This window comes from Marinagarivorans cellulosilyticus (assembly GCF_021655555.1).
In the GTDB taxonomy this organism is placed as follows: Bacteria; Pseudomonadota; Gammaproteobacteria; order Pseudomonadales; family Cellvibrionaceae; genus Marinagarivorans; species Marinagarivorans cellulosilyticus.
Genome location: NZ_AP023086.1, coordinates 634,388 through 1,095,760, shown reverse-complemented (window position 1 = coordinate 1,095,760; position 461,373 = coordinate 634,388). Strand labels below are relative to the sequence as shown.

381 protein-coding genes, 8 tRNA genes and 1 pseudogene (1 of these 390 running past the window's edge) are annotated in these 461,373 nt (G+C 46.7%); 185 read left to right on the top strand and 205 right to left on the bottom strand.

Going from position 1 to position 461,373, the window contains the following annotated elements:
* The 8 genes from MARGE09_RS04345 to mutL form a co-directional block, all read right to left on the bottom strand.
* Window positions 1-168, bottom strand: partial view of an ATP phosphoribosyltransferase regulatory subunit gene (locus MARGE09_RS04345; protein WP_236986129.1) — the 5' end (the start) only. 1,014 nt of this gene lie to the left of the window's left edge; 168 of the gene's 1,182 nt are visible here — the first part of the coding sequence; the start codon lies at window positions 166-168; its stop codon lies beyond the left edge, outside the window.
* A 22-nt stretch (window positions 169-190) separates the two neighbouring features.
* Window positions 191-376, bottom strand: coding sequence for a DUF2065 domain-containing protein (locus tag MARGE09_RS04340; protein ID WP_236986128.1), 186 nt, complete (start codon window positions 374-376; stop codon window positions 191-193).
* A gap of 233 nt (window positions 377-609) precedes the next feature.
* Window positions 610-1,503, bottom strand: coding sequence for a protease modulator HflC (gene hflC / locus MARGE09_RS04335; protein ID WP_236986127.1), 894 nt, complete (start codon window positions 1,501-1,503; stop codon window positions 610-612).
* The gene (hflK, locus tag MARGE09_RS04330) at window positions 1,503-2,711 is read right to left on the bottom strand and encodes an FtsH protease activity modulator HflK (RefSeq protein ID WP_236986126.1); all 1,209 of its coding nucleotides are present in this window, start codon (window positions 2,709-2,711) and stop codon (window positions 1,503-1,505) included. The genes hflC and hflK overlap by 1 nt, the downstream gene beginning before the upstream one ends.
* Before the next feature lie 84 nt (window positions 2,712-2,795).
* The gene (gene hflX / locus MARGE09_RS04325) at window positions 2,796-4,118 is read right to left on the bottom strand and encodes a ribosome rescue GTPase HflX (RefSeq protein ID WP_236986125.1); all 1,323 of its coding nucleotides are present in this window, start codon (window positions 4,116-4,118) and stop codon (window positions 2,796-2,798) included.
* An 11-nt stretch (window positions 4,119-4,129) separates the two neighbouring features.
* A complete protein-coding gene (gene hfq / locus MARGE09_RS04320) occupies window positions 4,130-4,390 on the bottom strand; it encodes an RNA chaperone Hfq (RefSeq protein ID WP_236986124.1) in 261 nt (86 codons plus the stop codon).
* 125 nt (window positions 4,391-4,515) lie between these two features.
* Entirely contained in the window at window positions 4,516-5,475 is a 960-nt protein-coding gene (miaA, locus tag MARGE09_RS04315; protein WP_236986123.1) for a tRNA (adenosine(37)-N6)-dimethylallyltransferase MiaA, read from the bottom strand.
* Window positions 5,475-7,406 (bottom strand): DNA mismatch repair endonuclease MutL, encoded by a 1,932-nt coding sequence (mutL, locus tag MARGE09_RS04310; protein ID WP_236987448.1) that lies wholly within the window; start codon window positions 7,404-7,406, stop codon window positions 5,475-5,477. The genes miaA and mutL overlap by 1 nt, the downstream gene beginning before the upstream one ends.
* Window positions 7,407-7,873: 467 nt before the next feature.
* Here mutL and MARGE09_RS04305 point away from each other — a divergent pair, with 467 nt between their 5' ends.
* From MARGE09_RS04305 to MARGE09_RS04295, 3 genes are all read left to right on the top strand, one after another.
* Window positions 7,874-8,362, top strand: coding sequence for an RNA polymerase sigma factor (locus tag MARGE09_RS04305; RefSeq protein WP_236986122.1), 489 nt, complete (start codon window positions 7,874-7,876; stop codon window positions 8,360-8,362).
* Between the two features lie 64 nt (window positions 8,363-8,426).
* Complete coding sequence (locus tag MARGE09_RS04300; RefSeq protein ID WP_236986121.1) at window positions 8,427-9,428, top strand: FecR family protein; 1,002 nt, start codon at window positions 8,427-8,429, stop codon at window positions 9,426-9,428.
* A gap of 394 nt (window positions 9,429-9,822) precedes the next feature.
* Window positions 9,823-12,372 carry a TonB-dependent siderophore receptor gene (locus tag MARGE09_RS04295; RefSeq protein ID WP_236986120.1) on the top strand — a complete coding sequence of 850 codons (2,550 nt, stop codon included), beginning with the start codon at window positions 9,823-9,825 and terminating at the stop codon, window positions 12,370-12,372.
* A 23-nt stretch (window positions 12,373-12,395) separates the two neighbouring features.
* Here MARGE09_RS04295 and MARGE09_RS04290 read toward each other — a convergent pair whose 3' ends face one another.
* The 3 genes from MARGE09_RS04290 to MARGE09_RS04280 all read right to left on the bottom strand — a co-directional run bounded on the left by MARGE09_RS04290 (window position 12,396) and on the right by MARGE09_RS04280 (window position 15,845).
* A complete protein-coding gene (locus MARGE09_RS04290) occupies window positions 12,396-13,751 on the bottom strand; it encodes an N-acetylmuramoyl-L-alanine amidase (protein ID WP_236986119.1) in 1,356 nt (451 codons plus the stop codon).
* An 81-nt stretch (window positions 13,752-13,832) separates the two neighbouring features.
* Window positions 13,833-14,315 carry a tRNA (adenosine(37)-N6)-threonylcarbamoyltransferase complex ATPase subunit type 1 TsaE gene (gene tsaE, locus MARGE09_RS04285; protein ID WP_420828084.1) on the bottom strand — a complete coding sequence of 161 codons (483 nt, stop codon included), beginning with the start codon at window positions 14,313-14,315 and terminating at the stop codon, window positions 13,833-13,835.
* A 21-nt stretch (window positions 14,316-14,336) separates the two neighbouring features.
* A complete protein-coding gene (locus MARGE09_RS04280) occupies window positions 14,337-15,845 on the bottom strand; it encodes an NAD(P)H-hydrate dehydratase (RefSeq protein ID WP_236986118.1) in 1,509 nt (502 codons plus the stop codon).
* Between the two features lie 238 nt (window positions 15,846-16,083).
* Here MARGE09_RS04280 and MARGE09_RS04275 point away from each other — a divergent pair, with 238 nt between their 5' ends.
* The 3 genes from MARGE09_RS04275 to queG are packed head-to-tail and all read left to right on the top strand — an operon-like array spanning window position 16,084 to window position 19,969.
* Window positions 16,084-17,313 carry a methyltransferase gene (locus MARGE09_RS04275; RefSeq protein ID WP_236986117.1) on the top strand — a complete coding sequence of 410 codons (1,230 nt, stop codon included), beginning with the start codon at window positions 16,084-16,086 and terminating at the stop codon, window positions 17,311-17,313.
* A gap of 10 nt (window positions 17,314-17,323) precedes the next feature.
* Entirely contained in the window at window positions 17,324-18,847 is a 1,524-nt protein-coding gene (locus MARGE09_RS04270) for a bifunctional GNAT family N-acetyltransferase/carbon-nitrogen hydrolase family protein (protein WP_236986116.1), read from the top strand.
* 3 nt (window positions 18,848-18,850) lie between these two features.
* Window positions 18,851-19,969 (top strand): tRNA epoxyqueuosine(34) reductase QueG, encoded by a 1,119-nt coding sequence (gene queG, locus MARGE09_RS04265; protein WP_236986115.1) that lies wholly within the window; start codon window positions 18,851-18,853, stop codon window positions 19,967-19,969.
* Window positions 19,970-19,975: 6 nt separating this feature from the next.
* Here queG and MARGE09_RS04260 read toward each other — a convergent pair whose 3' ends face one another.
* Complete coding sequence (locus tag MARGE09_RS04260) at window positions 19,976-21,193, bottom strand: AraC family transcriptional regulator (protein WP_236986114.1); 1,218 nt, start codon at window positions 21,191-21,193, stop codon at window positions 19,976-19,978.
* Between the two features lie 119 nt (window positions 21,194-21,312).
* Here MARGE09_RS04260 and MARGE09_RS04255 point away from each other — a divergent pair, with 119 nt between their 5' ends.
* The 13 genes from MARGE09_RS04255 (at window position 21,313) to MARGE09_RS04195 (ending at window position 42,462) form a co-directional block, all read left to right on the top strand.
* The gene (locus MARGE09_RS04255) at window positions 21,313-23,505 is read left to right on the top strand and encodes a TonB-dependent receptor domain-containing protein (protein ID WP_236986113.1); all 2,193 of its coding nucleotides are present in this window, start codon (window positions 21,313-21,315) and stop codon (window positions 23,503-23,505) included.
* 84 nt (window positions 23,506-23,589) lie between these two features.
* Window positions 23,590-24,318 carry a PepSY-associated TM helix domain-containing protein gene (locus MARGE09_RS04250; RefSeq protein WP_236986112.1) on the top strand — a complete coding sequence of 243 codons (729 nt, stop codon included), beginning with the start codon at window positions 23,590-23,592 and terminating at the stop codon, window positions 24,316-24,318.
* Window positions 24,318-24,878, top strand: coding sequence for a DUF2271 domain-containing protein (locus MARGE09_RS04245; RefSeq protein WP_236986111.1), 561 nt, complete (start codon window positions 24,318-24,320; stop codon window positions 24,876-24,878). The genes MARGE09_RS04250 and MARGE09_RS04245 overlap by 1 nt, the downstream gene beginning before the upstream one ends.
* Window positions 24,879-24,885: 7 nt before the next feature.
* Window positions 24,886-25,884 (top strand): DUF4198 domain-containing protein, encoded by a 999-nt coding sequence (locus tag MARGE09_RS04240; RefSeq protein ID WP_236986110.1) that lies wholly within the window; start codon window positions 24,886-24,888, stop codon window positions 25,882-25,884.
* 175 nt (window positions 25,885-26,059) lie between these two features.
* Window positions 26,060-27,298, top strand: a complete 1,239-nt coding sequence (locus tag MARGE09_RS04235; protein WP_236986109.1) for an isochorismate synthase — start codon at window positions 26,060-26,062, stop codon at window positions 27,296-27,298.
* On the top strand, window positions 27,295-29,097 hold the full coding sequence (locus MARGE09_RS04230) for a (2,3-dihydroxybenzoyl)adenylate synthase (protein WP_275068741.1): 1,803 nt from the start codon (window positions 27,295-27,297) through the stop codon (window positions 29,095-29,097). Before MARGE09_RS04235 ends, MARGE09_RS04230 begins: the two co-directional genes overlap by 4 nt.
* A gap of 76 nt (window positions 29,098-29,173) precedes the next feature.
* Window positions 29,174-30,136, top strand: a complete 963-nt coding sequence (locus MARGE09_RS04225; RefSeq protein ID WP_236986108.1) for an isochorismatase — start codon at window positions 29,174-29,176, stop codon at window positions 30,134-30,136.
* A gap of 10 nt (window positions 30,137-30,146) precedes the next feature.
* Window positions 30,147-35,804 carry a thioester reductase domain-containing protein gene (locus MARGE09_RS04220; RefSeq protein WP_236986107.1) on the top strand — a complete coding sequence of 1,886 codons (5,658 nt, stop codon included), beginning with the start codon at window positions 30,147-30,149 and terminating at the stop codon, window positions 35,802-35,804.
* A 20-nt stretch (window positions 35,805-35,824) separates the two neighbouring features.
* Entirely contained in the window at window positions 35,825-36,622 is a 798-nt protein-coding gene (gene dhbA, locus MARGE09_RS04215) for a 2,3-dihydro-2,3-dihydroxybenzoate dehydrogenase (protein WP_236986106.1), read from the top strand.
* Between the two features lie 70 nt (window positions 36,623-36,692).
* Window positions 36,693-37,994 carry an aminotransferase class III-fold pyridoxal phosphate-dependent enzyme gene (locus MARGE09_RS04210; protein WP_236986105.1) on the top strand — a complete coding sequence of 434 codons (1,302 nt, stop codon included), beginning with the start codon at window positions 36,693-36,695 and terminating at the stop codon, window positions 37,992-37,994.
* Window positions 37,995-38,080: 86 nt separating this feature from the next.
* Entirely contained in the window at window positions 38,081-39,601 is a 1,521-nt protein-coding gene (locus MARGE09_RS04205) for an amidohydrolase family protein (RefSeq protein WP_236986104.1), read from the top strand.
* Between the two features lie 107 nt (window positions 39,602-39,708).
* Window positions 39,709-41,040, top strand: a complete 1,332-nt coding sequence (locus tag MARGE09_RS04200) for an MFS transporter (RefSeq protein WP_236986103.1) — start codon at window positions 39,709-39,711, stop codon at window positions 41,038-41,040.
* A 597-nt stretch (window positions 41,041-41,637) separates the two neighbouring features.
* A complete protein-coding gene (locus MARGE09_RS04195; RefSeq protein WP_236986102.1) occupies window positions 41,638-42,462 on the top strand; it encodes a hypothetical protein in 825 nt (274 codons plus the stop codon).
* 154 nt (window positions 42,463-42,616) lie between these two features.
* On the opposite strand, the gene MARGE09_RS04190 is transcribed toward MARGE09_RS04195, so the two are convergent.
* A complete protein-coding gene (locus MARGE09_RS04190; RefSeq protein WP_236986101.1) occupies window positions 42,617-43,057 on the bottom strand; it encodes a protein YgfX in 441 nt (146 codons plus the stop codon).
* A gap of 69 nt (window positions 43,058-43,126) precedes the next feature.
* Window positions 43,127-43,372 carry an FAD assembly factor SdhE gene (locus MARGE09_RS04185; protein ID WP_236986100.1) on the bottom strand — a complete coding sequence of 82 codons (246 nt, stop codon included), beginning with the start codon at window positions 43,370-43,372 and terminating at the stop codon, window positions 43,127-43,129.
* Between the two features lie 126 nt (window positions 43,373-43,498).
* Here MARGE09_RS04185 and ygfZ point away from each other — a divergent pair, with 126 nt between their 5' ends.
* The 6 genes from ygfZ (at window position 43,499) to MARGE09_RS04155 (ending at window position 48,636) form a co-directional block, all read left to right on the top strand.
* Window positions 43,499-44,521, top strand: coding sequence for a CAF17-like 4Fe-4S cluster assembly/insertion protein YgfZ (gene ygfZ / locus MARGE09_RS04180; RefSeq protein WP_236986099.1), 1,023 nt, complete (start codon window positions 43,499-43,501; stop codon window positions 44,519-44,521).
* Between the two features lie 29 nt (window positions 44,522-44,550).
* Window positions 44,551-45,405: an HDOD domain-containing protein gene (locus tag MARGE09_RS04175; protein ID WP_420828083.1), complete on the top strand. Its 855-nt coding sequence runs from the start codon at window positions 44,551-44,553 to the stop codon at window positions 45,403-45,405.
* A 345-nt stretch (window positions 45,406-45,750) separates the two neighbouring features.
* Window positions 45,751-46,149: an HvfA family oxazolone/thioamide-modified RiPP metallophore gene (locus tag MARGE09_RS04170; protein WP_236986098.1), complete on the top strand. Its 399-nt coding sequence runs from the start codon at window positions 45,751-45,753 to the stop codon at window positions 46,147-46,149.
* 81 nt (window positions 46,150-46,230) lie between these two features.
* Window positions 46,231-47,130, top strand: coding sequence for an HvfB family MNIO-type RiPP peptide maturase (locus MARGE09_RS04165; protein WP_236986097.1), 900 nt, complete (start codon window positions 46,231-46,233; stop codon window positions 47,128-47,130).
* Window positions 47,127-47,876: an HvfC family RiPP maturation protein gene (locus MARGE09_RS04160; RefSeq protein WP_236986096.1), complete on the top strand. Its 750-nt coding sequence runs from the start codon at window positions 47,127-47,129 to the stop codon at window positions 47,874-47,876. Before MARGE09_RS04165 ends, MARGE09_RS04160 begins: the two co-directional genes overlap by 4 nt.
* A 100-nt stretch (window positions 47,877-47,976) precedes the next feature.
* Complete coding sequence (locus MARGE09_RS04155; RefSeq protein WP_236986095.1) at window positions 47,977-48,636, top strand: HvfX family Cu-binding RiPP maturation protein; 660 nt, start codon at window positions 47,977-47,979, stop codon at window positions 48,634-48,636.
* A 153-nt stretch (window positions 48,637-48,789) separates the two neighbouring features.
* Here MARGE09_RS04155 and MARGE09_RS04150 read toward each other — a convergent pair whose 3' ends face one another.
* Genes MARGE09_RS04150 through MARGE09_RS04130 form a run of 5 tightly spaced genes read right to left on the bottom strand, consistent with a single transcriptional unit; the run spans window position 48,790 to window position 55,740 of the window.
* Window positions 48,790-50,973 carry a hypothetical protein gene (locus tag MARGE09_RS04150; protein WP_236986094.1) on the bottom strand — a complete coding sequence of 728 codons (2,184 nt, stop codon included), beginning with the start codon at window positions 50,971-50,973 and terminating at the stop codon, window positions 48,790-48,792.
* A 3-nt stretch (window positions 50,974-50,976) separates the two neighbouring features.
* Window positions 50,977-52,737, bottom strand: coding sequence for a hypothetical protein (locus MARGE09_RS04145; protein ID WP_236986093.1), 1,761 nt, complete (start codon window positions 52,735-52,737; stop codon window positions 50,977-50,979).
* Entirely contained in the window at window positions 52,734-54,362 is a 1,629-nt protein-coding gene (locus tag MARGE09_RS04140; protein WP_236986092.1) for a cytochrome c3 family protein, read from the bottom strand. The genes MARGE09_RS04145 and MARGE09_RS04140 overlap by 4 nt, the downstream gene beginning before the upstream one ends.
* 8 nt (window positions 54,363-54,370) lie before the next feature.
* Window positions 54,371-55,273, bottom strand: coding sequence for a hypothetical protein (locus MARGE09_RS04135; RefSeq protein ID WP_236986091.1), 903 nt, complete (start codon window positions 55,271-55,273; stop codon window positions 54,371-54,373).
* Window positions 55,270-55,740 (bottom strand): tetratricopeptide repeat protein, encoded by a 471-nt coding sequence (locus MARGE09_RS04130; RefSeq protein WP_236986090.1) that lies wholly within the window; start codon window positions 55,738-55,740, stop codon window positions 55,270-55,272. Before MARGE09_RS04130 ends, MARGE09_RS04135 begins: the two co-directional genes overlap by 4 nt.
* 411 nt (window positions 55,741-56,151) lie before the next feature.
* On the opposite strand from MARGE09_RS04130, the gene MARGE09_RS04125 reads away from it, so the two are divergent.
* Both MARGE09_RS04125 and MARGE09_RS04120 read left to right on the top strand, forming a co-directional pair.
* On the top strand, window positions 56,152-57,459 hold the full coding sequence (locus tag MARGE09_RS04125; RefSeq protein ID WP_236986089.1) for an NAD(P)-binding domain-containing protein: 1,308 nt from the start codon (window positions 56,152-56,154) through the stop codon (window positions 57,457-57,459).
* On the top strand, window positions 57,446-59,494 hold the full coding sequence (locus MARGE09_RS04120; RefSeq protein WP_236986088.1) for an ankyrin repeat domain-containing protein: 2,049 nt from the start codon (window positions 57,446-57,448) through the stop codon (window positions 59,492-59,494). The genes MARGE09_RS04125 and MARGE09_RS04120 overlap by 14 nt, the downstream gene beginning before the upstream one ends.
* Window positions 59,495-59,552: 58 nt before the next feature.
* Here the strand turns inward: MARGE09_RS04120 and MARGE09_RS04115 are convergent, their stop codons facing one another.
* The 20 genes from MARGE09_RS04115 to MARGE09_RS04020 all read right to left on the bottom strand — a co-directional run bounded on the left by MARGE09_RS04115 (window position 59,553) and on the right by MARGE09_RS04020 (window position 77,209).
* Entirely contained in the window at window positions 59,553-60,410 is an 858-nt protein-coding gene (locus tag MARGE09_RS04115) for an IS3 family transposase (RefSeq protein WP_236987444.1), read from the bottom strand.
* The gene (locus MARGE09_RS04110) at window positions 60,398-60,721 is read right to left on the bottom strand and encodes a transposase (protein ID WP_236986087.1); all 324 of its coding nucleotides are present in this window, start codon (window positions 60,719-60,721) and stop codon (window positions 60,398-60,400) included. Before MARGE09_RS04110 ends, MARGE09_RS04115 begins: the two co-directional genes overlap by 13 nt.
* A 99-nt stretch (window positions 60,722-60,820) precedes the next feature.
* Window positions 60,821-61,042: a zf-HC2 domain-containing protein gene (locus MARGE09_RS04105; RefSeq protein WP_236986086.1), complete on the bottom strand. Its 222-nt coding sequence runs from the start codon at window positions 61,040-61,042 to the stop codon at window positions 60,821-60,823.
* Window positions 61,039-61,692 carry a sigma-70 family RNA polymerase sigma factor gene (locus tag MARGE09_RS04100; RefSeq protein ID WP_236986085.1) on the bottom strand — a complete coding sequence of 218 codons (654 nt, stop codon included), beginning with the start codon at window positions 61,690-61,692 and terminating at the stop codon, window positions 61,039-61,041. The genes MARGE09_RS04105 and MARGE09_RS04100 overlap by 4 nt, the downstream gene beginning before the upstream one ends.
* A gap of 23 nt (window positions 61,693-61,715) precedes the next feature.
* On the bottom strand, window positions 61,716-62,162 hold the full coding sequence (locus tag MARGE09_RS04095) for a SufE family protein (protein ID WP_236986084.1): 447 nt from the start codon (window positions 62,160-62,162) through the stop codon (window positions 61,716-61,718).
* A complete protein-coding gene (gene sufT / locus MARGE09_RS04090) occupies window positions 62,162-62,698 on the bottom strand; it encodes a putative Fe-S cluster assembly protein SufT (protein WP_236986083.1) in 537 nt (178 codons plus the stop codon). Before sufT ends, MARGE09_RS04095 begins: the two co-directional genes overlap by 1 nt.
* Window positions 62,699-62,774: 76 nt before the next feature.
* Window positions 62,775-63,176, bottom strand: coding sequence for a HesB/IscA family protein (locus tag MARGE09_RS04085; RefSeq protein WP_236986082.1), 402 nt, complete (start codon window positions 63,174-63,176; stop codon window positions 62,775-62,777).
* A 42-nt stretch (window positions 63,177-63,218) separates the two neighbouring features.
* Window positions 63,219-64,439, bottom strand: coding sequence for an aminotransferase class V-fold PLP-dependent enzyme (locus MARGE09_RS04080; RefSeq protein WP_236986081.1), 1,221 nt, complete (start codon window positions 64,437-64,439; stop codon window positions 63,219-63,221).
* Between the two features lie 10 nt (window positions 64,440-64,449).
* Window positions 64,450-65,781, bottom strand: coding sequence for a Fe-S cluster assembly protein SufD (gene sufD, locus MARGE09_RS04075; protein ID WP_236986080.1), 1,332 nt, complete (start codon window positions 65,779-65,781; stop codon window positions 64,450-64,452).
* Window positions 65,781-66,527 carry a Fe-S cluster assembly ATPase SufC gene (gene sufC / locus MARGE09_RS04070; RefSeq protein ID WP_476703468.1) on the bottom strand — a complete coding sequence of 249 codons (747 nt, stop codon included), beginning with the start codon at window positions 66,525-66,527 and terminating at the stop codon, window positions 65,781-65,783. The genes sufD and sufC overlap by 1 nt, the downstream gene beginning before the upstream one ends.
* 84 nt (window positions 66,528-66,611) lie before the next feature.
* Entirely contained in the window at window positions 66,612-68,051 is a 1,440-nt protein-coding gene (gene sufB, locus MARGE09_RS04065; protein ID WP_236986079.1) for a Fe-S cluster assembly protein SufB, read from the bottom strand.
* An 18-nt stretch (window positions 68,052-68,069) separates the two neighbouring features.
* The gene (locus MARGE09_RS04060) at window positions 68,070-69,239 is read right to left on the bottom strand and encodes an IscS subfamily cysteine desulfurase (RefSeq protein WP_255711840.1); all 1,170 of its coding nucleotides are present in this window, start codon (window positions 69,237-69,239) and stop codon (window positions 68,070-68,072) included.
* 106 nt (window positions 69,240-69,345) lie between these two features.
* Complete coding sequence (gene iscR / locus MARGE09_RS04055) at window positions 69,346-69,825, bottom strand: Fe-S cluster assembly transcriptional regulator IscR (protein WP_236986078.1); 480 nt, start codon at window positions 69,823-69,825, stop codon at window positions 69,346-69,348.
* Window positions 69,826-69,893: 68 nt separating this feature from the next.
* Window positions 69,894-70,733 carry a tRNA (cytosine(32)/uridine(32)-2'-O)-methyltransferase TrmJ gene (gene trmJ / locus MARGE09_RS04050; RefSeq protein ID WP_236986077.1) on the bottom strand — a complete coding sequence of 280 codons (840 nt, stop codon included), beginning with the start codon at window positions 70,731-70,733 and terminating at the stop codon, window positions 69,894-69,896.
* A 279-nt stretch (window positions 70,734-71,012) separates the two neighbouring features.
* Window positions 71,013-71,426 carry a GFA family protein gene (locus tag MARGE09_RS04045; protein ID WP_236986076.1) on the bottom strand — a complete coding sequence of 138 codons (414 nt, stop codon included), beginning with the start codon at window positions 71,424-71,426 and terminating at the stop codon, window positions 71,013-71,015.
* A gap of 233 nt (window positions 71,427-71,659) precedes the next feature.
* Entirely contained in the window at window positions 71,660-72,490 is an 831-nt protein-coding gene (locus MARGE09_RS04040; RefSeq protein ID WP_236986075.1) for a class I SAM-dependent methyltransferase, read from the bottom strand.
* 220 nt (window positions 72,491-72,710) lie between these two features.
* Window positions 72,711-73,208, bottom strand: coding sequence for a hypothetical protein (locus tag MARGE09_RS04035; RefSeq protein ID WP_236986074.1), 498 nt, complete (start codon window positions 73,206-73,208; stop codon window positions 72,711-72,713).
* 450 nt (window positions 73,209-73,658) lie between these two features.
* Window positions 73,659-74,105 (bottom strand): glutaredoxin family protein, encoded by a 447-nt coding sequence (locus tag MARGE09_RS04030; protein ID WP_236986073.1) that lies wholly within the window; start codon window positions 74,103-74,105, stop codon window positions 73,659-73,661.
* Between the two features lie 65 nt (window positions 74,106-74,170).
* A complete protein-coding gene (locus MARGE09_RS04025; RefSeq protein ID WP_236986072.1) occupies window positions 74,171-75,352 on the bottom strand; it encodes an NAD(P)/FAD-dependent oxidoreductase in 1,182 nt (393 codons plus the stop codon).
* 6 nt (window positions 75,353-75,358) lie between these two features.
* Window positions 75,359-77,209: a LodA/GoxA family CTQ-dependent oxidase gene (locus tag MARGE09_RS04020; protein WP_236986071.1), complete on the bottom strand. Its 1,851-nt coding sequence runs from the start codon at window positions 77,207-77,209 to the stop codon at window positions 75,359-75,361.
* 321 nt (window positions 77,210-77,530) lie between these two features.
* On the opposite strand from MARGE09_RS04020, the gene MARGE09_RS04015 reads away from it, so the two are divergent.
* The 5 genes and pseudogenes from MARGE09_RS04015 (at window position 77,531) to MARGE09_RS03995 (ending at window position 84,282) form a co-directional block, all read left to right on the top strand.
* The gene (locus tag MARGE09_RS04015) at window positions 77,531-78,007 is read left to right on the top strand and encodes a GNAT family N-acetyltransferase (protein ID WP_236986070.1); all 477 of its coding nucleotides are present in this window, start codon (window positions 77,531-77,533) and stop codon (window positions 78,005-78,007) included.
* A 177-nt stretch (window positions 78,008-78,184) separates the two neighbouring features.
* Window positions 78,185-79,864 (top strand): Kazal-type serine protease inhibitor family protein, encoded by a 1,680-nt coding sequence (locus tag MARGE09_RS04010; protein ID WP_236986069.1) that lies wholly within the window; start codon window positions 78,185-78,187, stop codon window positions 79,862-79,864.
* A 659-nt stretch (window positions 79,865-80,523) separates the two neighbouring features.
* Entirely contained in the window at window positions 80,524-83,553 is a 3,030-nt protein-coding gene (locus MARGE09_RS04005) for an HD domain-containing protein (RefSeq protein WP_420828082.1), read from the top strand.
* A 224-nt stretch (window positions 83,554-83,777) separates the two neighbouring features.
* Window positions 83,778-83,999 (top strand): annotated as a pseudogene (locus tag MARGE09_RS04000) (type II toxin-antitoxin system Phd/YefM family antitoxin); the annotation flags it as partial.
* Between the two features lie 31 nt (window positions 84,000-84,030).
* Window positions 84,031-84,282 carry a Txe/YoeB family addiction module toxin gene (locus tag MARGE09_RS03995; protein WP_236986067.1) on the top strand — a complete coding sequence of 84 codons (252 nt, stop codon included), beginning with the start codon at window positions 84,031-84,033 and terminating at the stop codon, window positions 84,280-84,282.
* A 154-nt stretch (window positions 84,283-84,436) separates the two neighbouring features.
* Here the strand turns inward: MARGE09_RS03995 and MARGE09_RS03990 are convergent, their stop codons facing one another.
* The 3 genes from MARGE09_RS03990 to MARGE09_RS03980 form a co-directional block, all read right to left on the bottom strand.
* Window positions 84,437-84,895, bottom strand: coding sequence for a hypothetical protein (locus tag MARGE09_RS03990; RefSeq protein ID WP_236986066.1), 459 nt, complete (start codon window positions 84,893-84,895; stop codon window positions 84,437-84,439).
* Between the two features lie 156 nt (window positions 84,896-85,051).
* The gene (locus tag MARGE09_RS03985; RefSeq protein ID WP_236986065.1) at window positions 85,052-85,552 is read right to left on the bottom strand and encodes a hypothetical protein; all 501 of its coding nucleotides are present in this window, start codon (window positions 85,550-85,552) and stop codon (window positions 85,052-85,054) included.
* A gap of 262 nt (window positions 85,553-85,814) precedes the next feature.
* Window positions 85,815-88,250: a glycoside hydrolase family 94 protein gene (locus MARGE09_RS03980; RefSeq protein WP_236986064.1), complete on the bottom strand. Its 2,436-nt coding sequence runs from the start codon at window positions 88,248-88,250 to the stop codon at window positions 85,815-85,817.
* A 311-nt stretch (window positions 88,251-88,561) separates the two neighbouring features.
* Here MARGE09_RS03980 and MARGE09_RS03975 point away from each other — a divergent pair, with 311 nt between their 5' ends.
* The 3 genes from MARGE09_RS03975 (at window position 88,562) to MARGE09_RS03965 (ending at window position 91,205) form a co-directional block, all read left to right on the top strand.
* On the top strand, window positions 88,562-89,020 hold the full coding sequence (locus MARGE09_RS03975; RefSeq protein WP_236986063.1) for a DUF6174 domain-containing protein: 459 nt from the start codon (window positions 88,562-88,564) through the stop codon (window positions 89,018-89,020).
* Window positions 89,021-89,354: 334 nt separating this feature from the next.
* Window positions 89,355-89,678: a hypothetical protein gene (locus MARGE09_RS03970; RefSeq protein WP_236986062.1), complete on the top strand. Its 324-nt coding sequence runs from the start codon at window positions 89,355-89,357 to the stop codon at window positions 89,676-89,678.
* A gap of 102 nt (window positions 89,679-89,780) precedes the next feature.
* The gene (locus MARGE09_RS03965) at window positions 89,781-91,205 is read left to right on the top strand and encodes a DUF6174 domain-containing protein (protein ID WP_236986061.1); all 1,425 of its coding nucleotides are present in this window, start codon (window positions 89,781-89,783) and stop codon (window positions 91,203-91,205) included.
* A 30-nt stretch (window positions 91,206-91,235) separates the two neighbouring features.
* Here MARGE09_RS03965 and MARGE09_RS03960 read toward each other — a convergent pair whose 3' ends face one another.
* The gene (locus MARGE09_RS03960) at window positions 91,236-91,592 is read right to left on the bottom strand and encodes a YibL family ribosome-associated protein (protein WP_236986060.1); all 357 of its coding nucleotides are present in this window, start codon (window positions 91,590-91,592) and stop codon (window positions 91,236-91,238) included.
* A gap of 500 nt (window positions 91,593-92,092) precedes the next feature.
* On the opposite strand from MARGE09_RS03960, the gene gnd reads away from it, so the two are divergent.
* The 6 genes from gnd (at window position 92,093) to MARGE09_RS03930 (ending at window position 99,196) form a co-directional block, all read left to right on the top strand.
* On the top strand, window positions 92,093-93,547 hold the full coding sequence (gene gnd, locus MARGE09_RS03955; protein WP_236986059.1) for a decarboxylating NADP(+)-dependent phosphogluconate dehydrogenase: 1,455 nt from the start codon (window positions 92,093-92,095) through the stop codon (window positions 93,545-93,547).
* 94 nt (window positions 93,548-93,641) lie between these two features.
* Window positions 93,642-94,976: a PQQ-dependent sugar dehydrogenase gene (locus tag MARGE09_RS03950; protein WP_236986058.1), complete on the top strand. Its 1,335-nt coding sequence runs from the start codon at window positions 93,642-93,644 to the stop codon at window positions 94,974-94,976.
* A 321-nt stretch (window positions 94,977-95,297) separates the two neighbouring features.
* Window positions 95,298-96,218, top strand: a complete 921-nt coding sequence (locus MARGE09_RS03945; RefSeq protein ID WP_236986057.1) for a glycine zipper 2TM domain-containing protein — start codon at window positions 95,298-95,300, stop codon at window positions 96,216-96,218.
* A 307-nt stretch (window positions 96,219-96,525) separates the two neighbouring features.
* Window positions 96,526-98,226, top strand: coding sequence for a cellulase family glycosylhydrolase (locus tag MARGE09_RS03940; protein WP_236986056.1), 1,701 nt, complete (start codon window positions 96,526-96,528; stop codon window positions 98,224-98,226).
* Window positions 98,227-98,310: 84 nt separating this feature from the next.
* A complete protein-coding gene (locus MARGE09_RS03935) occupies window positions 98,311-99,000 on the top strand; it encodes a phospholipase D-like domain-containing protein (protein WP_236986055.1) in 690 nt (229 codons plus the stop codon).
* Window positions 99,001-99,010: 10 nt separating this feature from the next.
* Entirely contained in the window at window positions 99,011-99,196 is a 186-nt protein-coding gene (locus MARGE09_RS03930) for a CPXCG motif-containing cysteine-rich protein (protein WP_236986054.1), read from the top strand.
* A gap of 66 nt (window positions 99,197-99,262) precedes the next feature.
* Here MARGE09_RS03930 and MARGE09_RS03925 read toward each other — a convergent pair whose 3' ends face one another.
* Together MARGE09_RS03925 and MARGE09_RS03920 are read right to left on the bottom strand one after the other, a co-directional pair.
* Window positions 99,263-100,084: an SDR family oxidoreductase gene (locus MARGE09_RS03925; protein ID WP_236986053.1), complete on the bottom strand. Its 822-nt coding sequence runs from the start codon at window positions 100,082-100,084 to the stop codon at window positions 99,263-99,265.
* A gap of 27 nt (window positions 100,085-100,111) precedes the next feature.
* The gene (locus MARGE09_RS03920; RefSeq protein ID WP_236986052.1) at window positions 100,112-100,897 is read right to left on the bottom strand and encodes an enoyl-CoA hydratase/isomerase family protein; all 786 of its coding nucleotides are present in this window, start codon (window positions 100,895-100,897) and stop codon (window positions 100,112-100,114) included.
* A gap of 90 nt (window positions 100,898-100,987) precedes the next feature.
* On the opposite strand from MARGE09_RS03920, the gene argS reads away from it, so the two are divergent.
* On the top strand, window positions 100,988-102,715 hold the full coding sequence (argS, locus tag MARGE09_RS03915; RefSeq protein WP_236986051.1) for an arginine--tRNA ligase: 1,728 nt from the start codon (window positions 100,988-100,990) through the stop codon (window positions 102,713-102,715).
* A gap of 54 nt (window positions 102,716-102,769) precedes the next feature.
* On the opposite strand, the gene ispH is transcribed toward argS, so the two are convergent.
* From ispH to MARGE09_RS03885, 6 genes are all read right to left on the bottom strand, one after another.
* Window positions 102,770-103,702 carry a 4-hydroxy-3-methylbut-2-enyl diphosphate reductase gene (gene ispH / locus MARGE09_RS03910; RefSeq protein ID WP_236986050.1) on the bottom strand — a complete coding sequence of 311 codons (933 nt, stop codon included), beginning with the start codon at window positions 103,700-103,702 and terminating at the stop codon, window positions 102,770-102,772.
* An 87-nt stretch (window positions 103,703-103,789) separates the two neighbouring features.
* Window positions 103,790-104,239: an FKBP-type peptidyl-prolyl cis-trans isomerase gene (locus tag MARGE09_RS03905; RefSeq protein WP_236986049.1), complete on the bottom strand. Its 450-nt coding sequence runs from the start codon at window positions 104,237-104,239 to the stop codon at window positions 103,790-103,792.
* Entirely contained in the window at window positions 104,232-104,762 is a 531-nt protein-coding gene (gene lspA / locus MARGE09_RS03900) for a signal peptidase II (protein WP_236986048.1), read from the bottom strand. The genes MARGE09_RS03905 and lspA overlap by 8 nt, the downstream gene beginning before the upstream one ends.
* Window positions 104,755-107,553 carry an isoleucine--tRNA ligase gene (gene ileS / locus MARGE09_RS03895; RefSeq protein WP_236986047.1) on the bottom strand — a complete coding sequence of 933 codons (2,799 nt, stop codon included), beginning with the start codon at window positions 107,551-107,553 and terminating at the stop codon, window positions 104,755-104,757. Before ileS (MARGE09_RS03895) ends, lspA begins: the two co-directional genes overlap by 8 nt.
* Window positions 107,554-107,619: 66 nt before the next feature.
* A complete protein-coding gene (gene ribF / locus MARGE09_RS03890; protein ID WP_236986046.1) occupies window positions 107,620-108,567 on the bottom strand; it encodes a bifunctional riboflavin kinase/FAD synthetase in 948 nt (315 codons plus the stop codon).
* A gap of 192 nt (window positions 108,568-108,759) precedes the next feature.
* Window positions 108,760-109,944 (bottom strand): DNA-binding response regulator, encoded by a 1,185-nt coding sequence (locus MARGE09_RS03885; RefSeq protein ID WP_236986045.1) that lies wholly within the window; start codon window positions 109,942-109,944, stop codon window positions 108,760-108,762.
* A 287-nt stretch (window positions 109,945-110,231) separates the two neighbouring features.
* On the opposite strand from MARGE09_RS03885, the gene MARGE09_RS03880 reads away from it, so the two are divergent.
* Both MARGE09_RS03880 and sthA read left to right on the top strand, forming a co-directional pair.
* Window positions 110,232-111,092 carry an HDOD domain-containing protein gene (locus tag MARGE09_RS03880; protein WP_236986044.1) on the top strand — a complete coding sequence of 287 codons (861 nt, stop codon included), beginning with the start codon at window positions 110,232-110,234 and terminating at the stop codon, window positions 111,090-111,092.
* Window positions 111,089-112,483, top strand: a complete 1,395-nt coding sequence (gene sthA, locus MARGE09_RS03875) for a Si-specific NAD(P)(+) transhydrogenase (protein ID WP_236986043.1) — start codon at window positions 111,089-111,091, stop codon at window positions 112,481-112,483. Before MARGE09_RS03880 ends, sthA begins: the two co-directional genes overlap by 4 nt.
* Before the next feature lie 203 nt (window positions 112,484-112,686).
* On the opposite strand, the gene MARGE09_RS03870 is transcribed toward sthA, so the two are convergent.
* The 7 genes from MARGE09_RS03870 to urtA form a co-directional block, all read right to left on the bottom strand.
* Window positions 112,687-113,034, bottom strand: coding sequence for a zinc ribbon domain-containing protein (locus tag MARGE09_RS03870; protein WP_236986042.1), 348 nt, complete (start codon window positions 113,032-113,034; stop codon window positions 112,687-112,689).
* Between the two features lie 71 nt (window positions 113,035-113,105).
* The gene (gene fmdA, locus MARGE09_RS03865) at window positions 113,106-114,338 is read right to left on the bottom strand and encodes a formamidase (protein ID WP_236986041.1); all 1,233 of its coding nucleotides are present in this window, start codon (window positions 114,336-114,338) and stop codon (window positions 113,106-113,108) included.
* Window positions 114,339-114,383: 45 nt separating this feature from the next.
* Window positions 114,384-115,073, bottom strand: a complete 690-nt coding sequence (urtE, locus tag MARGE09_RS03860; protein ID WP_236986040.1) for an urea ABC transporter ATP-binding subunit UrtE — start codon at window positions 115,071-115,073, stop codon at window positions 114,384-114,386.
* 49 nt (window positions 115,074-115,122) lie between these two features.
* Window positions 115,123-115,869 carry an urea ABC transporter ATP-binding protein UrtD gene (gene urtD / locus MARGE09_RS03855; RefSeq protein WP_236986039.1) on the bottom strand — a complete coding sequence of 249 codons (747 nt, stop codon included), beginning with the start codon at window positions 115,867-115,869 and terminating at the stop codon, window positions 115,123-115,125.
* Between the two features lie 56 nt (window positions 115,870-115,925).
* The gene (gene urtC / locus MARGE09_RS03850) at window positions 115,926-117,080 is read right to left on the bottom strand and encodes an urea ABC transporter permease subunit UrtC (protein WP_236986038.1); all 1,155 of its coding nucleotides are present in this window, start codon (window positions 117,078-117,080) and stop codon (window positions 115,926-115,928) included.
* Between the two features lie 61 nt (window positions 117,081-117,141).
* A complete protein-coding gene (gene urtB / locus MARGE09_RS03845; protein WP_236986037.1) occupies window positions 117,142-118,065 on the bottom strand; it encodes an urea ABC transporter permease subunit UrtB in 924 nt (307 codons plus the stop codon).
* Window positions 118,066-118,168: 103 nt separating this feature from the next.
* Window positions 118,169-119,335: an urea ABC transporter substrate-binding protein gene (urtA, locus tag MARGE09_RS03840; RefSeq protein WP_420828111.1), complete on the bottom strand. Its 1,167-nt coding sequence runs from the start codon at window positions 119,333-119,335 to the stop codon at window positions 118,169-118,171.
* Window positions 119,336-119,819: 484 nt separating this feature from the next.
* Here urtA and MARGE09_RS03835 point away from each other — a divergent pair, with 484 nt between their 5' ends.
* Both MARGE09_RS03835 and MARGE09_RS03830 read left to right on the top strand, forming a co-directional pair.
* Window positions 119,820-123,314, top strand: coding sequence for an ATP-binding protein (locus MARGE09_RS03835; protein WP_236986035.1), 3,495 nt, complete (start codon window positions 119,820-119,822; stop codon window positions 123,312-123,314).
* Window positions 123,292-124,317: a DNA-binding response regulator gene (locus tag MARGE09_RS03830; protein WP_236986034.1), complete on the top strand. Its 1,026-nt coding sequence runs from the start codon at window positions 123,292-123,294 to the stop codon at window positions 124,315-124,317. Before MARGE09_RS03835 ends, MARGE09_RS03830 begins: the two co-directional genes overlap by 23 nt.
* Before the next feature lie 13 nt (window positions 124,318-124,330).
* Here the strand turns inward: MARGE09_RS03830 and MARGE09_RS03825 are convergent, their stop codons facing one another.
* The 3 genes from MARGE09_RS03825 to MARGE09_RS03815 form a co-directional block, all read right to left on the bottom strand.
* Window positions 124,331-124,483 carry a hypothetical protein gene (locus tag MARGE09_RS03825; protein WP_236986033.1) on the bottom strand — a complete coding sequence of 51 codons (153 nt, stop codon included), beginning with the start codon at window positions 124,481-124,483 and terminating at the stop codon, window positions 124,331-124,333.
* Window positions 124,484-124,533: 50 nt separating this feature from the next.
* Window positions 124,534-125,073 carry a manganese efflux pump MntP gene (locus tag MARGE09_RS03820; RefSeq protein WP_236986032.1) on the bottom strand — a complete coding sequence of 180 codons (540 nt, stop codon included), beginning with the start codon at window positions 125,071-125,073 and terminating at the stop codon, window positions 124,534-124,536.
* A gap of 74 nt (window positions 125,074-125,147) precedes the next feature.
* Entirely contained in the window at window positions 125,148-125,966 is an 819-nt protein-coding gene (locus MARGE09_RS03815; RefSeq protein WP_236986031.1) for a hypothetical protein, read from the bottom strand.
* 136 nt (window positions 125,967-126,102) lie between these two features.
* Between MARGE09_RS03815 and ubiE the strand changes: the two genes are divergently transcribed.
* The 4 genes from ubiE to MARGE09_RS03795 all read left to right on the top strand — a co-directional run bounded on the left by ubiE (window position 126,103) and on the right by MARGE09_RS03795 (window position 133,346).
* Window positions 126,103-126,852 (top strand): bifunctional demethylmenaquinone methyltransferase/2-methoxy-6-polyprenyl-1,4-benzoquinol methylase UbiE, encoded by a 750-nt coding sequence (gene ubiE / locus MARGE09_RS03810; RefSeq protein WP_236986030.1) that lies wholly within the window; start codon window positions 126,103-126,105, stop codon window positions 126,850-126,852.
* The gene (locus MARGE09_RS03805; RefSeq protein WP_236986029.1) at window positions 126,853-127,473 is read left to right on the top strand and encodes a ubiquinone biosynthesis accessory factor UbiJ; all 621 of its coding nucleotides are present in this window, start codon (window positions 126,853-126,855) and stop codon (window positions 127,471-127,473) included.
* 15 nt (window positions 127,474-127,488) lie between these two features.
* On the top strand, window positions 127,489-129,111 hold the full coding sequence (gene ubiB / locus MARGE09_RS03800; protein WP_236987441.1) for a ubiquinone biosynthesis regulatory protein kinase UbiB: 1,623 nt from the start codon (window positions 127,489-127,491) through the stop codon (window positions 129,109-129,111).
* 578 nt (window positions 129,112-129,689) lie between these two features.
* Window positions 129,690-133,346, top strand: coding sequence for a Kelch repeat-containing protein (locus tag MARGE09_RS03795; protein ID WP_236986028.1), 3,657 nt, complete (start codon window positions 129,690-129,692; stop codon window positions 133,344-133,346).
* A 589-nt stretch (window positions 133,347-133,935) separates the two neighbouring features.
* On the opposite strand, the gene MARGE09_RS03790 is transcribed toward MARGE09_RS03795, so the two are convergent.
* Window positions 133,936-134,256: a winged helix-turn-helix transcriptional regulator gene (locus tag MARGE09_RS03790; protein ID WP_236986027.1), complete on the bottom strand. Its 321-nt coding sequence runs from the start codon at window positions 134,254-134,256 to the stop codon at window positions 133,936-133,938.
* A 118-nt stretch (window positions 134,257-134,374) separates the two neighbouring features.
* Between MARGE09_RS03790 and MARGE09_RS03785 the strand changes: the two genes are divergently transcribed.
* Entirely contained in the window at window positions 134,375-135,496 is a 1,122-nt protein-coding gene (locus MARGE09_RS03785) for an NADH:flavin oxidoreductase (protein ID WP_236986026.1), read from the top strand.
* A 341-nt stretch (window positions 135,497-135,837) separates the two neighbouring features.
* Here the strand turns inward: MARGE09_RS03785 and MARGE09_RS03780 are convergent, their stop codons facing one another.
* From MARGE09_RS03780 to trhO, 4 genes are all read right to left on the bottom strand, one after another.
* Window positions 135,838-137,454 (bottom strand): NAD(P)/FAD-dependent oxidoreductase, encoded by a 1,617-nt coding sequence (locus MARGE09_RS03780; protein ID WP_236986025.1) that lies wholly within the window; start codon window positions 137,452-137,454, stop codon window positions 135,838-135,840.
* Between the two features lie 65 nt (window positions 137,455-137,519).
* Window positions 137,520-138,995, bottom strand: a complete 1,476-nt coding sequence (locus tag MARGE09_RS03775) for an alpha/beta fold hydrolase (RefSeq protein WP_236986024.1) — start codon at window positions 138,993-138,995, stop codon at window positions 137,520-137,522.
* Complete coding sequence (locus MARGE09_RS03770) at window positions 138,992-139,837, bottom strand: hypothetical protein (RefSeq protein ID WP_236986023.1); 846 nt, start codon at window positions 139,835-139,837, stop codon at window positions 138,992-138,994. Before MARGE09_RS03770 ends, MARGE09_RS03775 begins: the two co-directional genes overlap by 4 nt.
* A gap of 76 nt (window positions 139,838-139,913) precedes the next feature.
* Window positions 139,914-140,864 carry an oxygen-dependent tRNA uridine(34) hydroxylase TrhO gene (trhO, locus tag MARGE09_RS03765; RefSeq protein WP_236986022.1) on the bottom strand — a complete coding sequence of 317 codons (951 nt, stop codon included), beginning with the start codon at window positions 140,862-140,864 and terminating at the stop codon, window positions 139,914-139,916.
* Window positions 140,865-141,187: 323 nt separating this feature from the next.
* On the opposite strand from trhO, the gene MARGE09_RS03760 reads away from it, so the two are divergent.
* A complete protein-coding gene (locus MARGE09_RS03760; RefSeq protein WP_236986021.1) occupies window positions 141,188-142,801 on the top strand; it encodes a response regulator in 1,614 nt (537 codons plus the stop codon).
* Between the two features lie 423 nt (window positions 142,802-143,224).
* On the opposite strand, the gene MARGE09_RS03755 is transcribed toward MARGE09_RS03760, so the two are convergent.
* The 8 genes from MARGE09_RS03755 to MARGE09_RS03720 form a co-directional block, all read right to left on the bottom strand.
* Window positions 143,225-144,646, bottom strand: a complete 1,422-nt coding sequence (locus tag MARGE09_RS03755) for a glycoside hydrolase family 11 protein (protein WP_236986020.1) — start codon at window positions 144,644-144,646, stop codon at window positions 143,225-143,227.
* A 488-nt stretch (window positions 144,647-145,134) separates the two neighbouring features.
* Complete coding sequence (locus MARGE09_RS03750; RefSeq protein ID WP_236986019.1) at window positions 145,135-146,022, bottom strand: transporter substrate-binding domain-containing protein; 888 nt, start codon at window positions 146,020-146,022, stop codon at window positions 145,135-145,137.
* Window positions 146,023-146,207: 185 nt separating this feature from the next.
* Window positions 146,208-146,759 (bottom strand): alpha amylase C-terminal domain-containing protein, encoded by a 552-nt coding sequence (locus tag MARGE09_RS03745; RefSeq protein WP_236986018.1) that lies wholly within the window; start codon window positions 146,757-146,759, stop codon window positions 146,208-146,210.
* Window positions 146,760-146,782: 23 nt separating this feature from the next.
* Window positions 146,783-148,132: an alpha-amylase family glycosyl hydrolase gene (locus MARGE09_RS03740; protein ID WP_236986017.1), complete on the bottom strand. Its 1,350-nt coding sequence runs from the start codon at window positions 148,130-148,132 to the stop codon at window positions 146,783-146,785.
* A 108-nt stretch (window positions 148,133-148,240) separates the two neighbouring features.
* Window positions 148,241-148,600, bottom strand: a complete 360-nt coding sequence (locus MARGE09_RS03735; protein WP_236986016.1) for a PRC-barrel domain-containing protein — start codon at window positions 148,598-148,600, stop codon at window positions 148,241-148,243.
* A 272-nt stretch (window positions 148,601-148,872) separates the two neighbouring features.
* Window positions 148,873-150,180, bottom strand: a complete 1,308-nt coding sequence (locus tag MARGE09_RS03730) for an autotransporter outer membrane beta-barrel domain-containing protein (RefSeq protein ID WP_236986015.1) — start codon at window positions 150,178-150,180, stop codon at window positions 148,873-148,875.
* Between the two features lie 25 nt (window positions 150,181-150,205).
* Complete coding sequence (locus MARGE09_RS03725) at window positions 150,206-151,378, bottom strand: CyaA/EF/ExoY family adenylyl cyclase toxin (RefSeq protein ID WP_236986014.1); 1,173 nt, start codon at window positions 151,376-151,378, stop codon at window positions 150,206-150,208.
* A 103-nt stretch (window positions 151,379-151,481) separates the two neighbouring features.
* Window positions 151,482-152,048 (bottom strand): YfaZ family outer membrane protein, encoded by a 567-nt coding sequence (locus MARGE09_RS03720; RefSeq protein ID WP_236986013.1) that lies wholly within the window; start codon window positions 152,046-152,048, stop codon window positions 151,482-151,484.
* 518 nt (window positions 152,049-152,566) lie between these two features.
* Here MARGE09_RS03720 and MARGE09_RS03715 point away from each other — a divergent pair.
* The 4 genes from MARGE09_RS03715 to MARGE09_RS03700 all read left to right on the top strand — a co-directional run bounded on the left by MARGE09_RS03715 (window position 152,567) and on the right by MARGE09_RS03700 (window position 155,338).
* Window positions 152,567-153,178, top strand: coding sequence for a hypothetical protein (locus MARGE09_RS03715; protein ID WP_236986012.1), 612 nt, complete (start codon window positions 152,567-152,569; stop codon window positions 153,176-153,178).
* Window positions 153,160-153,699, top strand: a complete 540-nt coding sequence (locus tag MARGE09_RS03710) for a helix-turn-helix domain-containing protein (RefSeq protein ID WP_236986011.1) — start codon at window positions 153,160-153,162, stop codon at window positions 153,697-153,699. The genes MARGE09_RS03715 and MARGE09_RS03710 overlap by 19 nt, the downstream gene beginning before the upstream one ends.
* Window positions 153,700-153,823: 124 nt before the next feature.
* The gene (locus tag MARGE09_RS03705) at window positions 153,824-154,690 is read left to right on the top strand and encodes a DUF2306 domain-containing protein (RefSeq protein WP_236986010.1); all 867 of its coding nucleotides are present in this window, start codon (window positions 153,824-153,826) and stop codon (window positions 154,688-154,690) included.
* 165 nt (window positions 154,691-154,855) lie between these two features.
* A complete protein-coding gene (locus MARGE09_RS03700; RefSeq protein WP_236986009.1) occupies window positions 154,856-155,338 on the top strand; it encodes a hypothetical protein in 483 nt (160 codons plus the stop codon).
* 123 nt (window positions 155,339-155,461) lie between these two features.
* Here MARGE09_RS03700 and MARGE09_RS03695 read toward each other — a convergent pair whose 3' ends face one another.
* A complete protein-coding gene (locus tag MARGE09_RS03695; protein WP_236986008.1) occupies window positions 155,462-156,760 on the bottom strand; it encodes a hypothetical protein in 1,299 nt (432 codons plus the stop codon).
* 533 nt (window positions 156,761-157,293) lie between these two features.
* Here MARGE09_RS03695 and MARGE09_RS03690 point away from each other — a divergent pair.
* The gene (locus tag MARGE09_RS03690; protein WP_236986007.1) at window positions 157,294-157,698 is read left to right on the top strand and encodes a hypothetical protein; all 405 of its coding nucleotides are present in this window, start codon (window positions 157,294-157,296) and stop codon (window positions 157,696-157,698) included.
* Window positions 157,699-157,728: 30 nt separating this feature from the next.
* Here MARGE09_RS03690 and MARGE09_RS03685 read toward each other — a convergent pair whose 3' ends face one another.
* The gene (locus tag MARGE09_RS03685; RefSeq protein WP_236986006.1) at window positions 157,729-161,964 is read right to left on the bottom strand and encodes a DEAD/DEAH box helicase; all 4,236 of its coding nucleotides are present in this window, start codon (window positions 161,962-161,964) and stop codon (window positions 157,729-157,731) included.
* Window positions 161,965-162,148: 184 nt separating this feature from the next.
* Here MARGE09_RS03685 and MARGE09_RS03680 point away from each other — a divergent pair, with 184 nt between their 5' ends.
* A complete protein-coding gene (locus tag MARGE09_RS03680; protein WP_236986005.1) occupies window positions 162,149-162,970 on the top strand; it encodes a DUF481 domain-containing protein in 822 nt (273 codons plus the stop codon).
* Window positions 162,971-163,274: 304 nt separating this feature from the next.
* On the opposite strand, the gene MARGE09_RS03675 is transcribed toward MARGE09_RS03680, so the two are convergent.
* Window positions 163,275-164,681: a sensor histidine kinase gene (locus tag MARGE09_RS03675; protein ID WP_236986004.1), complete on the bottom strand. Its 1,407-nt coding sequence runs from the start codon at window positions 164,679-164,681 to the stop codon at window positions 163,275-163,277.
* Window positions 164,681-165,388, bottom strand: coding sequence for a response regulator transcription factor (locus MARGE09_RS03670; RefSeq protein ID WP_236986003.1), 708 nt, complete (start codon window positions 165,386-165,388; stop codon window positions 164,681-164,683). Before MARGE09_RS03670 ends, MARGE09_RS03675 begins: the two co-directional genes overlap by 1 nt.
* Window positions 165,389-165,717: 329 nt before the next feature.
* On the opposite strand from MARGE09_RS03670, the gene MARGE09_RS03665 reads away from it, so the two are divergent.
* From MARGE09_RS03665 to MARGE09_RS03635, 7 genes are all read left to right on the top strand, one after another.
* Window positions 165,718-166,911, top strand: coding sequence for a transposase (locus MARGE09_RS03665; protein WP_236984675.1), 1,194 nt, complete (start codon window positions 165,718-165,720; stop codon window positions 166,909-166,911).
* 180 nt (window positions 166,912-167,091) lie between these two features.
* Complete coding sequence (locus tag MARGE09_RS03660) at window positions 167,092-167,586, top strand: Spy/CpxP family protein refolding chaperone (protein WP_236986002.1); 495 nt, start codon at window positions 167,092-167,094, stop codon at window positions 167,584-167,586.
* 252 nt (window positions 167,587-167,838) lie between these two features.
* On the top strand, window positions 167,839-169,083 hold the full coding sequence (locus tag MARGE09_RS03655) for an esterase/lipase family protein (protein WP_236986001.1): 1,245 nt from the start codon (window positions 167,839-167,841) through the stop codon (window positions 169,081-169,083).
* Between the two features lie 47 nt (window positions 169,084-169,130).
* Window positions 169,131-170,327 carry a sodium/glutamate symporter gene (gene gltS, locus MARGE09_RS03650; protein ID WP_236986000.1) on the top strand — a complete coding sequence of 399 codons (1,197 nt, stop codon included), beginning with the start codon at window positions 169,131-169,133 and terminating at the stop codon, window positions 170,325-170,327.
* A gap of 564 nt (window positions 170,328-170,891) precedes the next feature.
* Entirely contained in the window at window positions 170,892-175,001 is a 4,110-nt protein-coding gene (locus tag MARGE09_RS03645) for a two-component regulator propeller domain-containing protein (protein WP_236985999.1), read from the top strand.
* Window positions 175,002-175,298: 297 nt separating this feature from the next.
* Window positions 175,299-176,123, top strand: a complete 825-nt coding sequence (locus MARGE09_RS03640; protein WP_236985998.1) for a glycoside hydrolase family 11 protein — start codon at window positions 175,299-175,301, stop codon at window positions 176,121-176,123.
* 1,139 nt (window positions 176,124-177,262) lie between these two features.
* Window positions 177,263-179,029 (top strand): RICIN domain-containing protein, encoded by a 1,767-nt coding sequence (locus MARGE09_RS03635; protein WP_236985997.1) that lies wholly within the window; start codon window positions 177,263-177,265, stop codon window positions 179,027-179,029.
* A 250-nt stretch (window positions 179,030-179,279) separates the two neighbouring features.
* On the opposite strand, the gene MARGE09_RS03630 is transcribed toward MARGE09_RS03635, so the two are convergent.
* From MARGE09_RS03630 to MARGE09_RS03590, 9 genes are all read right to left on the bottom strand, one after another.
* Complete coding sequence (locus MARGE09_RS03630; protein WP_236985996.1) at window positions 179,280-179,477, bottom strand: hypothetical protein; 198 nt, start codon at window positions 179,475-179,477, stop codon at window positions 179,280-179,282.
* A gap of 269 nt (window positions 179,478-179,746) precedes the next feature.
* Window positions 179,747-180,487 (bottom strand): IMP family subclass B1 metallo-beta-lactamase, encoded by a 741-nt coding sequence (blaIMP, locus tag MARGE09_RS03625; RefSeq protein WP_236985995.1) that lies wholly within the window; start codon window positions 180,485-180,487, stop codon window positions 179,747-179,749.
* A gap of 153 nt (window positions 180,488-180,640) precedes the next feature.
* Window positions 180,641-180,949, bottom strand: a complete 309-nt coding sequence (locus MARGE09_RS03620) for a hypothetical protein (RefSeq protein ID WP_236985994.1) — start codon at window positions 180,947-180,949, stop codon at window positions 180,641-180,643.
* 150 nt (window positions 180,950-181,099) lie between these two features.
* Window positions 181,100-181,516: a hypothetical protein gene (locus MARGE09_RS03615; protein ID WP_236985993.1), complete on the bottom strand. Its 417-nt coding sequence runs from the start codon at window positions 181,514-181,516 to the stop codon at window positions 181,100-181,102.
* A gap of 719 nt (window positions 181,517-182,235) precedes the next feature.
* A complete protein-coding gene (locus MARGE09_RS03610) occupies window positions 182,236-183,270 on the bottom strand; it encodes a transposase (protein ID WP_236985974.1) in 1,035 nt (344 codons plus the stop codon).
* Window positions 183,271-183,334: 64 nt separating this feature from the next.
* Window positions 183,335-183,694 (bottom strand): class I SAM-dependent methyltransferase, encoded by a 360-nt coding sequence (locus MARGE09_RS03605; protein WP_236985992.1) that lies wholly within the window; start codon window positions 183,692-183,694, stop codon window positions 183,335-183,337.
* 7 nt (window positions 183,695-183,701) lie between these two features.
* Window positions 183,702-184,808: a hypothetical protein gene (locus MARGE09_RS03600; protein ID WP_236985991.1), complete on the bottom strand. Its 1,107-nt coding sequence runs from the start codon at window positions 184,806-184,808 to the stop codon at window positions 183,702-183,704.
* 140 nt (window positions 184,809-184,948) lie between these two features.
* A complete protein-coding gene (locus MARGE09_RS03595) occupies window positions 184,949-186,181 on the bottom strand; it encodes an ISL3 family transposase (RefSeq protein ID WP_236981837.1) in 1,233 nt (410 codons plus the stop codon).
* Between the two features lie 78 nt (window positions 186,182-186,259).
* A complete protein-coding gene (locus MARGE09_RS03590) occupies window positions 186,260-186,466 on the bottom strand; it encodes a hypothetical protein (protein WP_236985990.1) in 207 nt (68 codons plus the stop codon).
* Window positions 186,467-186,584: 118 nt separating this feature from the next.
* Here MARGE09_RS03590 and MARGE09_RS03585 point away from each other — a divergent pair, with 118 nt between their 5' ends.
* Window positions 186,585-187,622 (top strand): GlxA family transcriptional regulator, encoded by a 1,038-nt coding sequence (locus MARGE09_RS03585; RefSeq protein WP_236985989.1) that lies wholly within the window; start codon window positions 186,585-186,587, stop codon window positions 187,620-187,622.
* A gap of 217 nt (window positions 187,623-187,839) precedes the next feature.
* Here MARGE09_RS03585 and MARGE09_RS03580 read toward each other — a convergent pair whose 3' ends face one another.
* Window positions 187,840-188,724 carry a LysR family transcriptional regulator gene (locus MARGE09_RS03580; protein WP_236985988.1) on the bottom strand — a complete coding sequence of 295 codons (885 nt, stop codon included), beginning with the start codon at window positions 188,722-188,724 and terminating at the stop codon, window positions 187,840-187,842.
* A 249-nt stretch (window positions 188,725-188,973) separates the two neighbouring features.
* Between MARGE09_RS03580 and MARGE09_RS03575 the strand changes: the two genes are divergently transcribed.
* From MARGE09_RS03575 to MARGE09_RS03565, 3 genes are all read left to right on the top strand, one after another.
* Entirely contained in the window at window positions 188,974-189,594 is a 621-nt protein-coding gene (locus MARGE09_RS03575; RefSeq protein ID WP_236985987.1) for a glutathione S-transferase family protein, read from the top strand.
* A gap of 106 nt (window positions 189,595-189,700) precedes the next feature.
* Window positions 189,701-190,711 (top strand): pyridoxamine 5'-phosphate oxidase family protein, encoded by a 1,011-nt coding sequence (locus MARGE09_RS03570; protein WP_236985986.1) that lies wholly within the window; start codon window positions 189,701-189,703, stop codon window positions 190,709-190,711.
* A gap of 119 nt (window positions 190,712-190,830) precedes the next feature.
* Complete coding sequence (locus MARGE09_RS03565; RefSeq protein WP_236985985.1) at window positions 190,831-191,295, top strand: nuclear transport factor 2 family protein; 465 nt, start codon at window positions 190,831-190,833, stop codon at window positions 191,293-191,295.
* Between the two features lie 70 nt (window positions 191,296-191,365).
* Here MARGE09_RS03565 and MARGE09_RS03560 read toward each other — a convergent pair whose 3' ends face one another.
* The 6 genes from MARGE09_RS03560 to MARGE09_RS03535 form a co-directional block, all read right to left on the bottom strand.
* Window positions 191,366-191,827: a DoxX family protein gene (locus tag MARGE09_RS03560; protein ID WP_236985984.1), complete on the bottom strand. Its 462-nt coding sequence runs from the start codon at window positions 191,825-191,827 to the stop codon at window positions 191,366-191,368.
* A gap of 43 nt (window positions 191,828-191,870) precedes the next feature.
* Window positions 191,871-192,701 (bottom strand): HvfC/BufC family peptide modification chaperone, encoded by an 831-nt coding sequence (locus MARGE09_RS03555; protein WP_236985983.1) that lies wholly within the window; start codon window positions 192,699-192,701, stop codon window positions 191,871-191,873.
* On the bottom strand, window positions 192,694-193,605 hold the full coding sequence (locus tag MARGE09_RS03550; RefSeq protein WP_236985982.1) for an MbnB/TglH/ChrH family RiPP precursor modification enzyme: 912 nt from the start codon (window positions 193,603-193,605) through the stop codon (window positions 192,694-192,696). Before MARGE09_RS03550 ends, MARGE09_RS03555 begins: the two co-directional genes overlap by 8 nt.
* Window positions 193,606-193,671: 66 nt before the next feature.
* Window positions 193,672-193,959 (bottom strand): BufA1 family periplasmic bufferin-type metallophore, encoded by a 288-nt coding sequence (locus MARGE09_RS03545; protein ID WP_236985981.1) that lies wholly within the window; start codon window positions 193,957-193,959, stop codon window positions 193,672-193,674.
* A gap of 39 nt (window positions 193,960-193,998) precedes the next feature.
* Window positions 193,999-194,328 (bottom strand): thioredoxin family protein, encoded by a 330-nt coding sequence (locus MARGE09_RS03540; protein WP_236985980.1) that lies wholly within the window; start codon window positions 194,326-194,328, stop codon window positions 193,999-194,001.
* Entirely contained in the window at window positions 194,328-194,804 is a 477-nt protein-coding gene (locus MARGE09_RS03535; RefSeq protein WP_236985979.1) for a YHS domain-containing (seleno)protein, read from the bottom strand. The genes MARGE09_RS03540 and MARGE09_RS03535 overlap by 1 nt, the downstream gene beginning before the upstream one ends.
* A gap of 194 nt (window positions 194,805-194,998) precedes the next feature.
* On the opposite strand from MARGE09_RS03535, the gene MARGE09_RS03530 reads away from it, so the two are divergent.
* A complete protein-coding gene (locus tag MARGE09_RS03530; RefSeq protein ID WP_236985978.1) occupies window positions 194,999-195,814 on the top strand; it encodes a helix-turn-helix domain-containing protein in 816 nt (271 codons plus the stop codon).
* A 288-nt stretch (window positions 195,815-196,102) separates the two neighbouring features.
* Here the strand turns inward: MARGE09_RS03530 and MARGE09_RS03525 are convergent, their stop codons facing one another.
* The 11 genes from MARGE09_RS03525 to MARGE09_RS03475 form a co-directional block, all read right to left on the bottom strand.
* Entirely contained in the window at window positions 196,103-196,477 is a 375-nt protein-coding gene (locus MARGE09_RS03525; RefSeq protein ID WP_236985977.1) for a hypothetical protein, read from the bottom strand.
* Window positions 196,478-196,563: 86 nt separating this feature from the next.
* Entirely contained in the window at window positions 196,564-196,878 is a 315-nt protein-coding gene (locus MARGE09_RS03520) for a hypothetical protein (RefSeq protein ID WP_236985976.1), read from the bottom strand.
* 127 nt (window positions 196,879-197,005) lie between these two features.
* On the bottom strand, window positions 197,006-198,370 hold the full coding sequence (gene ltrA, locus MARGE09_RS03515) for a group II intron reverse transcriptase/maturase (RefSeq protein ID WP_236985975.1): 1,365 nt from the start codon (window positions 198,368-198,370) through the stop codon (window positions 197,006-197,008).
* 770 nt (window positions 198,371-199,140) lie between these two features.
* Window positions 199,141-200,175 (bottom strand): transposase, encoded by a 1,035-nt coding sequence (locus tag MARGE09_RS03510; RefSeq protein ID WP_236985974.1) that lies wholly within the window; start codon window positions 200,173-200,175, stop codon window positions 199,141-199,143.
* Between the two features lie 90 nt (window positions 200,176-200,265).
* Window positions 200,266-200,508 carry a hypothetical protein gene (locus MARGE09_RS03505; RefSeq protein ID WP_236985973.1) on the bottom strand — a complete coding sequence of 81 codons (243 nt, stop codon included), beginning with the start codon at window positions 200,506-200,508 and terminating at the stop codon, window positions 200,266-200,268.
* 289 nt (window positions 200,509-200,797) lie between these two features.
* Window positions 200,798-201,604 carry a triose-phosphate isomerase gene (tpiA, locus tag MARGE09_RS03500; RefSeq protein WP_236985972.1) on the bottom strand — a complete coding sequence of 269 codons (807 nt, stop codon included), beginning with the start codon at window positions 201,602-201,604 and terminating at the stop codon, window positions 200,798-200,800.
* 13 nt (window positions 201,605-201,617) lie between these two features.
* The gene (locus tag MARGE09_RS03495) at window positions 201,618-202,259 is read right to left on the bottom strand and encodes an FMN-dependent NADH-azoreductase (RefSeq protein WP_236985971.1); all 642 of its coding nucleotides are present in this window, start codon (window positions 202,257-202,259) and stop codon (window positions 201,618-201,620) included.
* A gap of 33 nt (window positions 202,260-202,292) precedes the next feature.
* Window positions 202,293-203,486, bottom strand: a complete 1,194-nt coding sequence (locus MARGE09_RS03490) for a hypothetical protein (protein WP_236985970.1) — start codon at window positions 203,484-203,486, stop codon at window positions 202,293-202,295.
* 15 nt (window positions 203,487-203,501) lie between these two features.
* On the bottom strand, window positions 203,502-204,230 hold the full coding sequence (locus MARGE09_RS03485) for an outer membrane protein OmpK (RefSeq protein WP_236985969.1): 729 nt from the start codon (window positions 204,228-204,230) through the stop codon (window positions 203,502-203,504).
* Between the two features lie 10 nt (window positions 204,231-204,240).
* Window positions 204,241-204,942: an HAD family hydrolase gene (locus MARGE09_RS03480; RefSeq protein WP_236985968.1), complete on the bottom strand. Its 702-nt coding sequence runs from the start codon at window positions 204,940-204,942 to the stop codon at window positions 204,241-204,243.
* Complete coding sequence (locus MARGE09_RS03475) at window positions 204,935-205,672, bottom strand: AfsA-related hotdog domain-containing protein (protein WP_236985967.1); 738 nt, start codon at window positions 205,670-205,672, stop codon at window positions 204,935-204,937. The genes MARGE09_RS03480 and MARGE09_RS03475 overlap by 8 nt, the downstream gene beginning before the upstream one ends.
* Window positions 205,673-205,795: 123 nt before the next feature.
* Here MARGE09_RS03475 and MARGE09_RS03470 point away from each other — a divergent pair, with 123 nt between their 5' ends.
* Window positions 205,796-206,638: a LysR family transcriptional regulator gene (locus tag MARGE09_RS03470; RefSeq protein ID WP_236985966.1), complete on the top strand. Its 843-nt coding sequence runs from the start codon at window positions 205,796-205,798 to the stop codon at window positions 206,636-206,638.
* On the opposite strand, the gene MARGE09_RS03465 is transcribed toward MARGE09_RS03470, so the two are convergent.
* The 6 genes from MARGE09_RS03465 to MARGE09_RS03440 all read right to left on the bottom strand — a co-directional run bounded on the left by MARGE09_RS03465 (window position 206,631) and on the right by MARGE09_RS03440 (window position 211,995).
* The gene (locus MARGE09_RS03465; RefSeq protein WP_236985965.1) at window positions 206,631-207,662 is read right to left on the bottom strand and encodes a hypothetical protein; all 1,032 of its coding nucleotides are present in this window, start codon (window positions 207,660-207,662) and stop codon (window positions 206,631-206,633) included. The genes MARGE09_RS03470 and MARGE09_RS03465 overlap by 8 nt on opposite strands.
* A gap of 52 nt (window positions 207,663-207,714) precedes the next feature.
* Window positions 207,715-208,218 (bottom strand): DUF2165 family protein, encoded by a 504-nt coding sequence (locus MARGE09_RS03460; protein WP_236985964.1) that lies wholly within the window; start codon window positions 208,216-208,218, stop codon window positions 207,715-207,717.
* A 115-nt stretch (window positions 208,219-208,333) separates the two neighbouring features.
* Window positions 208,334-208,966 carry a hypothetical protein gene (locus MARGE09_RS03455; protein ID WP_236985963.1) on the bottom strand — a complete coding sequence of 211 codons (633 nt, stop codon included), beginning with the start codon at window positions 208,964-208,966 and terminating at the stop codon, window positions 208,334-208,336.
* Window positions 208,967-208,988: 22 nt separating this feature from the next.
* Complete coding sequence (locus MARGE09_RS03450; protein ID WP_236985962.1) at window positions 208,989-209,999, bottom strand: TauD/TfdA family dioxygenase; 1,011 nt, start codon at window positions 209,997-209,999, stop codon at window positions 208,989-208,991.
* Window positions 209,996-210,670 (bottom strand): SDR family oxidoreductase, encoded by a 675-nt coding sequence (locus MARGE09_RS03445; RefSeq protein ID WP_236985961.1) that lies wholly within the window; start codon window positions 210,668-210,670, stop codon window positions 209,996-209,998. The genes MARGE09_RS03450 and MARGE09_RS03445 overlap by 4 nt, the downstream gene beginning before the upstream one ends.
* Before the next feature lie 152 nt (window positions 210,671-210,822).
* Window positions 210,823-211,995 carry a thiolase C-terminal domain-containing protein gene (locus MARGE09_RS03440; protein ID WP_236985960.1) on the bottom strand — a complete coding sequence of 391 codons (1,173 nt, stop codon included), beginning with the start codon at window positions 211,993-211,995 and terminating at the stop codon, window positions 210,823-210,825.
* Window positions 211,996-212,539: 544 nt separating this feature from the next.
* Between MARGE09_RS03440 and ppk2 the strand changes: the two genes are divergently transcribed.
* Genes ppk2 through MARGE09_RS03425 form a run of 3 tightly spaced genes read left to right on the top strand, consistent with a single transcriptional unit; the run spans window position 212,540 to window position 215,282 of the window.
* Window positions 212,540-213,289: a polyphosphate kinase 2 gene (gene ppk2 / locus MARGE09_RS03435; RefSeq protein WP_236985959.1), complete on the top strand. Its 750-nt coding sequence runs from the start codon at window positions 212,540-212,542 to the stop codon at window positions 213,287-213,289.
* 6 nt (window positions 213,290-213,295) lie between these two features.
* Window positions 213,296-214,330, top strand: coding sequence for an alpha/beta hydrolase (locus MARGE09_RS03430; RefSeq protein WP_236985958.1), 1,035 nt, complete (start codon window positions 213,296-213,298; stop codon window positions 214,328-214,330).
* Window positions 214,320-215,282, top strand: coding sequence for a DUF6635 family protein (locus tag MARGE09_RS03425; protein WP_236985957.1), 963 nt, complete (start codon window positions 214,320-214,322; stop codon window positions 215,280-215,282). Before MARGE09_RS03430 ends, MARGE09_RS03425 begins: the two co-directional genes overlap by 11 nt.
* A 148-nt stretch (window positions 215,283-215,430) precedes the next feature.
* Here MARGE09_RS03425 and MARGE09_RS03420 read toward each other — a convergent pair whose 3' ends face one another.
* Entirely contained in the window at window positions 215,431-216,468 is a 1,038-nt protein-coding gene (locus MARGE09_RS03420) for an alpha/beta hydrolase family protein (RefSeq protein WP_236985956.1), read from the bottom strand.
* A gap of 269 nt (window positions 216,469-216,737) precedes the next feature.
* On the opposite strand from MARGE09_RS03420, the gene MARGE09_RS03415 reads away from it, so the two are divergent.
* The 12 genes from MARGE09_RS03415 to MARGE09_RS03365 all read left to right on the top strand — a co-directional run bounded on the left by MARGE09_RS03415 (window position 216,738) and on the right by MARGE09_RS03365 (window position 226,670).
* Window positions 216,738-217,184 carry a hypothetical protein gene (locus MARGE09_RS03415; RefSeq protein ID WP_236985955.1) on the top strand — a complete coding sequence of 149 codons (447 nt, stop codon included), beginning with the start codon at window positions 216,738-216,740 and terminating at the stop codon, window positions 217,182-217,184.
* A 110-nt stretch (window positions 217,185-217,294) separates the two neighbouring features.
* Complete coding sequence (gene gmk, locus MARGE09_RS03410) at window positions 217,295-217,912, top strand: guanylate kinase (RefSeq protein WP_236985954.1); 618 nt, start codon at window positions 217,295-217,297, stop codon at window positions 217,910-217,912.
* 72 nt (window positions 217,913-217,984) lie between these two features.
* A complete protein-coding gene (locus MARGE09_RS21540; protein ID WP_255711834.1) occupies window positions 217,985-218,107 on the top strand; it encodes a hypothetical protein in 123 nt (40 codons plus the stop codon).
* A 24-nt stretch (window positions 218,108-218,131) separates the two neighbouring features.
* Window positions 218,132-218,395 (top strand): DNA-directed RNA polymerase subunit omega, encoded by a 264-nt coding sequence (rpoZ, locus tag MARGE09_RS03405; protein WP_236985953.1) that lies wholly within the window; start codon window positions 218,132-218,134, stop codon window positions 218,393-218,395.
* 20 nt (window positions 218,396-218,415) lie between these two features.
* Window positions 218,416-220,521, top strand: a complete 2,106-nt coding sequence (locus MARGE09_RS03400) for a RelA/SpoT family protein (protein WP_236985952.1) — start codon at window positions 218,416-218,418, stop codon at window positions 220,519-220,521.
* Window positions 220,522-220,669: 148 nt separating this feature from the next.
* Window positions 220,670-221,053 carry a RidA family protein gene (locus tag MARGE09_RS03395; protein ID WP_236985951.1) on the top strand — a complete coding sequence of 128 codons (384 nt, stop codon included), beginning with the start codon at window positions 220,670-220,672 and terminating at the stop codon, window positions 221,051-221,053.
* Between the two features lie 136 nt (window positions 221,054-221,189).
* A complete protein-coding gene (locus tag MARGE09_RS03390; protein WP_236985950.1) occupies window positions 221,190-221,888 on the top strand; it encodes an HAD-IA family hydrolase in 699 nt (232 codons plus the stop codon).
* 266 nt (window positions 221,889-222,154) lie between these two features.
* Window positions 222,155-223,060: a 30S ribosomal protein S6--L-glutamate ligase gene (gene rimK, locus MARGE09_RS03385; RefSeq protein ID WP_236985949.1), complete on the top strand. Its 906-nt coding sequence runs from the start codon at window positions 222,155-222,157 to the stop codon at window positions 223,058-223,060.
* 6 nt (window positions 223,061-223,066) lie between these two features.
* Window positions 223,067-224,104 carry a succinylglutamate desuccinylase/aspartoacylase family protein gene (locus MARGE09_RS03380; RefSeq protein ID WP_236985948.1) on the top strand — a complete coding sequence of 346 codons (1,038 nt, stop codon included), beginning with the start codon at window positions 223,067-223,069 and terminating at the stop codon, window positions 224,102-224,104.
* 2 nt (window positions 224,105-224,106) lie between these two features.
* Window positions 224,107-224,643, top strand: coding sequence for a mechanosensitive ion channel domain-containing protein (locus MARGE09_RS03375; protein WP_236985947.1), 537 nt, complete (start codon window positions 224,107-224,109; stop codon window positions 224,641-224,643).
* Window positions 224,640-225,077 (top strand): ATP-dependent zinc protease family protein, encoded by a 438-nt coding sequence (locus MARGE09_RS03370; RefSeq protein WP_236985946.1) that lies wholly within the window; start codon window positions 224,640-224,642, stop codon window positions 225,075-225,077. Before MARGE09_RS03375 ends, MARGE09_RS03370 begins: the two co-directional genes overlap by 4 nt.
* A gap of 393 nt (window positions 225,078-225,470) precedes the next feature.
* Window positions 225,471-226,670: a response regulator gene (locus tag MARGE09_RS03365; RefSeq protein WP_236985945.1), complete on the top strand. Its 1,200-nt coding sequence runs from the start codon at window positions 225,471-225,473 to the stop codon at window positions 226,668-226,670.
* Here MARGE09_RS03365 and MARGE09_RS03360 read toward each other — a convergent pair.
* From MARGE09_RS03360 to radC, 8 genes are all read right to left on the bottom strand, one after another.
* Window positions 226,667-227,278, bottom strand: a complete 612-nt coding sequence (locus MARGE09_RS03360; RefSeq protein WP_236985944.1) for a hypothetical protein — start codon at window positions 227,276-227,278, stop codon at window positions 226,667-226,669. The genes MARGE09_RS03365 and MARGE09_RS03360 overlap by 4 nt on opposite strands.
* Before the next feature lie 53 nt (window positions 227,279-227,331).
* A complete protein-coding gene (locus MARGE09_RS03355; RefSeq protein ID WP_236985943.1) occupies window positions 227,332-227,943 on the bottom strand; it encodes a hypothetical protein in 612 nt (203 codons plus the stop codon).
* A gap of 2 nt (window positions 227,944-227,945) precedes the next feature.
* Window positions 227,946-228,845, bottom strand: a complete 900-nt coding sequence (rdgC, locus tag MARGE09_RS03350) for a recombination-associated protein RdgC (protein ID WP_236985942.1) — start codon at window positions 228,843-228,845, stop codon at window positions 227,946-227,948.
* Window positions 228,846-228,851: 6 nt separating this feature from the next.
* The gene (locus tag MARGE09_RS03345; protein WP_236985941.1) at window positions 228,852-229,469 is read right to left on the bottom strand and encodes a BamJ family beta-barrel-assembly machinery protein; all 618 of its coding nucleotides are present in this window, start codon (window positions 229,467-229,469) and stop codon (window positions 228,852-228,854) included.
* 63 nt (window positions 229,470-229,532) lie between these two features.
* Complete coding sequence (gene mutM / locus MARGE09_RS03340; RefSeq protein WP_236985940.1) at window positions 229,533-230,354, bottom strand: bifunctional DNA-formamidopyrimidine glycosylase/DNA-(apurinic or apyrimidinic site) lyase; 822 nt, start codon at window positions 230,352-230,354, stop codon at window positions 229,533-229,535.
* Window positions 230,355-230,450: 96 nt separating this feature from the next.
* Complete coding sequence (gene rpmG, locus MARGE09_RS03335) at window positions 230,451-230,606, bottom strand: 50S ribosomal protein L33 (protein WP_053981642.1); 156 nt, start codon at window positions 230,604-230,606, stop codon at window positions 230,451-230,453.
* 42 nt (window positions 230,607-230,648) lie between these two features.
* Window positions 230,649-230,885 (bottom strand): 50S ribosomal protein L28, encoded by a 237-nt coding sequence (gene rpmB / locus MARGE09_RS03330; protein ID WP_236985939.1) that lies wholly within the window; start codon window positions 230,883-230,885, stop codon window positions 230,649-230,651.
* Window positions 230,886-231,220: 335 nt separating this feature from the next.
* The gene (gene radC, locus MARGE09_RS03325; RefSeq protein ID WP_236985938.1) at window positions 231,221-231,895 is read right to left on the bottom strand and encodes a RadC family protein; all 675 of its coding nucleotides are present in this window, start codon (window positions 231,893-231,895) and stop codon (window positions 231,221-231,223) included.
* Window positions 231,896-232,034: 139 nt separating this feature from the next.
* Here radC and coaBC point away from each other — a divergent pair, with 139 nt between their 5' ends.
* The 4 genes from coaBC to slmA all read left to right on the top strand — a co-directional run bounded on the left by coaBC (window position 232,035) and on the right by slmA (window position 237,352).
* A complete protein-coding gene (coaBC, locus tag MARGE09_RS03320; RefSeq protein WP_236985937.1) occupies window positions 232,035-233,306 on the top strand; it encodes a bifunctional phosphopantothenoylcysteine decarboxylase/phosphopantothenate--cysteine ligase CoaBC in 1,272 nt (423 codons plus the stop codon).
* Between the two features lie 5 nt (window positions 233,307-233,311).
* Window positions 233,312-235,771 carry a phosphomannomutase/phosphoglucomutase gene (locus MARGE09_RS03315; protein WP_236985936.1) on the top strand — a complete coding sequence of 820 codons (2,460 nt, stop codon included), beginning with the start codon at window positions 233,312-233,314 and terminating at the stop codon, window positions 235,769-235,771.
* Window positions 235,772-235,835: 64 nt separating this feature from the next.
* Window positions 235,836-236,732, top strand: a complete 897-nt coding sequence (gene argB, locus MARGE09_RS03310) for an acetylglutamate kinase (RefSeq protein ID WP_236985935.1) — start codon at window positions 235,836-235,838, stop codon at window positions 236,730-236,732.
* 11 nt (window positions 236,733-236,743) lie between these two features.
* Entirely contained in the window at window positions 236,744-237,352 is a 609-nt protein-coding gene (gene slmA / locus MARGE09_RS03305) for a nucleoid occlusion factor SlmA (protein WP_236985934.1), read from the top strand.
* A gap of 28 nt (window positions 237,353-237,380) precedes the next feature.
* On the opposite strand, the gene MARGE09_RS03300 is transcribed toward slmA, so the two are convergent.
* Window positions 237,381-238,040: a DUF4124 domain-containing protein gene (locus MARGE09_RS03300; protein ID WP_236985933.1), complete on the bottom strand. Its 660-nt coding sequence runs from the start codon at window positions 238,038-238,040 to the stop codon at window positions 237,381-237,383.
* Entirely contained in the window at window positions 238,037-238,687 is a 651-nt protein-coding gene (pyrE, locus tag MARGE09_RS03295; protein ID WP_236985932.1) for an orotate phosphoribosyltransferase, read from the bottom strand. The genes MARGE09_RS03300 and pyrE overlap by 4 nt, the downstream gene beginning before the upstream one ends.
* A 285-nt stretch (window positions 238,688-238,972) precedes the next feature.
* On the opposite strand from pyrE, the gene MARGE09_RS03290 reads away from it, so the two are divergent.
* A complete protein-coding gene (locus MARGE09_RS03290; RefSeq protein WP_236985931.1) occupies window positions 238,973-239,752 on the top strand; it encodes an exodeoxyribonuclease III in 780 nt (259 codons plus the stop codon).
* Between the two features lie 169 nt (window positions 239,753-239,921).
* Window positions 239,922-241,619, top strand: coding sequence for a DUF1631 family protein (locus tag MARGE09_RS03285; RefSeq protein WP_236985930.1), 1,698 nt, complete (start codon window positions 239,922-239,924; stop codon window positions 241,617-241,619).
* A gap of 3 nt (window positions 241,620-241,622) precedes the next feature.
* Here MARGE09_RS03285 and MARGE09_RS03280 read toward each other — a convergent pair whose 3' ends face one another.
* From MARGE09_RS03280 to MARGE09_RS03245, 8 genes are all read right to left on the bottom strand, one after another.
* The gene (locus MARGE09_RS03280; RefSeq protein WP_236985929.1) at window positions 241,623-242,147 is read right to left on the bottom strand and encodes a paraquat-inducible protein A; all 525 of its coding nucleotides are present in this window, start codon (window positions 242,145-242,147) and stop codon (window positions 241,623-241,625) included.
* Between the two features lie 65 nt (window positions 242,148-242,212).
* Entirely contained in the window at window positions 242,213-243,445 is a 1,233-nt protein-coding gene (nhaD, locus tag MARGE09_RS03275; RefSeq protein WP_236985928.1) for a sodium:proton antiporter NhaD, read from the bottom strand.
* Between the two features lie 45 nt (window positions 243,446-243,490).
* Window positions 243,491-244,543: a pyridoxal phosphate-dependent aminotransferase gene (locus tag MARGE09_RS03270; protein WP_236985927.1), complete on the bottom strand. Its 1,053-nt coding sequence runs from the start codon at window positions 244,541-244,543 to the stop codon at window positions 243,491-243,493.
* 91 nt (window positions 244,544-244,634) lie between these two features.
* Window positions 244,635-245,795 carry a glutamate 5-kinase gene (proB, locus tag MARGE09_RS03265; protein ID WP_236985926.1) on the bottom strand — a complete coding sequence of 387 codons (1,161 nt, stop codon included), beginning with the start codon at window positions 245,793-245,795 and terminating at the stop codon, window positions 244,635-244,637.
* Between the two features lie 130 nt (window positions 245,796-245,925).
* Window positions 245,926-247,125 carry an Obg family GTPase CgtA gene (gene cgtA / locus MARGE09_RS03260; RefSeq protein WP_236985925.1) on the bottom strand — a complete coding sequence of 400 codons (1,200 nt, stop codon included), beginning with the start codon at window positions 247,123-247,125 and terminating at the stop codon, window positions 245,926-245,928.
* Window positions 247,126-247,318: 193 nt separating this feature from the next.
* Window positions 247,319-247,573: a 50S ribosomal protein L27 gene (gene rpmA, locus MARGE09_RS03255; protein WP_236985924.1), complete on the bottom strand. Its 255-nt coding sequence runs from the start codon at window positions 247,571-247,573 to the stop codon at window positions 247,319-247,321.
* Between the two features lie 13 nt (window positions 247,574-247,586).
* Window positions 247,587-247,898, bottom strand: coding sequence for a 50S ribosomal protein L21 (gene rplU / locus MARGE09_RS03250; protein WP_236985923.1), 312 nt, complete (start codon window positions 247,896-247,898; stop codon window positions 247,587-247,589).
* A gap of 319 nt (window positions 247,899-248,217) precedes the next feature.
* Window positions 248,218-249,840 carry a methyl-accepting chemotaxis protein gene (locus MARGE09_RS03245; protein WP_236985922.1) on the bottom strand — a complete coding sequence of 541 codons (1,623 nt, stop codon included), beginning with the start codon at window positions 249,838-249,840 and terminating at the stop codon, window positions 248,218-248,220.
* Window positions 249,841-249,984: 144 nt separating this feature from the next.
* On the opposite strand from MARGE09_RS03245, the gene MARGE09_RS03240 reads away from it, so the two are divergent.
* The 3 genes from MARGE09_RS03240 to MARGE09_RS03230 all read left to right on the top strand — a co-directional run bounded on the left by MARGE09_RS03240 (window position 249,985) and on the right by MARGE09_RS03230 (window position 253,663).
* Window positions 249,985-250,959, top strand: coding sequence for a polyprenyl synthetase family protein (locus MARGE09_RS03240; RefSeq protein ID WP_236985921.1), 975 nt, complete (start codon window positions 249,985-249,987; stop codon window positions 250,957-250,959).
* 60 nt (window positions 250,960-251,019) lie between these two features.
* Window positions 251,020-252,657, top strand: a complete 1,638-nt coding sequence (pgi, locus tag MARGE09_RS03235; RefSeq protein ID WP_236985920.1) for a glucose-6-phosphate isomerase — start codon at window positions 251,020-251,022, stop codon at window positions 252,655-252,657.
* Between the two features lie 145 nt (window positions 252,658-252,802).
* Entirely contained in the window at window positions 252,803-253,663 is an 861-nt protein-coding gene (locus MARGE09_RS03230) for an AraC family transcriptional regulator (protein ID WP_236985919.1), read from the top strand.
* A 363-nt stretch (window positions 253,664-254,026) separates the two neighbouring features.
* Here the strand turns inward: MARGE09_RS03230 and MARGE09_RS03225 are convergent, their stop codons facing one another.
* The gene (locus MARGE09_RS03225) at window positions 254,027-254,878 is read right to left on the bottom strand and encodes a pirin family protein (RefSeq protein ID WP_236987440.1); all 852 of its coding nucleotides are present in this window, start codon (window positions 254,876-254,878) and stop codon (window positions 254,027-254,029) included.
* A 9-nt stretch (window positions 254,879-254,887) separates the two neighbouring features.
* The gene (locus MARGE09_RS03220; protein WP_236985918.1) at window positions 254,888-255,496 is read right to left on the bottom strand and encodes an FMN-dependent NADH-azoreductase; all 609 of its coding nucleotides are present in this window, start codon (window positions 255,494-255,496) and stop codon (window positions 254,888-254,890) included.
* A gap of 107 nt (window positions 255,497-255,603) precedes the next feature.
* Here MARGE09_RS03220 and MARGE09_RS03215 point away from each other — a divergent pair, with 107 nt between their 5' ends.
* The 4 genes from MARGE09_RS03215 (at window position 255,604) to MARGE09_RS03200 (ending at window position 260,386) form a co-directional block, all read left to right on the top strand.
* Complete coding sequence (locus tag MARGE09_RS03215; RefSeq protein WP_236985917.1) at window positions 255,604-256,491, top strand: LysR family transcriptional regulator; 888 nt, start codon at window positions 255,604-255,606, stop codon at window positions 256,489-256,491.
* Window positions 256,492-256,558: 67 nt separating this feature from the next.
* Window positions 256,559-258,163 (top strand): S41 family peptidase, encoded by a 1,605-nt coding sequence (locus MARGE09_RS03210; RefSeq protein ID WP_236985916.1) that lies wholly within the window; start codon window positions 256,559-256,561, stop codon window positions 258,161-258,163.
* A 79-nt stretch (window positions 258,164-258,242) separates the two neighbouring features.
* Window positions 258,243-258,659 carry a hypothetical protein gene (locus MARGE09_RS03205; protein WP_236985915.1) on the top strand — a complete coding sequence of 139 codons (417 nt, stop codon included), beginning with the start codon at window positions 258,243-258,245 and terminating at the stop codon, window positions 258,657-258,659.
* Window positions 258,660-258,814: 155 nt separating this feature from the next.
* On the top strand, window positions 258,815-260,386 hold the full coding sequence (locus MARGE09_RS03200) for a S41 family peptidase (RefSeq protein ID WP_236985914.1): 1,572 nt from the start codon (window positions 258,815-258,817) through the stop codon (window positions 260,384-260,386).
* A 263-nt stretch (window positions 260,387-260,649) separates the two neighbouring features.
* On the opposite strand, the gene MARGE09_RS03195 is transcribed toward MARGE09_RS03200, so the two are convergent.
* Window positions 260,650-261,246 carry a DUF4136 domain-containing protein gene (locus MARGE09_RS03195; RefSeq protein WP_236985913.1) on the bottom strand — a complete coding sequence of 199 codons (597 nt, stop codon included), beginning with the start codon at window positions 261,244-261,246 and terminating at the stop codon, window positions 260,650-260,652.
* A gap of 205 nt (window positions 261,247-261,451) precedes the next feature.
* Between MARGE09_RS03195 and MARGE09_RS03190 the strand changes: the two genes are divergently transcribed.
* The 3 genes from MARGE09_RS03190 (at window position 261,452) to hemL (ending at window position 264,359) form a co-directional block, all read left to right on the top strand.
* Window positions 261,452-262,261, top strand: a complete 810-nt coding sequence (locus tag MARGE09_RS03190; RefSeq protein ID WP_236985912.1) for a bifunctional hydroxymethylpyrimidine kinase/phosphomethylpyrimidine kinase — start codon at window positions 261,452-261,454, stop codon at window positions 262,259-262,261.
* A gap of 170 nt (window positions 262,262-262,431) precedes the next feature.
* Window positions 262,432-263,037, top strand: a complete 606-nt coding sequence (gene thiE, locus MARGE09_RS03185) for a thiamine phosphate synthase (protein WP_236985911.1) — start codon at window positions 262,432-262,434, stop codon at window positions 263,035-263,037.
* Between the two features lie 50 nt (window positions 263,038-263,087).
* Window positions 263,088-264,359, top strand: a complete 1,272-nt coding sequence (hemL, locus tag MARGE09_RS03180; RefSeq protein ID WP_236985910.1) for a glutamate-1-semialdehyde 2,1-aminomutase — start codon at window positions 263,088-263,090, stop codon at window positions 264,357-264,359.
* A gap of 53 nt (window positions 264,360-264,412) precedes the next feature.
* Here hemL and MARGE09_RS03175 read toward each other — a convergent pair whose 3' ends face one another.
* The 5 genes from MARGE09_RS03175 to MARGE09_RS03155 are packed head-to-tail and all read right to left on the bottom strand — an operon-like array spanning window position 264,413 to window position 269,663.
* Window positions 264,413-265,327: a TIGR01777 family oxidoreductase gene (locus tag MARGE09_RS03175; protein WP_236985909.1), complete on the bottom strand. Its 915-nt coding sequence runs from the start codon at window positions 265,325-265,327 to the stop codon at window positions 264,413-264,415.
* A 42-nt stretch (window positions 265,328-265,369) separates the two neighbouring features.
* On the bottom strand, window positions 265,370-266,446 hold the full coding sequence (locus MARGE09_RS03170) for an efflux RND transporter periplasmic adaptor subunit (RefSeq protein WP_236985908.1): 1,077 nt from the start codon (window positions 266,444-266,446) through the stop codon (window positions 265,370-265,372).
* A gap of 9 nt (window positions 266,447-266,455) precedes the next feature.
* Window positions 266,456-267,712, bottom strand: a complete 1,257-nt coding sequence (locus MARGE09_RS03165; protein ID WP_236985907.1) for an ABC transporter permease — start codon at window positions 267,710-267,712, stop codon at window positions 266,456-266,458.
* A 2-nt stretch (window positions 267,713-267,714) separates the two neighbouring features.
* On the bottom strand, window positions 267,715-268,974 hold the full coding sequence (locus MARGE09_RS03160; RefSeq protein WP_236985906.1) for an ABC transporter permease: 1,260 nt from the start codon (window positions 268,972-268,974) through the stop codon (window positions 267,715-267,717).
* Between the two features lie 2 nt (window positions 268,975-268,976).
* The gene (locus tag MARGE09_RS03155) at window positions 268,977-269,663 is read right to left on the bottom strand and encodes an ABC transporter ATP-binding protein (RefSeq protein ID WP_236985905.1); all 687 of its coding nucleotides are present in this window, start codon (window positions 269,661-269,663) and stop codon (window positions 268,977-268,979) included.
* 239 nt (window positions 269,664-269,902) lie between these two features.
* Here MARGE09_RS03155 and MARGE09_RS03150 point away from each other — a divergent pair, with 239 nt between their 5' ends.
* The gene (locus MARGE09_RS03150) at window positions 269,903-270,511 is read left to right on the top strand and encodes a YigZ family protein (protein ID WP_236985904.1); all 609 of its coding nucleotides are present in this window, start codon (window positions 269,903-269,905) and stop codon (window positions 270,509-270,511) included.
* A gap of 30 nt (window positions 270,512-270,541) precedes the next feature.
* On the opposite strand, the gene MARGE09_RS03145 is transcribed toward MARGE09_RS03150, so the two are convergent.
* Both MARGE09_RS03145 and MARGE09_RS03140 read right to left on the bottom strand, forming a co-directional pair.
* A complete protein-coding gene (locus MARGE09_RS03145; RefSeq protein WP_236985903.1) occupies window positions 270,542-272,731 on the bottom strand; it encodes a bifunctional diguanylate cyclase/phosphodiesterase in 2,190 nt (729 codons plus the stop codon).
* Window positions 272,732-272,742: 11 nt separating this feature from the next.
* A complete protein-coding gene (locus tag MARGE09_RS03140) occupies window positions 272,743-274,296 on the bottom strand; it encodes a sensor histidine kinase (RefSeq protein WP_236985902.1) in 1,554 nt (517 codons plus the stop codon).
* Between the two features lie 244 nt (window positions 274,297-274,540).
* Between MARGE09_RS03140 and MARGE09_RS03135 the strand changes: the two genes are divergently transcribed.
* On the top strand, window positions 274,541-275,521 hold the full coding sequence (locus tag MARGE09_RS03135; RefSeq protein ID WP_236985901.1) for a hypothetical protein: 981 nt from the start codon (window positions 274,541-274,543) through the stop codon (window positions 275,519-275,521).
* A gap of 16 nt (window positions 275,522-275,537) precedes the next feature.
* Here MARGE09_RS03135 and ung read toward each other — a convergent pair whose 3' ends face one another.
* The 10 genes from ung to MARGE09_RS03085 all read right to left on the bottom strand — a co-directional run bounded on the left by ung (window position 275,538) and on the right by MARGE09_RS03085 (window position 290,254).
* On the bottom strand, window positions 275,538-276,224 hold the full coding sequence (ung, locus tag MARGE09_RS03130; RefSeq protein WP_236985900.1) for a uracil-DNA glycosylase: 687 nt from the start codon (window positions 276,222-276,224) through the stop codon (window positions 275,538-275,540).
* Window positions 276,225-276,300: 76 nt separating this feature from the next.
* Window positions 276,301-277,809 carry a lysine--tRNA ligase gene (lysS, locus tag MARGE09_RS03125; RefSeq protein ID WP_236985899.1) on the bottom strand — a complete coding sequence of 503 codons (1,509 nt, stop codon included), beginning with the start codon at window positions 277,807-277,809 and terminating at the stop codon, window positions 276,301-276,303.
* Between the two features lie 55 nt (window positions 277,810-277,864).
* A protein-coding gene (gene prfB, locus MARGE09_RS03120; protein WP_236985898.1) for a peptide chain release factor 2 occupies window positions 277,865-278,960 on the bottom strand; the annotation gives its coding sequence in 2 pieces (ribosomal slippage) (window positions 277,865-278,887 and window positions 278,889-278,960; 1,095 coding nt in all).
* 1,050 nt (window positions 278,961-280,010) lie between these two features.
* Entirely contained in the window at window positions 280,011-280,889 is an 879-nt protein-coding gene (locus MARGE09_RS03115; RefSeq protein ID WP_236985897.1) for a formylglycine-generating enzyme family protein, read from the bottom strand.
* A 126-nt stretch (window positions 280,890-281,015) separates the two neighbouring features.
* On the bottom strand, window positions 281,016-283,847 hold the full coding sequence (locus MARGE09_RS03110) for a formylglycine-generating enzyme family protein (RefSeq protein WP_236985896.1): 2,832 nt from the start codon (window positions 283,845-283,847) through the stop codon (window positions 281,016-281,018).
* Complete coding sequence (locus MARGE09_RS03105; protein ID WP_236985895.1) at window positions 283,847-284,863, bottom strand: AAA family ATPase; 1,017 nt, start codon at window positions 284,861-284,863, stop codon at window positions 283,847-283,849. Before MARGE09_RS03105 ends, MARGE09_RS03110 begins: the two co-directional genes overlap by 1 nt.
* Before the next feature lie 5 nt (window positions 284,864-284,868).
* Complete coding sequence (locus MARGE09_RS03100; RefSeq protein ID WP_236985894.1) at window positions 284,869-286,431, bottom strand: serine protease; 1,563 nt, start codon at window positions 286,429-286,431, stop codon at window positions 284,869-284,871.
* Window positions 286,432-286,485: 54 nt separating this feature from the next.
* Window positions 286,486-286,833 carry a trypco2 family protein gene (locus tag MARGE09_RS03095; protein WP_236985893.1) on the bottom strand — a complete coding sequence of 116 codons (348 nt, stop codon included), beginning with the start codon at window positions 286,831-286,833 and terminating at the stop codon, window positions 286,486-286,488.
* Window positions 286,834-288,059: 1,226 nt separating this feature from the next.
* On the bottom strand, window positions 288,060-289,034 hold the full coding sequence (locus MARGE09_RS03090) for a transposase (protein ID WP_236985892.1): 975 nt from the start codon (window positions 289,032-289,034) through the stop codon (window positions 288,060-288,062).
* A gap of 218 nt (window positions 289,035-289,252) precedes the next feature.
* A complete protein-coding gene (locus tag MARGE09_RS03085) occupies window positions 289,253-290,254 on the bottom strand; it encodes a heme-binding protein (protein ID WP_236985891.1) in 1,002 nt (333 codons plus the stop codon).
* 546 nt (window positions 290,255-290,800) lie between these two features.
* Between MARGE09_RS03085 and MARGE09_RS03080 the strand changes: the two genes are divergently transcribed.
* The 6 genes from MARGE09_RS03080 (at window position 290,801) to MARGE09_RS03055 (ending at window position 297,020) form a co-directional block, all read left to right on the top strand.
* Window positions 290,801-291,781, top strand: coding sequence for a dioxygenase family protein (locus MARGE09_RS03080; protein WP_236985890.1), 981 nt, complete (start codon window positions 290,801-290,803; stop codon window positions 291,779-291,781).
* Between the two features lie 196 nt (window positions 291,782-291,977).
* Window positions 291,978-293,399 carry a hypothetical protein gene (locus MARGE09_RS03075; RefSeq protein WP_236985889.1) on the top strand — a complete coding sequence of 474 codons (1,422 nt, stop codon included), beginning with the start codon at window positions 291,978-291,980 and terminating at the stop codon, window positions 293,397-293,399.
* A gap of 116 nt (window positions 293,400-293,515) precedes the next feature.
* On the top strand, window positions 293,516-294,940 hold the full coding sequence (locus tag MARGE09_RS03070; protein ID WP_236985888.1) for a formylglycine-generating enzyme family protein: 1,425 nt from the start codon (window positions 293,516-293,518) through the stop codon (window positions 294,938-294,940).
* A gap of 198 nt (window positions 294,941-295,138) precedes the next feature.
* Entirely contained in the window at window positions 295,139-296,116 is a 978-nt protein-coding gene (locus tag MARGE09_RS03065) for a CBM9 family sugar-binding protein (protein ID WP_236985887.1), read from the top strand.
* A gap of 282 nt (window positions 296,117-296,398) precedes the next feature.
* Window positions 296,399-296,743, top strand: coding sequence for a hypothetical protein (locus tag MARGE09_RS03060; protein WP_236987458.1), 345 nt, complete (start codon window positions 296,399-296,401; stop codon window positions 296,741-296,743).
* Entirely contained in the window at window positions 296,676-297,020 is a 345-nt protein-coding gene (locus MARGE09_RS03055) for a transposase (RefSeq protein WP_236985886.1), read from the top strand. Before MARGE09_RS03060 ends, MARGE09_RS03055 begins: the two co-directional genes overlap by 68 nt.
* A gap of 407 nt (window positions 297,021-297,427) precedes the next feature.
* On the opposite strand, the gene MARGE09_RS03050 is transcribed toward MARGE09_RS03055, so the two are convergent.
* Window positions 297,428-298,519 (bottom strand): hypothetical protein, encoded by a 1,092-nt coding sequence (locus MARGE09_RS03050; protein ID WP_236985885.1) that lies wholly within the window; start codon window positions 298,517-298,519, stop codon window positions 297,428-297,430.
* Window positions 298,520-300,672: 2,153 nt separating this feature from the next.
* Here MARGE09_RS03050 and MARGE09_RS03045 point away from each other — a divergent pair.
* From MARGE09_RS03045 to MARGE09_RS03035, 3 genes are all read left to right on the top strand, one after another.
* Window positions 300,673-300,921 carry a CopG family ribbon-helix-helix protein gene (locus MARGE09_RS03045; RefSeq protein ID WP_236985884.1) on the top strand — a complete coding sequence of 83 codons (249 nt, stop codon included), beginning with the start codon at window positions 300,673-300,675 and terminating at the stop codon, window positions 300,919-300,921.
* Window positions 300,902-301,198, top strand: coding sequence for a type II toxin-antitoxin system RelE/ParE family toxin (locus MARGE09_RS03040; protein ID WP_236985883.1), 297 nt, complete (start codon window positions 300,902-300,904; stop codon window positions 301,196-301,198). The genes MARGE09_RS03045 and MARGE09_RS03040 overlap by 20 nt, the downstream gene beginning before the upstream one ends.
* 570 nt (window positions 301,199-301,768) lie before the next feature.
* Window positions 301,769-305,929: an EAL domain-containing protein gene (locus tag MARGE09_RS03035; protein ID WP_236985882.1), complete on the top strand. Its 4,161-nt coding sequence runs from the start codon at window positions 301,769-301,771 to the stop codon at window positions 305,927-305,929.
* A 67-nt stretch (window positions 305,930-305,996) separates the two neighbouring features.
* Here the strand turns inward: MARGE09_RS03035 and thrH are convergent, their stop codons facing one another.
* The 3 genes from thrH to MARGE09_RS03020 form a co-directional block, all read right to left on the bottom strand.
* Window positions 305,997-306,614 (bottom strand): bifunctional phosphoserine phosphatase/homoserine phosphotransferase ThrH, encoded by a 618-nt coding sequence (thrH, locus tag MARGE09_RS03030; RefSeq protein ID WP_236985881.1) that lies wholly within the window; start codon window positions 306,612-306,614, stop codon window positions 305,997-305,999.
* 90 nt (window positions 306,615-306,704) lie between these two features.
* The gene (locus tag MARGE09_RS03025) at window positions 306,705-308,234 is read right to left on the bottom strand and encodes an SCE4755 family polysaccharide monooxygenase-like protein (protein WP_236985880.1); all 1,530 of its coding nucleotides are present in this window, start codon (window positions 308,232-308,234) and stop codon (window positions 306,705-306,707) included.
* A gap of 44 nt (window positions 308,235-308,278) precedes the next feature.
* Window positions 308,279-308,584, bottom strand: a complete 306-nt coding sequence (locus MARGE09_RS03020; RefSeq protein WP_236985879.1) for a hypothetical protein — start codon at window positions 308,582-308,584, stop codon at window positions 308,279-308,281.
* A gap of 151 nt (window positions 308,585-308,735) precedes the next feature.
* On the opposite strand from MARGE09_RS03020, the gene MARGE09_RS03015 reads away from it, so the two are divergent.
* The 4 genes from MARGE09_RS03015 (at window position 308,736) to MARGE09_RS03000 (ending at window position 315,396) form a co-directional block, all read left to right on the top strand.
* Entirely contained in the window at window positions 308,736-310,241 is a 1,506-nt protein-coding gene (locus MARGE09_RS03015; RefSeq protein WP_236985878.1) for an FMN-binding glutamate synthase family protein, read from the top strand.
* Window positions 310,242-310,249: 8 nt separating this feature from the next.
* Window positions 310,250-310,825: a DUF3806 domain-containing protein gene (locus MARGE09_RS03010; protein ID WP_236985877.1), complete on the top strand. Its 576-nt coding sequence runs from the start codon at window positions 310,250-310,252 to the stop codon at window positions 310,823-310,825.
* Between the two features lie 374 nt (window positions 310,826-311,199).
* Entirely contained in the window at window positions 311,200-311,409 is a 210-nt protein-coding gene (locus tag MARGE09_RS03005; RefSeq protein WP_236985876.1) for a cold-shock protein, read from the top strand.
* A gap of 528 nt (window positions 311,410-311,937) precedes the next feature.
* Complete coding sequence (locus MARGE09_RS03000; RefSeq protein ID WP_236985875.1) at window positions 311,938-315,396, top strand: PAS domain-containing hybrid sensor histidine kinase/response regulator; 3,459 nt, start codon at window positions 311,938-311,940, stop codon at window positions 315,394-315,396.
* Window positions 315,397-315,405: 9 nt separating this feature from the next.
* On the opposite strand, the gene MARGE09_RS02995 is transcribed toward MARGE09_RS03000, so the two are convergent.
* Entirely contained in the window at window positions 315,406-316,638 is a 1,233-nt protein-coding gene (locus MARGE09_RS02995) for an ISL3 family transposase (RefSeq protein WP_236985874.1), read from the bottom strand.
* Between the two features lie 104 nt (window positions 316,639-316,742).
* On the opposite strand from MARGE09_RS02995, the gene MARGE09_RS02990 reads away from it, so the two are divergent.
* From MARGE09_RS02990 to MARGE09_RS02955, 8 genes are all read left to right on the top strand, one after another.
* Window positions 316,743-317,372, top strand: coding sequence for a response regulator (locus tag MARGE09_RS02990; protein ID WP_236985873.1), 630 nt, complete (start codon window positions 316,743-316,745; stop codon window positions 317,370-317,372).
* 128 nt (window positions 317,373-317,500) lie between these two features.
* The gene (locus MARGE09_RS02985; protein WP_236985872.1) at window positions 317,501-318,418 is read left to right on the top strand and encodes a GGDEF domain-containing response regulator; all 918 of its coding nucleotides are present in this window, start codon (window positions 317,501-317,503) and stop codon (window positions 318,416-318,418) included.
* A gap of 32 nt (window positions 318,419-318,450) precedes the next feature.
* Window positions 318,451-319,023, top strand: a complete 573-nt coding sequence (locus MARGE09_RS02980; protein ID WP_236985871.1) for a hypothetical protein — start codon at window positions 318,451-318,453, stop codon at window positions 319,021-319,023.
* 2 nt (window positions 319,024-319,025) lie between these two features.
* Window positions 319,026-321,098, top strand: coding sequence for a PAS domain-containing sensor histidine kinase (locus tag MARGE09_RS02975; protein ID WP_236985870.1), 2,073 nt, complete (start codon window positions 319,026-319,028; stop codon window positions 321,096-321,098).
* Window positions 321,088-322,308, top strand: a complete 1,221-nt coding sequence (locus MARGE09_RS02970) for a CHASE domain-containing protein (protein ID WP_236985869.1) — start codon at window positions 321,088-321,090, stop codon at window positions 322,306-322,308. The genes MARGE09_RS02975 and MARGE09_RS02970 overlap by 11 nt, the downstream gene beginning before the upstream one ends.
* 2 nt (window positions 322,309-322,310) lie before the next feature.
* Entirely contained in the window at window positions 322,311-322,721 is a 411-nt protein-coding gene (locus MARGE09_RS02965; protein WP_236985868.1) for a response regulator, read from the top strand.
* Complete coding sequence (locus MARGE09_RS02960) at window positions 322,702-323,784, top strand: sensor histidine kinase (RefSeq protein ID WP_236985867.1); 1,083 nt, start codon at window positions 322,702-322,704, stop codon at window positions 323,782-323,784. Before MARGE09_RS02965 ends, MARGE09_RS02960 begins: the two co-directional genes overlap by 20 nt.
* Window positions 323,785-323,974: 190 nt before the next feature.
* Window positions 323,975-325,147 carry a sensor histidine kinase gene (locus MARGE09_RS02955; RefSeq protein WP_236985866.1) on the top strand — a complete coding sequence of 391 codons (1,173 nt, stop codon included), beginning with the start codon at window positions 323,975-323,977 and terminating at the stop codon, window positions 325,145-325,147.
* A gap of 93 nt (window positions 325,148-325,240) precedes the next feature.
* On the opposite strand, the gene MARGE09_RS02950 is transcribed toward MARGE09_RS02955, so the two are convergent.
* Window positions 325,241-325,316 (bottom strand) — tRNA-His (locus tag MARGE09_RS02950).
* A gap of 1,172 nt (window positions 325,317-326,488) precedes the next feature.
* On the opposite strand from MARGE09_RS02950, the gene ileS (MARGE09_RS02945) reads away from it, so the two are divergent.
* Window positions 326,489-329,689: an isoleucine--tRNA ligase gene (gene ileS / locus MARGE09_RS02945; RefSeq protein ID WP_236985865.1), complete on the top strand. Its 3,201-nt coding sequence runs from the start codon at window positions 326,489-326,491 to the stop codon at window positions 329,687-329,689.
* 1,213 nt (window positions 329,690-330,902) lie between these two features.
* Window positions 330,903-331,295, top strand: a complete 393-nt coding sequence (locus tag MARGE09_RS02940; RefSeq protein ID WP_236985864.1) for a hypothetical protein — start codon at window positions 330,903-330,905, stop codon at window positions 331,293-331,295.
* A 315-nt stretch (window positions 331,296-331,610) separates the two neighbouring features.
* Here the strand turns inward: MARGE09_RS02940 and MARGE09_RS02935 are convergent, their stop codons facing one another.
* The 5 genes from MARGE09_RS02935 to MARGE09_RS02915 form a co-directional block, all read right to left on the bottom strand.
* On the bottom strand, window positions 331,611-334,151 hold the full coding sequence (locus MARGE09_RS02935) for a TonB-dependent receptor plug domain-containing protein (protein ID WP_236985863.1): 2,541 nt from the start codon (window positions 334,149-334,151) through the stop codon (window positions 331,611-331,613).
* Window positions 334,152-334,296: 145 nt separating this feature from the next.
* Window positions 334,297-335,322 (bottom strand): FecR family protein, encoded by a 1,026-nt coding sequence (locus MARGE09_RS02930; protein ID WP_236985862.1) that lies wholly within the window; start codon window positions 335,320-335,322, stop codon window positions 334,297-334,299.
* A gap of 55 nt (window positions 335,323-335,377) precedes the next feature.
* On the bottom strand, window positions 335,378-336,004 hold the full coding sequence (locus MARGE09_RS02925) for an RNA polymerase sigma factor (protein ID WP_236985861.1): 627 nt from the start codon (window positions 336,002-336,004) through the stop codon (window positions 335,378-335,380).
* Between the two features lie 531 nt (window positions 336,005-336,535).
* On the bottom strand, window positions 336,536-338,164 hold the full coding sequence (gene eptA / locus MARGE09_RS02920) for a phosphoethanolamine--lipid A transferase EptA (RefSeq protein ID WP_236985860.1): 1,629 nt from the start codon (window positions 338,162-338,164) through the stop codon (window positions 336,536-336,538).
* Between the two features lie 20 nt (window positions 338,165-338,184).
* A complete protein-coding gene (locus MARGE09_RS02915; protein WP_236985859.1) occupies window positions 338,185-339,069 on the bottom strand; it encodes a phosphatase PAP2 family protein in 885 nt (294 codons plus the stop codon).
* A 437-nt stretch (window positions 339,070-339,506) separates the two neighbouring features.
* Between MARGE09_RS02915 and MARGE09_RS21705 the strand changes: the two genes are divergently transcribed.
* Together MARGE09_RS21705 and MARGE09_RS02910 are read left to right on the top strand one after the other, a co-directional pair.
* Window positions 339,507-339,644 (top strand): TetR family transcriptional regulator, encoded by a 138-nt coding sequence (locus MARGE09_RS21705; RefSeq protein WP_420828110.1) that lies wholly within the window; start codon window positions 339,507-339,509, stop codon window positions 339,642-339,644.
* A gap of 2 nt (window positions 339,645-339,646) precedes the next feature.
* The gene (locus MARGE09_RS02910; RefSeq protein WP_236985858.1) at window positions 339,647-339,877 is read left to right on the top strand and encodes a hypothetical protein; all 231 of its coding nucleotides are present in this window, start codon (window positions 339,647-339,649) and stop codon (window positions 339,875-339,877) included.
* A 313-nt stretch (window positions 339,878-340,190) separates the two neighbouring features.
* Here the strand turns inward: MARGE09_RS02910 and MARGE09_RS02905 are convergent, their stop codons facing one another.
* Window positions 340,191-342,155, bottom strand: coding sequence for an LTA synthase family protein (locus MARGE09_RS02905; protein WP_236985857.1), 1,965 nt, complete (start codon window positions 342,153-342,155; stop codon window positions 340,191-340,193).
* A gap of 217 nt (window positions 342,156-342,372) precedes the next feature.
* On the opposite strand from MARGE09_RS02905, the gene MARGE09_RS02900 reads away from it, so the two are divergent.
* Both MARGE09_RS02900 and MARGE09_RS02895 read left to right on the top strand, forming a co-directional pair.
* A complete protein-coding gene (locus MARGE09_RS02900; protein ID WP_236985856.1) occupies window positions 342,373-342,762 on the top strand; it encodes a TetR/AcrR family transcriptional regulator in 390 nt (129 codons plus the stop codon).
* Window positions 342,763-342,774: 12 nt separating this feature from the next.
* Window positions 342,775-342,951, top strand: coding sequence for a hypothetical protein (locus tag MARGE09_RS02895; RefSeq protein WP_236985855.1), 177 nt, complete (start codon window positions 342,775-342,777; stop codon window positions 342,949-342,951).
* Here MARGE09_RS02895 and MARGE09_RS02890 read toward each other — a convergent pair.
* The 4 genes from MARGE09_RS02890 to MARGE09_RS02875 all read right to left on the bottom strand — a co-directional run bounded on the left by MARGE09_RS02890 (window position 342,948) and on the right by MARGE09_RS02875 (window position 348,282).
* Window positions 342,948-344,582 carry a BamA/TamA family outer membrane protein gene (locus tag MARGE09_RS02890; protein WP_236985854.1) on the bottom strand — a complete coding sequence of 545 codons (1,635 nt, stop codon included), beginning with the start codon at window positions 344,580-344,582 and terminating at the stop codon, window positions 342,948-342,950. The two genes, MARGE09_RS02895 and MARGE09_RS02890, sit on opposite strands and share 4 nt — an antisense overlap.
* Before the next feature lie 96 nt (window positions 344,583-344,678).
* Window positions 344,679-345,065, bottom strand: coding sequence for a diacylglycerol kinase (locus tag MARGE09_RS02885; protein ID WP_236985853.1), 387 nt, complete (start codon window positions 345,063-345,065; stop codon window positions 344,679-344,681).
* A gap of 49 nt (window positions 345,066-345,114) precedes the next feature.
* Window positions 345,115-346,818, bottom strand: a complete 1,704-nt coding sequence (locus MARGE09_RS02880; protein WP_236985852.1) for a phosphoethanolamine transferase — start codon at window positions 346,816-346,818, stop codon at window positions 345,115-345,117.
* Window positions 346,819-347,142: 324 nt separating this feature from the next.
* A complete protein-coding gene (locus tag MARGE09_RS02875; protein WP_236985851.1) occupies window positions 347,143-348,282 on the bottom strand; it encodes an ISL3 family transposase in 1,140 nt (379 codons plus the stop codon).
* Window positions 348,283-348,339: 57 nt separating this feature from the next.
* Between MARGE09_RS02875 and MARGE09_RS02870 the strand changes: the two genes are divergently transcribed.
* From MARGE09_RS02870 to istB, 5 genes are all read left to right on the top strand, one after another.
* Window positions 348,340-348,783: a Cd(II)/Pb(II)-responsive transcriptional regulator gene (locus MARGE09_RS02870; RefSeq protein WP_236985850.1), complete on the top strand. Its 444-nt coding sequence runs from the start codon at window positions 348,340-348,342 to the stop codon at window positions 348,781-348,783.
* A 610-nt stretch (window positions 348,784-349,393) separates the two neighbouring features.
* Entirely contained in the window at window positions 349,394-352,804 is a 3,411-nt protein-coding gene (locus MARGE09_RS02865) for a hypothetical protein (protein ID WP_236985849.1), read from the top strand.
* Window positions 352,794-353,387 carry a hypothetical protein gene (locus MARGE09_RS02860; protein ID WP_236985848.1) on the top strand — a complete coding sequence of 198 codons (594 nt, stop codon included), beginning with the start codon at window positions 352,794-352,796 and terminating at the stop codon, window positions 353,385-353,387. Before MARGE09_RS02865 ends, MARGE09_RS02860 begins: the two co-directional genes overlap by 11 nt.
* 339 nt (window positions 353,388-353,726) lie before the next feature.
* Entirely contained in the window at window positions 353,727-355,208 is a 1,482-nt protein-coding gene (gene istA / locus MARGE09_RS02855; RefSeq protein WP_236985847.1) for an IS21 family transposase, read from the top strand.
* Window positions 355,205-355,969: an IS21-like element helper ATPase IstB gene (istB, locus tag MARGE09_RS02850; protein WP_236985846.1), complete on the top strand. Its 765-nt coding sequence runs from the start codon at window positions 355,205-355,207 to the stop codon at window positions 355,967-355,969. Before istA ends, istB begins: the two co-directional genes overlap by 4 nt.
* A 153-nt stretch (window positions 355,970-356,122) precedes the next feature.
* Here istB and MARGE09_RS02845 read toward each other — a convergent pair whose 3' ends face one another.
* A complete protein-coding gene (locus MARGE09_RS02845; protein ID WP_236985845.1) occupies window positions 356,123-356,386 on the bottom strand; it encodes a helix-turn-helix domain-containing protein in 264 nt (87 codons plus the stop codon).
* Between the two features lie 130 nt (window positions 356,387-356,516).
* Between MARGE09_RS02845 and MARGE09_RS02840 the strand changes: the two genes are divergently transcribed.
* The 5 genes from MARGE09_RS02840 (at window position 356,517) to MARGE09_RS02820 (ending at window position 361,533) form a co-directional block, all read left to right on the top strand.
* A complete protein-coding gene (locus tag MARGE09_RS02840; protein WP_236985844.1) occupies window positions 356,517-357,293 on the top strand; it encodes a hypothetical protein in 777 nt (258 codons plus the stop codon).
* A 209-nt stretch (window positions 357,294-357,502) separates the two neighbouring features.
* Window positions 357,503-357,880 (top strand): hypothetical protein, encoded by a 378-nt coding sequence (locus MARGE09_RS02835; protein ID WP_236985843.1) that lies wholly within the window; start codon window positions 357,503-357,505, stop codon window positions 357,878-357,880.
* Window positions 357,871-358,470, top strand: a complete 600-nt coding sequence (locus MARGE09_RS02830) for an HAD family hydrolase (RefSeq protein ID WP_236985842.1) — start codon at window positions 357,871-357,873, stop codon at window positions 358,468-358,470. Before MARGE09_RS02835 ends, MARGE09_RS02830 begins: the two co-directional genes overlap by 10 nt.
* Complete coding sequence (locus tag MARGE09_RS02825) at window positions 358,467-359,213, top strand: metallophosphoesterase (RefSeq protein ID WP_236985841.1); 747 nt, start codon at window positions 358,467-358,469, stop codon at window positions 359,211-359,213. Before MARGE09_RS02830 ends, MARGE09_RS02825 begins: the two co-directional genes overlap by 4 nt.
* A gap of 379 nt (window positions 359,214-359,592) precedes the next feature.
* Complete coding sequence (locus MARGE09_RS02820; protein ID WP_236985840.1) at window positions 359,593-361,533, top strand: AAA family ATPase; 1,941 nt, start codon at window positions 359,593-359,595, stop codon at window positions 361,531-361,533.
* A 425-nt stretch (window positions 361,534-361,958) separates the two neighbouring features.
* Here MARGE09_RS02820 and MARGE09_RS02815 read toward each other — a convergent pair whose 3' ends face one another.
* From MARGE09_RS02815 to MARGE09_RS02805, 3 genes are all read right to left on the bottom strand, one after another.
* Entirely contained in the window at window positions 361,959-363,341 is a 1,383-nt protein-coding gene (locus MARGE09_RS02815) for a tyrosine-type recombinase/integrase (RefSeq protein ID WP_236985839.1), read from the bottom strand.
* A gap of 140 nt (window positions 363,342-363,481) precedes the next feature.
* Window positions 363,482-363,555: transfer RNA gene (locus MARGE09_RS02810), tRNA-Arg, on the bottom strand.
* A 139-nt stretch (window positions 363,556-363,694) separates the two neighbouring features.
* Window positions 363,695-363,771: transfer RNA gene (locus MARGE09_RS02805), tRNA-Pro, on the bottom strand.
* Window positions 363,772-363,978: 207 nt separating this feature from the next.
* On the opposite strand from MARGE09_RS02805, the gene folD reads away from it, so the two are divergent.
* Genes folD through MARGE09_RS02790 form a run of 3 tightly spaced genes read left to right on the top strand, consistent with a single transcriptional unit; the run spans window position 363,979 to window position 366,593 of the window.
* Complete coding sequence (gene folD / locus MARGE09_RS02800) at window positions 363,979-364,821, top strand: bifunctional methylenetetrahydrofolate dehydrogenase/methenyltetrahydrofolate cyclohydrolase FolD (protein ID WP_236985838.1); 843 nt, start codon at window positions 363,979-363,981, stop codon at window positions 364,819-364,821.
* Between the two features lie 7 nt (window positions 364,822-364,828).
* Window positions 364,829-365,533, top strand: a complete 705-nt coding sequence (locus tag MARGE09_RS02795) for a pseudouridine synthase (protein ID WP_236985837.1) — start codon at window positions 364,829-364,831, stop codon at window positions 365,531-365,533.
* A gap of 4 nt (window positions 365,534-365,537) precedes the next feature.
* Complete coding sequence (locus MARGE09_RS02790; RefSeq protein ID WP_236985836.1) at window positions 365,538-366,593, top strand: class I SAM-dependent methyltransferase; 1,056 nt, start codon at window positions 365,538-365,540, stop codon at window positions 366,591-366,593.
* A gap of 19 nt (window positions 366,594-366,612) precedes the next feature.
* Here the strand turns inward: MARGE09_RS02790 and MARGE09_RS02785 are convergent, their stop codons facing one another.
* From MARGE09_RS02785 to MARGE09_RS02765, 5 genes are all read right to left on the bottom strand, one after another.
* Complete coding sequence (locus tag MARGE09_RS02785) at window positions 366,613-367,518, bottom strand: FAD:protein FMN transferase (protein ID WP_236985835.1); 906 nt, start codon at window positions 367,516-367,518, stop codon at window positions 366,613-366,615.
* Window positions 367,518-368,792 (bottom strand): DUF3570 domain-containing protein, encoded by a 1,275-nt coding sequence (locus tag MARGE09_RS02780; RefSeq protein ID WP_236985834.1) that lies wholly within the window; start codon window positions 368,790-368,792, stop codon window positions 367,518-367,520. The genes MARGE09_RS02785 and MARGE09_RS02780 overlap by 1 nt, the downstream gene beginning before the upstream one ends.
* Before the next feature lie 26 nt (window positions 368,793-368,818).
* Complete coding sequence (locus MARGE09_RS02775; RefSeq protein ID WP_236985833.1) at window positions 368,819-369,040, bottom strand: DUF4266 domain-containing protein; 222 nt, start codon at window positions 369,038-369,040, stop codon at window positions 368,819-368,821.
* A gap of 230 nt (window positions 369,041-369,270) precedes the next feature.
* Entirely contained in the window at window positions 369,271-370,029 is a 759-nt protein-coding gene (locus MARGE09_RS02770; RefSeq protein ID WP_236985832.1) for a hypothetical protein, read from the bottom strand.
* Window positions 370,030-370,184: 155 nt separating this feature from the next.
* Window positions 370,185-371,060 (bottom strand): CAP domain-containing protein, encoded by an 876-nt coding sequence (locus MARGE09_RS02765; protein ID WP_236985831.1) that lies wholly within the window; start codon window positions 371,058-371,060, stop codon window positions 370,185-370,187.
* A 290-nt stretch (window positions 371,061-371,350) separates the two neighbouring features.
* On the opposite strand from MARGE09_RS02765, the gene MARGE09_RS02760 reads away from it, so the two are divergent.
* The 4 genes from MARGE09_RS02760 to MARGE09_RS02745 all read left to right on the top strand — a co-directional run bounded on the left by MARGE09_RS02760 (window position 371,351) and on the right by MARGE09_RS02745 (window position 375,411).
* Window positions 371,351-373,468 (top strand): di-heme-cytochrome C peroxidase, encoded by a 2,118-nt coding sequence (locus MARGE09_RS02760; RefSeq protein ID WP_236985830.1) that lies wholly within the window; start codon window positions 371,351-371,353, stop codon window positions 373,466-373,468.
* A 112-nt stretch (window positions 373,469-373,580) separates the two neighbouring features.
* Window positions 373,581-374,321, top strand: a complete 741-nt coding sequence (locus MARGE09_RS02755) for a DUF3108 domain-containing protein (protein ID WP_236985829.1) — start codon at window positions 373,581-373,583, stop codon at window positions 374,319-374,321.
* A gap of 324 nt (window positions 374,322-374,645) precedes the next feature.
* Window positions 374,646-375,203 carry a hypothetical protein gene (locus tag MARGE09_RS02750; RefSeq protein ID WP_236985828.1) on the top strand — a complete coding sequence of 186 codons (558 nt, stop codon included), beginning with the start codon at window positions 374,646-374,648 and terminating at the stop codon, window positions 375,201-375,203.
* Window positions 375,204-375,334: 131 nt separating this feature from the next.
* Window positions 375,335-375,411: transfer RNA gene (locus MARGE09_RS02745), tRNA-Arg, on the top strand.
* A 173-nt stretch (window positions 375,412-375,584) separates the two neighbouring features.
* Here the strand turns inward: MARGE09_RS02745 and MARGE09_RS02740 are convergent.
* Window positions 375,585-376,298, bottom strand: coding sequence for an SDR family NAD(P)-dependent oxidoreductase (locus MARGE09_RS02740; protein ID WP_236985827.1), 714 nt, complete (start codon window positions 376,296-376,298; stop codon window positions 375,585-375,587).
* A 36-nt stretch (window positions 376,299-376,334) separates the two neighbouring features.
* Window positions 376,335-377,345 (bottom strand): aldo/keto reductase, encoded by a 1,011-nt coding sequence (locus tag MARGE09_RS02735; protein WP_236985826.1) that lies wholly within the window; start codon window positions 377,343-377,345, stop codon window positions 376,335-376,337.
* Window positions 377,346-377,449: 104 nt separating this feature from the next.
* Between MARGE09_RS02735 and MARGE09_RS02730 the strand changes: the two genes are divergently transcribed.
* On the top strand, window positions 377,450-378,352 hold the full coding sequence (locus MARGE09_RS02730) for a LysR family transcriptional regulator (protein ID WP_236985825.1): 903 nt from the start codon (window positions 377,450-377,452) through the stop codon (window positions 378,350-378,352).
* Between the two features lie 30 nt (window positions 378,353-378,382).
* Here MARGE09_RS02730 and MARGE09_RS02725 read toward each other — a convergent pair whose 3' ends face one another.
* From MARGE09_RS02725 to minC, 5 genes are all read right to left on the bottom strand, one after another.
* On the bottom strand, window positions 378,383-378,982 hold the full coding sequence (locus MARGE09_RS02725) for a PA14 domain-containing protein (RefSeq protein WP_236985824.1): 600 nt from the start codon (window positions 378,980-378,982) through the stop codon (window positions 378,383-378,385).
* 4 nt (window positions 378,983-378,986) lie between these two features.
* Window positions 378,987-380,495: a phospholipid carrier-dependent glycosyltransferase gene (locus MARGE09_RS02720; protein WP_236985823.1), complete on the bottom strand. Its 1,509-nt coding sequence runs from the start codon at window positions 380,493-380,495 to the stop codon at window positions 378,987-378,989.
* Between the two features lie 131 nt (window positions 380,496-380,626).
* The gene (minE, locus tag MARGE09_RS02715; RefSeq protein ID WP_236985822.1) at window positions 380,627-380,875 is read right to left on the bottom strand and encodes a cell division topological specificity factor MinE; all 249 of its coding nucleotides are present in this window, start codon (window positions 380,873-380,875) and stop codon (window positions 380,627-380,629) included.
* Window positions 380,872-381,690, bottom strand: a complete 819-nt coding sequence (minD, locus tag MARGE09_RS02710) for a septum site-determining protein MinD (RefSeq protein ID WP_236985821.1) — start codon at window positions 381,688-381,690, stop codon at window positions 380,872-380,874. The genes minE and minD overlap by 4 nt, the downstream gene beginning before the upstream one ends.
* 21 nt (window positions 381,691-381,711) lie before the next feature.
* Window positions 381,712-382,485 carry a septum site-determining protein MinC gene (minC, locus tag MARGE09_RS02705; protein ID WP_236985820.1) on the bottom strand — a complete coding sequence of 258 codons (774 nt, stop codon included), beginning with the start codon at window positions 382,483-382,485 and terminating at the stop codon, window positions 381,712-381,714.
* 352 nt (window positions 382,486-382,837) lie between these two features.
* Between minC and MARGE09_RS02700 the strand changes: the two genes are divergently transcribed.
* From MARGE09_RS02700 to MARGE09_RS02685, 4 genes are all read left to right on the top strand, one after another.
* The gene (locus tag MARGE09_RS02700) at window positions 382,838-386,005 is read left to right on the top strand and encodes a TonB-dependent receptor (protein WP_236985819.1); all 3,168 of its coding nucleotides are present in this window, start codon (window positions 382,838-382,840) and stop codon (window positions 386,003-386,005) included.
* Window positions 386,006-386,123: 118 nt separating this feature from the next.
* On the top strand, window positions 386,124-387,674 hold the full coding sequence (locus tag MARGE09_RS02695; protein WP_236985818.1) for a tryptophan halogenase family protein: 1,551 nt from the start codon (window positions 386,124-386,126) through the stop codon (window positions 387,672-387,674).
* Entirely contained in the window at window positions 387,674-388,969 is a 1,296-nt protein-coding gene (locus MARGE09_RS02690) for a tryptophan 7-halogenase (protein WP_236985817.1), read from the top strand. Before MARGE09_RS02695 ends, MARGE09_RS02690 begins: the two co-directional genes overlap by 1 nt.
* A gap of 3 nt (window positions 388,970-388,972) precedes the next feature.
* Window positions 388,973-390,481, top strand: a complete 1,509-nt coding sequence (locus MARGE09_RS02685) for a tryptophan halogenase family protein (protein ID WP_236985816.1) — start codon at window positions 388,973-388,975, stop codon at window positions 390,479-390,481.
* A 10-nt stretch (window positions 390,482-390,491) separates the two neighbouring features.
* Here the strand turns inward: MARGE09_RS02685 and MARGE09_RS02680 are convergent, their stop codons facing one another.
* Entirely contained in the window at window positions 390,492-391,556 is a 1,065-nt protein-coding gene (locus tag MARGE09_RS02680; RefSeq protein ID WP_236985815.1) for a hypothetical protein, read from the bottom strand.
* A 226-nt stretch (window positions 391,557-391,782) separates the two neighbouring features.
* Here MARGE09_RS02680 and MARGE09_RS02675 point away from each other — a divergent pair, with 226 nt between their 5' ends.
* A complete protein-coding gene (locus MARGE09_RS02675) occupies window positions 391,783-394,458 on the top strand; it encodes a diguanylate cyclase domain-containing protein (RefSeq protein ID WP_236985814.1) in 2,676 nt (891 codons plus the stop codon).
* On the opposite strand, the gene rimI is transcribed toward MARGE09_RS02675, so the two are convergent.
* The 7 genes from rimI to MARGE09_RS02640 form a co-directional block, all read right to left on the bottom strand.
* On the bottom strand, window positions 394,425-394,919 hold the full coding sequence (gene rimI / locus MARGE09_RS02670) for a ribosomal protein S18-alanine N-acetyltransferase (RefSeq protein ID WP_236985813.1): 495 nt from the start codon (window positions 394,917-394,919) through the stop codon (window positions 394,425-394,427). The genes MARGE09_RS02675 and rimI overlap by 34 nt on opposite strands.
* Window positions 394,920-394,962: 43 nt before the next feature.
* Window positions 394,963-395,763 (bottom strand): hypothetical protein, encoded by an 801-nt coding sequence (locus MARGE09_RS02665; protein ID WP_236985812.1) that lies wholly within the window; start codon window positions 395,761-395,763, stop codon window positions 394,963-394,965.
* Between the two features lie 70 nt (window positions 395,764-395,833).
* Window positions 395,834-397,375, bottom strand: coding sequence for a 2-isopropylmalate synthase (locus MARGE09_RS02660; RefSeq protein ID WP_236985811.1), 1,542 nt, complete (start codon window positions 397,373-397,375; stop codon window positions 395,834-395,836).
* A 353-nt stretch (window positions 397,376-397,728) separates the two neighbouring features.
* Window positions 397,729-398,775, bottom strand: coding sequence for a quinolinate synthase NadA (gene nadA / locus MARGE09_RS02655; RefSeq protein ID WP_236985810.1), 1,047 nt, complete (start codon window positions 398,773-398,775; stop codon window positions 397,729-397,731).
* A 135-nt stretch (window positions 398,776-398,910) separates the two neighbouring features.
* Window positions 398,911-398,986 (bottom strand) — tRNA-Lys (locus MARGE09_RS02650).
* A 112-nt stretch (window positions 398,987-399,098) separates the two neighbouring features.
* Window positions 399,099-399,174: transfer RNA gene (locus MARGE09_RS02645), tRNA-Lys, on the bottom strand.
* A gap of 156 nt (window positions 399,175-399,330) precedes the next feature.
* A complete protein-coding gene (locus MARGE09_RS02640) occupies window positions 399,331-399,735 on the bottom strand; it encodes a c-type cytochrome (protein ID WP_236985809.1) in 405 nt (134 codons plus the stop codon).
* A gap of 231 nt (window positions 399,736-399,966) precedes the next feature.
* Here MARGE09_RS02640 and MARGE09_RS02635 point away from each other — a divergent pair, with 231 nt between their 5' ends.
* A complete protein-coding gene (locus MARGE09_RS02635) occupies window positions 399,967-400,767 on the top strand; it encodes an inositol monophosphatase family protein (protein WP_236985808.1) in 801 nt (266 codons plus the stop codon).
* A 67-nt stretch (window positions 400,768-400,834) separates the two neighbouring features.
* On the opposite strand, the gene MARGE09_RS02630 is transcribed toward MARGE09_RS02635, so the two are convergent.
* Complete coding sequence (locus MARGE09_RS02630) at window positions 400,835-401,896, bottom strand: DUF2333 family protein (RefSeq protein ID WP_236987439.1); 1,062 nt, start codon at window positions 401,894-401,896, stop codon at window positions 400,835-400,837.
* A gap of 48 nt (window positions 401,897-401,944) precedes the next feature.
* Window positions 401,945-402,640 (bottom strand): hypothetical protein, encoded by a 696-nt coding sequence (locus MARGE09_RS02625; RefSeq protein WP_236985807.1) that lies wholly within the window; start codon window positions 402,638-402,640, stop codon window positions 401,945-401,947.
* Window positions 402,641-402,942: 302 nt separating this feature from the next.
* Between MARGE09_RS02625 and MARGE09_RS02620 the strand changes: the two genes are divergently transcribed.
* The 12 genes from MARGE09_RS02620 (at window position 402,943) to MARGE09_RS02565 (ending at window position 415,973) form a co-directional block, all read left to right on the top strand.
* Window positions 402,943-404,721, top strand: coding sequence for a protein-disulfide reductase DsbD family protein (locus MARGE09_RS02620; RefSeq protein ID WP_236985806.1), 1,779 nt, complete (start codon window positions 402,943-402,945; stop codon window positions 404,719-404,721).
* A 294-nt stretch (window positions 404,722-405,015) separates the two neighbouring features.
* On the top strand, window positions 405,016-405,462 hold the full coding sequence (aroQ, locus tag MARGE09_RS02615; protein ID WP_236985805.1) for a type II 3-dehydroquinate dehydratase: 447 nt from the start codon (window positions 405,016-405,018) through the stop codon (window positions 405,460-405,462).
* 28 nt (window positions 405,463-405,490) lie between these two features.
* Window positions 405,491-405,949 (top strand): acetyl-CoA carboxylase biotin carboxyl carrier protein, encoded by a 459-nt coding sequence (gene accB, locus MARGE09_RS02610; RefSeq protein ID WP_236985804.1) that lies wholly within the window; start codon window positions 405,491-405,493, stop codon window positions 405,947-405,949.
* Window positions 405,950-405,969: 20 nt separating this feature from the next.
* Complete coding sequence (accC, locus tag MARGE09_RS02605; RefSeq protein WP_236987438.1) at window positions 405,970-407,316, top strand: acetyl-CoA carboxylase biotin carboxylase subunit; 1,347 nt, start codon at window positions 405,970-405,972, stop codon at window positions 407,314-407,316.
* Between the two features lie 130 nt (window positions 407,317-407,446).
* A complete protein-coding gene (gene prmA, locus MARGE09_RS02600) occupies window positions 407,447-408,319 on the top strand; it encodes a 50S ribosomal protein L11 methyltransferase (RefSeq protein ID WP_236985803.1) in 873 nt (290 codons plus the stop codon).
* Between the two features lie 47 nt (window positions 408,320-408,366).
* A complete protein-coding gene (locus tag MARGE09_RS02595) occupies window positions 408,367-409,716 on the top strand; it encodes a DUF3426 domain-containing protein (RefSeq protein ID WP_236985802.1) in 1,350 nt (449 codons plus the stop codon).
* 428 nt (window positions 409,717-410,144) lie between these two features.
* Window positions 410,145-411,146, top strand: a complete 1,002-nt coding sequence (dusB, locus tag MARGE09_RS02590) for a tRNA dihydrouridine synthase DusB (protein WP_236985801.1) — start codon at window positions 410,145-410,147, stop codon at window positions 411,144-411,146.
* Window positions 411,143-411,493: a DNA-binding transcriptional regulator Fis gene (fis, locus tag MARGE09_RS02585; RefSeq protein WP_236985800.1), complete on the top strand. Its 351-nt coding sequence runs from the start codon at window positions 411,143-411,145 to the stop codon at window positions 411,491-411,493. Before dusB ends, fis begins: the two co-directional genes overlap by 4 nt.
* A 90-nt stretch (window positions 411,494-411,583) precedes the next feature.
* Window positions 411,584-413,158, top strand: coding sequence for a bifunctional phosphoribosylaminoimidazolecarboxamide formyltransferase/IMP cyclohydrolase (gene purH, locus MARGE09_RS02580; protein ID WP_236985799.1), 1,575 nt, complete (start codon window positions 411,584-411,586; stop codon window positions 413,156-413,158).
* Between the two features lie 105 nt (window positions 413,159-413,263).
* Window positions 413,264-414,553, top strand: coding sequence for a phosphoribosylamine--glycine ligase (gene purD, locus MARGE09_RS02575; RefSeq protein ID WP_236985798.1), 1,290 nt, complete (start codon window positions 413,264-413,266; stop codon window positions 414,551-414,553).
* 120 nt (window positions 414,554-414,673) lie between these two features.
* On the top strand, window positions 414,674-415,378 hold the full coding sequence (locus tag MARGE09_RS02570) for a 4'-phosphopantetheinyl transferase family protein (RefSeq protein WP_236985797.1): 705 nt from the start codon (window positions 414,674-414,676) through the stop codon (window positions 415,376-415,378).
* Window positions 415,379-415,502: 124 nt separating this feature from the next.
* Window positions 415,503-415,973, top strand: a complete 471-nt coding sequence (locus tag MARGE09_RS02565; RefSeq protein WP_236985796.1) for a Dps family protein — start codon at window positions 415,503-415,505, stop codon at window positions 415,971-415,973.
* 383 nt (window positions 415,974-416,356) lie between these two features.
* On the opposite strand, the gene MARGE09_RS02560 is transcribed toward MARGE09_RS02565, so the two are convergent.
* On the bottom strand, window positions 416,357-417,361 hold the full coding sequence (locus MARGE09_RS02560; protein WP_236985795.1) for an IS110 family RNA-guided transposase: 1,005 nt from the start codon (window positions 417,359-417,361) through the stop codon (window positions 416,357-416,359).
* A gap of 559 nt (window positions 417,362-417,920) precedes the next feature.
* Between MARGE09_RS02560 and MARGE09_RS02555 the strand changes: the two genes are divergently transcribed.
* From MARGE09_RS02555 to MARGE09_RS02540, 4 genes are all read left to right on the top strand, one after another.
* On the top strand, window positions 417,921-419,144 hold the full coding sequence (locus tag MARGE09_RS02555) for a hypothetical protein (protein ID WP_236985794.1): 1,224 nt from the start codon (window positions 417,921-417,923) through the stop codon (window positions 419,142-419,144).
* A gap of 968 nt (window positions 419,145-420,112) precedes the next feature.
* Window positions 420,113-421,081: a GTPase domain-containing protein gene (locus MARGE09_RS02550; protein ID WP_236985793.1), complete on the top strand. Its 969-nt coding sequence runs from the start codon at window positions 420,113-420,115 to the stop codon at window positions 421,079-421,081.
* A 4-nt stretch (window positions 421,082-421,085) separates the two neighbouring features.
* Window positions 421,086-421,775 (top strand): hypothetical protein, encoded by a 690-nt coding sequence (locus tag MARGE09_RS02545; protein ID WP_236985792.1) that lies wholly within the window; start codon window positions 421,086-421,088, stop codon window positions 421,773-421,775.
* A gap of 43 nt (window positions 421,776-421,818) precedes the next feature.
* A complete protein-coding gene (locus MARGE09_RS02540) occupies window positions 421,819-422,100 on the top strand; it encodes a hypothetical protein (protein ID WP_236985791.1) in 282 nt (93 codons plus the stop codon).
* Window positions 422,101-422,436: 336 nt separating this feature from the next.
* Here MARGE09_RS02540 and MARGE09_RS02535 read toward each other — a convergent pair whose 3' ends face one another.
* Together MARGE09_RS02535 and MARGE09_RS02530 are read right to left on the bottom strand one after the other, a co-directional pair.
* The gene (locus MARGE09_RS02535) at window positions 422,437-422,580 is read right to left on the bottom strand and encodes a hypothetical protein (RefSeq protein WP_236985790.1); all 144 of its coding nucleotides are present in this window, start codon (window positions 422,578-422,580) and stop codon (window positions 422,437-422,439) included.
* A 731-nt stretch (window positions 422,581-423,311) separates the two neighbouring features.
* Window positions 423,312-424,808: a vanadium-dependent haloperoxidase gene (locus MARGE09_RS02530; RefSeq protein WP_236985789.1), complete on the bottom strand. Its 1,497-nt coding sequence runs from the start codon at window positions 424,806-424,808 to the stop codon at window positions 423,312-423,314.
* Window positions 424,809-425,556: 748 nt separating this feature from the next.
* Here MARGE09_RS02530 and MARGE09_RS02525 point away from each other — a divergent pair.
* The 8 genes from MARGE09_RS02525 (at window position 425,557) to MARGE09_RS02490 (ending at window position 442,157) form a co-directional block, all read left to right on the top strand.
* On the top strand, window positions 425,557-427,644 hold the full coding sequence (locus tag MARGE09_RS02525) for a DUF6174 domain-containing protein (RefSeq protein ID WP_236985788.1): 2,088 nt from the start codon (window positions 425,557-425,559) through the stop codon (window positions 427,642-427,644).
* A 511-nt stretch (window positions 427,645-428,155) separates the two neighbouring features.
* Window positions 428,156-429,268, top strand: coding sequence for an alpha/beta hydrolase (locus MARGE09_RS02520; protein ID WP_236985787.1), 1,113 nt, complete (start codon window positions 428,156-428,158; stop codon window positions 429,266-429,268).
* 622 nt (window positions 429,269-429,890) lie between these two features.
* Window positions 429,891-431,756: an RCC1 domain-containing protein gene (locus tag MARGE09_RS02515; protein ID WP_236985786.1), complete on the top strand. Its 1,866-nt coding sequence runs from the start codon at window positions 429,891-429,893 to the stop codon at window positions 431,754-431,756.
* Between the two features lie 463 nt (window positions 431,757-432,219).
* Entirely contained in the window at window positions 432,220-432,561 is a 342-nt protein-coding gene (locus MARGE09_RS02510) for a hypothetical protein (protein ID WP_236985785.1), read from the top strand.
* 603 nt (window positions 432,562-433,164) lie between these two features.
* Window positions 433,165-436,128, top strand: a complete 2,964-nt coding sequence (locus tag MARGE09_RS02505) for a DUF1592 domain-containing protein (protein WP_236985784.1) — start codon at window positions 433,165-433,167, stop codon at window positions 436,126-436,128.
* A gap of 44 nt (window positions 436,129-436,172) precedes the next feature.
* Window positions 436,173-437,429: a DUF1552 domain-containing protein gene (locus MARGE09_RS02500; protein ID WP_236985783.1), complete on the top strand. Its 1,257-nt coding sequence runs from the start codon at window positions 436,173-436,175 to the stop codon at window positions 437,427-437,429.
* 158 nt (window positions 437,430-437,587) lie between these two features.
* Window positions 437,588-441,055 (top strand): transcription-repair coupling factor, encoded by a 3,468-nt coding sequence (gene mfd, locus MARGE09_RS02495; RefSeq protein ID WP_236985782.1) that lies wholly within the window; start codon window positions 437,588-437,590, stop codon window positions 441,053-441,055.
* A gap of 79 nt (window positions 441,056-441,134) precedes the next feature.
* The gene (locus tag MARGE09_RS02490; RefSeq protein WP_236985781.1) at window positions 441,135-442,157 is read left to right on the top strand and encodes a CsiV family protein; all 1,023 of its coding nucleotides are present in this window, start codon (window positions 441,135-441,137) and stop codon (window positions 442,155-442,157) included.
* A gap of 68 nt (window positions 442,158-442,225) precedes the next feature.
* On the opposite strand, the gene MARGE09_RS02485 is transcribed toward MARGE09_RS02490, so the two are convergent.
* Window positions 442,226-442,438, bottom strand: a complete 213-nt coding sequence (locus MARGE09_RS02485) for a cold-shock protein (RefSeq protein ID WP_236985780.1) — start codon at window positions 442,436-442,438, stop codon at window positions 442,226-442,228.
* 445 nt (window positions 442,439-442,883) lie between these two features.
* Between MARGE09_RS02485 and MARGE09_RS02480 the strand changes: the two genes are divergently transcribed.
* The 4 genes from MARGE09_RS02480 (at window position 442,884) to MARGE09_RS02465 (ending at window position 447,394) form a co-directional block, all read left to right on the top strand.
* Window positions 442,884-444,383, top strand: a complete 1,500-nt coding sequence (locus tag MARGE09_RS02480; RefSeq protein WP_236985779.1) for a capsule assembly Wzi family protein — start codon at window positions 442,884-442,886, stop codon at window positions 444,381-444,383.
* A gap of 4 nt (window positions 444,384-444,387) precedes the next feature.
* A complete protein-coding gene (locus MARGE09_RS02475; protein ID WP_236985778.1) occupies window positions 444,388-446,973 on the top strand; it encodes a polysaccharide biosynthesis/export family protein in 2,586 nt (861 codons plus the stop codon).
* A gap of 124 nt (window positions 446,974-447,097) precedes the next feature.
* Window positions 447,098-447,174 (top strand) — tRNA-Val (locus tag MARGE09_RS02470).
* Window positions 447,175-447,318: 144 nt separating this feature from the next.
* Window positions 447,319-447,394, top strand: a tRNA-Asn gene (locus tag MARGE09_RS02465).
* A 336-nt stretch (window positions 447,395-447,730) separates the two neighbouring features.
* On the opposite strand, the gene MARGE09_RS02460 is transcribed toward MARGE09_RS02465, so the two are convergent.
* On the bottom strand, window positions 447,731-447,925 hold the full coding sequence (locus tag MARGE09_RS02460) for a hypothetical protein (RefSeq protein ID WP_236985777.1): 195 nt from the start codon (window positions 447,923-447,925) through the stop codon (window positions 447,731-447,733).
* A gap of 177 nt (window positions 447,926-448,102) precedes the next feature.
* On the opposite strand from MARGE09_RS02460, the gene MARGE09_RS02455 reads away from it, so the two are divergent.
* Together MARGE09_RS02455 and MARGE09_RS02450 are read left to right on the top strand one after the other, a co-directional pair.
* Window positions 448,103-448,681: an AHH domain-containing protein gene (locus MARGE09_RS02455; protein WP_236985776.1), complete on the top strand. Its 579-nt coding sequence runs from the start codon at window positions 448,103-448,105 to the stop codon at window positions 448,679-448,681.
* A gap of 1 nt (window position 448,682) precedes the next feature.
* Window positions 448,683-449,845 (top strand): IS3 family transposase gene (locus MARGE09_RS02450; protein ID WP_236983141.1). Its coding sequence is split into 2 segments (ribosomal slippage): window positions 448,683-448,932 and window positions 448,932-449,845, totalling 1,164 coding nucleotides; the frame shifts between segments, so codons are not numbered across the junction.
* A 30-nt stretch (window positions 449,846-449,875) separates the two neighbouring features.
* Here the strand turns inward: MARGE09_RS02450 and MARGE09_RS02445 are convergent.
* From MARGE09_RS02445 to MARGE09_RS02410, 8 genes are all read right to left on the bottom strand, one after another.
* Window positions 449,876-451,621, bottom strand: a complete 1,746-nt coding sequence (locus MARGE09_RS02445; protein ID WP_236985775.1) for a hypothetical protein — start codon at window positions 451,619-451,621, stop codon at window positions 449,876-449,878.
* 25 nt (window positions 451,622-451,646) lie between these two features.
* The gene (locus MARGE09_RS02440; RefSeq protein WP_236985774.1) at window positions 451,647-454,817 is read right to left on the bottom strand and encodes a type I restriction endonuclease subunit R; all 3,171 of its coding nucleotides are present in this window, start codon (window positions 454,815-454,817) and stop codon (window positions 451,647-451,649) included.
* Window positions 454,814-456,340, bottom strand: a complete 1,527-nt coding sequence (locus tag MARGE09_RS02435; protein ID WP_236985773.1) for a winged helix-turn-helix transcriptional regulator — start codon at window positions 456,338-456,340, stop codon at window positions 454,814-454,816. Before MARGE09_RS02435 ends, MARGE09_RS02440 begins: the two co-directional genes overlap by 4 nt.
* A 114-nt stretch (window positions 456,341-456,454) precedes the next feature.
* Window positions 456,455-456,736 (bottom strand): hypothetical protein, encoded by a 282-nt coding sequence (locus MARGE09_RS02430; RefSeq protein WP_236985772.1) that lies wholly within the window; start codon window positions 456,734-456,736, stop codon window positions 456,455-456,457.
* Entirely contained in the window at window positions 456,733-457,776 is a 1,044-nt protein-coding gene (locus tag MARGE09_RS02425; RefSeq protein WP_236985771.1) for an abortive infection family protein, read from the bottom strand. The genes MARGE09_RS02430 and MARGE09_RS02425 overlap by 4 nt, the downstream gene beginning before the upstream one ends.
* A gap of 13 nt (window positions 457,777-457,789) precedes the next feature.
* Window positions 457,790-459,181 (bottom strand): restriction endonuclease subunit S, encoded by a 1,392-nt coding sequence (locus MARGE09_RS02420; protein WP_236985770.1) that lies wholly within the window; start codon window positions 459,179-459,181, stop codon window positions 457,790-457,792.
* Window positions 459,171-460,916 (bottom strand): type I restriction-modification system subunit M, encoded by a 1,746-nt coding sequence (locus MARGE09_RS02415; protein WP_236985769.1) that lies wholly within the window; start codon window positions 460,914-460,916, stop codon window positions 459,171-459,173. Before MARGE09_RS02415 ends, MARGE09_RS02420 begins: the two co-directional genes overlap by 11 nt.
* 85 nt (window positions 460,917-461,001) lie before the next feature.
* On the bottom strand, window positions 461,002-461,136 hold the full coding sequence (locus MARGE09_RS02410) for a hypothetical protein (RefSeq protein WP_236987437.1): 135 nt from the start codon (window positions 461,134-461,136) through the stop codon (window positions 461,002-461,004).
* Window positions 461,137-461,373: the final 237 nt, after the last annotated feature.

The window sequence follows — 461,373 nt, the reverse complement described above, 5'->3', positions numbered from 1 at the left end:
AATCAATAGCGAATCGGTAAACTCCACCATCGAGGGGATAATGAGGTCGTAGCCCCAACGCTGAAATAAATCCAACACGCGACGGCGCAGGGCTTCTATGTGTTCTGCTTCTTCGGGCAGCACTTCTTCGATGCCGTCAGGCAACATCCAGCGATCAACTTGATTCATGGTGTGTTGTTCTAGTTAGGTTCTATTTCAGTAAAAATAATAATCCAGCGCCTAGCAGCATGCTAACCAAGCCAACAATGCGCAATTCGCGGTCATTTACGGTGGCCAACTTAACAACCAAGGCACGCCAACGGCCTGGATACAAAAATGGCACTATGCCTTCTAAGATCAGTACCAAGCAAATGGCTTGCAAAAGTGTGTCTAACATTAGGGCTCTTTAATCTTTGCCGCTGAGTCTTTAGCTGTACCGCCCCACAACAAGGGGCCTTTACGGCTGTGCTGATATGACTGGCACAAAAAAACCGAGCTTATCAGGCTCGGTTGCGGCATTTTAGCATCCTTTGCGGCGGGTAAAAACGATTAAGACGAAAAAAACACCAGCAAGTTACAGCTCGCGCTTACTGGTGCATTGCCGTAAAGGCTGAAAATGCGGGGCGTTTCCTACTTTTGAACGCCCTTGGCAGCATCGCCATTGGCCGACTTAAAGTAACGGAAGAAGTCGCTCGCAGGATCAACCAGCATTACATCTTGCTTTTGCGCAAACGTGGCTCGGTAGGCCTCTAGGCTGCGCACAAAAGCATAGAACTCTGAGTCTTGATTGTATGCTTTTGCGTAAGTATCGGCCGCTATCGCATCGCCCTCACCCTTGATTTTTTCAGCATCACGATAGGCTTTAGCGCGCTCTACTCGAGCTTTGCGGTCAGCATCAGCGCGGGTGATTTTAGCCATTTTTTCACCTTCGGCACGGTGTTGCGCGGCCTCCAGCTCACGCTCGGCACGCATGCGTTCAAATACCGGACCACTCACTTCTACCGGTAAGTCGATACGCTTAACGCGCACGTCTACCACCTCAATACCCAAAGACGTATCTGAAAACTTATTCAGCTCGTCTTTAATGGCCAGCATTAATTCATCACGCTGCCCGCTGACTACCTCATGCAAAGAACGCAAAGCAAACTGATTGCGCAGCTCCTCATTAATGCGCTGGCTTAACAGGCTACGGGCGCGGTCGATTTCACCGTTGGTAGCGGTATAGAACTTTTTAACATCCAGAATGCGCCACTTTGCATAGGAGTCTACCTCTACCGTCTTTTTCTCTACCGTAAGAATCGGCTCGGCAGGCGCATCTAGCGTCATTATTCGGCCATCAAACTTCTTAACCGAATCCACAAACGGGAATTTCACATGCAAGCCGCGATCTAGGTCACCATTGCTTACACGCCCTAAACGCAATTCAACACCGCGTTCAAATTCATTCACAATATAAAGCGAATTCGCGGCCACAATAACAATCAGCAATCCGCCAACTAAGGCCATTAATGATTTAGTAGACATTAGCGGCCACTCCTACGGCTAGTGCTAGCCGGTAAATCACTCATAATTTCACCTTTAATATGATTGGTGAGCTGCTCTATTTCTTGCCGAGTAAAACCACGACGGGCACTAGCCGTGGCGGTAGTGGCGCCCTCTACTAGCTTATCTAAAGGCATGTACATCATGTTATTACCGCCTTCGACATCAACCATTACCTTACTACTATTAGCCATCACCTCTTGAACGGTTTCTATATACAAGCGCTCACGGGTCACTTGCGGCGCCTTTTTATACTCGGCCAGCAACAACTCAAAACGCTTGGCTTCACCTTCGGCCTTGGCAATCACTTCTTCTTTGTAGGCGTTCGCCACTTCTTTTATTCTGGCAGCTTCACCTTCCGCCTCCGGTACTACCGCATTTGAGTATGTTTGTGCTTCGTTCTGGAAGCGCTCCTCATCTTCGCGGGCTTTAATAACATCATCAAACGCATCTTGTACTTCGCGCGGCGGGTTTGAATCTTCGATATTGACTTTGTCTACCAAAATACCTGTGGTGTAATCAGTCAAATAACCTTGTAAGCGGTCACGAATTTCTATCGCAATAGCTGCACGGCCCTCGGTGAGCACATTGTGCATTTTGGTCGACCCTACCACATGGCGCAGTGCGCTATTAGCGGCTTGCTGTAAGCTTTCTTCTGGCGATTTCACCCTTAGAACAAAGTCTTCGGCGTTATCAATGCTGTACTGTACAGAAAGCTTGATATCCACAATATTCAAGTCTTCTGTCAGCATTTTCTCTTGTGTACTCCACAAGCGCACGCGGGTCACGTTTTCGGTGAATACGGTATCAATTAACGGTGGATTCCAGCGCAAGCCTGGGCCTTTTGTTTCTTTATACAAACCAAAACGCAAAACTACCGCCCGCTCCTGCTCGTTAACCACACCAAAGCCTTTAGCCGCAAAAATCACCGCAGCTAGAATTAAACCAATCACAATAAATGGGGTTATTGAACCACCGCCTTTATTGCTACCACCACCAAAGCCGCCGTTGCCACCGCCTTTTTTCTTGCCGGTAAACATGCCAATAAAATTGCGCACAATTTCATCGAAGTCGGGCGGGCCATCGTTATTATTGTTGCGGTTACCCCACGGGTCTTTATTGCCGTTGTCGTTACCGTTATTTCCAGAGTTATTTCCCCCAGAATTATTACCCGGTTCATTCCAGGCCATAGTGTTCTCCGTTTTGAGATCGATTAATGTGTTTAGGGCACCCTACACACTATTGATGTAGAGGTGCCCTGATATACGGTGTATTTATGCTAGCTGTTCGTCTGTCGGCGCCCCAGAGGACACCCAGCCAATATGACTCGCGCTGATTGTCTCGGCGGCCAGAATACGGTTGAAATCCGCCTCTGGCAATCGCAACGCTAACTCGCAGCGACCATCGTCTAAATAATTTTCGCTTAACACCGCATTTGCGCGGTGAAATCGTGCTCGTAAACTACCCATATCATTACTTAGGTACGCAGTACCCTGGCACATGCGATCGCCCACTAGCTCACTGATGGCTAACTGCAATAACTCAAGGCCAGCTTGTTTTTGCGCAGAAAGCCATACCGCAACGGGCCTACCTTGGTCATTACGGTCGAGACGCGGTTCCATATCACTCAACAAATCAATTTTGTTGTAAACCAGCAACTGCGGAATGTCATTAGCACCAATTTCAGCCAATACTTTTTGCACCTCATCCATATTGCGCAAGCGCTCGGGGTCGGCAGCATCAATTGTGTGGAGCAAAAAATCAGCACTGGCGGCTTCTTCGAGTGTCGCTCGAAAAGCCTCCACCAACTTGTGCGGCAGGCGACTAATAAAGCCCACTGTATCGGCTAAAATTACTGCGCCTACATCGGCTATTTCAACTCGACGCATCGTTGGGTCTAGCGTCGCAAAGAGCTGATCTTCAGCATATACCTCAGACCCCGTAACGGCGTTAAAAAGCGTTGATTTGCCCGCATTGGTATAACCCACCAACGAAACCACAGGTATTTCGGCACGATTGCGAGAGCGCCGGCCTTGGTCGCGCTGCCGCCGAACTTTATCCAAACGCGCCTTAATGCTTTTAATGCGCTCGCGCAATAAACGACGGTCGGTTTCCAGCTGCGTTTCACCCGGGCCACGTAAACCAATGCCACCTTTTTGGCGCTCTAAGTGGGTCCAACCACGAATAAGGCGGGTAGACATGTGCTGCAACTGGGCAAGCTCCACTTGCAACTTACCCTCGTGCGTTCGGGCGCGTTGAGCAAATATATCAAGAATAAGTGTGGTGCGGTCGAGTACGCGACACTCCAGCGCAGCTTCTAAATTGCGTTCTTGGCTTGGGCTTAAAGTGTGGTTAAAAAGAACTAATTCGGCTTCGTGCTGATGCACGAGGTTTTTTAGCTCGTCGAGCTTACCAGTACCCACAAAGAATTTTGCGCTAGGCGTAGAACGCGCGCCAGAAAGCATCGCCACTGGGTCAGCCCCAGCAGACAATGCTAACTCTTCAAATTCTCGCGGATCGCTAGTGCCCCTTTCTTCATAGATATCGAGGTGAACTAATATGGCTAACTCACCAGATTCGGGACGATCAAAGAACAATGCAGACCTCGTTACTCAGCGTCGGCAGTCTCTTCGCCGGGCGCATCGGGGTTAATCATAGGCACGCGCACCGGGCGCGATGGCACCACAGTTGAAATAGCGTGCTTGTAAACCATTTGGCTTACGGTGTTTTTCAACAACACAACAAACTGGTCGAAGGACTCAACCTGCCCTTGCAGCTTAATACCATTGACCAAGTAAATGGACACTGGCACACGCTCTTTGCGCAGAATATTGAGGTAAGGGTCTTGTAGACTATGCCCTTTTGACATGAGGCTCTCCTTGTAAGGATTTATAAAAATAATAAACGCAAGAAACTAAAGGCTTTTGGCCACTAGCACCTGCAATAAGCTGCGCCATCACTGACAAGCTAAGCGCAATATCGGCGCCGACTACATTATATGGTTCTAGCTGCCATAAGTTTCAAGGCTTTTGCTAAAATTTCGTCATTACTTAACATTTTGCCGGAATCACTCTGAGTATAGACCCAGCTCAAATCATGCCAACCCCGTAACCATGTTAACTGTCGTTTAGCTAACTGGCGGGTTGCCACAATACCTTTTTCAATAAATGTATCACGGTCATAGTGGCCGGCAAGGTATTCCCACGCTTGCCGGTAACCTACCGCGCGCATCGACGAGGTTTCTAGGGTAAGGTCACCACGCGCCATAAGGCCGCGCATTTCATCTAAAAAGCCGTTATCTAACATCTTATTAAAACGTAAAGCTATGCGCTGGTGCAAAACCTTGCGCTCTTGTGGTGCAATCGCCATTTGCAGCCACTGGTATTTATCCTGTAAACCCGCTTGCTGCCCAGCCTGCCAGCGGCTCATGGGGATGCCCGAGCTGCGGTACACCTCTAGCGCACGACTAATACGCTGCGAATGATTAGGGTGCAATTTTGCTGCACACACAGGGTCAGCTTTGGCCAAAACAGCATGAACATACGGCCAACCATGCTCTGCAGCGAGCTGCTCGATTTCAGCCCGCACCTTTAGGTTGGTGGTTGGCATATTCGATAAGCCTTCGAGTAAGGCTTTAAAGTAAAGCATAGTACCACCCACTAAGAGCGGCGTTTTACCTTTCGCTAAGATATCTTCAATATGCCAAGCGGCATCTTTGCAAAAGTCTGCCGCATTATAGGATTCTGTAGGCTCAAGAATATCTATAAGCCGGTGCGGGGCACGTCCAAGCTCTTGCGCATTGGGCTTAGCCGAGCCAATGTCCATACCGCGATACACCAAAGCCGAATCGACACTGATAATTTCGGCATTGCACTGCTCAACTAAGGCAATGGCTAAATCGGTTTTACCCGCAGCCGTAGGCCCCATTAACGTTAAAACACGCGGCAAAGCCATTATTGCCCTCGCATAAACAAACTGTCGAGCTCGTGCAACGTCAGTTGCGTCCATGTAGGCCGGCCATGATTACACTGGCCACTGCGCTCGGTAGCTTCCATATCACGCAGCAGTGCGTTCATCTCGGGAATGGTTAGCTTGCGGTTAGCCCGCACGCTGCCGTGGCACGCCATGGTACCGAGAATTTCGTTCATTTTATGCTGAATGCGCTCACTCATGCCAAATTCTATAAGGTCCGATAGCACATCGCGCACAAGCACTTCGATATCGGCGCGGTTAAGCATTACGGGTACCTGCTTAATTACAAGCGATTCTGGCCCTGCGCGTTGTATTTCGAAACCTAGCTGGCTAAAAAGGCTGGTATTTTCCTCGGCGTAATTCGCTTCTTTTTCACTCACAGCCAAGCTTTGCGGTACAAGTAACGGCTGACTTTGAATACCATTAGCGGCGCACTGGACCTTCATGCTTTCGTAGGTGATGCGCTCGTGGGCGGCGTGGGTATCCACCACAATTAAACCATTGGCATTTTCGGCCAGGATATAAATCCCTTTAAGCTGCGCTATCGCAAACCCTAAAGGTGGCACGGTGCTGTCGCCAGCAGCCAGTTCATTCAGCGATGTGGGCTGGCCCGATTGATTTTGCGGCAGCGGGTTTTGCGTTAAATGCGCATAGGCGGCTATTTGCTCGTTGACCGGCATAGCCGCATCTAAGTTAACCGGCTTAGGGGCATAGCCGCGAGACTCAAAACCTCCACGACTAGCGTCTGCTCCCGCGCTATAAACCGGCTGTTCGGCATACTGCGGTTGCGCTGTGCGTTGCGCAGGGTTTAAGTCCAGCGCCGATTGACTAGGCTGCGGCTGAGCTTGTTCGGCTACCGAAGGTACAACACCCGTTGCAGCTGCGTTTGTTGGCGCGGTACCGGCCTCTGGCCGTACATCGGCCAAGGCCTTGTGCAAACTGCGAAAAATAAAATCGTGCACTAAGCGGCCATCGCGAAAGCGCACTTCGTGTTTAGTCGGGTGTACGTTTACATCAACAGTGGCAGGATCGACTTCAAGGTACAGCGCGTAGGCTGGATGACGGCCGTGATAAAGCACATCTTGGTAGGCTTGGCGAACTGCGTGGGTAACCAATTTATCTTTAATCGCGCGACCATTAACAAAAAAGTGCTGCAAATCGGCTTGGCTTCGCGAGAAAGTTGGCAGCGCCACCCACCCCCACAAACGCAAACCGGCGCGCTCAATATCGACGTGCACGGTACTGCTCATAAAGGCAGGCCCGCATATTTGTGCAACGCGGCGCTCTTGCTCGATTTGTGAATCTGCTGGGCGCCAACTGTGCACGACGCGGCCATTATTTTTAAGGCTAAACCCCACACCAAAGCGCGATAACGCCAGACGCTTAAGCACATCTTCAACCCGGCCGTACTCGGTATTGTCTTTGCGTAAAAACTTGCGCCGCGCTGGTGTATTAAAAAACAGATCGCGCACCTCAACCGTGGTACCTACTGGGTGCGCGGCGGGCACCACTTGCGTTTGCATATCGCGGCCTTCGGCTTTTACCGTCCAGGCGTGCTCGGCCCGATGGTGCCGGCTGGTTAACTCTAAACGCGAAACCGAACTGATACTGGCCAAAGCTTCACCGCGAAAGCCCAAAGTCGCCACCGCTTCCAAGTCGTCTAAATCTTGAATTTTGCTGGTCGCGTGGCGCGCCAACGCCATCGCCAGATCGTCTTGCGCTATGCCCAAGCCGTTATCACGCACTCGCATTAACTTTACGCCGCCAGCTTCGATTTCAACATCGAGCTGCGTAGCACCAGCATCGAGGCTGTTTTCTAGCACCTCTTTAATCACCGAGGCAGGCCGCTCGACCACTTCACCGGCTGCTATCTGGTTGGCTAAGCGGGGGGAAAGCAAGCTAATTTCAGACATCGACACTCAACGCTCTATAAAATTTAAGGTCGCAATTCTAACGCAAGGGGCGCCACTAAGGGTAAAAGGCGGAACAAAAAGAGTGCAGCCAAAATAGCGCAACCCAAACTATAACGCTGCCACCGCACAGTATTTACATTTAACAGTAGGGCACCTCTAAAAATAGTAATTTTTTTGTGAGAGCAAAGAAGCACCGCCCGGACGACTGAATGGATTCAGGAGGTAGAGCGACGCAGGAAGCCAAAGCCGAGAGCCGCAGTTTACGTGGTGTAAATCATTCAGCGCATCCATGCGCTTCACCCTTAGGGCAGCAAGCTGTGCAAATTGATCCTCCAATTTGTGAGGACTCGAGGACGGAGCTGATGCCGCTATCGCGGAAAAAGTGCATTTTTAGAGATGCCAGTAGACGTAATCTTAGAATCCCTCGTTATAATGCGCCGCACGAATGCCGGGCGCTTATTGTTTTTATGAAGAAATTTTCGTTTTTAAAATTGCTATACGCAAAGCACAAAGAAGAGCTGCTGCGTTTTGCCCTGCGAAAATTAGGCAGCCCCGATGACGCCGAAGAAATCGTCCAAGATACCTTCCATAACATGATGAATGTGGAGTCAGCCGAAACCCTCGAAAACCCGCGCGCCTACCTTTACAAAACCGCACATAATCTAGCGTTAAACCGGCTTCGCCAAGGCAACCACCACAGTAGCTACCTACAACAATGCGACGATACGGCCACTACAGTGTCGCTCGAGCGCAGCGTAATCGCAGAAGATGCGTTAGAACATATCCGTGCGACAGTTACCAAACTGCCCACAACCACTCAGCAGGTGTTTTATATGAGTCGCATTGAAGGCAAAACCTATGCAGCCATCAGCCATGAGTTAAAGATTTCGGTAAGCAGCGTAGAAAAACACATGATGAAAACATTAAAAATATTACGCGAAAACGATGAGGACTAATGGCCGTGCGGTGTTGTAAGGGTAACGATCCAGTGCGCATAAAGGCGCAGCAAGTGAGAAGACCATGAAATCCATTGTTCGCAAACAGCTTAACCGCATGCTGCAGCGCCACGTGCATAAGCAAGCGCTCGCGTGGCTGGCTCGTTTGCAAGCACCCGATTTAAGCGCTGCCGAAGAGCAAGCCTTTACGGTGTGGCTACAAAGCCACCCAAGTCATCAGCGCGCGTATATAGCAGCAGAAGCGCTTTGGCAAAATGAAGGGGCGGCAGCTGCACAAGCAGCAAAACATGCAAACCAAGCTAAATCTAACAAGTGGCAATGGCCTACCCTATGGATTGCCAGCCCGCTAATTACAGCCTGTGTATTGGCGATGTTTATTATTTTGCGCCCTGCGGCACCAGAGCTTTACTTTACCCCCGAGGGCGAGCGCCAAAGCTTTACTCTAGCCGACGGCAGCCAGCTAGTACTGCAACCAAACTCGCGTATTAGCGTAGCGCTTTCCAACCACAAACGCGCATTGGAGCTGCAGCAAGGCGAAGCTTTTTTTGATGTCGCCAAGGATGCCGCGCGGCCATTTATCATCCAAACCCCTAGCGGCAAAATTACCGTATTAGGTACGCAGTTTGCCGTTAGCCTAGCAACGCCCAGCCCGCAAGTTACGGTGCTTGAAGGCCGAGTCGCTGTAGCACCTATTAACACACAAGCGGTTGAACTTACTGCAAATCAACAATTAGATTTTCAACATGCCGCCGCAGGTAAGCCACCACTTAATGTAAACGCCAAAGATTCTTTAGCCTGGCGCCAAACGCGCTTTATTTTTAAAGGCGAGCCTTTAGCCGAAGTTACGCAAACACTTGCCGATTATTTCGGCAGACCCATTACCTTGGCCGATCCACAGCTAGAACAACAAACAGTTATGGCAGTCATTCAGCTCGAGAATTTCGAACAAGCATTAGCCACCCTCAGCCAATCACTATCACTTAAACTAAGTTACCAAAACGATGGTAGTGCCGTATTAACCAGCGCAAGCCCACTAGCACCACAAAATCGTATGCAAACCAAGTGATGCGTTTGATTTTTGTACTATTTAAAAAAATATTAATTTATTTATGAGGGGTTTTGATTCTGCCGTGTTTTACCTGTAGAGAACGCAAGCCAAGCAGGCGAAATGGAATCTCAAGGACTACGGAAAGTGCCACAGGCAAAGGATTAAATAAGGCAGGATAGTCATGACCGTACACAAATTTTAAGGAAGGGTTCAATAAAAGGAGTCAGGTATCACGCGAAAGCGTTGGGCTGTTATGCCCACCCCCGCTTTTTGTGTGATGATACGCCGAAAGGACTCGGCGTTTTTTTCGGGTCAACACTCATAAGGGTACCGAACCGCTATACGACTAGGCTCACCCCCTAACCCTTTTCTTAAACGTGAGCTTTTGATACGAAAAGCTTATGGATGAATTATGTTTGTAGTTTCTACCCGCCATTTTCGAACTGCCGTGCAAGCCGCTGCCCTCACTTATAGTTTTGCTTTATCACTAACTTGCATGTCCTCTAGTGCGGAGCCGCTAGCAACGCCAAGCGTACAACCCGCCATTATTTATTACGATTTACCAGTATTACCCTTAGGCCAAGCACTGCTGGAATTTTCACTGCAATCAGGTTTATCAGTGGTTGTTCAGCAAGATAAAGTCGCCGGTATTTATTCCAGCCCTATTATTGGTGGCTACCCCACTGAAAAAGCCCTGCGCCACTTATTGGCCCACGCCCCCCTCGATTTTAGCTACCAAGCCGATGCTAAACGCATTGTCATTCACGAGCGCATAACAGCTGAAAATTCCGAACCATCAGGTGAACTAGCGCCAACAACCATTGCGCCACTTGTGGAGGAGGTCATCGTTACCGGTGTGCATTTACCGCATCGCTACAATACGGTTACCAGCTCGCAAGTACATAATGGCTTATCTATTTACGATACCGCGCGATTTTTAAGCGTTCTTCCGCAAGCGCTAATTGAAGATCAAGCCCCTACCGATATTATGGAGCTGCTACGCAACAGCAGCAGTATTACGCCTGCCGACGGATTAGCCGATACCAACGATGATTTTTATATCCGTGGTTTTCCCCGCAACGCGCTTTATTGGCAAGGCTTTAGACTGGACGAACAGTTAGGCACTAAAGTTTTACCAGCAGTAGTAGAACAAGCCGAAATTTTAAAAGGCCCCTCGACTTTGCGTTACGGGCAAGCCGAGCCAGGCGGTATTGTTAACCTTGTGGGTAAAAGCCCGCAACAAAAGCAGCATCGCAAATTCGGCCTTCGCAGTGGCAGCGGTGGCTACCAACATCAAGAAGCCGACATTACAGGCGCACTGGATAAAAACGCGGCAATCGCATACCGGTTAATTGCCGCACACGAAACCTTTGATAGCTTAAAAGACCAAAACGACGGCGAAAAAACAGCCTATTACCCAGCACTGCGGTTTGCGCCAAATGAAAAAGCACATGTTGAGCTAGCGTATTTGCAACAAGATTCTAGCTACCAGCGCGATCAAGGCAGTATTATTTTTTCACCGGTTGGCGATGCCGTCGATGTATTTGCTTTAGCGCAAACCGCACGCCAAGCCAAACCCAACTTTGATGCCAAACTCGCCCTATGGAATGGCTCGTTTCATTATGCCCTGCATAATAGCTGGCAAATACGGGGGCAAGCTTCCTCTTTAAACGAAGAACAATCGGGCGTGCGCGGCGACAGCGATATTTTTATCACTACCAGCCCGCTGGTTCGCCCTGATGAAGTTAACCCCGGCGTTGTCATTGTGGCCGGCGAAATCCCCCTTCAAGCAACCGCAGATGACGACCAAACAACTAAAATTGCCAAGATACAAAGTATTTACGACGAAAATGCCGATATCGATAGCCAAGCCTTTACTATTAATATTCAAGGCTCGCCAACCTTACTGGGCTTAACCAACCACGTGCTATTCGGTATAGACAGCCACGCCCAAACCGTAGACGAAAGCTTAACGCTAGAGCAGCGTGAAGATATAGAGCGCATTGCACTCGACGATAACAACACCCCAGAGGCAGTCACTGCCGAACGTTTCATTTTAGGCACGCTCACCACCCGCCACCAAAACCTGAAGTACCACGACTACGGTATTTATCTACAAAACAGCTTGGAATTTAACGCCAATTGGGTAGCTTCGGTTGGCGGTCGTCACATGGTTTCCAAAGCGCAATTGCAAACACCCGAAAGTAATTCTGCAATCGACCTTCCCACCTTTAAAGAAACAACGGCACAGCTAGGGCTTGTTTTTAAAGCCGCAGATAACTACTCGCTATACGCAAGCTATGCCCAAGGGGTAAAACCTAATTATATAATTGACGACATTGGCAGCATCATTGACGAGCCTGAAAAGTCCGATCAATACGAGCTAGGCCTCAAACTTTTTTCCCTTGCTAGCGGCTTGAGCGGGACATCGTCGGTTTATCGCATTCATAAAGAAAACATTGTAGATATTCAAATTTGGGATGGTGTAAGGCGCGCCATCGTGCAAGCAGAACAATCGGTAACCGGTTGGGATATAGACATGACATACCAACCCAAAGACAACCTAAATATTGTTACCGCACTCTCTTTTCTCGATGCGCAAATTACCCAAGGCAATAACGCAGGTAATACACCAGCACACGTCGCCGACATTATGCTGAATGTTTTTATGAATTACCGCCCCACAGGTATAAACGCTAACCTACCACTAAGCTTCACATTAAATATGCTGCACGTAAGCGACCGCTTTGGCGACGATGCCAACCAGCAAATTTTACAATCTTTTAACGTTATAGATTTAGGTGCCGTTTACGACTGGCAGCTTGGCAATTCACAGTTGCAATTGCGCGCCGATATTAAAAATGTATTGGATACCGATTATTACGAATCAAGCGCAGGCCATCTACGCTCGAATACAGGAATGGGCCGCACCTTTATTGCCGGTTTAAGCTTAAGCTTTTAAACCGGTGCCAGCCCTTTGCAGGTTTAACTCGAAGGGATTTGCAGCTTCTGCCCTACCTGAATAGAAGCATTGCTTAAGCGATTATATTCTTGCAAGCGTTTCACACTCACGCTGTGGCGCTTTGCTATATCAGATAAGGTATCGCCTTTGGCAATTACGTATTCCGAAGGCAAGTTTTTACGCTTTTTATCGAGGTGCCAAGCCAGCCAGCTATCGGCAGGTGGCTGTTGTTCAAAGTAATGCTTCACACCATCAAAAATTGCCTTAGCCATATATTTACGGTAGCTATGGGTTGCCAACTTATTTGCTTCGTGTGGATTAGAAATAAAACCCGTCTCGACCAAAATTGAAGGCACATCTGGCGACTTCAACACCGCAAAACCAGCTTGTTCCACTTGCTTTTTATGTAAGCGGGAAATCCGCCCCATATTTTTTAAGACGTGATCTCCCACTTGCAAGCTATTGGTTAGGGTGGCTGTCATGGATAAATCCACTAATACACCGGCTAATATATTGTCTTTATCCGTTAAGGATACGCCGCCCACGCCACCTATTAAATCGGCATCGTTTTCTTTAGAGGCCAAAAAACGTGCTGTTTCACTGGTTGCGCCGGTGCGCGATAACGCAAATACAGAGGCGCCGCGCGCTTTCGGGTTTTTGAATGCATCAGCATGAATAGACACAAATAAATCGGCCCTTAAATCGCGCGCTTTATTCCGGCGCTCTTTTAGGGGGATATAATAATCACCATCACGAATCAATTTAGCTTTGTAACCTGGAGTGCTATCGACCATGCGCGCCATTTGCTTCGCTATTGCTAGCACCACATCTTTTTCGCGCAAATTTTTGGGGCCTAGTGCACCAGGGTCCTCACCGCCGTGGCCGGCATCAATGGCAATAATAATATCGCGTTTACCATTGGATACCTCTTTAACTGCGGTTACCGTTTTAACCGTGGGCTTATCACCATCGTAAAGGTCTATCACTAAGCGGTCTGGCTTGTCGCCGTGGTTAGGCAAAGAAAAACTGCGCGGCTTAACCGGCGCACTCATATCTAAAACCACACGCAATGTTCCATTACCACGATCGCCATAGCGAATCTTAGTAATGGGGGTATCATCAATAGGAACATCACCAAAGCCTTTTTTAAGCTCGGTATTGTGAATATCAATAACAACTCGGCTAGGGTTTTCTAGAGTGAATAATTTGTGATCCGCCGATGCCGACAAATCGAACACCAAACGCGTATTATCCGGCGCGCGCCACAGCCGCACACTATCGACTTGTGCCGCCTGCACGGCAGCAACGTTGCCAATAAATACAATAAAGCCTAATACCACCGACAATAAAAATGGTTTTTGCCATCGCCTACGCGACATGCCTAACCCCCTGTTCGAGATCCGTTCCCGAGAAATTGACAAAAAATAGACGGCATAAACAGCGCGCCTAGTACGCATTCATTAGTTTAACTGCTGTATTACCGCACTTCCCACACGAGTATTGGCCATTAATTGCGCCTCGCGCCCTTCCCCTGAAGGTAGCAGGTTAATGACGAGATCCGCCTTAGGCAAAAAGCCTTGGCCTTGATCTGGCCACTCAACAATGCACAATGCTTGACCATCAAAGTATTCTCTAATTCCCATATACTCGAGTTCTTCTGGGTCCGCCAAGCGATAAAGATCAAAATGATAAATATCTCGCTCAGCCAAACGATAAGGTTCGACCAATGTATATGTCGGACTTTTTACCGCACCTGAATGGCCGTAATGTTTTAACACGCCGCGGGTAAACGTAGTTTTACCCGCACCGAGCGTACCCGATAAAAAAATAACACCAGCAGAACCTTGCAGCGCCGCGCCGATTTTTTGACCCAACGCCACAGTATCTAACTCATTATGCAAAAACAGTGACAACTGTTCATTATTAGCCGGCATATCACTCATGGCTATTGCTCTACGCTTAACTTACTTAAGAATTTGACGAACGTAAGGCGCAAGCTCGCTTGCCCCCAAACCAAATTGCCCATGTTTTTCAGCCAAAGCATCACCAGCCTCGCCGTGCACACAAACACCTAACTGCGCCGCCGACGACAAGCTTAAGCCCTGCCCAATTAAAGAAGCAATAATACCCGTTAGCACATCGCCGCTGCCAGCAGTGGCCAAGCCCGGGTTGCCCACTTTGGCTACCACCGTGCGCTTGCCATCACAAATTAATGTACCCGCGCCTTTTAGCACCACCACACCACCGTATTTTTTCTGAATTTCGCTAACCGCTTCAAAACGGTTTTGCTGAACAACAGCGGTATTGGTGTGCAGCAAGCGCGCCGCTTCGCCCGGGTGCGGCGTTAGCACCCAATTACCACGGCCGGCATAATTATGTAGCGAGTCCGACAATAAATTTAGTGCATCAGCATCTAATACCAAGGGCTTAGTGGTTTTTAGCACTTGCTGCAATAATTGCTCTGACCAACTCCCGCGGCCCAAGCCCGGCCCAGCGGCAATAACACTAGCCGCCTGTAGCATTGGCGCCAACTGGCCGCCAGAATCAATGCCTTTGGTCATAATTTCTGGCTTGCGTACAAGTGCTGGCATAACGTGGTCGAGCTGCGTGGCCAAGCTCACAATGCCCGAGCCAGAATAAGCTGCCGATTCGGCTGTCATTATTGCCGCACCGCCCATGCCCAAATCGCCACCGACCACCAAAACGTGCCCGCTTTGACCTTTGTGCGCATCGGCTTCTTTAAAGGGTAATTCGCGTTTAAGCCCCGTGTAATCCACCGAAAAAGCGGCGGGTGTAAAGGCCGAATACAAAATGCGCGGGGCACCTAAACCGTCAAAGTAAACATCGCCAGTTAGCGCTGGCGCGCGGCCGGTCAATAAACCTAACTTACAACCAATAAACGTAATGGTCGCAACAGCGCGGATAGCCTCGCCTAACGTTCGCCCAGTGTTAGCACATAAACCCGATGGCACATCAACGGCCAATACCGGCAAGCGCGTTTCATTAATTTCACAAATCACATCTTGAATATTAGCCCGCAATTCGCCACTTAAACCCGTACCGACTAGTGCATCCACAATAACGCAGCCATCGGGTAAGTGACGGGCAGCACCCGTTGAATACGGCAAAATATTTACGCCTTCCTGTTTAGCGTATAAATAAGCGCGACGCGCATCGCCAGTTAGCTTTTCGGGTGGGGAAACGGTTAAAATTTGTACATCGCGGCGCACTTGCGCGGCCAGTGCCGCCACCACATAGCCATCGCCAGCGTTATTGCCCGCACCACAAAGTACAGTGATAGAGCCGTGCGGGAATAACTTTTCAAGCAGCTCGAACGTTGCCCTGCCAGCGCGCTTCATCAATACAATGCCGGGGGTTTTATGCCCCTCGATAAGCAGCTTATCTAGCTCGCGCACCTGCTCAGAAAGATACAAGTAACGCGGTAACGGCGGGACGGCAGGTTTTTCAGACATAACTCAAACACTTATAACAAATTAAAGCCGCAGTATACTGCAACAGTGCCCATTCTGCCCTGCTTTAGCCGCATCAACAGGCCCAGCAAGACTAGCACTGCAATAAATAGCCAATGGCTAGCGCGCTCACGTAAAATACAACCAACAATATGCCGCCCCCAATACAAGAATCACGATTATTGCCAGTCTATTACCTACCTTAAACAGCCACACAAGCAAGCTGCTATACGGCGCACAATTGCTGTCAGAGCTGCGACCTTATTGGGACTTTAATGCTTTTACCCAACGCCCCGGTCACTTAACTTGGGCACTTAGTAAAATCGCCCACCTTAACGAAGCGCAACTGTGGGCGCTGGATAACGACGTAGAACAGCAAGCCCATTACTTTGCAGGCAACTTCCCAACACTGTTCGAATGGCAAGCCCAGTGCGAGCCGGCACTGGTAACGACTCAATTGCCAAGCATTCCCTTTTGGCTGCATACAGATATTCCTGGCCGTAAATGGCAGCAAATACAAGGGTTTTGCGCTGCTACCACGCAAAATGCGCACGCCAACAGCTCGGCTTCTGCCATTGAATGGTGCGCAGGCAAAGGCCACCTTGGCCGCCTGCACACTTGGCTTTGCGCGCAACCGGTTATCAGTATTGAATGGCAAAATAGCCTGTGCCTACAAGGGCAGCAATACGCCAATAAACTCAAGCTACCGCAACAGTTCATCAATGCGGACATCCACAAATTACCGCTATCGGCAACTACAGCCCAAGGTACAATCCAGTGCGCAACACAAGCACCACACTGGATGGCACTGCATGCATGCGGCGAGCTGCACTGCCACTTTTTACACACAGCAACCCAGCATAAAGCCAGCACAATTGCCTTAGCGCCTTGCTGTTATCACCGGCAACAAGCCACACACTACCAAGCGCTTTGTACAGCCGCCCAAGCAACCGCTTTACCGGCCAGCCTTAATTTACAAGCGCTGCGTTTGGCCCAACAAAACCAAATTACTGCAGGTAACCGCGAACGCGAACAACGGGCAAACGAATTAAATTGGCGCTTAGGTTACGAAGCCCTGCGCCAAACGCTTCAGCCGGGCACTCCGTACAAAAATTTGCCGTCAAAACAAAAGCAGTCGCACGATAATTTTGAACAGTTTTGCCAATGGGCTGCGCCCAAGCACCAAGTTAACCTGCCAGCAACAATCGACTGGCCAGCTTTTGAAGCACAAGGCCAACAAGAACGCCTACAAATGATGCGCCACGATGCCATTCGACACTGCTTTAGGCGGCCGCTTGAGTTGTGGCTAGCGCTGGATAAAGCGGTTTTTCTCGAAGAACAAGGCTATAGCGTTAGCCTGCAACAGTTTTGCGCCAACCACATTAGCCCGCGCAACTTGTTGTTGCTGGCAAACCGTGATATTAACGCGGCTAACTCGCCTTTGAGCAAGCCTTACCCCCTCTTTAAATAACGAGAATTTTATGTCCACCGAGCAAACGCGTTTAGAAATTTGCAACCTGTCGTTAGAGATGTACCCGCAAGTTAAAGCTTTAATGGACGAAGTCTATGCTGAATTGGGCGGCGCGTGGCCGAGCCATACCATCGAATATTTAATTCAAGAATTCCCCGAAGGGCAAATTGGGATATTGGACGACAACCACTTAGTGGGCTTAGCGTTAAGTGTACAAGTTGACTATGCACGTTTTTCCAACCCGCATACTTACGAAGATATTGTCGACGCCAACGACCAAGTTAACAACAATTCCGAAGGCGATGCGCTCTACGGCCTAGATGTGGTTATCGCCCAAAGCCATCGCGGCTTACGCTTGGGGCGCAGGCTTTACGACGCCCGCAAAGAGCTGTGCCGGCAATATAACTTGCGCGCAATTTTAGCCGGCGGCCGCATCCCTAATTACCATCAACACAGCAACACCCTATCGCCAATGCAATACATTAGCGAGGTAGACGACAAACGCATTTACGACCCTATATTAAGCTTTCAATTGTCTAACGATTTCCAAGTTAAGCGGCTACTTAAAAAGTACTTACCTGAAGACGAAAAATCCGTAGGCTACGCCACCTTGCTCGAGTGGAACAATATTTTATTCGAGCCGCGCGATAGCGTATTAGACACACCAAAATCCATAGTGCGCGTTGGCGCGGTGCAGTGGCAAATGCGTGCCGTTGACTCTTACAAAGCCATGCTCGAGCAAATTGAATTTTTTGTAGATACGGTATCGGATTACCAAAGCGACTTTATTCTATTCCCCGAATTTTTTAATGCACCACTAATGGCATTAAGCCCACAACCCTCACAAACAGCCGCCATTCGCCACCTTGCCGAATACACAACCCAACTGCGCGATGATATGTCACGCATGGCTATTGAATATAACGCCAACATTATTACCGGCTCTATGCCACTGGCCGAAGGCAATGAAATTTACAATGTCTCTTACCTTTGCCACCGCAATGGGCAAGTCGACGAACAACGCAAAATTCATATTACGCCACACGAAGCCAACGACTGGGTGATTCGCGGCGGCGATAAGGTTAAAGTCTTCCAAACCGATGCCGGCCGCGTTGGCATTCTTATTTGTTACGATGTGGAATTCCCCGAGCTGTCGCGCATAATGGCCGAGCAAGGGCTCGACATTTTATTTGTCCCTTTCTGGACAGACACCAAAAACAGCTACTTACGCGTGCGCCATTGCGCCCAAGCGCGCGCCATTGAAAACGAGTGTTATGTAGTCATTGCCGGCAGCGTTGGTAACCTGCCTGAGGTAGAAAGCTTAGATGTGCAATACAGCCAATCGGCGGTACTAACCCCCTCCGACTTCCCCTTCCCGCACGATGCGGTATTAAACGAAGCAACACCCAATACCGAAATGCTACTGTTTTCCGATTTAGATATGTCTAAATTAAAAATACTTCACAGTGAAGGCTCTGTACGCAACCTTAAAGATCGCCGAACCGATCTTTACGAAATTACTGTAAAAAAATAGCCCATGTCTGAAATCGTAACAACAGATTTTTACACCCAGCTGGCCAACTCTATTAAACAATGGGGCGCCGAGCTGGGGCTAGACGATATTGGCATTTGTGATACTAACTTGGATGGCTACCGCGAAAAATTATTGCAGTGGCTAGCCGATGGCCACCACGGTGAAATGGCGTGGATGGCCGACCACGGCGACATGCGCCACACACCAGAATCTTTACTGCCGGGCACTGCGCGCATTATTTCTGTGCGCCTTAATTATTTACCACAAAATAGTGCTCACATAAAAATACTCAAAGAACCCAACAAAGCTTATATTGCTCGCTACGCGATGGGCCGCGATTATCATAAATTAATGCGCAAGCGCTTAGCCACCCTCGCCCAAAAAATTAATAACGCAGCGCAAGCCGCCGGCTTAACCGAACCCACCCAGCGCGCCTTTGTCGATAGCGCCCCCGTACTAGAAAGGCCACTGGCCGAAAAAGCCGGCTTGGGTTGGATAGGCAAAAACACTCTGGTTTTACAGCGTGAAGCCGGTAGCTGGTTTTTTTTAGGAGAAATATTTACCTCCTTGCCTTTGCCTGTTGATAATCGAAAAACAGAAGATTTATGTGGCAGCTGTACAGCGTGTTTAAAAGTTTGCCCTACCGATGCTTTTCCCGAGCCATACACGCTGGATGCTAGGCGCTGCATTAGCTATTTAACCATTGAAAACAAAGGTGCCATTCCCGAAGAATTCCGCGAGCCTATGGGTAACCGGGTATTTGGCTGCGACGATTGCCAAGCCATTTGTCCGTGGAACAAATATGCTCACATTAGCGCCGAGCCAGACTTTTTACCGCGCCACCAACTCGATGATAGCGACCTACTCACACTGTTTTTATGGGACGAACACACCTTTCTTAAAAACACCGAGGGCTCGGCTATTCGTCGTATAGGCTATGAAGGCTGGCAACGAAATTTAGCCGTAGGCTTAGGTAATGCCCCAGCCGAAGAAGCTATTTTAACTGCACTTAAAGAAAAGGCAGTATCCGCAAGCGCAATGGTGCAAGAACACATCGAATGGGCCATAGCACAGCAACAAAAACCCAGCCACCGGCGCAAACGAAAAGTTAAGCGCGTATAAATATTATTAGTTTTTCAGCGCCCCTGGCGAAATACCAAACGCTTTTTTAAAGGCAATCGCAAAATTGGACGAATGTTTATAGCCCGCTTGGTAGGCGACTTCACCAATAGTCATTGAGCCAGATTCCAGGGCTTTGCGCGCAATATCCAATTTTTTAGAACGAATATAATTAACAACACTATCCCCCAATACTTGCTTCGCTAAACGCTGCACCGCACTCACGCTCATGCCTAATTCCTTGGCAATATTGCGAATATTAAGCTCGTTATTCACAGGCCCTGCGGCCGCCTTTAATATTGTGGCATCACCAGCATTGTGAACATAACGTTCAACAATCGTCATAAAGCGCTGCTGTATAGCATTCGCTTGGGGCGCGCTACACGCTGCTTTTTGCTGCAGCTGTAAACCTTCATTTAAGGCTAACGCCAAACACTGGGTAGCCTGCCCTTGTAACAACAAGCACCCTAAGGGCGAATTATCGGCTAAAAGATAGCTGCCTTCTGAATGATGATTAGATTGTTGGCTGCAGCGTAACAATTGCAGCGCCGCCTGCGTTAAAGCAGCCCCAGCTTGCCAGCGCAACACTTCACCGTGCGCCAGCGGCAGCGACAACAATTTGCCCGCATTGTTATCGCTAGCCTCGCCAGACAACAAATGCCTTGCAAGCCAAGTGCGGCTAGCGGTGACATTTAGCTTTTTGGTTTTAATGCCCGCCACAATATAGCGCGTTAGCCTAGCGGGCTTATTTAACTGTAATAAAAAGCAATTGTTATTGTACTTCCTATTGCACTTACTATTGCACTTCCTATTGCAATCAGCCGTATCTATATTGTGGTTTGCGCCTGCGTCAAAGTGATAGTCCTGCCCATCTAGCTTAAACCTAAGCTCGCCATCATCCACAAAACAAAAGATAAGCCCTGCCGGCAAATCTATTTCTGCAATCCAATCCTTATCGGCAACGGCATCGGTTGTGTGCACCATTAAAGCATCGCCGGCATCCTGCATAACAACTTGCCCATCTAATACCGTTGCAGCCTCTTCTTCGGTTAGCACTTGTTTGCCATTCACTGCACCAGTTTGTAAACAAGCAAGGCTGTAGTGCTGCCCTGCCTTAGCCGCCATTTTTTCTAACCGCTGCACACTGACAGGCAAAACCGAGCTAGCAGCCGGCGGCTGCGACAGCGCCACCAGACCATCTTGCATATCACTTTGGTTGTTTTGCATAACGCAATCTCCTAGATCTCTGCTACTTGGCTACGTAAAATCCGCTGCAATTGTAAATCATTCTCATTTAGATAAGTAGTACGCGAATTGCTAATTTGCGCACAATTCCAGGAGCTTTCATGTTGTACCCGTTAAAAAAATCCCCCCTAGCCACAGCAATCAGTAGCATTAGCGCCGGCTTGCTTTGCTCTCTCAGCGTTAATGCCCTTGCACAAAGCGATTCAGCGAATGCACAAAATCCCCCTATTGAAGAAATTTACATCTGGGGTACAGAAGTAAAAGCCACCTCAATCGACCTCGGCCAAGAAGCCATCGCCATTCGACAGGCCGACCACCTTAGCGACCTACTGCGCGTGATTCCCGGTGTTGATGTTGGCGGCGCGCACTCACTCAACCAACGCATTACTATTCGAAGCCTTGATGATAAAAACCTGCGCATTAGCGTAGACGGTGCCAACCAAAATACCTATATGTTCCACCACATGGGTAACTTACAAATTCACTCAGACATTTTGCAATCTGCAGATATTCAAGTGGGTAATAACTCGGTTATTAACGGCGGCCTTGGTGGTGTAGCGCGTTTTGAAACTCGATCGGCCAAAGACTTACTCAACCCAGATAACCAATTTGGCGGGCGCATTAACACTACCGTAGCAAGCAATGATTACACGAACCTATCTGGCAGCCTGTACGCGCAACTTGGCCCAGTTGTGGATATTTTGGGTTACGTTAATAGCGTTGCCCGCGACAACTACGAAGTAGGTGGTGGCGAAATTAAAGATGCCGACGGTCAAGTTATTGAAAACACCGACGGCAAAGTACGCGGTTTAGAAGGTGATTTATTCGACGCCCTATTAAAAGTTGGTGTTGATATTACAGACAACCAACGCTTTAAAATTGGCTATGAAGCTTACAAAGACGAAGGTGATTACAGCTCGCGCCCAGATATGGGCATAGCCACAGACGTAGCCATTGGCAACGGGGAATCGGTATTGCTACCAACAGAATTTACCCGCGACACACTTACCCTTAATTACAACGGCGATTGGGATAACAGTAGCGTAGAAGCTGCAATATATAGCAATATCAGCACGCTTGAGCGCAACGAATTAGGTAAAGGCCGCGGCGGTGCAACTTATTTGCAAACAGGCGAAGCAACCAATAATGGCTTTAACATTTTGGCATCGCATTCGCTTGGCAATAACATCACCCACGAAATTACCTATGGTGTTGATGTTATTGCATATGACACCGAATATTATGCCTTCGGTGAAAACGGTAATCAGCTTTCAACCGCCACAGAAGAAGCAACCTCTTCAGCCGTTTTTATTCAAGATAGAATAGCCCTTACCGATAAGCTCGCCATAACACCGGGTGTACGTTACGAAACCTGGGATATTAAAAGCCACTTAATTGACGATAGCTTTAGCGAACCCACATTCGCTTTAGCACTAGAATACCAACTCGATAAAGGCCTAACGTTCAACGCGAGCGCGACGCAATTATTTAAAGGCCCAGAGCTTTCTGAGGTATTTAATGGCGCTGGTGCCGGTGATGTTTACAACGCTGACATCGACCCAGAAACAGGCATGAATACCGAATTTGGCCTCGCTTATCAAGGCTCTGCTTTTAGCGCAGGTTTTACTGCCTTTGAAACCGTTATTGAAGATTACATCTACGATTATATTAATTACACACTGTACGAAGCGCCCTTCCCTAAAGACAACATCGGTAACATGCGTTTACGCGGTTTAGAGGCTTACTGGGGCTATGCCACCGATAACCTCGATATTTTACTGACTTACTCATCAGTCGATAGCAAACTTTCTGCTTTTGAAGAATACGCCGAAATGGATTACCTCGTGGTGGACCGTGCCGGCGCACCAGTACTTGATGACGACGGCAATGAGCAAATTATTGCCCAAGAAGGTTTCGACGGCGCCCGCACCGATCGGAAGCAAGGCGATACCTTTAGCTTAATGATTGACTACGCTATTCCGGAAGCCGACTTAAAATTTCATTACGACGTAATGCATGTTAGCAGCTTGCCAGCAGGAAAAGACCTAGACGGCGCAACGTTGAATAACGAAAAAGACGGCTATAGCGTACACAATATTTCTGTCCGCTGGACCCCATCTAAATTTGCTGAAGGCTTAGCTCTGACTTTCGGGATAGACAACTTATTTGACGAATACTACGCGTCGCAAGCGTCGCGCACAGGGGTTTCCTTTCACCCCGTATTTGGCGAGCTATTCCTAACTGATTACGAGCCCGGCCGAAATATTAAAGGTAGTGTTTCTTACCAGTTTTAACGACGCCTAGCGCCAGTGTACTTACTTATACTGAAGTGACTCATACGCTGGCGCTATTTCTTAGAGGTTAGGGCATCAATATTCATGAAACTTTCTGCGCCTTATTACTGTTTTTTAGTGTATAGCCGTTTGCAGGCAGATAAAAAAAGGCCTAGCGCTGCGCGAGCTAAGGCTCGGCCACGCAGCAACTTGCGTTACTGGTTTTCTTTAGCTCGTGTGGTGCATGTTTATTTATCGATGGCATTACTCATACTGCTCGCTCTTTTTTGCATTACAGGCATTGCGCTTAATCACAACGATTGGCTTAAGCAACAGCATTCCGATCACGTTGTAGAAATGACGCTACCCGAGAATATCCATACGCTACTTGAAGAAAGTTCCCAAACATTTTTTGCAGATCCTCCCTTAGATGCACTAAGGCAACACTTAAAAAATACCTACAACTTGCACCCTGTTAATGATATTGCACTGGATGAGGACGCAGGCGAAATTATTTTTGATTACAAATTACCCGCCGGATATGCCAGCGCCATATTGCTTTTTGATGAGCAAAGAATGGAACTGGAATACCGAAAAGGCTCATGGCTAACCATAATGAACGACCTGCACAAAGGTCGTCACACTGGCATTGTATGGTCTTGGGTTATTGATATTAGCGCGGCGGCTATGCTGTTATTTTCTGTCGCGGGTTTATTTATTTTATTGCAAAACAAAAAATATCGACGTACAGGCCTTATCTGTGGATTCATCGGTTTAATAACCCCAATATTATTGTATTGGATATGGGTACCACGATTAACTGGAGTGGAATAATGAAAATGATTCAACCAATACGCACAATTAAGCGGTGTCTGCACTTGTGCAGCATTACACTGTTGCTTTTACCGCTCACGACAATGCCATCTTATGCCAAAGAAAAAAACGCATTAGATATCACTATAACCGTACCAACCATTGATGCATCACCTTACCATCGCCCATTTGTGGCCGTGTGGCTAGAAGATACAAACCGAAAACCCATTAAAACACTGGCGGTATGGTACGACGACGAAACATGGCTAAAAGATATGCGCCAATGGTGGCGAAAACTAGGCCGCAAATTGCACAACGCTCAAAGCTTAGACGGCCTTAGCGGCGCCACACAAAAGCCTGGTACTTATTCATTACAGTGGGATGGCAAAGACAACAAAGGGAAAACCATCAAACTCGATGAGTTGTTATTGAATATTGAAATGGTGCGCGAAGAGGGTGATAGAACTTATATTCGGCAACCAATTATGTTCACGCAAGATAGCGCAGGCAGCACAATAACAATTCCCGCTGATGGCGAAATAGGCCAAACCACAATTCAATTACCGAAAACTTTTAACTAGGTGCCCTATGTTTATTAAGACACTACCGGCAAGTTGCCAAAATCAACATGTAATACGCAAGAGTAAACAAGGCATGCATTTAGGAGCTATTGCTCTTGGTCTATGCTCCACACTACTGTGCAGCTCGGCATTCGGCCATAGCCGGTGGGTTATTCCCAGCCACAGTATCTTATCTGGCGATAAAGCCCCGATGGTAAGCATCGACTTTAGTATTTCTAATGATATTTTCCACCCAGACCTTCCTCTTGGTGGCATTCCCATTCAAGCGCTTAACGACAAAGCCGAAGCCAGCAAAGGTGAAGATCAAAGCAATAACCCCATGGTAAAAATGCTGAATTCAACGCGTGTAAATGTTATTACACCCGATGGCAAAACCGGCGCGGATTTACCCATGGTAAACCTAGGCCGTAAAAGCGCCACAGCCCTTACATTGGAACACTCAGGCACCTACCGCGTTAATGTTATTCAAAACCCGGTAGATGTCACCTTATTCAAAAAGAGCGATGGCACACCGAGTCGTTTGTTCGGCCCACTAGAGCACGTAAAAGAAAAACTACCCAACGGTGCAACAGAGCTAAAGACATTGCGTATCTATAACGATATTCATACCTACGTTACCCGAAACGATCTTAGCAATAAAGCCATTGCGCCAACGGGTAGAGGCTTAGAGCTAAAGCACAATACCCACCCTAACGAGCTATTTGCAAAAGAAGCCGCTAAATACACGTTATTATTTAATGGTAAAGCCATTACAGATAAAGACCTGCAAGAATCGGTAGATTTAAAAATCACTCACCACAATACTCGCTACCGCAACCAACGTAATACTGAAACCCCCACCCTCAACAAGAAAGGGGAATTCAGTATTACATGGTCAGAGCCAGGACTTTATTTAATTGAAGGCGAGCTTTCACTACCAAGCCGATCGAAAAACTCTGATGCCAACAAGGTGAGCAATACAGATATTTACGCGTTCTTTTTGACCCTTGAAGTTACACCACAATAAGCACCCAAAAACCTTGCATTGCGGCCCCAAAGGATTCCCGACCTAAACCCAATGCATTAAGCACTGCCGCTAATGGACCCCTTGCGGCAGTGTTAAATACAACCGCATCTAAGCCAAACCTATAGCGCCATTACAGAAGACGTACTTTATCCACTAAATTAGAGGAGAGTTATCTATGCAACCAATTACAGAACAGGTTAACAATTTATCGGGCGTTTCAAGCCTTAGTCAGCCCTTAATCGAACAATACTGTGCCCATAGCGATGTGTTTTTCACCTCAAAAGAAAACACTTTATTAGCCAAGCCCCCTTTTGCCAGTTTATTAGTCGCAGGAACAAAAAACTTAGCAGAGCAAGCTTGTGAATCACTGCGTTTTGCCAAAGAGCTAGGTTTTAATAATCCGGTTGTTATTGGCGCAGTTCCTTTTGACGTAAAGCGTCCAGCGCATTTACGCGTTAGCACAAATGTTGCCACTGCCATAGGCTTAGAACACTTAAAAACTTTAACGCCATTAAAAAAAGAAGCCATTAGCGAGCAACCAGGGGCCATTACGCAACAGCCCGCACCCTCTATTTTTAAGCGTAGCGTTCAAAATGCACTTGAGCGTTTTGCCCGCGGAGAACTGGAAAAAGTTGTTCTATCTCGCACACTGGAAGTTGACTACCCCACACCACCTAACACCCATGCATTGCTAAAAAATCTCGCGCTCAAAAATACTCAAGGCTTTACCTTTGCAATCGACCTTAAAGGGTTAGAAAGCAGTGAGCGCGTGCACACGTTAGTTGGCGCTAGCCCAGAGCTTTTAATCGCCCGAAAGGGTAACCGCGTGTACGCCCATCCACTAGCCGGTTCAGAACCTCGCAGCCAAGACCCCGTACTGGATAACGCCCGCGCAGAGCAGCTTTTATGCTCCGAGAAAGATCTGCGCGAACATGCGCTTGTGATTAAAGCCATTAAAGAAGCGCTTACGCCTTTTTGTAAACACTTACACATTCCCGATGTACCCTCATTAGTATCAACCGAGACAATGTGGCATCTAGGCACTCAAATTGAAGGGGAATTAAAAGACACTCAGGCAAGCGCCCTCACCCTCGCCCTTGCCATGCACCCCACCCCAGCGGTATGCGGTTACCCAACACAAGCCGCGTTCGAAGCAATACAAGCACTCGAAGATTACGATCGCAACTTATTTACTGGCATGGTTGGTTGGTGCAACAGCGAAGGCGACGGCGAATGGGTTGTTACCATTCGTTGTGCACAAGTAGAAGATTGCAAAATTCGACTTTATGCCGGCGCGGGTATTGTTACAGGCTCTAGTCCCGAAAAAGAAACACTCGAAACAGGCGCTAAATTCAACACCATGCTAAATGCCATGGGAGCCGAAATGAATACCGCACAAGGAGCAAAGCAATGAATAGCGCTTTGAGTTCAGCCGGTTCGCAAAGCGCTATGTCTAAGCCCTCCGCTTTAGCAAATCAGCCGGTAGAGCGCGACATAACGCCTTGGCCGGCAGATGTCGCAGAGGCTTATCGCAACAAAGGTTATTGGCGCGATGAAAGCCTTGCTCTAATTTTGCAAAAAAAAGCCCAGCAAAGCGCCGATGCCATTGCAATAATCGACGGAGATCAACAATGGAGCTACCAGCAGTTATGGCATCGCACACAACAATTAGGGGCAAGCTTTCAAGCGCTTGGCATTAACGCTGGCGACAATGTGGTTGTGCAGTTACCAAATCAAAGCGCCTTTATTGAAGTTTTTTTTGCTTTAATAAATATTGGCGCGGTACCCGTGCTGGCACTGCCGGCACATCGCGCAACGGAATTAAACCATTTTATTCGCCACAGTAATGCCAAAGCTTTTATTGGCTATGCCACATTCGAATTCAATAAGGCTGTAACAAAACCGTTAAAGCAAACATTAAAAAGTGTTGGCGGCTTTAACCATTACAGTGAAGCAACCGAATTAGTTCGCCATATTATTGCGGTACCTAAAACCTGCGAGTTCGATACGCCCACGCACAGTAATAACGAGCACATTCACTTACTCAATACGCTTTATACCGCCAATATACATATTCGCCAAAGTACAATAAATGCCGACAAGATCGCACTATTGCAGTTATCCGGCGGCACCACCAATGTGCCTAAATTAATTCCTCGCAGCCATAACGATTATTACTACAGCATTCGCGAAAGCGTAAAACTTGGCGGTTTGACATCTCAATCTCGTTATTTAGCCGTTTTACCTGCAGCGCATAACTTCACCCTTAGCTCACCGGGTTTACTGGGCGTACTCGAAGCCGGTGGATGCATTATTTTTAGCGCGATTAGTGAAGCAAAGCATGCGTTTAACCTTATAGAAAAGCACCAAGTTACGCATTGCGCGCTAGTACCACCCCTTGCTATAGCTTGGCTACAGCACCAACAAAACACATCTGCGGCAGCTTCCAACACTGCCAATAAAGCCAGCAATTTAACGAGCCTAGCCGTGCTCCAAGTGGGTGGGGCAAAGCTTAGCGCGGTTACCGCAAAAAAGCTTAAAGCAGCGTTTAAATGCCAAGTGCAACAGGTGTTTGGTATGGCAGAAGGCTTAGTGAACTATACACGCCTTGATGACACTGACGATATTGTACTGAATACCCAGGGCAAGCCCATTTCTATTGATGACGAAATAGTTATTGTTGATGACAACGATCAACCGCTACCCATTGGCGAAGCTGGCCATTTATTAACTCGGGGCCCTTACACTATTCGCGGTTACTATCGCGCAGCCAGTCACAACGCACAAGCTTTTACCCCTGATGGATTCTATCGAACCGGCGATATTGTCAGCCTAACGCCCGAAGGTTATCTCGTTGTTGAAGGCCGCCACAAAGATCAAATTAATCGCGGTGGCGAAAAAGTTTCCGCAGCCGAAGTCGAGGAACAATTACTTAAGCACCCCGCAATAATCGATGCCGCTGTTGTTGCAATGGATGATGAATATCTCGGTGAGCGCAGCTGTGCGTATGTCATCACACAGGATAATACCCGCATAAACCTTATTACGATAAAGCGTTTTTTACGCGAACAAGATTTGGCCGAATACAAGTATCCAGATCGAATAGAAATGATTAATAAATTCCCTAAAACACACTTTGGCAAAGTCAGCAAAAAGGCTTTACGACAACGCATTAATCAGCAGCTAGCAGAAATCAATGCAGCGCTCACCTAAACATCTATTGCTAATTCATATTAATCAGCTTTGTACACAGCTACCGCACAAAACTCATTACTTGTAGGAACATATCATGGCCATACCTCGCATTTCATCATACGACCTTACTTCGGCTTGCACGCCCATCACAAACCGTGTCGACTGGAAAATTAACCCTTCGCGCGCGGTCCTACTTGTTCACGATATGCAAAATTATTTTGTCGACTTCTATGATAGAACACAGGCTCCCATTAAAAACGTTATTCACAATTGTCAAACATTAATAAACAAGAGTGAAAATTCAGGGATTACGGCTGTTTATACTGCTCAACCTCCAAACCAAACACCTCAGGACCGAGCGCTGCTTACCGACTTTTGGGGGCCAGGCTTAAGTGCGGATAACACCCAGTCAAACGAGCCAAAGGCCACCGGAATAATTAACGAATTAAGCCCTAGTGCAAGCGCGCTACAATTTACAAAATGGCGCTACAGTGCTTTTCAACGCACACCCTTAGAGCAATGGATGCGCGATAACAACAAAGACCAGCTCGTCATTTGCGGTGTTTATGCGCACATTGGTATTTTAAGCACCTGCCTCGAAGGCTTTATGCGCGACATTCAGTGTTTTGTTATTGAAGATGCCTGTGCCGATTTTAGCGAAGAAGAACATAAAATGGCTCGCCAATATATTGCTGGCCGATGCGGCTCAGTAATACCTTTAAGCGAAGCACTTAACAGCATCCAACCATCAACTGCAAACACGACTAAAGTACAACAAAAAGATAGCGCCATACAAAATCAACAAGCTGTATTTTCTCCAGCCCAATTACAACGGCAAATTGCCCAAGCACTGCAGATACACCCCGATGATTTTGAAGCTAGCGATAATTTGATGGATGTAGGGCTGGACTCTATCCGCTTAATGAGCCTACTTGATCAGTGGCGCAACGCTGGCGCCAATGTGGACTTTATTGATCTGGCCGATACCCCCACAGTAAATGATTGGTCAAGTTTATTAAGCGCTAGCGCACAACCTGCGGCTACAGAAACAGCCTAGGAGAACAACAATGCCAGCAAATACAGCCAGCGACATCAACGAAGCGCCGCAAACAAATCACCCTGCGCTACCTACCTACCCGCTAAGTTTAGCGCAAATGGGAATATGGCTGGGGCAACAACTAACGCCAAACTCACCACATTACAACACCGCCGAGCTCATTGAATTTTCATCAGTAGAACCTCAGCGATTATTAAATGCCATCAATGAAGTACTAAAAAATTGCGCACCACTTAACACCCGATTTTTTGCTATTGACGGGCAAGCAGAGCAAACATTAATACCCCCCGAAGAAATAACAACGCTATATGATGCCCAAAGCCAAATACAAGACAGTAAAAATTCTGCCTTATCGCATGCTAAACAGTGGGCTCAAGAGCAGTTACAAAATGTTATACAGCTAGATAAAGAACCACCCTATCGCAGTACATTAATTAAACTGGCCGAAAACCATTACGCATGGTTTTTGATGATCCATCATATTGCTTGCGATGGTTTTTCTTATTCCATTATTGGTCAGCACGTTGCTGCACATTATCGCGCCCCGCAATTGCCCGCCAAAGTTCAATGGCAAGAATCGGTAGAAGGCTATAAACAGCTGGTTACAACAGACCAGCAATATCAGAACTCAGAGGCTTATCTTCAGGATAAAGACTACTGGCTAAAACTTTTAAAAAACAAGCCTGCGCCAGTTACTTTAACAGTTAAAAAGTCATCCGCTTTAAATTTCACCCAGCAAGCATTGCGCGCAAAGCGAAAAATACCACAAGCTTGGCTAGAGCAATTCAACGGTTTATGCCAGCATAATAGCGAGCCACAGAACCCGTGCCACTGGGCCCATGGTTTAAATGCACTCGTTGCTGCCTTTATCTTTCAACATACAGGCTCACAATACATTAATTTGGGCCAACCTGTGATGAATCGCATGGGCTCAGCAGCCTTAAAAATACCAGCCATGGTCATGAACATTGTTCCACTGCCTATAGATCTAAGCGGAGTTAGCACTTTTAATACACTGCTTAAAAAGGTGTGCCATCAATTGGTCGAAAGCAAAAAACATAACCGCTACCGCTATGAACAGCTTAATGCCCATTTAAAACAATCTCAGCATGCAATGGATAATACTGCCACGCCTTTGCGGGCTTTTGGCCCTGTAGTCAATGTTATGCCTTTTGACCGCGCGCCTAAATTCTCAGCAGCTAAGACAATTATTCACCCCATATCTGCAGGCCCAGTTGAGGATATTTCTTTTTCATTTTCCCTAACAAGCCAAGGCGACCTTCTTTTTCTTTTAGATGCAAACCCAAACCTTTACGATTCAGAGCAATTAGAAGCTTACATGGATCGATTTTTAACCCTTAGCGAAAAAATTATTGAGCAGCAAGGTCACACACCACTACAAGTCAATCGCAATGTTACTTCTTGGCTAATAGGGGAAAAAACTAAAGAGCCTTCTACTTGTGCATTAAGTGCACTCTACGCTGCAATTCAAAACGATCCTGACAAAGTAGCCCTAGAGTATTTTGACGATACCCCTATTAACGATGGTAACGATAAGTCAGAAGATCAGGCAATATCTACAGACCCAAACGCGCTACCCTCAAGACAAACAATAAGCTACCAGCAATTAGGCACTTATATTGTCGATTGTGCTCAAACGTTAGCACAGCAAGGTGTACACTCTGGTGATAGCGTCATTGTGGCACTACCACGCGGGCCTTGGTCCATTGTTATATCTTTTGCCTGCCTCGCGCTTAATGCTCAGTTTATTTTTATTGACCCAACCGGCCCACAAGCGCGAAATTTAAAAATTATTAAAGATGCCAAACCTAAGGTTGCTATTTTTGATACTCAGCATCCAGCTGTTAACCAGCGTGGCTACACCTTAAAAGCTGAAACAGCAATATCGATAGTAGCACTTGAGAGCATTAAGCAGTTCGCAATGCACTCACGTATTAATGCCAATGCGTTCTTCGAGCACCTGATTAACAAAGAGCAAGATTCAAGCTCACGATTAGCCTATGGCATTTATACATCGGGCTCTACAGGCCAGCCTAAAGGGGTCATGATTGATCAACAGGCATTGAACGATTTCATTAGTAGTGCTAACGATGTCTACCAAATAAAAGCATCAGACCGTGTATTACACTTTGCACCAATGCATTTTGACACCTGCATAGAAGAAATTTTTATTACCCTATGCACTGGGGCAACATTAGTTATTCGCAACGACGATATGCTCGATTCAATGGCTGCATTTAACCATTACTGCGAAGCGCTATCCATATCAGTACTCGACTTACCCACAGCATTTTGGCACGAATGGGTTTTTTACTGCAGCCAACAGAGTAGTTTATTGCCCTCGGCCTTACACACCGTAATTATAGGTGGTGAAGCAGCTTTGGAGGAGCGTGTAAAAAGCTACCAAGCATTGCCATCAAAGAAGCCAATAAAACTACTCAATACTTACGGGCCAAGTGAAACAACCGTTGTCGCCAGCTGCGCGCAATTAGGCACAACCGCAGCCATAAGCCCAAACGTTGTAAACAAGCACAAAGCTAACTTCACGCTATCTATTGGCCGCCCGTTACCGAATAGACAATTACTCATTGTTCGTACAAACTCGGGATTCACGAAAGATAATAAACGCCTATTTCAGTTGGCACAAAAAGGGGAAGATGGCGAGCTTGTTATTGCTGGCCAGTCGTTAGCGCAAGGTTATTTGAATAACCCAGAACAAACCCAAACCTACTTTACACAACTGGCGCTTGGTGGAGCAGAGGCTGCACTTCCTATTTATTGCACAGGGGATAGAGCCCGCATTAATGCCGATGGCAACATTGAATACTTAGGCAGGATTGATAACGAAATAAAGATTAGCGGGCAACGAATTAACCCGGCCGAAATTGAATCGACTTTACTGCAGGAATCTAACGCCAGCGAAGTGGCTGTAATTATCGCCAAAATTGCTAGTGCTTCTAGCCGTACGCCCAGCTTAGCAACGCCACGCATTATTGCATATATTGCAAACAGCCCTTCTCATAATACAAGCCAAAAAATTCCTGATGCCACAACACTTCGGCAAGCGGTGAGCCAAAAATTACCTGCCGTTATGGTTCCACAGCAATGGATATTTTGCGACATTCTTCCTAAAACGCCATCAGGTAAAGTTGATAAAAAGCAATTACTCAACAATTTTATAGCCGATCATCAGCATCAACTTGAACATAAAACCAGCAATTCAGAAAAAGAAGACACTCGCGAATACTCATCTATTGAAAAAAACATATTGGCAATATGGCAAGAAGTGCTTGGGCTTACACAAAACACTATAAGCTCACAAGACGACTTTTTTGTACTTGGTGGTCAATCGCTACAGCTTTTGCAAATTGCTACGCGTTTGAGCGCACAATTACAGTGTGATGTACCCGTTAGCTTATTATTCCAACATCCAACGGCAAGTACATTAGCCGAAGCGCTAGCCCCGTTACTACCCAACTTTAATCATAAGGAACAAGAGGCTTTAAACGCGAATGGGGTGCCAAAGCACCGGAGCACTCCGAGTGATGGCAACAGCATTATTAAAAGCCTGCGTTTACCTAGCAACTTTCCCCAGGCTACAAAATGCGCCAAGCCAACAACCTTAAGCAATATCTTCCTAACCGGTGCCAGTGGTTTTGTCGGTATTCAATTGCTACACCATTTACTGACAACAACATCAGCCAATATTACGTGTTTAATCCGCGCCAACAATCAACAGCACGCATGGGAAAAAATAGCACACGCCTGCCGCGCACAAAACCTACCGGCGTTAACAAAAAATGCACGCATTCACTTAATATTAGGATCTATTGAAGCACCACTATTTGGCTTAAGCCAAACAGACTTTAATAAGCTTGCAGACAATATTGATGCTGTCGTACACAACGCAGCAATTACAAGTATTGTGCGCAGCTATGACTCACTTGCCGCTGCCAATGTTAGCGCGACCATCGACTGCTTACGTATTGCCGCACAGGCCAATGCAACATTGCATTACGTATCTACCATTGCCATTGGTGCAAGCTTGCCACTGCCAGAACAAACCATTGCTTGGCATGAAGGCTTAAACGACGGTTATCAACAAAGTAAATGGGCTTCGGAATCACTCATCGCGCAAGCACAAGCCTTTGGTGTAAAAAGCTGCATATATCGCCTACCCCGTGTTGTTGGTGAAACACGCACAGGCTTTATTAATGCTAAAGACTTAGTCTGGAAAATAATAGCCGCTAGCGAGCGAATTAACGCATTGCCAATCACAGCCATTAGCGAACCTTGGTTACCCGTAGATATCGCAGCACATACCATTAGCCAGCATTTATTGACGACACACAGCGCCACACACGAAAACGACATTACGCAAGTTATTAATTGCGTACCCGAGAAATACACAGATCTCAATGCGCTATTTGAGCAATTGGCCCCTCGCTATCGCGACAAACAAATAGCGATGCCTTTATGGTTAAAAAAATTGGCACTAAGCGATAACGCAGAAGATCAAGCCCTATCTGCATTCTTCCAGCATGCGCCCAAGACAATGACCTTAGCAAAAATTGACAACCAGCAATTTTACGGCCTTTTAAGCAAGTATAAAAAATCAAACGACAACCGATTAAACAACGACTTTTCACCTTATATTGCAAGCGCCGAAAAGCAAGGTTTATTAAAACCCGACCCAACAGCTGACACGCCAAAAACCGCCAAGCGCACACCACCGCGTTTACTAGAAGTTCAGGCCTGCTTTAACCCTCACCCACAATTGCGCCGTATTCTTTTAACCGGCGACACCTTGCGTAATTTTCCTGTTGATCACTACGGCGGTCATATAAAAATATTTTTACCTCGCACACATCAACAACAGCCGGTACTACCAACACTTGGCCCTAAGGGGCCAATATGGCCCGCCGATAACGAACGCCCCATAACACGCACCTACAGCGTTCGTTATTACAACCCCGTTAATAATACCCTAGCCATTGACTTTGTTATGCATAAACATTCGGGGCCAGCAGCAAGCTGGGCACAAAAAGCAAAACCCGGTGATTTAATTGGTGTTGCCGGCCCCGGCGGCCCAAACCCATTATTAGCACCGGCGCAGCACCATATTATTGCCGGCGATCTAACTGCACTACCCGCAATACAAGCCATTATTGAGGCTTTACCCAGCACAGCTAAAGGCGCCATATTTATTGCTGGTGAAGCACATGGGTTTACCCTGCAACACAATACACAACTTGAAATTCACTGGTTATCACCCAAGCGAGCGGTGCTGCAGCAATTACAGCGACAAGAACAACCACAAAAACAGCAGGAAAATAAAAAACTTGGTAATCAAGCAACCTCCAACAGCGCTAATCGCATCGCGCAGCAAGTGTTAAGCGCAATACAAGATTATGTTCAGCGCGCCGACTTAATTACGCAACTTGCGTCAGATGCTTCAGGGGCTAATACGCCACTATCAGGTTTAGCCGCTGGTGAAAACAGCCTTGTTTTAGCCGTGCGCGATTATTTACGCACGACATTCAAGTTACCCAAAGCCTTGCTTTACGCTGTGCCCTACTGGCGCAACGGACAAGACGAGGAAGGTTACCACCAACAACGCCATACAATTATGGACGAAGAATATTAACTTTTAGATGCAGGTTTCACATGTCAGTTTCAACACTCACACCTGATAAACACGTATCGCCACCATTATTCGGTCGCGAATTTAATGGCAAAGTTGCCGTTGTTAGCGGAGCTTTTCAAGGAATTGGTGCAGCCATAGCCGACAACTTAACAGCCCTTGGTGCAATTGTTATAAGGGTAGATATTGCCTATACCGAAAAACGAGAAAAATGCTACGCGGTTGATGTCACCAATACGAATGATGTTAATAAAATAGTTGATTATATCGAGAAAAATTATGGCCCTATTGAATTTGGCGTTAATGCTGCCGGCATTTTGCGCATGGGTAATTTGCTTAACACGCCACAAGAAGACTGGCTAAATACCTTTGCGGTAAATACGACAGGTGCTTTTAATTTTTGCCGCGCCGTAGGGCAAAAAATGGCTACACGAAAAAAAGGCGCCATTGTCGCTATAGGTTCAAATGCTGCGGGCGTACCACGCATGGGCATGGGCGCTTATGCCGCATCTAAAGCTGCTACAACGCAACTCATTAAATGCTTAGGGTTAGAGCTGGCAGAACACAACATCCGCTGCAATATTGTTGCACCAGGTTCAACAGACACTGCCATGCAACGGCAACTTTGGAGCGACGCTAGCGATGCAAAAAAAGTAATAGCCGGTAACCTAACGCAGCACCGCTTAGGTATTCCATTGCAGCGCATTGCCCAACCAGAACACATCGCCAACTCGGTGGTTTTCTTACTATCAAATGCCGCTTGCCACATTACACTCGAAACCCTTGTTATTGATGGCGGCGCCACACTAGGCTGCTCATAAGCTAATTGAAAATCACCTGCCGTCAGGCCAATAGATAAAATTTAATTATTACTTTATTTAGGACACAACAATGAACAACATGAAAAATGGTTTAGATAAATCGAATGCATTACTTGCCGACGCGCGCAATATGATTGCCGGAGTTACGCAGTCCATGATGAAAAAGCCTGAGCAATTTTGCTTGGGTAAATTCCCTGTTTATCTTGAAAGCGGTAACGGTGCAGAAGTCACAGATGTGGATGATAATACTTATATTGACTACATTTGTGGCTTAGGTGCCAATGCGCTGGGGCATAACTACCCCGCAGTTACAGCTGCCATTAGCCAAAACTTACACAAAGGCCTGCTCCACTCCCTGCCAGCACCTGTCGAAGTAAAAACAGCAAAGGCGTTAATTGATATTATTCCACACGCACAAATGGTACGTTTTTTTAAAACCGGTGCCGATGCCAATTCAGCGGCGGTAAGGCTTGCCCGCTTTTGTACACAAAAAGATAAAATCGTTACTGTAGGCTATAACGGATGGCACGACCATTATATGTTCGATACCCCAGGAGTGCCTAAAACCATTGCAGAATTCACTTACCGCATGCCGCTATTTCAACCAAGCGATGAGCAACCCTTACTGGATTTAATTGAAGACAAAGGCGATGAACTCGCCGCTGTACTGCTGTCTATTCCTTACAACCGGGAGCTTAGCCCAGATTTTTTCCAGCAAGTGAAAAATGCCTGCAATGCTCACAATATTATCTTTATTATCGATGAGGTCGTTTCTGGGTTTCGCCTAGCCAAAGGTGGTGCTCAGGAATATTTTAATGTCGAAGCCGATTTAGTCACATTATCGAAAGGCTTGGCAGCAGGCATGCCGCTGTCCGCCGTAGCCGGTAAAAAAGCGCTATTGGATGAAATGGAAAAACTACAAGTTTCAACCACTTTCGGTGGCGAGATGTTATCACTAGAAGTATGCGCCGCAGCCATCGACACCTACCAAACAACAAATTACATTAGCCACATTCATGCATTAGGCAAAAAATTAAAAGAAGGTATTAACCAAGCCGCAGAGCGTTTAAATGCGCCCTTAAGAGTTGTTGGCTACGATGCCATCCCGATGTTTTTATTTGCCAAAAACCCAGCTGTTCACGTAAAACTCGCCGAACCATTTGTTGGCTTAATGGCAGCTCAAGGTTTTATTCTGCGCCGCGATGTTAACTTTTTATGTGCAGCACATACCGAACAACATATTGAAAAAACCATAGATGCCGTAACCAGCGCATTACAGAAAATGCTAAATGATGGCTTATTCACTCACGAATCATCAGCATTAAACCCACAATTTAATGATGAGAATAAAGAAGAGGTTTGTGAAGCATGAGTTGCTGCGCACTGCACACTGCAAGGGGCTATCAGGCTTTAATGCCAAGCCTAAGTTCAATAGTATACAACCAAGGTTTGCCAATAATGGCAACCTCTAATCAAATTTCTGCGGCTAACTCCTCAACAGCCGCCAATGTGGAATTCGCGCTAGCGACCAGCAAAAAACACACGCAAGATGATGGTGCTCAGCGCCAAAATAATATTCGCCAATTGATTAAAAATGCGTTTATTTACACGGGCCAACACAATAATAATACAGCACCGGTTTGTATCACAAACGGTTGGATTGCTATTGACGGCGACACGATTACCGCAGTAGGCACAATGGAAGATGCGTTGCCCCCGGCCGATTCTATTGTTGATGCTAGCGGCTCGATGATTTTACCGGGCTTTATCAACCCGCACTGGCACGAGAGTTTTGTCGCACCCAACGATGAAAAACCCGATGACAGCCATCTACACCCAACACCCTACAGTAACGGTGGGGATATAGGTGCCCTTGGCGGCATGTTTGGCTTTATTTCTGGTGTTGCTAAGCGTTTAACTCCTGACGAGGCACTTGCTATTGCCCGCTGGAGTCTGTGGACTCAATTGCGTTCGGGCACCACAACCCTTGGCGATTTAGGCTCTGCGAATACTGCTGATGCTATGGCACAGGCCGCTATCGATCTTGGTATGCGTATCCGGGTTAGCCGGTGGTCTAGCGATATTATGATTCCCAACGAAGGCTGCGCCGCCATCCCCGTTGCTAACACCCTAGAACAAATTAATGATGTTCAGCAATTAATGGATAAATGGCATAACCATCGTTCGGGTTTAGTCAGTGCAATGCCAACGGTAATGGGCACATTCGGTAGCTCTGATGAACAATTAATCGCCATGAAAACCATTGCCGATCAATATCAAAGCCCCTACGCCATGCACCTTGGTGCACTTCCTAACGAAAGTGCAGCCATTGAGCGCGTATTTGGCAAAAGCTCTATTCAGCGCGTCGCCGACTTAGGCCTTTTAAGTGAACGCTTAATGACGGTTCATACAGCATTTTTTAATGATCACGAATACCAACTATTGCAAAACGCCAAGGTTAAATTTTGTTATGCCCCTGGGCACTACGGTATGCTAGGGGAAAATACTTTAAGTGCAAATGGCCACTTTGCTCAACGGTTAAAAGACGGCCTTCCCCTTGCAAGTAGTACTGATGGCGACATTTTTTATTCTGGCGGCATGACAGAAGCTATGCGAGCAGCCCACTTAACCAGCAATGAAATTGGCAACTGCAATACAGTATGCCCGCCAACAACAGCACTGCTCACAGGTACTGCTTACGCCGCCGACGCATTAGATTGGGGCAATCGACTAGGTAGCATTGTTGCCGGTAAACAAGCTGATCTTGTATTTGTGAATAAAGATAATTGGCGTTACCGCAATAGCCAACACCCGCTGCGAACCTTTTTATTAACAAGCAGCAGCCAAGATATTGCGCAAGTAATGGTCGCTGGCCAAACCGTAATGCAAAACGGCGCCAACCCTTATTTTAGTGAAGCCGAATTATTTGACGATTATCAGCGCGCAGCACAATCGGCACGTTCACGCATAAAACCGTAAGGGCACATTTAAAGGGCAACGCCAAAGTTACCCCCCACTTTTCCCGGCAGGGCATGGCTAAAAATGCATTTTTTCGCTATGCCCTACTTTCTACATTTGAGAAAACCATGCAATCTTCTAATACCGCCGACACAACACTTAACAACGAGCAAGCACAACACGGCTCTGACTATTTACGCAATATGACATTATTGCTGGTAAGTACTTTAACAGTAATGGCCGGCGCTACAATTGCACCATCTCTACCGGCTATGGCCGACAAGTTTTCGAGTATTCAGCATATTGATTTTTGGGTGCAAATGGCTATGACCCTACCAGGCTTAGCCATCACCCTTAGCGCACCTTTTATTGGGCGCTACGTAGACATTTACGATAAAAAATTATTATTAATAATATCCGTAATAAGTTATGGCGTGCTAGGTACTGCCGCTATGGTCGTGAGCCATTCTTTAAGTGCTATCTTGATCTTACGGTTTTTATTGGGCATTAGTGTGGCAGGCATTATGGTGACCTGCACAACACTATTTAGTGACTATTATGCAGGACCGAAGCGCGGGCACTATTTAGGCTTACAAGCCGCTTTTGGCGGCTTTGGCGGCGTGGTATTTATTGCTACTGCCAATAGTTTAGCTGGCGCCAACTGGCTATACCCTTTTGCTTTATACGGCCTAGCATTTCTTACGCTGCCGGCCATTATGCTATGGGCTGTAAACCCCATGAAAATGTCGGCACCACAAGCCACTAGTATTCCGCAGGCTAATGCGCAGCCCCAAACAACGCCATTAAATGCAACTAAGCACAACACGCAACCGCGTGATTATTTATTGTGGGGTTGCTGCGCACTGGCCATTGTAGAAATTCTAGCGCTTTATGCTATTCCCGTGCATTTACCCTTTTATTTACAAGCGCTAAATACTAGCGCAGCGGCTAACGCCCAGTATAGTGGTTATTTCATAGCCCTAATGCTATTAGTGATGGCGGTTACCGCCAGCCAATACCATCGCTTTCAGCCTATAACTAGCACCCATCGATTGCACGCTGGGGGGTTTGGCATTATCGCGCTAGGCTTTATTTTTTGGGCAACAAGCCAGCAAGCATTACTCGATATAAAAAGCCCATTAATGAGCCAACTGGCATTAATGGCTATTTTAATTATTTTGGGTTTTGGCCTAGGTGTTATTCGCCCCAATTTAATCACATGGTTAATGTCCCGCTGCCCCCCCGAACAACGAGGGCAAAAAATGGGAAAGCTAACATCTTGTTTTTTTATTGGTCAATTTATAACACCGATAGCCACCCTACCGCTATTATCGATTCATTTATTCATACCCACCGAAGCCGTTACAGAAGCAAACTATACTTTATTGTTTACTGTGCTTGGCAGCCTGTGTTTAATTGCGGCTATAGGGTGTCTTTATTGGGGAAAGGAGAAGCCCTAGCGTATTAATGCCTCTGCATACTATTAATAGTCATTACAGAGGCATTAATATTACCCGCCATAAGCTCATCCCCCCTGCAGGCTCTAGACCATAAACCGACCACATTTTTTCTGTTAGGCTCACATTCAAAAGCGCGCGGCCGTGTTAATTCTCGAAATACAATCCGGTTCGTGATGTAAAGTAATCCCCCTCGCTTTAAGCGCTTCGTCGCCCCCTTCAGCCAATAATATGTCATCGCTGAAACACAAGCGACAACTCGCCGAGCCCCCAAAAATTTAGCGTTGCCAAACTCACTGGTTTATTGCTTTATAAATAACAGATTAAGACTACTTACGCCCAAAACCTGAGAAAGTTGCAGCTGAAACTATTTTATTTTAGCGACCAACTCAATCAAAAAAAATTTCGTTGAATGGTGATGATTCTAGAAGATTGCGCACTAGCAAATACTGAACGATATGGTATAAATGAAACTTCCCTGATAATTATTACTAAAGGGGAACCCTATCAATATCTCTCAATTCATCAGCGACCAAGGCTGGTTTTAACTTGTAATCAGCAACGTATACGTACGCCAAACTCGTAAATTAAGGAGTAAAAATGAATCAGAATACAATCACAACATTCAAATTAGCCGCATGCTCTTCTCTTTTAATTGTTTCACTTTCTGGCTGCGGCAGTGACAAAAACACTACGCCTGAAAATCAGTTTCAAGGAGTTTGGTCTTTTGAGCATGCTAGTATTAATGGGGAGATCGTTTCCAGCGAGGTTGCCAACAATCTGATTTTTGAGATTGATTCACAGGGCCTGATCATGAACTACGAATGCAACGTCGCTGGAAATTATGAACTTAATGGCTCAATACAAACTATTGAGGGTAACACTGTAACCGACCAGACGGGAGGGATCACAACATTGTCATTGAATGATGGCAATCTACTCCTTAGTGATGCGGGCTATACCGTTACCCTTGAAAGCATCCCTCAAGTTCCAGATTCATGCGATAGCCCCGCCATAGAGATTCAATCTATAACACCGAAGCAAGCTATCAGTAATATGGATTATACATTCACAATTACCGCGAATTACCGCAATAACATAAGCAACGCCACAATAGCTATCTTTTACCTCTATGAAACAGACGATGATGGTAATCACAGATATCTCCCCGCCTATAATTCAGAAGTCAGCCTTAACGATGACAACCTTGTCACTCAAACATCATGGACCTTTGACTACAGACCCAACTCACCCGACAACACGCCACACTTATTTCATGTCGCTATCCTAGGCACAGAAGGTAACAATAATTATTTATATGCTTATGATCAAATAGAATTGGATAGCCCAGCCACACAATTCGCTAAACGCCAAACAAGCTGGTTAATGAAGCCCGCGCAGCGCAAAACTAACGTACCTCAGTAGCTATTATGAACTAGGTTGACTTAGAACAAGCCACGGAAATATATTCCTCAAGTGTTAAGGTTAACCTTTTTAACACTTAGCGATTAACTAAACGGGACGTAACTATTCCTTCAGCTTTAAGCTGATAAGTACGTCCTATTCCGAGCTTATGGGTTCATGGGGATTGCAGCTGATCTACCCGCGTTTGCACAAAGACTTTTAACTGCCGAAAACTGTCGGCATCCATAGTATCGAAACTGATTCCCCAGTGAATAACACTGCCATCTTCTAGCTTTAAGTTCAGCTCGACTAACCACGGCAGAATACGCTGGCTACCGCAAAAATGTACTAACTGCGGTTCTTGCCCGTTTCTAAAAATTAGCAATAGGTTACCGTTACTAAAGCGTAATTGACTATAGCTACGCTGACGCACGTATTGCATGTAATAATAAAAGCCAAGACAACACCATACAGGGCAAAAAATGATTTTGGCGGTGACGATAAAAGGCCCGAATAACACACTGAGCCCAGCCACTAGAAAAAGCAATAGCTGTACGCTAGGAACAAAATACGTAGGTGCAACCTTAAAGATAATATCCTTATCTTTTTTATACATCGCGCAATCCTTGGCTTGTTATATCGCATAGTTTATCGGGTAATATTTATTACCCATTCAGTGCAGGCATTAAACCTTTAGGCCAGTATTATCCATTACAATAGCTACAATACGCTTTAAGCCTTCGGTAGGTGGCTCCTTGTGTTTGAGCAGCCAACCAAACATATCTTGATCTTCGTTAGTAAGCAGCTCGACATAAAGCGCTTGATCTTCTGGCGGCAGGGTTTGGTAAACATTCTCTAAAAACGGCATGAGCACTAAATCCAGCTCTAGCATGCCGCGCCGGCTAGCCCACTTCAGGCGGTTGTATTCCATAAAAAAACCTCAATAATCGTGTGTTGTACACACTCTACAATATAGCCAGCTATTATACGCTGGCCTGCCACATTCGCAGTACATTCTGTTGGCCGCCATTGCCGGCACACAATATAAGGTAGCACCATGAATAGCGCTTGGACTTCATTACTTCCCCCCACCACCGTTGCCGCTAGCCATACCGGTGATGGCCTAATTCCGCTCACCGAACACACAATCATTACCATTACAGGGCCAGATGCCATTAAGTTTTTGCAGGGCCAATGCACTTGTGATGTAACCCAGCTTACGCAGGGGTATTGGCGACTGGGGGCTCACTGCAATGTGAACGGCCGCATGCTCAGCAGCTTTACCATGGCATTATTGGCTGACGATTGTGTTGGCCTGCGCGTACACAGCAGCATTGCGAAAAGCACGGCCCAAGCACTGCAAAGGTACATTGTATTTTCCAAGGCACAGTGTGAAATTAGCCAAGCCTTAGCGCTGGGCATTGTGGGCGCTATTCCCGAAAGTATCAGCAGTAACAAGCTCGAAGGCGGCCAATTTAGCATCACACCAGCAGGCACTGTATTACAGCACAGCAATAATCTGGGCGAGCTTTGGGTGAGCACTCACTGCGCCCTAGGTCTAGATAACATAAAGCCCCTGCTGGCACAAAACCCAATTTATGCCGCCAGCCGCTGGCAGCTATTAATGATTGAGCAAGGTCGCGCCGAAGTTCAACAAGCCACCAGCGATGCTCACCTACCTCAAGCCTTTAACTTTGACTTAATCGGCGGCATTAACTTTAAAAAAGGCTGCTACACAGGCCAAGAAATTATTGCTCGCGTGCACTACAAAGGGCAAAGCAAGCAACGCGTGCACGCCCTTCAGCTTGATGAGCAACCCTGTGAGCCCATCAGTGTAGGCCAGCGTATTATTAACGCCGAAGGCAAAGCAGTGGGTGAGGTAGCTGCCATAGCCAGCAATGCAACCGGTTATGCGCTGCTTGCCTGCACCAAAGCCTTTGACGCCGAAGCACCCAGTTTATTTGTTGCTGGCATCGTGACAAATACAGCTACCGATCAAGACGCGGACAATAGTCCTGCTAATCGCCCCGTTCATACCATGCCGCTACAGCCACTCCCGCTTCCCTATGCTATACCTTAAGGGAACGGAAACTCTAACGAGGGCACAGTATGTCCACAGCAGCATCAATGTCACCCATATCGCAGAAGGTCTATAAAGCCATATGTGATGCCATTGCAGCCGATAAGCTGATTCTCCCGACGATGCCAGAAATGGCTATTAAAGTCCGAGACGCCGCCGATGACCCCGAAGTGGATATTAAAAAGCTATCGGGCATTATTGGCCACGATGCCGCACTAACAGCGCGCATTATTAAAGTCGCCAATAGTGCGCTCTACCGCGGCAGCCAAGACATCCAAGACTTGAACATGGCCCTTATGCGCTTGGGCTTGGCCACCACCAGCTCGCTGGCCATTGGCCTAGCTATGGAACAAATGTTCCAAGCCACAACCGACATGGTCGACAAGCGCCTGCGCGATGTCTGGACTATATCGTCGGAAACCGCTGGCATGTGCACGATGATTTGTAAGTTTCAAACCAAATTGCGGCCCGATATGGCTGCCCTTGCAGGGCTTACCCACAAAATCGGCATATTGCCTATTTTACAATTTGCCGAGCACTACCCCGCCTTACTGCGCGATGGCATGACGCTAGACAGCATTATTCAAGAGATCCACAGTTTATTGGGCGCTCGCATATTAACCGAGTGGGACTTCCCGCCCGAAATCTGCAACGTGCCGCTTAGCCATGTAGATTTCACCCGCGCCGCCGATAAAGCTGATTATTCCGATATTGTCACCGTCGCCATGCTGCAAAGCTTAGCCGCCAGCGCGCAACGCTTTGGCGATTTAGACTACAGCACCGTTACCGCCTTTGACCGCCTAGGGTTAGATTTCGACATCGAATCGGCTATTGCCGAAGGTGTAGACGACGACATGGCTGCAGCCATGAAGTTGCTCAACTAAACAGCCGCCCTCTCCCTCCCCTACCAAAGCCCGCACTGTGCGGGTTTTTAGTCTATTCGCCTGTATTTTCAGCGCATACTTTCATCAAAAGACGTTTTGTGATAAAAATTTTAAAATTATTGTGTAAGAATCCTGCCACACTAGCGACTAACCCTGTGAACAGTTTGAACTATCCCTCTTTTAGAGGTACCCAGTATTTAACATTTTCAAATGCTTAAGCTCCTGTACAGGCAAGTAAGGTATAACCTTTAGGGTTCAACATCGGTGTGCAACGCGTTGCATACACAATACAATTTAACCAGTCATATCAACCGTTCTATTTGATTAATACAAAGGAAACACAGTATGAACAATTCATTAAAAAGCATAACTTTAAGCTCTGCAGTAGCCGTTGCACTGGCTTCTGGCCATGTTGCCGCCAGCGAAAACCCGTTTAGCGCGACAGCACTGGAAGGCGGCTACCAAATTGCCGCTGAAGGTAAATGCGGCGAAGCCAAATGCGGTGCCGACAAAAAGTCTGACGGCAAATGTGGCGAAGCTAAATGCGGTGCCGATAAGAAGTCTGAAGGTAAGTGCGGCGAAGCCAAGTGCGGCGCCGACAAAAAATCTGAAGGCAAATGCGGCGAAGCCAAATGTGGTGCCGACAAAAAGAAATCTGACGGCAAGTGTGGCGAAGCTAAATGCGGTGCCGATAAGAAGAAAACTGAAGGCAAATGCGGCGAAGGTAAGTGTGGCGCGGCCTAAAGCTATTACCTAAAACCCTCTTGGTGTGCGGCTAGCGCTGCGCACCAAGCTTTACTTTATTGTGTAACTAATGGTTTTGTCATGACTTCAAGCACTCACCAACCCTCGCACAATACACCCGCTTTAAAAGGCGCAGGGCTAGGTTTTCGACGGGAAATGCTAACCACATTAAAAGAACAGTCGCTTGGCGATATCGACTTTTTTGAGTTATCTCCTGAAAACTGGCTGGGTTTAGGTGGTCGCTACGCTCGCGATTTACGCCATTTTACTGAGCATTTTAATTTTGTGTGTCACGGTTTGTCGCTATCTATTGGCGCTACTGCTGAACTCGACACCCAGCTGTTACGCAATATTAAAGCGTTTATGAAACACCACAATATCACCCTCTACACCGAACACTTATCCTGGTGCGCCGACGATGGTCACCTGTACGATTTACTGCCAATCCCCTGCACCGAGGAAGCCGTACACTGGGTTTCGCAACGCATACAACAAGCGCAAGACATTCTCGAAATGCCCATCGGCATTGAAAACGCATCTTATTATTTTTCCCCGCCGGGCGCGCAAATGCGCGAAGAAGAATTTATTAGTGCTGTAGTAGCAGAATCTAACTGCATGCTACATTTAGATGTTAATAACGTGTATGTAAACAGCCAAAACTTTGGTTACAACGCCAAGGACTATATTTCTGCACTACCGCTCGAGCGCGTGTGTTATTTACATGTAGCAGGCCATTACGTCGAGCCAGACGGCTTTATTGTTGATACCCACGGCGCCGATGTTATCGACCCAGTATGGGAACTGCTGGAATACACCTATAGCCAACTGAATAATCCCGCATTCATCCCCACCTGCTTAGAGCGCGATTTTAACTTCCCAGAATTTTCGCAATTGCATCGTGAAGTGAACACCATTAAAAAATTACAAAATGCCGCACAAAGCCAATTCAGGCAAAAAATTGCAGCAGGTAAAAATTTATGAGCAGCGGCAAGCTAACGCCGCCTGCCGCGCTAAATGATTTTCAGCGGGCGTACGGCAAGCACTTGCGCAAGCCAACGCCTACCTCTCGGCCAGCCGGCATTCCGGCCCGCGCCAGCGAAATTTATGAAGAACTTTTTTTCAACAATATTTGCGGTTTTATCAACAACTGCTTTCCGGTAGCTAAAAGTCTTTTCCCTGAAGATGCTTGGCTACATATTTGCCGCACATTTTTTATAGATTGGCGCTGCCACACCCCCTACTTTAGCGAAATACCTAAAGAGTTTGTAAGCTATATAAAGAGCGGGTCGCACACCTTAGAGCTTCCACCATGGTTTGCAGAGCTTATAGAATACGAATGGCTAGAGCTGGATGTCGATATTTGTAACGCCACGGCATTAAATAGCCATACAAGCGGCGATGGCAAACTTTATGCTAACCCCACCCTTCGAAATTGCGCATTTAATTGGCCGGTACATCAAATATCAAAAGACAATATCCCTTGCGAGCCGGAAGCGACATTTTTAGCGATTTATCGTGATGCAGAACACCGCGTGCAGTTTATGGCAATGAATGCCGTAACCGCCGCGCTGCTCGAAATTATTGAGCAAGCGCCCTGTTGCGCCCAACAAGCTTTAGAGCAACTCGCAGTAGCTATTAACCACCCGCAACCACAGCAAATTGTTAACTTTGGCCAAAGTATTATTCAAGACTTTTTACAACGAGGCATGCTAGCTGCCACACCATAACAGTTAGCCCACCCGCTCGAGCACCTACAAACCAATAAGCCAATAGGCCAAAACGCTCAATACTCTTAACAGCTGTTCATTACGAATAGGGGATAAACACATGCCTACACTTCAAAAATATTGCACATACCTACACATGCTACTCAATAAAACCCGCCCCGCCGATTTTATTGCACCGCTATTACTGAGGCTATATCTCGCGCCTATTTTTATTTCTGCTGGGTTAAACAAGCTAAACAGCTTTGATAGTGTCGTGATGTGGTTTGGCAATAGTGATTGGGGATTAGGCTTGCCGGCACCATTCCTTATGGCCTTTTTAGCCACTGCCACTGAAATTATTGGCGGCTTTGCCTTGCTATTTGGCATTGCCACACGCTGGCTAGCGGCGCCGTTAATGTTCACGATGATAATCGCTATGACAACGGCACACTGGGGTAACGGCTGGTACGCTATAGCACCAAGCAATCCCGAAACCAGTATGTCCGCGGTATTAGCGCCAGTAAACTTCCCAGGAGCCAAAGCCAGCTTAGAAAATAGCGAAGCCGTAGGCAGCCGCTTAAGCCGCGCAAAAAACATTTTGCAAGAAAACGGTAATTACGAATGGTTAACTGAAACGGGAAATTTTGTTGTCCTGAATAACGGCATCGAATTTGCCGCTACTTATTTTATTATGCTGCTGGCACTGTTTTTTATGGGGGCTGGGCGCTACATCAGTTTAGATTATTGGCTACACAAGCGTTTAATTAATACAACGGTGTAGCTTAAAGGGGTTGAATTGACCACTACAGGTGTAGTTTTAGGAGATTAGCTGCAGTGTAAAGGCGTTAGGTGTAGTTTAAAGGGCATCGGTAAACGCCGAATTTACATGCAAAGCAAAGCCAATACTCGCTACCAGGTATTGGCTTTGGAAGCGCTAAAACTGCAAACGATAACCAGCATTTACATAATAACCGGTTGAATCTACATCTTGATCAATAAAGGTTTCACTGATGAAGTCGTAACCCAGATCAAGCTCCAATTTAACCGCGCGCCTTACCGCGTAATCCAATCGCAATACTGGGCGCGTCATTACGCGGCTGTTGTTGTTCTCGTTACTTTTACGGTGATCAAAGCGCAAGCGCGGGTTAATGCGCAGCTTAGGTGTTGCCGATATACGCCAATTCAGGTCTAGCGATGATGTGCTCGCGCGATCGGTATCGGCATAGCGCACACCAACAATTAAGCTGTCGTTATCAGTAATAAAACGGTTGCTAACCAGTTGCGCTGAATAATAAAAATCTTGCCCGTAAGCCTCGATGGCTTCCACCCCACCAGATGCAACCGTGCCACCGTACTTCGAAGTGTTTAAAGACGCATTTAATTGCCAGTTATCATTCAACGTTTTGGTTACGCCAAGGCTGGCGTTATCAATAGTGGCGGTGCGGTCCATAGCCAATTGCACAATTTGTAACAAAGTATAGCGGGTGCTTAGATCGGCTAAGTCGTCACCACCTTGGCCAATAACTGCCGACGTTGTTGTTAATATTGGGTTACTACGGCGATCATAACTGGCGCTTAAAGTTAGGCCTTGGTCAAATGCCCAAGTACCGTTAATCATAAATAGGTTAAGGTTGTTATAATAAATATCGTAATCAACCATTGTAAAAAAAGACTTTTGGCCATCGTAATAACGCGCTTCGCCGCCAATGGCTTCGCGGTCCAGTGCACCTTGATTTACTTGGTTAAAATAGAAACCACTAAACTCCCAACCACCCCACAAAGTACCAACATCAACACTGGCGCCATAAAAGCTTCTATCGGCATTCACTTCGTCACGCTTGGAGTAATCAACAGGGTAACCGGCAACGCCATTAACCGTAATAATGCCTGTCGCCTCATAGGAAACATGACCACCATCAAAGCGACCAAATACACCACCAGAATTACGCGACTGCCTACCCACACGGCCGTATAAACCCCAATCTTTTTGTCGCCCTTCTAGCGACAGTAAATTAGGGTTTAGCTTATCGCGGTCGGTATCGGAGTTAAGATCCTTTTGATAATTGCCAGCAATTTGGGCTTTAAAATCGTAATGATCATTGCGGGCGCGGGCCACCACGTTCAAATCGTTATTTAATACCGAGCGCAAAAGTCGAGACGACTCATCAGCCACCGTAATTTCATTGCGAAAATAATATTGCCCAAAGCTGCCATAAACTTGCTTTTGCCACTGCTCGCCCTTGCCTGCTTGAGCACTGCGCTCAGCGCCTATAGGGCGTTTAGGTTGTTGCGTGGCGGTAACAATGGCGTTTAAGCGCTGGCTAACGCGCACCGCGCCCTCGCCTTCAGGGTAGTCTTCTAGGTACCGCTGGTACTCTGCTTTAGCGTGTGCCAATTGGCCTTTGTATTCACGCGCCAAACCTATTAATTCTTGTACCGGCGGCTTAATAGCTTCGTTACCTTCGGCGCGAATACGGGTAAAAATTTGCACTGCGCGACTGTAATCTTGGTCGAGCATCGCTTTATTCGCGCGGTCGAGCAAATCGGTCATTGCATAATCTAAGGGTTTTAGCTGCGTCACTAAATTAACAGGCGCGTCTGTTTTTGTTTCCTCAAATACCTGCGCATTCACAATATCTGATTTATCGCGCTCAATAACAATAATCATCGATTGGTGATCGCTTGCATGGCGCGCATTAAATTTTACTTTCTCGGAAAAGTTAACCACCAGCGTAGGCGCTTCGCTGTGAATATTGTCTAACACCACCGTATCGACTGGGGCGCCAAAAGCCGACGACCACGTCAAGACCTCCTCGTTACTGCCGAATTCAGCTGCCGCGGCAAGGTCTATGCTGTTTTGGCGCAGCTGCACCCGCAACTTTTTACCCGACTTTTCCGGTGAGTGGCTAACGTAAAACAGCGGCCGGAAGTAGCGTATTTCAACCACCATGCCTTCTGCAGTTTCAACAACATTAAGGTCGTTTAGCACCTCGTTAGACGCCAGCGCGTAAGGGCTAAAAACTGCAGCCAATAAAGCAACTACAGCAAACACTTTACGCACGAGGTAACTAGGCAGCACAGCAAACATCACTTGGGTAATCAAAAGGGAATAGCGCACAACTTACTCCACCAGCCACGTTGTTGTTGATTGATGGCAGAACTCACACGCCAGATCCCCAACGGGGGGATGATCTGGCTGCTTGCCTGCGGCAATCACATTGTCGTGGCAGCTCGCACATGCCCCCATCACTTGGTCGTGATCAACAAAGTCCACTAACCAGCTAGAAGTTAAGTGGCAAGCATCGCACGTATCGGTGGAATTAATATGAGCGGCGTGCTTGCCTTGCGCATCAGTCCCGTTGTGGCAGCTTGCGCAAGTGCCCAATACCGCCGTGTGATCCACCGCGACAGTAGGCGACCACACCGAAGTGTTGTGGCAAAACTCACATGCATCAATGGTCGCAATATGTAACGGCGTTTTGCCAGGAGCTAACGCGTTGTCGTGGCAGACGACACAACCACTGTCGATACTACCGTGATCGTAAACAGCTTGACTCCAGTCGCTGGTGATATGGCAATCGTCGCACTGCTTACCAATCGTTGGGTAGTGATCCATTGGTTTACCACCGGCAACCACGCCGTCGTGGCAGCTTTCACAGGTACCATTCACTTCAATATGGTCAACCATCTGCGCTGGCATCCACTGCGCTGTGGCGTGGCAAGCAGTGCAGTTATTTGTCGTATTGATATGCTGTGCAGACTTGCCAACAGCCGTTGCGCCATTGTGGCAACTAAAACAAGAACCTTGCACTTCATCATGGTCCACAGCAGTAGTGGGCGCCCACACATTTGTGCTGTGGCACGCCTCGCAGGTATTGCTGGTCAAAATATGCAGCGGCGATTTGCCTTCAACCAACACACCATCGTGACAGGCAATACAACCGCTATTAATATCACCGTGGTCGTATACTGCCTGACTCCAATCGCTGGTAACGTGGCAATCATCACATTGATTGCTGCTAGGGTAGTGGTTAGCCGGTTTGCCATCGGCCACGACATTATCGTGGCAACTAAAGCAGGTACCGTTAACTTCCATGTGATCGACCCGAGTGACCGGCGACCACAAAGTAGTACCGTGGCAAGCTTCGCAAGCATCGGTGGTATTAATATGCAACGCCGGCTTACCCGTGGAAATTGTTCCATTGTGGCAACTGACACAAGAGCCCGTTACCGCCGAGTGATCGACTTGAACAACTGGTGACCATATCGAGGTGCTGTGGCACAGCTCGCAGTCGTTTGTCGACAGTATATGGGTTGGGTTTTTACCCGTTGCTTGCACGCCATCGTGGCAGCTAACGCAGCTGCCAGTTACGCCCGAGTGATCAAAGTTAACCAAGCTGAAGCTTGCCGTAATATGGCAATCGTCACATTGGTTGGAGCTTTCGATATGCTGTGGATGCTTACCGATTGCCGTTGTGCCATTGTGGCAACTTTCGCAGCTACCCAGCACGGCCGAGTGGTCAACCTGCACGGCGAATGTCCACTCCATGGTGCTGTGGCAATCGCTGCAGTTATCTGTTGTTTGAATGTGCGAAACAGGTTTTTCCGAAGCCTCAACAAAACCACCGTTCACATGGCAGCCCACGCACTGCCTTGGAGTCCCCTCAAAACGGCCTCGCGAGTGGCAGCTTTCACAGTCGACATCCGCGTGCGCATTCTCAAGCGCAAAACCGGTCGCAAAGTGGTCAAAGGTAAAGGCTTGTTCAGCGGGGGCTTCGGCGCTGGCATCACCCTCATCAGCAGCCAAAACATTGACCGAGCACAAAGCGACTAGCATCAGTGCCAGCGCGGCTAGCTGGCGTAACCATATTATTGGGCTCATCGCACTTGTACTCCAATCACTTTAAAGGACTCGGTCACATGGCAACGCTCACAAGTGCGCCCAAAGCGCTTATTGTGCTCGTCATCATTAGCGTGACAGGCAATACAAGCGGTACTTTGCTTAACACCATCTTTAGCAGGCTCGGTATGGCAAGCGCTGCAAGCCTGCCCTTCGTGGGCACCATCGAGCTTAAAATCGGTTTGTGTATTGTGATCGAACAACCAGAGCTTCCAATCATTCGGCGTGTGGCAACTAGCGCAATCGGTACCTAAAGATAGCTTGTGGCTATCATCGGCTTGGTGGCAATCGTAACAGGCCGTTTTGGCATCTTGGAAGGTCTTGCTGGCATGGCAACTTTCGCAGCTCGTAATCGCGTGCATCCCCATCAAAGGGAAGGCTGATAAGTTGTGATCAAAGCGCACCTTGGTTTGCCAGCCCTCTTCGTTGTGGCACTGGCCACACTGTTTACCCTCTTGCCCTTCGTGCACGTCGTCAGCACTGTGGCAATCCACACACTCAGAGGCTAATTCTTTATTGGTCTCCTCGGTGCCGTGGCAACTTTCGCAACTTAAGCCGACGTGCTTACCGTGTAATTCAAAGTCAGTATCGTCATTGTGATCAAAGGTTTGTTTCTTCCAGCTGTTTTCGTTATGGCAGCTATCGCACTCGCGACCATTGCGGCCAAAGTGCTTATCATCGTTAATGTGGCAGCCTACGCAGCGCATGCTGGGTTGCTTTTCAAAGCCCGACTGCTCGTGACAGGCATTACAATTTAAGCCTTCGTGGCCGCCCTTAATCTTAAAGTCGGTATCGACGTTGTGATCAAAAGCCAGCTCATCCCAAGTTGTTACCTTATGGCACTTATCGCACTCGCGACCATTAACACCGGCATGCACATCGTTAACCGCATGGCAGGCATAACATTCGGTAGGCGTGTTTTCGTATTTCTGATCCGGATGGCAAGCACCACAGGTAATTTCTTCGTGGCGGCCAAATAGTGCAAACTCAGTTTCTGAGTGATCGTAGCGGTTATCTTGCCAGCCGTCGGTCACATGGCAATCGCTACACTCCTCGCCAAAAGCGCCTTTGTGATTATCGTCTTTTTCGTGACAATCAAAACACTGGCTGGGCGCTTCGCGGTAGGTTTTGCTTTCTTGGTGGCAAGACGAACATTGTACCTCGCCATGCTTGCCGGTTAATTCGTAGTCGGTATTGGCATGGTTAAAGGTATCGGCATCAAAGTTAAGGATATCGCCATCGCGCCCCAAGTGCTCAGAGTGACAACCAATACAGTCGAGCTCCTTTGCAACCGCCATACGGCCATGAAAGCCTTCTGCTTTGATAATATCAGCATCGATTTCTTCGTGGCAATCGCGACACAGCTGTGGCCGGTCATCGCCATGGCAAAGGTCACACTCCTTTTCGTACTCAGCATGCCCCGCCACAACAGGCCCTGGCATTAATAACTTTTTAAACGAAAAGGAAGCATCCTGAGCGAAAGCATCGGCGCTAACATAAAACAGCAGCACAGCCATACAAACGCGCAGTACAGGGAACAAGCGGCGATAAGACACGGTCATTTTCAAATCACAATAATCTTCATTAATGTCGCAAGGCAAAAGCAAAGCAACGGCTAGTAGACGTGCACGGCATAAACGTGCGCAACAGCAGTAATAATCAGCATTACAAATATCGGCAAATGCAGCATATGCCACATAGAAAACAGCCGCTCATAAAAAGATAGGCCTGCAATTTTTCGCAAAGTGATTAAATAGCTTTGGATATGGGCGCGGGTTACATAAAAATATTCTCGCCGCTGATTGCGATTTAAGCCTTGCAAATAATTTGGGCTTTTGGCCATTTTCTTTAATTTTTTGGTCAAACTTATTAGCGTCCACCAACTGGTAATACGCAAGACAAAAAAGTTGGTTAAATTACCTAGCACACCACGACGAGCTAGCACTTTTTTCTCAAAGACATATAAATTATTTAATAAAATATCATCAGGTAAACCATCAGCATCTAATTGATCATGCATTTTCTGGCGATCAGCAAAAAGTTGCGATATCACCATTTTTTTACCGTAAAGGCTGTAGTGAATACGACTATAAATAAAGCGCCCCACCAAACCACTGCCGACCATTAAGCCCATCGCCGCTAAAGTAATATTGCTATTGGTCGAACCTAGTGCGAAATTGCAATGATACAAGATCGCTAGAGGCCCCAAAATCCCCATTACCATATGCATCTTAAACCAAGTTTTTGTCGAAAAAACGAGCCAAGGGTTACGGTTTAAGCGCTTGCGTAGCGGGTAAATTAGCAACAACAGCATTAGTGATGCGCCAACAATACCCAAGGCGTATCCCAAGCCATATTCGGCAGAAATTAAATACTCAGAGCGCAAGCGCCAGCCCACAATAAGCAGCGCAAACACCGTTAAGGTGAAGGCTTTGCGTACGGTAAATAAGCGAAAACGCTTAATCGCAGAGGGGTTATCGATGCTCTCGATATCTGAGGAAGAATCATCAACTCTCATTTGGCGGCCTCTTTAGTCGCCTCAGAGGGATTCACTGGCGCTTGCTGTTTTTCTTGCTCAGCAAAAAAAGAAGAAACATAAGAACCTGCATCACTGCCTACAAAACCCTGATGGTGGTACTTTTTAGATTTTACCGAACCTGTCGATTTTTCAGGGCTAACCACAGGATGGCCGCTGGGTAAGGGCAGTATTTCACCGGCAAAGCCCAGCTCACGCGCTTTAGCCGCCGCCTGGGTTGCCTCTTCGCGATACCCCAAATGGTGATATGACTTCGCTAATAAAACCCACCCTTTAACATCGTCGGGCTGCGCGTTTAAACGGGTCTTTAAACCATTAAGCAACTGCTCAACAGAAGCAATTTTTGACGCGGTATTTGTGGGTTCGGTTGCTGTAGCTTTAACAGCACCAACCAGCAAACACAACATCGCTGTACTCAAAACGATATTACTGGCAGGAAATATGTTCATTTCGGATATCTCAAGGTTAACGCAATACAACAAATAACAATTATGGCCCTTAGAGTTAAAAAAAAACCACAACTAAAACTTATGCGTATAAATGGCCCAATAGAGGCACAATTAAAAACAGTGTAGGTTACACTAGATGGGGGCGTTGTAAAAACGCGGACATTGCGTCATAACGAGAACAAACGCACGAATAACAAATATTATTGCGCGTATCCTACACATATAGCGCCCAGATGGTAGCGGGACGACCAAGCATGGTAAACCTTCCGCACAATAGCGAACCAAACGCTGTTAAAACTATGGACATCTGCGCATGCGCGATGAACAATATTTACTTCACTGCACACTGCAGCGCGTCGACATAAGAATTTTAAGGGGTATTTTCCCCCACGCTCCAATTTTAGGATGTTTATGAATTACATTGAGTTAGCGGTATATGCCTTACCCATGCTAGTTGTATGGGTAGCATATTGGCTCTATAAAAGTCGCAAGCACCAAAAAGCAGCTATTAAAAAGCTAGAATCTATCGAAGCTGGGCTTACAGAGCCCGCCAGCTTGCACCCAGTCATCGACCCTAATAAATGCCTAGGTTGCGGTGCCTGTACCCGCGCATGCCCAGAAGGCGACATTCTCGGGCTAATCAACGGCAAAGCCGAATTGGTAGAGCCCGCAAACTGCATTGGCCACGGCGCCTGTAAAACCGCCTGCCCCTTCGAGGCCATAACTCTCGTTTTTGGTACCGAAAAGCGCGGCATGGATATCCCCATTTTAACCCCCACCTTTGAAACTAACGTACCAGGAATGTTTATTGCCGGGGAACTGGGTGGCATGGGCCTTATTCGCAACGCCATCGAACAAGGTATTCAAGCGGTAAACGGCATTAGTAAAGTCACATCCGCTAAACATTCAGAGCAGTACGACTTAATTATTGTTGGCGCCGGCCCAGCGGGCATTGCCTCTGCACTAGCCGCTAAAAAGCAAGGGCTTAAGTTTTTGATACTCGAACAAGACTCACTCGGCGGCACAGTCGCCCACTACCCGCGCCGCAAAATGATTATGACAGCGCCAGTCGATCTCCCCTTAGTTGGCAAAGTAAAGCTCAAGGAAACATCAAAAGAAGCGCTCCTAGAAATGTGGCAAGAGATTATCCAAGACCAAGAGCTAGATATTAACTTTAACGAACGCCTAGAAAGCGCTATACCACACGACGGCAATAGCGGCTTTAGCATTGAGACCACCAAAGGAAAATACAGCAGCCGCTGCTTATTGCTGTGCTTAGGCCGACGAGGCACCCCTCGCAAACTAGGCGTGAAAGGTGAAGAACTAAGCAAGGTGGTTTACCGCCTAATTGACCCTGCGCAATACGAAGGTCAGCACGTATTAGTTGTGGGCGGTGGCGATAGCGCACTAGAGGCTGCAACCAGCATTGCACAAGAAGCGGGCACCCGCGTTACCCTTTCATACCGAGGCAAAGGCTTTGACCGCGCGAAACAAAAAAACCGCGAGCTTGCCAATACTTTAGCCCAGCAGAATAAACTCTCTATTTTGCTCCAGTCCAACGTCAAAGATATTACCGATACTGATGTAACTATCGAAAGCGACGGAACACTCACGCAAATTAAAAATGATGCCGTCATCGTTTGTGCCGGCGGTATACTGCCAACGCCCTTCCTAGAAAAACTTGGAATTGAGGTAGAAACAAAACATGGCCAAGAATAACCTCAAGCTCCACCAGCAATTGCGACTAAATACCCTCTGCCAAGCCGCGGTGCTAACGTTAAGCTGCACTATGGCCAGCACCACTTTAGCCCTAACACTGGAAGATGCCCGCCTATCTATTCGCACCAAGCAATTCGATACCGCAGAGCACCAACTCATCGAACTTGCCAAAACTGGCGACGGTGAGGCGCAATATTTACTTGGATCGCTTTACAATAGCGGCCAAGGTGTGGCCCGCAATTACGAAAAAAGCGCATTTTGGCTAACAAAAGCCGCGCAACAAAATCACGCTAAAGCCAGCTACACACTCGGCCTGTACCACGAAACAGGTAAAGGCACCGCAAAAAATACCGAGCAGGCAGCCCACTGGTACGAACAAGCCCTAGCGCAAGGCGAGCAAAAAGCAGCACAAAGACTCGAAAATTTAAAAGGCCAAGCGATACAATTCACCAAAACACAAAGCGTAAGCGACATTATCAACCTAATTCGCGTTAACGATTTACAGGCACTCGAGGCATCGCTCTCAAACAGCGCACAAAAGACACTGATCGATAGCATTGATAGCAATAGCGGCAATACCCCCCTAATTTACGCCATCGACAGAAACAATACCGCCGCTATAAACTTACTGCTAAAACTTGGCGCATCCAGCAATAAAAAAAATAGCTTAGGCGATACCCCGTTAATTTTTGCCATAAAAAATGGTCGCGACGTTACTGCCGAGCAGCTTATTAAAAACGGCGCTAACATCAACGCACAGGACAACCTGCAAAACACCCCGTTGCATCACGCCACCAACCAACAAAATATTGAGCTAGTAAAACTACTGCTTGCACGCAAAGCCAATATTAATACCGAAAACAAAAAATTATTTACCGTCCTCGATTACGCCGACAGCGACGAGCTACGGCAATTATTAAAAGAAAATGGTGCCAACGCAGGCCACCTCGAAGCCATCGCGGAATTTCGCTCAGAACTTACCGATACAGAATTAGCAAAGAATATCGCGCTCAATAGCGAAATTGTTAACGATGGCAACAACCCATTCCAAAACTGGCCGCCACTGAACATTGCCGCCTGGCGCGGGCAACTAAAGCACGTAGAATTGCTATTGAAAAATAGCAATACGCTAAGCCAAAGCATTGATGCCACCGATGATGGTAACTTAACACCCCTTATGCGCGCGGCATGGCATGGCCACCTAGATATTGTTGATACGCTAATTAGCCACGGCGCCAATGTTAACGCCACAACCCCCGAAGGCGACACCGCGATATCGCTTGCCGTACAAGATAACCACACAGAAATTGTAACCACCCTACTTGAACACAGCGCCGATGTGACTCGGCCAAAAGGGCTAGAACCGCTAATAAATATTGCTGCGCGCAAAGGACACCAAGCCATAGCCCAAAGCTTACTTGCCTACACCAACAACATTAACGAGCTACACGACAATAAAACACCAATTATGTGGGCTGCCGAATCGGGCGATGTTGATTTACTCAAAGCGCTTCTCGCTAAAAACGCCAACATTAATGCCACCGATAATTTACAACGCACAGCACTTTGGTTGGCTGTCGCCAAAGAACAAAACACCGCCGTCGGCATTTTAATTGGTGCCAGAGCAGACACAACATTAACCGATAGCGAAGGCAATACACCACTGGCTATAGCCAGCAAAAAAGGTAGTGCTGCAATTGCCCAGCAACTCATGCTGCCGGCCAGCATCATCAACCAAGCCAACAAGCAAGGCAATACCCCGCTTATGCTGGCCGCTCAAAATGGCAATGATGTTATCGCGGCACAATTACTTAAACGCGGAGCCGATGTTACAGCAAGGAATAACATTAGCCTGACCCCACTTATGCTTGCAGCGCAAGCAGGGCACCTTCCTACCGCAAAACTATTAGTAGAAAACGGCGCTGACACAAACAGAAGAAATAAAGACGGCAAAAGCGCCGCCGAAATGGCAGAGCAAGCCGAACAAATAATGGTTGCTCAATATCTGAGAAAACAAAAGAAGTCTTTCTTTTAATAATGCAAAAGGGTTACGTGTTCTGGTCAACTAAAACCGGACATTGCATTAGGTGGTTTTAGTTAACTTTCATTGTTGTCGGTACTGCGTGGTACTCCGCCTCAATGGGAGGCAGGCCATTATTAGCGGTATGCGGCCTGACGCAGTTGTAATAGTAATCAATATAATGATTGATATCAGCCAGTGCATCGTCAATATTTTCGTAGCCCAACTTCGGCATTCTTTCGGATTTATACGAACCGAAAAATCGCTCTGTCGGGGCATTATCCCAACAATTACCTCTTCGGCTCATACTTTGTTTAACGCCTTTATTTTTTAGGCAATGTTGAAATTCTGCGCTGCTATATTGGCAGCCTTGATCTGAGTGGAAAACAACGTTTTGGGGTTGCCCCCTTGATTCAAAAGCGCGATTAAAAACGGCTGCCGTCAATTGGCTATTTGGACTGCTCGACACTTCATGAGCAATCACTCTACGGCTCATCAAATCAATCACGACCGCTAAATATACCCAGCCTTGTTGTGTCCACACATAAGTAATATCGCCACTCCACCAACGATTAATGGATGTTACATCGAACTGACTCGTGAGTAAGTTTGGGGCAATCAGAGAGGTATCACCACCCTTCGGGTAAGGCTTTTTACGGCGCTGCTTACTGACTAAACCTTCTTCACGCATGATTTTACGCATCATATAGCGCGTTGTTGATATTTCTTCGGACTTTAATAATTCAATAAGCATCCGCTGACCGGCTGAGCCATAACTCAGGGCATGCTTATCTCTAACCTGCAAACGTAATTCAGAGTATTTATCATGCTCGCACTCACCCCTCGCCTGAGCGTCATAAAATGTACTCGCTCTAACGTCATAGAGCTTAAGCAGTTTGCTCACCGAATATTGCTCTCTTAACGACGCGATAACTTCGATCTTTCCTTGTCGTGTGTCGCAAAAAGAGCTGTGGCCTTTTTTAGGATTTCATTATCCTCTTCCAAGTCTTTAATCTTAGCTTTTAGCCTCTGGATTTCTTGATGTTCTGCTGTTAAGGCCTTTGCTCCTTCTGGCGTTTGGCCCGATAGCTCTTTCGTGAGCTGATCAACCCACCGCCTTAGCGCACTTTCGCTAACCCCACGCGCCTCGCAGGCCTCAAGAATACTGTAGCCTTTCTCGGTGACAAGCTCTGCCGCCTCTCGCTTGAATTCTGGGCTAAATACCGGTCGTTTCTTGCTCATGTGATACTCCTATATCTGTAGAATACCACCTAACTATGTGTCCGAGATTATTAGACCAGAACAACGAGCTGTTTGTTCGAGTCAACAAAAAACGGCACGCTAACCCTTATTTTTTTCTGGTTTCGCGCTGCGGCCGCTTGGTTTTTCACCATCACCCCTAAAGGCTTCCATCGCGTTCGTTAAACTTCCCATATTCTTAGAGAAATTGCGGCATGCGCGACACATTAAAAGGTGCGTTTTCATTTGCATTTTTTGCGAGAGCGTCAAGGGTTGATCTTGCGCCAGCGAAGAAAGCTCTGAAGCTCTACGACAACTAATCATTGCGCGCTCCGTTTAAAAAAGCGCTCAAAACCCGTTTTTTGAGGGCTAGCAGTATCTAGCCAATGGGTCGACAGGCACTGTTGCAATGCTGTTCTTGCGCGGCACAACATGGCATTAAGGTTAGTTTCTGTAATGCCCACTTGCCCGCAGATTTCTAATGTACTTAAACCTAAAAATTCACGCATCATAAAAACACGTGCCTGGCGTGCCGGTAGCTTATTAAGACACAACTCAAGCACCTGCATAAACTGTTGTTGTTTTAGACCGTTTTCAGGGCATTGCCAAACCTGTGGCATTGCCTGGTCTTGCCAATGGCCATCATCTTTAAAATTGTCTTCAAAGTCTAAAGATTCTGTCTTAGGCGCCCGGCCCTGCCGCCGGAAAAAATCCACCATTTTATTTTTTAGAATCGCAAACACCCAACTTCTAAAAGCGGCCCGCCCAGAAAAGTGCTGTAAGTTTTTTACTGCCCCAAGCAAAGCATCTTGTACTAGATCTTCGGCAATTGCCTTATCGGGCAACTGAGTCGCCGCAAACTTAACCATGTGATCGCGCAATTGCGACATATAAACAACATCGTTAAAGTGATGACTTACCGTCTGTTCAGCTTCAGCATAATCATTCACGACAACCGCATTACTCGCATTCATAAACGCTCCCACAAAAAAGGCGCTTACGCGCCTTTTGCAACTTCTTGAATGCGGGCAACCATTGCCCTCATGCCGCTACCGCGCGTTGGGCTTAGATGCTTAAGTAAACCCAACGCCTCGAAATACTGGTCGATATCAAAAGCGATAATCTCTGAGGGTGCTTTATTGTTATAAGCTGCGAGTACAACACCCAGCAAACCTTTAACAATAAAAGCATCGCTATCGACCAAAAAGCAGAGCCTGCCTTCAAAAATATATTCTTGAATCCACACCTGGCTTTGGCAGCCGCGAATCAATTGATCGTCGGTTTTTAGCGCTGCATCCATCGCGGGGATTTCTTTACCAAGATCAATAATATATTTGTACCGTTCCTCCCATGTATCAAAAAATGATAGGGAATCTAAAATATCTTCAGCACTAATGGTTACACCAAAGGCCGTAGGCGCCGCATTGGCTAATTCAATTGTCATTAGAAAAACAACCCCGTTTCCAATTGCGCTTCCTCGCTCATCATCTCGCGGCTCCACGGTGGGTAAAATATCAGCTTTACGTTAACCTTTTTAACATTAGGCACTAACGCAACGCGATATTCCACATCACCAACCAGTACAGGCCCCATGCCGCAACCGGGCGCAGTCAATGTCATTTCAATATCGACCTCGCCTGTTTCTTGGTCGACATTCACACTATAAATCAAGCCCAAGCTTTTTAAATTTACGGGGATTTCGGGGTCGTATACGGTTTCTAGAGCTTGCCAGACCTGCTCTTCGTGTATTTGACCATCACCTGCATCATCAAAGCTCAATTCGTATTTTTCCAACCCTAATGCATCGGCATCAGTCCCATCTACACGAATCATATTACCCTGATAAACAACAGTATAATTGCCGCCCAATGACTGTGTAATAGTAACGAAGTTATGGGCGGGAATAGTCACCACATCACCCACTGGCACAAGTCGACCAGGGCAATCTCGCACGGTCGATACCATTCTTTGTTCAGACATATTCTTACCAACATTAACCGCTAGCGGTTCTATAACACTTTTTACGTTTGAGTTTTAGCGTAATGCAAAGATACCGCTAAACACTAAAGCTCTCGCCACAACCGCAGGCATCTTTCACATTGGGATTATTAATCACCAAGTTTTTATTAACGCCCTGAATTGTGAAATCGATAACGGTGCCTTGTAAAGCCCCAATGTGTTTAGGGTCTATATACAAAGCGGTACCATTTGGCAGCGACTTTTTTATATCACCAGATTCTTGCTCATCGACTTCATCAATCACATATTTAAAGCCAGTACAGCCGGCCTCTTTTAAGGTAACCCGAATGGCTTTTTTGCCAGATTTAGCCAACACCCGAGCAAAATGCTCTGCCGCTGTTTCGGTAACCGTTAAAACATCGGCAGACGAAAAGCTTTGTACTCCCGCTGCTGGAGATGTTACAGGTACCGCTGTTGATGTATTACTTGGCTCTGTCATAAGACAACCCTCCGAGCAAACCTAAAGCACGCTTTAAGTCGCTTATAGTAAAAACTGCTTGGCTTTTTCTAAGCCCGCAAATAAACGATCAATATCATCGCGCGTATTGTAAATAGACAAAGAAGCACGCACAGTGCCTGGTATATTAAACCGGCTCATTAGCGGTTGCGCGCAATGATGACCCGTGCGCACAGCTATGCCCTGCTGGTCCAGTAACATGCCTACATCGGCAGGGTGCGCGCCCTCCAGTAAAAAGCTAAAGGCACCTGCTTGATGGGCAGCCTGACCAATAAGCGTTAAACCTGTACACGCTTTTGCCTGCTCGATAATGTAAGCCATTAAATCTGCTTCGTGAGCGGCAACTTGCTCATGATTTAAAGTTGCAAGAAAATCTATCGCCGCCCCAAAACCAATTACACCTTCAATGTGCGGCGTTCCAGCTTCGAACTTAAATGGCAAGCCATTAAAGGTTGTACCCTCGAAGCTGACAGTCTCAATCATTTCGCCACCACCTTGGTAAGGCGGCATGCTCGCTAATAATTCTTTTTGCCCCCACAAAACACCAATACCCGTGGGGCCAAATAATTTATGGCCACTAAACACATAAAAGTCACAGCCCAACGCTTGCACATCAATCGGGAAATGCGCTACCGCTTGCGCCCCATCAAGCAAAGTTGTAATGCCTTTTTCTTTTGCTTGCGCCACCATGGCTTTAACCGGGTTCACACTGCCTAAAGCGTTAGAGACATGGCTTACTGCCAGCAACTTCACCTTATCGGTCAACAACGCAGTAAAAGCTTGCTGATCGATATCACCCGCATCTGTTAGCGGAATTGGTACAACTTTAGCGCCTTTTTTCTGCGCTAATATTTGCCAAGGTACAATATTTGCGTGGTGCTCTAGCTCAGACACCAAAATGACATCGCCTTCGCCTATGTGGCTATCGCCCCACGAATGCGCCACCAAATTGATTGACTCGGTCGTACCGCGCGTCCAAAGCACTTGTTCTGGCGCTGGGCTATTGATAAAAGCCGCTACTTTTTGGCGTACTGCTTCAAAAGCAATGGTGGCTTTATCTGCTAAGGCATGTGCACCGCGGTGCACATTTGAGTTGTAACCCGTGTAATAATCGGTGATAGCATCAATCACCGATTGCGGCTTTTGTGTTGTCGCTGCGCTATCCAAATACACTAGCGGCGAACCGTTAACCATTTGGTTTAATATCGGGAACTGCGCCCGCACAGCATTCACATCAAAATCCATTACCATACCTTTAGCGCTCATCAATGGGGGTTAATAAATGCTCGACTAACGCGGGATCTTTTGCGAAACGCCCAGCAATAACAGGGCGCAAGTAAGTCACAATAGCTTCGTTACCTAACTGCTCAATTAACTCATTAATAAAACCAAAGCTCAGCATTACCTGCGCTTCGTCTTTGCTAATACCGCGCGTACGTAAATAATGCATAGCAAGAGGGTCTATTTTTGCAATGGTTGCACCGTGCGCGCAACGTACATCATCGGCATAAATTTCTAGTTCGGGCTTGGTGTTAACCTCGGCCTTTTCGCTGGTAAGTAGGTTTTTATTGCTTAATTCAGCCAAGGTTTTTTGCGCATCTTTATGAATGTGAATACGGCCATTAAAAACAGCTCGTGCGCTATCACCAATAATACCGCGGAAAATTTCGTTGCTATTGCAGTGCGGCACTTTGTGCTCAATACAGGTATGAAAATCGGTTAGCTGTTTATTGCGCGGCAAGTACACGCCGTTGTTTATAGCCTCTGCACCTTCGCCTTCAAACTGAGTCACTACATCAACACGCTGAAGGTTTGCACCCATCGCCAAATAAAAGCTATTTAGGCGCGCACTTTTTTCTATCTGACTATAAACGCCGCCAATATGCAGGTTTTCTTCGCTTTCTAAGTGCAAGCGGTAATGATTGCACTCGGCGTTTTCACCCACAAAGAATTCGGTGATGCTATTGGTTAAAACCTTTGAACCTTCACAACTGGTAAAATGCTCTACCAAGGTTGCGCGACTGCTAGGCGCTTGCAGCCACAAAACCCGCGCCGTTGCCATACAGGCTTGCGCTTGAGTCGCCACATTCACGATATGAATAGGCTGCTTAATATCTGCATTTTTGGCGACTTCAACCACAAAGCCTTCGCGAATAGCGGCAGTGTTTAGCTCGCCAAATAAAGTCGCGTGCTCGCCAGCGGCTTTATTAAAATACTGACTGCGAACCTGCTCTGAGGCATCGGCAAGTGCAATCACGCTTAGCCCTGCTGGTAGCGCTGTTAAATCGGTTGATAAACTCGCTTGGAATTGACCATCTACAAAAACCAGGTCGAGGGCGTTAAGCCCATCAATGGCAAAAATATCAGCCACACCTTCAGTAACAGGTGGGCTAGCTGGCGGCGCAATAAAATTGCCATCGGCAATAGCCTTAACCGGGGTATATTTCCACGCTTCGGTTTTGCGGGTTGGCCAAGGGCTTTGTGCCCAAGCTTCGCGCGCGCGCGTTTGCGTTGCCGAGTGAACGGATGTTTCGGTAGCAAGGGCTAGGCCTTGCTCTATAGCGGAATGTTGCGATACGGCGGTCATTATGCAGCTCCGCCTTCCAACCAGCCGTAACCTTTTTCTTCTAGCTCAAGCGCCAACGATTTATCGCCCGATTTTACAATTTTGCCATCGGCTAAGACGTGCACATAATCTGGCACGATGTAATCAAGCAAACGCTGGTAGTGGGTAACCACAATAAAAGAGCGCTCTGGGCTGCGCAGTGCATTGACCCCATTAGCCACCACTTGCAATGCATCAATATCCAAGCCGGAATCGGTTTCGTCTAGAATGGCAAGCTTAGGCTCTAGCAACATCATTTGCATAATTTCGTTGCGCTTTTTCTCACCGCCAGAAAAACCCTCGTTGACACCGCGTTTTAAAAATTGCTGATCAAGATTAACCGCTTTACAGGCTTCGCGCGCTTTCTTCATAAAATTAACAGCGTCTAAGGCGGGCAATTCGCGGTGTGCTCTTACGGCATCGACCGAAGCTTTTAAAAATTCCATATTGCTAACACCGGGAATTTCTACGGGGTATTGGAAAGCCAAAAATAAACCTTCACGGGCGCGCTCTTCACACTCTAATTCGAGTAAGTTTTTACCTTCTAAGGTAGCGCTACCACCAGTAACTTCGTAGCCATCACGCCCGGCCAGAACATGGCCTAAAGTACTTTTACCTGCCCCGTTTGGGCCCATGATGGCGTGAACTTCACCGGGTTTAATGGTGAGATTTAAGCCTTTTAAAATGGACTTTTCGGTAACGCTGGCTTGTAGGTTTTCAATCTTCAACATAAATATATTCTCACAATACGGCCGATTAATGCTTCAATCGCCAAATGCTGCGCACAAAGCCCAGCAACATAAAATTAACAATTAACCGACTGAACCTTCGAGGCTAACTTCCAATAACTTACCGGCTTCCACAGCAAATTCCATGGGTAGCTCTTTAAATACTTCTTTACAAAAACCGTTCACAATCATCGAAACAGCTTTTTCGGCATCAATCCCCCGCTGCTTACACAAATACAACTGGTCTTCGCTCACCTTTGAGGTTGTTGCTTCGTGCTCGACCACGGCATTAGGGTTTTTACTTTCGATATACGGGAAGGTGTGCGCTGCACATTCGCTACCAATTAATAGGGAGTCGCATTGGGTAAAGTTACGCGCGCCATCAGCGCCGGCATTAAAACGCACCAAGCCGCGGTAGGCGTTGGAGCTTTTACCAGCAGAAATACCTTTACTAATAATGGTCGAGCGCGTGTTTTTACCGAGGTGAATCATTTTGGTGCCGGTATCAGCCTGCTGATAATTATTAGTCAGCGCTACCGAATAAAATTCGCCCACACTGTTATCGCCTTTTAATATACAGCTTGGGTATTTCCAGGTTACTGCAGAACCCGTTTCCACTTGCGTCCACGAAATACGTGCATTGGTATGCGCAATTCCACGCTTTGTAACAAAGTTATAAATGCCGCCTTTGCCCTCGGCATCGCCGGGGTACCAGTTTTGTACAGTGGAATATTTAATTTTGGCGTTATCCAAACATACCAATTCAACCACCGCTGCGTGCAGCTGGTTTTCATCGCGCATTGGCGCAGTACAACCCTCTAGGTAGCTTACTTCGCTGCCTTCGTCGGCAATAATTAAAGTGCGCTCGAACTGCCCTGTTTTAGCTTCGTTAATACGGAAGTAGGTCGATAACTCCATGGGGCATTTAACGCCCTTGGGAATATAAACAAACGAGCCATCACTAAAAACCGCACAATTAAGCGCCGAATAGAAGTTATCTTTAACGGGAACAACGGTACCCAAATACTTTTTAATAAGCTCGGGGTATTCGTGCACAGCCTCTGAAATAGGACAAAAAATTACACCTGCTTCTTTGAGGTTTTCGCGAAACGTGGTGGCAACCGATACCGAATCAAATACAGCATCTACAGCAACGCCAGCCAGCATTTGCTGTTCGTGTAACGGAATGCCTAACTTGTTGTAAGTATCGATAAGATCTGGGTCCACCTCGTCGAGGCTTTTCGGGCCATCGGCCATGCTTTTAGGTGCCGAATAATAGGATATCTCGTTAAAATCAATGTTAGGGTAATCGACGTGTGCCCACTCGGGCTCGTCCATTTCTAACCAGACGTTATAGGCCTTTAAACGCCACTCAAGCATCCATTCGGGTTCGTTCTTTTTAGCCGAAATGAAGCGAATCACATCTTCGGTCAAGCCTGCTGCTAGCGTATCGGACTCGATGTTCGAGACAAACCCGGCGGCGTACTCTTTGCTGATGGCATCGTCGATTTGTTCTTGCGACATAATAAAGGTACCTAATATTTATCGTCTGGCGCGCAGTGTAGTTACTGTCGCCACAATTTTTTGCGCTGCATATTCAACGTCTGCCACCGTGGTATAGCGGCCAAAACTAAAGCGCAATGATGCATGTGCCAATGTTGGCGACACCCCCAACGCACTTAATACATACGAAGGCTCAACGCTAGCCGATGTGCACGCCGAACCTGTCGAAACAGCTAAATCGCGCAAAGCGGTTAATAATGTTTCGCCATCCACGCCGGCAAAGCTAAGGTTCACAATGGCATCGATCGCGCTGGCGTCGTCGCCATTGCGGGTCACTTCGGTTAATGCTTCCAACCCCGCTAAAAGTGCTGTGCGCAATTGCTTGGCATGCGCCATGTCTTGGAACAATTGCTTTTGCGCTATTTCAGCTGCCAAGCCTAAACCCACTATTTGATGAGTTGCCAAAGTGCCAGAGCGCATCCCACGCTGATGACCACCGCCGTGAATTTGCGCACTTAAATCTACTTGCGGGTCGCGCTGCACATAAAGCGCGCCCATGCCTTTGGGGCCATAAAACTTATGCGCCGATAGCGATAGTGTGTGAGCACCCAACGCTTTTACATCCACCGGCAATTTACCAACGCTTTGCGCCGCATCCACATGCAAAAACACGTTGCGCGAACGGCAGTAAGCCGCAATATCGGCAATGGGATTTATCGCCCCTAGCTCGTTATTTACGTGCATCAAAGCCACCACGATGGTGTCTTCACGCATGGCTTCTTTTACTTGAGCTAGGGTGACAACGCCGCTTTTTTGCGGCGCTAAATACGTCACCTCAAAGCCGTTTTTTTCTAAATAGGCACACGGGTCTAATACCGCTTTGTGCTCGATGGCCGAAGTAATAATGTGCTTGCCTCGGCCTTCAATACCCTGCTGTGCAAACGCTAAACCTTTTAGCGCTAAATTGTTCGACTCTGTGGCACCACTAGTCCACACCAAGCTGCGCGGGTCGGCATTCAGCAGGCTAGCTAACTGCCCTCGCGCCTTTTCCACTGCCGCTTCGGCTTGCCAACCAAAAAAGTGCGCGCGCGATGCTGGGTTGGCAAAGTTGCCCTCTTTGGTTAAACAACTTGCCATTGCCTTGGCCACATCCGCATCAACAGGAGTCGTGGCAGCATAATCGAGGTATATCGGTGTTTTTGGTTTCACTGTGTTTCACAACGCTGTTAATCGACTTCGTATTGTGCGGTTTTACAGCCTCGCACCTGAGAAGCGTTGTATCAGTCTGTATAGCGGCCTTTTGTAAGCCCAGCTACTACGAAGGAATGCTGATCATTTGCTCTAATTCAGATGCCGAGTCTTCAGTTTTAGACTCGCCGCACTGTTCCGCCTTTTGCCGTTTTGCGACTAAATCCGCTAGGCTAATACGGCTAAGAAACTGATGAATTTGCTGGCTAAGGTCATCCCACAAATAGTGGGTTAAGCAGACTTCGCCTTGTTTACAATTACCTTTACCCGCGCAATTGGTGGCATCAACGGATTCATTCACCGCATCTATAATTTGCGCTACAAAAATATTCTCTAATGGGTGCTTTAAGCGGTAACCGCCACCTGGGCCGCGCACACTTTTGACTAAATCGTTCTGGCGCAACTTGGAAAATAGCTGCTCCAAGTAAGACAAAGAAATATCTTGTCGCCCAGAAATATCCGCCAAACTCACCGGGCCATTGGTGCTAAACAAGGCCAAATCTAGCATGGCTGTTACGGCATATCGGCCTTTTGTCGTTAAACGCATAGTTATCGCCTCTGTTTTCAGGGGCGAATTATCGAATAACCTAGTAATTCAGTCAAGTATTGTAACAGCTAGCCCGCTGGCTTACTTGCAGCTTTTAACGCTTCTATCTCACGCTCTAAATCGGCAATTTTGTTATTGCTGTGGTAAACGTAGTTTTGCGTTGCTGTAAGCACGCCACGTAAAATGTTTAGCTCCATTTGGTCTGGGCGAACGCGACCGTACAAGCGGCGTAGGCGCGTTAGCGTTTGGCGCGGGTTGCCCACTTCCAAAAAGCCTAAGGTTTCGAGCGTTTTTTGCAGGTGCTCAAAGTAGTGCTCTATATCCTGTTGCGCCGCCGGCGGCATATCCCACTCATCGAAAGAGATAGGCTGGCCAGCTTCCGCCGCGAGGGCACTCATGCGAATTTCGTACACAATAACTTGTAGCGCCGCCGCTATATTCAACGAGCTGTAGCCTGGGTTAGCCGGAATATGTACATGGTATTGGCATTTGTGAAGTTCTTCGTTGGTTAGTCCACGGTCTTCGCGGCCAAAAAGAATCGCCACTTCGTGCTCGCTATTTTTGGCTTCACTATAAACTTTATCGCCACACTCACGCGGGCTAACCAAAGGCCACGGGATGCGACGCCCGCGCGCACTAGTGCCCACTACTAAGCGGCAATCGGCTATGGCTTCATCAAGGGTTTCAACCACAACGGCTTTTTCAAGCACATCTAACGCGCCCGCTGCACGCCATTGCGCTTGGTCTGCAGGAAAATCCTTAGGTGCAACCAGCACTAAGCGCGACAACCCCATGTTTTTAATGGCTCGAGCCGCCGCGCCGATATTACCCGGATGCGATGTATTAACCAGCACCATGCGGATGCGGTCAAACTCTGGACGAATGCGATCTGGCTCAACCGAGCTCATAGTCAGTACCCCAATAAAAAGTCACTACCGCGCTGCAGCCACCCAAACGGCGCCTAAAGCCACAACACAGCCCTGAAAAAGGGGCGCGATTCTACCAGAAGACGCCCAAGCTGTGTGGTCTTTGATCAGTTGTGTGTTTACAAGCTAAAGCATGCGGGAGATTTTGTGGCTGCCGCGCGCACCAAATCGAGGCGCTCACTGATCGGCAACGAAGAGGCTACTAAATTGGTTGCATACTATTTATTAGCAACCATAAACCAAAGATATAAAAGCAAGACACTAAGCTTCGCTGCGATCGGCGGGATGGTTAATGCCATCATAAGTCGGTATGCACTGTATTTTTAAGGGATTTATCCCTTCTAAGCAGGCAATATTAAAACCGTACTGAGTGGGGTTTGACCTGCGTTGATGATGGGTATAAATACCGCATTTGTTACAGAAGTAATGCTTAGCCGTATTAGTATTAAACTGATAAAGCGTTAAATGCTGCGCCCCCTTAACAATATGAATACCCGTTAAAGGAACAGAGGCAACTATTGCCCCTCTTCTTCGACACATAGAGCAATCGCACCGGCGCACGTCAATTAACCCTTCTGGTAAATCGAGCTTCATTTCAATCGCACCACAATGGCAAGTTGCTTTGTGTACAGGCAATACAGCAACACCATCAACTTCGCCCACATTTAGGGTCATATTCAATGCCTCACATCAATTAATAATTCACCCTATTGCGCAAATCATTTCGCACGCCCAATATCAGTTACCCCTAGGATTACGACAACCAGCAATAACCCATTTCGATTCGCTAGTTGGGTTTAACCTAGAAACCGCAGTTGAACCATCAAAGTCTACACATCCCTTGGCGTAACTCGCGCGCGATAAAAATGATTCACCAGCAATAAGGTGGCTACGTATTTTTTTGACGATCAACTACGGTTTCTAGGTTTAATAAATACCAAGGTCATGCGGTGACTTTCGCCGATATCGTTATACACAGCTTTTTCTGCATCACTGTCAGAACCACGTAAAGTTGGTGGAAGCTGCCAAACGCCATTGTCGTAATGCCGCGTATCTTTGGGGTTATTATTAAAATAGCCTTCAGCCTCTAACGTAAAACCCGCTTTAAGGGCGGCATCGATAACAGCTTGGCGACCAACATAACCGATGTTGGTTGAAGACCAATCTTGATTGTTAGCCGCCTGATGCTGCACTAGCCCAAGCTTACCGCCGGGTTTGAGCAACGAAAAGAACTCGGCCATCATCACATCGGTAATGCCGCGCGCAAACCAACCGTGTGTACTGCGGAAGGTAACGATGCGATCAACCGAGTTTTTAGCGGCCGGCGACTTCACTACCTTCTTACTTTTTTCATCAATCATTAATGATTGAGTGTCTACCTTGCCGTAGTGCTTACCGCTGGCAGCCATTTTTTTATCAAAGCGCTGTCGCGAGCCTGGACGGTAATTGGCTTGGGTATCACTGGTGTCGTAATGAGCTGCAATTAACTTGCCCTCCTTTTTAAGGTAGGGCGCCAGAATTTCTGTATACCAGCCTCCACTCGGCCAAACTTCCATCACGGTGTGCTGTGGCTGTATATCGAAAAGCGAAAGGGTTTTAAGCGGGTTACGATACTGATCACGTTCGACATAAGCAGGTGTACGGTGATCACTATCAATCACTTTTTGTAAGGCTTGTTCATCAGCAAATGCGCCCATGCTGCAGAGCGATAAGGCGAGTATAGCGGCAGTATTTTTCATAGCTTTCCTGTAGTAATAGGTTGTGTGATTGAGTGGAGGGCGTCGGGAATGATCATTTACATGCGCCGGTACGACAATGATTAACTCGAATAGTTTCCCCTCAAGGTAGAGGCTATGCGGCAGTAATGGCACTATCGATTATAAATAGCTGACACTTGACCGTGAGCCAAGGCTCGGTAGGCACCGCCATGGTAAACATCTAATATGAATAACAATGATGCTATGTCTGGCCAAAAAATGCAGAAACGCTTGCGTGTATTGCCTCAACACTTTCACTTACAGTCATTAACGACGTATCGATACTAATCGTTGCTGGGCACGGAATCGGACCAAATTTATTGCTGCCAAGACACTCATTTAGCAGTTCTTTGGACTGTATTTTATGCGTCCCCATACGCGATTTATTACCGACTCGATTCTCCAATGCTGTTAAAGAAACATCAAGATAAACCGGAAGAACACTGCCGCCATAACATTCAACCAGTTCAACCCAATTTTTAATTACCGCATTATCATGCTCAATATCGTAGCAAAGGGTTACAACCAAACCTTCAACATTATTTTCACAAGCCTTGGTGATGCACTTCACTCTGAGCTCATCGACAAATTCAAAAAAATCTCCGCCGCCAAACCCAGAATAAGCAACCATAGCTAAATCAACGGTCAGGTGGTTATGCATAACCGAAAACCCAAGCCGGGCGGCCAACGCCTTAGCCAAGGTTAATTTCCCGCTAGCGGGTGCCCCATGTATAATTATTAACTTCATCGCAGTATTTAAACTCTAACGTTCACCAGCAGCACAATGGAAGGAATTTAGAATGCCCCCTCATAAATAGGGTTAGCACCATAAGTTTCAATTAATTACACCCAGCGTAACCATTAGCGCTAGTATCTAAACCCTGCACTTAAACCCACAAACGATCGATTCTGCTCTTCATCAAAATCCTCACCATACCCTGCGTCCAAACTAATCACCCCCGACAGACAACTCCTGCCCAACAATACCTCCGTACTGATATCCCAAGCCTGTAGAGGCCTTAAACTCTGTCGCATGAACGGGTGCTGAAATAACGCTCCACTGCCTTAATGTTCAACCAAATATTTCCCTCCGCCATAATTTTTATCTTTGTATCCTCCGGGCACTTTTATCACAGCCAACCTCAAAACATTAGTTATAAATTCGCTCAAACCCCTTTTCACTAAAACCATTCATTTTTCGCCCATCCACTAAAATCAACGGCACGCCCCTTCCCCCTAGCGCTTTGTGGCGCGCATTGGCGGCGGGGTCGGCTTCTATGTCGTATTCCACATAAGCGATGCCATGCTTGGCCATATAACGGCGTGCTTTTTTACAGTAGCCACACCAAGTCGTCGCGTACATTTCTACTTGTTTAGTTACAGGCTTATCAGCACCACCAACGCCAGCCTCGGCAGATTCAAAGGTATTTATTCTGGTTTCGACTTTTTTAACCGTGCCGCCGGCCTTGGCTACTGCCGTATCGTCGGGGCGATCGGTGTAGTGTACTTTGCCGTTGGCATCGGTCCATTGATAAATATCGGCGCAAGCACAAGTGGCTGCACACAACAACGCAGCGCAACATAATAGTTTTAACATAATAACTCCCTTAAGCTTGTCGATAAGCCAGCCAGTTTATAACGAACCACTTAAAGATAGCAGCATTAATAAGAAGCTAGAACAGCCGCCCGTTCACACGGCAAACTTGCCTGCCGATTACGCCAAAAGGTGTTGTGGGCAAAACGCTTAGGGCCTTGGTAGGTCGCCTGCAAATGCGATAGGTAACGCTGGCTTACCGCCTGCATTTCTGCGCAATATTGGTTACGCGCGTTTTGGCAAGCTTGAACATCGGGGGCCGCCAGCACGCTTACTGCCGATTCCGCCGTGGCTAAAGCATGGAATAACCCTTGCGAGGATATCGGGTCGAATGTCATTAGCGCATCGCCTACGGCCAAAAAGCCGGGCACGGAAGCTTTTAGTGCGTTAATGTCCATTAACGATGTACCGGCAGGGCGATAAAACAACGTTGCTTTTGCTTCTTGGCTATTGGGGTACGCGTAATATTTTTTAAAAACAGTGGCCAACAACGGCTGTGCCATTGCCATGGCATACAGCTGGCCGCCGGTTTGCAAAGCCTTGCGCATAGGGCTTTTTGCATCGAGATGGTAAGCCAGCACGCGTAAATTAAGCGGTGTTTTTACGGTGTACCACCAGCCTTGCTCGTCTGCAGCTATACGCATAATGGCGTCATCATCAGTTGCTGGGCTAGGTAAAAAAGCGTGCGCGCAAAGCAGTGTGTCGTCTTTGCTTTTTGTCATACCCAGCTTGCGCGCCACATGAGCACCGCGACCAGTGGCATCCACCAATATTGGTGCACAGTAACTGTGCCGCTCGTTGTTTTGATCAAAACATTTTACCTGCCATAGCGACTCGCTCGATACGGCGCTGTGCAACGGCTGCCCCCAAGCAAAGTCAGCACCAAGCTCGCGCACGCCGTCCAACAGCATGCGCTCGAAGGCCCGCCGGTCTATATGCCAGCCAGGGCCCTGCGGGTCGCGCAGGCCATCTTGCCAGATGGGCATTGCGCTATCCCAAGTGGCTACGGCGGCGCCACGTAGCTGATGATTACCCCTATTAAACGCCTGCCATAAATCGAGCTTTTCCAGCAATATGCGGGCAGCCCCTGGCAGTGATTCGCCAATGCGCGGTGCGTTGGGCGGTGCCAATTGCTGCTCAATAATTAATACCCGCCACATAGGCTGTTGAAGCAATAGATTGCGCGCAAGCGCGAGCCCCGCCGGCCCCGCACCCACGATGATGACATCCCACTTTAAAGATTTTGCCATCTTCAGCTACTTCTGGCTGATACTACAGCCGGCCACATCACGCATTTCGCTATCGGTTTCTAGCCGCTCAGCGTGCGTCATGGCTTCGCCACCACGGTCTTCCACTTGCATAACACGAGGGAAATCGGGGTCGTCATCAATGCCTTTACGCACCTCTACAATCCCCATATCAGGGAAGCCATCGATCATGTTGGCAATTTGATTCATATAACCGGCGCCGAGTGTGCGGTCCCAATCTTGGCGGTTATTAAACGCTGCAAGGCGTTTTTCACGCGGCAGGCTTTCGTTCATCACGGTGTTGTAATCCTGCTCGCTAAGCACTTGGTTCGGCACCCGCGCAGGCCAGAAGGTGGGTAAGTATGGGTCGTATGCACGGTCGTAACCGGAGCGGCAGCTAGCGGTATCAGTTTGCCAGGGGATGGCCATCCAGCGGGTAATGGAACCTGGCGATTGCGCCCATAATGGGCCGTTATACGACAGTGCATCCTGAGGAGTTAGTGTACTGCCAAAGTGTGGCTCGGGGTTAGTTTTTTCACGATGGCGCCACCGGTATGGCTCGCTATACATGCTAGCGTGGCGCACCGGCCAAGTCATTTCGCAACCGGGGTGGAAGGCATCGGCCAAACAAAACTCTAGCGCGGCGCGATCTAGCATAGCGGGCTGCTCACAAACATGGACATCGGCCAGCTTGCTTGGCGATTTAAAATTGGGATCGAAATCAGCCACAAAATGGCCATCAGCCCAATAGCCTAAAAGGGCGAGCTGTGTTTCGGTTAGCGCCGTCATTGCGCGCGGCGTCGGCGGCATGGGAATATCCATGGCATCGCCGTAAACCCAGGGCCAAAGCTTCATAGAAACATCGCCATCAGCCGGGTTGCGAAACGCATTGGCGGTAACACGGCGCAACTCTGCATAGGTATCGCCGGGTGTGGCCAATTTTTCGAGGTATTCAATGTTCAAAAAATCATTGGGCGCCCCGAAACCAAAGCCCGCCGAAAAACCGGCATTCATCCATTGCAGGTCGCTCATCGCTTTAAGTATGGGGAATATATCGCGCTGAAAAGAGGGCTTCGTGGGCACTGGCAGCTGCCCCGCCCGAATGGCCAAGTCCGTCATTAGCGCGTACATGGTGCGCACCGATTTTTGCTGGGGGCCGTAATTAGGCGGCGCAACCACCACCCAAGCAGGTGCCACGTCTATTTCGCGCTCGCCAATTTTTAAAGTAGCACGTACGGGGCCATCGCTGGTATCGTCGTACCAATTATCGTTATTCGCAAAAGTAGTAGGCGGGCAGCCCCCTAGGGATGCCGATTTGCCCAAGCCGCCAAATACCCGCAAGCGGCCTTGGGTATCGGTACGCAACTCGCCTAACGGCACCTCAATGCCGCAGAATTCGCCACCATTAAAGTGATAAGCCGTGCCTTCGGCCGAAGGTTGATTAACACTGCGCAACCCCGGCGTAATCGATAAAGACGCTCGATCTTTTATATTGGCATTGCGCAGAGTCGTGGCCGGTGCGGTGGCCGCTTCAGGAATATCCAGTGCTAGCTCAAAGTTATACCAAGCGGCCTTATGGTTTGCTAACTCCACCTGCCATTCAATGCTGGCATCATCCATTGTAAGTTCGCGCACAACTTTACCTTGCGCGTCGTAACCGTAAATACGAAACTCCGCCACTTCACGCTTTAGCGCACCACAGCTATCGCGATAAAAACCGGGCGCTTCTGGCTTTGGGTTAACTACCTGCGGGCCAATATAAAAGCCATCGTTTTTAGTGGAATTCCCCACGCGAGCAATGCCAATAGCGGGATGAATTTTGGCACTGACAATACGGTCGTCTAAATGAATGGTTGTCATTACGCTATCTCTTATTAGTGATGAAAATTAAGATCCATAAAGTGACAACTGTTATACACAAGCGTTTTTTAGACAGATAGGGTTTTACAAGACAAAACGTGGATATATCGAGCCAGTTATTACACCTCCTACCCCAAAGGGTGCCTACCATACAACCGGCAAGCAAAATCTGCATTTGGTAACATAAACCGGATATTCACTTTGTACAGTAACGGTGTAGTCACTCATACACAGCAGGAGAAATACAATGAAGTACTCATGGATACTGTCAGCCAAAATACGGTTACTCTCAGGCGCAGCCAAATACTATTGGAGCGCAGGATGCTGACATTCAAAACTATTCACATCAAAAGCCGTAAAATCTGTGCACAATTTAGAGAGGACGCTTTCATCTGCAGCTTTCCAAACTCCAATGTTTGGAAGAACTATTGGAATGCAGAAAAATACTATGCTTGGCTAGAATCCCACATTAAGAACTACCCACTCGGGGCAATTCATATTTGGTTAAACCAAAAGATAATTGGTCAGCTAGAGTTTAACTACGGGCAACCGTTAAGTCATATTAATTTATTCTATTTACGCCCAAAATACCGAGGCCAAGATTACAGCCGCCAAATGCACGCATACACGATAAACACATTACGCAAACAAGGCACTCAAACCGCTACCCTACGCGCCGCCCCTGGCAACGAACGCGCCATTGGCTTTTATAGAAAACATGGCTGGCAAGACTTAGGGAAAGATGCAGAGCATGGCGAAGTTAATCGGTATAAGCTGGAGCTAACTGAAGAAAATTAGGTCAAAGGAGTCTCGCGACCGACTGCATAAAAGACTTAAATATTTCACCTCACTTTCACGAATGGTAACAATATAACAACGACTCATGCCTTTCAGATCACACCGTTACAGTTTTTAACAATTTACCTGCCCTTAAAGTACTAAGATGCGAGCATCACTTACCTTGGGGGTAAAACTATGAATATGAAAAAGACAGCTAACATGGCCATAAGCAGCCTTGCACTGGCACTGCTTGCCGGTTGCGATGGCGCGACTATCACTATCGACGTGGACCCACACTCGTCATCAAGCTCTAGCGTTCAACAATCGAGTTCTAGCGTTGAGCAATCTTCCAGTAGCTCGAGCGTACATATTTGCGATTCAGATATGCCACCACCAGGGGCTCCTGCGTGCTATATGATCACCCCAGAGTGCGACGACACTATGGCTTGCGCCATTGAATTTCGCACCAGCGACTACTGCGGCGTACGCGGCCTTAATGCTGAAATTGTTGACGTCCCCGGCCTTGAGAGCTGCGAAGCGATTGAGTATTGGGATTACAGTACCTGTAAAGGCCTTGATGGCGCTACATTTTTAACAACAACCCTTGGCGAAGGCGGTGCTACGCCAGAGGGCACCAGCCAAATGCATTGGCGCTTCACCTTCGAGGAGGGTCAAGTACGCTTGATGCAATCTGATTTCGGCATCAGCGGCAACTACTATTGCCGAAACGATCAGGTAATTGTGACCCTGGATCATGGCCCCGAGATTGAGCACGTACTCGATATCGACGCCCGCCTATATCAATTTACCTTTGACCCTCTCGGCACTGGTGAAAAAATCTATGAAAATACTTACGGCCAATTGCCAGATAATTTTGATGATTGCCGCAAAGTTGCAGGTAACCACTATGTGCTGCAAAACGAAGCGACCAGCCCATTAGAAAACTATTACCTTAACTTTAACACTGCGCCAAATTCAGTTACCTACAGTGATGGCACGAAAGAAGAGTCGGGTTTTTATGACTGCGATATGGGCACGCTGCATGTTCACACACCCAGCCATGATGAATACCCGCTTCAAGTAGATGTGGCCGAAGATGGTTCCAGCGTAACTATTCGCGGGCTAAACAGTATTACATTACCCATTGAAAACCCAACGCCCGGTTTTTGCACCAAAGAATATGCGCCGGTGTGCGGGACCCAAGCCGTGCAATGTCTAACCGCCCCTTGCCCGCCACTGCACAAAACCTACGGTAATCAATGCGAAGCTGAAAGTAGCAATGAGACAGTATTGTTTGAGGGAGAGTGCGGCAAGCTTGAAGGCGCACCAGTCGAATCACTACCCGTGGCTTGCATTGCCTTATTCGACCCCGTGTGCGCGAAAAAACACAACCCATCTGTAGCCTGCGTAACCGAGCCCTGCCCTACCTATGAATACAAAACTTTTGGCAATAGCTGCGAAGCCGCGGCGCAATTTGCAGCATTTAGCTTTGCCGATAGCTGTGATACTTATTCGCTAGAAGGCAGGCTTAGCTTTGAGGACACACCAGTGCGCCTAGACGTAAACGATGACAAAGCCCTACAAAGCATTACCCTAATTAGCGCAACCATAAAAGACGATGTGTTAACGGCTAAGGTAGCTTACTCGGGCTGCGATGTCCAAGCCATTAACTTTACGGTTGATACCGCGTTTTTAGAAAGCTTCCCAGTGCAAGCCAACAATTACTTTAGCAAAACCGTAAACGATGCCTGCCAAGCGTATTTCGAGCAGGAATACAGCTTTGATTTACTGCCATTACAGGCAGCGTACAAAGCATTGTATCAAGCCGATAGCGGCGAAATTAGTTTGCGCGGTGTTGGCAGCTACAGCTTTTAATTAAATCCTTAAGCTAGCACAAGAAAACGGGGCTAATTTGGCCCCGTTTTTTATTGGTATCCATTGCTATTAATTGTTATGGGACATAACTGGATATTACAATCCATATTCAGTGATTCGCGACAAAATTAACATCCATCTAAAACTAGGCCCCTAAAGAAAAAGTGCTGGAACCCCAGCGAACACTCCCATTTAAACTGAACAACGAAGCATAGCAGCGAGATCTCGGCCAGCACGGCAAAGCTTTCTCAAAAGCGTCGTGAACCCATCCATGGGGACTCTATTCGGCGTCCTGCCTCATAAGTTTTGAAAAGCGTTACCGCGCTGGCCTGACGTATTCTTCAACATTATCAATGTCAAGGTACTTAACTCTATCCACGCAGACTACACGGCTCGAATTGTGATAGAAACGAGAGAAGGCCCTGAGCTAATGAAAACCAGCTAGGCTATTACTCAGAGTTTTCGCCAGACAAAATATTAAATGAGGCATAACGGTTGGGAAGATACTCACGCAGATGGGCAATTATTTCCCGCAAGCTAAAAGACCTCGCTTGCGTTTAAACTTTTAATGGTTACATTTACAAGTAAACTGAGGGGCCATCTCATGGCGCTTAGCGCTAGCTACTACAAATAAATAACCCATAAATAATTGGTGCACTATGGCAAACATGCTTAAGACTAGGCTTAAAGAGCTAACGGAAAACAACGAAGACCTCGATGTTTTATGCGCCCAATGGGCTTTTGATGAGAAGCTCGTTAAAAAATCTTTAGGCGCGGTTAGCAGCCTATTCCCACATTTTAGCTTGCACGATGCGTCGCATAGCAAACAGATCCTTATCAACATTGAAAGGCTACTGGGCGAGGAAAGTATTTCTCTGCTTAGCGCTACAGATATCTGGCTGTTACTGGAATCAGCCTACTGGCACGACATTGGCATGGTGGTACCGCATGCTGATCAACTCACTGCAGAGCAGTCTTCAGGCTTTAGTGATCTAGTCGAAAACATAAAGCTTGATCCTGCGCATGACCTTTATAAATTTTGCAATCAGCTCGACTTCACCCTCCCCAAGCCTTGGCTAAAAATCGACCTTCCCATTGCGGATTTTCTACAGCGGTACAGCGAGCTTATGGCTGAATTTTTCAGATCAAAACACGCATCAAGGTCAAGTGACATTGTATTAAACCCAATCGACTCTATTGGCTTACAATCACCTAGAAACACCCTAATACCGAGCCGGTTATTTGCAACACTTAGTCAGATTTGTCTACTCCATGGTAGTGACTTCTATGAAATTGAAGCTCGGCTACCCCATAAAATTAACGGCGTAGGTAATGACGACTGCCACCCTCGATTCATTGCCTGCATGCTAAGGCTCGGCGACCTACTTGATATCGACGACAACCGCTTCTGCCCAACATTGCAGCTAATGTACGGGGAAGGCAGGCCCGAACTAAGTAAAACACACGAGAAAAAACATGCGTCGATTCAAGACTTTTCAATTTCCCCGCTAGAAATCAAAATTAGAGCAATATGTGGAGATGTGGATACATACTACGAAACCTACCAATGGTTTGCGTGGCTAGAGGAAGAGCACAAACAACAACTGCTTAATTGGTCTAGCATCTCCCCAGACGAAAAACGTATTACTCTCCCCTCTAGATGTAGCGCAACAGTTAAGATAAGCGGCGATCAAATAATATTAAATGCCGGCAGAAAACAGGAGTTTAGTATCGATGGGCATGAAGCCCTTTATCTGCTTGGTGAATCGCTCTACAGCGACCCGCTCCTTTGCATGAGGGAGATTATACAAAATGCAATTGACGCTACGGCAATCCGAGCTTGGATTGGGCTTGAAGATAAAGAGTTTTATAGAAAGCGCGACAATTTCCCTATCGTCTACCAACGCTATAACTCCGAAGAGCTACAAAAATACCCCATCACAATTACCGTTAATAATAACAACGGACTAGAAATTACCGTTCAGGATCAAGGTACAGGCATTAGCCGAGATGATATTCACTACCTATTAAATGTCGCAACTTCAAAGAACAATAAAATAAAAAAATCAGTCATTAAAGATATGCCAAGCTGGATGAGGCCTTCCGGCAACTTTGGCGTCGGCTTTCAAAGCATATTCAACATCACTGACAATGTTGAAATCATCACCAAATGCTTCTACACAAACAAAAGAACTAAGATAGAGGCCTTTGATCCAAGAGGCAGTAAAAGAGGCAAAGTAATTGTTACAGACCTAGCTGCAGCATACGATAAACATAGTGGCACTACCGTCAAATTCACTGTTACCCCAGGAGTCATAAGCAAGATTGGAACAATAACCAAATTCAGAACTGAAACCGAATTTGATGAAGCAAGAAATGACTTTCTTAGTAAAGCCCGCTCCGGTTTAGCTCCGCTAAAAGATAATGCAGATACTGATAAGCACCTAAGAATAGCGGCTGACCTAATTGGTAGAAACCATGAAATTGCCAGCAACTTACACTTCCAGCTATTGGACCATAACGAGATTAGATCCACGGCTTTTTCAGGAACGCCTTTTTCGCCGAAGCCAGAACAGTTCTTCGAAATAACAATTACGCCCAGATTACTCCGCCCTTTTGTATTCATTAGGTATAGAGGCGCACCAGTACAGGAATTAGCATTAAAAAATATGTTATTTTCCGTTGACATTAACATCCTTTGTGGAAGCGCGAGAGAATGGGTGACACCCAGCCGAAATCAATTAAAACAAGAAAAATTTGAAATACTGGACGAGGTTATCGTAAATTTCATAAAGGAAAATCCAGATCAGATTTTTACTTTTGCAGAAAAAAGCTCAAAACATCAAGATTCAAGAACACAAATAGCATCTTTAACTTTGGACCACCTTAGTTTAAGTGAGAACCTCGATTTAAATAAACTTCTTCCTGAGAAACGGGATGCCTACCTTAAATATAAAATTGAAGCTAACGGTGAAAAAATAGAAATAGAAAATTTACTAAAGACCGAAGACCTAGTACTTACTGACATGGTCGGCCTAGATTTTAAGCATCTAGATGAAATACTTCCCAAGACTAAGTTAAAATTTTCACCAAACACTCCTGACCGTGAGATAGGCCACTATATACAGAACAAGTTACTTAAGGTTGGGTTTTATGCGCGAAGATATTTCTTTAACAATAAAGATCTAATAGGTTCTACATTATTGTATTTCAAAAAAGAGCAAGACACTCAAGAGCTTGAATCCCACCTTTCGGATACCCTGGTCAGCAATTTGACCCACATATCGAAGGGCAGAACTTTATTTGCCTGCATCGCCGTTTCCTCTGATGACGATGACTTTAAAAACCTAACCCTTTCCCGAATAAACCATCAAAAAGACGATTTAGTCAGACAAATACCTCTTTTAAATATTGTTGATTTGGAGTTATACAAAAACGAACCCGTTAAATGGGTTGTATTGCCTTATATTTTTAGGCGAGGACTAAAAACCACAGGGGCGGAAAGCATCGATACAGAGGACTGTTACAGGCTCGCCGAAGTCATGAAAAATTTCTTAGACAACCAAACCCTTTCTATCGCAGAATTAGCAAGTTGCTACCAAAAACTCATAGAGGTAATTGACGACCGCATGCTCGAGTCACCTCATAAAAATGACTGGAGTAAATTGCGAGCTAAGCACCAAAGCTGACCCCTGAGCATCGGGTGTTGCTATGCAGGGCCATCACCGCTAGGACGGCGGTGCAGAGCTATAAGGACATATTCACGCGTGCCCAGCATAGCGATGCTCGATGCTACTCACTACTAAACACAAAAACTAGACTCAACCGAAACCAACCTTTGATTGCAATTGCAAACCGCCACCCTCACACCTAAACTTGCACCACATGCTGTAGACATGAGAACGTATCATTCACTGATGCCCGCAACTGCCTAAAAAGCGTTTTAGATCGCGTAATCGAAGACGCTGACACCACCTTAATTACCCGCCACGATGCGAAAGATGCGGTTGTGATGTCTTTAAATTATTACAACAGCCTAATGGAAACCGTACACCTACTTCGCTCCCTGGCCAATAACGCACATTTGGCAAAATCGATAGAGCAATATAAGGCAGGGCAAACCCAAGCACCGTAACTGTTGGACGAGTGATACAGCTGGCAAACGATTGCTGTGCCGGACCGACGATGCTTGGAACAACTACCTTTACTGGCAACAGCAAGATAAAAAAACACTGAAGCGCATTAACAAACTTATCACCGATACCCAGCGCTCGCCCTTTGAGGCCATAGGCAAACCTGACCCCCTCAAAGAAAACCTATCCGGTTTTTGGTCGCGCCGAATCGATGATACACACCGTTTGGTTTACGCCGCCGATGCCAAAGCGATAACCATCATATCCTGCCGCTATCATTACTAACCCCAACTCTCAAGCGCTAAACAGCACCACGATCTACCTGAGAGCTTCTCGATTTTCACGCTGGCATAAAAGTGGCACCACACAAGGGCATCCAATCGAGATGCGCATGTTACAAAGCCTCGTTTGAAAAGACTCTTAGCGAGCGAGCATATAGTTACTTAGCAAGCACATCACAATCAGAAGCATCAACAACCAGCAGGCCAATATCGAAATGTACCTCACCACAAAGCTGGCTATTCATTTCGGCACCAGAACCGTCCAATAAAACGTCAACTGTTTTTATGTAAACCCCAGAAGAGTGGCTTATAAAAACTTTGGTGAGCTTTGAGTCCGATGGCACCCATGTATAGCCAGCCTTAAAGCTGTTACCTTCTGACTTCGCAGCGATAACGCAATTAAATTGCTTTTCCAGCGTATCATTACGGAGCTTTTGGCTTTGAAAACTAAGATCAAAATAACCACAATCAATGGCATTAGAAGCGCTTAAATGCACTACCTCTTTATCAAACCCCGGATAAACAATGTCATTCCAGCCGGATGCAGGGCCGACAGTGGTAGCACAAGAAAAGGCAAATAATGTGCTGGTAATTATCGAAGCTATTCTTATACGCACTTATAATCATCCCTAGCTATATAGTTTAATAATACACCCCATATTCCGTCATCAACTTTATACTTAGGGCCAAGCCTATGACCGAACTCATAAGCATCGACCAATAATGACCTCCCCCACCCCAAAATACCCAAATCATTAATATGTAAAAAGCTATCATTTATCTCGAAGACAAGAACTTACACACGCCGCTAGCACCCTTGAACCTTTCATCAAAATTGATACTTTAAGCTTCCGCCCGCTCGAAAGAAAAATCACATAAGCTGACGACTTTTTTGACCACTTTATTGCCGCTATCTCCTCCCAAGTAATTGAATGCCGCTTCAACATGGCTGTCTGCTGGTGAATACCTCCACCATCAATCCAGATTTGATGCGCAAAAGTCTCGACCACCCCCACTACAAACACAACTAGAAATAAAGTTAGCACTAACTGTGCCTGCCATGGAGCTTGGGCGTCTTCACCGACCAAGGTGTTAACTAACAAAGAAACAAAAAGCAGCGCTGCTGCCAATATGGGCAGCCGAAGCCACCACGAGTATCGAATAAGCAGCCACTCTCTATCAACTGAAGGCTTGTCGACAATTAGTAAGTAAACAATTAGTGGGCTAGCAAAAATGAATGCCAACCCGAGAAAAATTTCCAACACTACATCCATCAGCAGCTCCCCACGCCCCCCCCGGTGATCTCGAACCCGAAATCCTAGCATACTTTGTTGCGCCAACCGGCGAGCAAGCCGCAGGGTAAAGCTAGTAGAAACCCTCAGCGCAAGGGATTGCGCTGCGGAGTCTCCACGGATGGATTGACGACGTGTTTCAGCTGGCTTTACCCTGCGGCAACCCTCGGTGCCCATACACAAATTTCAAGCATAAAAAAACCCGCCGAAGCGGGTTTTTAAAAAGCTAACAACCTTTCGGTAATTAACCCATTACAATCTGTACATCAACAGTAGAACCGGCTTCTTGCGTAGGAACAACAAAACCTTCTACCGCAGCACCATTTACAGTCAAAGACTTAACGCCTTTGCTTACGTGCTCTGGATTTTTAACGGTGATGTTGTAAGTTGCGCCGCGGAATTTACGGGTGAAGTTAAAGCCATCCCAATCTTTAGGAATACAAGGGTTAACACTTAAACCGTTGTAGTCTGGTTTAACACCTAAAATGTACTGGGTAATGGCTACAAAGTTCCAAGCAGCGGTACCGGTTAACCAAGCATTTTTAGCTTCACCGGGTTTAAAGGCATCTTTACCGGCGATCATTTGTGCGTAAACGTAGGGTTCTACTTTGTGAAGGTCAGAAATTTCTTCTAGGAATGCTGGAGTAATTTTTGCCCAGTAATCAAACGCGCGGTCACCATCGCCAATTAATGTTTCGGCGATCATAATCCATGGGTTGTTGTGGCAGAAAATACCGGCGTTTTCTTTATAACCTGCAGGGTAAGTAGAAATTTCACCGTACTCTACAACGTATTTAGTAAATGCAGGCTGGTTAAGTACAATGCCGTATTCGCAATCCAAATGCTCTTTAACAGAATCCATCGACTTTTTAACCAAGCCATCTTCAAGACCAATACCAGCCATGCCGCAGAAGCCTTGCGATTCGATAAAGATTTTACCTTCTTCGTTTTCGTTACTGCCCACTTTTTTACCGTAGTAATCGTAAGCACGTAAGAACCACTCGCCATCCCAACCATCTTTCTTAACGGCTGCGATCATGTTGTCTACGTGTACTTGTGCAGCAGCGGCTTCGTCTTCTTTACCAATTTCTTTACACAGCTTGATGTACTCGTTGCCATACAAAACAAACTGGCCAGCAATCATTAGTGATTCAGCCGTGCGGCCTTTTTTATTGCCGGTCGTTTGGAAAGACTCGTTAGGGTCTTCACTGAAACAGTTCAGGTTTAAGCAATCGTTCCAGTCGGCGCGGCCAATTAATGGCAAGCCGTGTGGGCCTAAGTTATTAACGGTGTGCATAAACGAGCGCTTCAAGTGCTCGAAGTGTGTGGTGGCTTTGCTTTCGTCGTTATCGTAAGGCACCATTTCATCAAGAATGCCGTAATCACCGGTTTCCTTGATGTAATCGGTAGTCGAAAGGATTAACCACAATGGATCGTCGTTGAAGTCGCCACCCAAGTTAGCATTACCGCGCTTGGTTAATGGCTGATACTGGTGGTAAGCCGAACCGTCTTCAAACTGAGTAGAAGCGATATCGATAATGCGCTCACGGGCGCGCTCTGGCACTTGGTGCAAAAAGCCGATCAAATCTTGGTTAGAATCGCGGAACCCCATACCACGGCCAATACCTGTTTCGAAGAACGAAGCAGAGCGGCTCATATTAAAAGTTACCATGCACTGGTACTGGTTCCAGATGTTAACCGAACGGTCGATACGCTCATCGCCAGAATCAACACTAATAGTGCTTAACAAACCCGTCCAGTAATCAGCAAGCTTGGCAAGCTCAGCATCTACTTTTTCGTCGCTATCAAAGCGAGCCATCAAAGCTTCGGCAGGCGCCTTGTTGATAACGCTTTTACTTTCCCACTTATCTTCAGGCTTAACTTCGATGTAACCCAAAGTAAAGATGTAGCTTTTTTCTTCGCCTGGCGCTAGCTCGACTTCGATGCAATGCGAAGCACAAGGGGACCAACCGTGAGCAACCGAGTTGCGTGGCTCGCCTTCGAATACCGCGTCTGGGCGGTCGAAATCGTTGTAAGTGCCTTTCCAAATATCGCGATCAGTATCAAAACCGCTGATTGGCGCATTTACATTGTAAAACGCGTAGTGGTTGCGGCGCTCTTTGAATTCGGTTTTGTGGTAGATGGTTGAATCTTTAACTTCTACTTCACCGGTAGAGAAGTTGCGCTGAAGGTTTTGCATATCATCTTCAGCATTCCACAAACACCACTCGATAAACGAGAAGAACTTGAATTTCTTTTTCTCGCCAGAGGTATTTTTAAGCTTAACGCGCTGCACTTCGGCCCAAGATTCTAATGGGATAAACTGAGTCACTTCCGCCGCGATACCGTTGCGCTCGCCAGCAATTTTGGTGTAGCTCATGCCGTGGCGGCAGCTGTAGTTTTCTAGCTCAGTTTTAGTGGGCTTCCAGCCTGGGTTCCAAACATCGCCACCATCGTTGATGTAAAAATACTTACCGCCGTTATCGACAGGTACATTGTTGTAACGGTAGCGTGTTAAACGACGGAACTTGGCATCTTTATAAAAGGTATAACCACCAGCGGTGTTAGAGACCAAACTAAAGAAATCATGGTTACCCAAGTAGTTGATCCAAGGATAAGGGGTACGAGGGTTAGTGATCACATACTCGCGAGCAGCGTCATCAAAATGACCAAACTTCATAAATAGCTCCGTAGCTTATATAAAGAAGAAAGAAAGCCCTAAGGCCACCCGCCAAATGGCAAGGTAATGAATGGAGGCCAACCGAGAAAGCGGCATCCTGTTATAAGGGCGGTACTTTAATGGAAGCGAATATGGTCAGCAATGGGGTAAACGGGCTTAGATCAAAAAACTTAAGTGCAATTTGACTATTAGGCGACGAATGACACCTTTTCATAGCTTTTACTGCGGCAGCGCTGTTAATTTTGATATTATTTCAGCTTCGATTTATCCCGCACATAGCTCGTCAATTCACTCAAAGCAGGAAGCTTACAATGAAGCGCATACTCACCCCCGTACTCCTTAGCACCTACCTACTACTGCTGGCCTGTGGTGATGACGGTAAAGAAGAAGCAAAAGAGAACAATGTGGTATGGAGCACCTACGCATCTGGGAGCTATGAATACGATATTCTAGAACTCTGTAACTGCCCCGCCCCCAGCGGCTTTCACACGATAGTTTTCGACGGGAAAGTTTTTAGCACGACCGCCATCGGGCCTGATATTGACTCTGCCGATAACGCCAATGCGATCACGACAATAGAACAGCTGTTTGATATTGCAGGCCAATATGGCGTAAAAACAACCTATGACAATCAATACGGCTTCCCGGAGCGCTTAGAGATCACGCCCACCGATACAGCAACTAGCGCCAGCCCTGCCGACAACATTCAGCCAAGCGGCTTCACCGCCGGCTTTGAAGTGAAAAACTTCGCTTTAATTGAGACTTTCTAGAATAAGCCCAAACAACCTAAAACGCCCCGTAGCTTTTATATAGAGGTTGGAGTACTCGGCGCCAGCGGGTTTGCTAGCAGCAAAAAGAAACCCCAGCGCAAACCGAGACCAACATAAAGAAGGCGCACTTTAATCGAGTGCGAGAGACTCAGCACTGAACTTTTGATAACGGCGCCACAAAAATTAATTTCATCGTGGCTATTAGGCATAAATAGTTGCTCGAGATCAAAAGCTCCAGCAAGCAAAACCCAAGAAAACCGACCATGAGAACCAGACCCTAGCCCAAACTCCAATTCCCCGATACAATTTCAGCTTACACTTCGAAGGAATGACCATGCACAACATTGCTAAGCTCTGCAAATCAACAGCCCTCGTTTCTGCGCTAGCCCTAGCTAGCTGTGTTGGAAAACCCACAACCAACGATCCCAGCGACCCGAACTACGAGTGGGATGTCATTTGCTTTGATTACAACGAGCAACCGACCGAAGGCAACTATAAAAATTGGTTTTGTTTACAGTACATAACGCCATGCGATGAGGCGGAAAAGTACCCCACGCAATGCCAAGAGCAGTGCGACTATTACGACAACGACTTTTACGACAAAACCCACAGTGCGTGCGACGTCATTAATGAGCAAGATTTCCCCAACAACAATTAACACCACCTAAGCAAGAATACAAAGTTTTACAATTTGGCTCCTAGGGCTGCGCTAGGATAACCCTCGCCAACCACCTACCTCGTCACAGATAAGGAGCCGTTAATGAAGGTAAGTCGAATGAGTGCTCTGGCACTCCTAGCTACAGCCAGCATACTCTCGGGTTGCGATGGAGAAACACTCTTCATCACTGAATACGAGAGCTCCTCATCAAACGTCAGCAGCGAAACCATGATCACTCTGGCTACTGAACTCGAGCAAGCGCGCGCCCTCTGGAGTCAGCACGAGCATAAAGCCCTAAGTTACGACTATTACCGATCATGTTTTTGTTTCGGGCGCGATGATTTTCATATCGAGTGGGAAAGTGGCGGCATTGTTCGCGAAACCCCGCTTAGCGATGAGGAAACTCCTATTGATCAGGAAGTTATTCCAAGCATCGAAACACTTTTTGACCAAATCGCATCAGCCCTCGCCGCTGACCATGAGGTACAAGCAAGCTTTAACCCGACATGGGGCTACCCAGAAAACGTCAGCATAAACACCGTACCTGGCGCCGAAGACACCACCACAACCTATAGCATAAACAATTTTGCACCCACAAGCCCCTACACTACACAACTGTCAAATTGGCAAAGAGTCGAGAGCGGGAATTATCAATACACCCTGATCAGCCAAGAAAACTTTTTCTTCTCAGCCTCATATGATATTACCGTTAGAGAAGGGGTTGAAGTTTCTCGCACGATAACAGCAGACACTTCCTATGGAGAGCCCCGCGCGCAATCCATTAACGACATTTTTAACAAGCTCAGCTACAGCGGTTCGGCCGATAGAGTACATGCCGAGTTTGACCCCGTCTTTCACTATCCCTCTAGCGTTTTTATCGATTATGAAACTGCAGTTTTCGATGACGAGCTAAGCTATAGCATTAGTGACTTTACGCCCTTAAGTATTACCCATGAACAACTTAGTGACCATCTGACGGGGTGGGAGTCTTTGGGTATGCAGAGTTACAGCATGACAGTACATATTGGCTGTTTCTGTAGCATGAATGGGCCTGTTGAAGTCACTTTAGAAGGCGGAAAAATAGCCCGTGCCTACTCCCTGCAATATCAGCGCGAGCTTACCCTGCAGGAGCTAGAATCCCCCTACCTAACCATTCACTCATTATTCAAGTACCTGCAACAGCAGTTAGATCTTGGGCTCTCAACTGTCGAAGTGATCTTTGATCAATCTCTTCACTTCCCTATCGACATCATGATTGATCGCGAAGGTCTTCCGGTAGATGCTGGTATTCCACTGCAAATTAGCGACTTTAAAATCATTGAATTGAACAACTCATCCTCTAGCTCTTCAGTGGGCCAAAATGAATGCAACGGCCACTCACCATATGAGTATGACCCTGTCTGCAACCCAGACTTCCACTACGACATACACTGCCCCGCAGGCTATGACCCAAAACCCGATGAGTACTGTCTCACTAGAGATACATCATCGAGCTCGTCCACAAACATAAATGAGCATCTATATTAAAGCCAAGCTACCCAACTTGTTGCTGGGTAATTAAAAAGCTTTAGGTGCAAAACCTGTAACTACCGCTACCCCCATTTCGCGCCCAAGCGCCGTCATGGGGTGTACCACAACAAGCCCTTTGGCAGCCTTTTTTAGCTTACCCATATCCGCTTGCTCAGCTTTGGTTAGCGCTCGGTTGAACGGAAAAGCTTTAATGCTGGCAGCTTTGCTCACCACCTGCCGCTGTTTAAGCTCTTTTGTGGAGGCTAGCTCTTTTTCAATTTGTTGGATTTCGCGCTTAAATTGCCGAGCGATAACTTCGTCTTCACGCAATTCGGCGGCAGCCAGTTTGCGGCGGCATTTATCAAGGCGGTTATTAAGGTCTTGAAGGGCTTGTTGTACATTCATATTGTTGACCACCAAAAAGGCGTCAGCTTAACACTCACACACCAAATACGCCGCGCTAGCTTCTTCAAAAAGTAATATCGCCCTTGAACCAAGCCTATATAACGCACCAAACAAAAACACCCGCAAGCTATAAATGTACACACAAAAAACACAGAAACCTATTAGGGCACCAAAAAAGCACAAAACAGCAATCTATTGGCACCAAAATAAAACACCCAAGTGCCAATAACAAAAACACAAGCCAAAATACTTGTTTTCAGATGCATTCCCCTCTTTTCCTCGATATTTCGCGAAAAAAACGGGGAAAAACCAGTTTTCAGCTGGCGCTGGCAATTCCCTCAGGTCACAAAAAGTGGTATGTTCCTCGCCCGTTCGAGCCGTACGTGGGTACACCGACGATTCGACGAGGTTCGGCACAGTTCATCTCAAATGCCGAACAGCTGATGCACTAACTTGCACCACAATAATCCACCTTTTTTTCAAGGCACCTTCGGACCATTATGAAAGAATTATCTGATATCGGCCTCATCGGCCTCGCCGTTATGGGCGAAAACCTCATTTTGAACATGGCCAGCAAGGGCTTCACTGTAACCGCGTTCAACCGCTCTACCGAGAAAGTTAAAAATTTCGTCGAAGGTCGCGCAGCCGGTAAAAGCATTCGCGGTGCTTACTCTGTAGAAGAGTTGGTTCAGTCGTTAGAAAAACCACGCAAAATCATGATTATGGTGAAAGCCGGCGCTCCTGTAGACGCGACTATCGAATCATTGATTCCGCACTTAGAAGAAGGCGACATCATTATTGATGGCGGCAATACCCACTACCCCGACACTATCCGTCGTGAAAAGTACCTGTCTGAGAAAGGCATTCACTTTGTAGGCGCTGGTGTTTCTGGCGGTGAAGAAGGCGCATTAACAGGCCCATCCATCATGCCTGGCGGTTCACCAGAAGCATGGAGCTTTGTTAAGCCTATCTTCCAAGGCATTTCTGCCAAAGTTGAAGACGGTTCGCCTTGCTGTGACTACGTTGGCGAAAATGGCGCTGGCCACTTCGTTAAAATGGTTCACAACGGTATTGAATACGGCGACATGCAATTGTTGTGTGAAGCTTACCAAGTGATGAAAGAAGTCGTTGGCATGAGCGCCGACGAAATTCACGAAGTATTTGCTGCGTGGAACAACACCGAGTTAGATTCTTACTTAGTCGAAATCACGCGCGACATTATGGCGTACAAAGATGAAGACGGTGAGCCTCTTGTTGAGAAGATCTTAGACACTGCAGGCCAAAAAGGTACTGGTAAGTGGACTGGCGTTATCGCTCTTGATTTGGGTGTACCGCTTACTCTTATCGCTGAATCTGTATTTGCGCGCTGTATTTCTGCATTAAAAGACGAGCGCGTTGAAGCCGCTAAAGTGATTGAAGGCCCAGCTAAGTCTTTCACCGGCGACAAAGTTGCGTTCATCGAAGATCTTCGCCAAGCCGTATTGGCTTCTAAAATCGTTTCTTACGCACAGGGCTACACCTTAATGCGTGAAGCGGCTAAAGAATTTGGCTGGAACTTAAACTACGGCGGCATCGCTATGATGTGGCGCGGTGGCTGTATCATCCGCTCTGCCTTCTTGGGCGATATCAAAAACGCTTTCGATAAAAACCCAGAGCTTAACAACTTGCTGTTGGATGACTACTTCAAAGACATCGTAACTAAAGCGCAAACAGGCTGGCGTAACGTTGCCGTAGCCACTATTGCTAACGGCGTACCAACACCTTGTTTGATGGCTGCACTTAACTACTTCGACGGCTACCGCACTGCGCGCTTGCCTGCGAACTTGTTACAAGCACAACGCGATTACTTCGGCGCCCACACTTATGAGCGCACCGACAAGCCACGTGGTGAGTTCTTCCACACCAACTGGACTGGCCGTGGCGGCAACACTTCATCTTCAACTTACGACGTGTAAGTTAAAGATCAACAGTGACTTAAATTAAATCGTTATAAAGGCAGCCTCGGCTGCCTTTTTTTGGTTTTAGAGTTCTCGATATACAGTAAGAATTATGACTAAATTACAATTAAGCCTACTGGTTTCGATTGGAATTTCTATCACCGCCTGCGGTAGTGAAGGAAATTCTTTAGAAGACATAAAACAGCAAGACGCTGCCACCCAAGTGCAAGGGCCTTTGATCAATGATGGCAAAGCTCCGTCAGTCTCGCTGCCACCACCAAAGCACAGGGAAACTACGTTTTTAGATACCCCAGTGGTCACAAGCAGCGAACCTTATGGCGACAACCAGACACCCGCATACCCATGGCAAACAAAAGCTAACGAGATGGTCAATGGCTATCAACAATTAAAAGCTGAAGATTTAATCACTGATCTAGACAACCCATGGAGCATCGCAACCCTCCCTGACGGGAGAGTACTCGTCGCTGAAAGGTCAGGAAAAATCCATTTAATTTCGACATCGTTTCAAGTGGAATCGACCATCGAAACAGGCCCTTCAATCACAGATCTCGCTTATGTCCCCCTATCCCGAATCGGCCTAAAAGATATCGTTGCCTCACCTAATTTCGCTTCAGACAAAACACTCTACTTCACGTACACGGCAAAAGAAGACATTAATCAAAGCCGCTATGATAAATCTGCAAGGCTGGCCATAGGCAAGCTGACGTTAAACCTGAGCTCGGGCTCAGCCACCGATTTTAGCCTAATATTTGAAACCGCCGCAGAAATTTCCAGCGTAGTTCACTTTGGCTCAAGGGTCGTTTTTCATGACGGCAATTTATTTGCCGCAATTGGAGAGCACAGCAGCACAGCCAATGCTCAAAACACGATGAATTACGCAGGATCAATTATTCGCATTCGCCCCAACGGGGAAATCCCTCACGACAACCCGTTTATAGGCATGGACGATTACTTTCCAGCAATTTGGTCCTACGGCCACAGAAACCCTCAAGGCTTAGCAGTTCGTCCCAATACCGAAGAACTGTGGTCTAGCGAACACGGCCCTCAAGGTGGCGACGAACTCAACAAAATTGAACCAGGAAGCAACTACGGATGGCCAACAATTACCTACGGAATAGGGGGAAGCCAGCCTGCGTTAACACAATTATCAGGCCTAGAACAGCCCAACTATTATTGGGACCCGAGCATTGCGCCTTCTGATTTAATTTTTTACTCTGGAAAAATGTTCAAAGATTGGAAGCACGATATTTTGCTTGGCTCCATGAGAGCCTCTTCAATCATCCGCTTGCGATTAGAAGATGATCGCGTTATCGGCGAGGAGCGCTTAATCGCAGGAGAGGGCCGCGTGCGCGATATTGCAGAAGCTCACGACGGAAGTATTATTTGGATTACAGACGATGGTCGTTTAAGGCGCCTCTCTCGCTGACATCAATTTACCCGCAAGAACCGCCCGCAAAGGGCAGCGTTTAGCTGCCCTTTTTGATATTTACGCGCAACCCATTTAACAGCCGAGAACAAACACCCTAAGCTACTTCCCGCACTGAGGCCGGCCTTAAGATGCTTACATTAACCAAAGCTGACTACCGCGCCTGATACACAACCAAATTTTCGAAACGCGACGCTGCCAGCACTCTGCGCACTAGTCACTTGGCTTTCGAAGCCCAGCGCTTACAATCAGCCTACAGAGCTAACAATGTAAACTGGCTTTTCGCAAGCCATTATCTGAACAGTCCGTAACGGAGTTCTTATGAATAAACATATGCTTACCGGCGTTTTACTGGGCACTATTATCGCAACTGCAGGCGGCGCCTACGCGATTCGCAGCGCAAGCCCTCAAAGCGCGGCGATTGTTTCGGTTACGCCGATTACCATTGGCATGGAGCAGCAATTTGCCACGATTACTCAAGTAGAGCCACTGGTCACACCCGGCGCACCTACGCTTGCCAATATTATCAGTAGCAAACCCATTGTCGTGGCAGGCCAAGTGCGTGAAGTATGTGAGGAGCGCACAGTTACACACCAGGCCCCCAGCAAAGATGAAAATCAAATTGCAGGAACAGCGGCAGGCGCAGTAATTGGCGGGCTGCTGGGTAATCAGGTGGGTGGCGGCAATGGCAAAAAAGCGGCTACCGCGCTGGGCGCCATTGCCGGCGGCTTAATCGGGAAAAGTGCGCAGGCTCAGCATCAGCAGCAACAAACGTATCAAACTGTGGAGCAAGTCTGTAATAACGTTCGCGAACCGGACCAAACCACAGGTTATGAAGTAACTGTTAACGTTGAAGGCCAGCACCAAACCATTACTGCAAGCTACCTACCCAAGCAGCCACTGCCAGTAGTGAATGGCGAGATAATCACCGACATCAATAAAGTTAAAGCAATTAAGGCCAATATGCCGCCGCCAATGTATGAAGTGACCTATAGCCTTGGCGATAAACTCGGCATGAGTACTCTAGCTAAGGCCCCTGAGGTTGGCACAGAAATCCCTTTTGAATTTGGTCAGCTTCTTACAACACCTGAGCAACTGGCAAACCTAAAAGCTCGGGAAAACACCGTTATTGCCTATAACGTGATGTACCAATCGGATGCAGGCATTGGTAACGTTAGAATGACCCAACACCCTACAGGCGATACCCTTCAACTCAAGCGCGGCGAGCCTGTAATACCGTAACTTGCAGTACCGCAACCTGCAGTGCCGTAGTTTGCAATACCGGAGCTCGCAGCACCACACCCGACAGAACCGTAAATCGATCGATCTCGCCCGCAAACGAGCTAGAGCAATACTTACCCTCTAGCGCGTACCGTTTTTCACACTAATTTTGCACGCCAGCTCTACTAAAGGTTTGTTCTTACTATTCAGTCGCATTTTTTGACGACACGATCATAAAATGCACTAAAAAATGATGCTACCGTGCTCTCGAACTATTTCAAAGCCTAAAACAGCAACATTTAAACCTATAAAATAACAAGGTACGACTATGACGAACATTAGCGGGCCATTTGCTAAGACTGGCCGAGCACTTCCCAAATACTTGATATTGGCAACCGCTATTGCGGCGCTTGCCGCCTGTGGTGGCAATACAATGCCATCAAGCAGCGCAGGCAATTCTTCTAGCGAAGCAGCACAAGAAAGCTCTAGCTCAATGGCTGTCAGCTCCTCATCAATCATGCAAAGCTCTTCTAGCATGATGATGTCTAGCTCGAGCATTGCACCCAGCTCCAGCTCTGCCCCATCGATGAGTTCAGCGAGTAGCCAAAATGCGGGCCCAGAGTCGCTTTTATTAAGTACCGGTTTATTCGATGATGGTGCTGAGTTTTTCACTGTTTACAACCTAACCCCCGGCCTAGCCACGTCGACCTTTGACGGCGCCCTAGCCATCACAATCCCCGATGCTACTGAATTGTCTTGGCACGTCCAAGTTCAACACCCAGCGACTATTGAGAACGGTGAAACTTATACCGTGTGTTATGACGCAAAAGCAGCCAATTTGCGAACAATAGACGTTAACGTGGACACAGATGGTCCTCTATACGCTAGCGTAATGGGTGGCGGCGAGACCATAACCGTGTCCAGCGAATATCAAACCTACAAGCATACCTTCACGGCCGATATGGCGGCCCCAGGCGGCCGCCTTACCTTGGGTGTGGGCGATCAAGCCATTGATATCGAATTCGATAATATAGGCCTTTATTTGGGTAACGCTTGCGGAACAGCTGGCGCAGGTCAAGGTGGTGGTAACGAAGGCGTCGGCAGTGAGAACATCACCTCGATTGTGCCAATCACCACCGATGGCAACCAAGTATTATTTGGTGGCAAGCGCGGCAGCTTAGCCGGTAATAGTTTGTTCTGGTCTAACGACGGCTGGGGCGGCGAAAAGTATTACAACGCAAATATTGTTCGCGAACTGAAAACCCAGTGGAATTCAAAACTTATTCGCGCAGCTTTAGGTGTAGAAGCGCCTGGTGGCTATATTGAATCACCCGCTAGCAACCAGGCAAAGGTTGAGGCCGTGATAGATGCAGCAATCGCCAACGATATGTATGTAATTATCGACTGGCACAGCCACGAAGCTGAAAACTACACTCAACAATCAATTCAATTCTTTAAAGAAATGGCCACCAAATACGGTAGCTACGATAACGTTATTTACGAAATTTATAACGAACCTATCGAGTCGACGTGGTCTGGCCACATCAAACCATACGCTTTAGAAGTGATTGAAGAAATCCGCGCCATTGACCCCGACAATTTGATTATTGTAGGTACACGCTTTTATTCACAGTTCGTAAACGAAGCTGCAGACGACCCAATCACTGAGTACGACAACATTGCCTACACACTGCATTTCTATGCAGCCACTCACAAAGGCGATATTCAGTCGAAAGCGATTTATGCAATAAACAAAGGGATCCCCTTGTTTGTTACGGAATGGGGAACCTCAGAAGCCAGCGGTGCGGGTGCTATTGATATTGAGTCCACCAATACTTGGATGAAGCTTTTGTATGACAACAACATTAGCCACGCAAACTGGGCCTTAAACGATAAAGCGGTAACCGCGCAAGGCCAACCGGAAAGCTCTTCAGCCCTTAAGGCTGGCGCCAGTGCAAATGGTAACTGGACTGATGGCGACCTCACCGAATCAGGCCTGTACGTTAAAGGCACCATGCTAACGTGGTAATCTAACCAACTGAGTTTACTCCATAATTAAAAGGGTCAGCTTGCTGGCCCTTTTTTTCGCGTGCAATTTATAAGGAAGCACAACATGAGCTACGTTCAAACCCAAGAATCAATTACCGCTTGTTTAAAAGCCTCGATAGAAGACGCGGTATTATCCGGCACAGAAAAAGACGATTTAACAGCACTATTACAAGGAGCAACAAAAGAGTTGCGCAGTTTTGCAAGAAATACCGCATTTAAGCTAGCCAAAGAAGAAGTGGCCACATCTCACGATAAACAAATCAACATTCTAAAATGGCTCGAAAAACTAACGAAAGCACTAGACCTTGCAGCACCAGAGGTTAAAGCTGATGCTTTTTTTAGCCCTGGCGAGCAATGCCGAAAAGTGATTATTGATCAGTGCCAACGCGCAGCTAAAAGCATTGATGTCTGTGTTTTTACTATTTCAGACAACTTTATTCGCGATGCGCTATTGGCCGCCCACAAACGCGGCGTAAGCATACGACTATTAACCGATAACGATAAAACAGAAGACTTAGGTAGCGATGTCGACTTTTTAGCCGATGCTGGCATTCCCGTTCGCACAGATACTAGCCGCCACCATATGCACCACAAATATGCTATTTTTGACGGCGCCACCCTGATTAATGGCAGCTTTAACTGGACCCGTAGTGCATCACAGTACAACGAAGAAAACATCACCCTAATTAGCAGCGACGCGCTCATTCAAACCTTTCTTGAAAACTTTGAAACACTGTGGCAACGCTTCAAATAAAGAGTTTACGATGCTAGATACACAAAAATGCCATTGCCCCTATTGCGGAGAACCAATAGAGCTAGTGATTGATACCAGCGAAAGCGAGCAAGAATATATTGAAGATTGCTTTGTGTGCTGCCGCCCTATTAGCGTGAAGGCCAGCATTGATAATCGCGGCGAAATTAATGTTGTCTTACAGGACGAAAATAGCTAATCAACCTAAAAACCCAAAAAGAGCGGCTCTAGCACCGCCATTGCCTAATAAGTATATTTTGGGGCGCTAAGCCCCGGGGTTATCGCCTTGTAATAATTGGCTAAAGGTTGCCGCTACGGCCGCAACGCCACCTTGCAGCCAACCGCCGTCAACGGGAATAACCGCGCCAGTGATATAACTGGCCAGTGGAGACGCTAAAAACAAACAGGCATTGCCAATGTCCTGTGGCGTACCCATGCGCTGCAGCGGTACCGATTTTACGCAAAGTTTCATAGCCGCTGGGGTGGGCGCCAACCTTGCCACCCCCTCGGTGCCTTCGATTGGGCCTGGGATAATGCTATTAATTCGCACCCCACTAGCACCCCACTCGTTAGCGAGGTTGCGCGTGATCATATCGACCCCCGCTTTGGCCGCTGATACGTGCGCCTGCGCCACCATTGGCATTTGTGCCTGCGGCGCAGAAATACTAATCACCGAAGCGCCAGGCTTATTTAATAACGGATAAATAGCGCGCATAACGTGATAGGTGCCGATTAAATCGATATCGATAACAGATTTAAACGCATTCGGCGACATCTCACTCGCTAGCGCCGGAAAGTTACCGGCAGCGCCCGATACAACCACATCAAAACCGCCCATCGCTTTTGCGGCATTTTCTAGGCCTACCTGCAAATCATCATAGTTGCGAACATCGGCAACAAAACCTAGCGCCTTAGAGGCCCCCAACGCTTTTAACGAGGCCACTGTATCGTCCACTTTACTTTGGGTGCGGCTGGCCACCGCAACAGCTGCACCATGCTCGGCAAAAAGCTCGGCTATACCGCGATTAATACCGCTAGTGCCACCGACAACCATCACGTTTAAGGCACTACAATCAATTGTTATCATTATATTTTTCCAATATAAATTATTTTGTTATTCGCTTTTACCGAAAAAAGCCGCTACCGCATCAGCAAACTCTTTACCGTTTAATGCCGCCTTAAAGTGCTCTGCCTCAGCTAGCATACACTGCGCAACACTGTTTTTATCCGCCGATTTTAGTAACGCTTTAGCGGTAATCAAAGCCTTAGGCGGCAAAGCCTGCAGCCGTAATGCATAGTCCATTGCCACCGCTAAAGCATCATCAACAACCGCATTGACCAAACCGGCATCCTGCGCTTGCTCCGCCGAGATGGTATCCCCGAGCATTAACCACTGTGCCGCCTTCAAATAACCAATACGCTTGGGCAACAGCAGCGAGCTGCCGTACTCAGGGCATAACCCCAGCTTAGCAAAGGGCATAGCAAAACTCGCTCGCGCCGAAGCAAAAATAGCATCCGCATGTAGTAGCATCGTGGTACCAATGCCTATCGCAAGGCCATCAACTGCCACAATAACAGGCTTAGAACAATCCCTAAGGGCCACCATAAAGCGCCACAAGCTGGAATCCTCACTGACAATATTATCGATACCCGCAGCCGTAAAATCTGAAAGATCATTACCACTGGTAAAGCACCCGCTAGCGCCAGCCAAAATAACGACACGCCCCGTATCACTAGCATCAAAGCCCGCAAGCAAGGCCGCTAAATCTTCATACATCGCAAGATTCAGTGCGTTTTTAACCGCACCGCGATCTAACGTTAGCAACCACGTGCCACCGTTATTTGCCGATTCTGCTCGAATATGACCCGATTTCAGCAGAATCGTCGATATATCTGTCATTTTTAGCCCTCTTGCTTGCAACGTTTCAGCAGGCCGCTACAATCGTTCGATTTATTTATTTTCCGTTATATTAAGTACAGTGTAGTGAATATGAGCCTTCGCAATATTTTATCTGAACGTGTTAGCCAAGCCATGCAGGCTGCGGGTATTCCGGCCGAGTGTCAACCGCATGTTGCCCCAAGCAAGAACGCTAACTTCGGCGATTACCAAGCCAACGGTGCCATGGGCGCCGCCAAGGCCATGAAAAGCAACCCGCGCGCTATTGCGCAAAGCATCGTAGAGCACCTTTCGATTGACGATATCGCCAGTAAAGTCGAAATCGCGGGGCCAGGTTTTATCAACATACACCTTCACAATAGCTGGCTTGGCGAAAAAGCCCAAGCTCTCACGGCAAACCAGGGTAGCGACGACGCCAATACCACTAAAACCATTGTTGTCGATTATTCCGGCCCTAACCTCGCCAAAGAAATGCACGTGGGGCACTTGCGCTCTACCATTATTGGCGATGCTGTTGTTCGCACGATGGAATATTTAGGCTATAACGTTAATCGCCAAAATCACGTTGGCGATTGGGGTACGCAGTTTGGCATGCTTATCGCGCACCTAGAGAGCGAAATGGCCAAAGGCGAAAACCCAGCACTGGCGCTAAAAGATTTAGAAGTGTTCTATCAACAGGCCAAGGTGCGCTTTGACAAAGAGCCAGACTTCGCCAATACCGCGCGCGAATACGTCGTTAAGCTGCAAGGCGGCGACGAAAAAATGTTAGCGTTATGGCAACAATTCCGCGACATTTCGTTAATGCACAGCCAAGAAATTTACCAGCACTTAAATGTATCGCTTAACGAAAGCCACGTGCGCGGCGAAAGCGCCTACAACGACGATTTAGCAACGCTGGTTAAAGAGCTACAAACGCAAAAACTAGCCGTTACCGATAACGGTGCACAAGTGGTTTTCCTAGAAGAACTCGCCAATAAAGATGGTGAGCCTTCACCAGTTATTGTGCAAAAAGCCGATGGCGGTTATTTATATGCCACGACAGACCTTGCCGGCCTTCGCTACCGTGCAAACACCCTGAATGCCCAACGCATTTTATATTTTATCGACGCACGTCAATCGCTTCACATGCAACAGGTATTTATTACCGCACGCAAAGCGGGCTTCGTTGACGAGAACGTAAGCCTAGAGCACCACCCCTTTGGCACCATGATGGGCAGCGATGGCAAACCCTTTAAAACGCGCACAGGCGGCACAGTAAAATTAGCCGCTCTAGTCACCGAAGCTTGCGAGCGCGCACTGGCTGTAGTCAAAGAAAAGAACCCAGCACTTGATGCGCAAGAACTACAAGCCATTGCCGATAAAATCGGCGTAGGCGCCGTTAAATATGCCGACCTGTGTAAAACCCGAACCAATGATTACATCTTCAATTGGGAGACTATGCTCAGCTTTGAGGGCAATACCGGCCCCTATCTACAATACGCCTATACCCGTATTCGCAGTATTTTGCGTAAAGCAGAAGGCAATAAATTAAATGGCCCAATTGTGATAGAAGCTGAGCAAGAAAAAGCACTGGCAATCAAACTGCTTCAATTCCACGACTGCGCCGAACAGGTCGCCGCCGAAGCGTTACCGCATTTAATGTGTACTTATTTATACGACTTAGCCAGTTTATTTATGACCTTTTACGAAGCCTGCCCCATATTAAAAGAGGGTGTAAGCGAAGAAGCCAAAAATAGCCGCCTTTGTTTGAGCGTGAGAGTGAGTGAAGTGCTGGAAGCAGGGCTTGGACTACTGGGCATTGAGGTAATGGAGAGAATGTAACTGTAACCCACTAGAAATAAAAAAAGGCTGCGATTGCAGCCTTTTTTATTTCTATTAACGCAATTCTTTCGGCAACGAAAAACTCACATTTTCAGGTTTGCCATCCAATTCCACAGGCGGTTTAGCACCTAACTTTTCCAAACCCGAAATAACATCCGTTACGAGTACCTCTGGTGCTGAAGCCCCCGCAGTTATACCGATATTTTTTTTGCCTTTAAACCATTCCGGGTTTAAATCTTCTGGGCCGTCAATTAAATAAGCATCAGTACCGCAGCGTTCCGCAAGTTCGCGCAGCCTATTAGAATTCGAACTGTTCGGCGACCCCACCACTAACACGGCATCAGTTTCCAAGGCCAATTGCTTAACCGCGTCTTGACGATTTTGAGTGGCATAACAAATGTCGTCTTTGCGCGGGCCCTCAATATTGGTGTAGCGCTTGCGTAAGCTTTCTATAACTTTGGCCGTATCATCCATAGACAATGTGGTTTGGGTAACATAGGCAAGCTTATCGGGGTTTTTCACCTCTAACTTTTCGACACTGCGCTCATCTTCTACAAGATAAATTTTGCCGCCATTCGAAGTATCGTACTGCCCCATCGTGCCTTCAACTTCTGGGTGACCTTCGTGCCCGATAAGTATGCACTCCCACCCATCAGCGCTGTATTTAACCACCTCTAAATGTACCTTGGTTACCAGCGGGCAAGTAGCGTCAAAGACTTTTAAACCGCGATCGCAGGCTTCTTGGCGAACAGCTTGCGACACGCCGTGAGCACTAAAAATCACAATCACATCATCAGGAATTTCGCTAAGCTCATCCACAAAAATAGCGCCGCGCTCTTTAAGAGTTTCCACCACAAACTTGTTGTGTACCACTTCATGGCGTACATAGATTGGAGCGCCAAAAATATCTAACGCGCGGTTAACAATATCAATCGCGCGATCAACGCCAGCACAAAATCCACGAGGGTTAGCCAACTTAATTTGCATAACATCTATCCAGCATAAAAATGAGTCAAACCATAAAAGAAAACCCACAACAGTGGGCTTTCGAATCTTAACGGTAAAGATACAACCTTAGTGTGTCACAGCGGGGCTTACCGAATGAATATGCACTTTAAATAATAAAGTGCGGCCCGCTAAAGGATGGTTAAAATCCACCAGCACAGTCTCACCTTGCAATGCTTTAATAACACCCGGTAACTCGGTATTTTGGGCATCCGAAAACGACAACATCAGGCCAACCTCTAAGGTTAAATCCTCAGGAAAATCGGTGACGGGAACTTCTTGCACATTGTTTTCGTTTGGCTGGCCAAAGCCCTGCTCGGGTAAAATCGTAATTTCGCGCTCATCACCTGCGCGCAAGCCATACATAGCCTTTTCAAAGCCTTCGAGCAAATTACCATCACCTACTGTAAAGGTAACCGGGTCTTCACCGTGGTTAGAATCAACAACCGTACCGTCTTCCAATGACAACGAGAAATTTAACGTTACCTTAGTCGCATCAGCAATAGCTAAATTATGCATGCTCTGGCTCCTCGGATTTTTCGCTTTTACCGCTGCCAAATATAGCATCCCAAATTAATAATGCCGCGCCGCAGGTAATCCCACAGTCGGCAATATTAAAAGCGGGAAAGTGGTATTGCTGGTAATAAAAATCAATAAAATCGACCACATAACCCAGGGTAACGCGATCGTAAAGGTTGCCTAAAGCGCCACCTAAAATTAAGGCTAAGCCCAATGACTCAAGGCGCTTTGTTGTTGCTGTTCGCGTTAACCATACGGTAAGTACAACACTCATAACAGCGGCAATAATGGCAAAGAACCAACGCTGCCAGCCACCGGCATCGTACAAAAAGCTAAAGGCCGCACCATGGTTGTAACGCAGCGTAAAACTAAAAAAGTCTGCAATAACAGGGTAGGTAACGCCTTCCGTTTGCAATGCAGCAACCGCGTAGGCTTTAGTCCATAAATCAAACCCGACAATCACTGCCGATAACCCCAAAAACACAGCCATAGCTGATGGCAAAGAATCCATAAATTTAGGCATAGTGGCGCTCCTCACCTTCGGTTGTAATATTTGTCACACAGCGGTTACATAGCTCGGGATGCTCTGTATTTCCCCCAATGCTATCACTGTGATGCCAGCAACGTACGCACTTGGTTGCGCCTGTTTTAGAGACCGCAATCGTTAAACCATCAATTTGGGTGTCTACAGCATTTTGCGCATCGGCTTTAGCCGCCAACGTCACTTTAGAAACTAACAATACAAAACGCAGCTCATCTTTTAATGACCCCAATACGCTTTGCAGCTCATCACCGCAATACAGTGTCACTTCAGCTTCTAAAGATTTACCCACCTCGCCGTCACTACGCTTTTGCTCTAGCACCTTATTCAGCTCGCCTTTAACATCGGCTAACAAATCAACCACATCGGCACTTAAAGCATTACCGCTACAATCCGGTAGCGCATACCAAGTTTCGGTAAATACTGGCGTTGTATTTTCGCCCGGCATTGCTAACCAAATTTCGTCGGCGGTATAGGATAGGATAGGTGCAATCCAGCGCACTAAGGCCTGAATAATATGGTATTGCGCCGTTTGCGCCGAACGACGTGCAACGCTTTTTCCCGGAGTGGTGTAAACGCGATCTTTTGTGATATCCAAATAAAAACCACCGAGATCAACAATGCAAAAGTTGTGTAGTTTTTGGTAAATTTGGTGCAGCTCATACCGCTCGTAATGCGCCAAAATTTCTTTTTGCAACTCTGCCGTACGCTGCACGGCCCACGCATCTAGCGCCACTAATTCATTTGGCGGTAGCACATCGCTTTGTGGGTTAAAGCCACCCAAGTTAGCCATTAAATAACGCACGGTATTTCGAATGCGGCGATAAGAATCAGCCGTGCGTTTCAAAATAGTATCCGATACGCTCATATCGCCAGAAAAGTCGGTAGCCGCTACCCACAAACGTAAAACATCAGCGCCCAAATCATTAAAGACTTTTTGCGGCGACATAACATTGCCAAGCGACTTAGACATTTTGTGGCCGTTTTGATCCACGGTAAAACCGTGCGTTAGCACCTGTTTATAAGGCGCCGAGCCATGTATGGCAATTGCCGTTTTTAACGATGACTGAAACCAACCGCGATGCTGATCCGAACCTTCAAGGTATAAATCAGCGGGGTAACGTAAGTTCTCACGCTGCGCCAATACCGAAAAGTGGGTAACACCAGAATCAAACCAAACATCGAGTGTATCGGTAACTTTGCTATAGCGCTCGGCGTCATCGCCTAACAGCTCGGCAGCATCTAGCTTAAACCAAGCATCCATTCCGTCTTTTTCAACACGCTGCGCTACCTGCTCAATTAAAGCTTCGGTATTGGGGTGCAAGTCTCCAGTGTTTTTATCAATAAACAACGCAATGGGCACCCCCCAGGTGCGCTGACGAGACACACACCAATCGGGACTAGACTCCAACATCGAGCGAATACGTGTTTCACCCCAACTTGGTAACCACTCTACGCCATCGACTGCATTTTTTACGCTGTCTAACAAACCGTTTTTAGTCATGCTGACAAACCACTGTGGTGTAGCGCGGTATATCAATGGCGTCTTTGTTCTCCAGCAGTGCGGGTAGCTATGCGTTAATTTAGCAGCATGGAAAAGGTTACCCTTTTCCTCGAGTAGAGCTAGCACTTTGTCGTCCACTTTATAAACGTGCTCGCCCGCAAAAACTTCAACATCGTCACGGTAAATACCGTTTTCATTAACAATATTTAAAGTGCCGATATTGTATTTACGGCCAACATTAAAGTCGTCTACACCGTGGTCTGGCGCGGTATGTACACAACCGGTACCGGCATCGGTAGTTACGTGGTCGCCCAAAATAACAGGGACTTCTTTATTGTATAGCGGGTGCTGCAAGGCTAAGTGCTCGAGCGCAGCCCCCTTAAAGCTTGCAAGTACTTCGGGCGATTCTAATTCACCGCGCAGGCAAACACCGGACATCAATGCTTCTGCGACGACAATTGCGGTATCGCCACTGCGAATCAATACGTAGTCTAAATCGGCGTTCACGCTCACCGCCTGGTTGGCCGGCAATGTCCAAGGCGTTGTTGTCCAAATAATAATGGCTGAATTCGCAGGCGCGGCATCGTAACCAATACGCTTAGCAAAGTCGGCAACGTCAACAACGGGGAAAGTGACATCTATTGAATTCGATGTTTTCTCGTGATATTCCACTTCGGCTTCAGCCAATGCCGAGGCCCCAACTACACTCCAATAAACAGGCTTAAAGCCTTTTTGCAAATGGCCGTTTTTAGCAATTTGCCCTAAAGCACGAATCGTATCGGCTTCGGTTTTAAAGTCCATTGTAAGGTAGGGGTTATCCCACTCACCTAAAACGCCTAGGCGAATAAAATCTTCTTTTTGCCCAGCCACCTGTTTAGCGGCGTAGTCGCGGCATTTTTGGCGAAACACATCGTATTCCACCTTAACCCCAGCCTTGCCAATTTTCTTTTCTACATTGTGTTCAATAGGTAAGCCGTGACAATCCCAGCCCGGCACATAAGGCGCATCAAAACCGCTGAGGGTTTTCGATTTAACGATAATGTCTTTTAAGATTTTATTAACGGCATGACCAATGTGAATATTGCCATTGGCGTATGGAGGGCCATCGTGCAAAATAAATTGCGGAGCACCCGCGCGCGCTTTACGAATGGCTTGATAGAGGTTTTCTTTTTGCCAGCGCTTTAACGTTTGTGGTTCACGCTGCGCCAAATTCGCTTTCATTGCAAAAGCCGTTTGTGGCAGATTGAGTGTCGCCTTGTAATCAGTCATATCGTTTGTCTTAAAAGTTATGTCTTGGCTTATGTGCTCAACACTACTGAATGTTGAACACACCGTTTAATGTTTGGCTACTTGTGAAAAATACTGTTTTGCAGCAGCAATGTCTGACGCTATTTGTTGCTTTAACGCTGCAAGAGAATCAAATTTTTGCTCTGCCCGCAATGCCTTGCAGAAATTCACTTTCACGAACTGGCCGTAAAGATCTGCATTAAAATCAAAAATATGCACCTCTAAAACCGGCTTATGCTCACCGGAGATTGTGGGTTTTACCCCAACATTGGCAACGCCATGGTAACAGGCATTTTGGATATTCACCGTTACGGCATACACCCCGCCTACTGCCGCTGCATAACGGCCTAAGCCAATGTTGGCTGTTGGCACATCAATAGTGCGCCCCAGTTGCCGGCCATAAATAACGCGGCCAAATATGCTATACGGCCGACCCAGTAAGCGTTCGGCATCGGCTAGCTTGTTTTGCTCTAGTAATGCGCGAATGCGGGTACTGCTAACGCGCTCGCCAGCATCGGCATAAGTTGCACTATTTGCAACAGTAAACCCCTGCTGCTCACCCGTTCGAACCAGCAAATCAAAATCGCCACTGCGATCGCAGCCAAAACGAAAGTCATCACCGATTTCAAGGTGCTTTACCGCTAGGCCATCGACAAGCACTTGCTGAATGAAATGATCTGCTGTGAGCGAGCGCAAAGCGTGATTGAAACGCAAACACACCACAGTATCAATGCCACAGGCCAGTAAGGCGTTTACTTTTTCGCGTAACCGCATCAAGCGCGGGCGCGTTTGCGCTTGCGCAAAAAATTCGTGGGGTTGCGGTTCGAATACGATCACAACACTGGCCAATTGTTCTTGGCGAGCCCTTGCGACAACGCGTTTTAGAATTTGCTGGTGGCCTAGATGTACGCCATCAAACGAACCAATGGTTGCAACACTAGCACCGCCAAAACGGCTCAGACCTTTAAGGCCTAATATGAACTGCGGCTGCTGCATTAACCTCTATCTCTCGCGCACAAAAATAACGCGCAAGTATACACCAGAACGCATAAGAGATTCGCCCCCTGCCACGAAGCCCCATATAGAGCCCAAGTTCACTCAAGTGGGCACAGGGGCATCAGTAAAACAAAAGGCACAGATGTAAGCGAGTACTCACATCAAAATGGTTTGAGCGCAGAAAACGGCTCTTTAGAATAAATCGACCGAGGTATCTGATGCTGGTGGGGGTTTTCGCATCCCTGCTAGCTCTGGATGGTCATCGAGCGCTTTTAACGAATGCTCTAAACCTAGCTCAAGCTTCATGAATATTTCATCCACCTTAAGCCCTTCATTAAATACACTGTTAGTGGTTGATATTAAACGCTCGACTACGCTGTCGATAAAGTTCTCATCCTGCTCGGTTAGCGCTAAGTGCGGCACGCGGTCTTGTAACATTGCAGTGGATGTTTCAACCTCATCCATAATGCCCCGCATCACATCTTGGTAGCGCTCTTTAACGCGAATCATAACGGTATTTACATCGCCAGATAGTTTGCGCAAACACTGCTTTTCCTCAATAAGCGTGTGCCTGTCCTCTAGCGAGTGAATGCGGGCATTTACCCCTTGTAGCAAGTAAAAGGTATTGTCTTTGATGGCGCCGTACTTTTCAGCATCGTCCACTGGCATATTTTTAATCAATAGCGATACGCGATCGTAATTGCAAATGGTGCGGCAGCCAAAATCAATGTAGCGGTCGGCATCCTTAAGTTGGTAAAGCAACTGAGACTCCAAATCCTTGCTCATGCCATGCGCTTCCATATTCTTAATGCCCAGGCTGCTGCGCATTTGCAGGCTACACCTCAAACCGTAGCGCTCAAGAGTAGAGAATAACTGCTGGCCCAGCTGGTCTAGGTTGTCGCTCTCGTGTACGGCTAACAAAAACTGAATATTCGCCCCTAGGTCGCTGTTATCGACCATGGCGTTGCGCGCGGTTTCTGTTGCAGCATCTAACCGTTCAGATAACTGAGCATTGGCAATGCGATGAAATATGCTTTTAGTGATGCGGGCGCAAGCCTCGTCTTTATTTGTTGACGGCTCGATAATGTCGTCACAACCGGCCTCGTAGGCTGCCAGCTTATCTTCTAGGGTATACTCATCAGCAATAAAAACGACAGGAAGGTCATGTTTTTTACCCAGCTCTAAGCACGACCTGCCACACTCCATCAAAGAGCACTTTACCGAGCTGCAATCGACCACCAAAGCACGATAATCAGCTTTTCCGACCATGCCTTCTAAGTCGTTAGCTGAAGCAACGCAATGGGCATTAAAAAAGTGCTGAACATGCTCGCCAACCGGCGAAAGCTTTTCGCTACAGAGTAAAATTTGGTAGCTCATAGGTAAACCTTAGCTTGGGATTCTCCTTCAAGTGGCGCTCAAACACACTAGCACCGCGCAACACCCACCTTATTTTGTAGGCCTTACTATTCAACCTAGCTAAGTTTGGCTATACAGCAAATAAATAGCGCGAAATTTGACGCCAAAAAACAACATTTTTGACCAAGGTATTTTTGATCATAAGCTGTCATAACTAAATTAGTTGTAATCATCAGAGCAAACCATCCAAAAGCGTCTAAATTTAAAAGGAAAGCACCCTTTTAACCTAACACGCGAGTGTGATGTTCATGTCTACAGCCCCCCAGGAAAATTCGTTCGTCGAAATCATAACGCAACGCATTAATCAGGATGATATTGAAGTCCCGATGCTGCCGGAAGTCGCCAATAAGGTGATGCGTTTGACCAACGACCCGGAATCAGATATCAACGACCTTGCCAAGCTTATTCAAAGCGACCAGAGCCTAGCCGGCCATGTTATGCGCATAGCTAACTCGGCACTTTACTCACCAAACGCTACCTTGGTATCGCTACAACAAGCCATTACACGCTTAGGCATGCGGGTTATTGCAGATATTGCTTTGGCCGCCTCGGTCAATAGCAAAATGTTTAATGCCCCAGGGTATGAAAAACATATTCAAACAGAGCTGCAATTTTCTTTAATGGCAGGGCTATGGGCCAAAGAAATAGCCCGCGCCTGCCGCCGCAACGTAGAGGCAGCGTTTTTAGCCGGCCTACTGCACGACATCGGGCGACCTGTTTGCATCCAAGTCGTCACAGAGGTTGCCAAAAGTTTAAAGCTCGATGTACCAAAAAATATGATGATTGAGCTAGAGCAGCACTTCCAACGCTCTCTCGGTATTAGTGTTGTGCACCAATGGGAAATGCCCGCGTTAGTGCGCGATGTTGTTACTTGGTTTGATGATTACACCAACGCAGGTAAAAGCGCAGAACAAACAATGATTGTTGTCGCTGGCGCAGAGTTTTCGCGGCGCTTTTATAAAGGCACGCCATTAAACAAAAAAATTACCCACGAGCAACTGCTCAAGTCACCCGTATTAGCCGACTTAAACCTGTACCCCGACGACATCGAAAAACTCATTGAAAAAGAAGAATTGATCAGCTCAGCAATGGAGGCCATGAGCCAATGAGCAAGGAAGAGCAATACGACATGATCGTGATTGGCAGTGGCCCCGCAGGCCAAAAAGCGGCCATTCAGGCCGCAAAAGTGGGTAGGAATGTCGCGCTGGTGGAACGCAGCCGTGAACTTGGTGGCTCGTGTGTGCACAGAGGCACAATCCCCTCTAAAACCTTGCGCGAAAATGCCCTGCGGGTAAAGGCTATGCGCCAAAGTGCCGAAATTGCCAACTTTGAGCTGCCCGAAGAAATAGAGCTAGCCACATTAATTAGCCGCCTAGGCGATGTACTTGATGCCCACGATGAATACATGCGCCGGCAAGTTTCGCGCAACAATGTTGAATTAATCCACGGGCGCGCAAAATTCGTTACCCCTACACAAGTGGCCATTACTGATGTACGCGGCAATGTTAGCCTTTTAAACTCCGAACACATCGTGATTGCTACCGGCTCTGAACCGCGTACACCGAGCCATATCGCCATTGACCACGAGCACTTGTTCGATAGCGATTCCATTTTATCCATGCTGTATTTACCCACAAGTTTGGTCGTTTTGGGCGGCGGGGTTATTGCCAGCGAATATGCTTCTATTTTTCAGGCGCTGGGTGTCAAAGTCACCATGATCGACAAATACTCTAGGCCGCTCGGGTTTCTGGATGACGACCTAACCGATACATTCATTGCCGGTTTTGAAGATATGGGCGGCACTTGGATGGGCCAAAGCACCGTTACCAATGCTTACTGGGATGATAAAAAAAGCACAGTCATCACAGAGCTAGAAGACGGCACGCAAATTTGCAGCGAAAAACTGCTATGCGCCGCCGGCCGAGTTTCCAACGTTAAAGATTTATTTATCGAAAACGCCGGCTTAGAGGTAAACGATAGAGGCTTAATTAACGTTGATGCTAACCTTCGTACCAGCGTCCCCAGTATTTATGCCGCAGGCGATATTATTGGCCCGCCATCGCTCGCCTCCGCCTCAATGGAGCAAGGGCGGCGGGCAACTTGTAACGCATTGAATATGCCACTGGGCAGCATGAACACCATGATTCCGTCGGGCATTTACTCCATCCCAGAACTATCGTCCATTGGCTTAAGCGAAGTACAAGCCCGCGAAAAATACCCACAAGCCATAGTAGGGAAAGCCCGTTTCGATGAAATAGCGCGCGGCCAGATTTCAGGCATTCAAAACGGACTACTAAAAATAGTGTGCGATGCGCAGGGCAAAAAAATTCTAGGGGTTATGATCGTTGGCGAAGGCGCTACAGAATTAATTCACATAGGCCAAATGGCAATGATCAGCGATAACGACATTGACGTTTTCGTCGATAACATTTTTAACTTCCCAACCCTAGCAGAGGCCTACCGCGTTGCGGCACTCAGTATTATTGGCCAGCGCACGTAAAAATACTGGGGGGCACCTCTAAAAATAGTAATTTTTGTGTGAGAGCAAGGAAGCACCGCCCGGAGAACCGCAGTTTACGCGGTGTAAATGAGGACTCGAGGACGAAGCTAATGTCCATGGATGGACTGAATACAGGTTTTGCAGGAGCAAAAAACTGTAAGCCGCTATCGCGGAAAAAGTGCATTTTTAGAGGAGCCCTGGGGTCAATGGCTAATCATCCAAGGCCGCATAGAGGGGAACATTTTCTCCCCTTGCGCGGTATACATTAATTTTCGCCCGCGCTTATTACTACAGCCACAACCATTTTTGTGCTCGTGGTCTTGCTCACGACGCTCTAACGTTGAATATACAGGCTCGTTCTGGGCTTTCTCATTGGTGGCGAAAGCTTTCTTTTTTTCTTTCGGCATATCCAAAAGTTCAGGCGCCAAGCAAATAACACGCGCGGCTAAAGCATTACAATGGGGGCAAGGCTTAGGCTGATGAGACTCGTCCATAGTCGCTAATTCAAAAAACAAACCATGCTCTTTACACTTATAATCGTACACGGGCATAACAATTACTCCATAAAGACAATAACTGAGGGCCATAGTAGGCCCCCGGTAATCAATTGATCGAATCCGAACTATTCTTTATCGGGCGACAATGGTATATCCACACCCGGCGCCACCGATTGCGTTGGTCCATCGGCATTGGGCTGTACATCAAAATCAAAAATATCCGTCGGCAACCAAAGTGTTGCGCAAGCATTGGGAATATCTACCACACCACTAATGTGCCCTTGCACCGGTGCCGTACCTAAAATAGCGTAAGCTTGCGCTTTTGAATAACCAAATTTAGTAAGGTATTCAATGGCATTTAAACAGGCTTGGCGATAAGCAATATGAACATCTAAATAATGCTGTTTGCCATACTCATCAACAGAAATACCCTCAAAAATAAGGTAATCATCGTACTTCGGAGTAATAGGGCTAGGTTTAAATATCGGGTTTTTAATGCCGTATTTTGACATTCCCCCTTTAATTAAATTCACGCGCATGTGAATCCAGCCGGCCATTTCAATGGCGCCACAGAAGGTGATTTCCCCGTCGCCTTGGCTAAAATGTAAATCACCTACCGACAAGCCACCGCCATCAACGTAAACCGGAAAATAAACTTTAGAACCACGAGACAAATCTTTAATATCACAGTTACCGCCATGTTCTCTAGGTGGCACCGTTCGCGCGCCTTCGGCCGCAGCCTTATCGCGGTCGTCCCCTGTCATAGTGCCCATATGGGCGGTGTCGCCATATGGCAGCGTTGCTAGCGGTGGCGTGCGATCCGGCTCGGTATCAAATAGTCCCTTTTCCCGAGTATTCCATTCTTCTAGCATTTCTTTTGACGGTAAGCAGCCTATTAAACCTGGGTGAATTAAACCTGCAAACTCAACTCCAGGAATATGGCGCGAGGAGGTAAACATGCCTTTAAAATCCCAAATGGACTTTTGGGCTTCTGGGAAATGCTCGGTTAAAAACCCACCGCCGTTTTTCTTCGAGAAAAAACCATTAAACCCCCACTGGCTATCATCAAAGGCACCAATATCAAGAATGTCCACCACGAGTAAATCACCAGGTTCTGCGCCCTCCACGCCAACAGGGCCAGACAAAAAGTGAACCTGCGACAAATCAACATCGCGTACATCGTCCGCACAATCATTGTCTGCAATCTGGCCACCGGTCCAGTCGTAACACTCAATAATAAAATCGTCGCCCGGTTTAACCGTTTCGACCATGGGGATATCAGGGTGCCAACGGTTGTGGATTTTTTCGTTATCGTAAGGTGATTGCTTTAAATCAACTTTAATAATCGTCTCTGTCATAGCCCATTCTCCGGTTATTTGTAGTGCACAATAAAATATTAAAAATCAAACCGATAGGTACTTCTTAATCTTATCGGTATCAACATCATCCCTTAAGTCTTCATGTATAAAATTGCCCTTATCAATCACAATAATGCGATCTGCAACGGCCATGGTAAAACTCAACACTTGCTCCGAAACAATAATCGTAATATCACGTATTTTTTTGATTTCATTAAGCACATTGGCAATATCTTTGATAATTGAGGGTTGAATACCTTCTGTAGGTTCGTCAAGTAATAAAACCTTAGGGTTTGTAACCAACGCCCTCGCAATTGCCAACTGTTGCTGCTGCCCACCCGATAAATTTCCACCTTTGCGGTGGCGCATATCGCGCAACACGGGAAATAAAGCATATATTTCTTCGGGTATTTTTTTAGTTTTTGAGACCTCCATACCCGTTTCAATATTTTCCTGCACGGTTAGAGTCGGAAAAATCATGCGCCCTTGGGGTACATAGGCAATGCCATTTTCAACACGCTGATAACTTTCATTTTTTGTAACATCTACGCCATCTACAGCAATAGAGCCTTCGGACATGGGTAGTATGCCAATTAAAGATTTAAACAGCGTTGTCTTACCCATACCGTTACGCCCCATAATGGCTAGGGTTTCATTCTGTGGTACAGAAAAGTTCAAACCATGAATCACTTCACTTTGGCCATAACAAACTTTTAAATTATCGACATCCAACATAAATTCACCTTAATACTTTGCACAAAAAGCCCTTCTATTAAGCCCGTTGCTAATGGCCTAAATATACCTCTACTACTTTAGGGTCGTGCTGAACCTTATGCATATCACCAGCAGCTAAAATTTTACCCTGATGTAGCACCGTAACCTTATGGGCAATGCGCTCGACGAACTCCATATCGTGCTCAATAACTAATACCGATCGCCCTTGACTAATTTTATTGAGAAGCACCGCCGTTTGCTCTCGCTCTTTTACGCTCATACCTGCCACCGGTTCATCTAACATTAATAGCTGAGGATCTTGAATAAGCAACATACCAATTTCCAGCCACTGCTTTTGCCCGTGGCTTAATAAGCCTGCAGGCATATCCAAGGCATCATCCAGCATAATTTCGTTAGCGATTTCGTGAATTTTTTCCATCACTTTAGGTGTACGCTTAAACAATAAAGAGCCGAATATCCCCCTGCCTTCGGGGTAAGAAACTTCCAAGTTTTCCAGCACCGTTAAGTTTTCATAAATAGAAGGGGTTTGAAATTTTCTACCAACGCCCGCCCGCACTATTTCATGCTCCGGCTTTTTCGTAAGCTCAACATTTAAAAATTTAATGCTGCCTGAAGTTGCTTTGGTTTTACCGCAAATCAAATCAAGTACGGTTGTTTTACCCGCACCGTTTGGGCCAATAACAACATGCAGCTCGTTTTTATCGATATAAAGGTTTAAATCATCAACCGCTTTAAAGCCATCAAACGAGACCGTTAAACCTTCTATTGCCAGCGTAAAATCTGTTGTTGTACTCATAGTTTTCTCCAATACAGTAGGTTATCTATAATTTAGCCAATCAAATTACAACTAACCTAACCAACATCTTCACTTAGCTTAACTGCGCCTCTCGCTGCAGGGCCTTTAATCAAGCTGGATTTTAAGCGCGCCAACGGCCCAGTGATGTAATGGCTATAGCTCTGCCAAATACCAGCCAAGCCATTAGGGAAAAACATAACAACAGCAATAAATAGTCCGCCCATCAAGAATAGCCACAACTGGGGAAACGATTCGGAAAATGTCGTTTTACCAAAGTTAATGAGTAAGGTGCCGTAAATTGCCCCGATTAAAGACATGCGACCACCAACAGCGCAAAAAATTACCATTTCAATTGAAGGTACAATGCCAACAAATGAAGGGGACATAAAACCAACCTGCAGTGTAAACATTGCGCCGCCAATAGCCGAAAACATAGCCGCAATACAAAATATAAAGATTTTAAAATTGGACACGTCGTAACCCGAAAAACGCACCCGATCTTCTTTGTCACGCATGGCAAGTAACAAACTGCCAAATTTACTGGTTAGAATAAAACGACCTACTACAACCACTGCAAGCAATAAAAAGCAGCATACATAATAGAAGATCATTTTCGCGCTATCAGAGGTTATATCCCAACCGTGTAAAGTACGTAAATCGGTGATGCCATTAATGCCCCCAATAAACCCCTGCTGCCCCACAATTAGAACCGTTAAAATCACTGCAATAACCTGGGTAATAATCGCGAAATAAACTCCACCGACGCGTCGCTTGAACATAGCTGCACCAATAAGGTAAGCAAATACAGCCGGCACAACCAAGATTGCGATCAATGTAAAAGTAAAGCTTTCAAAAGGCACCCAAAACCAGGGCAATTCCGTTAACTGATTCCAATCCATAAAATCAGGAATACCTGGCGTAGACTGAATAGCGGTATTTTCTGGTGACGAGGCCTCTAACTTTAAAAACATCGCCATGGCGTAGCCGCCTAAGCCAAAAAATATACCCTGCCCTAAACTAAGAATTCCCCCGTACCCCCACAGTAAGACCAAGCTTACAGCAGGAAAAGCATAGGTTAGGTACTTACCCACTAAATTCAGACGGAACACATCTAAAAACAGTGGAAACACTAGAAGTATTAATACTGCGAGAATAACAAAACCTGTAAAACCAGCTTTGCCTCCCATTAATTTTTCATACACAAAATTCATACATGTCTCCAACTATTTCTTAGACAAGCGCTCTAGTTAAATTACAACTGGCAAGCAGCGATTAACGGCGAACCTTGCTAGCAAACAGTCCTTCTGGCTTGAACATTAAAATAAGAACCAACGCTAACAAGGTATAGACTTTTGCCATTGAGCCACTAATAAAGAATTCCAAAATGGATTGTGCTTGAGCAATTGAGAAGGCCGATGCAATAGTGCCAAACAGGCTCGCTGCACCACCAAAAACAACAACCATAAAAGTATCAACAATATATAAAGAACCTGTTGTTGGCCCTGTTGAAGCAATCGTGGTAAATGCAGCGCCTGCAATGCCTGCAATGCCACACCCCAAAGCAAAGGTATAGCGATCAACCTTTTTAGTATTGATGCCCACAGCGCCACTCATAATGCGGTTTTGGGTAGTAGCGCGTACTTTTAAACCCCAGCTGGATTTAAATAAAAGATAAAATACACCCAGCGTCACCACGGCTGTTAAGCCCAATACAAACATGCCATTAATGGGGATATCGATCATCTCTGTAGGCTGATAAGAACCCAGCAACCAATCAGGCAAGGTAGGGCTTACTTCGCGCGCACCAAATATCGAGCGAAAAGACTGCTGCATAATCAGGCTTAAGCCCCAAGTTGCAAGCAATGTATCGAGCGGCCGTTTATAAAGGTGCCTAATCAGAGCAAACTCGGCAAAATAGCCAAGCACCCCGGCCAAGAAAAAAGATGCAATAATTGCAATAAAGAAGTAATACGGCATTAATGCCGGCGTATGAGATTCTACAAGCACAGAAATAAGGTAAGTGGTATAAGCGCCCACGGCCATAAATTCGCCGTGAGCCATATTAATAACCCCCATTTGACCAAAAATAATAGCCAAGCCCAAAGCCATCAATAAAAGAACGCTAAATAAACTAATACCAGCAAAACCTTGCATGGCTAGAATGGCACCTAGCTCACTGTAGGTATATTCGCTCATGGCGATGCCTCCAATACGATTAAGTTAACGCGAAATTTTAGTAGCATTAAAATTACAGCGCGGACGTTAACAAGCGAGCATCCCTACTCGCTTAGCGTAATGCCTATTGGTAACCTTCAGGGAATGGGTTTGGCTCAATTAATTCCGATGTATATACAACCGTTGCTTGACCGTCCTTATTCCATTCCCCTACACGCGCCTTGCTCCACAAGTGATGATTTTTGTGTAATTTCACGTAACCTTCAGGGGCTGTTGTCAGCTCTATATCGCCCTCCTCAGAGGCAGCAACGACTTTATCCACATCAAAAGACCCGGCTTTTTCTACAGCCGCTTTCCACAACCAAGGCCCTAAATAAGCCGCTTGCGTCACATCACCAATCACACTATCTTCGCCCCACATTTCTTTAAAGGCTTTAACAAAGGCTTTGTTGTTAGGGTTATCTTGGCTTTGGAAATATTTCATGATGGAATAAAAGCCTTCAAGGTTTTCACCACCAATGCCTAGCACCTCATCTTCTGTAACAGAAATCGTCAACAAGGTTTGCTTTTTAGAGGTAATGCCTGCTGCCTTTAACTGCTTAAACCAAGCCACGTTGCTACCACCAACAACAGCGGCATAAATCACATCGGGTTTCTTCAAGCGGATTTTATTAATGACTGAGCCAAACTGTGTATTGCCTAAAGGCTTATATTCTTCACCGACGACCTTGCCGCCCAAAACATTTTCAATGTGTTTGCGCGCAATTTTCATAGAGGTGCGCGGCCAAATGTAGTCGGAACCAATAAGGTAGAAGGTTTTAGCTTTTTTCTCTTTGGCCACCCAGTTAAGGCCATCCAAAATTTGCTGCGTTGCTTCTTGGCCGGTATAAATTACATTCTTCGATTGCTCTAAACCCTCATAGAATGTTGGGTAATAAAGCAAGCCATTTTCCTTTTCAAAAACCGGAAGTGCAGCCTTGCGTGATGCCGATGTCCAGCAACCAAATACAGCTGCGACTTTATCTTTTACTAATAATTTTCGCGATTTTTCTGCAAATGTTGGCCAGTCGCTTGCCCCATCCTCTTGGATAATCTCAATTTTTCGACCAAGAATACCGCCCATATCATTTATCTGTTTAATGGCTAATTTTTCGGCTTCTTGCGCTCCGGTTTCGCTAATAGCCATTGTGCCGGTTAGTGAGTGAAGAATTCCAACCGTCACGGTATCGTCTGTTACAGCCAGCCCCGTTGTATTAACTTCGGCACTACTCACCTGCGCCGAGAAGCCCATGCACACGCTCAACGTGGTTAATGCTGCTGCGTATTTAAGACTTCGATGCGTAAAACCCCATTTTAATTTCATAGCAAACCTCTGATCACTCGTGTATGGAAAGACAAAAGCGCCTCTGCAAACGCTTTTGTCTTTAATGCCTTCGTCTGAACGCACGAGCATTATTGGTTCTCAGGCCCCAAAACCCTATGAGTCAATTGGAGTACAGCACTACGTCATTTGACGTAGTGCTGTACTCCATAGTTGGCACCAAAATCGCTACACAGCAAAGAATAGAAATAAATAAAGGAAGAAAGATATTAGCGGCCGGAAAACGCCTACCAAAACCCTACGATGTAAATATGGGCATCTCTAAAAATGCACTTTTTCCGCGATAGCAGCGTCAGCTCCGTCCTCGAGTCCTCATTTACACCGCGTAAACTGCGGCTCTCTGGGCGGTGCTTCCTTGCTCTCACACAAAAATTACTATTTTAGAGGTGCCCATATGATGAATCCCAAACAATCGGTTTTTAGAGTAAGGCGCAGTTATAACCAATGGGTCAATAACCAAACGCTAGAAGACTACGCACTACGCTTTACAGCCAAGGCTGCACGCCGGTTTTCTTTGGGGCAAATTGCGAGCACCGCCTTAGGTAGCATTTCATTTTTAGCCCTAGAAGCCATTGGCGCTGCCATTACATTAAACTATGGTTTTTACAACGCTTTTTGGGCGATTATCATTGTTAGCACTATCATTTTTTTACTGGCCATCCCCATTTGTTTTCACGCTGCCAAATCAGGCCTTGATATTGATTTACTCACTAGGGGCGCGGGGTTTGGCTATATTGGCTCGACAATTACTTCCCTAATCTATGCCTCTTTTACCTTTATCTTCTTTGCCTTAGAAACCGCCATTATGGCAGCCGCCTTAAAGTGGGTATTTGGTGTACCGCTGTTTATCGGCTATGTAATTTGCGCACTAATTGTTATTCCTTTAGTCACACATGGCATCACCTTTATTAGCCGTTTTCAGCGTGCCACCCAACTGATATGGATGGCATTACAAATCATTCCAATAGCCGTTATTTTAGTACGTTTCCCAGAATTTATTGCCGAGTGGACAAATTTTGCAGGCATAGAAAACAGTATGGCGGCATCACTCAGTGCGCACCAATTCGGTGCCGCATGTGCGGTTATATTTGCTTTGGTGGCTCAAATTGGGGAGCAAGTAGACTATCTGCGCTTTATGCCAAATAAGACTAAAGCCAATCAACGGCGCTGGTGGTTAACACTGTTTAGCGCAGGCCCTGGCTGGGCATTATTAGGGGCGGTAAAAATGTTGATTGGCTCATTGCTGGCCACCATTGCATTCGGCCAGGGGGTTTCGCTTGAAAACTCAGCCGACCCTACCCGTATGTACGCTATTGCTTTTAACTATGTTATTCCATTACCGGAAGCGTCTTTGTTTGTGGCTGCATTTTTTGTGATTCTTTCACAACTTAAAATCAATGTTACCAATGCATATGCTGGCTCCATTGCGTGGTCTAATTTTTTCTCCCGTTTAACTCACAGTCACCCAGGGCGGGTTGTTTGGCTGGTATTTAATGTAGCCATTGCTTTAGTACTTATGGAACTCGGCATTTATCAAGCCTTTGAGCATATTCTTGGCGGTTATGCACTACTCGCCATAGCATGGCTTGGTGCATTGGTAGGCGACTTAGCCATTAATAAACCGCTAGGGCTTAGCCCAAAGCGCATTGAATTTATGCGCGCTTATTTATATGCCATTAATCCTGTAGGCGTTATTTCCATGCTTGGTGCCGGTATAGTCGGCGCTTTATGCTATACCGGTATACTCGGCGAAAACGCTAAAGCTTTTGCACATTTTTTCACGCTACTCACAGCACTTACACTTGCGCCAGTTATCGCCATTTTAACGCGCTCTAAATATTACATTGCCCGCAAAAACTCCATTATTGTTAGTAGCCGCGAAACAACATCGGAATCTAGCCCAATAAAAATGGCGACTAACGCGATACACACCACCGAGCATACTTGCTGCATTTGTGAAAACAGTTACGAGCCTGAAGATATCGCACAATGCCCCGCTTATGAGGGCCATATTTGCTCGCTATGCTGTTCGCTAGATGCGCGCTGTGACGATATTTGCAAACCCTCGGAACAAACTTTTGAAGACACCCTTAAACGCATAAAGCACTTTTTACCCGATTCGCTCGCCGAATTAATTAGCGCAAGGCTTTTACAGTTTTTGGGGCTTATGCTATTTGCCATGCTAATCAGCGGTTCTCTTTTGGCGGTTATTTATGTGAATGCTTCACAACAGGGTACCGCATTGCACGCTGTGCGCGAGGCAACTGCTACAGCGCTTATTCAAACATTTTTTGTTTTGCAAATTGCTTTAGGCGTTGTGGCATGGCTTTTTGTATTAGCCAACAATAGCCGTCGGGTAGCCATTGAAGAAACCCGCATTCAAACCCAACGCCTAATGGACGAGATCACCGCGCACGACGAAACAGACAAAAAGCTACAACAAGCCAAAGAACTCGCAGAAGCTGCAAATAATGCCAAAAGCCGTTATTTAACCGGCTTAAGCCACGAACTTCGCACGCCACTGAATTCCGTTTTGGGGTATGCTCAATTACTAGAGCAAGACAGTCACCTAGCGCGGGACCATCAACGTCAAATCGCTGTAATTAAACGCAGCGGCGAACACCTAGCCGACTTAATTGAAGGGTTGTTAGATATATCTAAAATTGAAGCCGGCCGTTTAGATATTCACCGTAATAAAGTCGCGATTAAAGACCTAATAGACCAACTAGGTTACATGTTCGAGCCACAAGCCCAGGCAAAAGGTTTATCTTTTTCGTTGCGCTATACAACCGCCATGCCCAAATATGTGATTACTGACGAAAAGCGACTGCGCCAAATTTTGATCAATTTATTATCTAATGCCGTAAAATACACCAACGAAGGCAGTATTGAATTTACTGTGCGCTACCGCAACCAAGTCGCTGAGTTTTGCATTAAAGACACCGGCATTGGTATTCCAGCTTCCGAATACGAACGCATATTTAAACCTTTTGAGCGCGTGCGCTTACCCGGCGTACCACAAGTAACCGGCACAGGATTAGGTTTAACGATTACTCGCTTACTGATCGACATAATGGGTGGCGAGCTGCGACTAGAGCCCAATAAAAAATCAACTATTAATAAGCAGTATATTTCGGGAACGGTATTTACAGTATCGCTGATGCTATCATCGGCAGATCACCACACCCCTGAAAGCGCGCCCTCTAAGATAATTACAGGCTTCGAGGGCGGCACCAAAAAACTACTGATATTAGACGACGATCCGTTTCATCGCGGCTTAGTTTTTGAAACACTAACGCCACTTGGCTTTACGGTATTTGAAGCGCCGGACATAGAAACAGCGCAACAAAAAATTGACCTACCAACAATAGACCTTTTTATTCTAGACGTTAACCTACCTGATAGCAGCGGCTGGAGTTTTGCCACCAGCCTACGGGAAGAAGGCATTAAAGCGCCAATATTAATGGTCTCTGCCGATGCCGATGAGGGCCAGCACCTACCTAACGAGCCCCATAACGGCTACATTATTAAACCGATTAAAATTTCAGACCTACTCGATAAATTACAAGCTTTATTAGGCCTCACCTGGGTACACCAAAGCGCCAACATGCCGCCGATTAATCACAGCTTTCAAAATACGAACAATGCAAGGGCGCCTATTCCATTAACCGCACCCTTAGCAAATACTTTTGACGACATGCTCGCAATCCTAAAAATAGCTTACGACCATGCCGACAGTGGCAATTTAAATGGCCTCCAACAACATCTAAAAACATTGCCTAGCACATCACTATTAAGCGACTTGCAACCATTTTTAGATACCTTTGACTTACCTAAAATCACCGCTTATTTGGAGCAAAAAATCCATGAATGCCAAGCCAAGCAGTGACACCATCCTTGTTGTCGATGATTCACCAGAAACGTTATCCCTAATTAATGACACCCTAGAGCAGGTTGGGCTAACCTGCCTTGTGGCACTAGACCCCAAGCAGGGCCTACACATTGCGCAAAAAATGCAGCCCGACCTTATCTTGCTAGATGGTGTTATGCCTACGATGTCGGGGTTTGAATTTTGCCAAACCTGTAAAATCCAACCCGAACTTCGAGCCATCCCTATTATTTTTATGACGGGCATGAGCGATAGCGAAAGCATTGTAAAAGCGTTTTCTGCTGGCGGGATCGATTACGTTACCAAGCCTATAGACACTCAAGCCCTAGTCGCACGCATTCGCGTTCACCTTGCAACGGCCAAAATCATTCGCAGCGCACAGTCGGCATTAGATCAAGCCGGGCAACATATTTTTGCAGTCGATAGAAGCGGGAAACTGCTCTGGCAAACACCACAAGTTCAAGAAAGCCTAGAGCGTTATAATATTTCGCAAGCTAGCGGCCCCACAGATTGGCTAAGCACAACATTTTGGCCTGCGGTGGAGCGGTGGATTTGTGAACTAGATAGGAACACACAAGAAACATACAGCACGCACGCCGGTACTGTAAAAAGCGCCGCTTTGGGGAATAGTTCGCTGAACTTACATATCAACGGGCAGCATCTGCACTTAGATATTCTGTTAGGTGGCGGCGCACTTGGAACCAACCCAGCGCCCTTTCAAAAAACGCCAGGGGAAGCTAACGCTAACGAAATACTTATTCGCCTACATGCAAATAATGACCGGGACGACAACCATATTTTAATGAATGCATTTGGCTTGTCGCAGCGTGAATCCGATGTGCTTATTTGGATTGCACGCGGCAAAACCAATCGAGAAATGGGACACATTTTGGGTATTAGCCCACGCACTATTAACAAGCACTTGGAGCAAGTGTTTAAAAAATTAGAGGTGGACAACCGCACCAATGCTGCAGCTAAAGCCATCCCTCTTTTGCGGCGTTAGTCAACGCCTGCAATTATTCCGCCGGTGTTTTTTGGTTTTGGCACTTTAGGGCTTCTATTTCTAGCTGTTTCATATCCTTTTTATAGCTAAGGTAAATAACAAAACCTGTAAAGCTCAAGCAAAAAATAACGCAAATACTCAAAAAAAACCAAAGGTTTACACTCATGCCCATCTCCAATCATTATCAGTAAAAAGTTTTACCACTTAAACAAGCCGTTAAAATATCAGTATTTTAAACCCTATTAAAATAAGGGTGATTCCGCCCAATAGCGCAGCTTTACGCTCTAACCACACGCCGCTTTTAGCCCCAACATAAACGCCAACCCAACTGAATAAAAAAGTCGTTAAGCCTATAATGGCACAAGACAAAAAGGGATCTACCGCCATTAATGTCAAGCTAAAACCTGCCGCCATGGCATCGATGCTTGTCGCTATCGCCAATACCAGCATCACTTTGTGGGTTATTTGGGTAATGTCTTCTTCGGCGCTTTCGGCAAAGGCTTCATAAATCATCTTGCTGCCGATAACAAACAACAAACCAAACGCAATCCATGCGGCATAACCCTCAACCCAGCCGAGTACTCCCCTCCCCCCTAAATACCCCACTAATGGCATAACGCCTTGAAAAACACCAAAATAAACGGCTGCTAACAAAGCTAAAAACTTCGTTTTACTCACATGCTTTGCACCCAAGCCTAGCGATACCGCAAAGGCATCCATACTCAGCGCAATAGCTAATACAACAACTTCCGGCATTCAATTAATCCTAGTTTCAGGCGTAATTACAAAAAGAGCACATACCAGTAATGCAGGCCCGATTATAGTGCGAACTAACGAGCGTAAACCCAGTTACTGCCGCGCGCATCGCAAGTAATAAAGTTATTGCCAATAACCTGGCAAGCCGATAAAGGCGGGGCTTTTTTTCCTCGGTGCTGCTTTGCCACCGCCATCGCGCTTTTGTCTTTTTTCAGGTAGTCGTACATCACACCAAATCGCTTTACAAAGTCTTGCTGCTGTTGCTGTGCTTCGTCAAAAATATAATAAAATTTACTGTAAGACAAAGTCGTACCGGCCAAACCAATGGTATGCATTTTAGTTAAATAGAGGCTATAAGCGTGCTGTAAATAATTGTGTAATTCCAGATTAGAACTGTAATTAGGGACAGCTGGAAATACCAAGGTGTTTGATGCCGCCAAAGCCGTAGGGCTAAGCGATTGATTGCCACGGTTATCCAACAAACGATAATACGCATTGCCACATTGAATAGCACCTGCGGAAATTGTGCAGCCCTTTAAATTTGAAGGCACACTAGGCTTATTAGCCGAAGAGGCCGGCGCCTTGGCTGCTGGCCTTTTGGCGGTTGCTTTAGCGCTTGATTTTGGCTTAGGCGCCACGGCCTTAGCCGCTGCAGGCAAGTTTAAGCCTGCTCGCTTTGCTGGCCGCTTAAGCAACAACCGCTGGGTAGCCGGCGGGTTGCGCCTAAAATCATCAAAGCTCGGCAGGCCTGCACCCTCGCCTTGAGCAACCACATCGCAATAGAGTTTTTCGAGCGGCGAATTCACCGCCACGGTGCAAGCCAGCGCTGAAGAGGCGAAACTACCTGCCGCCACAATGATCGAGCCTGCCAACCACTTGCGTATAAATTGCACACACAAAACGGCACCTTGGCACCCTATGGCCACACAATAACGGTTATCTGCCTTTTTTCTCTGTTTATGCATTACGCTCGAATCGACCACCCACTGAATAAGCCTGTACAATGCCCGCTCAGATTGAGGAGCTCCCATGGATAAAGACAGCATTACGCACTTTGGCTTTGAAAATGTCAAAGCCGGTGAGAAAGCCGAGCGCGTAGCCGGCGTATTCCACTCCGTTGCCGCCAAATACGACATCATGAACGACTTGATGTCCGGTGGCGTTCACCGCCTGTGGAAACGCTTCACCATTGAAGCCGCCGCACCGCGTACGGGCCAACAAATACTGGATATTGCCGGCGGCACTGGTGATCTCACTAAGCAGTTTTCCCAGCGCGTTGGCCCCACAGGCCATGTAGTACTGGCCGATATCAACAGCTCAATGCTAAATGTAGGGCGCGATAAATTGCTGAACAGCGGCATCGCGCACAACATTACCTACACCCAAGCCGATGCGCAATTTTTACCCTTCGAAGACAACAGCTTCGACTGCATTACGATTGCCTTTGGCCTGCGCAACGTCACCGATAAAGACATCGCCTTGCAATCTATGCTGCGGGTTTTAAAGCCAGGCGGCCGATTACTGGTTCTTGAATTTTCAAAGCCCCAGTCGCAAGCGCTAGAAACACTGTACGACCAATACTCTTTTAAACTTTTACCGCTTATGGGTAAAGTGATTGCCAACGATGCCGAAAGCTACCGCTATTTAGCCGAAAGTATTCGCAAACACCCAGATCAAGAAACCCTAAAAGGTATGATGGAAACAGCAGGTTTTGTGAATACCAGCTTCACCAATATGACAGGCGGTGTTGTGGCCCTACACAAAGGCTTTAAAGCATAAATGAATACACACCCCACAACGGCAACGGCGCTGTGCCAAGCACTGGAAGCCGCCATCAATAAAGCATTGCAACACGACCCCGCCACCCAGCAACGGTTAGCCCAGCAAGCCGGGCGGTGCGTGTGCTTACTGCTTACCCAGCCAAATGTGACGCTGTCTATTCATTTTTACGAGACCACAATTACCGTAAGCCCCATAGCCGAAGAAAACGCAGACTGCACCCTTAGCGGCAAATGCAGCGGCTTAATACAGTTAATGAGTGGCCCCAAAACATCGCTAGCTGGTAGCGAGCTAACCTTAAATGGCCAAACAGGCTTTTTAATGGAGCTATTAGATATCACCAAACAGCTGGATATCGATTGGGAGGGCATTATTTGCCAACACCTCGGCGATGTCGCCGGCCACAGCCTTGCCCAACTAATACGCTATAAAGGCGCCTACTTCTCCCGCCTGCAGCAACGCGCACCGCACTTTATCAACACGCTACTCACCGAAGAACTGCAAGCTATTCCTTCCTCGCCAGAATTGAATGCATTTAACAATGAAGTGGACGACTTACACGATGATGTTGAACGCTTGCAAGCCAGAGTAAACTTAATAATAAACGCCTTAACGCAGTAGCCAGCCATGAAAAAAATGCAATCCTTTCAGCGTTTTATAAAAATAGCCCGCGTTATCGCCCACTACCGCCTAGATGAATTGCTCCCTACCAATATGCAGCACACGCAACTAAAGCTTGCACTGCTGCCGTTTAAATGGAGTAAAGCCAAACAGTTAACGCCCGGCGAGCGCTTAAGGCTTGCCTGCGAAGAGCTAGGCCCTATTTTTATTAAATTTGGCCAACTGCTATCTACCCGCCCCGACATCATCCCTGCCGAACTCGTCGAAGAACTTAATAAACTTCAAGACCGCGTTACCCCCTTTGACGGTGAAGAATTTTGTGCGCTAGTAAGCAAAGCGTTAGGGCAACCACTAGAAGCCATATTTAGTGACTTTACACGCACGCCCTTAGCTTCGGCATCTATTGCTCAAGTGCATACAGCCACCCTTAAAAATGGCGATGCAGTCGTTGTAAAAGCCGTGCGCCCCAACATCGAAAAAACCATCGAAAAAGATGTCGCATTAATGCGCTTGCTGGCAAAATTCCTAGAGCGCTTTAGCAGCCACGGCCGGCGCCTGCGCCCTATCGAAGTTGTCGAGGAATACCAGCAAACAATATTTGACGAGCTGGATTTAATGCGCGAAACAGCCAATGCCTCGCAATTAAAACGTAACTTCGACAATTCCCCCTTACTGTACGTGCCCAACGTGTACTGGCAGCACTGCCGCCGAAATGTCATGGTGATGGAGCGCATTTACGGCACCCAAGTAACCGATGTAGAAACCTTTAAAAAACATGATGTCAATTTAAAACTATTAGCCGAACGCGGCGTAGAGATTTTTTTCACGCAAGTCTTCGACGACAATTTTTTTCACGCTGACATGCACCCTGGCAATGTGTATGTCGATTTATCTAACCCAGATTCACCCAGCTATATCGCTTTAGATATGGCCATTATGGGCTCGCTAGGCCGAGAAGATCAGTACTACTTAGCCCGTAACTTACTGGCCATGTTCCGCCGCGACTACCGTCAAGTGGCCGAGCTACACGTGCTTTCGGGTTGGGTACCTAAAACAACATCGGTAGGCGCCTTCGAATCCGCCATTCGCGCGGTATGCGAACCCATTTTTGAAAAACCCTTAAAAGAAATTTCTTTTGGTGAAGCACTGATTTCACTATTTCAAACGGCGCAGCGTTTTGATATGCCTGTACAACCACAATTGGTATTATTGCAAAAAACCCTGCTAAATATCGAAGGCTTAGGCCGGCAGCTATACCCCGACCTAGACCTATGGGAAACCGCACACCCCTATTTAGAACGCTGGCTGAAAAAGCGCTTCGCGCCAAAAACACTGTGGAAGGAATTAAAACGACAGGCACCAGAGTGGATGGAAAAATTTCCAGAAGTCCCTCATTTACTATTAGAAACCACGCAAAATATTAATAAGCTGGCGCAATCGCCGTCGCTACCGCAACAACTGGCATCATGTTCAAACCATAACCCAAACACCCAAGTACACTTGGCGGCGCGTGTGCTTATTGCTGGCGCCATCGCTACTGGCTGTTATTTCGGCTGGGACATTATCGCCCAATTACCCGCAGCATCGGCTGCACTGTTTATTGGCGCTGCTGCTTTATGGTGGAACCTAAAACGGTAGCACTGGCTGGTGCCAATATTTATAGTTCGGATGCACTATCTTTTGGGTGAGCAAGATACTGGGCGCTGTGATTCAGAGGCATTAAAAATGCGACCAAGGTTAAACCTTGGTCGCATTTTATTTCTCAATTTATCCAATCAAACTAAAGGGCATCTCTAAAAACAATCACTCAGCCCCTTTTGATTTATGGGGATAATTTCTAGGGATGCCCAGAATTCTCAAAAGCCATTTATTAAATTTTCACCAATAAATAACCCCAAGTTATTAGCCTTCGGTTATTAGCACCTTTCATTACGTAGGCGAGACGCTTGCAAAGCATTGACCAACTCGGCATGTAATCAATTAGGCTAGTATCGTTATCTTTTTTGGCTTGCCAGTCCTGCATTATCGCATTTACCCGCTTTGAATTTTCCTTTGATTGTTCATTTTAATTCTAGAATCACATGATAAGAGGCAATGGATAAAGCTACGAATGTAATCTATGGTTATTAATAGCCAATTGAATTGACATAAAGCTGGCCCGACCAAAGAATTAAATCGAATTAAAACTCAAACCCCTACAACTTTTGAGTAACCCTATGAAGTTACCTTTCTTGGCTTGTTTTATTATTTCATTTTTATCGGCATGCGGAGATGGTGGCAGCGACGCATCAAATGACAACGGCAATGTAAGCAGCGGAAATAACGACAACGATAACCCTTCATCAGCCACTGAATTTTCCTTGAGCGGCTCGGCTGTAAAAGGGCCATTAGCGCAAGCCCAAATAAGTATCTATGCGATGGATTTATCTACCGCTAGTGCAAAAGGCAACTTATTGGCGAGAGGAACCACTAACGACCAGGCTCAAATCGTCGACCTTTCTCTCACAGGTGAATTAAGCGGCTGGTACTTAATTGAATATTCTATAACGGATAACACCATCGATATTAATACCGGTGTCTCGCCCATATTTAACGAACTCATTTCAGCGGTCAATGCCGCCCACATTGAGAGCGCGAAACCGCTTTACGCCACACCACTAACCACAATGGCGGTCAATTTAGCTTTAGATCGGGCCGACAAGGGTTCGCCGTATTCGGGTAATGGCGATGAAACCATTTCTGAGCCGGAGTTTGCGTCTGCGCTGCTGCTTGCTGAGGCTCAAGTGAAAAGCGTTTTCGGCTTCGGCATAGGCGATGACGTAAGCCTGTTTGAAACACCACCACTTATTACTGAAGATACCGATTCCATACAAGAACAAACCGAAGTGGCTGAGTATCGCCTAGCGATTGAAGCCGTCGCCGCGATTGCTAGCTCTGTTTCCGAAAACTCCAGCGCAGAAGAAAGTGCAGAAGATATTTTAGAAGCACTGACGTTGGATTTAGCCGATGGCAGTATTGATGGTCAGGGAAGTGAGGGCGCAGTACCCGTGCTTGAGCAGTTAGATCAATCTATCGATATGGCGATCACAAATCTCGATTTAGACGCATTACTTGTACCCGGCACAGAAACAGCGCTCACTGATATCGAAGCACTTTTAATTGACGAATTGCTAACAACCAACGTATCCGCCGACGTGACACTTCTTGAAGATGGCTCAATAAACGTTGAGCCCTCAGAAATCGTTTTAGACGCAGATGCCGATGCTGACGGTGTGGCTGATGAAGATGATGCCTTTCCACTGGACCCACAAGAAACCATCGATAGTGATGAGGATGGGGTTGGGGACAATGGCGATGCTTTCCCTAATGACCCCACTGAAATAGCCGACAGCGATGATGATCAAGTCGGTGATAATGCCGATGCCTTCCCTAACGCCCCTGAAGAATCCGTTGATAGCGATGAGGATGGAGTGGGTAATAACAGCGACGATTTCCCAAACGATCCCAGCGAAACAACAGACAGTGATAATGATCAAGTAGGCGATAACGCCGATGCATTTCCAAACGACCCATCTGAGACCACAGATAGTGATAACGACCAAGTGGGCGACAACTCTGATGCTTTCCCGAGTGACCCGAGCGAAAGCATGGACTCGGATGAAGATGGTGTCGGTGACAATGCTGATGCTTATCCAGACGACCCAACGCGCAGCGAACTAGAAATGCTCAATTTAAGTTTATGGGTTGGCGAGAACGACACTTTGATTTATTACCCAGAAACAGCATCGGGTATTGAGCACTATCGCAGCTCTGAACCCGCATGTGATATCACTAATTACAGCGTATGTGAAAACGGCGCCCTTAATATTATAAATGGCAGTGATCTTAGTGATGAGCTCAGCACACGCACGCAAGCAGGATTCCACCAATTTATAACGGCTACACGCAGTGGTGAACTTGATGTGACCGGCGCTGAACGCTGGGTTCACCGACAAAGTTTTGCCACTGCGACATTTAATGGTCGCATGTGGGTGATCGGTGGCTGGGACGGAGTTCACGATGGTGTTGAAAATGGCGACGTGAGCGAAGACGATGTCAATAGCGGTTCAAATGCGGGGTTCGATGGCTTTTTAGCGAATGATGTGTGGTCTAGCCAAGACGGGAACACCTGGACACGAGTAGTTCAAAATACTGAGTTTAGTGTTCGACAAGAGCATAAAGTCGTTGCATTTAACGACAAGCTTTGGCTAATTGGCGGCACCACTTACAACACCAGCACTACGTTAAACGAAGCGCTGAACGATGTTTGGTCATCGGAAGATGGCAAGACCTGGGTACAAGAGCTAGAAAACGCTCCATTTGCTGTCCGTCGAGACCATGCCTTGTTGGTGCACAACAACCGCATGTGGGTAATTGGCGGCACGGCGGCCGACTTCGAATCGTTAAACGACGTGTGGTATTCCGACAACGGCACTGAGTGGATTCAAGCAACCGATGATGCAGGCTTCCCCGGCCAATCATACCCGCGAGTAATTAGTAAAGATGGCAAACTCATGCTCATTGGCGGCGGAGGTTTATATGAAGGTGTTTGGTCATCCAGTGATGGCGTTGAATGGCTGCAAGAGGCTGACACCAACTTCCCAGCGCGGAACGTATACTCCGTAACGGTACACAATAACAAGGTGTGGGTTGCAGGTGGTTACAATGGCGGCTACCTTCGTGATGTTTGGGTATCCGATGATGGCCTAAGCTATACAGAAGTAGAGCGTGCGGATGGCATTTATTTTCAAAACCGAGCTGAGCCAGGCTTCCTTTCGTTTAACGACAAGCTTTGGCTAATCGGTGGCCGAAGCAGCACGCGCTATGGCGAAGTGCTTTCATCAGATGATGGTTCGACTTGGTTGCGCAATAGCTTTGGCCCGAAAGAAATGCCCCAGAGAACTGCCGGTGAGCTAATCGCCTTTAATGATCAACTGTTCGTGTTTGCCGGCACGACCTATGAAAACGATAACGGTGTTTGGTCAACCGAAGATGGCATTAACTGGACCGAGTTAGAGACGCAGAATATGTTCGACGCACGATCGGATACCGAGTCAGCCGTACTTGGGGAAAAACTGTATGTCTATGGCGGCTTGGTGAAATACGATGGCGAAACGCCGCAGCACCTTGCGAATGATATCTGGTCTACCGAAGACGGCTCAACCTGGCTACAGGAAACCGCTAGTGCCGCATTTTCTGAGCGCTATCGACACCGCGTTATCGAGTGGAATGGTGCACTGTGGATGACAGGTGGCATTAGTAACTCAAACACCTACCTCAACGATGTTTGGTCAAGCACCGATGGCGTTAATTGGACTTTGGTCACCGAAAATGCCGCCTTTCCTGAGCGAGGAGGCCACAGCATGTTCATTCTAAACGATCGCTTATGGGTGATGGGCGGCAGGGGCTCAAGTATCCTGGATAAACGCGAAGATGTTTGGTCAACAGCAAACGGCGTAGATTGGGTTGAAACGAGTGTCGTAACACCCGAAGTGTTTCGACCCTTTGATCGCGGCGTTAGAGAGAATTATGAAGCCGCGGTATATAACGATCGTATCTATCTTATTGGAGGCAACGATAGTGGCGAAGAGTTACAGGATATTTGGTCTTCCGCGGACGGTGCGAGCTGGACTCTGGATGTTGAAGACGCTGGCCCACTGGCTCGACGCAATTACTCAACGGAAGTATACAAAGGCGAGCTTTGGTTACACGGCGGATATCACCATGATTCCATTGCTTACTATCAGCGCGACCTGTGGCGAAGCAATGATGGGATAAATTGGCGGGTTGGGTTAAAAGCCGAGATACCCTTAGTTGAAAATAACCGGCCTTGAGAATCTTGAGCTGAGCCATTGAGAGTACCTTATGATGAAACCTTGTTATGGCGGACAAGGTTTTAGCGAGGCCATTGAGGGCGGCTTTGTGCGGTAGGTATAGAAATACGCAATCTCCAGCGCTGCAGCCTCGGCAAGCGCTTTTTATTTTCGTCTTAATTCGGTTTCTAACTTCTTAATCCGTTTCTTATCCTGCTTTGCCTGAACGCGATTCGCCTTGGTCATTTCCTGTCTTGACGCATTGGCTTGGATACTGCTGGCCTTCCACTCCGTCACTTACTCTGGGGACAGAGCTTTACTGCGACAGTACTCACTTAACTCTACTTCGTTCATTGCAGTAGTTTCTAATGCAACTGCAAATTTATCGGCGGATGACCACTGTCCTGCATCCAATTTTGGTTCAAAAATATTTTGAACATCCCGAAACCCTAAACAAGGGCACCGCAAAAATTAAGTTATGTGTTTGTTGGTAAGCTCCTCCAAATCCAATGGATATTAATCGGCTACAACCAAGCCCCATGTGACGTTTACCTTGCAACCGTGTCGTAAAAGCACCCGCTACTTGGTAAGCCGTACAAGCCGTACAAGGTTATAGGGGCCTTAAGTATGCTTTGCCCCATGTTTCTAGCGCACGAACTACTGGTTCTAGAGTTCTTCCTATCTCTGTTAGGGAGTATTCCACCTTGGGTGGTACCTGCGGGTAAACCTCGCGGTGGACAATGCCATTCGCTTCTAGGTCGCGCAGTTGCTTGGTTAGCATTCGTTGTGTGATACCTGGAATGAGGCGCATAAGCTCGTTAAAGCGTCTTGTCTCTGAGCATAAGTAGTAAAGGATCATGCCTTTCCATTTACCCCCAATTACATCTAGTGCGGTTTCTGTTGGGCAAGCTTCTTTTATGTCTTCGGGCATGTGTATTTCCCCTTTAGTATACAAAATGTATGTATAGCACAAAAATGTACATTCTTATAAAAAAGATAGTGTTGCATTAAGGTAGCCCAAGGTTTGTAAATAATAGAGGCTAGTTTATATGTATAGAGAATGTTCAATTTTGGAGAACGTAGTAGTTAACCAGTTGCACCTTAACAACCGCGCGGTGGTTGCCCCCATGACGCGGGTAAGTACTCGGGGCGATGGGGTACCTACAGAGCAAATGGAAAAATATTATCGCCGCTATGCAGAGGGTGGCTTTGGGTTAACCATTACCGAGGGCGTGTATACAGATCGTACGTTTGCACAGGCTTACCCTAATCAACCAGGTATGACTAATGCGCAACAGCAAAAAGGCTGGGAGGCTATTGTGCGCGCTACACACAAGGCAGGTGGTAAAATTATTCTACAGCTTATGCATGCTGGGGCATTGTCTCAGCATTTGTCACATACACGCAGTGCGTCGTCTATCCAGCCTTTGAGGGGTATGTTAGCAGGTTACAGTAAGAAGCAAGGGCGGTTTCCTGCACCGCAAGCGATGAACTTAGCTGAAATTGATGATGCGATTAAAGGGTTTGTAGATTCAGCCATACGTGCAGAAAAGGCGGGCTTTGATGGAGTAGAAATTCATGCAGCCAATGGCTATTTATTAGATCAATTTTTAACGGATTACACGAATGATCGCGAAGACCAATATGGCGGAAGTGTTAAAAATAGATGTCGTTTAAGCGCAGAGGTTACAGCCGCTATTAAAAGCTCGGTTGCTAGTCATTTTATTGTTGGTGTGCGTGTATCGCAGGGCAAGGTGAACGACTTTGATTACCTTTGGCCTAACGGTTTAAACGATGGAGAGGTTATTTTCGACTCTCTTAAAAACGCAGGTGCGGACTATATTCATTTTGCCAGTGAGGGCAAAGGCTTCGATCACGGGTGCCTTACCCGGGCTGGAGAAAGTTTACCTAAGTTGGCTCGGGATTTAACTGGGTTACCTGTTATAGCAAATGGCGGCTTGGATAACCCGGCAGAAGCGAATCGTATTCTTACAGGTAGCCATGCGGATTTGGTGGCATTGGGTACCGGTGCTTTAGCTAACCCCGATTGGCCCGCTAGATTAAAAGCCAATGATGATATAGCAGCTTTTAACCCAGCGATGTTTACTTTTGGAGTTACTGTTGAAGACCAGTTTACTTGGGAGGAGGAAGCTGGGCTTGTGAGATTGTAGGCAGGTTTTTAATTGGGTTTTAAAAGTTTGAATAAAGAAATCTGCCCTTTTTTTATAAGTGATTTACACACTGCTTAACGGAAGTGTTCTTAGGTGTTTGCTTGGGTGTCAACGTTTAGCTAACCGTAACCTGCTAATTTCTTGTGAGAAAAAAATAGGATTTTTACTACCCAATATAAAATGGTGATAAGTATGGCCATGGTGGTATCGCAACGATGAGTAACAGTTGTTCTTCCTGCATACTCTTTAGGTTAGCGCCAACCATTTTTACGATTTTGTCGGTGAATGCTAAAGCTGCCCATAACAGTGAAAACCCAATGCTTGGGTGGTTCAGCTTATCGCTATAATTTATCTGCCACCATCGCCAACGCTAATGCCTCGGCCACTTTAATACCATCGACACCGGCTGATAAAATACCGCCAGCGTAGCCAGCCCCTTCGCCTGCGGGGTATAAACCTTGGGTATTGATGCTTTGCAAATTAGCGGGGTCACGTTTAATGCGCACAGGGGAAGAAGTGCGTGTTTCTATGCCGGTTAAAATCGCATCGTCGCGATCAAAGCCCCGTATTTTTTTACCGAATGCGGGCAGTGCTTCGCGAATTGCTTCGATTACGTAATCGGGCAACGCTTGCGATAAATCGCCGAGTTTTACGCCCGGCTTATACGATGGTACAACCTCGCCCCATGTTTGGGAGGGCTGCTGTCGAATAAAGTCGCCCACCAATTGGCCTGGGGCACAATAATCTTTGCCGCCTAGTTCAAAGGCGCGGCTTTCTAAACGCTCTTGAAATTCCACCCCCGCTAATGGCCCACCAGGGAAATCTTGCTCGGGGTTTATACCCACAACAATACCGGCATTAGCATTGCGCTCGTTGCGTGAATATTGGCTCATGCCGTTAGTCACAACGCGCTCTGGCTCCGATGTGGCAGCAACAACTGTACCGCCGGGACACATACAAAAACTGTAAACGGCACGACCGTTTTTAGCGTGATGCACTAGCTTATAATCGGCTGCGCCTAGCTCGGGGTGGCCGGCATATTTACCTAGGCGCGCCTTATCGATTAAAGATTGAGGGTGCTCGACGCGAAAACCAATGGCAAAAGGCTTGGCCTCTACATAAACTCCACGCTGCTGCAACATGCGGAAGGAATCCCGCGAGCTGTGCCCAAGCGCCAGCACCACGTAGCGGCTATTTATTTTTTCGCCGGATTCTAACTCAACACCGCTTACACGATTATTGTCGATTAATAAATCGCTAACACGCGTATCAAAACGTACTTCCCCGCCGAGCTTTTTAATTTCTTCGCGCATGCTGGCAACCACGCCCGTCAAGCGGAAGGTTCCTATATGCGGTTTACTCACAAATAATATTTCTTCTGGCGCGCCGGCTTTTACAAATTCGTGCATTACCTTGCGGCCATAAAATTTTGGGTCTTTTATTTGGCTATACAGTTTGCCATCAGAAAAAAGGCCTGCACCACCTTCGCCAAACTGCACATTTGATTCGGGCGATAATTTTTTATTGCGCCACAAATTCCAGGTATCTTTGGTGCGCTGGCGTACTTCTGGGCCGCGCTCCAAAACAATCGGTTTAAAGCCCATTTGCGCCAACGTTAATGCCGTAAATAATCCGCATGGGCCAAAGCCAATAACAATGGGGCGTTCGGTTAAATCACTCGGTGCTTGGGCAACAGGGTAATAAGCCGTGTCTGGGGCAGGCACAATATGGCGGTCTTTTTCGTGGGCAGCCATTACTGCCGCTATATCGGCGACCTCAACATCTACAATATAAACAAAGGTAATTTCTGTATTTTTTTTGCGCGCATCGTAACTGCGCTTAAATACCGTAAAGTTAATTAAGGCCTTAGCAGAAATGCCCAAGCGCTGAATAATTGCAGCGGGCAGCGCCTCGGGTGGGTGATCTAGGGGCAAAGATAATTCATTAATACGGATCACGATAATCTCCTGGCCGGTGTCTCCGGCAAAGGGTAAAAAGAAGGCATTTTTGCCTGCTGAAAAAATTAATAATGCTGCTGATGAAGAACCATGTCGCCATGTAAATAACGCTGTTGCCCTATACGGCAAACCGAAGCCACAATGCGCGATTCGGCATTCACCACAAAGGGTTTATCGGTAGTGAACTGGCTGCCAGCAATATCCAACCTTGCATCGTTTAAATGCACCGCGCCGGCAATGTGGCTACCGGTTACAACCGCAACAGAATCGCTGGCGTCTATTGCTATGCTGGTAGCACCAATATGGGAATTATTAATTTCGATAACAGAATCACGCAATACAATTTTTTCAGCAATAACATCTTGCAATACAATGCCGGTACAGTCATTTAAAGAGATGTGCCGGTATTGCCCGGTCAATACTTTTCCTGCCTGATGTTCGCAATTAAAATCCTTAGGTGTATTTTGGTTGGCGCCTTGCGCTGAATGCTTAGTAGCGTTCGCAGCTGCACCCCAACCTTTATCGGCCAGTAGAGTGTGTAAAAACCACTGTTCTACGGCAGCACTATGGCTGGCCATTGGCACATGTTTGGCGCCATCGATAATAGTTAAGTGACTATCGGGCAATGTGTTCACCAGTGCCTGGCCTGTGCGCAATGGCGCAATAGGGTCGTTTTTACCCCACAGTATGGCAACGGGCAGCGGGGTTTCAAAAGCGGCAGCCGCGAAATCTTCTTCAATTAAACCCATCGCCGCATTTACATTCGGGTATGCCCCTAACGCAATCCCCCATGCGGTTTCACTTTTGCCCAGCCATACCGTTGGGTCTGGCAGGCCTATCATTTTTTCGATCATGGCATTGCCAAGGTCTTGTGCGCCTACAGCGTATTCAAGTATTCCTTGCGATACCACTTCTGGGTTTGTCGGGATGCGCCCTGTTGCGCTGTGCTTAATAAAAGCGGTGCGCTGCAATATACCAGCGGCATCTATAAGGCCTATTTTGTGAGTGTCGTTAGGGTATTGGTGGGCATAACGCAAGGCAACCGCCGCCCCCATAGAATGGCCCACAACGGTAACCGCTGCGGCTGAAAAATACGGTTTAATAAAATGCAAAAGCTCGGCGTAATGGCTGGGCGATAATTTAGCTTTTGGCGGTGCCGACAAGGCAAAACCCGGTAAATCGACCATCACTATACGGTAGTGCTGCTCTAGAGCAGGTACAACCGGTAGCCAGTCGCGCAAACCATTTTGCCCCAAACCGTGCACCAGCATAATAACGGGGCCATCGAGCTTGCCAGTTGCCGCCAAAAATACACGGCCTTGGAATACGGGTTCGTCTAACCAATAGGTTTGCCAATGCTTAGGTAACCTTGGGTCACCATTTTTTGCTTCGATTAACTGTGCAGCCGGCCGGCTTTCTTCAATATTGTCGTTAGCGCTAACCTCTTTAAGAATATCAGCGACTTTATCCAGCCAGCCAGCATTTGCCAGCGTGGGCCACCACAACAAAGTAAGTACGACTAAACGCCAATAGGTTTTCATTTCAGTTTAACCTTGCGCATATAGTCTTCAATTTCGGCCAAAAAGCCGTCGTCATCTTGATTAAAAGACTGCATAAATTCCTGTTTTAAATAACGCCCAATAGACGCTTTAATATTGCTGTCTTTTAAATCTGCGCCTTTTGCTAAATCGCTAATAAAAGCGCGTTCTTGCTCTGGCAAATTGCCTTCTTGTAGCAGGCTTTTGAGTAGCCTTGCCGATTCTGCCCATTTATTGCTGTAAATATAAGCCGCCGATTGCGCTAGCGTAGGTAGCCAAGGCTTATCTAAGTAATTACCCACCGTCATAAAACTGCTGCGTGCAACGCCTGCATCGCCCTCCATTACCGCGAGCGAGCCCACTATCAGCTGTGCGATTGCCTGTTTTTTATCGTAATCTTCCGTTAGGTTATTATCGGCCAATAATTGTTTAGCAAATTGGGATTCGCTACTGGCCAACTGCCGCCATTCTTTTTGGTAAAAGGCAATAGAGCGCGTGGTGTGGGCTAAATAACGTTCTCGCACGTTGCGGGCTTTGCGCTCCGACAACTGCGCTTCGGCCAAGGCAAAATCGGGTTTTAACGCCAACGACCAAGAAAACCCAACCAGCGCATGTGCAAAGCTTTCGTCTATTGTGCTACGGCCTGTTTTCTCGCGTTCGCGGTTATAGGTTTTGATCAGCGGGTTTAGGCTTTCTTTAGAGACCTTGCGGTAGGCGCGATAGGTCCAGCCGTCTTGCAGTTTTTGATAACGTCGCTGTTCGGTTAACGGCTGGCTAGCACAGCCGGCCAAGCTGCTATACAAAACACAAGCCAGCAGCGCGGCAATAACCCGACGTCCTATCATGTTGCAGTACCCTTATATTGAAAAGGCGCGAGTTTACCAGAAGAGCCTAAACCCACGCTTAACAATACGAGAAAAGCTACTTTGCTTGTGCGGCCTTTGGCTTTTGGCGCTCAGGAGGTGGGGCACCGATATGCTCTTGATTGCGTACTTTTGCCAGCTCCATTTGCTTTTGCCGCTCGGCAAAGCGGGCGCGTTGATCGGGGGTTTGATCGTCATAGCAACGTGGGCAGGCAACGCCTTTCATATACTTTGGCGAGAGCTTATCGTCTTCGGTAATGGGGTGACGGCAGCCGTGGCATTGATCGTAGCTGCCTTTGTTCAGGTCGTGATCTACCGCCACGCGGTTATCAAATACAAAACACTCTCCCTGCCATAGGGTTTGCTCTTGTGGCATTTCTTCTAGGTACTTAAGAATGCCGCCTTTTAGGTGGTAAACCTCGTCAAACCCTTGCTGCTTCATGTACGCAGTAGATTTTTCACAGCGTATGCCGCCAGTGCAAAACATAGCCACTTTTTTATGCTTGGCGGGATCTAGATTTTTAGCAACATATTGAGGAAATTCGCGGAACGTGGTGGTTTCTGGGTTGATAGCACCCTTAAAAGTCCCGATATTGTATTCGTAATAATTGCGAGTATCGACCAGTACTACCTCTGGGTCGCTAATCATCTCGTTCCACTGCTGTGGATCTAGGTAAGTGCCGACGGTTTCATTGGGGTCAATATCTTCCACCCCCATGGTGACAATCTCTTTTTTGAGTTTGACCTTCATGCGGTAAAACGGCAAATCGCCCTCAAAAGACTCTTTGTGTTCTATATCGGCAAAGCGTGGGTCTTTGCGCAAGTAGGCTAGCAGGTTATCAATAGCGGCCCGCGTACCGGAAACCGTGCCATTAATCCCCTCGTGGGCCAACAGTAAGGTGCCCTTAATGTTTTCGGCTAAACAAAAATTTAACAGTGGCTCGCGCAGGTTTTCATAGTCTGGCAGGCTAACAAACTTATACATTGCGGCAACAACAATGGCACTCATATCACTTTACTCTCTTTATGCGCCTAATGGCACGCTTGTTCAGCTAATTGGAGCGTAAGTCCAACGCATTTAACGGGGCATCCCAAGGATTACCCCTACAAAAAAGGCGCGTATTGTAGCAAAGCCGCACTTGATACGCGCCCATTTCCGCCGAATAACTTGCCTTAAGTGACAAAGCTTGATCCAACGCAAACAAGCAATACAGTGATCCCTCAAACACAACCGGCTATCCTGCAAGCCAACAATAAAAGGGGGTATAAAACACAAAAGGCGCCAAAATCAGCCAAACTGTAAGTTGATATTTGAACAACCTAGGTGGCTCAGTGGGTGCGTTTGCGGGCGAGAACTTACGCTTTTTAATCGTCGAAGACTCCAGCTTTTTCCGCTCGGCGGTTAATGGCATGCTCAACTCGTTTGGCGTAACCAAGATAGAAGCGGTGCAAAACGGGAATCAAGCCATGGAAGCCTGCCGAAGCCACCATTACGATGTTGTTTTATGTGATTACGATTTAGGCAAGGGCCAAACAGGCCAACAGCTGCTGGAAGCGCTGCGGCACAACCAGATTATTAACCGCACCACATTATTCGTCATGGTAACCGCCGATACCTCGCGGCAGGCGGTGCTGGCCTCGAGTGAATGCGCTGCAGATGATTACCTCACAAAGCCCATTAACGCCGTTGTGCTCAAGCGCCGGGTGGGCCGTTTAGTCACGCTGAGTAAACAGTTTTCCCCCGTATTTAAAGCCCTTGACCACAACGATACCGAGCAAGCTATTCAGTACCTAGAACTACTGGCAGAACCCCCACTACGCAATGCCAGCTACGCCAGCAAATTACTCGGTGAAGTACTGCTGCAAGCTAATCAAATAGATCGCGCCGAGCAACATTATCAAAAAATTGTGGCCGACAAACCCTTAGAATGGGCGCGGCTAGGCCTTGCCTTTGTCGCCCAAGCCCGCGGGCAGCTCGACGACGCCAATGCCATTTTCACCGCCATTAGCCGCGACAATCCTTTTTGCCTTGCCGCCTTTGACGGCCTTGCCAAAAACTACCACCTACAAGACGACTTTATCAACTTGCAAAAAGCCATCGCCGCTGCCGTTAAGGCATCGCCGGCATCTATTCTTAGGCAAAAAAACCTAGCCAATATTGCCGAGCAAAACGGCGATATTCCAACAGCCTTGGATGCGCTGCGCGAATGCGTTCGCTTGGGTTACCACAGCTGTTATGGCGATTGGCAAGATGCTTACCGGCTAGGCATGAACACTGCCGATATGCCGGCTGCACTACTAGAGGAAAAAGATAAACTGCCCGAGGAAGCCCTAAAGATTTTAAAAGCCGCCACCAATTATTTTGACGTTTCTAACGAAGATTTACTGCGCATGCAGTTTTTGCAAGGCCGGTTACAATTTTTGTCTCACCAAGGCGCACTTGGCGAGCAATCTATTTATAAAGCCGAAGCACTGTATTGCGAATTAGAACAGGGCGATGTCGTGACGGATATTGCCCGCGTTAAAGCTATTCGCACACTCAAAGAAAACACCCGCGCCGAAGAATTAACGCAAGATTTAAAAGAGCAATACTCTGATGACCAAAAAGCATTGCAAAAACTCGACGAGATTCTAGACGAGCCGGCCAGTAAAAAGAACCGAAGAATACTGGCCGAAACCAACAAAAAAGGCATTCAACTTTACAGCGAGAAAAAGTTTGATGAAGCCATTCACTGCTTTCAGCGGGCACAAGTTTTATTCCCACGGCACTTGGGTATTCAGCTCAATATTTGCCAAGCCTATATTGGCAAACACAACCGCGGTGATGCTGGTGATATCGATCAAATAGTGCAAGAAATGCTTGCCACCATACGCAACCAATTAACGCCTTCAGACCCACAATTTGCGCGCTATAAAAAGCTGCAGGAAATGGCGCGTACCATTTAACCTAAAAACCACAGTTCAGCGCAGAAAAGATTCGTGAGCGATTGCAGTGACTGGGTTTCGCTCAATCGACGTAGTCGCCTTATTGGTCATGAGCTCGATTGATCGGAGACCAGGTGCGGTAAGCGATTGTGAATACTTTCGTGATTTAACTGCGGTTTTTAGGTTTAAGCCCACCCCAACGATCGTTTTCGCGCAGAACTAAGGTTTTTAGGGTTACGATAGGCTCCAGCAATAAGCAAAGCCGAATATCGTTAACAATAAATATTGATCGTGTATTTTAGGAAATGGCAGCAAGATAAAAAGTGTGGGCTTTAGAGTTCTGCCCAGCTTGCTCTTTGCAATAAAAATTAAAGGCATTAACCATTCCAGGGCTAATGCCTTTAATACGCCCACTAAGCAGGGGCGCTTTCAACCGCAATAAAACTATTGCTCTGTAGCATCCCACACTTGGCCAGAGGCCGTGCCATCACTGCCGGGATTAAACACCTCAACAGCCATCACCTGATAAGTGGGATCATCGCTGGCATCAAGGTTATTCATATCCGGTAAAATCCAGCCCGTATCAGTCCAGGCTTTAACATGATCGGCAAATATAATTTTATGATCTTGCCCTAGCGGGCGCTGCTGTGAAGGCTTGCTCCAATACTGGTAAAACGTAGAAGGGCTATTAATTGAAGGCTGTTGCTGCCGTATTGAACGGTAAGTGGAGTACTCAACTCCATCACTCACAAAGGTCTTACCGTAAGTTGCCCCTTGACTGGGGTCGTAGCTCCAGCGCTGTAAAATGTAATATTCCACTAAATGCGCAGGGTCCGACTTGGGCATGTCTTTGTCATAGCCCCAACCGTACATAGTAATATAACTAGCACCACTATCACTGTCGAAGCGGTATCCGATTACTCGGTCTTCATCACCATAATGCCAACCGGGGCCACCCACATAATTGTAACCGCCCCCCTGCCAAGTCACGCTGAAATCACCGTTGGTATCCATCGTTAACGAGGTCGAGCCGCCATCTTTCCAGTGAGTAAAGAAAAAATCACCAATATGACCCGTCGCATGATTAGACGTAATTACGGTTCGTTCATTGTATTGCTGGGTGTACGCCGAAAATTTAGAAAGGTCGGTACTTACATCTGGCACAAAGGCGGTATCTAACTCGCCATCGTTAGAGTAAATAGCAAAGCCGGCAATAGTTGGGTTTTCTACCCCTGCCTGCAGTTCAATAGAAACACTGCCGTCATTTACCGCCACATTAGTAAAAGTTTCGCTATAACCGCTGTCATGCCCTACTCTCGAAAATAAATCCAAATCGCTAATAACAGGGGTTCCTTCAAGCGCGACACCAAAGCTACGCGCACCGTCAGAGGTTTGGTAAATCTCGGCAAAATGCAGCTCTACCGTATAACTACCATTGGCCGTCACTGGAATTTCATAACTAAGCGCGCCGTAACGCTCTGTTTGATACAGCTCGCCACCAGTAACAAAGTCGTCGGTGCTATTACTTGTACCGCCGCGACCATATTTATCGCCGATAAACGCCACCCCATCTAGGGTTGTCGCTGAGCCGCCAGCGTTAATCGCCACAACAAGCGCTAAATCATCAGCCACAGTACTCGTCGAGCTACTCGATACATTAACGCTTGAAGGCTGCGCTATAACGCTTGCACTACTCGCACTACCAATAGACGAACTCTGTACACCGTTAGCAACTGAGGAGCTAGTCGCATCAGCGGACGAGCCAGAAGAGTCCGTTTGTGAAACGCAACCCGCAAATAAGGCCGCAACAAATAATGCAAGGCTGGACTGACCAAAACCCGCCAAAGTGAGTATTTTTTTTGACATAGAGATACCCTAATAAATCGTTATAGAAATTATTTTTCCGACATTACAAACAAACTAAACCATAGTGCGCACACGGTAAAAAAGCGCAATCGACCTCGCATTTAGGCTATTAATTTAACGACTAATCGCCCAATGCGCCATGCACAAAAAAGCCGATAAACTCTAACTAAGTCACAGCGCCAATAAAATACTAGGGGAAGAGTATACCCTTTATATCAAGGCGCAATAAAGAACACCCCACCAGAATTCACGCCTTTCGTCAGAAGCTAAAATACGAAAAAAATAAAAGGTAAATAAAAACAAAATAAAAGGTAAAAAAATTATTTAAAACGAAGCAAGAGCTGCAATTTTTAACTCAAAGCTAGCCCTTTATAAACACAAAGAATATTCGGTAGGTACATTTAAACTGAAAGGGAAATCATCTTCGCTCAGAAAACCTAGCGCAATAATTAATCCGCAGGTAAAACCAGCATCACAAGCTGTTTCTTTTAAGGGGCCGTAGACAGTGGGGATTCTGCCCTGAGGTTAAACCATAGATCTTCCTGCGCTACAGGGAAATCAATACGGTTACTCAATGGAATTATTGTTCGCTCGCTCAACCTTGCACGCTGAATAATACCGGAGAAATGACGATTAAATAGCAAGTCGAAATCGCCATCGGTAATCGCCTGTTTAAGGCCTATCGCAATGGCGTTAGCTAAACGCTTGTTGTCAGAATTCACAAAAAAGTAATAGGCTGCAGGATACCGAATTACAAGACTAGTTTCGACATACAAACCCAGCGACTCAAACAACCTTAGCTCGCGCTCCACCTCGATAATTGAGCGCGGAAAATAATCAATTCGGTGATGGCTTAGCATCTCGAATAAGCCCCGCCAGCTGGGCAAGCCCCGTACTTTAAGGCCGTTATCTTTTAGCACTTGAGTGTCAGGCCAGTCATGTCCCTGCCCTGCAACAAATTGCGCCAGCTGCGCTTTCGTTTTTACCTTTAAAAATTTCGCTTGGTCCTCGGCACGAATAAAAAATACCCGCCAACCAATTAACCCTTTAAACAATGGCACTTTAATAGGTTTAAGTGTATTTTCGCGCCCACCACTGGCATTCAACCAATGCACCATGTGCTGGTTAGCTTTCAAAAACTCTGCGCTTCTACTTTCTACCATAACGGGCAATTCGACACCTTCAAGCACGTAAGGTATTTTAGACTTATCCAACGCCAGCCTAAGCAACTCTAAAAAATAGAGGTCAAAATCGCGCTCGTATTTATCCAACATTTTAGGGTATTGCGCAACCAACACCCCTCCATTCGCATGATCATTAGGTGATGCAGCTTGCGGAACAACAACACTTTGACCACGGGCTTGTGAACAGAGCAAAAAAAACCCACAAAGGGCGTAAATCAAGATGTATTTATTGTTATGTAGCACTGAGATTTCCAGCATTTTTTAATATTGCTATCCAACCACAGTATTGAAAAATTAGGTACAACAAAAACAAAAATAGCGCCACAAGGGCGCCTTTGGCGACAGCAATATGCCTACTAAGGGCAAAAGCATTACCGCTACTTAAACAACAAGCAGGCGTACGCACCAATGGTTGTAACAATTTGCCCCTCTGCAATATAACCGTGCCCTACATCACCAAAATCGTCACAATAAATACGCGCATCACTATTAAAGACTAATTGTGCATTTTCACGAATATTGTGCATAGGTACTGGGTAATCATAGACAGTGTTATTACCAAAATTAAATACCACAACAAAAGAATCTCTACCGTTGGCATGGCGTGATATCGCCAGAATTTTAGCCTCGTGATCCAATACCAAAACTTCTGTATTTTCGCCCGTCAGTGCATCGCCTTCATTGTATAAATCTAAACGCTTAGCGATAAGGTCTTTATGTAATTGCAATATACCGCCATAAGATTCAGCTTGCGACCAAGCTAAGGCCTCTGAGTCTTTAAACCAACCGCGCTGTAAAAATTCTTGGCCTTGAAAAATCATCGGTATGCCGGCGCTGGTTAACGTTAAACAGCTCCCAAGTACCGCACGCTTAATAGCAAAATAATTAAGGGCACCTCTAAAAATGCACTTTTCCCGCGATAGCGGCATCAGCTCCGTCCTCGAGTCCTCATTTACACACGTAAACTGCGGCTCTCCGGGCGGTGCTTCTTTGCTCTCACAAAAAAATTACTATTTTTAGAGGTGCCCTTAAGGCTATCATCTATCTCGCTTGGCACGCGCTGCTTACCATTTGCCACCTCATCGTGTGATTCGGTATATACAATACGCGAAAAAGGCTTGCCATTATATTCACTTAATAAGGCACTTTCTAAAGCGCTTAAATTGCGATCGGCATCATTAACTTCGAGAAGAAAAGATCTAACCGGATGAACGAAGTTTTTATCCCATTGCGCATTAAAACCTGCACCGCCGTCTTGCGTACCTAAAGTAATTGCTGCATCACCTTGCAAATCTTCCGATATCATTAGAATATTAGGATTAATCGTATGCGCCAAATCATTTATTCTACGGCACATATCCCAACCTTCAGAAATAACATCGCCATCATCAAACGCATTGCCATTGATTGTTCGCATAAAAACAGTCATATCTAGCCGCAAGCCATCAACGTGGTATTCTTCTAGCCACATTCTTACATTATCCAAAATAAAATCTTGTACCTCCTTGCGACCATAATCGGGGCGCGTATCCCCCCAAGGGGTTTCACTGCGGTGATCGTTATAAAAATAAATGCCGCCTTTACCATTTTCACTCCAGCCATCAAATTGCCATAGTGCAAGGTCACTCGGGCCAAAATGATTAAACACCACATCTAACACTACCCCAATCCCACAATCGTGAGCAGCTTTTACAAAGCGTTTAAATGCATCTGGCCCGCCATAAGCCGATTCGATAGCGAATATATTGGCGGGGTTATACCCCCAAGATAAGTCGCCAGCAAACTCGGCTACAGGCATTATTTGCACTACGTTAACGCCCAGCTGGCTCAAATAATCTAACTTTTCAATAAGGTCGTCAAAGGTTCCAGGTACGCCGTCTTGAGACATTGCGTAGGAGCCTACGTGTAGTTCATAAATAACCAGACTATTGTGCGCGGGTAAATGATAATGCTCCTCCTGCCACTCAAAACTATCTTTATAAATAATGCCATTGCCCGAAGAATTTGTGACAGACCGAGCATAAGGGTCGATTCGCGTAAAAATGTGCTTGCCCGATTTTATTTGATACAGGTATTCATCTCCTTCGGCAAGGTTATCTAGCCTTCCATACCAATAACCTTGTTCTTGCATCAGCTTCTTAGGTTTTCGTTTACCCCAATCATTAAAATCGCCAACAACGGCTACACTATCTGCATTGGGAGCCCAAACTTTAAAAGTACATGTACCGTCATCATTAAGTGAAGCGCCCATTGGCAAATCAAGCATATTCAGTGACGGCTTATTCAACGCCATAATATTCATAATAAACGCCTCGACCCTCCAACCTCGCATTCACAAAACGGCGGATAGGTAGCCAATAAATTTAATTTTTAGGAAAACATAAGGCTGCGAACTAGCAGCCTTATAGAATTAACCCTGTTTGCGACAAGCTGGTGATGCACTATAGTGCCGATAAACGCTATTGATAAACTCTGCGTCGGGGTATTGCGGCCAGTTATCTTTATCAAACCCTGGCGCATCTTTTAGTCGCTCTTTGCTAACATTCAATACGAGCTCTTCGTTTTTAGTATCAAACGAAAATTGATCCAAAGGGATTGCAAACAGCTTTTCACCTAACCCCATAAAACCACCAAAAGATAAAACAGCATATGCGACTTTGCCATCGTTCCAATCAACGACTAGGTCTTTAATCTCGCCAATGTCTTTCCCTTCAATATTTTTTACACTGAAGTCACGCATTGACGATGCGGAAAGTAACGGAGTATTCATAACATAAACCTTATTTTTTGATTAAAATCACCTTGTCAGCAATCGCTTTACAACAATCGCATCGCTGCCAAAGCACCGATTAACAAATAGCAGGTAGCATGCCAAAATAAAAATAAGATTTAGAAAGATACATCTCCCCTGAGCGCGCCGATTTCAGGGGGTCCGTGAAAAAAAGTAGAAAGGCAGTGAAAAAATTGAAAGGCGTATATCTGTAAAATCTACAGTATGGTTTTAACGATATTACAAAATATACAGCAGGCAGGGTGCCCCGCTTAAAATACTTTACGCAGCCCTAGGCTTACGGATTTTTGCTCTAGGTATTCATGCAAGAATGTTTGCTCTAACGCCACAAAAAAGCTTATACCATTAGGTAACACAGCGGCTGACCCAAAACGCATTCTGAGCCAATTTTGATCTGGCGCCTCGTTAAGGAACGCCAGCCGAGGGGCATCTGACCGAAGATCCTCTGCGAATGTCGCTGTTAGCAAACGCTGCTTATCGCTCCATTCATGAAGCCAATCCATATTGAATTGAAAATTAATCACACCAAACGATGCACTAAAAGCCCGGCTTCCCTGTACGCCCAATGTGCTAATCACAGATTTTTCGACTTGCCGGTCGAACTGCAAAGTCATCGGTGTTTCGCCACTTTCGTCAAAGCCGTCCATTATCGTTTTACGCTGCGCCACCCCAGCACGCGGACCCACAGTGAAAGCAGACCAATTAAAATCGTAGCCGCCATTTAAGGTTATATTCAAACTTCGGCTATGGCTGCGGCTTTGTGTGCGCACATAGGGTATATCAATAATAATCGTCGTGATGTCATCAGCATGAATAGGTTCCTCACCTTCCGGCACGGCTACTGCGTCGGCGGGGGTTACTAGCACTAGATGGCGGCCTACATTTCGGCGAGTATCGTGCTTACCATCATCTAAGCCCACACTAAAATCGATAGACGCATTATTCAGAGGATACCAAGCACCAAAAAGCCAAACAGCTTGGCTGCTTTTTTCAAAGTCACCACCACCAAAAAAGTCTCCCTTAACGCGGGCGAAGCTATAGGCCGCACCCAATACGGCACGTTCCCCAATGCGGTAATCGGCACCCAGTAATACATCAAATGCCTCTGCACGGTTACCAGCTTCATACGGCGTAACATCTTTTTCTTCGCGCCGGCTATTATAGGTAAAGAACAGGCCAAGGTTTTCTGCCGAATAAACATCCAAGGTTGTACTGTAGCTAGCATCATCAGATACCGCTTCTTTTTCCCTATTGCGCTTTTCCCGATTGCGCAGTACTTGCGATGCATCTGCGCCACGCGTAGCACTAGCGCCCCCGCTAGAATTAGCGGTTATTGAACTACCCGGCGGTAAAGGTATCGAGCCTTGCGGGCCGCCACAATAATTCGACAAGTTTTCCTCGGCCTGGCCTTCCTCTAAAAAGCCTCCGGTAACTCTCGTAAAATTAAGGTTTTTACATTTATTTGCCAGATAATATTCGTACTGTTCATCCAATGTTTGCGCGCATACCATCTGCCCAGCAAAGCTTATAGACAAAATACTCACAATAAATCGATGCATTATTTTCGCCAATTTATGAATTTTATTAGGCGTTGTACCAATCCGGCACAATCGTTCGAACGGTATTTTTTGGCACGCGATTGCTATATTTCGAGCCTAAGCGATTAGGGTATTGGGCGCTTGGCGTTTGCGCCCAAGCATTTGATAAGGTCACCTGAATACCAGAGCCTTCGCATAGCGCAATAAAGGCCTTAACATCAACAATAGTTTCAAGGCCAAAAACATTTCCCTTTGGTGTAAAGGCAACAACAGGTAGATCCACATCATCTAAAAATGGTCGGGCACTCTCATCGCTATGCCAAAGCACCTGCCGCCCCACAATGGAATTAATTAACTGGCAAACCCGATAAATTCGGTTAGTGATATTCCCCAGCTTAGTTCCTTGGCCAGAACGGGTAAAGTTGCGCTCTAAGTGGTCTATATTACTACGCTCCTCCTTTGTAAAACCCTTTGTTGTACCCAAAGGGCGATAGTCATCACCACCTGGCGCAGGGTTATAATTTTTAACAAAAGGCCATATCGCAAAAAGATCGTAATCACCTGTTACCGCATTCAAATAGCTAGTATTTGCTGATAACCGGTGGCCTACAGGGTTTGTCATCGCCAATAAAGGCTCGTAAGCGTTACCGTATTTTTTATGGTATTTAACTGCACAATTACCACGTTCTTGAACAAATCGATTATTGCTATCGCTATTATCGAAATACACACCCCAAAGCCCATTTACCTCTGGAATAAGGCTGTACTTAAAATGAATACCTGTGGGATGGCTTGCGATACCATCCCAACGATCGCCCTTTTTCTGCACGGTGATAATGCGCTGCTCTACCAGCCACTGCCTGCGCGCATCTGTGATCATTAACGGAGTCGTGTTAGCGAGCCAACCTTGATTTTCTTTATCGTTCACTAAAGCTTCAATATGCTTTTTTCGATTAAAAGCTTCCTTGGCTAAGCCCGCCTTGTTTAGGCGCGGGTCCCGTACAACAAAACCAGCCATTGGCCCCCAATTACAAGATTTACCATGAATGCGATAACCTTTTGTATCGTAGCCTTCGTGCAACAAACCAAGACAAGTAGGCCCCGTTGCTCGGCTAATAATCACGCTTTTCTGTGACGCGGCGATGGTTTTAAAAGCCCGTGCATGGGGTTCTGGCATACCGATAACATTTTTCAAAAAGAGCGGGTTGTTGTATTGCATTAGAAGATCCTTATTTTTATTGATTATTCTGCGATATAGCTTAGGACCGCGGCGCATTCAGCCTGCCAAGTCAATTAAATGGGCATTGCCACTAACCGCCCGACTAAAACGTTAACGTAAAACCAATATTAGCGCCTTTATTCATTTTGACCTTACTAACAATAGCTTCGTCGTATTTTATGTTGATGCTTTGTAATCCAACAAAAAATCGCGCCTGCGGATTAACGCTATACGTTAACCTTGCAAGCACTTCAAAATATTGTTTGGCATCATTGGTATTAAGCATACTGGGCGCAAAATAAGCGCTACCTTCAAGGCCAAAGCCGGACCATGCTTCAGGCTCGTAGCGTGCCTTTCCACCCAATGCCAGCGAGCCGGCTGTTTGAAAAGTATCGTGAACCACAAGCTTTAAGCCCAGCCCAGTTTGAAGCCCGTTGGCCGATTGGGATTCACCAATAACATTAAAACTCACGAAAGCTTGCGAAGCATTGTTCGGGTCATTATAAAGCGCCCCAAAACCCCACTGGCTTCCTCGTTCACTGTGGGTATTGGCGTAATCAATCGCTACCACGTCTGAAGATAGCGCCAAATTTAACTCTGAAGATGCATAACTGCTGACAGAAGTAATGGACGATAAGATGGCAGTGGCTAAGCGGCGAAATTTCAACATAAGAATTTACCTTAAAAATTTTGTAACTATTCAGCCATAGAAAAATATTGCTCACGCAGGGGCTGACTGATTGTTTTCTAGGCATTCACGCGCCGCGCCTTACAGGGATTGTAAGGGGAGAAAGCGCAGGAGCACGCTTTCCAGAGCGCGTGAATAGTGCCCATGAATCGCTTGAGCGGCCTAGAAAATGATCAATTAGCACTCAACTTCACAGATGGCCGAATAGTTACGAATAAATATTAATAATAAGCAGCAAACCATAAACAGGTTTACCAATAAGTATTTGGGGCCATTATAGGCTGCTTTTACCCGCCAGCCTATGGTTGCGCCAACGGTTCCTGTAGCATGGCTACGCTACAAGCTTGCGTTAGGAGCAAAATGTCGAAAAGCAAACCTGTAAGCTGCTATCGCGAAAAAGTGAATTTTTAACGATGCCCGCAAAGCAATAAAGAGACAAGCTTTTCACAGCACACCCCCCACCGCCGACACTCCACCGTAAGGCCCAGCGAATTAGCCCAATGAATATTTCACTCACCATTATTTTCGCCATAATGACCGGCGCTTGCTTACTTGCACTTATTGAATCCCTTCGCCGCTGCGAAGCCCCACAGCAGTACAACCCCTATTTAACAGGGTTATTACTACTGATTTTGATGCATACGTTAGGGGAGTTATTTATCGCCTCTGCCGGCTATAAATATGCGCCGCACCTAGCCGGCATGCAATTGCCTATTCGCATGTTACTGGGCCCTGCGCTCTACCTTTACGCCAAAAGTATGATGTCTAGCCCCCCAAGGTTATGGTTAATTGGCGGCACAGCGATGCTCGGGCCGCTTGTTGTCGCAATCATTATGCTGCCTTTTGCCAACCTTAGCGCAGCCGATAAGCTCGCATTGGCAAACCCCGCCACGCGTGACCCAGAGCTTTTTCGCCTAGCTTGGGTTACCTGTTGTAGCGCAGCAGGGGCTTTTATTGCATTTACAAGCCTTTACTGGGTAATGACTTTTAAGCTGCAAAAGCGGCATCGCCAACGCATCATGCAGCGCTACGCTAATATCGAAAAACGCGCCCTCGATTGGCTGAAATATTCATTGTACGTTTGGGGGTTACTGTGGTTATTTTTGGCCTAGACATTGTCTTGTGGGCCAACGGTATCCATTCGCAAGAACTGGCAATGGGGCTAGCGCTGCTGCAGGCCGGCGCATTCATTGCATTCGCACACATGGCAATTAACCAACCGCGCCTTGTTGTACCTCAGGCACAAACGGCCACAACCAAGCCTATCAATCGGCCCGCCACATTAACTTCAGCCCATATGGAACGCCTAAGCTCTAAGCTGCAGCAAGCGATAGCCAATGACCAATTATTTAAGCACAACGACCTATCGTTGCGACAACTCTCAGATACTACCGGTATTGCAGAAAATCATATTTCAGAAACTTTTTCGCAACACCTGAACACCAACTTTTTTCATTTCGTCAATGGCTATCGGGTTGAGCACGCCATGCATCTACTCAAGTCAACAGACCTTAGCATCACCACAATTGCGTATGAGGCAGGCTTTAATAGCCGGTCCACTTTTAATAATGCGTTTAAAAAAACCAACCAACTCACGCCCACAGCGTTTCGCCAGCAAAACACCGCGGTATAGCCCCTGAAGACTTAAAACCTTGAATGATAGGGCCTGCAGGTTGTACGACTAGGCCCATCCGGACGACAATCACCACAGCACACGGCATGCTCTCGCGTTTTAGGCGCATAGAAGGAAGGCCAGCATGAACGTAAACCCGCCACAAGTCAGCACACCGCAACATCAGCACCTCAACCCCCATGATATAAAAGCTCAAACCACACTCAAGATCACTGGGCTTTTCTGGTTCGCCATAGTTGTATTAGGGCAATGGGCTTTCCTGTATTACATTGCCGCTTTTTATGGCGTCTCAATCATAAGTGGCGACATTAGCATTTGGAACCGCTATGAACCGCTGGGCAGTACACCATTTAAAGTAGGAGACACCGCCGGCAACACCATGTTCGGCATTCACGCCCTTGGGGCTGGAATTGTGGCTTTCGCAGGAGCCCTTCAGCTGATCCCACAGGTGCGGCAATGGGCGCCTAGGTTTCACCGCTGGAATGGGCGGGTCTTTCTTGTAACAGTTATTGCCCTTTCGCTTTCAGGCTTTTATTTGGTTTGGGTACGCGGCAGCAGCCCCAACACGCTATCCGCTATAGGTACCACTATTAACGGGCTGCTCATTTTAAGCTTTAGCTACTTAACACTTGCACGCATACGCGCTAAAGCCATAGCCAGCCACCGCCGCTGGGCATTACGGTTATTTCTTGTTGCCAATGCGCAATGGTTTTTGCGCGTGGGCGTGTTTAGTTATTTGATGGTGGGAAATGCGTTGGGAGCAGAGCCAAACTTAAACAGCCCTTTCTTTATATTTTGGACGTTTGGCTGCTACTTGCTACCACTTGCCATACTAGAACTGTTTTTATACGCCAAAAGCCACAACTATACCCTTATAGCTTGGGGCGTAAGTGCCTTGGTTTTGGCGCTTACCCTGCTAATGCTTGGCGGCATCATCGGGCTTGGCTTCTTTTTTCAGCTTATTATTAACGGCGACCCCATTCCTTTTTAAACGTTAAGGTGGGCAGAGGTCTCGCAACTCGAGCCTCCGCCAGCGCCAACTAAGACCAACATCTCACTGTGCGAATACAAAGCGCCAACTACGTAGTTTTACCCATAGTTAAGCAGCAACATAGGCATTAACCTGCAGCCAAAACCCAACCAAGAGTATTAGGCGATGAAGATTATATTTTCATTAATAGCGGTTCTGGCATTGATGGCCTGCGACGGTGCTAGTAACGGCGGTCTTATTGAAGACTTCAACCTCACCAACGATAGCAGCTATACACTTACCGTCACCTACAAGGTCAACCCAAGCGAACTGAAAACCTCGGTAAGCTCAAACTACGATGATGAGGGCGTATTCTTTGGCGATAAAATTTACACCGCCGATATTGGGCCCGGAGATAGCCATAGGCTGTTTAGAACAGACATAAAGAAACACGCGAGCTGGCATGCAACGGGGCCAGCAAAACCCGATGATTTTTTTGAATATATTACTACCGAAGCAATATTAGATGGGCGTGTCGTGGCAAACATTAATGCGCTAAATTTTGAATATATCAATCACGGCGCCACAAGCGCTGTTAATAACTCGTCCGTTAATCCATCTTACGAATATCACGCTACAGTCACAGACCAAGACTTACAATTCCCCTAGGCATGCAAGCAAGATTAACCGACCGATCAACCCCACCTGCCGCCTTCGGTAGCGAGCTTTAATGTGTAACGATGTTCAGGAAAACCCAAATAAAACCCCAAGGCTTTTGTAGGCCTTGGGGTTTTATTTACCGTGAATGTATTTAAAAATATGGCTAATACCCGCATTAGTACTGCGCCCAGTATAATTGTGACAAGCAAAACAATTTGCTGCAGGCTTTAAGTTACCGGTGCCTGTGTATTCAGGGTCGCTAAAACCTTGCTGAGCATTAGTTTCCATTGTGGTATTGGCCAGTTGAATAGAGCCGCGCTGGTTAGCTAATACACTCGATGGCTGGCTAACATCGTTCTCCCATAATGCACCCACAATTTTGTAGTTTTGCAGTACCTTTAAAGCATTGCTATCGTTTAAGCCACCAAAAATTGCGCTTAACTGCGTATTAATTGTGATGATATTCTCACGGTTTTTATCCGCTTGGTTATCGCCTGGGCGCGTACCTTGAGCATAAACTTGGCAGATTTCGGTCGCCTCACCGGTTAACGGCGAGCTCCCCCCGCTGGCAGGCTCCAATACTTTATTAAAATGGCAGGTACTTGTAGCCGGCGGGTTAGGTAATTGCTTAGCGCAACTTTCGCTGGTGAAAGTCCAATGGTCAGCCTGACCCGATATTGGCTTTTTCTGGCAGTCCGGCGCATTGAGTTTATGCTCAAAGGTTGCCCATATAAACTCGGGATGTAACGGCGTGCTTTTCACTAAGTGAAAACCCACCATGCCGTAGAGCTCGTCACTTTCTAAGGTGCCATTATTATTTGTATCGCTTTGAATCCACACATAATTAGGCTTATCGGCCTTCTCGATAGTGCGCCAAGACGATTTAATTTCCGTCGTGCCGGCCGGCAAAGTAGGAGAACCTTTAGGCACCGCGCACATACCGCGGTCTATTCTTGCCTCATATAAAACAATATTGCCTTGCTGGTCATAAATAACCGCATTGTTAAAAGCCTGATTCATTTCATTAGGCGCAACAAAATCATTACTGTCTACGGTGTTGTCTTTTAACGAGCGAACAAAGAGCTTAGATTCCGTATTGTTATCGGCACAAGAGTTTTGGCCCTCCCCTAAAAATACAGGATACTTCTGGCTATCTAAAAAAACGCGCTGCGTGCCATTGGGTGCATCCATTAGCGCAATAAACCACTGCCACGAAAATTGATAAAACTGACACAAATCAGCTCCATTACCAGGGACCTCTGCCGGTGCACCCTGAGGTTTTTGGACCCAGCTAGCATTGGCGGCACAAAAAGACGGGTCGACGGAAGCCGTCGATACCGCCGATGACTCTTGAATACTCTGGTTACCGCAACCAGCACTCAACATCGCCAAAACGAAAGGAAGGGAAATAGCTTTTTGTACATTATGCATTGTAGGCCAGACCTTAATACCAGAAAGTGTAGAACTACAATAGCGGCAAACACATATTACGCCATTACAGAGTATTACACCGCTTAGTAACACCCCGCATTGCACCAAACACAACCACGCCAAAACAACGAAACCTACGCCAGCCGCGTAACCATTTTTAAAAAATCGAGAAATCGAGAAAACGAGATATTTATCTATAAATCGCAGCTGAGAGTCAAAAGGTGCAGTCTTATAGGTGATGAATCGTTTTTATCGCGCGCGAGGTGCGCCAAGGCGAAGGGTAGACTTTGATGGTTCAACTGAGGCTTTTAGGTTTACTGCTAATAACTAAAAGGGCATCCCTAAAAACACACGCCTATATAAGTGTTATAGCTTGCGGCTAGGTCTACTATTTTTCAAAAATTAACTGCGGTGCAAACAGTCGGATTTTGGCATCCCCCCTTTCTTATTGGCTAAAAAATCATCTAGTCGTGTTGAATTTATCCAGAATCTGCCTAGCCTGAATAAAGAGCAAAACCATTTAGGTATATGTAATGAACGACCGTAACTGGATGCTAAATCCATCCGCGATAAGATCCGCCAAAGAGTGTATTCAATTGGTTAAAAAGGAGCTGGGAGTTAAGCTACTGCTTTCGCACCCTGAGTTTATCCAAATGCTGCATGAGTATGTTGAGCTCACGGAGTCTCAAGAGTTAAATACCGCTTATGGAAAATTAGTTTCTTTTGCTGGCGCGGGAAATGTAATAAAGAGCTTAAAATCCAAAGAGGCAACAATTGTAGAATTTAAAGCCAATGGCACCGATGCCGCGCCATCAGAACAGGAAACCACCACCCCATCGGACGACGAGATGGTAACTTACGGTAATAAACAATTTCCCCGCTGGCGCGAAGGAAAAGAATTTTCCGGGCTATACCGTGGTCAGCCTAATTATACATAGTGACACTAAATCACATTTAAAAACGCAGCGTTAAAACGTCTCTTGCAACATATTCAGCATATCGTCTACCGATAGTTTTTGCGCTTGCTCGTTTCCTGCCAACAATTTATCGGCTAAATCGCGTTTGTGTTGGTGCAAAGCAACTATGCGATCCTCGATGGTATTTTTCGCAATTAAACGGTAAATGGTAACCGGCCGCGTTTGCCCCATTCGGTGTGCCCGATCAGATGCTTGCTCTTCTACTGCTGGGTTCCACCAAGGGTCCATATGAATAACATAATCCGCTGCGGTTAGATTCAGGCCAGACCCACCGGCTTTTAAGCTAATCAAAAATACATCGCCTTCGCCACTTTGAAACGCATTAACACGCGAAGCCCGTTGCTTTTGTGGCGTACTGCCATCGAGGTATTGGTATTGGATAGATCGTGAATCAAGATGCGCTTTAATTATCTGAAGATGGCCTACAAACTGGCTAAATATTAGCGCTTTATGATTATTTTTCTGAAGTTCATCTAACAACTCATCCAATGCAGCCAGTTTTGAACTGTCCAGTGGCGTCTCGGGCATCACTAACTTAGGGTGACAACACGCTTGGCGTAGCTTTATAAGCTCGGCTAGCATTTTAATGCGCTGTTCACCTTCGTTGGCAGTTTTAGTGGCGTTAGTAATATTTTCTACAGCATTCCGCCTCAAGGCTTCGTAAAAATTTTGTTCTTTAATGCTTAGCTCAACATGTATATTAATTTCTGTTCGGGCAGGCAATTCGGTAAGCACTTGGCTTTTCATGCGCCGCAAAATAAACGGCTGTATTAGGGCCTTTAACCCCAAGCTCGCCTTGCGAGCAGCGAGTTTATCTTCTTTAACGTTTTCAATAGGCAATGCATAGCGCTCGCCAAAGCGTTTTACATTCCCCAACAATCCCGGTGTAATAAAACGAAAAAGACTCCACAATTCGGTTAAATTGTTTTCGATAGGCGTGCCTGTGGTAATAATTTTAAAATCACCTTTCAGCGCACACGCAGCCTGTGTACGTTTTGCTAATGGGTTTTTAAGAGCTTGCGCTTCATCGGCAACAATAGTGTGCCATTGCACCTTAGCCAAACGCTCGCTTTCGCGCTGCAATAATCCATAACTTACAATAACGCAGTCAAAACCTGTAACGCTATCCAACAAGCTACTGCGTTGCTCCGTCGTTGTGCAATCAGCAAATAATCTAACGTTAAGTGTCGGCGCAAATTTAACGGCCTCTTGCTGCCAATTAAAACAAACCGAAGTGGGTGCAATCACTAGGCTCGGGCCATTTTTAGCGCGCGATAACAGAACCGCTAACGCCTGCAATGTTTTCCCCAACCCCATATCATCGGCTAAACAGGCACCCGCCCCCCAGTGCGCCAAACGAGACATCCAATCAAAGCCCACTATTTGATAGTCGCGCAGTTCAGCCTGCAAAGTAGAGGGAACAACAGGTTCAATGCTATTAGACTCGTGCATTTTCTGGGTTTGGGCCTCCCAAGCATGGTTGGTTTTCATGCGCATGCCAGTGGTAGCCTCTGCGACCTGTACACTTGCCAGCTGATGGAACTTGCCACCATCGGTTGCCTGATTAAGCTGATCTAGTTTTTTTCGTAAATCTTGCGATAGCACCAAAATTTGATCGGTATTTAGCGGCACAAATCGTCCACTGGTTGCACTGACCAACTCCAATAGTTTACGCAGCTCTATCACTTCACTTTCATCAACCGCTAGCTCGCCTTTTAAATCAAACCATTCACTTTTTTTGTTGACGGCTAATGCAAGGTGTTGGCCATCCAATGTTTTGGTGAGCGTAATACGCTTGCCTTTAGGCCAACGCAAGCGTAGTGCAAATGGCTTAGGCGTGGTATTAATCACGCGCTCTAACTGTTCAAGCGCTTCGAGTGCACCCTGCAAGTCATCAATCGCTAAGCAATTATCCGGCATCGCCAAAAAGTGCGGGCAATGTTTGTCCAGATCATCCAATAACGTTTGTTCGCGCAGTAAGTCACGTTGCGTGGCAATACGCTTACCATCAAGCTCTGTTGTTAAACTCGCATTGCCCATAATGGGTTTAAATGCGGGTCCATTATCTCCAAAAGGCATGACTACGCAGGTAAATTCTAGCCCCTCCCCTAAGGGCTGAATATTGATCACTAAATGCTCATCACAAGGGACAGTTTCTAGGCCGGTATCTAACTCTTCGATATCTGATTGAATATTCAGCAACGGCGCAATAGCAGAAACACTTTCAAGAACTTTTGCTTTGGCATGCACAGGAATAACCAGACCACCCTCGCCAACTATTTGGGCAACTTTTAAATGAGAGGCACTAAATACCGTAAAAACATAGCTTTGCACGCCATACTCTTTAACCGTTAACGCATCATCCTCATCTAAATCTGCTGGCAAATCGGCAATACTTAACAACAACTGATCACCCTGCTGACTAATGAGCAGCTCGGGTTCTTTTTGCACAATATCAACGGGGGAATCCAGCGCATCTGTCAAATACACATTATCAAGGTCTTTTGCTGCCACTAATGCTTTAGCACCCTGCAAAACATAATCAACAGAGTTGTAATAGCCCCAATTTTGGTAAGCTTCAATAGCTCGGCACATGGCTTGGTCGGCATCGGTTAAATAAACCAGTGATTCATAATCTTTAGCTAATCGCTGCAAAGAGACTGGCCGCCCCTTACTCCAGCCTTTGGCGGTTTTTTTCTGCTCTCTCGCTTTAAATGAAGCAGTGCCACAATCAAGTGTCATCTCCCAAATAATTCTTACCGGTTTCTCCGTTTTATTATTTGTTTTAGCACCAGCACTATTGCCCTCAGGGTTAAGTGCTATTAATTTTTCAAGGGCTAAATCCCACTCCGGCTTCTGACGAATCAAAGTGGGGAAATGAACAATATCACCTTTAACTACAGCAGCATTATCACCCACAAGCGGCTTAGCGAGAACATCATCAAGCTGTTCACACAAATGTGAAAACAAGCTCATCTCAGAATTAAGAAAGTATTTTTGGGCCTCATTTAAGTATTTATTCTTCGGTGGTTTTGAATCACCTTGGCACCACACCACCGCCAAACTATTAACCAATATCAGTTGATTATAATAAAATTCGGAGCGTCCAAGTGTGTGCTCATAATAGCCTAGACTAAATATATACGAGCTTCCTGAGTACAAACACGAGGCCAACTTCCCAATGGCTGAAGACACAACATTATAATCAATGTTGAGCTTGTTTCGATCACCCAACTCAAATTCAGCGTAATCAATGACTCGGTCGTAATATTGCGCATTTTTTTGGCTAGCGATAACCAATAAGCATAATTTGTGAAATAGGCCTAGGGTTTCTCCTAAGTATTGCTTCTTCCTGCGCGACAATTTATTTTTAGCAGTGATGGCTTTACCAAACAACGCTTCGGCCGCATCAAAATCCCCCATTAAAAAATGGTACGTCGCATTCAGCTGTAAACCATAACAAGTCGTATCATTTTGCTTTATAGTGTTTTTAAATTCTTCAAAACGACAACTATAAAGATAGCACTCCCCCAACAGATGCCGCAAAGGTGTATTGCTAGGATTATTATCACAAACACGCTCTAATAGGCTTATGGGGTAACTATTGGCTTCGCCGTGGTAATTGCGCAACACAATCCAAGCTGCAAAACTTTGATATTGAATACTATTTGGTAAGGTTAAAAACGTTTCTAAATTGAAAGGGACGAAGAGTAATTTAACCAGCACTTCATTGAATACAGCATCGATGATCTGAGGGTTTTTATCGCATTCAAGTAATTGTTCCACCTCTTCATATTCAGCCAAGAAATAACTATGGCGTAAAGCCCATTGAATATCCGAAAGGTTACGCTGCCAAGGGTGAAGCCGGAGGCACGGCATCTCCCTGTCCACCTCCGCCACCAATAAGGTATAACTTTTATCGGCAAGGCACTCATTAACTAAAAGGTTGGCCAACAGCACATTCAACTGAAGTCCACCTTTAGAAGCCAGAATAAAGCCGCCGTGTACCAGCTGCTTTCTATTGTCGGCTGATAGCCCCTTAACTTTCGTTTCCCCATATAACTGGCTGCGGCCCACAGCCGTTAAGATAGTATTTAGCTTAGTTGCACCAATAGGCTTATAGATAACAGCCAATAGCTTTAAAACTATTTTTTCGTAGGCGCTGAGCGCTTGATAGTCGGTATAGAGCTCATCAATTTGGCGAGCCGTTAAGGTTGATATTTCCATAGATAATCGACAACAAAGAGGGAAAAGGTGGCAAATATGGCGCAAGCTATCAACAATCCCTATTACACACAAGCCTCGCCAACAATAATGACTGCAGCAGGCCCCACAATGAACACCCGATAAAACCCAAACAAACCGTGTTAACGCTGCACAAACGTAGTCACCTACAGGGACTGGCGGTACAATGCCGAACTATTTTTTTCAACATGATGAGGGTTTCATTTTGCGCATACAATCACTCGCTGCCGCTATATGTTTTTTAACTGCCGCGCCAAGCTGGGCAATCTCCAATATTGAAAGCCAGCGCCCAGGCGCATTAAAGGAGGGCTTTAGCGGGCAATTATCGGTAGGCTTAAGCGGCAAAACCGGTGATAAGAGAGAAGAAGACTATACCTTCAATGCACGGCTGAATTACCGGCAAGATAAGAATTTATTTTTTGTTATCGGCTCGCATGAATATGGTTCTACCCGCACCATAAAAGATACCGACGAAGCTTTTATACATGGGCGCTGGATGCACAGCTTTAACGCAAAATGGGCCGGCGAAGCCTTTACCCAGTGGGAAGAAGACGAATTTGCCAACCTAGAGTCACGTACACTGCTTGGCGGCGGCGCCCGCTACTTAACCGCGCATAAAGAAAATGTGTATATACTGGCATTAGGCCTAGGCGCCTTTCGCGAGCACGAAACCTTAGACCTATCCACCTACAAACAAGACACCAATACATGGCGCATTAACGCTTACTACTCATACAGCCATAACCTTAACAAAAACACCTCTATAGCTAGCACAACATATTTGCAACCCTCTAGCGATAACTTTGATGATGTGCGCGTTCTTTTTACGTTTTCACTCGATGTAAAAATGACAGATTCGCTAAAGCTTTCTGTCGGCTACCAAGCCAAGCATGACAGTCAGCCAGCCAAAAACTTAGCGGCAGATCCAATTATTGATAATAATAAAACCAATACTGAATACTCCACGACGCTCAGCTACCAGTTTTAACCTAGAAACCGCAGTTGAGAGTCAAAAAGATGCGTAGACTTTGATGGTTCAACTGCGGTTTTTAGGTTTAATACAGGGCATCTAAAAACAGTAATTTTTGTGTGAGAGCAAGGGCAGAGGTTGCTGCTGGCAACTTTCTGCACTTCCTCTACGGACAACTGAATTGATTCAGGAGGTAAAGCGACTCATCGCTACAGGACGTGCTTTTTAGACATTGCAGGAGATTTAAGGGCACAATGTCGAGGAGCGGAATATCTAGAAACAAAAAACTGTAAGCTGCTATCGCGAAAAAAATGCATTTTTATCAATGCCCTGCAGGCATTGCATTTAATATTACCTGCACACTAAGGCCGCCTTCGGTATGGTTATCAATAATTAATTTGCCGCCGTGTTGCTTTATTGCTTTGTCGGCAATGCTTAGCCCCAAACCAAAGCCCTCGCCGTGCATAACCCCGCCCCCACGGTAAAATGGGCGCTTAAGTAACGCTAACTCTTCTTGTTGCATCCCGTTGCCGTAATCGCGGCAACAAACCTGCCATTGTTTATGGCCCGCAGGGGCAATTGAAATATCAATAGGCCTACCTTCTGGCGAATATTTACAGGCATTACGAATAATATTTTCCAACGCGCGCGATAATGCGCCCGCATTAGCCATAACATGAGTAATGCTAACAGGTTGCGGCATCAACGAAAAATCACACTGTATATGGCGCTGTGGAAACTCAAAACGCACATCCTTTACTACCGCCTCAACGCATAAAGCCAGTGCTATAGGCGCCATATTTAATTTTGCACTACCCATTCGAGCTAATTCCAGCACCTCATCAATAAGTGCATTTAAACGGCTGCACTCTTCATGTATTTTACCGACATAAAGACTATTGCCCTCGCGCTGCTCAATTAACGATGCCGCCACTTGTAACCTAGCAAGTGGGGCACGCAGCTCGTGAGATACATCGTGCAACAAGCTCTTTTGTGCGCTAAAGGCTTTATCAACCTGTTGGACCATATTGGCGACATCACGCGCCAAATCACCAATTTCATCGCCGCGCTTTAGTAAACCTGTATCAACCAATGTGGCTGTTTGCGCACTATCTTGCAGGCTATAATTTTTAGCGTACTGCTGACCAAAATCACCCAATTGGCGCAAAGGCTTAACAATGCGCCAACTAATAAGGGCACTAATAATAGCCGAGGTTATAAAAATTAAAACCAGTTGAAAAGACACCAAGCTGGCCATGGCCTCGACGATAAATTGAGGCGGGCGGTGTGCTAGGTAAAACACGGTGTAACCTTGTTTATTGTTCCCTTCGATTTGCAGCGTTTTAAATATTGGGGCGGCACGGGATTTTTTATTTTTACCACCTAAGGCACTGGTTACATCTTTTCGCCAACGGCTTTTATAAATGTAATTACCGCTATCGTCTTTTATATCTAACATTAATTCGGGAGCTATGCGATGCCGCCTTTTAAGCTGTACTAAAAGGCGCGATTTTCCATAAGGTAAAGCATTGTTAGTTTCGTATTCATCAACAATTACCTGTGCGAGCAATTGAACCTGCGATTGGTAATTTTGTACATACTTATTGCGTGCACTATTGTGTGCCAATACAAAAGCGACAAGCGCAATAATCGCAAGGTTAGTCAAGCCGATAATGCCAAACAACTTCCAATAAATGCGGTTATAGCGCAACAGGCTCAGCAGTTTCATCACAAAGCATCATTTTCCAATAAAAGCATTTGATAGCCCACCCCGCGCACAGAGCGAATAATGTCGCTAAGGCCACTTTCAGCCAGCTTATGCCGAATACGGCTGACATGCACATCAATGCTACGATCGTATTGCGTAAACTCCCGGTGCAAAGCTTCACGCGTAAGATTTTGTTTGCTCAATGCTTGCCCGGCAGATTTCATCAATACTAACAACACATTAAATTCTGCGCCGGTTAAGCTTGCCGGCTCGCCATTAAAAGTAACCGCCAGCGTACTGGAATTCATAGTAATATTATTCAGCGTTATGACAGCCTCTGCAGCCCCGTAGCCCGCCGCCCCTGGTTGCGCCCGGCGAGTTACGGCACGCAAGCGCGCAGCCAACTCCCGCGGGTTACAAGGCTTACCCAAATAATCGTCGGCGCCCATTTCTAAACCTATAATGCGGTCTATATCATCGCCGCGGCCGGTTAACATAATAATGGGAATGGCATTATCGGCCCGCACGCGTTGCAAAACCTCTAAGCCTGTCATGCCGGGCATCATAATATCCAGCACCATAACGTCGCATTCAGCTTTAGCAAGGTGCTCTATTGCACCGCTACCGCTATTCACACTGCAAACGTCAAAGCCTTCAGCCTGAAGGTATTGCGCTAGCAACTCACAAAGCGCCAGGTCGTCATCAACTAATAATACGCGCTTACTCATGTTTAATGCCTAAACCTCGCTAATCACAGAAGAACACCTCTAAAAATAGTCATTTTTTGTGAAGGAAAGGACTGAATGGACTCAATAGCAAAACAGTGGCGTCACTATCACGTAAAACGTGCTTTTTTAGAGATACCCAGAATACCTTAAGCCAATACTGGTACATCACTATTTACAACACTTCGGACAGTTTTAAGCACCACAATAGGCCCAAAGTAGTCATGTCGTGTCGGCAGGAAGGGAATAGAGTTTCGCTATGTTATTAGGTGTCATGGATAAATTTTGAGATAATTTGGTTTCTGACATCAAACAACCCACAAGATTTACCCATGACAGACCTAGTAAACACTATTTTCAGTTTAATGCCTAGCATCAATAAGCCTCAACGTGTATTTATGACTGGCCTGCTTGCCACATTGGTTGTATTTCACGGTCGAGCGACTTTCAGAAATATGAGTCGCTATAGCGACATGAGTGAGAAGCGATTCGCGCGTTGGTATCGACGTGGTTTTCCGTTTGCGCAATTCAACACAGAGCTTCTCTTGCATTCATTGGGGCGGTCGCAGGAAAATATTGCAGCCATTGACGCTAGCTTCATGAAAAAGTCAGGTAAAAAGACAGAGGGGCTAGGCTGGTTTTATAACGGTGCTCAAGGGGCTAGTGAACGAGGACTAGAAACGTCACTCATTAGCGCAGTGAATATTAAAAGTCATACGGCTTACTCGATTGATGCGCGGCAAACCATCGATACAGAAGGTAAAACACGCACTGATCTTTATGCTGATCATGCTGCCGATATGGCAGATGAATTGAAGCGTTTAGAGATTCAGTATCTAGCCGCTGATTCATTTTATAGCAAGTATAAATTTGTGAACAGCGTTGTGAATGCAGGGCTGCACATGGTCGGCAAGCTACGAGTCGATGCAAATTTAAAATGGCTTTATCGGGGAGAATACTCGGGCTGCGGGCGGCCCAAACAATACGAAGGGAAAATCAATTTTGAAAATGATCTATCGCGCTTTCAGTACATTGGATCCTATGAAAGTAACACTGAAATATACAGCGCCATCGCGTATAGCGTTTCATTGAAGCGTGAGGTACGTGTAGTGCTTCTTCGATCGTCGGATTCAGCTGTATCGACAAGAGCGATATTGTTCTCGACAGATAAAAATTTAGACGCACTGACATTATTGTCGTATTACAGGGCTCGATTTCAAATAGAATTTTTATTCAGAGATGCTAAACAATACACCGGCTTGACACATTGCCAATCACGCCGTTCGGAGGCCATCAATAATCAGGTCAATGCGTCATTAACGGCTCTCAATCTATTAAAAATTGAGGATAGAGATAAAAAACAAACGGCTGAGAAAACGGTCATATCGATAGCGAGCTGGAAGCGACGAAAGTCCAACCAGCATCTGCTCTCAAGAGTTTTTGAGAGGTTAGGTGTAAACCTGAAATCGATTAAAGTCTGTAATGTGTACGAGGAGCTGAGTGATTACGGGCTTATTGCTTCATAAAACTGTCTACAGTGTTGTATTTACATAACTTTACACAGCCTTAACCCTAGTTTGCAAAAGGCCTAGGCATACTGGAACCCTACTCAGTACGACTTACGCACAAGGCTTAGCCAACAGCGTATGGCGACGAGCAACCAGTACGACCAACCGCAAAACCCAAGATGACTAAAGGTAAATACAATGAAAAAATTACTGATAACTTTATTAGCAACATCAACATTAGCGACATCAACATTGGCGGCAGGTACTTATGCTTATGCCCACAACAATAACAACACCACCACCGATGAAGCCACTACGACCAGCATGGACAAACACTCACAAAAGCATAGCCCACGTGAGCACAAAGCAAAGCATGCTAAAAAACATCTCAAGCGTATGGCCAAAGCGTTAGACTTATCTTACGACCAAATCGAGGCAATTAAAGCCCTGCACGAACAAGCGAGGGCCGAACGGCCAGAGCGCAGCCAAGGCTTATCTATTAACCAGCTTAACCCATATGCTGCTGACTACAGTGAATCCGTCGCGAACATTGCAGCGCAAAAAGCCGCCGCGGTAGAAAGCGCGATATTAAAACGGGCAGAACTACACGCCCAAGTATTTGCAATACTGACGCCAGAACAACAAGAACAAGCATTGCAACTTGCCGCAGAAAGAAGCAAACGCAAGCGCTAAGCTAGTAGTAAGTTAAACGGGCGGCACTGGCTGTAAACACGCCAATGCCGCTATCGCCCTACCCTCCCTTTGCTACATCACTGATCACATCCAAGCTCCACATCTTATCGAGCATAGGATTTGCCCTTGGCGTACGATATAGTTAGCCATAACCGCACTAACTATCGCTACGCTTGCATATACACCAAACCTTCCCCCTCTGGTTTTCTGTAAATAAAGCTTGGCGGCATACAAAAGATAAAGGGACTCCGAATGAAATTTGACCTATTTACATCTACTCGCTATGGCTGCGCCGCAATATTTATTTCGTTGCTGCTAACGGGCTGTTCTTTAATGGCCATTAAAGAACAATCAGAGATCGTAGAAAGCCTTGGTTCTGTAAGTGGCACCATCAATGTCCCCGCCACCCTTGGCACCACGGTGTATGCCACTCTCATTGAGCCTCAAGGGCAGCACTTTAAAATAGTTAAGCAATCACTACTGTCGGCCAATCGGCATTACAAATTCAGCGTGCTTGCTGGCACCTACCATGTCGCTGCATTTGTAGATTCAAACGGAGATGGTGCATACCAACCGGGTGAACCGGCAACGTACTCAGGTATTGAAAATAGCCAGCCAACAAAATTTACAATACAACCAAACGAGACACTCAAGATTGCTCCATTGACCATCAAAGGCGCCATTGCAAGTAGAGGCTCTAGCAGTAAATTGCATAAATCCACCAGTAGAGCCTATGCCAATATAGGTAAGGTCACATCACTCCAAGATCCTATGTTTTCGCGCGAAAATGCTCTAATGGGCTTTTGGCGACCAGTAGATTACACCAATGAATTTGGTGGCGGCCTAATGATGCTACAACCTTTTGAAAAAGAGAAAACACCGGTTATTTTTGTTCACGGTATTATGGGGAGCAGCCTAGATTTTAAAGAACTTATTGCCTCTGTAGACCGTAGCCGTTTTCAGCCTTGGGTTTTAAATTATGCCAGCGGGGTTAGGCTAGAACTTATCAGCGACTACTTCGATCAAGCACTATTACAAATTCAAAAGCAACACCCAGTAGATAAAGTTATTATTATTGCACACAGCATGGGTGGGCTTATGACCCGCTCATTTGTCATGAAACACCAAGCAAGCGTATACAGCGTTAAGCTGGCAATGGTTATGACAATTAACAGCCCTCTTTACGGAATGGATAGCGCAGCCAAAGGTGTAAAGTCGTCACCAATTGTTATTCCTTCTTGGCGCGATGTTGCACGAAACAGCGAATTTGTACAAACCGTGCACTCATGGCAATGGCCTAAAGAAATACCTTATCAAATGGTATTTTCTTACCTACCTGGCGAAGATGGCGATGGCGTAGTGCCATTAAATAGCCAGCTTTCACAATCGTTACAAAATGAAGCCACTCACGTGCAAGGGTTTGAAGCGCAACATGCAGGAATACTAAGCCAGGCAGATTTCATCAGCTATTTCAATACACTACTAAAGCAGTATTAAGTCATCGTTTAACAAAATTAGATTAATACCGCTTAACCGAGGTTTACGTGTTAGAGCTTTCTGAACGCCAAACAGTAATAATTGCCATACTGGTACTTTTTTTAGGTAAGTTGCTCAACAAGCACATTAAGCCTCTGCAGGAATACAATATTCCAGAGCCCGTTACCGGCGGAGTACTCGTCTCTTTACTGCTTGGCCTAATTTACTTTAGCGCCAATATTGAAGTGCGCTTTCAATTAGACTTTCGCGATGCCATGCTGATTGTTTTTTTCTCCACTATAGGATTATCTTCTCGCCTGATCACTTTATTACAAGGAGGAAAAAGCTTAGCCCTTTTACTGGTTATGGCCATTGGCTATTTGTTTATACAAAATCTTACAGGCCTTGCCATTAGCCAAGTTACGGCACTGCCCTCGGCAGTGGGCGTATTAGGTGGGTCGATAGCATTAAGCGGAGGCCATGGTACTGCCATCGCTTGGGCGCCTTCTTTTGTGAGTGATTACGCTGTACACAACGCAATGGAAATTGGTATTGCGTGTGCTACCTTTGGTTTGGTGCTTGGTGGAATCATCGGCGGCCCCATTGCTAAACACCTTATTAACAAACATAAACTAGATGCCTACCAACCCCAAAATATTACCGTAGGGGTAACCGATAAATCCAGCAATAGAGCTATTGATGTAGACTCAATTCTTATTTCTATTTTAGTGATCACAATTACAACAGGCTTGGGTATACAGTTAGATCAATTTATTGCAAGCTTCGGTTTACAGCTCCCTACGTTTGTATCGTGCCTGTTTGTCGGCATCTTATTAACAAATACCGTTCCTTATGCCCTTAAGAATATCGACTGGCCTACAGGTTCGCCATCCTTAGCGCTAATTTCCGATTTAAGCTTAAGCCTATTTTTAGCGATGTCTTTAATGGGGCTACAGCTTTGGACATTAATTGACTTAGCTGGCCCTATATTACTGTTGCTGGTAGCGCAGGTATTAGTGGCAGCGGGCTATGTCATCTTTGTTGTATTCAATGTACTAGGCCGCGACTACAACGCCGCTGTAGCTGCCTCGGGTTATGCAGGTTTAGTTATGGGAGCCACGCCCACAGCCATTGCCAACATGACGGCCGTCACTAAAAAATACGGCGCGGCCCCTAAAGCCTTTATAATTGTTCCGCTTGTAGGCGCATTTTTTATCGATATCACCAATGCTATTATTATTAAATTCTTTTTGAATTTATTGTGATACCTAAAACCGCATTTAAGCTATTAACAGCCCCCAACGTTATAACCTTCCGTAAGCAAGAGCGTACTCGGAAGAACTTACGATATTAACATTTAATCATAATTACCCTACAAGCCCATAAAAAATCAGGCCTCTGCCTAGGGAACCTAACCCTTCTGAATTTACACAAAAATGAACAATATTTTAGGCATATGAGCGCATGCCTAAAATTCATTGGTATTACCTATTTCGCCCTCTTGCCACAATTCATCAAAAAGCCTTTGGCAAAGCGGCCGCAAGCTCGCTTGAATGGCATTCTTACCTATACTAATTAAACCTAGAGAACGTAGTTGGACCATCAAAGCCTACGCATCCCTTCGGCGCACCTGACGCGCAGTCGAAATGATTCATTACCAAAAAGGTGACTAACCATTTTTACTGCGCGCCATACGCACCAACGGAATACGCATTTTTGCAGCTTTCAACCATGGTTTCTCGGTTAAACGCGATATTCCGGGGCTTATGCAGCTATGGCATGCTCCAACATTCACCGAATCTATTTATGGGCCAATGCAGAATAAAGATATGAAAAAGTTCATCCTCTTACTTCTATTCGCAATAACATCCTCGCAAATTAGCGCCCAGTTATACTCAAGTAAAATAAGCTTTCAACATATACTTGAAAACAAAGATGTTGTGCTGGGTGTAACATTATCGTTGCACCAAGACATCGACGGTTTTATATGGATGGGCGGCGAGAGCGCGCTCATCCGATACGACGGTTATAGCTTTAAAAGCATTGGGGAAATTAATCAAGACGACCCCAGCGGAAAACCAAAATCAGTCGGGGTAGTCCCTCACATTTTCGAAGATAAGCACGGCGTGCTCTGGGTTGCCTCGATTAGAGGGCCACTTTGGTACGACAAAGAAGTCGAACTGCTTAGGCGCTTACCTGATCACACAAGTTTAAAAGATGCGCCTTTATCCTCTGTCGGCGCAAGGCGCATCGCCGAGTTAGACGACGGCCGAATAGCTGTGTCTACATTCGGCGGCGTATACATTGTAGACCGCGATACTGGGGCTGGTCTTTTGTTACGCACCAGCGACGGGCTTAGCCCCGGCAGAATAAATAGCATCACTGCAGGGCAGGGCTATTTGTGGATCGGTACCGCCAGTGGATTGGATCGCTACAACCCAGAAAATGGCCATATTAAAAATTTCCGGCCCTATGCTGCCGCTCCAGATTCCGAGCCAGATAATGGCGTTTCATCAATCCTATTCAGCAAAAAAGGGGATATGTGGCTAGGCACAGATCGCGGCCTTATTCACTTTGACCCAAATACACAGCGCTATAAGCGATATAGCCATATAGACGGCGATAAAAACAGTTTTTCTGGCGGTGACATCTGGTGGCTTTCAGAATCGAAAGACGGCCACATTTGGATTGCAACAGATGGTGGTGGCCTAAATATGTTTTCCCCTGAAACAGAAACTTTCGTGCAATTTAAAAATGAGCCTGGACGGGCGAGTTCTTTAAATTCGAGCGTTGTGCGCACCGTTATCGAAGATAGCAATGGCGATTTATGGGTGGGCAACTACCCCAGCGGAGTTAATTTTTTCGACAAATCAAGTGCCGCAATTAGTGCTTACACCCCAGACGCGGCAAACCCCACCAGCTTATCTCACATATCCGTCATGGATATTGAGGAAGATGCCAACGGCAATATTTGGGCAGGCACAGATGGCGGCGGTTTAGATTACTTTGACAGAACGAATAAAACTTTCACACACTATAAACACAGCAAAGAAAACCCCAATACTATTGGAGCCCCAGCGGTACTATCGTTATTCCTTGATTCCAAAAATATTCTATGGGGCGGAACTTGGGCCGGTGGAGCCTTCCAGGTCGAACTAGACAATCAAAATAAGATCACACGACTTCCCCACGATGCCAAACGTGCAACGACATTACCTATTTCGCATTCAAAAAAGTTAAACAACGACAAAGTCTGGTGCATTTATGAAGATAAATCCGGCACTATCTGGATTTGCACGCACGAAGGTGGGCTCAATCGCTACAACCGCGAGACTGGTGATTTTACTCACTATATTACAACAAGCGAACCAGGCTCTTTATCGAGCAACCAAGTGTGGACGGTCTACGAAGACAGCGAGGGCGTCTTTTGGGTTGGCACAGTAGGAGGGCTAAATTGGTTAGAGCGCGAAAATGGACGCTTTAACGCCTTTATGCCAGAACTTAATAACAGAAAATCTATTAGCAACCCCTCTGTACTTAGTATTTTTGAAGACAGTAAAAATCGCATGTGGTTTGGCACAAACGAAGGGTTAAACCTATTTGATCGCAAAACCAAAAGCTTTACCACCTACGGAAAAGCCGACGGCTTCTTTGATGATTCCATTCGAAGCATTATAGAAGACCCTAATGGCCAGCTTTGGATGGGTACCAATAGCGGCGTAGTCATGTTTGACCCAGATTCAAAACGCGTTAAAAACTACAACCGCGATAGCGGTAAACTTATTGGCGGCTTCAACTACACCGCAGCACTCATGACAAAAAACGCCGAAGCAATATTCGGCGGTAAAAAAGGCTTGCGGATCTATAAAACTAAAGAGATGAGCGACAACGCTTTCCTCCCACCGGTGGTATTCACCAACTTAAAAGTAAACTCCGAACAAGTCCCAATAAAACCGAATAATAGCCTGCTCGATAAAAGCATTAATATAACCGAAGAACTAATACTGAATTACAAGCAATCTATCTTTGAAATCGACTTCGCCGCGTTAGGGTTTCGCGACTCGGGTAAAAACCAATACGCTTACATGCTTGAAGGCTTTGATGCTGGTTGGGTTAATGCCGGGACCGAACGACGAGCTAAGTACACCAATTTAGATGCAGGCACCTATGTGCTGAAGGTAAAGGCAAGTAATAACGATGGCGCATGGAACGAATCAGGAAAAGAGTTACGCATCATTCAACTGCCACCCCCTTGGGAAACTTGGTGGGCCTATACGCTGTATGCATTTATCATTTTAGGAATGATCACCCACTTTGTTAATAAACAACGCCAAAAACGTAGACTTATTGAAGAGCAAAACCGACTATTAGAGGCCAAAGTTACAGAGCGCACAAAAGAACTTGCCATTAAAAATAATGATATACAAGCTATGCTTGGCAATATGCGGCAAGGGTTGTTCACTGTGGAGGCTAACGGCAACATTCACCCAGAGTATTCTGCATATTTAGAACACATTTTTTCCACCAAAGCTATTGCAGGGCAATGCGCCATAGACTTGCTTTTTGAAGGTGCAGATATTGGTACAGACGCACTAAACCAAGCAAAAGAAGCACTCAACGCAACAATTGGTGAAGATGCGATTAATTTTTCCTTTAATTCACACGCCCTGCCAACAGATTACACCGCAACAAGAAACGGCAAAATCCAACATTTATCTCTTGATTGGGACCCTATTTTACAGGGCGATATAATCGCAAAGCTCATGGTATCGGTTAGGGATGTGACCGCATTGAAGGAAGCCGAGGCTGAGGCTTCTAGCCAAAAGAGAGAGCTAGATATTATATCCCAAGTCATTAAAATACCGGAAAACAAATACCTAGCGTTTGAACAAAGCACTGAAGAATTTATTGCCGAAAACCGTGAAAAAATTAAAAAATGTAACGAAAAAGACACAGAAACCATCGCCCTACTATTCCGCAATATGCATACAATTAAGGGGAACTGCAGAACCTATGATTTAAAGTACTGTAGCGATGTGGCGCACAATGTTGAAACTTATTACAATCAACTAAAAAACAACACCGAAGCACAATGGGATAAGAATAGGCTTTTACGCGATTTAGACTCAATAGAAGAAGCCATTAGTGAATACCATCAGGTTTATCACTTCATACTAGGCCGAGGAAATAATTCAAGCCACGATAAAATCATGGTTAGCGCCTCCGCATTACACTCTATGCAACGCTACATTTCACGCACCTTCAAAGCATTCCCATCGATAAAATCTTCGACTGACTTACAATCAGCCAATATGTTATTAAACATATCGCTTTCTTCCCCCTTAAGTGAAGTTATCAACGAAATTGTAAAATCACTTCCGTCGATTGCCGTTCTTTTAGAGAAAAGCGAGCCTAAAGTAACATTTGATGATCAAAATATACGTATTCGCACGGAAGCCCACGAAACTATTAATCATGTATTTGCACACATTTTGAGAAACAGCTTAGATCACGGAATAGAACCACCCGCTGAGCGAGAGGTTTTGGGTAAAGATCCGCAGGGGCATATACACATCGTAAGCCAACGAAAAAACAATGAAATTACAATTACCATAACCGATGACGGTAAAGGGATAAATACTCAGGCGCTGTTTAAAAAAGGAGTGCAAATGAAAATTTGGGGGGAGCAAGACGACATCTCCGAGCAAGATATCGCAAACCTGATTTTTAATTCAGGCACATCCACCAAAGAAACCGTAAGCGAGATTTCTGGCCGAGGCGTAGGAATGGACGCCGTGAAAAAATTCTTAGAAAGCATCGGCGGTAACATACGGCTAAATTTACTCAAAGATACTGCCACAGTAAAAGGATACACCCCTTTTGAATTAGTTATTACTCTTGCGCCATCACATTATCTAGAGATCTCGTATGAGAAGTAAAATGAAGCGCGCAACTAGTATTATTTCAGCGGCAGGCCCACAGTGCCCAAGTAGACGCCAGGATTAACCAAAGGTTGACCGTGATGGATCGTAACAATAAGATTTTGGTAACGCCCTACAATAGGTATGGCGATGTCGCTTTTAGACTATTATCATCCTATTAGACGGTGTATTTTGACCGTCGGCGCCCACTAAACCGATAACATCGACTATTGTTTAAGAGTAAGAGCTTTAATACATTTTTACGAGTCTACACAACCACGGCATATAGCCCACTAAAAGCTGGAGGATGGCAATTTGAAAACCCCTTTACCCATTTATACCCTTATAATTTCTGGGGTATTAGGCCTTGCTGGCTGCACAACAGCAACAGACAAGTCAGAAGAACTTAGCCACCAAGCTAAATCAACCGGCGCTTCTATCGATAAGTTTGCAGCTTACACCCAAAAATATACCCGCCCTATTCTGCTAACCCAAAACCACGCAACCGGCCATGTTGGCGACTTTTTCTTTACCCACTGGAAGGATGGCGGCTCTGCCTCGTTAAACCTGAGTACCGATGGCGCCTTCAGCGTAAAATGGCAAGGGGGCGGTTATAATTATGTGGGCGGCCCTGGCTGGCATTATGGTGATGAAGACCGAGTAATCGGATACCGCTTTAATGAAGACAGTGGCGCAAATTTTATTACGCTATACGGCTGGGGATATGATAAAGATATGCCAGAATCAAACCCTGCACACCTCGTAGAGTATTACATTTTGCAAAGATGGAGCAGCGCCTATCAACCTAGCGATAATGGCACATTTGGTAAAACCTTTACGAGCAACGGTATTGAATATTCCACCTACCGCACAACGCGCGATCAAAAACCCTCGATTAATAACATCGCAACTTTTTATCAATACTGGAGCATGCCTAATAAGCCACTACCGCTCGGGAAAGATTATAAAATTATATTTTCTGATCACGTTAAAGCCTGGGAAGATACTGGCTGGATTTTACCAGACATGAATAACTTCGATGCCAGTGACGACCCAACATATCAAGTAATGGCTGTTGAAGTATTTAACCCACCTAAAGATGGCACAGCCTCTGGCCGAGTATGGGATGCGGCGCCTTAAAGGGCGCCCCACTCTCTACTAAGCGCGCCTTACATTAGAATGGCTCTGCACAGCCGTAGCGGTTATATTTTTATGTGATTAAGCTGCACTAAACTAGAGCGGCATAACAAAAGTTACATAGAATACAGAAAAAATACCACTAATAAGGAGCACAATGTCGAGGAGCCGTTATCGAGAAGCATAATATCGAGAGCTGCATCAACTGGTTGATCTCCACGGATGGAGGAAATGCAGAAGTTGCCAGCAGCAACTTCTGCCCCTTGCTCTGACACAAAAAATTACAATTTTTAGAGCAACCCACAATTCAGTATTCAACCAAGCAGGGTTCGCCCCAATTAACATATATCTAACGACCTACATACTCTTGATGTTTTGGGCAGTTTTGGAAATTGTATATTCAGTATACATACGCAAAAACAATGGAACTTTAATAATAGCGGCATGCTCATTTTTTGTAATAGTATGCCTCATATCGAAAACTCTACTATTCAGCGCTTATGTGGATTATTGGCAAGGATTTGAAAACGCCGAAGTGTTCGGGCACAAGATTAAAAAGACTTACCGTATTCAAAGGCCGGCTTATAAGGGCCCGAAAATGATGAGTTATCGTGAATACCTTCGAGAAGGGTGGTGTCGGAACAATATATCCATCGGGAGTATGAATAGCGTTCAAGAGGAACGCATAAGGGAAGAGTATGATGCATATCAGATACACACTATGAGCGAATTTCAGCAGGACTAGGAGTAAAGCCTTAGCGAATGAGTTCGGGAATTCCATAGAGGCGATGATAAAAACAACGTCACTGTAACTTGGCCTTTTTTGTGAAAAACTACCGCCAATAAACTAACTACAAAGCTGGAATGTAGAAAAACACCTAAAAATGCAGCCTGCTAAAGTGAGCATATAACCTACACCATGCTCCACATTTACGGCGCCTGCAGCGCATTAACTTGGAGACCACAACACACCATAGCGCTTACCTCCATACCCCTAAATACAGTGCACGACTAGAGCTTTTGAGCAACGCAATGTAATCGGTTTCACAGCTTGAAGATTAACCGCTTGAACCGGTCTGCCCTATTTGTTGGAATCAATCGCCAGAGCATCCAATAAAAAGCTGATTAGGTAAGGTGGCCCAATGAAACCCGTTAGAATTTTAGCCTGCACATCTCTTGTTACCCTACTAACGGCCTGCGTTGGCGAAGCGCCTGACGATGCGGCCATGAGTAGCCTAGCGATGGAAAGCAGCTCACTTATTAGCTCATCAAGTGCGCCTACTGCGGCATCGAGTACGCCAAGCGTAGATAGTAGCAGCTCATCAAGTTTGCCCGCGTCTAGCGCCGCAACCTCTAGCTCGGTTGTTAGCTCAAGCAGCGCAGCACCCGTACCAAGCGCAACCCCGGTAGCGATGAATACAAACCGCTGGTATGTGCTTGCTAACCGGGCCAACGGCTTGGCTTTTGATATCGCAGAAGTGTCGGAAGAGGCAGGCGCCGCCTTAACGCAGTGGAATCGTACCGACGGCGAAAACCAGCAGTTCCGTTTTGTCGATTCTGGCGATAACTATTACCGCATGGTTGCACGCCATTCGGGCCTTGCGCTCGACTTATACGAATTCCTTACCGACGAAGGTGCCGACATCGTCCAATGGGAAGACTTAGACGGTGAAAACCAGCAGTTTCACATTCTTGACTTAGGCAATGGCTACCACCAGCTCAGCAACCGTTTAAGCAATAAAGTACTGGCGCCCGAGTTCAACTCTGATGTTGCCGGCACCCGTATTACGCAGTACACCCGCAGCGCCGAATTAGCACAACAATGGCAGCTGATAGATTTTGCAGCTTACACGCCTGCCCCTACTCCCAACCCAGATACCGGTAATCCCGGCGAATGTGGCGCGGGCACCGCGAAGGCTCGCGTTACCGGCCAGCCGGGTAATTACCAAATGAATGGCCGCAACTTTGGCGACGACTATAGCGGCGCAATAATCGCGGCACTGGGTGAGTTATCGTCCGGTAGAACCCAGCAAGAGCGGGTCACTATTATGGCCAGCGGCGATGTAGGCGATACGCGAATCAACCTCCAAAGCAACACGATTTTTGAGGTGTGCGGCACCATCAATACGACACCGAATAATAGAGGAGCCATCACAATTTGGGGTTCAAGAACAGAGAACGTCTCCATTCCTTATCTTAAAATGACGGGCAACCCAGCCTTTGCAATACTCATTGCCGACACCCACAACTTGCACCTAGGGCAAATTGATTTACGCCTCAGTGGTGGCGCAGGTATACGTTTTGATAACCGCGGTACAACCACCAATGTAACCATCGACAGCATTTATGTTGAGGGCACCAGTGGCCACGGCGTAGAAACTTGGAATGTCGACGGCTTAGACATTGGCACTGTCGTCGCACGCGATACCGGTTATGCCGGCTTACTGCTCAACAATTCCCGCAATGCCAATATTGGCACTGTTGACGGTATAAATACGGGCGTCGGGACTGGCTATGCCACGCTGCGTTTTGCTAATACCAATGGCCGCGTCAACAACCAATACCCCACCAATATTTACGTCGATAAATTAATTTCGCGCGGCGGCGGCCGAGGCCTATTTTGCGTGTCGCAATCCGGCGGTGTAGAAATTAATAATATTGATCTGGCGAATAACGGCAATAACTCGGCACTTATCGAAAACTGCTATAACGTCACTATTAACAGCGGTACCGTTAATGGCGGCGGCGAGTTTCGCATTTCGGCCCGTTCAGAATTCGACAACTCCCGCGACTTAACTTTCACAAACCTTAATGTCAGCAATACCAGTGTACGCGAATCGCCCTGTGCGGATAATTCGAACTGGGTGAACTTAACCGTGACCGGCGGTAACCGAAATATTTGTGATTAATACGAAGATAATAGCGTGGGATGCCGCCACGCTATTACCTAAAATATTGCAACTGCATGAGGAAATACCCGCCCCCAAGAATACGCCCGAATTAATGGTTCAAGGTATCGCACGGGCGCGGGCTTTTTCACCCAGCTTTGACAATAAGGGCAATGCGCTAAAACTAAAAAAAATAAACAGTAAACGCCTAAAATCAATTAACAATTGAAAAATAGACCGCAACCGCCCCACCTTTATACCAACTACCACCCTATGAAGGAAACATCTTCTTTTTAATATCCGCCAGTTTATCCATCGCTTTAGCCATGTCCTGCTTTTGGGTGGGCACTTCAAAGCCACAGTGCTTGGTGGTGCAATAAAACCGACCGCTGCCATCGGGGTTAGCCATAGAGGTGGCGGTATTTTTTTTGCATTTTGGGCAGAATTCAAATTCGGTAGGCTTGAGCATGAAAAGGAAAGACCATGAGTAGATTTGGCAGCCAGTTTACCTCCACCAAGCGTCGGAACCAAGGACAACTCGCCCAAAATTCAGCGAGTTCCTTCACATCGATTATTCTCTAGCCGCAGGCGAGTCACTCGCGCCATATCGACCAACCCAGCAGATAATCAATAAGGCTTTGTGTCGTTAGCTTTTTTGACTGCCAGTCCTGCTTCATCGGCAGCCAAGCCATAAAATCGCAACTTAAAAACTGCCCGATGCAACAACTTGTTAGAAGTTTAGTTAGTTGGCGGTGATGGTTTTTCACTTTCTTTAAGCCCCTTAAGAGCCTGCTCCCATGTACGCTTTAATAATGATGCGTCCCCAGTTTCACTATGGCTTGAAACAACAAGCTTTGCTTGAGCATACTTAGACATTAATATTTCTGCGGACTTTGGCCAAGCTTCTAAATTTGCATCGCCCAAATTACCAAGACCGTGAGGCTTAACAAAACAACCACCGAATAAAATTTTATTTTCAGGCAACCAAATCACCACGTTATCTTGAGTGTGGCCTGGGCCGGGATAAAAAACTTCAATTTTATCTTTAACTAGCCAATAACTCACTTCGCTAAATGAGTGTTTAGCTTGCATCTTCCCGCCTTCTTTAAGAAGCTCATTTGTGAATTCATATGCATACGTGGGAATAGATTGAGAATTAAGCCACTCTATTCCTCCCGTGCTGTCACTATGAAAATGAGAGGAAATAGCGCCCTTGATTTTATAGCCGCGAGCCACAAACCAATTGACTAACTTTTCCGTTTCTGTAGCAGTAAACGGAGTGTCGACCAGATAGGCGTCAGTATTTACAAGAACCACCAACCCGCGTTTAGCAACAATACCCCAACCGTTAATTTCTTCGAACGATGTATAAACATAAACACCTTCTTCAAGCTCCTCAATTTTCAAATCAGGTAAAACCGCTCCTGCAGCAGCAATGCTACAAAGGAAACATACACATAAAAAAAATAATCTCTTCATAATTGCCCTTTTCTAACGCCTTGCGCTATAGCGACCAAACCGGAGTGGGTTTTGTATTACAGTGCAATGAAACACACAAAAGCAGCGTAGATTTGGGCTGCAACAGAGGTAAATCGTTAACTTTCTCGAAAAGCTCGAGTTTATTTATGACTATTACACGTGCGCCTCATACCAACTAGAAACAGTTTCAAATAACGATGCCTCGCCTTTAAACTCACTCGCACCTTCTAACTTAGTGCCGCAGAAAGGGCAATAGATTATTTCAATAGTAGCCTCCCAGACAATATCACCCTCTGACTCAAAGTAATGATTTTCTTCAAGGTCTTTCTCATTCGCAACTCGCCGGATATATAGGTTCCAAGCGTTTTCAAATCCGTTATTGGCATCTTTTGAAAATACAATTTGCCTTTTTTTATCGTCTGTGAACTTGCATTCATGTAGAACAAAATACTCTTCTGACATATCTTAGACTTTCTAAATCTGTTGTAAGCTAACACTGCCATATGCCGTAGCTTTGTAGTTGGTTGTTTTTGTGGCAGCCTTTTCCGTCTCAAAAATAAGCGACGGAAAAGCTGTCCTGCCCTGCGAAACTGGCGATACACGACAGTCTGGTTATGATTTTTTTACCAGCTCCTGAATATTTTTGAAAATTCTACTTGGAAGATTGCACTTAACAACACCAGCACTTGCCCCATATGAAGCTTCGATATCTAGCTGAACTGCAGAATCGTAGTCAATACATACGCCTCCAGCCTGCTCTCCACGACCAGACCTTGACACTTCAATATAAGTAGAAAATTCAAACTGTTTACCACTGGTGCGTCCCCTGAGTACTAGATATAATTTATCGAGTTTCTTTTGCGCGGCAAGATTTTCCGGCCCCTTAACCAAGACCAAATTACATTCCTTTGAATACACAACCTCAATACTCAGCTCAGAGAGTGCTTGGTCAAAATCGTCAAGTTTGTCATTACACCCAAGTGAGTATCCGGGGATAGAAAATAGAATAATAAGTAATGCACGATACATTCGAAAACTCATAACGAGGCGGTTGAAAACCATCGATTCTTCCCCGCCTTTTCATTTGATGAAATTGAACAATATTTGATCAAATATTTAAGACAATCGCAACGATAATTTTCAACCGTTGAGTCGACTGCAAATCGATCAATGTGATTAGCTTAAATCGGGTAAGAGCTGGCTAGAAACCAGCTCTTACCCGATTTATAGCTTCTATTCTTCACGGATACTTCTAATTTTTAGTACTAGGTTGCTGTCGAGATCTTTCACGCCTTCTTCGACTAGGCTAGTCCATGCGCTACCACCCGCAAATCCGGTACTGAACATATGCCTACCAATAGCGTTGATCTCAATTTCGTTTTCCTTATCCACTGATCTAATACGAATTTCCCCATCGAAATTTAGGTCGACATTAAACTTTGGTTGCATCCATGCCCAAAATTGAAGAATATCAATGGCAATCGGCAATGCTTCATCAAAACCTTCATCACCTTCTACTACCGTTAAATACCCAGCCTCTGCAGATTATTTACAGGACATCCAAAACTAATTTGTTTAAAGTGTAATGCCCACCGACGAAAGGCCTCAAACTATAGATATCACGATTGAATAATAATACAATTTTTTTCGAAAAATAGAAGGTTTTGCATGGGGTGATGCCTATTAGACATCAAATACAAACCCACCAACATAATAGGGGCTGTATCATCAGTTCAATGAAGTGGTATCTAACAACCAAACAATCGCCGAGCGGCACCCAATCCTTTAACCCAGCATTGATCAAGCTTTTCTGCACAGGGTTTTATGGAATCACAGCGGCCAATACAGTGGTGAAAATCGGTTTCGATGCGGGGCATATTTTCTAGCCAGTCATCGCAATTAATTTCCAAACGCTTGAGTATTTTAGGTGATGCAAGTGCGATGGCGCCGCTCTTATTGGGCAGAATAGCTCGCCCCGTCCAGTCGATGAGTTCAAGGTAATCGCGCCAGTAAAAGGGAATAACACCTGTAGAACGCTGCCCTTGGTCTACGGAATCGGCAGTGGCAAGGTGATTATTTTTAGGTGGTTTACAGAAATTGGCCAGCCTAATGGGCTTTTTATCTTTAGCTTTTTTAGCGGGTTTATTCAAAGACTGAATGCGCTGTTGAATGGCCGTAAAATCACTGGTTTCTGGCAGCTCCGCCATGCCGGCGCGCATAGGGTTTAAATCGACATACGTCATGCAGGTAATAATCGCCTGCTCGTCGAGTAAAGCCTGGCTTTTAAAGCGCCCCTCCCAGAAACGGCCAGTGCATTTATCTTCCGCGTTTGCGAGTCGTGCGATATGTTCATTTAAACAACGCATAAACCAGCTAATGCTACTCAAACGTTTACGCCACTCAGCGACAAGGTCATCGACAAGATATTGCCCCGCTTCATTGATAGACTGATTTTTTAACACTTTAAGGGCTAATTCATTGCCTTTGAATAACATCATCCAACGCCGAATAACCGTTTTATCACTCCACCCTGCTGCTTTTTCCGCATCAATATGCAGTACCAAATGATAGTGATTTGACAATACTGCGTATGCAGCGATGTCTAGCGCAAATATATCCCCAAGTTCAGCAAGTCTATCCGATATCCATTCACGACGATGCTCATAGTTTTTACCGCTGTATTTATCTTCGCCCATGAGAAATGAGCGTTTAATACAACGTGAGCAAATATGGAACCAGCTGGTCTGATCTAAAGAGATCAATGTTCTGCGCGCTTGAGTCATAAAAAACCTCAATGATAAATACTACCTAGTCATTTAGGTATAGCCAATCACCGAGTTTTTTGCATTACCGTTTATCAGGTTTTGGATGTCCTATCTTTTCTAAGTCCACGGACGCTTTCGGTATATCAATTGATTCTCCGGTAGTGGTTTTAATCTCTAATAAAATGCCGTATTTTTTAGCACTCTTTTTAAGATTTTGATGCATATGAATATTGGGCTCGATTGCAATTAATGTTGTCCCCCGCCTTAGGTAGCGCATATTGGCGCCAGCGCCTGAACCGATTTCTACAACGGTATCGGGATGGCCTTTAAATAATTGGGCTTTTGAGGCACCAAACATCAGATTCATATAACTTGACAAAACATTAAACAACCAAGCATTGATCGGCCCACGAATCGCATTGTTTTTGTAATTCGAAGTCACAGCACACCTACCAATTTTTGTGATGATTTGCATGGGTTTTTAAATAGCCACCCGCTTCAAAATGCTTATCGTAAAAATCGGTATCCAACTTGTGCGCTTGCAAATACATCAATGCGTATATTGAAGGAACCGTGGCGGGGAAGCGCCCGAAAGTGTCGTAAACATATTGCGCCATGAGTGCTACGCACTCCGCAAAATGCTCGTTATGCCCAGCCGCACTGCCACGCACTTTGGAAGAATTTTTGTAGGGGCCATTAGTATTTGCATTGAATGGGCCGGCGTCGCCAAACTTTCGTTTAGTCACTGCATCGACCGCACTTCTCATATCGGGAAAGAAAGGCGGGCAATGCCCCTCGAAGACACCTTTCAATCCCGTAACATTGGGCACAGGCCATTGACTATTCGTCTCTGAACTAAAGCCGAACCCAGGGACCTCAGGGTCACCACTCGCGCCGAGTACACTGATTGGGTTAATGCCATCGTACATCCAGCCACCAAGACCCATCGCTTGCAACATTAATGCTCCGGCATAACAGGATGTTGATATTTCAACGGTGGTTTCGGTTAACGCAATTTGCTCGACATAACTCAGCGGATAGGGATTTTCTACATCCACTAGATCTTTAAATTTTTCTATTCCAGGAATAGCGCGCTGATTAATGTCGTCGAAAATACAAGCACCGTTTTGCACGAGGTAACACAGCGTTAACAACATATGCTGCGCGAGGTCGGCTACAGGCATAATTAATGTACTGCCCGGCACATTCGCGCACCACTCGTTGTGCATTTCCATGTGTAATGGCGAGGCTGGAATATTTAAACGACCATCCGATAGTTTTACGATTCGCGAGCGGTGCTTATTGAGATAATCGTTAAGATCGAGTTCGTTTTCGGAGTTGCTAGCCTCTGTACTTGCCATATCCCGTGTTGGTAAATAATAGGCACCCGTGTCGTCCGTGAAAAACAAATCGCTGGTATGAAAGCCCGCAGATGATGGAAAGGTTCGCCCTCCCGCCGCACCGGCGTAATTCGGAATTTGGGGCTGATAGTGACGATTGTAAGGAATTAAATTTGTCCAGCCGGTGTTGCCCCCAACGGTGGTGAGCAATAGCATTTTTTCTAATTCGCTCAATGGCTCGGGGGCATGACGCGATTTATAAGCGAGAGGACCGCCGGGAATCGACGCACCTAAGGCAAAACGTCTTGAACGGCGGCCATGAATAGCATGGCTCTTCTCCGCTTTAGTGAGGTGATCTAGTGGCTTCCATAGAACATGGATTGCTCGTCAGGCATCGATGATTGCCTTATTTTTAGCTTGAAGTACTCGGTATCCTTGATGCCTCTTGCTCGCTTGCGAATCATGCCAATGCTGACATTGCCGGCTTCAATTCTGGCGCTAGTCAGCCCGTGTTTTCCGTAGTTACAAATGCCTACGCTATGCTTCCTTAGTGACTTTGCAAATTTCTTGAGATAGAGCATATTCGTCTGTTCCGCGATGTCGCACCACTGCTCCAATGCATTCATCATGGCGTCATAATTCCCTGCATTCCACAAAGCTTGGAGCTGCTCTTTGAGTATATAAAGTGTATTGATATTGGAATTATTTTCGAGCAATGTCTGGAGTTTATTGGCTTGTTTATCATTTAACTTGTCGGCATTTTTTAACAACAGGTAGTGGGTACCTTTAAGCTGCTCTTTGCCTGCGCGATCCGCCTTTCTGAACTCGATCCTACGCTGATTGCTCATGGCTTTACTGTAGTTTTGCATCACATGAAACCGATCGAAAACAATGTCAGCATTAGGCAAGCATTCGCGTACCGATTTTTGATAGGCTGGCCCCATATCCATGGCTACCGCCTCTATGTTTTCAGCGGTTTGTGCTGGTAAGCGCTTTAGAAACGCTGTCAACACCTCGGCTTTACGGCCTGTCTCAACGCCAATTAAATGACCGGATTCCATGTCATAAATCACCGTCATATAATCATGGCCTTTGGCTCTAGCGACTTCATCGACCCCAAGATATTTTAAGTCAATTAATTTTTCAGGATTAAGTGCAGGCAACGTTTTCTCTAGGTGAAATTTATCCATATTTTTCACCGTTTCCCATCGTAGCTTTAGGTGCCGACTGACCGTGCTGATACTCATATGGCGACACAATCCGCTCACCAACTGGCAAAATCTTTGAGTATAGCGATTGCCTGTATCGACAAATTCGCAAGCCTCCATTAGACGCCTACCGCAAGTCGTCACAACTTGAGCGAGCTCAACTTCCAAATAGCACTCGAAGCCACACAAAGGGACATCACGGATCGTTCTGCGCAAGTATCGGTTGATGTTGGCCGCCTCATTACTTGACGGGTCAATCGCTCTATAACGACGGTCTCGCTTGCAGTGTATAGTCAATCTTTGCAGGGCCAAGTCATGCTGAACTTGTTTGACACGCTGACCAGGAAGGCTCAAAATTTTGCTGGAGATGTTAAGGCTCATATATTCGTTTAAGTGTAGTGGCGTGAGAACCTTACATTTCAACGGATATGGCGGGTCTTAGCATCTCTTTTTACCTCACTAAAGCGGAGAAGACCCAATAGCATCAATAAGTGGAAAGTTAACGGCATCAATTAATCCCTTCGGCAAATCAGGAACTTGCCCCAACAAAACTCGCCCCTTGTGCAGGCTTTGATTACCCGCTTTTTGAAGCCCGCAGCCACTCATAACTGTACCTGCACCCACCATGGCAGCACCCACTAAGCGCCTTCTTGAAGCCTTAAACATAGCGATTCCCTTTAAATTCTCTGTAATTAGTTGAAGGAGCGCATATTGAGGGATAAAACCAAAAACCTGTTAGGCGCATAATTGACAATAACGGGGCAAATATGACAAATTGCCAGCCATGCCAAATACATTTCGCCGCCACCCACTGAAAATTAGCCTGCTAGCCACCCAGGAGACCTCCGCCGCCGTGCTCTATGGATTACACGAAGTGTTTTCCTGCGTGGGAACAATGTGGCAATTGATGACAGGTAGGCAAGCGCATACACCGCAAATCGCGGTGTCCATTGCAGGGCGAAGCAGTGGGTTACTGGTTACCAACCAGGGCGCTCCGATTTTGGTCGATAGCCCATTCAGCGAAACAGATAACCCCGACGTGATTATCGCAGGGGATCTCTACTTAGATCTTGAGCAGCCACTGCATGGCCTTTGGGCGGAAGAGGTTCAATGGATTAAAACGCAGCATCAACGTGGAGCAATTATTTGCTCCGTGTGCTCGGGTTCAATTTTATTGGCAGAAACAGGGTTATTAGACGAGAAGAATGCTACGACGCACTGGAGCGTAAGCGAGCTTTTTGCACAATACTACCCCAAGGTAAATCTAATGCCAGAGCACGTACTTTTACCCGGGCAACCGGAAGATAGAATTATCACCTCTGGTGGCTCGGCATCTTGGTCAGACTTATCCTTGTATTTAATTGCGCACTTCTGTGGCAACGAAGAAGCAAGGCGTATCGCTAAAATATTTTTATTCGGTGACCGTAATGATGGGCAACTCCCCTTCAGTGCGATGACGCGCCCAAAGCCACACGAAGACGAAGTCGTGGCCCAATGCCAGCTATGGGTTGCCAACAACTACGAAGTGCAAAACCCCGTAAGCGAAATGATTAAACATTCTGGATTGAACCCGAGAACCTTTAAACGTCGTTTCAATAAAGCCACCGGATTTGCGCCATTAGAGTATGTGCAAACGCTACGCATCGAAGAAGCAAAGCAAATGCTTGAAGCCAGCAACGACCCCATCGATATAATTGCCAGCAACGTTGGCTATGATGACCCCAATTCATTTAGGCGTTTATTTAAACGCTCAACAGCTATTAGCCCCAGCCAATATCGGCAGCGCTTTCAAAAAGTTGGTGCCTGCGTAAATATTCAATGAATATCTTCTCCTAACCACAGGCCATAAGGTCAAATTTGAATGCAACGCCAGATACTCTTTAGCTGACTTACGCCATTATGTTTGATAGCCAATTCTGCATTAAGGGCGCCTCAAAAAAATAGTGATTTTTGGGTGCGCGCAAGTGATGACGTTCCCGCTTACTTGGTTTTAGATATCCAACCTTTTTGGTATCGAAAAAGGTAAAACACGCAACATTTTACTGAGAAAAATAATCCACAAGGTGGTCTATCAAAGCGCGAATGCGTGCTGTTAAGTGGCGGCTGGTAGGGTAAACGGCATATAAAGAAAAGCCTTCACGCTCATAGTCTTCCAACACTAATTGCAATTGCCCCGACTTTAAAAACGGGGCAACACTGTACAACGGCCCGCGGCTAATACCAATACCCCCAGCCACCATATGTGCTACTGCCCGCGGAGCGTTGGCCTGATGAGAGCCACTCACCACCACCGTTAGGGTTTTGCCAGTATTATTGAACTTCCAATGATAAGGGTGTGTGGCCGCCTTAGAAATAACACAATTGTGTTCGCTTAGCTCTTCAGGCGTACGCGGCGTGCCGTGCTGCGCAAGATAAGCAGGCGATGCAAAAGTCACCACACGCATATTCATTAATTTGCGCGCAATTAATGTGGAATCCTCTAAGGCACCAAAACGCACGGCTAAGTCGAATCCCTCTTCGACAATCGCTACCCGCTGATCGGATAAATGTAAGTCGATCTCAACCTTAGGGTTGGCAAGCTGAAAGGGGTTAAGCGCCTGAATAAGCTGATGACTACCAAAGCCCGTGGGCGCGGTAATGCGGATGGGGCCGGCAAGCTCCGCTTGGCGCTGCTGCACAAGATCTTCCAATTCATCCAACTGGTCCACAATGGCGCTGCAGCGCTCTAAGTAAGATGCGCCGGTTGCGGTCAGCGATACACTGCGCGTGGTTCGGTTAAATAGTTGCGCACTCAGCTTGGCTTCCAACTGGGCAACATACTTGCTCGCCAGCTTTGTACTTATCCCTAAAACCTTTGCGCCACCGGTAAACGACTGTTTGCGCGCAACCGCAATAAAAACACGCATGCCCTCTAGGGTATCCATCACGCCCTCCTATTATGTACGTTTTGTGCATAATTATACCCACTTCTAGGGCATTATCATTTGATAAAAGTTTTTCTATTATGGAAATCAAGCGACGACGCCGAGGCAGTCTTTGCTTCGACTTCCGAGAGTCGATCGCGATCTTTGTTCGTAAACTAGTCCGTAAAACCTTGCCACATGTTTACTCTGCTTATTCGGAATAAGTCACTCAGTAAGCATATAGCGCAGCCTCATAAAAAAGGTAGCACCATGAGCCAACCCCTAAAAATCTACAGCTTTCCCCTATCCGGCCACGCCCATCGCGTGCGCCTTTTTGCCAGCGTCGCTGGCATTCCACACGAGGTCATTGACGTAGACCTCGCCGCGGGTGAACAACGCCAAGCACCATTTTTAAACCTTAACCCTTTCGGTCAGGTACCCGTAATACAAGACGGTGATATCACGCTAGCCGACTCCAATGCCATTTTGTTTTACCTCGCAAAGAAATATGCCCCCCAATATTTACCTAAGGACCCCGTGCAGGAAGCACAAGTGCAACAGTTTTTAAGCTTTGCGGCCGGTGAGCTAGCCTTTGGGCCCGCAACGGCGCGCTTGATAACCGTATTCGGTGCACCGCTGGATGCGCAGCTGGCAATTAGTCGCGCGCACAATCTGTTCGCAAAGCTCAACCAACACCTTGCCAGCCGCGGCAGCCTAGTGGGGGATCACCTGACCATTGCGGATTTTGCACTCTATACCTATACCGCCCACGCCCCCGAAGGCAATGTTGACTTGGCCGAATACCCCGAAATTAAACGCTGGCTCGCAGGCATCGAGGCCCTTGAAGGCTTTATTCCTATGAAAAGCACAGCGGTAGGTCTAGCGGCATAAACAAAGCGAGCGTAGATGCTCTGGCAGGGTTAAGCGCCTCAACCTGAGGGGTTAAGCCTGTCAGTTCCGTTTCATTACTTAGAAGTGAATCTTTTGGGAGCACACTTTGGAAAACACTGAGCATCGAATAGACGCCCCCTTTCACGCAGGAGAACAACGCCTGCAGGAGCGCCTTGGCATGCGCGAAAAAATGGCAGCGATTGGCAAGCGCGTTATTCGCCCTTACATGCCGGAACAACACCGCACCTTTTACGGGCAACTGCCTTTTTTGGTGGCCGGCGGTATTGATGAATTGGGCTGGCCGTGGGCCTCGGTGGTCAGTGGACAACCAGGATTTGCGCACTCGCCAACCAGTACACAACTGCATCTATCTAGCCAAGCAATTCAGCGCCTCGTCGATCGAAAAGACCCCTTGACTAGAACACTCACTCAACCCAATAGCCCAATAGCCCTGTTAGGCATAGAGCTCAATACGCGGCGTCGAAATCGGCTCAACGGCAGGATCGCAACGCATAGTGATGGCTCTGCGACGCTCGAAGTCGACCAAGCTTTTGGTAATTGCCCCAAATACATACACACGCGAGAATTGCAGTTTGATAACTCGACTATAGCGAGCCAGGCCCCCAACAGACCCACTGAGATAACCACGCTGGACTTCGCCGCCCAGGCGTTTATTCAAACAGCAGACACATTTTTTGTGGCAAGCTCAACAACGGTAGATGCGAAAATGCCGCAAGCGAATCAAGGGGTCGATGTATCCCACCGGGGAGGCAAACCCGGTTTTGTAAAGATCGAGGGTAATACCCTGACCATTCCCGATTTTGCCGGTAATTTCCATTTCAACACACTCGGGAATTTTTTGCTCAACCCCAAAGCTGGGCTTGTGTTTCCAAACTTTGTCACCGGTGATCTATTGATGTTAACCGGCCGAGTCGAGCTATTAACGGAAGACGATAGTACGATTAGGGACTTTAAAGGTGCTGACCGGGGTTGGCGTTTTTGCCTAGAGAAAGGTTTAAAAATGCCTAGGGCATTGGGCTTTTCGGCTAAGCTCGTTCAGACCTCACCCACGACAAAAACAACCGGCGATTGGCCGTCAAACATTGCTATCCCATAACTTGCTTACAACACCGACATACCCAACAAGGTTATCGAATTACTTAATTTTTTAATATAGCTCCACCTTTTTTCACAAACTCATTTAATCCTTAAATATTACTGAGCAGGAGAATCACCATGGCACGCCCCCCACTCCCCCCATTCGACGAAGATTCCGCAAAGCAAAAAATCCGCATGGCCGAAAATGGCTGGAATAGCCGCAATGCCGAGGCTGTCGCACAAGCCTATTCTGCCGATACCCAATGGCGCAACCGCTCAACCTTTGTAAATAACCGCGAGGAGGCCCAAGCTTTTCTCGAAGAAAAATGGGCAAAAGAGCATGAATACCGACTCATAAAAGAGCTTTGGGCATTTACCGATAATCGCATTGCTGTGCGTTATGCATACGAATGGCACGACGACGAAGGTAATTGGTTTCGATCCTATGGCAATGAGAACTGGGAGTTTGGTGCCGACGGCTTAATGCAAAAACGCTACGCGTCGATTAATGACTTAGCCATTGAAGAAACTGATCGAAAATTCCGCTGGCCTCAGGGTAAGCGCCCCGATGATTATCCCAGCCTATCAGAACTTGGGTTATAAACGCTTACGATTAAAAAAATAGGCGATGAATAAATCCATCGCCTATTTTTTTATTTATTTAAATTTTCTTTTACACTTTAGTACTACGAAAGCGCTTCAACACTAGCCGAGACAAAGCAAAGTAACCCGCACCGTACAGCACAACTTGCGCCAACAAGATGCCCCATAATATATGTAGGTAAAGTGCAGCCACAGCAATTTCTTGCAAACTAATAACAGCGACAATATTTAAAACGAATAGTCCAAACGCCGCCACACGAGTCAGTAAGCCCGCCACTAACAACACAGGAAGCACAAGCTCTGCCGCAGTAGCTAAAAAGGCGGAAATTTCGGAGGATAGTAGTGGTACTGCATATTCGTATTCAAATAGAAAGAGCGTCGTTTCCCAGTCATTAATTTTGGTTAATCCTGCATTGAAAAAAACGTGTGCTAGGTACAGTCTAACTAAAACCGCAACAACCGAATGCGAACGCGCAAGCAGGTCGACAGCTTTATCATGAAAATTAATGGCTCGGTGGGCAATAGTGTTCATATTTATTCCTCAAGTTTTTAAACATAATGTTAATAATTTAGGGTTAATGATGGCTTAAATCACGTGTAGAAATTGTTGAATAAAGACCAACAATAATTTGATCTTCTATGGCGCGGGAAAACCATTCGGCAAAGTCAATTTTTGGATGAAGACTTAAAAGCGCATCGAGACTAAGCCCTGCCTTTATCGCTTTTATCCAGTTAAACTCATGGCGACCAATACTCTGAACAAAAGGCTCTGCTTGGCTCTGAATTAACCAGTGACCCGTCGATGGCGTATTGTTAAGCAGTTCTTCGAAAAGTGCCTTATCGAAATGAATAGCACCGTCACGCCACCGGTGTGAATGCCAAATTGCGCCACAGTGAAACTCACTTTTTATCAGTGCCACAGACGGAGACAGACTTAGGTGTACTTTTGTTAAATCCTCATTAAGACACTTCAGAGAGAGCGCATCAAAGCTTTGAGCACGTAAACGTGAACGACTGTGAATCTCCCACTCCACCCGTGCAATATCAGACAAATAAGGGTGAGCTTCGATTAACGACGTTTCACTTAAATATCGTGCTAATTCAGCACCCCACGTTGCCCAATCGCCTGCAGTCATTGGGTAGAATTGTAATAAACGTGCCGCCAGCTTATGCATCGTTTTTTCACTGAGCATGGCACTGGCCACTGGGTAACTTTGCGACAATGCTCGGCCAGCACTCGCTATTAAGTTTGCACGATATACAGCGACGCCTGACTGCTCTGAGTTATGGGAGGGTGCTCCAGTCAATATTTGATGGATCAAGGCGTTTTGCCGTAAAGCCAGTTGCTGAACAGCATCGCGCTCTTTAACAGTAATTAATTCTTCGGTATTCACAGTACTAGCCATTGAGCACCGCCTTGGAAAATTTTGTTTCGATTTTCAAAGTCGCTTTCTTTGCTTCAGCGAGTAAAACTTGCCACTCAGGCAAATCGTTATCCCATTCGATCAAGGTGGGAACAGCGCCAAAACGCTCGAGCGCGTAATCAAAAAGTTGCCAACATTCATCCGATATAGCACGGCTATGGTCATCCACAATAAAATATTCCTTCTGCGCAGGGGTATAACCCGCCAAGTGCAGTTCCTTTACCGCTTGTTTAGGAATTTTCTCTAACCATGATTGGGCGTTGCTCAGCGCATTGCCTTCTTCAAAGTTATGCGCATTAATCAGAACGTTATTAAGATCAATGAGTAGTCCACACTGGGTTTTGTCAACTAATATCGAAAGAAACTCTTGTTCAGACATTTGCGCATTGACGAGAGGTAAATAACGCGAAATATTTTCAACCAGCAACTGCCGCCCTAAGTGCTGTTGCACTTCATCGACATTATTCGCGATCACCTCAAGTCCTTCTGGACCAAACTCTAACGGCAGCAAGTCTCCAGCATGGACACTTTGACGCTCAATCTCGCCCCAACTGAAACTTGCGTGATCTGAAAGCATGATGGGACGAACCCGATCATTTAGAGACGCCAGTGCAGACAAATACGCTTTGGGAATGCCGCAAGCGGAGCCCAAACCGAGCGAGGTGCCATGCAGGCTAATAGCGTACTTTGCCGCTAATTCGTCTATCAGAGGTATTAGAGGGCCGCCCTGCGCAAAAAAATTTTCGGTATGTATTTCAATAAAATCCAATTGGCCAGCGTCGGCTGCCACTCCATTTAATGCATCGCTAAAGTGAGGATGCCGTAAACCAACGCCCACAAAAGCAGGGCTACTAGCCGCATTTCTGGCTGCTTTATGAAATTGCATATTTTGAGCTCTCCTTTACAGGTTCAAAAAAAAGGGGAGACCCTGCTCCCCCTTATCCAAGCCTCATTAACCCTGTTGCGCTTTATAGCGCTTTTTGGCTTCGGCTTTTAATAAGCCACCGAGGTCTTCGCAAGTACCCTTGGCGACAAGCTTCCACTCACCAGGATCGTGATCAACTTTGGCCTGACCCGCACATGAATGTGTGCCCGCCAAATTACCGCAATCATTCTGGCCTGCCAGTGCAATTCCGTAGCACTTCTCTTTACCCGCGGCATGCGCGGGTAAAGAGAGGCTCGCAATTGTGCAAAGCGCCATCGCGAGTGCTGCAGTTGCAGCCGTTTTTTTTGATTTCATTGTTAGCTCCTTTAGAATTGTATTAGGTACTACCTTCAATTAGATGGCTGCCAAATTGGATGCCAGCCACGTATTTAAATCAGCCAGTGTTACGGCTCCCGATCGACGCACAACCACTTCGCCTTTATCCACCAATATTTGCGTAGGAACGCTGCGTACTTGAAAGTGCCGGACCCAATCTGGGTGCCGATCAACATCAATCCGCACGGTTTCCACTTTTTTTTGGTAGTGATTGGCAATAGTGTCAATCACGGGCTTTGTCGTTTTGCAGGGACCACACCACTGCGCACTGAAACTCAACAGTTGGGTTTTATCGCTTTCCAGTAGTGTTTTCAGCGGTGCAACAACAGTTTTAGTCAACTCGTTCATCAGTCCTCCTGATTGGCATCCTCTACACTGAGGTCTTCAATACCAGACCACGTTCTTTTAGCCGTTTTTAAATGCCCGGGAACATCAGTCAACCATTTTTTCTGAACGTCTTTATTCAGGTTTAAATAGAGTTTTCCGTCGTGGATATAAAAAGCATCTGGATCAACATCCAACTTCTTGTCCAACGCAACACCCATTGCACAATAACCACCGAACTGAGGTGCATAACGCGCTGGGTCGGCTTTAAAGGCATCACGATTTTTCTTACTGGAAAATCGATAAATGGCATCTTCATAAATTGCGGTGTACTTAGCTGACCCTTCAACTGCCTTATCCTTCGCAAAGTAGGCGACGGGATCATAGCCATGTATAGCAACGTCGTTTGTTCCAATATTGACCGAGGAAGCAAAAGTCAGACTACTTAATGCGAGTAAGCTTGCACCGGTAAATAACTTGATTGTGTTTGTAATGTTCATAGTGTCTCCTTAATAATGGACTTAATAATTAACGTGGTTGAATTTAAAATAGAGATGTCTTTAGCGAATTCCGATTATCTCGGCTCGCCTTGTCAGCTGTGTTAACAACCTTGCGACATAGTTTAAGGATTCGGGATTAGGACAAAGGTCAGATCGTCTTTAAAAAGGCACCCAACGTACACAATGGAATTATTATGGATTCGCTTAGCCAATTACTGGAAAGTTTAGAAGTCAAAGCAGAGGTTTTTTACAACGGCAAGCTGTGCGGTCTGCAAGGGTTTGACGAAAACCCTCAATCGGGCATGTTGCACTTTGTGAAGTCTGGCGCCATACAGGTTAAGACTGAAGAGGGGCACAAACTCAGCCTGCCGTCATCCTCATTGCTGTTTTTCCCAAGTGGGGTTAAACACGATGTTTTCGTCGCTCAAAACCAAGAGGCCGAATTGGTCTGTGCAAGTATTCACTTCCCAATCACCCAGCAAAATTTTTTATTGTCAAAATTGCCGCGATTTATTTGTATGCAGACCAAAGAAAACCCTGAAATAGTGACTACGACAGCCTGGTTATTTAAAGAGGCCTTCGTGGAGGCAACGGGATACAGAACGCTGATTAATCGTTTGTGTGACATTTTTATGGTGCAGCTGATTCGCCACGTTACTGACACGGGCGTTATACACTTCAGCCTTCTTGCCGGCGCCTCTCATCCCAAATTGAATCCTCTTATGGATAAACTGAAATTTTCACCAGAGGATGCTTGGACGGTTGATAGCATGGCGCAAGAAGTCGCCATGTCTCGCTCAAAGTTTGCACAACTGTTTAAAGAGACCACTGGTAAAGCCCCAATGGAGTATTTAACGGATTTGCGGCTCGATGCGGCCAAGCGACTATTAAAGAAACAAAAACCAGTCGGCCTGATTGCTAATCATGTTGGTTATGAAAACGCGTCTACGCTTGCGCGAGTTTTTAAAAAGCGATTTGGGGTTACGCCTAAGCAGTGGATAAAGCGTTAGGTTTACTATTTAAGGGGGTTTAGACACATAGAAAAGTAACTTACGAAGCTTAAGCGCCTGCTCCTGTGAATTCATGGTATAAGCCGTCACACCTATCGTGAAAATATGACTTAAGGGCATACCTCTAAAAATAGTAATTTTTTATGTGAGAGCACGGACAGAAGTTGCTCCTGGCGACTGCCTGCATTTACTCCGTCCGTGGAGATCAAGCACCACTCGGACGACTAAATGGATTTAGGGGGTAGTTTACGGAGGTCAGGTTGACTGGCTTGGTTAGTTTTATTTTTATTAGCCCCAATGTTTACAAGCACGCTGAACTTGCTCCTCATTTACTAGTAGCTCTTCAGTTAAGCACCACTGCAAAAATTTAAGAACGACTTCTCTTTGCGTGGAATTACAAAGAAACTTGAAACTAAGGTGCTCAATTTCTGGTTTTTTAGAGCGCCCATATTCTGCTAATGCGTTAACAGTACCATCAACTACTAGGTTTCCGTTAGAGTCTCTATTACGTGTACACCAAAGCATATAAGAAGGCACCAAAATCAACAGGCTCATTTTTTCATTTAGCCATGCAATATCAGCATTTTCCTCAATAAATTCATCGTCAATTGGGACGGAACCATCAGGAAAAAAGGCTTCTTGTATTGCTTGCTCAATATTCATATCTACCGGCAACTAACGCCCGCAGCTGCGGACGCCTTGTAGTGACGAAGGAAGGAACGGAAAGGCGTTCCGACAGACTGCGTTTGTTATGAGCCATGTGGACCGAGCGCATTGAATAACAAAGCTATTGACGCTGAAGCAGACTCTGCCAGCCCAATATAACTACCAGCCTTAACGTTACCAACAAAAATATCTTTACCCAATACGTATCCCAATTCTTCATTGCTCATACTTAGCACATGATTACCATTAATTTTTGCAATCATATTACCTTCATTATCACGTACAAATTCATTGCTGTACTCACCAAGTCTTTCCATTTTCGATGACCATCCCACGCCATTCCTGAAACGCCCAACCAGCTCACCCTTTACATTATAAATTGAACTGTGCTCAGACATTTTTAGTGCTCAGTCATGGTAGGGACTTCATTTACACAAAGCCCCCCATACAGATCCGGACGTGCGGTTTTCCCGCATCCGGCTCCTCGGTCGTACTCGCTCTCGCAGTGCAAAACAGTCATCCTACTTACCAACATACCCTACCCCTCGGAATCACTTTACACACCGGCTTTGGAAAGTTCCGATATGCCATAACACGCTTGAGTCTTGCCCACGTTACACTCTTGCGACCACTACGTCGATTTAACCACTTATACAGCTTACCCACCACATGAAAATACACAGCATACACATCGTCATTATTGCCCACCACACCAAAATAATTGTAGTGACCTCTTAGCTTTTGAGTGAGCTTCTCTAGAAGCACCGGCGTTCGCTTATGCCGATTCATCTTGATAAAGTCACTCAACGCATTTTTGACGGATTGTAGTCGTTTTCGTGAGGTTCGTCTAAATACACGAGGCTTACCGGCCTTGTCATAGCGCCAGTGAAACTCGTAACTTAGAAAGGTAAAGTTGTTCTTTAACGTGGGTGAAAATCGACTGAAGCGAATAAGGTTCGTTTTCTCAGGCGCGACTTGTAAATTGTACTTCTCTAAGCGCTTGGGAAGCACACGATAAAATCGCTCAGCATCCCTCGCATATTGAAATGCACACACAAAGTCGTCTGCATAACGACACAATATTGCATTGCCATCACAATGTGGCTTAACCACATGCTCAAACCAGTCATCTATAACGTGATGAAGATAAATATTGGCTAAAATCGGTGAGATACTCCCGCCTTGCGGCGTCCCTTCTTCGGGGTAATGTATCTGACCGTCCTCCTCCAATATACCCGCTTTTAACCACTTGGCGATTAAACGCAAAAAGCGTTTATCATCAATACGCTGTGCCATAAAATCGAGTAAAACATCATGATCAATGTGGTTGAAGAAGCCTTTAATATCCGCTTCTACAACATAACCAAAACCACCAAATTGTAGCTTGGCATTCAGGTCATCTGCACATTGTCGTGATCCACGCTTTGGTCGATAACCATAGCTGAATTCGTGGAAGTCTTGCTCATAAATGGCATTAAGTATATCCGACGTCGTTGTTTGAAGCAGCTTATCTTCAAGTACAGGCAATCCCAAGGGGCGTGTTTTGCCGGGGGATTTGGGGATATGTTTCCGTTTAACCAACCGCGCTTTGTAGTTTTGTCTTTTTAAACGAACAATAAGATCATCGACGTTTTCATCAAAATGGTTTTGATAATACTGATAGGTGACATTATCGACCCCACTCGCGGCCTTTTTATTCATTTTACTGAATGCATGACGCAGGTGAGTTTCGTTTAAACACCGTGACAAATCGCGAAAGCGATGCGTGGGTTCTTGTTTTGCTTTTCTGGCTATTCCTCGCAGTGCGGGTAGCTCATAGTATTCCCAATCTTCTGCGTTGGGGATGAGTGTCCTCTGCGAGCTACGTACTTCCGTCAAGACCTTTCCCATGTAGTTGGCTTTCCCAACCCCAGAGTACTATGCTTGATCCGACTTCCACTTAACCATAGGCCAATACCCCAGTTACGGGGATCTTGGCTTTCCTTATGCGGTGTAATTATTGTTGAGCACCAGCGCAGTCCCGTCTCCACAGCGTTTCGTGTCTCTCGCATTTCAGTGTTCAATAATAATGTCATAAGGGGAATAAATGGATCTCTCAAGTTCTCAAATGCATCTCTATGTACATGCCACAACCTTTTGACTCCGGAGGCCCTCCGCACCCTTACCATTAACGGGTACTTCTGTGTTGACTTCGGCGGGCGTTAAACCCCTCGTCGACCTCAATTTTTGATTTCGAAGCTGTCTGCTATGCCAGTTCTCAGGGTCTGCGAAACCCCTACGGCCTGCACATTTCTCTGTGTACGCTTCACTTGCTTTGTTCGGGCCTTGGATTAAAAAAAAAAAAAAATCACTATTTTTTTAATCGCCCTCCGCCACAAGCGCAACACTCGATACGGGCAGTTGGTGATCTTTACAGGACATCCAGAACTAATTTGTTTAAAGTGTAATGCCCACCAGATCTTTACAGGACATCCAAAACTAATTTGTTTAAAGTGTAATGCCCACCGACGAAAGGCCTCAAACTATAGATATCACGATTGAATAATAATACAATTTTTTTCGAAAAATAGAAGGTTTTGCATGGGGTGATGCCTATTAGACATCAAATACAAACCCACCAACATAATAGGGGCTGTATCATCAGTTCAATGAAGTGGTATCTAACAACCAAACAATCGCCGAGCGGCACCCAATCCTTTAACCCAGCATTGATCAAGCTTTTCTGCACAGGGTTTTATGGAATCACAGCGGCCAATACAGTGGTGAAAATCGGTTTCGATGCGGGGCATATTTTCTAGCCAGTCATCGCAATTAATTTCCAAACGCTTGAGTATTTTAGGTGATGCAAGTGCGATGGCGCCGCTCTTATTGGGCAGAATAGCTCGCCCCGTCCAGTCGATGAGTTCAAGGTAATCGCGCCAGTAAAAGGGAATAACACCTGTAGAACGCTGCCCTTGGTCTACGGAATCGGCAGTGGCAAGGTGATTATTTTTAGGTGGTTTACAGAAATTGGCCAGCCTAATGGGCTTTTTATCTTTAGCTTTTTTAGCGGGTTTATTCAAAGACTGAATGCGCTGTTGAATGGCCGTAAAATCACTGGTTTCTGGCAGCTCCGCCATGCCGGCGCGCATAGGGTTTAAATCGACATACGTCATGCAGGTAATAATCGCCTGCTCGTCGAGTAAAGCCTGGCTTTTAAAGCGCCCCTCCCAGAAACGGCCAGTGCATTTATCTTCCGCGTTTGCGAGTCGTGCGATATGTTCATTTAAACAACGCATAAACCAGCTAATGCTACTCAAACGTTTACGCCACTCAGCGACAAGGTCATCGACAAGATATTGCCCCGCTTCATTGATAGACTGATTTTTTAACACTTTAAGGGCTAATTCATTGCCTTTGAATAACATCATCCAACGCCGAATAACCGTTTTATCACTCCACCCTGCTGCTTTTTCCGCATCAATATGCAGTACCAAATGATAGTGATTTGACAATACTGCGTATGCAGCGATGTCTAGCGCAAATATATCCCCAAGTTCAGCAAGTCTATCCGATATCCATTCACGACGATGCTCATAGTTTTTACCGCTGTATTTATCTTCGCCCATGAGAAATGAGCGTTTAATACAACGTGAGCAAATATGGAACCAGCTGGTCTGATCTAAAGAGATCAATGTTCTGCGCGCTTGAGTCATAAAAAACCTCAATGATAAATACTACCTAGTCATTTAGGTATAGCCAATCACCGAGTTTTTTGCATTACCGTTTATCAGGTTTTGGATGTCCTATCTTTTAATATGCAGTACCAAATGATAGTGATTTGACAATACTGCGTATGCTGCGATGTCTAACGCAAATATATCCCCAAGTTCAGCAAGTTTATCCGACATCCATTCGCGACGATGTTCATAGTTTTTACCGCTATATTTATCTTCGCCCATGAGAAATGAGCGTTTAATACAGCGTGAGCAAATATGGAACCAGCTGGTTTGGTCTAAAGAGATCAACGTTCTGCGCGCTTGAGTCATAAAAAACCTCAGTGATAAACACTACCTAGTCATTTAGGTATAGCCAATCACCGAGGTTTTTGCATTACCGTTTATCGGGTTTTGGATGTCCTATCTTTTTTCATAAACACTACCTAGTCATTTAGGTATAGCCAATCACCGAGGTTTTTGCATTACCGTTTATCGGGTTTTGGATGTCCTATCTTTTTCCTTTGGATGTCCTATCTTTTTCCTCTATCTTTTTCCTATCTTTTTTCCTCCTAGATTATTATGACTATACTCCCCCCTACAGACATTAGTTGTAAGAATACTAGACGACACTCATCCTCATCATTGCTCCTCCTACTTTACCGGCATTATTACCGCTGCCTTCAACGCCACTGAGCCTACAGATTTCCATTAAACGATCCCCTGACAAGGATGCGCGACCGACGATAACACCATCTAAAGCCTGTAATGACATCAATTGGATAAGGTTCGTCTCAGAGACACTGCCACCATACACAACATTGACTTCTCTCCTTGATTGTCGAAATTGCCCTTTAATAAATTGTATGACTGAGTTGACTTCATTGAGTGGCGCGCATTTTGACGAGCCCACGGCCCAAACGGGCTCATAAGCAATGATGAGTTTAGAGGCAACACTCTCAGTGAAATTCAGTAGCCCCTTGAGCTGCCTAGCTAACACTTTAAGCGTATCGCCCTTAATTCTTTCTTCCTGAGTTTCACCAATACACAAAATGGGTGTCAGCCCACGCGCCACTGCAGATTCAAGCTTTTTCGCAATAAGCGGGTCATTTTCCTGATGGACTTTTCGCCGTTCGGAATGGCCAATAATGACATACGACACACCTAGATCTACTAACATCTCAGCAGATGTATCGCCGGTGCCACCGAATAAATTGTCCGACCACAGATCTTGGGCTCCCACTTGTATAGTATCAATACCTTGGAAATCGTCAATGCAGCGCTCTAGATAAATATCTGACGGGCAAAAGATAAGATCTACCAACGAAAGTCTAGATTTATTTTGAATAATAAACTGCGAAATGGCTCTTACGCTCTTTCGCGAGCCATTCATTTTAAGATTTGCAATCACTAAACGGTGCTTATTCATAAAGCCCTCGTATCTACACTTCTCGCAAAACCATCGATTCAAAAATCGATTCGATTTTTCTCAATGCATTACGCCGAGCCGCATCAACCGCTTCCTGACCAAGCGCAGTCATTGTCATGCTGATGATATCTACTTCACAACCCATGCAACTGTTCAACCATAATTCCAAGTATTTAATAGCAAAATCTTCATGCTCATTTCCCGACCCCTTCGTATAGTCGCCACCACTACTACTGACGATAAATGCCCTTTTGGTGGGTAGCATCGAAGTATATCCGGTATCAGGTGCCCAGGTGAATGACAAGCCAGGTTGAGTGACGACATCAACATAGTGTTTTAAAACATAAGGAATTCCCCAATTCCATGTTGGGGCAGCAATCACCACAAGATCAGCGCCTGCAAATCGCTGAACATGATCATTAATAATATCCCAATGACGCTGCTGTTCAGCAGTTAGCGCTGAACCTTCAAATATTGTATATTTCGCAGCCAAATTAGTGCCGCTCATATGAGGCAGCTCTTCGCGCCATAGGTCGAGCACATCGACCTCATAATCATGTGCGCAATTTAATTTCTCTATTAGTTGATGACAGATTTCAGTGGTAATAGAACGCTCTTTTCTAGGAGACGACTCTAAAAATAGTATCTTCTTCATATTGACTTCCAAATTTTTAATAAGTTATTAGGTTTAATTAGGGAGATGATTAATGTAATCAGTGATGATATCTACGGCTTCCCAATCGATAACATTGGTCCCTACAAATGGCATTTTTACACCTACAGTTAGCGAAAAGCCCGCGCTATGGTGCCAGGGCGGCACATCAAACGTATATTCTTCATACTCTTCAGTCATTCTGTAAATCAATGCACTCTCTGCTGCATTGCCCGGCTTAATGATGTACTCCGGTGAACCATTTGGCCTTAGGTAATTGGTAATAGGTTTTCCAAGCGCTGTTTGATAAGTACCGCTTTGCTGTACGAATTTCGCTTTCACACTGTGAAAAAAGTTAGTGGTGTTCGTGAATTCAGCCAATCCACTTTCATTGTGGCAGTGTGCACAATTTCCGTGTAGGTATCCGAAAACTTGTCGCTGTAATGGTGCCAGATCCGATTCAGGAATGGCAGGCATCTCATCTAGAATTGTTGAGGTCTTCCCAAGATTCTGAAGTACTGATAGCGTCAACATTCGACCGTTTAAAGGCTCCCCATGAATAGCATTTTCATCGCGATCATCAGATAACTGTAACGCTGAGAAACCGAGTACGGGTGTCACTTTAGGGCCATTATCTAGCGCGGCTTTGCTATGGCAGAACTCGCAATCATGCTTGCTTGGAATATCGTAAAATTTACCGTTACCAAGCGGATAGGCGTTTTTAATGCCTTCATCTGGTGCTAATGTCGCTCGCGTTTGCCTCTCATTCCAGATATAGGTTTCCATATTCCATTGGTCTTCTTCAACTTTTTCCAGAAGCCTCGTTTCCAACTTTCTTAATTTTCTCCCTTCTCGTACTGAAAACTCCTTCCAGAGTTTAGTACCCACTGGAAATATCCAAGCATCAGAGTCCGTAGTATCGATTTTTGATCCACCCGGTAGGTATATCCATCTACGCTTTATAGTGCCATCTGACCACAATGGGTATTGAGGAGAATATCTCGCAAATAGAGGCCTAAAGCGCGCCCAATGACTTTTGGCACTAACATTTTCGTGCTGTCGATCTCGATGCGGCCAACCTCTAAAGAATGTAGGCTTTTGATGGTTATGATTGTTATGATTGTTATGATCACTAAAATGATCAAATAGACCAGTATCCGATAGATCATTGTAGGCAAGCGTGCTTGATGAAAATATACAGAGTGATACAAATAACGTAATTGTCTTCATAATGACCTCAGCCTCTTAAAAATGAAACTTCAATAAAGCACTAACATTTCGCTCATTTGAATTAAATTCTGGCGTACTTTTTATCCCGAATTTGTTGTTCCAGTGGGAGTATTCTATTCCAACGTACACACGATTTTTGATAGGCAATTTAATCTGGTATTTAAGTTGTGACGTGATATTGAATGAACTTGCAAACCCTTCTGCCGCGCTATACCAGTCAAAGAATCCGTCATACAGAAAGTCTTGACCGAGTATGGAAAACGGCACAGCCCAAACCATCATTAAAAGCTCACTGTCCTCATAATGATCGTTATTTCTATAAAAGGCATTAAATTTTAGGTAGTTAAAGCCAGGGACTGATAGATCCAAGCCAAACCCCAGCAGGACATTCTTTTCATCCGTTGCGTCTGCATACTCAAATCTTGATGCGATAAAAATTTCTTTTACTAGCCCTCCATGAGAATCCTGATTCATAAAATGGCTAATGCTTAATCTCGGCGTTAGCTCAGCATAGTAAGTTACTTCGTTACCGGCACGATCAATCCTGTCTACAAAAAAGAAATAGTCACCAACATCGTATCCAGCACCAGCTTCTATGGTTTGTACGTTTCTATACGGATGACCTACTGCATAGTTTTCACCATAGAGCAACGAAAGACTTGTATCGCGCCAATTTTCCGCCGCGGCAGAATTTATGGAAAAATTGCAGAGGAGCGCGCACAGTCCAATCTGATATCGATTCACATTTACACCTTTAGGTTTTTATAATTTGATTTCTATTGAAGGTATCGCTTTTACTCAATACCTCGATCATTTGAGGAGTGGGGTTAACAAGCCGAGCATTTCCCACTGACATCAGCATTGGCGCATCAGAAACATCATCGCCATAGGCATAGCTCGATTGCAATGATATTTTATGATCGACGGCGAATTTTTTTACGCGCGCCGCTTTACCCATGCCAATACTAGGTGGGCCTATTAGTTCACCCGTATATTTATGATTTTTGACCTCAAGCATGGCAACTAGCATCTTGGTCACCTTCAGCTGTTTAACAATTGGGGCTAGCAAGGCTTCACAAGATCCAGACACCAACACAACCTCATGACCAAGCGATTGATGCCATTTTAAATATTTTACGACCGAGTCATTAAAGATATTTATTTTCGATATTATTTCATCATACCAATGATCGACCTTTCTTCTTAGGTCACTGACATCTAACCCTTTAAATGCCTTATAATAGAACTTATTTATTTCTTCTCGGGAGCTCCTTATTGCAATGAGCTTGTTCAGCTCCAACTCATAGTGAACAAAATCGCAATTATTGACGAATTCTTTGTCGCTTTTTAGGTAGTCCAAAAAGCTAAACATCGTTTTTATATTGATTAGGGTGTCGTCCACATCAAAAAATGCTGCTACGCGGCCACTAACCGGCGCCTCAACGATACTAAGCATGCAATACTTCCTCATCTTGCCTTAACGCTTTGATAGCTGCTTCAGACTCTTTTTCATGAAGGAATTTTGATTCATAGGTAGAAAATCCATATTTCACCAAAGCGCATACCTTGCCAGCTTGTATCACTTCCATCGTCACTGAAAACTTAAGCGACCCATGAGATTTTCTTTCAAACTCGTCTATCATATAATTAATAGAAATATCTAATGGGAATACAAACTTGTAGTACTCAATCGCAGATGTATTAATAACAAAGTAGTGGCTAAATAATTGGGATCTTAGGTAATAGAGCTCAGTAACCGCCAAGAACATTTGTCGGCAGGCTTCAGAAAGAGCCATCCCAGGAATATGTTGACCTGTTATATGATCTTTAATATCATCACATTGATCGTCAATGTAAACGTCTGTACGGTATCGATTTGCTGATAACTTTTCAGGCTTTGTTATCATCGAGTTCGCCACATTAAACTTGTGAACTAGATTCTTGTATGATTTTTCAATCTCGCTAAATTGAAAATATTTATCCAAACCTGGGTACTTTTTTACCTCAACCAGAATATGTCTCACTCGCTCAGCAGACACACCTTGCCCAAGCTCATAGACGACGCCATTGATGTTCAGCGAACCTTTGAATAGATCTGACTCAACCTTGCTGACAGAAACCACATTTTCATTGTCAGCAAACTTATTGAATCTGTCGCCGACAATATAAATTTTTTTAACCATCATAATTCCCTTAAAAATTAATTAAAGATTTTATTGAGTAATTATTGTAACGATTCAATAACTACAATTTTATTAACCCTACACCGCTTTAACTATATGTAATTTTTCACACTAGGATGTTAGATTATGCACAACATAAACTGGAACTTACTTCGATACGCGCTATTCACATACAGAAAAGGCTCAGCATCTAAAGCCTCTGAAGTGTTAAATGTAACGCACGCAACCGTCATACGAAGTTTGAAGAAACTTGAAGAAGAATCCGGCGTCAGGCTTTTTAATAAATCATCAACGGGGTATGCAGCCACTCCTCATGGAAAGTCTCTTATTGAGACCGCAGAAAAAATTGAATCGATGATTTATCAGTGGGAAAGAAGTGTAGGTAGTGATCGGGATAGCCCAAGCGGTGTTCTAAAGATAACCACTACTGAGGCGGTCATGAACTATTTAATTTGCCCCTATATCCATAAATTCTATGAGAAATTTCCCGATATAGAGTTATCACTTACGACATCAGACGACTTTAAGAATATTTCAAACTATGAATACGATATTGCAATCAGGTCAACGCCGGAACCGCCCGAACATTTAATTGGCAGAAAGGTGTTTAATGTCGATTGGTGTACCTATGTTGCGCATGATTGCGCTCAAGGTAGCGACCACTGGATTGGCTATTCAAATACCTCTCAATTGCCCGCGCGCTGGATGGTCGAACGTTTCCCTAGTGCAAAAATTTCTCTCAAAGCTTCGTCTATAGTGAGTATGGTAGCCGCCACTAAAAACGGCTTAGGCAAAGCTTTACTTCCATCATTTATAGGCGAACATGAAAAAGGTCTACTCGAACTTGAAAGGCTCGATAGGCAATACTCTACGGAATTATGGATGCTTTACCATAAAGAAGCCCGAGGGTGTGCGAACACTCAGGCTTTTACTCGTTGGTTTTATCAAATGTTTGGCGGTGCTACTTAATTTCGCGGTCGCCTTGCTTAAAATTTATAGGCCAAAACTTTAGATGATCAGTTAAAATGACAAGTAGTGGAAAACTAAATGCAAGCATTGCATTGGCCACCCATAGCTCCCTTTGATATAGCTCTCCTTCTAAATGAGCAGGGATTAGCTCGCCAGAAAGAGAAAAGTACAGCAGATTCAGTAAAAATCCCGAGCCCGCACTTACCACAATCAGAAAGAAACCTTTTAGCGGCTGCAGGACATTGCTAAATAACTTCCCGCAAAAAAGATTTAGTGGAATGAACACACCAAAAATATAGGAGATAGGGCCATTGACAAGATAGATGACGGGGTCAACTCCTAAGAGATTAATAAAGGAGTGATAAATAACACCTGTCGAAATTAGGATAATTGCTGATTTAATGATCCCACTGGCCATAGGCCTGGCAGCAATTGAAAATTTAGATAGCGGCCAGAAATCAAGCATGACCAATGTAAAAATCACGGCGACAGATGTCACTAGAAAGGCCAATGCATTCCATGAATTTAGCGCGCCTTTCGGGTCTAATGACTCGACATAAAACGGACTTGAAGCCATAAACTCAAAACTAAAGAGCAAGGAGTACACAAGATAGCCGACGAAAAAAGCCACGATAATTGTCGATAGCGATATTACTGCAGGATGGCTGCTCAGTTTTGATATTGGCCAACATCCCCACACGATAACGTACCAGAATGTTACGACGACAGTAACAATCGCGTAATTGATTAAAGGTGGCTTTGGCATCGAGTCAGCACCGCCGACTGTCAGGTAGCTGATAACACCAGCAGCGATGGCCATTAACGAGTAAATAGCTATTGCTGCTAACCTTTTAAGTGGTATATTGAACGCACGTGGTTTATCTTTGGCATAGCTATCGAGGATACTGCTAGCCGCCACCTGAAATGGAACACACACTATAAATATCAATGCTAGCCATGTTTCCATGAATACCTTATCAACATACTTCATAATTGAAAATGTCACCAGAAGTACGATAGCCATTGTCGCTATCGCTAAATATGTCTGCCTTAATATCATAATTTATTCTCTCTAATTATGGGTACCCAGATAAATTTAGTACCGTGATCACAAGAATCGATATAATGAGGAGAGTGAAGTGGACCATCTGTACAGTCCCCATTTTTATCCAGTATCCAAACCAGAGCCCTCCGATAATAAAAAACCACCACATTCCCATAAATAGCGTCATAGATAACGTTGCCACACTCACTGACGCTTCTTGTGAGATGCCACTTAAGGACAACGCCGATAAAGCTAGCATTCCACTGGAAAACAATAGGCATAGCGCAATACCTATCTGTACGAACGCAATAGTTTTTAGAAGTAGCGGAATTTTTTTGGAGAATTTTGTTGTCCTGCCTACTAGGCCAAGACCTAAGTCCCCATCAGCAACAATACTTTCTAATGTCATCATTTTATTGAGCAATGTGATATTGGTATTTGGATCTGCCAAATTATTGTATGCAGCCATCATTAACCACGATCCTAGTCCGCCTACGATCATCGCTTTACTCAATAAAAATGCGTCAAATTCCATAGTTTCTATACCGAGATTAGTGAACGCTCAAACATCGGTTACAATGCCTATAAGAGTGACGGCGATTGAATACTCAGTGCCACCGCCACCTATTTTGATAAAGCTATTTTTGAGGCTAGTTCAAGTGATTGATATCTTCACTTAATTCTTGAATATACGGATCATGCAGCCAGGCGGGTGTCGAGCGACGATTCATAATCGTATTCCAGTTTATCTGACGCTCGAAGGAAATGATCTTCCCTTCTCTACCAACAATGACCCACCCCCAGCTTGATAGCTTTTCGAAGAACAGCTTAACTCGTACGCCTGTTACTAGATAGGTTTCACCCGATGTATCTTGAAACGGAAACGGGGATTCGTGCGGAATTTTATTGGGGTTTTCAAGCTGCTTCATAACCCACTTGATTTCATATTCAGAGGCAAGATCAGGCGCGACCTGTGGAATAAAATCGCGCGCGATCACTTTTGCCGACTCATCATCGAGCAGGCCATCACCGCAATGCTCTTTATGAATATGGATAAAGCCCATAATTTTGGTGGCATCTAGATCCACACTAACACTGAAGTGCTCACCACCAATTTCTTTAATGCTTTCGTCCTGCTGAAACCGAAAGATAAATACTGGAATGGCATCATGGTTGACAAATAGCGAACCAACCAGCAGGTAATTACTGGGCACTGGCACTCGCTCAGCAACGAGTTTTAATGCTTTTTCTCTTAGGCTATCAATTTCTTTGTTTTTTAACATTTTATTCACCGTAATAAACAGTTTAAAGAAGAATGCCGCCACGGATCACTCCGCCTTCGGTTGTTCCGTATAATGATTGAAATTCAGGCGCAAGGGCTCTGCCCTTATAGGATGCAAGCCAAAGTCTCATTAGAAATCGGGTTTTTTCAGGCGAGTCTGTATAGGTGTTTCGCGAATGGCAAATCGTGAAATTATTAATGATTTGCATGTCTCCTACCTCGAACGGCAAATAAAAACATACATCGTTGTCATCTAGACGCTTATCGAGGTAATCCAATGCCTCGATTTGCTTATCGCTAAATCTTGGTACCTCAGGATACTCTTGCCCTAATTCAACGAACCGTCTCAGGTACCGGCTCGCAAACTTTCCTTCGTATTCCGTAAAAATTGGAAGTTTGTACCACGGCGAAAGATCTTTTGATTCAAAGGGTGCCCTGCCATGGTAAAAATCCGTACACAGCACTTCAGCCAAATCTGGACGCTCTTCTTTTATTTTATTGTAAACGTTCGTCAAACTCGCAAGCTTACTCTCACCGCCAGTCTCTGATCTGTTTACACACAGCAGCGAAACGATATCGCTCCTATCTGTATGCCAAGGCAATTTATCGCTAGTATTAGTGCCTCGGCCTGTGTTCGCATACAGATTTTCTCCGCGATTAAATACCTCTTGTAACAATTCACCACCGAGACTTTGCGGTAGTTGATATCCAAAATGGCTGCCTATACCTAGAAATATGGTTTTCAGCTCTTCTTTGCTGTAGTGCTCAACAGGCAAGCCTTTTAGAACGATGATCCCCATGTCATTTTCAATAGCGTCACTGAATTCAGAGAGTTTCGCTGAAAGCAGCGGCAACTCAAAGGTATCTGGATTAATTTTCTCCTCACCCACATTCAATTTTTGTATTTTGGATAACGCTATATTGATTTCGCGAATATCATGTTCTGTCAGTTTGTACTTCCAGCGATCATCTTGCTCAAGCGCGCGCGGCTCCCAGGCAGAGGCACCACTGATCCGTTGAATATCGTAGGTCATGCTACCGCTTCCTCTATAGTTGCCATCGAGAGGAATTTATCGATTGAGATATCTCCGTTTATTACATCAATAATGCTATTTCTTTCTAAATATTCCGGCAAAGATATCACTTGAGCGATAATCGCTACCACATCATCTCGTGTAATTACACTGGTCGTATTGGTGGCGTCCGCCCAATCAAATTTATTCGAAACTTTGCCAGTAGCCGGTTCATCAAGTAATCGGCCTGGGCGCAATAGGGTATAAGGTAAGCTTGATCGAATTAAACGATCATCAGCTAAATTTCTTGCAACTAAATAATGGCGTATTTTCTCTGGGCCATCGAGTGGGCGATCTGACTTTAGCGAGCTGATCATAATGAAGTGCTTAACGCCTTGTTTTTCTGCTTCTTCAATAGCTCTTATTGAGCCCCAAAGATCCACAAGCAACGTTTTGTGCGGCGTTGTTTTTGACCCGGAACCGGCTGTAAAGACGATGCGCTCGCAGCCGTTAAACGCTTCGCTAATATCACCCTCAAGATCGCCAAGCACAGCGTCTACACCTTGCGATTTGAGCGACTCTAGTTGCGCTTGCGTTCTTACCATTACCCGAAAGTCAGATTTTTCTTTCGAGAGGTGCGCAATGAGTTTTTGACCGATTTTTCCTGAACCACCGATAATTAATGTTTTCATTTTTATGCTCCTTTTATTACGTTGAGGGTTAAGGCATTAACTTAAGCTCGATCATTGATTGCTAAGTATCGCCTTAGGTTGATCAGATTTACATAGCCATTTTCTTACTAGGGGATGTGAGTTTTTTTATATGCAGGTGGCTCACTTTTTGGTTAACACGCCTCTAAAATATTGGTAAATGCCACTGATGCCGCACCCGAGAAATTCTGGGTCATGCCAATGCAGGCATTGTGCACTTGGTTTTCACCTGCTCTTTGCGTTAACTGAAGGAAGCACTCAGCGATTTGATAAATTCCGGTGGCACCGACAGGGTGCCCACGCGCTTTCAAGCCACCGAATGTGCATATGGGTAACTCTCCTTGCAACCCAATTTTCTGCTCGCTTGAAAATTCTGTGCCTGTTCCGTGCTCGGCAAAGCCTGCAGCCTCAAGGCTTAATGCTGTCATAATTGTATAGGCATCGTGCGGCTCAAAAATATCGATGTGCTTGGGGCCTATACCTGCAGCGCTATAGGCTCTATTTGATGAGACCTCGGCGGAAGCCAGCCGTACGACATTTTTGCGTTGCGCTAAGGCCAGTTCATCACTGGCAACACTTGACGCTAAAATTTTAGTGACCGGTATTCCACTATTAATACAACTTTTAGCCATATCTTTATTCCCTAAGATAATCGAGGCAGCACCGTCGCATATGGGAGGCGCGTCTAATAGCCGTAAGGGTTCGCAGATAATTCGCGACGCGTTGTAATCATCAGCAACGACGGGCTTTTTTAGCATCGCATGCGGGCCACTTAATGCGTTTTTATGCGCGTTAATTGAGAACCCAGAAAATCGCTCGGAAGGAATATTGTAAGTGGACATATATCGCTTCATTAATTGAGCATTTAGCGTTAAAAACGTTTCCCCTTTACCACTTTCAGTACCGCGATACGAAGCCGTCGCTAAGGCTTGTGTTGTAATTTCTTTATCCCTATGCGTCATCTTTTCGACGCCACAAACACCTACAATTTTATGACAGCCGCTTGCTACCGCCATATATCCCATCCTTGCCGCAGCTGCACCAGAACCACAAGCACCCTCCGCTGTGATTGTCTCTACTCCAGTAAGCCCTGCATAATTCGAAACAATAGTAGCGACCAGCTGCTGTGAGCAGAGTTGCCCGGCCATCATATTACCTGTGTATAATGCCGAGACATCATCAAGTTCTAACCCGGCATCCTCGATCGCTTTGGTAAGCGAAGCAGCGCCCATTCGACCTATACATAATTTTTTTTGCTTACCTATAGGCATCATGCCTACGCCTAGTACAAACACCTCTTTTCCCACATCGTTCTCCTTCTCACCAATTTTCAAGAGCTAACTACGCCGCCAACTTAATCACACATTCATTAATTAAATGTGAACCCCTAATATTTCCTATACGTAGAATAGTACACTCTATTCGTTACCAATCGGAACAGCCAATAATTAACATCATATTGATAAAATTTATTCTAATAATAATGCGTTGCTGTATTATTGGTGCAACACGCGTGGTATTGGCGTGTACTTAAAATCTCATCAATTACTTTTTTTAGCCATTAGGTAGGCGCAGCGCAACCAAGACGCTTAAATAGGCGCATGCTGAGCATGTACGTTTTGAGCAACGAAGATACGGAGGTCGATTCGAGCATTAGTGGATGAAATATTGCTTACTCGCCGCTTACGTTACCGTTTTATGCCACTGATAACATACGATAAACAACCGCAATAATGAGTAATAATAGCTATCACCACCGCTAGGCTAGAGAGTTACTACAGGACGCGCTATTCTTCGGGCCCTTACTGTCCATATCCCACTTTCGATGCAGCCCATATACAGGTGATAACCATGGCACTCCACATTCTTGAAAACGACCCCAGCTACGTTAACCTGCAAACCGAAATGGTTTGGATGCAGCAATCGTTACATAACCAGCGCAAGCGTTTAGTGATTATTTTTGAAGGGCGCGACACTGCCGGTAAAGGCGGGGCAATTATGCGCTTTGTGCGCTTTATTAATCCGCGCCACTACAACATTGTGGCGCTGTCTAAACCTACAGATATTGAAATGGGGCAATGGTATTTTCAGCGTTACATTAAAAACCTGCCCGACCCTGGCCGCATTGCGTTTTTTGATCGCAGTTGGTACAACCGCGCCGTAGTAGAGCCGGTAATGGGTTTTTGCTCTCAAGAACAATACGAGATATTTTTGCGCCAAGTGGTACAGCTAGAAAATATGTTATTAGAAGACGGGGTTAGCATTATTAAATTTTGGTTTTCTATTGATCTTGCGGAGCAAAAGCGTCGCTTAGAAGAACGCAAAATTAACCCGCTAAAACAATGGAAGCTAAGCACCGTGGATGCCCAAGCACAAGCGCGCTGGGGTGACTTTACTCACTATAAAGAAGCCATGTTTAGAACCACCTCAACCCCCGAATGTCCATGGGTTGTTGTGCAAGGTAATGACCGCGACCGCGGGCGCCTAGAGGCTATGCGCTACGTTTTAAACTGCATGCAATACGACCGCAAAGGTGAAACTGGCGAGCGCCTTACACACGACACCAGCACCATTCAAGTTATTGACCACCATAAAAAGTAATAAAAAATGAAGCGATTAAATTATTCGGCATACGCAGTTGGGGCATTGCTTAGCGGCATACTGTTTAGCACTAGCTGCAGCCATACCGCTAAGGCCCCCAAAGAACAATACTCCAATACCATTACAAAAGCACAAGGTGTCTTAGCCGGCGACATAACTGGGCGCTATCAAAGCGAAGTGTTTAGCGATTTTATTAAAATTTCTAACATCACCTACGGGGAAAACTTCAACCCCACTACAGGTGTTTACGAGCCGCTAAAACTGCGTTTATTTCAGCCCAAAGGCGATACAAATACTAAGCGACCACTGGTGATTATTACCCCTGGCGGCGGCTTTGTTATGCACGGTGACGATTGGATGGAAAACTTTGGCGAACGCTTTGCCCGCGCAGGTTACGTCACCGCGATAACTCGCTACCGATTATCCGAATCGATTGATACCCCCGAGCTGTATTTTAATGCGTTATTTAAATCTTTTTCCGATCAAAAATCCGCTATTCGCTTTTTTATGCATGATGCCGCCACGGCGAATGTGTATGGCGTGGATACCAACAATATTTTTATTGGCGGCCATTCTGCTGGTGCGATTACCTCTATGCATGTCGCCTTTTTAGATGCAACCGATACTATCCCGCCTGTTATGCGGCAAGCCATGGAGGCCAATGGTGGCATAACAGGTAATAGCGGCCACCCAGATTATCAAATGCCAATTCGCGGTGTTATTAATTTATCGGGCGGGGTAACTCATACATCAATATTTAAACCCAACGGTACGGCACTATTAAGTATTCACGGCGATAAGGACGACATTGTTCCTATAGGCATAAATGAAGTACGGCAATTTTACGGCTCGGCCCCTATACACAAGGCCGCCAAAAAAGCCGGTGTAGACTCAACCTTTTACCCCATTGCAGGATTATCCCATAATGGCACAGTGTACGATGACGAATGCACAAGTTGTATTCCGACTATTATGGATTTTATTTACCAACACCTTGATACAACAACATTGCAAAAAAATACTTTGAATAATGCCCAATAAAGAACATACCGCCTACCCTATGGACCCAGCGGCAGAGCAACTCCATGCCGCTATGCTACGCGCGGCAGGCCGGTACTTTTCTGCTTGCCGCCAGCGCATCCCCACTTTTGCGAAAAAACATTTTAGTTACCCAGGCGCATGGCGCACCAACAAAGTGGCCTTTGGTTGGGATTTATTACGCATGCCCGCTAATTTATTGTGGGCGCCACTTTATTTACTTATTCAACTAATTGCATTAGCTTGCCGAGCTGCCAATTGGCATAAAGCACACCGTTTATTACGAAAAACACCTACCGGCTTTACCACCAAAGTACAAAAGCAAATGGTTGCGAATATTAACCGCGAGCTTTTAGGCAATACGCCAGAAATTTGCGACAATGAATTTCACCAGTATTTAATAGCCGAGCTAACAACACTTGCCAACAGCCGAGACAACATCAATACCCAAGCTTTTATTAAAACCATCGACCCTATTCTTAATGAAGCATTAGCGCAACATGCCATCACCCGCACAGCCTCTGCGGATATTACCAATACCGCACTTAGCACAGCATTAGGTGCATTAATGCTAAAAAAATTCACCCCAGGTGGCTTGGGCTTTGGGTTATTGATTGCCGCTTTTGTGGCGAAGGGGCAATACAGCCGCGACTTTATTTTTGGCGAAACGCTTGGCAGCTATTATTACGCACTCTTCCCCCCTTCCCCCTCTATTGCTTTAATCGCAGGCTGCACGCTGGGCGTTATGTGCATTCTTGCGGTGCTTGCCTCGTTTTCGGGCTTGCTTAGCGACCCAATTCAATACCACACAAGGCTGCACCACTATCGGCTTAAGAAGTTTATTAACCATTTAGAACGCGATTTTACAGCCCGCAGCGAAACCACCTTTAAACCCAAAGACCAATACCTCGCCAGAATTATGGAAGTGTTAGATACCTTTAAAACCCAGTTTTAAAGGTATCTCGCGCCGCGCCTGCGCTATTTTTATTGTAACTATTCAGCCATCTACGACTTAGTGCTCCCCCCGAGTGAGCAATATTTTTTTATGGCTGAATAGTTACTTTTTATTTAGCTTGCTAAAGGCACAATTTAGCAAGCAGCAATTAATGTAACGTTTTAACAAACCCCAATACCGCTTGCCCCATTTTAGCGTGTACCTGCGCACGATCAATTCCTTGCGCATCTTGGCAAATAGCAATACCCTGCGCGCTATAGTTGTGGCTGCAGGTATCAACAAAAACAAAATGCCCTTCACCATTATTCAAAAGCATCACATCCGCTTTTTTAATACCCTTAACATAACGTTGGCCATGGGCGTTGTGCGGTAAAAAATCATCTTGCTGCGCCGCTACAATAAACACCGGGACGCTAAGGTTGTTTAAGCTTTGCGCAGTTGCGCCTGGCCCCAAAGCAGGAGCCATTGCAATGGCGGCAATAACGCGCGCATCGGTATAAGAACCGGCTAATAATTTTGCCATTGTGGATAATTGGGCTTTATCCACATTGCGGTTAATTTCATCGGCATAACGGCAGCCCAAGTCTTGCGCACTTAAATCAGAATCGCAGTAATCGCGAAGCTGCTCTGCACTTAAACGCAACCCCACTAAAGCCAAAGCCGTATAGCCACCGGATGAATGCCCTGCCGCAATTACACGCGACCAGTTAGGTGTTGCATTAAAAACAGCTTGCCTACTGAGGTTATTCAACACTTCGCTAAGATCCTGCGGCCGATGCCATACTGATGTCACCATTTGAGGTTGGATGGATTCCTGCCCATACACCCAAGATTCGCCAAAATGCGATACCCCCACCACAATATGCCCGCGCGCCGCTAAAGTACGCGCTAGCCATTGGTATTCCAACGCAGACCCCATTGCCCCGTGCGATAACAATACCGGCGGCAACGACGCACTAACAACATGATTGCAGCGCAAAGCTTGCTTAGCATTGCAATCACCGGCTGGGTACCAAAAAACAACTTTGATTGGCCGCTGCCGCGACTTGTCAAAATACGTTTGATCATCCATAACAACGTTAAATGGCGGTGGCGCAGCACTCTTCACATTAGCAGTATTACCCAAGGCCCCCTCGCCCATAAATAGTAAGGTGATACAAAAGAGCTGTACGTATATTGTGTTCATATCTATGCTTCCTATTGATGAGGCCACAACCTCTTAATGTGAGCCTCATCATGCGACTAATCGCGCTTGGGTTTTAGAGCAATATGTCATCGAATAAAATGACACTTGTCATAACTCGACCGCCCCATACGTTGATTTACGCGCCACCCATCTTGAAAAGTTACCACCGGCCGCCCTAAAAGTACTTCTGACTTGTTGCCATTTAGAATGCCGTCTAGCCTCTAAGCGAGGGGTTTGTTTTTAACGATGATAGGTAACCAAATAACACGATGCGTCTTTCTTCTTGGCTGGCTTGCGGCATTTTAACTACGGCACATTTATACTCGGGCGCAGGTTATGCCGAAATTACTGGCTACCCTTGGTCTTCGGGCTTTAGTGCGGTCAGCTCCGAAAGCGACGGCGAGAAACTGAGCTTTAGTTTTCAGCAGGGTGTGGAATGGAGCATTAAAAGTACCGATTGGACCATCAGCCCATTTATTGGGCTTAATTACGACCGCTCTAATATTTTGCGCCATTCATGGAATAACAGCACCAAACCCAAATACGGCATAGAGGTGGCGAACCAGTTTCGCTTTGGCCCTATTAACTGGGGCGAATTTCGAGTTGGCGTGCAAAATCAAAAATATTACTACCGCGACAACATCACCCTATACAGGGAAACTGAGCGCAAAGAAGCCTACGTACGCATGTATATGAACGGCAACTGGGCGCGCTAACATTTACCGCCCCGGCGCAGTTAAATTGCACTGAATAACCGCTCGTCTTTTTACCCACAGAAAGCTTGGTGTATCATGCAAGGCTACTTACGCCACTTGCTTTAAACATTATGACAACTCGCGGAACGCTCTATACGGTTTCTGCGCCCTCCGGCGCCGGCAAAACCAGCTTAGTTAAAGCCTTAATCGATAACACCAATGCTATTCAGGTGTCGGTCTCCCATACCACTCGCGCTATGCGCCCCGGCGAGCAAGACGGTATTAACTACCACTTCGTAAGCCAAGCCGCGTTTTTGGCGATGCTCGAGCAAACGGCCTTCCTAGAGCACGCCCAAGTATTTGATAACTTTTATGGCACATCTAAACAGTGGGTAGAAGACACTCTCGCTAGTGGCATGGATGTGATTTTGGAAATTGACTGGCAAGGCGCACAGCAAATTCGCAAACTGTTACCCGAAACCGTCGGCATATTCATACTGCCGCCCTCGCAAGCCACCTTGCGCCAGCGCTTAACTAACCGCGGGCAAGACGAGCAAGCCATTATCGACCGCCGGATGCGCGATGCCAAAAACGAAATCGAGCACTATGTCGAAAGTGACTACCTGATTATTAACGACGATTTCGCCGTTGCGCTGGCCGAATTCAAAGCCATAATTACAGCAGAACGCTTAAAACTCGGCAAACAGCAGAACCGGCATCAAACGTTATTGACAAGCCTATTGTCCTAACGCCTGCATTTCCGTAGAATTACGGCCCCTTTTGCTTCACTTAGGGCACTTTGTAAGTTTGCATGGCCTACTATGTATTACAAAGCCGCAGCACTTGAGCAAACGCGTTATCGCCCCAATAAGGTGTGTATTAGCGCGCAAACGGGCCGGCAAGCCAAAACTCTTGCCAATACGCTGCAAATCATGCACATTTAAGACGCTTTAACTCAGGAAAACACCATGGCTCGTATCACTGTAGAAGATTGCTTAGATCACGTAGAAAACCGCTTTGAACTAGTCGTTGTTGGCAGCAAGCGTGCGCGCCAAATCGCTGTTGGCGGCAAGGAGCCTTTGGTTCCAGAAGAAAACGACAAGCCAACCGTTATTGCACTGCGCGAAATTGAACTTGGCCTTATTGACGTTAGCGTTCTTGCCGAGCCAGATCCAGAAATTCAACCATTGATGACACCAGAGCTTAACCTCGAGATGCCATCACCCGAGTAAACACCTGCCGGAGGACACACTTGCTCACCATTGATTCTCTTAGTCACAGACTGTCCTCCTATTTAGAGCCCGATCAAATTCGGGCTGTTAAACGCGCCTATTATTATGCCGAACAAGCCCACACCGGCCAGTACCGCCGCAGCGGCGAACCTTATATTACCCACCCTTTAGCCGTTGCCAATATTCTTGCCTCTATGCACATGGGCTATCAAAGCCTGATTGCAGCCATGCTGCACGATGTCATTGAAGATACCGGCATCAGCAAAAAAGCCATTGGCGAACAATTTGGCGAACCCATTGCCGACTTAGTCGACGGGGTAAGTAAACTCGCTAAAATCGAATACGAATCGCAAGCCGAAAAACAAGCTAAAAACTTCCAAAAAATGGCCATGGCCATGGCGCACGACTTGCGCGTAATTGTGGTAAAACTTGCCGACCGGCTACACAACATGCGCACCCTTGGCGCACTGGCGCCAGCCAAAAAACGCCGCATCGCCAAAGAAACCCTCGAAATATATGCCCCCATTGCCCACCGCTTAGGCATGAACGATTTGCGCATCGAATACGAAGACCGCTGCTTTACCGCGATGCACCCACTGCGCGCATCGCGCTTACAGGCCGCGCTAAAACATGTGCGCGGCAACCGCAAAGCGCTGGTCGAAAATATTCAAGACGCCATTGAAAACCGCTTACAACGCGAAGGCATCCCAGCACTGGTGATTGGCCGCGAGAAACACCTGTACAGCATTTACAACAAAATGCGCGCCAAGAAAAAATCCTTTAAAGAGATTATGGATGTTTATGCTTTTCGCGTAATCGTAGAAGACATAGACACCTGCTACCGTGCGCTCGGTGCCGTTCACAACCTGTACAAGCCCATGGCGAGCGAGTTTAAAGACTATATCGCCATCCCCAAAATTAATGGCTACCAAAGCTTGCACACTATTCTTATTGGCATGCACGGCGTACCCATTGAAGTGCAAATTCGCACCAAAGAAATGGACGAACTAGCCAGCCGAGGCATTGCCGCGCATTGGTTGTATAAATCGGTTAACGGCAAAGATCACGGCGAAGAATCACAAGCCCGCGTAGACCGCTGGATTCAACGCATCTTAGAAATCCAACAACACGCTGGCAACTCGCTCGAATTTATTGAAAACGTAAAAATTGATCTGTTCCGCGACGAGGTCTATGTATTTACCCCCAAAGGCGCCATCGTCGAACTGCCGGCCGGTGCAACCCCAGTAGACTTCGCCTACAACGTACACACCGATATTGGTAATGCCTGCGTTGCTTGCCGCATTAACGATCGCCCAGCACCACTTTCGCAGCCATTGCAAAGCGGGCAAAAAATTAAAATTATTACTTCAGAAGCATCGCAGCCCAACCCCAATTGGCTCAATTTTGTGGTTACGGCAAAAGCCCGCTCAGCGATTCGCCACTATTTGAAGACGCAACATCATATGGAATCGGTCGAGTTGGGGCGCCGCATGCTTGCCCGCGCACTCGCCAATAACGATTTATCCTTAGATGCACTAGCCATCGACCAATTTCAATACGTGCTAGACCTTAATAAGTTGAAAACCCGCGACGACCTATACGAGCAAATTGGCCAGGGGAAAATTGCCGCTATTTCAGTCGTTAAAGGTTTACACCCCAATGCCGACCACGATCACAGCTTAACGCCCATCACCATAGAATCCCCCGATGGCTTATTAATTAGCTTTGCGCGCTGCTGCCGCCCAATTCCCGGCGACCAAATCCTAGGGCACTTCAGTACCGGCAAGGGCATTGTCGTACACCGCGAAACCTGTAAAAACATCGGCGACTTACGCAGCAAAGGCGAAAACATTAATCCCATTAATTGGTCCGCGCAGGTTACCGGCGAGTACTACACCGAAATACGCGTTGAGGTAAATTCCGAGCGCGGCATTATTGCGTCACTCGCCACCCGAATAGCCGAGACACGCACCAACATTGAAGGCATTCAAGTCGCCGAGCGCGATGCCGAACACAGCGTTATTACACTGACCATTGCCGTGAAAAACCGCAAGCATATGGCTGATGTAATGCGGCGCGTGCGCACTATGCGCTCTGTTAGCTCTGTACACCGCGGCAAAAACTAACGCCGCGCAGCGCACGCTAGTGCCCAACCGCACAATGGCGCCTTATAATTCCAATACTTTCTTTAATACGGTTTAACCACACACAGCGGTTAAACCCTTATTTACACAATAAGCGATAGAAAATCGCACAACCCACAGGGGAAACACTATGACGAACAAAGCGATTATTTCCACCGAACAAGCTCCCAGCGCCATTGGCACTTATTCACAAGCGGTTAAAGTGAACAACACAGTTTACTTATCTGGCCAAATTCCTTTAATCCCAGAATCCATGACCATGGTCGAAGGCGATTTCGCCGCCGAAGCTCACCAAGTATTTAAAAACTTAAAAGCCGTTTGCGAAGCCAGCAATGGCAGCCTAGCTGACATTGTTAAGCTGAATATCTACCTAACTAATTTGGATAACTTCGCCATTGTGAACGAAGTAATGGCGGAATACTTTAGTGCCCCTTACCCTGCGCGCGCCGCCATTGGTATTAACCAGCTCCCCAAAGGCGCACAGATCGAAGCCGACGGCATTTTAGTGATTTAAGCAAGACTTAATTACTGAATAAACAGCGCAACTTCGGGCTGATCAAAAAGCGAACACATCGCCTCAGCCCTCGCACCGCATAGCCTTGCGGCAGTTATCCACAGAAAACTCTCGCATTCATTGAAGCCAATTGTGTATGAAAAAAAAGGCCTTGCCACAACTGTTTATTTATGACCTTGACGGCACCCTAATTGATAGCGTACCCAGCATTAGCCAAGCCATTAATTTGGCCCTGCAAGAAACCTTCGCAATTACCGCACCCGAAGCCCTTGTGCGAAGCTGGGTTGGCAATGGCAGCAAAATGCTTGCAAGCCGCGCGCATACCTATGCCAAGCAAACACTGGGCGAGGCCGGCGCCAGCGCCACCTTAGATGCACTGCACCATGGCTTTTTGCACCATTACTCTTGCCATATCAACAACCCCAACCCCGTATTTGAAGGCGTGCGCACGCTATTAAACCGTATTGATCAGGCAGGCATTGCACAAGCTGTAGCAACCAATAAACCTCAGCAATTTGTGCCCGCACTACTTAAAAACGCAGCTTTAGCACCTTATATTTCAGCCATTGTTGGCGGTAACAGCCTACCCGAACGAAAACCCCACCCCATGCCGCTGGAATATTTATGCCGGCGCTTTCACTGCCAACCGCATCAAGCCATCATGATTGGCGATAGTGAGTCCGATGCACTTAGTGCGCAAAGGGCAGGTATACCCTGCTGGCTTGTAGAGCAAGGTTATTCACAAGGCATCGATTTACACAAACTTGGCGCCCAAAATGTGTTTAAGGACATGCAGGTATTACTAGCTCATGTTGAAACATTTTTTAGCCACTAACGCTTAGCTCCTCCAACATAAAAGCGCCAGCATTGAGTCGTTAAAATAAATGCCAGATTATGCAAAAATTGCTTTACAGCGAATTTTTGAATGTTTAATCTGCCGGACTCTTGACTCACCCATGCCCATTCTGGGCTACTATTGTTGTCTACTCGTTAATCGCAACAATAGCACCACGCCAACCCCTTGGCAGATGACAACTCATCCCCACAGAGACTACGGCCAAAGGCCCTTTTTTGCCTGCTCCCAGAGCACAGGATTCTTTTATGCATATCGCTGTTTTATCCCGCAACCCCAACCTTTACTCCACCCGCAGACTTAAAGAAGCCGGCGAAAAACGTGGCCACACTGTTGATATTATCGATACGCTTCACTGCTATATGGATATTACCCAAAACCGCCCAACGGTTCGCTATAACGGTGAAGAGCTACCCACTTACGACGCCATTATTCCGCGTATTGGGGCATCCATTACATTTTACGGCACCGCTGTTGTTCGCCAATTTGAAATGATGGGTACGTTCTGCGTGAACGAATCGGTTGCCATTAGCCGCTCGCGGGATAAATTGCGTTCGCTACAATTGCTATCGCGCAAAGGCGTAGGCTTGCCACGCACAGGCTTTGCAAGCAAACCCGACAAAATTAAAGACTTAGTTAAAAATGTCGGTGGTGCGCCACTCGTGATTAAACTGCTAGAAGGCACCCAAGGTATTGGCGTTGTATTGGCCGATACCAACAAAGCTGCCGAAGCCATTATTGAAGCCTTTATGGGCCTTAAAGCAAACATACTGGTACAAGAATATATTGCCGAAGCCGGTGGCGCCGACATTCGCTGCTTTGTGGTTGGCGATAAAGTCGTAGCCGCAATGAAGCGCCAAGGCGCCGAAGGAGAATTCCGCTCAAACTTGCACCGCGGCGGCTCGGCGACAATCGTTAAACTCTCGCGCGAGGAGCGCGCAACCGCCGTTAATGCAGCCAAAGTAATGGGCTTAGGCGTTTGCGGTGTTGATATTCTACAAGCCAAAAGCGGCCCCGTTGTAATGGAGGTAAATTCATCGCCAGGGCTTGAAGGCATAGAGCAAGCAACCGAGCTAGACGTTGCTGATTTAATTTTTGCACACATAGAAACCAACGCAAAACCTAACAACACCCGCACCCGCGGTAAAGGATAGCCATAAATGAAAGAGCTGGTCATCGCAGGGCAAAACATTGCTCCTGGTAGCCGTATTCAAATTAATGTTCCCGGCATTCGGCTGTACACAGATACCGACATCTCCATGCCGGTATCTGTTATTCGCGCCAAAAAAAACGGGCCGACCGTTTTTGTATCGGCTGCGGTACACGGCGACGAGCTTAACGGCATCGAAATTATCCGCCGTTTAATTCAGCTTAAATCGTTGCGCATTAACTGTGGCACATTAATTTTGGTGCCCATTGTTAATATTTATGGCGTGCTCAACCAAAGCCGCTATATGCCAGACCGCCGCGATTTAAACCGCTGCTTTCCTGGCTCGCCTAAAGGATCTTTGGCTGGCCGAGTGGCAGACACGTTTTTATCCGAAATTGTGAATCACTGTGATTACGGCATCGACTTGCACACAGGCGCAATACACCGCTCGAATTTGCCACAAATTAGAGCCGACCTAGAAGACCCAGGAACGCTGAGCCTAGCGGAAGCCTTTGGCGTGCCAGTCTTATTAAACTCGAACCTACGCGATGGCTCACTTCGCCAAGCCGCGGTTGAATCTGGCACTAAAATATTATTATACGAAGCCGGGCAAGCACTGCGTTTTGATGAACTTTCGATTCGCGCCGGCGTAAAAGGTATTATGAATGTCCTTAGCCACATAGGAATGATTAACCGAAAAAATACCGCCAAAAAGCCTATTCAGCGTTTTGTCGCTAACAATAGCGTATGGTGCCGCGCCAACGAAAGTGGCATTGTTAACAACCTTAAGAACTTGGGCGATCAAGTACAAAAAGGTGAAGCCTTAGCAACCATCGGCGGCCCTTTTGGTGAAGTATTCGATACCGTTAAATCGTCGCGGGCAGGCATTATTATTGGCAAGCAAAACATTCCGTTAGCGCAAGAAGGCGATGCCATGTTTCACATTGCATACTTTTCTGAACCCGACGAAGAAATTGCCGAGAACATTGAAAAGATGCAAGACTCGTTACTTCCAGATAACGACTCCAAAGACCTTTATGGTGCGTAGCAATGCATACTGAAGCTATTATTTTTGTTCTTTTAATTGCCACAGCTTACGTTATTGGCAAAAAAAATATCAGCCGCCTTGTGGAGCGTATTGGCCACGAACGCAACATTAGTGCCGCGCGTACACAGTATGTGAATACGGTGTTAAATATCGCGTTTACCATTATAGCTATTACGGCAAGCGGAATGATTATTGGCGTAGGCCTTAAAGATTTAAGCGTACTGCTAGGCTCCATGTTTGCCGTTTTAGGTGTCGCCCTTTTTGCTCAGTGGTCAATATTAAGTAACGTTACGGCGAGCATTATTGTATTTTTCTTTTTTCCTTATCGCGTAGGGGACTTTGTTAAAATCCTTGATGGCGAAAATAGCCTAGAAGGTACAATTAAAGAAATCACATTGTTTCACGTTATCCTGAACACTGCCGATGGCTCGCTAGCAACTTACCCTAACTCACTAGTATTTCAAAAAGCGGTAACTATTCAATCTTCGCAGCATAAACCAGCACCCATAACACTCGAACCCGAAGAGACACAACAATGAGCCAAAAACCCATTATTGGCAGCTTAGAAACATGTAACCTCCCCGACTTAGGCATCAGCAATTTACAAATACGTGTAGACACTGGCGCGCAAACCTCGTCCCTACATGTAGATAACATTAAAGGGCTGAAAAAAAACGGCAAACCTTGGGTGCAATTTGATATACATCCAGATATTTATGACGTTAACAGCATTGTGACCTGCTGCACCCCTATTTGTGATATTCGCCGAATTAAATCCTCCAACGGCGAAGCACAAGAGCGCTATGTGATCAAAACCCCCATAGAGCTAGGCGACATGAGCTGGCCAATTGAAATCACACTAACCGACCGCTCAGACATGAGCTATCTAATGCTATTTGGAAGGGAAGGTATGGGCGACCGCATTCTTGTAGACCCCTCTCAAACATTCCTGCTATCAACGCTTTCGGAATAACGCCAGTTACAAAGCAACATTTCGGTTATTGACCACACCGCTTAACAAGTTGTGCGGTTTTTTTATGCCTAATTCATATAGCACTGAAGAGCCAATCAATTACCCCGCGATGCCAAAGCAAGCCTGCTCGACTAAAGTATATAAATAAACATAACTATTCAGGTGGGTGCGAAATGACGGACACCCCAAAGGCGAAGTGATTGTTTTCTGGGCATTCAAGCGTCTGGAACGCTTGCATAGCGACCAGCCCCAGCAAGGATGCGTGGGGGTAGACTTTACAGGAGCACAAAGTCGTAGATGGCTTGAGCGGCCCAGAAAATGATCAGTTTGGCGACCTATTTGAGCATGGCTGAATAGTGACAAATAAACAACATAACTTTGTGCCGAGCCTGTATGAATCGAGTGCTGATCATTGATGACGACCGCTTTACGCAAAACGTATTGCGCAAGTACTTATGCAAAACCTACGACACTCGCACAGCCGACAATGGCGCCATGGGCATTAAAGTTGCCAACAGCTGGCCCCCCGATATTATTTTGCTCGATGTGGAAATGCCGGGGCAAAACGGCTACGAAGTTTGTGATGAGCTCAAGCGCCAAGAAACCACAAGTAATATTCCGGTTGTATTCTTGTCGGGCAAAAGCTCTGTTCGAGAGCGCATGCTAGGCTTTGAAGTCGGCGCCGACGACTATCTCACCAAACCCTGCGAACCCGAATTCCTTCAGCAAAAACTTACAAAAATTACCGACGCGTACCTAAAAAGGGCAACCCTCGTTCGATCTGCCGAACAAGCAGAAAAAACCGCCATGGAAGCGATGAGTACTAGCTTCGAATTAGGCAAGGCTGTACGTTTCGTAGAGCAATCTTATAACGTTCGCAATTACGACGAGCTAGCACAAGCGCTAACCAGCGTGGTGACCGACTTAGGCTTAAACTGCGCTGCAATGTTTACCTGCTGCGACGGTCAGCGCTTTTACGGCGATCAACAGCGCCCGATTAGCCCAATAGAAGAAGATTTACTGCACATGATGCACAGCGAGCAACGCTTTGTTGATTTCGGCTGCCGTACTTTAATCAACTATCCGCAAGTTGCACTGTTAATTAAAAACATGCCGCTGGAGGATCGCACCCGCTACGGCCGAATTAAAGACACCCTCCCTTTTGTACTGGGGGCTTGCGATGCAAAGGTCAGAATACTCGACGCTGAAAACGCCCTTAAAACCCAAAGCGAGCATTTATCCCGCAGCGCAAGCGGCTTAGAAAAACTGCTAAAGCAAGTGTCGGCAACAGTAACGACCAATCAAAACAATGTGCGCGCCATTATGCTAAACCTCACCACAGAGCTAAGCACACAGCTCCACAAAATGGGGCTAGAAGGCGACCAAGAAGATTACGTACTTAAACAAATTGATATTGCAGCCAACCGTTTACACGAAGAAGCCAACAGTGTGGACTCCGTCGAGCATGCACTGAATACAATGGTAAAACTGCTGCAGATATTAAGCGCCGAACAAACGCGAATTATTGAGGAGAATTTGGCCTCGGCAAATGCTGCGCCTGCCGAGGCCACACAAGATATTGAGCTATTTTAAGAGGTCGAAGCTTGTTCTTCTTCAGCTTCGCTAGCGCGTAAACGTGCGGTGCGAATGCGCACTTTTTTCGTTTCTGCCAGCATCAGTACTTGTAGCAATTCTTGAAACGCTTGAATCGGTGCAGAGCCAAAGTCCACAAAGAAGACTTGGCGGTTTACTTTTTTCTGCGGAAAAGACACGCTATGAATTCGCCCACCTATGCCGTGGTTGTCCACTTCGCGTTTATTTTGCGGGTCCAACCAACGAATAGCCCAATGCTCTAGCTGCGACTTATGCATATTCAAGCCAGAACATTCAAACTCAACATCGTTCCACGCCATCGGCTCTAAGCGCACTTTCATTTTCTTTTGCCAGGTTATACTTTGCGGCTCAAAGGAAACATGTGTATCCGGTCGAAAGTTAGCAATTTGTGGTGGCTGAGTTGCTTGATCCACTAAATCAAAACGCCGCCAGCGAAAAATTTCTGGCTGCCCTTCCACCCCATTAACACTGGCAAGCGCCTCAACATCGGCTTGCGCATGCGTGCTTTTAAACGATGCAATAGCATCCAAATAAATATTCAAATAGTGGTTACGAATATTCGTTGTGTAACGCTGAAGGTTTTGCATCGCGATTCCCCCTCAAAAGAGATTTAGCTAATGTTACGGCGCTTAAATGCACCTTATATACCGAGCACCATAAGGCCATCGGCAATTTGTTGTTGTATATCTGTTTGCCATTTGGGCTTTTGCTGTTCGATAACAGCTTGTAACAGCGGCTGCACCGGTAGTTGATAACCGTCACAGTCTGCCGTTACCGGCGGCACCACAACATCAATAACAGTGCCCACCTGCAAAGGCTTTTTGGTAAAGTCCACCGCCAATTTTATCGCTGCTGGCGCTGTAAACTCGGCTCGGCACGCCGCCTTAATTTGCAGCAATACAATGTTGGTATCGACATTACCGGCCAACACAGCCCTCAACGGGAAGGACACCGTAATGGTTTGCTCATCACTGGTTAATTTTGCCTGCCCAACCTTAGAAATTTTAATAGAGCGCTTGCCGCCAAGCCAAGGCACCCCCTTTTCTTCGTGCAACGTTTTAGGCACGTAAGTATCCAGAACTAAACCCAGCAAGCGGGCAGCCGCGGTATCCTCTGGCGCTAAAGTTGCCCGCGCTTTTTGAACAGCGGCGGCCTTAGCCGGCACTTTAACCGCTACAGGCTCGCTCGCACTCACCATAATCGGCACGGCTAGCGCCACCGCAGTACAATAAGAAAAGAGGGGCTTAAACATAATTACGACTCGTTAAAACCAAAGGCTTGCGCCAAGGCTTCAATAAAGCTTTTCATTTCAAGCGTCATGACTGCAAATTCGGTATCGAACTCTTCGGCGGCGGTTTCTGGGTGGGAATCTGCGGCTTTATCTTTAATTTCATCACCAAAGCGCAAGCGCTTGATGGCGAGGTCATCTTCGATAACGCCAGTAACAATATCCTTCCAGTTAAAAGCCAGCTTATTCACAACCATGCCGGTATGAATATGACTTAGCACTTCGTCTGCCGTTAAGTCTTGCTTTTTACAGCGTACGACGCGCTCGTCTTTTGCCGCTTTAAGCTCGCACTCTTCGCCTAACTCAAAACCACTTTCGGGGTTTTCCAACAGCCAACGCGTAAGCACTTGTGGTACAGGCGTTTTTGTCGATACAGGTATACAAGGCAAGGAGCCTAGCGCCTCACGCAGAGCCGAAAGCAATTCTTCCGCGCGCCCGGCAGAGCCAGCATTAACAACAATATAACCTTGCTGCGGTGCGATGTAAGCAAAATCGACCGAGTTCTTCACAAAGGCTTTTGGCAATAGCTCAAAGACCAACTCGTCTTTCAAGCCATCACGCTCTTTGCGGCTAACCCTGCGACCTTCTTGGTCGCTAATAAGCTGCACTTTTTCTTCGAGCGCTTCGCGAATAACACCGCCTGGTAATATTTTTTCTTGGCGCTTTAAAGCCACCATAATGTAGCCGGGAATCGCGTGCACAAGTAAGTCTGAGTGGCGCCCAAGCGGGGGCACGAAGCCCTGCCGCTTGAGATCCAGCTTGCCGCACGGGTTAAAAACATGTCCGCTTAAGTGCTCATTAAGATCTTCTGGTGAAGTTTTAAAAGCTTCTGTTAAACGGTACAAACGCAGGTTTTTAAACCACATAATCCGTTATGCCACGATATCAATAAGTTCAACTTCAAACACAAGCGCCGAGTAAGGACCAATAGCGCCGCCAGCACCACGCTCACCATAAGCAAGGTTATGCGGTATAAATAAGCGCCACTTTGAGCCAGTAGGCATCAATTGCAAAGCCTCGGTCCAACCGGCAATAACGCCGTCTACACGAAATTCTGCTGGCTCGCCACGCTCCACTGAGCTGTCGAATACCGAACCGTTAGTCAAGGTACCGTGGTAATGCGTGCGCACAGTAGATGTTTTAGACGGCTTAGCGCCAGAGCCTTCTGTGATAACTTCATACTGAAGACCCGACTCAAGCACTGTAACGCCTTCTTTATTGGCGTTCTCGGCCAAAAAGGCTTCGCCTTCTGCGGCAAGTTCTTTGGATTGCTCTGCGCGCTGAGCTTGAATGCGAGCGCTGATTTCTTTAAACGCGACATCGAGATCTTCACGGGCAACAGCGAATTCGCTGCCTTCAAAGGCATCTTTTAAACCGGCAGATACAGAGGCGATATCCATACCATCAAAAGGGTTGGCCAATAACTGGTCGCCTAGCTGACGGCCAATGCCGTAACTTACTTTCTTTTCTACTGTTGAATAATCAGACATAACTGCTCCGCACTTGGTTAATATTTTCGTTCACAATAAGGCGGCGCAGTCTAGCACAGGTGTTTACTTCTGGCAGTTGCTGCAATAAACCGTTGTACGATTCTGCAGGCGTTTTTCGGTTAGCGCCTTGGCGCAGCGCGGGCAAGGTTTACCGCCGTGGCCGTAGACGTTTAATTCTTGTGCGAAGTAACCGGGCTTGCCGTCGCCGCCAACAAAGTCGCGCAATGTTGTGCCTCCGCGCTCAATAGCATGAGCCAATACTGTTTTAATCTCGGCGACCAAGCGTGCCGCTTTAGGCCGAGTTAGCTTGCCGGCATCTTTAAGCGGGTGCAAACCTGCAGCAAATAGCGCTTCGTTCGCATAAATGTTACCTACGCCTACAACCACCTTGGCATCCATAATAAAGCTCTTTAGCGGCGTTTTTTTATTGCGCGCTTGGGTGTAAAGGTAATCCCCCGAGAAATCTTCCGATAGCGGCTCTGGACCCAAGTGCGCCAACAAGGCGTGCGCATCAATTGTTGCAGCATCTCCATGCCATACAAAAGCGCCAAAACGTCGAGGGTCATTAAAGCGCAGCGCCAAAGCGCGACCAAAAACCACATCTATATGATCGTGCTTACCAATAGCGGCGCCAGGCTCTATAACGCGCAAGCTACCCGACATACCCAAATGAACCAATAACACGCCCGCATCGAAGGTTAACATCACATACTTTGCCCGCCGCGATACCTCGCGCAGGGTGCTACCGCTGATAATGCTCGCCAATTGGGTATCAACAGGCCAACGCAAGCGACCATTACGCACCACAACATCGGTTACCACGCGCCCCTTTACATGCGGGCGAATTCCTCGGCAGGTTGTCTCTACTTCTGGCAGCTCTGGCATAGATTCTCGCTCAACTCACACCCATTAATTAACGCCATAACGAAAAAAACCCAGCACTAGGCTGGGTTTTAAAGGCAAAGCACGTCAAAAAATGACCTACTTAATTTTGCCTTCTTTGTACATCACATGCTTGCGAACAACAGGATCAAATTTTTTGATCTCCATTTTCTCAGGCATAGTGCGCTTGTTTTTAGTAGTTGTGTAAAAGTGTCCGGTACCGGCACTTGAATTCAAACGGATTTTGTCACGCATGATAGATTCCTCTTAGCTGTATTCGAGCAAGAAATGCCGTTATTAAACTTTTTCGCCGCGAGCGCGAAGATCAACCAAAACTTGGTCGATGCCTTTTTTATCAATAATGCGCATACCTTTTGAGGTAAGGCGCAATTTCACAAAACGCTTTTCAGACTCAACCCAAAAACGGTGAGAGTGCAAATTAGGCAAAAAACGACGCTTAGTGTGGTTTTTTGCGTGAGAAACGTTGTTACCGGTTACTGGGCGCTTACCCGTAACTTGACATACCTTAGACATTGCTCTGCCTCTTGAATCGTAAAGATCGTTAAATCGTAAATATCGTTTTAGACCACCCTTATGCTATATAACACCATAAAGGAAGCCACAAATGTCGGACGTACTCTTGTGCTTGCGCTGTAGAATACTTTGGCTCTTTAATTACCACTGCCAACAATGCCAGTAATAACTAAACTCCAGTTTCGTTCACCGCGTGCGCTTTATATGCCACGCACACACCACAAATTGCGGCGAAGCCTGAACAAAAAACAAGCAAACCCATGGGCTGGCCGAAAAGAGGCGCGTTTTATACCAGAAGAGAGCCTCTCAAGCAAACTTTTTCTCCCGCCAATGTACTAAATCATGCCATGTTCACAAAACGAAAACGGCTCTGCGCTGCCAACAATTATATGATCCAGCACACGTATATCGAGCAACCCTAAAGCCTCAGATAAAACGCGAGTAATCTCCCGATCCGATGCGCTTGGCGCTGCAATACCAGAAGGGTGATTATGTGCAAGAATAACGGCACCGGCGTTAAGCGCTAACGCACGCTTGACGAGCTCTCGCGGGTGAACACTCGCCGCATCAAGGGTGCCGCGAAACAGGGTTTCAAAATTGAGTAATTGATGCTGAGCATCCAAAAAGAATGCCGCAAAGACTTCGTGCTCCAAACCCGATAACCGCGACTTGGCCAAACGCTTCACCAAAGCGGCGCTATCCAATACGCTTTGCTGCGACAACGCCTCAACCGTATGCCGCGACGCCATTTCTAACACCGCCTGCAATTGGCAGTACTTAGCTTGCCCTAAGCCCAAAGCACCACAAAACTCTTTTTGCGAGGCCGATAGCAATGCTCGCAAGCTACCAAAGTGTTGCAAAAGCTCACGCGACAAATCAACTGCGCTTTTACCCGCCACACCTGTTCGCAGGAAAATCGCCAGTAACTCAGCATCACTTAAGGCCGATGCTCCACGCTGCAGTAGCTTTTCTCTAGGCCGCTCGCCCACTGGCCAGTCTGTAATTGCCATAGTTAACATCCTTTTCAACTTTATTAACGTCGTTTTAGGCGCTTTTGCTGCCAACGCGCGCCAGCATGGCAACTTCTTTGGTGAAAAGCGCCTATATTTGTTATCTTAGCTGCCCATTGACAGGGGCACCAATGCGCACATGAGCAATCTCCACAATAAAAATATTCTATTAGGTATTACAGGCGGTATTGCAGCGTATAAGTGCGCAGAACTAACACGCCTACTCAAGAAGCAAGGCGCCAATATTCAAGTCGTAATGACACCTGCCGCCGAGGCTTTTGTCACCCCAATGACTCTACAAGCAGTCTCTGGCAACCCGGTACGCACTCACTTACTCGATACTACCGCCGAAGCTGGTATGGGACATATCGAATTAGCTCGTTGGGCAGACCTAATCTTAATTGCTCCCGCCACCGCCGACTGCATCGCTAGGCTCGCCCACGGCTTCGCCAACGACTTACTCACAACCGTGTGCTTGGCCACCAAAGCGCCTATTGCACTTGCACCAGCCATGAATCAAGCCATGTGGAGCAATCTAGTCACGCAAGCCAATGTCGCCAAAATTGCACTTTACCCACACTTTGTTATCTGGGGGCCGGGTGAAGGCGAGCAAGCGTGCGGCGATACAGGCGTAGGACGAATGCTAGAGCCCAACGAAATTACCCAGCACGCCATTGAGTTAATTACTGAGCAAGAACAATTACCGCAAACCCAACCCAAAGCACTGCATGGCAAACGGATCGTAATCACTGCTGGTCCAACACGTGAAGCCATCGACCCGGTGCGCTACCTTAGTAACGAGAGCTCAGGCAAAATGGGCTATGCTTTAGCGCAAGCTGCCCTCAACGCTGGCGCGCAGGTCACCCTAATTAGCGGGCCTACACAATTGCTCCCGCCAGCAGGTGCAACCGTTACACACGTAATCAGCGCACTAGAGATGCATGCCGCAAGCTTAGAGGCCGCCAAGGACGCCGATATTTTTATTGGCGCCGCTGCGGTGGCAGACTTTCGCCCAAGCCAATATGCTGCACAAAAAATAAAAAAAGGGACAGAACAACACATGCATATCGCGCTAACCAAAAACCCAGACATCATCGCCGATGTCGCCAAACTTACCCCCAGGCCTTGGCTAGTAGGCTTTGCGGCAGAAACACGCGATCTCATTGGCTATGCAACGCAAAAGCTGCAGCGCAAAAAGTTAGATATGATTATTGCTAATGATGTATCCGATAAAAACATTGGCTTTAATAGCGACAGCAACGCCGTTACTGTACTGAGCCAAAAAGCGCAAAGCACCGAAGTATCCAGTATTACTTTAGCTGTAGACACCAAAGACAAAATTGCCGAGCAGCTACTTAAAGTGATTGCCAAAGCATCGCAAAACGAGCCCTTAATTTCCACGAGCCTGTAAAAAACATGAAAGCGAATAAAACAAAAGCGGCCTCTATGCTGAGTAACTTTGTCAAAAGCTCCCCTGTTAAAGCATGGCTGAGCGGTTGCCTTGCTGTGGCGTTTATTGTGTGCGGCGGCATCACGTACCATTTGTGGTCTAGCCTTGTTGTCGCCGAGCAAAAACACCAGCTAAGCGAATTCACCCAACAAAACCTCGACAAAGCCGTCTCCAATGTAAATGCTCATCTTCTTAGCCTTAATAAAAAGGTCGCGTTTTTTGGTCAAAGCCCACAGCTTGCTGCTGCCCTAGCAGCAGAGGATCAGTTACAACTGCGCAGTATTCTCCAAAGCATTAAAAATAACTTCCCTCAAGCCGAGGGCGTGCGCTTAATACCCAGAGGCAAAGCAAAACTCAATCTGGACGCCGAGCTTCCTCTTCGCTTTTCTGAATTGGAGATGATTCAACAAATCGAAGAGCGCATATCCGTAGAACCCGAAGCCGTTAAGCTCAAGCAAGGATGGCGCTTAAACTTTGCTATACCGATTCCAACAGACCCAAGCAAGGCCGTTGTTGGCACGCTATTAATTACGACAACCCTCGATAGCACCTTCAAAGCCATGGCAGAAGGTCTAAGCCAAGAGGGCAAACTGACCTTCATCCAGAACTATAATAACGGGCAACACAAGCTCCACAGCACAGGCCAAGGCAGCGGAAAAGCCGTTGTGAGCGAAAAGATTACAGGTACACCTTGGCTTATCGAGTACACACCATCAATGAAAGTCGTGCAGTCAACGCAAACCAATTGGTTAATTTTTGCCATTGGCGCCAGCATTACATGGCTGCTCGGTTTAACTGTTGCGACAGCTCTTGGTTTATTTATTGGTAGCCAGGGCGAGCGCCGGCGCCAGGCAATTGCCAAGACCTACCAGCGCATGGGGCAAGTGGGCCAAGAGTTCGCCACCAGCGAAGCTGAATACTCCAACCTCAATGCCGATATCCTCGATATTAATATTGAAGAAGACGATGACTTACTGGGCTTTGACGAGGCTCAAAATGAAGATTCTCTACCCGACGATATTGAGCCCGAAGAAGAATCTGCGCCACAAAATAACGTACCGGCCCACATTTTTAGAGCCTACGATATTCGCGGCGTTGTAGAGACAGACATCACCAATGACATCGCACAATTAATAGGCCAAGCGCTGGGTAGCGAAGCGCTAGATCTGGGCGAAGAGGCATTAATCGTAGGCCGCGACGCGCGTACACACAGCCCGATTTTGACGGAATATTTAGTGCGAGGCATTCTTAGCACTGGCTGTAACGTGATTAACATAGGCACCGTACCAACCCCCGTCGTTTACTTTGCCACCGAAACTCTCGAGGGCTGCAAGTCTGGCGTAATGGTCACTGCAAGCCATAACGGGCCAGAATTTAACGGCTTTAAATGCATCATGCAGGGCCGCGCGCGCACAGAAGAAGATATTCAAGCGATCCGCCAACGCATCGAGAAAAACCGCTTTTACTCAGGCGAAGGCGAAGAAAAACGGCATGATGTAACAGCTGATTATGTTGATACGATTTTTGCTGATGTCGCATTAGCCGGTGATGTTTCAGTGGTTATTGATGCTGGCAACGGCGTAACCGGCAAAGTTGCCCCCAAGCTGTTCGAAGAACTCGGCTGCGAAACCACCTGCATTAACTGCGACCTCGACGGCACCTTCCCCAATCACGGTCCAGACCCAACCAAACCCGAAAATCTTCAACAGCTTATTGATAAAGTCACCGAAATTGGCGCCGATTTTGGCGTTGCCTTCGACGGCGATGGCGACCGCTTAGTGGTTGTCACGAATAGTGGCCAAATCATTTGGCCCGACCGCCTACTGATGCTTTTTGCCAAAGATATTCTGGCCCGCAACCCAGGCGCCGATGTAATTTACGATGTGAAGTGCACCCGCAGCATTAATCGCGTCGTTACTCAGTTTGGCGGCCGCCCCATTATGTGGAAAACCGGCCACGCGCCAATGAAAGCCAAAATTACTGAAACCGGCGCGCTTTTAGGCGGCGAGTATTCGGGCCACATATTCATTAAAGAGCGCTGGTTTGGCTTCGACGACGGCATGTATGTCGCTGCTCGCCTTGCCGAAATACTCAGCCTTGCCGGCGATACGCTCGACAACATTTTCGAAGAGTTCCCCGAGCTGCCTCACACCAACGAAATCCTTGTTAGCGCCAACGAAACGCAGAAATTTGAGGTGGTGAAAACACTGATCGAAACCGGCGATTTCAAAGAGGCCAAGATCACCACCTTAGACGGCATTCGGATTGACTTCCCTTACGGTTGGGGTATCGTGCGGGCCTCGAATACATCGGCCAACTTAACCTTGCGCGCCGAAGCGCAAAGTGATTCAGAGCTGCATGATATTAAAGCGCTACTCACCCGTGAGCTCAGAAAAATCGACACGACCCTAACGCCCAAGTGGTAACGCTTTACCCTATTGTTTTTTGTCTAGGCGCCTAATGCGCGCGCATAAGAAAAGAGGTAACAACATGTCCACCAGTGATGCCAATGCAATCGCGAAAGTGCTCACCGAAGCCCTGCCTTATATTCAGCGCTTTACGGATAAAACGATTGTTGTGAAGTTTGGCGGTAATGCCATGATCGACGAAACGCTTCAAAACAGCTTTGCTCGCGATGTGGTATTAATGAAACTGGTCGGCATGAACCCCATCGTTGTACACGGCGGCGGCCCGCAAATCGGTGACCTCCTCAAAAAGCTGAATATAGAATCGCGCTTTGTTGATGGCATGCGCGTTACCGACAGCGCCACTATGGACGTCGTAGAGATGGTGCTTGGCGGCTCAGTAAATAAGCAGATTGTTAATCTTATTAACAATAACGGCGGCCACGCCATCGGCGTTACCGGTAAAGATGGCCGGTTAATTCGCGCTCGCAAAATGGAAGTCAGCCATCAAACGCCCGAAATGAAAGCCCCCGAGATTATTGATATCGGCCATGTGGGCGAGGTGGCCAGCATTGACCGCAGCGTTATCGACTTGCTCGTGCAAGGCGACTTCATCCCTGTAATAGCCCCGATAGGCGTCGGTAAAGACGGCGCCTCCTACAATATCAATGCCGACCTAGTAGCAGGAAAAATTGCCGAAGTGATGCAGGCAGAAAAACTAATGTTACTCACAAATGTTGGCGGCCTACAAGATAAACAGGGTGAAGTACTTACCGGCCTAAGCACCGAGCGGGTAGATGCGTTAATTAAAGACGGCACAATATACGGCGGCATGCTGCCTAAGATTCAGTGCGCCTTAGATGCCGTAAAATCCGGCGTAGCAAGCGCACACATCGTGGACGGCCGAGTTCCACATGCCGTACTTTTGGAAATATTTACCGATGCCGGAGTTGGCACACTGATTACCAATAAAAGCCTGTGAGCCAATAACGCATGACCGCCACCAACGAACCCAAAAAGAACCGCAAGCAACAGATTTTAGAAACCTTAGCGTTTATGCTGGAAGATAATCCAGGCGATCGCATTAGCATTGCGGCGCTGGCCAAGAGTGTGGGCGTATCGGAAGCCGCCCTTTATCGGCACTTCCCCAGCAAAACTAAAATGCTTGAAGGGCTTATTGAGTTCGCCGAAGATGCCGTCCTTAGTCGCGCCAGCACCATTGCAGGCGATGCCATGAGCGCTGTTGATAAAATCGAACGCATTACGCTGGTCTATTTAGTTTTTTGTGAACGCAACCCTGGGATTACTCGCCTGCTAACAGGAGATGCCATCAGTGGCGAGCGAGATCGCTTGCATGCTCGCATTCGGCAGTTCTTTGATCGACTAAGCACCGAAATGCGCCAAATTCTACGCAAAAGCGAACTCGAAGACGGGCTTAGACTGACCCTATCTGTGAATGAAAGCGTTGCGTTAGCACAAGCGTGTGCAGAGGGTAGGATTGCCGCGTTTGTCCGTAGCCAGTTCAAGTCTCGGCCCAGCGACAACTGGTCGAGCGCTTGGCACTGTTTGCAAAGCGGCTTAGTGAATACGGCTAACACATAACCGCTGAGCTAGGGGCAGTGGTAGCGCGCTAGTTAGCCGTTTGCGCGCCAGCCGACTCTTTAGCGCTAGCATCAGCCTCACCGGTTGCACCCTCTGAGAAGCTGGCCACACCTAGGGTAAACAGCTGTAGCTCCTTTGCAAACCGCTCTTCAATAATCGACTTTTCTTCTATACGCTGCGAGCGAATGGCCTGGGTGGCAGCCATTTTTTCATTCAGCGCAGCCAAAGTATCTAAGATATTGCTAGGCACCTCTTTGCCCGCACGCTCAAAGCCTGCTGCACGCGTGGTAATATCGTCGATTTCCTCTTGAATATTCTCGATGCTATTATCGACCAGCAAAATACTGGCATCGACATGCACCAGCTTGCGCTGCTTGGCCGCCTCGATATCGCGAACAGTGCTGTAACGCCGGGCCAGCAAATCGTATTCTGCTTTTAATTCTGCTTTAGCACGCTCCTGTTCTACAAATTCAGGATCTGGCGCTGGCTCCACAACCTCAAGCACTCGGCCTTGGGTAGAAACAATCTCGTAACCATTTTTTACGTATTGAGGAGGAATAGAGTGGCCCATCACCTTAACGCCATCCTCATTAACATAGCGGTAATACTGAGCCTGAGCAAAAACGCTGCTCATGTAACAGCTCAGTACTAGCACCGAAAGACCAATACCGAATTTCATGATATTCATGCATCTACACCATATTGTTGGCGGTAGGCCAGAATTTTCTCATAAACACCAGGGTAGGCCTGAGAGCGATCTTTTAAGTAACTCATAATATCGTCGAGCTTGATTAAGCTGACAACCTTAACCGGCGTTTGTTGCTCTAACTCGGCAATAGCCGAAAGCTCACCCTGCCCCCGCTCTTGGCGGTTCAAGCCAATAACTAACGCGGCAGGCGTCGCATTGGCAGCATCAATCAGCGTGAGAACTTCGCGCACCGCGGTACCAGCGGTAATCACGTCATCAACAATAGCCACGCGTCCAGCCAAAGGCGCACCAACAAGTGAACCGCCCTCACCGTGCGTCTTGGCTTCTTTACGATTATAGGCAAAAGGCAAATCGCGCTGATAATCATCCGCCAATGCCGCCGCCGCCGCTACAGCTAAGGGAATCCCTTTGTAAGCTGGGCCAAATATCATATCAAAAGGCACGCCCGACTCGACAAGCGCTTGCGCATAAAAACGCCCTAGCTTCGCAAGAGCAAGACCCGTTTGAAACTGACCGGCATTGAAAAAATAAGGGCTCACGCGGCCAGACTTCAATGTGAACTCGCCGAACTTCAATGCTTGGCTTTCAAGTGCCAATTCAATAAATTGTTGCTGGTAAGACTCCATACTGCGGACGCCTCCTCTAAATGGTCTTGGTAAACGCTATATTCTAACGTTTTTCCTGAACCCACGCTGAGTCCGGCTCGCAAAAATGTATTTTCCGAGCCCAAAGGGTCTATTTACCCCAATAACACAACGCATACTCCGGCAACTCTTGGTAGAATGCGCTGCTAGGCCATTCACGAAACGGCCATCTATAATGAATACGAGATCGGCGAGCAATACCACTCAGCCTATAACGACAACCTAGTCGCTCAACCAATAACAATCGCACTCACACAAGGGGCCCGAATGCGAATCATCTCTCTGAGTGTTGACGGAATACATCAAGCAGCCCAACGCGGATTGTACGAGTGGATTGCCGAACAAGATGCGGATGTTATCTGCCTGCAGGATTTACGCGCGCTTGAACCAGAGCTCGACAACGAGATTTTTCACCCCAGCGGCTACTTCTCTTACTTTTTTGATTCCGGTATCGAACATTACAATGGCGTTGCCATTTACACCCGCCACCAACCTAAGGCCCTCATTTTTGGCCTTGGCTTTAGCAGCGGTGTTGATATGGAAGGGCGCTACCTGCAAATTGACTTTGAGCAACACAGCATAGGCTCGCTGCTTGCTCCTGCCGCCATGAGCGCAACAGAATCACTCGAAGAAAAAATTCAATTCTTTGACGATTTGCAAGCACTGCTACACAAAATCACTCGCAAGCGCAGGCACTTTATTTTTTGTGGTAATTGGGCCATGGCGCACACCGAAAAAGACGTACAGAAAGCCCAAGCGCATACACACGATGCCGGTTTCCTGCCTCACGAAAAGCTATGGTTACAGCAGCTTTTCAAACAGGTGGGCTATTGCGACGCATTTCGCTTGGCCAATAGCGATCCCGATGAATACACTTGGTGGCCATCAAACCAGCATGATGATGGCGATGGCTGGAGAACAGACTTTCAAGTCGCCAGCGCCGCACTTCGGCACAAAGTGGAATACGCAACGACCTACAAAACCAAAGCGTTTTCTAGCCATAGGCCTGTCATCATCGATTACGACATCGATACCGACCAACTTTAACGCCAGCTAGCAGCATGCTGCGCCAATTGAATACCCCTGTGTCGTTCAATTGGCAAACTATAATGAATATCTCACCGAATACACAAAAAAGTGTAGCAATGTATTGCACTCGCTGGTTAACATGGTAGGCGACAGCCGCATACTATCATTTCCACGAGCAAGCCCGTCGATGACATCTCAGAGCATCTACAAAAGCGTACTTCTTCCAGACATATTGGACTACTGCCAAGTGTTTTTTCCGTCACTTATTGAGCAGTGCCAGCGCGAAGGCCCGAGCACGCCCTTCCCTAGCGACTGCGAAGTACGCAACAGCTTAAATCAATTTATGGAATGGCTTCAACGCTGCCTTACTGCACCGCTCACCCAAATATCAGATGCTACAACACGTACGACCGAAAACATTAATACCGTGAGCCTTGTGGCTCAATTCACGCAATACATTAATTTATCGACCGATAGCGGGCTAACCCCCAGCACCAACCCACTTGCACAACACCGTATTATCGATGCGCTCGACAAGACATTTACCATAAATAGCGAGACTGACACTCAGCTATTTATAGATACAATCGAAAAGCAGTTCAACGCTTCTGCAGAGGGATTTTACTCACAGCTTAACCGCTTTTGCGGTTGTTATTTTTCGATGAGTTCAGACTCACTCACGCGCCGCGAGCTCCCCAAACCAACAGTTTGCTTAGACAGCGACATAGAAATTACTCCACCAACACCCGCACCCTCCATCCTCGACGCAGAAGAAGCCATCCAATACATTAAAACCTTTATTGAAGTAGAGCTTAGTCTAGGTAAAGTCGATGCAAGGTTTCACTCGCTAGGTAAAAGAATTGCAATTCCCATTATTAACTACTCGCTAGCGATGCCCGAAGCCCTTGTAACCTCGGACACCAAGCACCCACTTAAACAATTGCTTCTAACCGTTAAAAACATCGCCCAACACTGTCACGCATATAATTCGCCCCAAAGCTACAAGCTGGCCACGCAGGCCGAAATCACACTAAAACATTTTATTGATTGCGCGATGGAGGGCTCCATCAACATCAACGATACACTGCTAAAGCTCGCACCTATTGCCGCGCAATGTAAAAAGCCTCAAACCAATACTGTTACTCCAACCCCAGATACCCCAACCCCAGAAACTGAGCCTAAGCCCAAGCAAGTAACAGCCCCAACTAAAGCCCCTTTGGTGCTTATTAACAATACCAAGGTTATCAACAAAGAAGATCACAACACCGCAACTAGCAAAAATAAAAACAACGCCTATTCCAGTATTCAAGAGCAAGCCTGCCACATGGTCAAAACCTTGCTGCTAGATGCCGACAAACAAAATTCTCTTGCTGCAAAACTCCAACACGAATGGCAGAAAACACTTGAGAGCGTAGGTAATCGCCATGGCACTCGCTCCAAGGCCTGGGAGCAAGCTATCGAACAGTTTATTGAGCTAACCCATTACGAATCAATTAATGCACTGCCATTACCTCTAGCGCAAAGCATTGAAAAGCAGCTTCGCGCAGCCGGGTTCCGCAACACACTGATTAGCCGACGCGCCCAAGCGCCCGCTATCGATGCCCAATATGCAGTAATACTGAAAGAAGGAAACTGGTTTGACTATGAGCGCGATGGCCGGCAAATTCGCTGTAAGCTCGCCGCAATCATCAAACAAATTGGCCGCTATATTTTTATTTCACGGCAGGGACAAAAAGTGCTGGAGATCGATTATCTCGCACTCAAAAAACAACTCATCAATGGTGGAATAAAACCTTGTAGCAGGGTATCGCTTAACAACACCTTAGAAGATGTATTAGCCAACATTAAGCATGCGCAGGCCCAAGAGTTTGAACTTGATTATTAAAGGCTAGTCCACCACCTTCAATAGCTGCCCACCTAAAATTGAAAATACGCAATAAGCTGTAAAATAATAAAAACCATCATGCAACGTAGCATGGGCACTAGGGTGCGCACTGCCCGCAAGGTAAGCCATAAACACCCCCACGACAAATACATCAGCCATAGACCACTTACCAATCAACAAAACGATCTGATGCAAGTAATAGCGTACGCCAGCAATAGGCAGTGCCAAGGCCAACAGCAAAAAAATGGCTTTAAGGATCGGCACTACCACGCTAAATAACAGTATTAAAATAGCCACCAAGCGGTTACCACTTTCCAGTAAAGAGGTAATTGATTCCATAATACTTTGCGTCTTGTTGTAAAACTCCATTTTGCCCAGCAATGGCAAAGTCGCCTCAATAGTTAAATTCATCATTGGCTGCGTCAAACCAGGGTACAACATAGCCAAAGACAACAAAATGCATACAAGCGCTAATATATTGCGTGGCGTAGTAGGTGATACAGAAGAAAGCGTTGCTGGAAGAGTCATGCTTTTACAATCCCTTTTAACCTTATCAATAAAAACGCCTACCCGTTAAGGCAGGCAACTCAACGTTATCGAGCTAGCAGCAGCGTTGCGCCATAGCCTGCCGTATAGGCCGCTAGCAACTGGGGCATAAAACGCGCATATTGCATAAACGTTAGCTCGCGCATTTTACTCATAGCAACAATCCCCGCCGCCGACCCAATAACCAACAGCGAGCCACCCACTCCCACTGCATACGTCAAGGCTAACCACTGCGGGTCTGATAGCGCAGGCTCAGCTTTTAATAACGCGGCCGTAAGCGGGACGTTATCCAAAAACGAAGACAAAACGCCCATCGCAAAACTGGATATATTCGGATCTACCGCAAAGTAAAAATCGGTCACCCAAACCAAAACACCTATTTCTTTTAACGCGCCAACGATTAACAATATGCCCAAGAAAAACATCAATGTATCAAATTGAATCTGTCTTACATACTCCAGTAAATGTACTTCCTGATGATATTTATTCACCACGCCACCAATCAAAAACATGACAGATAGGCCCATCAAAAAGGTCAACACCGGCGGCATACCGAAGAATATATTGAAAGCCATAGTGCATACAATTGTCGAAAAGAATAGTAGTGCGATAACGACATCGAGCGCTTCAATTTTGTGAGTATTCACCTCAGCGGTAACCACCCGGGAACGCCCTAGCGTCATCAAGAAAGCCAAAGTTGCAACGCCAATTAACGTGGGAATAAACAACGCCAATAACTCACGAATAGTCACGTGGCCAGCGCTAAAAATCATTAATGTCGTTACATCACCGGTAATTAAAATAACACCGCCAGAGTTCACCGCAAAAACGACTAACACACACAATTTGATGCGCTCTTTAACCTCTAGTTTAAAAGCTTGCACAACACCCAAGGCAACGAGCGTAGCCGTGATATTGTCACACAGCATAGACAGCACAACGGAAAAAACAGCGAGCAAAAGGGTTAAGCGCCTAAGGCTCATTTCCCCAGGTAATATTCGACTGACCACATCTCCGACCAGCCCCCGCGCATTCAAGTAAGCCACGAAAGTCATAGTAGCCATCAAAAATAACCACAATGATGCAATATCTAATAAGTTTTCGTCGAGCATGTGCTTCATATGCTGCGTATCGCCGTGCTTTGAGGCAAAAACAAACAGCACACACCAGCTTAAGCACCCCAAAAACAACGTACTTTTGGCTTTATTAAGGTGAATCACTTCTTCGAACGCGATGCCCACCAAAGCCAGCAAAGCCAGCGAGATAATAATAATTTCCATCGTTACCACTTTTATATCAAATTAAAATTCTCTTCGGTCACCGCATTACAATGCAGTCTGAATCACCGCTATGGCGCGCTGAGTTTGCTCTAGCGTACCAATAGTTACTCTAAGCCCTACCTGCCCATTCGCATCAGCCTTTGGCCGAACAAGAATGCCGGCAGCTACAAGTGCCGCATTAATGGCATCAGCGTTATCGGGAAAACACCAGATATAGTTAGCCTGGCTCGGCCAGAATGGGATATTGCAGCCTGTCAAAAAAGCTTCAAACAACGGCTTGGCTTGCTGCATAACCTCTTGCACATAATCATGGGTATATTCTGGGTTGGCTAACGCCGCGCGAATAGCAACAACCGCCAACTGATTAATATCGTAAGGCCCGCGAACATTTAACAAGGCTTGAATATTTTCTTGGCAACTAATAACAAAGCCTAAGCGCAAAGATGGTACGCCCCACGTTTTTGAAAAAGTACGCGTAATCACTAAATTGCTATAACGCTCGACCCAATCACAAACCGTCAAACCAGAATATTCAAAATAACACTCATCCACCATCACCGTGGCATGTGGCGCGGCAATTAAGATCTGCTCAATACCCTCGCGAGCAATACCTGTCCCACTAGGGTTATTCGGGTTAGCGATACAAATAATACGCGTATTAGGCGTGATTGCGGCCAATACCCCTGCCAGCGGAAAACCTTCTTCGCGAGAATATTGCGGCTCAATAATATTGAGGTTTTCTATTTTCGCGCACTGGTGGTACATGGCAAAACTGGGGCTGGGAATAATAGCCTCGTCACCAGCGACGCACGACGCGCGAATAATTAAATCAATACCTTGATCAGAGCCATTGGTGATCATGACCTGCTCGGGCTTAACACCACAATACTGCGCAATCACGCTATCGATATCGCCATAAGCGGGATACATTTGCAACCTGCCCGCTTGGATATAATCAATCATAGCCTGCGTAACATCATTTGATACCGGCAATGTACGCTCATTAAAATCGAGCAATAAATGCTGTTTGGGGTCGCGGCCATCAAGCGGCGGTTTATATGCACTCATGGCATGTATATGTTTTTTAAACGTGGCCATATTAACTTCCCCAAAAAAATACGTTTGAATCACCAAAACAAAAAAGCCCACACCCGCAAAGCGACGTGTGGGCTAGATTATTATCGTGAAATTAAACTAAAACCAAATTATCTCGATGCACCAACTCATCGAAATCCTTGTAACCTAACAGGCGGCTAATATCCTGGCTGCTGCAGCCAATAATTTTACGCGCCTCTTCACTACTGTAATTCACCAAACCGCGGGCAATTTCAAGACCCTGCTCGTCACGGCATATAACCAACTCGCCTTTGGTAAAGGTACCATTTACACTCTTAACGCCTACAGGAAGCAAGCTTCTACCTTTTTCGCGTAGCACGCTTACAGCGCCGGCATCCAACGTTAACTCGCCTTTTGTCTGCAAGTGGCCGGCTAGCCAACTTTTTCGCGCTGCCAAAGGCTGCTGGGCAGCATATAACAACGTACCAATATGCTCGCCACCAACAACCTTTGTAATGGCATCATCAATACGGCCGCCGACGATCACTGTGCTAGCACCAGAGCGGGCCGCAAGCCTAGCGGCCTTTACTTTAGTCATCATACCGCCGCGGCCCAGCAAGCCGCCGCCGCCAGCCATAGCATCGAGCTTTTCGTTATCGGCTGAGGTTTCAGCAATAATTTTGGCTAGGGCGTGCTTGCGCGGATCGGCATCGTACATCCCCATTTGATCGGTTAATATCATCAAGGTATCGGCCTCGATGCAATTGGCGACCAACGCGCCCAGGGTGTCGTTGTCACCAAAACGAATTTCGTCTGTCACCACAGTATCATTTTCATTAACGATTGGCACAACACCTAAACCGACTAGCGTTTTGAGTGTTGTGCGCGCATTGAGATAACGCTGCCGATTAGAAAAGTCATCGTGATCAAGCAACACCTGCGCTGTTGGAATTGAATACTGGGAAAAGACTTCTTCGTAAGCTTGAATCAGCCCCATTTGCCCAACGGCCGCTGCCGCCTGTAATTCATGGATAGACGAGGGCCTTTCCTTCCAGCCTAAGCGCGTCATACCGGCCGCGACAGCACCAGAAGAAACCAAAACCACTTCGTGCCCACGCTTAATGAGTGCAGCGATTTGCCGCCCCCAATCAGCAATGCTTTTACGATCCAAACCGCGACCATCATTAGTCAGTAAAGCGCTGCCGATTTTAATAACCCAGCGATGGCTACCCTTCACTAAATGGCGCTTATTTTCAGTTGATGGTGCTATCGCTAAGGAAGAAGGCTGGTCCACGCAAAGGCTCACTAGAACAAATTGATAGGCTATTTAAGCTGCAATTTTACGGCAGCCTGCAACAATATACGAATATTAAACCGAAAAGATTTAAGCTCGGCCGCCGCAACAGCAGGCTGCGGCCCTACGCTTATTCTGCGTACACGACCTCAACATCAAAATCGTCGTCATCAGAATCATCGCCAGCACCTTCTTTTGCGGCACGCCGAGCGGCGTAATGCTTTTCGCGCAGCGCTTGTATGTGCTCACGCGCCTCGGCTTGCATCTGGGTTTGCAAGGCTTGCTCAGCTTCTGCTTTTTCAGGATCTGCGCGCTCTATCTCCCAAACCTCTTCAAGATAGTTGAGAAGCTCACCACACAACACTTCGGTGCCTTGGCGATTAACAGCAGAAATCACATGTACAGGGCCTTCCCACTCCAATGCCTCTATAATTTTTTGTTTGCGCTCTTCGATATCTTCTGGCGACAGTAAGTCTGCCTTATTTAATACCAACCAACGCTCTCGCATTGCTAGCGTTGGGCTAAAGCGCTCAAGCTCTCGGGTGATGCTCAGCGCATTTTCCACAGGATCAGAGCCATCAATTGGGCAAATATCAACAAGGTGCAAAAGCACGCGGCAACGCGTTAAATGCTTTAAAAACCGAATACCTAAACCAGCACCATCCGATGCACCCTCAATAAGCCCAGGGATATCGGCAACCACAAAGCTGCGGAATTTGTTGATTTTTACAACACCCAACGAAGGCACTAACGTTGTGAAAGGGTAATCAGCCACCTTAGGCTCAGCAGCAGAAACAGCGCGAATAAAAGTCGACTTACCCGCATTAGGCAGCCCTAGCATACCCGCATCCGCCAGCACTTTAAGCTCTAGTTTAATACTGCGGGCCTCTCCCTCTGTGCCTTGCGTGGTTTGACGGGGCGCGCGGTTAACACTCGATTTAAAGCGAGTATTCCCTAAACCGTGCCAACCGCCTTTTGCGACTAACATGCGATCACCCGCGCAGGTTAAGTCGCCCAATACCTCACCGGTTTCCTCGTCAATAACCGAGGTACCCACAGGCACCGGCAATATTAGGTCGTCAGCTTTGCTGCCTGTGCAATTCGTCCCGCGGCCGCCCTCACCACTGGCCGCAGTAAACTTTTTAGTAAAGCGATAATCGACCAGCGTATTTAAGTTTTCGTCAGCTTCCAAAAATACCGAACCGCCATCACCACCGTCACCACCATCTGGACCACCTTTGGCAATGTACTTTTCACGTCGGAAACTACAACAACCGTTTCCCCCTTTACCGGCTTGTACAAAAATTGGGGCTTCATCAACAAATTTCATAACTCTTTTACCCACATAACAGTGTGTGATTTGGGCATTAATCATTGTTAAAACTCCGCGCAAAGGAGCGCCTTAGCAATGAGCAATGCCTTTAGGTACTTAACTTCGCACCTAACAAATCTTACATGACATACAAAAAAGCCCCATCTCGAGAGACGGGGCTTTGGTCTTACCGTTCAAGCCTTGTTAACAATTAAGCAACAATGCTAACAAAACGACGGTTTTTAGGACCTTTAACTTCAAACTTAACAGCGCCATCAATTTTTGCAAATAAGGTATGGTCTTTACCAATACCTACATTGTCACCTGGGTGAAATTGAGTACCGCGTTGACGAACAAGAATGTTGCCCGCTACAACGGCTTGGCCGCCAAAAAGTTTAACACCTAAGCGTTTACTCTCGGAATCGCGTCCGTTACGTGTACTACCACCAGCTTTTTTGTGAGCCATTGTTTATACCCTCTTAACCTTTGATTCCAGTGATTTTAACTTCTGTGTACCACTGACGATGACCTTGACGCTTCATCGAGTGCTTACGACGACGGAACTTGATAATGGTAACTTTTTCGCCACGGCCATGAGCCACAACTTCTGCTTCAACGGTCGCGCCGCCAACAACAGGAGTACCAATTTTAACGTCTTCGCCGTTAGCAACCATCAACACCTGGTCGAAAGAAATAGTTGCGCCAGTTTCGGCTTCGATTTTCTCAAGGCGTAAAACTTCGCCTTCTTCAACGCGGTGTTGTTTACCGCCAGATACAATTACTGCGTACATTACGTATGCTCCAGTAGAGTTGGACGTCGCGAAGCACCCTAACCGACTATACATAGCCAAAAAGAGATTTCAGTCGCCAGCCCCCATGGCTAGCAACGCAAAGCTTGCGCCGTTTCATATCTGCAACCACCGCATGCATTGGATAACACCAACACTCAAACGAAAGGGCCACAAAATGGGCGCGAATTTTACGTAATTACGCCGTATTGAGCAAGCTTTAACCAACTAAAAACTGGATTAATTTACAACAAAGGGAGAAACGCAGGTTAGCCGCAGCAAACTAAAAGCCTACTGCAGCTGCAATAAAGCCGGTGGGCGGCTAATGTGGCAACTTGAATCTGGCCACCACACCGTGTAATTGCTGGGCAATACCGCCCAAGCCAGAGGCTATATCGTGAGTATGGGCGGCACTTTCATGCGCCTTTTCTGACAATGTCGTCATATTAACCACGTTGCGATTAATTTCCTCTGTTGCAGCCGACTGCTCCTCAGCCGCCGTCGCAATCTGCGCGCTCATACCTTGTACGCGGTCAATTTCATTCACGATTTTGCGAATGGCATCACCGGCATTACGCGCTAAGGCTACCGCATGCTCTGTTTTGTGATTGCCAGCTTCCATACCACTTGCCGCTGCTTTGGCACCGTTTTGTACTGCCTCAATAATATGGTGAATCTCCTCTGTCGATTCTTGAGTACGCTTAGCTAGCGCCCTCACCTCATCTGCGACCACCGCAAAACCGCGCCCCTGCTCACCCGCTCGCGCGGCCTCGATTGCCGCATTTAATGCCAACAAGTTTGTTTGCTCTGCAATGCCTTTAATCACATCTAACACGGCACCAACGCTGGTTGTATTTTGCTCTAGCCGAGTCATATCACCCGATATTTTTGTTACCTCATCGGCTACGGCGGAAATCGCTACAATGGCCTCTTCCATAATACGCATGCCATCACCGGCACCATGATTCGCTTGGTCTGTTGCATCCGCAGCCACAGAAGCATTACTCGCGACCTCCGCGATAGAGGCGCTCATCTGGGTCATTGCCGCCGCAATTTGACCCGCATGATCTTGCGCATGATGGGTATCGTTATCTATGCCCTGCGCCGCTGAAGATAACGTACCAGAAGACTCCGTTAAGCGCTCAGACGCAGTGGTCATAGCCCCCAACATATCGCAAAGCTCCATACGCATTTTATTGAGGCTAGCCGACAATATGCCAATTTCGTCCCTACTGTTAAAAGGCACATCACGCGAGAAGTCACCAGATGCCATATCCTCGACCCGCGCGCGCAATGCTTTAACAGGGTTTACGAGCAGCACCTTCATTACAGCGACCAAAGCAATGCAGGCCACCACCGACATCAAAACGACAGTTGCATACACCCAACGAGTCAGGCCTGTGCTGGACGCATTTAAATCCTCGGTGTGCTCAAGCGCAAGACGATTCACAACATCAGATGCCTGCCGTAGCAGATCACTGGGTTTTCGATCAATGCCGCGAACAGATGCATCGCCGGCTCGGCTATCAAAGCCCTGGCTTTGATAGCTGTCTTTACCCTTTTTATACAAAGCGTATATTGCTTGGTGCTCAGCTTTAAATTCGGCAATACTTTTGGATATTTGCGGGTCCAACTCCGCAGACAATACTTCAGCGCTTAATTGTTGCACCGCTTTGTGCTGCTTATCGAATTTGCCCCAGTACTTATCAAAATCCTTTTGATTGTGGCCACGCAGCAGAACATTCTTCCAATCCTGCACTTGTGTTTTGAATTCTAGATTCAGAAGATCAATTTGAGCCTTTTGCTGCAAATCTTGCTCAATAATGCCCCTGTAGCTATCTGACACGCCATCCAACTTGGCACTAATGCCAATAAGCACAATGCCTTGAAGCGCGAAAAATAGCGCTAGCACGGCGATAATTTTGGTTTGTATTGACGAAAACATGCCTACAACTCTCCTCATTTTTGGCACTACTCTCATAAGTGTAGACACAAACTCAAGCTACGCCTGCCGGATTACTTGACAGTTATCGGCCCGCCCCCTAGCATCCGTCCCCATTTTAATGACCCACATGAGGCTTTCGAGGCAATGCTGCCGTTTTTAACCCCAGTAGAAGCGGATTTTGCCGCCACCAACCGCCTAATTATTGAGCAGCTGCATTCCGATGTGGGTCTTGTGGAAAACATTGGCCACTATATTGTTGACTCTGGCGGAAAGCGCCTTCGCCCAATATTGGTGCTACTTACAGCTAATGCGCTAGGTTTTGGGGCAAACAAAGAAGCCTCGACCATGCATTCTTTAGCGGCAATCATCGAATTTATTCACACCGCGACCTTGCTGCATGATGATGTCGTCGATGTTTCCGAACTGCGAAGAAGCCGGCTAACCGCCAATGCTAAATGGGGTAACGCCCCAGCCGTATTGGTTGGCGATTTCCTTTATTCTCGGGCCTTCCAGATGCTTGTAGCACTCGGTAGCATGCCAATTATGGGGATATTGTCGAATACCACCAACGTTATATCAGAAGGTGAAGTACAGCAATTGGTTAACGCCAAAGACCCAGACGTTACCGAAGCCAATTACTTAAACGTTATTCATAAAAAAACTGGCGCACTTTTTGAAGCGGCCTGCGAAGCCGCAGCGATACTCGCCGGCGCAGATCAGCCCCAGCAACAAGCAGCACTTCAGTTTGGCCACCATCTGGGTATTGCTTTCCAGCTGGTAGATGATGCGTTGGACTACGAAGGCGACAGTGAAAAACTCGGTAAGAATGTCGGTGATGACCTCGCCGAAGGAAAGCCAACACTACCGCTCATTTATGCCATGCAGCACGCGAATCCGAGCGAGCAACTCTTGATTCGCAATGCCATCACCAATGGCAGCACCGACGATCTAGAAGCGATTGTTAAAATCGTTAAAGACTGCGGAGCTCTAGATTACACCCACCAAGCCGCACAAACGCACGCCCACAAGGCGCAAAAGGCTTTGGAAAACTTGCCTTCAAACTGCTTTACCCAAGCCATGGCAGACCTTGCGCAATTTGCTGTTGCCAGAAATCATTAATGCACCATTGCGCAAATTAACAGACACACTACACCCGGTATTTACCTTAAAGGGGGTTACATGCCCAACAATGCTCTAGCCAAAACCTACAGCAACTGGGAGAACTTGGAAAAGCTCCAAGCCCAAATTAGCAAACTACACTTGAGCGAGCTCTTTGAACAAGATAGCACTCGCGCAGCACGTTTTAGCGCAAGCGCTGCAGGACTAGACCTCGACTTTTCGAAAAACCATTTGTCCGTCGATATTCTAGGCGAGCTCGTTAAGCTTGCAGAACAAGCCGACCTAAAAGGGGCGATTACTCGCATTTTTAAAGGCGAGCACATCAACAACACCGAAGACCGCCCCGCGCTGCATGCTGCGCTACGCCACATCGGCGAGCCACAAACACCAGAGCACAAAGAAGTTCAAGAAACGCTAGAGCGCATGGGCAAGTTAGTTGCCAAAGTGCATAGCAAAGAATGGAAAGGCTTTAAAGGCGAAGCAATTACTGATGTTGTAAACATTGGTATCGGTGGCTCAGACCTTGGCCCGCGCATGGTCACTAAGGCTTTAACGCCATACCACACAGGCCATGTAAACCTGCACTTTATTGCCAATGTTGACGGTGCAGAAATTCACGACCTCACCCAAGGCTTAAACCCGGCCACCACGTTATTTATTGTTGCCTCTAAGTCGTTTTCTACACAAGAAACATTAGAGAACGCCAAAACAGCACGCCGTTGGATATTAGCTGGTGGCTGTGATGAAGGTGATTTACCTAAGCACTTTGTTGCGATTTCTTCGAAGGTTGAAAAAGCCGTTGAGTTTGGCATTGCCGCCGAAAACGTTTACCCCATCTGGGATTGGGTTGGCGGGCGCTACTCGTTATGGTCCGCCATTGGATTACCCATTGCTTTCGCCATCGGCATGGATAATTTTAACGCCTTGCGCGCAGGCGCAAACGCAATGGACAAGCACTTTGCCGAAGCACCGCTGGAAAAAAATATTCCTGCACTAATGGGCTTAATCGTATTTTGGTACACCCAGTTCTTCGACACTACCGCGCAGGCTGTTTTGCCCTACGCTTACCATATGCAAATGCTGCCGGCTTACTTGCAGCAGCTTGAAATGGAAAGCAATGGTAAAAGTGTTACCCGCGAAGGTGATCGCGTTGATTATTCAACCGGCTCCATTGTTTGGGGCACAGAAGGCACCAACGGTCAGCACTCGTTCCACCAGTTGCTGCACCAAGGTACGGTATTAATGCCTATCGACTTTATCGCCACGTTAAAAGCACACCACCCAATCGATCATCAGCATCGCTTGTTGTTTGCTAACTGTGTAGCGCAAAGCCAAGCCTTATTAACTGGCCGCGATTTAGAAACCACCAAAGCCGAGCTACGCGCATCAGGCACCAGTGAAGATGAAATCGATCGCCTAGCCGAGCACAAAGTGCACCCCGGCAGCCGTCCAAGCAATACCATTTTGATGGAAAAATTATCGCCCGAAACACTGGGTGCATTAATTGCCGCTTACGAGCACAAGGTTTATACCTTGGGTGTTCTTATGAACATTAACTCGTTCGACCAATGGGGTGTTGAACTTGGCAAACTATTGGGTAACCACGTTAACGACGCCATCGAAACTACCGATGTCCCTGGCGACTGGGACTCATCCACAGCGCGCTTAGTAGAGCGTTTTTGTGAAGCCAATAAATAATTAGCTTTTGGTTAATATCGAAGCCCGCCGCTAGCAATAGCCGCGGGCTTTTTTGTTGCCTTCGATGACCGCCAAAAACAAGCTAAAAAGTTCGCAAACATTATCAGGTAGGCCCAAAGTATATTGGTGTTTCAGAGGATAACGCATGAACAAAACACTCACCCTTGCCAACTATCAAAACCGTGTACTTAGTGTAGTGGACTATTTATGGCGCAATATTGAACACGATGTTGACCTGAACACCTTGGCCGACGTCGCACACTTTTCGCCTTATCACTTCCACCGCATTTACCGAGAAATCATGCACGAAACCGTTAACGCAACGGTGCGACGATTGCGATTACACTATGCCGCCTGTCAGTTGCTGCGCACCAATGACAACATTGAAAGCATCGCCAATCAATTAGGCTACAGTAGTGGTGAAGCTTTTAGCCGAGCCTTCAGCCGCACTTACAACATAACGCCATCGGCCTACCGGCAGCAACGCAGCACACCCTCTGCACTTAAAATCCACCCACCCAGCAAGAGGCTTTACACAATGAACCATCACATAGACATTATCGACTTTACGCGCGTTCAGCTTGGCGGCCTGCCGCACCGAGGGGACTACTTAAAAATAGGGCTTGTTTTCGAAAAGGTGGCGATCGCAGCCGGCAGCTTGCAACTGCTTAATGACGATACCCGCTCCTTTGGTATTTATTATGACGACCCAGCCAGCAAAGATATCAGCGAGCTAAGCTCTCACGCATGCATCACCTTAACGCCAGAGCAAGCGACTAGCGCTAACTTGGAGGTCCTAGAATTGGAAGGCGGAAAACACGCCGCACTAACATTTAAAGGCCCCTATTCCGAACTAGAGCAAGTGTACGCATGGTTTTACGGCGAATGGGTTCCAAAGTCGGGCTACCAACTTGCGAACAGGCCTCCCTTTGAAGAATACTTGAACGACCCAAGAACAGTGCCGCCCACAGAACTACTCACTAAAATTTATTTACCTTTGGCGTAGAAAAATATGAGAGCCGCTTCAATCGCGGCCCTCATAAATAACCCTTAGATTGGGTAAAAACTGCCAACACTCTAATTAGGCCCAATTTTTAATTTTCCTTTAATACCGTCAGCGTCAATAACCACCCGCGTTAACTAAAGGGCACCCCTAAAAATAGTGATTTTTTCGTGAGAGCAAGGAAGTACCGCCCGGACGACTGAATGGATTCAGGAGGTATAGCGACGCAGGAGGCCAAAGCCGAGAGCCGCAGTTTACGTGGGGTAAATGAGGATTCGAGGACGGAACTGATGTCCATGGATGGACTGAATACAGGTTTTGCAGGAGCGAAAACCTGTAAGCAGCTATCGCGGGAAAAGTGCATTTTTAGAGGTGCCCTAAAGCTCCGCTACGATAATCCGCAAGGGCTTGCTCAATTTCCTCGGCAGTATTCATTACAAACGGGCCGTGCTGCACAATCGGCTCTTTTAAAGGCTCTGCAGCTAACACAAGTAAGTGCGCAGGCTCCGCATCGTTATTACTTACGCTAATACTTTCGCCATCAGCCAAACGCGCTAACTGCTGAGCATTAACAGGCGTTAGCGCTTCGCCTATACCCACTTTACCGTTGTACACGTAAACCAAGGCTGTTTGCGTTGCGCTCACCGGCAACGCAATACTTTGCCCCTGCTCAAGCTGAACATCCAAATATAATGGTTGCGTTGCTACCTCGGTAAAATGGCCAGTCACCCCCGAGCCATTAACGCTCGCCTGCCCAGCAATCGCTTTGACATGTACGCCATCAATATCAAATACTGGGATGCTTCGCGCCGGTACATCACTGTAGTGCGCAGGCTCCATTTTTTTTGCCGCTGGCAAATTCACCCATAACTGAAAGCCTCGCATGCGCCCTTCGGTTTGTTTAGGCATTTCGGAATGAATTATTCCACCCGCGGCGCTCATCCACTGCACATCACCATCATTTAATAGGCCGATATTACCCATGTGATCTTGGTGTTCCATTTTACCTTGCAGCATGTAGGTTACAGTTTCAAAACCGCGATGCGGGTGTGGAGGAAAGCCGCCGATATAGTCCGACGCCTCGTGAGAACCGAATTCATCCAGCATCAAAAAAGGGTCAAAGCGCTCTGGTGATGGGCCACCAAAAACACGCAACAGCTTTACACCATCACCATCGGATGCGGGCTTAGCATTAATGGTTTCTACTACACGTCTTATCGTCATTACTTACTCCTTAACAGAAACCAGTTGATCGATAGTTGCTTTAGCAGATGCCAATGCGGTTTCTTTATGATCCCCCATATTGATACCCTCGGCATAAACCCAATGAATATCCGTAATACCAATGAAATTTAAAAATGTGGTCACAAAGTCAGTCTGGGTATCGCTAGGCTTACCACGATGAATACCGCCACGGGTTGCCGTAATATAAGCGGTTTTACCACTCAACAAACCCTGCGGGCCATCCGCGGTGTATTGAAAGGTTACGCCGGCACGCGCAACGTAATCCATCCATGCTTTCACGGTAGAGGGCACATTAAAGTTATACATTGGCGCCGCCAATACCAGCACATCCGCAGCTTTAAGCTCATCAATAACGGCATCGGCTAATGCCGCGCTATTAGCCTGCTCAGAAGTTCTCGCATCTGGGCTAGTGCCTATTGCTGCAAGGGTATCGCCACTTAAATGCGGCAAGGGTTGCGCGGCTAAATCCCGTTTAGTTACAACACTGTGGCCATGCGCAGATAAACGCTCGACAAGGTAAGCATTCAGCTGACTAGACTGCCCCTGCTCACCAAATAAACTGGCATTAATTTGTAATATACGCGTTGTCATAGCTTCACCTTCTGCTCGTTGTTGAGTTGATGCGAACATAATACGCTTGAAAAATTGATTGAATGCGCAGAATATTTGCACCTAAACATCAAAAAATTAGATGAATTATGAAGGTATCACTCGAGCAATGGCATATTTTTAAAACAATTGTCGACGAGGGCAGTTTTGCCGCCGCAGCCGAAACATTGAGCAAAAGCCAATCTGGTATTAGCTATGCCATGCAGCAAATGGCGCAACAACTACCTGCGCCCGTATTCGAGCAACAGGGCCGCAAAGCTACCCTAACGGCAACGGGTCAAACCCTCTACCGCCATGCATCTGCGCTACTACAGCAGGCACAAGCCATGGAAGACCTCGCCCGCGATATGGCCGAGGGAATAGAAAGCGAAATTGCAATTGCAGCAGACGCACTAACCCCGCATAAGGCTTTATTCAAAGGCTTGCAGCAGTTTTCGGCACATTGCCCGCGCACGCGGGTAAAAGTGTACGAAACCACGCTATCTGGCACCGATGAAGCACTGCTCTCAGGAAAGGTGCAAATTGCAATAACAGCGCGTGTACCGCCAGGGTTTATGGGCGATATCGTCGCGCAAGTCACCATGATTCCGGTGGTGGCCAATACCCATCCATTGGCAAGCCGCACAAAGGAATACCCAATACCCGAAACCGAACTTAAACAAGAACGACAAATCATAATTCGCGATAGCGGCCTAAAAAGAGAACAGGACGCCGGTTGGCTAGGCGCCGAACAGCGCTGGACTTTCAGCCACTTCGCAACCAGCATTAGTGCCGTAAAGGCAGGTTTAGGCTTTGCCTTTTTACCAATGCATTACATTCAACCAGAACTTAATAATGGCGAACTTGTTCAGCTACAACTTAAAACCGGTGGCCAGCGGCAACTAACACTTTATTTAGTGCAAGCTAGGCCCGGCTTTACCGGCCCCGCCGCCACATTTGCGACACAAGCGTTAATCAACGCATTCAATTACATGTAATATTTAGTTTTTCATGCGGATTCAGTATGATGGCCCGTCTTAGAGATTCATCACAAAGGAGTGCACCATGTTTTACACCCATAATACTCGCTGGCTAACCGCTATTGGTTTTAGTAGCGCACTATTAGCTGGCTGCGGCAGCGGCAGTTCGGGCCAAATGCCCGCCGACACACGAGATTACGTTGCGCCACCGATTATTGGCGGCTCTAACTCATCAAGCAGCACAAGCACGCCCCCCTCCACCGAGTGGACAAAGGGTAGCTACAAACCATCCACAACATTTGCAAACTACTGCGCTGCGCCGCGCTCGGGCGTAAACCCCTATACCGAGAAGCCCTACCCCGATGAGCAAGGCACCGTCGTACACGAGAATCACTTTTTGCGCTCGTGGAGTGACGAAAGTTATTTGTGGTATGACGAGTTACCGGATTTAGACCCTAATAATTTTGCATCGCCTTTTGTTTATTTTGATTTGCTGAAAACGTTAGAGCTTTCACCCAGCGGGAAAGAGAAAGACCATTTTCACGGCTATGAAGATGAGGTCGCGGGAGACCAGTTAAACGCTACTGGCGAAAAAGTGGGCTATGGATTAGAGCTGGTCTTTAATGAGGATTCCCTTGAGTTCCACGTCGCCTATGTCGAAGACAACTCACCGGCCTCAGCCGTGAACATTCAACGAGGCATGCGAATCGCCGCCATTAACGGAAGTGAGCTCCCCCCCCAAACCGAAACAGAATACCGAAGAGCAATAACAGCACTCCATTTCCCCGAAGTCGGCGATGAGAATACCATTGTTTTTGAAACGCTCTCCGGCGGTAGGATTACCCATAAACTTGAGGCAGCAGCAGTTGAAGTTTCCCCTGTTTATTTGAGTAAAACCCTCTCGACCCCCTATGGAAAAGTTGGTTATATGATGGTTAATAGCTTTAGGCCATCAGAGCTCATTCCACAACTTATCGATAACATAAACGGTTTTAATCAGTCTGGCATTGAAGACTTAATTCTTGACCTGCGTTACAACGGCGGCGGCTACGGCGAATATGCGTCAATGCTTGCGTATATGACAGCAGGCGAAGACGCCACTGCAGGCGAAGATTACGCGATCTACCAATTTAACGATAAATTACAAGACCAAAACCAACCGCTAGAATTTATTAGTGAAATCAAGATCAACTCAAACACGACAATTCAACTACCCAGTCTCAATCTGCCCAAAGTTTACGTATTGTCTACCCCAGGCACCTGCTCGGCTAGCGAGCAATATATTAATGGCTTGCGCGGTATTGGCATCGAGGTTGTACTAATAGGCCAAACCACCTGCGGCAAGCCCTACGGTTTCTCAGGCCGAGCTGTGAATTGCGGCACCCGCTATTTTAGTATCGACCTCCAAACAGCGAACGGCCAAGGGTTTGGTAACTATATTGACGGCTTCGAACCCAGCTCCGATGCCGACATGCATGGTGCAAAAGTACAAGGCTGTAAGGTCGATGACAACCTTGCCTCTGAGTTAGGCGCAACATCAGACCCTCTTATCAGCGCTGCACTGTTTTATCGTGAGAACAGCCGCTGCCCTAGCTCTACTTCATTCGCACAAAAACCAAGCGCCGCAAGCATTACCGGAGGCCAAATCATGCAGCCTTTCGGGCAGCGAATATTGCGAGTTAAGCAATGACGTCACAATCGCTAAGAAAGCCCCACTCTAGCGCAGGCAATGTCTGCGCCGGTATCACAAAATTATAACGGCCTTTCCTATGAAAATAACTTACGTGATTACCAGCTTATTACTCTGCAGCGCACTGGCTGGCTGCACATCACAACCTAGCGCACAGACTTTAACCACGGATAACCTAGCCAAACGAGGTTTTTCCCCTGCGCTAGCAACCGATCTAAACCCCGAAAGCCAAGCCGACATAAAGAAAGCCATCGGCCGCCTTTCGGGTAAAGGGTTAAAACATTTACCTGCCAACGCTTTTCAAAACCGTTCGACGTTGCTTTTATCCCACAACATAGCCCCGTCTACAGAACACCCTAACGGCATTACTATAGAGCACCTGCCCCCTTACCGGTTTGAGTTGTTTTCTAACGGTAGCGAATGTGTGTTGGCATACCACAACAATAAAACTGTTAGCCCGCTTGAAAACACCCAATGCCTCGCCATGAACAATTAAGGTTTTCGCTCCGGTTTCATACCGGAGTTTCTCCTGACAGCCACCGTTTATCCCCCCAGAATGCCAAGCACCCCTCAAACCATCTAGTGCGCATTCTATTAGCCACTTAAATTTCGTATGATCAAAACTAAATGCATTAATTAAGGAGCTATTCAATGCTTAAGTTTTTATACCACGGCCTGCTAGATAACCCTGCGGGGGTTCGAGGCGCCACCATATTAGCCTGCAGTTTGTGCCTAATTAGCTGCAATGGTTCGGGTAATGGCAATTTCTTACCCCCAGTCAACAGCCATTGGGCAAAAGGGCAATATTTAACCTCATCACGCTACCAGCACCAATGTGAGAGCCCGCGCACAGGTATTCACCCTTACACCAACCAAGCTTACCCAGATAGAATTGGCTCTACTGCTCACGAAAACCACTTCTTGCGCTCGTGGACTCACGAATCCTACCTTTGGTACCAAGAAGTCCCCGATTTAAACCCCAATAATTACAGCGATACTATCGAGTACTTCGACCTACAAAAAACTAACGAGCTTACCGCTAACGGAACAGAGAAAGACCGCTTTCACTTTACCGAAGATGAGGTCTCAGGCGATCAGTTCACCTATACCGGTCAGCGAGGGGGTTATGGTATTAGCTGGAAAATGACTGGTAACCGGGAACTGTACGTTTCCTTTGTGGAACCTGACTCACCCGCGAATGACGCTGGCGTAACGCGGGGCATGCAGCTTACGCATGTTAACGGCACCTTGCTAACAGAGCTGACTAACGACCAAATTGCCGATGCCAACCAAGCTATTTTTTCACCGGAGCTAGGTACTAGCGCCACATTTCAATTCAGCCCAACATTAGGTGATGCCGTAACCTACACACTAGAAGCCGCTAACATCACGGTTTCTGCAGTGCTAAAGCACAGCATTCTAAATACCGACTCAGGTGACGTGGGTTACCTCGTTTTTAATACATTCAATACATTCACCGCCGAAAGTCAGCTAAAAGCGGCGTTTGACGAGTTTGCCACTAACGGTATTGACGACCTCGTGGTCGACTTGCGCTACAACGGTGGCGGCTATTTGTATATCGCCGCACAGTTGGCCTACTTAGTCGCCGGCGACAGCAAAACAGCCGGCGAAACATTTAGCGTATTGCAATACAACGACAAGCGCACCAACGACAACGTGGAATATGACTTCGTCAGCAATACTTACAATACCGGCGCCCCCTCAGAACCTTTAACCAGCGTTAACCTCAACCGCGTTTATGTCCTAACAACCGGAGACACTTGCTCTGCCAGCGAAAGTTTTATCAATGGTTTGCGCGGTATTGATATAGAGGTTATTCAAGTTGGCGGAACCACCTGCGGTAAACCTCATGGTTTTAACGCTCAAACTAATTGCGGAACGCGCTATTTCAGTATTGATTTCGAAACGGTGAACGGGCAGGGTTTTGGCGAATTTATCGATGGCTTCGAACCCGTAGCCAGCGGTGGCGACCCATTTACAAACAAAGTAAACGGCTGTAGCGCTAGTGACGACCTTGCTTACGAGCTTGGTAATAGCAATGAACAAATGTTAAACACTGCTCTTTATCATCGCAGCAATGGCACTTGTAGCTCGCCAGCTAGCGCACAACAAAAGCCTCGGCCATCACTGCTTATCGATGGCGAACTCGTCGCTCCACCTAGCGACAAAGTTTTACGTCTAGCGCCTGGATTCAGCTTTTAACCTAGAAACCACAGTTGAGAGTCAAAAAGATGCGTATTCCGTTGGTGTGCATGGCGTGTAGTAAAAATGTGTAGTCCCCTTATTGGTGATGAATCATTTTTATCACGCGTCAGGTGCACCAAGGGGATGCGTAGACTTTGATGGTTCAACTGCGGTTTTTAGGTTTTACCATAATTTTTCTTTAACCATAAAAAAAGCACCGGCAATTGCGCGGTGCTTTTTTTATGGTTATTTGTCCCAAGAACAAACGCTAGCGTGGCGCCTTACTGGTTAACAACCATTGGCGCGGCAACAGGGTATTCCATAAAAATTTGCTGAACTACAGCATGAATATCACCGCGCAGCTTATTTTCTTTTGGCTCTTTTAGCTTGCCCACGGCAACGCCTTCCCACACTAATTGCTTTTGGTTGGCATCGACTACATCAATATTCAACGTACCTTCGGTATATTGGCTAACACGAGTCTCTGTGCCGTAACCCATGCCGTAACTATAGCCATAACGGCCGCGGTAGCCGTAATAGCCTGCATTCATTGAGGGCGAGGACGTCGAAGTAATTTTTTCTTTTGTGCTAACGTGAAACCCCACTAACAAATCGCCACCTTTTTGCTCGGTCAAACCGCGTGAAGTCAGCTCTTTGCGGATCGCTTCTTGAAGGTATTTATTGGTTAACGAGCGATAAGCCTGTTCTCCTGCGGGTTCCACCGAATCAAGAAAAGCAAATGTTTTGTACTCGCTAAAATTAATTCCCTTTTCATACACCGAGTGTATTTTGGGGCCACTGGCACAACCCACGAGAAAAACGGCAGCAAAGACTAATACCGCTTGCAACGAGCGCACAGACAACAACGATAGCTTCATAATTAAGCTCCTTTAAAAATTACAGAATGAGAAAGTTAAGGCAACAAATACTACAGATGATCTGATTCTACCCTGCTCTCGATTATTTGCCACCCATCAACTGCGATTACCGTATATTCAGAAAAACGCCATCCAACCCTGAACCTCGAGCCACATAACATCGTCAACAAGTCATGCTACACTCCAGCTAAACACGGGAGAGAAAATGGACACTACACCACCAGTCATCTTAAGTTTTGCCCCACACGACCCTGCAGGGCGCAGTGGCTTACAAGCCATAGCTGAAGTTATCGCGTCACTAGGTGGCCACTGCGCCTCTGTGGCAACGGCACTGTGTGCCAGCAGCAGTAGCGACGAACGCGAATTGATTGCTGTCGACAGTAACCTGCTAATCCAACAAGCTCGCTCGGTGCTTGAGGACATGCCGGTTGCCGCCATTTATGTAAGCTATGCGGGCTCTGTTGCCAACTTAGAGGCCATTCACTCTATTTTAGAGGACTACCCTCAAATTCCTGTTATTAGCGCAGCAGCATTGCAGTACTGGGACAACAACTCGCAAGCCATTGCCGACTATCCCAACGCATGCTCAGAGCTACTTATCCCCACCAGCAAACTGCTCATTTGCGACAACACCCAAACCCCACTATTAACTTCACATGCACCTGTGACAGAGGGTTTGATTCACCAGTTATTTGCCTGCAACTGCGATTACGTACTTAGCTACCAGTGCAGCAAAAGCAGCCGCAGCTTTGAATACACACTGTATGACGAAGATACCATCCTAAGCACTTACAATTGGCAAGCCGGTTGCTGCCAACCACAGTCATCAGCGGTAGAAGACATCCTTTCAGCAGCCATTGCCTCTTACGTAGCGCATGGCAGCTCGGTAGAAACCGCTGTTCAAGAGGGGTTGAAGTTTGCCAGCCAAGCTGCCGCACACGCTCGCAGAATTGGCTTTGATACCCCCATACCCAACCGTTTTTTTTGGGCCGAAGCCATCAACGCAAAACGATAGCGCAAGGCCCAACGTATCAATCTACAACGCCTTATTCAAGCGAGCTTATTACACAGGGCTTATTAGACAGGGCTTATAGCTTTAAGCGCTTTTCAATTTCTTACAAAAATTATAGCGGCCTCGAAATATGGTTCGGGCCGCCAACCCAATCACAGCTAAATAGATAAAACATGCTTTACGCGATTACTGACGACACCCTTATGCCCGGCGACTTACTCATAAGTCAATCTGAAGCCGCCCTCAAAGGGGGCTGCCAATGGCTGCAATACCGCAACAAAAGCGCAAACCAAGAACAACGCCTTGCCGATGCTAAAAAGCTGCGCCAGCTTTGCGAATATTACAATGCAAAATTAATCATCAACGATGATGTCGTACTTGCTCAGCGAGTAAGCGCCCACGGAGTACACTTAGGCCAAGGCGACGGCAGCGTTTGCCAAGCGCGCGAGCTGTTGGGCGAAACCGCCATTATCGGCGTGACCTGCCACGATCAATTATCGCTAGCCAAGCAAGCAATAGCCGATGGCGCCAGCTATGTGGCTTTTGGGCGATTTTTCCCCTCACAAACAAAACCTAACGCCAAAGCCGCCCCGCTAACGCTACTTACGCAAGCACAAGTACTGAATATTCCGATAACGGCTATTGGCGGCATTACACTCAACAATGCCGCCAGCGTAATTGACGCTGGTGCCTCGGCTATTGCGGTATGTCACAGTTTATTTGCCTGCGACGATGTCGAGGCCCGTGCGAAGGACTTTTGCCGCCTCTTTAGCGCATAATATGGCATGCGATACCCAAAATACTTCACTGAAAATATAACGACGAGTCTATGAACCCATTATTTGATCAAGCTAAAACAGTTATCCCTGGCGGTGTTAACTCACCGGTTCGCGCCTTTAAAGCCGTCGGTGGCGAGCCCATTTTTATCGAGCGCGCAGAGGGCGCCTACTTATTCGATAGCAACGGCAAACGTTATATCGATTACGTTTTATCTTGGGGCCCCATGATCGCCGGCCACAACCACCCCGATGTACTCAATGCCGTTATCGAAAAAGCCCAACTTGGCTTAAGCTTCGGCGCCCCCACCGAAATCGAAACCACCCTAGCAAAAGAAGTTATTAAGCTGGTCCCAAGCCTAGAAAAAGTACGCTTTGTCAGCTCGGGTACAGAAGCCACCATGAGCGCGATTCGTTTGGCGCGTGGCTATACTGGGCGCGACAAAATCGTAAAATTCGAAGGCTGCTATCACGGGCACTCGGACTCCCTATTAGTCAAAGCCGGTTCTGGCGCCCTCACCTTTGGTGTGCCAAGCTCGCCCGGTGTACCCGCCAGCATAGCCGACCACACAATCACCCTTAGCTACAACAATGCCGATCAAGTACGCGAGGCCTTTAAAGAGGCTGGCGAGCAAATTGCCTGCATTATTGTTGAGCCCGTAGCAGGCAATATGAACTGCATTCCACCAGAGCCAGGTTTTCTCGAAACCTTACGTGAAGTGTGCGACGAGTACGGCACCGTATTAATTTTTGATGAAGTTATGACCGGCTTTAGATTTGGCACCGGCGGCGTTCAAGGCTTTACCGGCATTACCCCCGACCTTACCTGTTTAGGTAAAGTGATTGGCGGCGGCATGCCCGTAGGCGCGTTTGGCGGTAAAACTGAAATTATGGATTACATTGCACCGGTAGGGCCGGTTTATCAAGCGGGGACGCTATCTGGCAACCCTGTATCGATGGCCGCAGGTTTAGCCATGATGAAACTCGTACAAGCCGATGGTTTTTACGAAAGCCTTTTCGCTAAGACCGAAAAAATAGCGCAAGGCATACAAGCGGTTGCCAACGAAGCGGGCATCCCTTTTACCGTAAACCATACCGGTAGCATGTGGGGAGGCTTTTTTACAGAAGAGCCCAAGGTCAGCAATTACCAGCAAGTAATGGCCTGCAATAACGAACAATTTAATGCGTTTTTCCACGGTATGCTAGAAGGCGGCGTAAACCTTGCGCCAGCGTCCTACGAGGCCGCTTTTATGAGTACAGCGCACAGCGATGCCGATATAGAAGAAACACTCGACATAGCACGTAAAGTCTTCAAAACCCTGTAATCGTAAGCGGCCCATTGGTGTGGAACCAGCCAGTGGGCTGCACTTACACAGTACTAAAAGTCACTGAATGCTAAAAGCTCGTCGAGCATGACATGCCGAAACCTGAAGCCCTCCTCGACTAACTGATCAGGTACCACGCGCTGACTAGCTAATATCAGCTCATCGGCCATTTCACCTAGCGCTAATTGCAGTAACTTTGCAGGCACCTTTAATGTTACTTTTGTTTCAAAGTGATTGGCTAAATGCTTGGTAAATTCAGTATTCCTAACTGGCTCGGGCGAGGTCACGTTGTAAGTATCGCACGCTAGCTCGTTTTCAAGCATCCACTGCAGTGCATTCAGGACATCCTGTAACGCAACCCAAGAGAACCATTGTTGGCCGTCACCGTTTTGCAGGGCAACCTTCGCTTTAAAGGGTAAAGCCATTTGGCCAAAGGCACCGCCAGACGACGCAAGCACCACCCCTAGCCGAGCAATACACAAGCGGATATCAGTGGTTTCTTTTAAGGGGGTTAAGGTTTGCTCCCAGTCATAGCAAAGTCGATGTGAAAAACAGGAATTAGGCTGGGTTTCTTCTGTAATTACCGCATTGCCGTGGTCACCGTAAAAACCAATGGCTGATGCATTAATGAAAACAAGCGGCACCTTAGCAGCATTCTGGCAAAACGAGACTAACGCCTGGGTGCTTTGTATACGGCTAGAAACTAAACGCTCTTTCTTTGACGCCGTCCAACGACCACCGGCAATGGATGCTCCAGCCAAATTAATAATAGCCGCAACAGGGGTATCGAGACCAGAAGCCAGCTGGTCCCAACTCAGCACCTGCGCAAAAGGCAAAAGCGCCCTTGCTTTATTTGGGTTACGCGACAGTATTGTGACCTCATAACCCGCAGTATTTAACTGTTTAGCCAGCGCCTGGCCGACAAAACCAGAGCCACCGGCGATTAATACATGTTTACCTGTTGTCATCAAACTACCCTAAATCTATGTATGCTTTAGGGCACTTTATCATCAATAGCGTTTTTTAATCTTTGTGCTTAGTTCAATCCCTGAAAGAATCTCGACATTAATGCCGTCCGACAACCCTGTCGTAACTTTACGCTTTTCAAATATTTGCTCACCCGTGGCAACTTCTACGAAGGTTTCATCGTTTTCGATCAATAGATTACCTTCGTTAATTGCAAGCACCTGTCGACGTTCATCCAAAACAATTTCAGCGTTCGCACTATAACCTGCGCGCAAAAAGACACCATCTTGCAACTTTATAGCCGCTCGAATTTCGAATTTGATAGTACCCTGCTGATCGGTACCCTTAGGGGCAATAAACTCTAATTCAGCACCAAAACTACGCTCGTTTAAAGCACCTATATGCAAAGTGAGAGGCATGCCCACTTCCAATTTCCCCACTTCTGATTCGTCAATTTGCCCTTCAAAAATCATGTCGTCCATATTGGCAATTTGTGCAATGGTAGTACCGGCATTAAAAGTATTACTTTCAATAACAAATGTGCCCGGCTTAACCGGAATTGCCAGTAAAATCCCCGTAGCCGTCGCATAAACAAGGTTAGAAACTTTACCGCCGTATTTACTAACCCCTTCTTTAATTAACGCGACATTATCCTCGGTGGCTTCCATCACCTCTTTTGCCAAGTCAAACTGTAGCTTCGTTTTGTTGTATTCAAATTCCGAGATCAACGCTTTTGCATAAAGCTTTTTTTGACGCTCGTAATCGCGGCTTGCATTAAGGTAGTTCAAGCGGGCTTTTTCAACATTCGATTCCGCATTGCGTAAGTACTCAACATCCGGCACCAATTCAATGCGTGCAATGAGATCTCCTTTTTTAATCTCATCACCAGCTTCAACAAAAATTTGCTCCACCACGCCAGAAACTTTTGATTTCACCTCAATTTCTTTACGGGGTTTAATATTACCGGTGGCAACAGTTTTAGAGAAAATATCGGTCGTCAAAGGCGTTGCCATCTCGTATACAACAGGGGCTTCCTGCGATTTTTGGTACAAAAAAAATGTTGTCCATGCAAACAGCCCCAATAAGGCCACAGTAAAAAGTAGCCAAAAAAACTTTTTCATAGTTGCCTCTTAATCATCCTGTAGTGCGGTAATAGGGTTTACTGCAGCCGCTTTGCGCGCAGGTAACCATGCTGCAAGCAAACCCGAAAAAACTAAAATTGCCAACGCCGATAACGCCGTAGAAAAATCGATAGACGGTACACCAAAACCTGGAATACCACCGGCCTCAATAATACTTGAAAATAATTCGAGCATAGCAACACCAGCAACTAAGCCGGTATAGCCTGCCAGTGTTGTAATCACCAGAGCCTCTTGAATAATTAAACTCAGAACAGACCAGCGCGTAGCCCCAAGGGCCTTCCTTAAACCTATTTCACGGGTGCGCTCTTTAACGACAATCAACATGATATTACCAACACCAATAACGCCCGCTAACAACGTGCCAATAGCCACAAACCAACTGAATGCCTGCAGCCCAGTAAACAACGACATAACTTTCAAATAATCTTTTTCAGAATTGTAATGCCCTATCGCTGCCTTTTCATCGGGGTGAATATGGTGCAGTTCCTTTAACAAGCTTAACGCCTGTTGCTCCAACGCAATGGCAGAGACGCCCTCTTTGGGCTTAATACGCATACTGCCAATCCAGCCCAGCTGGTTAAATGCGTGACGCAATGTACTATTAGGAATGCGGATGCTTTGTGAATCTCGACGGGTATTTTCACTGGGAATACTTGGAGCAAACACGCCTACAATTTTAAAATATAAGCCGCCAATTTCTAAGCTTTGCCCAATGGGATCTTCATCTTTATCAAATAGATCGCTATAAACCTCATCACCAATCACTGCAACTTTACGGCGCTCGGTGTAATCCAACACATTCAAAAAACGCCCTTTAATGGCAACAAAGCCCTCTAGCAAGGCTGTTTCGGCGTGTGCACCTGTTGTTTGATAAGACCCACTTTTACCGTTGCGCACAATGTATTGGTCTGCCTGCCAGCCGCCTAATTGGTTTTGCTCTAGGACGAGTTCAGCACCGTGCAAATTCTGCCGAAGATAATCGCGATCGCTAATATTTAAACCAACCCGACGTCCCTTAGCAAACCCTTGATAAGGCAATTGTGTGGGGCGCCCGGCCCAAAGGTAAATGGTATTTGTGCTAGCGCCAAAACGACTCAGCGCATCTTGTTTTAAGCTATTGCCTGCCCCCAATAAAAGGACAAGCATAAAAATCCCCCAGAAAACACCGAAGGCAGTAAGTGTGGTGCGCAGCTTGTGGCGCCCTAACGTGTGTGCAATTTCTTGCCAGCGATCAAGATCCAACATAGCTAGCTCTCTTCCCGCATGGCTTCAATCGGTGAAACTCGAGCGGCATGCCACGCGGGAATAATACCTGCAACAGCACCAACAGCGACTAAAATAAAAAGTGCGACTAACGCAACACTAATATCCACCTCTGGCCGCGAAAAATACGGCATACTGGCGCCGGCTTTCTGCACAAACAGATTAAATAACTCCAACAACCCGACGGAGAATACTAAGCCGATATACCCCGCAAAAATGGTCACCAGTAGCGACTCACTCATAATTGTGCGGATGATTTCTCCTGGTGGAGCGCCTAGTGCTTTGCGAATACCAATTTCACGCGTTCTCTCTTTCACAGAGATAATCATAATATTGCTGATACCGACAATGCCCGCCATTAGCGTTCCCAAACCGACAAACCAAATAAATAAACTAATTGCACTGAATGTATTATTCACATCTGCACTTTGTTTTGCTAAATCAAAAAGTCGAATAGCAGAGGTATCTGAAGGGGCGACGTGATGGCGCTCTTTTAAGATTTTAAGCACTTTTTCAGCAATAACGTTGTTATCACTACCCGCTTTAGGGTACAAACCAATAACGCCGATATCTTTACCTCGGCCAAAAGTCTTTTGGTATGCCGCTAGCGGCATGTAAATACGCTCGCTCATCCGGCCTTCCCAGCCAGAATCGTAAAACACACCTACAATTTTAACGCTGACGCCATTAATGGCTATTTGAAGGCCAACAGGGTTAATGCCTGGATCAAATAGTCGCTCAGCTACGCGAGTACCAATAACCACGACCTTGCGTGATTCCTCTTCATCAAAATCATTTAAGCGCCGGCCGTGATAATAATCTTGGAATTTTTTAATTTTAAAGTATCCGTCGCCCACTCCAAAAACAGAAAAGTTACCTGACTTTTGTTTATAGGTAATATAAATATCGCCACGCCATACAGACCCCATCGCTTGCTCGGCTGCAATCATTTCTATTTCTGGCACACCCTTTCTCAAAGCGCCAACGTCATCTTCGGTAAGCTGAATACTACGCCCGTGGGCAAGCCCCTTATAAGGTACAGATGTCTTCCAGGCATTAATCCACATGGAATTACGCACATCACTACTGAAGCTTTCTTCCATGCCATGCTTTAACCCTTCACCGGCGCCGAGTAACAACACCAACATAAAGATGCCCCAAAACACGCCAAAACCGGTAAGAAAGGTTCTTAAGCTATTTTGTTTTAAGGTAAAGAGTATTTCTTGTAGTGCATCCCAGCTCATGATTAGCCTTGCACTTTAAGATTGGCATCTTCTACGCGACCATCTTTCAACCAAATAAGCCGCTCGGTTTGCTCGGCAATATCGTGCTCGTGGGTAACAATGACGATAGTCTTACCCGTACTGTGTACCTCTTTAAAAACGGCCATAATGTCGTTCGTCGTTGAACTGTCTAATGCCCCTGTAGGCTCATCTGCCAGTATAATTTTAGGGTCGGTAATTAATGCACGCGCAATCGCGACACGCTGTTTTTGCCCGCCGGACATTTCATTGGGCATATGCCCTGCACGATCACCAAGCCCCACCATCTCCAGCAACGCGTTTGCTCGCCGGTTGCGCTCTTTACGGCTAACTTTTTGGTAATACAGCGGCAAGGCTACATTTTCAGTCGCATTTTTAAACGGCAGCAAATTAAAAGACTGAAAAACAAAGCCAATAAATTGATTGCGCAATTGCGCGGCTTTGACCTCAGGGAGCTTGGCCGAAATAGTCACATCTCCCAGCTTATACGAGCCTTCATCATAGGTATCAAGCAAGCCAAGGATGTTCAACAAGGTTGATTTACCCGACCCAGAGGACCCCATAATGGATACCATTTCACCAGTCTCTACGCGGGCTTTAATTCCCTTAAGAACATGTAAACGGCTAGATTTTTCGCCATAATATTTATGGACATTATTAAGTTCTATCATGATGTAACTATTCAGCCCAATTCGGAAATAGCATTTAGAAGTGGCTTTTATTAATGCCCTTTATTATTGTGGCGCAAGCGAGCCAATGCCTACATAAAATATACAACGCGCCTAAGACAACGAAGTGGTAAATAGTTCACCAAGTCAGATGGCCTGCATACCTGTAACCCGCTATGATCACAGCCGCAGCTGACCCGCTAGCGCACCTTCCCTAAAAACAAGCCAATAAATACCAATACATGAGCACTTATCAAACCATTGCAGCGCCCAGCCAATTTCACTATGAAGAAAAACGCAGCGAGTTTATAGCATTTATTTTCCCAGTGACCAATCGCGAAGCCGCGCTAGAACACCTAGATACACTAAAAATGAAATACCCCGATGCCCGCCATTACTGCTGGGCCTACCTTATTGGCAACCCTCAACAACCGCTTACAGCGGCCTTTAATGACGATGGCGAGCCCTCTGGCACAGCCGGCAAACCCATGCTTCATGTACTTACACAGCGCGGCGCAGGAGACTGCTGCGCCGTAGTTGTACGTTATTTTGGCGGGATAAAACTTGGGGCTGGTGGCTTAGTCCGCGCATACGGTCAAGCTGTATCAAAAGCGCTGGACGAAGCACAATGGGTTGATGTCGTCCCTATGCAACGCATTATTGTTATAGCCCCTTACGAAGACGAACCCCACATCCGACATTTTTTAAGCTTGTACCAAGGCACCATAATTGAGCAAAACTACAGTGATACTGTGAGTTTGACCATTGAGCTAGCCAGCAGCTCAGCAGCAACATTCAGCAAAGAAGTCGTGCAAAAAACAGCGGGCCGAGCGCACTGCAAAAAACCTTAATCGCACCGCCACCCTACACAAGTTCTCGAATTATTGATGCTTATCTAGCCAGTCATATAAATCTTTCTGCGGCATAGGCCTAGCAAAATAAAAGCCTTGCACCTCGTCACATTGCAAAGACTTTAATAATTCTGCTTGTTCTAATTCTTCAACCCCTTCTGCGACGACTTTAAGCCCTAATGTTTTCGACAACTGAATAATCATCTCAACAATTTCAGAGCCACTTTTTGAATTAGAGGTTTGCACAAATGCTCGGTCGATTTTTAAACAGTCTATTGGCATTTGCTGTAAGTAATTCAACGAAGAAAAGCCTGTACCAAAATCGTCCATCGCCAATTTAAAGCCCATGCTTTTAATGCGATTTAAAGTAGCAATATTACCGACAATATCTCCCATAGCAATGGATTCGGTAATTTCTAATTCAATAAAATGTGAGGGCACATCAAACTCTCCCATCACACGCGTCAGCATATGGAGAATATCTGGGTGCTGCAGCTGCGCAACCGATAGGTTAACCGCCATATGCACATCTTTATAGCCTTTGTCGCGCAAGGCAATCAGCTGTTCAATCGCGTTGCGCAAAACCCATTCGCCCAATCGAATAATCAAACCCGATTGCTCAGCTAAAGGGATAAAGTCTGCGGGCGATATAAACTCACCCTGTTTAGTACGCCAGCGCAACAACGCCTCTAGCCCTACAATACGTCCACTTTGCAAACTGAGTTTAGGCTGAAAAACTAAAAATAGTTCTTGCTGATCAAACGCTTCTCTCAACCTTTTCAGGATATCCAAACGGTTTCTTGCACCATCGACAACGGCGCGATCAAACCTAACGACATGGCCACGATGATGTTTTTTAGCTTGCTTGAGAACAATGCTCACGTCCTTAATAACATCACCACCGGTAGCGCCCACCTCTGATAATGGCGCAATAGCAGAGGTAACGCCCAACAGCTGAGGCTCCCCAGCAATTTCGAAGGGGTCGCTAAAAGGGGTTACGATATATTCTGGCGTAATGTGGGTTTCTGGACCGAGTAAAGCAAAACCATTCGAGCTAATACGCGCTAAAAAGCACGGGGCTCTGAATCTATTTTTTAAGCGGTCTGCCGCAACTTGCAATAAGAGATCACCATAACTTTGGCCCAAAGCGACATTAAGTTCGGCAAAGCCGTCAATATCAATAATAGCTAACACTTGCTTATTGTCAGGGTTTGCACTTTGCATTTCAGTGATGGCTTGTTCTAGAGCATTACGATTAGGTAGTCCGGTAAGGGCATCGCAATAAGCATGATTCTTAAGGCGCTCGACAAAGAAAATATTATCGCCAGAAATAATACAATTTCGGGCAAATACAGCCATCATGCCTTCGGTGACTTCGTTGCGCTGTTTATCACCATGAATATAACAACAGCGCGCGCCGCGTGTTTCGGAGCCCAAATACAAGGCAAATGCATCTTCGGTCATCGCGTTGCGCTGCGATGTCATGCAACGGTTAATGTGTGCTTTGGCCGCTTCATCATTAACACTATCAAGTAATAAACCCGCATTATTTTCAAAGCTGCCGCTGGCATGCGTTACTTCGCGCTCGTTATTTTCGTCGACGACTAGCATTGCTCCCGCAGGGCTATGGCCTAACTTAAGTGCGTTATCAAAAACAATATCGTGAAATTCAGTCTCGTTCGCACAAGACAACAATGTACGCCCCATAGCCAATACACTATTAAGCGCTTCTTTACCCTCTTTAATGGTTTTAATTTGCTCGTAGCAACGCAATGCCGCCGTAAGGCAGGCGTATAAATTCTTTTGGGTAACTTCAGACTTCAACTTGTAATCGTTGATGTCGTAATCCCTAATAACCGCCATCTCGGGGGCTTGGTTAGGCTCGCCTGTGCGCAGCACGATACGTACATCTTCTAACCCTAATTCCTGCCGAATAAACGCGACTAGATCTAAGCCTGCGTTGGGCGTTTCCATTACCACGTCCAACAAAATTACAGCGACATCGGGCTGTTCTCGCAAAAACGTTTTTGCCTCGGCAGCGGAATAGGCATCATAGAAATGAAGTTTTTGGTCAAGAATTGCCGCATCCTTTAATGCATACTTTGTTGCGGTGTGAACATTCTTGTCATCATCAACAATTAATATATTCCACACCGAATCATTAGCGGGCGTCACCTCTTCAGGTTCGTCCGCAAAAACCATTAAGTCCTCATCACTCATAACATCACCATCTAGAGCGTTCCATCAACATGCTGCAATACCGGGGCAACATAAGGAATACTGATTATAAATTCTGTTCCTACACCCACTTCAGAAACAAGCTCTATATCGCCACCAAGGGCGCCTGTCACTAAATTATGGACAATATGCATACCTAGACCGTTACCGCCCTTACCAAGCTTAGTGGTAAAAAACGGATCAAATATTTTTTTCTGATTATCGGCGGGAATCCCCTTACCATCATCACGCAAGCTTAATTTAACCCCCTCTTTACCGTTTATACGACAAGGCTCACTAGCGATATGGATACTACCGTTATCGCGCCCTTCAAAGCCGTGGAGAACAGCATTATTTACCAAATTAGTCACTATTTGGCTAAGCGGGCCAGGGTAACTATCAAGCACCACATTATCTGGTATATCGGTTGTTATTTGAAACTGTTTACTGCGCAAATTAGGGGTTAGTGTCAGTACGGTTTCACTTACCAACTTATGCAAACTAAATTCTCGTCGTTTGGCGGTTGTTTGATCTATAGCCGTTTGCTTAAAGCCTGCAACCAGCTCCGCTGCCCGCGTAAGGTTGTGTTCTATCATTCTGGCGCCTTCATCAACATCGCCAATGTAAGTATCTAGGGCGCTGCGTGTCATACCGCCCGTCATTTTTTCTTTTATTGCGCCGGTGTTGCTTAACAGGCTTGTCGCTACTGTTAGCGCGTTGCCCACGGGCGTATTAAGTTCGTGCGCAATACCAGCGACCAAACCACCTAATGCCGCCAACTTCTCCTGCTGTACCAGCTGCTTTTGCGCTTGCTGAACCTGAACCACAGACTCTTGCAAGGCATCATTTAATTTTTGCTGATCTCTTGTGCGTTGATCGACGCGCAATTCTAACAATGTTACGTGTTTCTCTAAAGCGCGCCGCATCGCCTCCAGTTGATTGGACAATTGGCCGAACTCATCTTCGCCAGTAAAAGGGATTTTGGTTCTTAAATCGCCAGAGGCAATACCCTTAGCCGATGCACTGAGCTTTTTTAGCGGTTTTAAAACTTTTTGACTCAATACCAAATTCAACGCAATAAAGGTAATGAATATTTGAACGAGCAACATCTGAATTAATGTTACCGCCTCTTCTTTGGCCCGAGATAAACTTTTTTTCAAGCCGTAATGAAGGGTAAAGCGGCCGATTTCCTGCCCTTGGTAAAAGATCGGCGTTTCAATTGATATTTTTTTTCGCTCGTTTTCGATGATTTCAACAGGCCAGCGGTGGTAGCTAATAAACGATTCACCATCGGAACTCGAGACATAAATAGCCAGTACGCTTTCATCAAGCTGGATGCTGTCCATAATGGGCTTGGCTAATTCTGGGGAGATATTCCAAAGCGCGAGAGAAAGCCCGCCCTGAAGCACATCGGCATAATTCTGGGCTCGAATACGGGCCTCAAAATCGACACTGCGCTCATAGTTTTGGCGCGTCACGATGATGCCCGTCACTAGCGCAGGTAGGGCAATACTAATAACCACAATAATACCAAGGTAGTATTGCAGTCGACGTGTAATGAAATTCATATATCAGTTTCGGTCAAAGTACTCAGTACACCTAATAGTTGTAGTAGCCGTCATGTGCAGCCCCTTTCTAGCCTAAGGTAGGTAGGTCGCTCAATTAATCGCCAGCCATTTGAATATAAACTATAGTTGAGAAGACTACATGCGTACTAGAACACTGCCAGATTGGCGCGAAATACACCTTTACCGCACGAGAATCCACAGACATGACCGCACTGTCTTTGTTTATACTTATTACAATAAGGTTATGATAATAAATCCACTGGCATTTATCTGCACGTTTAATGTTTATACAACCTTGGTTCGCTTTAAATGCATCGCGGCGAGCCTCACCTGTTTACTAGTATCACCCTATAACACCGCTATTGCCGGTACGCCCACAACTGCCGCTACGCCCACAACAGAAATCACCCTCTATAACTTGTCATTCACTCCTAGCATACAAAAAATATTGCAAACAACAATAGAGCGCTCGTTAGAACTGACGCGCGATGAATATGGCGATTACGTACTCAATCATTACCCCGTTAAGACCAGCGATGAACGCATTAAAAGAATGATCGACCACGGCACTCGAATACACCTTTACTTTTCGACCCAACACGCACTACCTGCCAAGCAGCGCAAAATATCAAATATTGAAATCCCATTTTTAAGTAGCGTATTGGGCCTGAGGGTATTATTAACCAAGGAACAAGATATTGAGCAGTTTAATGACATTCGCACACTTGATAATTTGCGCGAGTTCAATGCTGGAATTGGCCACAACTGGGCCGAGAAAAAGATATTTAAAGCGCAGAACATACCTTACAAAGAGGGGTTATTAGCCAATAATTTATTGCCTATGTTAGAGAAAAAACGCTTTGATTATATTGCCCTTAGCGTTTTAGACGACCCCGCCGCGCTAGGCAACTCACAAGACATGAAAATCACAACACTCGATGATTTAATGCTGTACTACCCCATCCCCATTCAACTAAACACCAGCAGTGCTATACCCGAACTCGCCACGCGATTAAAAAAGGGGTTAGAACGTTTCACCGAAAATGGCGAAGCAAATGCTTTGATTAAAAGTATTTTTAGCGATGCCGACATATTACAAAACAGCAAAAAAATACGACTAATAACAATAGAAAACCCCCTATACAACCAAGATGAAAACAATCGGGCTTTTAAAGACTTACTTGAACAATTCCCGCAGAAGTTCATCATGATAAAAAGTGACTAAGAAATTAAGGGCAGTTTTAAAGATTAGGCAGCTGCCAAGTAATAGCAGGCTTGTCGTGCTCAGCAAGGTATGCATTTGTTTTAGAAAAGTGTTGGCAGCCAAAAAAACCACGATAAGCCGAAAGCGGCGATGGATGCGGCGCCTTTAATACGCAGTGCTTATTGCCATCAATAAAAGCCCCTTTTTTCTGCGCGTAACCGCCCCACAATAAAAAAACGACATTATCACAATGATCATTAATCGCATGGATAATGGCATCGGTAAAATGCTCCCAACCTTTGCCTTGGTGTGAGCCGGCCTTGCGCGCCTCCACCGTTAAGGTGGCATTTAATAGTAATACACCTTGATCAGCCCAATGCTGCAGATGGCCATGCCCAGGCGGCACAAAGCCTACATCGCTTGCTAACTCTTGATACATATTCCGCAACGATGGCGGAACGTCAACGCCAACAGGAACCGAAAACGATAAACCATGCGCCTGATTAGGGCCGTGGTAAGGGTCTTGCCCCAAGATTACAACTTTCACATCGTCCAGCGGCGTGCTATCTAGCGCGTTAAAAATCAGCTTGCCGTCAGGGTAAATTTTTCGGCCCGCACTTTTTTCCCCGAGTAAAAAAGCCCGTAAACCTTGCATATAGGGCTTGTCGAATTCGGGCTGTAAATAGCGTAACCACGACGGGTGTAATTCGACTTTTTTCTTCATGCACTACCTCAATAATCAACAATATGCACATCACAACAAAAAAGCCCACCGAGGTGGGCTTTAATAATACAAAACACTACACCTCTGGGCGCATATGTGGGAAGAGCAATACATCGCGAATTGAAGGTGAATCGGTTAGCAACATCACTAAGCGGTCAATACCAATGCCTTGGCCAGCAGTTGGGGGTAAACCATATTCTAAGGCGCGAACATAATCGGCATCGTAGTGCATGGCTTCATCGTCACCCGCATCTTTTTCAGACACTTGCTTTTGAAAGCGCTCGGCTTGGTCTTCGGCATCATTTAATTCCGAAAAGCCATTCGCCAGCTCACGCCCGCCTACAAAAAACTCAAAACGATCGGTCACAAAAGGGTTATCGTCGCTGCGGCGCGCCAACGGCGAAACCTCTGCTGGGTATTCTGTAATAAAGGTTGGCTGCTCTAATTTATGCTCGGCAGTGGCTTCGAATATTTCTATTTGAATTTTACCTAAGCCCCAAAAAGGCTTGCACTCAATGCCTAGTTTTTTCAATATAGCCTTGGCCTGCTCTTCATCATTTAATTGCTCCGCCGTAATATCGCTATTGTGCGCGACAATGGCTTCAATCACCGTTAAACGATCAAAAGGCTTGGCGAAATCGTAAGTTACCGTCACAGGTTCTTCACCTTCTTTAGCGGGTTTAGTGCTTACAATTTCTGTTGTGCCCATTACCGCCTCAGACATTTTACGCAGCATGTCTTCGGTTAAATTCATAAGGTCATGATAATCAGCATAGGCTTGGTAGAATTCCAACATAGTGAATTCTGGGTTATGCCGCGTGCTTAAACCTTCGTTACGAAAGTTGCGGTTAATTTCGTAAACGCGCTCAAAACCACCCACTACCAAGCGCTTTAAGTACAGTTCTGGCGCAATGCGCATGTACATATCAATATCTAACGCATTATGGTGGGTCACAAACGGGCGAGCCGTTGCACCGCCAGGTATCACTTGCAACATAGGTGTTTCGACTTCAACGAAATCTTTGCCATTTAAATAACTGCGAATAAAATCAATAATTTTAGTGCGCGTTTCAAACAGGTTACGAATTTCTGGATTGACAATTAAATCCACATAACGCTGGCGATAACGGGTTTCTTGATCGGCAAGGCCGTGGAATTTATCGGGCAGAGGGCGAAGCGATTTAGTGAGCATTTGGAACTCGGCGCAATCTACATATAAGTCGCCTTTACCCGACTTATGCACAACACCCTTAACACCAACGATGTCACCAATATCCCATTGGCCATCAATTTCCTTCATCGCTTTTTGTGCGGTTTTATCGGCGTAAAGCTGAATGCGGCCACTCACATCTTGCAACACCATAAAGGGGCCGCGCTTGGCCATCACCCGGCCAGAAACCGCCGCTACAAAACCCAGTTCTTCTAGCTCTGGTTTGGTTTTTTCACCGTGTAAATCTTGTAGTTCTTGCGCTTTATGCGTACGACGGAACTTGTTGGGGAACGCATTTCCGCGCTCGCGAATATTGGCCAACTTGCCTCGACGCTCGGCAATTAATTTGTTTTCATCTTGTTTTTGTTCAGACATAGTAGTCAGACCGTTTTCTAAATGTAAATAAATAAGAAGCAGCAAAGGTCGGAATTTACAAACCTGCTTTTAAGCTCGCTTCAATAAATTGATCTAAGCTGCCATCTAATACCGCTTGGCAGTTGCTGGTTTGCACACCCGTGCGCAAATCTTTAATGCGCGAATCATCCAGCACGTAACTGCGAATTTGGCTACCCCAGCCAATATCCGACTTACTGTCTTCGAGCGCTTGTTTTTCTTCGTTGCGCTTGAGCATTTCTTGCTCGTACAACCTAGCACGCAGCATCTTCATCGCTTTATCGCGGTTGGCATGTTGCGAACGCTCACTTTGGCATTGCACAACAACCCCCGTCGGCTCGTGAGTAATACGAATAGCCGAATCGGTTTTGTTCACGTGCTGGCCACCAGCACCGCTGGCGCGGTAAGTATCGACCCGCAAATCGGCAGGGTTAATATCAATATCGATATTGTCATCAATTTCAGGCGACACAAACACCGAAGAAAACGACGTATGCCGACGATTACCAGAATCAAAGGGGGACTTGCGCACTAATCGGTGCACTCCCGTTTCGGTCCGCAGCCAACCAAAAGCATATTCGCCTTCAAAGCGAATGGTGGCACTTTTAATACCGGCAACATCACCAGCAGACGCCTCTTCTAGGGTTGTTTTGAAGCCCTTAGCCTCCCCCCAGCGCAGGTACATGCGCAAGATCATCTCGGCCCAATCTTGCGCTTCGGTGCCGCCAGAGCCCGATTGAATATCTAAATAAGCGTTGTTCGGGTCCATTTCACCAGAGAACATACGGCGGAATTCTAGCTTGGCCAGCTCGGCATCCAAGCGCTCTATATCGGCGCGAATATCTTCAACGCTATCTTCGTCGTTTTCTTCTACGGCAAAATCAAGTAATTCTTGATTGTCGGCTACGCCGGCTTCAAGGTTATTGATGGTATTCACCACCGCCTCGAGCATTGAACGCTCACGCCCCAGCTCTTGCGCTTTGGCGGGCTCATTCCATACGCCGGGCTCGCCCAGCAGTAATTCTACTTCGTCTAAACGCTCTTTCTTAGCGTCATAGTCAAAGGTACCCCCTAAGGACAGCGGTGCGTTCTGCCATACCTTTTAGGGCATTCACAATGGGATTAATCTCCATGATGATGCTTCTCTCGCGGTTTAAAAAGTTAAGGGGCGCGATTGTACTCTTTATGACCTAAAAAGTCCGTCCCTAGACTTTTTAGGTGTCGCCCAGCCGGATTGGCGCCGAGGCAAGCTCGGCTGATCCTTTGAGGGCTCGCATTGGCTTTGCCAATGGGGTGGCTCCTGCCACCTTGGTTATGACCTAAAAATTCCGTCCCTAGACTTTTTCAGGTGTCGCAACTCTCTAGCCCAGAACGGGATTGGCGCCGAGGCAAGCTCGACTGACCCTTTGAGGGCCTGCATTGGCTTTGCCAATGAGGTGGCTCATGCCGCCTTCGTTATGACCAAAAAAGTCCGCCCCTAGACTTTTTCAGGTGTCGCAACTCTCTAGTCCAGAACGGGATTGGCGCCGAGGCAAGCTCAGCTGATCCTTTGAGGGCTCGCATTGGCTTTGCCAATGAGGTGGCTCCTGCCACCTTGGTTATGACCTAAAAATTCCGTCCCTGACTTTTTAGGTGTCGCAACTCTACTAGTCCAGAACGGGATTGGCGCCGAGGCGAGCTCGGCTGCCCCTTTGAGGGCCGACATTGGCTTTGCCAATGAGGTGGCTCATGCCGCCACACCTCGAGCGACGAAGATAAGGAGGTCGAACTGCAGCATTTGAGGATGAACTCTTGTTTCCTCGTTCCTAATGTGCGCCGTCGAATATCAATTTCTCAGGCACGCTCAAGCCGTCTACGACTTTACGCTCCTCGACTTTGTGCTCCTCGATAACTGCTCCTGCGTTATTCTAATCAGTCACATCCATGTGACGGTGTAAAGTCTAATCTTGCATATCCTTATGCAGGTGCAAAGTCTACCCCCACACATCCTTGCTGGGGCTGGTCGCTCCACACGTGCTCCCAACACGTGAGGGCCTGAGAAATTGATATTCGACGGCGTTATAGCGAATGCGTAGTCTTGTGGTTTGAAAATGGAGTGGGTTTAGGGTGTCCCGAAATATTCTTCTGAATAACTTAACCCTTTAGGCCTAATGGCCCGGCCTTGACCCGAACCGCTCCGCGGCTTACCTGGGCTCCGCCCCTTTAGCTCCTTGACCTAGGGAAAGACGCAAGCCAACGTTGAGGTTACGGAGGTCAGGGCGGTAGCTGCCGCGGTACGCAGACCGCAGGCGGCGACCATGGTGGACCCAAGAGCCACCGCGCAACACACGCTTAGCGCTGGCCTCTGGCTCGCTCGTCTCGGTATTGGTGGAGTTATCAGCTTGTGCATCAAGTGCTACAGGGTCAATCGCATCCTCATTTATTTGATCACGCCAAATATCTTGGCACCACTCCCAAACATTGCCATGCATTTGGTATAACCCCCAGGGGCTAGGGGTATAACGATAAACATCGCAGGTTCCGCTATTAACATTAGGTTCATCCCATTTACCGCCATAGTTTGCTTGCTGTAGCGTAAGGCTCTGTTTATCACCAAATGAAAAGGCCGTAGCGGTGCCTGCGCGGCAAGCGTATTCCCACTGCGCCTCGGTGGGCAGCGCCGCCTCTAAGCCCGCATAACTCCGATTTAATTCAGCAATAAAATGTTGGCAATCAAACCAGCTTACATTCTCCGTGGGCTTTAGATCGCCCTTAAAGTCACTGGGGTTCTTTTCCATTACCGCTTGCCATAGCTGTTGCGTTACGGCAGTTTCCATCAACCAAAACCCTTGGGTAAGTGTTACCTTATGCTGGGTTTCATCATTAATTCGCCCCTCTTCATCCTCAGGCGAGCCCATTAAAAATACCCCTGGCGGGCACCAACGGAAGGTCACTTGCACATCGGCTAGTAAAAGGGTTTGGAATAAACCATAGCGATCTTCACCATAATCAATAGCGAGGGGGTTGGGGAAGTTGCTGGGGAATAGAGGCCCTAAAATATTTAACGCTGTTGTCATTGGCATACAAAGTTTCGTCAAGGCTAATTACATTCATGGGTGGCTGCGTCGGCGTTAATCGCAGGAATGGTAAAAATTTTAATCTTCATTTTTATTGCCAACCAAATCAGCTCTATTCAAAAAAACGCTTCTCTATCTCCCCTGCTCGCCGCGGCTACCGCTCGCGTCTTGCAGGCCACTGGGCTCCGCCCCTTGAGCTCCTTGACCCAGGGCAAGACGCAAGCCAACGCAGTTGCGACGGTCATCAGGGCGGCGGCCGCGGCGGTATGCAGAACGCAGGTGGCGAGCATCGTAGGCCCAAGAGCCACCGCGTAACACACGCAAAGCGCCATCCGTTGGGCCTTCAGGGTCGACTTGAGGCTCGAGTGGGTAATCGCCAAGCCAGTCTTCACACCACTCCCAAACATTGCCAGGCATTTGGTATAAGCCCCAAGGGTTTGGCGCATAGTTTTTCACTGTACAGGTCTCACCTACACCACTTTCATCAAAATTAGCCTGCGAAGCATCAATAGCCTCCCCGGCGCTATAAGCACTGGTTGTACTGGCCCTGCAGGCGTATTCCCACTGGGCCTCAGTAGGCAATGCTGCCGCAAGGCCGGGATGCTGTTTATTGAGCTGAGCGATAAATTGCTGGCAATCATCCCAAATCACTCGCTCAACAGGTTTATCTTCGCCTTCATAGCGACTAGGGTTATTCCCCATACTGCTTTGCCATAGGCTTTGTGAAACCACCGTTTCGCCCAACCAAAAGCCCTCGCTTAAAGTTACCGGGTGCTGGTTTTCACCATCTTCACGCCCCGCCTCTGATTTTGGTGAGCCCATCACAAAGGTGCCGGGGTTTATCCAACGGAAGCGGTAAGTGTGGCTGTCTATTTCAAGATCTGCAAAAAGGCCATAACTATCTTCACCTAATGGCGCAGACTGCCAGTCCCAATACCCTATTTCGCGAATATCCGAGGGTTGAGAATCACCGCTATCAACACCATAACCCGCATATTCTTGCCAGTAGGCTCTCGCAACTTCACCGCACCAGAGTTTTTCGCAATACAAACCTGTATCGTCATAACCCACCCTGTCCGCCCATTGCGGGCGCTTAAAGCCTTCCAGCGTTACTAACTCACAATCGGAACGAAAGTAAGCAATTTCATTCGGCTGTACTTTTATTTTGGGCTGATCACGAGCGGGGTTAAAAGTACTTTGTTTTTGGTACTCGCCGTTTACGACACGGCCATATTCAATCACGCCGCCATGCGTTGTGATGATTTCCCCGATGCGGCCTAGTACATTTTGACCCGCTGCAATGGCAAATTCGCCCTGCGCACTGCTTACTGCAATAGTCCAATTTAATTTGGAGCTTAACCCCTGTGCCAGCCAAGCTAATTTCTCTTGCCGAAAGCCTTGCGGGAGTACAGTAGGCACCTCCCCTTGTACAAGCTGCTGCCGGTGAGCGGCAACAAAAAGGCCATAAGCAATATCCGCGACTTCACCGTCCGCTTGCCAAATATCAACCGGCAAGCATTGATAAAACGTACCACATTGCGGGGCAACATTGGGCGAGCCTGAGGACTGCCAACCAGTAGCCACGAGTTGTTTTAAATAGTTAGCGGCTTGATCAAATTGCAGCCATTGGGCATCACTAGCTGGTGCTACCAAACTAAAACGAACAAATGTTTCTAGCTTTTTTAAACCTTCAAAAGCACTAAAGTGATGCTGCTCTACAAGATCCCAAAGTTTATTATGCAGGCAACTATCAACCCTGATGTATTGATCGTAGTATTTTTGGTGCTCATCAGCCGTTCGGCTCACCCTACAGCCAATGCCACCCTGCTGTACATGAGAGTGGCTCCAAAATAAACCTTCTAAATCGCTAGAACCCAAATTAAAAGCACGACGAACTTTGCGCACGAGGCCTACATCAATAAGCGGTAAATAGGCCAATAAGCCAAGCAATTCCTCGAGCCCTGCATTTGAAGTAAAATCATAGCCCCGATTAAACGCATATCGCGGCATGGCGCGACCATCGTTGATAGGTACGCAAGCAACTGAATTTGGCCAAGCTTCAAAATTGGGAGTATTGGGCGCGGGGTTTAAGCAAATGATTCGACCGCGATAATTGTTAAGCCGCCTAAAAAACTTCCGCCAAAGGTAGGTCGATTCGGTCATTACCGCACCTCCGGCATCAACACCCAAATCGCTTAACAAGAGTATCGGCGCCTCATCGATTGGCGGTTGCCATGGGCCCGACCAAGATTCGCCAGAGGCTGCCAGCTCTTCGCTGGCTTCTAGCCATGGCCGGCAAAGCACGCTGTCGTCTACTTCATGTGAAATATCTAACTGAACACAATCAATAATCTGACTGCCCAACACTTTTTTTAGGCCAGCGGCGATATTGGCGAAATCTCGCCAATAGGGCTCATTATTTATGCTGGTCGCAATAACCACATGTAAACGACTGGGCCAACGCTGCTTGCTAAGCTTAGGAATCCGCTTAAGTGTACCGCCTGAGGCAACGGTTTTGGTAAGCCTGCGGGTATCCACACGCCGCATTTGCCTTTTAACGCCAAGTTCATTGATCAACAAAGGCAAACACTTTGCCAAAGGCATTATTTCGGCAGGCGGCGAAAACTGATAGGTACCTGGCTTTGCCTGCAAAGAAAGCTGAGGGCCATCAATATATTTAGGGGGAGTATCGTTTTGCTCTAGAAAGCGCCGTTCAATAACGTGTACAAATATCGCCGGCGGCACGACCGTTGGTGTTATTTTTCCGTTCTGTAACTCATCAGGACCTTTGGGCCGAGGGGGTATAATAGTACCTTCATCTTGAGTCGCTTCACCAATAGACTCATTAATATCTGGAGCTAATGCCTCCAGATTATTCACATACCCCAAACGCTCGGCAATATCAGCCAATTCTCTTGGATGATCAGCCAAGGTTATTAATGCCAAACGCCCCCAGGCGGCCATTAACTCACCAACTCTTTCTCTAAGGCATAAGAACTAATTACTCTCAAGCGCTCAAGTTGCTGTGTATGATCTAAATTTTCTAAAGCCTTTAATAGATCAATATACTCGGCTAGCCCTGGCTGATATTGGCTACCTTGGGAGCGAGCAATATCCTGCCAAAGCAAATCTGCAGCCTCTACATAGACTTGATCGGCAATCTTAGTTTTAAAATGCCACACGCCCCTTTCAATTAACCACTGGCTTCGCTTGGTGACTGCTTGTGGAACATCAGGATTATTGGGTAGCGTAATTTCAACATTGTCACTACTGGATTCCATTTTTAGGGTGTGCACAAAACAGCGACGTAAAAATGCCGTGGGCAACTCCCGCTCCTCATTCGTAGTAATAACGGTTAACAGCGGTGTAGACGAGCGAGAGACGGCCTGCGGCACAAACGGCGGCTGGAAACGGCCCTCACCAAGGGTTTCTAACAAACCATTGGCCAATTCAGGTGGCGCCTTATCGATTTCATCAAGTAGCAAAACAACGCCATTGACGCTACTAGGGCATTCGGCGTCGCCATCAACACCCGGTATCAACGGCCGAGGCCGCAAACTGTATTGGCAGTTTTTATAGTATTCACAAGCCGTTTGCCATTGGTAAGCCCACCAAAAAACACCGGGTGAAATAAACTGTGCGGGGTCAACATTTTGTTTCGCCTGCTCGCTATTAAGCCCTTTCACTTGCGCCTCAGCTAAACGCCCAACAGCATCAAAATGATAATGTAAATCGCTAAGCTCGGTACTGCCGTTAATCACTTCGCTCACGTAAGCCCAGCCCAGTTGTTTGGCAATCGCTTTGGCCAACTGGGTTTTACCAGTACCCGGCTTACCACGCAATAATAACGGCCGCCCAGCCGCATAGGCTGACCAAAGTGCTGCGCAATCTGCACTATCGAAAAGGTGATACAGGTTTTGATTTCTATCTTCAACGCGGAGTTCGTTTGGCGTGAAGTTTTCTAGGGTGAATGCAGTCATAAGTGTTACCTTGGAGTATTTAACACATAGATCGACCTAAGTGCAGCCAACAAATTAGTAAGTGGTTCCGAGAACGCTTCTCCATCATCGCCACCGCAACAAATAAATTGCAATCTCCCACCTAAAGCAGCGCCAAACTTTGTAAGCAATTCCTGACAATTATTTTGTAAACGATCGTAACGGTCTTTGTTGATTAAGAAATAGATAACGGAAGCTCGATTAGTTTTCCTACGGCGAGGTCTCCCTTGCGAAGTTTCACTAGCCACATGCTCAATAATGGCTTCTACTATGCGACTTTCACTCAGTCCTTCTGGGTTGCGCCGAAAAAACTCTTTATATAACGGGATCAATAGCTCTTGGTGCGTCGCCTCAGGGTTGTGAGCTTCAAAGGCATCAAAAAATGACAATTCCGAGCCACACTGCAATTGATTATTAGCGCTGTTTTGTTGAATCTTCGGAGCAACCATCAAACAACGAGCAACGATTAATTCGACTTCCACTGCAGAACTCAATTCAATTGAGTTGAGGTTCGCTCGATCAATAAAACAGTCTTTATCGAGGTTTTTTGCCCTAAGCCATTGAGTGCGCACCACATTCAAAATAAGCCACTTGCATAGAATTACCGCTGACTGTACTACGTAGGCCCATTCCCCCTGATAACGCGCAACAATATCTTCACGAGAAAGAATATCCTTAATCGCATCGAGAATATCTTTACAATTTTCCTGATACCCAGGCTCAGTCACAAAAATAGTCGCCAATTCTCCAGGAGAAGTCTCTCGACTATAGCCATACTCTTCTAGTAGCTCATTAAATATTGGTAGGTCTTTTAATAGAGGCGTGATTTTAGCGATCAAGCTTTGTTGGAACTCTTGAATGACTTTAGATTCGGGGTAGAGATCTGTATTGACGAACTCTCTAAATTCTGAACAATTCCGCAGTAATGAAGGAAATGAAATAGCTCTAAATCGCTCCTCCAAACTCGTTGGAGAGCTACTGATACATCCATAAAACTTTCCGTTACGAAAAACTGGGGCACCGGATAATCCCTGCCAAGCTGACGATTGACCAGCATCATCTCTAGGCGCCAATTTAGCATTATCAGCCGACTTCAGATGACACGAATTATTATCTGCACCCGTCGGAAAAAATGTTCCCATAACAGGAACAAGCTCACCGAAGAAGTCTTCAAGCCTCTTTCCTACTACAGGAAAGCCATAGCTTAACCATTTATCATGAGCCTCTGGGAATTCCCTAGCAATTAACGGAAAGTTTAAATCTGAGACGATAGACTGCGTAAGCCTTAAAACAACAAAATCAACGGCATTACCCCCGATGTATGCATATTGACGATCTGCAAGGTACTTAGGAGGATCTTCTAGAGAAAGATCCTGAGCCCGATGAAGTTCAACGGGCCGATCGACGTTGCGCTTACTGAATTCAACTACATGCTTGGCGGTAGCCACTAAATCTGCAGCAATTACAAAGCCCGTACCCACAGCGAAATAGCCGTTGGATTTGGGCACACGAATTTTCACTATTATTTGGGGTAACTGTGCACTCTCCATAATGAGTTACTCTTTACTGCATAGAGCCATTGACGGCCCTAGATTCAACGACATTTAAGACTCTTCATTACTAAGAAGGATTTCATTACTTCCCCCCTTAGTGACGGGGCTTAAACGAAACGTTAGCTTCTGCTTCATAGCGTTAGAGTATTCCGCCTTCCCCCCCGCTTTAATATCCACCACAAAAAGCTTGGCGCCAACCCCACCCTCTGCCGTAGTCGTCTTAGTGACCACAGTTTCTAATTCTACTTCAATATCGTCTAGGTTAAAGCGTATATCAGACTGCGCATCTAAAGCGCCTTTCTTCGCTTCTTCAACCGCCTCTCGCAGAGCTGTCAGCACCTCAATTAAGGGGATCTCATTGCCGTTTACATCATCTTGATTATCATTGCCAGCCATCATCGCTCCTTACCATTACCAATCTAATGTTTGTGTTAACTGGCGCCAGAGTCTAGCAGCGATTGCGAAATTTCGTCAATCGCCTTTCGCTACATCAAGAATATTCAGTGCATCTTGTAATAAAACAGACCGCGGCAATGTTTGTCTAAGCTTACAGGAATTTTTATGATGAAGGCAGGAGTGATTGGCGTGTCCCGAATTTGTAAAATTCACTTCAATGCGATAAGTGTAAAAACCTACCGATCGAATAAGTTATGACGCTCAACCAGTTCGGCGCTGAATTTAATACCGGTTAAGTTATTCAATTCAACAACCTCCTTGAACCAGTCATTGCAAAATAATGTTATGCAGGGTTCGTCGGGTGACTTGAATACCCGGTTTTCAGCTGCATCATCAAAAAAGCCAATTTTCTCTGCAGCGCCTTACTCACAAACCCAAAAGGACACTCACCCTAAAAAACAATAAAAACTACCCGCCACATGTTTCACAATAATAACTAGGACAGGCACTCGTGTTAAGCCGCTCTGGTTATTAACCTGATTTTTTTATAATGCATTTTTAAATTGCCATACCAAAAGCCGCTAAAGCTTAACCGCCTTAGCGGCTTTTTTTATTTCTTATTGGCAGTCTGCAAAATAGCGGCGGCGTTCGTGCTGGATCGGATGGAGTTCTTGCCCAATGGTTATACGGTAATCGAAGCGTGGGAACGCTTGAAAAAATAGCCAGGAATCAAAGGGATCAGAGTCGTTGATTTTTACACCATAAGCGCTAGCGTTAAATTAAGCTCTTATAAAACCGTGAAAATTAATGGCCAGACTCCCTTGAACGCACTCTTTATCAAAAAACCGAATGCTAGCCCCTAAAAATTGGGATCTTTATTTTTAGGGGGCTGTGCCGCTATGTCACTCGGAAAATAATTTTAAATCAACAAAATCAGCCAAGGCCTGGTAGCCGGTGATATTTAGGTGCAAATCGTCCGCAGCATAGGCCGGTAGTAAATAGGTAGGGTTTTCAGGGTCTCGAGCAAATTACAGGGACACTCACTCTATAAAGCAATCAAAACTACCCACCCCATGCCTCACACCCAGCAATATTTTTTCAGATAGAGCTACAGCCCGTGATCTTATGGCCGCAGGCTAACAAAAATGCATTTCTAGAACAGCAAGCTATATACCCAAGCAGCGCTAAGCCTCGCGGCGTGAGGAAGGAGACCGGAAATAAGCGGGTGATCAGCCAAATAACGACTGGCAGCGCCGCCGATTAGGGGTACGCTGGTAGCCCATGGTAAAGGCGGCACTTTCGATATGATCACCGGACCCAACAAAGGTTTTCGTGTTCTTTTCGAAGGCGCGGGTCAGCTCTAACCAGTTCTCCGGCTCGATGCCTAGTCGATCGATAATCGGGGGTAAAGTTGAGGCAATGTACCCCCTCTTGTCATTACGTATTGCTCTGCCCGTCCAATCCACCAACTCAATATAATCCTTTAATGTAAACGGCAAGCCTTGCGGCATTGGCTCGCGCGGGTTACCCACAAATTGTGTCAAGTTTTTCGGGGACTGATTACTTTTTGCCGCAGTTATACGCTGTTTTATCGAGGTATGATCGCTGGTTTCAGGGGTTTCGGCCATTTTCGCGCGAATGGGATTTAAATCAACATAGGCCATGCAGGCCGCTAATGCCGCTTCGTCACACAGCGCTTGCGATTTAAAACGCCCCTCCCAAAACCGCCCCGTGCACTTATCTTCCGCATTGGCCATGCGAGCAATCGGCTCATTCAGCGCCTTCATAAACTTGCTAATATCAAATAGATTGAGGCGCCACTGATCAATGCGCATTTTAACGGCGACTTGCTCGGCTTTATTCATAGGGTCCTGCCGAGCGTATTTTTGTGTGAGCACCGTACCCTTATAAAGCCGATGCCAGCGTTCGCACACCTCTAAATCCGTCAGGTGATGGGCCTCGGCAGCATTGATATGCAAGACGGTATGTACATGATTCGACATCACGGCATAGGCACACAAATCGATGGCAAAGACCTCAGCCAATAGCAATAACCGGTCTTCAATCCACTGGCGACGATGTTCGTAGTCTTGCCCTGTGTGGTTATCTCGGCCGCACAAGAAAGCCTTTCTGACACACCTACTGACACAGTGATAATAGGGCGTGGCATCTAGCGAAACCTGGACTTTGCGAGCTTTTGTCATGGTAATCACCTAGCGGCAGAGGGTAATACATTAAGCCTAGTAGGTGATCGTTTTTTGTCCAGAATTTAGAATGTGTGTCCCCTTAAGCTTGCCCTTAATCACTACCCCCATGAGACCTAAAAACCCCGCCCTACTTTAACCCGACTTCCCCCCACACAACGCAAAAGCCCATCACCGTCTGGTGATGGGCTTTTAGTATTTAGCAACGTTAATGGGGATCAGCTGGCGTATTTTTGGCTGTCGTTGTTATCTTTTTCCAGCGTATTAATACTGATATGCGGCCAGCGGATTAAGCCTGCGGCGCCGTCTTTACGCGGGAAGAAATCTAACATAACCACCTGAAGGTACTGCAGGCGCAAAGTGGTTTTTAATTTCCCATTTGCATCGGTTTCTTCAATTTCTTGAATCCAGAAGGTGGACTTCATATCGGAGGCGTTGGCCTGCTTCACAATAAAAGGAATGTTCACTATGCCTGCTTCCTGCATGGTGGTATCTACCTCTAGCTTGGTTGTACGCACAATATTCACACCTTCGTTAGCTAATTTTAATAACGCACTAGGGTCAACAGGGTTAAAACCTGGGAAGCCAGGGGCATCCACCACTCCTTTAAAAGGGGTGTCATTAAAGTGTTTGTATGGCGCTAAATACGGCCCGCCTAAATTGTGACTAACACCGATAGGCAAGCCGTTAACGCTATCGATTTGAGGGGTCTGCGAGCTGGTATCGCTGGTACCCAACGCTAAAACCGAGTCGCCATGCGGGATCGTCGCTAAACGCGCAATATCGAGGTTATCGGTTGTTTTGTTCGTCATGTGAAGCCACAAGCCGGGCTCGTGATGAATCGTCGCGCCTGGCTCACCGGCCAAACCGCTTTCGGGGAAATCGGCCACAGCTATTTGATCAATTTTTTGCTCGTAATCTAGGGCAACCACAAATTGATCGTCTTCGGCGCCTGTTACGGTTATGCCGCGGTTTGCTACTCGGTCGTCGACAAAACTAAATTTTAGCGTTTCATCGAACTGGTTCAGCAATAAACGATAACCTACCGGCCCGCCCGAAAAAGGAACTGCAATCATATTCCAACCGCGCCCAGGCAAGGCTTTATTACTCCAGGTGCCCGGTAATAATTTTAGCGGCCCTAAATTAACATCACCCTCTTTGGCTGGCTGAACCGACCGCACCTTGGCTTTTAGTTGCCCCAACTGCTCTTTATTTAACATAGTTATTCCCCCAAGTTTATGGGCATCTCTAAAAATGCACTTTTTACGCGATAGCGGCATCAGCTCCGTCCTCGAGTCCTCATTTACACCACGTAAACTGCAGCTCTCCGGGCGGTGCTTCTTTGCTCTCACAAAAAAATTACTATTTTTAGAGGTGCCCTTATGTTGATACCACGGCTAAAGATTTATTTATATAACAAGCACACAAATACAGCCATCCCACCTTAACGCTATGCAACAGTAAAAAAAGGGAATATTACCCAACACCATGTGCACTAATACCAAAAATGGCCCTTCTCAGCGGTGGATTTACCCGTAAAGCGCGTTCATTTTTTAACGCATGAAAAGATATTTTTTTATGACAAAAATGTTACACATACTCATTTACCGCAAGCCGAGTATTTATTTGGCCGCGGCTAAAAACAATGGCAACAACATATCTAAAAACTCGAACCGAGTCGCAATTAAAAACGCTAAAAATGCTTTATTTGTCATATTTTTGTACATAATAGGTAAATTCTTAAATTTACCTATTCGAGGTGGACCATGACAAAGCAACCGAACGAAGAGATATCCAAGCCAGCAATACCGCAGATTCACCGTCGCAAGTTTGTCCAAGTTTTCGGTTCCGCCGTAGCCGCATTTCCGGCTGTTGGCTTAATAGGTTGCGCCGGCACAAGCACAGAAAGCTCTTCATCAATCCTTAGTTCTAGCAGTTCGAGTCTAAGTAGCTCAAGTGAAGCCAGCTCGAGCGAATTAGCCTCTAGCAGCCAAGCTGCTTCAAGCAGCGAAGCACCGGTAGTAGAAGGTTGGGCCAGAGGTGGCACAGCCGCGATGACCGCCCCCTTCCCGCCTAGCAGCCCCTTTGGCAATAGCCAACCCACTACCTGTAGCCAGCAAACTGGCAGCCAAATACTCGGGCCATGTTTTTTCCGCCCTAGCGATTATTTACGCGAAGATATCTCTGATGGCGAAGTTGGTTTGCCCACTGTATTTGGTTTTCAAGTAATGGATGCAGGCTGTAATCCAATGGACGGCGTAACGGTAGAAATATGGCACACCAACTGTGAAGGCCTTTATTCCGACGACCGTTCAACCGCCACAGAAATTGGCCCCGGCTACTGGGATGGCAGTTTCGGCCTTAGCTGCGCCGATAACAATGCCCGCGCCATGACCAAATACTGGCATCGCGGCGGCCAAATCACCAATGCCGATGGCATTGTGTATTTTAAATCTTGCTTCCCTTATTGGTACGCCGGCCGCACAACGCACATCCATTTGCGTTTTATGCGCAACGGCATGGAGTTACTGACCACCCAATTTGGTTTTGCCGACAGCCTGTGCAACGACATCCACCTAAGCCACCCTGAATACAGCCACGTGGATGAAAACGAAGGCAAAGTACAAGACCGCACCATGCAATCAGACCCTGAATTCGGCGGCTCTTCGCCCGGCCAATGGCTAATGGAATCTAGCCGCCAGCGCGATGGCTCCTTACTGGTCTATAAATCGATCATTATCGCCTAAAGCTAAAAAGCTAAAAAGCCAATACCGCCGAGCACGCCCTCGGCACGCTTGCCGAAATGGTGGCAATACCACTGTAGTTTTCGGCAATACGGCAGCACATGGGTGCTGCCTGCTCCTATACACCGTTAATGCCTATACACCTTTAATTACCCGTACATAACGTTGATTAATCACACATAAAAGTGCCGAGGATAAAATGAAACTTCGCAACCTCGTTCCATCCCAACACCTAGTATTGGCTTGCTCAGCAGCGCTATTGATTTCAGGCTGTGTTGGCGACAAAACCGAAACTTCAAGCTCGCAAAGCGTGTCGAGTAGCGCGGCTATTTCAAGCCAAGCGTCCAGCTCTAGCGAGCCCCAAGTAGCATCTTCGTCGTCTTCTGAAGGCGATATCGCCAATTACGACCACTGCCTAGAAGGCTTTAAACCCCATATTACTAACGGCTTTATCACCGACGGGCCAACAGAGTTTGATGCCGGTGGCGGCGTTAAAAATGCGACCGTCCACCCCACCGTTTACGAATACATGTACGAAAACGGCTGGCAAGATGCCCACGTACTTTGGCACAACGTACGCGCTTGCGGCGGTTTTGGTGAAACCCCAAGGCCAGATTTGCCCAACGCCTGCCAAGACCCGCTTTTTCAAGCCGAAGAAACCACCTGCTCTGGCCACCAAGATGGCTTGGAATTTTTAGCCGGCCACCGCTTAATGCTCGAGCAACTTAAACAATTGTGGCCCGACCATGCAGAGCAGTTTTCTGGCTGGGATAAATTCCCAAGCCGCAATGATTACCCTGAGGTTTTGCGCCCCTATTTTAGAGACTGGAATAACAGCCAGCTCACCTCTGCCGAAATGGGCGACAATATCGATAGTTATTTAAACCGCTTCGCCACCGAAGGCGAGTTAGGCACTTGGCTGCAGTGCGGTGGAGCGCCGGGCAGTACCGGTTTTAACTTTAATAATTTACACATCGACTTACACTCCAACGGCTCGCCAGGCATGGGGGTAGAGCACTCGGTTAACAATAACAACCAAAATTTGGATGCTTACTTATTTTGGAAGCTGCACGGCTGGATCGATAACGTGTGGGAAAACTACCGCCAAGCCAAAGGCAAAACTCGTGACGACGAAGACTACAAAGCCGAAATGTTAAGGCAGTGCCGCGAAATGGATCACTGGCGTGAAATTTCTGTCGCCTCGCGCAACCCCGATGGAGATACCGACAACCCCGGTGGCGATACCGATGCGCCAAGAGAATCTGGCTTTTTTCACGAAGTAGTCCGCCCAGCCTTTGAAGACAACGGCTGCTTGCAATGCCATGGCGATGCGCAAATTATGAATGACTTACAGCTAGGCGGAAACATTACCTCGACCGAAATCGTCGAGCAATTATTAGGTAATGCATCATTGGTTAATAATTGGAAATATGTTGTACCTGGCGATTTAAACGCTAGCTGGCTGTATTTAAAAGCGGCCGGCACCAGCCAAAACGCCAATGTTAGTTGCACAAGCGGCGTTAATTGCCGCAACCCTATGCCCTACCAAGAGCCCGTTATTCAGGCACTGCGCACCTGGATTGTGGACCGCAACGCCGAAAAACCACAAATGACTTTTTAAACACTCGCCCCCCCTAAAAGCAGGCCGCTTTAAAACGGCCTGCTTTATTTTTTGGAGAGTTTTAAAAAAAGCTAAATTAGAAATTTTTATCACCCATCGCTTTCGAGTACCGCCTGATGTTTGCGAATGTATCTCTTCTTACGCTAAAAAAAACCGCTGTTTATATCGCTGTGGTTTTTATTAGCTTCGGTATTAATATCAGCCACGCCGCCTGTGACAAAACAGGCCACCCAAATAACCTAAAGCCAGCCAATTTATTGCAAGACATTAAGCGCGAACAATACGCCCTTAATGCAGAACGCATGGCGCTTAAAAATAGCGTGATGTTTCCCATGCTAGAGTCCAGCACGCAAAGGCAGGCATTAATTTTTCAAGAAGAAATTACTGATAAAGTGATTTTTCCCAATAGCCAAACACGCCGATTAAACCAACAATTCGCCGAGCTTTCTACAGCTATTCAGCAAGACAATTGCCATCAAGCGCGGCAAATCGCCCAGACGTTAATTACAAAAATCACCACCATGCGTGCCAATTTCAATGCCAGCAAAACGTTGTTTCAAGCTAAAAACGCTACAGTACAAGGCAAAGAAACATTAATGATGTACCGCATGATGAAATCGGTTAATGCGCCATCGCCTATTGCCGATTACGCACACAAGCTTAATCACCAAGCACAAGCCGCACTAAAGCAAGGCGACCTTGTTACCGCATTGCGAAAATACCAGCAAGCCGAGCTTACGTTTAATCAGTATGCCTTTAAAGAAGTGGTGGATGGATTCAAACGCAACCAAGAAATTGCAAAAGAATACACCGCAGCCAAACTTGCCAATATTCGCAGTGAAGTGGCGCGCTATTTAGAGGACCACTTTATACCCATCCCCGCAGGCAGTTTTTTAATGGGCAGCAACCAAAACGATAGCGACGAAGCGCCGCAACACCGCGTTACCCTCGATGCGTTTAAATTGGGTAAAACAGAAATACCCTTTACCCTTTGGGATTTCTGCTTAGAAGTTCGCATGTGTTTACATCGCCCAAGCGACGAACATTGGGGCCGTGGTAATCACCCTGTCATTAATATCAGTTACAGCGATATTGTAGAAAGGTTTATCCCTTGGCTAACATTCATTACCGGTAAACAATACCGCCTACCCACAGAAGCCGAATGGGAATATGCCGCCCGCGCCGGCAGCACGAGCGACTTCGCATGGGGCAATAACCTCGACTGTACGCAAGCGCAGTTTGACGATGGGTTTGCCAGCACCTGCGCTACCCAAAAGCAAAAAGGTACGCTCGTTTCGCAATCGTTTAAGCCTAACGCATGGGGGCTATTTGATATGCACGGCAACGTGTGGGAATGGGTAGATAGCTGCTATAGCAAAAATTACTCACAGGCAAAAAAATCAGCCCGCCAATGCCAAGTTACAGTATTGCGTGGTGGCTCCTGGAAGGACGGGAAAGATAACTTAAGGTCCAGCAACCGCTTTTATTTTATAAAAACAGCACGCAAAAACAATTTTGGCTTTAGATTGGTTGAATTATAAAAGTCACAATGACGACAAGCCGGGCCAGCTCTCAAAAAGTGATACCTACTGCGCAGATTACTACCTCAGGTCAGAAAAAGCATAGTCATCAGGTAACTAAACTCAAACGCCGAACAAGCCGCTAACAGTAACCTGCTCCTCAAACTCTAATAAATATAGTTTTAAACAGCGTGTAGCCTGTTTAACGAGGATTAGCTTATGTATTTTTCTACAGGTTTGAACACGCGCATTGCGCGCGCTATGACCGCAAAATTACCGCACAGCGTTATCGCAGCCAGTGCCATTTTGCTTTGTGCCTGTAATGGTGCAACAACCGAAAGCAGCGCAAGCACCCAAGCGGTTGTATCGTCCAGTAGCGAAATATCATCAAGTAGCTCGGTTAGCTCTAGCTCCGTTGCGGCAGTTAGCTCGTCGGCGATGCCTAGCTCATCTTCTAGTGTTGCTTCCAGCTCTAGCGCACCCATTATTCAATCGAACCACTACGATGCACCCAGGGCTATATTTGCGCCGAATATTGATGGCTTCGAGGAAGTCGAGTGGGATGTTGCCCATTGGCAAAAAATTGATGTGCGCTGGTTGGGCGCGCAACGCGAATACCCTTCCGCAGAAGATTACAGCGGCCGCTATAAAGCGATGTGGGATAGCAATTATTTATATTTACTTGTCGATATTACCGATGATGTCATTTTTGATCACGATCGCAACCCCTTAAGCCAACAGCTGCATATTGACGACACCGTTGAGTTATTTATCGATGAAGATAATAGCGGCGGTAATCACTGGAATAATAACGCTGCTAATGCGTGGGCTTACCACGTAAGCATTTATAAAGATGTGGTCGATTTTGGTTTATCTGGCCAGCCTGTTTTATTAAATGATCACATCCAAACCGCAATCAACACCCAAGGCACTCGCCATTTATGGGAAATGAGAATTTCGCTTTATGGCGACCAATATAACTTCGCCCAAGGCGCCAACAATACACCAGTAACGCTTTTTGCCGGTAAAACCTTAGGCTTTTCAGCCTGCTATATCGACAACGACAATAGCATTTCTGAAAGCGCTTATGACCGCGAAAGCATGATGGGCTCTGTCGATTCACAAGGCCACAGAGATGACCAAGGCTATATGAACGCCGATGCTTTTGGCACTATGACGTTAGTGGAAGGGAATTAAACGCTACGATAACAAGGTGCCGAGTCACTAAGCGGCATCAGGCCTCGCCATGCCAGACACGCATAAATACTTCCTTGTAGCTCTGCACCGCCATCCATGGCGGTGACGGTCTGGCATAGCGCGGCCTAATGCCTTCCCTATCGATATGGGTTAGGTTGTGTGTACCTCTCATTGTTTTCCGATTTTGGGTCTTCTCCGCTTTAGTGAGGTAAAAAGAGATGCTAAGACCCGCCATATCCGTTGAAATGTAAGGTTCTCACGCCACTACACTTAAACGAATATATGAGCCTTAACATCTCCAGCAAAATTTTGAGCCTTCCTGGTCAGCGTGTCAAACAAGTTCAGCATGACTTGGCCCTGCAAAGATTGACTATACACTGCAAGCGAGACCGTCGTTATAGAGCGATTGACCCGTCAAGTAATGAGGCGGCCAACATCAACCGATACTTGCGCAGAACGATCCGTGATGTCCCTTTGTGTGGCTTCGAGTGCTATTTGGAAGTTGAGCTCGCTCAAGTTGTGACGACTTGCGGTAGGCGTCTAATGGAGGCTTGCGAATTTGTCGATACAGGCAATCGCTATACTCAAAGAGCAGCTCCAAGCTTTGTGGAATGCAGGGAATTATGACGCCATGATGAATGCATTGGAGCAGTGGTGCGACATCGCGGAACAGACGAATATGCTCTATCTCAAGAAATTTGCAAAGTCACTAAGGAAGCATAGCGTAGGCATTTGTAACTACGGAAAACACGGGCTGACTAGCGCCAGAATTGAAGCCGGCAATGTCAGCATTGGCATGATTCGCAAGCGAGCAAGAGGCATCAAGGATACCGAGTACTTCAAGCTAAAAATAAGGCAATCATCGATGCCTGACGAGCAATCCATGTTCTATGGAAGCCACTAGATCACCTCACTAAAGCGGAGAAGAGCCCCGATTTTTATCCTGCGGGCGTTCTGATACACGCCGTCGAATATCAATTCTCTGGCACGCTCAAGCCGTCTACGACTTTGTGCTCCTCGACTTTGTGCTTCTCCTGCAAAGTCTAATCTTGCATATCCTTATGCAGGTGCAAAGTCTACCCCCACGCATCCTTGCTGGGGCTGGTCGCTGCACACGCGCTCTGGAAAACATGCTCCTCGACTGCGTGCTTCCTGCGCAGTTCTAATAAAGTACATCCTGTACCGATGCGTTTTCTCCCCCTTACCATCCTGTAAGGCCCGACAGGTGAGAGCCTGAGAAATCAATACCCTACGGCTTTATAGCGGAGCTTGGGGTGTCGCGAATTATTTTCTGGTAGAGCGTTTGCTTAACTACAAACGGCTACTGTATAACAAAATGCGAGCAGGTATTTCATATTCTTCATCCCAAAGAATTTTCATTTTATTGTCCACTCTTAAGACCGGATCACCCAAATCATACTTTTCATGCAGGTCTTTGATTTTGGACTGACAGAGGGTTTCACGCACATCTTTATCTGCACCGTCCCACCAGCCATCCTCTCGCCTAACATCAACAGAAATTAATTCTATCGGCTCCATATGCACGATCCGATAAATCACCGATGTAAACTCATGATAAGTCTTGAATGACTTTACATATTCCTCATTAATGCCCCTTTCATCTCTATGACTTAAATCATTACTATAAACGGCTGTTGAAAAGTCATATTTGGATAGAACATCGAAACAATCTGGAGCCCCCTCAAGCAGAGACAACTCACCGCTAACTGACTTTATTTGATTTATGTATTCAAGAAGTGGGGTTTCATAAGTAAATTGTGGAGTTTTGAAAATTCCATCTAATGCTCTTCCGTATTCTGTCACAAAATAATAAACAACATGCTCCCACTCAATATATTCAAGAATATTAACCGGATCTAGATTGCTTTTAGTTAGTGCGCTGGCAGACTTTAAACGAATTGCTCTAACAACCAATTCAGCATAATAAATTATTGTATTATCTCTTTCAGTAGCGGCGGGATTACCCCTGTAGAGGTCGCTATACAACCTTTCCCTCTTGCAGTTGTTTGATATGCCTATTCTATCAAGAGTATCTTCAAATAATTTTCGGTGTTCAAACTCTTCGGATAATCTGATTCGCTTATGGGTAAGCCGCGAATTGTAGGCAACACCATAAAGAGATAACGCTGCACCAGTAAAAGTGGCCAATCCACCCGCCAAACCTAATCTATCGTAAAACTCGTGAATACCACCATCTGGGATAACCTCAAACATTGCCCACATGATAGAAAGAAGCGTAGCAATTAAGCCAAGTAGAAGGATCTTTTGGAATAAGGGGTCGCTAAGTAGGTTGTCATCTTTTGGCTGCTGCTCATCAAATACCCATATGACTCCGATTATAAGAAGAGCCATCAATACAGTAATAAAAATCGGAGTCGCCATAATTATTCTTCTGATTCCTTAAGTTTCAATGCTCATTTTGCAGGACAACCAAGTCTCCCATGGGCGTGGCCAGTGGTTGGCAAAGCGTTATTTGTGAGTGGGAATAGAGAGAGTGCTGTTAGAGTGCTTAGGTATAGTTTATTCATAGGGATTACTTAAACAGATATAGATACCCACCGTAATATAGCCTACAAATCTACCTAACATTTTAATATGCGTCTTGATTTAGTGAAGAATGCGCACTAACATACAAATTGTGTATTAGTGGTCATCTTTAGCGCTGACGCTAGTCACATGAAATGCTCACTTGGGGCCTCCGACCAAGAAGAACCCCAAACAAGCGTTAGTTATCGATAAAACCTACTTCCGAAGAACTAGAAAAGTCCCGAAAGGATTTCCACTAGTTCTTTTACGTTTTCCCACGTCTCCTTTATAGAGTCGTATATAAACGAAAACCACGGAAGTATGGTTTTTATCCAAAAAACAAGGCGAAAAGCCCTTGCCAGCAATTGAAGCAGTTGCTCCCATAACGGTCTCAACGGTGGTTTTTTACCTGCTACCACCTTCGCAGTCTTACTTCGACTAGACATATCGTCTCCTTATGTCGCCAGTTAAAACTCTTCATTTCATACCTACCTCCTCCATTTGCGATCATTTCACGTTACCGTAATGTGTGGCTCATGTTCATATTTTGCCACGCCGCCATTCTAACAACTCTACTGCAACAAACAAATATTCAAACTCAAATACACCTGTTAGTGTTTGGTGCATAACATAGGTTAAAAACATAAAAACAAACACTTACCGTTTGACAACCTGTGGACAAAACTGTGCATAACAATGAAAAGCAAGGGCTAACAGCCATATTTCACACATCCCAACTCAAAACATTAAACGCTAAGTAATTGGAATACCTGCATTTTTTACTTAACACGCCAATAGTTGCAGTCTTACGCCACCACCAATAACCACAAAGAATATAAAGAATATTTTTTAGCTCAATATAATCTATTAAAGGTTGATTCTCATCACTCTCTGCATACACCAACAACTCAAAACAACATGACCGGCATTATTACACAAAAAAATACAATCGATCAACAAAAGCTATTTGACATCTACATAAAAGTATGATCTTTAATCTAACTTTAAATTAAAGAAATGTTCCTTATAAATACGCCCTATAGTTACGTAGGACATTGATTTATATTGTATTTTCATACCAAATCGAGACAGTAATCGAGAACACCCAAAACAAGAAACTGTTAAATCAATCAGTTAGTATTCTCTGGGTTAACCCTCACCACAAAAGCCGCTAAAGCTTAACCATGTTAGCGGCTTTGTTATTGCCCATCGTCCTGCGAAACCTAATCCGCACCTAGCTGCCCTTTTAGCGCAGTAGCCTCATGGCTAAAGGGTTAAGACTGTGCGCCTCTATTTGAGCGTGGAAGCCATAACCGCTAGGTATCAGGTATCGCTATAGCAGACCGTCGCTGCCATGGATGGCGGCGCAGAGCTACAAGGAGGTATTCATGCGTGTCTGATATGGCGATACCTGATACCTTCCTCGTCGATACCTTCGCCCCTCCCCAACGCAATGAGCATCGGTGCCACCGAGATGTACACTCATGCGAGTATCGAAAAGCTTAAGGGCATCTCTAAAAATGCACTTTTTCCGCGATAGCGGCTTACAGTTTTTTGCTCCTGCAAAACCTGTATTCAGTCCATCCATGGACATTAGCTCCGTCCTCGAGTCCTCACAAATTGGAGGATCAATTTGCACAGCTTGCTGCCCGAAGGGTGAAGCGCAAGGATGCGCTGAATGATTTACACCACGTAAACTGCGGCTCTCGGCTTTGGCTTCCTGCGTCGCTCTACCTCCTGAATCCATTCAGTCGTCCGGGCGGTGCTTTATTGCCAAGGATGGCATGTATGCAGGCAAAGCAGGAGCACTTGCCTGTCGTTGCTCTCACAAAAAAATTACTATTTTTAGAGGTGCCCTTAAGCAAATCCATGAAATAACTCACCCGCCGACGCATCAGAAGCCATTGAGCGCAAGCGATGGAGGAAGAGTTGTGGGCTGAGGAAGTAGAGGACAAATGTGGGGTAAAGCGATTATAGTGTAGGTTCCAAGAGAACCTCGGAGAATCACCATGCCGTTGAAAGCAACCTCAGTGAGATTGGATGACGAAACTTTAACCCGTGTCGGTCAAATGGCCGAAGCGATGGATAGACCCCGCGCATGGCTGATGGCAGAAGCCATCAAACAATATGTGGCCCGTGAAGAGTGGTTTATCCAAGAAGTGGAAAAGGGTGTGAAAGCCGCTGATGACGGCCGTTTAGTTGATCATGCCGATATCAAGGCTAAGTGGGAGGCTAGGCGTGCAGCTCAATTGGACTGACCTAGCCGACATTGACCTGGAAAAGATCGAAGCTCATATCGCCGAAGATAATAGCCCTATTGTCGCTATCGATGCCGTGATGAATATCATCGATAGTACCCACCTTATCCTCGCCAATCATCCGCGTGCTGGTCGCCAAGGGCGTGTGAAAGGCACGCGAGAACTCGTGATCGACGGTTTACCCTTTATCGTAATCTATCGAGAGCATGTGGCGGTAAATAGCATTGAAGTGTTACGCGTTCTACACGAAGCACAGCAGTGGCGGACAGCCGATTAAAAGCATAAATGGAATTACCCTAGTTCCAATTCTTAACCTGACATCGTTACTATTGATAGTTAAATGCGATAACAAAAAGCCGCTAAAGCTTAACCATCTTAGCGGCTTTTTTATTGCCCATCGCCCTGCCAAACCTAATCCGCACCTAGCTGCCCTTTTAGCGCAGTAGCCTCATGGGTAAAGGGTTAGGGCTGTGTGCCCCTCTATTTGGGCACGGAAGTAATAACCGCTAGGTATCAGGTATCGCTAGAGCAGACCGTCGCCGCCATGGATGGCGGCGCAGAGCTACAAGGAGGTATCCATGCGTGCCTGCTATAGCGATACCTGATGTCTTCCCCGTCGATACCTTTTCCCCTCCCCACCGCAATACCTCGCTCTCAGCCCTCCTGACTAAAGACCGCAGCCTACCGCATAGCTCACATTAGCCGCACCTTTTACAGCAGCTCTTCAGGCTGCAGCTACACTTAGTTTTATATTTAAAATTAAACGTACTGACAAGTTATGGCTCAAACGCCTGCACGGGCTCTATTACTGGGATTAGCGGCTACTTTCAAAGGCTGCCGAAGGCTTTTGTCTTGGCCGGCGCTTTGGTGGTTATGCCTTTGCTCGCCTTGCGTTTATGCCTATAGCGCACCACTACCCAAACAATATGTCGCCGATTTTTGGTCTAGCCGCGATGGTTTGCCCGAAGGTGCAGTGCTATCGCTGTTTGAGGATGAGCAAGGCTGGCTATGGATTGGTACCGAATGCTGCATCGTGCGCTTTGATGGCGAGCACTTTCATATATTCGATGAGGAGCTCGCCACTCTGGGCCAGCATAGTTTTGCCCGCACCTTGTCACCTGATGGTGGAGGGGGCTTTTGGGCCGGTTTTGTTGGTGGCGTTGCGCATTATGATGGCGAGCGCTTTCAATGGTTTGGCCCCGAGCAAGGGCTTGCCCACCCCTTTGTTTATTCCTTAAGTGGCGAACGCAACCCTTGGATAGGTACCGGCGGCGATGGTGTTTGGCGGTTAATGGCTGGCCGCTTTGAGCGCGACTCGGGCTTCCCCGAGGAGCTTTCTGGCAATATTAACGACCTGGTTATGGCCAGCGATGGCGTACTTTGGGCAGCCACAGATGCGGGCGTTATTCGGCGCTTGTATGACGGCATCTGGCACAACCTCCCCTTCCCCTTAGAAGCCTTTAACGCGGTCATAAACCAGCTCGCATTAGGGGCCGACGGCGCAGTATGGGTAGCAAGCCTACAAGGTGTTGCGCGCTATTCCGACAAAGACGGCTTTAGCGCTGTTCGCGGGCTTGAAGACATGCCTATTTTTGCCCTAACCACCGACAAAAGCGGCACACTTTGGGCCGGCGGCGAAAGCGCGATTTATCGCATTGAAAATAATCTAGCCCACGCAATACCACACGCAGTTTCTGGCAAGGTCTCGTCATTTATTGAAGACAGCAGCGGCAACCTGTGGGCTGGAACGGAAGCGGGCCTAATGCGCCTTAAACCCAGCACCTTCACAACCCAAGGGCAATTAGAGGGGCTGCCTCAAAATGATATTAAAGCCATTTTAGCTCGCCCCAATAACGCTTTATGGCTTATTGATAGCCTTGGCGGCGTAGGCACACTGCAAGCCAACCAATACACCGAGATAGCCCCAGAAGGTACTATCCTTGGCAGCGGCATGCTCGGCCTTACCGAAACCGACGACGGTGCACTTTGGCTAGCCAACGGCACCCTAACCCGTTTTTATAATGGCAACACTACCCGTTATACCCTCGCTGGCGAACAAGCCACCTTGGTCGAAAAGGCGCCCGACGGCCTATGGTTGGCACAAACCCAACCCGATGGCAGCAGCAGCTTAGTAAAACTGCCCAGCGCAGTTTTGAATCAACCCGAAGGCGAAATGACCGGCGCTATTGCCGTTCCCCTGGATGTCGAGATCCGTCACATTCAGCGCTTGCACACCGACAGGCAACAACGCCTTTGGCTGGCAACAGGTGGCACAGGGCTTGTGCAGCTCGACCCAACCGGCAAGCTTATAAAACACTGGACCGAAGCCGACGGCCTACCCAGCAACATTGTTTACGGCATGGTAGAAGATGCCGATGGCGATTTTTGGGTTGCGACCCGCGCCGGTATTGCATGGCTGCACGACAATACGCTCACGGCATTCGACACCACCCTTGGCACCCCCACCCATTCACCCGTACATATTTTTTTAGATCCGTCAGACCGCTTATGGATTACAGCTGATGATGGCATACACCTGATTAACCGCACTGAATTTATCACCGCCGCAAAGGAGCCCAACAAAGCCGTGCTTGGGCGCGTCTTCAGCACCCGCGACGGCCTGCGCAGCATGGTGGTGTCATGGCGGCGCGGCGGGCAAGCCATAAGCCCCGATGGCACACTCGCCTACGCGACAACCAACGGCATATCTCGGGTTAAACCAACAGCTGTCTCCAGCAAAATAGGCAGTGCGCTGGTTGTTATCGACACTATTCGGGTGGGCGATAAGCTTTTTAAAGAGCCGGCATTAAATATTAAAAACCGGCAACAGCACGTCAGTATTCGCTATACCGTTCCCGACCTTAGCAACGCTCAACAGTTGGAATTTCGAACTCGGCTAAAACAACTTAACCGCCCTAACGATGCACTTTGGAGCCCAACCACACGCAACCGAACAATACAGTTTTCCAACCTTGCGCAAGGGCATTACATTTTTGAAGTGGCCGCACGCTATAAGGGGCAAGCTTGGGGTTCGCAAACGGCCAGTGTGGACATTAACGTGCCGCCACGTTTTTACGAGCGTTCGGCCTTTCATTTAACTGTGATTATTGCAGCCATGCTACTAACCCTAGTCTGGGGCAAAGCACGCTTGCTACGCGCCAAGCGCGCCGAGCTTGTCTTGCGCAAACGCGTAGCCGACCGCACCGCCGCCCTTAGCCAAGAAGTGGACGTTCGCATCGCCGCCGAAGCGCGGGCAACCGATTTAGCCCGCCACCTCGAAGAGCGCGTGCGCGAGCGCACAGCGGCGCTAGAGTTAGCAGAAATGGCCGTTCGCCGCAGCGAGGCGCGCTTTGCCCTAGCCGCCAAAGGGGCCGAAGATGGCATATGGGATTGGGATATCACACTCAATACGCTGTACTTATCACCGCGCTGGCAAGCTATTTTGGGCTATAGCGAACATCAATTTCCAGCTACCGTAAATGCTTGGCTCGAAGCGGTACACCCAGAAGACGTCAGCCGCCTGCGCGACCTGCTGGTGTTTTCTGCAGGGGACGATCACTTTCGTTACGAATACCGCATACGCCATAAAAACAAACACTACATTTGGGTGCTCACACGCGGTGTTGTTATACGCGATAAAGATGGCTCCCCTACCCGTGCCGCAGGCTCGCAAACAGATATCAGCACCCGTAAAGCCGCCGAATCCTTGCTCGCTAAAAGCCAAACCGAAGATAGCGTCACCGGCCTACCCAACCGAATATTGTTTGCCGACCGCGTTAAGCAAGCACTATTACGCGGTCGACATTTACAATCGCTGGTAGCCGTAATTTACCTTGATATTGACCAGTTCCGCGCGGTTAATGAAGAGCACGGCCACGCTGTTGGCGATAGCGTGTTGCGCACTTTCGCCACCCGCATCGCTGAGACACTGCGCAGCACCGACTCGGTCGCACGGGTAGGCAATGACGAGTTTGCAATACTCATTACCGAAGTGGCCAGTACCGAAGAGGCCAACCTTACCGCCGAGCGCCTGCGCAAAGCTTTAGCAAAGCCTGTCACCGTTGGCGACAAAACCCTTCCGCTAACCTGCAGCATGGGGTTAAAGCTCGGTTACCCCGGCGAAGCAACACTCGAAAGCTTTTTAGTCGATAGCGAGCAAGCCGTGGTGCAGGCGAAATCCGCCGGCGGAGCGCGCATGTCGTTATTCGACAACAAACTTAACGAGGAGGCCCGCGAGCGCAAAAACCTCGAGGCCGAACTTAAGCGCGGCCTCGAAAATTGTGAATTTGTTTTGCACTACCAACCTTTAATTGACCCGGCCAATGGCAACGTGGTGGGCGTAGAGGCTTTAGCTCGCTGGCAACACCCAGAACGGGGCCTACTTGCCCCCTATCACTTTATTGGCATGCTCGAAGCCTGCGGGCTTATCGTTCAATTTAGCGATTGGGTCTTACAAGCCGCCTGCGCCCAAGCCAAACAGTGGCAACAAACACTGGCAACGCCGGTGCGTATATCCATTAATGTGCCAGCCCACCAACTTAATGACGTGACGCTTTATAACGATATTCATTTAGCATTGGCCAATGCCAAAATTCCTGCAGAATTGCTCGGCATAGAGATTGTAGAAACCAGCGTGCTCGAAACCCGCGCCGATATTATTCAAAACCTACGGCGCTTAAAAGCCGATGGCATACAAATTTCTATCGACGACTTCGGCACCGGCTACAGTGCTTTTAGTTATTTAAATAAACTGCCCATCGACCGCATTAAAATTGACCGCTCCTTTTGCCAAGGCATACCCGACGACCCGCAAGCTATAAGCATTTACTCTGCACTGCTCGACATGGTTCGCCAGCTAAACATGGTGCCAGTTGTTGAAGGGGTAGAAACCGAAGCGCAATATCAATTTATGTGCGAAAAAGGCAATCCTATTATTCAAGGCTACTACCTCAGCAAACCGTTAGATGTAGCAACCTGTACTGAATATTTAAAACGCCATCAAAAATAAAACACAACGCCCACAAAAAAGCCGCAGCGATTAAGCTGCGGCTTTTTAAACTTCACAGGCTAAAAAATTAAAGCGTTAAATCACGGTTACTCGCTTTAAGGAATTCCTTTTTAAGATCTTCGTAAGTATGTACCGCAGGGAATTGCGGGAATTCATTAATTACGTTTTGTGGGGCGTGGAATAAAATACCGGCATCCGCTTCGGCCAACATAGTCGTATCGTTGTAAGAATCGCCAGCGGCAATGGTGCGGTAGTAAATGCTCTTAAACGCACAAATCGCTTGGCGCTTAGGGTTGGCTTGGCGAAGGTTGTAGTCCACCACTTTTCCGGTTTCGTCAGTGGTAAGTTTGTGGCATAACAATGTGGGGTAACCCAACTGCGCCATCAATGGGCCGGCAAATTCGTAAAAGGTGTCGGACAAAATCACCACCTGAAAACGCTCGCGCAACCAATCAACAAACTCTTTAGCGCCTTCTAGCGGGCTAAGCGTTGCAATCACTTCTTGGATTTCGTTTAAGCCTAGGTTGTGCTTGGCTAAAATTTCCAACCGCATGGTCATTAACTCGTCGTAATCAGGAATATCACGAGTTGTCGCTTTAAGTTCTTCAATACCAGTTTTTTCAGCGAAGGCAATCCAGATTTCGGGGATTAAAACACCTTCAAGGTCGAGACATGCGATTTCCACAGGAAATACTCCAAACGTAAGGGCGCTAAGCGCAAAATAAAGAAGCGCCTACCCTAGGGTAGGCCAAGTAAAGGTGGGCAATCTAACGTTTTACGCGGCGCCTTGCAATCGCACTCGTCGGCGAAGCCATAACTGCACCAGTAGCAATAGCGGTAGCAGCATTGCTATCCCCCCACTCAATGCACCGAGTTTGACGGGTTTGCTTACCTTAACGGTTATAGCTTCTTCTGGGCCGGCTGGTGCTGTCGGGGTAAAAACCTGCGCGCTAACGCTAAAACTTGCGCTAGCTGTGGGGGTAAAACTAAGCGCCAAAGGCTCTTCTGTGGCATTGGGAATATCGTGCTGCCAGCTTACACGCCAACTTGCCACATCACTGGGGGTTTCGCCGGTAAACATTATACGGGCCTGCGCAGGGCCATTATTGGCATTGATGGTGGAAACAACTTGCCCCTGCTGCATTAGGACAACGCGGTATTGGTAATAACTACCAGGGTGAACGCGAAAATCGAAAGACTGCGAAACCACATTCGGCGGGTGTAACGAGTCGGTCACAACGATTTCAAGCTGCACATCCTCATCGGCATGATTAACAGGGTCTAGGGTGACTTGAAATGCCTCTTCGGCTACAAAGGTTTGCAGGCTAGGCCCAACAGACCACTGCGTAAAGATATCCCCATTGGATTGACCGGCCACAACATTAGCCTGCACCAGCAACAAGCCATCTGCCGCATAAACCATTGATGCGCTCGGCTGCCCTAGCTGCTCAGGAATTAATGTGACCAATGGAGGCTCGGCAAGCTCTGCCGCCGAGGGTTTTACGCTCAGCGAAGCTGCAGCGCTATAGTTATAAGCCATATCAAAAGCGTATACACGCAACTGATCGCCCGACGCAATTGCCGATAAATCAGCAGCTTGAGCACCACCCACGTAGACAACTCGGCTACCGCCTATTACATCGCCTTGTTGGTACGCAGTACCCGACGAAGGCGCGTCTTCGAATGAGCCCGAGGAAGTAGCAGTATGCAATACCACAACACCCGCAAAATCCTCGCGAGGGTTTATCCAGCTCACGCGTAAATCAGGTAGCCCGCGCGCCTCTTCAAAATTACTAACCGGTGCTGGCGGCATGCTGTCGGATGCTGCATCGGCCACTAGCTGAATATCCGCACACGAGTAGTAATTAGTTGGCGGAGTTCGATCCAACATTACTTGGATCATCTGCAAAGTGCAGTCATCACAAGGCTCGTCGGGCAAAGTGACTTGGGCACTGTATTCGCCGGTGTAACGGTTATCGAACTCTTGAATATTATCGAGCAATACATGCTGATCAAAGCCCGCATCGCCTGCCGGCGAAAAGGCAATGCGAAAATAGCCTTGGTGGTGGATGGTGGATTCCCACTGCAAGGTAATGGTTTCGCCCGCTTTAAACACGGCTGGTGTGTTAGTCCGCGCCACACCACACGGGCCCGATTTAATATTGGCATTATTATTTCGCCCAGGCGTAGTGCCATCGGGTAGCCAGCGCGCATGTGCAGAAGCATCCACAGCAATTAAGCTTACGGCCAAAGTGAATACTGCACTCAAAGGCCAAAGCCAACGTGAATTAGATGCTACAAACATAATCATGCCTATTGAGGTTATTTAGAGGTGTTACTAGCGTGCACTTATTCGTCTGAAGGTACACCGCCGCGTGAAAAGCTACTGCGAACACGGTCAAAGACATTAGAAATGGCAGAGCCGGTTTTGGTTGCGGTTTCGGAAATTGTGGGGCCGCTTTCGTCAATATCGGTATGAAGCTCTGCAATGATTAACTCTAACTCGACCACCCGCTGCTGTTGCTGTCCCAGCTCAGTTTGCCAGCGCGCTTGCTGCTCGCTCCACTTCATATGCTGCGCAATCAAGGCAACCGATGCCAAACCAGCCAATATCCACCCGGCCAATAACAACAGTGTTTTAGTATTTAAGGTCATTAAGCTATTCACATTTGCAATTGAAGTATTTTAGATTTGTGTGTAGATCGGCCGCGCCTGTACACGTACGCGAATACAAGTACAGCCAAGACACCACATCGGGCACACACTATACTGCGCGTATTTTACCGAAATGCGCAGGCTTGCCACTATGATCGATAGTTACATTCACAGCACACTCAACTTCTTTGCGGCCTTATTTATCGTGGCCGTGGGCTTGTTTCTGCTGACAATTATCGCACTTTACATTATTGATATCCGCCAAACCCGTCATACGATTCGCAGGAACTACCCCGTCATTGGCCGCTTCCGGTACTTTTTTGAGCACTTGGGCGAATTCTTTCGGCAATACTTTTTTGCCCTAGACCGCGAAGAGCTCCCCTTCAACCGCGCAACCCGCTCTTGGGTTTACAGGGCCGCTAAAAATGTGAGCACCAGCGTAGCGTTTGGCTCAACCCGGTCACTTACGCAAGCTGGCGACATTCACTTCACCAACGCAGGCTTCGCACTGCTAGAAGAACACACCCTCAAAACCACTGCCCGCGTAATTGGCCCACTGTGCCAATACCCTTATGCAGCGCCTTCATTTATTAACATATCAGGCATGAGCTTTGGCGCGTTGTCATCCCCTGCTATCACAGCATTATCCCACGGCGCCGCCAAGGCCGGCTGCTGGTTAAACACGGGGGAAGGCGGTTTGAGCCCATACCATTTAGCCGGTAACTGCGACATTGTTTATCAAATTGGTACCGCCAAATACGGCGTGCGCGACGAAGAAGGCAACCTGTGCCCAGCTAAACTCAAAAGCTTGGCCGAAAAACCTCAGGTGCGTATGTTCGAGCTAAAGCTCAGCCAAGGTGCCAAGCCCGGCAAAGGCGGCATTTTACCCGCCACCAAAGTCAGCGCCGAAATTGCAGCTATTCGCGGTATCCCAGAGGGCCAAGCGTCTATCAGCCCAAATCGCCATCGCGATATCGAAAATATTCAGGAACTTATTGATCGCTTAGATGATATTCGCGACATTACAGGCAAACCCGTAGGGTTCAAAACCGTTTTGGGCAGCACACAGTGGTTCACCGACCTATGCGCCTATATGGCCAAATTACCCAGCGAGCAAGTACCCGACTTTATCACCCTCGACGGCGCCGAAGGCGGAACCGGAGCCGCGCCGCAATCGCTAATGGACCATATGGGCTTGCCGCTGATGGAAAGCTTGCCTTTTGTCGTTGATGAACTAAAACGCTTTGGCCTGCGCGAGCGCATCGCCGTGATTGCCGGCGGCAAATTAGTGACGCCCTCCACCGCCGCCCGTGCCATGGCAACCGGCGCCGACTTTGTGGTGTCTGCGCGCGGTTTTATGTTTTCTCTGGGTTGCATACAAGCCATGCAATGCCACCAAAATACTTGCCCTACGGGAATTACTACGCACAATGAGCGTCTACAAAAGGGGCTGGATCCACACAACAAAGCAAACCGTGTCGCTAACTATCACCAAGAGCTAGTCAAAGAAGTGGAAATGATTGCCCACAGTTGCGGCGCTGCACATGCCCGCAAACTAACGCGCCAACATGTGCGCATTATTAACGAAGCGGGTCGCTCAACACTCCTATCGGATGTTTACCCCGAGCCTATAAAACATGTCAGTGACACCCATTGAGGTTTGAAATGTTAAAAACAATTTTGCCCCTTAGCGCACTGCTGCTTGCGCTATATACCACCGACTCCCACGCCGACGAAACCAACAACGATGTCACGCTTAGCGAGCTAAGTTGGATCGACAAAAAGTACTTTGAAAAGCAGCGCCAAGTCGTCGATAACTTGGGCCGCGAAAACTTTGGTACACGGTTGCGACACAACAAAATGGATATTGCGTTGCTCCAACGCATACTGGATGGCCAACATGTCACCATTTATGAAGTCGATAAACACCGAGCCATCGGTATTGCTTTTGGCGATATTTATGTAGCCGAAAAAGGCTGGCAGTGGCGCGAATATAAAGATAAGCAAGGCCGCAGCCACGGCGTTTGCTTACCCAAAACAGAACACTGCGTATTTCCGATTTCAATGTTTACCCGGCGCTTGCGCGTAACGACAGAACACGATGTTGAACGCGTTTACCAAAAAGGCTTAGACCTAATGTCTGGTGTTGGCCCAAAGCTGCCTTACAGCGTCCCAGAAGAACCCGAAAAACCACAAAAAGATTACGGCAAAAAGCGCACAATTATTGTGCCCTACCTTTAAAACCCGCCACCAACGGGGCATAAAGTCACGGAAAAAGATTTTATGCGCCGTTTTAAAAAACAGCTTGCAATTTAACCCTTTTCAGCTGTTGACCCTTAATTCGATCTATTACACAATTTGTGGTGCCCGCTAATTCAGCGCCGGTGACGAAACAAACCTTTGCGAACCGCTGCACAATCATTGCCACGGTACGCAACGGGGTGGCAATAAGGGCGATCCTGACTATTGCCGCCAAAACGATTAACAAGTGTTATGTAATCATGTGTTACGTTGTCATTGTATAGTCACAATTCTGAACTAACGTGCTCCGTTACATGGCATTGTAGTTCTGCAGGCCATGGTTATTTTTATTCAACAAAGGTCTGAAAGTTACAATGTCTGACAAGATCACCGGTAGCGTTAAATGGTTTAACGAAAGCAAGGGTTATGGTTTCATCAGCCGCGATGGCGGCGCTGATTTGTTTGTGCACTTTAGCAGTATTCAAGGCAGCGGTTTTAAAACCCTGAAAGAAGGCCAAGCAGTAACCTTCACAGAAGGCACTGGCCAAAAAGGCCCACAAGCTGAAAACGTCGAAGTTATCTAAGTCGTTTTTATGTGCGTCTATAAAAAGCCCGCTTTTTATGCGGGTTTTTTTGTACCTGGCAAACCGCTATCCATCAAAGTCTACGCATCTTTTTGACCTTCAAGTTGACCCTCAAGGTTTAATCTCGACACACCTTAAGCAGCGGCTTAAACTTATCTGCACTGTTTTCTTGAGTGTCTATACTCAAAACAAGTCATATACTTTAAAAAATCAATAACGTAAGCCCTATAAGGCATATTTGACAGCCATTTATATAGCGCTGCGATATATAAACCCTAACGCTGCATTAGGTTTTCTGCCCAGGAACTTTTAGAGTGGTATTTATAGCGTTGAACGGAGAATTTTTTGGATTGATACTAGGGAATTCTAGATGAGATCCAGAAAGATTGAGTACGACGCTAGAAATGCAGTTATAGAAGAAATGCTGCTATATAAGCAGCGAAGCGATTCTGGGCCAAAAGTTAATGCTACGTGGGTAAAGCCCTTTCCTTCTCGGTAATTACGAGAGGGCAAAACCTCAGGCGTGCTATGCAGGAATCAGACTACAAAAATGCCCTAATATCCACATTGCGAGTTCAAGGGGCACAAGAACAGCCATACCACGATGTGAGCTTAGATATGAGCACTAAAGCACTCATATTTACCACGTCGGTCATTGCGCTAGCGCTATTAATTGGTGCCTTGACTATCGGCAAGGTAAAAACCGTTCAGTTAGCAAATACGCAGCAAAACCTCGGCTTGGCGCTTCAACAAACAGAACAAACCTTGCTGTACTGGAAAGACACCAATACCGCCACCCTTGAGCGCCTAACCATAACGCCCAAACTCAACACTCTGCTGCAAGCACAAGTATCGCTATACGAGAGTAATAGCAATTTGTTCGGTAGCAACCTAAACGCCTTAAGACAATACTTTCTCGATAATCGAGCAACATTTGGAAGCGACAAGGGCTTTTTTATAGTTGCACGTGACGGGACCAATATTGCTTCGTTACGCGACGAGAATATCGGTATAAAAAACCTTATCCTGCAACACCGTACCCTGCAGTTTGATCGCGCGCTAGAAGGCGTACCACAGTTTATTGCCCCTATCCCTTCCGATGTTGCAATTAAAGGGCAAAAAAATATTAAAGGAAAAGCAGTGCCGGCCAGTGCTTTTTTTGTTGCACCGATTAAAAATATCAAAGGCGCAACCATCGCCCTCTTTACCGAACGCATCGATCCAAGCAAAACCTTTTCAGCCCTGCAAAAAAATAGCAAAAGCCTTCCAGGATTAGATATATACAGTATTAATACTGCAGGGCAGTTGGTATCTGAGCCGCTTGGCAACGAGCTGTTTTATCAAAACGGGCTACTCCAAACCAACGAGCAAGCCGTGCTATCGCTTACCGCATCCGCGCCGCAACAACTCACCTCAGCACCCAGCGAGCCTCAACTAACCCAAATGGCCTCGGATGTTATCGACAGCGCCCCAGAACGCATTCTTATTCGACACAGCAGACCTTACCAAAATTTACTTGGGCAACAAGTTCTTGGGGCAGGTTTATGGAGTGATGAGTTAGGCATAGGCATTATTGCCGAGCAATCCAAAGAGCAAGCTCTCGCGAATTATTATTGGCTGCGCAAACTCATGATCATTGCAATTTCGATCCTGTGTTTATTTGTCATCATACTCACGACCGTATGGCTACGCGCCCACCAACGCATGATGCTTGCTATGCAAGCAACAAACGACAACCTAGAAGGCATTGTTGCTGCACGCACTCAAGAGTTAAAAAGTAGCAACCAAGAAGCAGAGCACGCGCTGACAAAACTTAAAGAGCGAAATTTTATTATTGATCAGCATGCCATTGTTTCAATTACTGACAATGCGGGCATTATTACTTATGCCAACGATGCTTTTCAAAAAATCAGTGGTTACAGCCTAGATGAGCTTATTGGCAAGAACCACCGAATTCTTAATTCTGGTCACCACGCAAAGTTTTTTTGGGATAGCTTTTATAAGTCGATTCAACTTGATGGCTTATGGAAGGGCGATATATGCAACAGAACCAAAAACGGCGAGATATATTGGGTGGCTAGCACCATAGCAGCCCTAAAAGACGACAGCGGAAAAACAACGCACTATATATCCATTCGCTCGGACATCACCGCACTTAAACAAGCGCAAGCTGACTTAGAAAACAGCCGGTATCAGCTTTCACTAGCTACACAAGTTTCTCAAATAGGCATTTGGTCCCTCGATTTTAAATCTGGCGTATTAACGTGGGATGAGCAAATGCACCAGCTCTATGAAATACTACCCAGTGAATTTGGCGGCACATTTTTAGATTGGAAAAATTCTGTATTGCCAGAAGACTTAGATCGCACAGTTGCCAATTTTGAAAATGCCATTGCCGAACGGCTAGCTTTTGTCGACGAATTCAGAATACGCCTTAAGAACAACCGCATTCGACACATCAAAGCAACCGCTAAAGTTATTTACGATAACAGTAATAATCCTTCGCGTATTATCGGTGTCAATTACGATATTAGCGACTTAAAAAATATTGCCCTAATTGATAAGCAACGAGCGAACGAACTCGAAAAACTTTCTAAAAGGCTAGCCGAAGCTCAGCGTATCGGAGGCATGTGGGACTGGGAACTCGACCCAAAAGAAAAGACAATAACCTGCTCCAATAGCATATGCGCATTATTTGATATACAAGAGCACGAAATACCACACTCGCTTACCGAACTGCTCGACCTGCTTGATGCGCCGTCTAAAGCGCTATTAGAAACAACTCTCGAGAACCTCACTGTGGCTCGTACAATCAATCTAGAGTTACGCCGCCGCAGCTCTCGAGGGCAAGTGATTATTACCGAATTGCGCGGCGAAGTTATACGCAACGACGACGGTTTTGTAGAAAAAGTTGTCGCGATAATGCTTAATATTACCGAGCGTAAACTGGTGGAAAGTGAACTTCGCAAGGCCATTGTGGACGCCGACGCCGCAAACCGCGCAAAAAGCGAATTCCTCGCCATAATGAGCCACGAAATACGTACACCACTTAATGGTGTTATGGGCATGCTATCTTTAGTACTGCGCAAGCCATTGGAAGAATCGATCCAAAGAAAACTCGAAATCGCAGATAGTAGCGCGCATTCATTGCTGCAAATCATTAATGATATTCTCGACTTTTCTAAAATTGAAGCCGGCCAGTTAGAGTTAGAGGCAATACAATTTAACGCCCGCGAACAAATTGAAAGCGCTGTGCACTCACTCAGCCATCCCATTCTAGAAAAAGGCTTGAAATTATCGGTAGATACCATACACGTCAGCGAACAAGGGGTTATTGCAGACCCTGGTCGATTAAGGCAAATCATTATTAACCTACTCGGTAACGCGCTTAAATTTACCGAAAAAGGCGACATTATTGTTCGCGCCTCTCTAAAAGGTGAACATAACAAATTTGTTCTACGCGTATCTATTCAAGACACCGGTATTGGTATTGACAGTGATAAACTGGAAAGCATTTTTGAATCCTTTGCACAAGCAGACACCTCCAACACCCGCCGCTTTGGCGGCACAGGTTTAGGGTTAGCCATTTGTAAGCGTTTATGCACGCAAATGAAAGGCCGCATAGAAGTCGCCTCTAAAATAGATGTAGGCAGTATTTTCACCGTGGAAATTCCTGTACTAAAAGGCGATACGCAATACGCTTTAACGCCTAAATCTGACATTAGTCAATTGCGGGTTTTAATTGTTGATGACCATCCAGTCAATTTAGAAATATTCAGCCAGCAATTTTTATCTTGGGGCATCGCGACCGAGCTTGCCCATGATGGCCAGCAAGCACTTGAGTGCTGCAATAAAAATGCAGCCACACCTTACGACATCATTGTTGTCGATGGCCATATGCCCAATATGGATGGCTACAACCTGGGTAAAGCCTTGCGCGCAGATCCTCGCTTTAATCATTCAAAATTGGGCTCTTCTCCGCTTTAGTGAGGTGATCTAGTGGCTTCCATAGAACATGGATTGCTCGTCAGGCATCGATGATTGCCTTATTTTTAGCTTGAAGTACTCGGTATCCTTGATGCCTCTTGCTCGCTTGCGAATCATGCCAATGCTGACATTGCCGGCTTCAATTCTGGCGCTAGTCAGCCCGTGTTTTCCGTAGTTACAAATGCCTACGCTATGCTTCCTTAGTGACTTTGCAAATTTCTTGAGATAGAGCATATTCGTCTGTTCCGCCATGTCGCACCACTGCTCCAAAGCATTCATCATGGCATCATAATTCCCTGCACTCCACAAAGCTTGGAGCTGCTCTTTGAGTATATAAAGTGTATTGATATTGGAATTATTTTCGAGCAATGTCTGGAGTTTATTGGCTTGCTTATCATTTAACTTGTCGGCATTTTTTAACAACAGGTAGTGGGTACCTTTAAGCTGCTCTTTGCCTGCGCGATCCGCCTTTCTGAACTCGATCCTACGCTGATTGCTCATGGCTTTACTGTAGTTTTGCATCACATGAAACCGATCGAAAACAATGTCAGCATTAGGCAAGCATTCGCGTACCGATTTTTGATAGGCTGGCCCCATATCCATGGCTACCGCCTCTATGTTTTCAGCGGTTTGTGCTGGTAAGCGCTTTAGAAACGCTGTCAACACCTCGGCTTTACGGCCTGTCTCAACGCCAATTAAATGACCGGATTCCATGTCATAAATCACCGTCATATAATCATGGCCTTTGGCTCTAGCGACTTCATCGACCCCAAGATATTTTAAGTCAATTAATTTTTCAGGATTAAGTGCAGGCAACGTTTTCTCTAGGTGAAATTTATCCATATTTTTCACCGTTTCCCATCGTAGCTTTAGGTGCCGACTGACCGTGCTGATACTCATATGGCGACACAATCCGCTCACCAACTGGCAAAATCTTTGAGTATAGCGATTGCCTGTATCGACAAATTCGCAAGCCTCCATTAGACGCCTACCGCAAGTCGTCACAACTTGAGCGAGCTCAACTTCCAAATAGCATTCGAAGCCACACAAAGGGACATCACGGATCGTTCTGCGCAAGTATCGGTTGATGTTGGCCGCCTCATTACTTGACGGGGCAATCGCTCTATAACGACGGTCTCGCTTGCAGTGTATAGTCAATCTTTGCAGGGCCAAGTCATGCTGAACTTGTTTGACACGCTGACCAGGAAGGCTCAAAATTTTGCTGGAGATGTTAAGGCTCATATATTCGTTTAAGTGTAGTGGCGTGAGAACCTTACATTTCAACGGATATGGCGGGTCTTAGCATCTCTTTTTACCTCACTAAAGCGGAGAAGACCCCAAAATTGATGATGATAACTTCGTTCTCAGATCCAAACGGAATTTCCGATATTAAAAAAACAGGCTTTAATGGCTATTTAACTAAACCCGTGGCAACGGCTGATTTACTGGATGCCATTAGTACGTTAGCAACGGTGCCTAACGATACATTTGTAACAAGAGGTTATTTACAAGTAAACAGCAACACAGCGGAGCGTTTGTCTCAAGATGCAACTCCAAGCCCCTTACCACAGACGGCGCAAGAAAAATCTGATTTACGCATTTTGCTCGTTGAAGACAACCCGGTGAATCAGGCCGTTATTAAAGATATGCTACTGGAGTTTGACTACCCCTGTGAAACAGCAGGGAACGGCTTAGAAGCACTCACCGCACTATCGAATGCTGATGTCGACAATCGCTACCATATTGTGCTGATGGACTGCCAAATGCCAGAGCTTAACGGTTACGAATGCACGCAACGCGTGCGTCAAGGCTTAGGGGGCGAACATCACAAGCGTATTCCGATCATCGCCCTTACCGCTAATGCCATGCAAGGTGATAAAGAAAAATGCCTTGCCGTGGGCATGAATGACTACATCGCCAAACCTATAGCACCAGACACTCTTAAAGATACCATCGTCAAATGGCTCAAACTATGACAGCCCCTACCGAAAGAAACGTCAAACAAATACTTTGCATGTCAAAATTTTTTCGCGCTGCGCCAAAAAAATGGCACCTCCGTCAACGGGCGCTATGATTAAGCCGTGAGAGCTCTCAAGGATAAGCTATGTCAAATTCTCCGTTAAAAATACTGCTAGTCGAAGACAATCCCTTTGACCAACAAATATCGCAACAAATGATTGCCTTAAGCGAGCTAGAGGTAGACTTCGTAACCGTCTGCACGAGTGCCGAAGAAGGCTTGGCAGAACTCACAGAGCAAAACTATAACTGCTGCCTTTTTGATATTAGCCTACCCAATAACAATGGTTTATGGCTTTTAGGCGAGCACCTGAAAAGCCTGGCCAACTCTTGCACTATGATTGCACTAACAGACCACCGCGACCCAACCTTGGTTGCTCAGCTTATGCAAAAAGGCGCGCACGGCTATATCCCTAAAAATGAACTCACACCTAAAAACTTACGCGCCAAGATCATTACAGCAATCGACTTCCACGCCCTTCAGCGTGCGCTCCACGAACAAGCAAACCGCGACTCACTAACGACACTCCTCAATCGCAACGCATTTGCCAAACAGCTAGATCGCAATTTACAACGCTTAGTACTGAGTAAAAACGAAGGCATTTTACTGTTTTTAGACGTTGATAACTTTAAATGCATTAACGATCAACACGGCCACCCTGCAGGCGACGCCATTCTTAGCCATTTTGCAGAAAGCCTAGAGATCTGCTGCCGCCCTCAGGATATTATTGGGCGGCTCGGGGGCGACGAGTTTGTTGTTTTTATGCCGAACACGCCACTGAGTGAGGCCCAGCTAATTATGAATCGGCTTCAATACCAATTGGCTTCGACAATTAGTGTCGACGGGAAAAAAATTACTATTAGCACATCGATTGGCGCGGCGTGCTTTCCCCTTCACGGCAATAATCATGAAGAGCTACTGCGCTATGCTGACGAAGCACTTTACCAAGCCAAACGCAGCGGCAGAGCACAACTGGCAGTGTATACCTGCGAACCTATCAAATAATATCATTCACCTATAAACAGAAAGTACATGCTATGAGCAACAGTTGGCTAGAAACAGTACTAGGCGTAGACGAAAGATTCATGCCGCACGGGCATTGCTATTTATGGCAACCCGACATTTTATGGACGCATGTCCTATCTGATTCGTTGATAGCCATCGCCTATATTGCCATCCCGGTGAGTATTGCCATTATCGCTTGGCGCCATGCCCATAGCGCTGGCGCTAGTGCCAGCATTGCACTACTGTTTGCCGCATTCATTATCCTTTGCGGTTTAACGCACATTTTTAATATTTATGTTATTTGGTATCCCGCTTACGAAGTGCAGTCGTACATCAAAGCAATTACGGCCATCACCTCGATTGTAACGGCAGTTATTGTTGTCTCTAAAACGCGCTATTTATTTCAACTATTAAGCATTGAAGCCTCTAACCACGAAATTAATCGAGTGATTGACGAGCACAAAAAAAAGGAAACCCAGCTAGAAAAAATCTATGGTGCTAGCGAGGCTCGAGAAATGCGAATTATCGAACTTAAAGAGGAAATCAACAGCCTTTTAACCGAGCAGGGTAAGCCCAAAAAGTATGACAAGGGCACATCCGTGTAATTATGCGCGCCCTTTTTACTCTCAGCCTATTAGTTACACTAATCACTGGTGTTTTTGCTATTTCGATAGCAAAAACACTGTGGTCAAGTATCGAGAAAAATAACACTCTATACACCAAAAAAATTGTATTAGCCGATCAAAAACGTTTTTTAAATTACTACCAGTTCGACACCTTAGAAAACATAAGCCAATTTGCTAGCTCAAACTTTTTTGAAGATGCTATTCCAGACTGGAAAAAGTCACATAGTTACTACTTGTTTAACCACATCACGCTACCCGAACACGACAACGGGATATCTTTACAAGCGTGGCTAGACGAAACGCGGCATCAAATCGAACTTCAAGAAAACACAATTAACGAACAAGTAACACAAACTACTAAACGCAACCGAACTAGCTTAATTTCTGGTTTTTTTGCCTATTCGTTATTGCTTACAATGTGCTGGAGTAGCATTTACATTTGGCACCGGCTAAGAATGAACGAAATACTGAATAAGCTGGTGGAAAGTAACTTATACCTCAAGAAAAAACAGGCAGATCTCACCAAAGCCAACAGCATTATGGGCAGTATTTTGGAGGATCTTAATACAGAAAGAAAGCGATCATCATTCGCCAAAATTAACGACCAACGCTTGGCACTTGTTGCCAAATACTCTGATGATGGTTTAGTAGGGCTGGACGATAACGGGTACATTAGTAGCTGGAACCCAAAAGCCGAGGCGCTTTTTTCTAAGCCCGAATCAACCATGCTACACAAGCCACTGCATGTTTTGTTCGACGAACAAGACAACCAAAAAATAAGAGATGCGACTCACTCGCTTAGCCATAAATCGCCACATGTCAGTACAACCGTAAAATGGATATCAACGGCCTCGCCAGTAATACAGTACCTAGAAATTTCCATTACCGGATTATTTAGCGGGGATACCGTATTAGGCTATTCCGTCATTGTGCGCGATGTCTCTAGCCGCATTCACGAAATTGAGCAGTTACGCTTACTTATCGAGGCGACGCCTAATGCTATTATAATGAGTGACACTGATGGCCATATTATTCAAGCAAACGGGCATGCCGAGAAATCTTTCGGTTATTCAAAGTTTGAAATTTTAACGCTAAAAATTGAAGATCTGCTCCCGGAAGAATTCAAAAACAGCCACCAAATACTTCGCCAAGGCTACTTAAAGAACCCCAAAATTAGGCGCATGGGAACAGACTTGGCACTAAGAGCTCGCCGTAAAAACGGTACTTTTATATTTGTAGAAGTCGGCCTTGCCCCCGTTAAATTGAATGAAAAATGGTACGTTATTAGCGCCATTACCGATATTAGCGACCGCATTGAGGCGCAGCATAAGCTTACGGAATTCAACAGATCTCTAACACGCAAAAACCGAGAAATGGAGCAATTTGTTTATACCGTATCACACGACCTAAAAGCCCCGCTGGTTACCATTGCAGCTTTTTCCCACTCAATTAAAGCGACACTCGGTGACGAATGCAGCGATAGGGTCACACACAAAATGGACCGCATTATTGCCAATGCCGCAAAAATGGAAGAGCTTATTACAGATCTACTGGAAATATCCAGAGTGATGAATAGACCGCTGACAATTACAGAATTTGCCATCAACAATGTAGTACAAGAGGTTAGGGATAGCTTAGAAGAAGATCTAGCCGGCTGTAAAATATCAACCAGTATCCCTTCTAACTTACTCATTAGCGCTAGCCGACCACAAATCGTGCAATGCTTGCAGAATATTATTAGTAATGCCGAAAAATATAAACGTGAAAATACAACGACTATTATTCATATTGCCGCTTCAAAAAAAGATGGCAAGGTCATCATAAGCGTTAAAGATAACGGCATAGGCATCGACAAAAACCTTTACGATAAGATTTTTGACATTTTTGAACGCGGTGATGTTACAGCTCCAGGGACAGGCGTAGGCCTGGCCATTGTAAAATCGATTATCGAAAAGCACGGTGGCACAATCACCGTTGATTCAACACTAGGCGCAGGCTCAACATTCACCCTTACACTACCGCAACCAGACGCACTGACACACCATGAAAGCTAGCCTAAAAAAAGCCCTCCTTTTACTCCCCGTTATTTACGGCATCTTTCTGACATCTGTTTGCGCTACAGTATTGGGCTATGTTTTAAGTACATCTATCACCAAAGATAAGTACTTATCAGAGTTCGCCTTAGAGCATGAAGAGTTAACCGATAAAATTGAAAAAAGACTGCATGTTTATGAACAAGTACTGTGGTCCGGCGTTGCCCTATTTAACAGCAGCGAGCGCGTAAGCCGTGAGGAGTGGAAGGTCTTTGCTAGTATTGTTGACATCAATACTCACTGGCCCGGCATACAAGCACTTGGGTTCGCAATTCCACTTCAACCCAACGAGCTAGAAGCACACGAAAAAACCGTACACCAAGAGGGATTTGCTGGTTACGCAATATACCCAAACAACAGCCGAGATTTTTATACCAGTATTTACTATATTGAACCGTTCGACTGGCGCAACCAACGCGCATTTGGATACGACATGTGGTCCAACCCTACGCGCCAATACGCGATGAAAGCCGCCATGCTCACTGGCGAAGCCAGAGCGAGCGGCGCCATTACCTTAGCGCAAGAAACCGCAAGCGATACGCAAAAAGGCTTCCTAATTTATACACCCGTATACAAAGATCCTAACTTATTAAATCGTGGAATGGTTAAATCACTAAAGAATTTAAAAGGCTGGGTTTACGCGCCTTTCAGAATGAATGACTTTATGCTGCCCATTATTGACCGAGTAGCCCCAACAACAAGCATAACTATATCTGATATCACTCCAGCATCAGACTCAAACCAAACACAACAAACCTCAAACAGCCGACTATTTGAGCACCTAAACCCGTCCCCGCTCAATGCAATCACCCACAACAAAGAACTGCATGTATTCGGGCGATTATGGAAAATATCGCTTACGGCACCAGCATTCAATCCTGTAACACACTTAACACCGGCAACCCTTGTGCTATTTTTTGCCGGCCTAATAGCCGATGCGCTTCTTCTATTGATACTTATTCACAACAGAAACAATCAACTTAGCACCAACAACATCTTTAAAGAGCGCTACAAACAATTACTATTAACACTTAACCAAAGAACTACAGATATCGAAACACTTAAAAAAGAAAAAGAAATCCTTGAAAATAACGTTGACACACTGCAAGAATGGCTACAAGAGCGAGAGCTTAGGATCAACGAACTAAAAATGAACCAAAAAGATGTTTAGCAATGCAAGCCAATAAACCTGTACATATTTATTTAGCCGAAGACAACCTAGATCATCGAGAGCTTATCGAGGATATGCTTGAGGAAAGCCACTTACCCTTCAAGCTTTTTCACGCACCTAATGGCCTGGCGTTACTTGACCTTCTTTCTTGCAATCAAGAACCTGCAGATTTAATTTTATTAGATATTAAGATGCCTAAGATGGGCGGGTTAGAAACCTTAAGCCGGCTTCGCACACTCGACCACTTAAATAGCACCCCTATTGTTATTATCACAACATCCACCATTAAATCGGATATATCAAAAGCAACGAGCCTTGGTGCCACCCAATTTCTGACCAAGCCCCTTAGCTTTTCAGACATTAAACCCTATATTAATAGGGATGGAGAAAGTCATGCGCATTCTTTTGATTGAAGACAACGACGACCACGCTGAAATCATCGTTGACCTTCTAGAAAGCACTTATAAATCTCAAGCAACCATTAAGCGTGCCGCGCTATTTAATCCCGGCCTCGAACTCCTTAATAGCGATGCTTTTGACCTGTGCTTATGCGATTTAAAGCTGCCAGACTCTCCGCTAGAAAACACTATCAAAACATTAAGCAGCACCGAGTTTGACACGCCAATCATCGTACTGACATCCATTAATAATGACGCAATTGCCATTGACCTTATAAAAGCTGGCATCCAAGATTTTATTGCAAAAGATCGGCTTGATAGCGAATATTTATTTAAGCAGTGCCAATTTTCTATCGAGCGCAAAGCCACCCAAAATGCTTTACGCGATAAAACAACAGACTACGAGGCTTTTTGCCACAGCCTGTCGCATGATTTCAGCGGCGCCATACGCCGCATAACTCAATGCACATATTTCCTGAACGACAGCCTCGCGAAAAACCACGCCCTTTCTGCCGAAGAAAAACAATGGCTTAGCTTTATTCAAAGTAGCGCCAGCGAAGTGCAGCAGCTTACATCAGATCTATTTAACTATTTAAGCGCCGACGCTACGCTGCCCTCACAAACCACTACATCAACAAACCTTAACGAGCTAGTCGAAACAATCTGCAAAACCATCGACAGCCCTTTAACAATCCTCACTTGCGACCTACCTATTATTAAAGGCAACCCTTCACAGCTGCAATTAGCGCTCAAAAACTTTATCGATAACGCCATAAAGTATAACGAGAAGCCAGCCCAAATGAGCTTCAGCTATAAAATTGAAGAGAATAATGACCGCTTAGTTATTCATATTGACGATAACGGCATTGGCATACCAGAAGAAAAGGTGCCCCATATTTTTATCCCGTTTCAACGCATTGAGAATGGGCTTCAGCGCCAAGGCAGCGGGCTGGGCCTTAGCCTTGTACACCGTATTTTTAAACAAATGGGCGGCAACATACATGTTATGCCTTCATCATTAGGGGGAACATGCTTTGAAATTCGGCTTCCTATACATCAACTCGCAAACCAAAAATAATACGGACGTTTTAATTCAGCCGGCATTTACAAACATAGGCGCCACCGAAATAGCTAAAAGCCGTGACAAACAACGCTACTATACTGTTTAGCAGCAAAACGCCATATTCACTTGCAGGCTAAATGTTTTTCGATTAAAACTTAGTAATCAAGTAAAAGGCGTGACGCTAGCTGACGGATAAAACCAACTTATGACAATGCTGACCCCACACAATAAAGTGCACTTGCGCGAGAGTTATAACATCCTCGTGGTGGACGACAACGAAATAGACCGCGCCACAACCTGCCACATGCTTTCGCTTGGCAAAGACGCTGAATATGTCATAACAGCCGTCGACAGCGTAAACAAAGCCGAGGCCTACCTCGCTGACCCTAAAAATATTATCGATCTCGCTTTTCTCGATTATCAGCTAATCGATAAAACGGCAGAAGATGTTCTGCAGATAATGCAACGCTACGAACGCGACATACCAGTCATTGTTGCCACTAGCTTTGCGACAAAGCGTAAGGAAAACCAGCTACTTAAATATGGTATTTACGACTTTTGGGACAAGAACTTATTAAATCCGGCATCACTAGAGCACTCTATTCGATTTGCCCTAAACCGCCACCAACTGTCACAAACCCGCTATCATTCACAACTTTTACAGGGTGAAACACTCGCAAGCGTAATTCACGACCTAAAAAACCCAATATCAACAATAGAAAGCTATAACAAAATCGCAAAGCGCCTCGTAGATAAAAGCCTTAGTGCCAGCGGCGACGTTACCGATAGCGATAGCGAACGCGTCGACATTTGCTTTGACACAATCGAAAAGAATTGTCAGCTACTACAGCATCTCGTGGAAGAAATATTAGAACTCAGCAAAAGCCAAGCAGAGCAACAGTCCTTCCCCAAGCAATCAGTCAGCATCAATAACATTTTACGCGCCTGCATTCAAAACTTTACCCCCAAGGCACAAGAATGCAATCTAAAGCTATCAACCAACATTAGCGATAAAGACTTTGTTATACAGGGTAATAAAGACAAGCTAACCCAAGTGTTTAACAACTTAATTAGCAATGCGATTAAATATACCGACAACGGAAAAATCACCGTAGGCCTCAGCGAGCAACTAAACAAAGGCAAACCAGTTGCCCACATAACATTACAAGACACTGGCATTGGTATTGATGCGAAAAACCTCGACACGATATTTAAACCCTTTAATCACATAGAGCACAAAACCCAGAAAAAAGTCGACAGCCACGGGCTTGGCTTATCAATCGTTAAAAATCTAGTAGAGCAGCACGAAGGCAAGATTTACGTAGTAAGCACCAAGGGAGAAGGTTCTAAATTCACGGTTGAATTACCGCTTGAATAAATAGATAAAAAGACAATGCGATAAGATGTGTACGTAAAGAAGCAGTTCAGGAAAGCGTTAAACAGTAAATATAAGAGGGGAGGTTTTAAATAATGGGGTGACTGACGGGGCTCGAACCCGCGACCACCGGAATCACAATCCAGGGCTCTACCAACTGAGCTACAGTCACCATAAATACTGCTGGAAGCGATGGCGCGCCCGGCAGGATTCGAACCTATATATGTACCTAGTTCGACAATCTTTACAGCACTAGAGACTGAGAATTTTAATAACATTGCGTCCAGTGCTGCAGATGCGGGGCATTCTAGACTCTATAGTCACGTAGGTCAAGACCATCTTTTGTGTTGCACCTAGTGCAACAGTAATCCACACTCGAACACTCCCCAAGCCCTAACCTACACCACACCTTTAACCTACACCACACCTTTGTAGCGGCAAAGCTATGGTGCGCCCGAAGCTTTCGAAAAATCATAAACTGAGTCTACGAGAATACATAAGTGATAGCGCACTTTCGCCCCCGCAAATAAGCTTCCATGCTGCATTCGGACGCAGTTAACGACCGGCGGTCACCGACACGCTTCAGCCCTAACTGACAAACCTCTTTTAGCTCAAGCAAGGCAATCTCTTGCGCAGGCAACCCCAGCTTGTGACTAACCATCATGATTGCCGTGTTTTTTTACTGGATAACGGCGAGGTGTACCCACTGTTCCGCAGTTAAAACATGCGCCCGCCTCAACTTAGACATTATCTTCTGAGACAACTAATTCAAGGCGCCACGAATACACAGTAGGCGTACCTAAATATTTAATGTCTAACCAAAAAAAATCGATCTACGCTAGGCATTGAGGACCACTATAAATTTATGGACGGCAGCCTGATGGATTCACTCAGACTGGAAACTAGAGATCCTCTCCAAAAGCGTGATTAGACGGTCGCGATGAAATGAATAGTCTAAGTGCTAACGCGAGCTTTTACTGTAGATTACTCTAAAGCGCCTGTACTGGCGATCAATGAATGTCACCGATGAGAACTGAAAAGGAGCCTCGAGCTCTGGGATTTCCTTCTAGTCTGCATTTCGATAACACTTGACTTTTCTTTTCAAATCACTAATCCTTTAGGAATATGAAAATCAAAACCGCGCTCTACAACACAAAATCTATTATTCGACCCTGACAATGGTGGGTTGGATTGGCGCGTGTTCGTCGCAATAATTTTAAAAACCCGCCACTAGGCGGGTTTTTTTATGGGCGAGAGAAATGTGCGCATCATGAGCTGAGAATAAAGACTTCATTGAACACCCTTAAAGTACGCAGCCATTATTAAACAAGGAGATAAACGAAAGTGACTAAATCAGTCAGTACCGATACCAACACGAAAAGCAATGCTTCGGTTGGCAACAGTGATTCTTCGCCTAGTAATACTTCCGATAGCTTTTCGTTCGTCGATAGTGAGCACCGAACAATGCGGTTCTGGGAAGAATGCGATATTTTCCAAAAATCTCTGACCAAAACCCGTGATGGCGAGCCCTACATTTTTTACGACGGGCCTCCATTTGCAACAGGGCTTCCTCACCATGGCCACCTAGTGGGCTCCACCTTAAAAGACGTCGTGCCACGCTACTTTACAATGAAGGGCTACAACGTTCAGCGTCGTTTCGGCTGGGACTGCCATGGGCTGCCGATCGAACATGAAATCGACAAGTCTCTAGGCATGTCCGCACAGGAAGCTGTCGCCAAGCTTGGAGTGAAAGGCTACAACGACGAATGCCGAAACATAGTCCAACGCTATACAAAAGAATGGGAAAAGACCATTTCTCGGATGGGCCGCTGGGTTGATTTCCGCAATGACTACAAGACCATGGACCCGTGGTATATGGAGTCAGTTTGGTGGGTCATGAAGCAGCTCTGGGAAAAGGACCTAGTGTATCAAGGCGTAAAAGTTGTACCTTTCTCAACCGCCTTGACCACAGTCCTCTCCAACTTTGAGGCTGGATCCAACTATCAAGATATCCAAGACCCGACTGCAACTGTGCTTTTTAAATTACAGGATGAGGATGCCTATGTCGCCGCTTGGACGACCACTCCCTGGACTCTGCCATCTAATCTCGGTCTTTGCGTCAACGCTAATAGTGACTATGCACGAGTTTATGATGTTGATCGGGACCTACGATTCTACCTGGCACTTGAGAGACTAGAGGAAATTGGTAAAAACCGAAACCTGACGATTGAGGCGGAGCTTAAAGGAGACGAGCTTGTCGGCAAACGCTATCAGCCCCTATTCCCATACTTTAGAGCGCTAGCTAATGAAGGTGCATTTACGGTTTTTGCGGATGACTATGTCACCACTGACAGTGGTACCGGCATAGTTCACTTGGCCCCAGCCTTTGGTGAAGACGATTTTCGAGTAATGAAAGCCAACGGTGTTACAGCGCTGGTTTGCCCGATTGATATGAATGGCCGCTTTACTGATGAGGTTAGCGACTTCGCAAGCCAATACGTAAAAGATGCGGATAAAAATATCATTCGCCGACTCAAATACGATGGTGCCTTATATTTTCAAGATGTAATCATGCACAGTTACCCATTATGCCCGCGATCCGATACGCCAATTATCTACCGGACGATCCCCTCATGGTATGTGAAAGTTGAGCAGATCAAGAACCGCATTGCAGAGCTCAATCAGCAAATCAATTGGGTGCCGGAGCACACCCGTGACGGTCGAATGGGAAACTGGCTTGATAACGCCATGGACTGGAGCGTTTCTCGAAATCGCTACTGGGGCACGCCTCTGCCTATCTGGGTCAACGATGAAACCGACCGACGTATCTGCATAGGCTCGATTGACGAGCTGCAGCAATACACCGGAGTGCGGGTAAAAGATTTACACCGCGAGTATGTCGACGATTTGAGCTTTCAGCTGGATGGCGAACCGGGAACCTACCGCCGTGTGGAAGAGGTGCTGGATTGCTGGTTTGAATCCGGCGCGATGCCGTATGCTCAGCTGCATTACCCTTTCGAAAATCAAGGCCTGTTCACTGCCGGCTTCCCAGCCGAATACATAGCGGAGGGGCTCGATCAAACCCGCGGTTGGTTCTACACCCTGCTAGTATTGAGTACAGCACTCTTTGATAAACCAGCGTTTCGCAATGTAATCGTCAACGGCATTGTATTGGCCGAAGACGGAATGAAAATGTCTAAACGCCTCCAGAATTACACGCCACCTGACCTCTTGCTTGAAGAGCATGGCGCCGACGCGCTGCGCCTGTATTTGATTAACTCCGGCCTCGTTAAAGGTGAAGAGCAGCGCTTTGCTGACTCTGGCGTCAAGGAGATGGTAAGACGCGCTCTACTGCCCTGGTACAACGCTTTCCGTTTTTTGCAAACCTACGCAAGTATCGATGGCTGGCATTCGAACACCAACCCCGCTGCGTCAAATAACATAACCGACCAGTGGATACTTTCGCGCCTGCAGACTCTTAAAGCTACGGTGGCCCGAGAGATGCTGGGCTACCGGCTCTTCAACGTGGTGCCTGCGTTATTCGAATTCATAGAAGACCTTACCAACTGGTACATCCGCTTAAACCGTTCACGATTTTGGGTGGAGGAAATGACACCTGACAAATCGTCAGCCTATGAAACTCTGTATCGCACGCTATTTGAACTAAGTGTCAGCATGGCACCCTTTACCCCGTTTCTGGCAGAGGAGTTATTTCAACAGCTCAAAAATTATGCGGCCAAAGAGGAGCCTGAATCGGTTCATTTATGTAGCTATCCAGAGGCCTATGATGATTTGATTAAGCCAACGCTTGAAGAAGCCGTGGCGCGCATGCAAAGCATCATACTGCTGGGCCGTCAGAAGCGGAATCAAGCAAAAATCAAGACTAAGGTGCCTATGGCTCAGCTGACCATCATTCATCAGGACCCAGCTACGCTGAATGAGATCGCTCAGCTTGAGGAATACATAAGAGCTGAACTCAATGTTAAGCAGGTTGAATATACGACTGAGGAAGACAACTACATTGAGTTTTATGCTAAACCCAACTCCTCAGTATTAGGAAAGCGCCTAGGAAAGCACTTTAAAAAGTTCAAGCAGCTAATCGAAGGGCTCAATTCAAGACAGCTTTATGATCTCCAAGACAAAGGGGAGCTAGTTTTGGAGAATGAGCGCTTCAGCAGTCAGGACATTCTGATTTTCCGCGAACCCAAAGATGGCACCGAGGCATTATCCAGCCGGTTAATTTCCATAGATATGGATTGTAAACTCACCGAGGAGTTGATTGCAGAAGGTTTAGCTCGAGAAGTGATAAATCGTATCCAGAAAACCCGAAAAGAACTGGGGCTTAACGTTACTGATCGAATTGCCACTTTTTACGCCGCCGACGCAAAGCTAGCTGCCGCAATTGCCAAATTCAAGCCCTATATTGCTCGCGAAACTCTAAGCGATGTAATGCATGAAGCAGACGAACGCTTTGATGTCACCCATGGGCGCAACTTCGATATCGACAACATGAGTTTACGCATCATTATCGCTAAGCATCATTAGCGCGACTGGTAACATATCAACGATTTTAGGTTGAAGGTAGGCGCTTTTTGATTTGACTTACCGATAATTAAAGCGCCTCGACGATGTAAGGCGCAGTGTATCAAGGCTAAGTTGAGCACAGCCCGCAGGTTCACCTTTAGCACTTCTGTAGGGTGGTGAGCTTGCTTTCATATCTTGCTGGCGCTCTATTACGCTTAAGGTATTTGAACTCGCCACGGTAGGCCTGAAGCTTGCTATCCACTTGCGTCATTTTGTAAAGCTTTAGATATTCCGCGTCAAGGTGGGCTGTAGCTTTGTTTGGCTCGAGCAGCCTCTCACTGAACCCAAAATCTGTTTCGTTAGGTTTCTTTGCCCTCCGGTAGTGGCGCCGGGTCTCGCAGTAACGACCTTAATGGCATTTATTCGCATCAGCGCTTTATCGAAAAAATGGTTAAATCAGTCTTTACACAACCGAATTCAGGAAGAAGAACAAGCGCTACTATCGACAGGAAAACCCTTGCGAGCTCAACGACATAATTTAAGTAAAGAGCAAAACTCAACTGAATCGACTCAGACAAGATATATCTTAGGCCGAACACGCCGATAACGTTTTACTGATTACCAAGCGGCACCGACAAACCCCATATTGCCAGTTCCTTGACTTCCCAACTAACCGAACATGTCATGTGCTGAAAATTATTCCCACCATTACTTTGGTGCAACTGGAGGGGCGGCCGTCATTCTGGAAAAATTCGCCAAAGTTAAGCTAACTATTTGTTTTTGATATAAATTCTCGATTACAGGTTGATTTCGGTACAGGTTTAGTTACGATGACTGATGACTGGGTATGAACCTTCTCCGTCGCAAAACAACAAAAAGGTCTGCGAAGCGCCTGAGGTGGCCAGCGATAAGAGCAAATACCCTTCTGAGCCTGAGAGCAGCAGATCATCCATGCTTACCGTACACTCTATACTTTATTAGGGCTCAGGCGCTTTCCTTTGCTCCTCCAGTAAACGATTCATCATATCCGTCTTGATTGAAATTTCTGCTTTCAGCTTGCCAATTGATACCGATGCTTCGGCCTTTCAAGCTTGCAGCTCTGCATTAAAGTTCTTGAGTTGATTAAGCTCATCCGACTGAACCTTCGGTTCTGAAAGTTTGGCGTTAAGTGTGTTAGCTTTTTCTGTTTTTGAATCCAGACTCGCTGTAAGTTTGCATTGCTCGGTTTCCAGATTTGCAGCTGTTTTCTGTACGGAACCAACCTCGGCCGCGAGCCGCAGATCAAAACCTCTCTATTCGCCTGAATCAAGTTGCACACCTAAATCGTGACAATGCTCGTCTGGTCGCGGAGCTAATCGAATCGAGGAAAGTCGTCTCTGCGCACGAAACGAAAATCGCGAACCTTGAGCTGGCATTGCGTAAGAATGAAGACGACTACAAAAGCAAATTACGGGACCTGGAAATCGCGACCACCAAAAACCAAAAACAATCTGAAGGGATGACGGCGTTGCGCGATGACCTCAAGACCTGGGAAGCAAAAGCTCAGCAACAAAGCGTTGAAATAAGCACACTTAAAAAGAAGCTAGACGTAAAAAATCGTGTGTTTGAGAAACTTGGTGTCAGCTAGTCCATTCGTTGAAAGGCTTATGGCGTCTGGCCTTTAGAGAGTTAGTGGACTTTTCGAGGGAGTGTCCCCCTCTTGATAGTGAAAACTATACTCAAACCTCTGGAACCCAAAATTGCAGCGCCTTGGGTCATTACCGTACCGGCTTCTGCCTTATTAGGCGCGATGATGATGTTCTTCCTTCTGCGCGGCATGCTAATGCCAGTTGGTTTGTTTTGCTCCGCCGAAGCCCGGCCTGAGAATCTACCGTTTCCCGTACTTCCTCTTGTGAACTTTATCTTAGCCCTAACCTACGCAATATGTGTGGTTGTGGCGCCGCTAAAAATACCAATAAAGCCCCAGTGTCGGCAGAATAGGGAATAACCTTTCAGGGTTGCGCTCTAGGCTGTAGCTATTGTTTTGTGCGGCGATTTCCACTTCATAAAACCCTATGTTTTTCCGGTTGCTGGCATTGGTGATGTCGAGGTAAAGCTCGAGTTGGCTGCTGTTTAGCGTCCATTGCCGGCTTAGGCGAATATCTAATGTGATGTAATCCGGCAGGCTGGCGCTATTGCGTTGGTACTCAATGGGTGTCGTTAAATCGCTAACAGTACTGGGTAGTGTGGTGGTGGGCCGGCCGGAGTGCCAATGCACTTGTGTACTTAAAGACCAGTGATGGCGATTCACTAATGCGCCAAAGTGTAGCGAACTGACTTGGTTCCAGCTGCGGCGGACTACTTCGCCATTAATCACATCTTCTACTTCGCTAAATGAATACGCGGCCCATAACTTAAGCGGGTTGCTGGGTGCGTAGGTTACGGTAGTCTCTAGGCCTTTGGCACTGGCGGAATCGGGTTTAATGGCAATGCGGTCGGGTGCCAGCTCGGGCAATAGTGCGTAAGGGTTGAACATGTTTTCGTAGCGGGTTCGGGGGTTAAATATTCTTTTCAGGTAGGTTTCGGCACTTAAGGTAAGCGCGCGCGAAGGCGCATATTCCATCCCTAAAATGTAGTGGTCAGATTTTTGGGGTGTGTAATAGGTAATTTCGCCATCGGCAGGTTTTAAGTCTTTAATGTTGGGTGCTTGATAAAATCGGCCGGCGCTGGCTTTGATGGCCCAATGGTCGTTGTACTGGTAGCGTGCCGCCAGGCGAGGGCTGAGTTGGTGGCGCAGTTTTCCGGTAAACGTTTGGCCATCTAAGCGCAGCCCGCTTTCCAATTGAAGCTGGTCGGCTAGCGTATTTTGATAGCTGAGGTAGGTGGCGAATTGCAGGCCTTCGGTCGATATTTGTAGGTGGTTATCAACGATGCGCTCGTTACCTAATAGTGTCGCCAGTTCTCCACGTAGCGCTTGGGCGTGAGTGGTGTAGCGCGCTTTAGCGTATTTAATATGTCCGCCAAAGGCGAGGCTATTGCCGCTGAGAAAGGCCCACTCGCCATGGTACTTGGCGGCGTAGCTTTGTAAGTGTTGTTGCTCTTGCAGGCTGCCGGTGCTTTCGTCGGGGTTGTTGGGCTCGTTAATTGCGCCGTTGCGTTCGTTTTTGTTGTAGCTATTGATCAGTTGCCAGTTGTGCTGGTATTGCCCAAATAATCGCTGGTTTCGAAGCCAAGCGTATTGGCTGTTATCAATCGATTTCGCAGTTTCGCCTTCATCACCGTCCACATTGCGCAGTTCGACATCATCACGCAGGGAATAAAGTCCAATATCGTAACGGGCTTGGCTGTCGGTTATCCAGTGGTATTTTGTAAAGGTATCGTTAAAGCGAGGGGCGCCAATATCGGGGTTAATTTGCCCGAGGGTCGTTTCTAAATTACCACGTCGAGCCGCGAATAGCAGGTAATTTTCGTCATTTTTAAGCACGTGCCCCAGCGTGATGGCGCTATAAATAGGGTTAAATTCCAGCGTATTGTTGTAGCTGGCCTCGGCTGTTGGGATGACGGGCTGGATATCCATAACGCCACTCATTTTGCTGCCGTAGCGCGCGGGGTAGCCGCCGGTGTATACCGCAACGCTATCGACAATATGGCTGTTGATACCCGATAGTAGGCCCTGAAAATCTTTAAGGTGAAACGGGTCGTTCAGCTCGATGCCATCCAATAAAATTAATAGCTCATCGTCGGCGCCACCGCGAATATTCGGTTTGGCCGAAACCCCCGAACCAGCCACACCCGGTAAATTGGCAATGGCTTGCACCGGGTCGTTGCCACGTGTGGGTGTGCTTTTTATGTCGATGTTATCGAGTGTATTTTGCGAGCCGATTTGTGTTTTTTTCCATTGGTAAAAGCTGGCAGTGACGAGGGTTTCTTCAATAAGGGGAGTTGTTATGGGCTGTAGTTCGAGGATGACGTTATTCGCCAGCGTATCAAGAGGCCTTTCAAGCGTATGGTATCCCGCGGCTTTAACCGTGAGTTGCTGCATTGCACCGGCATAGAGCGCGATGGCTCTGGGCGGGTGGGCCACGGGTATATTGTCGATGCTAATGCTGGCATTATTGATGGGTTGTTGTGTGTTGGCATCGTGCAGGTTTAATTGGAACTGGCGCGATGCGGTGGCTTGGGTGATTAACCAACCGCTATTGCCATCGCTAAGCAAGCCGAGTTGATAATGTGCCAGCAAGCGCTTTAATCGTTGTATTGGAGCGCCGGCGCTAGGGGAGACTTTTATAATCAGGCTGGCATCCACTAGTCTGTCACTAAAAATAAGGTTGTAGCCCGATTTTTGATAAGTAAATAACAGGTTACCCAGGCTGCGGTTGGCAAAGTTGAGGGTGCCCAGACTTTGCTGTTCTGAGTTTGGGTTTTCCGTACTTTGTGCGTGCGTTGGCATCAATACGATCAAAGACAACGCGCAGGCGAGTATCGGCAACACCTTTTTGATCACACTGGCGCTACGTGACTTTGGGTGGATACAGGGAAAGATTACATTCGGTAAACTGAAAATGAGCTGTCCAAATAGGCTTAGTGATTATATTTTTTGCCGTGAACGTTCGCGTAGCGCCGATATTATATGCGCTACGCGGTGTTGATTACAGTGTTGACTCTTCGCTAATGATAAAGGCTCCGCGACGTTCTTCCAAGGTGAGTGTGGTCGTTTTTAAAATATTGGGCAATTGTTCACTGATGGTGTTGGGGCTAAGATTGCCGCCAGATAAATGCGTTTCCTCGGCTTGCCGCTGCGTGGCGGGAGAGGCGTAAACAATATCTTTGCCGGTGACGCGCGAGGCCCAATTTAATAAGTCGTAAACCGATGCGTTATGCAAGTTAAAGTCGGCCATTGTTTTGTGAGTCCACTGCCAATGTTGGTCGGTTGTTGCAATTTTGTGTCTTTCGATCGGGGCGTTTTTAACAATATGGAGAACTTCGCCCAAGCCGTTAGCGACAGAGGCATAAACGGTTTTAGCGGCTGTTGTGATTTTAGTTTTGCCATCGCGCATGGCAACATCTAAAGCGTTGGGCGTTACGGTTACTTCATACTGGGTGCCGATATCGACAATATCCCCCAGCGGTGTGGATACTAGAATCGATGTGTTGTGGTCGGGTGAATCAACATACACTCGGCCGCTATGGACTTTGATTAACGCGGCGTTCACCAGTGTGATTCGGGTGTTTTGATCTAGCGTTACTAGGGTGTTGTCGGGTAGTTTAATGCCTATGATGCTGTCTTCGGCGGTGCTGAGCTTATCGCCTTGATAAACAATCGTTGAGTAATCATGCTGTTTTTTGTTCAGCGTGAAATCACCATAGCTTTGAGTGATGTGCGCTACGGCGGTTGGTTCGTCGAAGGAGATATTAGGAAGCACCACGGCAAGCATCGCCGCAAAAAATACAGCCGCTGCCGCACTGGAGGTTAGCCATTGGCGCATGCGCTTCTGCCGCGCACGTACCGCTTGTTGCCACGCTTGGTGTGTACTTTGCTGAATGACATCGGCCACCTCGGGCACGGGCTGTTCGCGTTTGCCGCTGGCTTTGAGCAAAGCCTCAAGTTCATCTGTCATTATTTCATCACTGTTGGGTGTGTTATTACGGCTGTTGTTGGCGTCAGAATTATTCATCGCTGTTCACCTGTAGGCTTGTATGGGCGGATAGTGGTTAGGCGTTTGGGCTGTTTCATGCGTCATTCCACTCCGCTTTTAAATCGTTAAATAAGGTTTTGAAGGCCTTGCGTGCCCGCGCCAGTTGCGACTGTACCGCAGTCTCGCCGGTACGCAATTGCAGGGCAATCTCTTGCACGCTAAGACCCTCGATATATTTCATTTCCAGTAAGTCGCCGTAGGCCGTAGGTAGGGTATCGAGTGTGGTACGCACGAGTAGTTTAAGGCCATCGCTAAGGTCGGGTGAACTGCCGTCGAGTGTCGAGGGCACGCTTTCTATGGCCGCGAGCAACGAGGGGTTATCGTCCACTGATGAGGTGAGCGCATCATTCTTACCAAATTGTTTGTGCCACTGCGCAATCTCGTTGCGTGTAATCTGGAATAGCCAGGTCAGTAGCGATGCTTCGCCACGGTAGGTGTGCAAATAGCGCATGGCATTGGTGAGGCTCTGCTGAACAATGTCGTGGCAGTTGGCCTCGTTATTCACGCGGCCACGGCAAAAACGGTACATCTTATTAAAGTAGGTCTGGTAAAACCGAGCAAAAGCTGCCTCATCCCCCTTGAGGAGTGCTTTTACCAGTAATACATCAGCTTGATGCATCGCATTGCCGGAGCGGTTAAATAAGCGAGTCACGATCGACATAGTGTTTGGGCCAGCCTTTTGGGGGATACGCAGGTTAGAGTGCGCTTTGGTGCAAAATCAATCGCGGTTGTGAGATTTTTACGGTTGGCGCAGGGATGTTTTCGTTACCAATGGCTCGTGCGGCCCAGCCAGATAGTTGTCTAATGAGCTGGGTGCTTTCTGGTTTGGCTATGCTCACCTTTATCAGCTCCAGCTACTCACTGCCTATTCTTCACGCTCAACCTAACATAATAGACTGCCTTTAAGGTTGAGTTGCAGGACAAGTGCTGGGTCGTTGAAATAGCCTACATCGGGCTTTAGGCGGGGTAATGGCCACATCTCCTTAGATTTCGGTGTAGGTGCGGTCTTTCTCTAGTTTTATCGGTATCGTGCGTCTCAATCGATTCTGCGATAGCGTTTGACGTACAAAGAGGAATATCCTTAGCGTAATCCATAATGACTGCCATTCGCTAAATGGAAAATTTCACTCCGATGTTTAAATGTTAATTGAGTCAACGTTATTGGTCGGAAATTTTAGGCTGACGCCAGTATTTATCGCTCCATTTGAGAAAAAATATCAAATTCTTCGAGATAAACGTCGCTGGTCATATTAAACCCAGACAAAACACTATGGAAAATGTCACTTTGGCTATGGTTTTTTCGGTTAAGTATTTTTTCGTTGGATATTTTGTGTGCCTCCATAAAACGTTCAGACATCCAGACAAGAAACGGTATTTCTATTTGCTCTTTTGGTGCGACCGTTAGCGGTGTTCCATGTAGATATATACCGTGCTCTCCAAGAGATTCGCCGTGATCTGAAATATAAATTAACGATGTCGATACGCCAGAAAACGATTTCAATATGTTGATTGTTCGATTTAGTAGGTAGTCGGTGAACACTATTGTATTATCGTATGCGTTGAGTAAATCTTGGGCTGTACAGTCTTTAAGATCTACGGTTTTACATACAGGCCTGAATGTTTCATGCTTTATAGGGTATTTTGAATAATAAGATGGACCATGGCTTCCAGTCTGATGAAGAACAATAAATATTTTTTGTTTATTTGAATTTCGTATCCTTTTCTCTAAGCCTGACAACAGTATTTCGTCATGTTCGCATAAGTCGTTATTGCACAAAGGCTTAAGGTCTGTGGATTTCGTATAGCTTTCGATATTCAATCTCGGCTCGCCCCAATTGTTTGTTCTCCAAATAACATCTACGTCATGACGCTGAAGGTAGCTTGGTAATGGCTCGTGTTGTGTCGCAAAAAAAGAAGCCGGTTCTTGATGCGCTAAAATGCAGCGTAAAGATGCCGTTGTATAGGTCGAGCAGGAGGTGGAGCCACGTAATGCTAGAATACCTGTTTTTGAAAGATGCGGATTTGTATTGCGCTTATAGCCATAGAGGGAAAAATTTTTGGATCGTGCTGATTCACCAATAACGAGAATTATTATCGTTTTTTCGTTATTGGTGCTTTCAGCTGGGGGGAGTAAAATCTGTTCTCTCGTTTGTTGATATTCTCCAGATTTATAGCGTACAGTGTTTATAACATATGACCACGGCATAATCATTCCCCCTAGCACCTTCGCATGCTTATCAATCCATAACCAAGAGCTGGAGGATAAGTAGATGTAAGCAATGCAGGCCAGTATTATAGGCGTGGCCTGTCCCAATAGAATAATTCGCTTAGCTTTAGTTATTCGTGTGCGCCACAAAATTACGGATGGGATAAGGCCAAAAAAAAGTACATACCCCCATAGCTTTGGGCCAAAAAAATCGAGCGCCTCGCTAGCGTTGGTGTTGAGTATGTTGCCGATCATTGAGCGGTCTAGAATCACGTTATAGGTAACGGTGAAATATAGAGCGAATGAATTGAGTATTGCAAAAATGATGAGTAGTGGCTTTATAATAAGTGGGGTAATTATATAAGCGCATACAAACACCAAAAAGCTCATCAGAACTTGAATGCAAGTGAGTAAGATGAGAATACCTAGCCCGCCCCGAGAGTTGAGTTCAATCAAACTCTCTAAAAATGACCAAAGAGGCAGGTGATATAATAGTATGTTGGCTAACGTCGCGATGCTAATAAATTTAATCGGGCTTACATTCCATGGGGTCTTTAGGATTATTTTAATTTTTTCTATCCGTGAGTTATATGATGAAGTGTTGGTTGGTTTCAAAACAAATTACCGCTGATTAATTAATTTTCTAAAATTTTATTTTTATACACCATAAAATAACGGGAGAATCCTTTTTTGTTTTGACTTAATAGATATGCAGATGTAATTAATCCGCATAAAATTGATAGCCATAATATGGGTAAGTTCGCGTTGCTTGACGCAAGCCCGCGTTGAATTAAACTGTAACACAAGGCCGCCAATAGAAGCCCCAGTATTCGAGAGCCTCGAATACTGTAAAACCATTCAGCACTTGAACGGCGAGATATTGCTACACCAAGCAAGCCTGCAAACCACCCTAGTGATGCACCCGCGACAACATCCAGCGGCCAATGCGCGCCAACGGCTATTCTTGAAAGCCCAAGTACAGTAGCAATCATAAGAGTCAACCATATGATTTTAGAGTCGGATATGTATTTAGAGTTTGAATAGGCGCTTGCTGCAATCGCTACAAGTGCGGCAAACACTGTGATCGAATGGCCCGACGGAAAGCTATTATGGGATGTTAGTGTCTCACCAATTATGTTAAAAGTATTGTGATCGAGTACCGCTGCAGGCCTAGGAATTCCGGCCACTTTTTTACCGATGACTGAAAAAATAGCGGCGGATGGTGCTGATGCAATGACTGCAAAAAAGTATCTTCGTCGCCATATAATCAATGGCGCCAGAATTGGTAGTAAAACCGACCCATCACCTAGCATCGTTAAGTTTGACCATAAAGAGCTTGGTAATACTGAAAGGTATGCATTCAGGGTGGTGAACCAGCCATCCTGTAAATCCCAATAGCCATTACGGCTGAACGTCCAATCGTTAGTCACGCCGGTAATAATAAAGGTTAGCGCTAGAGCAATCGACGGTGCAGCAATCCACACTGCGCATTGATTAGTGTTCCAAAATTGTTTTTTCATAGCACCCAGCTCTCTATCTCTGAATTCACGCGCCTTTAGTTATTGTCATTACTGTTACCGGCAATTAGAAGGTAATTTCTGACGTTGCGTTGTCTTTAGAGTGTGCTGTGGTACAAAATCAATCGGCGCTGTGATTTTTTTTGATTTTTAAGTAAAATCAGTATTTACGAGTCAGACAAATAGCTGGGACAGGCACTCGTTTTTTTAGACACCCTAATGTAGCTCTATTAACTGTTTGCCGGCTCGAACTTCATTGGGGAGAGGCCGAGGTGTTGACTTCAGGCCGTGGTAATATCATGCGGCGTACGATGAATTTCAGAGGAATTATCAATGGCTTGGACAGAACAGCATAAGGTTCAGTCGCGTGAGCGCATTGTGGATAGCGCGGCGCAGCTATTTACGTAGCAGGGGTTTGATTCAGTTTCGATGATGATGTGATGAAGGCCGCAGGCATAACGCGCGGTGCGTTTTATGCGCACTTTAAACATAAAGCCGAGTTGTATCAGTACGCAATTATTGCGGGGGCGAAGTATGCCAAGGCGGTGCTAGAGATGGCGGAGGACTTTATGTCGTAAGCATGGAAGAGCACTACTTGCGCATTGGTGATGTAAACCATGCCGAAATATTTTGCCCCTTAGCTTTCTTTGTGACCGATATGACCCAGCGCGATAGCAAAATTAGAAGCACCTATACGCAAGCGCTGAAAGGTTGTATTGAGATGCTGGAAGGTATGACGCTCTCAACTGATAGGGCAAGCGGCGGTGATGATAATTGGTGGTTTGGCCTTGTCGCCAGCGATTACGGATGAAGTGTTGTGTGAGGCTTTATTGCAATCTTGCTTGTCGGGGGGGCGCGTTTTAGTTGCGTAATCTACCGAAACGGCCAAAGTTTAATCGTGGATTAAAGCGCTGGCTTTATGATAATAGGTGAAAGCCCAAAGCGTTATTAACGTGATTGTGTGTGCCGGCTACTGAGGAATGAACTTGCTGTACAGGGCTGCGACTCAAAGTAAGGTGATAAAGCCGAGTGCAATGGCGACCGCGGCAGAGCCAATGTCTTTAGTGCGGCCGATCACAACAATCGGGAACAGGCACTCGTTTTTAACCGATTGGTTCGCGTTGTTAATTGTGCTTCCTGTAGGTTTTTTGCTTGGGTAATCGATAGCTGCCATCGCGATAGCTGATGGGGCCAAATTTAGCGTGTGCTAAGGCTCTCTCTTTAAGCGCGGCATCATATTGGCCGCGCTCAACAAGTGCTTCGTTACGATAAGCGAATTGCTGAGCTTCTTTGTTGGGCTCAAAAATGATGACATTATCCCCCTCCATATAGGCTTGGGTTTCGTGGTATTGCATCATGGCGCGCCCCGGTTTTTTGGTGGGGCGTTGCGTTAAGTCGTGGCCGATGGCCGGGTGCTCGGAATTGATCCCCATTAAGGATAAAGCTGTTGGCAGCATGTCGATTTGGCTGGCTACGGTTGTGTAGCGTTGCGGTGTGATATCGGCGCCTAAAAACAAGGCGGGTATATGAAAACGTTTTACCGGTACTAGCTCTGTACCGGCTACGCGAGAGTTGTGATCGGCAATCACCAAAAATAGCGTGTTATCCCAGTAGTTCGATTTTTGCGCTTTTTCAAAAAACACGCCCAGTGCGTGGTCTGCATATTTCACGGCATTATTGACGGTCGCTTTTTCGGTGTCGTACTGTTCTATCGTGTTCTCTGGGTATTCAAAAGGCGTATGGTTAGACGAGGAAAAAACCAAACTGAAAAACGGTTTATCGCCTGCTCGTGAAAATTGATCGTGCGCCATGTTGAATAGGTCTTCATCCGATACCCCCCACGATCCTGTAAATTTTGGATCAACAAAATCTTTTTGTTGGGTAATATTTTGAAATCCGTTACCCATAAAAAAGCTGCTCATGTTATCGAAGTGCGCTTCCCCTCCATAGATAAAACTCGTGTCGTAGCCTTGATTTTTTAATAGCTCGGCAATGGTGAAGAAACCACTTTGCGAGCGCTCAAGTTTTACCACACTGCGCGAGGTTGTCGGCGTGAAGCCGGTGATTACGGCTTCTATACCGCGCACCGATCGCGTGCCAGTGGCATAAAGGTTATCAAACCAAAGACCTTGTTGGGCGAGCCTGTCGAGGTTGGGCGTTAAAGGTAAACCGCCGAGTGAGCCGACAAATTCTGCGCCTAAGCTTTCTTCTAAAATAATGACAAGGTTAAGGGGTTTGTCTCTTTGGGTGCCGGCTATTTGTTGGTGTAGCGTGGGAATTTCTGTATTCGTGAAGTGCTCCGCGGGAACGTCCATATTTTCCTTTACCAGCATGATGGCTCTTGCTTCATCAATATCACCGTAGCTGAAGGCATTTCCACCGTTTGTGTTGTTATTGTATGCCGCCCACATAACGCTATAGGTGGAATTTAAAGCCAGGCTGTTAATCATTAAATCGCTTGTTACGGCGACAACACTTGGGTTAACGGGGCGATGACCAAAAGTAGAGCGTATAGACAGTAAGCATAAAAATGACATGACGGGGAACAGTGCAAGGCTCCATTTTAAATTCGAAGTCGCAGGTGTAAAGCTTCTTTTTAGCGCCCAAAAAAGTGCGCCACAAATAAGGGGGATAACAATCGCCGCCAAGACTAAATCACCTAAATAAGCTTTGATGAGCATAGCAAACACTTCTTTTGGGTATTTTAAATATTCAACAAAAAGAATATTCGGACGTGTATCAAACTGTGCGATAAAAGACGGAGTGCTTAGCTCTATAAAAATGATAATCGCTAGTAGTGCCACATAGTAGGCGGCCTGTAATCTTTGCCAGCCGCGCCATATTAGGCTAAAAGGGGAAACGAATAAGGAGAGCAGTATCGGGAGGGTAGCCCCAAAGCCAATAGTGATAATATCAAAGCGCAGGCCTTGAGTGAGTATAAATAATAGATCGCCCGAGGCTTGGACTCGATCGGCATAAAAAATGAACACATAGGCTGCCCGCATGCTGCTTAAAAACAACAGGGTAAAGCTCGCAAATAGTGCGTGCTGCGCAAGTGAAACTCTTAGTGTTTGGGTCAAATTACTCATAGTGCCTTCTGTTCTTAAGTGCCTGCTACCACTATCGATAGAGGCAGAGAACGGTTGATAGAGCGTTTAGGGTTTACCTAGTCGTCGGTTAGAGTGACGTTTTCATCAGAATCAATCGCAGCTAACTATTTTTTTTGATGGCTTTGTGGCGCAGTGGCGTTGGTGCTTATTTTTTGTAATATCATGCGGCTTACGATGAATTTCAGAGGCGTTATCAATGGCTTGGGCAGAGCAACATAAAATCGAATCGCGAGAGCGCATTGTAGATAGCGCGACGCAGCTATTTACCCAGTTGGGTTTCGATTCAGTTTCGATAGATGATGTAATGAAGGCCGCAGGCTTAACCCATGATGCGTTTTATGCCCATTTTAAAAATAAGGCGGAGTTGTATCAGTGCGCGATTATTGCGGGTGCAAAGCAGGCCAAAGCGGTGCTAGAGCGAGCCGAGGACTTTAGTGTGTTGAGTATGGCCAAGCACTACTTGCGTATTGGGGAGGTGAATCAACCCGTAAGCTTTTGCCCGTTAGCCTTTTTTGTTACCGATATGACCCAGCGCGATAGCAACATTAGAAATACCTATACGCAAGCTTTGAAGGGGTGCATTTAAATTTTTGAGAGCATGGCGCTCTCGCCAGATAAAGCCAGGCATGCGGCGGTAATGATGATTGGCGGCTTAGCACTATCGCGAGCCATTACCGGTGCGTTGTTGCGTAAAGATTTATTGCAATCCTGTTTGGCTGGGGTTCGTGTTCTCGTCGCGCAACCTACTGAGCCGGCTAAGCTTGATTGCGATTAAAACGTGGCCTTAGATTCAATCGAGAGCGTCCAGCCTTTATCGGCTTCTTGGGCATCCATCGGGTAAGCAAGGTCTATGTGTATGACGTCGCCTTTAGATGAACGATTGTTGGATAAACGCAAACCAAGACCAAAATCTTTGTAAATGCCATCTTGTGTGGGGTCTGATGCGCCGGTGATACGACCAGCATCAAAAAAGGCGGTGGCGCCGACATGGAAAATACGCCATAGGTATGAGTCGGAATAATAGCGTTGCTCAAGCGTTATTTTTTGTAAATGCTGGCCACTAATATAGTGCAACGGGTAGCCCCGTAAACCACTGTCGGCATCTAAATAGAGCGTATCATTTTCGTCGGTATTAATGGCGGTGTGCGAGTACATATCTAAATACCCTTTAAAATAATTTGTTTGCGCATGGTAATATTTAAAGCCTGCGGTTGCTAATAAATTTTGAGAGCCCTTATCGCTCAATCGGCCATCCATATTAGCGGATAAAAAAAGCAATTGATTTTCGCCCAAGGCGTAGGTTTTTTGAGCGTAAGCGTGGGTGTACCAACGGCTTTCATCGTTACCCCATCGTTCATCACCATAACCTATTTTAAAGCCTGCTTTAAAGCCCATGTAGATATCTTCGGTGCGGCCGATACGCTCAAAGTTGATTGTTTTTCTATAACTATTTTGTAGGTAATCGATTGCGTAATATGGGTAGGTGCTTTGGTAATTATTAGGCAAAAACTGATGCTGTAGAACGTTATATTCTAAGTTGATGTAGGCGCTGATCGCCTCATAATCTTTAGTTTCACTAAACAGGCCAAAGGTGTGGCGCAGCACATTGTTATTTTTGAGTCCGCTGGAATACCCCCAGAATAAGTTACTAAACTGGCTGTTAGAACGATACCGATAAAGCTCATCACCTTGCTCGTAAAGTGTCGTTTCTTTATCGGTATGGCCATACTCAATACCGTAGCTACGTTTAACATTTAGTGCGTAAAACGGTTTAAAGAAGCCTGCGTACTGCTTGTTGCCGTCGGTGCTATCAATATAGGTGATCGCGGCGGTATGCCAATTGCCAAAAACGTTATCGTCACGTAATTTAAGCACTTTGGATTCTCGCTCTCCATCGTTGCGATAACTTAGTGAAGCGCGTATTCCCAAGCCGAGTAAGTTATCTTCTTGTATGCCAAATTCCGTTTTACTGACATTGCCTTTATGCTTGTAGCTCACTTTGGGTTTTAGTGACCAGGTGTCTAGGGTCTTGACATAAATGTCGGCATTTAGCCCATCAACCTGATAAGTGATTTCGGCATCTTGCAGGTTGCGTTTAGCGCGTAAAATACGCTCCGACTCTTCGATAAGCTGAACAGAAAGGGTATCACCGGTTTTGAATAATAGATATTCTTTAACAACGCGCTCGCGGGTGCGAATATGCAATGCATTCGTTAGACGATAGGCAAAACCCGATTCTTTTTCAATTTCGGGGTTAAATACGTTCTGGTTATCAACGTAAATTGTGCGAATGGTTATGGGCTTGGATAAAGCCTCTGATGCATTAACGGGAATACTGGCGAGGGCAAAAACATGAATGCCTAGCAAGATGGCTAAAATAAGCGAGAGGCCTCGAAGTCTAATCATCACACGACTGCTTTAATAACTAAGGCCATCAGAACGTTGGCCGTTTAGCTATTAGAGTGGTCTTAGTGCAAAAATCAATCGAGCTTATAGTTATTATTAGGCAATAAATTTGCTGTATAGGGCTGCGACCCAGAGCACGGTGATGAAGCTAAGCGCAATGACGACAGCGGCAGAGCCTATGTCTTTGGCGCGGCCAATCATTATGTCGTTTTCGAGTGTTATACGATCGGCGAGTGTTTCTATGGCAGAGTTTAATAGCTCTGTAAGCAGTAAAATGCACAGTGCTGCAACCATCACGCTCCAGTGTGCAACAGACTGGGCCAACAAAAATGTTGTGGGAAAAAGCGCCATAGTTAACATGGCTTCTTGTCGAAACGCAGATTCAAAACGCCAGGCAAATTGTAATCCCCGTAGGCTGCATAAGGTTGCATTAAAAATTCGCTTAATGCCGGTACCATTTTGTTTGTTGTATTCGTTGGCCATCGTCATCCTATTTAAATAGCAGTGCATTATGCCGTGTGATTTTACTGAATTAAGGTTCTTTTGCCAGCATTCCAGAAAGCAAGCAGTGGTTATTAATAATACTTTTTTCTGCCTTTTTAAGCGATGTTTCTACGTTAAATATTGCGAGTAGGGTATGGGATATGTGGTCATGTGACAGCTCGCGCTCGACACAGCCATTGGCATACGCTTCCAGCGCGACGGGTGCCCCAAAAGTATTATACATATCGTCGGATAACCATAATACTAAGGGTACGTGGGTTTGTGATTTTGGCGCGATGACTTTGGGTAGGCCGTGTAAATACACCCCATTTTCACCAAGCGATTCCCCGTGATCAGAAACATACAGCATAAAGGATTGGTAATCCTGGCTGTGCTCTTCCAGTAATGTAATTGTTTTTTCCAGTAGGTAGTCGGTGTAAACAATGGTGTTGTCGTAACTGTTACTAACCTCCGTGGGAGTACAATTTTGTGGTGCGTTAGAAGCGCAGCTGGGCGAAAACTTAGCAAAGCTTTTGGGGTAGCGGCGATGATAGGCCGGCCCGTGGCTGCCTAGTTGATGCAAGACAATTAATATATCTTTATCGGTAGTGGCAATAACCCGATCAAGATTAGACAGCAGTATTTCATCTAAATATGCTCCTTCGTGAAAATAAAGAGACTGCTTGTCGATGTGGTCACGAAAATTTTCATTTTCAATGCGCGCGCAAACGCCCTTGCAGCTGGAGTTATTGTCTCGCCAGAGCGTTTTAATACCGGCACTTTCTAAAATATCTAATACGTTGGATTGATTGCGGGCTTTATTGGGGGAGTAATTATCTTCATCGAGTAATGAAAAGATACACGGTACCGAGTAAGCCGTAGAGGTGCCGCAGGCGGTGACATCACTAAAATTAAATAGGCGACCTTGCGCGAGGCGTTTATCCAGATTGGGCGTGGTATTTTTAGGGTAACCATTAATACCAAAATGATCGGCGCGCGCGGTTTCCCCCAGCATAAAAATGCCGACGGTTCTTTTTTTAGCGAGTTTTATTTGTTGTGCATCACTACCAACATGCACAAATACTTCTACCGTCTTGAAGTGACTGCTCGCATATTTATTAACCGATAAAAGTGGAAATAATGGATTCACAAATAAGCGTAAATCACGGTTTTCGCGACCAAAAAAAGTGGTGAATTGAAAATTGCTATACAGGAGTGCCGATACGCCTAAGGCCATGGTAATACTGTAAAGGCTACTGCGCTTTAATCGCACCCATTTACTTTGATAATTAAGCTTAAGCCGTGCGATAAAAAAGGCGGGTATAAAGCCTAGAATGAGAAGGTAGGTGAGAAGGGAGCCATTAGCCAACTCCATGGCTTCTTGGGTATTGGTTTCGGTAATATTTTTAATCATAACCTCGTCAATCACAACGCCAATACTATTGAAGTAGGCAATACTCGCGGCGCTAAATAGCAGCGTGATAGCGACGGGTTTTAACAGATAGTGATGGTTGAAGAGACTCAATAACATAAACACTAAAAAGCTGATAAGTGTAAAAAACATGACACTAAAACCAATGGCGGGTAGTGATAGCTGCTCAAAAGTTTGTAGTAGTCTCAGCCAAAAATTGAGATTGTAAAAAGCAGGGATGACGATTGCTATGAGTAGTATCAAGGTGGTTGAAGTTACGTTATAGCGGGTGCGTAATAGCGTAAAAAGAGGCGATTGTAATAGCATCAATAATACCTGCATGGCAGCGCGTTAATACGTAATAGGAAAAGCCAAGAGCAATCTAGGTGCGCATTGGGTTGGCGTGTTTGCAGGTGAGAGGGGTGAGAACCTTAAAATCAATCGCGTAAGGGGGTAAAAATAGCGGAAAAAGAATCACGAGTATGAGTCGGCGTAATTTAGCGGGCCTTACCCGCTAGCTGAGCACGATGATTGATTTGCGAGTTTGTTGCAGTATAGGGGGGCCGGCCGGCAAAAGTGTTGGATTTGGTCACTTCGTCTGTAACCAGTTGATTTAGTTGATAATATTCTTAGTTTTCTGGCTCTTCTCCGCTTTAGTGAGGTGATCTAGTGGCTTCCATAGAACATGGATTGCTCGTCAGGCATCGATGATTGCCTTATTTTTAGCTTGAAGTACTCGGTATCCTTGATGCCTCTTGCTCGCTTGCGAATCATGCCAATGCTGACATTGCCGGCTTCAATTCTGGCGCTAGTCAGCCCGTGTTTTCCGTAGTTACAAATGCCTACGCTATGCTTCCTTAGTGACTTTGCAAATTTCTTGAGATAGAGCATATTCGTCTGTTCCGCGATGTCGCACCACTGCTCCAATGCATTCATCATGGCGTCATAATTCCCTGCATTCCACAAAGCTTGGAGCTGCTCTTTGAGTATATAAAGTGTATTGATATTGGAATTATTTTCGAGCAATGTCTGGAGTTTATTGGCTTGTTTATCATTTAACTTGTCGGCATTTTTTAACAACAGGTAGTGGGTACCTTTAAGCTGCTCTTTGCCTGCGCGATCCGCCTTTCTGAACTCGATCCTACGCTGATTGCTCATGGCTTTACTGTAGTTTTGCATCACATGAAACCGATCGAAAACAATGTCAGCATTAGGCAAGCATTCGCGTACCGATTTTTGATAGGCTGGCCCCATATCCATGGCTACCGCCTCTATGTTTTCAGCGGTTTGTGCTGGTAAGCGCTTTAGAAACGCTGTCAACACCTCGGCTTTACGGCCTGTCTCAACGCCAATTAAATGACCGGATTCCATGTCATAAATCACCGTCATATAATCATGGCCTTTGGCTCTAGCGACTTCATCGACCCCAAGATATTTTAAGTCAATTAATTTTTCAGGATTAAGTGCAGGCAACGTTTTCTCTAGGTGAAATTTATCCATATTTTTCACCGTTTCCCATCGTAGCTTTAGGTGCCGACTGACCGTGCTGATACTCATATGGCGACACAATCCGCTCACCAACTGGCAAAATCTTTGAGTATAGCGATTGCCTGTATCGACAAATTCGCAAGCCTCCATTAGACGCCTACCGCAAGTCGTCACAACTTGAGCGAGCTCAACTTCCAAATAGCACTCGAAGCCACACAAAGGGACATCACGGATCGTTCTGCGCAAGTATCGGTTGATGTTGGCCGCCTCATTACTTGACGGGTCAATCGCTCTATAACGACGGTCTTGACCTGGCACCTTGCTCTCCACATTGGAAACAAGACACCGATTGTCACACCCAACCGGCCAAGATAGTTGTCGTCAACCGGCCATCCTAATTGTCGCCGAACAAAACGCAGTGGGTGCTCAATCCAGACAATTCGCTACTACGAGAAAGAAGGCTTAATTTCGGCGCCTGAGCGTACCGAAGGAAACTTTCGTTTGTATAACAGTGTGGTATTAGAAAAACTGTCTTTCATCAAAAACTGCCGTGCGCTGGACCTGACCTTAAGCGAGATTAAACACCTGGTATCGTTACAAAACTCGCCGGGGACGCCGTGCGAGGCGGTAAATGAGATGATTGATACGCACCTGCTCGTTGTAGAATCGCGCATCTCGGATCTGAAAAAGCTTCATGGCGACCTCAAGCAGCTACGGCTTAAATGCGGCAACGCGAGATCGGTCGACCAGTGCGGGATATTGGGAGAGTTACTACCAAAACCCGAGCGCTCGCCAAGCGGTACCAGTACAAGGAAATAGGCATGGCAGGCGTTATTCACTAGATCCGAGAACTATTGAGCATTTCGAAAGTCAACAAGGTGGATTGCATCCGGTCGCCTAAAAGCACTCCAAACCGATTCGCCTTGACCAGTTAACGCTGCTGGTAAACTCGTTTAATCGTTTAATTGAAAGTGGCTCGCCAAAGAAAGCGCTGCAATCAATCCGGAATAAAGCTCTATTGCTGATCTGTTTCTGGCGGACTTTCCGCAGTGATAAATTAGTCCGCACTAGTGCTGAGTATATTTAGGTCTTTTATAGGATTTCACTACCCTCTTCTAGGTCTTTAATCTTAGAGTATAACCTCTGGATATCTTGATACACTGCAGTAAAAGCACCAGCCCCTTCAGGAGCTTGGCCCGATAGCTCTTTCGTCAGTTGATCAATCCAGCCCCCTAACGCACTATCACTCCGCGCGCACCGCAGACCTTAAGAATACTTGTAACCATACTCGGTGACGAGCTCCCGCCTCTCGATTGAATTTTGTGCTACAACCGGTCGTTTCTTGCTCATGTGATGCTCCTATATCTGTAGAATACCACCTAGCTATGTGTCCGAGATTATTTGACCAGAACAACAGGGGGGTAGAGGAATGGAACAAAATCCATATATCGACGGCCCGTACATCTGCACGGAGAGTATATTCAGCGATTACAAAATAAAAGCTCGTTCATTAGAATTTTTGGCGGTTAATAGCGTGTCTTCTGAAATGCAATCGCCGTTACAGTGGCTAACTATGGGGTTCTCTTTAGGTTACATAAAGGGGCTAGAGTTTGAGTCCTTGGTCAATCTTCTTTGCTACAGCCAAGGACCCAGCATATATGCTGACCCAAGGCGAGCGGGTTCACTCATTACTAGGTTTGTAGGGCAAGCCGTTTCTGGCAACAAAAATATTGCAATGTTTGGCTCACTCTTTTCCGGCTTGTTTTATTGGCTCACCATAGAGGCGCGCTTGCCTGTTCAGCTATACCCTCTTATATCTCCACCTGCATCACGGTTTTTTATCCAATCTAGTTGGTTTACAAAATTTCCAGACGAAGTTAAGCACTGGATGGTCGCAACTAGCGTGGACAGGCTAAAGCTCTTTGGGGAGTTTGCTGATCATGAGCTTGCGAAAGCCACGATTATTTGGCTCGAGAATAACGAAGGAAGAAGCAAGTCATATTCAAATGCATTGGCAGTAGTTAGGCATCATTTTGCGTTTAACGGTTTAAAAACGATAGATTTACCGCGACTAGCTAACTTGCTTAAAGGAATTAACACCAAAACGGGGCACTCTCGATCATTACAGCCAATCCTCAATATTTTGTCCGCCGTAACGGCCGCCGATCCCACCCTCCGAGAGAGGTTCGCTAAACTCTACGAGCGTGAATTCTCGATTAGTTCTGTAAGTAGGGTTTATCACCCTCAGCTTAAAGCCTTAAGTGAGCATCTAGGTTTGTCAGGAGCGAATTCGTCGGCAAGAACAGCTGGAGGGTCAGTAATCGGGAAAAGGGTGCAGGTACGAAAAACTAAGGCTCTTCCTCGGTACTTGGAAAACGAACTGTACGGTAAGCTCAAGTTGGCAGCTAATTGTGCATTGGAAGGCTATGCCCAGTATATTTCTGAGCCCGTGTCGGCGCTAACTATCGGAGATTATTCCATTAGCCTTACGTTAATTTCCGGGTTCAAGCCAAATAAAATACGCGTAACAAAGGAAAATAAATATTGGATTTCGCTGGAGCGGGATTATTTGGAGTACCAGCAGTTTGAGAAATATACGACGAAAAGTACCCTTCGTCGGCTAGCAATATTTAATGTTTATATGTTTTCGTACCTGCCGTGGTTTAAACGAAAAATTAATCAAGGTCTAAAAATTCCATCAGAGGTTGAAGATTTCAATCCAAATATCTTCGTTCGTCGTAGCGGCTTTTTCGTTTCGAAAAACGACCCAAGCAATATTTTGCCTTGCACACTACCTGAATTCATTTCGGAAGTTCGATCGGCGTCAGCTGATGATAATGAAGGCCGGCGAAACAACTCTATTCGAGATAATTATAAAACCATATTCAACATGTTTGAGCATGCTTATCACATAGGAGGAGATAGTCGTAAAAGAGACAACCCTTTGGCTGCGTGGAGGCCAATACCCGGAGAAAGATATCAAGTTTCAAAAAAAAACAAGCTAGACTATCAGTACTGGGTTCTCTTTAAAGAATACTCTATTAGGTTTTCAGACGCTTGCATTCAGGTAATGGAAGACGTGGATTGTAACGATATAGATCAGCTGGCTTGGAGGGAGCGGATGCAGAAAATTCTGGATGCGCAGTCTTTTCCATTCGGGGACAAAAAGATCTCATTTTCCTCCTCTCCCCTTGATGATCTTACGATCAGCGCGAGTAAGGTCCACGTTTTTTCTGCGATTGTCACCCTGCTTAGTTACTGCGGGATTAGGTTCAGCAACGCATTCTGGCTAGATGTGAGAAGCTACAATGCAGCCAGTGAAATTCCGAACTCTAACGAGCGCCTTGTCCCATTAAATATAAACACAGACAAAACCCAACTTAGGCCGTATCAAAGTCATATTCCAATGAAAGTTATGCGTATTTTAGACCGGCTTAAAAATATCCGATGTAAGGTTTTAGGGGATGAAATTGCGTCCGCTAAGGTTAACTACCAGAATAATGCCAATAGCAAGTGGCCAAGCGTGTGTCCGCTGTTTCGATATAGCACTGCCTTCTCCGAAGCCAGCGCCGGCCTTGAATTATCTACAATGCTGACCTACATATTGGCAAATTTTGAACGATTATTTGATCGTTGCGGGGTCAGACTTAACTCCTATATTTATCCAAAAATTTCGGGGATGACTTTTGAAGAGTATGAGGAGCTCAAAGCGCTGAGGGCTACATCTAAAGTAAATTCATATGTAGTCGAAAAGGCTGATATGAAAAAGGATCTGGATATTTGCCCACGCCCAGTGACCTTTTTCGAATATCGCTCGTCTATCACTTTGCATAGTTTTAGGAAAACACTTGACAGCTACTATAGCAACTTCGTTTCTCACGAGATGATAGGTAAGCTATTCACTGGGCAAGCAGCATCAGTAGTTGGATATTACGCAGAGAATACCCCCGATGATTTTGAAGACGGCGTTCGCTTAGCGAAAGAATCTGGCTTTCCGATACCAATCCCAATCAATACGTTTACACGGGACGATAAAGAGGTTATTGCGCATATCAAGGATTGTGGCATCACCCAAGAGTACTTCCGTATTTCTGCAGCGCCGGCAGAGGGCTTCAGCATTGAAGATGCGTATAGTCGAGCTCCGGCTGATAAAATCGCAATTAATAGAACACACATCTGCCCATATGACAATGACTGCCCTACCGACATCCGCCGCATGCTAGATGATCAGAAGTTGTGTGGTGCCTGTCCTGCGGCCATATCAGTCGCAAGTGATGCACCTGCCATTGCAGCTACTATCAAGCTTCTTGGTGATCAAATATGTGACTTATCTAAGACTCTTGAGAAAGAAGCGTTAACCTCTGGTGAGCGGAAAAACTTTTTTGCCAAACGCATGTGTCTGGTGGCGGAGTTCTCCGCATGGCTGTTAAGACACGAAACAATGCGAGGCATGAGCCATGATCAAATTCTCCTTGGAGAAACAGGTGAAGCACACCTTAGAAGAGTTGCTCGATATGTCAGCCCCCATAATCTCAATCCAGAAATTGAAATCCTCCTAAGGATGCTCGAGACTTCGGGAGTTCAGACGCTTCAGAGCGAGACGCTACAGCTCAGAGCAAAAAGGTTGGCACGAAAGGTTATTAGCAATATAACCCCTGAAATTCTAGATAAGATCGATAGCGACCCAGTAGAAGTTGCTGCGCAGTTGATAGCCAAAGTCGCAAAGCTTAATGGAATATCCTTGGAAGAGGCCGTTAAAACATTGGAACAGTCTGGCAATCCGTGGAAGCAAATTCGGGTCGGAGAGTTAGTATCTCTGGAGGGGCTGAATGAAAGATAAGGCGCTGCGTGATCACTGGGAAGAACGGGTACGACTTAGGTTGGATGCTATATCTAACATACTAGTTGATGTTAGCCTTAGCGGTATGAAGTTTTCTAACCTTACCTCGCTCGCGAAGTATATTGCTAAGCAGCTCTCTGAATCCGACACTGGTGGGCGCAGTGTGAACAAAAGTACAATTCTAAGGAACCCGCTGTACAGGGCAGCGCTACTGAAACACTTTAACCAGAAAAACCCTCTTAATGATGGCAAGGCGGAGCAGCTTCGGGTCGAGCTAGCCTGCAGGGAATTGTCTATCGAGAACAGGCGAATAAAGGAAGAAATCGCTTCCATATTGAAAGATCGATCCCAAATAGAGGGTAAGTTAAAGGGTGTGATGGTGCATAACCACGACCAGAAACTGCTGGCCTCTTGTCACGCGTCCTGGTTCCATTTGTTTAATAAAGTGGTGGACCAAATAGAGGGGGCATATCTTGATATCGATTCTAAGGAGCTAGTCGATCCTCATGGAGTAGGAATCATTGCTACTGAAAATGACTTCCCGCCAAGCTTTTTCGAGTGGCTCAATACATCGAAACGATAGCGAGCGCAAGAAAGGCAGGTTTACTTTTTGCGGAAATCATATAACCGATCAAATGCAGTTTGTTGGGCAGCCCTACAATAACATGCCTTAGATAATCATAGACATTGAACCTATTGGCTGTAGAGATTTCGACTAGACTATAAGGGTTTGTGTTCGCCTTGGCGCCAGCCTGAATTTAGCTGGATATCCAGTTTTTCGACCAATTGTTCGGCGACAATTAGGATGGCCGGTTGACGACAACTATCTTGGCCGGTTGGGTGTGACAATCGGTGTCTTGTTTCCAATGTGGAGAGCAAGGTGCCAGGTCAACACATCACCCACCGACAAGAGGAGCTGTATATGCAGCATCGTCAACAAGGTACAAACCAAGAAGCGGCCGCGGCCAAAGCCGGTATTTCGGCGCGCAGCGGACGAAGAATCGAGAGCGCTTCAACAACACCGCGCCCCAAAAACGACAGGGATTGGCGAACCCGAGAAGATCCATTGGAAGCCGTTTGGGAAACTGAGCTGGAGCCGTTACTGCGGGCTGAGCCGGCGCTAACGGGCACCACGCTCCTTGAATATCTCGAAGAGCATTACCCAACCCATTATGATCAGCGCGTACTGCGTACATTGCAGCGCCGCGTTAAACAATGGAAAGCACTACATGGGCCGGACAAGACAGTCATATTTCGCCAACAAGCCGAAGCCGGTCGGCAAGGCTTTTCGGATTTTACTCACCCCGACAGTGCGATCACGATTGCTGGGGAGCCCTTTAAACACTTGCTCTACCAATTTCGCTTAGCCTACAGTGGTTGGCGGTCAGTGACCGTTATACAAGGTGGTGAAAGTTTTGCGGCTTTATCCACGGGTTTGCAGCGCGCTCTACAGCAAGCAGGTGGCTGTCCCATTGAGCATCGCACGGATAGTTTAAGCGCGGCCCGCAACAATCAACAAAACCAGTGGACGGGTGCCTATGATGATTTGTGCGCGCATTACAACATGACGCCAACGCGCAATAATGTGGGGGAGTCCCATGAAAATGGCATTGTTGAATGCGCAAACGGCTCGCTAAAACGTCGCATTTCACAGCAGCTAAAACTGCGTGGCAGTCACGACTTCGATAACATTGAGTCTTATCAACGCTTTATCGATAAACTATGTGAGCGCTTGAATCGCCGCTCACACAGTCGTTTTCAAGAAGAAAAGCCAACCTTGCAAGGCTTGCCCAAGCAGCAAACCGCCAACTACCAAACGCTGAGCCTAAAAGTGACTCGCTCATCAACCATTGAAGTGCGCCGCGTGGTTTATAGCGTGCCGTCACGATTAATTGGGGAGCGTGTTCAGGTTCGGCTTTATCATGACAAGCTCGCTATCTATGTGGGGCAGCAGTGCGCGATCACATTGACGCGCGTTTACCCTGGTCACAAAGATGCGCGCGCCAAACGCATTGATTACAAGCACCTCATCCACTCATTAGCGGCCAAACCCCAAGCCTTCCGCTACTCTCAGATTCGCGATGACATATTGCCCGACGACAATTACAAACAACTCTGGCAATACGCGGACGAAGCACTGGAGAGCCGTGAAGCCTGTAAATGGATGGTGACTGTCCTACGCCTTGCCTGTGAATATGACGCCGAGAAACAACTGGGGGAAGAGCTGCTGTCAGAGGCCAAACTCGGCCAGTTCGCGTCAATTAAAACCCTTCAAGATCGCTTCTACCGCCCCTCCCAGGCGGTTCCCGAACTGCAAGCCAAACAGCATGACCTGCAAAGCTACGACGCACTCTTGTCATCCTTGAACGAGCAGAAAACCCGAGCACAGGAGGCACCCTTTTGAACGACTCAACCGCCTTATTGCTCAAAGAATTACGCCTGCCAGCGTTCGTGCGACATTACCAATCACTTTGGCAAACCGCGACCGAAAAAGGCTGGTCACACACGGAATACTTAGCGGCATTGTGTGAGTATGAAATCTCAGATCGCTATCAACGGCGCACTCAAAAATGGATACGTGAAGCGCAGCTCGCGGGTGGTAAAACCTTTACTGAGTTTAATGACGAGAAATTAAGCCGAGAAATAAAAGCGCAACTGGCTCGGCTCAAGCAAGATACCACTTGGGTTGAGCATGCCGACAATGTGCTACTCATCGGCCCGAGCGGCACCGGCAAAACCCATATCGCCAGCGCTCTAACCTACCAACTCATTGAGCAAGGCGTGCGCTGTAAATTGTTTCCCGCCATCGCGTTGGTGCAACTACTGCAACAGGCCAAGCGCGACTTAGACTTGATGGCAGCCATGACACGACTGGATAAATACCGTGTCATCGTCATCGATGATATTGGTTACGTGAAAAAAACCGATGCCGAAACACAGGTACTGTTTGAATTTATCGCCCATCGATACGAAAGCGGCAGCTTGATCATCACCGCCAACCAACCGTTTGGCTCATGGGACAACATTTTCCCCGATAGCATGATGACGGTAGCCGCCATCGACAGGCTAATACACCACGCGACAATTATCGAACTAGAAGGAGAAAGCTATAGAAAACGAGAACAATTAAAACAGCGAACAACCCGTAAATCACAACATGCCTAACCGGCCATCATAATTGTCGCCGACCGGCCAAGATAGTTGACGCCGAACAACCAATCTTAAATTGATAGATTGAGTCTGAATTCATAGGATAAATAAAATGCGAATGAAGTGGTGCGTTAAGCAGGGAGTGATGAACCTGATTGCCAACAGCCATTAGGGCTCGTCTTGCCGAAACCAATCGTTCAGTTCGATTTCCAATACCAAGCCCACTGCCACTAAGTATCCAAGAGAAATATTCCCTTCTTTTCCGTTTTCGATCGACGATAGGTACTTTTCCGAAATACCTGCAAACTCGGCAAGCTTTTCTTGAGTAATACCTCTCTTTTTCCGCTCTGAACGGATGAATATTCCCACATTCTTGCAGGCTTCGGCGGTTTTTAGACGAATGTCATCTTTCGTCGGAGCATGACTCGCCATGGGGTATCTTTTTTTCATGGCCGCTAATGATGTGCCCATGAAGCCAACAAAAACACCAGATATATCTTACCTTTTGAGTATTTTGCCTTTAATATATGTTTTCGCACCGATATCTGAGGCCATAGCTACCATGACTCAATCTACATCGAACCGAGACCCCACAGCAGATCCACTGACGGGCTCTGCCTCTGGGCTAAGCGAATTAACTATCTGCGAAAAAACCTGTCTAGCAGCCACACTGACGACTTTAGATCGCCCTCAGTCTTTTTTTCGGCTGGACGCAGTATTGAAGTCCGATCTTACTGGCAGTGAATTTTTAACGCTAAAAGCCTTGAATGCCCTAGAGAAAAAAGAGCTTGTAGCGATAAACCGTGACGGCGGGAAAGTCGTAAAACTGTTAACGGAAAACAATGATTTAGTCTTGCGAAAACTTCTTGCTGACATTAGCAATGATGCAACACATTTGAGTTATAGCAATGCGATGAAGGCTTGGGTGTTGGATGCTCTCGTAGCCGAGTGCGTTAGAGCCATGTGTTATCTCGTCAAGAAAAATGGTGCCAAAATCAGCTCAAAAGGGTGCCCACCAACAGTTATTGAAGATTTGGTTCTAGCGAGGCCTCTCAATGAAATAAAAATGCTGTGCTGGCGAGCGATTACTCAAATGGGGACTAGTGATCTTCGGTTAATTAGCGTTGATCCCAATGATAATGGCCTAGAGACTTTATTTGATATTGTATTTGGATTTCATGAGTGCTACCTAAATGATGAGCGGAAGGTTCCCCAGTTTAGGAATCAGCCGACTTACCGGCTTTCATCACTATCGCAAATCATTGCTAGGTATTTCCTCAATTTAAGCCCCCGGCAGTTCGAGTCAAATTGTGCCGGTTTACTACTAGATAGAATTTAGATCAATAGCTGGGTTTAAATGACTGATTATACAACTGCCACTTCTAACTTGCGAATGCCCCAATGGATACAAGAAAGGTAGCCCAACAAATAGTCGACAGCGTAGCTTTCACGAAATATGCACACATCGATTCTTCGATAACTCCGGCGGATTCCGTGCGATTTCATGATCAATCTACGCCTTACATCATCCATCCCATTTGGTGCGCCATGACAATCATGACCGAGACCGCGCTAGATGAGGCCTTACGATTAAACGGGTACCAGGCACTGATGTGGCATGATGCCCTAGAGGATACCAATGCTGAATTGCCACCAAGGGTTAGCGACGACGTTCGGACCCTGATAAAGGCAATGACATTTTCAAGCTTCACAGATGAAAAGGCTCACATATTTGCACGCCCCGCAACCGTTCGCCTACTTAAGCTTTTTGATAAGACATCTAACTTATTGGATGGCTCTCACCTTAGCTCTACTAAGTGGAATGACTATGTGCAATTCACTCATCTGTTAATTGCTGATGTTGAAGCCCAATTTGGTAATTTGAATATCGTTAAAATCGCCAGAGCAATTGCAATATGCAAATAAAGCCTAAAGCTGTAATTTTTGATCTTTTTGGAACTATAGTACGCTACAGAATTCAGCGTCATCCTTACCGACAGCTTCTCAAGTGGGCTCGAGAGCAAGGGCGAAAGCCACAACCGAATGATGCACGAACCATTATGACCACGAATGCTGAAATCGGGCAGCTGGCAGCGCACATGGAAATCCCTGCCCCAAATAGTTTAATTAAAAAGCTAACCGATGATATCGAAATGGAATTGCAATCATTAGAACTATTTGACGATGTGGAGCCAACGCTGGATGCGCTGCAAAACAAAAATATTCAGTTAGCTATTTGCTCCAACCTAGCAAAACCTTATGGGGCAGCCATCTCACAACTCCTAGCGGGATACTCATTTACTAAGATTTTAAGTTTTGAATGTGGCTTTATTAAGCCTGAGCCCAGCATCTATAAATTTGCTACCACAGAAATGAATGTAGATGCAGCTAATTGTTTATTCGTCGGGGATACATTACTAGCCGACGTCCAAGGGCCTTGTAATGCGGGAATGCAAGCGCTGCACCTAGTCCGTAATGAAGAAAGGCCTTCAACACTCAAAAGAAATAGCTTATGAAAATTCAACTACTTAGCGATCTCCATATTGAGTTTGAGCGCTACGACTATAAAAGTACTGATTGTGATGTTGTGGTATTAGCCGGTGATATCCACACAAAATATCACGGTATTAATTGGGCTCTAGATAGCATACCGGACAAGCCGGTACTCTATGTTTTAGGCAACCACGAATACTACAAGAAAGCTTACCCGAAGCTCATCGATTCAATACGTGAACTGTGCAAGGGGACGAACGTTCGCTTATTGGAAAACGATCATGTCAACATTGAGGGAGTTAACTTCTTGGGCTGTACGCTTTGGACTGATTTTGAGCTTTATGGCGACGCCAAATCGTCAGGTATCAAATGCCAAGAGATCATGAACGACTTCAAGAAAATAAGGGTCGTCCCCGGATACAGAAAGCTGCGCTCACTTGATGTTGCAACTATTCATCACCAATCCCGAAAGTGGCTTTCCGACAAGCTTGAAGCACTGAGAGGGCAGCGCAATGTCGTAATAACCCACCACAGCCCAAGTGCGAGATCCATTCCGGCAGACTTTCTCGGTGATGACGCAACACCCGCTTACGCCTCAAACCTTGAGTCTCTTATTCGCGAATGTAAGCCAGAATTATGGCTGCACGGTCACCTACATAGATCGCTCAATTATGAAATTGATAAATGTCGCGTCATATGCAATCCAAAGGGGTATGCCGGATACACTAATCTGGATTTCAATGAGAAACTCATAGTATATATTTAGGTGAAAACCTCAAAAAGAACGCACCTAACCCCCATCATAATTGCCGCTAATCGGACAAGATAGTTGACACCTAACAGTCGCCAATCAGTGATAGTGAAAATATGGTTCGCCAGTTTAAGTCGGCTAGTTGGATTTCAGGGTTTCAAGGCGTGACAGAGTAGCGTTCACCGTGCTTTCGATTAAAAACAGCGGACTGGAGACGCCAAAATGGATACTTAAGCGCCAACCTGCCTAGCGGAATTGACATTTCGATTAACCGTATACATGTTAGGAGTATATTTACTCACCTATATAACCCAAGACTCTCTTTGGAGTTAATTGAACTACCGTGCATTGCAGCGATGTCCGGTCACATACAGCTATGGAGATTAGAAACAGCATGCTAATCACACTGAAAGATGCGTGTATCCACAAGTATAAGAGTATTGAATTCGACCAAAGTTTTGAACTAGATGAAAAGATCACCGCATTGGTAGGCATGAATGAGTCTGGTAAGACTACAGTTCTCGAGTCACTAGCAAAAACAAACTATTTTGAGAGCGATGACTCATTCAAATTTAACACTACACACGATTACCCGCGCAAAGAAAAGAAGTCTCTTGACAAGTCGAAGGAAAACCCTAAAGCAGTTACTGCAACCTTTCAAATCTCAGACGCTTTGATTGAAGAAATCAATGATGAACTAGGTGCCTCAGTATTTACGCAAACCTCGTTCTCGAGAATAGTAAAGTATGACAACTCCGTGACCATATCGGGTATCAAGGCAGATTATAAGGCCTTTTGGGATGCTCAATTAGATACATCTACGATTATAGATGAGGCAATCAAAACGCAATTAAAGTCATCACGGACACGAGTCTCAGTAATGAAAGTCATTGGGTCTATAGGTGCAAATGAAGATACCGAAGAGACCATAGATTACCTGAATGATCTTTTGGATTACTTCCCTGAAAATAAATCGTGGGACAGCGATCTAGACGGCTACATTTACACTAAATGGATTTCCCCTCATACACCAAAATTCCTTTACTACGATGAATATTATGCATTGCCGTCAAGAATCAGTATTGAAGGCCTTCAAAATGATCAATTGGAAGATGAAGAGCAAAAAACTGCAAAGGCACTCTTCGAGCTTGCAGATATAAATGTAGATGAAATATTAGATTCAGATGATTTTGAGAACTTCATCGCTGAATTAGAGGCAACTGAAGCATCAATTTCAGAAGACTTGTTTGAATACTGGGGTTCAAACTCTAATCTCGAAATTCAGTTTAAAATTGATAAAAAACATATAACAAGGGGTAACAATACTAGTATTGTAGAGCACATATTAGATATTCGTGTAAGAAACAATCGAACGAAGGTGTCATTGCCATTAAAAAATAGAAGTAAAGGATTCAACTGGTTCTTTTCTTTTCTTGTTTGGTTTAAAAAAATTCAAGAAGATAAAAATTCGTCATACATTTTATTGCTGGATGAGCCGGGGCTTAACCTGCATGCTACTGCCCAAGAAAACCTCTTAGACTTTATTGAGTCGCTATCCGAAAATTATCAAGTTGTTTATACAACACACTCGCCGTTTATGGTTAATTCCGAAAAGTTGCACCGAGTTAGAACTGTTTTGGAAACTGAAAAGGGTTCAGTGATATCTGATAGCATTCAAGAGAAAGACCCAAATACCTTATTTCCATTGCAAGCCGCGCTCGGATACAATATTGCCCAAAATCTATTCATTTCAAACAACAATCTATTGGTTGAAGGTGTATCAGACTTGGTGTATCTACAAGTAATGGATTCAATCCTTAAAGAGAAAGGTGGCGAAGGGTTGGACGAAGATATTACAATAGTCCCTGTGGGTGGGCTTGATAAGGTTGCAACTTTCGTGTCTCTTCTACGCGGGAGCAAACTAAAAATTGCATGTTTGTTAGATTCCAATATTGACAATAGCAATAAAGAAAAAATTGACAGCCTCATCCAACAGAAAATAATACAGAAAAATCGAATTAAGTTTTTTGATGAATATATTAATGGACTCAAGAGTGCAGATATTGAGGATGTCTTTTCTAAGGGGGACTACCTTAGACTATTTAACAAAGCCTTTCCAGATCACCCAAATATCAAAGATGGCGAAATAAAAGGGAAAGATCGACAGATAATCCCCCAAATCAACAATCACCTTAAAATCAATCGATTCAATCATTACTCTCCTGCGAATGCCTTAGCGAAAAGCGGTGCTACCTACACCTCTTTTGATAAGATTACTATAAATCAGTTTGAGGCGATCTTCGAATCTGTAAACCTAATGTTTGAAAAAAAATAGTCCCGCAAATGGCTCTAGACTATACTGCTCAAAACAGCTGATTAACAAGTCATGCCTCTGCGAATAGAACTTGCAATACCTGAAAAACGCTGCTGCGCAGCGTTCAAGCGACCCAGCATTAGTTGATTTTTACACATGCATTACCCAAAATTTCCGTATTATATTCATTTTACGGGCAGTGGGAGGCTCGAGAAAGCCGAATGATGAACTCAGGGGGCGCAGCCATCTCACGCCTGAGGAGATTGACCGGATACTAAAGACAATTCGAGCAAAAAGTAGGTATTCGAATAGAAATGAGCTTATGCCAAGCAATTCGACCATATAGAATGGGAATAACCATTTAACGGCAATCGTTTCTAATCGCGCGCGAATCACAAACAGCCAAAAGATAAGTATTTAATTTTGACCAATAATAATGTCCGGCTTTAGTTGATCAGAGTGGGATCTTTTGATGCCTCATTGCGAACTCTTTCAAAATCGAAACCCAACGCCTTAAGGGTATGGTTGGTTGCCTCTATAAATTCGAGGTAGACCAGCTTATCAAGCAAGGAATATATTTCGGTAGATTTTATTGACTGATGCCCCATAGCCCTTTGCACAACTGACAACGGATAGCCATATCCATGAGAGTGGGGCGCAAAGTTCCTAAGCCACACCCCATAAAAATGCCTCAGCGAATGCAGGGAGTAAGAGGGGGCTATCCCTAATTTATTTTGCGTTTTTTTGAAAGTTCTATTATTTGAACAGGCATCACCCAAGAACATTGGGTTTCCTTTTCGATTATTGGCAAGCGTGACAAAAAGGAAATTGTGCCCGGGGTATGCCAAGCCCCGCTCTCGATCCATATACCGCATCAAGTTATCAAAAAAGTACGACCTAAAAGGCTCCAAAAAAACAACGTCGGAGCTGGCCCTACCCTTGAATGCTAGCTTGGTTTTTTCGTGGTCGGATAGATCACCGTATTTCTGAATTCGTTCCGCATAGGGAAGTATTTTTACGACTTCATTTATTGCGTCGATATCTTCGAGCCTGAGCTGAAGTGCCTCAGAGGTCCTAACTCCCGTGCCAGCCAATAACGAAAACAGACAAACGTCACGGTAGCTAGACGCATGCTTAATTAAGTCTACAATTCGCGACGCAGGGAAAGCTTTTTCATACCTTTCGAGGTCAGAAGACTCGGAAGCTTTGAATCGCTTCGGCATGGCCAGGACCGGCCTTGGAATCTGTTTTGGGCCGCCACTGATTACTCCGGCTAGCATTGAGCGAGAAACGACAGATATTCGTTCACAAGACGATAGATGGTCGATGCGGCGAAGCTCAGCCATCAAATCACCCTCATCTACAAACAGGTCGACAACCGAGTCCTGATCGAGAGCCTGCTGACCAATCCACTCAATATCACTGAAGCTAATAAAGCCATTGATGGCTGAGAGATACGAAGCCACCGAACTTTTAGAAACACCACCAAACCCAGTTCGCTTTGCAACTGCAACAACAAAAGAATTGGGGGACATATCAGCTTCAGCAAGATAAACCGGATACATCATCAAAATTCGGCTGAGGATTTTCCCAGGGGCGTTAATTGGCTGCCGCCCCTCGAGAACTTCTGAGCAGGAGCCTAGGAAATCTAAGAAAGACTTTAGCGCGTTTGCCTTTGCTTTGATTGTATTCTGGGAGTTCGACCCAGTTTCCGCCAAGTATTCCAAATACTGGCGCGGCCCCTGATATTCCCGGGTACTAAACGGATCGAAAAAGGTCCAAAGCTGGAGCCCCGTATAATGCCGAAATTGTTGTTTTCTTACATGCATATCCTGATGCACCTATAACTTTTAGGACCGAGATTAACAGGTGCATCAGGATAAGCAAGGGCTGGCGTAAAAGAGAGTGCGTAAAACGATCAGTTCAACCGACCAGACAGATCTTAAATAACTGATTTTTAATGAATATGCGTTCCCGGCAGGGCTCGAACCTGCGACCCACGGCTTAGAAGGCCGTTGCTCTATCCAGCTGAGCTACGGGAACATAAAGCTGAAACCAACGGATTTACTGATGCACCAGATTAAGGTACATATAAGAACCTGCGACCCACGGCTTAGAAGGCCGTTGCTCTATCCGGCTGAGCTACGGGCGCTTAACACTTCATGTATCGCGGGTAAAAAGATGGTCGGAGTGGAGGGATTCGAACCCCCGACATTCTGCTCCCAAAGCAGACGCGCTACCAGGCTGCGCTACACTCCGACAAAGAAACACAAACAACACTGCGTTTCGAGTGGTGCGCATCATACTCACGCCCCCTTATCTCGTCAACGGTATTTTTCACATTTTTTAGCTTTCGAGGTTTGAAAGCGATTGTTCCTGCTCGTTCGTGAAAGCGTTGGCGAAGCGGCGTGTCTATGTGACAATAGCGCGCAAATTTTCGCCCACCTATGTACAGCAGGAACCCCCATGACAGCGCTCATACTCGACGGCAAAGCCCTTGCCAAGAAAACCGAAGAAGAACTCAGTCTGCGCGTGCAAGCCCTTAAAGAAAAAGGCGGCAGCACCCCTATACTCGCAACCATTTTGGTTGGCGACGACCCTGCCTCGGCGACATATGTAAAAATGAAGGGTAATGCCTGCGAGCGCATTGGCATGGGCTCTATTCGCGTAGAAATGCCATCTAGCACCAAAACCGCCGAACTACTCGCCAAAATTGACGAGCTTAACAGCAACCCCGATGTACACGGCATTTTGCTACAACACCCAGTGCCGCCTCAAATTGATGAGCGCGCCTGTTTTGATGCAATCGCTTTAGCGAAGGATGTCGACGGCGTTACCTGCCTAGGTTTTGGCCGCATGAGCATGGGCGAGGAAGCATACGGCTCCGCCACCCCCAAGGGCATTATGCGCTTACTCGAGGGCTTTGATATCCCCTTAGCCGGCAAGCATGCCGTTGTCGTTGGCCGCAGCCCTATTCTAGGCAAACCAATGGCATTAATGCTATTAAACGCCAATGCCACAGTGACCATATGCCACTCGCGCACTCAAAACCTTGAAACGCATATAAAACAGGCCGACATTATTGTAGGCGCCGTTGGCAAGCCCGAGTTTATTAAAGCTGATTGGATAAAAGACGGCGCCGTTGTTGTGGATGCAGGCTACCACCCTGGTGGCGTAGGCGATATAGAGCTTGGCCCGCTAACCGAGCGCGCCAGCGCCTACACCCCGGTACCGGGCGGCGTAGGCCCTATGACGATCAACACACTTATTTACCAAACTGTAGAAGCTGGTGAAAAAAGCTTAGGCTAAATTAAATATGCGCCTAGATCGCTTTGTTGCCAATAACAGCGGCCTGTCTCGTAAAGAAGCTACCTTAGCGATTCGAGCCGGCCGCGTTTTAATTGACGACAACCGCTGCACCCAAAGCAACACCGCAACCCGATCAGGCCAAACCATTACGTTGGATGGAAAAAGCTTAAACGAAGCTACGCCAATTTACTGGATGCTAAACAAGCCCAAAGGCACTGTTTGCGCGAATACCGATGCCGACCACCCAACCGTTTTTGATTTACTCAACCTTAAAACACTGCACCCAAGCCACAGAAACAACCTACAAATTGCTGGGCGCTTGGATATAGACACAACAGGGCTAGTACTGATTACATCCGATGGCGATTGGAACCACGCGATCACATCACCCCACAAGGTATTAGGCAAGCGTTATCGGGTCACCACAGCTGAGCCCATTAGTGCGGACGCTATTGAACAACTGCAAAACGGCATGCAATTGCGCAACGACACCAAGCCTACCAAACCAGCCAAAGTCACCCCTCTAACACAAAACTGCTGTTTGCTTGAAATAACCGAGGGGCGCTACCACCAAGTTAAAAGAATGCTGGCGGCAACGGGTAATAAAGTTAACGCGCTACACCGCGAAGCCGTCGCCCACATTGAGCTAGATTCCACCCTAACGCCTGGCCAATACCGCCCGCTCACCCCTGCCGAAATTAATCTGCCATAACGCTATGACGCAAGACCTCGCGATTACATTATTACTTAGCCAACTACAGCAGGTTCCCACTGGGCAGCACTGCACTTGGTTCGCAGACGAAAACTCTCTAACCATATTGCCTCTACTAGCGCAAACCAGCGCAAAGCTTTCGCTGTGCACAAACCGCTACGACATCCACACACAAGCACTGGCGCTGGGCATTAACAGCGAATTCAACGATGCTCAATTAGCTGAAGCTATCACACCACAAACACAACACGTATTCATTCGCATAAGCAAAGAAAAGCCTCTAGCCCACCACACACTCAATCACGCAGCTAAAACGCTTAAAAGCGACGCCACCTTGCACCTTGCAGGCCTAAAAGGTGAAGGGATAAAAACTTACTTAAAGAAAACCCAAACCTTATTTTTAAAAAGCTTGGCCACCAAGAAGAATAAAGATGCACACTACGGTGCTTTTTCGTCTGCCAACATCGATGCTGCCCCTCTCGATACCCAAAATTACAACCAATTGCGCGATATCGGCAGCTTCAATAACCAAACATTACTGAGCAAGCCTGGCGTTTTTGGCTTCGAGAAAATAGACGAGGGCAGCAAGCTGCTTTTAGAGGTCACACAAAAGTACCTGCAAAATCACAATATACAGCCGCACAACCAGCTCGATTTGGGCTGTGGTTACGGGCTGCTAACCTTTGGTAGCCGCCACTGGGGCTGCAAAAACTTCACCGCAACCGATAACAATGCCGCAGCACTATTAGCCATTGCAGCAAGTGCAAAAGCCAATAACCTTGAGCTAGATATTATCGCCGCGGATGCTGGGGCAGAAATACAAGGCACATTCGATTGCATTTTATGCAACCCACCATTTCATCAAGGCTTTAGCATTAGCGGCGACTTAACGGATAAATTTTTAGATAACGCAAGCCAAAAGCTTAGCCCAAAAGGGCACGCCTTTTTTGTAGTTAATAGCTTTATTGGCATAGAGAAAAAAGCCAGCCGCTATTTTAAGCAACAAGAAACGCTTACCAATACCAAGCGGTTTAAAGTCCTTGCGTTCAGCAATCACTAAATCGCTTAGTGCCTAGAAGTTAAAACTGATTTACAACACGACCATCATTAAAAACGCAGCAATACGGCAAATCAAAAGCGTCTAAATATTCCAAGCAGTCGCTCTCCCCTGCCAGCATAGCCACTGTACTCACTGTCCCCGCGACTAAGCAGCTATCGGCAACAACACTGATACTGGCCGGCGTAATTATTGGCCAGCCCGTAAAGGGGCTTAAAATATGGCTATAGCGCTTGTTATTCAGCATAAAAAAGCGCTCGTAATTACCACTGGTAGCCAACCCGCCACCTCGCAAACTGAGCTGAGTTAACTTTTCGCTAGGCGCGCGAGGCTTTTTTATGGCTATCGGCCAACCGCCGCCAAAAACGGCAATATCTCCTCCCAAGTCAACCATAGCTGAAGAAACACCTTTTTCGCGCAATACTGATAGCGCGCTATCTGCCGCATACTCCTTAACAAAGCCACCAAAATCAATCTCAAAGCCTGCCGGCAACTGAATACTGCGCTCACCACCCCAGCCGACTTTTGCCCAACCACAACAGTCCAGCAAAGCATCTAACTGCTGCTGCGTGGGTAGTGAATGGCGGGCAGGTAAACTCGATTGAGGCCCCACTTTTCGAAAATTCCACGCTTTGCGCAAAACGCCAGAGGTGACATCAAACAAACCATCACTTTGCTCAAAGGCACTGGCAACATAAGAAAATAACGCATGCGATTCGGCGTCCAGCGGTGTGAGCTGGGCGCCTGCATTAGCATTTATTCGAGAGATTAAACTGGAGGGGATGTAACGTGAATAACGATTTTCGAGGTCAGCTATCCTACTAATCGCAGGCTGAGCAATGTGCTCTGCCTGCGACTGGGACTCGGCCATTAAGCGAATTTGGCACAGCGTGCCCATCGCCTTAAAAGGCACATTAAATAACGCCATTAAAAACGGTGGTCAACACCAAAAGTAAAGCGCGTATATTGAATCATACCTGGGTGGGAAAGGTAATCCGAGTTACCCGGCAAGAACTCTTCATCAGCCATGTAATACTCTAGACCCAGCACCCAATCCACCGGCTTCTGCTTGAAAACCACTTTTAAACCAAACGCAAAAGAGGCGTAATCAGACAAGCGCGCATCATCAGAATAATAATCCCACTTTGCGTAATCTTTGCCGTTATTCTCGCTAGCAGGTATACCATCTTTGCGGTAAAGCGAATAGATATCGTAAAAGGTCGCAGCGCTTTGACCGTAGTAACGCATAGAGGGAACAATTTGAAGTTTTTCCCAATTTTTATACAAAGCAACACTAAACGTATTTGATACTACACCCCAAGTATCGTCATAGTAACGATAATCAAAATGCCAAGCCCCCTGAATAGACTTAACATAATGGCGATAAGATAAATTTAACGTGTAGGAATCTTTCTCTTGCGGGCGTTTATCAAAACGCTTATAGGCATCACTTAGGTGCCCCTCTTTAGTCGCAAAGCTAATGCCACCCAAAATAATATTATTAGGCCCCAATATGCGCGATGCACTAACAAAAAAGGAAGCATTGGTTTTGCCGGCATTATCTGGCAAAGGGTCGCTAGTATTGCGTTTTACAACGCGCGATTCATCTTCATAAAAAATATCATCGTCAGAATAACTAAAGCCCGTGGCAACCACAGTCTGCTTTTTGTCAAACTCGCGCTCTGTCGATAAACCAAAGCTAACCGACTCGTAATCATCTTCGGTAGAAAAGGCCAAATTACCAGAAATAGACCCGCCATCGTAATAGTAAGATGTTGCTACGCTGGCATCTGTTCGATGCTCATCAATACCGATAATATTACCGTACTCACTACCAGGAGACGCGCCAGACATAACGACTTGCGGCGTATTGTAATCAATCTCGTCGTCACCCAATTCTTTGGGCTGTACATACCATGGAGACGCACCAGATAAAGTTTCGTCTTGGATATTCACAGCCAGCGACCAATGCGCGCCAATAGGCGTTAACAAGCTCCACTGGTTAACATTAATATCGTAACGACCAAGGTCACCACTGGCGACATCATCTGCATCTAATGTACTTTCGTTATAGGCGGTATAGCGATAGCCAATAACCGTTTCCGTTGGCGCAGCCGCCTGTGCCGGCGCACTAATGCCCGGTAAAGCAACAGCCGCCGCAGATAGGGCCATTAGACGAGAGGAAGCATTTTGCTTTTTCATTACTTTTGTCATAGTCACTAATGGGCTTAGTTACAGCCACAACCTCCGCCCGCTGCTTCAGCACCACCAGAAGATGCTTCTTTTGCGAAATAGATGTGTTTTTGAAGCCCAGCTTCCATTGGGTCAGGAGCCCAGCCCATTTCGGGTTTTGCTAAGTTGCCACGCTTGTAAACTGGGGTATCAGCACACCCTTGTAACATTGATATCGCTGCAGCCAAAGCAACAACGCAGACAATACGCTTGGTCATAGTCTTATCTCTCTGAAATGGAATAGAAGTCTAGACTTTAATTATTTTAGGTCACAATCAGACCACATTCTAGCAGGCAAATTCCGCACATCGAAACACTTTGCCGGCAAATACAATAGCACAAAGTCAGAATGTGGCCCCCGTCTCACGCGGGATACAAGCCAATGAAGACGTTACTCAGAGGATAGATACGCAAATTAAGCGCACTTTGGACGATCGAGAGTGGAGAATTAATGCTGCTCTCGCGGCAGTAAAAAGCCGGCAATAGACCTTACCTGCTCTTTCAGCTGGCGATTTAGCTCCATCTGCTGTTTGGTAAATATTGTATAAGCGCGGCCAATTTCATCGAACTCGTCCAAAACAACGTCCATATCTTTATCATTAAGAGCAAGTTGCGCGATGCTTTCGGGAATACCCGCATTAATGGTTGCTAACATTTGGTTGTGACCACTCGTTAAGTCGCGGCCAGATTGATCAAGCTGGTGCACAATATCCAACAATTGCTGGCAACTGGCCTTGCGGTGATTAAGTGAATCGAATTGTTGATCAACTTGCGTAGTGTAGGATTTAACCCAAAGGCGCGTGCTCTCTCCCAGCATCAACAAATCACTTTGCACCGAGCTATTTTTTTTCATCTGCTCCGCAGCCTGCCCAATCACCAAGGTAAAGTAGCCACTACTCACAATAATTAAATCGTCACGAATCGTTAAAACAGGCTTAACTTCAGATAAATCGGATCGCAAAGGGAAGACATAACGGCTATTCCAGCGGCCAAAGCGAGTTTCCCGGTTAAAGCCAAAGCAGCTCATTAAGAAGCACCCTTTAAAGCCAGCCTCTTCTAGACCAGACTTTAAACTAGCCGCTAAATGATCAAAGTTTTCACACTGCCCTAGCTCCAATGCTAAGCGCGCCACAGGACTGACAGCACCATTTTGTGGCTCTTCACCAGCAGAAGCCGATAACGAAAAACGCATTTTTGGAAGCACCATGAACAACCCCTGCGAAAGCATATCTATTTTAAGACTCTACCTTCACAATAGGGTTTTCGCCTTTTGGTGTCTATGATTTAACCAGATATTCGTTTGAACGGCCGTATTCGGCCGCCGAGCGGAATCAACAACCGTTTTGAGGCGCTAGCGATGCACTACTGTTGCACTAACAGCTGCACCCAAAACTGATGCTCTGCGCCAGCCAATGAAGGTGCCGACGCTACGCCAATATGAGTCAACGCTGGATTTAGCAGGTTTTCACATTGAGTGAAATTACTTAAGGCGGCATCCATCGCAACTAGCGCGCCCTCCCCCTCGGTGACCAACGTATTCTCTGCCACACCGCGCCATACAACACCCGCCTCACTCACACGCTCGACTACACCTTTACCACTACTGCTTACATCCCCCACTACGCCCATTCTCGCTAAGTCCGCAGAATGCTCATAGGCGACGCCAGCAAGGTCACAATGCCAAGATAACGCCGGCGCGGGCGAGACGGGCAAACCACTACAGCCAACACCGCTTTCACGCTCATTATTAATAGCCGCCAGCAAAGCAATATCATCAGACGACATACAGCTATCTAGCACCCATTGCGCCGTCATTCCCACAGCGCCGGTGGTATTAAAAGCCCACTGCTGCGCAGGTACCACAGCACCATCATATGCAAGCACATCGGCCATTTGCACTGTATAGCGGGTATCTGGCTTTAAAGCCTCACGGGGCTGAAATGTAAGCTGGTGCTGCCTTTCACTGTAAGTCACCACCCCGTCGACCTCTTTACCATCAAGAAGCACTTTTAACTCACTACTATCGCCGGCCACCGCAACACCTGAAGCAAATCGCACTTTAACAGAGCTTACCAAGGCAACATTACTGCTCTGTGCTTTAGGGCTCACTTCTATTTCGTCATCCGCTAATTCAGCTGTATCTTGGCGGCTTGCTTCTTCGCAACCTGCCAGCATGAATATCGACAACCCCAGTACACCACAACGAAAAGCAACAGCTTTACAAGACGGAAACAACATAATTCACATCCAAAAATGCTTAAAAAGATTTCAAACAGTATACATTTTGAACAGAAAAGCTCGAGGAACCAGCCCCCTTTTTACGTGCGAAATCGGTCACTTTTCAACCAAAATTAAGATTGCTCTCTTTATCTGCCAAAATATGGACGCAATAAAAGGCTAATATGCATTTAAGTCTAAAGGCTTTTTCATTTAAGCAGCTAAAATAAAGGGCCGAGCTGTTATGCGGCAATACAACAGTTCCATAACAATAATAAAACCGAAGTAGATAGATTCTCATAAGGATCCATATGATTAGCCTATTACTCAGCCTTTTAAGTCTTCTCAAAAAAGCCTCGCGACCACTTTTGTTACTTTGCCTCGCAATTGCCAGCGCAATGCTAATTACCCTGTCTATAGGCAAGCTTTACCAAAACTGGGATACCGACCCCAACCGCGGGGCTATCGCGATGCCTAGCGGGGCCCTTGGCGAAAGCTACCCCACACCGCGCTATTTAGAGCAAGGCTGGGATAACGCCGACAGCCTGTGGTTTTACAACACAACGCAAGGCTCTAACCTACTACCGTACGACCTTTTTATGGCTTTGGAGCAACCGGATTCCACTGAGCTATTTCGCGACAACGCCTTAATCGATAAGTATCGCTACTTGCCGCAAAAACCGACTTTCTTCAACCCCGATGGCCTTCCAGTTGGCTTTGTAAAAGACACCTACCAAGGCAAGTCCTACATTGGCCTCACCTGCGCGGCTTGTCACACAGGGCAAATAAATTACCGAGGTCAGGCGATTCGTATTGACGGTGGGCCAACTATGGCCGATATGCCAGGCTTCCTTGCTGAACTAGAAAGCAGCATGCGAAAAACACTGGTAACAGCCACAAAGTTAGAGCACTTTACCCAGCGCGTGTTAGCTCGCAATGGAGACTTCACGCAAAAAGACGAGGTTATTGCCAGCCTAAAAGAATGGGCAAATAACCTTATGCTTTATAACGGCGTTAACCATTCAACGGTGGAATACGGCTATGCACGGCTAGACGCCTTTGGCCGCATTTATAACCGCGTGCTTAAACATGTCATCAATAAAAAACAGGTTCACAGCTTACTGTTACTCGCCACCAACAAAGACCACAGCCGCATGCTTACCCCCGAGCAAGCCGCGCGCGTACTAGAGGGCGTAGATAAAACCATTATCGGCAACAAGAACTTTGCGGTTATTTTTGACCGCCTGCGCTCAACCAACCCCGGCTACCCAGGCCTTTCGCGCGAGCAGCTTTTTCGCTTACGCGATCTCATATTCAACGAGCCTAACGCCCCCGTAAGCTACCCGTTTTTATGGGATATTACCCATTCCGATTATGTGCAATGGAACGGCATTGCCAGCAATGCCGGCGTTGGGCCATTAGGGCGAAATGCCGGCGAAGTGATTGGCGTTTTTGGCACCCTAGATTGGACAGCACAAGAAGCAGGCTTTAGCTTGTCGGCTAAAATTTCTGGCCAGAGCAAAAAACAAAAGCGCGTAGACTTTAAATCCTCTATCGACCTCGTCAACCTTCGCCGGCTGGAACACCACTTACAGCGTTTAAAATCCCCCAAATGGCCAGAAGACATACTCGGCAAAATAGATAGAACAAAAGCAGCACGCGGCGAGCTCATCTACGAACGCTATTGCTTAAGCTGCCATGAAGTTATCGACCACAACAACTGGGATCGCGTGATCATTGCAAAGATGTCTGGCTTAGATGAAGTAGGCACAGACCCGCTGATGGCATTAAATAGCGTTAACTACACAGGAAAATCGGGCAACTTCAAGCACACAATTCAGCAGCAGCCAGCTGGTGGGTTATATATTCCTGAAGAAGCCCCCGTGGCCATGATACTTACCTCGGTTACACGCGGCACAGTAACAACACCAGACCCAGATAAATGGATTATTCGGCGCTGGCTCGACTGGCTTTATATGATGGCCTCCTCAGTTTTTGAAAACGAAATTGAGCGCACCATAAAAAACGGGAACTACCAGCCAGACACCACCGCCCAACCATTCAATTCTCTACTCGCATACAAAGCGCGATCACTGAATGGCATTTGGGCAACTGCACCCTATTTGCACAATGGCTCGGTACCTTCGCTTTACGAGCTATTACTCCCCAAAAAGCGCGCTGGCGACCCCGAAAACGGCCGCTACCGCCCAAACCGATTTGAAGTCGGCGCGCGCGAATTCGACCCGATAAAAGTCGGTTTTGTATCCTCAGGGTTTAACGGCTTTACCTTTGATACAACACTACCGGCCAATTTTAATACCGGCCATGAATATGCCGCAGGCCGAACAGCACAACTTAATGGTGAAGCGCTACCACCGCTAAGCGATGCCCAACGATGGGATTTAGTCGAATACCTAAAAACTCTTTAAGCCTTTATAAACGTGCCAGAGCTGATAAAGCAGTGCCACCTGTTAAGCCCCGCTTCAGCCGCCAGCACTTAAAATCAAGCGAAATAGACAATAGATAACCCTTGGAGCACTTATGCGTATGCAACGCCCTTTTACACTGGTACTGCTAGCACTGCTATTGACGCATTTAGCACCAACCGGAGCACTGGCAACCCCGTTATTTGAAGCGACCTATGAAGGGGAGTACTCCAATCTGAATATCACTATGACGCGCACACTCATAAAAAAGGGTAATCGCTACACGCTAAGCTCGAAGGCGAAAAGCTTTATGGCGAAAATCGAAGAAAATAGTGACTTTAGTATATTTAACAACACGTTACGCCCACACAAGTACAGTTATGAGCGCAAAATTTTTGGCGTAAAAAAGCAAGAGCAACTCGCATTCGATTGGGAAAGCCTCAGCGCCAGCTATACCAAAGGTAAAAAACACGAAGGCGCTCAAAGCCTAGTTCAAAAGGCACTAGATCCCACGCTTTATCAACTTCAGTTACAGCGTGACCTCGCGCAAAACCCACATCAAAAATCGTTTGATTACACCTTTGTACGTAGAAATCAAACAAAGCATTACCAGTTCAAGCGCGAAGCAGATACCAGCATGACCTTTAAAGGCAAACCTTACCCAGCGACCGTTTTAACCCGCACCGGTGACGGGGAAAAAGAAACAAAACTATGGCTTATTCCCGAACTGGCTTATGCGCTAGCCAAAATACGCCATACCGACGAAGACGGCGACACCTACGAGGTTTTACTCACACACTATTCCAACACCGATGCTTTTAAACAGTTCTTACAGGCACCACCGCTTAGACAATAATTCCATAACTTAACCACATTCAGTGCGCTAAGGTTATGACCACCTAAGACACCACAAAAAAGTAAGCAGTCACTCACCTTAAAGCCCCCGAATATATTACCTAAAATAAGCTGAAACAGTGCCTAAGACCATAAGTTATAAGCAATATAATCACTAAATATAACGTTATAACCTCGAGCGGCCACTTTCATTTAAGCTGTGTTTAACGAAGGCTCTTTACGCGCCAAACCACCATCTATTTTGGTGGCCAACGCAACGTGTAGCGCCTACCAAACACAAAATCACCGCATATTGTGCTGCTTCACCAGCACAGAGGTAACGCGAATGCCCACAGCGATTAAAATAACCGCTAGCATCCTGCAACAACAGCGAGGCTTTGCATTCGTACTACTTTTTATTGCAGGCATCTGTGCACTGCTTAAATCCCCCATTTGTGTAGCCAGCGATGGACACCTACCCAAGTTCACCTTCAGCGGCACAGCCAATAACCAAACACCCGAATTTCCTAGCCACTTCTGGAACAAAAACCGCCGCAGTACCGATCTTCATCTGCTGTCGCCAAAGCTAATGAATACCGACCAGCTGTTGGCCTCCGCACGCAGTATTCGCGATAAAGCAACCAGCGAAAGCCAACGCATACTGAATAATGTTTGGCTAACCATGGAGCAAAGCAAACGATACGAAGGCGCAAAAGCGCTAGGCAAAGTTCTTTCGCTAGGCTACTTTTCGTACCGCCGAGCACTAACGCCAGCCGAAATAAACAACCCTCTATTTTCTGTGCTTGATATATTCAGCGAAGACACCCTAATTACCCACTTCAAAAATTATGATGTGGAGTTTTCCAGTAAGACCATTTTATTTAGTATTAGAAAAGAAATGTAAAGACGAAGCACTCAGCTGCGAATACAGAAACAACAAAATACTTTTTTCGCAATAAAACGCTTGACCAATCAGAAGCTTATCCGTAATATGCGCGACCTCGACAGGGCAAGTACAGCCTTTAGAGGAAAGACGCGCTCGTAGCTCAGCTGGATAGAGTACCTGGCTACGAACCAGGCGGTCGGAGGTTCGAATCCTCCCGAGCGCGCCATTATTCATAAAAAAGCCGATACTTTCGAGTATCGGCTTTTTTATTGCCGAAAATTCTTACTCATAATATTTTGAGCAACAAAAAAGCCCAAGGATATTTATACCCTTGGGCCAAAGTGCCTACAAATAAAAAAGTACCCGCAAGTAAAAAAGCACCTACAAATAAAACAGCTTCTAGATATCGATCCCGGCGTAATCCTGTGCAGCAAACAACATGGCGCGCGGCTCTTCATCACCCGTTTTACCGAGCATGGCCGGCAGCAATGCGCCAGGCAATACAGAAGCCACATCGTTCCATGCCTCGGGGCCACCCAAATCTGTGCGACACCAACCAGGGTCCAACAAATTAGCCAGCACGCCAGTATTGGCCATTTCTACCGCGAGATCCCGCGTATACTTATCGAGAGCAGCCTTGGTAATGCTGTAAGCATCCAAATTGGGCGTATCCTTAATGCCGGAGGTGGTATTAATAATCCGGCCAAACTCGCGCGCCTTCATGCGCGGCGCAAAGTAGTTACACAATTGAATAACGGCATAAACATTCACTTGAAAGCTGCGGTAATAATCTTCGACAGGCACCTCGAAGATATTTAAAAATTGCGTCATTATGGCAGCGTTATTGTAAAGAATATCAATACCACCACTAAGCGACTCAGCCTGTTCAGCCATAGCAGCAATGCTTTCTGGACGCTCTAAATCGGCAGCCACCTGATGAACACTAACGCCTTTACCTTCGAGTAATGCCATAGTTGCCGCTTGATTCGCAATATCGCGCGACTGAATCACCAAATTCACACCCTTATTAGCTAACCCCAGCGCAATTTGCTGCCCTACCCCGCGGCTTGCTCCCGTAACCAAAGCCCACTTGCCACTAATTTTTACGGTCATACGCTTCTCCTCTATTATTTTTATTGCTAGATAACTTTAAATGCTACCACGCACAAGAGGGCGTACATCATTAAAATAAAAGTCTCGTAACTGTTGGTGCAGCTCTTTGGATAGTGGCGGCAATACAGCAGCGGCGGCGTTTTGCTGTACTTGCTCAACACTGCTGGCACCAGCAATCACCGAACTCACCTGCGGGTGGTCCAAAACCCAACGCAACGCCAATTGGGACATGGGCACACCCGATGGCAAAATGGCTTTTAACTTTTCAACTAGCGCAACCCCATTTTCTAGACCCAAGCCCGAAAAGGTTTCCCCAACATTAAAGGCTTGGCCATCGGCATTAAAGTGGCGGTGATCGCTGCGATCAAAATGTGTTTGCTCAGTAAACTTACCAGTTAATAAGCCGCTTGCCAGTGGCAAACGCGCAATAATGCCCACACCAGCTTCCGCGGCGGCTGGCAATAATTCATCAACAGCATCCTGCCTAAAGATATTCAAAATGATTTGCAACGAAGCTAAATTGGGCCGCTTTAAACATTCGAGTCCCTCTTCAACAGTTTCAACACTAGCACCATAGTGCTTAATCAAACCCTCAGAGCGGAAGTCTTCCAACCAACGCCAAACCTGATCCCCCTTCAACACCTCAAACGGAATACAGTGAAGCTGAACTAAATCGAGCGAACTGACCTGCAAGCGCTCGAGCGTACCCTCAATACTTCTGCGCATGCGATCATACTGGTGACCACTGGGGTGCAGCTCGCTATTGCGCCCAACCTTGCTGACGATAACTCGCGTCCCAGGGTTCTGCCGCTGCCAGGCGCCCATGCGGCTTTCACTCAAACCAGAACCATAAACATCAGCGGTGTCCCAGAAATGTACACCGCACTTATCTGCCGCAGCCAACACCGAGAAGGCCCGAACATTATCCACTGGGCCAAAGTCACCGCCCAACTGCCAGCAACCCAAGCCAATAGCCGATGTCACTAAGCCACTTTTTCCAAGCAACCGCTTTTCCATCACGCTAGGGGTACAATCAATCGTATCCATAAGCTTTATTCACCTCATAAATTGTTCACAAATAAACGATGGCGCTAGCGTAACGATACGACAACTGTTTATCATCACCCTCAAAGTTAAAAGATTGTTTACATATGAAAACAGAAAATCTAAAGCGCATTGCAGCACTGATTGCCGTTGCCGACAACCAAAGCTTAACGCTTGCGGCGGATAGATTAGGCTGCTCTAAAGCTTATCTTAGTCAGCAGATAAAAAAACTTGAAGCCCACTACCAAGTTCAGTTATTCCATCGCACAACCCGCCAACTGAAATTAACGGTGGCAGGCAGTGCATTTGTGAATGAGTGCAGACAAGCGATTCAGCTGGTAGAGCAAGCCGAGACCAACCTTCAAGCCGTTCAAGCAAGCATCAGCGGGGTGATTCAAATCACATCCGTCGGCGGTATTTTTGGCGAGCAATATATTGCCCCCGCAATAATGAGCTTTATGCAACAACACCCCAATATTCAGGTGCTGCTGGACTTCAGCTCTACCCACCAAAACTTAATTGCTAGCCAATTCGATATGGCTATTCGCATGGGCCCTTTGGACGACTCTTCCTTGGTTGCCAGGCAACTCTGCCTTTACCGTCCCACAATGGTTGCAAGCCCGAAATACCTAGAATCTTATGGCGAGCCGCAACACCCTAGAGAGCTAGCCAAACACCGTATTATTGCGGGCAGCCTGACGAACTGGAGCTTTACCAAAGGGCAAGAACATTGCGAATATAAAGTGCAGCCGCAACTTAGCTGCGCCAATGGCCATATCATGATGGCAGCTTGCGAGGAAGGGCTTGGCATTGGCAGACTGCCATCATTGTATGTAGAGGAGGCCATTAAACATGGGCGACTCGTCGCCATTATGCAAGATTGGCATCAACAAGAAAGCCCCTGTAACATTGTTTACCCGCCAGGCAGGTACCGGTTAGAGCGCGTTAAACTGCTTGTAGAATGGATACTTCAACACCATAAAAGCACAACGAAAAAGCCCCCGTATTAACGAGGGCTTTTATATAACATACCGGCAAATCTAATCGAAACTTAGGTAGCGGCTATTCTCACCAACCCAGCGGCGCTTGCGATCACCTTTAAACTGATAGGCCAATGTTAAGCCGGCATGTCCGCCACCCTGAAAATAAGACAGTTTGAAGTTGTGAGTGCCTTCGTCCAGCTCGACTCGGCAACGCTGGGTAGCATAGGGGCGATCTTTTTCGAAAGCGCACAACCGCTTGCCGTCAACATCCAAAGAAAAGCCATCATCACTACCTGGGATAAAGTAATAAACGCCAGCTTTTTTCACGGTGAAGTCAGATTCAACATCAATAAAAAATGTATCGCCAAAACCAATAACCCCAAGCTTAGGATGCACTATTCGTGCACCATCTTTTAGCATTAGCTTATCTACCCATACTGTTTGGCTTCTTGCTATATCGCGCTCTTGCGATACCGTCTTAATGGGCACTTTATTTTTATGGATCTGCAATGCAAACACTTTATCCACCATTGGCGGCGTGGAATGATAAATCGCAACGCCCAAAAACAATGCCATTAAAGCTGAAAACCCAACTTCTTTTGGCTTTTCCAATGTTAGCGCCAGCGCACAGTGCGCCCACTGAATTAATTTACTCATAGCGTTACCTCACCACCTCGATATCCCAAAGAGAAAACCAATTACGCAGCTCAAATTGAGATTCTGTAATGGGTATTCCAAATGTAAACGGTGAGAAATACGCAAACATAGCCACCACAAGAACCCCTAAAACACCCAGGTTAACCCAAGTTAAGCGCGAGCCTTGCTGCAATGGCTCCTTAAAGATATAAGCAAAAAGTAACGCCGCATTAATAATGCCAAACAACAAAGGCACAAAGTAATGGTAAAGGTACATCACCCGGTCAATTTGGGCGATGGCAATCATGTAACTGAGATACATACCAGTAAAATACAGTATGTACATAAACAGCCGCTCATCCTTTATCGGCAAGTCAAAAATAAACCGCCCCAAAATTAAACTAATAGAGACCAGTATTCCCAACACAACCGTCAACCAAATGAGCGGGTTGCCCACTAAATAGGAGTAGCTAACTTTGGTTACGCCATCTACATTATTTTTACTCCAGCGGTAATTAATACCCTTACCGCCAAAAGGCCATTTAGCGTAGTAACTTCCGTTTTCGGTTTCTTTACAGATATCCAAGCGCGGCACACCATCAGCATACTCAGACATATAGCGCAAATTATCTTTAAAGCCTAAACGAAAAGTCGTAAAGCTAAAGCCACCATTATTTTTAAGGGAAGTTAAATATTCAGGTGACGCCTTGTACTTCTTTGTAGGCTCTACATGCGTGCCCATCCCGATATGCACATAAAACACCAACAAAAACACTGCGGCTAAACCACCAAAAAACGCCAAACTGCCCAGAACCGTTCGCTCGACAACCGGCAAAAACTGCTTATCGAGTAGCTGCTTACCTTTATCTTCAAGTAACAACATGCCCAATAATAAAATTGACACCAACCCATTGACCTTTGTTGCCACCTCAAGCCCAACGCTTAAACCTAGAATTAAATAGTGCTTTACAGTAATAGGCTTGTCACTGGTGACCGTGCGAACGAAATACCAAATCGATAACAGAATGAAAAAGAACTGAATCCCCTCAAGCATGACAGCACGCGAGTGCAAAACCATTGCATTATCAAAAATGACAAACAGCGAAAAGACAAAGGCAACTGGGCGATAACGGATAATCCGAAATAAGATCTGATAGAGAAACCAAACTGAAAGCGCCATCATCAAGGCTGATGGCAGTCGATAAGCCCAAAATTCCATGCCCTTAGGCATATCACTACCCTTGAGGTAATCCGTCTTTAATAGCGAAGATAAATCAACATCTTCGTTCGGATTAAAAAACGCCTCACTCAAGCCCTGTAACATTTTACCTAGCGGCGGGTGCGGCTCCATGTACATCATGCCATCGACATGCTTTTGCGCCGAGACAACATGATAATTCTCATCCCAAAACATCGATTTGGGATATTGAAGGCCAGTAAGATAGACCAGTAGCGACATTGCCAGCAAAAGGCCAGGAACCAGCCATGACTTATGCCGCCCACAAAAGGCGAGAAGGGGGTTTTGAACAGTCATTGTTATTTTCGAGAACCGTAAAAAAAGAAGGCGCCACCTTAGCAATCCAAGGGGACGCCCTCAACTATTTAGCTGTGACAAAATGTAAAGGTGAGACTTGCAGCCCCATATCAAACTCGTTTTTCACATTCCTAGTCTGGCAGCGTGACATTAAGCTCGAGCACAGCACAATCGCCATTATTCTCAAGCTGCACCTCTATGCTATTAGTATCTATATCCACGTACTTTCGGACCACTTCCATAATATCTTTCTGTAAATCAGCCAAGTACTCTGGCTGCGCCCGCTTCGAGCGCTCATGGGCGACAATAATCTGCAAGCGCTCTTTTGCAATTGATGCTGTATCTTGCTTATTGCGCGTAAAGTAATCAAAAAAACTCATGCACTCCTCCTGCTAAATAACCGTTTGAACAGTCCCTTATGCTCAGGCATCAAAAAACGGTGCTCCACTTCTTCACCCAAAAGGCGAGAAACTGCATCGCCATAGGCCAAGCCCGCGCGACTTTGATCATCATGAATCACTGGCACACCTTGGTTAGAAGCCTTAAGTACCGAGGTACACTCAGGAATCACACCCAATAGCTTCGTTGCCAAAATCTCTTCAACATCACTAACCGCAAGCATCTCACCCTTTTCGACACGCTCGGGGTTATAGCGTGTTAACAATAGGTGCTCTTTGACTGTTTCACCCTGCTCAGCCTTGCGCGACTTACTTTGCAAAATGCCAAGTATGCGGTCAGAGTCGCGCACCGAAGACACTTCTGGGTTGGCAACAACAATAGCTTCATCGGCAAAATACATCGCCATGAAAGCCCCGTGCTCAATGCCTGCCGGCGAATCACATATAATAAACTCAAAACCATCGTCGGCCAGCTCTTTGAGCACCTGCTCGACCCCCTCTTGCGTTAACGCATCCTTATCTCGCGTTTGTGATGCCGGCAATATATAGAGGTTTTCGCAGCGCTTATCTTTAATTAATGCTTGCCGCAAAGTCGCCTCACCATTAATCACATTCACAAAGTCGTACACTACGCGGCGTTCGCAGTTCATTACAAGGTCCAGGTTACGCAAGCCGATATCAAAATCGATAACGGCCGTCTTGTGACCCGCCATTGCTAAACCACTACTTATTGCAGCACTCGACGTTGTTTTACCTACGCCACCTTTGCCCGAAGTCATCACAATTACTTTGGCCACAAAAAAACCCTTTATAAATGTTTAAGAAAATAGTCCAGTAATCGACTCAACCTGAAGTTGGTCGCCATCAAAATGAATTTGCGCAGCCACTTTCCAGCAGGATTCGCGCAAATTTTCGTCAATCATAAAGTGCCCAGCAATAGAAACCAACTCAGCCTCTTGGCTCATACAAAAAATACGCGCCGATTCATCGCCTTGCACGCCAGCCAATGCTCGCCCGCGCATAGGGCCATACACATGTATATTACCCACAGCCAGTAGCTCTGCACCCGCAGATACTGGCGCTAGCACAATTAAATCGCCTTCAGAGAATATCTGCTGACCAGAACGTATCGGAGTATTGACGGTTTTTGTTAATCCTGCCACTTTTCTTTCAGCAGTAGCTGCGGCCTCAGGCGCATCCCCAGCCGTTACAGCCGGCTCCGGGGTCTGATGATCTCCTTTTTTACCTCTCACCTTACCCGCAGGAAAGTGAGCGAGCGCGTGCTGAGCACAAAATGTTACGGCTATATCATCTCCGCCCTTTAACCCAACCAACCTAAAATCAAGTTCGCGACATAGGGTTAACAAACCTGATAACAAAGCCGCCTCTAGCCCCTCTAGCGCCTCGACGCTTAATACTATTGGGCTACCCATAAAAAAGTCTGGGGAAGCCTCCACCTTGCGCCGTAACTCACTATCAATATCAGCAAAATCACTACTGCGAAGCTCTAGCAGCGTCATAGGAAGTAACGCGCCCTTAATTGCAAAACTTTCCGGCCGCGCACTCACCGCCGAAGCGCCATCAAAAGCCATACTTTCTTCCTGTATTACTACTTAATAAAAATTGATCACGGTTATAAACCTTTCCGAACAGATACACAAGTAAGACCAAGGGTTCCAATTAAAAAAAGACAAAACCAAGAAAAAACGTCTATGGTTAAGTGCGCAGGGGTTTTTAGGGCTTTTTTCTTACTTTTTTTTACCGTATCCTAGCCCCGTCCATACACTGAGTGCTGCGCACATGCAATGCATGCGCTAACTTCACTTATTAATAATAATGAACTACTTTTGTATCTAAAGCATACGCTAACAAATACGAAACCATGTTTTACGGACCTATTCCAATAAGGCTTAAGCATTAAACTTTGAAGGGGGAGCTACAGCCATGACAATAAAAACTCACACAGGACGCAGACTATTTAAGCGTTCAACCATCGCCGCTTGCGTAATGGCTGCATCTGCAGCACATGTACAAGCGCAAGAAGCCAATAGCGACGACCCAGCATTGCTGGAAGAAGTTGTTGTTTATGGTATTAAGCAAAGCTTGCAAAATGCACAAGATATTAAGCGTGATGCTACGACCGTGAAAGATGTAATCACAGCATCCGATATTACATCGCTGCCTGATAAGTCTGTAGTCGAAGCTCTTGCACGGGTTCCAGGGGTTGTTGTCGAAAAGTTCGCCGCGACAAGCGATTCAGACCACTTCTCGGGTGAGGGCTCTGCAGCGCTGGTTAGGGGTTTAAACCGAGTTCGCACTGAGTTTAACGGCCGAGGCGCATTTAACGCGGGCCTTGGCGGCAGCTTGAATCTTGGTGATATTCCGCCCGAGTTAGTTAAAAGCATTGAGGTCATTAAAAACCAGACAGCCTCTACAACCGAGGGCGGCATCGCCGGCACGATCAACATCGTGACAAGAAAGCCTCTTGATTCAGATGGCTTAGTGCTTGGCGGTTCAGTAAAAGCAGTTTACGCCGACCTTATTGGTGAAACGTCTCCCGAGCTATCGGGCATCTTTTCTAACTCGATAGATACAGACACTGGCCGATATGGCTTTATGCTAAATTTATCAAGCTCAGAGTTCCAGTCTCGCGTTGAGCAAGTTGCTTACCACAACTTTTATGAGAGAAGTGCTCGTGGCGTTGACGCTAGCACTGTGACAGGCACAGACCGTAACGGCGACCCTATATACGACAACATAGAACCAACTGTTGATAATGGTTTTGCCGGCCAGCCAATAGCCAACGATCTTAATGGCACTTATTACATGCCGCCTTCAGTTAGAATTGGGCGCCAGGACTCTTTACGTGATCGCCTTGGCATTGCTGCTGCCGTGCAATGGGAAAGCCCCAGCGAAGAAGTCTTAGCAACATTTGAATATATTAGCTCCGATTCAAAAATGACATGGAGCGAGCGCGCAATTGAAAACGCTGACAGCCTAGGCGATCAGGTTGATAACCGCAACAACGGCCTCCCGCTGGGAGTAAATTCTGGAAGCCCGCTTGACAGCTTTGGAAGTGATGGTCTGTTCAGCGGTGGCGTTATTGGTAGCGGGAACGGTTACCTCGCTCTGACGCGAGCCCACGAAGAAGAAAACCGCATTGAAGACTACAGCGCAAATATTGTTTTTAACCCAGATAACGGGCCGCTAACTATCGAAACGGATTTGCAATACATCGGTACGGAAGCGTCTCTTCATGATTTCAGCATCATGAATCGATTCACATCGGATGTAGCCGTGAGCGGCGGAGATACACCAACGATGGCCTTCCTTGGTCCTGATGTCGGCACTAATCCGCTTACGCCGAATTACGCCGCTCTTAATGACTTATCAACATATGTGGTGCGATCAGCAATGGACGCACAACAAGATGCCAAAGGTAAACAGCTAGCATTCGCGCTTGATGGCGAGTACGAGTTTGACGAAGGGTTTATCACCAGTGTTCAAGGCGGTGTACAGTTCACCGAGCGAGAACAATCGATCAAAGACGCGGACTATGACTGGGGCCTCGTTTCCCCCGAGTGGAGCGCTACTGCGGCGACGCTTGAAGAGTTCCCAGAGCTTGCCGAACGTGTAGATTTTGGTAGTGACCATGCGGATGGGGCTTTAGGAGGCCAAACAGCGTTTTATTTCCCAACGCTAGGTTTTGCTGAAAACAAGGAGGCCTTCGAAGACTACATCAATCAACCAGTACAACGAACGGTAGACGTCAATGGCGATGGCGTAGTAGACGAAAATGACGTTGCTCCGCTAAACTTTGAAGCTGGTGCAGCTGGTGACCCGTTTGTTAGTAACGCACGCCAAAACGAACGTGTAAACCCAGGCCTAAGACCCTATGCACCAAATCAAATTTTCGAGACAAGCGAAAAACGTCAAGCCGCTTATGTTCAGGTGAATTTTGAAAATAATGACTTACCTATCGAGATCGGTGGTAATGTTGGTTTGCGCTTCGTAAACATTCAGCTCGAAACCACAGGTTTCGTAGAATTTCAAGAGATTACTGGCGGGTTTCTGAATCCCGACCAGCAAGCACCTGGATTCGAGAATAACATAACCGACTCACAAAACGCGTTCCTAGATGGCTCCAGTGGCCCACTCGCAGCATCACCCGACGACTACTCAACAGTACTACCAAGCCTTAATGTTAAATTCGGTATTACTGATGATTTCTTGATTCGATTTGGTGCATCGAAAGCTATTTTTGTCCCTGAACTGCAGGACATCAGAAACGGCACAAGAATCAGCGCAACCACGCTCACCGAGAGAGTAGACCCAAATGACCCTGACTCAGACTATACCAGCGTTGAGGTATCCTCAATAAACGCTAGCACCGTTGGCGACTCTAACCCATTCCTACAACCGGAAGAGTCGGTGAATATTGATTTGTCAGCAGAATGGTATTTCTCTGATGTTGGCTCTTTGACGGGTGTCATTTTCACGAAGGACATCGATAACTTGATACGAATGGCGTCTTCTAGAGGCGTGTACACCAATCCGAACACTGGCGTATCGGAAGAAGTTATTTTCACATCGAAGGCCAACGTCGGTGAAGCCACAATTAACGGTTTTGAAATTGCCTATCAACAAGGTTTCGATATGCTGCCTGAACCCTTCGATGGCCTTGGCATGCAATTCAACTATACCTACCTAGACGCAGAGGAAGACGTCGGTGATGACCTCGATACCAGCACTTTTGGGGCATTCACAGACCTTCCACTAGAAGGGTTGTCTGAGAGCAACTACAACTTGGTTCTTTTCTATGAAAATGAACTATTCTCTACTCGCTTTGCCTACAACTGGCGCTCGGAATACCTGCTGAACTCTCGAGACGTGATTGCGAAAGCTCCGAAGTACAATGACGATCTTGGCTTCCTTGACTTTTCTGCAAACTACAACTTGACCGATCAGATAAAACTTGGCTTCAACATTAACAACGTGCTAAACACGCAAACTAAAACACTGCAACAAGTTACCCAAGCAGGTTTATTAGCGCCTCGTCAGTACATTGTTAATGATCGCAGGTTCACTTTTTCTGTAACTGGCAACTTTTAACGCCTGATTCAGATCAAGCACCACCTAAAAGCGCATGGCTAACACCATGCGCTTTTCTTTTATTTGGGCTTCACAAGTATTACCATTTACCCCTAAAGTTAAGAACTAGAGAAAGTTTATGCAACCTCCCATCGAGCACATTGTAATCGTCGGCGGAGGTACTGCCGGCTGGATGACGGCAGCCGCTTTATGCCACATCTTTGAGCATACTTCCCTTAAAGTTACCCTTATTGAATCTGACCAAATAGGCACAGTAGGTGTTGGCGAAGCCACTATTCCTCACTTGCGCTATTTCAACCAGCGCCTAGGTATCAATGAAGCCGAATTCATGCAGGCAACAAACGCCACCTACAAACTCGGTATTGATTTTATTAACTGGGGGCAAAAAGGCGAGAGCTACCTACACCCCTTTGGCGAATTCGGCAAAAGCATCGACGGAGTTCAATTCCACCATTACTGGCTAAAATATAGAGAATCTTACCCAGCCAGTGTTTTATTTGATTATTCGCTACCTTCCGTAGCAGCTCTTAAAGGTAGGTTCGACTACCCTTCTCGCGACCCTCGCTCATTACTTTCGTCCTACTCTTACGCCTTTCATATAGATGCCACACGCTATGCAAGCTTTTTAAGAGCCTATTGCGAGCCTAAAGGCGTAAACCGCATTGAAGGCAAAATTGTCGACATTCAACGCGACGGCAGTAGCGGTGATATTCAAGTCTTAACGCTGGAATCTGGGCAAAGAATTTGTGCAGACTTTTTTATTGATTGCTCAGGTTTTAGAAGCCTGCTGCTCGGCAACACGTTGCAGTCTCGCTTTGATAGCTGGGCACATTGGCTACCCTGCAACCACGCAATTGCAATACCGACAGAAAAGTTTGGCACCCCCAAACCTTACACCAAAGCTATTGCTCACTCAGCAGGCTGGCAGTGGCAAATTCCATTACAAAACCGTGTTGGTAATGGTCATGTTTTTTGCGATGATTTTATGGACACCTCAGAGGCGGAGTCCATTCTTGAGCAGAGCCTACCGTCTGCACCACTAGCTAATTTCAACAATATTCGCTTTACCGCAGGTAGAAGGGAGCAAACATGGAAAAACAACTGTGTAGGCATCGGCCTTTCCAGTGGCTTTTTAGAACCCTTAGAGAGCACTAGCATTTATCTGATTCAAGTCGCCATTATGAAGCTGATCGAACTATTCCCGCGTAAAGCAGGCTCGGCAAGCCTAAGAGAAGAGTTCAACCAGCAAATGAGGCTTGAGTACGAAAGAATCCGAGATTTCCTGATATTACACTACAGCGCAACTCGCCGTGATGACTCCGATTTCTGGAACCATATGCGAACATTAGACAGGCCTGACAGCCTTAAATTGCGCATGGAGACCTTTCAAGAGACTGGATACGTTGATCATTACGAGCAAGGTCTTTTTTTAGTGCCTAGCTGGATTGCAGTTTATATCGGACAAGGAATAATCCCCAAGAATTACGCCCCTGAAGTCGATGAGAAAGAAAACACACAAATTTCTCAGATGATGTCGCACTTCCATACTAATATCAAAAACGCAGCTGAATCGCTCAACACACATAAGCAAAGCCTTGAAAGACTCAACACATCCAACGAAGCTAATTGGCCTGAAGCCTCAATGAGTTTGTACGGAGTATTTTCGTAATGATTGAAAAAACGAAGTTACCTGTCTATAGCGTACAAATTGTTGGGCAGGGGTATGCCCCCTTGCTGGCCGCAATAACTCTAAAAAAGCGCCATCCCCTCAAATTTCATATCGAGGTACTATCTTCGCCTTTAGAAGACACCCAAAAACTAACCTCAACGGGCAATTATTTTAGGGAGTTTCATAATTGGCTAGACATCAACGAACATAAGTTCTTGAGGGCAACAAAAGCAGATTTACAACACGCGATCAACATTAAAAGTGATGGCGATATCGGCTACTTTTCCGAGAGCCCAACCGGCCTGATGATTGAGAACACTCGCTTCCAACACCTCTTTAATTATGCTGCCGCCCAAGAGGATCAGTACCACGATTATAATCTTGGCATTAAGGTTCATAAAAACGGCCGCTTTACACCACCTTCAAATAACAAAAAATCCCTATTCAATCAATTAACCTACGGCTACATTTTTCAAGACCAAGCTTACTACCATTTTCTGCTCTCAGAGGCGCAAGCGCTCGACATTAAAATTACTCCCTCCCCTACAGCACCCAGCCTTTCTGCGGACTTAACGATTTTTACTGACGTCCCCAGAGCAGACAAAAAAAAATATTATCAGCCACTACTGAAAGGCTTGTCTTCAGAAACGCACTACGAGAAAGGACCGCATCATGGTAGCACTATCCATTTAAAGCCTGAACTCAGACATGATTTGAAACACAACGGCATTAATGAAAATACAGTTTATTCGGCTCAAGCCAACCAATCGAGTTTTGGGTATCATGAGAAGTCATTTCACGGAAAAACCTTACTTTTAGGAAGTGCATATGCAGACCTTCCAGGGCTAATCATTGATCCAGTATTTTCACTGCAGAGCCAACTTATGAGCTTTTGCAAACTGTCGAGATTAACAACTTCTGCTGCCCAAGCCCAGATATTCAACCGAAATACACAAAGAGAAATACAATCCCTTGCAGAAATTGATGAAGCTGTTATGTACGCGGCTAACTTAGGTAACATCAATTACACCCCAGAAACTTTGCATCGCATTAAACTTTTTTCTGCGAGTGGGTCTATCACTCAAATAGACGGAGGCTACATGACTGAATGCACCTGGCTATCCCTGCTCTATGCGATATTAGGTCGCCCCAAGTCTTTTCCTGCTCCGGCAGAAGCACTTTCACGAAACGATATGCGACAAAGACTTGCCAAAGTAAAAAAAACCATCAGCGAAGCGGCCAACAAACCACCTTTGTACACAAATTTCTTACACTCAACCCAAAAAGATAATTAAGCCATGACTTCTCCAGCAATCGAAAATGTTGTGATCGCCGGCGGTGGCACCGCCGGCTGGATGACAGCTGTCGCTCTTAGCAAAACGTTTCAACCTCGTAAGTTTTCAATCACTCTCGTAGAATCAGATCAAATTGGCACCATTGGCGTTGGCGAGGCCACCATCCCCGAGGTTCTCAAATTCAACAAGGCTATTGGTTTAAATGAAGATGAGTTTATTAAGCGAACTAACGGGTCGTTTAAATTAGGTATTGAGTTTTGCAACTGGGGCAAGCAAGGAGACAGCTACATCCACCCGTTTGGAAAATATGGCACTACTGTAGGACCCGTACCGTTTTACCATTACTGGAACCGTGCTAGAAAAGATGGCTACCCCCACTCACTGAGCGAGTTTGCATTGTCAGTCAAAGCTAGCCAGCAAAACAAATTTACGAGGCCAGTAGACATCAAGAATTCTCCACTGTCGGAAATTGCGTACGCATTTCATTTTGATGCGGGACTGTACGCTAAGTATCTGAGAGAATTAGCAGAAGGGTACGGGGTAACCAGGACTGAGGGGACTATTAATAACGTCACTCAAAACGATAATGGATTTATCAAAGAGGTTCATTTAGAGAATGGCAAAGTAATTTCTGGAGATTTGTTTATTGACTGCACTGGTTTTAGAGGGCGGCTCATCGAGCAAACTCTAAATACTGGCTATGACAACTGGTCGCACTACTTACCATGTAACGCAGCCGTGACCACACCAAGTGAAAAACTCACCCCATTACCCCCTTACACAAGAGCAACCGCCTTGGATGCAGGCTGGCAATGGCGCATTCCGCTTCAACACCGCACCGGTAACGGCTACGTTTTTTGCGATAAATACATCACCCCGGAAGCCGCGCAAGACACCATGGTGAAGAACCTGAACAGCCAGCCGTTAGCGGAACCAAAACTTATTCGATTTAACACTGGGCGGCGTAGAAAGTGCTGGAATAAAAATTGTATTGCGATTGGCCTATCAAGCGGCTTTTTAGAACCCTTAGAATCAACATCAATTCACTTGATTCATGAAGCTATCGCAAACTTGATATTACTCTTCCCCGACAAAGACTGCAATAAACCTACCGTAGATAAGTTTAATGCTCGCCTTGAGGCGAGCTACGTCAACATTCGTGATTTTTTGGTACTTCACTACAAAGTCACCCAACGTGAAGACTCTGAGTTTTGGCGCTACTGCAAAAATATGGACGTGCCCGATACCCTCATCAATAAAATGGAATTATACAAAGAGAGTGGGCGCATTTTCAGAGATAACAACGAGTTGTTTGGGGAGGTAAGCTGGTTAGCAGTCATGGAAGGTCAAGGCCTTAATACGAATGCTTACAATACTATGGTTGACTGCATGGCAAAACAGCAGCTATTCGATCAACTGGAAAATATAAGAGGCGTGATCAGTCGTTCAGCAGAAAACATGCCCGAACATCAAGCCTTTATCAATAGGTACTGTCAATCTCCGGCGAAGTAACGCCTAGGGGCTACTCCTGAGCAATAGCCCCTCCCTCATCAATCAAAGACTTTTTAAATGTCACAAAGCGGGGTTTGTCGCTATCGGTCATATCGTAGAGAAAAACAAACTCCTCACCCAAACCCTCTTCAGAAATCTTAACCTGATACGTTCGCCCCGCTACGCGAAAGCGCGATACGCTATCATGAATCACTGCATCAGCACGATACTGTTGCGCCCCAAGGTATTGAAACATTCCATACTCAGTACCATCATCCCCTCTTAAGTTCAAGCTGACACTCTCACCAAAGTCCCCTGCCGCAGCTAACTTTTCACGCACACGATCCATCTCAGCCTGCGCTCGCTCGCGAGCACCTTGGCTCCCTTCTTCTGCAACAACATCCTCAGTATCTAACGAATTGACTTGATGGTATTGCGTTAGCGCTAGCTCGGCAGATCGAGCACGCTCTTCGGCTAAGGTTGCTAGCTCTTCGGCTTGTTCACGCTTTTCGGTTTCTAGCTGTACCACTTGGCGCAGGCGCTCGTTTTCTCGCTGCAACGTGGTTAAGCGCTTTTGGAGCAATGTTGTTTGGGATTCTAGTTCGGTTTTCAAGCTGCGCGTTTTTTGCGCAACTTTTTGGGCTAACTGCTGTTTATGCAGCTCGCCAGATAAAGACTTAAGCTCTTCACGGTAATCACCAAGCTTTTCTGTTAGCTCACGCTCTTTAGTCTCTAGCCTAACCACGGAGGCAACGCGCGATTTGATGCTAAGCTCAGCAAGCTCTATGCGTTGCTCTATATTGCGTAAAAACTGCTCATTCTCTGATGAAGGGTCGCCAGAATAACGTAACTGAGCCTTTTTAAACTCATCCTGTTTGTCCTCTAGGTCCTTCTCGTAAGCTTTGAGTTTTTCCTGTGATGCTTTGCGGCGAAGTTGAGCAAAACCAATCTCTTGCTCCAAGTACTTCACTTCCTGCTGCTTATCTTCAAGCTGCTGGCCAAGCTCCACCACTACGCCTTCTTGCGCATGAAGCTCTATTGCCGCCCCACCCCAAATGGCTATAGTACAAATCAACGCTTTCGTTATCTTATTCATAGCGAATTCAGTGTAATTGATGTATTCACCAACATTGTACATGAGGTTAAATCACCTGCGGACCTCAAACGTGAACAGGGCCAAATAAGTATCGGTAATCGTTCACATTTGCATACTTTTTCGACGCTATTATCCATACGGGATACTTTCACACCCCTACCGTGCAACATCAATAAGTCAGCCGCCGCTATTTCACCTATCCTTAAACGGCAAGCCGGAGGACAACATGAAACTGCACCCCAAACTAGAACAACACCTACATAAGCACCCAGAAAGCTTCGCGGCCTTACCTGCTGAAAGCCTAGCCAGCATCAACCACACATACTTTGACCATCAACGGCTTCAATCCTCTGCCGGTTTAAGTCACCACGCTACACTGCTGATCGATAGCCAAGGCCATCCTTTGCTAATCAACCAAGGGGATGCGCCACCGCCATTATTAAATGGCAACACCAAAAACCTCCCGCAAGATGTCACCGCGCTTTTTTCGCAATTGGCGCGACGAGCGCAACACAACAAAAAGATCATCGAACGGTATTACTCTGGCTCCGCCAAAATACCTGCACTTACTCACCACAGCCTTTTGATTATTCCAGTTAGAAATAACGAAACCCTCTTCCTTATTGCCGAACACAACAAAAACATCCAACAGGCGCCATCCCTTACGCAAAGGACTCAACAACAAAATAACGCCATTATTGCATTAACCAAACACCTAGAATCAGAAGTTACCTTCGAAGAAATACTTAAAAAAATAAGCCAATGCTGCGCAGAAACTTTAAATATAGAGCACGCCGGGATTTGGTTATTTAATGATGATTTCGACCATATAAAATGTGAACACGAATATCACAGCAGCAAAAAACAGTTTATAACACCAGAAGAAATACCCACGAGCATTCACAAAAGGTATTTTGAAGAGCTTGCCAACGTACGCTTTATAGCCACCGACGACGCAATCAATACTCCAGGCAATACCCCCGCAAGCAAAGCCTACCTAGAACAAAACAATATCACCGCCATGCTGGATGCGCCCATAAAATCCGATGGAAAATACCTCGGACTAATGCGCCTTTACCAAAGTGGAGGCATTCGCAAATGGAAAACCGATGAGCAACAATTTGCCGCCAGCCTTTGCGACATTATTACGCTGGCATACCAAAAACAGCGCAAAAGAAGTGCTGTTAGCAAACTTAATGAAAGTGAAAACCGCTTCAAAGCTTTAGCAGAATCAACTGGCGCGGCGATATTTTCGTTTAACGACACCATCGCTTACGCGAACTCAGCCACAGAAAACCTCACAGGGTTAGACCAAACATCATTAAAAATATTACCGATAAACGTCATTTTCGGAGCAGCTTTTTCTAAAGCATTTAATAGAGAAACACTTAAACAGGAACCTCTAGCGACAGGCATAGAAATAGAGTTTTCGCGCAGCAGTGGAGAAATTCGATGGGCTTTTTTTAATGTCACGCAAACAGTTTTGTCGGGCGAAAAAATATGGCTAGCCAGCGCATTTGACATAACCGAGCGAAAACGTGCCGAAATACAAATGCGCTACCAAGCATTTCACGACAACCTCACCAGCCTACCAAACCGCGCACAACTTACACAAAAGATTGACCAATGCCTAACAAAACTCAGCAAAGACCGCTACTACCGGTTTGCCCTGTGCCAATTCAACATTGCTAATTTTAAGCACTTAAACGAACAGCTAGGTTACATCACCGCCGACCATCTACTTATTGACTATGCCCTAAAGCTAAAACGCGCCAGCCCCACAACAGACAACTTAGCCAAAATAGGAACAAGCACATTCATCATATTACGGGAAAACATCACATCTATAGAGCACTTCATCAAAGATTGCGAAGCCTTATACCAAACACTCAAGCAGCCAACGGCTATAGAAAGCGTCGAAATAGAATGCGACATTTACACTGGTATTTTACACGGCGATATCCTCTATTCTTCTAGCGAAGAAACCTTGCGAAACATTGCTTTAGCAACAGATTTTTCTGAAGCACATGGCATAAATACCATCAGCGTATTTAATGAGGAAATGAAAAAAAACGGGCTTAAACTAAAGGAGGTTGCTGCACAACTAAGAAGAGCACTCAAATCTAACGAATTCCGTTTTCTATACTCACCTCATTACAACTTCTCAAAAAATCAGCACTCGCCAAGTAGCCCGGCTACCACATACTTAGAACCTCTAATTTACTGGCAAGGCGGCGATGCCCTAAAAATTAGTGAAGGGCACTTTAAAGCTGTAGACAAAGATAAAAACTTTATCAAAAATTTGATACTTCAAGAGTTATCGGCATATCAACAAGATGCATGCAATATCCCAAAGGCAAGCATTTGGCTCGATATTTCACACCCCACGATCGAGACACCTGAGCATGCTGAAGATTTTTTAATTGCATTACAGCAATCGAACGTAGAACCCCGACAAAAGCATATACTTCAATGCTCCGCGCTACTGCTTAATAAGATGCTAAAACCAGAATACTCACAACAACTAGACAAAGTAATCAACAACCACTATTGCGAACTAGCCGTAGACATAACACACTTTAATTTCAAAGATATAGCCACACTGCAACATCTACCCTGCAGACATGCAAAAATCTTATTAACAGACATTCACCATGAAATTAAAAACAACAATACATTAGCTCAACGCCACTTTACAGCCTTGATAAAATCCTGTGCAGAGCTAAATTTGAATCTGCATATCGGCGGCATAGATTCCGCTGAGCTATCACTTTTTGCCGATAATTTGGTAAGCGATATTATTTCGCCTATTTTTAGGCAAGGTAAGCATCTGTGCCAACCGCAAAAAATCAACCACCTATATCCTGACTACGCCGATATAAAAGCAAGTTCTAGCGCATAAATTAATGCATCTTCACGTCCCCAGGGTGTTGCGTAGTAATTGGCGCGCTCACCCACTTGATTAAAACCTTCTCGCTCATAAAGCGTAATAGCCGGCACATTCCCTGCCCGCACTTCAAGAAATAGCGAGCAAGCCACTGCATCAATTTTTTGTATGAGTGAGGACAGGAATAATTGCCCTACCTTTTTCCCCTGATAAGGCGCATCAATCACAAACAACAACAGCTCTGCCTCGTCCAGCACAAGGCTTATCACGGCATACCCCATCAACGCTTGTGAGGAAGAAAACAGGCCTAAACAAATATGCCTTCCGGAAATAGAACCACGAAAATGCTCCTCTTTCCACGGTGTTAAATGTGAGCGCTGCTCTACGGCCAACAGCGAAGGTAAGTCACCCTCATTTAATAAGCGAGTTGTTAGCACGCCCAATTCTGGGTGATGACATTGAAACGATGTCCACATAAGCGGATTGCTCTAAAGGTAGATACGAAACGAAAAGCAGGGCTTAACGAATGTTATGCGCCGCTTTTACTGCAGGCCAAATGGAATGCTTTAATGCTGGGTCACGTAATAATTCAGCCAAGCTCGGCAAATAGACTGCAACGCAAGGCAGGTGTACAGGCGACGCATTTTCACCAACAGACATAGCCGCAACAGCATCCCTGGCAGAAGCAATCACAACATCTTTAGCCATTTGCCCTAAAACAACTAATAGCGAAGGAGCTTTTACATCAAAGCGGCTCGCCAAAAACGCATGAACCATTTCCCTTGCCTCTTCCAATGCATTATCCGGTGCAACGGCAGACTCTAACAACGGCCAATGGATAGAATCTGGCTTGGGTAAATTTTCGGTAGGGTAAAGCGCTTTTACAATATTCCCAAGCAATGCGGAAGTTGGCAGTGCTGCTTTCGGCTCTTTAGAATCAATAAATACAACACCACTTTCTAACTGCCATATTGTTAATGCAAAACGCAATTGCTTTTTAGGCTTAGCGGCGAGTAATGCCTGCAGTGTAATGCCCACTGGAACTGGCGCTTTACTTTCTGTTGCAGCAGGTTTTTGGGATTCCCCCTCAGGCGACAACAGCTGCTGAACAATAGCGGCGGATTCTGGGGATGGTACAGCAGGCGACGAACTCTCCTCACCCGCAAACGAGTCAGTAAACTGCGCAGCAGGTTCGACATCAGCAAAAGAAACAGGCAGCTCACATGCCACACTAGGTTGCGCGGCAGGCAAAACCATTCGGGGCACAAAAGTGTCAATCCCCATTGCATCCAAATACTGCATGCGCACTAGTTCATTCATTAAAGCCTGCCCCAAAACGACTATTTATTAAAAAGCCCAACAAGCAAAAAACTTATTGGGCTTACCAAACCTAAACTCCATGCTGCGGATGTGAACGCAAGCCGCCATACTCTAATAAATTAAGAGCATTCAAATACGCCTTAACCGAGGCCGCCACTATATCGGTATCGCTACCCACGCCATTTACAATTTGCCCTCTGCGCTCTAGGCGCACAGTCACCTCGCCTTGTGATTCGGTACCTTTAGTAATGGCATTTACCGAGTACAATAATAAATCGGTATCGCTTGAGGCGATTTTTTCGATAGCTTTGTATGCGGCATCGACTGGGCCGCTACCTTCCGCTGTTGCCACTTTTTCTTCGGCACTCACTTTTAACTTTATTTGCGCTTGTGGAGTTTGCCCTGTTTTACTGCAAACCTCCAAGCTTACTAAAGAATAAGTATCCTCGATTTTATCGGCCACCTCAGAAACTAAACGCTGCAAATCCTCGTCAAAAATCTCATGCTTTTTATCCGCTAAAGCTTTAAAGCGAATAAAGACTTCATTCAATTGATCGGGCCCAGCAAAAGTTATCCCCAAATCTTCAAACCGTGCTTTAACAGCTGCTCGACCAGAGTGCTTACCCAAAACAATTTTGTTGGTATTCCAACCAACATCTTCAGCACGCATAATCTCGTAGGTTTCACGATGCTTTAATACACCATCTTGGTGAATGCCAGACTCATGCGCAAAAGCATTCGCCCCCACTATGGCTTTATTTGGCTGCACTGGGAAACCTGTAATACCCGATACCAAACGAGAAGTGCTAACAATGTGCTCTGTGGCAATGCGCGTTTCTACGGGGAAAATATCTTTGCGGGTGCGCACAGCCATAACAACTTCTTCTAATGCCGCATTTCCCGCACGCTCACCCAAGCCGTTAATCGTACACTCCACTTGGCGAACCCCATTCATCACCGCCGCTAAAGAGTTAGCCACAGCCAAACCTAAATCGTTATGGCAATGGGTCGAAAATATGGCTTTATCGCTATTGGGCACAGCTTCAATTAAGCGCTTAAACATAGCACCGTACTCTTCTGGCTCACCATAACCTACCGTGTCGGGCACGTTAATCGTGGTGGCTCCAGCCGCAATTGCGGCCTCGGTAATACGGCACATAAAATCAAATTCGCTACGGCTGCCATCTTCCAAGCTAAATTCAACATCATCGGTATAATTTCGCGCACGCTTAACCGCCTTCACAGCCTGCTCTAAAACCTTGTCCGGCGCCATTTGCAATTTGTACTGCATGTGAATCGGCGAAGTCGCTATAAAGGTGTGTATACGCGAAGAGTTGGCCCCTTTTAAGGCTTCAGCCGCACGATCGATATCGGCATAAACAGCGCGCGCCAAACTACAAACGGTTGAATCTTTAACTGCCTGCGCAACTGCCCTTACCGACTCAAAATCACCATTGCTCGCAATGGCAAAGCCCGCCTCAATAACATCAACACGCATTTTTTCTAACATTTTAGCAATGCGTACTTTTTCATCTTTGGTCATCGATGCGCCGGGGCTTTGCTCACCGTCACGCAACGTTGTATCGAAAATCACTAACTTTTGCTTGCTCATACTTGGAATTCCCTGCTGATTAGGGCCGTTAAACTTGTTTTTTATTTAAGAAAGGAAGGGCGGTACGCTGCGACCCGAGCCCATTACTGGGACGCAGGGGAGATAAGTCGTAGGAGGTAAAGTGGGCTGTAGATTTTCACGTTTAAACTCAAAATAGTCGTCGCTGATGTACTCATTCTAGCTAGCGCGCAGGCACTCATCAACAGCCATCCTAATAAAAGAAATTATTTAGGACAAAATAACCACGGCATTACAAGAAACAAGCGGTAGACGAAACATAAAACCTCAAAAATCCCCTCTACCGGTTAATTTATCCTAGCGCCCCAAGCAACACCTAACGTTTAAAGTAACACCTAACGCTTAAAATCTAACATGCGCTGCAAGGGCTTCATTGAGCGCTTGGCGAGTGCCGGATCTACAAATATTTCGTTATCCGCGCGATCAAAAACTTCGATCATGGCATCCAGCGTATTCATCGCCATCCAAGGGCAGTTAGCGCAACTGCGGCAAGTAGCGCCGGAGCCCGCCGTGGGCGCGATAATCAAGGTTTTATCTGGGCATGCCTGCTGCATTTTGTAAAAAATGCCTTGATCAGTCGCCACAATAAACTCAGGGTTCGGCAAAGTTGCCGCCGCCTGAATCAGTTGCGAAGTAGACCCTGCAACATCAGCTAATTCGACAACAGATTGCGGCGACTCTGGGTGCACCAGTATTGCCGCGTCGGGGTATAGCGCTTTCAAATCGAGCAAACCTTGCGCCTTAAATTCTTCGTGCACAATACAAGCCCCATCCCAGCACAGCACATCGGCTCCGGTTTCACGCTGCACGTAGGCCCCCAAATGCTTATCGGGCGCCCACAAAATCTTTTGCCCCAAGCTATCTAGGTGAGCCACCACCTCCTTTGCAATGCTTGACGTCACCACCCAATCGGCACGCGCCTTTACAGCAGCCGAGGTATTGGCGTAGACCACAACGGTGCGATCGGGATGCTGATCGCAAAAGTCGCTAAACTCTTGTGCCGGACAACCCAAATCTAAGGAGCAGGTTGCTTCAAGTGTCGGCATTAACACGCGCTTTTCTGGCGTAAGAATTTTGGCTGTTTCACCCATAAACTTCACGCCCGCAACAATCAATGTTTGAGCATTGTGTGTTTTGCCAAAACGCGCCATTTCCAAGGAATCAGAAACGCAACCGCCGGTCTGCTCGGCCAACGCCTGTATTACCGGGTCGGTATAGTAATGCGCAACAATAGCGGCATTATGCTTTTTAAGAAGCGCTTTAATGTGTACTATTTGCTCAGCCTCTTTGGCAGGATCCACCTTTGCTGGCTCTGGTAAGCGCTCTAAATGCGCCTTTACCAATGCCTGCGGAGAAAGAGCTTCAACATCTGACACAGTCATAGATAACCTCTAAAGTTGTAAAACCCAAAGCCCCAAGGCGAATCTAGCGCATTGCAGTTTGGTCTATACAGTAATAAAAGCAGCTATAAAATACAGCTATAAAAAAAGGGGAGCTAAGCTCCCCTTTTAGTAGAATGGTGGGTCGTACTGGATTCGAACCAGTGACCAATTGGTTAAAAGCCAACTGCTCTACCAACTGAGCTAACGACCCAAACTTGGTAATGGCGTTATAACAATTTACTAAACTAATACGTGGATTAGCGCACTAAATTATCGTCACCTAAAAAGAACTTATTTCCACCAAAAAAATTCTTTCTTTGTAATGGTGGGTCGTACTGGATTCGAACCAGTGACCAATTGGTTAAAAGCCAACTGCTCTACCAACTGAGCTAACGACCCCGAAAGAGGCGCATATCTTAATGATTTGAAAACAAAACGCAAGCAGTTTTTTAGCTATTTGTCGCCAAAATCTACTGACGCAAAAGCGGCCAAATTAAGGCCACAAAAAAGCGAGCCTCAAGCTCGCTTTAACCCTAGCGCACAACAGGCAACAGGCTAGCCTTCCGACATATATTTAATTGCGCTTTTAATTTCGTCTTCGGTGCAGTCGCTACAAGTTCCTTTTGGCGGCATAGCATTAATGCCATTCCATGCACTGTCGAATAACCCGCCTAAACCTTTTGCGCTAACCCTATCACCCCAAGCAACCGAGTCACCAAATTTAGGGGCGCCCGCAACGCCACTAGCGTGGCACGCCATACACTTAGTGTCGTACACATCTTTACCCGAACGAGGACCCGCAGCCACCTCAACAACGGCAGCAGCGCAAGCTTCGCCCGCCATACAAACTTCGCCAACTGGCTTAATTCGCTGCACAAGCTCCGAATCGGCCAATACAGCAACAGAACTTATAATCGCAACTGCAGCAACAAGGCCACGAGATACTACGGCTAATTTCACAGGTTTACTCCCAAGGTTTAATAAATTGCCGCAATTATAGCCGAAAGCAAGCTGCGAAGTGGCAGCTTACATTTGATCTAAATAAAACTTGCCGCTATCTCAATGCCTCAGACAGAAGGAAACGCATGATGCGCTGCGTATTTGCGCTACAGATGCGGCAGCAAACTGCTATAATGCCGCCCCTTTATTTTTCCACTTACTGCGCACAGCGCTCTACGGTTGAGATGTCTTATGGAACCGATGTTAACTATTGCCCTCAATGCTGCGCGCAAAGCCGCCGCAATTATTGAGCACTCTCTCGAACGCGTTGACCTTGTCCGCATTGAAACCAAAGGCCGCAACGATTTTGTGAGCGAAGTAGACCGCAAAGCCGAAGCCGAAATCCTATATCACCTAAAAAAGGCTTACCCCGATCACAGCTTTATAGGCGAAGAAGGCGGTGTTAGTGGCAACAGCAAAAGTGATTACGCCTGGATTATCGACCCCCTAGACGGCACCACCAACTTTTTACACGGCATTCCCCACTTTGCCGTTTCGATTGCTTGCACCTACAAAGGCCAGCTTCAACACGCCGTGGTGCTAGACCCCATTAAAAGAGAAGAATTTACCGCCAGCCGCGGCAAAGGCGCCACCTTAAACGAGCGCCGCATTCGCGTTACCGACCGCCGCAACCTTGATGGCGCCCTTATAGGCACAGGGATTCCCTTTAATGGTTTTGCGCTTGAGCACGTTGATGAATACCTCAACTGCCTTAAAGATGTTGCCAGCCAAACAGCCGGCGTTCGTCGCGCAGGCTCTGCCGCGCTCGACCTGGCCTACGTTGCTGCTGGCCGCTTTGACGGATTCTGGGAAATGAATTTAAAAGCGTGGGATATGGCCGCTGGCGTACTACTTGTGCAAGAAGCCGGCGGGCTTGTAAGCGACTTCAAAGGCGGCAACAGCCACATGGATTTCGGCCATGTAGTTTGTGGCGGCCCCAAAGTGTTCAAGCCGCTTTTACAGATTGTCGGCAAACACATGGGCGACATCTAGATTCTTGCCAGCCAGGCACAAAAAAGGCGCCGAGGGCGCCTTTTTTGTGCCTGAAAACAAATCAACATCAGCCCTGGGCCAGCAGTTCCCGCAAATTAATAATCGCCGCATTAGCGCGCGATATATAACTAGCCATTACTAACGAATGATTCGCCAATACCCCAAAGCCACTACCATTTAAAATGACGGGGCTAAACACGGCCTCCTGCGTAGCCTCTAGCTCGCGCACAATTTGCTGCATACTCACACCGGCATTTTTCTTTTCAAGCACTTCAGCAAAGTCGATTTCAACGGCCCGCAAAATGTGAATTAACGCCCATGCACTGCCTCGTGCCTCATAAAAAACATCATCAACCTCCAACCAAGGCGTCTTAATCTCTATTTCTTCAGGGGTATCGGTGGACTTTACCGCAGCCGAATCGCCGGCCAAATCTGTATTCAGGCGACGCTGGCCAACACTCGCGCTCAAACGCTGCGACAAACTCCCCAAGCGAGATTCAACCGTTGCCAACCAATAATTTAAATTGTCTGCACGGGCATAAAATTGTGCCGAATGACGATCCTCATCAACCAAACGATTGAGGTAATCCAGCACTTGATTCATACCGGCACGGTACTCCTTTTCCGTATTTGGCATAATCCAGCTAGAGTTATCAAAGTTAAAGTGCGGGTCGGCGATCATCAAGGCCTTATCTTCAACCGACTGCGACTGCGAGCGACTATAAGCTTCGCGCAGAGCCTTACTTAAATCTCGCACCTGTATCAACACGCCATATTCCCAATTCGCGCGGTTATCCAACCACACCCCTGGCGGGAAAATATCGTTTGAGACATACCCGTCAAGCATTACCTCCATAACCTCCAACAGCGTGACCGTCGTGGCAACGCCTTTAACCGCAACCTGTTCTGGCGGCACGTAAGTGAGTATGCGTGGGGCAACCTCAAAGGTGTCTGGCTCTTGGCTTTTAAACCAACCCCAAACAATCAAAATCAACAAAACAACAAGCAGCCCAATTAAAGCCAAGCGCAACCAGGGGCGGCCATCACTAACATCCTCAGAAACCCCCTTGAAAGCATCTACACACTTCGTGCGAGTCGCTTGCAGTCGCTGTGAAATTTTTTGCAACATCATGAGCCTAATCCCTACCAATAACGTGTAATGTAAGCATAGCCAACACTATAGAGGTTCCAGCAAATGAATGGCAGGGCTATTTCTAAGTTGAATATCACCCCTAACACGGTACGCCGGCGTTGCCTCATTCATAACCTGATAAATCCAACGCCCCTCTGCATCGTTACGCGCTAATATAAGCACCGCCTCTCGACTCTTTTCCACTCGAAGTGCAATCTGCACAACAGCGCCCCGAGCCTTAGCATTGCGGGCCGTTAAGTCGCGACCATTCAAATCGTACTTTTTCGTCAATAAATCGCTAAAATCTGGCGCTGGTAATTGGCGCGTCACAGCGGCATCTACTTTTTGCCGCAGCGCAGCCAAATTGGCTGAGCGAGGATAGTATTCTTTTAAAATCGACAAAAAGTAGCGCGCATGCTGCACACTCCCCTCACTAAGCTCACCTTCAAGCATTGCAATATAAGCGGCCTCTATTTGCCTTAACCCTGCCTGCGCCCGAATATTGTCAGGGTCAATTAACAGTACCGCCTGATAACGATCGTAAGCATTATTATGCTGCGGCTGAGTATAATGCTTAGCCAAAAAGGCAGTATCAGCCTTATGCAATACGCGATCAATCAGCGCCTTCGGCGCTGACGATTCTTGTGCAGCAGCAAGCGAGGCCACAAAAAATAATGCCAATAAAACCACAAACCTGATAAAAAGTTGTTTATTGCGCCATGCATAACAGACATATTGCATGTTGTTCACCAAGATATTCGTTTCCAAAAAGAGCGCACCCTTGCAACCAGCATTCAAAAATTAGCGCCCACGATACCGCTAGTAATGCTTATAGAAAAGGGGTATAAGAGCGCCCACCAAATGATTGACACAATAAAATTAGCTTTGTCCCTGCGAGACAAGTCACAAGGATCGATCATTTATTGAACAAATGGATTCCAAAGCCGCTGGTTTTGAATAGAATGGAATTCCCTAAAAGAAGTGCTGTCGAACAGCAACGCCAATAATAAACCACTCAACCCACTCAGAAGTAATAAAACGCCATGAAACTGATAACAAAATTATCACTATTGCTGGTACTGGCAGCCTCCGCATTCAGCGCCTTTGCCGACACCGCCTTAGTCGAAACGAAAGATGAGTTCCTTCCCGTTGAAGAAGCTTACAAGGTTTCAATATCTGCTGAAGGCGACAAAGTCTATCTAGATTGGAACATTGCCCCTGGCTACTTCATGTATAAAGAGAAGTTTAAGCTCACAGCCAGCACGCCAGAAACCAAAACAACACTAGCGCCAGCGTTTGAAAAAGGGAAAATCAAGTTTGACCCTTACTTCAACAAAGACTTAGAAATTTACTATAACGCTACGCGCATTACCTTAAACACCGCAGAACTTGGCGATAAGTTTGAATTAAAACTTCGCTCGCAAGGCTGCGCCGATGCTGGCCTTTGCTACGCGCCACGCTCACAGTATTTCCAAATAGACCAATCAACAGGTGCTATTAGCGAAAGCAAAAAGGCCACCGTTGTTGCCGCTGAAGATCAAAAAACAGTCGTTCAAGAAGGCAGCGCAACGCCAGTAGCCGCAATTATCCCAGAAGAAGAAACCCACTCGTTTTTCTTCTATATTTTGCTCGCCATTGGCGGCGGCATTATCCTCAACCTAATGCCTTGCGTATTCCCTGTTTTATCACTTAAAGCTCTTAGCTTTGCCTCTCACTCCGAAGGCGCTCATAGTCATCAAGCGCATGGCTGGGCTTACACTGGGGGCGTTATCGGCTCGTTCGTTATTGTTGCCATTGTTATTATCGCTTTACGCTCTGCTGGCACCGCTGCAGGCTGGGGCTTTCAGCTACAGTCGCCTGTTTTTGTCGCAGCGGTTATGTACCTGTTTTTGGTGATGGGCTTAAGTTTGTCCGGCGTTATTTACTTCGGCACCGGTTTAATGGGCGTAGGCCAAGGCCTTACTAGCAGCGACGACCTTAAAGGCTCATTCTTTACTGGTGTATTAGCTGCTGTGGTTGCTAGCCCATGTACAGGCCCAATGATGGCACCAGCACTTGGCTTTGCGTTAACTCAGCCTTGGTACACCTCTATATTCATCTTTATTGCACTAGGTTTTGGCTTGGCATTACCCTTCTTGGCGCTGAGCTACAGCCCAGCACTCGCACGCGCCTTACCAGCACCTGGCACATGGATGGAAGTTCTAAAGCAATTCTTAGCTTTCCCAATGTATATCACCAGCGCATGGTTGCTCTACGTGTTTGGCAATCAAGTCGGCATGACTGGCGTATTCTTCTTAGCATTAGGCGGCATTGCTATCGTTTATGCTATTTGGGTATTCCAACATATCCCCGAAAAAGGGGTTGGCAAATGGATTGCGCGCGTATCAGGCTATGCGGCCTTAGTTGCCGCAGCCTACATTGGTTATAACGGCGAGACCTTCAAAAAAGACGAAACTTGGCAGAACTTCACCCCCACAATCGTGCAGGAGCTACGCGCAAACGGGCAGCCAGTATTTGTCGATTTCACCGCCGACTGGTGCATCACCTGTAAAGCAAATGAAGCCATCGCAATTGACCGCGATGAGTTCCGCGAGCTAGTGGCCGAACTCAATTACGCCAAGGTGAAGGGGGACTGGACAAACGAAGACCCGAACATTACAGCTGTACTAACCGAATACAAGCGCAGCGGTGTGCCGCTTTACTTAGTATTCCCAGCAGACACTAGCAAACCTGCAGAGGTTCTCCCCCAGATCCTAACTAAGGATATGGTGTTAGAAGCACTCAGGCGCAACGCTGGCGATAACAAGGTTGCCGCGAACTAAAAAAGCAACCATTACTAAAAGGGCCCCTAGGGCCCTTTTTTATTGCTCAAAACTATCACAACGCCTATCGCGCAATATAACTCCCTTAAATTTCGGCAATTTAGCAGGCATTTGCAGAGATTTACGCTAAACCATCTTATTGATATAGACAGTCAGATACAATTTAGGCACAATCACGCCCTACTTTTTTTGCGAAGCCCCGCGCAGTAATTGCGCTTCGCTTCGCTAACGACTGACTCAACTAAGCGACTCCCCACATTGGTGATCACTTAGAAACTTCAACGAGGAACGCCCATGGCAAGTATTCTGGTTCTCCACGGCCCCAACCTTAATCTATTAGGTACCCGTGAGCCCGAAACCTATGGCCGCGACACCCTCGATGACATAAACAAGCGCATACAGTCTCAGTGCCAAGATGCGGGCCATGCTGTCACTATTTTACAAAGCAATGCAGAACACGAACTGATAGACGCTATTCATAAAGCTCGCATTCAGCTCGTCGACTTTATTGTAATTAACCCGGCAGCATTTACCCATACAAGTGTCGCCCTTAGAGATGCACTTGCAGGTGTGGCTATACCCTTTGTGGAGTGCCACCTCTCAAATGTGCATGCTCGCGAACCGTTTAGGCAGCATTCGTATTTATCCGATATTGCTAAGGGCGTTATTTGCGGCTTCGGAGCCACCAGTTACACACTCGCACTGATCGCGGCATTTGATGCGCTCGGTGCAAACACTTAATTTATTGATCCCAAAAGAAGAGGTCATCATGGATATTCGTAAAATCAAAAAGCTAATAGAGCTACTTGAAGAATCCAATATTGAAGAGCTAGAAATTAGCGAAGGCGAAGAGTCAGTACGCATTAGCCGTGGCTCTCGCAACCAAATGGTGCCCATGCAAGCGTATGCGCAACCCGCACCCGCTGCGCCAGCTCCAGCGCCCGCCGCAGCCGCTCCTACTGCCGCGCCGGCCGCTGCACCTGCAGCGCCAACTGGCCACGCCGTTAAGTCGCCAATGGTTGGCACTTTTTATGGCGCATCCAGCCCAGGCGCCGACAATTTTGTTAGCGTAGGCCAAACCGTTAAAGTTGGTGATGTTATTTGTATTGTTGAAGCCATGAAAATGATGAACCAAATCGAAGCCGATAAAGCCGGCGTAATCGAAGAAATTTTGGTTAAAGATGGCGAGCCAGTTGAGTTCGACCAGCCCCTCGTTATCATCGCCTAAGCCACTGAGGAATACCCATGTTGTTTGACAAGGTTCTCATAGCCAATCGCGGTGAAATTGCACTGCGCGTATTACGCGCCTGCAAAGAGCTCGGCATTAAAACCGTCGCGGTTTATTCACAAGCCGACAAAGACTTGATGCACGTTAAACTTGCTGACGAGTCTGTTTGCATTGGCCCCAACGCCTCCACAAATAGTTACTTAAATATTCCAGCGATTATCAGCGCAATGGAAATTACCGACTCTGTAGCCGTTCACCCAGGCTACGGCTTCCTCGCGGAGAACGCTGACTTTGCAGAACAGGTCCATAAAAGTGGCTTCACGTTCATAGGCCCAGATGCCGACACCATTCGCTTAATGGGCGATAAGGTGTGCGCCATTGAAGCTATGAAGAAGGCAGGCGTCCCCACAGTACCGGGTTCCGACGGCGCACTTCCCGAAAACGACCCACAGCGCTGCCTAGATATCGCCGCGCGCATTGGCTACCCGATTATTATTAAAGCGGCAGCCGGCGGTGGTGGTCGTGGCATGCGCGTCGTTCATACCGAAGCGGCGCTTATCAATTCTATTAACTTAACGCGCTCTGAAGCACAATCTTGCTTTGGTGACGGCACAGTATATATGGAGAAATTCCTCCAAAACCCACGCCACGTCGAAGTTCAAGTTATGTCTGATGGGCAAGGCAACGCCGTTCACCTTTACGATCGCGACTGCTCACTGCAGCGCCGCCATCAAAAAGTATTGGAAGAAGCCCCCGCACCGCACCTTGACGAAGAAGCTCGCCAGGCCGTTTTTGCCTCTTGCGTAAAAGCCTGTATTGATATCGGTTACCGTGGCGCCGGTACCTTCGAGTTTTTATACGAAGACGGTAGCTACTACTTTATCGAGATGAATACCCGTATTCAGGTTGAGCACCCCGTTACCGAAATGATTACCGGTATCGATCTTATCAAAGAGCAAGTTCGCGTTTGCTCTGGGCTGCCACTTAGCATCACTCAAGATGACGTACAGGTTCGCGGGCACGCATTTGAGTGTCGCATTAACGCCGAAGACCCAGACACCTTCATGCCAAGCCCAGGAACCATTAGCGCATTTCATGCTCCTGGCGGGTTAGGTGTACGAGTAGACTCACACATTTACTCAGGCTACAAAGTGCCGCCTTACTACGATTCTATGATCGCTAAGGTGATCACCCATGCACGCGATCGCTCTGCAGCCTTAACGCGTATGCGCGTTGCGCTCGACGAATTGATTATCGACGGCATCAAAACCAATATCCCACTACAGAACGACCTTGTTCGCGATGGTGCATTTGGCGAAGGTGGTGTAAATATTCACTACCTCGAAAAGAAATTGCAGCTAAAGTAAGCCCAAAACCACGCTAGCACCCAAGCTTAAAAAACCCGCTGTTAATAATATGCGGGCCGGCAAGCTTGGGTGTTTTTGTTTTTACGCGCTGCTAGCAATGCCCTGCAAATACCAAAATCAGAGACACGACATGCCTTGGCTTGAGATCCACATCAATACTAACCGCGAAGATGCGCCGCTCATCGAGGATCAACTCATGGAGGTCGGTGCGCTGTCGGTAACATTGCAAGATAACGCCGACCAACCCATTTTTGAGCCGGCATTAGGGGAAACGCCTCTGTGGTCAGAAACCCGTGTCACTGGACTATTCGAAGCCGAAGTCGATACATCCACCATCGATTCACAACTACAACTGCCGACGAAAGCAAACTTCAAGTGGCATATCGTTGAAGACAAAGACTGGGAGCGCGAATGGATGCAGCATTACAACCCCATTCAATGCGGCGATAACTTTTGGATTTGCCCCAGCTGGATAGCGCCCCCCAACCCCGAGGCCGTTAACCTACTGCTGGACCCTGGCCTAGCGTTTGGCACCGGCACGCACCCCACAACTTTCTTATGCCTACAGTGGCTAGCGACTCAAGCTCTAACCGATAAAGACATTATCGACTACGGCTGCGGCTCTGGCATTTTAGGCATTGGGGCAATATTACTGGGCGCCAAACAGGTACTAGGTGTCGATATCGACCCGCAAGCCCTACTCGCCACGCAAGATAACGCCCAACGCAATGCTATTGCCGCAGAACGCTTCCCCGTTGTGTTCCCGGATAAATGCTCAAATAGCCCCGTTGATGTTATGGTCGCTAACATACTGGCCGGCCCCCTTGTCGAGCTAGCGCCAACACTAACACCCTTGGTAAAACCCGGCGGTAAGCTATGCTTATCTGGCATTCTTGCGACACAAGCCGAAGCTGTACAGGCCGCCTACGCACCGTTTTTTGACTTTGACCCGGTAGCGAAAAAAGAGGAATGGGTTCGCTTGACCGCAACCAAGCACGCATAGACAATAACCGTTTTGCCCTTTTCGCAACCGAGCTATAACAAAAACATATGACAAGCTTGATAACCCGCTGCCCCAAGTGCTCTACTGCGTTTAACGTAACAGACGCGCACCTCAACACCGCTAACGGTGCAGTACGCTGTGGTTCCTGCCTTAATGTGTTTAACGGGCGCGAAAACCTAACAAATAGCCTACAAAAATCCTCTAGAGCACTACTGGACGACGATGATGACTTACTCATCAGCGATGATCTCGAGCTAGATGAGTTGCGAGACGCCCCCCCCGAAGTCGACCCGTCAACTGAGCGCGTTAAAAGTATTCTTGAAAAAGTCGAAGAGCAATCTGCGACTGAAGTCGATGATGACGAAAGTTGGGCGCTACAATTATTAGAAGACGAAGGACATAACCCGTCGCAGCTAGGCTTAAACAAAAAGCCTGCCAGCGAAACTACACCAGAAGAGCCACCAACCGAAAGCATCACGCCTAGCGAGCCAGAACCAGAACCAGAACCAGAGCAAGCACCCCAGGCAGAGCCTAACAAAGCAAACCAGAAGTCAGAACACTTACAACCAACACATAACGAACAAAAAGACGCTTCCGTGGCTAGGTCTGCATTGCTGGACGAAACAGCTCCTAGCAATACCGCCGTTAGCGATAAAGAAAGTGAAGGCTCTCCAACCAATAAAGAGCAAGCCGCCAGCGAAGAACCTACAGCTGCCGCTAAAAAAGCTGAAGAATATGCGGCCTCAAAAGCGGAAGAGCCTGAACCCGAAGTCGAAATTGCCGAAAAAGATTTCGCCGAGCTGCAACAAGAACTCGATGCCGCCAAGCAAGCAAGTGACGCAGGCCCTCAAGCACCAAGAACTTTAGTCGACGCCATCGAGGTTGAGGCCGTAGAACTTCAATATACCGCCAAGCGCCCAGTCTGGTTGAGCCGCATAATTTGGCTTGTACTGGCAATGTGCGCTGGTGCTGCGCTGGCAGCTCAAATTGCCTGGCTCAAATTTGATGAGCTCAGCATCAAAGACCCCTATCGCCAGTATTACGCGATCGCCTGCGAACACCTTGGCTGCGAGCTACCTATTCGTAAAAACTTGCGAAAAATACGCACAACCAACCTTTTGGTTCGCACCCACCCCAGCACAGAAGGCGCACTACTGGTTGATGTGGTGATACAAAACCACGCCCTTTACGAGCAACCCTTTCCAAAGCTCGTTTTAATATTCAGCAATATTAAAAACAAGGTGGTGGCAAGCCGAGCATTCGAGCCCAACGAATACTTAGGCGGTGATTTAACCGGCGCCTCTATGATGCCCTCGCTAAAAGCAATCCACCTTTCGCTTGAGCTGGTCGACCCAGGTAAAGGTGCCGTGAGTTATAAAATAGTTATCGACGAGTAGCACTAGACAAAAAGCGAACACAGCAAGACAAAGTTTCACCAAGCAGAGCAGAAAATGACAAGCGTGTGAAACGGCTTCCACTCTGGCGACAAAAAGTCAGTAAAGATTAGCTATTTTTTAGTCAATTTGGTCAAATTATACTTTTGAAAATAAGGCTGTAGAGGTATGATGGCCGCCCTTTTTTGAGGCGGACTTCCAGCCCGCACTAAGCATTAATGGCTTCCCCAAATCCAGCTGCATAACGCGCTGTTTTAGCGAAAGAACCACTGCATTAGCAAGCCTCATTAGGCCTCCGCACCGGAGGAAAAGCTCAAACACAAAGAGCACGAACATATAACGCTTACATTGTTAGGCTTAAGATATACCGGCACCCATAACCGTGCCCAACAAGCGCTAAAGCTTGCCAGATGTATCCTAGGGGGATCAATTTGTTTCACATTGGGCCATACGCCATCGAGGGTCGCGCGGTACTTGCGCCCATGGCAGGCATTTCTGACCAGCCCTTTCGCAACTTGTGCAGAACACAAGGCGCAGCGCTGGCAGTGAGTGAAATGGTGACCTCTCAAACCCACCTATGGCAAAGCCGTAAATCACAAAACCGCCTGAAAAGTGATGGCGAAAACGGCCTGCGCAGCGTACAAATTGCCGGCAGCGAGCCAACCCAAATGGCTGAAGCAGCCAAAGCTTGCGTTGATGCTGGCGCTCATATTGTCGATATCAACATGGGCTGCCCCGCTAAAAAAGTCTGTAACAAAGCCGCAGGTTCTGCGTTACTGCAAGACGAAGGCTTGGTAAATGACATACTGCAAGCGGTGGTAGAAGCTAGCCTTGTTCCCGTTACGCTAAAAATTCGCACAGGCTGGGATACCAACAACAAAAATGCCTGCCGCATTGCCCGCATCGCCCAAGATGCAGGTATTCAGCTGCTAACAGTACACGGCCGAACCCGAGCTTGCCGCTTTAACGGCGAAGCCGAGTACAGCACCATTGCGGCAGTCGTTACCGAAACCGACCTTCCTGTTATCGCCAACGGCGACATCAATAGCCCAGAAAAAGCCCAGCAAGTACTCGAACAAACCGGCGCAGCAGCGGTAATGATTGGCCGCGCAACCCAAGGTAACCCGTGGCTTTTCCAACAAATTAATGCCTTTTTGGCCACTGGCGAAAAAGCGCAACAACCCCACTTGGCCGAGGTCGCTCAAACGCTACTTAAGCACCTTAACGCCATGTATAACTTCTATGGCCAGGAGCATGGTGTGCGCATTGCGCGTAAACACTTTGCCTGGTACATGGACAAGCACCTGCCGACACAAGAAGCCGTAAAGGCCGCGCGTCGTCAATTTAACCCGTTGCTCTTACCCCAAGAACAATTAAAGCTCGTACGCACACTTTTTACCGAGCACTTACCATTAGAGGAAGAAGCCGCATGAATTCAGCCGAACCTTTTATCACTGAACGTCATCAAGAACCCACCACCGCAGCTGTCGCAGCTCCCAGCGCGCCAGTGCCTCAGTTTTCGCAACCTGAGCAACGCCAGCAAGTGGGCCAAGCGCAATCTTTGCGCGATTACGTAGAACAAGCGGTTACTAATTACTTCCAGAATCTGGAAGGCCAAGAAGTTACCGAAGTCTACGATATGGTGTTATCAGAAGTAGAAGCCCCCTTACTTGAAGTTGTAATGAAGTACTGCCGCCACAACCAAACCAAAGCGGCGCACGTACTTGGCTTAAACCGCGGTACCCTGCGCAAAAAACTGAAGCAATACGGTTTACTGTAAAACAGCCCTTCCAAACGCCTTGCTAATCTACCGGTTAGCAAGGCGTTGTCGTTTTTTTAATTTGTTAAAAAGTCTGAGGACATCACCACCATGCCACATTCACAAAATGTTGCAGTGAGCCGTGCACTTATCAGCGTTTCTGATAAAACCGGCATCGTCGAATTTGCCCAAGCCCTTGCCGCAAAAGGCGTAGAACTACTGTCTACCGGCGGCACCTACAAGCTGTTAAAAGACAGCAACATCGCCGTTACCGAAGTGTCTGATTACACCGGCTTCCCCGAAATGATGGCCGGCCGCGTAAAAACCCTGCACCCTAAAGTCCACGGTGGCATTTTAGCCCGCCGCGGTGTAGACGAAGCCGTTATGGCAGACCATGGCATTAAGCCCATCGACCTTGTAGTGGTTAACCTTTATCCGTTTGAAAATACCGTCGCCAACCCCGATTGCAGCCTAGAAGATGCCATCGAAAACATCGATATCGGCGGCCCAACTATGGTTCGTGCAGCAGCCAAAAACCATAACGATGTCACCATCGTGGTTAACGCCAGCCGCTACCAAACCATCTTGGCCGAAATTGAAGCCGAAGGCGGCATTAGCTACAAAACCCGCTTTAACTTAGCCATTGAAGCTTACGAGCATACCGCCAGCTACGACGGCGCCATTGCCAACTACTTTGGCCGTTTAGTGGAAGGTGGCAGCGAAGACTTTAGCCGCACCTTCAACAGCCAGTTCATCAAAACGCAAGAAATGCGCTACGGCGAGAACCCGCACCAAAAAGCCGCTTTTTACGTCGAGAAAAACCCAGCACAAGGTTCTATTGCCACCGCAACACAATTGCAGGGTAAAGAGCTAAGCTACAACAACATCGCCGATACCGATGCCGCACTGGAAACCGTTAAGCAATTTGACCAGCCGGCTTGCGTCATTGTTAAGCACGCCAACCCCTGTGGCGTAGCCGTTGATGAAGATATTTTAAGTGCCTACGACAAGGCCTTTGAAACCGACACAGAATCCGCCTTTGGCGGCATTATTGCCTTCAACCGCGAATTAGATGCCGCCACCGCCGAAGCCATCGTTGCCCGCCAATTCGTCGAAGTGATTATCGCGCCCAGCGCCAGTACCGCCGCAATAGAAGCCGTTACCGCGAAGAAAAATGTTCGCTTATTAGTGACCGGCGAATGGCAAGGCACGCCTGCAACTGGGCTAGATTACAAACGCGTTAACGGTGGCCTGTTAGTACAAGACCGCGACAACGGCATGATTGGCCTAGACGATTTGAAAGTCGTCACTAAGCGCCAGCCTACCGAAGACGAGCTTAGCGATTTACTCTTCGCTTGGAAAACAGCCAAAATGGTAAAATCCAACGCGATTGTTTACGCCAAAGGCGGCCGCACCATTGGTGTAGGCGCAGGCCAAATGAGCCGCGTTAATTCAGCGCGCATTGCCGGCATTAAAGCTGAACATGCAGGCCTTGAAGTACCGGGCTCGGTTATGGCAAGTGATGCCTTCTTCCCCTTCCGCGATGGTTTAGATAACGCAGCGGCAGCAGGCATTAAAGCTGTGATTCAACCAGGTGGTTCTATGCGCGACGAAGAAGTCATTGCCGCCGCCGACGAAGCCGGTATTGCCATGGTGTTTACTGGCATGCGCCACTTCCGCCACTAAGCAATACGCCGTAGGGTAATCATTGGAGTATTCCAACGATTACCCTACGCATTCGCTGCACCTCAACTCCCACAGTTTTCAATTACCCAATAAGGTAATTTATCAATGAATATACTTATTATCGGCGGCGGTGGCCGCGAGCATGCTTTAGCATGGAAAGCCGCACAAAACCCAGCCGTAGAAACTGTTTTTCTAGCGCCAGGTAACGCCGGCACCGAAGGCGACGGTAAATTAAAAAACGTTGAGATCGACGTTTTAGAATTTGAAAAACTCGCCACCTTCGCACAAGAAAATAACGTTGCGCTCAGTATTGTTGGCCCAGAAGTCCCGCTTGTTGATGGTGTTGTAGACTTCTTTCAAGCACGCGATTTAGCCTGCTTTGGCCCCAGCAAGGGTGCAGCCCAGCTAGAGGGTTCCAAAGCCTTCACCAAAGACTTTTTAGCCCGCCACAACATCCCAACCGCCGAATACGAGAAATTCACCGAAGTCGAACCGGCCCTTGCTTACTTGCAAGAAAAAGGCGCGCCTATCGTGATTAAAGCCGACGGCCTTGCCGCGGGTAAAGGCGTGATCGTTGCGATGGATTTAGCCGCTGCCGAAGACGCCGTTAAAGACATGCTCAGTGGCAATGCTTTTGGCGATGCCGGCTGTCGTGTGGTGATTGAGGAGTTTCTAGAGGGTGAAGAAGCAAGCTTTATCGTAATTGCCGACGGCAAAAACGTATTGCCTATGGCCACCAGCCAAGACCACAAGCGCGCAGGCGACGGCGATACCGGCTTGAACACCGGCGGCATGGGCGCCTACTCGCCCGCCCCCGTGGTTACCGCTGAAGTGTACGACCGCGTTATGGAACAGGTCATTATGCCCACCATCAATGGCATGGCCGCAGAGGGCAACACCTATGTAGGCTTTTTGTACGCCGGCTTAATGATTGATAGCACCGGCAACCCCAAAGTGATCGAGTACAACTGCCGCTTTGGCGACCCAGAAACACAGCCCATTATGATGCGCTTGCAATCTGATCTTGTTGATATTTGCCAAGCTGCATTGGCTGGCGACTTAGCCAGCAAAACCACCGAGTGGGACGACCGCCCAGCAGTTGGCGTAGTGTTAGCCGCCGGCGGCTACCCTGGCAGCTACAATAAAGGCGATGTGATCTCTGGCCTGGACGGTTTAGAAACCGCCACCACTAAAGTCTTCCATGCCGGCACCAGCCTAAAAGACGGCAATATTGTAACCAATGGCGGCCGCGTATTATGCGCCACGGCACTTGGCGTCAATGTGACGCAAGCTCAGCAAAATGCTTACGCTGTTGCCAATAAAATCGACTGGAAAGACGTGTATAAACGCAACGATATCGCCTACCGCGCAATTGAGCGCGAACAGCAAAAGTAATCAACCCCTAGCGTTACTTAGCCTACAAAAGCCCGCGTAATCAATGATTCGCGGGCTTTTTTCTTACCCTAACAACGGCCTGTGGTAAGCTCCGCGCTTCTCGCTAAATAACCGTTTCCTATGCCAATCTTTATTCATCTTTTCCACATCCCAAGCTTACTTATTGAAACCCCGCTCCATATTGCCCGAGCAGCCTTAAGCCCAGAAGAAAGCCTAAGCGCCAACAACATTAAGGCCGAGCGCCGTTTACACGAATTCATTTACGGCCGCTATTACCTTAAGCACGCACTGGCAAAACACCTGAATACGCCAGTTGAATCTATCATTTTCAAAAAGCATTCACATGGCAAACTCTATTTAGAAGGCAACCCCACAGCATTTAATTTAACGCACTCGGGGGAGTATCTGGCTTACGCGATCAGTGACGAAGGCGATATTGGTGTGGATATCGAGCACCCCCAACGCAAAATGAGCGACCTAACCAGCATTGCCGAGCGCTACTTCACCCCAGAAGAAAGCCAAGCACTCAATCGCCTGAGCGGCGCGGCCCAAACACAACTGTTTTATAAAATATGGACACTCAAAGAAGCCGCGCTGAAAACCGTAGGCACAGGGATTAGCGCGGGGCTAGATCGCATAAACGCAGAAGCGATGGACCTTAGCCAGCCGCAAACACTCGCTTTGGAACACAGCCGCCATGCACTTTGGTTTGAATACTGGTATCAACCGATGGGTTTTGACAATGTTTTTTTAAGCATTGCACTCGAACCTAAGCTTATAGGCACCCCAAAACCCGACTTCCGCTTAGTTCACGCCAAGCAATAATCAACTTAAATATCACAAGTTAAGCCACGCTATAACCCCCATAGCAAAGATCTATTTGTTTTAAATCTGTAATTTGGTTTTACTATAATTAAATCGTGCCATTCACTTAACGAAGAGGGTTAACATGACAGCAATTAATATTGGAATCAGCGAAGAAAACCGCCTAGCCATTGCCGAGGGCCTAAAACATCTGCTCGCCGATTCGTACACGCTTTATCTACAAACGCATAACTTCCACTGGAATGTTACTGGGCCGCAATTTCGCGAGCTGCACTTAATGTTTGAAGAGCACTACACCGAATTAGCAATAGCGGTAGATGATATTGCAGAACGCATTCGCACCTTAGGTGTGATTGCACCAGGCACCTACAAGGCATTTGCTCAGCTTAGCTCTATTGAGGAAGTCGACGATATACCCGCAGCTGGCGCCATGGTCGACATCCTGACACAAGGGCACGAAGTTGTTGTGCGCACGGCCAGGCAAGTACTAAAAGCAGCGCAAGACGCTGACGATGAATCCACCGCAGCACTGGTATCAGACCGCATGCGCATCCACGAAAAAACAGCCTGGATGCTCCGCGCTACACGTGCTTAAGTGCGTGCAAGTTCGCTAAAAAACGAGTGCCTGCCGCAGCTAACCGTTTCCTCCTATTGAGCGCCGTCGAATATCAATTTCTCCGGCACGCTCAAGCCATCTACGACTTTGCGCTCCTCGACTTTGTGCTTCTCTAAAGCGGCCCTAACAGTCAAGACCAATTTCACTAAGTGGAAGAATATCATCAAGCTTCAGGCTTCTCTTCGTGGTCACTCAAGGTGCCGACAAGATGGAGTCGGAGCACGTAGCCAATCATCTCCTGCACGGGATCGAATCCCAAGCACATGTCGTGGTCTACGTGACCGAGCTTGATGATACTTCATCCTGATTAACCCATTTTCCAAACTTAACGGTTGGGCACCGCCGTTAAAAAGAGTCAATAATTATGGGAATGCGATAAATGTTTTTTCGTTTTTCCAAAGCTTCCACATTAATATTGCCAATTTACGAGCGACTGCCACTTTTGCTTTCGCGGGCCCCTTTCTTTCTTCTAGGGATTGCCCCCAACGCTTAAGCGCGCAATCTCGCCCGAGTGTTAAAAGTACGTGAGCGCCCTCAACAAGGTGCCACCGCAATAAAACATCACCTTCTTTCGTGATCCGCCCTCGGCGCTCCACTTCTCCTGATTGGTATATTCGTGGTGCTAAGCCCAAATAGTCCGCAACCTCTTCCGCGCGATTAAACCTGTGAGGGTCGTCAATCGTTGCCTGATAAGCCGTGCTAATCAGAGGTCCGATACCAGGAATACTCTGTAAACGCTGACTAACAGCATCATCTCGTCCCATTCCATCAACCGCTTTTTTGAGCGCTTTAGCTTTTTTAACAGCAATTTCCCAAGTCTCTAGCATTGCTGCGAGTGACGCTTTTAGACCCGGCGCATATTCTTCACATAGCGCCAAAACCCGCTCAGCGAAAAGTCCTTCACTGACTTGGCCGACCTTAATTCCATGTGAGCGCAGCAACCCTTGGATGGACGACCGAATCATCTTGCTGGTTTTTAGTATCGTTTGCCTTGCTCCCAATATACTTCGCAGCTCCCGCGCCTTTGCACTTTTTCTATGGACCTCGGTATACCAACCGCTTCGCCCAATTTCGGCTAAAGCTTTGGCATCTCGTCGATCCGTCTTTTTCATGCTACTCATTAAATTCTTTGCCGCACGAGCATCAATAATGACTGGCTTTTTGCCGATATCTTCCACGACCCTTGCCGCTGTTTCCGCTAAAGGACTCGCCTCGATAATAACCGTTAGATCATCAAAACCGGCCAGCGCCTCATTCAGCTCAGCCGCTTCTGTTGCAATAACCCGCTCGCGTAATACCTTGCCTTGCTGATCAATAACGCAGATGTTGCTTGATTTGCTTGCTAGATCAATTCCACAGTAATGCATATCAACCTCGCTTAAGTGTAGGGCGCCCTGGCGACCTTTTTTGTTGAGTTACCACTTAGATGAGGGATGGATCCTGCGATTTCAAACAGTGCGATGCCGCTTTATTACATCTCCTGCAAAGTCTAATCTTGCATATCCTTATGCAGGTGCAAAGTCTACCCCCACGCATCCTTGCTGGGGCTGGTCGCTCCACACGTGCTACTGACACGTAAGGGCCTGAGAAATTGATATCCGACGGCTTTATAGCGAGTACGTGGCCTTGTAGTTGGGAAATGGAGTGAGTTTTGGGTGTCCCGAAATATGTTGCTTTCGTAGTTTAAAATCTGACTGCATGCCAAAGAAAGGATGGCCCGACTTCTTGTGGACGAAGCATGCCGTTAACAATTATATCTTTACGTTATTACAATAGCGTCAGACCTCACCAGCACAATGACGGACTGACACCGGTCAAAAAAGAAAATATTTACAAAAAAACTCTAAACTCGTGACCAGATAGGTTGACCACTACACACTGCGGTGTTTACGATATAGTCAAATCTACCAATATAGGTATAGCTATATGAGGCTGGCTTTAGAAATACTCAAAACTATCTTTATCGTCTTTTCAGTGCCTTTTCTCCACGGGTGTGCAGCTAATTGGAAATCGATAAATCATGAATTTGACTATGGTTCTTCTGAAAGACCTGAAGCTATGGGAACTAAGGTTATTAGTATTGATGCTAAACAGCGATTAGCTATTTCAGATGCTGTAGGGCGCTTTTGCTCAGAGCCAAGCCCAGATGCCATGTCTGCCTTGGCCAGTACCTTCGGGCTAAACATTTCCAACCCCACAGATATATCCGGCAACACATCTGGCTCCTCAGCCGAAAGTGCTGCGAGCATTGGTCTTCGAACTCAGTCCATCCAGTTAATGCGCGATGCTATGTATCGCATATGCGAGCTGGAGCGTAATGATGCCCTCGATAAATCAACAGCATTTCTTCTACATTCCGGTTATCAGGATGTGATGATTGCACTGCTATCGATAGAGCAGCTAACGGGTGTTGTGCGAGCACCAGCCGTTACTTTAAACACAGCAACAACAGGCAGCGTTAGTCAAAATATTAAGGATTTAACAGAACTCGAGGAAAGCATCCAAGCTTCCTTAGAAACAAAAATTAAAGACCAAACAAAAGTGGAAGTAGCAATTGCGCAATTAGAGAAGGAAAAGGCATCTGCCGAGAAAACGAAGAGCGATATGGCTCAAGAGAGCGATCCCCAAGATGAGCAAAGCTTTGAAGCTATAAATCAGATTATTGCAGATAAGACGACAGCATTGGAAAAAGAGCAGGTGAAACTAGGCTTAGTTAATGACGAAATCACGTCGATAAAGGCTCAACTCGAACTGGTTAAAGATACTAAGTCAGTGCACCAAACTATTGCGACATCTGCTTCAGGCGGAGGAACCATTCAACAAGAGTCGGATGCTAGTAAACTGTCCAAAGAAGCTACAGAAAGAGTGGCAGAAAGCGTCGAAAAAATTGCTATAGCTGCATTAGAGCGAGAAAGGGTTTTACCCGCGTGCATACTTTTCATTACAGGAGAAACAGAAAGACTTGCTCGACAAAGAGCGGAAATAAACGCGCAACGATTAGCTCAAACTTCAAAAGACAAAAGCGCTGATCAGGAAAATGTTTTGGCAAAAATAGAACAAACCCTACAAAAGACAGAAAGCTCTGTAAAAGAAGCTTCTGACTTATGCAGGGAATATATGAGGTCAAGGCCACAAAGCACAAAAGAGTAGTAGTGAGTTACCATATCGCTGGAACCAAAGAGGACACTCACTCTAAAAAACAATTAAAACTACCCGCCTTTTGTATCAGAGAAAACAGCATTTTTCAGATAAGGCTTTAGGATCACAATCTTATGATCGCTGGTTATCAATAATTCACCAATAGAACAACAAGCTATATATCCAAGCAGCTTTGAGCATAGCCGCGTGAGAAAAGTGAGAGGGAAGTGAGGCGGCTGATCAGCCAAATAACGACTGGCGGCGCCGCCGATTAGGGGCCCGCTGGTAACCCATGGCGAGAGCGGCACTCTCGATATGATCGCCGGTCCCCACAAAGGTCTTAGTGTTCTTTTCGACGGCGCGGGCCAGCTCTAACCAGCTATCCGGCTCGATACTTAGGCGATCGATAATCGAGGGTAAAGTTGAGACGATATGGCCTCGTTGACGCGCAGGATTGACTAATCCAGCGGTTGCATAGATGCAATGGAGCTGGGCATCATCACGCATTAGCCTGCGACGTGAAGGGAATCACTAATGCAGCGGGAGCAGGATGCTCTGGAACTGCCCGTCCAATCCACCAATTCTATATGTAAACGGCCAGAATTTAGAGAGTGTGTCCTGTTAGTTCCGCATCTGTTAAATCAGATGCCGAAGGAAAATTGCAGCCTGGATGAGCTTGTGCCTTGGCGTTTTAACAAAGCTTAAAAGGTGGGGTTGGCGAGACGTTTACCTTTTGGGGTAGCTCGTATTTGGCTTTCTTTAGCGCGAAGCGGGGGATGAGCCGTATGATAGCCCCAACCTAAGCCGAATCTCCGAGAGCGAGACATTTTTATATGACTATTCCTATTTCACTCCGTGCTATCACGCTCAGTGCTGTAAACTCATGCCGAGCATTAGATTTTAAAATGAAAAAGCTAGACTCTTAGCAAGGCTGCATCGAATTTTCACACAGGCTAATTACAAGCTGCACAGGGGAAAGGATGTTTGAGAAATACGACATAAACAAAGATAGATTGGTCTTAGCAATTTTTGTCACTATTGCAGTAATGATTCTCTTAATACTCGCCTATCAATTAACTACTGCCAAGGTACCTCAGATAGCTACTTACATCCAAAACTGGATTACAACGCCTGTTTTGACTTTGATAACTTTAGTGTCATTCTTAATCGCTTTAGGTTTGAAAAGCGTATTGGGAGAATTGTATGGTATAAAGCCAAAAACAATCGATTCCAATGTGCAGCCTACAACAGAACAAAATGAGTTTATTTACGTTGTTTTTGGAACAGGGGGAGCAGGAAAAACCTGCTTTATTGACTACTTATCTGACCGAGAATACCGAGACACAGAAATCACCGAAAAGCCAGATGAAAAATATACGTTTCATGTATCAATTAAAGGAAAGGAGTTTAAATGCAGCTCCCTAGACTACGAGGGGCAAAAACCGAATACACTTATAAAAAAACTAAAGGAACTAGAAAATCATAAAAAAGTGACAGATCTATTTCTAGTGCTATCTTTTTATGAGCCTAAAGCGGAGATAAAGGAGAAAGCATATAAAGTTAACAAGCCGGCCAGCGAAAAGCTCAAAAAGAAAAACCTAGACAACCAATACATCGAGCAACTTGACACATTCAATTCCACACTCCTTGAACTGCTGTTTAATGAGTGCAGATCCATAAAAAAAATATATATCATTATTAATCAGATCGATCTTTTTTTGGATCTAGGAAAACCTTTAGCTATAAAAAACTTTGCAATAAACCATCATAGAAACACAATAAATCGCATCGGAAAAATTGTAGATCAAACGAGCCTAGTAAAGAAAGATTGCTTTGAATACAGGTACATATCTCTAAAAGAAAGGAAGGAAATAAAAAAAGAAAAAAACCGTTGGGAATATACCAAGCTGACTTTAAGGCAGGATCTAAGAGCTGGGCGAGGCGCTTAATATTATGAAAAGCCGAAATTCGATAAGAGCTGAAAAATCAATAGAGGATCAATATTTTGAGAGCGACCATAGAGCAATACCAAGAAATTACTTTTACATTTCACTGGCCGTCAGCGCACTATTGATTGCCGCCTCTTTTATCTATGCCTTTTCATTCAGCCAATCTCAAAAAGAACTAGAGAGTAGCAAAGCAAGGACCATCTCAGACAAAGATCTAATAGGGGAGCAGCAAGAACGCCTATCAAGCCTTGAGTTAGTGAATGACAAACTATCTAATCAACTGGAAAAGCTTCAGCTTCAATTAGAGGGAAACAAAGCCAGCAACCAACAAATCATTCAAAATCTAAGAAAAGAAAATGAAGGTCTCAAAAAACTATCGAACTCTATGAAATATGAAAAGATCGCCGTAGGGAAATGGGTTTATATTGGCTTATATAGAGACGGAGAATGGGTTGTCGGTAAGGAAATATCATTAAACCTGACGGGAGACTCAATGAGCTCTCAGCTCGATGAATTAATTGGAAGGAGCTGGAAAATTAAGGAACGATATCAGATTCGAGAAAACAACAATAGCAATAAAGACTCTCACCGGTACTTTAGCACACAACCCAATGATGTTGTCATATTTTCTGAGTATTCTTATAATCCAGAAACATTCGAGGTCTGGGGGAGAATTGAGACCTATGCGCAATAAGAGAAGAATCTGGCGGAATTTGTAGGCAACCCCGCGTGAGTCCATGCCGCAAGGTTTGTCGTTTCAATTAACAGATTATATTGAGTTGGTAGATTGGTTGGGTAAGGTGCTGCGGGTGGACAAGCGCGGTGCGATTAATGCTGGTTTACCACCAATCCTCGAGAGTTTAGGCATTGAGCCGGATAATTGGATCTCGTTAACCAAAGCCTTTGAGGAGAATACAAAAACCTTTGTCGGCTCCGACGGTTCCATCGAAAGGGCCGCGCTCCAAATGGGTTATAAACGCACACCTCACCAGCAGCGATGTAAATCGCTATTTGGTTAACCCACCTTTGTATTCACATTCCTCGGCAGCGCTCAACCATCCCCATCTATATAACGGATTGTTTTTATGGGGCTGTGCTAATAGCCTAAGTAAATAAAGCGACGTTGTTGTGCTTAATTTCACTACTTTTTGGACAAAAGATTTGAGTGAGTGTCCTGCTTTATTAAAACGGAAAACACTATAAAGCCGTTATTTGACGGCTCAATACACTCCAAAGTCTGAAACTCAATGACACTCAGCTTTTGATCTTTTTAACGGCGACTGTCCTGTATTAGCTCTCTGCAACCCCTTCCTACCGTGAGCTCTAGAGCAGTATTAACTTTCCATTAGCCCATGTTATACCTCATTCGATAGTGATTGGCGCAACGCGGTGGCACATGCCAATACCCGCGCAGGGTAAGTATTGGCAGTGGGTGATTGATAAGATACGCTATGAACAACATGCTTGGTTAGACGATGATGCGTGTTAAACACCGTCATTTCTTAAGAACCTCCATAATACTACGTCCAATCAGTCACTTGTATGCAAGGACCCTTTATGAATTCTACTGACAGTAAAAAAAATCCTATGAGATTAACAATAACCAATAATCGGGGACACCCAAAACAAAAAACTGTTGAATCAATAGGTTAGTATTCCTTGGGTCTAACCCTCAACACAAAAAGCCGCTAAAGCTTAACTGCCTTAGCGGCTTTTTTGTTTCTTATTGTCAATTTAGAGCGCCACCTAATCCGCCCACCATCATATTGCGACATCGTCTGTTGGAAATCTCGGCTTATGCTGTTTGCAGTAAATTGGGACACCCCAAACACTCCGCCAACTGCTGGGCGAATATATCACAGGCGTTTTTTTTGTTACGCCGATAATTCAAGATGGTTATTTGATTAACGTAGGTTTGGATGGTGTTATTTACGGACAGCCGCTATCGAAATAATACTCTTGTTGTTTAGTGGGGCATATAGGGTGCACTGCCGCCGGTGAAAGTGGGGCACGTTGGCCTTCTAACACCGAAAATAATTCCCTCTAACGCTAACAGTGAATACACATCGTGAGCGACGATACGCCCCTCAATTCAGCTAGCTTGGCCCACTGCACAGCACCGCAAAAGCTGGCCACGTGGCCACCTAACACAACCACCAATATTAGCGCCAAACAATAAAAAAGGGGCTTCAAAAAGCCCCCTCCTACACATGTGATCAACAACTACGCCCTACTCACCCGCCACCTTAGTAAGGTAAAACTGATAGGCGCGGTTGGCGATTTGGTGGCCGATGTTCTGCCCGGCTGGTACTGAGTCTGCAAAATGCACACCGGCCCATACCCGGCTATTACCACAGTCGTCTTCAAAATCCGTCCAGGTCGGGAAGTGCAGCATCAAATCAGCTTGCGGAGTGATACCCGGCTCAATTTGAGAGCTACCCGCAAAGGCTGGCACGCTGTAATCTAAGCTATCGCCTTGCGGCAAGAACAAACGGCTGGTTTCTGCGTGAGCGGCGCAGAAGCTCGCAGAGGCCGATGGGTACTCTGGATGATCGGCCACAGGTAAATAACTAGTCCACTGGCTTGCCGGCAAATCATGCACTGTACCTTTGCCAACGCCACCCCATGCTGTCACCGGGCGATCTCTATAGATGTAGCGTACCGCCGAGAACGGACGCACAGAGTTATGGCGACGCTTTTCTTTCCAGACGGCAATGGCCGTATCAAATGCCGCCATATTGGTCAGAAAATCATAATGAATAAAATCCATTAACGACAAACCTTGAGACTGTGATGCAAAGATAGCTGCAAAACCTAGGCTGAATATTTTCATATCAAATAATTCAGCTTTCATTTTTTGCTCATCCGTCAAATTCGCTGAAGTATCCAGCACATCATCCACTTGACCAACATAATCACGGCGATTCCAAATCTTAGATTTGCGTGGGACTGGCGCACGAAACTCATGCGTAGATTCATAGCTATAAGGCGTAGTCAATGCAATTTGCGGAGTCACGAATTGTTGCACCCGATAAACCCCAGGGCGCTCCATCACCACAGCAGGCTGCCACTTGGATGGAAAGCGCAATTTATAGGCGCTATTCGCAGGTTTGAAATTCGTGTAATCGGCGTAAGGCATGCGGTGATAGTCTTGATCCCCCTCATTACCCAACTGATTCATACCATCATTAAGGCGCCCCTCTAGTACCTTGCGGCCAGAATAATTACCAATGCCAATGGGTGAGCTCAGATCTTCTGACAAGTCACTTGAGTCTAGGCCGAGCTCTGCAAGCATAGCGTCCCACTCGGCTGCACGGTGAGGAAACAATCCACTCAATACTTTGTGAGATGCGTAGGACAACGCAATATTCAGCTCAGTGTTGTCAGCCGGTGCTGGGCGCTGCGGGATATCTGAATACACGCCCTTAGCGGTTGGATGATAAGGCGCTGTAGCATCGAACCACGAGTTAGTAATCATGGTGGTAAAGCGGAGCACTAAAGTAGCATCGTTTGCTGCTGGCGATACTTCAAAAATCGCACACGCTGCGCTTGGAATAATATTCTGTACTGCCGCATTACAGACACCTAAATCTGCCGCCGTACATTTAGGTGGTAAAGGCACGTTGGCCAACTGGGGGCAGGATGCTGCACTCACCTGCCAGCTAGCCGCAATCACCATCCCCAGAGCACTCTTTATTACGCGTTTATAGACTCGTTTGTTTAGCATGTTCAATCCTATCGCTATTTATTAATCTGCCTTTTAGCAACGCCAGGTCACCTCAAGGCAATACCTGATTACACACAAACATCGGTACCACTCCATATACCCCACTCCATGAATCATTAGATAAACCCAATATAGGCTCTATTTTGGTGCCGAGATTAGGTCATAAGCCGCTAGAACAAGCAATATTGGCGTGCGTTAAAAAAAGGAATTTTACGACAGACGATTAAGCCATAGTCGCCTATGCCACCGACTCTTGAACAACTAAAAGCTATCAAAACGAAAAAAATGCGTAGCTTCTGTTCATATCCTCGCTCGATCGAATACCTGACATCCGAATGTCTGGGCACTCACTCAAATCTTTTCCCCAAAAAGCAGAATAGCCCTGCAACCCTTAGCCATCACCAAGTTACCAAGCACAACAACGCCACTTTATTCGCTTAGGCTATCATTACAGCCCCATCAGAAAAATCCGTTACATTGATGGGGATGGTTGAGTGCTGCCAGCGAGAGTGAATACAAAGGAGGTTGACCAAATAGCGATTTACATCGCTGCCGGTTAGGGGTGCGCTTATAACCCAACTAAAGCGCGGCGATACGCGTTTTTAGCATGCCTGTCACGCTTTATTCTAGCCACTCACCAACGCCACTTAGAGATCAAGGTTCACACAATTACAAAATTTAACAGACTCCTTAATGGGAGCCGTGTAGGTTACGCAAAAGCCATTTTGACTTGCAAAAAGGACAAACGATGAACGCACGCATTACAGCACTACTTGCAACAGCCTGCCTGCTATCCGCCTGTGACGGCAGCGATATTAAAGTGACAATCGAAACCCGCTCTTCCAGTAGCGAAGTCCAATCGTCAGCACAGAGCAGCTCTAGCGTGATGAGTTCCGTGGTCGCCTCAAGCTCATCAAGCCCGTCGCATCAAGATGCACTTGAAGAACTTGCCTACCACCGCGCAGCCTGGCAACGCTATAGCGCAGGGCATTATCAATATGAGTTTTACATTGACTGCTTTTGCTTTGGGCGCGATGACTTTTTGGTGGAGTGGCGTGATGGCGACATGGTTGGTCGCAGCCCCATCGGTGATGAAGCAATCCCAGTCATTGACAATATCAACCCTCGCATCCCAGCCCTGTTTGACACTATCGAGTCGGCCATTAGAGCGGGGAATTTAACGGAGGTCAGTTACAACCCTCAATACGGCTACCCCGAACGCGTAGTGATCGACCCATTACCCGGCGCCGCAGATGACGAGTCGAGCTATCGCATTACCCATTTTGTCGTCGTGCAAAGCAGCTCTTCGAGCAGCTCGGAGCCACCCACTCTGAGCGACACTGAAAAAGCCGAACGCCTTGCAGAGCGCGATAAAGCATCGGTAACCTGGAGCAATCACCAATATCGAAGCTACCAATACCAGCTTGGCGATTATGGCAACTGCATTGTCGGGTTTAATAATTGCAACGGCGTTTACGACTACACCTTTACTACATTTGGCGTTGTTGACTCTGGAGAGGCCACACTTGGCTTTGGCAAAAGCATCAGTGATGATTTTGGATACATTTTTAAAGGCGGGCGTACGCTCGATAGCCGCGCCAACCTGAGCGATAGCTTTGTCACTATCCCTACCTATTCCATCAGCTATTCAAAAGAAGGAATAGGTAGCTGGAGCTACTCCTACCCTGACCGCTCCGATGATGACTACGGAAGGGATGAGCTGCTTTCGATCGAATTCTTTGATGAGCTAGAAGCCACCCGCCAAACCCAGGCGGCCAACTGGCTAGCCAGTAAACCCGACGGTGAATACTCCTACACACTGACCGTAGATTGCGATTGTTATTACGATGGCAGTCACCGCATTGTGGTCACTGATAATGGTGTTAGCGCAGCACCGTTAAGCGCAACACACCGCATGCCCGATAATCTAATGACTATCGATGCGCTCTTTGAGCTTTTGGAAAACGCTTATAGCGAACCCTCTGATTACATTGACGTAACTTACAACCAAGACCGTCACTTCCCCGAGACCATCACCTTCAACCCGACGCTTCCACGCAGTACAAGCAACGCCACCTATACCATAAACGCGTTGACTGATCGCTATACCCTTAACTATGCTTCAAAGGCACTCGCCCAATGGCGCATGGCGAGCGATAGTTACTTTGAATACCGCTTTGAAAGCAAAGAATTCAGCATCAACCTTTATCACTATTTAATTAGCGCGCTGGGTCGCACACACCAAATACAAAGCATCTTAAACGATAGTGAAACACCACCCATCGCGGCGAATATTGAACAGGTGTACCAGACCATTTTCGAGTATAGCGACGCTCGCGATATTGAGTTTCAAGCCAATACCCATGGCGTACCCACCGAAGTGAGAATTCACCCAGCCGACAGAGTGCCTGGCGATTACCTGCAATACCTTATCTCAAACTTTCAATGGCTAACTTCTACCGACAGCAGCACAGTAGATGATATGCAGCGCATGTGGGAAAGCGGCGCGATCAATAACTATATAATGACTGTTAATGTTAGTTGCTTTTGCATAGTGGAGGGCCCAGTTGAGGTCGAAGTGCGAGACGGCACCATTGTCAGAGCCTATGCAGAAAGGCTCGAGAGAGAGCTCACCGAACAAGAGCGCAGCTGGCGCATTTACACGATTAAGGGACTCTTTGATGAGATCAAGGCAACCCTCACTCAAGAGCGAACCGCTGAAGTCCTATTTAATCGCGAGCACTATTACCCGCAACTGGTCGTAATAGACCGCGAGGGCCAAGCGGTTGATGCCGGCTTCAATCTTGAGATCACAAATTTCAAGGCACTTGATTAAGCCGCATTCGCGCAGCTTAACTATTCACGAAACCTGCTGAGGGTGAAAAACTCACCCTCAGTAGCACCAAAAAACCCCTTGCGCCTACATTACGGGCGATGATCTTGGGAGAGATTCGAGCTTGATTCCACAGGATGGGCACCAGCCATTCGCTATGCGCCTGATTACCTAATTTTGTATCATCCAGTGCCTAAAACTTTTTGGGCCCATTATTTCTACGCCGATAGGTATTACGGGAGCGGCAGTCGCTTCAGGCATATATCGTATCCTTACCCAAGCCCCTGCCCTTACTGGAATGAGTTTTGGGTGTCCCGAAACATGTGCGAAATATGTGACCAGCTTTTGTGTGTAAGTGACTGGTTAACGGCGGCTTTGTTCGTTCGGAGAATATGGCATAGTTGAAAAATTGATTTTGCCAAATAGGCGGCAAATAAAGTAACCTGAATAGCGACCCCCTCAGCATCCCCGTAGTTTCTTGATGATCAATTTGCAACTAAGGAGTTTTACATTGTTGAATACGCTAAGAATTGCCGGCTCGTTGATGGCTCTGCTTTTTTACGGATGTGCGAATGCGCCTACCCCCACCGATTTGCAAGTACAAGCCAACACTCCAATGCAAAGAGTCGTTATAGACTCTACACAAATTTTTACCGTTTACTCTCCCTCGTTAGATCAAGATTTTCGCATCCAGGCGAAGCTTCCTGCCAGCTTTGGCCAAACGCCTATTAAAAATTATCCGGTGATTATTAAAGTTGATGGCCAGTGGGATTTTCCCTTAGCGGCCAATGCGTTTAATTGTCTATATTTTGATGGCCAAATTCCAGAAACAGTCATCATTGGCATTGACTGGGGTACCATCGAAGGTGATGTGCATGCAATTCGTGCCCGCGACCTTTTACCGGGGCCAGTGCCGCAATATGCCAATAGTGGGCACGCCAAAAAATTTGTTGATGTAATTGCTAGTGACATAATTCCTGAGCTTGAGAAGCGCTTTCCGTTAAATGGCCAACGCTTTTTATTGGGTGGGTCTTGGGGGGCAACATTTGCGACCTATGGGCTACTCCAGCGGCCAGATATCTTTGACGGTGCAATCGCCATAGCGGGGGATTACAGCCCAGGGCGTGATGCGGTGCAAAAACGCATCGAGTATTTGGCAAACACAAGCGATTTGGTAGGTAAGCGCCTCTATATTGGTGTTGGGAGCTGGGACCCCGTCGTTCCTGGTGTACTTGAACTGACCGACTCGCTTAAAAAAGCAAACTTAAACGGCTTTGATTTACAACTAGAAAAGTTAGATGGCTTTGGCCATTCAGGTATGAACTTACCGGGTTACGCCGGAGGCTACCAGCATATGTTTAAGCGGGCGAAGCTGGATCTACCTAAGGATGTACTGCAAGGGTTTGAGGGCAAGTACGTCAACGAAAATGACGAAAGCGACAGTTTTACGATAACAATTGGCAACGAGGGTTTAATCGCAACTACGGCGCAAGGTCAAGTCACTCACCTGTTGGCTAAAACCGAAAACCGTTTTTATCACCCAGGTGTTTTTGTTGATTTTTACTTGGGTCACGGTAAAGCCGAAGTAGAAACATTTTTTGGAAAAAATAATTATCTAAAGCAGTAAGCCGACTAATTACTATAATAATTTAGAATTCTAACAATTATTAATCTAGGCAAGTTTAATTTCGACAAGGTACGGGGCTGACGGCTGGACGCCCTAGGCCCGCAAGACCACTTATGGAAACGAAGTCACCAGGTGAGTTTAGGGTGTCCCGAAATATGCCGATCGTTTTTTGCCCAGATTTTAGAGTGTATGCCCCCCTAAGTTGACCATATCCTGTTTGCGAGATGCCTGTCCTAGTGCGTCGTCGCCAGCCCCTTCAATCCCAATTTACGTACTTTTACGCATGTACCACACAGCACGAGCACAATATAGTGACTGTGAAATCGTTACTAGAGTGATGCTCCCTAGTTCCAATGAAAAATTGCAACTTCTAGACCCCAACGTTGCATTAGATTTTGAGTTCAAGAGCTTATAGAGTGGCATTTATAGCGTTGAACGGAGATTTTTTTTGGATTGACACTAGTCACTCTAGGTGAGATCCAGAAAAATTGAGTACGACGTTAGAAATACTGCCATAGAAGCAGCGAAGCGATCCTGGGCCAAAAGTTAATGCAACGTTAGGGTAGATATATCAATAGAACAGGCATCGTTAAAACAATAAACTTGGATAGAGCTTATATCAATGAAAATTACTTATTTGGCAGCTTCTCTATTGTTACTAATAACCGGATGTACAGGGAGTTCAACGCCCATCTCTATAAGTGACGAGCCGGCAGACCCTACTTATACCATCGACAATCCGCGTACAATCCAAGCATTTGAAGAAATGTCTGTAATATTAAATAAAGGAACAGCATTAGCATGGGGAAAAGCTAAAGATCTTAAAAGTATTGATAATTTACACGCACTCATAAAAAGCATTGCAATAGACACAGACGGTAAAATTATCTTTCTCCAAAACGACCCCAATCTCGAAGAACTATTGCACAACGTCGTATCAACCTCGATAAAATATATTGACTGGAAATTAGAGCGTTATTCTAGCGAGGGGCGCTTTGTTGCAGTGACTGAAACAGGAGAACTTATTGGAGGGCCAATATCACCGCCACTAATGCAAGGGAAATACGTATCTACAGCACTATCCGCAAACTCCTCTATTGCGTTAAGAGAGGATGGCTCTGTATTTCAGTGGGATCAAGATGGAAACGAAGCCTGGCAAGTTGCACCAGATTCTGGCCGAATTGTTAAAATAGCTGCAGGCGATAAACATTTTATAGCACTCTTCGAGGATGGGCGCGTTGCAACTTGGCGCGACATTCGAAAAGGTATAAACCTAGGGTGCGGTCTTTTATCACCATGCCCTGACTACCGCCCCCCCAAGCCCAACTTTACCCCACCATACATCACACCCTCATACTTAACACTGTTGACAGGTGCTATTGACATTAGCGCCTCGGACAATGTCAATGCTGTAGTTCTAGCCGACGGCTCGGTTCAATTTTGGGGCGAATACTCGGAAGATTTTATTCCTCCTGTCGAATTATCGGATATTGTAGAAATATCTATTTCTGGCGTGGGAGGATATGGTAAATCTGGTGACTACGGAACAACAGACACGCAAGGTATCGCGAAGACAACTTCTGGAGAAATAGTAACATGGGGAGGAATTGGCATTGCCACAAAAAATGCTAGCGAACTTTCGAATATAGAAAAGATCGCTCCCAATTTTGGCTGGTTAACCCAAGACGGAAAACTATTTAATTATGCCACTGCCTACACCCGAAAAATTAAAATAGACGACAATCAAACATATGACCCAATCATTGCTGTAACTCAGCGCCAGTTAAAAATAGGAGTCCTAGAGGGTGAAAGCGGCAATGTTTATGTCGAAACTCCGACACATTGGACGGAGCGCGGTTATGACTACACCTTAACAACTTTTGAAGAGGTACTTAGCTATTCCACTAATGCAGAAATCATCGCATACACCAACAGGCCGGGAGAGCTCCATCACTACCCAGATTCGAACTCGCTATGGGAAGATGCTTTTAGCAGAATATCTTTCGAGCCAACCATAAATAAAATATCTCTAAGCGATCATCATGCACTCGCATTATTGAATGACCACAGTGTAATCTCTTGGGGGATAAATATTGAGTTTGGAGAAAATAAAGTACCAGAATTTAACGATGAGATTATAGATATCTTTGCAGGCAATGGCTTTAGCATAGCTTTAACAAAAAACGGTCGAATCATTTATTGGGGGAAAGACGAAAAGTTAATATCAGAAAGGTTTTACCTATTCCCTCCCATAAAAGCAATTGGCAGTAATGGTTACGCGTTAATCACGAAAAATAATGAGCCTATCCTGTGGAACAGCGACATAGCTACCCCTAAAGATTTAGGCCCAATAAAAGACGCTATCGTTGAGCAAGGTATTGTCTATGCACTGACAACAGACAATCGCATACGAGCATGGAGTGAAAACAATTCTTTTAATATCGGCAAAGAAATCTATGAATCAATACGGTTCAGTCAAGTCAATTGACATTAACACAAACATAAATAATCGGGGACCAAAACTCCGTGTGCAAATTATCGCGACGAGGCCCGCATAGGCTTCGCCATCGACCCCGCCTCTCATAATCTATTCCTCGAAAGAACCGGCCACCCGCTCACATCCGACGGTCCAGAATTTAGAGTATGTGCCCCTCTAATTCCTCATCCGCTTAGCTTCCCAATACATCAAGCAAGCCAATATTAGCAAAGGCAAAAATAGCTGGAACAGGCACTCGTTTTCGCACGGCCCGGCAAGTACTACAAGCACTAAAAGCAACGCAAGACGCTGACGATAAACCTACCGCAGCGCAGGAATCAAACCGCATGCGCATTCACGAAAAGACAGCATGGATGCTCCGCGCTACTCGCGTGCAAGTTCGCTGATACAACTAGCGAACTTGTCTTCAACCGTTGAGTCCTAGCCATAAGGCACAAGATTTAACGGTTGAAACATGGACGCAAACCCACTCACCACTCAAGGCATCAGCCTTCAAGCCAAATACCTTCTCGAGCGTGATAGCCACGTTACAGCCTCCAAAACGCTGCTAAACCTCAGCGCGCTAGCATCGGCACTGTGTTTGTTAATCGCTTTAACACAGTGGAAATTTGCCCCGCACATCAATTCAACACCGCCACCAGCCTTTAAAGTTCGCTTGGAGAACACGAACACGCAAAAAAACACCCTGCCCCCAAAAATAAATACACCACCATTACCCAAGCCTGCCGCCCAACAGGCCTTCAGTGGTCACTGCCTCACAGTTGCTATGGTCAAACGACAGAGTCAGACCGCATAGCCAACGGGCTCCAACAAGCTATGCAAGCCCGCTTCCCCAAAGAAAAGTCGCGCTAATCACACAGTAAATAAGCCACCAACGCCAAAACCCAAAATCGGTAGCCGCGCAACGATATGGCGAAATAAACCAAAATATAAAGGCAAAAAAAGAATACAAAAGCGTGCGCTAATGTATTCAGTTCTAGCAGGCAAGAACCTTGCTGTTACGCAATAAAATATAAATACCCCAAAAAACAACAGGAACAATTAAAAACTCTCATTAGGGGTTAAAACAACCATATAGGATAATTACGATAAACCCCTAAAAAATCTGGGCTAACCACCAATTAATGACAGCGTAAGCCAACAGCGCGGCTTAGTATCGTTTCGTTATTTAGCTTCAAGAACTTAATCATGCGCGCGAATTACAAGGGGTTCAGCCTAGTTCACAGTTTTCAAACTGCGCAAGGTACCGCATCACGCAATACCAATTTTTGTTTTGTATTATGACGCTCAGCCACTCAAACTAGCGATTATTAAAAAATAACATTCGCTAGCTATATATTCTAAGAATGATCAAAGTAACTCCGTATTGATAGGAGTTAGCAGCAACTGGGAGCGCACTATGACAATTAAGATAACGCGGAGGCTAGGCGTAGGAGTAAATCCAACGTCAAAGCCATTGAGTACATCAACCAAACTACTTGGCCTAGCTTTAAGCGCGGCCGTATTGGCCGCTTGTGATGGTGGGGGCGTTGGCAGCTCATCGAGCGAAGTTACCGAGTCCTCGGCGCCCGTTAGCTCTTCTTCAGTAGCTTCAAGCTCGTCAAGTACAGGCTCCAGTTTTGACGGTGACGCAGCGCTAGGGCAGACCAAGTTCGCCGCCCAATGTGCCGCTTGCCATACAGTCAATGACGACGGAACATTTGGCGCCAATGGCTTCTACTTTGAGGTAAATGCGTTTGCTTACCCTAGTACCACAAGCTATCAAAACTCGATTGAAGGCTTAACAGATTATATCTTCGACCGGATGCCCAAAATTATCGCAGAGCCAACTACCTGTACCGTTGACTGCGCCGACGATATCGCGGCATACCTTTGGGGGCTTCGTACCCCAACGGCTTCAAGCGAAGCCAGTAGTTCATCCGAACCAACGGCTGTAAGTACGCAATTTGGTGATTTCACGCCTAGCATTTCAGATGGCGCCGCTGCTTACGAGCAAATGTGCGTTAGCTGCCACGGTGATGAAGGTAAAGGCGATGGCCTTACGCAGCTACCGATTAAGCTCGACAACTACCCCACTAACGGCATTTTACATAGCTACATCGAAGCGAACATGCCGAAGAAAAGCAACACCACCGGCGGCCCAACCACTTGTGTTGGCCAATGTGCAGCCGACCTCACTGCACTTATGGATACATGGCGCGCCCCCGTTGTTGCAGCCTGTAACGCCGATAGCCCCGTTATTTATACCGAGCGCTCGCTCAAGCTATTAACCAGTAGCGAATACCGCAACTCTATTCAAGATTTATTCCCTAACGCGCAAGTGCCTAGTGAATACCTAGAGACACTACCCGATATTAAAATTGGCAAATTCCCCAACCACTTCGATGCCGTGGTAATTGGCGGTCGCGCACGCCAGTTTATGACAAACGCCGAAAACATTACCGATTGGGCACTTGAAAATGATCTTTTACCAGCGTGCGATGATGCCACGGCTTGCGCCAATACTTTCATCAACGATTTCGCTTACCGCGCTTTCCGTCGCCCACTGACAAATGGCCCAAGTACAGAAGAAAACGAAGTGGCGCAAATGCAAGAGTTGTTTGCACAGGCTCCCAACGCGCGTACTGGCTTGCGCTGGGCTGTCATCGCAACACTAACATCGCCTAACTTTTTGTACCGCTCTGAAATGGGTGTGAAAGTTTCTGAAGCACTCGCCAATGGCTGGAATACCGCAGGTGGCGCTGGCGCGGGTGATGCAGCCGACTACATTGCAGATGGCGCAGGCGTTACCGTAAACGGTGCCGACTTCGCCACCAAAGGTAGCGGTGAAGCCCTTCCAGGCTTTGGTTACAACATGTACACCAACGGCACCTCTAGCCAACAGTTTAGTTTCCCAGACCCTGCCCTACTAAGCGTTACTGTAAAAGCTAACGACATGGATATGGTATGGCCCGAAATGCAACTTAGCGTAGGCCAAACAGCCGTAGCCACCGAAATGGTCGCAAGCTATGACGAAGTCACTTATACCTACCTAATCACAGGACAAAGTGGCAATCAAAATGTATCGATTCAATTCGCCAATGACGGCGGCCGCGAACCTTACGGCACCCCCGGCAACGATATCGACCTGCATATTGGCGACGTGAATGTTGCGCCAGCTAAGCTTAAAGACACCGGTAATCAAGCAGATACCCGTACCGCGCTTGAGAAAGCCGACCCAGACGCTTATGTGCTAGATCCTTTTGAGTACGCCGCTGCTCTAAGCTATACCTTTACCGGTAGCACGCCTGACGCACAATTGATGGCCGCCGCTAAATCTGGCGCAATTAACGACCCTGCCGTTGTAGAGCAACACATCGAACGCTTACTGGCGAGCGATGGTGTAGAACGCCACATGAAAGAGTTTTCGGAAACGTGGATGCGTGTTGACCACATGTACGAGCCGGCCTTCTTACGCAATGGCAATAACTTCGACGAATCCATTCGTGACGCCATGATCGAAGAGCTTCGCACCACCTTCTGGAATGTATTCGATAACGAAGACGTGCCATTTAGCGAAATGTATAGCGCCGACTACGTATTTGCCAACAAAGCCTTAGCCGATTTTTATGGCTTAAACTTTAGCGGTGGCAATACCAACGAGTTCATCAAAATCAATACCACCGAGCGCGGCGGCTTACCCACAATGGGCGCCTTCTTAGTGAACTGGGCTCACCCAGACGAAACAGCGCCAATTTTGCGAGCGGTTAATGTGCGCGAACAAATGCTGTGTCACCACATAGATCCGCCACCACAAACCAATGTGGAACAACGCGAAGCATTAAAAGAAGCTGTAGATGCTCAACTTGCTGACGGCACCATGACAACACGTCGTTACTACGGCCTGATCACCGATGACAAAGACTGTAACTCATGCCACCAGCACGACATCAACCCACTGGGCTTTGGTTTAGAAGATTTTGACCAAACAGGTTTGCCACGCACAACCCAGATGGACTTAGGCAACCAAGGCCGAGTACTCGACATTGATAGCAGCGGCGTTTTGTTTGGCCCAGAAATCTTTAAAGACAACGGTACAGCCGTGGACTTCAACGGCGCTAAAGCGTTATCTAAAGCACTGGCCGAAACCGATGCAGTACAAGCGTGCTTGTCAGAAAAAGCCTTCCGCATGGCTGTTGGCCGTCCAAACAAGCCTACCTCGCGCGACCAGTTAACGGGCGAACGAGCGCTAACAGACGCCGAAATTCAAGACTATGCTTGCGCATCACAAACGCTTAACGATGCACTTAAACAATCTAACCAAAGCCCCAAAGCCATGCTAAAAACCTTGGGTACTTTGGATTTAATCCGCTTCCGTCGGTAACTCTTTAGAGTTCATCGAAGCGCAACCGACTAAGAGGAATAATTATGAAATTTGTAAAAAACAGCAAAGAGCGCGCACAAAATAGTGAGCGCCGCCGCTTTTTAGATATGATTACGCGCGCAGGGGTTTCTACTGCGCTATTAAAGGCATCTCCTTTTGCGGCCGGCATTTTTGCCAGCCGCCATGCAATGGCACAAGACAGCAACAAACGCGCTGTTTTTATGTACCTACCTAACGGCGCCCCCAACGGGCACTGGATGCCAAGCTCAGCCAGCAACATGAATACCGCCACGCGCCCTTACGGCGAGGCAAGCATTACTAAAGGCTCGCACCAAGGTAAAACCGCTGCCGACTTTTGTGAATTTCGCGAAGTGAATATGGGCAAGGGCGGCCACGGCAATACGCACAACTCAATGGCCGCTTACGCCGACCACACAAGCAATACGCTTGATACTACGCTCGCGAACGAGAACTTCCCCACCTCAATCTACAAAATTATTCGGGCCGGTGTTCAAGTGGGCGGTGGCCCTTCGTTTTGTAAGGAAGCAGGCCAGCAAGCTACGCACCCTAAAAGCAAGCCTCAAGACTTTTATAAAACCATCTTCAGCGGCACGCCGCCTACCGCCAATACCGATGATTCCTACAAGCGCGTAATGGAAATGAACCGCCTTGCTCTTAACAACCTGCAACGCAAGCTCGGGGTTGATGAGTACCAACGTTTTGAAACACATTTGGACTCGCTCAACGAAATTGAGCGCAGCCTAGATGCCGCCAATCAACCTATGGAGCTTGGCGAAGAATGTAAAACCCCGAGCATTTTTGACCCTTCCTCAGCGCACATCATCGATGAAGGCAAAGCTATCGGCGACATCCTTGTTGCTGCCCTAAAATGCGGGCTAACAAACGTAGCGACTGTGATGATCAGCGATGACCAAGCGGGTTGGTTGGCGGGCGAGCGCGGCTTGCCTTACGGTTTAACCAACATGGGGCTTAATCATCACAACTACTCACATAGTGGCAACGATACTAACACCGCCAATATGGTCGCACTACTCAGTGAAATCCCCGCTTACTTCATCAAACGCCTAGCCGAAGAAACCGGCCCAGATGGTTCGTCATTAATAGATACCACGGTATTTGTTCAGGTAACCGATATGGGCGACCCTAACCACGGCCTAGCAAGTGCACCATTTATTGCCGCATCCAATATGAGTGGCTTTGGTTACCGCACCGGTGGTGGCAGCCATGTCGACTTTATGGGCGGCCTACCTGCTCGCATGGGTTTGGCTGGCGATTTGTAAGCCCTAAAAACTGCTCAACCAAAGCCAAGGCCTTGCGCCTTGGCTTTTTTTTGCCCGTACAAAACGATCATGAAATATAAAACACCGTGCCATTTGGCCTACCACCATTCATTCGCTAAACTAGCGCCCTCTTGATAGCAGCCCAATAAGTGATCCCCATGAGTAGTACTCAGCGCCTCGATCTCCACTTACTAAAACCGCAAAAGCCACAGCGGCCTGGCGACAAAATCCAATGGGGCAATGCCAACGGCACTGCAGGCGTATTGGCCATAGCAGAATTAGCTTGCCAGCTAACCAGTAGCAGCGTTGTTATCGCGCAGAATATGGCAGAGGCCGATCGTCTAGAGCAAGATTTAGAGGAGCTATTAAAGGGTGTCCCCAATGCGCCGCAGCTAGTGCACTTTTCCGATTGGGAAACACTGCCCTACGACACCTTTTCACCGCACCAAGATATTATTTCAGCGCGCATGCGTACGCTCTACCAATTAGCGTTGGACGAGCGTTGCCTTATTGTTGTTACCGCCGCCACCCTTATGCAACGCATTGCACCGGCGAGCTATATTTTAGGCAATAGCTTGGTTGTCGCCAAAGGCGATACCTTACAACTGGAAAAGCTGCAAGCCAACTTGGTCGATGCAGGCTACAACAAGGTGGATTCTGTTTTTCAACACGGTGAATTTGCACTGCGCGGTGCGCTGATCGATATATTCCCAATGGGTAGTGATGACGCCTACAGAATCGAGCTTTTCGATGATGAAGTCGACACACTCCGCACCTTCGATCCAGAAAGCCAGCGCACTATCGAGCACGTCGAACGCATCGAATTATTGCCCGCCAAAGAATGCCCACTGGACACACACGCCATTAGCCGCTTTAAAAGCCAATGGCACGATGCCTTTGATGTGGACCATAGAGCCTGTCCAGTTTATCGCTCGGTCAATGATGGCCAATCGCCTGCAGGCGTCGAATATTATTTACCGTTATTTTTTGAAGAAACCGCCAGCCTGCTCGATTATCTGCCCAAAGATTCCACACTTTTTATTACCGGCGAGCTGGATGTCGCCATCGAGAATTTCTGGCGCGACGTGAATAATCGCTACAACAGCCGCAGTGGCGACCGCCTAAACCCAGTATTACCACCAGCGAAAGTCTGCTTACCCGTTAACGAGTTATACCTACAACTTAAACCCTTTAGCCGCGTTACATTAACTGATGCACGTCTTGAAGCGAAAGTTGGTCAAAGTAACCTGCGCGTATTGCCACTACCGCAGCTCTCCATTGACGATCGCGCGCAAGAACCCCTCAATGCATTACACAGTTTTTTATTAGATTTTAAAGGCCGCGTATTGTTTGGCGCCGAAACCAATGGCCGCCGCGAAATTTTGCTCGAGCAATTTAAAACAATTAGTCAAAACCCGATTGAAGTTGCCAATATCGCAACCTTTTTTAACAACGCCAGTAAAAGCGCTATTACCATTGGCAACTGGGAACGCGGTTTTATTTTAGAAGACCGCTCGCTAGCGGTTATTCCTGAGGCAGCCCTTTTTGGCCAACGCATAAAACAAGCGCGGCGCCGAAAGAAAAACGCCACCGATCAAGACGCCGTTATTAAAAATTTAACGGAATTAAAAATGGGCGCACCGGTTGTACATATTGACCACGGCGTTGGTCGGTACCGCGGTTTAGAAGCCATCGAAATTGACGGCAGTTGCGATGAATTTTTATTACTAGAATATGCTAACGAAGCCAAACTGTATGTGCCCGTAGGCAACCTACACGTTATTAGCCGTTACAGCGGCGGTGAAGAACACGCCCCGCTTCACCGTTTAGGCACTGATCAATGGCGCAATGCAAAACGCAAAGCCGCAGAGCAAATCCGCGACGTTGCAGCTGAACTGCTTGTGATTTACGCCAAGCGCCAAGCCCGTGCCGGCCATAAATTTGATAATCCTAAAGACGCATTGCGGCAATTTGCAGCCAGCTTCCCGTTTGAGGAAACACCTGACCAAGAGCAAGCCATTAACGCCGTGCGCTCTGACATGTTAAGCCCACAGCCAATGGACAGGCTTGTATGTGGTGATGTTGGCTTTGGTAAAACCGAAGTTGCTATGCGCGCGGCTTTTATTGCTGTGCAAAACAGCAAACAAGTCGCTATCTTGGTGCCGACGACATTGTTGGCGCAGCAACACTACGAAAACTTCAAAGACCGCTTCGCCGACTGGCCTGTTAATGTAGAGGTTTTGTCGCGCTTTAGAACAGGCAAACAAACCACAGAAACACAAAAGCGCATTACCGATGGCAAAGTGGATATTGTTATTGGGACACACAAATTACTCAGTAAGGATATGTCCTTTCCCAAATTGGGCTTATTAATTATTGATGAAGAGCACCGCTTTGGCGTGCGTCAAAAAGAAGCCATTAAAGCGCTGCGCGCTGAAGTCGACATACTAACGATGACAGCAACGCCAATCCCGCGAACCTTAAATATGGCCATGAATGGCATTCGCGACTTATCTATTATTGCTACGCCACCGGCAAAACGTTTATCGGTAAAAACCTTTGTACGCCAAAGCGACCCCAATATTATTAAAGAGGCGATTCTGCGTGAAATTTTACGCGGTGGCCAAGTGTATGTACTTCATAACGAGGTTAGCACCATCGAGAAGGTCGCACGGGATATTGCCGAGCTAGTACCAGAAGCCAAAGTCGACATCGGCCACGGCCAAATGCGCGAACGCGAACTAGAAGCCGTAATGAGCGACTTCTATCACAAGCGCTTTAACGTTCTAGTGTGCACCACCATTATCGAAACAGGTATTGATGTGCCTAACGCGAACACCATGATTATTGAGCGCGCCGATAAATTTGGTTTGGCGCAGCTACACCAACTTCGCGGGCGTGTTGGCCGATCCCACCACCAAGCTTATGCTTACCTGTTAACGCCGCCACCCAAAACACTCACCGCCGATGCTCAAAAACGCTTAGCCGCTATTGAAGAGGCGCAAGATTTAGGCGCGGGCTTCACATTGGCGTCTCACGATTTGGAAATTCGCGGCGCCGGCGAGCTACTTGGCGATGAGCAAAGTGGTCAGATCCAAGCTATTGGTTTTTCTTTGTATATGGATATGCTTGATCGCGCAGTAAAAGCCATACAAAACGGCGAAGAAATAGACATAGAAAAACCCGAGCAAAGTGGCTGCGAAATTAACTTGCGAATACCGGCGCTCATTCCCGACGATTATTTGCCGGATGTTAATAATCGCTTGATTCTCTATAAACGCATTGCCAGCATACAAAATTCTAGTGATAGCGATGACCTTCAAGTTGAAATGATCGACCGCTTCGGTTTATTGCCCGAGGCCGTGAAAAATTTATTTAGAATTACCACATTTAAATTACAAGCGCAAAAATTAGGCATCGTCAAAATAGAGGCCTCTAGCATTAGCGGAAAAATTGAGTTTGACGAAAAACCCAATGTGGACCCTATGACTATTATTCAAATGGTTCAAAGGCAACCGCAAAACTACCAACTCGATGGTGCCAACAAATTAAAGTTTATTGACGACATGCCCTCAGCAGCCGAACGCTTAGAGCGCGTACAAAAAATGCTTGATGCCCTAACCTAAGTAAAATAGCCAATGAAAATTGGCCCTACAATCGCACTTAGGCTACAGCTAGCAAACCGTGCGATGGCGAGAATAAAACATGAATACCATTTTGTATAAAATAATCACAGCAGCATTATTATTTAGCTTTATTGCACTTTCCGCCCGACACATAAGCGCCGAAGAGCCGCCGCAACCCTACCACATAGAAGTGGTTGTTTTTGAGCGTTTGGCAACAGCCTACGACGCCCCCGAATACTGGCGCAAAGATTTTGCTCTAGCTTATCCGCCCAATTACCGTCTAATTCAGCCGTACGAAAATACGCTGCCAAGCGATAACACGGATACTGCTGAAATTAACAATACCGAGCCTGCGCAACTATCAATGGATACAAAGCCAGCTGATGTCGAAGATGATTTAACGAGCATCAACATCAACGAACCGACACCGCCGCGCAGCGCACGAGCCCTTCCAGAACGCCCAGCAGAAACGTATAGCTTAAATGCACAGGCCAACAGCATTGACCGAAAAAGCCAAATGCGGGTGCTATTTCATAAGGCTTGGCAGCAAGCATTAATCGCGACAGAAAAAGCTCCCTTTGTTGTCTTAACCGGAGGAGAAGTGTTTGATGGCGTGCACGAGCTTGGCGGCACAATCCGATTAAGCGTACAAAAATTTATTCATGTCGACACGCAATTATGGTTAACGCAATTCGGCCCCAATTACGGCCAAGAATCTGAATGGCCAATCATTCCTCTTGCACCAACATCGTCAACGCCGCATCAAGAACAGCAAGATTTATTAATCCAATCAGATCAAGCGCCCGCTGAATATGGCATAAATCAAAGCGCAATGAACGCTATAACAAATACATCAACATTTAGCGGAACCGTATTTAGCCCTAGCAGTTTTAATAACCCCTTAAGACTTAATAATCGCTTAGACGTAGGGCAACAACGCCAATATTTAGCCAACGAAGTGATTGTGTTAGAGCAGTCTCGCCGTATGCGCAGCCAAGAATTACACTACATCGATCACCCTAGATTAGGCATTCTTATTAAGATAATTCCGCTGAGTTTCGAGGAAGCAGCCAAGCTTGCCCCTAATAGCGACGCTATTTAAATACGCTAAATTTCAGGCATAAAAAAACCGACATCTAAGTCGGTTTTTTTATGAAGCTTTATAAAGCATTACAAGCAGGCAACATCGTCCGCTTGCAGCCCCTTATCGCCTTCGAGCAATTCAAACTCCACCTCTTGGCCTTCTGCTAGAGAGCGGTAGCCTTCACCGCGGATGTTGCGGTAGTGCACAAAGATATCATCCGTTGCGTCGCCACGGGTGATAAAGCCATATCCACGGGCATTGTTAAACCATTTTACAGTGCCGGATTCGCGAGCTGACATGATAAGAACCTCTTACTTTATTATTTAAATCCCAAAAACTTCATTACAAAGAATGAACTCTGTCTCCTAAAGCTTTAGTACATTGCTCCAAAAGATGGGGCAAAAATAGGGGAATTTGATCTGAGTGTCTAGCCTATACACTGACTTTTTGTAGGCTTATATGCCAAAATGCAAATAAAAATCATAATTTGTGAACCCAGACCATTCATTATGAAACGGCTGACAAATAACTGTTCAAATTTACAGCAAACAATCGTTTGTTTTCTTTTTGCTCAGTCTTTACTCCAGCATTAGTTAACATGACCACAAAAACAAACGCATTTATGCGCCCATTTAACACCCTGCGACTATTTGACTATCCAATAAAAGCCCCTAAGATGCATGCTCTGTTTTGTAGACACAAACATATATAGAGAAACACTAAAACGCTTAAAGGATGTAGATTGTGTTAACCCGTGTAATAGCAGCCCTTGTTGCTAGCGTCGGCATTTGCGCCCCCGCTTTTGCAAGCCCATGGATCGAGCCTGGCGATACCCGCAGCAGGCACCATATCCAGTTTTTAGTAGACTCGGGCGCACTCAATATTCCATCCAATACTTGGCCTTTACCTTGGGCCAGCGTAAAGCAAGGAATGGAGCGCATAAAAGTAGCGCAGCTTTCACCGGCGCAAGCATGGTCACTCAGCTATTTAGAGCACGCTTTTGATAAAGCCAGTGCCAGCGCTTACACACAATCTCGTTCACACCTTGCAAGCAGCCAAGAAATTTTACAGGGCTTTGAAGCAAGCTCGCGCGAGGAAAAAGAATTACAAACAGGCCTTGTTTACACCGGCAATAATTTTGCGATGAAGCTCACAGCCACTTTTGTCGACGAACCCAGCGACGGTAAACGCGGGCGGGCCGATGGCAGCTATATGGCACTATTATTTGGCAATTGGGCTGCCGGCATTGGCGCGGTAGATCAGTGGTGGGGCCCTGGGTGGCACAGCAGTACTATTATTTCCACGAATGCACGCCCTGCTCCTGGGTTCTTTTTGCGCCGCAACCGCAGCGATGCCTTCGAAACACCATTATTGAACTGGCTAGGAGAATGGCAATTCACAACCTTTGCCAATGAAATACAAGGCGCCGCTTACGATGATGACAAGCCACTGCTGTGGGGCGCACGCGCCAGTGCTACACCGCTTCAAGGCCTAGAAGTTGGCATTGCCCGCACTATATTGTGGGCAGACAGCGTCGAATTAGAAGCCCTTGATAGCGCACAAACAGGCACGGGGCCCAACAACATAAACTACACAACAACCAGCCAGTCAGACCGCCACAAACAAACGCAATTAACCAGCTTGGACATTCGCTACGGCTTTAATATTGGCGCCAGCAATATTGCTGCATATGCACAAGCCACACAGGTGCAACAGCGCCAGCAAGAAAAAGGCACTGTCGCTATGGGCGGAATTGACGTCTCTGCTGGTTTATGGGGGGCTCACCACCGCTTAACATTAGAGGCAAGCAATAGTATTAGCGGTTTTTATGACGAGCCCAAATACAATACCAGCTACGAAACAAACGATTCTTACCTGCCAACGGATAATGCCAATTACCCATCGGGTTACCGCCACTACGACCGCAACATTGCCGTAAATAGTGATAATGACAGTGAAGTAATAAGCCTTGCCGGCCAGCACTATTTTAGTAACGGGCACGCAATAACGTGGCGCTATTCTCATGCCGACATTAATCGCGATGGCACAATAGCGCCCCCTTTAGGGGATAATGCATTTAGCATTACCCGCACCCAAGTGGATAATACCCAGTTACAATACCGCCTCCCTATAACGGCTAGACTGATGGCCGAAGTCGGTGCAAGCCATTTGAGTCAAGATATTACGATTAATAATGAAACCGTTAAATCCAGCCTGCACCTATCGTTGTTCCATCACTGGTAAACTTATGCCCCTATTGCCTACCAAGCTCGGGGCTAACGCAGCACTTAATTATGACACCAAAAAAGCCACGGCCGCCGCACAGCACGATGGTTCCCAAAAACAGTCAAAACCTAGCATGCCTTTTCTTATGAAGATAATTCCCAATAGTGTCTATCGCCTTATTCGCTCATCGGCATTCTTTGCCGCGGTTATTTCCGCTAGCAGCGCAACCCTCGCGCAAATGCCCTCGCCAGGACAAATTGCGCAACTTAAATCCATGTCGCCAGCCCAGCAGCAAGCGCTAGCGAAATCTGTAGGGGTAGATATTGGCAACATTGGCAAACAGGCTAGCAACAACCAGCCAAACCTTAGCGAAAACGCATCTAACACGACCGCCAATGACAGCGCGCAAACCGAAATAGTCGATGCCAGCGAACAAAAGAATGCCGACGCTAAAGTTAAGGAAAGCCGCTCTCGCATTTTTGGCTTAAGCCTGTTTCAAGGAGACCCCAACAGCTTTAACCCCGCAACAAATGTCCCAGTACCATCGGACTATGTTGTAGGCCCAGGCGACAATATCGTTATTCAACTGTATGGCAAAGAAAACGCCACTTACCCATTCACCATCAACCGCGAAGGCCAGGTGCAATTTCCCAATATTGGCCCGGTTACCTTGGCGGGAATGACATTTAGCAAAGTGCAAGAGCTTGTCGACACCACCGTTGCCGAGCGCATGGTCGGAGTGAAGGCTTCAACCACCATGGGTGCACTGCGCACCATTCGCGTATTTGTCTTAGGCGAGGTGAAACGCCCAGGCTCGTTTACTGTAGGCTCATTAGCAACCATGACCAATGCGATTTTTGCTAGCGGCGGCATTACCGATGTTGGCTCTTTACGCAATATTCAATTAAAGCGCGGCGGTAAAACCATTACCGAAATGGACCTGTATGAATTGCTGCTTTCAGGCAATACCAAAACAGATTCGCGCCTATTACCTGGCGATGTGATTTTTGTACCGCCAGTAGGCACTACCGCCGAAATTACCGGCAGCATCAATCGCCCCGCCCGCTACGAACTTAAAGACGCCAAGAACCTAGCTGCGCTTGTCAAAATGGCTGGCGGCCTTACGAATACATCCCACGCTGCCCAAGTATCTATTACCCGTGTAAATGCCATCGGCGAGCGTAGCTTATTTAATGTCGACCTCACTAAAGCCAGCGGCAAAGCCTTCAAGCTACAAGATGGCGATCAAGTATCCATCGGCGGCGCACTGGATTACATCAACAATCAAATTACCGTCAAGGGCAGCGCCAAGCGGCCAGGGCTCTACTCATGGCACCAAGGCATTCGCTTTAGCGATATTATCAGCACACCCTATGAAGTCATGCCAGGCACAGATATCGACGTTGCCTTACTACAAAGTATGTCTCCAGAAACTGGCCGCATCGAGACACGTCTATTTTCCCCGTCCACCGCGTGGAGCCACCCCAATAGCGAACACGACCCCGTCCTAAACGGCTATGACGAAGTGATTCTGTTTGATCTCTCATCCGACCGCCCTACCATGTTGGCGCAAACTACCGATCTGCTTCGCCAGCAATCGCGCTTTCAAGAGCGCGAACAAGTGGTCTTTATTACTGGCAGCATTAAATTCCCGGGTAACTACCCCCTTACCACCAACATGAACACCGAAAGCCTTATAGAGCTTGCCGGCGGCCTTACCGAAAGCGCCTACGGTTCAAACGGGGAGATCACTCGCTACGAGATTTCTGACGAGCTGCAGCGCATCGTGATGCATATCAACGTCAACCTACAAGACGAGCCCAGAGCATTACACCCTGGCGATACGCTTAATATCAAACAAGTACCTTTATGGAAAAAGCGCGAAACCGTCACTTTAAAAGGCGAGGTTATGTTTCCCGGGCCTTACACAATTCTACCAGGCGAAACTCTGATGGATGTACTCACCCGCGCAGGCGGCCTTACGCCTTACGCCTATCCACTGGGCGCGGTATTCTCACGCAAAGAGCTCCGCGAGCTTGAGCAGCAACGCTTAAATGAACTGCGCAGTAAGCTAGAAGCCGATATCGCCGTAGGCAATACTGAGACTTCCGTCGGCAAAAAGGAGCTAGAAGCCGAAGACACCAAAGCGCTGCTCGAAAAAATAGAGCGCACCAAGCCTTTGGGCCGTATGGTGATCGACCTGCCGCTTGTGCTAGAAACCCCAGAGGTTAGTGACTTTCCGCTCGAGGACGGCGACGAGCTGATTATTCCGCGCTATAAGCCATCTGTAACGGTGATTGGCGAGGTGCAATACCCCACATCCCATTTCTTTGACAATAAACTCAGCACAAAACAATACATTAAGCGCTCTGGCGGTACCAAAAAACACGCCGATACCGATCGCATTTACATTGTTAAAGCCAATGGTCGCGTGATTGAGCCAGCACGCTCAAACTGGTTTCGCGTTAAAAGCGAAGGCATCGAACCTGGCGATACCATCGTAGTGCCTTTAGATACCGAAAGCTTAGATGGCCTAGAGATATGGTCCAAGACCACTCAAATCCTTTATCAAGCCGCCTTGGGCGCCGCTGCTGTCGGCAGCTTGTAACCTCGCACAAATTAACAACAGCCAAACCTAAAAACCGAGGCACAGCTTCGGTTTTTTTGTGCCGGAAAACACCTTCTTGCTTGCGCGGATGGTTTGTAACTATTAGAATGCGCGTCCGCTGTATAGGACCGTAGCTCAGCTGGTTAGAGCACCACCTTGACATGGTGGGGGTCAGCGGTTCGAGTCCGCTCGGTCCTACCAACTCTTTCTCCATATATATCAGGGAGTTACTAGAGTTGAAACAGCAATAAAAGTCACAACGCACGATGCTTGTGGTGACTTTCGTGGTGACTTTTTCAAAAAAAGGCAGCTCAGGCTACACCACTATTTCAATGAAGCTTCAATTCCGCTTTAGCTCAGTTGGTAGAGCAAATGACTGTTAATCATTGGGTCGCTGGTTCGAGCCCAGCAAGCGGAGCCATATTCAAGAAAGCCTGATTTCGAAAGAGTCAGGCTTTTTTCGTATTGGGCCACTAGCAATGAGACTTACACCGCCTCTCCTCGCAGAGCATTGAATACCAAAGATGAACTCCGATTTTCAGTGCATGACTTGAAGTTGGTGCCAAAAACTTAACCAACGAAAGGTGAGACTGCTTCAAGGGCTGGCGTCTTACACCAGTCAGACGTAAAACGCACAGGGCACAGAGCACAAAAGGAATGTAGCGAGCAGCCCCCTCACTTAACTGACGCCTCTAGCGGCCATAAAACCGCAACAAGACCGAATACCGATGTCTGACAGCAACGCGTTTGATCGGCCTCAGAGGGAAATATACGAGCTCTGGAAATCAACTTGGGATGTGACAGTCGCGCGCCGAGTGCGCACGGATCGCTTCAGGATCTCGCGGACCAGCTCACCAACCGACACCCCTCGCGCATCCGCGATATCTTCTAGGCGCATCTTGAGCTGCAAATCGGTGCGCACGGCGATTTTTTGAGACAGTTTTTTCGGCATACCCCCCACCTCTTTTGAAAAAAGTTTAATCGGCATTGTCCGGAGTCATTCACACATTTTTTGCGTCAAAAGTTATATGCTACTGACACCTATTTTCTTGTGCCTTTAAGACCCAAGCGCTAGCATAACCCCCCTGCACCTCAGGATCTATTTTCGACAAGCACAGGAGTCACCGTCATGCTCAAGCAACCCGATAGCCCTTGCGCCCCACCAAAAGCTGCAACCCCACTTGAGCAAGCCATCTACGAATACGAAAAACGCTGCGATGTCTTCTTCACCAAAACCTCATCTGGCGCCCCTGAAGGCGAAACACCCACGCAAAGGAAAAAGCGTTTAGAGGAATGGAACAAGGAGCGAGGGCACCTAGAATCCGAGCGCAGAAAAGTACTTACTCTAGCTTCAATGGAAGAGCAGCTAGCCAAATACCGCAGCGAGTTTGGCATTAGCACCTCTTCCGAAGTGCTGACCAAAATGCTCAACGAAACCCACCACCCTACCAAGCAGCTCGCAAAATTTATGGCAACTGAAGGCGAACCCAAACCTAGTACCAAGCATGCAGCGCATCATATTGTTCCCGGTAAAGGGCGATGGAAGCAGTCAGACATGCTTGCCGTTCGCATCAACATGCACGCCAGTGGCATTCGTATCAACGACCCGAAAAATGGCGCTTGGCTACCAATACCTAAAAACTGTACTGGTCTAATAGAACCGGACACATCAATAAGAGATAATAATCTCAGCAGATTGAGGTGTTGATATGACCAAAAAACGTACAAATAGAGTCTATACCCAAGAATTCAAAAAAGAAGCCGTTGCCCTAGTGACCAATGAGGGTTATTCGGTAGCGAAAGCGGCAGAATCGCTGGGCATAAGGGCTAACTTGCTCTATCGCTGGAAAGACAATGAGGAGGCCCAAAAGACCGGAGTCGCTCCCAGTTGCGAGGAGCGCGCAGAGCTTGTTCGGCTGCGAAAAGAAGTTAAAGAATTGCGGATGGAGAAAGAAATTTTAAAAAAGGCGAGTGCCTTCTTCGCGAAAGAAATGAAGTGAAATTTGGCTTTATTGATGAGAGGTCGGCGGATTTCCCGGTACGACTACTGTGCCGTGTAATGAAAGTTGGTAAATCAGCATTTTACAGCTGGCGACAACGCCCCAAGCCTGTGATCAGTGCCGAAGATCTGCATGTAAATTCGCGAATGAAGGCGTTATTTGATCAAAGCCGGGGCAGCTTAGGCAGTCGCGAGCTAGCCAAAAAGCTTAACGAAGAAGGCATTACAATTGGCCGTGGAAAAACGCGGCGTCGCATGAAGTCTTTGGGGCTTATAGTGCAGCAGCGCACGGCTTACAAGGTTACGACCAAACGCGATGAGCGCGCGGGTGTTGCCGATAATTTACTGAATCAAAACTTCAATCCGGTGGGAATTAACCAAGTATGGGCTGGTGATATTACCTATTTGAAAACGACTCAAGGCTGGATGTACTTGGCGGTCGTTATGGATTTATATTCCCGGCGAATTGTTGGCTGGGCAATAGATAAGCGCATGACCACGTCGCTAATTTGCGAGGCAATTAATCGTGCGGTGGCAATAAGGCAGCCACCAAAAGGGCTGGTTTTTCACAGCGACCGCGGCTCTCAATATACAAGCAAGCGCTTTGGCAAACTCCTGAAGAGCCATGGCATTCGCGCTTCAATGGGGGATGTTGGCGCCTGCTGGGATAATGCCGTTGTTGAGCGTTTTTTTGGCAGTTTAAAGCACGACTGGCTTTTTAAAGTACCAATGCACTCTCGAAAATCTATGAAAAAAGATGTGGGTTTGTATATGAAATATTACAACAGTGATCGCCTTCACTCGGCGAATGACGACTTGTCGCCCGCTGCATATGAGCGAAGACATTTACAACAGGAGGCGCTTTATGGGTAAAAGGGTTCTGGCATTTATGCCAGGTTCATTTTATCCATAAAGTGGCAAAGAAATGTGTCCGGATCTATTGACCAGAACAGGTTGGCTAAATAAAATGAAAGGAACAAACTCAAAGTCTTTAGGGTCTACCCCAAAGACTTCCCCAACAACTTCAGGATTATCCCTTAGCCCCTTAACCTGACGCCTCACCTGCAACGAGAACGAATTTAGCGACTCATAAAATCTACCGCCCCTTACTGGGTTCCAACAAGGTATTGTTCTGTTTTTGCACTCTCCAACAAAAATTTTATTTTGCATGACGAATACCACATCACACTCAAACTCTTCTTCCCTTTTAAATGAAATAGGTTTTGCATTAACTCCACGGGAATTCAATTCATCAAGGACTCGTTTTTCAAAGCCTTTACCTTTCTTGCCGGAATCGAACCATTCATCCCCCAAGGAAGATAATAGAGATATAAGCGTTGAATATATTGACAAGGCGCCAACAACTGTAGCTGATAGATAATAGTAATCATTTGGCAACGCCAATAAAGGCGTATCGTAGAGATCCCGAGAGTTTTTCCCAAAGATCAAATTTTCAATGGCCGTTCCGACTTTCGCTTCAGGCAAACCGCCAGCTATAAAAGTGTCACCCAGATCTGCTTTATGAAATACATTCAATTTACCCAATGCACTTTTATTCTGGACATGATATTTCAAGCACGAATAAGCTCTAGCCCATTCGCGGATTGTTAGACCAAAACACTCAATTTTAGAGTCAAAGAAGTCCGTAGAGTACAGTTCTGACAATTGAAGCAATGCGTTCACTTCATCCACTGAAAGAAACTGCCCATCATCTAGACTCCGAATATCCTCAACATTTTCAACTAAAGCATGCTCGATCTGCTTATTTAGAGCCAATTCGAAAAAGCGATGCGACTGCCCATCGACTGCACGGTGAGAGGATATAAAATCCATTATTTCGAACTGTGAAAAAGTTGGTTCGAAGTGAGATGATACCTCAATACCGTTTTTCGCCGCCGAGAGAGGCACATCGCTGCCGATATAACGAGAAGCCTTACCACCAAGCACTACACATCGGTTTGCAACATCTAATAACCGCTTCCATGTCAGAGCTAAATACTGAAGTTCGCCGGCATCTTCACATAACCTCATATCAACCTCGACCACCGGCGGGACCTTCAGCTTTTGGCCAACGTATAGATTTTCCTTATACGCCAGAAGCTTCAGGGCAAGACTAGTGGCTGCCACCATTTGCTCAGCCGCGCTATCGGGGTCAAAATCGCCACCATACTCGCTTCTTAACCGGCCAATTAATCCCAAGTTTAAAGCGCCATCGCCTTTGATGTCCTCTGCTATCTTTGTGTTTGTATCTTCGTACAATTGGCGCAAGTCATGCTCCATCCGAAACACTAGGGACCACATCTTTTGCGAACAATCACATTGATTTAAATCAGCCCTTTCAATGGCATTGATAATTTCATCAAAAAACTCCTCCGCATAGCTCACGACACACTGCTTATCGAACATCAACTCAACAACTTTCGAGTATCGTTTAGCTTGAGCAAATACGAGAATTCTTTCAAAGAATTTGTTTCGCTTTTCCCTCCTGGCTTTATCATGGGTATAGATTTGTTCAGGCTTTGTGCGAAAGAATTTTTTTAGAACACTCTCATAGGTAGTCTCATCGAAAAACCTGACATCAAACAAAAACTTGTCGAAGTCGTAGTTTCCTGCAGATCGAAGCGCGCTTTTTTCGTCACGATAATCCATTGAAAATCACCATCTGTATTATTAATTACGCCGCACTCCAACCCTGACTCAAAGCCTCAGCCTGCTTCAAGCAAAGCTCAACGGCCTCATTGGCTTTGTCGGGTGGGTATTTCCACTTTCTTAGCGCACGGCGAACTAGGTTGCGAAGCTTTGCCCTTACGCTATCTCTCACCTGCCAGTCCACAGTGGTAGATTTTCGCAGCTGCTGGGTGACGTATTTGGCGAGTTCGCGTAAGTTGTTATCTCCCAGCTGGCGCACAGCTGACTCATTCTGAATAAGCGCGCGGTAAAAGGCGATTTCGTCTACGTTGAGGCCAGATTTTTCCGCTAACTCAGCATCTTCAGCCATATCCTTGGCCATCTTAATTAACTCTTCAATAACCTGAGCAGTCTCAATGGCGCGATTGTGGTATTTGCGCAAGGTTTCCATAATGCGGTCTGAGTATTTTTTTTCAGAAACCACATCAGTTTTCATGCGGGCTTTTACTTCGTCGCGCAGTAAGCGCTCCAATAGATCTACTGCCAGATTCTTTTCTGGCATATTCGCCACATCCTCTAAAAACGCAGGTGACAACAATCCAACGTTGGGCTTATCCAAACCTACCAATGTAAAGATGTCGTCTACGCCATCGGCAACAATGGCGTTATCAATAATTTGCTTAAGGGCAGAATTCTTTTCTTCGTCGGTGCGGCGTTTGTCGATGGTAGTAAATTTCTTTAATGCGTTTTTTACGGCATCAAAAAACGCAACTTCTGTTGAATAGGCCTTGGCTTCATCCAGCGTGCCGCACAGTGTAAACGCCGAGCGGATATTGGCCATAATATCTAAAAAGCGTTTTTTGCCATCCAACTCACCGTTACCTGGATTAGGCAAGCTTAAAATATGATTCATTACACGCGGTAGAAGTGTTAGCGCACTGTTCGCGTAATCGCCGTAGTCGCAGCCATGCATCATGGCGTGTAATTTATCCATATTTTCAAGCAATATGGCAAAGGCTTCTCTGTTATCAATGGTGGGCGCGCCCTTACCGTTTGAGTTGGTATAGGTTTTTAGCGCGGCCTTAAGCTCGCTAGCGATACCAATGTAATCCACCACCAAGCCGCCGGGCTTGTCTTTGAATACGCGGTTAACCCGAGCAATCGCCTGCATCAGGTTGTGGCCCTTCATGGGTTTATCGATATACATGGTGTGGCAATTGGGTGCGTCAAACCCGGTTAACCACATATCGCGTACAATCACTAATTGCAGCGGATCATTTACATCCTTAAAGCGATTTTCAAAAAGCCTTTTGGTTTCTTTATTGTGAATATGCGGCTGCAGTTTTGCCTTATCAGACGCTGAGCCCGTCATTACTATTTTGATAGCGCCCTTATCGGGGGCAAGGTTGTGCCAATCCGGTTTTATAGCAACAATGGCATCGTACATTTCAACGCAAATATCGCGGCTCATGCATACGATCATGCCCTTGCCTTGCATAGTGGCAATACGATCTTCGAAATGGTCGACTAAATCTTTACCCACCGCCGTCATGCGGGGTTCGCTGCCTACAAGTTTTTCTAACGCAGCCCATTTTGATTTGGTGCTTTCACGGGTGGCGACGTCTTCTTCATCTTCAATCACCTCATCAACGTCGTCATTTAAGGCTTCGATATCAGCAGCATTAATATCAAGTTTCGCCAAACGAGACTCATAGTAGATGGGCACGGTCGCACCATCATCTACGGCGTCTTGAATATCATAAATAGACACATAGTCGCCAAATACCGCGCGGGTGTCTTTATCGGCAGAATCTATCGGCGTGCCAGTAAAGCCAATAAACGAGGCCGCAGGTAATGCATCGCGAAGATGCTTAGAATAACCAAAAGTGTACTTACCCGTTTTGGTGTTTAATTTAGCTTTATCGCCGTATTGGCTGCGGTGGGCTTCATCGCTTACCACCACAATATTGTGGCGATTGCTTAACACTGGGTGCTCTGTTTCATCAGCCAAAAGCGCAAACTTTTGCACTGTGGTAAAAATAATACCGCCCGCTTGGCGCGACTCTAAAATATCGCGCAGCTCGTCCCTATCACCTGCTTGCACCGGCGTTTGCTTTAAGGTTTCGGCGGCCATTTTAAAGGTATTAAATAGCTGGCCGTCTAAGTCGTTGCGATCGGTTACTACCACGATAGTTGGGTTGTTCATTGCCGGCTGGGCCAATAGTTTACCGGCATAGCACACCATCGAAATGGACTTACCCGAACCTTGCGTATGCCACACCACCCCAGCTTTACCGGAGCCGGGCACTACCTTGTTAGCGTAGTTTGCGCGGGGCTCAGCAATCTTACCCTTGGCTGGCTGCTGCGCGGCAATCACTGTCGCCCTTACCGCCTCGCGCACGGCGTGAAATTGATGATACCCAGCGATTTTTTTAATAGGCGTATCACCATCTTGCTCAAACAGCACAAAATGGTGGATGTAATCTAAAAATAATTCGGGTTTAAAAAAGCCTTTAATCAACGTTTCTAAATGGTACTCAAACGAGGGCTTGTCGTGTTCGTTCTCAACTACACGCCACGGCAAAAATCGCTCTTTATTAGCGGTAAGCGACCCTACCCGGGCATGCAAACCATCGCTTACCACTAACGCTTCGTTAAAAATAAATAAATCGGGGATTTCTTGCTTATATGTTTGCAACTGCTGGTAAGCCGACCAAATATCGGCGTTATTATCGGCTGGGTTTTTCAGTTCAATAATCGCTAGCGGTAAACCGTTGATAAATACAATGACATCCGGGCGGCGTAGGCCTTTGGTGTCGCTTACGGTAAATTGATTAACCACCAAAAACCGATTGTTATGGCTGTTGGCAAAATCAACGAGTTGTACATGGGTGTTTTGCGCCTCACCATTGGCATCTTTGTATTCAATCTTTACACCTTCTAGCAAAAGTTTGTGGAAGGCCTTATTACTTTTGATCAACACCGGGCTTACGGGCTGGCTAATTTGAATGGCGACTTGCTCCAGAGCGACTGCTGGCACTTCCGGGTTAAGTGCTTGTAGCCTTTCGTGCAGCCGTTCAAACAAGATGATTTGGCGGTAATCTTTGCGCTCGGCAGAATCCCCATCGGGGGCTATGTCGTAACCGCATACATAGTCGTAACCAATATCCTTAAACCAATCCAGGCAAAGCTGTTCTAGCTGATCTTCGGTAATCATTTTTTCACTTCCCAGTAGCCGGTTTTATCAGCCCCATGGCGATGGATAACCCCCATCTCCTTTAGTGCTTTAAGCGTGCGCTCAACAGTGCGCAGCGATTTACCCACCTGGCTTGCAAGTTCGGCAGCGGTTGCTGTGGGTGTTTTGGCAAGGGCCGCGAGTAACGCCTGCTGTGGCTTGGTGAGTGTTACACCGTCATTTACACCGTCATTTACACCGTCATTTACACCGTCATTTACACCGTCATTGGCGGAGCCCCACGCCAGTGTCATCTCAGTTTGCTCAAAGGGTGTATGGCTTTCTATAAGCGCTACCTTGTGCCCTAGGCTGGTCCAGCCTTGGTGGATTTTGGGTAGGCCAGAGCCTGCGCGCTCCCCTAAACCCAACAATAAAAACATGGAATGCAGTGTGCGGTTACGGCAGTCGCTTTCGCCGCCCTCTAGGGCAACCTCAGCGGGTACGCGCATGTTGCCTGGGTTGCGAAAGTAAAAGCCCGCGGGTGACTTGACCACTTTTACCGAGGCCCGGCCACTGTAGTCGGCATGCACCAGGCAGTTGATGAGTGCTTCACGCAGCGCTTGGTGAATTAGGGTGTCATCTTGGCGAACATGGTCTTTTAGGGCGAAGGGTAGTTTTAAATCGGCCTCAAGTTTGCGAATGACCTTGCGGTAAAAATCAAATACATTGCCAGACCAAGTACCATCGGGTACAACACGATCCAACCAGCGTTGCTCACTGGTATTTTCGCCGTGCTCTTGGTAGTCCAGCATGTAGTTGGGTAGCGCCTCATGGATCGGCCGGTGTTGGCCAAACATCAATAAGGCCGCCAAGGTTAAGCCTTGCTCGCCTGTCTCGCGGTCTTTACGCCAACACCCCAAACGCTCTAGCAGGGTTTGATCACCCAAGGTTAACCAGGGGTGGTCTGCCTTATAAGCGCGGAATAGCTGCCTAAAGGCGTTGAGGGAATCAACGTCCAAGTCATCCAAATTAAAGCCGCGTACCAGTGCGGCATCGCGGCTGTCTTCCACCTGCTCGGCCAACATACGCTTAACTGCGGCCTCGGGCTGGCGCATATCGCCGGAGTGGCAGCGCAAATAGGTGCCGGTAAGCGGGTTGCCATTTAAATAAACCGGCCGGGTTTTGCGGCTAGCTTTGGGCACGTGAATATGGATAAGATTTAAACCATCGAGTGTTATCACCTTAACCCAGTGCTCACGTACGATATTGGCGCTAATTTTTTGCGGGTTAGCGGCACCATTCCAAAATTCATCCAGCACTTTGCGGGTATTTTCAATGCCCTTTAAAACAAAGCTGCCATCGGCTTTTTCTTTTAAACCCAGCAAAATATCACCACCCGCCGTATTGGCAAAAGCACTGACACTTTCCCAGACATCATTGGGCAAAGCGCCAGAGCCATCTCGGCCTTGTGCGAGTTTGCATTCGAGATCGACACTTTCGCGTAGGGTGGCGATATCTTCTAGGGTTCCTACCTGGAGTATTTGTTCAGAAGCCTTTTGAATCATTTAATACCGCCCAAGGCTAGTTTGGTTTGCAATGAAATAAGAAAACTCTTATTTATCAATAAGTTGAAGGGATGGTGCGGTTCGACATTGATTAGCGATGTAATGGGCATGACGTCAAGCCCCAGCCGGAATGCAACGCCTAGAGTCCGCTGCATTGAGGGCATTTTTGATCAAACTTTGTTCGGTAGTCGATGTGATGATTTGTGAAACCGTATTCGCACTACCATCGAAAACGCCAAGTTGTCGATGCAAACAACCTACAATCTGCAGCGTAGTAATTTCTTTAGCAGGATGTTCCACCACAAACCGTTTTCGACTGCGCTCAACAGAGCTATAGCTGATAGATTGAATCAATTCGAGGCAGAGTTGTTCTAGTTGGTCTTCAGTGATATTCATCCTTGGCACTCACTTGGAAAATACAACGCGGCTTTCTCAATCATCAAATCAATAGCATGATCAATAAATGCTTCTGAGTATGTAACTTTTATCAAACGCCGTTTAAGCTGAATCCTAAATTTGGCTATAAGAGGTTGTCTATTTTGCCAATCTAAACCTGCTTTGTTTATAGCGTAATCTCTGACGAACTCAGCAAGTTCAATACATTCCTCATCGGTTATTGAATGCCCTGCTTCCTCATTTATAACTAGTACACCAGCTATGTCTTGGATTGGATCAACTTGTACTTCTTGCTCTTGAGTTAACTCTGGTTCTAGCTCTGGTTCTAGCTCTGGTTCTAGCTCTGATTGAATAGCTTCTTCAGACTCTTCTAACTGAGCATCCTCTTGTTCTGATTGCATATATTGAAGCAACATAGCTCTATAAGTATCAACATCGTAAGTAAACAAAAAGATGCTAAATGGAATTTCCTTTGCTTCTTCTACTGGTATTTCAATTGGATCATTCTGACTGTCAAGCCAATCGTTAAACCCACTGTAATCGCTATAAAAAATTCTCTGAGCTAGCTCAGGATCATTTAAATCTTTATGCCGCCTAAATAAAAAGCTCCCCATCCCATCAACAATATGAGCTATCATTTCAGCTTCTGGCATCTGTATAGGGTTTTCATAACACCCATCATCACCATGTGAAGCTGCCCCATACTTATTTCTCAATTCACCTACATTATGGACAATCGCATTTGTTAATTTCTTCAAGATCTCATTTGCTTGAGCATCTTGATTAAGAGCAAGTACATCTCTGACGTTCTTATACAATGGCCCAAAGTCCTGACCAAGTTCCGGGTCAGCAACACGATCAGATATAATTGTTTTAAATATGCTCTCTAGCAATGACTTCGACGTATCTAAAGTTAATGCAGGGTCACTACTCGAAACTGCCTGCTCTAAACGGCTTTTTTGTTCAAGCAAGTGAACAGCCTCTTCAGCTCCACTTATAGCCCTTGTGCAACTTTGCAGTATAAAAGCTGTATCACTCATTCAACTAACCTGCCTATTCCATTTCACCAGATATAAGTTTAGGAAGTAACGAATCTCTCATCTGACTTAAGATTTTTTCTTCTCTTAATGATTCCGTTATTTTCTCATAAAGATTTGAAGCTATTCTTGAATATTCAGAAACCAGTTCCGATTCAGGAACTACCACAGGAATTATCTTGAAGTTCTTTTTACTAATCTCGGCAAATGTGGTTCCACTCGCACGCTGCTTAATGTCCTCCATCACTGAATCAGCCCATTGGACAACATATTCTGGCGACAATCGAAATTCACATTTCATTGCGATATACCCTTGATTTACTGCGACAGGTATTTTCGATATTGCTAGGTAGCCAACTGGAGCACGAGAAGACATCAAAACCGTATTTTCTGGAAGTAAGCCAGAGCTTATTTTAGCCAAGCCAGCCTCAGTAATTTTTCGGTCTGTTTCGAGAAGAATTTTATCTGTAAGGTTTGACATGTCTTTTGGCGATGTCCAATTGATATGTCCTCCCACCCAGAATTCCTCTTTCTTAGTACTGGGAGTGCCTCCTCCCAGTACGGAAACCTCTTTTCCAATCTCGCTCCAACTCCATCCCTCCGGAATCTCCCCCAACTCCGACTCAACCAACGCATTAGGAAACAACTTAGCCGTAGCCGCTAGCTGTTCTGGCTGCCATGGGTCTAGCCCGCCGGGTTTGTTTGCGAATTTATTAGTAATGTGGTTGTGCAGGGTTTGTTCTAGTGCTTTCTCAATAGGAGAAGGGCTAGGTTCAATTGCGGCCAACTGATCCAAGGTGAGTGCGCCGCAGATGATGGCTTGGGCGGCGAGTTCTTGGGCTTGTTCGTTTCCGCCTAAGTCTTTAGCGACTATTTTTGCGCGGGTGGGTTCGAAATCGACAAACCAGCTCTTGAATATAGCTTGGGCTATTTGTTCTAGGGTTTGGTTGGTTTGGCTGTTCACTTCGATTTTGTCATCAAGCTTCGCAAGAACCTCAACAATATAATCTTGTACTTCTCTTACCGGCCATTTCACTTCCATTGGGTGTACGTGATTACGATTTAACGCCGGATTCGCAGCTCCAACATCCATCTTCTTAATAATTGCAGTGATGCTTTTAAAGAAATAATAAACAAAACGAGGGTTATTTCCCTTAAAGTCTTTAACCCAAAGGCTTGTGTCATGAGGCCAATAATCTTCCTCAATAAAAAACACCGTCCCTAAAGTTCCTTTTCGCCCCAATACTACCCCTGGGCCTTCAACCTTGGCTTCATTATGATAACTAGCGATTCCACCAGAAGATACCACCGGAACATCACCTGGTATTTGTTGTTTCTTAGTTATGTCGAAACCACGCTGCAAAGTTAACTGTTCGCCAATTGTGGTATCAAAGAAGTCAGACTTCATAACCCAGCCCCGCCAAGTTCATTTTAATCTCACCCTCCAACCGATCAGACTCTTCAAACTGCGTTTTAAGCTGACCCGTTAATCTGGCCATCTTTTCTGCAAAAGGCTCGCCATCATCTTCTTCCGCGGCGGCACCCACGTAGCGCCCCGGGGTTAATACAAAGTCGTGCTTTTCAATTTCGTTTAACTGTACTGATTTTACAAAGCCTACTTGGTCGCTACGGGCTCCATACCCTCCCGCGACCTTAGTACTTACCTGTACGTCATCCTCTACGCCCCAATTACCTTCTTGCCAGTTATGGAACGTTTCTGTGACTTTGTTTAAATCTTCTTGGGTGAAATCTCGTAGTACACGGTCTTTCATGTAACCCAGGTTGCGGGCATCAATAAACAATACTTTCCCTCTGCGATCGCTGAGGGCTCTTCCGCTCGCGCTCGTTCTCGAATTTTTATTTTTTGTTAGGAACCAAATACAGGCGGGGATTTGCGTATTGGTGAATAGTTGGCCGGGTAGGGCTACCATGCATTCCACCAAATCGTTTTCAATAAGAGCCCTTCGTATGCTTCCTTCATTGTTAGTATTTGAGCTCATGGAGCCATTGGCTAGCAATAAGCCCAAACTGCCATTGGGGGCGGTGTGGTGGAGCATATGTTGCAGCCAAGCAAAGTTGGCATTACCCGAGGGTGGGCGGCCGTATTGCCAGCGGGGATCTTCGTCACTTACGCCTGTGTCCCACTCTTTCATATTGAAAGGCGGGTTGGCCATGACAAAGTCTGCACGTAGGTCTGGGTGCTGGTCGTTGGTGTAGGTGCTGGCGGGCTCTCTGCCAAAATTAAAGTCGATACCACGAATGGCCATATTCATGGCGGCGAGTTGCCAGGTGGTGTGATTGTATTCTTGCCCGTAGATAGACACTTCGCCGATCTTGCCTTGGTGCTGTGTAATAAAGTGTTCCGATTGCACAAAGAAACCACCCGAGCCCATGGCGGGGTCGTAAACCCGGCCCTTAAAAGGTTCGAGCATTTGCACAATAAGGGCAACGATGGATTTAGGGGTATAGAACTGGCCACCTTTTTTACCTTCGGCCAGTGCGAATTGCCCCAGCATGTATTCGTAGACATGGCCCAGAATATCTTTGGAGTTTAGAGTGGCGTGCGCAAAGGGAATGGTGGCAATTAAATCAATCAACTCACCTAACTTGGCCTGGTCAATTTGCAGCTGGGTGTAACGCTTGTTGAGCACCCCCTTTAGCTTGGGGTTGTCGGCCTCAATAGCCTCTAGAGCGTTATCGATTAAATGACCAACAGAGCTTAATTTGAGCTTTTCTTGCTCACCACTGCGGTTACTGTAGTTAAGTGTTGCACCACCGATGACGGTTTTGTTGTTGTCTTGCAAAAACTGCCAGCGTGCCACGGCAGGTACCCAGAAGGTGTTGGTTTCTAGGTAGTAATCGCGCTCTTCGAGTTCGTAATTAATGTCTAGCTTGTAATCGTCGCTTTCTGCACCACCGAAGTCTGCTGGGTCCATGTAGTATTCATGGTCTGGATTTTTAAACTGGGCTTCCAGTTCGGCTCGGCGAATATCAAAAGCGTCGGATACATATTTAAGAAACACCAAGCCCAATACGGTGTGTTTGTATTGTGCGGCATCTAGGGTAGAGCGGAGTTTGTCTGCTGCGGTCCAGAGCTTTTTGTCTAGCTCGTCTAAAAATTTCTGCTCTTCTGTATTGGTCATGTTCAATCTTCTACAAAGTAATCGCTATCGAGCGCTTTAATCTCGATGGTTTGTTTGGTGCTCACGCCAAGGCTATGCTCAATTATCAGTTCAGCCAGGCGGAAGCCAAACGCTGACTGACCTCCTCGGACGAGAGCACAAAGTGCTTACACACCTCAGCAAACACGTCGTTAAAGTCATGCACAGCCCCATCTCTCACACTGTTAAGCAGTGGGCGCATAAAGGTCTGAAAATCGGGGATCATGAAATATCCTTAGCCAACGCTATCACATTGAGCCGGGTTAGCCGCTCATTATAGTTATCACGCTAAAGTACCATGAAGTTTCAGCTCGAGAAATGTGAATAGCCGATGGGTGAGGTCATACATAGGGAAGATGTATTGGAGCTTAAGCGGACAGGCTTACATTCCAACTCCAGCTGGAGCGCCCTGCACGCCCAAACAGACCCATTAACATGT

Coding starts and splice junctions, on each gene's coding strand:
- MARGE09_RS04340 (WP_236986128.1), bottom strand. CDS start 376: ATGTTAGACACACTTTTGCAAGCCATTTGCTTGGTACTGATCTTAGAA.
- hflC (WP_236986127.1), bottom strand. CDS start 1,503: ATGTCTACTAAATCATTAATGGCCTTAGTTGGCGGATTGCTGATTGTT.
- hflK (WP_236986126.1), bottom strand. CDS start 2,711: ATGGCCTGGAATGAACCGGGTAATAATTCTGGGGGAAATAACTCTGGA.
- hfq (WP_236986124.1), bottom strand. CDS start 4,390: ATGTCAAAAGGGCATAGTCTACAAGACCCTTACCTCAATATTCTGCGC.
- miaA (WP_236986123.1), bottom strand. CDS start 5,475: ATGGCTTTGCCGCGTGTTTTAACGTTAATGGGGCCTACGGCTGCGGGT.
- mutL (WP_236987448.1), bottom strand. CDS start 7,406: ATGTCTGAAATTAGCTTGCTTTCCCCCCGCTTAGCCAACCAGATAGCA.
- MARGE09_RS04305 (WP_236986122.1), top strand. CDS start 7,874: ATGAAGAAATTTTCGTTTTTAAAATTGCTATACGCAAAGCACAAAGAA.
- MARGE09_RS04300 (WP_236986121.1), top strand. CDS start 8,427: ATGAAATCCATTGTTCGCAAACAGCTTAACCGCATGCTGCAGCGCCAC.
- MARGE09_RS04295 (WP_236986120.1), top strand. CDS start 9,823: ATGTTTGTAGTTTCTACCCGCCATTTTCGAACTGCCGTGCAAGCCGCT.
- MARGE09_RS04290 (WP_236986119.1), bottom strand. CDS start 13,751: ATGTCGCGTAGGCGATGGCAAAAACCATTTTTATTGTCGGTGGTATTA.
- tsaE (WP_420828084.1), bottom strand. CDS start 14,315: ATGAGTGATATGCCGGCTAATAATGAACAGTTGTCACTGTTTTTGCAT.
- MARGE09_RS04280 (WP_236986118.1), bottom strand. CDS start 15,845: ATGTCTGAAAAACCTGCCGTCCCGCCGTTACCGCGTTACTTGTATCTT.
- MARGE09_RS04270 (WP_236986116.1), top strand. CDS start 17,324: ATGTCCACCGAGCAAACGCGTTTAGAAATTTGCAACCTGTCGTTAGAG.
- queG (WP_236986115.1), top strand. CDS start 18,851: ATGTCTGAAATCGTAACAACAGATTTTTACACCCAGCTGGCCAACTCT.
- MARGE09_RS04260 (WP_236986114.1), bottom strand. CDS start 21,193: ATGCAAAACAACCAAAGTGATATGCAAGATGGTCTGGTGGCGCTGTCG.
- MARGE09_RS04255 (WP_236986113.1), top strand. CDS start 21,313: ATGTTGTACCCGTTAAAAAAATCCCCCCTAGCCACAGCAATCAGTAGC.
- MARGE09_RS04250 (WP_236986112.1), top strand. CDS start 23,590: ATGAAACTTTCTGCGCCTTATTACTGTTTTTTAGTGTATAGCCGTTTG.
- MARGE09_RS04245 (WP_236986111.1), top strand. CDS start 24,318: ATGAAAATGATTCAACCAATACGCACAATTAAGCGGTGTCTGCACTTG.
- MARGE09_RS04240 (WP_236986110.1), top strand. CDS start 24,886: ATGTTTATTAAGACACTACCGGCAAGTTGCCAAAATCAACATGTAATA.
- MARGE09_RS04235 (WP_236986109.1), top strand. CDS start 26,060: ATGCAACCAATTACAGAACAGGTTAACAATTTATCGGGCGTTTCAAGC.
- MARGE09_RS04230 (WP_275068741.1), top strand. CDS start 27,295: ATGAATAGCGCTTTGAGTTCAGCCGGTTCGCAAAGCGCTATGTCTAAG.
- MARGE09_RS04225 (WP_236986108.1), top strand. CDS start 29,174: ATGGCCATACCTCGCATTTCATCATACGACCTTACTTCGGCTTGCACG.
- MARGE09_RS04220 (WP_236986107.1), top strand. CDS start 30,147: ATGCCAGCAAATACAGCCAGCGACATCAACGAAGCGCCGCAAACAAAT.
- dhbA (WP_236986106.1), top strand. CDS start 35,825: ATGTCAGTTTCAACACTCACACCTGATAAACACGTATCGCCACCATTA.
- MARGE09_RS04210 (WP_236986105.1), top strand. CDS start 36,693: ATGAACAACATGAAAAATGGTTTAGATAAATCGAATGCATTACTTGCC.
- MARGE09_RS04205 (WP_236986104.1), top strand. CDS start 38,081: ATGGCAACCTCTAATCAAATTTCTGCGGCTAACTCCTCAACAGCCGCC.
- MARGE09_RS04200 (WP_236986103.1), top strand. CDS start 39,709: ATGCAATCTTCTAATACCGCCGACACAACACTTAACAACGAGCAAGCA.
- MARGE09_RS04195 (WP_236986102.1), top strand. CDS start 41,638: ATGAATCAGAATACAATCACAACATTCAAATTAGCCGCATGCTCTTCT.
- MARGE09_RS04190 (WP_236986101.1), bottom strand. CDS start 43,057: ATGTATAAAAAAGATAAGGATATTATCTTTAAGGTTGCACCTACGTAT.
- MARGE09_RS04185 (WP_236986100.1), bottom strand. CDS start 43,372: ATGGAATACAACCGCCTGAAGTGGGCTAGCCGGCGCGGCATGCTAGAG.
- ygfZ (WP_236986099.1), top strand. CDS start 43,499: ATGAATAGCGCTTGGACTTCATTACTTCCCCCCACCACCGTTGCCGCT.
- MARGE09_RS04175 (WP_420828083.1), top strand. CDS start 44,551: ATGTCCACAGCAGCATCAATGTCACCCATATCGCAGAAGGTCTATAAA.
- MARGE09_RS04170 (WP_236986098.1), top strand. CDS start 45,751: ATGAACAATTCATTAAAAAGCATAACTTTAAGCTCTGCAGTAGCCGTT.
- MARGE09_RS04165 (WP_236986097.1), top strand. CDS start 46,231: ATGACTTCAAGCACTCACCAACCCTCGCACAATACACCCGCTTTAAAA.
- MARGE09_RS04160 (WP_236986096.1), top strand. CDS start 47,127: ATGAGCAGCGGCAAGCTAACGCCGCCTGCCGCGCTAAATGATTTTCAG.
- MARGE09_RS04155 (WP_236986095.1), top strand. CDS start 47,977: ATGCCTACACTTCAAAAATATTGCACATACCTACACATGCTACTCAAT.
- MARGE09_RS04145 (WP_236986093.1), bottom strand. CDS start 52,737: ATGAGCCCAATAATATGGTTACGCCAGCTAGCCGCGCTGGCACTGATG.
- MARGE09_RS04135 (WP_236986091.1), bottom strand. CDS start 55,273: ATGAGAGTTGATGATTCTTCCTCAGATATCGAGAGCATCGATAACCCC.
- MARGE09_RS04130 (WP_236986090.1), bottom strand. CDS start 55,740: ATGAACATATTTCCTGCCAGTAATATCGTTTTGAGTACAGCGATGTTG.
- MARGE09_RS04125 (WP_236986089.1), top strand. CDS start 56,152: ATGAATTACATTGAGTTAGCGGTATATGCCTTACCCATGCTAGTTGTA.
- MARGE09_RS04120 (WP_236986088.1), top strand. CDS start 57,446: ATGGCCAAGAATAACCTCAAGCTCCACCAGCAATTGCGACTAAATACC.
- MARGE09_RS04110 (WP_236986087.1), bottom strand. CDS start 60,721: ATGAGCAAGAAACGACCGGTATTTAGCCCAGAATTCAAGCGAGAGGCG.
- MARGE09_RS04105 (WP_236986086.1), bottom strand. CDS start 61,042: ATGATTAGTTGTCGTAGAGCTTCAGAGCTTTCTTCGCTGGCGCAAGAT.
- MARGE09_RS04100 (WP_236986085.1), bottom strand. CDS start 61,692: ATGAATGCGAGTAATGCGGTTGTCGTGAATGATTATGCTGAAGCTGAA.
- MARGE09_RS04095 (WP_236986084.1), bottom strand. CDS start 62,162: ATGACAATTGAATTAGCCAATGCGGCGCCTACGGCCTTTGGTGTAACC.
- sufT (WP_236986083.1), bottom strand. CDS start 62,698: ATGTCTGAACAAAGAATGGTATCGACCGTGCGAGATTGCCCTGGTCGA.
- MARGE09_RS04085 (WP_236986082.1), bottom strand. CDS start 63,176: ATGACAGAGCCAAGTAATACATCAACAGCGGTACCTGTAACATCTCCA.
- MARGE09_RS04080 (WP_236986081.1), bottom strand. CDS start 64,439: ATGGATTTTGATGTGAATGCTGTGCGGGCGCAGTTCCCGATATTAAAC.
- sufD (WP_236986080.1), bottom strand. CDS start 65,781: ATGACCGCCGTATCGCAACATTCCGCTATAGAGCAAGGCCTAGCCCTT.
- sufB (WP_236986079.1), bottom strand. CDS start 68,051: ATGTCGCAAGAACAAATCGACGATGCCATCAGCAAAGAGTACGCCGCC.
- iscR (WP_236986078.1), bottom strand. CDS start 69,825: ATGCGTTTAACGACAAAAGGCCGATATGCCGTAACAGCCATGCTAGAT.
- trmJ (WP_236986077.1), bottom strand. CDS start 70,733: ATGAGCTCGGTTGAGCCAGATCGCATTCGTCCAGAGTTTGACCGCATC.
- MARGE09_RS04045 (WP_236986076.1), bottom strand. CDS start 71,426: ATGACCCTAAATGTGGGCGAAGTTGATGGTGTTGCTGTATTGCCTGTA.
- MARGE09_RS04040 (WP_236986075.1), bottom strand. CDS start 72,490: ATGAAAAATACTGCCGCTATACTCGCCTTATCGCTCTGCAGCATGGGC.
- MARGE09_RS04030 (WP_236986073.1), bottom strand. CDS start 74,105: ATGTTAAAACTATTATGTTGCGCTGCGTTGTTGTGTGCAGCCACTTGT.
- MARGE09_RS04025 (WP_236986072.1), bottom strand. CDS start 75,352: ATGGCAAAATCTTTAAAGTGGGATGTCATCATCGTGGGTGCGGGGCCG.
- MARGE09_RS04020 (WP_236986071.1), bottom strand. CDS start 77,209: ATGACAACCATTCATTTAGACGACCGTATTGTCAGTGCCAAAATTCAT.
- MARGE09_RS04015 (WP_236986070.1), top strand. CDS start 77,531: ATGCTGACATTCAAAACTATTCACATCAAAAGCCGTAAAATCTGTGCA.
- MARGE09_RS04010 (WP_236986069.1), top strand. CDS start 78,185: ATGAATATGAAAAAGACAGCTAACATGGCCATAAGCAGCCTTGCACTG.
- MARGE09_RS04005 (WP_420828082.1), top strand. CDS start 80,524: ATGGCAAACATGCTTAAGACTAGGCTTAAAGAGCTAACGGAAAACAAC.
- MARGE09_RS03985 (WP_236986065.1), bottom strand. CDS start 85,552: ATGGATGTAGTGTTGGAAATTTTTCTCGGGTTGGCATTCATTTTTGCT.
- MARGE09_RS03980 (WP_236986064.1), bottom strand. CDS start 88,250: ATGAAGTTTGGTCATTTTGATGACGCTGCTCGCGAGTATGTGATCACT.
- MARGE09_RS03975 (WP_236986063.1), top strand. CDS start 88,562: ATGAAGCGCATACTCACCCCCGTACTCCTTAGCACCTACCTACTACTG.
- MARGE09_RS03970 (WP_236986062.1), top strand. CDS start 89,355: ATGCACAACATTGCTAAGCTCTGCAAATCAACAGCCCTCGTTTCTGCG.
- MARGE09_RS03965 (WP_236986061.1), top strand. CDS start 89,781: ATGAAGGTAAGTCGAATGAGTGCTCTGGCACTCCTAGCTACAGCCAGC.
- MARGE09_RS03960 (WP_236986060.1), bottom strand. CDS start 91,592: ATGAATGTACAACAAGCCCTTCAAGACCTTAATAACCGCCTTGATAAA.
- gnd (WP_236986059.1), top strand. CDS start 92,093: ATGAAAGAATTATCTGATATCGGCCTCATCGGCCTCGCCGTTATGGGC.
- MARGE09_RS03950 (WP_236986058.1), top strand. CDS start 93,642: ATGACTAAATTACAATTAAGCCTACTGGTTTCGATTGGAATTTCTATC.
- MARGE09_RS03945 (WP_236986057.1), top strand. CDS start 95,298: ATGAATAAACATATGCTTACCGGCGTTTTACTGGGCACTATTATCGCA.
- MARGE09_RS03940 (WP_236986056.1), top strand. CDS start 96,526: ATGACGAACATTAGCGGGCCATTTGCTAAGACTGGCCGAGCACTTCCC.
- MARGE09_RS03935 (WP_236986055.1), top strand. CDS start 98,311: ATGAGCTACGTTCAAACCCAAGAATCAATTACCGCTTGTTTAAAAGCC.
- MARGE09_RS03930 (WP_236986054.1), top strand. CDS start 99,011: ATGCTAGATACACAAAAATGCCATTGCCCCTATTGCGGAGAACCAATA.
- MARGE09_RS03925 (WP_236986053.1), bottom strand. CDS start 100,084: ATGATAACAATTGATTGTAGTGCCTTAAACGTGATGGTTGTCGGTGGC.
- MARGE09_RS03920 (WP_236986052.1), bottom strand. CDS start 100,897: ATGACAGATATATCGACGATTCTGCTGAAATCGGGTCATATTCGAGCA.
- argS (WP_236986051.1), top strand. CDS start 100,988: ATGAGCCTTCGCAATATTTTATCTGAACGTGTTAGCCAAGCCATGCAG.
- ispH (WP_236986050.1), bottom strand. CDS start 103,702: ATGCAAATTAAGTTGGCTAACCCTCGTGGATTTTGTGCTGGCGTTGAT.
- MARGE09_RS03905 (WP_236986049.1), bottom strand. CDS start 104,239: ATGCATAATTTAGCTATTGCTGATGCGACTAAGGTAACGTTAAATTTC.
- lspA (WP_236986048.1), bottom strand. CDS start 104,762: ATGCCTAAATTTATGGATTCTTTGCCATCAGCTATGGCTGTGTTTTTG.
- ileS (WP_236986047.1), bottom strand. CDS start 107,553: ATGACTGATTACAAGGCGACACTCAATCTGCCACAAACGGCTTTTGCA.
- ribF (WP_236986046.1), bottom strand. CDS start 108,567: ATGCAGCAGCCGCAGTTCATATTAGGCCTTAAAGGTCTGAGCCGTTTT.
- MARGE09_RS03885 (WP_236986045.1), bottom strand. CDS start 109,944: ATGAGCTACCAAATTTTACTCTGTAGCGAAAAGCTTTCGCCGGTTGGC.
- MARGE09_RS03880 (WP_236986044.1), top strand. CDS start 110,232: ATGTCTACAGCCCCCCAGGAAAATTCGTTCGTCGAAATCATAACGCAA.
- sthA (WP_236986043.1), top strand. CDS start 111,089: ATGAGCAAGGAAGAGCAATACGACATGATCGTGATTGGCAGTGGCCCC.
- MARGE09_RS03870 (WP_236986042.1), bottom strand. CDS start 113,034: ATGCCCGTGTACGATTATAAGTGTAAAGAGCATGGTTTGTTTTTTGAA.
- fmdA (WP_236986041.1), bottom strand. CDS start 114,338: ATGACAGAGACGATTATTAAAGTTGATTTAAAGCAATCACCTTACGAT.
- urtE (WP_236986040.1), bottom strand. CDS start 115,073: ATGTTGGATGTCGATAATTTAAAAGTTTGTTATGGCCAAAGTGAAGTG.
- urtD (WP_236986039.1), bottom strand. CDS start 115,869: ATGAGTACAACAACAGATTTTACGCTGGCAATAGAAGGTTTAACGGTC.
- urtC (WP_236986038.1), bottom strand. CDS start 117,080: ATGAATTTTGTGTATGAAAAATTAATGGGAGGCAAAGCTGGTTTTACA.
- urtB (WP_236986037.1), bottom strand. CDS start 118,065: ATGAGCGAATATACCTACAGTGAGCTAGGTGCCATTCTAGCCATGCAA.
- urtA (WP_420828111.1), bottom strand. CDS start 119,335: ATGGGCTTCTCGGCGCAGGTGAGTAGTGCCGAAGTTAATACAACGGGG.
- MARGE09_RS03835 (WP_236986035.1), top strand. CDS start 119,820: ATGATGAATCCCAAACAATCGGTTTTTAGAGTAAGGCGCAGTTATAAC.
- MARGE09_RS03830 (WP_236986034.1), top strand. CDS start 123,292: ATGAATGCCAAGCCAAGCAGTGACACCATCCTTGTTGTCGATGATTCA.
- MARGE09_RS03825 (WP_236986033.1), bottom strand. CDS start 124,483: ATGAGTGTAAACCTTTGGTTTTTTTTGAGTATTTGCGTTATTTTTTGC.
- MARGE09_RS03820 (WP_236986032.1), bottom strand. CDS start 125,073: ATGCCGGAAGTTGTTGTATTAGCTATTGCGCTGAGTATGGATGCCTTT.
- ubiE (WP_236986030.1), top strand. CDS start 126,103: ATGGATAAAGACAGCATTACGCACTTTGGCTTTGAAAATGTCAAAGCC.
- MARGE09_RS03805 (WP_236986029.1), top strand. CDS start 126,853: ATGAATACACACCCCACAACGGCAACGGCGCTGTGCCAAGCACTGGAA.
- ubiB (WP_236987441.1), top strand. CDS start 127,489: ATGCAATCCTTTCAGCGTTTTATAAAAATAGCCCGCGTTATCGCCCAC.
- MARGE09_RS03795 (WP_236986028.1), top strand. CDS start 129,690: ATGAAGTTACCTTTCTTGGCTTGTTTTATTATTTCATTTTTATCGGCA.
- MARGE09_RS03790 (WP_236986027.1), bottom strand. CDS start 134,256: ATGCCCGAAGACATAAAAGAAGCTTGCCCAACAGAAACCGCACTAGAT.
- MARGE09_RS03785 (WP_236986026.1), top strand. CDS start 134,375: ATGTATAGAGAATGTTCAATTTTGGAGAACGTAGTAGTTAACCAGTTG.
- MARGE09_RS03775 (WP_236986024.1), bottom strand. CDS start 138,995: ATGAAAACCTATTGGCGTTTAGTCGTACTTACTTTGTTGTGGTGGCCC.
- MARGE09_RS03770 (WP_236986023.1), bottom strand. CDS start 139,837: ATGATAGGACGTCGGGTTATTGCCGCGCTGCTGGCTTGTGTTTTGTAT.
- trhO (WP_236986022.1), bottom strand. CDS start 140,864: ATGAGTGCCATTGTTGTTGCCGCAATGTATAAGTTTGTTAGCCTGCCA.
- MARGE09_RS03755 (WP_236986020.1), bottom strand. CDS start 144,646: ATGTCAAAAAAAATACTCACTTTGGCGGGTTTTGGTCAGTCCAGCCTT.
- MARGE09_RS03745 (WP_236986018.1), bottom strand. CDS start 146,759: ATGCCGCTATCGCGGGAAAAGTGCATTTTTAGAGGTGCCCTTAATTAT.
- MARGE09_RS03740 (WP_236986017.1), bottom strand. CDS start 148,132: ATGAATATTATGGCGTTGAATAAGCCGTCACTGAATATGCTTGATTTG.
- MARGE09_RS03735 (WP_236986016.1), bottom strand. CDS start 148,600: ATGAATACTCCGTTACTTTCCGCATCGTCAATGCGTGACTTCAGTGTA.
- MARGE09_RS03730 (WP_236986015.1), bottom strand. CDS start 150,180: ATGCATCGATTTATTGTGAGTATTTTGTCTATAAGCTTTGCTGGGCAG.
- MARGE09_RS03725 (WP_236986014.1), bottom strand. CDS start 151,378: ATGCAATACAACAACCCGCTCTTTTTGAAAAATGTTATCGGTATGCCA.
- MARGE09_RS03720 (WP_236986013.1), bottom strand. CDS start 152,048: ATGTTGAAATTTCGCCGCTTAGCCACTGCCATCTTATCGTCCATTACT.
- MARGE09_RS03715 (WP_236986012.1), top strand. CDS start 152,567: ATGAATATTTCACTCACCATTATTTTCGCCATAATGACCGGCGCTTGC.
- MARGE09_RS03705 (WP_236986010.1), top strand. CDS start 153,824: ATGAACGTAAACCCGCCACAAGTCAGCACACCGCAACATCAGCACCTC.
- MARGE09_RS03700 (WP_236986009.1), top strand. CDS start 154,856: ATGAAGATTATATTTTCATTAATAGCGGTTCTGGCATTGATGGCCTGC.
- MARGE09_RS03695 (WP_236986008.1), bottom strand. CDS start 156,760: ATGCATAATGTACAAAAAGCTATTTCCCTTCCTTTCGTTTTGGCGATG.
- MARGE09_RS03690 (WP_236986007.1), top strand. CDS start 157,294: ATGAACGACCGTAACTGGATGCTAAATCCATCCGCGATAAGATCCGCC.
- MARGE09_RS03685 (WP_236986006.1), bottom strand. CDS start 161,964: ATGGAAATATCAACCTTAACGGCTCGCCAAATTGATGAGCTCTATACC.
- MARGE09_RS03680 (WP_236986005.1), top strand. CDS start 162,149: ATGCCGAACTATTTTTTTCAACATGATGAGGGTTTCATTTTGCGCATA.
- MARGE09_RS03675 (WP_236986004.1), bottom strand. CDS start 164,681: ATGAAACTGCTGAGCCTGTTGCGCTATAACCGCATTTATTGGAAGTTG.
- MARGE09_RS03670 (WP_236986003.1), bottom strand. CDS start 165,388: ATGAGTAAGCGCGTATTATTAGTTGATGACGACCTGGCGCTTTGTGAG.
- MARGE09_RS03665 (WP_236984675.1), top strand. CDS start 165,718: ATGACAGACCTAGTAAACACTATTTTCAGTTTAATGCCTAGCATCAAT.
- MARGE09_RS03660 (WP_236986002.1), top strand. CDS start 167,092: ATGAAAAAATTACTGATAACTTTATTAGCAACATCAACATTAGCGACA.
- MARGE09_RS03655 (WP_236986001.1), top strand. CDS start 167,839: ATGAAATTTGACCTATTTACATCTACTCGCTATGGCTGCGCCGCAATA.
- MARGE09_RS03645 (WP_236985999.1), top strand. CDS start 170,892: ATGAAAAAGTTCATCCTCTTACTTCTATTCGCAATAACATCCTCGCAA.
- MARGE09_RS03635 (WP_236985997.1), top strand. CDS start 177,263: ATGAAACCCGTTAGAATTTTAGCCTGCACATCTCTTGTTACCCTACTA.
- MARGE09_RS03630 (WP_236985996.1), bottom strand. CDS start 179,477: ATGCTCAAGCCTACCGAATTTGAATTCTGCCCAAAATGCAAAAAAAAT.
- blaIMP (WP_236985995.1), bottom strand. CDS start 180,487: ATGAAGAGATTATTTTTTTTATGTGTATGTTTCCTTTGTAGCATTGCT.
- MARGE09_RS03620 (WP_236985994.1), bottom strand. CDS start 180,949: ATGTCAGAAGAGTATTTTGTTCTACATGAATGCAAGTTCACAGACGAT.
- MARGE09_RS03615 (WP_236985993.1), bottom strand. CDS start 181,516: ATGTATCGTGCATTACTTATTATTCTATTTTCTATCCCCGGATACTCA.
- MARGE09_RS03610 (WP_236985974.1), bottom strand. CDS start 183,270: ATGACTCAAGCGCGCAGAACATTGATCTCTTTAGATCAGACCAGCTGG.
- MARGE09_RS03600 (WP_236985991.1), bottom strand. CDS start 184,808: ATGCTATTGCTCACCACCGTTGGGGGCAACACCGGCTGGACAAATTTA.
- MARGE09_RS03595 (WP_236981837.1), bottom strand. CDS start 186,181: ATGAGCCTTAACATCTCCAGCAAAATTTTGAGCCTTCCTGGTCAGCGT.
- MARGE09_RS03590 (WP_236985990.1), bottom strand. CDS start 186,466: ATGTTTAAGGCTTCAAGAAGGCGCTTAGTGGGTGCTGCCATGGTGGGT.
- MARGE09_RS03585 (WP_236985989.1), top strand. CDS start 186,585: ATGCCAAATACATTTCGCCGCCACCCACTGAAAATTAGCCTGCTAGCC.
- MARGE09_RS03580 (WP_236985988.1), bottom strand. CDS start 188,724: ATGGATACCCTAGAGGGCATGCGTGTTTTTATTGCGGTTGCGCGCAAA.
- MARGE09_RS03575 (WP_236985987.1), top strand. CDS start 188,974: ATGAGCCAACCCCTAAAAATCTACAGCTTTCCCCTATCCGGCCACGCC.
- MARGE09_RS03565 (WP_236985985.1), top strand. CDS start 190,831: ATGGCACGCCCCCCACTCCCCCCATTCGACGAAGATTCCGCAAAGCAA.
- MARGE09_RS03560 (WP_236985984.1), bottom strand. CDS start 191,827: ATGAACACTATTGCCCACCGAGCCATTAATTTTCATGATAAAGCTGTC.
- MARGE09_RS03555 (WP_236985983.1), bottom strand. CDS start 192,701: ATGGCTAGTACTGTGAATACCGAAGAATTAATTACTGTTAAAGAGCGC.
- MARGE09_RS03550 (WP_236985982.1), bottom strand. CDS start 193,605: ATGCAATTTCATAAAGCAGCCAGAAATGCGGCTAGTAGCCCTGCTTTT.
- MARGE09_RS03545 (WP_236985981.1), bottom strand. CDS start 193,959: ATGAAATCAAAAAAAACGGCTGCAACTGCAGCACTCGCGATGGCGCTT.
- MARGE09_RS03540 (WP_236985980.1), bottom strand. CDS start 194,328: ATGAACGAGTTGACTAAAACTGTTGTTGCACCGCTGAAAACACTACTG.
- MARGE09_RS03535 (WP_236985979.1), bottom strand. CDS start 194,804: ATGAACATTACAAACACAATCAAGTTATTTACCGGTGCAAGCTTACTC.
- MARGE09_RS03530 (WP_236985978.1), top strand. CDS start 194,999: ATGGATTCGCTTAGCCAATTACTGGAAAGTTTAGAAGTCAAAGCAGAG.
- MARGE09_RS03525 (WP_236985977.1), bottom strand. CDS start 196,477: ATGAATATTGAGCAAGCAATACAAGAAGCCTTTTTTCCTGATGGTTCC.
- MARGE09_RS03520 (WP_236985976.1), bottom strand. CDS start 196,878: ATGTCTGAGCACAGTTCAATTTATAATGTAAAGGGTGAGCTGGTTGGG.
- ltrA (WP_236985975.1), bottom strand. CDS start 198,370: ATGGGAAAGGTCTTGACGGAAGTACGTAGCTCGCAGAGGACACTCATC.
- MARGE09_RS03510 (WP_236985974.1), bottom strand. CDS start 200,175: ATGACTCAAGCGCGCAGAACATTGATCTCTTTAGATCAGACCAGCTGG.
- MARGE09_RS03505 (WP_236985973.1), bottom strand. CDS start 200,508: ATGACTCAAGCGCGCAGAACGTTGATCTCTTTAGACCAAACCAGCTGG.
- tpiA (WP_236985972.1), bottom strand. CDS start 201,604: ATGAATAAGCACCGTTTAGTGATTGCAAATCTTAAAATGAATGGCTCG.
- MARGE09_RS03495 (WP_236985971.1), bottom strand. CDS start 202,259: ATGAAGAAGATACTATTTTTAGAGTCGTCTCCTAGAAAAGAGCGTTCT.
- MARGE09_RS03490 (WP_236985970.1), bottom strand. CDS start 203,486: ATGAAGACAATTACGTTATTTGTATCACTCTGTATATTTTCATCAAGC.
- MARGE09_RS03480 (WP_236985968.1), bottom strand. CDS start 204,942: ATGCTTAGTATCGTTGAGGCGCCGGTTAGTGGCCGCGTAGCAGCATTT.
- MARGE09_RS03475 (WP_236985967.1), bottom strand. CDS start 205,672: ATGATGGTTAAAAAAATTTATATTGTCGGCGACAGATTCAATAAGTTT.
- MARGE09_RS03470 (WP_236985966.1), top strand. CDS start 205,796: ATGCACAACATAAACTGGAACTTACTTCGATACGCGCTATTCACATAC.
- MARGE09_RS03465 (WP_236985965.1), bottom strand. CDS start 207,662: ATGGCTATCGTACTTCTGGTGACATTTTCAATTATGAAGTATGTTGAT.
- MARGE09_RS03460 (WP_236985964.1), bottom strand. CDS start 208,218: ATGGAATTTGACGCATTTTTATTGAGTAAAGCGATGATCGTAGGCGGA.
- MARGE09_RS03455 (WP_236985963.1), bottom strand. CDS start 208,966: ATGTTAAAAAACAAAGAAATTGATAGCCTAAGAGAAAAAGCATTAAAA.
- MARGE09_RS03450 (WP_236985962.1), bottom strand. CDS start 209,999: ATGACCTACGATATTCAACGGATCAGTGGTGCCTCTGCCTGGGAGCCG.
- MARGE09_RS03445 (WP_236985961.1), bottom strand. CDS start 210,670: ATGAAAACATTAATTATCGGTGGTTCAGGAAAAATCGGTCAAAAACTC.
- ppk2 (WP_236985959.1), top strand. CDS start 212,540: ATGGCACTCCACATTCTTGAAAACGACCCCAGCTACGTTAACCTGCAA.
- MARGE09_RS03430 (WP_236985958.1), top strand. CDS start 213,296: ATGAAGCGATTAAATTATTCGGCATACGCAGTTGGGGCATTGCTTAGC.
- MARGE09_RS03425 (WP_236985957.1), top strand. CDS start 214,320: ATGCCCAATAAAGAACATACCGCCTACCCTATGGACCCAGCGGCAGAG.
- MARGE09_RS03420 (WP_236985956.1), bottom strand. CDS start 216,468: ATGAACACAATATACGTACAGCTCTTTTGTATCACCTTACTATTTATG.
- MARGE09_RS03415 (WP_236985955.1), top strand. CDS start 216,738: ATGCGTCTTTCTTCTTGGCTGGCTTGCGGCATTTTAACTACGGCACAT.
- gmk (WP_236985954.1), top strand. CDS start 217,295: ATGACAACTCGCGGAACGCTCTATACGGTTTCTGCGCCCTCCGGCGCC.
- MARGE09_RS21540 (WP_255711834.1), top strand. CDS start 217,985: ATGTATTACAAAGCCGCAGCACTTGAGCAAACGCGTTATCGCCCCAAT.
- rpoZ (WP_236985953.1), top strand. CDS start 218,132: ATGGCTCGTATCACTGTAGAAGATTGCTTAGATCACGTAGAAAACCGC.
- MARGE09_RS03395 (WP_236985951.1), top strand. CDS start 220,670: ATGACGAACAAAGCGATTATTTCCACCGAACAAGCTCCCAGCGCCATT.
- MARGE09_RS03390 (WP_236985950.1), top strand. CDS start 221,190: ATGAAAAAAAAGGCCTTGCCACAACTGTTTATTTATGACCTTGACGGC.
- rimK (WP_236985949.1), top strand. CDS start 222,155: ATGCATATCGCTGTTTTATCCCGCAACCCCAACCTTTACTCCACCCGC.
- MARGE09_RS03380 (WP_236985948.1), top strand. CDS start 223,067: ATGAAAGAGCTGGTCATCGCAGGGCAAAACATTGCTCCTGGTAGCCGT.
- MARGE09_RS03375 (WP_236985947.1), top strand. CDS start 224,107: ATGCATACTGAAGCTATTATTTTTGTTCTTTTAATTGCCACAGCTTAC.
- MARGE09_RS03370 (WP_236985946.1), top strand. CDS start 224,640: ATGAGCCAAAAACCCATTATTGGCAGCTTAGAAACATGTAACCTCCCC.
- MARGE09_RS03365 (WP_236985945.1), top strand. CDS start 225,471: ATGAATCGAGTGCTGATCATTGATGACGACCGCTTTACGCAAAACGTA.
- MARGE09_RS03360 (WP_236985944.1), bottom strand. CDS start 227,278: ATGCAAAACCTTCAGCGTTACACAACGAATATTCGTAACCACTATTTG.
- MARGE09_RS03355 (WP_236985943.1), bottom strand. CDS start 227,943: ATGTTTAAGCCCCTCTTTTCTTATTGTACTGCGGTGGCGCTAGCCGTG.
- rdgC (WP_236985942.1), bottom strand. CDS start 228,845: ATGTGGTTTAAAAACCTGCGTTTGTACCGTTTAACAGAAGCTTTTAAA.
- MARGE09_RS03345 (WP_236985941.1), bottom strand. CDS start 229,469: ATGTCTGATTATTCAACAGTAGAAAAGAAAGTAAGTTACGGCATTGGC.
- mutM (WP_236985940.1), bottom strand. CDS start 230,354: ATGCCAGAGCTGCCAGAAGTAGAGACAACCTGCCGAGGAATTCGCCCG.
- rpmG (WP_053981642.1), bottom strand. CDS start 230,606: ATGCGTGACAAAATCCGTTTGAATTCAAGTGCCGGTACCGGACACTTT.
- rpmB (WP_236985939.1), bottom strand. CDS start 230,885: ATGTCTAAGGTATGTCAAGTTACGGGTAAGCGCCCAGTAACCGGTAAC.
- radC (WP_236985938.1), bottom strand. CDS start 231,895: ATGGCAATTACAGACTGGCCAGTGGGCGAGCGGCCTAGAGAAAAGCTA.
- coaBC (WP_236985937.1), top strand. CDS start 232,035: ATGAGCAATCTCCACAATAAAAATATTCTATTAGGTATTACAGGCGGT.
- MARGE09_RS03315 (WP_236985936.1), top strand. CDS start 233,312: ATGAAAGCGAATAAAACAAAAGCGGCCTCTATGCTGAGTAACTTTGTC.
- argB (WP_236985935.1), top strand. CDS start 235,836: ATGTCCACCAGTGATGCCAATGCAATCGCGAAAGTGCTCACCGAAGCC.
- slmA (WP_236985934.1), top strand. CDS start 236,744: ATGACCGCCACCAACGAACCCAAAAAGAACCGCAAGCAACAGATTTTA.
- MARGE09_RS03300 (WP_236985933.1), bottom strand. CDS start 238,040: ATGAATATCATGAAATTCGGTATTGGTCTTTCGGTGCTAGTACTGAGC.
- pyrE (WP_236985932.1), bottom strand. CDS start 238,687: ATGGAGTCTTACCAGCAACAATTTATTGAATTGGCACTTGAAAGCCAA.
- MARGE09_RS03290 (WP_236985931.1), top strand. CDS start 238,973: ATGCGAATCATCTCTCTGAGTGTTGACGGAATACATCAAGCAGCCCAA.
- MARGE09_RS03285 (WP_236985930.1), top strand. CDS start 239,922: ATGACATCTCAGAGCATCTACAAAAGCGTACTTCTTCCAGACATATTG.
- MARGE09_RS03280 (WP_236985929.1), bottom strand. CDS start 242,147: ATGACTCTTCCAGCAACGCTTTCTTCTGTATCACCTACTACGCCACGC.
- nhaD (WP_236985928.1), bottom strand. CDS start 243,445: ATGGAAATTATTATTATCTCGCTGGCTTTGCTGGCTTTGGTGGGCATC.
- MARGE09_RS03270 (WP_236985927.1), bottom strand. CDS start 244,543: ATGGCCACGTTTAAAAAACATATACATGCCATGAGTGCATATAAACCG.
- cgtA (WP_236985925.1), bottom strand. CDS start 247,125: ATGAAATTTGTTGATGAAGCCCCAATTTTTGTACAAGCCGGTAAAGGG.
- rpmA (WP_236985924.1), bottom strand. CDS start 247,573: ATGGCTCACAAAAAAGCTGGTGGTAGTACACGTAACGGACGCGATTCC.
- rplU (WP_236985923.1), bottom strand. CDS start 247,898: ATGTACGCAGTAATTGTATCTGGCGGTAAACAACACCGCGTTGAAGAA.
- MARGE09_RS03245 (WP_236985922.1), bottom strand. CDS start 249,840: ATGTTTTCGTCAATACAAACCAAAATTATCGCCGTGCTAGCGCTATTT.
- MARGE09_RS03240 (WP_236985921.1), top strand. CDS start 249,985: ATGCTGCCGTTTTTAACCCCAGTAGAAGCGGATTTTGCCGCCACCAAC.
- pgi (WP_236985920.1), top strand. CDS start 251,020: ATGCCCAACAATGCTCTAGCCAAAACCTACAGCAACTGGGAGAACTTG.
- MARGE09_RS03230 (WP_236985919.1), top strand. CDS start 252,803: ATGAACAAAACACTCACCCTTGCCAACTATCAAAACCGTGTACTTAGT.
- MARGE09_RS03220 (WP_236985918.1), bottom strand. CDS start 255,496: ATGACAACGCGTATATTACAAATTAATGCCAGTTTATTTGGTGAGCAG.
- MARGE09_RS03215 (WP_236985917.1), top strand. CDS start 255,604: ATGAAGGTATCACTCGAGCAATGGCATATTTTTAAAACAATTGTCGAC.
- MARGE09_RS03210 (WP_236985916.1), top strand. CDS start 256,559: ATGTTTTACACCCATAATACTCGCTGGCTAACCGCTATTGGTTTTAGT.
- MARGE09_RS03205 (WP_236985915.1), top strand. CDS start 258,243: ATGAAAATAACTTACGTGATTACCAGCTTATTACTCTGCAGCGCACTG.
- MARGE09_RS03200 (WP_236985914.1), top strand. CDS start 258,815: ATGCTTAAGTTTTTATACCACGGCCTGCTAGATAACCCTGCGGGGGTT.
- MARGE09_RS03195 (WP_236985913.1), bottom strand. CDS start 261,246: ATGAAGCTATCGTTGTTGTCTGTGCGCTCGTTGCAAGCGGTATTAGTC.
- MARGE09_RS03190 (WP_236985912.1), top strand. CDS start 261,452: ATGGACACTACACCACCAGTCATCTTAAGTTTTGCCCCACACGACCCT.
- thiE (WP_236985911.1), top strand. CDS start 262,432: ATGCTTTACGCGATTACTGACGACACCCTTATGCCCGGCGACTTACTC.
- hemL (WP_236985910.1), top strand. CDS start 263,088: ATGAACCCATTATTTGATCAAGCTAAAACAGTTATCCCTGGCGGTGTT.
- MARGE09_RS03175 (WP_236985909.1), bottom strand. CDS start 265,327: ATGACAACAGGTAAACATGTATTAATCGCCGGTGGCTCTGGTTTTGTC.
- MARGE09_RS03170 (WP_236985908.1), bottom strand. CDS start 266,446: ATGAAAAAGTTTTTTTGGCTACTTTTTACTGTGGCCTTATTGGGGCTG.
- MARGE09_RS03165 (WP_236985907.1), bottom strand. CDS start 267,712: ATGTTGGATCTTGATCGCTGGCAAGAAATTGCACACACGTTAGGGCGC.
- MARGE09_RS03160 (WP_236985906.1), bottom strand. CDS start 268,974: ATGAGCTGGGATGCACTACAAGAAATACTCTTTACCTTAAAACAAAAT.
- MARGE09_RS03155 (WP_236985905.1), bottom strand. CDS start 269,663: ATGATAGAACTTAATAATGTCCATAAATATTATGGCGAAAAATCTAGC.
- MARGE09_RS03150 (WP_236985904.1), top strand. CDS start 269,903: ATGAGCACTTATCAAACCATTGCAGCGCCCAGCCAATTTCACTATGAA.
- MARGE09_RS03145 (WP_236985903.1), bottom strand. CDS start 272,731: ATGAGTGATGAGGACTTAATGGTTTTTGCGGACGAACCTGAAGAGGTG.
- MARGE09_RS03140 (WP_236985902.1), bottom strand. CDS start 274,296: ATGAATTTCATTACACGTCGACTGCAATACTACCTTGGTATTATTGTG.
- MARGE09_RS03135 (WP_236985901.1), top strand. CDS start 274,541: ATGATAATAAATCCACTGGCATTTATCTGCACGTTTAATGTTTATACA.
- ung (WP_236985900.1), bottom strand. CDS start 276,224: ATGAAGAAAAAAGTCGAATTACACCCGTCGTGGTTACGCTATTTACAG.
- lysS (WP_236985899.1), bottom strand. CDS start 277,809: ATGTCTGAACAAAAACAAGATGAAAACAAATTAATTGCCGAGCGTCGA.
- MARGE09_RS03115 (WP_236985897.1), bottom strand. CDS start 280,889: ATGCCAATGACAACAGCGTTAAATATTTTAGGGCCTCTATTCCCCAGC.
- MARGE09_RS03110 (WP_236985896.1), bottom strand. CDS start 283,847: ATGGCCGCCTGGGGGCGTTTGGCATTAATAACCTTGGCTGATCATCCA.
- MARGE09_RS03105 (WP_236985895.1), bottom strand. CDS start 284,863: ATGACTGCATTCACCCTAGAAAACTTCACGCCAAACGAACTCCGCGTT.
- MARGE09_RS03100 (WP_236985894.1), bottom strand. CDS start 286,431: ATGGAGAGTGCACAGTTACCCCAAATAATAGTGAAAATTCGTGTGCCC.
- MARGE09_RS03095 (WP_236985893.1), bottom strand. CDS start 286,833: ATGATGGCTGGCAATGATAATCAAGATGATGTAAACGGCAATGAGATC.
- MARGE09_RS03090 (WP_236985892.1), bottom strand. CDS start 289,034: ATGACAAAAGCTCGCAAAGTCCAGGTTTCGCTAGATGCCACGCCCTAT.
- MARGE09_RS03085 (WP_236985891.1), bottom strand. CDS start 290,254: ATGTTAAATAAAGAGCAGTTGGGGCAACTAAAAGCCAAGGTGCGGTCG.
- MARGE09_RS03080 (WP_236985890.1), top strand. CDS start 290,801: ATGACAAAGCAACCGAACGAAGAGATATCCAAGCCAGCAATACCGCAG.
- MARGE09_RS03075 (WP_236985889.1), top strand. CDS start 291,978: ATGAAACTTCGCAACCTCGTTCCATCCCAACACCTAGTATTGGCTTGC.
- MARGE09_RS03070 (WP_236985888.1), top strand. CDS start 293,516: ATGTTTGCGAATGTATCTCTTCTTACGCTAAAAAAAACCGCTGTTTAT.
- MARGE09_RS03065 (WP_236985887.1), top strand. CDS start 295,139: ATGTATTTTTCTACAGGTTTGAACACGCGCATTGCGCGCGCTATGACC.
- MARGE09_RS03060 (WP_236987458.1), top strand. CDS start 296,399: ATGAGCCTTAACATCTCCAGCAAAATTTTGAGCCTTCCTGGTCAGCGT.
- MARGE09_RS03050 (WP_236985885.1), bottom strand. CDS start 298,519: ATGGCGACTCCGATTTTTATTACTGTATTGATGGCTCTTCTTATAATC.
- MARGE09_RS03045 (WP_236985884.1), top strand. CDS start 300,673: ATGCCGTTGAAAGCAACCTCAGTGAGATTGGATGACGAAACTTTAACC.
- MARGE09_RS03025 (WP_236985880.1), bottom strand. CDS start 308,234: ATGTTTGTAGCATCTAATTCACGTTGGCTTTGGCCTTTGAGTGCAGTA.
- MARGE09_RS03020 (WP_236985879.1), bottom strand. CDS start 308,584: ATGACCTTAAATACTAAAACACTGTTGTTATTGGCCGGGTGGATATTG.
- MARGE09_RS03015 (WP_236985878.1), top strand. CDS start 308,736: ATGATCGATAGTTACATTCACAGCACACTCAACTTCTTTGCGGCCTTA.
- MARGE09_RS03010 (WP_236985877.1), top strand. CDS start 310,250: ATGTTAAAAACAATTTTGCCCCTTAGCGCACTGCTGCTTGCGCTATAT.
- MARGE09_RS03005 (WP_236985876.1), top strand. CDS start 311,200: ATGTCTGACAAGATCACCGGTAGCGTTAAATGGTTTAACGAAAGCAAG.
- MARGE09_RS03000 (WP_236985875.1), top strand. CDS start 311,938: ATGCAGGAATCAGACTACAAAAATGCCCTAATATCCACATTGCGAGTT.
- MARGE09_RS02995 (WP_236985874.1), bottom strand. CDS start 316,638: ATGAGCCTTAACATCTCCAGCAAAATTTTGAGCCTTCCTGGTCAGCGT.
- MARGE09_RS02990 (WP_236985873.1), top strand. CDS start 316,743: ATGATGATAACTTCGTTCTCAGATCCAAACGGAATTTCCGATATTAAA.
- MARGE09_RS02985 (WP_236985872.1), top strand. CDS start 317,501: ATGTCAAATTCTCCGTTAAAAATACTGCTAGTCGAAGACAATCCCTTT.
- MARGE09_RS02980 (WP_236985871.1), top strand. CDS start 318,451: ATGAGCAACAGTTGGCTAGAAACAGTACTAGGCGTAGACGAAAGATTC.
- MARGE09_RS02975 (WP_236985870.1), top strand. CDS start 319,026: ATGCGCGCCCTTTTTACTCTCAGCCTATTAGTTACACTAATCACTGGT.
- MARGE09_RS02970 (WP_236985869.1), top strand. CDS start 321,088: ATGAAAGCTAGCCTAAAAAAAGCCCTCCTTTTACTCCCCGTTATTTAC.
- MARGE09_RS02965 (WP_236985868.1), top strand. CDS start 322,311: ATGCAAGCCAATAAACCTGTACATATTTATTTAGCCGAAGACAACCTA.
- MARGE09_RS02960 (WP_236985867.1), top strand. CDS start 322,702: ATGCGCATTCTTTTGATTGAAGACAACGACGACCACGCTGAAATCATC.
- MARGE09_RS02955 (WP_236985866.1), top strand. CDS start 323,975: ATGACAATGCTGACCCCACACAATAAAGTGCACTTGCGCGAGAGTTAT.
- MARGE09_RS02930 (WP_236985862.1), bottom strand. CDS start 335,322: ATGAATAATTCTGACGCCAACAACAGCCGTAATAACACACCCAACAGT.
- MARGE09_RS02925 (WP_236985861.1), bottom strand. CDS start 336,004: ATGTCGATCGTGACTCGCTTATTTAACCGCTCCGGCAATGCGATGCAT.
- MARGE09_RS02915 (WP_236985859.1), bottom strand. CDS start 339,069: ATGAAAAAACAATTTTGGAACACTAATCAATGCGCAGTGTGGATTGCT.
- MARGE09_RS21705 (WP_420828110.1), top strand. CDS start 339,507: ATGAAGGCCGCAGGCATAACGCGCGGTGCGTTTTATGCGCACTTTAAA.
- MARGE09_RS02910 (WP_236985858.1), top strand. CDS start 339,647: ATGGAAGAGCACTACTTGCGCATTGGTGATGTAAACCATGCCGAAATA.
- MARGE09_RS02905 (WP_236985857.1), bottom strand. CDS start 342,155: ATGAGTAATTTGACCCAAACACTAAGAGTTTCACTTGCGCAGCACGCA.
- MARGE09_RS02900 (WP_236985856.1), top strand. CDS start 342,373: ATGGCTTGGGCAGAGCAACATAAAATCGAATCGCGAGAGCGCATTGTA.
- MARGE09_RS02895 (WP_236985855.1), top strand. CDS start 342,775: ATGGCGCTCTCGCCAGATAAAGCCAGGCATGCGGCGGTAATGATGATT.
- MARGE09_RS02890 (WP_236985854.1), bottom strand. CDS start 344,582: ATGATTAGACTTCGAGGCCTCTCGCTTATTTTAGCCATCTTGCTAGGC.
- MARGE09_RS02885 (WP_236985853.1), bottom strand. CDS start 345,065: ATGGCCAACGAATACAACAAACAAAATGGTACCGGCATTAAGCGAATT.
- MARGE09_RS02880 (WP_236985852.1), bottom strand. CDS start 346,818: ATGCAGGTATTATTGATGCTATTACAATCGCCTCTTTTTACGCTATTA.
- MARGE09_RS02865 (WP_236985849.1), top strand. CDS start 349,394: ATGGAACAAAATCCATATATCGACGGCCCGTACATCTGCACGGAGAGT.
- MARGE09_RS02860 (WP_236985848.1), top strand. CDS start 352,794: ATGAAAGATAAGGCGCTGCGTGATCACTGGGAAGAACGGGTACGACTT.
- istA (WP_236985847.1), top strand. CDS start 353,727: ATGCAGCATCGTCAACAAGGTACAAACCAAGAAGCGGCCGCGGCCAAA.
- MARGE09_RS02845 (WP_236985845.1), bottom strand. CDS start 356,386: ATGGCGAGTCATGCTCCGACGAAAGATGACATTCGTCTAAAAACCGCC.
- MARGE09_RS02840 (WP_236985844.1), top strand. CDS start 356,517: ATGACTCAATCTACATCGAACCGAGACCCCACAGCAGATCCACTGACG.
- MARGE09_RS02835 (WP_236985843.1), top strand. CDS start 357,503: ATGACAATCATGACCGAGACCGCGCTAGATGAGGCCTTACGATTAAAC.
- MARGE09_RS02830 (WP_236985842.1), top strand. CDS start 357,871: ATGCAAATAAAGCCTAAAGCTGTAATTTTTGATCTTTTTGGAACTATA.
- MARGE09_RS02825 (WP_236985841.1), top strand. CDS start 358,467: ATGAAAATTCAACTACTTAGCGATCTCCATATTGAGTTTGAGCGCTAC.
- MARGE09_RS02820 (WP_236985840.1), top strand. CDS start 359,593: ATGCTAATCACACTGAAAGATGCGTGTATCCACAAGTATAAGAGTATT.
- MARGE09_RS02815 (WP_236985839.1), bottom strand. CDS start 363,341: ATGCATGTAAGAAAACAACAATTTCGGCATTATACGGGGCTCCAGCTT.
- folD (WP_236985838.1), top strand. CDS start 363,979: ATGACAGCGCTCATACTCGACGGCAAAGCCCTTGCCAAGAAAACCGAA.
- MARGE09_RS02795 (WP_236985837.1), top strand. CDS start 364,829: ATGCGCCTAGATCGCTTTGTTGCCAATAACAGCGGCCTGTCTCGTAAA.
- MARGE09_RS02790 (WP_236985836.1), top strand. CDS start 365,538: ATGACGCAAGACCTCGCGATTACATTATTACTTAGCCAACTACAGCAG.
- MARGE09_RS02785 (WP_236985835.1), bottom strand. CDS start 367,518: ATGGCGTTATTTAATGTGCCTTTTAAGGCGATGGGCACGCTGTGCCAA.
- MARGE09_RS02780 (WP_236985834.1), bottom strand. CDS start 368,792: ATGAAAAAGCAAAATGCTTCCTCTCGTCTAATGGCCCTATCTGCGGCG.
- MARGE09_RS02775 (WP_236985833.1), bottom strand. CDS start 369,040: ATGACCAAGCGTATTGTCTGCGTTGTTGCTTTGGCTGCAGCGATATCA.
- MARGE09_RS02770 (WP_236985832.1), bottom strand. CDS start 370,029: ATGGTGCTTCCAAAAATGCGTTTTTCGTTATCGGCTTCTGCTGGTGAA.
- MARGE09_RS02765 (WP_236985831.1), bottom strand. CDS start 371,060: ATGTTGTTTCCGTCTTGTAAAGCTGTTGCTTTTCGTTGTGGTGTACTG.
- MARGE09_RS02760 (WP_236985830.1), top strand. CDS start 371,351: ATGATTAGCCTATTACTCAGCCTTTTAAGTCTTCTCAAAAAAGCCTCG.
- MARGE09_RS02755 (WP_236985829.1), top strand. CDS start 373,581: ATGCGTATGCAACGCCCTTTTACACTGGTACTGCTAGCACTGCTATTG.
- MARGE09_RS02750 (WP_236985828.1), top strand. CDS start 374,646: ATGCCCACAGCGATTAAAATAACCGCTAGCATCCTGCAACAACAGCGA.
- MARGE09_RS02740 (WP_236985827.1), bottom strand. CDS start 376,298: ATGACCGTAAAAATTAGTGGCAAGTGGGCTTTGGTTACGGGAGCAAGC.
- MARGE09_RS02735 (WP_236985826.1), bottom strand. CDS start 377,345: ATGGATACGATTGATTGTACCCCTAGCGTGATGGAAAAGCGGTTGCTT.
- MARGE09_RS02730 (WP_236985825.1), top strand. CDS start 377,450: ATGAAAACAGAAAATCTAAAGCGCATTGCAGCACTGATTGCCGTTGCC.
- MARGE09_RS02725 (WP_236985824.1), bottom strand. CDS start 378,982: ATGAGTAAATTAATTCAGTGGGCGCACTGTGCGCTGGCGCTAACATTG.
- MARGE09_RS02720 (WP_236985823.1), bottom strand. CDS start 380,495: ATGACTGTTCAAAACCCCCTTCTCGCCTTTTGTGGGCGGCATAAGTCA.
- minE (WP_236985822.1), bottom strand. CDS start 380,875: ATGAGTTTTTTTGATTACTTTACGCGCAATAAGCAAGATACAGCATCA.
- minC (WP_236985820.1), bottom strand. CDS start 382,485: ATGGCTTTTGATGGCGCTTCGGCGGTGAGTGCGCGGCCGGAAAGTTTT.
- MARGE09_RS02700 (WP_236985819.1), top strand. CDS start 382,838: ATGACAATAAAAACTCACACAGGACGCAGACTATTTAAGCGTTCAACC.
- MARGE09_RS02695 (WP_236985818.1), top strand. CDS start 386,124: ATGCAACCTCCCATCGAGCACATTGTAATCGTCGGCGGAGGTACTGCC.
- MARGE09_RS02690 (WP_236985817.1), top strand. CDS start 387,674: ATGATTGAAAAAACGAAGTTACCTGTCTATAGCGTACAAATTGTTGGG.
- MARGE09_RS02685 (WP_236985816.1), top strand. CDS start 388,973: ATGACTTCTCCAGCAATCGAAAATGTTGTGATCGCCGGCGGTGGCACC.
- MARGE09_RS02680 (WP_236985815.1), bottom strand. CDS start 391,556: ATGAATAAGATAACGAAAGCGTTGATTTGTACTATAGCCATTTGGGGT.
- MARGE09_RS02675 (WP_236985814.1), top strand. CDS start 391,783: ATGAAACTGCACCCCAAACTAGAACAACACCTACATAAGCACCCAGAA.
- rimI (WP_236985813.1), bottom strand. CDS start 394,919: ATGTGGACATCGTTTCAATGTCATCACCCAGAATTGGGCGTGCTAACA.
- MARGE09_RS02665 (WP_236985812.1), bottom strand. CDS start 395,763: ATGAATGAACTAGTGCGCATGCAGTATTTGGATGCAATGGGGATTGAC.
- MARGE09_RS02660 (WP_236985811.1), bottom strand. CDS start 397,375: ATGAGCAAGCAAAAGTTAGTGATTTTCGATACAACGTTGCGTGACGGT.
- nadA (WP_236985810.1), bottom strand. CDS start 398,775: ATGACTGTGTCAGATGTTGAAGCTCTTTCTCCGCAGGCATTGGTAAAG.
- MARGE09_RS02635 (WP_236985808.1), top strand. CDS start 399,967: ATGGAACCGATGTTAACTATTGCCCTCAATGCTGCGCGCAAAGCCGCC.
- MARGE09_RS02630 (WP_236987439.1), bottom strand. CDS start 401,896: ATGTTGCAAAAAATTTCACAGCGACTGCAAGCGACTCGCACGAAGTGT.
- MARGE09_RS02625 (WP_236985807.1), bottom strand. CDS start 402,640: ATGCAATATGTCTGTTATGCATGGCGCAATAAACAACTTTTTATCAGG.
- MARGE09_RS02620 (WP_236985806.1), top strand. CDS start 402,943: ATGAAACTGATAACAAAATTATCACTATTGCTGGTACTGGCAGCCTCC.
- aroQ (WP_236985805.1), top strand. CDS start 405,016: ATGGCAAGTATTCTGGTTCTCCACGGCCCCAACCTTAATCTATTAGGT.
- accB (WP_236985804.1), top strand. CDS start 405,491: ATGGATATTCGTAAAATCAAAAAGCTAATAGAGCTACTTGAAGAATCC.
- prmA (WP_236985803.1), top strand. CDS start 407,447: ATGCCTTGGCTTGAGATCCACATCAATACTAACCGCGAAGATGCGCCG.
- MARGE09_RS02595 (WP_236985802.1), top strand. CDS start 408,367: ATGACAAGCTTGATAACCCGCTGCCCCAAGTGCTCTACTGCGTTTAAC.
- fis (WP_236985800.1), top strand. CDS start 411,143: ATGAATTCAGCCGAACCTTTTATCACTGAACGTCATCAAGAACCCACC.
- purH (WP_236985799.1), top strand. CDS start 411,584: ATGCCACATTCACAAAATGTTGCAGTGAGCCGTGCACTTATCAGCGTT.
- purD (WP_236985798.1), top strand. CDS start 413,264: ATGAATATACTTATTATCGGCGGCGGTGGCCGCGAGCATGCTTTAGCA.
- MARGE09_RS02570 (WP_236985797.1), top strand. CDS start 414,674: ATGCCAATCTTTATTCATCTTTTCCACATCCCAAGCTTACTTATTGAA.
- MARGE09_RS02565 (WP_236985796.1), top strand. CDS start 415,503: ATGACAGCAATTAATATTGGAATCAGCGAAGAAAACCGCCTAGCCATT.
- MARGE09_RS02560 (WP_236985795.1), bottom strand. CDS start 417,361: ATGCATTACTGTGGAATTGATCTAGCAAGCAAATCAAGCAACATCTGC.
- MARGE09_RS02555 (WP_236985794.1), top strand. CDS start 417,921: ATGAGGCTGGCTTTAGAAATACTCAAAACTATCTTTATCGTCTTTTCA.
- MARGE09_RS02550 (WP_236985793.1), top strand. CDS start 420,113: ATGTTTGAGAAATACGACATAAACAAAGATAGATTGGTCTTAGCAATT.
- MARGE09_RS02545 (WP_236985792.1), top strand. CDS start 421,086: ATGAAAAGCCGAAATTCGATAAGAGCTGAAAAATCAATAGAGGATCAA.
- MARGE09_RS02540 (WP_236985791.1), top strand. CDS start 421,819: ATGCCGCAAGGTTTGTCGTTTCAATTAACAGATTATATTGAGTTGGTA.
- MARGE09_RS02535 (WP_236985790.1), bottom strand. CDS start 422,580: ATGACGGTGTTTAACACGCATCATCGTCTAACCAAGCATGTTGTTCAT.
- MARGE09_RS02530 (WP_236985789.1), bottom strand. CDS start 424,808: ATGCTAAACAAACGAGTCTATAAACGCGTAATAAAGAGTGCTCTGGGG.
- MARGE09_RS02525 (WP_236985788.1), top strand. CDS start 425,557: ATGAACGCACGCATTACAGCACTACTTGCAACAGCCTGCCTGCTATCC.
- MARGE09_RS02515 (WP_236985786.1), top strand. CDS start 429,891: ATGAAAATTACTTATTTGGCAGCTTCTCTATTGTTACTAATAACCGGA.
- MARGE09_RS02510 (WP_236985785.1), top strand. CDS start 432,220: ATGGACGCAAACCCACTCACCACTCAAGGCATCAGCCTTCAAGCCAAA.
- MARGE09_RS02505 (WP_236985784.1), top strand. CDS start 433,165: ATGACAATTAAGATAACGCGGAGGCTAGGCGTAGGAGTAAATCCAACG.
- MARGE09_RS02500 (WP_236985783.1), top strand. CDS start 436,173: ATGAAATTTGTAAAAAACAGCAAAGAGCGCGCACAAAATAGTGAGCGC.
- mfd (WP_236985782.1), top strand. CDS start 437,588: ATGAGTAGTACTCAGCGCCTCGATCTCCACTTACTAAAACCGCAAAAG.
- MARGE09_RS02490 (WP_236985781.1), top strand. CDS start 441,135: ATGAATACCATTTTGTATAAAATAATCACAGCAGCATTATTATTTAGC.
- MARGE09_RS02485 (WP_236985780.1), bottom strand. CDS start 442,438: ATGTCAGCTCGCGAATCCGGCACTGTAAAATGGTTTAACAATGCCCGT.
- MARGE09_RS02475 (WP_236985778.1), top strand. CDS start 444,388: ATGCCCCTATTGCCTACCAAGCTCGGGGCTAACGCAGCACTTAATTAT.
- MARGE09_RS02460 (WP_236985777.1), bottom strand. CDS start 447,925: ATGCCGAAAAAACTGTCTCAAAAAATCGCCGTGCGCACCGATTTGCAG.
- MARGE09_RS02455 (WP_236985776.1), top strand. CDS start 448,103: ATGCTCAAGCAACCCGATAGCCCTTGCGCCCCACCAAAAGCTGCAACC.
- MARGE09_RS02445 (WP_236985775.1), bottom strand. CDS start 451,621: ATGGATTATCGTGACGAAAAAAGCGCGCTTCGATCTGCAGGAAACTAC.
- MARGE09_RS02440 (WP_236985774.1), bottom strand. CDS start 454,817: ATGATTACCGAAGATCAGCTAGAACAGCTTTGCCTGGATTGGTTTAAG.
- MARGE09_RS02435 (WP_236985773.1), bottom strand. CDS start 456,340: ATGATTCAAAAGGCTTCTGAACAAATACTCCAGGTAGGAACCCTAGAA.
- MARGE09_RS02430 (WP_236985772.1), bottom strand. CDS start 456,736: ATGAATATCACTGAAGACCAACTAGAACAACTCTGCCTCGAATTGATT.
- MARGE09_RS02425 (WP_236985771.1), bottom strand. CDS start 457,776: ATGAGTGATACAGCTTTTATACTGCAAAGTTGCACAAGGGCTATAAGT.
- MARGE09_RS02420 (WP_236985770.1), bottom strand. CDS start 459,181: ATGAAGTCTGACTTCTTTGATACCACAATTGGCGAACAGTTAACTTTG.
- MARGE09_RS02415 (WP_236985769.1), bottom strand. CDS start 460,916: ATGACCAATACAGAAGAGCAGAAATTTTTAGACGAGCTAGACAAAAAG.
- MARGE09_RS02410 (WP_236987437.1), bottom strand. CDS start 461,136: ATGCGCCCACTGCTTAACAGTGTGAGAGATGGGGCTGTGCATGACTTT.